The sequence below is a fragment of the Luteibacter sp. UNC138MFCol5.1 genome, assembly GCF_900110505.1.
GTDB lineage: Bacteria > Pseudomonadota > Gammaproteobacteria > Xanthomonadales > Rhodanobacteraceae > Luteibacter.
In genome coordinates this window covers 367,798-801,383 of the sequence record NZ_FODZ01000003.1, presented here as the reverse complement: position 1 = coordinate 801,383, position 433,586 = coordinate 367,798, and the positions used below count along the sequence as shown (strand labels likewise).

The 433,586-nt window shown below is 67.8% G+C and carries 383 protein-coding genes, 16 tRNA genes and 4 pseudogenes (1 of these 403 running past the window's edge); 233 read left to right on the top strand and 170 right to left on the bottom strand.

Translation table 11 applies throughout. The features are described 5' to 3' along the window. The coding region (locus tag BMY69_RS12125; protein WP_143070463.1) for an integrase core domain-containing protein at positions 1-279 on the top strand (279 nt) is incomplete at its 5' end. A gap of 123 nt (positions 280-402) precedes the next feature. On the opposite strand, the gene BMY69_RS12120 is transcribed toward BMY69_RS12125, so the two are convergent. Then, complete coding sequence (locus BMY69_RS12120; RefSeq protein ID WP_090178361.1) at positions 403-2,196, bottom strand: M14 family metallopeptidase; 1,794 nt, start codon at positions 2,194-2,196, stop codon at positions 403-405. Between the two features lie 124 nt (positions 2,197-2,320). Between BMY69_RS12120 and BMY69_RS12115 the strand changes: the two genes are divergently transcribed. From BMY69_RS12115 to BMY69_RS12105, 3 genes are all read left to right on the top strand, one after another. After that, on the top strand, positions 2,321-2,986 hold the full coding sequence (locus BMY69_RS12115) for a response regulator (RefSeq protein ID WP_090054888.1): 666 nt from the start codon (positions 2,321-2,323) through the stop codon (positions 2,984-2,986). Then, entirely contained in the window at positions 2,983-4,380 is a 1,398-nt protein-coding gene (locus BMY69_RS12110) for a sensor histidine kinase (RefSeq protein ID WP_090178358.1), read from the top strand. The genes BMY69_RS12115 and BMY69_RS12110 overlap by 4 nt, the downstream gene beginning before the upstream one ends. A gap of 69 nt (positions 4,381-4,449) precedes the next feature. Beyond that, on the top strand, positions 4,450-4,968 hold the full coding sequence (locus BMY69_RS12105; RefSeq protein ID WP_090054886.1) for a Dps family protein: 519 nt from the start codon (positions 4,450-4,452) through the stop codon (positions 4,966-4,968). 128 nt (positions 4,969-5,096) lie between these two features. Here BMY69_RS12105 and BMY69_RS12100 read toward each other — a convergent pair whose 3' ends face one another. Beyond that, a complete protein-coding gene (locus BMY69_RS12100) occupies positions 5,097-6,977 on the bottom strand; it encodes a M61 family metallopeptidase (RefSeq protein ID WP_090178355.1) in 1,881 nt (626 codons plus the stop codon). A 142-nt stretch (positions 6,978-7,119) separates the two neighbouring features. On the opposite strand from BMY69_RS12100, the gene BMY69_RS12095 reads away from it, so the two are divergent. Next, positions 7,120-7,569: a DUF4442 domain-containing protein gene (locus tag BMY69_RS12095; protein ID WP_090178492.1), complete on the top strand. Its 450-nt coding sequence runs from the start codon at positions 7,120-7,122 to the stop codon at positions 7,567-7,569. A gap of 9 nt (positions 7,570-7,578) precedes the next feature. Here the strand turns inward: BMY69_RS12095 and trxA are convergent, their stop codons facing one another. Continuing rightward, positions 7,579-8,451, bottom strand: coding sequence for a thioredoxin (gene trxA / locus BMY69_RS12090; RefSeq protein ID WP_255364534.1), 873 nt, complete (start codon positions 8,449-8,451; stop codon positions 7,579-7,581). Positions 8,452-8,618: 167 nt separating this feature from the next. Here trxA and BMY69_RS12085 point away from each other — a divergent pair, with 167 nt between their 5' ends. From BMY69_RS12085 to BMY69_RS12015, 15 genes are all read left to right on the top strand, one after another. Next, a complete protein-coding gene (locus BMY69_RS12085; RefSeq protein WP_090178350.1) occupies positions 8,619-9,230 on the top strand; it encodes a paraquat-inducible protein A in 612 nt (203 codons plus the stop codon). After that, complete coding sequence (locus BMY69_RS12080; RefSeq protein ID WP_090054879.1) at positions 9,227-9,850, top strand: paraquat-inducible protein A; 624 nt, start codon at positions 9,227-9,229, stop codon at positions 9,848-9,850. Before BMY69_RS12085 ends, BMY69_RS12080 begins: the two co-directional genes overlap by 4 nt. Then, positions 9,847-11,529: a PqiB family protein gene (locus tag BMY69_RS12075; protein ID WP_090178347.1), complete on the top strand. Its 1,683-nt coding sequence runs from the start codon at positions 9,847-9,849 to the stop codon at positions 11,527-11,529. The genes BMY69_RS12080 and BMY69_RS12075 overlap by 4 nt, the downstream gene beginning before the upstream one ends. Continuing rightward, positions 11,526-12,125 carry a PqiC family protein gene (locus BMY69_RS12070; RefSeq protein ID WP_090178345.1) on the top strand — a complete coding sequence of 200 codons (600 nt, stop codon included), beginning with the start codon at positions 11,526-11,528 and terminating at the stop codon, positions 12,123-12,125. Before BMY69_RS12075 ends, BMY69_RS12070 begins: the two co-directional genes overlap by 4 nt. 103 nt (positions 12,126-12,228) lie before the next feature. After that, on the top strand, positions 12,229-14,970 hold the full coding sequence (leuS, locus tag BMY69_RS12065) for a leucine--tRNA ligase (RefSeq protein WP_090178341.1): 2,742 nt from the start codon (positions 12,229-12,231) through the stop codon (positions 14,968-14,970). 2 nt (positions 14,971-14,972) lie between these two features. Beyond that, positions 14,973-15,524 carry an LPS-assembly lipoprotein LptE gene (lptE, locus tag BMY69_RS12060; protein WP_090178339.1) on the top strand — a complete coding sequence of 184 codons (552 nt, stop codon included), beginning with the start codon at positions 14,973-14,975 and terminating at the stop codon, positions 15,522-15,524. A gap of 13 nt (positions 15,525-15,537) precedes the next feature. Continuing rightward, positions 15,538-16,548 (top strand): DNA polymerase III subunit delta, encoded by a 1,011-nt coding sequence (gene holA / locus BMY69_RS12055; protein ID WP_090178336.1) that lies wholly within the window; start codon positions 15,538-15,540, stop codon positions 16,546-16,548. Continuing rightward, a complete protein-coding gene (gene nadD / locus BMY69_RS12050; RefSeq protein ID WP_090178334.1) occupies positions 16,545-17,186 on the top strand; it encodes a nicotinate-nucleotide adenylyltransferase in 642 nt (213 codons plus the stop codon). The genes holA and nadD overlap by 4 nt, the downstream gene beginning before the upstream one ends. 150 nt (positions 17,187-17,336) lie before the next feature. Continuing rightward, on the top strand, positions 17,337-17,672 hold the full coding sequence (gene rsfS, locus BMY69_RS12045) for a ribosome silencing factor (protein ID WP_254779274.1): 336 nt from the start codon (positions 17,337-17,339) through the stop codon (positions 17,670-17,672). A gap of 7 nt (positions 17,673-17,679) precedes the next feature. Then, positions 17,680-18,150: a 23S rRNA (pseudouridine(1915)-N(3))-methyltransferase RlmH gene (gene rlmH, locus BMY69_RS12040; protein WP_090178332.1), complete on the top strand. Its 471-nt coding sequence runs from the start codon at positions 17,680-17,682 to the stop codon at positions 18,148-18,150. A 10-nt stretch (positions 18,151-18,160) separates the two neighbouring features. Then, a complete protein-coding gene (locus tag BMY69_RS12035; RefSeq protein WP_090178327.1) occupies positions 18,161-18,718 on the top strand; it encodes a Maf family protein in 558 nt (185 codons plus the stop codon). Positions 18,719-18,772: 54 nt separating this feature from the next. After that, the gene (rng, locus tag BMY69_RS12030; RefSeq protein ID WP_090054857.1) at positions 18,773-20,260 is read left to right on the top strand and encodes a ribonuclease G; all 1,488 of its coding nucleotides are present in this window, start codon (positions 18,773-18,775) and stop codon (positions 20,258-20,260) included. Positions 20,261-20,290: 30 nt separating this feature from the next. Beyond that, on the top strand, positions 20,291-24,157 hold the full coding sequence (locus tag BMY69_RS12025) for a YhdP family protein (protein ID WP_090178323.1): 3,867 nt from the start codon (positions 20,291-20,293) through the stop codon (positions 24,155-24,157). Positions 24,158-24,357: 200 nt separating this feature from the next. Continuing rightward, complete coding sequence (tldD, locus tag BMY69_RS12020; RefSeq protein ID WP_090178320.1) at positions 24,358-25,797, top strand: metalloprotease TldD; 1,440 nt, start codon at positions 24,358-24,360, stop codon at positions 25,795-25,797. A 475-nt stretch (positions 25,798-26,272) separates the two neighbouring features. Continuing rightward, positions 26,273-33,118, top strand: coding sequence for a beta-1,3-glucanase family protein (locus BMY69_RS12015; RefSeq protein WP_177191152.1), 6,846 nt, complete (start codon positions 26,273-26,275; stop codon positions 33,116-33,118). A 314-nt stretch (positions 33,119-33,432) separates the two neighbouring features. Here the strand turns inward: BMY69_RS12015 and yjgA are convergent, their stop codons facing one another. Both yjgA and BMY69_RS12005 read right to left on the bottom strand, forming a co-directional pair. Beyond that, complete coding sequence (yjgA, locus tag BMY69_RS12010) at positions 33,433-33,972, bottom strand: ribosome biogenesis factor YjgA (protein ID WP_090178315.1); 540 nt, start codon at positions 33,970-33,972, stop codon at positions 33,433-33,435. Beyond that, positions 33,969-34,214 (bottom strand): DUF1653 domain-containing protein, encoded by a 246-nt coding sequence (locus tag BMY69_RS12005; RefSeq protein ID WP_090054844.1) that lies wholly within the window; start codon positions 34,212-34,214, stop codon positions 33,969-33,971. The genes yjgA and BMY69_RS12005 overlap by 4 nt, the downstream gene beginning before the upstream one ends. A 120-nt stretch (positions 34,215-34,334) precedes the next feature. Between BMY69_RS12005 and pmbA the strand changes: the two genes are divergently transcribed. After that, positions 34,335-35,684: a metalloprotease PmbA gene (pmbA, locus tag BMY69_RS12000; protein WP_090178312.1), complete on the top strand. Its 1,350-nt coding sequence runs from the start codon at positions 34,335-34,337 to the stop codon at positions 35,682-35,684. An 80-nt stretch (positions 35,685-35,764) separates the two neighbouring features. Next, entirely contained in the window at positions 35,765-36,169 is a 405-nt protein-coding gene (locus BMY69_RS11995) for a DUF4870 domain-containing protein (protein ID WP_090054842.1), read from the top strand. Positions 36,170-36,303: 134 nt separating this feature from the next. Here the strand turns inward: BMY69_RS11995 and ispA are convergent, their stop codons facing one another. The 14 genes from ispA to BMY69_RS11925 form a co-directional block, all read right to left on the bottom strand. Next, positions 36,304-37,206 carry a (2E,6E)-farnesyl diphosphate synthase gene (gene ispA, locus BMY69_RS11990; protein WP_090178309.1) on the bottom strand — a complete coding sequence of 301 codons (903 nt, stop codon included), beginning with the start codon at positions 37,204-37,206 and terminating at the stop codon, positions 36,304-36,306. Then, entirely contained in the window at positions 37,187-37,447 is a 261-nt protein-coding gene (locus BMY69_RS11985) for an exodeoxyribonuclease VII small subunit (protein WP_090054838.1), read from the bottom strand. The genes ispA and BMY69_RS11985 overlap by 20 nt, the downstream gene beginning before the upstream one ends. Positions 37,448-37,479: 32 nt before the next feature. Then, complete coding sequence (gene tilS / locus BMY69_RS11980; protein ID WP_090178307.1) at positions 37,480-38,766, bottom strand: tRNA lysidine(34) synthetase TilS; 1,287 nt, start codon at positions 38,764-38,766, stop codon at positions 37,480-37,482. Continuing rightward, entirely contained in the window at positions 38,763-39,506 is a 744-nt protein-coding gene (locus tag BMY69_RS11975; RefSeq protein WP_090054833.1) for an NYN domain-containing protein, read from the bottom strand. Before BMY69_RS11975 ends, tilS begins: the two co-directional genes overlap by 4 nt. Positions 39,507-39,571: 65 nt before the next feature. Then, a complete protein-coding gene (locus tag BMY69_RS11970; protein WP_090054832.1) occupies positions 39,572-40,531 on the bottom strand; it encodes an acetyl-CoA carboxylase carboxyltransferase subunit alpha in 960 nt (319 codons plus the stop codon). A gap of 130 nt (positions 40,532-40,661) precedes the next feature. Further along, positions 40,662-41,282 (bottom strand): hypothetical protein, encoded by a 621-nt coding sequence (locus tag BMY69_RS11965; RefSeq protein WP_090178304.1) that lies wholly within the window; start codon positions 41,280-41,282, stop codon positions 40,662-40,664. Between the two features lie 378 nt (positions 41,283-41,660). Beyond that, positions 41,661-45,206 carry a DNA polymerase III subunit alpha gene (gene dnaE / locus BMY69_RS11960; protein ID WP_090178301.1) on the bottom strand — a complete coding sequence of 1,182 codons (3,546 nt, stop codon included), beginning with the start codon at positions 45,204-45,206 and terminating at the stop codon, positions 41,661-41,663. Positions 45,207-45,276: 70 nt separating this feature from the next. Further along, complete coding sequence (locus BMY69_RS11955; protein ID WP_175472820.1) at positions 45,277-45,861, bottom strand: NUDIX hydrolase; 585 nt, start codon at positions 45,859-45,861, stop codon at positions 45,277-45,279. Positions 45,862-45,928: 67 nt separating this feature from the next. After that, positions 45,929-46,819, bottom strand: coding sequence for a 5'-3' exonuclease (locus BMY69_RS11950; protein ID WP_255364533.1), 891 nt, complete (start codon positions 46,817-46,819; stop codon positions 45,929-45,931). Beyond that, a complete protein-coding gene (locus BMY69_RS11945; protein ID WP_090178298.1) occupies positions 46,816-47,388 on the bottom strand; it encodes a nitroreductase family protein in 573 nt (190 codons plus the stop codon). The genes BMY69_RS11950 and BMY69_RS11945 overlap by 4 nt, the downstream gene beginning before the upstream one ends. 37 nt (positions 47,389-47,425) lie before the next feature. Continuing rightward, positions 47,426-47,953 carry a DUF3106 domain-containing protein gene (locus BMY69_RS11940; RefSeq protein WP_090178297.1) on the bottom strand — a complete coding sequence of 176 codons (528 nt, stop codon included), beginning with the start codon at positions 47,951-47,953 and terminating at the stop codon, positions 47,426-47,428. Between the two features lie 5 nt (positions 47,954-47,958). Next, a complete protein-coding gene (locus BMY69_RS11935) occupies positions 47,959-48,330 on the bottom strand; it encodes a hypothetical protein (protein ID WP_090178294.1) in 372 nt (123 codons plus the stop codon). Further along, positions 48,327-48,950, bottom strand: a complete 624-nt coding sequence (locus BMY69_RS11930; RefSeq protein ID WP_175472819.1) for an RNA polymerase sigma factor — start codon at positions 48,948-48,950, stop codon at positions 48,327-48,329. Before BMY69_RS11930 ends, BMY69_RS11935 begins: the two co-directional genes overlap by 4 nt. An 83-nt stretch (positions 48,951-49,033) precedes the next feature. After that, the gene (locus tag BMY69_RS11925) at positions 49,034-49,489 is read right to left on the bottom strand and encodes a hypothetical protein (protein ID WP_090178292.1); all 456 of its coding nucleotides are present in this window, start codon (positions 49,487-49,489) and stop codon (positions 49,034-49,036) included. Between the two features lie 192 nt (positions 49,490-49,681). On the opposite strand from BMY69_RS11925, the gene sufT reads away from it, so the two are divergent. Next, positions 49,682-50,239 (top strand): putative Fe-S cluster assembly protein SufT, encoded by a 558-nt coding sequence (gene sufT / locus BMY69_RS11920; RefSeq protein WP_090054803.1) that lies wholly within the window; start codon positions 49,682-49,684, stop codon positions 50,237-50,239. Positions 50,240-50,250: 11 nt separating this feature from the next. Here sufT and BMY69_RS11915 read toward each other — a convergent pair whose 3' ends face one another. Further along, positions 50,251-50,703: a DUF4279 domain-containing protein gene (locus BMY69_RS11915; protein WP_090178289.1), complete on the bottom strand. Its 453-nt coding sequence runs from the start codon at positions 50,701-50,703 to the stop codon at positions 50,251-50,253. A 228-nt stretch (positions 50,704-50,931) separates the two neighbouring features. Here BMY69_RS11915 and BMY69_RS11910 point away from each other — a divergent pair, with 228 nt between their 5' ends. Together BMY69_RS11910 and BMY69_RS11905 are read left to right on the top strand one after the other, a co-directional pair. Further along, positions 50,932-52,770 (top strand): M4 family metallopeptidase, encoded by a 1,839-nt coding sequence (locus BMY69_RS11910; RefSeq protein ID WP_090178286.1) that lies wholly within the window; start codon positions 50,932-50,934, stop codon positions 52,768-52,770. Positions 52,771-52,957: 187 nt separating this feature from the next. Continuing rightward, on the top strand, positions 52,958-54,268 hold the full coding sequence (locus BMY69_RS11905) for a S8 family peptidase (protein WP_090054792.1): 1,311 nt from the start codon (positions 52,958-52,960) through the stop codon (positions 54,266-54,268). Between the two features lies 1 nt (position 54,269). On the opposite strand, the gene BMY69_RS11900 is transcribed toward BMY69_RS11905, so the two are convergent. The 4 genes from BMY69_RS11900 to wrbA are packed head-to-tail and all read right to left on the bottom strand — an operon-like array spanning position 54,270 to position 57,415. Then, positions 54,270-54,755: an asparaginase domain-containing protein gene (locus BMY69_RS11900; RefSeq protein ID WP_090054791.1), complete on the bottom strand. Its 486-nt coding sequence runs from the start codon at positions 54,753-54,755 to the stop codon at positions 54,270-54,272. A 33-nt stretch (positions 54,756-54,788) separates the two neighbouring features. Continuing rightward, positions 54,789-56,438, bottom strand: a complete 1,650-nt coding sequence (locus BMY69_RS11895) for an acyl-CoA dehydrogenase family protein (RefSeq protein WP_090178284.1) — start codon at positions 56,436-56,438, stop codon at positions 54,789-54,791. A 30-nt stretch (positions 56,439-56,468) separates the two neighbouring features. Continuing rightward, positions 56,469-56,816, bottom strand: a complete 348-nt coding sequence (locus tag BMY69_RS11890) for a DUF2069 domain-containing protein (protein WP_090178282.1) — start codon at positions 56,814-56,816, stop codon at positions 56,469-56,471. Continuing rightward, positions 56,813-57,415 (bottom strand): NAD(P)H:quinone oxidoreductase, encoded by a 603-nt coding sequence (gene wrbA / locus BMY69_RS11885; RefSeq protein ID WP_090178280.1) that lies wholly within the window; start codon positions 57,413-57,415, stop codon positions 56,813-56,815. Before wrbA ends, BMY69_RS11890 begins: the two co-directional genes overlap by 4 nt. Before the next feature lie 76 nt (positions 57,416-57,491). On the opposite strand from wrbA, the gene BMY69_RS11880 reads away from it, so the two are divergent. Genes BMY69_RS11880 through yccX form a run of 3 tightly spaced genes read left to right on the top strand, consistent with a single transcriptional unit; the run spans position 57,492 to position 59,517 of the window. Then, entirely contained in the window at positions 57,492-58,763 is a 1,272-nt protein-coding gene (locus BMY69_RS11880; RefSeq protein ID WP_090055879.1) for a YihY family inner membrane protein, read from the top strand. Then, on the top strand, positions 58,760-59,242 hold the full coding sequence (locus tag BMY69_RS11875) for a TlpA family protein disulfide reductase (protein WP_090178277.1): 483 nt from the start codon (positions 58,760-58,762) through the stop codon (positions 59,240-59,242). Before BMY69_RS11880 ends, BMY69_RS11875 begins: the two co-directional genes overlap by 4 nt. Positions 59,243-59,247: 5 nt before the next feature. After that, a complete protein-coding gene (gene yccX / locus BMY69_RS11870; RefSeq protein WP_090178275.1) occupies positions 59,248-59,517 on the top strand; it encodes an acylphosphatase in 270 nt (89 codons plus the stop codon). Positions 59,518-59,551: 34 nt separating this feature from the next. Here the strand turns inward: yccX and BMY69_RS11865 are convergent, their stop codons facing one another. Beyond that, positions 59,552-59,992 (bottom strand): copper chaperone PCu(A)C, encoded by a 441-nt coding sequence (locus BMY69_RS11865; protein WP_255364532.1) that lies wholly within the window; start codon positions 59,990-59,992, stop codon positions 59,552-59,554. Continuing rightward, complete coding sequence (locus BMY69_RS11860; RefSeq protein WP_090178273.1) at positions 59,989-60,603, bottom strand: SCO family protein; 615 nt, start codon at positions 60,601-60,603, stop codon at positions 59,989-59,991. Before BMY69_RS11860 ends, BMY69_RS11865 begins: the two co-directional genes overlap by 4 nt. Positions 60,604-60,683: 80 nt before the next feature. Here BMY69_RS11860 and BMY69_RS11855 point away from each other — a divergent pair, with 80 nt between their 5' ends. Continuing rightward, complete coding sequence (locus BMY69_RS11855; protein ID WP_090178270.1) at positions 60,684-61,064, top strand: DUF423 domain-containing protein; 381 nt, start codon at positions 60,684-60,686, stop codon at positions 61,062-61,064. A gap of 136 nt (positions 61,065-61,200) precedes the next feature. On the opposite strand, the gene BMY69_RS11850 is transcribed toward BMY69_RS11855, so the two are convergent. From BMY69_RS11850 to BMY69_RS11830, 5 genes are all read right to left on the bottom strand, one after another. Beyond that, the gene (locus tag BMY69_RS11850) at positions 61,201-61,389 is read right to left on the bottom strand and encodes a type II toxin-antitoxin system antitoxin (RefSeq protein ID WP_090054777.1); all 189 of its coding nucleotides are present in this window, start codon (positions 61,387-61,389) and stop codon (positions 61,201-61,203) included. A 7-nt stretch (positions 61,390-61,396) separates the two neighbouring features. Continuing rightward, positions 61,397-62,263: an SPFH domain-containing protein gene (locus BMY69_RS11845; protein WP_090054775.1), complete on the bottom strand. Its 867-nt coding sequence runs from the start codon at positions 62,261-62,263 to the stop codon at positions 61,397-61,399. Positions 62,264-62,329: 66 nt separating this feature from the next. Further along, entirely contained in the window at positions 62,330-63,817 is a 1,488-nt protein-coding gene (locus tag BMY69_RS11840; RefSeq protein ID WP_090178268.1) for a transglutaminase-like domain-containing protein, read from the bottom strand. 84 nt (positions 63,818-63,901) lie between these two features. After that, positions 63,902-65,419: a transglutaminase domain-containing protein gene (locus BMY69_RS11835; protein WP_175472818.1), complete on the bottom strand. Its 1,518-nt coding sequence runs from the start codon at positions 65,417-65,419 to the stop codon at positions 63,902-63,904. Between the two features lie 49 nt (positions 65,420-65,468). After that, positions 65,469-66,995 carry a transglutaminase-like domain-containing protein gene (locus BMY69_RS11830; RefSeq protein WP_177191151.1) on the bottom strand — a complete coding sequence of 509 codons (1,527 nt, stop codon included), beginning with the start codon at positions 66,993-66,995 and terminating at the stop codon, positions 65,469-65,471. A gap of 114 nt (positions 66,996-67,109) precedes the next feature. On the opposite strand from BMY69_RS11830, the gene purT reads away from it, so the two are divergent. From purT to BMY69_RS11805, 5 genes are all read left to right on the top strand, one after another. Further along, on the top strand, positions 67,110-68,291 hold the full coding sequence (gene purT / locus BMY69_RS11825) for a formate-dependent phosphoribosylglycinamide formyltransferase (protein ID WP_090178263.1): 1,182 nt from the start codon (positions 67,110-67,112) through the stop codon (positions 68,289-68,291). Positions 68,292-68,374: 83 nt separating this feature from the next. Continuing rightward, on the top strand, positions 68,375-70,096 hold the full coding sequence (locus BMY69_RS11820; protein ID WP_090178487.1) for a hypothetical protein: 1,722 nt from the start codon (positions 68,375-68,377) through the stop codon (positions 70,094-70,096). 8 nt (positions 70,097-70,104) lie between these two features. Then, positions 70,105-70,935, top strand: a complete 831-nt coding sequence (locus tag BMY69_RS11815) for an SDR family oxidoreductase (protein ID WP_090178260.1) — start codon at positions 70,105-70,107, stop codon at positions 70,933-70,935. Between the two features lie 172 nt (positions 70,936-71,107). Next, positions 71,108-73,360: a penicillin-binding protein 1B gene (gene mrcB, locus BMY69_RS11810; RefSeq protein ID WP_090055871.1), complete on the top strand. Its 2,253-nt coding sequence runs from the start codon at positions 71,108-71,110 to the stop codon at positions 73,358-73,360. 3 nt (positions 73,361-73,363) lie between these two features. Then, on the top strand, positions 73,364-73,876 hold the full coding sequence (locus tag BMY69_RS11805) for a tetratricopeptide repeat protein (protein ID WP_090054766.1): 513 nt from the start codon (positions 73,364-73,366) through the stop codon (positions 73,874-73,876). A gap of 139 nt (positions 73,877-74,015) precedes the next feature. Here the strand turns inward: BMY69_RS11805 and hemE are convergent, their stop codons facing one another. The 4 genes from hemE to BMY69_RS11785 all read right to left on the bottom strand — a co-directional run bounded on the left by hemE (position 74,016) and on the right by BMY69_RS11785 (position 77,031). Beyond that, entirely contained in the window at positions 74,016-75,086 is a 1,071-nt protein-coding gene (gene hemE / locus BMY69_RS11800; protein ID WP_090178256.1) for a uroporphyrinogen decarboxylase, read from the bottom strand. Next, positions 75,076-75,339, bottom strand: coding sequence for a WGR domain-containing protein (locus tag BMY69_RS11795; RefSeq protein WP_090178253.1), 264 nt, complete (start codon positions 75,337-75,339; stop codon positions 75,076-75,078). The genes hemE and BMY69_RS11795 overlap by 11 nt, the downstream gene beginning before the upstream one ends. A gap of 79 nt (positions 75,340-75,418) precedes the next feature. Beyond that, positions 75,419-76,501, bottom strand: a complete 1,083-nt coding sequence (gene aroB, locus BMY69_RS11790) for a 3-dehydroquinate synthase (RefSeq protein WP_090178252.1) — start codon at positions 76,499-76,501, stop codon at positions 75,419-75,421. Then, on the bottom strand, positions 76,501-77,031 hold the full coding sequence (locus BMY69_RS11785; protein WP_090178249.1) for a shikimate kinase: 531 nt from the start codon (positions 77,029-77,031) through the stop codon (positions 76,501-76,503). Before BMY69_RS11785 ends, aroB begins: the two co-directional genes overlap by 1 nt. A gap of 7 nt (positions 77,032-77,038) precedes the next feature. On the opposite strand from BMY69_RS11785, the gene BMY69_RS11780 reads away from it, so the two are divergent. Then, positions 77,039-77,911, top strand: coding sequence for an NAD-dependent epimerase/dehydratase family protein (locus BMY69_RS11780; RefSeq protein WP_090178246.1), 873 nt, complete (start codon positions 77,039-77,041; stop codon positions 77,909-77,911). A 27-nt stretch (positions 77,912-77,938) separates the two neighbouring features. Here BMY69_RS11780 and BMY69_RS11775 read toward each other — a convergent pair whose 3' ends face one another. Beyond that, positions 77,939-78,751, bottom strand: a complete 813-nt coding sequence (locus tag BMY69_RS11775) for a kinase (protein WP_090178484.1) — start codon at positions 78,749-78,751, stop codon at positions 77,939-77,941. A gap of 23 nt (positions 78,752-78,774) precedes the next feature. Between BMY69_RS11775 and pdxH the strand changes: the two genes are divergently transcribed. Genes pdxH through BMY69_RS11760 form a run of 3 tightly spaced genes read left to right on the top strand, consistent with a single transcriptional unit; the run spans position 78,775 to position 80,612 of the window. Continuing rightward, positions 78,775-79,362 (top strand): pyridoxamine 5'-phosphate oxidase, encoded by a 588-nt coding sequence (pdxH, locus tag BMY69_RS11770; protein ID WP_090178243.1) that lies wholly within the window; start codon positions 78,775-78,777, stop codon positions 79,360-79,362. A gap of 12 nt (positions 79,363-79,374) precedes the next feature. Further along, positions 79,375-79,815, top strand: a complete 441-nt coding sequence (locus BMY69_RS11765; RefSeq protein WP_090178240.1) for a secondary thiamine-phosphate synthase enzyme YjbQ — start codon at positions 79,375-79,377, stop codon at positions 79,813-79,815. Beyond that, a complete protein-coding gene (locus BMY69_RS11760) occupies positions 79,815-80,612 on the top strand; it encodes an ABC transporter substrate-binding protein (protein WP_090178238.1) in 798 nt (265 codons plus the stop codon). Before BMY69_RS11765 ends, BMY69_RS11760 begins: the two co-directional genes overlap by 1 nt. A 176-nt stretch (positions 80,613-80,788) precedes the next feature. On the opposite strand, the gene BMY69_RS11755 is transcribed toward BMY69_RS11760, so the two are convergent. The 5 genes from BMY69_RS11755 to BMY69_RS11735 are packed head-to-tail and all read right to left on the bottom strand — an operon-like array spanning position 80,789 to position 85,694. Further along, positions 80,789-81,490 carry an arginyltransferase gene (locus BMY69_RS11755; protein WP_090178235.1) on the bottom strand — a complete coding sequence of 234 codons (702 nt, stop codon included), beginning with the start codon at positions 81,488-81,490 and terminating at the stop codon, positions 80,789-80,791. Between the two features lie 56 nt (positions 81,491-81,546). Continuing rightward, positions 81,547-83,412, bottom strand: a complete 1,866-nt coding sequence (locus BMY69_RS11750; RefSeq protein WP_090178481.1) for a GAF domain-containing protein — start codon at positions 83,410-83,412, stop codon at positions 81,547-81,549. After that, entirely contained in the window at positions 83,405-83,974 is a 570-nt protein-coding gene (locus BMY69_RS11745) for a biliverdin-producing heme oxygenase (RefSeq protein ID WP_090178232.1), read from the bottom strand. The genes BMY69_RS11750 and BMY69_RS11745 overlap by 8 nt, the downstream gene beginning before the upstream one ends. A 36-nt stretch (positions 83,975-84,010) precedes the next feature. Next, entirely contained in the window at positions 84,011-84,403 is a 393-nt protein-coding gene (locus BMY69_RS11740; protein ID WP_090054751.1) for a hypothetical protein, read from the bottom strand. A 10-nt stretch (positions 84,404-84,413) separates the two neighbouring features. Continuing rightward, entirely contained in the window at positions 84,414-85,694 is a 1,281-nt protein-coding gene (locus tag BMY69_RS11735; protein WP_090178230.1) for an alkaline phosphatase family protein, read from the bottom strand. Positions 85,695-85,750: 56 nt separating this feature from the next. Here BMY69_RS11735 and BMY69_RS11730 point away from each other — a divergent pair, with 56 nt between their 5' ends. Together BMY69_RS11730 and hutU are read left to right on the top strand one after the other, a co-directional pair. Continuing rightward, complete coding sequence (locus tag BMY69_RS11730; RefSeq protein WP_090178227.1) at positions 85,751-86,179, top strand: hypothetical protein; 429 nt, start codon at positions 85,751-85,753, stop codon at positions 86,177-86,179. Positions 86,180-86,261: 82 nt separating this feature from the next. After that, positions 86,262-87,944, top strand: a complete 1,683-nt coding sequence (hutU, locus tag BMY69_RS11725) for a urocanate hydratase (RefSeq protein WP_090178225.1) — start codon at positions 86,262-86,264, stop codon at positions 87,942-87,944. Between the two features lie 115 nt (positions 87,945-88,059). Here hutU and msrA read toward each other — a convergent pair whose 3' ends face one another. Beyond that, positions 88,060-88,728, bottom strand: coding sequence for a peptide-methionine (S)-S-oxide reductase MsrA (gene msrA, locus BMY69_RS11720; protein WP_090178222.1), 669 nt, complete (start codon positions 88,726-88,728; stop codon positions 88,060-88,062). Between the two features lie 126 nt (positions 88,729-88,854). On the opposite strand from msrA, the gene BMY69_RS11715 reads away from it, so the two are divergent. Together BMY69_RS11715 and BMY69_RS11710 are read left to right on the top strand one after the other, a co-directional pair. After that, positions 88,855-90,114 carry an HD-GYP domain-containing protein gene (locus BMY69_RS11715; protein ID WP_177191150.1) on the top strand — a complete coding sequence of 420 codons (1,260 nt, stop codon included), beginning with the start codon at positions 88,855-88,857 and terminating at the stop codon, positions 90,112-90,114. Next, complete coding sequence (locus BMY69_RS11710) at positions 90,111-91,361, top strand: putative bifunctional diguanylate cyclase/phosphodiesterase (RefSeq protein WP_090178216.1); 1,251 nt, start codon at positions 90,111-90,113, stop codon at positions 91,359-91,361. Before BMY69_RS11715 ends, BMY69_RS11710 begins: the two co-directional genes overlap by 4 nt. Before the next feature lie 115 nt (positions 91,362-91,476). Here BMY69_RS11710 and coaE read toward each other — a convergent pair whose 3' ends face one another. The 4 genes from coaE to pilB form a co-directional block, all read right to left on the bottom strand. Further along, positions 91,477-92,097: a dephospho-CoA kinase gene (gene coaE, locus BMY69_RS11705; protein ID WP_090178213.1), complete on the bottom strand. Its 621-nt coding sequence runs from the start codon at positions 92,095-92,097 to the stop codon at positions 91,477-91,479. After that, a complete protein-coding gene (locus BMY69_RS11700; protein ID WP_090178210.1) occupies positions 92,094-92,963 on the bottom strand; it encodes a prepilin peptidase in 870 nt (289 codons plus the stop codon). Before BMY69_RS11700 ends, coaE begins: the two co-directional genes overlap by 4 nt. Before the next feature lie 78 nt (positions 92,964-93,041). Beyond that, positions 93,042-94,307: a type II secretion system F family protein gene (locus BMY69_RS11695; protein ID WP_090178208.1), complete on the bottom strand. Its 1,266-nt coding sequence runs from the start codon at positions 94,305-94,307 to the stop codon at positions 93,042-93,044. 139 nt (positions 94,308-94,446) lie between these two features. Beyond that, positions 94,447-96,171, bottom strand: a complete 1,725-nt coding sequence (gene pilB, locus BMY69_RS11690; protein WP_090178205.1) for a type IV-A pilus assembly ATPase PilB — start codon at positions 96,169-96,171, stop codon at positions 94,447-94,449. Between the two features lie 171 nt (positions 96,172-96,342). On the opposite strand from pilB, the gene BMY69_RS11685 reads away from it, so the two are divergent. Genes BMY69_RS11685 through BMY69_RS11665 form a run of 5 tightly spaced genes read left to right on the top strand, consistent with a single transcriptional unit; the run spans position 96,343 to position 102,235 of the window. After that, on the top strand, positions 96,343-97,197 hold the full coding sequence (locus BMY69_RS11685) for a glycosyltransferase family 2 protein (protein WP_090178202.1): 855 nt from the start codon (positions 96,343-96,345) through the stop codon (positions 97,195-97,197). 4 nt (positions 97,198-97,201) lie between these two features. Beyond that, on the top strand, positions 97,202-98,389 hold the full coding sequence (locus tag BMY69_RS11680; protein ID WP_090178199.1) for a glycosyltransferase: 1,188 nt from the start codon (positions 97,202-97,204) through the stop codon (positions 98,387-98,389). Then, positions 98,389-100,233, top strand: coding sequence for an asparagine synthase (glutamine-hydrolyzing) (gene asnB / locus BMY69_RS11675; RefSeq protein WP_177191149.1), 1,845 nt, complete (start codon positions 98,389-98,391; stop codon positions 100,231-100,233). Before BMY69_RS11680 ends, asnB begins: the two co-directional genes overlap by 1 nt. Further along, positions 100,230-101,318 carry a glycosyltransferase gene (locus BMY69_RS11670; protein WP_143070461.1) on the top strand — a complete coding sequence of 363 codons (1,089 nt, stop codon included), beginning with the start codon at positions 100,230-100,232 and terminating at the stop codon, positions 101,316-101,318. Before asnB ends, BMY69_RS11670 begins: the two co-directional genes overlap by 4 nt. Continuing rightward, the gene (locus tag BMY69_RS11665) at positions 101,315-102,235 is read left to right on the top strand and encodes a lysylphosphatidylglycerol synthase domain-containing protein (protein ID WP_177191148.1); all 921 of its coding nucleotides are present in this window, start codon (positions 101,315-101,317) and stop codon (positions 102,233-102,235) included. The genes BMY69_RS11670 and BMY69_RS11665 overlap by 4 nt, the downstream gene beginning before the upstream one ends. Here BMY69_RS11665 and BMY69_RS11660 read toward each other — a convergent pair. The 7 genes and pseudogenes from BMY69_RS11660 to BMY69_RS11630 all read right to left on the bottom strand — a co-directional run bounded on the left by BMY69_RS11660 (position 102,216) and on the right by BMY69_RS11630 (position 109,827). Further along, positions 102,216-102,980 (bottom strand): TylF/MycF/NovP-related O-methyltransferase, encoded by a 765-nt coding sequence (locus tag BMY69_RS11660; RefSeq protein WP_090178189.1) that lies wholly within the window; start codon positions 102,978-102,980, stop codon positions 102,216-102,218. The genes BMY69_RS11665 and BMY69_RS11660 overlap by 20 nt on opposite strands. Before the next feature lie 4 nt (positions 102,981-102,984). After that, on the bottom strand, positions 102,985-103,725 hold the full coding sequence (locus BMY69_RS11655) for a class I SAM-dependent methyltransferase (RefSeq protein WP_090178187.1): 741 nt from the start codon (positions 103,723-103,725) through the stop codon (positions 102,985-102,987). A 358-nt stretch (positions 103,726-104,083) separates the two neighbouring features. Then, positions 104,084-104,545, bottom strand: a pseudogene (locus BMY69_RS19985) (class I SAM-dependent methyltransferase); the annotation flags it as partial. Positions 104,546-104,608: 63 nt separating this feature from the next. Next, positions 104,609-106,537: a hypothetical protein gene (locus BMY69_RS11645; RefSeq protein ID WP_177191147.1), complete on the bottom strand. Its 1,929-nt coding sequence runs from the start codon at positions 106,535-106,537 to the stop codon at positions 104,609-104,611. Further along, a complete protein-coding gene (locus BMY69_RS11640; protein ID WP_177191146.1) occupies positions 106,534-108,543 on the bottom strand; it encodes a tetratricopeptide repeat protein in 2,010 nt (669 codons plus the stop codon). The genes BMY69_RS11645 and BMY69_RS11640 overlap by 4 nt, the downstream gene beginning before the upstream one ends. Before the next feature lie 37 nt (positions 108,544-108,580). After that, complete coding sequence (locus BMY69_RS11635; protein ID WP_090178178.1) at positions 108,581-109,045, bottom strand: pilin; 465 nt, start codon at positions 109,043-109,045, stop codon at positions 108,581-108,583. Positions 109,046-109,383: 338 nt separating this feature from the next. Beyond that, positions 109,384-109,827: a pilin gene (locus BMY69_RS11630; protein WP_090178175.1), complete on the bottom strand. Its 444-nt coding sequence runs from the start codon at positions 109,825-109,827 to the stop codon at positions 109,384-109,386. Between the two features lie 205 nt (positions 109,828-110,032). Here BMY69_RS11630 and BMY69_RS11625 point away from each other — a divergent pair, with 205 nt between their 5' ends. Further along, complete coding sequence (locus tag BMY69_RS11625) at positions 110,033-112,123, top strand: S9 family peptidase (RefSeq protein ID WP_090178172.1); 2,091 nt, start codon at positions 110,033-110,035, stop codon at positions 112,121-112,123. 82 nt (positions 112,124-112,205) lie between these two features. On the opposite strand, the gene BMY69_RS11620 is transcribed toward BMY69_RS11625, so the two are convergent. Next, positions 112,206-113,174 carry a magnesium and cobalt transport protein CorA gene (locus tag BMY69_RS11620; RefSeq protein WP_090055861.1) on the bottom strand — a complete coding sequence of 323 codons (969 nt, stop codon included), beginning with the start codon at positions 113,172-113,174 and terminating at the stop codon, positions 112,206-112,208. A 293-nt stretch (positions 113,175-113,467) separates the two neighbouring features. On the opposite strand from BMY69_RS11620, the gene tssB reads away from it, so the two are divergent. The 19 genes from tssB (at position 113,468) to BMY69_RS11530 (ending at position 137,740) form a co-directional block, all read left to right on the top strand. Continuing rightward, positions 113,468-113,980, top strand: coding sequence for a type VI secretion system contractile sheath small subunit (tssB, locus tag BMY69_RS11615; protein ID WP_090054713.1), 513 nt, complete (start codon positions 113,468-113,470; stop codon positions 113,978-113,980). Between the two features lie 4 nt (positions 113,981-113,984). Further along, complete coding sequence (gene tssC / locus BMY69_RS11610) at positions 113,985-115,478, top strand: type VI secretion system contractile sheath large subunit (protein WP_090178170.1); 1,494 nt, start codon at positions 113,985-113,987, stop codon at positions 115,476-115,478. A gap of 92 nt (positions 115,479-115,570) precedes the next feature. Next, positions 115,571-116,077, top strand: coding sequence for an Hcp family type VI secretion system effector (locus BMY69_RS11605; protein ID WP_090178168.1), 507 nt, complete (start codon positions 115,571-115,573; stop codon positions 116,075-116,077). Positions 116,078-116,084: 7 nt separating this feature from the next. Further along, positions 116,085-116,588, top strand: coding sequence for a type VI secretion system baseplate subunit TssE (gene tssE / locus BMY69_RS11600; protein ID WP_090054708.1), 504 nt, complete (start codon positions 116,085-116,087; stop codon positions 116,586-116,588). A 6-nt stretch (positions 116,589-116,594) separates the two neighbouring features. Then, a complete protein-coding gene (gene tssF / locus BMY69_RS11595; RefSeq protein ID WP_090178165.1) occupies positions 116,595-118,460 on the top strand; it encodes a type VI secretion system baseplate subunit TssF in 1,866 nt (621 codons plus the stop codon). Next, positions 118,424-119,494, top strand: coding sequence for a type VI secretion system baseplate subunit TssG (gene tssG / locus BMY69_RS11590; protein ID WP_090178162.1), 1,071 nt, complete (start codon positions 118,424-118,426; stop codon positions 119,492-119,494). The genes tssF and tssG overlap by 37 nt, the downstream gene beginning before the upstream one ends. Continuing rightward, positions 119,491-122,157 (top strand): type VI secretion system ATPase TssH, encoded by a 2,667-nt coding sequence (gene tssH / locus BMY69_RS11585; RefSeq protein ID WP_090178159.1) that lies wholly within the window; start codon positions 119,491-119,493, stop codon positions 122,155-122,157. Before tssG ends, tssH begins: the two co-directional genes overlap by 4 nt. A 25-nt stretch (positions 122,158-122,182) precedes the next feature. Continuing rightward, positions 122,183-122,635, top strand: coding sequence for a hypothetical protein (locus tag BMY69_RS11580; protein ID WP_090054702.1), 453 nt, complete (start codon positions 122,183-122,185; stop codon positions 122,633-122,635). A 37-nt stretch (positions 122,636-122,672) separates the two neighbouring features. Beyond that, positions 122,673-123,323, top strand: coding sequence for a hypothetical protein (locus BMY69_RS11575; RefSeq protein WP_090178156.1), 651 nt, complete (start codon positions 122,673-122,675; stop codon positions 123,321-123,323). A gap of 3 nt (positions 123,324-123,326) precedes the next feature. Beyond that, positions 123,327-125,291, top strand: a complete 1,965-nt coding sequence (gene tssI, locus BMY69_RS11570) for a type VI secretion system Vgr family protein (protein ID WP_090178154.1) — start codon at positions 123,327-123,329, stop codon at positions 125,289-125,291. 10 nt (positions 125,292-125,301) lie between these two features. After that, positions 125,302-125,832: a DUF6931 family protein gene (locus BMY69_RS19670; RefSeq protein WP_177191145.1), complete on the top strand. Its 531-nt coding sequence runs from the start codon at positions 125,302-125,304 to the stop codon at positions 125,830-125,832. Next, a complete protein-coding gene (tagH, locus tag BMY69_RS11565; protein ID WP_177191144.1) occupies positions 125,829-127,112 on the top strand; it encodes a type VI secretion system-associated FHA domain protein TagH in 1,284 nt (427 codons plus the stop codon). Before BMY69_RS19670 ends, tagH begins: the two co-directional genes overlap by 4 nt. Next, on the top strand, positions 127,109-128,455 hold the full coding sequence (gene tssK, locus BMY69_RS11560) for a type VI secretion system baseplate subunit TssK (RefSeq protein ID WP_090178148.1): 1,347 nt from the start codon (positions 127,109-127,111) through the stop codon (positions 128,453-128,455). The genes tagH and tssK overlap by 4 nt, the downstream gene beginning before the upstream one ends. Continuing rightward, the gene (gene icmH / locus BMY69_RS11555) at positions 128,452-129,741 is read left to right on the top strand and encodes a type IVB secretion system protein IcmH/DotU (RefSeq protein ID WP_090178476.1); all 1,290 of its coding nucleotides are present in this window, start codon (positions 128,452-128,454) and stop codon (positions 129,739-129,741) included. The genes tssK and icmH overlap by 4 nt, the downstream gene beginning before the upstream one ends. Continuing rightward, entirely contained in the window at positions 129,738-133,271 is a 3,534-nt protein-coding gene (gene tssM / locus BMY69_RS11550) for a type VI secretion system membrane subunit TssM (RefSeq protein ID WP_090178146.1), read from the top strand. The genes icmH and tssM overlap by 4 nt, the downstream gene beginning before the upstream one ends. Continuing rightward, complete coding sequence (gene tagF / locus BMY69_RS11545; RefSeq protein WP_090178143.1) at positions 133,268-133,825, top strand: type VI secretion system-associated protein TagF; 558 nt, start codon at positions 133,268-133,270, stop codon at positions 133,823-133,825. Before tssM ends, tagF begins: the two co-directional genes overlap by 4 nt. Next, positions 133,822-134,547 (top strand): PP2C family protein-serine/threonine phosphatase, encoded by a 726-nt coding sequence (locus BMY69_RS11540; protein WP_090178139.1) that lies wholly within the window; start codon positions 133,822-133,824, stop codon positions 134,545-134,547. The genes tagF and BMY69_RS11540 overlap by 4 nt, the downstream gene beginning before the upstream one ends. Then, positions 134,544-137,450 (top strand): bifunctional serine/threonine-protein kinase/formylglycine-generating enzyme family protein, encoded by a 2,907-nt coding sequence (locus tag BMY69_RS11535; protein ID WP_090178137.1) that lies wholly within the window; start codon positions 134,544-134,546, stop codon positions 137,448-137,450. Before BMY69_RS11540 ends, BMY69_RS11535 begins: the two co-directional genes overlap by 4 nt. Further along, positions 137,450-137,740 (top strand): hypothetical protein, encoded by a 291-nt coding sequence (locus BMY69_RS11530; protein ID WP_090178136.1) that lies wholly within the window; start codon positions 137,450-137,452, stop codon positions 137,738-137,740. Before BMY69_RS11535 ends, BMY69_RS11530 begins: the two co-directional genes overlap by 1 nt. Before the next feature lie 101 nt (positions 137,741-137,841). Here BMY69_RS11530 and tssA read toward each other — a convergent pair whose 3' ends face one another. The 7 genes from tssA to miaB form a co-directional block, all read right to left on the bottom strand. Further along, positions 137,842-138,849, bottom strand: a complete 1,008-nt coding sequence (tssA, locus tag BMY69_RS11525; RefSeq protein WP_090178133.1) for a type VI secretion system protein TssA — start codon at positions 138,847-138,849, stop codon at positions 137,842-137,844. After that, complete coding sequence (locus BMY69_RS11520) at positions 138,836-139,822, bottom strand: LysR family transcriptional regulator (RefSeq protein WP_090178130.1); 987 nt, start codon at positions 139,820-139,822, stop codon at positions 138,836-138,838. The genes tssA and BMY69_RS11520 overlap by 14 nt, the downstream gene beginning before the upstream one ends. A gap of 270 nt (positions 139,823-140,092) precedes the next feature. Then, positions 140,093-141,301, bottom strand: coding sequence for a lipoprotein N-acyltransferase Lnb domain-containing protein (locus BMY69_RS11515; RefSeq protein ID WP_090178128.1), 1,209 nt, complete (start codon positions 141,299-141,301; stop codon positions 140,093-140,095). Then, positions 141,301-142,149, bottom strand: coding sequence for an HlyC/CorC family transporter (locus BMY69_RS11510; RefSeq protein WP_090054681.1), 849 nt, complete (start codon positions 142,147-142,149; stop codon positions 141,301-141,303). Before BMY69_RS11510 ends, BMY69_RS11515 begins: the two co-directional genes overlap by 1 nt. A 183-nt stretch (positions 142,150-142,332) precedes the next feature. Beyond that, the gene (ybeY, locus tag BMY69_RS11505) at positions 142,333-142,794 is read right to left on the bottom strand and encodes an rRNA maturation RNase YbeY (protein WP_090178125.1); all 462 of its coding nucleotides are present in this window, start codon (positions 142,792-142,794) and stop codon (positions 142,333-142,335) included. Next, positions 142,791-143,771 (bottom strand): PhoH family protein, encoded by a 981-nt coding sequence (locus tag BMY69_RS11500; protein ID WP_090178123.1) that lies wholly within the window; start codon positions 143,769-143,771, stop codon positions 142,791-142,793. The genes ybeY and BMY69_RS11500 overlap by 4 nt, the downstream gene beginning before the upstream one ends. 5 nt (positions 143,772-143,776) lie before the next feature. Next, positions 143,777-145,126 carry a tRNA (N6-isopentenyl adenosine(37)-C2)-methylthiotransferase MiaB gene (miaB, locus tag BMY69_RS11495; protein WP_090178120.1) on the bottom strand — a complete coding sequence of 450 codons (1,350 nt, stop codon included), beginning with the start codon at positions 145,124-145,126 and terminating at the stop codon, positions 143,777-143,779. Positions 145,127-145,286: 160 nt separating this feature from the next. Between miaB and BMY69_RS11490 the strand changes: the two genes are divergently transcribed. Next, entirely contained in the window at positions 145,287-146,426 is a 1,140-nt protein-coding gene (locus BMY69_RS11490; RefSeq protein ID WP_090178118.1) for a lytic transglycosylase domain-containing protein, read from the top strand. Positions 146,427-146,532: 106 nt separating this feature from the next. Here the strand turns inward: BMY69_RS11490 and BMY69_RS11485 are convergent, their stop codons facing one another. Continuing rightward, the gene (locus BMY69_RS11485) at positions 146,533-147,717 is read right to left on the bottom strand and encodes a S1C family serine protease (RefSeq protein WP_090178116.1); all 1,185 of its coding nucleotides are present in this window, start codon (positions 147,715-147,717) and stop codon (positions 146,533-146,535) included. 236 nt (positions 147,718-147,953) lie between these two features. Between BMY69_RS11485 and petA the strand changes: the two genes are divergently transcribed. The 5 genes from petA (at position 147,954) to BMY69_RS11460 (ending at position 151,888) form a co-directional block, all read left to right on the top strand. Then, on the top strand, positions 147,954-148,553 hold the full coding sequence (gene petA / locus BMY69_RS11480) for a ubiquinol-cytochrome c reductase iron-sulfur subunit (protein ID WP_090054672.1): 600 nt from the start codon (positions 147,954-147,956) through the stop codon (positions 148,551-148,553). Beyond that, on the top strand, positions 148,553-149,854 hold the full coding sequence (locus BMY69_RS11475) for a cytochrome b (RefSeq protein WP_090178113.1): 1,302 nt from the start codon (positions 148,553-148,555) through the stop codon (positions 149,852-149,854). The genes petA and BMY69_RS11475 overlap by 1 nt, the downstream gene beginning before the upstream one ends. Then, positions 149,847-150,602 (top strand): cytochrome c1, encoded by a 756-nt coding sequence (locus tag BMY69_RS11470; RefSeq protein ID WP_175472813.1) that lies wholly within the window; start codon positions 149,847-149,849, stop codon positions 150,600-150,602. The genes BMY69_RS11475 and BMY69_RS11470 overlap by 8 nt, the downstream gene beginning before the upstream one ends. Positions 150,603-150,672: 70 nt before the next feature. After that, entirely contained in the window at positions 150,673-151,317 is a 645-nt protein-coding gene (locus BMY69_RS11465; protein ID WP_090054669.1) for a glutathione S-transferase N-terminal domain-containing protein, read from the top strand. 136 nt (positions 151,318-151,453) lie between these two features. Further along, a complete protein-coding gene (locus tag BMY69_RS11460) occupies positions 151,454-151,888 on the top strand; it encodes a ClpXP protease specificity-enhancing factor (RefSeq protein WP_090055853.1) in 435 nt (144 codons plus the stop codon). Between the two features lie 51 nt (positions 151,889-151,939). Here the strand turns inward: BMY69_RS11460 and BMY69_RS11455 are convergent, their stop codons facing one another. The 4 genes from BMY69_RS11455 to BMY69_RS11440 all read right to left on the bottom strand — a co-directional run bounded on the left by BMY69_RS11455 (position 151,940) and on the right by BMY69_RS11440 (position 156,298). Beyond that, complete coding sequence (locus tag BMY69_RS11455; protein ID WP_090054667.1) at positions 151,940-152,335, bottom strand: DUF3301 domain-containing protein; 396 nt, start codon at positions 152,333-152,335, stop codon at positions 151,940-151,942. Between the two features lie 315 nt (positions 152,336-152,650). Then, positions 152,651-153,526: a carboxylating nicotinate-nucleotide diphosphorylase gene (gene nadC, locus BMY69_RS11450; RefSeq protein WP_090178110.1), complete on the bottom strand. Its 876-nt coding sequence runs from the start codon at positions 153,524-153,526 to the stop codon at positions 152,651-152,653. A gap of 135 nt (positions 153,527-153,661) precedes the next feature. Further along, positions 153,662-155,929, bottom strand: a complete 2,268-nt coding sequence (locus tag BMY69_RS11445) for a DUF1631 domain-containing protein (protein ID WP_090178107.1) — start codon at positions 155,927-155,929, stop codon at positions 153,662-153,664. A gap of 87 nt (positions 155,930-156,016) precedes the next feature. Further along, the gene (locus tag BMY69_RS11440; protein ID WP_090055851.1) at positions 156,017-156,298 is read right to left on the bottom strand and encodes a Trm112 family protein; all 282 of its coding nucleotides are present in this window, start codon (positions 156,296-156,298) and stop codon (positions 156,017-156,019) included. Positions 156,299-156,372: 74 nt separating this feature from the next. Here BMY69_RS11440 and purE point away from each other — a divergent pair, with 74 nt between their 5' ends. Next, entirely contained in the window at positions 156,373-156,888 is a 516-nt protein-coding gene (purE, locus tag BMY69_RS11435; RefSeq protein ID WP_090178105.1) for a 5-(carboxyamino)imidazole ribonucleotide mutase, read from the top strand. Further along, on the top strand, positions 156,885-158,039 hold the full coding sequence (locus BMY69_RS11430; RefSeq protein ID WP_255364531.1) for a 5-(carboxyamino)imidazole ribonucleotide synthase: 1,155 nt from the start codon (positions 156,885-156,887) through the stop codon (positions 158,037-158,039). Before purE ends, BMY69_RS11430 begins: the two co-directional genes overlap by 4 nt. Positions 158,040-158,076: 37 nt before the next feature. Here the strand turns inward: BMY69_RS11430 and BMY69_RS11425 are convergent, their stop codons facing one another. Continuing rightward, positions 158,077-158,658 carry a Fe-Mn family superoxide dismutase gene (locus BMY69_RS11425; protein WP_090178103.1) on the bottom strand — a complete coding sequence of 194 codons (582 nt, stop codon included), beginning with the start codon at positions 158,656-158,658 and terminating at the stop codon, positions 158,077-158,079. Between the two features lie 106 nt (positions 158,659-158,764). Here BMY69_RS11425 and grxD point away from each other — a divergent pair, with 106 nt between their 5' ends. The 11 genes from grxD (at position 158,765) to BMY69_RS11375 (ending at position 170,975) form a co-directional block, all read left to right on the top strand. Further along, entirely contained in the window at positions 158,765-159,088 is a 324-nt protein-coding gene (gene grxD, locus BMY69_RS11420) for a Grx4 family monothiol glutaredoxin (protein WP_090054658.1), read from the top strand. After that, on the top strand, positions 159,085-159,858 hold the full coding sequence (locus BMY69_RS11415) for an SDR family NAD(P)-dependent oxidoreductase (protein WP_090178100.1): 774 nt from the start codon (positions 159,085-159,087) through the stop codon (positions 159,856-159,858). The genes grxD and BMY69_RS11415 overlap by 4 nt, the downstream gene beginning before the upstream one ends. Positions 159,859-159,916: 58 nt before the next feature. Continuing rightward, positions 159,917-160,513, top strand: a complete 597-nt coding sequence (locus BMY69_RS11410) for a YhgN family NAAT transporter (protein WP_090055846.1) — start codon at positions 159,917-159,919, stop codon at positions 160,511-160,513. Between the two features lie 229 nt (positions 160,514-160,742). Beyond that, complete coding sequence (locus tag BMY69_RS11405; protein ID WP_090178097.1) at positions 160,743-162,449, top strand: bifunctional ornithine lipid synthase OlsF; 1,707 nt, start codon at positions 160,743-160,745, stop codon at positions 162,447-162,449. Positions 162,450-162,895: 446 nt separating this feature from the next. Next, positions 162,896-166,276: a TonB-dependent receptor gene (locus BMY69_RS11400; protein ID WP_090178095.1), complete on the top strand. Its 3,381-nt coding sequence runs from the start codon at positions 162,896-162,898 to the stop codon at positions 166,274-166,276. A 192-nt stretch (positions 166,277-166,468) separates the two neighbouring features. After that, positions 166,469-167,866 carry a nucleotide 5'-monophosphate nucleosidase PpnN gene (gene ppnN, locus BMY69_RS11395; protein WP_090178092.1) on the top strand — a complete coding sequence of 466 codons (1,398 nt, stop codon included), beginning with the start codon at positions 166,469-166,471 and terminating at the stop codon, positions 167,864-167,866. Positions 167,867-168,005: 139 nt separating this feature from the next. Next, positions 168,006-168,161 (top strand): DUF3309 domain-containing protein, encoded by a 156-nt coding sequence (locus tag BMY69_RS11390; RefSeq protein WP_089978734.1) that lies wholly within the window; start codon positions 168,006-168,008, stop codon positions 168,159-168,161. Between the two features lie 77 nt (positions 168,162-168,238). Further along, the gene (locus tag BMY69_RS19930) at positions 168,239-168,373 is read left to right on the top strand and encodes a hypothetical protein (RefSeq protein ID WP_255364530.1); all 135 of its coding nucleotides are present in this window, start codon (positions 168,239-168,241) and stop codon (positions 168,371-168,373) included. Next, positions 168,373-168,978: a DNA-3-methyladenine glycosylase gene (locus BMY69_RS11385; protein ID WP_090178090.1), complete on the top strand. Its 606-nt coding sequence runs from the start codon at positions 168,373-168,375 to the stop codon at positions 168,976-168,978. Before BMY69_RS19930 ends, BMY69_RS11385 begins: the two co-directional genes overlap by 1 nt. A gap of 66 nt (positions 168,979-169,044) precedes the next feature. Then, positions 169,045-169,317 (top strand): hypothetical protein, encoded by a 273-nt coding sequence (locus BMY69_RS11380; RefSeq protein WP_090178088.1) that lies wholly within the window; start codon positions 169,045-169,047, stop codon positions 169,315-169,317. A gap of 86 nt (positions 169,318-169,403) precedes the next feature. Then, a complete protein-coding gene (locus BMY69_RS11375) occupies positions 169,404-170,975 on the top strand; it encodes a PAS domain-containing sensor histidine kinase (RefSeq protein WP_090178086.1) in 1,572 nt (523 codons plus the stop codon). Here the strand turns inward: BMY69_RS11375 and BMY69_RS11370 are convergent. Then, entirely contained in the window at positions 170,972-171,865 is an 894-nt protein-coding gene (locus BMY69_RS11370; protein WP_090178085.1) for an AraC family transcriptional regulator, read from the bottom strand. The genes BMY69_RS11375 and BMY69_RS11370 overlap by 4 nt on opposite strands. A gap of 116 nt (positions 171,866-171,981) precedes the next feature. Between BMY69_RS11370 and BMY69_RS11365 the strand changes: the two genes are divergently transcribed. Then, the gene (locus BMY69_RS11365) at positions 171,982-172,752 is read left to right on the top strand and encodes an SDR family NAD(P)-dependent oxidoreductase (protein ID WP_090178082.1); all 771 of its coding nucleotides are present in this window, start codon (positions 171,982-171,984) and stop codon (positions 172,750-172,752) included. 4 nt (positions 172,753-172,756) lie between these two features. Here the strand turns inward: BMY69_RS11365 and BMY69_RS11360 are convergent, their stop codons facing one another. From BMY69_RS11360 to BMY69_RS11350, 3 genes are all read right to left on the bottom strand, one after another. Beyond that, a complete protein-coding gene (locus BMY69_RS11360) occupies positions 172,757-173,410 on the bottom strand; it encodes an NYN domain-containing protein (protein WP_177191143.1) in 654 nt (217 codons plus the stop codon). A gap of 253 nt (positions 173,411-173,663) precedes the next feature. Further along, positions 173,664-173,740, bottom strand: a tRNA-Asn gene (locus tag BMY69_RS11355). 37 nt (positions 173,741-173,777) lie between these two features. Then, positions 173,778-174,317, bottom strand: a complete 540-nt coding sequence (locus tag BMY69_RS11350) for a GspH/FimT family pseudopilin (protein WP_090178078.1) — start codon at positions 174,315-174,317, stop codon at positions 173,778-173,780. A 128-nt stretch (positions 174,318-174,445) separates the two neighbouring features. On the opposite strand from BMY69_RS11350, the gene uvrB reads away from it, so the two are divergent. The 6 genes from uvrB (at position 174,446) to recD (ending at position 186,287) form a co-directional block, all read left to right on the top strand. Next, positions 174,446-176,467, top strand: a complete 2,022-nt coding sequence (uvrB, locus tag BMY69_RS11345) for an excinuclease ABC subunit UvrB (RefSeq protein WP_090054638.1) — start codon at positions 174,446-174,448, stop codon at positions 176,465-176,467. Between the two features lie 90 nt (positions 176,468-176,557). After that, positions 176,558-176,632: transfer RNA gene (locus tag BMY69_RS11340), tRNA-Val, on the top strand. Positions 176,633-176,850: 218 nt separating this feature from the next. Continuing rightward, the gene (locus BMY69_RS11335) at positions 176,851-177,270 is read left to right on the top strand and encodes a CopD family protein (protein WP_090178075.1); all 420 of its coding nucleotides are present in this window, start codon (positions 176,851-176,853) and stop codon (positions 177,268-177,270) included. 76 nt (positions 177,271-177,346) lie between these two features. Next, on the top strand, positions 177,347-180,760 hold the full coding sequence (gene recC, locus BMY69_RS11330; protein WP_255364538.1) for an exodeoxyribonuclease V subunit gamma: 3,414 nt from the start codon (positions 177,347-177,349) through the stop codon (positions 180,758-180,760). After that, positions 180,757-184,410 carry an exodeoxyribonuclease V subunit beta gene (recB, locus tag BMY69_RS11325; RefSeq protein ID WP_090178072.1) on the top strand — a complete coding sequence of 1,218 codons (3,654 nt, stop codon included), beginning with the start codon at positions 180,757-180,759 and terminating at the stop codon, positions 184,408-184,410. Before recC ends, recB begins: the two co-directional genes overlap by 4 nt. Further along, positions 184,407-186,287 (top strand): exodeoxyribonuclease V subunit alpha, encoded by a 1,881-nt coding sequence (recD, locus tag BMY69_RS11320; protein WP_090178070.1) that lies wholly within the window; start codon positions 184,407-184,409, stop codon positions 186,285-186,287. Before recB ends, recD begins: the two co-directional genes overlap by 4 nt. Positions 186,288-186,399: 112 nt before the next feature. Here recD and BMY69_RS11315 read toward each other — a convergent pair whose 3' ends face one another. Beyond that, complete coding sequence (locus BMY69_RS11315; protein ID WP_090178068.1) at positions 186,400-187,410, bottom strand: NAD-dependent epimerase; 1,011 nt, start codon at positions 187,408-187,410, stop codon at positions 186,400-186,402. A gap of 234 nt (positions 187,411-187,644) precedes the next feature. Between BMY69_RS11315 and thrS the strand changes: the two genes are divergently transcribed. The 10 genes from thrS (at position 187,645) to BMY69_RS11265 (ending at position 196,398) form a co-directional block, all read left to right on the top strand. After that, positions 187,645-189,546, top strand: a complete 1,902-nt coding sequence (thrS, locus tag BMY69_RS11310) for a threonine--tRNA ligase (protein ID WP_090178468.1) — start codon at positions 187,645-187,647, stop codon at positions 189,544-189,546. Between the two features lie 29 nt (positions 189,547-189,575). Then, positions 189,576-190,118 carry a translation initiation factor IF-3 gene (infC, locus tag BMY69_RS11305; protein WP_175472838.1) on the top strand — a complete coding sequence of 181 codons (543 nt, stop codon included), beginning with the start codon at positions 189,576-189,578 and terminating at the stop codon, positions 190,116-190,118. A 258-nt stretch (positions 190,119-190,376) separates the two neighbouring features. Next, a complete protein-coding gene (rpmI, locus tag BMY69_RS11300; protein WP_036114929.1) occupies positions 190,377-190,574 on the top strand; it encodes a 50S ribosomal protein L35 in 198 nt (65 codons plus the stop codon). 14 nt (positions 190,575-190,588) lie between these two features. Further along, entirely contained in the window at positions 190,589-190,948 is a 360-nt protein-coding gene (rplT, locus tag BMY69_RS11295; RefSeq protein ID WP_072322974.1) for a 50S ribosomal protein L20, read from the top strand. Positions 190,949-191,048: 100 nt separating this feature from the next. Beyond that, complete coding sequence (gene pheS, locus BMY69_RS11290; protein ID WP_090178065.1) at positions 191,049-192,041, top strand: phenylalanine--tRNA ligase subunit alpha; 993 nt, start codon at positions 191,049-191,051, stop codon at positions 192,039-192,041. A 62-nt stretch (positions 192,042-192,103) separates the two neighbouring features. Beyond that, on the top strand, positions 192,104-194,485 hold the full coding sequence (gene pheT / locus BMY69_RS11285; RefSeq protein ID WP_090178063.1) for a phenylalanine--tRNA ligase subunit beta: 2,382 nt from the start codon (positions 192,104-192,106) through the stop codon (positions 194,483-194,485). A gap of 1 nt (position 194,486) precedes the next feature. Further along, positions 194,487-194,786: an integration host factor subunit alpha gene (gene ihfA, locus BMY69_RS11280; protein ID WP_036114917.1), complete on the top strand. Its 300-nt coding sequence runs from the start codon at positions 194,487-194,489 to the stop codon at positions 194,784-194,786. Then, positions 194,767-195,123 (top strand): MerR family transcriptional regulator, encoded by a 357-nt coding sequence (locus BMY69_RS11275; protein WP_036114913.1) that lies wholly within the window; start codon positions 194,767-194,769, stop codon positions 195,121-195,123. Before ihfA ends, BMY69_RS11275 begins: the two co-directional genes overlap by 20 nt. Before the next feature lie 47 nt (positions 195,124-195,170). After that, positions 195,171-195,247 (top strand) — tRNA-Pro (locus BMY69_RS11270). Positions 195,248-195,444: 197 nt separating this feature from the next. Continuing rightward, the gene (locus tag BMY69_RS11265; protein ID WP_090178060.1) at positions 195,445-196,398 is read left to right on the top strand and encodes a GGDEF domain-containing protein; all 954 of its coding nucleotides are present in this window, start codon (positions 195,445-195,447) and stop codon (positions 196,396-196,398) included. A gap of 27 nt (positions 196,399-196,425) precedes the next feature. On the opposite strand, the gene serA is transcribed toward BMY69_RS11265, so the two are convergent. Further along, a complete protein-coding gene (gene serA, locus BMY69_RS11260; RefSeq protein WP_090178057.1) occupies positions 196,426-197,661 on the bottom strand; it encodes a phosphoglycerate dehydrogenase in 1,236 nt (411 codons plus the stop codon). 110 nt (positions 197,662-197,771) lie between these two features. Between serA and BMY69_RS11255 the strand changes: the two genes are divergently transcribed. Both BMY69_RS11255 and pip read left to right on the top strand, forming a co-directional pair. Continuing rightward, a complete protein-coding gene (locus BMY69_RS11255; RefSeq protein ID WP_090178056.1) occupies positions 197,772-199,154 on the top strand; it encodes an FAD-binding oxidoreductase in 1,383 nt (460 codons plus the stop codon). Between the two features lie 33 nt (positions 199,155-199,187). Then, a complete protein-coding gene (pip, locus tag BMY69_RS11250; RefSeq protein ID WP_090178053.1) occupies positions 199,188-200,144 on the top strand; it encodes a prolyl aminopeptidase in 957 nt (318 codons plus the stop codon). Between the two features lie 113 nt (positions 200,145-200,257). On the opposite strand, the gene BMY69_RS11245 is transcribed toward pip, so the two are convergent. The 4 genes from BMY69_RS11245 to BMY69_RS11230 all read right to left on the bottom strand — a co-directional run bounded on the left by BMY69_RS11245 (position 200,258) and on the right by BMY69_RS11230 (position 205,903). Then, a complete protein-coding gene (locus tag BMY69_RS11245) occupies positions 200,258-202,996 on the bottom strand; it encodes a lamin tail domain-containing protein (RefSeq protein ID WP_090178051.1) in 2,739 nt (912 codons plus the stop codon). Positions 202,997-203,142: 146 nt separating this feature from the next. Then, a complete protein-coding gene (gene upp, locus BMY69_RS11240) occupies positions 203,143-203,781 on the bottom strand; it encodes a uracil phosphoribosyltransferase (protein WP_090054618.1) in 639 nt (212 codons plus the stop codon). 131 nt (positions 203,782-203,912) lie between these two features. Continuing rightward, positions 203,913-204,227 carry a PsiF family protein gene (locus BMY69_RS11235; protein ID WP_090178048.1) on the bottom strand — a complete coding sequence of 105 codons (315 nt, stop codon included), beginning with the start codon at positions 204,225-204,227 and terminating at the stop codon, positions 203,913-203,915. A gap of 173 nt (positions 204,228-204,400) precedes the next feature. After that, a complete protein-coding gene (locus BMY69_RS11230) occupies positions 204,401-205,903 on the bottom strand; it encodes an aminotransferase class III-fold pyridoxal phosphate-dependent enzyme (protein WP_090178045.1) in 1,503 nt (500 codons plus the stop codon). A gap of 214 nt (positions 205,904-206,117) precedes the next feature. Here BMY69_RS11230 and BMY69_RS11225 point away from each other — a divergent pair, with 214 nt between their 5' ends. The 19 genes from BMY69_RS11225 (at position 206,118) to BMY69_RS11135 (ending at position 226,469) form a co-directional block, all read left to right on the top strand. Beyond that, positions 206,118-207,029, top strand: a complete 912-nt coding sequence (locus tag BMY69_RS11225) for an ABC transporter ATP-binding protein (protein ID WP_090178042.1) — start codon at positions 206,118-206,120, stop codon at positions 207,027-207,029. After that, on the top strand, positions 207,026-207,805 hold the full coding sequence (locus BMY69_RS11220) for an ABC transporter permease (RefSeq protein WP_090178039.1): 780 nt from the start codon (positions 207,026-207,028) through the stop codon (positions 207,803-207,805). Before BMY69_RS11225 ends, BMY69_RS11220 begins: the two co-directional genes overlap by 4 nt. Positions 207,806-207,844: 39 nt before the next feature. Next, positions 207,845-209,026, top strand: a complete 1,182-nt coding sequence (locus BMY69_RS11215; protein ID WP_177191142.1) for a sensor histidine kinase — start codon at positions 207,845-207,847, stop codon at positions 209,024-209,026. Beyond that, on the top strand, positions 209,023-210,159 hold the full coding sequence (locus BMY69_RS11210; protein ID WP_255364529.1) for a sensor histidine kinase: 1,137 nt from the start codon (positions 209,023-209,025) through the stop codon (positions 210,157-210,159). The genes BMY69_RS11215 and BMY69_RS11210 overlap by 4 nt, the downstream gene beginning before the upstream one ends. After that, positions 210,156-210,758 carry a response regulator transcription factor gene (locus BMY69_RS11205; protein ID WP_090054608.1) on the top strand — a complete coding sequence of 201 codons (603 nt, stop codon included), beginning with the start codon at positions 210,156-210,158 and terminating at the stop codon, positions 210,756-210,758. The genes BMY69_RS11210 and BMY69_RS11205 overlap by 4 nt, the downstream gene beginning before the upstream one ends. Positions 210,759-210,858: 100 nt before the next feature. Next, entirely contained in the window at positions 210,859-211,902 is a 1,044-nt protein-coding gene (gene queA, locus BMY69_RS11200) for a tRNA preQ1(34) S-adenosylmethionine ribosyltransferase-isomerase QueA (RefSeq protein ID WP_090178035.1), read from the top strand. A gap of 78 nt (positions 211,903-211,980) precedes the next feature. Continuing rightward, positions 211,981-212,298, top strand: coding sequence for an STAS domain-containing protein (locus tag BMY69_RS11195; RefSeq protein ID WP_090178033.1), 318 nt, complete (start codon positions 211,981-211,983; stop codon positions 212,296-212,298). A 10-nt stretch (positions 212,299-212,308) separates the two neighbouring features. Beyond that, positions 212,309-212,671 carry a response regulator gene (locus BMY69_RS11190; protein ID WP_090054604.1) on the top strand — a complete coding sequence of 121 codons (363 nt, stop codon included), beginning with the start codon at positions 212,309-212,311 and terminating at the stop codon, positions 212,669-212,671. A 40-nt stretch (positions 212,672-212,711) separates the two neighbouring features. After that, entirely contained in the window at positions 212,712-214,679 is a 1,968-nt protein-coding gene (locus BMY69_RS11185; RefSeq protein ID WP_090178031.1) for a chemotaxis protein CheA, read from the top strand. 496 nt (positions 214,680-215,175) lie between these two features. Next, positions 215,176-215,691 (top strand): chemotaxis protein CheW, encoded by a 516-nt coding sequence (locus BMY69_RS11180; RefSeq protein ID WP_090054601.1) that lies wholly within the window; start codon positions 215,176-215,178, stop codon positions 215,689-215,691. Between the two features lie 21 nt (positions 215,692-215,712). Next, positions 215,713-217,428 (top strand): methyl-accepting chemotaxis protein, encoded by a 1,716-nt coding sequence (locus BMY69_RS11175; RefSeq protein ID WP_090178028.1) that lies wholly within the window; start codon positions 215,713-215,715, stop codon positions 217,426-217,428. 3 nt (positions 217,429-217,431) lie between these two features. Beyond that, the gene (locus tag BMY69_RS11170; RefSeq protein ID WP_090178027.1) at positions 217,432-218,301 is read left to right on the top strand and encodes a CheR family methyltransferase; all 870 of its coding nucleotides are present in this window, start codon (positions 217,432-217,434) and stop codon (positions 218,299-218,301) included. Continuing rightward, entirely contained in the window at positions 218,298-218,957 is a 660-nt protein-coding gene (gene cheD / locus BMY69_RS11165) for a chemoreceptor glutamine deamidase CheD (RefSeq protein ID WP_090054596.1), read from the top strand. The genes BMY69_RS11170 and cheD overlap by 4 nt, the downstream gene beginning before the upstream one ends. Before the next feature lie 84 nt (positions 218,958-219,041). After that, positions 219,042-220,139, top strand: a complete 1,098-nt coding sequence (locus tag BMY69_RS11160) for a protein-glutamate methylesterase/protein-glutamine glutaminase (protein WP_090178025.1) — start codon at positions 219,042-219,044, stop codon at positions 220,137-220,139. A 17-nt stretch (positions 220,140-220,156) separates the two neighbouring features. Next, positions 220,157-221,335 (top strand): methyl-accepting chemotaxis protein, encoded by a 1,179-nt coding sequence (locus tag BMY69_RS11155; RefSeq protein WP_090054593.1) that lies wholly within the window; start codon positions 220,157-220,159, stop codon positions 221,333-221,335. 12 nt (positions 221,336-221,347) lie between these two features. Continuing rightward, positions 221,348-221,653, top strand: a complete 306-nt coding sequence (locus tag BMY69_RS11150) for an STAS domain-containing protein (RefSeq protein ID WP_177191141.1) — start codon at positions 221,348-221,350, stop codon at positions 221,651-221,653. Between the two features lie 312 nt (positions 221,654-221,965). Beyond that, positions 221,966-223,504, top strand: coding sequence for a collagen-like triple helix repeat-containing protein (locus BMY69_RS11145; protein ID WP_090178020.1), 1,539 nt, complete (start codon positions 221,966-221,968; stop codon positions 223,502-223,504). A 111-nt stretch (positions 223,505-223,615) separates the two neighbouring features. After that, the gene (locus tag BMY69_RS11140) at positions 223,616-225,280 is read left to right on the top strand and encodes a ShlB/FhaC/HecB family hemolysin secretion/activation protein (RefSeq protein ID WP_090178018.1); all 1,665 of its coding nucleotides are present in this window, start codon (positions 223,616-223,618) and stop codon (positions 225,278-225,280) included. Positions 225,281-225,362: 82 nt separating this feature from the next. Further along, positions 225,363-226,469 carry a catalase family protein gene (locus tag BMY69_RS11135; protein ID WP_090178015.1) on the top strand — a complete coding sequence of 369 codons (1,107 nt, stop codon included), beginning with the start codon at positions 225,363-225,365 and terminating at the stop codon, positions 226,467-226,469. 223 nt (positions 226,470-226,692) lie between these two features. Here the strand turns inward: BMY69_RS11135 and phbB are convergent, their stop codons facing one another. Both phbB and gluQRS read right to left on the bottom strand, forming a co-directional pair. After that, the gene (phbB, locus tag BMY69_RS11130; protein ID WP_090178459.1) at positions 226,693-227,433 is read right to left on the bottom strand and encodes an acetoacetyl-CoA reductase; all 741 of its coding nucleotides are present in this window, start codon (positions 227,431-227,433) and stop codon (positions 226,693-226,695) included. A gap of 56 nt (positions 227,434-227,489) precedes the next feature. Next, positions 227,490-228,371: a tRNA glutamyl-Q(34) synthetase GluQRS gene (gene gluQRS, locus BMY69_RS11125; protein ID WP_090178013.1), complete on the bottom strand. Its 882-nt coding sequence runs from the start codon at positions 228,369-228,371 to the stop codon at positions 227,490-227,492. A 197-nt stretch (positions 228,372-228,568) separates the two neighbouring features. Between gluQRS and htpX the strand changes: the two genes are divergently transcribed. The 4 genes from htpX to BMY69_RS11105 all read left to right on the top strand — a co-directional run bounded on the left by htpX (position 228,569) and on the right by BMY69_RS11105 (position 233,181). Continuing rightward, positions 228,569-229,459, top strand: coding sequence for a protease HtpX (gene htpX / locus BMY69_RS11120; RefSeq protein ID WP_090054585.1), 891 nt, complete (start codon positions 228,569-228,571; stop codon positions 229,457-229,459). A gap of 310 nt (positions 229,460-229,769) precedes the next feature. Continuing rightward, a complete protein-coding gene (htpG, locus tag BMY69_RS11115) occupies positions 229,770-231,638 on the top strand; it encodes a molecular chaperone HtpG (RefSeq protein ID WP_090178011.1) in 1,869 nt (622 codons plus the stop codon). 197 nt (positions 231,639-231,835) lie between these two features. After that, positions 231,836-232,741, top strand: coding sequence for an AEC family transporter (locus BMY69_RS11110; protein WP_090178009.1), 906 nt, complete (start codon positions 231,836-231,838; stop codon positions 232,739-232,741). A gap of 41 nt (positions 232,742-232,782) precedes the next feature. Continuing rightward, the gene (locus tag BMY69_RS11105; protein WP_090178007.1) at positions 232,783-233,181 is read left to right on the top strand and encodes an RNA-binding S4 domain-containing protein; all 399 of its coding nucleotides are present in this window, start codon (positions 232,783-232,785) and stop codon (positions 233,179-233,181) included. Positions 233,182-233,644: 463 nt separating this feature from the next. Here the strand turns inward: BMY69_RS11105 and mutS are convergent, their stop codons facing one another. From mutS to BMY69_RS19360, 34 genes and pseudogenes are all read right to left on the bottom strand, one after another. After that, entirely contained in the window at positions 233,645-236,233 is a 2,589-nt protein-coding gene (gene mutS, locus BMY69_RS11100; protein WP_255364528.1) for a DNA mismatch repair protein MutS, read from the bottom strand. Positions 236,234-236,590: 357 nt separating this feature from the next. Beyond that, entirely contained in the window at positions 236,591-238,273 is a 1,683-nt protein-coding gene (locus tag BMY69_RS11095; RefSeq protein WP_090178004.1) for a type IV secretory system conjugative DNA transfer family protein, read from the bottom strand. Between the two features lie 34 nt (positions 238,274-238,307). After that, positions 238,308-239,588 (bottom strand): XVIPCD domain-containing protein, encoded by a 1,281-nt coding sequence (locus tag BMY69_RS11090; RefSeq protein WP_090178002.1) that lies wholly within the window; start codon positions 239,586-239,588, stop codon positions 238,308-238,310. Positions 239,589-239,624: 36 nt separating this feature from the next. Next, positions 239,625-240,143: a hypothetical protein gene (locus BMY69_RS11085; protein ID WP_090178000.1), complete on the bottom strand. Its 519-nt coding sequence runs from the start codon at positions 240,141-240,143 to the stop codon at positions 239,625-239,627. A 25-nt stretch (positions 240,144-240,168) separates the two neighbouring features. After that, positions 240,169-241,617 carry an XVIPCD domain-containing protein gene (locus tag BMY69_RS11080; protein ID WP_143070460.1) on the bottom strand — a complete coding sequence of 483 codons (1,449 nt, stop codon included), beginning with the start codon at positions 241,615-241,617 and terminating at the stop codon, positions 240,169-240,171. Beyond that, on the bottom strand, positions 241,614-242,132 hold the full coding sequence (locus BMY69_RS11075; protein ID WP_090177996.1) for a hypothetical protein: 519 nt from the start codon (positions 242,130-242,132) through the stop codon (positions 241,614-241,616). The genes BMY69_RS11080 and BMY69_RS11075 overlap by 4 nt, the downstream gene beginning before the upstream one ends. Positions 242,133-242,216: 84 nt before the next feature. Beyond that, positions 242,217-243,788 (bottom strand): XVIPCD domain-containing protein, encoded by a 1,572-nt coding sequence (locus BMY69_RS11070; protein WP_143070459.1) that lies wholly within the window; start codon positions 243,786-243,788, stop codon positions 242,217-242,219. Beyond that, positions 243,785-244,495, bottom strand: coding sequence for a hypothetical protein (locus BMY69_RS19365; protein WP_143070458.1), 711 nt, complete (start codon positions 244,493-244,495; stop codon positions 243,785-243,787). The genes BMY69_RS11070 and BMY69_RS19365 overlap by 4 nt, the downstream gene beginning before the upstream one ends. A 12-nt stretch (positions 244,496-244,507) precedes the next feature. Then, complete coding sequence (locus BMY69_RS11060) at positions 244,508-244,828, bottom strand: hypothetical protein (protein ID WP_090177987.1); 321 nt, start codon at positions 244,826-244,828, stop codon at positions 244,508-244,510. A gap of 53 nt (positions 244,829-244,881) precedes the next feature. Further along, positions 244,882-245,997 carry an XVIPCD domain-containing protein gene (locus BMY69_RS11055; protein WP_218143158.1) on the bottom strand — a complete coding sequence of 372 codons (1,116 nt, stop codon included), beginning with the start codon at positions 245,995-245,997 and terminating at the stop codon, positions 244,882-244,884. 33 nt (positions 245,998-246,030) lie between these two features. After that, positions 246,031-246,510, bottom strand: a complete 480-nt coding sequence (locus BMY69_RS11050; RefSeq protein ID WP_090177982.1) for a hypothetical protein — start codon at positions 246,508-246,510, stop codon at positions 246,031-246,033. A gap of 10 nt (positions 246,511-246,520) precedes the next feature. Continuing rightward, on the bottom strand, positions 246,521-247,159 hold the full coding sequence (locus BMY69_RS11045; RefSeq protein WP_090177979.1) for an XVIPCD domain-containing protein: 639 nt from the start codon (positions 247,157-247,159) through the stop codon (positions 246,521-246,523). Positions 247,160-249,488: 2,329 nt separating this feature from the next. After that, a complete protein-coding gene (locus BMY69_RS11025; RefSeq protein ID WP_090177971.1) occupies positions 249,489-250,625 on the bottom strand; it encodes a TrbL/VirB6 family protein in 1,137 nt (378 codons plus the stop codon). Positions 250,626-250,672: 47 nt separating this feature from the next. After that, on the bottom strand, positions 250,673-251,575 hold the full coding sequence (locus tag BMY69_RS11020) for a hypothetical protein (RefSeq protein WP_143070457.1): 903 nt from the start codon (positions 251,573-251,575) through the stop codon (positions 250,673-250,675). A 30-nt stretch (positions 251,576-251,605) separates the two neighbouring features. After that, positions 251,606-254,074 carry a VirB4 family type IV secretion/conjugal transfer ATPase gene (locus BMY69_RS11015; RefSeq protein WP_090177965.1) on the bottom strand — a complete coding sequence of 823 codons (2,469 nt, stop codon included), beginning with the start codon at positions 254,072-254,074 and terminating at the stop codon, positions 251,606-251,608. Positions 254,075-254,141: 67 nt separating this feature from the next. Next, a complete protein-coding gene (locus tag BMY69_RS11010) occupies positions 254,142-254,450 on the bottom strand; it encodes a VirB3 family type IV secretion system protein (RefSeq protein WP_090177963.1) in 309 nt (102 codons plus the stop codon). Then, positions 254,443-254,865, bottom strand: a complete 423-nt coding sequence (locus BMY69_RS11005; RefSeq protein ID WP_090177961.1) for a TrbC/VirB2 family protein — start codon at positions 254,863-254,865, stop codon at positions 254,443-254,445. The genes BMY69_RS11010 and BMY69_RS11005 overlap by 8 nt, the downstream gene beginning before the upstream one ends. Positions 254,866-255,622: 757 nt before the next feature. After that, positions 255,623-256,087, bottom strand: a pseudogene (locus tag BMY69_RS19925) (lytic transglycosylase domain-containing protein); the annotation flags it as partial. Positions 256,088-256,126: 39 nt separating this feature from the next. Continuing rightward, positions 256,127-257,167, bottom strand: coding sequence for a P-type DNA transfer ATPase VirB11 (gene virB11 / locus BMY69_RS10995; RefSeq protein WP_090177956.1), 1,041 nt, complete (start codon positions 257,165-257,167; stop codon positions 256,127-256,129). Positions 257,168-257,171: 4 nt separating this feature from the next. Beyond that, positions 257,172-258,431: a TrbI/VirB10 family protein gene (locus BMY69_RS10990; protein ID WP_090177953.1), complete on the bottom strand. Its 1,260-nt coding sequence runs from the start codon at positions 258,429-258,431 to the stop codon at positions 257,172-257,174. Next, a complete protein-coding gene (locus BMY69_RS10985) occupies positions 258,428-259,189 on the bottom strand; it encodes a TrbG/VirB9 family P-type conjugative transfer protein (RefSeq protein WP_090177950.1) in 762 nt (253 codons plus the stop codon). Before BMY69_RS10985 ends, BMY69_RS10990 begins: the two co-directional genes overlap by 4 nt. After that, positions 259,189-260,109, bottom strand: coding sequence for a VirB8 family type IV secretion system protein (locus BMY69_RS10980; RefSeq protein WP_090177947.1), 921 nt, complete (start codon positions 260,107-260,109; stop codon positions 259,189-259,191). The genes BMY69_RS10985 and BMY69_RS10980 overlap by 1 nt, the downstream gene beginning before the upstream one ends. A gap of 180 nt (positions 260,110-260,289) precedes the next feature. After that, a pseudogene (locus tag BMY69_RS10975) lies at positions 260,290-260,655 on the bottom strand (hypothetical protein); the annotation flags it as partial. Between the two features lie 2,407 nt (positions 260,656-263,062). Then, positions 263,063-264,157 carry a TrbL/VirB6 family protein gene (locus BMY69_RS10960; protein ID WP_090177942.1) on the bottom strand — a complete coding sequence of 365 codons (1,095 nt, stop codon included), beginning with the start codon at positions 264,155-264,157 and terminating at the stop codon, positions 263,063-263,065. 24 nt (positions 264,158-264,181) lie between these two features. Continuing rightward, the gene (locus BMY69_RS10955; protein WP_177191140.1) at positions 264,182-265,009 is read right to left on the bottom strand and encodes a hypothetical protein; all 828 of its coding nucleotides are present in this window, start codon (positions 265,007-265,009) and stop codon (positions 264,182-264,184) included. A 15-nt stretch (positions 265,010-265,024) separates the two neighbouring features. Further along, the gene (locus BMY69_RS10950) at positions 265,025-267,469 is read right to left on the bottom strand and encodes a VirB4 family type IV secretion/conjugal transfer ATPase (RefSeq protein WP_090177938.1); all 2,445 of its coding nucleotides are present in this window, start codon (positions 267,467-267,469) and stop codon (positions 265,025-265,027) included. 48 nt (positions 267,470-267,517) lie between these two features. Next, a complete protein-coding gene (locus BMY69_RS10945; RefSeq protein WP_090177935.1) occupies positions 267,518-267,829 on the bottom strand; it encodes a VirB3 family type IV secretion system protein in 312 nt (103 codons plus the stop codon). Then, positions 267,822-268,244: a TrbC/VirB2 family protein gene (locus BMY69_RS10940; RefSeq protein WP_255364536.1), complete on the bottom strand. Its 423-nt coding sequence runs from the start codon at positions 268,242-268,244 to the stop codon at positions 267,822-267,824. Before BMY69_RS10940 ends, BMY69_RS10945 begins: the two co-directional genes overlap by 8 nt. A gap of 267 nt (positions 268,245-268,511) precedes the next feature. Beyond that, positions 268,512-268,934 (bottom strand): annotated as a pseudogene (locus BMY69_RS19920) (lytic transglycosylase domain-containing protein); the annotation flags it as partial. Between the two features lie 8 nt (positions 268,935-268,942). After that, positions 268,943-270,013, bottom strand: a complete 1,071-nt coding sequence (gene virB11, locus BMY69_RS10930) for a P-type DNA transfer ATPase VirB11 (RefSeq protein WP_090177929.1) — start codon at positions 270,011-270,013, stop codon at positions 268,943-268,945. A gap of 1 nt (position 270,014) precedes the next feature. Next, complete coding sequence (locus tag BMY69_RS10925; protein ID WP_255364527.1) at positions 270,015-271,328, bottom strand: TrbI/VirB10 family protein; 1,314 nt, start codon at positions 271,326-271,328, stop codon at positions 270,015-270,017. After that, positions 271,325-272,077: a TrbG/VirB9 family P-type conjugative transfer protein gene (locus tag BMY69_RS10920; RefSeq protein WP_090178453.1), complete on the bottom strand. Its 753-nt coding sequence runs from the start codon at positions 272,075-272,077 to the stop codon at positions 271,325-271,327. The genes BMY69_RS10925 and BMY69_RS10920 overlap by 4 nt, the downstream gene beginning before the upstream one ends. A gap of 89 nt (positions 272,078-272,166) precedes the next feature. After that, complete coding sequence (locus BMY69_RS10915; RefSeq protein WP_255364526.1) at positions 272,167-273,117, bottom strand: VirB8 family type IV secretion system protein; 951 nt, start codon at positions 273,115-273,117, stop codon at positions 272,167-272,169. Further along, the gene (locus BMY69_RS19360; RefSeq protein ID WP_143070456.1) at positions 273,095-273,835 is read right to left on the bottom strand and encodes a hypothetical protein; all 741 of its coding nucleotides are present in this window, start codon (positions 273,833-273,835) and stop codon (positions 273,095-273,097) included. Before BMY69_RS19360 ends, BMY69_RS10915 begins: the two co-directional genes overlap by 23 nt. A 479-nt stretch (positions 273,836-274,314) precedes the next feature. On the opposite strand from BMY69_RS19360, the gene BMY69_RS10905 reads away from it, so the two are divergent. The 6 genes from BMY69_RS10905 to BMY69_RS10880 all read left to right on the top strand — a co-directional run bounded on the left by BMY69_RS10905 (position 274,315) and on the right by BMY69_RS10880 (position 279,821). After that, on the top strand, positions 274,315-274,824 hold the full coding sequence (locus BMY69_RS10905) for a CinA family protein (protein WP_090054531.1): 510 nt from the start codon (positions 274,315-274,317) through the stop codon (positions 274,822-274,824). Positions 274,825-274,921: 97 nt separating this feature from the next. Next, positions 274,922-275,962, top strand: a complete 1,041-nt coding sequence (gene recA / locus BMY69_RS10900; RefSeq protein ID WP_090054529.1) for a recombinase RecA — start codon at positions 274,922-274,924, stop codon at positions 275,960-275,962. Then, entirely contained in the window at positions 275,949-276,455 is a 507-nt protein-coding gene (locus BMY69_RS10895; RefSeq protein WP_090177923.1) for a regulatory protein RecX, read from the top strand. The genes recA and BMY69_RS10895 overlap by 14 nt, the downstream gene beginning before the upstream one ends. 68 nt (positions 276,456-276,523) lie before the next feature. Further along, entirely contained in the window at positions 276,524-279,157 is a 2,634-nt protein-coding gene (gene alaS, locus BMY69_RS10890; protein ID WP_090177921.1) for an alanine--tRNA ligase, read from the top strand. Between the two features lie 305 nt (positions 279,158-279,462). Beyond that, complete coding sequence (gene csrA / locus BMY69_RS10885; RefSeq protein WP_090177918.1) at positions 279,463-279,657, top strand: carbon storage regulator CsrA; 195 nt, start codon at positions 279,463-279,465, stop codon at positions 279,655-279,657. 71 nt (positions 279,658-279,728) lie between these two features. Continuing rightward, positions 279,729-279,821 (top strand) — tRNA-Ser (locus BMY69_RS10880). Between the two features lie 54 nt (positions 279,822-279,875). Here the strand turns inward: BMY69_RS10880 and BMY69_RS10875 are convergent. The 3 genes from BMY69_RS10875 to BMY69_RS10865 all read right to left on the bottom strand — a co-directional run bounded on the left by BMY69_RS10875 (position 279,876) and on the right by BMY69_RS10865 (position 282,823). Next, complete coding sequence (locus BMY69_RS10875; protein WP_255364525.1) at positions 279,876-281,552, bottom strand: beta-L-arabinofuranosidase domain-containing protein; 1,677 nt, start codon at positions 281,550-281,552, stop codon at positions 279,876-279,878. Between the two features lie 432 nt (positions 281,553-281,984). Further along, on the bottom strand, positions 281,985-282,527 hold the full coding sequence (locus tag BMY69_RS10870; protein WP_090177912.1) for a DUF922 domain-containing protein: 543 nt from the start codon (positions 282,525-282,527) through the stop codon (positions 281,985-281,987). Between the two features lie 219 nt (positions 282,528-282,746). Next, positions 282,747-282,823: transfer RNA gene (locus BMY69_RS10865), tRNA-Pro, on the bottom strand. Between the two features lie 154 nt (positions 282,824-282,977). Between BMY69_RS10865 and hisS the strand changes: the two genes are divergently transcribed. Continuing rightward, a complete protein-coding gene (gene hisS / locus BMY69_RS10860) occupies positions 282,978-284,363 on the top strand; it encodes a histidine--tRNA ligase (protein WP_090177910.1) in 1,386 nt (461 codons plus the stop codon). A 28-nt stretch (positions 284,364-284,391) separates the two neighbouring features. Further along, entirely contained in the window at positions 284,392-286,281 is a 1,890-nt protein-coding gene (locus tag BMY69_RS10855; protein WP_090177908.1) for an HAL/PAL/TAL family ammonia-lyase, read from the top strand. Here the strand turns inward: BMY69_RS10855 and BMY69_RS10850 are convergent. Beyond that, a complete protein-coding gene (locus BMY69_RS10850) occupies positions 286,202-286,981 on the bottom strand; it encodes a response regulator (protein WP_090177905.1) in 780 nt (259 codons plus the stop codon). The two genes, BMY69_RS10855 and BMY69_RS10850, sit on opposite strands and share 80 nt — an antisense overlap. Before the next feature lie 146 nt (positions 286,982-287,127). On the opposite strand from BMY69_RS10850, the gene BMY69_RS10845 reads away from it, so the two are divergent. The 9 genes from BMY69_RS10845 to hisIE are packed head-to-tail and all read left to right on the top strand — an operon-like array spanning position 287,128 to position 294,469. Beyond that, a complete protein-coding gene (locus BMY69_RS10845) occupies positions 287,128-287,448 on the top strand; it encodes a YerC/YecD family TrpR-related protein (RefSeq protein WP_090054513.1) in 321 nt (106 codons plus the stop codon). Continuing rightward, positions 287,445-288,338 (top strand): ATP phosphoribosyltransferase, encoded by an 894-nt coding sequence (gene hisG / locus BMY69_RS10840; protein ID WP_090054511.1) that lies wholly within the window; start codon positions 287,445-287,447, stop codon positions 288,336-288,338. Before BMY69_RS10845 ends, hisG begins: the two co-directional genes overlap by 4 nt. Next, complete coding sequence (gene hisD / locus BMY69_RS10835; RefSeq protein WP_090177904.1) at positions 288,335-289,642, top strand: histidinol dehydrogenase; 1,308 nt, start codon at positions 288,335-288,337, stop codon at positions 289,640-289,642. Before hisG ends, hisD begins: the two co-directional genes overlap by 4 nt. Continuing rightward, positions 289,639-290,703, top strand: coding sequence for a histidinol-phosphate transaminase (gene hisC, locus BMY69_RS10830; RefSeq protein WP_090177901.1), 1,065 nt, complete (start codon positions 289,639-289,641; stop codon positions 290,701-290,703). Before hisD ends, hisC (BMY69_RS10830) begins: the two co-directional genes overlap by 4 nt. Beyond that, on the top strand, positions 290,700-291,764 hold the full coding sequence (hisB, locus tag BMY69_RS10825; RefSeq protein WP_090177900.1) for a bifunctional histidinol-phosphatase/imidazoleglycerol-phosphate dehydratase HisB: 1,065 nt from the start codon (positions 290,700-290,702) through the stop codon (positions 291,762-291,764). The genes hisC (BMY69_RS10830) and hisB overlap by 4 nt, the downstream gene beginning before the upstream one ends. Further along, a complete protein-coding gene (gene hisH, locus BMY69_RS10820) occupies positions 291,764-292,354 on the top strand; it encodes an imidazole glycerol phosphate synthase subunit HisH (protein WP_090177897.1) in 591 nt (196 codons plus the stop codon). Before hisB ends, hisH begins: the two co-directional genes overlap by 1 nt. Next, entirely contained in the window at positions 292,351-293,103 is a 753-nt protein-coding gene (locus BMY69_RS10815; RefSeq protein WP_090177894.1) for a 1-(5-phosphoribosyl)-5-[(5-phosphoribosylamino)methylideneamino]imidazole-4-carboxamide isomerase, read from the top strand. Before hisH ends, BMY69_RS10815 begins: the two co-directional genes overlap by 4 nt. Further along, positions 293,097-293,867 (top strand): imidazole glycerol phosphate synthase subunit HisF, encoded by a 771-nt coding sequence (gene hisF / locus BMY69_RS10810; protein ID WP_090054500.1) that lies wholly within the window; start codon positions 293,097-293,099, stop codon positions 293,865-293,867. Before BMY69_RS10815 ends, hisF begins: the two co-directional genes overlap by 7 nt. After that, positions 293,864-294,469 (top strand): bifunctional phosphoribosyl-AMP cyclohydrolase/phosphoribosyl-ATP diphosphatase HisIE, encoded by a 606-nt coding sequence (gene hisIE, locus BMY69_RS10805; RefSeq protein ID WP_090177891.1) that lies wholly within the window; start codon positions 293,864-293,866, stop codon positions 294,467-294,469. The genes hisF and hisIE overlap by 4 nt, the downstream gene beginning before the upstream one ends. Before the next feature lie 133 nt (positions 294,470-294,602). Here hisIE and arsC read toward each other — a convergent pair whose 3' ends face one another. The 4 genes from arsC to BMY69_RS10785 all read right to left on the bottom strand — a co-directional run bounded on the left by arsC (position 294,603) and on the right by BMY69_RS10785 (position 298,132). Beyond that, positions 294,603-294,938, bottom strand: a complete 336-nt coding sequence (gene arsC, locus BMY69_RS10800) for an arsenate reductase (glutaredoxin) (RefSeq protein WP_218143157.1) — start codon at positions 294,936-294,938, stop codon at positions 294,603-294,605. Between the two features lie 5 nt (positions 294,939-294,943). Next, positions 294,944-296,389: a pseudouridine synthase gene (locus BMY69_RS10795; RefSeq protein ID WP_090177886.1), complete on the bottom strand. Its 1,446-nt coding sequence runs from the start codon at positions 296,387-296,389 to the stop codon at positions 294,944-294,946. Then, positions 296,386-297,225, bottom strand: coding sequence for an SMC-Scp complex subunit ScpB (scpB, locus tag BMY69_RS10790; RefSeq protein ID WP_090054492.1), 840 nt, complete (start codon positions 297,223-297,225; stop codon positions 296,386-296,388). The genes BMY69_RS10795 and scpB overlap by 4 nt, the downstream gene beginning before the upstream one ends. A gap of 100 nt (positions 297,226-297,325) precedes the next feature. After that, a complete protein-coding gene (locus tag BMY69_RS10785; RefSeq protein ID WP_217642649.1) occupies positions 297,326-298,132 on the bottom strand; it encodes a segregation and condensation protein A in 807 nt (268 codons plus the stop codon). 394 nt (positions 298,133-298,526) lie between these two features. Here BMY69_RS10785 and dinB point away from each other — a divergent pair, with 394 nt between their 5' ends. Both dinB and BMY69_RS10775 read left to right on the top strand, forming a co-directional pair. Further along, the gene (gene dinB / locus BMY69_RS10780; protein ID WP_090177881.1) at positions 298,527-299,714 is read left to right on the top strand and encodes a DNA polymerase IV; all 1,188 of its coding nucleotides are present in this window, start codon (positions 298,527-298,529) and stop codon (positions 299,712-299,714) included. 129 nt (positions 299,715-299,843) lie between these two features. After that, entirely contained in the window at positions 299,844-300,200 is a 357-nt protein-coding gene (locus tag BMY69_RS10775) for a PilZ domain-containing protein (protein ID WP_090055818.1), read from the top strand. A 32-nt stretch (positions 300,201-300,232) separates the two neighbouring features. Here the strand turns inward: BMY69_RS10775 and BMY69_RS10770 are convergent, their stop codons facing one another. After that, positions 300,233-301,921 (bottom strand): AMP-binding protein, encoded by a 1,689-nt coding sequence (locus BMY69_RS10770; RefSeq protein ID WP_090177879.1) that lies wholly within the window; start codon positions 301,919-301,921, stop codon positions 300,233-300,235. Positions 301,922-302,034: 113 nt separating this feature from the next. Here BMY69_RS10770 and BMY69_RS10765 point away from each other — a divergent pair, with 113 nt between their 5' ends. Continuing rightward, positions 302,035-302,481, top strand: coding sequence for a hypothetical protein (locus BMY69_RS10765; protein WP_255364524.1), 447 nt, complete (start codon positions 302,035-302,037; stop codon positions 302,479-302,481). A 63-nt stretch (positions 302,482-302,544) separates the two neighbouring features. On the opposite strand, the gene acnA is transcribed toward BMY69_RS10765, so the two are convergent. Then, entirely contained in the window at positions 302,545-305,289 is a 2,745-nt protein-coding gene (gene acnA / locus BMY69_RS10760) for an aconitate hydratase AcnA (protein WP_090177877.1), read from the bottom strand. Positions 305,290-305,504: 215 nt separating this feature from the next. On the opposite strand from acnA, the gene BMY69_RS10755 reads away from it, so the two are divergent. Next, the gene (locus BMY69_RS10755; protein ID WP_090177875.1) at positions 305,505-306,446 is read left to right on the top strand and encodes a LysR family transcriptional regulator; all 942 of its coding nucleotides are present in this window, start codon (positions 305,505-305,507) and stop codon (positions 306,444-306,446) included. Positions 306,447-306,526: 80 nt separating this feature from the next. Here the strand turns inward: BMY69_RS10755 and hflD are convergent, their stop codons facing one another. The 3 genes from hflD to BMY69_RS10740 are packed head-to-tail and all read right to left on the bottom strand — an operon-like array spanning position 306,527 to position 308,769. Continuing rightward, positions 306,527-307,153: a high frequency lysogenization protein HflD gene (gene hflD, locus BMY69_RS10750; protein ID WP_090054480.1), complete on the bottom strand. Its 627-nt coding sequence runs from the start codon at positions 307,151-307,153 to the stop codon at positions 306,527-306,529. A gap of 33 nt (positions 307,154-307,186) precedes the next feature. Then, a complete protein-coding gene (gene mnmA, locus BMY69_RS10745; RefSeq protein ID WP_090177872.1) occupies positions 307,187-308,284 on the bottom strand; it encodes a tRNA 2-thiouridine(34) synthase MnmA in 1,098 nt (365 codons plus the stop codon). Further along, positions 308,281-308,769 (bottom strand): NUDIX hydrolase, encoded by a 489-nt coding sequence (locus BMY69_RS10740; RefSeq protein WP_090177870.1) that lies wholly within the window; start codon positions 308,767-308,769, stop codon positions 308,281-308,283. Before BMY69_RS10740 ends, mnmA begins: the two co-directional genes overlap by 4 nt. Before the next feature lie 122 nt (positions 308,770-308,891). On the opposite strand from BMY69_RS10740, the gene clpS reads away from it, so the two are divergent. Then, positions 308,892-309,224 carry an ATP-dependent Clp protease adapter ClpS gene (clpS, locus tag BMY69_RS10735; protein ID WP_090054475.1) on the top strand — a complete coding sequence of 111 codons (333 nt, stop codon included), beginning with the start codon at positions 308,892-308,894 and terminating at the stop codon, positions 309,222-309,224. A 78-nt stretch (positions 309,225-309,302) separates the two neighbouring features. Beyond that, on the top strand, positions 309,303-311,570 hold the full coding sequence (gene clpA, locus BMY69_RS10730) for an ATP-dependent Clp protease ATP-binding subunit ClpA (protein ID WP_090054473.1): 2,268 nt from the start codon (positions 309,303-309,305) through the stop codon (positions 311,568-311,570). Positions 311,571-311,750: 180 nt separating this feature from the next. On the opposite strand, the gene infA is transcribed toward clpA, so the two are convergent. Together infA and BMY69_RS10720 are read right to left on the bottom strand one after the other, a co-directional pair. Next, positions 311,751-311,969 carry a translation initiation factor IF-1 gene (gene infA / locus BMY69_RS10725; RefSeq protein ID WP_019466733.1) on the bottom strand — a complete coding sequence of 73 codons (219 nt, stop codon included), beginning with the start codon at positions 311,967-311,969 and terminating at the stop codon, positions 311,751-311,753. A 102-nt stretch (positions 311,970-312,071) separates the two neighbouring features. Further along, positions 312,072-312,347, bottom strand: coding sequence for a polyhydroxyalkanoic acid system family protein (locus BMY69_RS10720; RefSeq protein ID WP_090177867.1), 276 nt, complete (start codon positions 312,345-312,347; stop codon positions 312,072-312,074). 127 nt (positions 312,348-312,474) lie between these two features. Between BMY69_RS10720 and BMY69_RS10715 the strand changes: the two genes are divergently transcribed. Then, the gene (locus tag BMY69_RS10715; RefSeq protein WP_090177865.1) at positions 312,475-313,245 is read left to right on the top strand and encodes an FHA domain-containing protein; all 771 of its coding nucleotides are present in this window, start codon (positions 312,475-312,477) and stop codon (positions 313,243-313,245) included. A 4-nt stretch (positions 313,246-313,249) separates the two neighbouring features. Here BMY69_RS10715 and BMY69_RS10710 read toward each other — a convergent pair whose 3' ends face one another. Then, positions 313,250-319,969 carry a Tc toxin subunit A-related protein gene (locus BMY69_RS10710; protein ID WP_143070455.1) on the bottom strand — a complete coding sequence of 2,240 codons (6,720 nt, stop codon included), beginning with the start codon at positions 319,967-319,969 and terminating at the stop codon, positions 313,250-313,252. Positions 319,970-320,008: 39 nt separating this feature from the next. Between BMY69_RS10710 and serC the strand changes: the two genes are divergently transcribed. The 22 genes from serC to BMY69_RS10600 all read left to right on the top strand — a co-directional run bounded on the left by serC (position 320,009) and on the right by BMY69_RS10600 (position 339,297). Further along, positions 320,009-321,094, top strand: a complete 1,086-nt coding sequence (serC, locus tag BMY69_RS10705; RefSeq protein WP_090178446.1) for a 3-phosphoserine/phosphohydroxythreonine transaminase — start codon at positions 320,009-320,011, stop codon at positions 321,092-321,094. Positions 321,095-321,175: 81 nt separating this feature from the next. Beyond that, positions 321,176-322,276, top strand: coding sequence for a prephenate dehydratase (gene pheA, locus BMY69_RS10700; protein ID WP_090054463.1), 1,101 nt, complete (start codon positions 321,176-321,178; stop codon positions 322,274-322,276). Then, entirely contained in the window at positions 322,273-323,385 is a 1,113-nt protein-coding gene (hisC, locus tag BMY69_RS10695; RefSeq protein WP_090177859.1) for a histidinol-phosphate transaminase, read from the top strand. Before pheA ends, hisC (BMY69_RS10695) begins: the two co-directional genes overlap by 4 nt. Further along, positions 323,382-324,692 carry a 3-phosphoshikimate 1-carboxyvinyltransferase gene (gene aroA, locus BMY69_RS10690; protein ID WP_090177856.1) on the top strand — a complete coding sequence of 437 codons (1,311 nt, stop codon included), beginning with the start codon at positions 323,382-323,384 and terminating at the stop codon, positions 324,690-324,692. The genes hisC (BMY69_RS10695) and aroA overlap by 4 nt, the downstream gene beginning before the upstream one ends. Before the next feature lie 76 nt (positions 324,693-324,768). After that, positions 324,769-325,560, top strand: coding sequence for a 3-deoxy-manno-octulosonate cytidylyltransferase (gene kdsB / locus BMY69_RS10685; protein WP_090177854.1), 792 nt, complete (start codon positions 324,769-324,771; stop codon positions 325,558-325,560). Between the two features lie 212 nt (positions 325,561-325,772). Next, complete coding sequence (gene uvrC, locus BMY69_RS10680) at positions 325,773-327,596, top strand: excinuclease ABC subunit UvrC (protein ID WP_090177852.1); 1,824 nt, start codon at positions 325,773-325,775, stop codon at positions 327,594-327,596. Between the two features lie 48 nt (positions 327,597-327,644). Continuing rightward, positions 327,645-328,259: a CDP-diacylglycerol--glycerol-3-phosphate 3-phosphatidyltransferase gene (gene pgsA / locus BMY69_RS10675; RefSeq protein ID WP_090055814.1), complete on the top strand. Its 615-nt coding sequence runs from the start codon at positions 327,645-327,647 to the stop codon at positions 328,257-328,259. 38 nt (positions 328,260-328,297) lie between these two features. After that, positions 328,298-328,373: transfer RNA gene (locus BMY69_RS10670), tRNA-Gly, on the top strand. A gap of 80 nt (positions 328,374-328,453) precedes the next feature. Next, a tRNA-Cys gene (locus BMY69_RS10665) sits at positions 328,454-328,527 on the top strand. A 19-nt stretch (positions 328,528-328,546) separates the two neighbouring features. Then, a tRNA-Gly gene (locus BMY69_RS10660) sits at positions 328,547-328,622 on the top strand. 76 nt (positions 328,623-328,698) lie between these two features. Continuing rightward, positions 328,699-328,785, top strand: a tRNA-Leu gene (locus tag BMY69_RS10655). A gap of 274 nt (positions 328,786-329,059) precedes the next feature. Further along, positions 329,060-329,515, top strand: a complete 456-nt coding sequence (locus BMY69_RS10650) for a carboxymuconolactone decarboxylase family protein (RefSeq protein WP_090177850.1) — start codon at positions 329,060-329,062, stop codon at positions 329,513-329,515. Positions 329,516-329,569: 54 nt separating this feature from the next. Beyond that, on the top strand, positions 329,570-330,019 hold the full coding sequence (locus tag BMY69_RS10645; protein WP_090177847.1) for an Rrf2 family transcriptional regulator: 450 nt from the start codon (positions 329,570-329,572) through the stop codon (positions 330,017-330,019). After that, entirely contained in the window at positions 330,012-330,926 is a 915-nt protein-coding gene (locus tag BMY69_RS10640; protein ID WP_090177845.1) for an NAD(P)/FAD-dependent oxidoreductase, read from the top strand. Before BMY69_RS10645 ends, BMY69_RS10640 begins: the two co-directional genes overlap by 8 nt. Before the next feature lie 108 nt (positions 330,927-331,034). Further along, entirely contained in the window at positions 331,035-331,289 is a 255-nt protein-coding gene (locus BMY69_RS10635; RefSeq protein ID WP_090054447.1) for a hypothetical protein, read from the top strand. Positions 331,290-331,705: 416 nt separating this feature from the next. Beyond that, positions 331,706-331,918 carry a hypothetical protein gene (locus BMY69_RS10630; RefSeq protein WP_090177843.1) on the top strand — a complete coding sequence of 71 codons (213 nt, stop codon included), beginning with the start codon at positions 331,706-331,708 and terminating at the stop codon, positions 331,916-331,918. Between the two features lie 162 nt (positions 331,919-332,080). Then, the gene (locus tag BMY69_RS10625) at positions 332,081-332,281 is read left to right on the top strand and encodes a hypothetical protein (protein WP_090054444.1); all 201 of its coding nucleotides are present in this window, start codon (positions 332,081-332,083) and stop codon (positions 332,279-332,281) included. Positions 332,282-332,369: 88 nt separating this feature from the next. Continuing rightward, a complete protein-coding gene (locus BMY69_RS10620) occupies positions 332,370-333,095 on the top strand; it encodes a FadR/GntR family transcriptional regulator (protein WP_090054442.1) in 726 nt (241 codons plus the stop codon). Positions 333,096-333,428: 333 nt separating this feature from the next. Continuing rightward, positions 333,429-334,349 carry an aldose 1-epimerase gene (locus BMY69_RS10615; protein ID WP_177191139.1) on the top strand — a complete coding sequence of 307 codons (921 nt, stop codon included), beginning with the start codon at positions 333,429-333,431 and terminating at the stop codon, positions 334,347-334,349. Between the two features lie 4 nt (positions 334,350-334,353). After that, the gene (locus BMY69_RS10610; RefSeq protein ID WP_090177839.1) at positions 334,354-336,600 is read left to right on the top strand and encodes an alpha-galactosidase; all 2,247 of its coding nucleotides are present in this window, start codon (positions 334,354-334,356) and stop codon (positions 336,598-336,600) included. A gap of 100 nt (positions 336,601-336,700) precedes the next feature. Beyond that, a complete protein-coding gene (locus tag BMY69_RS10605) occupies positions 336,701-338,923 on the top strand; it encodes an alpha-galactosidase D (RefSeq protein ID WP_090177836.1) in 2,223 nt (740 codons plus the stop codon). 164 nt (positions 338,924-339,087) lie between these two features. Continuing rightward, positions 339,088-339,297, top strand: a complete 210-nt coding sequence (locus tag BMY69_RS10600) for a hypothetical protein (RefSeq protein ID WP_090177835.1) — start codon at positions 339,088-339,090, stop codon at positions 339,295-339,297. A gap of 5 nt (positions 339,298-339,302) precedes the next feature. Here the strand turns inward: BMY69_RS10600 and BMY69_RS19665 are convergent, their stop codons facing one another. Continuing rightward, positions 339,303-339,461 carry a hypothetical protein gene (locus BMY69_RS19665; RefSeq protein ID WP_175472805.1) on the bottom strand — a complete coding sequence of 53 codons (159 nt, stop codon included), beginning with the start codon at positions 339,459-339,461 and terminating at the stop codon, positions 339,303-339,305. A gap of 363 nt (positions 339,462-339,824) precedes the next feature. Between BMY69_RS19665 and BMY69_RS10595 the strand changes: the two genes are divergently transcribed. Beyond that, on the top strand, positions 339,825-340,478 hold the full coding sequence (locus BMY69_RS10595; protein WP_090054433.1) for a response regulator: 654 nt from the start codon (positions 339,825-339,827) through the stop codon (positions 340,476-340,478). A 97-nt stretch (positions 340,479-340,575) separates the two neighbouring features. Here BMY69_RS10595 and rne read toward each other — a convergent pair whose 3' ends face one another. Beyond that, positions 340,576-343,935 carry a ribonuclease E gene (gene rne / locus BMY69_RS10590; RefSeq protein ID WP_090177833.1) on the bottom strand — a complete coding sequence of 1,120 codons (3,360 nt, stop codon included), beginning with the start codon at positions 343,933-343,935 and terminating at the stop codon, positions 340,576-340,578. A gap of 350 nt (positions 343,936-344,285) precedes the next feature. Between rne and BMY69_RS10585 the strand changes: the two genes are divergently transcribed. Further along, positions 344,286-345,233 (top strand): RluA family pseudouridine synthase, encoded by a 948-nt coding sequence (locus BMY69_RS10585; protein ID WP_090054429.1) that lies wholly within the window; start codon positions 344,286-344,288, stop codon positions 345,231-345,233. A 12-nt stretch (positions 345,234-345,245) separates the two neighbouring features. Here the strand turns inward: BMY69_RS10585 and BMY69_RS10580 are convergent, their stop codons facing one another. Further along, on the bottom strand, positions 345,246-346,646 hold the full coding sequence (locus BMY69_RS10580) for a CPBP family glutamic-type intramembrane protease (protein ID WP_090177829.1): 1,401 nt from the start codon (positions 346,644-346,646) through the stop codon (positions 345,246-345,248). Between the two features lie 2 nt (positions 346,647-346,648). Then, positions 346,649-346,990: a 4a-hydroxytetrahydrobiopterin dehydratase gene (locus tag BMY69_RS10575; RefSeq protein ID WP_090177826.1), complete on the bottom strand. Its 342-nt coding sequence runs from the start codon at positions 346,988-346,990 to the stop codon at positions 346,649-346,651. Positions 346,991-347,129: 139 nt separating this feature from the next. Here BMY69_RS10575 and BMY69_RS10570 point away from each other — a divergent pair, with 139 nt between their 5' ends. After that, on the top strand, positions 347,130-347,723 hold the full coding sequence (locus tag BMY69_RS10570) for an NfuA family Fe-S biogenesis protein (protein ID WP_090054423.1): 594 nt from the start codon (positions 347,130-347,132) through the stop codon (positions 347,721-347,723). A gap of 141 nt (positions 347,724-347,864) precedes the next feature. Here the strand turns inward: BMY69_RS10570 and BMY69_RS10565 are convergent, their stop codons facing one another. From BMY69_RS10565 to BMY69_RS10540, 6 genes are all read right to left on the bottom strand, one after another. Then, positions 347,865-348,215: a c-type cytochrome gene (locus BMY69_RS10565; protein ID WP_090054421.1), complete on the bottom strand. Its 351-nt coding sequence runs from the start codon at positions 348,213-348,215 to the stop codon at positions 347,865-347,867. A gap of 17 nt (positions 348,216-348,232) precedes the next feature. After that, positions 348,233-348,553 (bottom strand): c-type cytochrome, encoded by a 321-nt coding sequence (locus BMY69_RS10560; RefSeq protein WP_090054419.1) that lies wholly within the window; start codon positions 348,551-348,553, stop codon positions 348,233-348,235. Between the two features lie 96 nt (positions 348,554-348,649). Beyond that, positions 348,650-349,882: a TraB/GumN family protein gene (locus BMY69_RS10555; protein WP_090177823.1), complete on the bottom strand. Its 1,233-nt coding sequence runs from the start codon at positions 349,880-349,882 to the stop codon at positions 348,650-348,652. Between the two features lie 22 nt (positions 349,883-349,904). Further along, entirely contained in the window at positions 349,905-350,795 is an 891-nt protein-coding gene (locus BMY69_RS10550) for a carbon-nitrogen hydrolase (protein WP_090054415.1), read from the bottom strand. Positions 350,796-350,840: 45 nt separating this feature from the next. Beyond that, positions 350,841-351,875, bottom strand: coding sequence for an agmatine deiminase family protein (locus BMY69_RS10545; RefSeq protein WP_090178443.1), 1,035 nt, complete (start codon positions 351,873-351,875; stop codon positions 350,841-350,843). Positions 351,876-351,969: 94 nt separating this feature from the next. After that, positions 351,970-352,254, bottom strand: a complete 285-nt coding sequence (locus tag BMY69_RS10540) for a hypothetical protein (protein ID WP_177191153.1) — start codon at positions 352,252-352,254, stop codon at positions 351,970-351,972. 231 nt (positions 352,255-352,485) lie between these two features. Between BMY69_RS10540 and BMY69_RS10535 the strand changes: the two genes are divergently transcribed. From BMY69_RS10535 to BMY69_RS10505, 7 genes are all read left to right on the top strand, one after another. After that, the gene (locus BMY69_RS10535; protein WP_090178440.1) at positions 352,486-354,375 is read left to right on the top strand and encodes an ATP-binding cassette domain-containing protein; all 1,890 of its coding nucleotides are present in this window, start codon (positions 352,486-352,488) and stop codon (positions 354,373-354,375) included. A gap of 2 nt (positions 354,376-354,377) precedes the next feature. Continuing rightward, the gene (locus tag BMY69_RS10530; protein WP_090177817.1) at positions 354,378-355,289 is read left to right on the top strand and encodes a hypothetical protein; all 912 of its coding nucleotides are present in this window, start codon (positions 354,378-354,380) and stop codon (positions 355,287-355,289) included. Continuing rightward, a complete protein-coding gene (gene recJ / locus BMY69_RS10525; protein ID WP_090177814.1) occupies positions 355,286-356,998 on the top strand; it encodes a single-stranded-DNA-specific exonuclease RecJ in 1,713 nt (570 codons plus the stop codon). Before BMY69_RS10530 ends, recJ begins: the two co-directional genes overlap by 4 nt. A 96-nt stretch (positions 356,999-357,094) precedes the next feature. Next, on the top strand, positions 357,095-357,436 hold the full coding sequence (locus BMY69_RS10520) for a hypothetical protein (protein ID WP_090177811.1): 342 nt from the start codon (positions 357,095-357,097) through the stop codon (positions 357,434-357,436). Next, positions 357,436-358,410, top strand: coding sequence for a multidrug resistance efflux transporter family protein (locus BMY69_RS10515; RefSeq protein ID WP_090177809.1), 975 nt, complete (start codon positions 357,436-357,438; stop codon positions 358,408-358,410). Before BMY69_RS10520 ends, BMY69_RS10515 begins: the two co-directional genes overlap by 1 nt. A 55-nt stretch (positions 358,411-358,465) precedes the next feature. Beyond that, entirely contained in the window at positions 358,466-358,921 is a 456-nt protein-coding gene (locus BMY69_RS10510) for a hypothetical protein (protein ID WP_090177806.1), read from the top strand. A gap of 104 nt (positions 358,922-359,025) precedes the next feature. Further along, on the top strand, positions 359,026-360,258 hold the full coding sequence (locus tag BMY69_RS10505) for an MFS transporter (protein ID WP_090177803.1): 1,233 nt from the start codon (positions 359,026-359,028) through the stop codon (positions 360,256-360,258). Here BMY69_RS10505 and BMY69_RS10500 read toward each other — a convergent pair. The 3 genes from BMY69_RS10500 to BMY69_RS10490 are packed head-to-tail and all read right to left on the bottom strand — an operon-like array spanning position 360,233 to position 362,599. Then, entirely contained in the window at positions 360,233-361,123 is an 891-nt protein-coding gene (locus BMY69_RS10500; protein WP_218143156.1) for a LysR family transcriptional regulator, read from the bottom strand. The genes BMY69_RS10505 and BMY69_RS10500 overlap by 26 nt on opposite strands. A gap of 5 nt (positions 361,124-361,128) precedes the next feature. Beyond that, on the bottom strand, positions 361,129-361,995 hold the full coding sequence (tesB, locus tag BMY69_RS10495) for an acyl-CoA thioesterase II (protein WP_090177801.1): 867 nt from the start codon (positions 361,993-361,995) through the stop codon (positions 361,129-361,131). Positions 361,996-362,044: 49 nt separating this feature from the next. Next, on the bottom strand, positions 362,045-362,599 hold the full coding sequence (locus BMY69_RS10490; RefSeq protein ID WP_090177799.1) for an N-acetylmuramoyl-L-alanine amidase: 555 nt from the start codon (positions 362,597-362,599) through the stop codon (positions 362,045-362,047). A gap of 45 nt (positions 362,600-362,644) precedes the next feature. Here BMY69_RS10490 and BMY69_RS10485 point away from each other — a divergent pair, with 45 nt between their 5' ends. The 9 genes from BMY69_RS10485 (at position 362,645) to BMY69_RS10445 (ending at position 372,067) form a co-directional block, all read left to right on the top strand. Then, positions 362,645-363,163: an alpha/beta hydrolase gene (locus BMY69_RS10485; protein ID WP_090177797.1), complete on the top strand. Its 519-nt coding sequence runs from the start codon at positions 362,645-362,647 to the stop codon at positions 363,161-363,163. Continuing rightward, positions 363,160-365,304, top strand: coding sequence for a bifunctional 23S rRNA (guanine(2069)-N(7))-methyltransferase RlmK/23S rRNA (guanine(2445)-N(2))-methyltransferase RlmL (rlmKL, locus tag BMY69_RS10480; protein WP_090177794.1), 2,145 nt, complete (start codon positions 363,160-363,162; stop codon positions 365,302-365,304). The genes BMY69_RS10485 and rlmKL overlap by 4 nt, the downstream gene beginning before the upstream one ends. A gap of 77 nt (positions 365,305-365,381) precedes the next feature. Then, entirely contained in the window at positions 365,382-365,801 is a 420-nt protein-coding gene (locus tag BMY69_RS10475) for a hypothetical protein (protein WP_090054390.1), read from the top strand. Between the two features lie 223 nt (positions 365,802-366,024). Further along, on the top strand, positions 366,025-366,651 hold the full coding sequence (locus tag BMY69_RS10470; protein ID WP_090177793.1) for a GNAT family N-acetyltransferase: 627 nt from the start codon (positions 366,025-366,027) through the stop codon (positions 366,649-366,651). Further along, on the top strand, positions 366,648-367,913 hold the full coding sequence (gene folC / locus BMY69_RS10465) for a bifunctional tetrahydrofolate synthase/dihydrofolate synthase (RefSeq protein WP_090177790.1): 1,266 nt from the start codon (positions 366,648-366,650) through the stop codon (positions 367,911-367,913). Before BMY69_RS10470 ends, folC begins: the two co-directional genes overlap by 4 nt. Before the next feature lie 88 nt (positions 367,914-368,001). Next, a complete protein-coding gene (locus BMY69_RS10460; RefSeq protein WP_090177787.1) occupies positions 368,002-369,042 on the top strand; it encodes an SPOR domain-containing protein in 1,041 nt (346 codons plus the stop codon). A gap of 43 nt (positions 369,043-369,085) precedes the next feature. After that, the gene (locus BMY69_RS10455; protein WP_090177785.1) at positions 369,086-369,718 is read left to right on the top strand and encodes a CvpA family protein; all 633 of its coding nucleotides are present in this window, start codon (positions 369,086-369,088) and stop codon (positions 369,716-369,718) included. Between the two features lie 16 nt (positions 369,719-369,734). Beyond that, on the top strand, positions 369,735-371,213 hold the full coding sequence (gene purF, locus BMY69_RS10450; protein WP_090177783.1) for an amidophosphoribosyltransferase: 1,479 nt from the start codon (positions 369,735-369,737) through the stop codon (positions 371,211-371,213). Between the two features lie 53 nt (positions 371,214-371,266). Further along, positions 371,267-372,067 (top strand): ferritin-like domain-containing protein, encoded by an 801-nt coding sequence (locus tag BMY69_RS10445; RefSeq protein WP_090177781.1) that lies wholly within the window; start codon positions 371,267-371,269, stop codon positions 372,065-372,067. Between the two features lie 135 nt (positions 372,068-372,202). Here BMY69_RS10445 and BMY69_RS10440 read toward each other — a convergent pair whose 3' ends face one another. From BMY69_RS10440 to BMY69_RS10400, 9 genes are all read right to left on the bottom strand, one after another. Then, positions 372,203-372,931: a UDP-2,3-diacylglucosamine diphosphatase gene (locus tag BMY69_RS10440; RefSeq protein ID WP_090177778.1), complete on the bottom strand. Its 729-nt coding sequence runs from the start codon at positions 372,929-372,931 to the stop codon at positions 372,203-372,205. Further along, a complete protein-coding gene (locus BMY69_RS10435) occupies positions 372,928-373,674 on the bottom strand; it encodes a peptidylprolyl isomerase (RefSeq protein ID WP_090178436.1) in 747 nt (248 codons plus the stop codon). The genes BMY69_RS10440 and BMY69_RS10435 overlap by 4 nt, the downstream gene beginning before the upstream one ends. A gap of 65 nt (positions 373,675-373,739) precedes the next feature. Next, on the bottom strand, positions 373,740-375,257 hold the full coding sequence (locus tag BMY69_RS10430; protein WP_090054374.1) for a Ppx/GppA phosphatase family protein: 1,518 nt from the start codon (positions 375,255-375,257) through the stop codon (positions 373,740-373,742). Between the two features lie 44 nt (positions 375,258-375,301). After that, entirely contained in the window at positions 375,302-375,823 is a 522-nt protein-coding gene (locus BMY69_RS10425; RefSeq protein WP_090177776.1) for a hypothetical protein, read from the bottom strand. Then, entirely contained in the window at positions 375,820-376,965 is a 1,146-nt protein-coding gene (locus BMY69_RS10420) for an MGDG synthase family glycosyltransferase (RefSeq protein WP_090177773.1), read from the bottom strand. Before BMY69_RS10420 ends, BMY69_RS10425 begins: the two co-directional genes overlap by 4 nt. Then, positions 376,962-379,034, bottom strand: a complete 2,073-nt coding sequence (gene ppk1, locus BMY69_RS10415; RefSeq protein WP_255364523.1) for a polyphosphate kinase 1 — start codon at positions 379,032-379,034, stop codon at positions 376,962-376,964. Before ppk1 ends, BMY69_RS10420 begins: the two co-directional genes overlap by 4 nt. A 100-nt stretch (positions 379,035-379,134) precedes the next feature. After that, positions 379,135-380,412 (bottom strand): phosphate regulon sensor histidine kinase PhoR, encoded by a 1,278-nt coding sequence (gene phoR, locus BMY69_RS10410; RefSeq protein WP_090177769.1) that lies wholly within the window; start codon positions 380,410-380,412, stop codon positions 379,135-379,137. A gap of 58 nt (positions 380,413-380,470) precedes the next feature. Then, positions 380,471-381,160, bottom strand: coding sequence for a phosphate regulon transcriptional regulator PhoB (gene phoB, locus BMY69_RS10405; RefSeq protein ID WP_045827901.1), 690 nt, complete (start codon positions 381,158-381,160; stop codon positions 380,471-380,473). 88 nt (positions 381,161-381,248) lie between these two features. After that, positions 381,249-382,865, bottom strand: a complete 1,617-nt coding sequence (locus BMY69_RS10400; protein WP_090177768.1) for a M48 family metalloprotease — start codon at positions 382,863-382,865, stop codon at positions 381,249-381,251. 158 nt (positions 382,866-383,023) lie between these two features. Between BMY69_RS10400 and grxC the strand changes: the two genes are divergently transcribed. The 3 genes from grxC (at position 383,024) to BMY69_RS10385 (ending at position 384,815) form a co-directional block, all read left to right on the top strand. Next, positions 383,024-383,293 carry a glutaredoxin 3 gene (gene grxC / locus BMY69_RS10395; protein ID WP_090054362.1) on the top strand — a complete coding sequence of 90 codons (270 nt, stop codon included), beginning with the start codon at positions 383,024-383,026 and terminating at the stop codon, positions 383,291-383,293. After that, positions 383,293-383,682, top strand: a complete 390-nt coding sequence (locus BMY69_RS10390) for a carboxymuconolactone decarboxylase family protein (RefSeq protein WP_090054360.1) — start codon at positions 383,293-383,295, stop codon at positions 383,680-383,682. Before grxC ends, BMY69_RS10390 begins: the two co-directional genes overlap by 1 nt. A gap of 110 nt (positions 383,683-383,792) precedes the next feature. Next, positions 383,793-384,815, top strand: coding sequence for an isocitrate dehydrogenase (locus BMY69_RS10385; protein ID WP_090177765.1), 1,023 nt, complete (start codon positions 383,793-383,795; stop codon positions 384,813-384,815). 50 nt (positions 384,816-384,865) lie between these two features. Here the strand turns inward: BMY69_RS10385 and BMY69_RS10380 are convergent, their stop codons facing one another. The 7 genes from BMY69_RS10380 to BMY69_RS10350 all read right to left on the bottom strand — a co-directional run bounded on the left by BMY69_RS10380 (position 384,866) and on the right by BMY69_RS10350 (position 390,879). Then, positions 384,866-385,396: a hypothetical protein gene (locus BMY69_RS10380; protein ID WP_090177763.1), complete on the bottom strand. Its 531-nt coding sequence runs from the start codon at positions 385,394-385,396 to the stop codon at positions 384,866-384,868. A gap of 73 nt (positions 385,397-385,469) precedes the next feature. Continuing rightward, the gene (locus BMY69_RS10375; protein WP_304441824.1) at positions 385,470-386,396 is read right to left on the bottom strand and encodes an aspartyl/asparaginyl beta-hydroxylase domain-containing protein; all 927 of its coding nucleotides are present in this window, start codon (positions 386,394-386,396) and stop codon (positions 385,470-385,472) included. Positions 386,397-386,496: 100 nt separating this feature from the next. Further along, a complete protein-coding gene (gene thiD, locus BMY69_RS10370; RefSeq protein WP_090177757.1) occupies positions 386,497-387,273 on the bottom strand; it encodes a bifunctional hydroxymethylpyrimidine kinase/phosphomethylpyrimidine kinase in 777 nt (258 codons plus the stop codon). A 735-nt stretch (positions 387,274-388,008) separates the two neighbouring features. Further along, on the bottom strand, positions 388,009-388,299 hold the full coding sequence (locus tag BMY69_RS10365) for a GIY-YIG nuclease family protein (RefSeq protein WP_090054351.1): 291 nt from the start codon (positions 388,297-388,299) through the stop codon (positions 388,009-388,011). A gap of 58 nt (positions 388,300-388,357) precedes the next feature. Next, the gene (locus tag BMY69_RS10360) at positions 388,358-389,743 is read right to left on the bottom strand and encodes a PhoH family protein (RefSeq protein WP_090177755.1); all 1,386 of its coding nucleotides are present in this window, start codon (positions 389,741-389,743) and stop codon (positions 388,358-388,360) included. 82 nt (positions 389,744-389,825) lie between these two features. Beyond that, the gene (locus BMY69_RS10355) at positions 389,826-390,287 is read right to left on the bottom strand and encodes a peroxiredoxin (RefSeq protein ID WP_090054347.1); all 462 of its coding nucleotides are present in this window, start codon (positions 390,285-390,287) and stop codon (positions 389,826-389,828) included. 31 nt (positions 390,288-390,318) lie between these two features. Further along, on the bottom strand, positions 390,319-390,879 hold the full coding sequence (locus BMY69_RS10350; protein ID WP_090054345.1) for a glycine cleavage system transcriptional repressor: 561 nt from the start codon (positions 390,877-390,879) through the stop codon (positions 390,319-390,321). Positions 390,880-391,057: 178 nt separating this feature from the next. Between BMY69_RS10350 and dapA the strand changes: the two genes are divergently transcribed. Together dapA and BMY69_RS10340 are read left to right on the top strand one after the other, a co-directional pair. Further along, positions 391,058-391,951: a 4-hydroxy-tetrahydrodipicolinate synthase gene (gene dapA, locus BMY69_RS10345; RefSeq protein WP_090054343.1), complete on the top strand. Its 894-nt coding sequence runs from the start codon at positions 391,058-391,060 to the stop codon at positions 391,949-391,951. A gap of 29 nt (positions 391,952-391,980) precedes the next feature. Then, positions 391,981-392,574 carry a hypothetical protein gene (locus tag BMY69_RS10340; protein ID WP_090177754.1) on the top strand — a complete coding sequence of 198 codons (594 nt, stop codon included), beginning with the start codon at positions 391,981-391,983 and terminating at the stop codon, positions 392,572-392,574. Positions 392,575-392,636: 62 nt separating this feature from the next. Here BMY69_RS10340 and BMY69_RS10335 read toward each other — a convergent pair whose 3' ends face one another. From BMY69_RS10335 to BMY69_RS10320, 4 genes are all read right to left on the bottom strand, one after another. Then, positions 392,637-393,614 (bottom strand): hypothetical protein, encoded by a 978-nt coding sequence (locus BMY69_RS10335; RefSeq protein WP_090177752.1) that lies wholly within the window; start codon positions 393,612-393,614, stop codon positions 392,637-392,639. Between the two features lie 78 nt (positions 393,615-393,692). Next, the gene (locus tag BMY69_RS10330) at positions 393,693-394,646 is read right to left on the bottom strand and encodes a hypothetical protein (protein ID WP_090177749.1); all 954 of its coding nucleotides are present in this window, start codon (positions 394,644-394,646) and stop codon (positions 393,693-393,695) included. A 230-nt stretch (positions 394,647-394,876) separates the two neighbouring features. Beyond that, positions 394,877-395,200, bottom strand: coding sequence for a ferredoxin FdxA (fdxA, locus tag BMY69_RS10325; RefSeq protein ID WP_090054336.1), 324 nt, complete (start codon positions 395,198-395,200; stop codon positions 394,877-394,879). A 27-nt stretch (positions 395,201-395,227) separates the two neighbouring features. Next, positions 395,228-395,303: transfer RNA gene (locus BMY69_RS10320), tRNA-Glu, on the bottom strand. A gap of 184 nt (positions 395,304-395,487) precedes the next feature. On the opposite strand from BMY69_RS10320, the gene pcnB reads away from it, so the two are divergent. The 9 genes from pcnB (at position 395,488) to BMY69_RS10270 (ending at position 404,574) form a co-directional block, all read left to right on the top strand. Further along, positions 395,488-396,852 (top strand): polynucleotide adenylyltransferase PcnB, encoded by a 1,365-nt coding sequence (gene pcnB, locus BMY69_RS10315; protein WP_090177746.1) that lies wholly within the window; start codon positions 395,488-395,490, stop codon positions 396,850-396,852. Continuing rightward, on the top strand, positions 396,849-397,334 hold the full coding sequence (gene folK / locus BMY69_RS10310) for a 2-amino-4-hydroxy-6-hydroxymethyldihydropteridine diphosphokinase (protein WP_090177743.1): 486 nt from the start codon (positions 396,849-396,851) through the stop codon (positions 397,332-397,334). The genes pcnB and folK overlap by 4 nt, the downstream gene beginning before the upstream one ends. Positions 397,335-397,574: 240 nt before the next feature. Next, positions 397,575-398,477, top strand: coding sequence for a GlcNAc-transferase family protein (locus BMY69_RS10300; protein ID WP_343124098.1), 903 nt, complete (start codon positions 397,575-397,577; stop codon positions 398,475-398,477). A gap of 55 nt (positions 398,478-398,532) precedes the next feature. Next, positions 398,533-399,360, top strand: coding sequence for a 3-methyl-2-oxobutanoate hydroxymethyltransferase (gene panB, locus BMY69_RS10295; protein WP_090177735.1), 828 nt, complete (start codon positions 398,533-398,535; stop codon positions 399,358-399,360). A 10-nt stretch (positions 399,361-399,370) separates the two neighbouring features. Beyond that, complete coding sequence (gene panC / locus BMY69_RS10290; protein WP_090177732.1) at positions 399,371-400,216, top strand: pantoate--beta-alanine ligase; 846 nt, start codon at positions 399,371-399,373, stop codon at positions 400,214-400,216. Positions 400,217-400,353: 137 nt separating this feature from the next. Next, positions 400,354-400,734: an aspartate 1-decarboxylase gene (gene panD, locus BMY69_RS10285; protein ID WP_090054324.1), complete on the top strand. Its 381-nt coding sequence runs from the start codon at positions 400,354-400,356 to the stop codon at positions 400,732-400,734. Positions 400,735-400,863: 129 nt separating this feature from the next. Next, on the top strand, positions 400,864-402,498 hold the full coding sequence (gene pgi, locus BMY69_RS10280; RefSeq protein WP_090177730.1) for a glucose-6-phosphate isomerase: 1,635 nt from the start codon (positions 400,864-400,866) through the stop codon (positions 402,496-402,498). 183 nt (positions 402,499-402,681) lie between these two features. Continuing rightward, complete coding sequence (locus tag BMY69_RS10275; protein WP_090177728.1) at positions 402,682-403,557, top strand: hypothetical protein; 876 nt, start codon at positions 402,682-402,684, stop codon at positions 403,555-403,557. A gap of 150 nt (positions 403,558-403,707) precedes the next feature. After that, positions 403,708-404,574: a hypothetical protein gene (locus tag BMY69_RS10270; protein WP_143070454.1), complete on the top strand. Its 867-nt coding sequence runs from the start codon at positions 403,708-403,710 to the stop codon at positions 404,572-404,574. Positions 404,575-404,619: 45 nt separating this feature from the next. Here BMY69_RS10270 and parE read toward each other — a convergent pair whose 3' ends face one another. Together parE and BMY69_RS10260 are read right to left on the bottom strand one after the other, a co-directional pair. Then, entirely contained in the window at positions 404,620-406,509 is a 1,890-nt protein-coding gene (parE, locus tag BMY69_RS10265) for a DNA topoisomerase IV subunit B (protein WP_090054303.1), read from the bottom strand. A 194-nt stretch (positions 406,510-406,703) separates the two neighbouring features. After that, a complete protein-coding gene (locus BMY69_RS10260; RefSeq protein WP_090177723.1) occupies positions 406,704-408,503 on the bottom strand; it encodes an aminopeptidase P family protein in 1,800 nt (599 codons plus the stop codon). 240 nt (positions 408,504-408,743) lie between these two features. Here BMY69_RS10260 and BMY69_RS10255 point away from each other — a divergent pair, with 240 nt between their 5' ends. The 8 genes from BMY69_RS10255 (at position 408,744) to truD (ending at position 416,198) form a co-directional block, all read left to right on the top strand. Next, the gene (locus tag BMY69_RS10255) at positions 408,744-410,423 is read left to right on the top strand and encodes a CTP synthase (protein WP_090054299.1); all 1,680 of its coding nucleotides are present in this window, start codon (positions 408,744-408,746) and stop codon (positions 410,421-410,423) included. 118 nt (positions 410,424-410,541) lie between these two features. Continuing rightward, positions 410,542-410,925 (top strand): hypothetical protein, encoded by a 384-nt coding sequence (locus tag BMY69_RS10250; RefSeq protein WP_090177721.1) that lies wholly within the window; start codon positions 410,542-410,544, stop codon positions 410,923-410,925. Positions 410,926-410,935: 10 nt separating this feature from the next. Then, positions 410,936-412,234 (top strand): phosphopyruvate hydratase, encoded by a 1,299-nt coding sequence (gene eno / locus BMY69_RS10245; RefSeq protein WP_090177718.1) that lies wholly within the window; start codon positions 410,936-410,938, stop codon positions 412,232-412,234. A gap of 23 nt (positions 412,235-412,257) precedes the next feature. Further along, positions 412,258-412,587: a cell division protein FtsB gene (gene ftsB, locus BMY69_RS10240; protein WP_090055805.1), complete on the top strand. Its 330-nt coding sequence runs from the start codon at positions 412,258-412,260 to the stop codon at positions 412,585-412,587. Next, positions 412,587-413,276 (top strand): 2-C-methyl-D-erythritol 4-phosphate cytidylyltransferase, encoded by a 690-nt coding sequence (gene ispD, locus BMY69_RS10235; protein WP_090177715.1) that lies wholly within the window; start codon positions 412,587-412,589, stop codon positions 413,274-413,276. Before ftsB ends, ispD begins: the two co-directional genes overlap by 1 nt. After that, positions 413,276-413,749, top strand: coding sequence for a 2-C-methyl-D-erythritol 2,4-cyclodiphosphate synthase (gene ispF / locus BMY69_RS10230; RefSeq protein ID WP_090054290.1), 474 nt, complete (start codon positions 413,276-413,278; stop codon positions 413,747-413,749). The genes ispD and ispF overlap by 1 nt, the downstream gene beginning before the upstream one ends. Next, on the top strand, positions 413,746-415,173 hold the full coding sequence (gene mgtE, locus BMY69_RS10225; RefSeq protein WP_090177712.1) for a magnesium transporter: 1,428 nt from the start codon (positions 413,746-413,748) through the stop codon (positions 415,171-415,173). Before ispF ends, mgtE begins: the two co-directional genes overlap by 4 nt. A gap of 8 nt (positions 415,174-415,181) precedes the next feature. After that, a complete protein-coding gene (gene truD / locus BMY69_RS10220; protein WP_090177710.1) occupies positions 415,182-416,198 on the top strand; it encodes a tRNA pseudouridine(13) synthase TruD in 1,017 nt (338 codons plus the stop codon). A gap of 138 nt (positions 416,199-416,336) precedes the next feature. Here the strand turns inward: truD and BMY69_RS10215 are convergent, their stop codons facing one another. After that, positions 416,337-416,879: a Smr/MutS family protein gene (locus BMY69_RS10215; protein WP_090177707.1), complete on the bottom strand. Its 543-nt coding sequence runs from the start codon at positions 416,877-416,879 to the stop codon at positions 416,337-416,339. A gap of 166 nt (positions 416,880-417,045) precedes the next feature. On the opposite strand from BMY69_RS10215, the gene surE reads away from it, so the two are divergent. Genes surE through BMY69_RS10195 form a run of 4 tightly spaced genes read left to right on the top strand, consistent with a single transcriptional unit; the run spans position 417,046 to position 420,173 of the window. After that, a complete protein-coding gene (gene surE, locus BMY69_RS10210; protein ID WP_090177704.1) occupies positions 417,046-417,828 on the top strand; it encodes a 5'/3'-nucleotidase SurE in 783 nt (260 codons plus the stop codon). Between the two features lie 4 nt (positions 417,829-417,832). Continuing rightward, a complete protein-coding gene (locus tag BMY69_RS10205) occupies positions 417,833-418,513 on the top strand; it encodes a protein-L-isoaspartate(D-aspartate) O-methyltransferase (RefSeq protein WP_254779251.1) in 681 nt (226 codons plus the stop codon). Between the two features lie 29 nt (positions 418,514-418,542). Then, the gene (locus BMY69_RS10200) at positions 418,543-419,151 is read left to right on the top strand and encodes a YqaA family protein (RefSeq protein ID WP_090054279.1); all 609 of its coding nucleotides are present in this window, start codon (positions 418,543-418,545) and stop codon (positions 419,149-419,151) included. A 29-nt stretch (positions 419,152-419,180) separates the two neighbouring features. After that, positions 419,181-420,173, top strand: coding sequence for a peptidoglycan DD-metalloendopeptidase family protein (locus tag BMY69_RS10195; RefSeq protein WP_090178433.1), 993 nt, complete (start codon positions 419,181-419,183; stop codon positions 420,171-420,173). Positions 420,174-420,186: 13 nt separating this feature from the next. Here BMY69_RS10195 and panE read toward each other — a convergent pair whose 3' ends face one another. From panE to BMY69_RS10180, 3 genes are read right to left on the bottom strand one after another with little or no spacing between them, the layout of a single operon-like run. Then, the gene (gene panE, locus BMY69_RS10190) at positions 420,187-421,125 is read right to left on the bottom strand and encodes a 2-dehydropantoate 2-reductase (RefSeq protein ID WP_090177702.1); all 939 of its coding nucleotides are present in this window, start codon (positions 421,123-421,125) and stop codon (positions 420,187-420,189) included. An 11-nt stretch (positions 421,126-421,136) separates the two neighbouring features. Continuing rightward, entirely contained in the window at positions 421,137-421,508 is a 372-nt protein-coding gene (locus tag BMY69_RS10185) for an Mth938-like domain-containing protein (RefSeq protein WP_090177700.1), read from the bottom strand. Positions 421,509-421,512: 4 nt separating this feature from the next. Further along, positions 421,513-421,809 (bottom strand): YhbY family RNA-binding protein, encoded by a 297-nt coding sequence (locus BMY69_RS10180; protein WP_090054274.1) that lies wholly within the window; start codon positions 421,807-421,809, stop codon positions 421,513-421,515. Positions 421,810-421,893: 84 nt separating this feature from the next. Between BMY69_RS10180 and rlmE the strand changes: the two genes are divergently transcribed. The 9 genes from rlmE (at position 421,894) to BMY69_RS10135 (ending at position 427,316) form a co-directional block, all read left to right on the top strand. Then, positions 421,894-422,544 (top strand): 23S rRNA (uridine(2552)-2'-O)-methyltransferase RlmE, encoded by a 651-nt coding sequence (gene rlmE / locus BMY69_RS10175; RefSeq protein WP_090054272.1) that lies wholly within the window; start codon positions 421,894-421,896, stop codon positions 422,542-422,544. Then, the gene (gene ftsH / locus BMY69_RS10170; protein WP_175472802.1) at positions 422,541-424,472 is read left to right on the top strand and encodes an ATP-dependent zinc metalloprotease FtsH; all 1,932 of its coding nucleotides are present in this window, start codon (positions 422,541-422,543) and stop codon (positions 424,470-424,472) included. Before rlmE ends, ftsH begins: the two co-directional genes overlap by 4 nt. 292 nt (positions 424,473-424,764) lie before the next feature. Further along, positions 424,765-424,841 (top strand) — tRNA-Arg (locus tag BMY69_RS10165). 139 nt (positions 424,842-424,980) lie between these two features. After that, positions 424,981-425,057 (top strand) — tRNA-Pro (locus BMY69_RS10160). Between the two features lie 24 nt (positions 425,058-425,081). Next, positions 425,082-425,158, top strand: a tRNA-Arg gene (locus BMY69_RS10155). A gap of 14 nt (positions 425,159-425,172) precedes the next feature. Then, positions 425,173-425,249: transfer RNA gene (locus BMY69_RS10150), tRNA-His, on the top strand. 21 nt (positions 425,250-425,270) lie between these two features. Next, positions 425,271-425,346: transfer RNA gene (locus tag BMY69_RS10145), tRNA-Lys, on the top strand. Positions 425,347-425,503: 157 nt separating this feature from the next. Then, a complete protein-coding gene (locus tag BMY69_RS10140) occupies positions 425,504-427,171 on the top strand; it encodes a phosphoethanolamine transferase (RefSeq protein ID WP_090177697.1) in 1,668 nt (555 codons plus the stop codon). Positions 427,172-427,231: 60 nt separating this feature from the next. Next, positions 427,232-427,316: transfer RNA gene (locus tag BMY69_RS10135), tRNA-Leu, on the top strand. 4 nt (positions 427,317-427,320) lie between these two features. On the opposite strand, the gene BMY69_RS10130 is transcribed toward BMY69_RS10135, so the two are convergent. Then, positions 427,321-427,539 carry a hypothetical protein gene (locus BMY69_RS10130; RefSeq protein WP_139206063.1) on the bottom strand — a complete coding sequence of 73 codons (219 nt, stop codon included), beginning with the start codon at positions 427,537-427,539 and terminating at the stop codon, positions 427,321-427,323. 203 nt (positions 427,540-427,742) lie between these two features. Next, entirely contained in the window at positions 427,743-429,122 is a 1,380-nt protein-coding gene (locus tag BMY69_RS10125) for an MFS transporter (protein WP_090177695.1), read from the bottom strand. Between the two features lie 92 nt (positions 429,123-429,214). Between BMY69_RS10125 and soxR the strand changes: the two genes are divergently transcribed. The 5 genes from soxR to lon form a co-directional block, all read left to right on the top strand. Further along, positions 429,215-429,649: a redox-sensitive transcriptional activator SoxR gene (gene soxR / locus BMY69_RS10120; RefSeq protein ID WP_090177692.1), complete on the top strand. Its 435-nt coding sequence runs from the start codon at positions 429,215-429,217 to the stop codon at positions 429,647-429,649. Positions 429,650-429,826: 177 nt separating this feature from the next. Then, entirely contained in the window at positions 429,827-431,119 is a 1,293-nt protein-coding gene (gene tig, locus BMY69_RS10115) for a trigger factor (RefSeq protein ID WP_090054263.1), read from the top strand. A gap of 47 nt (positions 431,120-431,166) precedes the next feature. Next, entirely contained in the window at positions 431,167-431,799 is a 633-nt protein-coding gene (gene clpP, locus BMY69_RS10110) for an ATP-dependent Clp endopeptidase proteolytic subunit ClpP (protein ID WP_090054261.1), read from the top strand. 103 nt (positions 431,800-431,902) lie between these two features. Then, the gene (clpX, locus tag BMY69_RS10105) at positions 431,903-433,198 is read left to right on the top strand and encodes an ATP-dependent Clp protease ATP-binding subunit ClpX (protein ID WP_090054259.1); all 1,296 of its coding nucleotides are present in this window, start codon (positions 431,903-431,905) and stop codon (positions 433,196-433,198) included. A 183-nt stretch (positions 433,199-433,381) separates the two neighbouring features. Next, positions 433,382-433,586: the 5' end (the start) of an endopeptidase La gene (gene lon / locus BMY69_RS10100; protein ID WP_090177688.1), read on the top strand. The gene runs 2,303 nt beyond the window's last position; only the first 205 of its 2,508 coding nucleotides appear in the window; the start codon lies at positions 433,382-433,384; its stop codon lies beyond the right edge, outside the window.

The following is a 433,586-nucleotide window of genomic DNA, read 5'->3' as shown; positions in this document are numbered from 1 at the left end:
TGCCAATACACCGCCGATCTGTTTGTTGCTCATCTGGCCGAACACGGCGCCATCCAAAGCATGAGCCGCAAAGGCAATTGCTGGGACAACGCCGTGGTCGAGCGGGTCTTCCGGACCCTGAAACACGAATGCCTCGGTGAGGAACGCCTGCCGCGGGAAATGACTCGCGTGGCGGTCATCGACTATCTGGCCGGCTACTACAACCACGAGCGTCTACACTCGACCCTCAACTACCTTCCGCCAGCAGAATTCGAAGCACTGGCGGCTCAATGCTCCTAGCTCGTGGTCCAGGAAAGTCCAGCCACTACAGCCTCGCGCGCGACAGGTTTTCGCGAAAGAGCACGGGACCTGCTGTCCCTGGCTTCAAAAGCTGTCGCGCGCGAGGCGCGCTCCTACGAGCCGCTAGCGGGCCTGCTGCAACGCCGCCGCATCGAGTCGGACGACCGGGTAGGCCCCGACCTCCTGGGCCGCGTACCACGGGCTGCGTTCGAAGAAGAACGAAAGGCGCGCGCGCGGGTTCGCCGCGAACGCGGGATCGCTGCGCAGCTTCTCGTCGAAGGTGGCCTTGAGCGCGGGGTCCTTCGCGATCATGTCGCGGGCGAGTGCTTCCTGCACGCGCGGCTCGCCGTATTCCTTCGGTTCGAAGATCGCGTCGAGATAGCCCCAGCGCAGCATGGAATCGGGCGCGCGGGGATCGAGCAGGTTCAGCGCGAGCACCGCGTCGGTGTTGTCCGCGCGCACGATCACCGTGCCCGCCGGTAGCTCGACGGTCTCCGGTGTCGGCGTGATCGTCACGTCGCGCAGCAGGTGATGGCCCTCGAACGGTTTCTCGGCCCATCGGGGCTGCGTCAGGCGATCGCGCGACACCGGCACGCGGAGGCTCCTGGTCGTGCGCGTGTAGGGAATGCCGTGCGCGTCGAGCCGCTCGATGATCTGCGTCCATTGCGCCGGAATGGCCCAGGCCGCCGGCACTGGCGCGGCGACGTCGGGAAGCAGGCCGTTCCAGCTCTGGATCGCGTACGTCTTCTTCCTCGTGGGGTCGTAGCGCACCCAGGTGTCGCCGGAGATGTCGCTCGGCGTCTGCGTGAACGCGTAACCCTTGAGCGTGAAGGGTGTCGGCGTGGGATCTTCCCTGAAGGTGACGGGCAGCGTGGCGCCGGGCCGGGCGGCGAGCGACGCGGCCCACGCGTCGGCCTGCTTCGACGCGTCGAGCAGCGCGGCGGGCGAGGCGTCGACCGTGTCGAGCACGCTGCGCACGACGTCGTAGGTGGCGCGGACGCGAACCTCGTACGACTTCAGCATGTGCGTTTCGATCAGCAGGCCGGCGCGATTGCGGATCGCCGCGTAGCCCGTGGAAAAGCGCGGTCCCGAGCCGAAGTTCTGGATGCCCTTGGTGATGTCGCGGCCGTCCCGGAATTCGAGGTACGGGGAGGCGAGGTGGCCGAGCTTCTCGTAGCGCGGCATCACCTTGCCGGCGTAGGTCGCCTGTTGCCATGCGGCCACCGAAGGCGGCAGCTTGTGCGCGTCCTCGGCGTACCAGGTGAGGTCGTACTGGTAATCGGCGCCGTCGGTGGTGTGGATGTCGATGAGCAGGTCGGGCCGCCACGCATTCCAGAGCTTCAGCCACGCGCGCGTTTCGGGCGCATCGGCCTTGACGTAGTCGCGGTTGAGGTTGAGGTACTGCGACTGGCCGCGGAATCCCATCTCTTCCGGCCCGTTCTGGTTGATGCGGAAGTACGGCCCCGAGTTCTCGTGCCCGTCGACGCTGTACACCGGAATGAACACGAGCACCGCATGGTCGAGCAGGTGGGGCAGGCGGCCGGTGGCGGCGAAGTCGCGCAGCAGCATCAGGCCCGCGTCCTTGCCTTCGATCTCTCCCGGGTGGATGCCCGCCTGCAACAGCACGATCGGCTTGCCGGCCGCGCGCGCCCGCTCGGGGGTCAGGTCGCCGTCCTTCGCGGCGACCACCACCGTCATCGGCCGGCCCTCGGGCGAGGTGCCGAAGGTCTCCACACGCAACGTGTCCTGCGACGCATCGGCCAGGCGGCGCAGGTACGCCTCGGTGTCGGCGTACGACGGCGTCGTGCGGAACCCGGACGCCTCGGCCGGCGTGATCCAGCTGTCCTTCGCATGAAGCGTGAACGGTGCGGCCGCGATCAGGCCAAGTAGGAGGCGTGCGGGGAACGTCGCAGGCATGGAACCATCCGTCGGAAGAATCCGCCCATTGTGTGATTTTTTGCCCGTTGCCGCGAATGCGTCTAAGGAAGCGCTAAGCTCGGGGGCAGGATAATCGCCGCCGACGCAGCCTGGGGTTCCCCACTTGCACATCATTCTCGTGGAAGACGACGCGCAGCTCGGCGAGGCCATCCGGCGGGCGCTGGAGCGGCTGGCCTACACGATCAGCTGGTTCCGCGACGGTCGCGAGGCGCTGCTCGCCCTGCGCGACCACGAGGCCGACCTCGTGTTGCTCGATCTGGGCCTTCCCGGCAAGGACGGGCTCGACGTGCTGACCGAGGCGCGGCGGATGAGCGTCGCGACGCCGGTGATCGTAATGTCGGCGCGCGAGGCCGTGGACTCGCGCATCCGGGTACTCGACGCGGGCGCGGACGATTACCTCGTCAAGCCGTTCCACCTCGACGAGCTGGCGGCGCGCATCCGTTCGCTGACCCGGCGCGTGCGCGGGGCCGCGGTGAACAAGCTGGAGGCCGGCGCGCTGAGCCTGGATCTGGGCGCCTTCGAGTGCTATTGGCACGGCCAGCGTGTCGACCTGACGCGCCGCGAGTTCGCGCTCCTGCAGGCGCTGATGGAGCGCTCGGGACGCATCGTCCGCCGCGAGTCGCTCGAAAATTCCCTTTACGGCCCCGATAGCGCGATGAGCACGAGCGCGCTGGAGGTGCTGGTGCATTCGCTGCGTCGGAAGCTCAGCCACGACGCGATCCAGACCGTCCGCGGCTTCGGCTACATGGTGCCGCGGGAACCGCGATGAAGCTTTCGAGCCTGCGTGTCCGCCTGCTCGTGCTGATCGTGCTCGTGCTGGTGGCGCTGCTACTGCCGCTCGGTTTCCTCAGCGCGAAGCACACACTCGAGGAAGTCGACGAGCTGTCGGACGGACGACTGGCGCAGGCGGCACGAACGCTCGAGGTGCTCGTGGGGCGCGTCGGTGTGGAACATCTGCGCGAGCACCATCTCGAGCGGCTGCTCGTGCCGAGCGTGTCGAACCACCCTCAGGAGCTGACCGTGCAGGGCAGGACCTTCGAGTCGGAGGTCGGTTTCCAGGTGTTCGATCGCGACGGCACGCTACTCCTGGCGACCGAGAACCTCGCGGAGGTGCCGCCGACGCAGGTGGCGGACGGCGCGTTCGAAGACATCCAGAAGGGCAAGTACCAGTGGCGGGTCTTCACGCTCGTGATGGAGCGCGAGGGCGTGGTGATCCGCGCCGGCGAGCGCTACGACAGTCGCAACGAGATCACGCGCGCGCTCTGGCTGGAGCATGGCCTGCCGGCCTTGCTGGGCTTGCCCCTGATGGCCTTCCTCGTCGGCCTGGCCATCCGGCGCGGCCTGGCCCCGTTGGACACGCTCGCCGCTGCCCTGAGCCGGCGCGAACCCGGTAGCCGGGAACCGGTCGATCTGCCGGACGCGCCGGAGGAGCTGCGTCCCGTGGTCGCCGCGCTGAACCAGCAGATCGAGCGCCTGGAAGGCGCGCTGGAGCGGGAGCGTCATTTCAGCGCCGACGTGGCACATGAACTGAGGACGCCGCTGGCATCGACCATGATCAATCTGGAGGACGCGATGGCCTCCGCGCGGCCGGACGAGGCGCACACGGCCCTCGAGGCCGCGCGCGCGTGTCTCGTGTCGCTGGCCCGGCGCACCGAGCAGCTGCTGGCGCTCGCCCGCCTGGAGGCAGGTGCGGCGGCCGGGCCGCGAAGCCCGGTCGACCTGACCCAGCTGGCTCTGGACGTCGTCGACGAAATGGCCACGGTCATCGGCGCCGGCCACGTCGAGCTGGGCGTCGAGCTTCCCGACACGCTGGTGATCGAGGGGTACGGCACGGCCCTGCGGGCGCTGCTGCGCAATCTCGTGGAGAACGCCTTCCGGCATGCCCCGGCGGGCGGTCACGTGCAGCTGTCGATCCGGCAGGAGGGCGACCGGGCGCGCATCGAGGTGGCCGACGATGGCCCCGGCATTGCGCCCGAGCGGCGGGCGGCGATGTTCACCCGCTTCCAGCGTGGCGCCGATACCCAGGCCGGGGGCTACGGGCTGGGCCTGTCGATCGTGCAGCGGGCGGTGGAGCTGCACGGGGCGTCCATCCGGCTCGGGGATCCGGAGACGGGTACTGGCCTCGTGGTCGTGGTCGACATCCCTTTGCTTCCGGGTGCGTAACCAATTCGTCCAAGCATCGTCACGTCCTTCGGCGCATCCTCCGGAGCCATTCCCCACGGAGCCGTCACGATGAAGAATCCCGAAGCGACCAAGAAACTGCGCAAGGCCGATCTGCGGACCCCGTCGGGTCTCAGCGCCGACGCGACCCGTGACATCGCCGCGGGCCTGAACACGCTGCTCGCCGATACCTTCGCGCTGTACCTGAAGACGAAGAACTTCCACTGGCACATGTCGGGCCCGCGCTTCCGCGACCTGCACCTGCTGCTGGACGACCAGTCGGACCAGATCTTCAAGATCACCGACGACATCGCCGAGCGCGCCCGCAAGATCGGCGGCACCACGATCCGCTCGATCGGCAACGTGTCGCGGCTGCAGCGGCTGTCCGACAACGACGCGGACTTCGTGACGCCGCAGGACATGATCGCCGAGCTGCGCGACGACAACGAGCGCTTCGTCGGCTTCATGCGCGAACTGCACGGCGTGTGCGACGAGTACGGCGACGTCGCGACGGCCAGCTTCCTCGAGAACTGGATCGACGAGGGCGAACGCCGCGTGTGGTTCCTGTTCGAGATCGCGCGGGAGCACTAAGCCCGCGAACCAATTGTGGGAGCGGACCTGGCCGCGACAGTTTTTCGCCGGGAGCAACAGGGCCTGTTGCTTTTCGCGAAGAGCCGTCGCGGCCAGGTCCGCTCCTACAGTTCGAGCGGTCGCCAGCTTTACTTCTTCGGCGTGGCGATCGCGCCGATCAAATCCTTGCCTTCGCCGCGCACGAGGTGGGGATACTTCAGGCCGCCGTGGTAGTCGACCTTGACCGTGCGGTATTCCTCGATGTCCTTGATCAGGAACTCGATCGGCGCCGTCGTGGATTTCGCGGCGGTGACGGCGTCCTTCAGCACCTGGCCGGAGTAGTCCTTGCCATCGACGGCGACGATCGTCACGCCGGGCACGAGTCCCGCCTTCGCCGAGATGCCCTCCCATTGCGCGTCGGTCACCACGCCCTTGTCGGACACCTGGATGCCCAGCGAATAGGCGAAGTTGACCGTCTTGCGGATCTTCTCGGCCGTCTTCGCGAACGCGGTCGGCTTGTCGTCGTAGACGAGCTTCCAGCCGCCGCCTTCGATGCCGTGCTCGGGTAGCGTGTCGCCGGTGTAGTCGAGGCGCTGGCGCAGGAACGTGGCCCAGTCGTACGGCTGCACGCCGTTGAGCGTCGAGATGACGTCGTCGAACGTATAGGTCTTCGGCTTGTAGCTTCCGTTGTCCATCCCGAAGAACGCGCGGGCGAATTCATCCAGCGTGTGCTTGCCGCCGGAGAGGTCGCGGATCTTCGTGTCGACGTCGAGCCAGAGCAGCTGGCCTTCCGGGTAGTAATCGGAGCTCCGGCGCAGGTTGGTCCAGCCCGTCGTGCCGCGCGACGACAGCGGAATGCCATCCGCCGTGTCCTGCAGCGAGCGCCATTCGCGACCCGTGCGCGCGGACATGTCCGCGGCGATCCCGGCCAGCGAGTCGCGCCATTGTTCGGTGGTCCAGATGCCCGAACGCGCCGTCAGCACGCCGGCCCAGTAATCCGTCATGCCCTCGTACACCCACAGGAGGTCGTCCTGCATCGGCTCGGTGAACGTCGGCGTCCACAGGTCGGCGGGGCGACGGAACTTGCCGTTCCACGAATGGATGTACTCGTGCGGCAGCAGCGTTCCGGCCGCGGCGTTGGCGTCGGGATCGGTCAGGAAGTTGGCGAAGAGACGATCGTCGCTGGACTGATGGTGCTCCAGTCCGAAGTGTCCGGTGTGGTCGGACGTGACCAGCAGGAAGTCGTAGTGATCGTAGTGGTGCGCACCGAACAGCTTGTTCGCCTGCACGATGAGCGCGCGCTGCTTCGCGATCTGATCTTCCGTCGCCTTGACGCCGGCCGCGGTGTCGCCGGTGATGTTGAGGTGCACCTGCGTCGGCTGGCCCGGCGCGAGGTCGATGCGGGTGAAGTACTTGCCGGTCATCACCGGCGAGTCGACCAGGTTCTCGAAGCTCACCGGCCGGAAGCTGACCTCGTCGCCCGACTGCGACGCCGTCTCGAGCGCGGAGGCGAATTTCCAGCCCGCCGGCAGCTTGAGCGTCGGCTGGACCGTGATCTGGCTGGTGTAGTACCCGGCCGGATAGAAGGCCACTTCGTTGAACGACAGAGGGATGTAGTTAGGCGTCGCCGGCGCCAGGTAGTCGAACGTGAGGTCGAGCTTGTCCACGCCTTCGGGCACGTCGACGTGGAACGCGTACATCTCCTTCAGGTCGCGGCGCCAGGGAATGCGCTTGCCGTTGCCGGTGACGATGAAACCCGCCACGTTGGAGAGTGGGCCCGAGGGGGCGTGCACGCCCGGGATCCACTTCGGGTAGTAAAGGATCGCGTGGCCGGGCTTGACCGGAATGCTCTCGCGCACGTGATAGAGATGTCGCGACGCGTCGGAAAGATCGACGTGCAGCGTGAGGTTGCCGGGGTAGGGCTGGTCCGCGGCCACCGGGAGGTCGGCGGCGCGTGCCTGGGGCACGGAAAGGGCCATCGCGGCCGCGACGGCGGCGGCAAGGGTGGCGCGGCGGAACGGATGGCGCATGGCTCGTATCCTGGCGGCGTGGGTAGCCTTCGATACTCGGCGCGGGTCCGCGGGTGGGCGTGTGCCAGAGGTCATGGCCGGTCCGCCCGCGTTTGAAACGGGGGACTTCGCGCACACCATGGCCGCCGCTAGCATGGCGCCCATGAAAGCAAGCACGCTACGGCGCGTCCTCAACGCATGGCCGCCCTTCCTCTTCGCCGGTATCCGGGTCGTCGACTTCGACACCTACCGCTACGCGAAGGTGCGCCTGAAACTCGCCTGGTACAACCGCAACTACGTGCGCACGCAGTTCGGCGGCAACCTCTTCTCCATGACCGACCCGTTCTGGATGATCATGGTGCTGAAGAGCCTCGGCAACGACTACATCGTGTGGGACCAGGCGGGCGAGATCCGTTTCGTCGCGCCGGGGCGCGAGGCCGTCTACGCGGAGTTCCGCGTCGAGGACGCCGTGCTGGACGAGCTGCGCGCCGCCACCGCGAACGGCGAGAAATGCCTGCGCTGGTTCGATACCGACATCCGCACGGCGTCCGGCGAACTGGTGGCGACGGTACGCAAGCAGCTCTACGTCAGGCGCAAGCGGCCAAAGGCCTGAGGGCGCCGCTCAGAAGAGCAGCGACGCCATCTTGCGGCGGTAGGCGCCGACGAGCGCGGCGTCGTCGATGGTGGCGAACGCGGCGAGCAGCCGCTTCTTCGCCTGGCCGTCCTGCCAGTCGCGCTGGCGCTTCAGGATGTCCAGGAACTGGTCGAGGCCGGCCGCGGCGTCGCCTTCGATCAAGAGGCGGACACCGAGCAGGTCGCGCGCCTCCCAGTCGTTGTCGTCGGACTGCACGCGCTGGCGCAGTTCGGCCAGCGAGGGTGCGCCGGCGAGCGCGCGGGCGAGTTCGAGCTGGCTGCGCAGCCGGACCGCCCGGGCGTCGGTCGCGAGGTTGGCGGGCAGGGCATCCAGTTCGGCCTGGGCCGGACCGACGTGGCCGGCGCGCATCAGCGCCAGGGCGAGGTCGAGCTTCAGCTCCGGTCGCTCCGGCTCCGCGGCGATCGCCTGCTGGATACGGTTGATGGCGTCCTCGGGCGTCTCGGCGGGCGCGTCGACGTCGTCGGCGACCTCGCCACCTTCGGCCGCTTCGATACCGTTGCGGGCGAGGAACTCGCGGATCTGACCTTCCGGCAACGCGCCGGCGAACCCGTCCGCCATCTGCCCGTCCTTGATCAGGATCACCGTCGGGATGCTGCGCACGCCGAACATCGCCGCGAGCTGCTGCTCGGCCTCGACGTCGATCTTGGCCAGGCGGAACGCGCCGTTGAACTCCCCGGCGAGCTTTTCGAGGATCGGGCCCAGGGTCTTGCAGGGGCCGCACCATTCGGCCCACAGGTCCACCAGGATCGGGGTCTGCAGGGACGCCTGGATGACGTCGCTCTCGAACCCGGCCGTGGTCGCGTCGAAGACATGTTCACTGCGGGTCTGGGCGCTGCTCACGGGGTGCTCCTGGCGAATGGGAATGCCCCGTAAGTCGGGGAAGACGGCGAGCTTATCAAGGGACGACGCCATTTTAGGAACAGTCCTACCCCGCTCGTCATGCGCCGTTTACGGGGATTTGCGATCATAGGGCGCGGGCCGTTGCGGCCGCGTACCGCTTGGAAGGCATGCACACAGCCCAGGATCTCATCGTCTGCGAACACTGCGACTCCGTCTACCGGAGGCGCACGCTCGCGCGTGGCGAAGTGGCCGACTGCGTCGTCTGCGGCGCGGTCCTCGACCGACACCAGTGGGTGAGCGTCGACGGGCAGTTCGCGCTGATCGTCACGGCCTTCATCGTGTTCGTGATCGCCAACGTCTCGCCGATCGTCACGCTGGGGCTGTCGGGCATGAGCGCCGCCACCACCCTCTGGGGCGCCGTGATCGCCATGTGGAACGACGGCGCCCAGATCGTCGCGTTCCTCAGCGCCATGACGTTGTTCTTCTTCCCGCTCAGCCAGATCCTCATCTTCGGCTGGGTGCTCTGGTTCGCCCGGTCCGGCCGCCGCGCGCCGTGGTTCGCGCAGGCCATGACGGCGCTGGTCAGCGTGAAGCCGTGGAGCATGATCGAGGTCTTCATGCTCGGCACCCTCGTGGCCGTCGTGAAGGCCCACACCTATTTCGACGTCGTGCCGGGCGCCGGCATCTGGGCGTTCGGGGTGCTCACGCTGCTGATCACGGTGTTCTCCAGCCTCGATCCGCGCGAACTCTGGACGCTGACCCGCGAGGACAAGGCATGAAGGCCCCGCCGAGAGCCGTCGACCTGGGCATCATGGCCTGCCACGTCTGCCGCCTGGTCACCGCGTACACGGACGACCACCGTGCCCGCTGCCCTCGATGCGGCGCTGCGCTGCACGCGCGCAAGACCGGCAGCATCGCCCGCGCCTGGGCGCTCCTGCTCGCCGCGGCGATGTTCTACATCCCGGCCAACGTGTTCCCGATCATGCGCACGCAGAGCCTGTCGTCCAAGGACGACAACACCATCCTGAGCGGCATCGTCGAGCTCTGGCGGGCCGGCTCGCCAGGACTGGCGGCGATCGTCTTCACGGCGAGCATCATCGTGCCCATGCTCAAGTTCATCATCCTGGGCTACCTGCTGGTGTCGGTGCAGCGGTCGAGCGGCTACGTGGCCCGTCAGCGGACGAAGCTCTACCGCTTCGTCGAACTGGTCGGTTACTGGTCGATGCTCGACGTCTTCGTCGTAGCGATCCTTTCCGCCCTGGTGCATTTCAAGATTCTGAGTCGCGTCGAGCCGCTGCCCGGCGTGGTGTATTTCGGCATCGTCGTCGTGCTGACGATGCTTTCGGCCATGAGCTTCGATCCCCGGCTGATCTGGGACAACAGGAAGAAATCGCAATGAGCGACGCCAACGCAGGAAACACGCCGCCGCAGGACGACGACCTGCCCCAGCCGGTGGTGCGGAAATCCAAGCTCGGCTTCTCGCTGATCTGGCTGGTCCCGATCGTCGCCGCGCTGGTGGGCATCTCGCTGCTGGTCAACCACGTGATGTCGGCCGGTCCGAAGATCACGGTCACGTTCCAGACCGCCGAAGGCATCGAGGCGAACAAGACCCAGGTCAAGTACAAGAACGTGGTGATCGGCAAGGTCACCACCATGCGCCTGTCGAAGGACCGCAGCCACATCAGCGTGGCGATCGAACTCGACAAGGACGCCCGCGCGTTCGCCACCAAGGGCACGCGCTACTGGGTGGTTCGTCCGCGCATCGGCGCTAGCGGCGTGTCGGGCATCGACACCCTCCTTTCCGGCGCCTTCATCGGCGCGGACGCCGGCGATTCCGACGAGGACCAGTCCGACTTCACGGGGCTCGAGGCGCCGCCGGCGGTGACGCACGGCGCGCCGGGGCGCCGCTTCGTGCTGCACGCCGGCGACCTCGGCTCGCTGGATATCGGCTCGCCCGTTTATTACCGCCGCATCCAGGTGGGACGCATCGTCTCGTATCAGCTCGACAAGGACGGCAAGGGCGTGTCCCTTCAGCTGTTCGTCGACGGCCCGAACGACCGCTTCGTCACCAAGGACACACGGTTCTGGAATGCCAGCGGTGTCGACGTCTCGCTGGGTGCCGACGGCCTGAAGCTCAACACCCAGTCGATCGCAACCGTGATCGCCGGCGGCGTCGCCTTCCAGGATCCCCCGGGCCCGCACGAGGAGGCCCCCGCGGCCGAGATGGCCGAATACACCCTGTTCGGCGACCAGACGACGGCGCTCGCGCCGCCCGACGGCAAGCCGCGCTACATCCGCATGCGCTTCGAGCATTCGTTGCGTGGCCTCGCCGTCGACGCGCCGGTGGAGCTGCTGGGCATGAAGGTGGGTCGCGTCGTGTCGGTCAACCTCGACTACGACCCGGTCACGAAGAAATTCCCCGTGATCGTCGGCGCGCTCGTCTATCCGCAGCGTCTCGGCCAGGCCCACGAGAAGCTGGCCAAGGCCGTCGGCGGGCCGGACGACGACAGCATGTTCCCGCGCATCATGAGCGGGCTCGTCGCCCATGGCCTGCGTGCGCAGGCCCGCAGCGGCAACCTGCTCACGGGACAGCTCTACATCGCGCTCGACTTCGATCCGAAGGCGCCGAAGGTGGCGTTCGACGCCAGTGCGAAGCCGGTCGAGATCCCGACGACGGCGGGCGACTTCGACCATCTGCAGGAACAGATCTCCAGCATCGTCGACAAGGTCGAGAAGATTCCGTTCGATTCGATCGGGCGCAACCTCGACGGCAGCCTGAAGGAACTGCAGGGCACGCTGAAGAACGTGAACACCGAGATCCTGCCCGAGGCGAAGAAGACGCTCCAGGGCGTGAACCAGACCGTTGGCACGGCCAACGACGCGCTGTCCGAGAACTCGCCGTTGCAGCAGAACATCGCCAACACGCTGGAAGAACTGCAGCGCACCGTGCGCTCGGTCCGTGCGTTCACCGATTACCTCGGCCGGCATCCGGAAGCGCTGCTGCGCGGCCGCGGCAGCGACGCGCCGCCGAAGATCAGCACCCCGTCCCCGAAGCAGGGCAAGGAAGAACAGCCATGATCCAGACCCTTCGCCTCGCCGGCGTTTCCCTCCTGCTCGCCGGTCTCGCGGCGTGCGCCTCGGCGCCGACGCACTTCCACACGCTGATCCCGCCGTCGGCGCCGCTGGCGGGCGCGACCGCGCCGTTCGTGATCGACGTGCTGCCGGTGAACGTCCCGCCGCAGGTCGACCAGCCCTCGCTGGTGCTGCGCCAGGGCGCCAGCGGCATCGCGGTGCTCGATGGCGAGCGCTGGGCGTCGCCGCTCGGCGACGAGATTCGCGGCGCGTTGTCCGCCGATCTCTCGGCCCGGCTCGGCACCCACGACGTCCATGGCCTGCCTCGGGCGAAGGACGCCAGGGTCGTTCGCGTGCAGCTCGACGTCCGCCGCTTCGATTCCGAAGTGGGTGGCGAGGCGACGCTGGAAGCGTCGTGGGCCGTCCGTGGCGCCGACCAGGCGGCGACGTGCGCCTCCCGCGTGGCGGAGCCGGCAGGCGGCAGCTACCAGAGCCTCGTCGACGCCCACCAGCGTGCGCTGGGGAAGGTGGCCGACCAGGTGGCGGCCGCCGCGCAGGCGGTCGCCGCCGGCCAGCCGGCCACCTGCGGCGCGCCGCGGTAACGCGCCCAAGGCTTGGCCCGTATGCCCTTCGTGGGATAGTCTCCCGCGATTGAGCGCCGCGTTTTTCGCGCGGCCACCCGAGCATTCGACTGGTACCGAGAACATGCAGGACACCCACGATCAGGGCACGCGCGAGCAGGGCGGTTACGCGCCGGACGTCGTCGAGACGGCCGCCCAGCGCTTCTGGAACGACACCCGCGCCTTCGAGGTGACCGAGGACGCCGGCAAGCCGAAGTACTACTGCCTGTCGATGCTGCCCTACCCGTCGGGCGCCCTGCACATGGGCCACGTGCGCAATTACACGATCGGCGACGTCATCAGCCGCTTCCAGCGCCAGCAGGGCCGGAACGTCCTGCAGCCGATGGGCTGGGACGCCTTCGGCCTGCCCGCCGAGAACGCCGCCATCAAGAACCGCACGGCGCCGGCGAAGTGGACGTACAAGAACATCGAGCACATGCGCGATCAGCTCAAGCGCATGGGCTTCGCCTACGACTGGACCCGCGAGGTCACCACCTGCAAGCCCGAGTACTACCGCTGGGAACAGCAGATGTTCACCCGGCTGATGAAGAAGGGCCTGGTGTACCGCAAGAACAGCGTCGTGAACTGGGATCCGGTCGACCAGACCGTGCTCGCCAACGAACAGGTGATCGACGGCCGGGGCTGGCGTTCGGGCGCGGTGGTCGAGAAGCGCGAGATCCCGCAGTGGTTCCTCAAGATCACGGCCTACGCGCAGGAGCTCCTCGACGGCCTCGACACGCTGCCGGGCTGGCCGGATGCGGTCAAGACGATGCAGCGCAACTGGCTGGGCCGCTCGGAAGGCCTGGAGATCACCTTCGACGTCGACGGCGGTAACGATCCCGTGACCGTGTTCACCACGCGCCCCGACACGCTGATGGGCGTGTCGTACGTGGCGGTGGCGGCCGAGCATCCGATCGCGACGCGCGCGGCACTGGACAACCCGGGCCTCGCCGCGTTCATCGAATCGTGCAAGGCGGGCGGCGTGTCCGAAGCCGAGCTCGAAACGCAGGACAAGCGCGGCTACTACACGGGCGTGGACGCCACGCATCCGCTCACCGGCGAGAAGGTGCCCGTGTGGGTCGCCAACTTCGTGCTGATGGGCTACGGCACCGGTGCCGTCATGGCCGTGCCGGGCCACGACCAGCGCGACTGGGAATTCGCGCAGAAGTACTCGCTGCCCATCCGCATGGTGGTGGTCGACCAGGGCGTCGTCGACGCCGTGGCCGAGCTCGCTCGCGACCTCGCCGCGGAAGGCACGGACACCGTGCAGAACGCGCTCGACGGCGGTTCGTCGGACGCCTACCAGTCGTCGGCCGCGGTCGAGACGGTGAAGACGTTCGAAACCAACATCCAGACGGTCGGCGCGTACACCGAGTACGGCACGCTGACCAACTCGGGCGAGTTCGACGGCCTCGATTTCCGCGGCGCGTTCGACGCGATCGCGGCGAAACTGGAGGCCATGGGCCGCGGCGAGCGTCGCGTGAACTGGCGCATCCGCGACTGGGGCGTCAGCCGTCAGCGTTACTGGGGCTGTCCGATCCCGGTGATCTACTGCCCGCAGTGCGACGCCGTGCCGGTGCCGGAAGACCAGCTGCCGGTGGTGCTGCCCGAAGACGTCGAGTTCTCCGGCGTGCAATCGCCGATCAAGGCCGATCCGGAGTGGCGCAAGACCACCTGCCCGAACTGCGGCGGCCCGGCCGAGCGGGAGACGGACACGTTCGACACCTTCATGGAGTCGAGCTGGTACTACGCGCGCTACACGAGCCCCGGCGCCAACGGCCAGGTGGACGAGCGCGCGAAGTACTGGACGCCCGTCGACCAGTACATCGGCGGCATCGAGCACGCGATCCTGCACCTGCTGTATTTCCGCTTCTATCACAAGCTGATGCGCGACGAGGGGCTCGTGGACAGCGACGAGCCGGCCACCAATCTCCTGTGCCAGGGCATGGTGATCGCCGAGACGTACTTCCGTAAGGAGGCCGACGGCTCGTCCACGTGGTTCAACCCGGCCGATGTCGACGTGCAGCGCGACGAGCGCGCGCGCATCGTCGGCGCGGTCCTGCGCGCCGATGGCCAGCCGGTCGAGATCGGCGGCGTCGAGAAGATGTCCAAGTCGAAGAACAACGGCGTGGACCCGCAGTCGATGGTGTCCAAGTACGGTGCCGACACCGTCCGCCTGTTCTCGATGTTCGCCGCGCCGCCCGACCAGTCGCTGGAATGGAACGAGGCCGGCGTCGAGGGCATGGCGCGCTTCCTGCGCCGCCTGTGGCGCGACGTCTCCGCCCATGCCGAGGCCACGCCCGGTCCCGACGACGCGTCCGGCGACGCGGCGCGCAAGGCGATCCGTCGCCAGCTGCACGAGACCATCCAGAAGGTGGGCGACGACATCGGCCGCCGGCAGTCGTTCAACACCGCGATCGCCTCGCTGATGGAACTGCTGAACGCGCTGGGCAAGTTCGACGACGCCAGCGCGCAGGGCGTCGCCCTGAAGCAGGAGGCCTTCACGGCCATGGTCCAGCTGATCAACCCGTTCACCCCGCACATGGCCCACGCGCTGTGGCAGGTGCTGGGTCACGGCGAAACGCTGGTGGAGGACGCCGGCTGGCCGCAGGTCGACCCGTCCGCGCTGGTCCGCGACTCGCTGACCTACGCGGTGCAGGTGAACGGCAAACTTCGCGCTACCATCGAGGTGCCGGCGACGGCCTCGAAGGACGAGGCGGAAGCGATGGCGCGGGCCGAGCCGAACGTGGCCCGCCTGCTGGAAGGCCAGACCGTGCGCAAGGTGATCGTCGTGCCCGGCAAGATCGTCAACATCGTCGCAGGATAACCATGAGCCCGAACCTCCTTCGTTCGCTTCGCATCGCCGCGGTCGTTTCCGTCGTGGGGCTGGTCAGTGCCTGCGGCTTCCATCTGCGGCAGAGCGCGGCCCTGCCGCCAGGCATGAAGAAGATCCACCTCACGGTGTCCGGGGGCGGAAAGCTGGAACGCGAGCTCACCCGCGCGTTGGAGAACTCCGACGCCACGGTCGTCGACAAGCCGGCCGCCGACGCGTCCGAGCTGGCCATCACGTCCAACACCTTCCGTACCGATTCGCTGACCGTGAGCGGTACCGCCCGCGTGACCGAATACGCCGTGCGCTACCACGTCGACTTCAACGTCAAGGCGGCCGACGGCACCGTGATCGTTCCCTCGCAGTCGGTCGACATGTCGCGCGAGTTCAGCTATGACGCGCAGAACACGATCGGCACCGCCAGCCAGACCGAAGAGCTGCAGCGCAGCCTCATCGGCGACATGGTCCAGGCGATCCTGTTCCGTCTGCAGGCCGCCCGCACGCACCCCGCGGTGGCCGCGCCCGCGCAGGCGCCCGCCGCGTCGAACTGACCCTTAAGCACCCGTGCCGTTCAATCCCGTCCAGTGGCAGAAGCACCTCGCCGGCGACCGTCTGGCGCCGGTGTACCTGCTGGCCGGGGAGGAACTCCTGGTCCTGGAAGCCGCCGACGCCGTTCGTACGATGGCCCGGCGGCTCGATTACACCGAGCGCGACGTGCTCGAAGCCGACAGCCGCTTCGACTGGGACGACCTCGCCCGCGCCTCGGCGGGATTGTCGCTGTTCGCGACCCGGCGCCTGCTCGACCTGCGCCTCGCGGGCGGCCGTGCGGGTAAGGAGGGCGGGGCGGCGATCGCCGCGTTCGTCGCCGATCCGCCGCCCGACACGTCGCTGCTGATCACGGCCACCGAATGGAGCAGCAAGCACGAGGCCGCCTGGACGAAGACCGTGGACCAGGGCGGCGTACAGGTCGTCTTCAACGCCCCGCGGCCGCACGAGTGGGGCCAGTGGATCGGCGCCCGCCTCGCGTCGCGCGGCCTGAAGGCGACGCCGGATGCGGTCGCGATGCTCGCCGAGCGGGTCGAGGGCAACCTCCTCGCCGCCGCGCAGGAGATCGACAAGCTCGTGGTCCTGGCCGGCGACCAGCGGCTCGATGCCGCGACGCTCGAAGGTCTCGTGGCCGACAGCGCCCGGTTCGACGCGTTCAAGCTCACCGACGCCGCGTTCGCGGGCGAGGGCGGCCGCGCGCTGCGGATCCTGGCCGGACTGCGGGCCGAGGGCGACGAACTCATCGCGTTGATGGGCTGGCTGGTCAACCAGCTGCAGCTGGCCATGCGCCTCGCCAACGCGCGCGATTTCGGCGCGCAGGCCAAGGCCGAGCGACTCTGGCCCGCGCGCGAGCAACTGTTCCGCAAGGCGCTGCGCCGCGCTCCGCGCGAGCACTGGATGGCCTGCCTCGCCCGTGCCGCGCGCATCGACCGCATGGCCAAGGGCCGCGAGCAGGGGGACGCCTGGCTCGAAGCCGAGCGCCTCGTCGCGGCCATCGCCGAACCCCGTGCCGCGGCCGCCTTCGCATGAGCGAACCGCGTCCGCTGGCGATCCTGGGTGGCACCTTCGATCCGATCCATCACGGCCACCTGCGCGCCGCGTGGGAAGCCGCCGAGGCGCTCCACGCCGAGGTGCGCCTCGTCCCGGCCCGGACGCCACCGCACCGGCCGCCGCCGGTCGCCGACGCGGCCGGTCGCGTGGCGCTGCTGCGCGCGGCGCTCGCGGGACAGGATCGCCTGACCCTCGACACCCGCGAACTCGACCGTGACGGCCCTTCCTACACGGTGGACACGCTGGCCTCCCTGCGTGCCGACGTCGGCCCCGATCGTCCGCTGGTGCTGCTGGTGGGCGCCGACGCGTTCGCGGGCCTGGCGTCCTGGCACCTGTGGCGGGACCTCTTCACCTTCGCGCACGTCGGCGTGCTGACGCGGCCCGGCGCCGCGCACGAGCCAGCCGGCGAACTTGCCGGATTCGTGGAGGGCCGCCGCGCCGACCGCGTCCACGGGCCCGCGGGCTCCGTGGTCGACATCGCGATCACGCCCCTGGACATCGCCGCCACGGCCATTCGTGAGGCGTTCGCGGCAGGCGGCGAGCCCCGGTTCCTCCTCCCCACGGCCTGCTTCGACGACGAGGCGCTGCTGGCGCCGTACCGCGCCCTCGGCCGCTGACGGATCCTCGGTAGCTGCCGCGGCATTTGACGCCGCCGCCCCGGGCGGGCGTTATACTGGCCGCGACGCCGGCATTCCGCCGCACGAGGTTTCCCCATCTTGAGTTCGACCGCATCCCGCAAGGCCAAATCCGCCGCCGGCAACGAGCACCTGCGCAAGCGCGTGGTGGCAGCCCTTGAAGACCTCAAGGCCAAGGACGTCCGGGAAATCGACGTCCGCGGCAAGACCTCCATCGCCGACATCCTGTTCATCGCGTCGGGCACCTCGGCCCGCCACGTGAAGTCCATCGCCGACGAAGTCATCAAGTTCGCGAAGGAAGCGGGCGTGATGCCGCTCGGCGTCGAAGGCCAGACCGAAGCCGAATGGGTGCTGGTCGACCTCGGCGACATCATCGTGCACGTCATGATGCCGCGCATCCGCGAGTTCTACGGCCTCGAGCGCCTGTGGACCGTGGGCGACGACGGCGCCGAAGCCGCCAACGACTGAGCCCGCCATGCGGGCTCGCCTCATTGCCGTCGGCGAGCGCATGCCGGCCTGGGTGGCCGAAGGATTTGCGGAATATCGCAAACGCCTCTCGCACGAGCTGCCCCTCGACCTGATCGAGATCAAGCCCGGCGTTCGCGGCAAGGGCCGCGACGACGCACGGGCGATCCTGGACGAGGGCGCGGCCATCCTGGCGGCGCTGCCGCGGGATATCCATGTCATCGCCCTCGACGGCCGCGGCCGCTCGTGGTCGAGCGAGGATCTGGGGCAGCAGCTGGAGCAGTGGCGGATGAACGGGCGCGACCTCGCGTTCCTCATCGGCGGGCCGGACGGCCACGCGCCCGATGTCCTCGCGCGTGCCGACCAGCGCTGGTCGCTCGGTCCGCTGACGCTGCCGCACATGCTGGTGCGGCTCGTCCTCGCCGAGCAGCTCTACCGCGCCACGACGCTCGTCGCGGGCCATCCCTATCACCGCGCCTGAAGGAATCGCCGTGCTGTACCTGGCCTCGCAATCGCCTCGCCGCCGCGAGCTCCTCGACCAGCTCGGGCAGCCGCACCGCACGCTGGATGTCGACGTCGCCGAGGTTCGCGCGCCGGGCGAAGCGCCGGACCACTACGTGGTTCGCGTCGCGCTGGACAAGGCGCGTGCCGGATTCGCGCGCGTCGCGGGGGAGTCGGGTGCGCGCGTGCTGGCGGCCGACACCGAGGTGATCCTGGGCGACGAGGTGTTCGGGAAGCCGCGCGACGCGGACGACGCCGCGGCGATGCTGGCGCGGCTCTCGGGCCGCGAGCACCGTGTCGTGTCCGCCGTCTGGCTGGTCGATTCGGAGGGCGAGCGTCATGCCATTTCGGTGTCCAGCGTGCGCTTCGCGCCGCTCGACGCATCGCGCGTCGCCGACTACGTCGCGAGCGGCGAATGGTCCGGCAAGGCCGGCGCATACGCCATACAGGGCCGCGCGGGCGCCTTCGTCGCGCACCTGGCCGGCAGCTACTCCGGTGTCATGGGCCTTCCGCTGTTCGAAACGTCCGAACTCCTTCGCGGTCAGTGACAGGTCGTCTGCGCACGGCTATAAAGCATGATGACTGAAGGAAAAGGGACGGCGGTGAGCGAGGAAATCCTGATCAATGTCACGCCGCGTGAGACCCGCGTCGCGATCGTCGAGAACGGCATGCTCCAGGAAGTCCACGTCGAGCGCGCGCAGAAGCGCGGCTACGTGGGCAACGTCTACAAGGGCCGCGTGCAGCGGGTGATGCCCGGCATGCAGGCCGTCTTCGTCGAGATCGGACTGGAGCGCGCCGCGTTCCTGCACGCCTCGGACATCGTGCGGCCCTCGTTGCCTCCCACCGACGCGCCGGGCGAAGGCAAGTCGAACGGGCACGGTCCGGTGCCGCCGATTTCGGAGCTTGTCCACGAAGGCCAGGAAATCGTCGTGCAGGTGGTGAAGGATCCCATCGGGAGCAAGGGCGCCCGCCTGTCGACGCACCTGTCGATTCCTTCGCGCTACCTCGTCCTGCTGCCGCATTCGCGCACGCTCGGCGTCTCGGTGCGCATCGAGGAGGAGGCCGAGCGCCAGCGGCTGAAGGACATCATCAATCCGCTCATCGGCGAGAACCACCTCGGCTACATCGTGCGCACGAACGCGGAAGGCCAGTCCGAGGAGTCGCTCGCCTTCGACGTGACCTACCTGGGCAAGGTGTGGCGCGTCGTGCAGGAGAACATCCAGAAGGCGAAGGTGGGCGAGCGCGTGTACGAGGAGCTGTCGCTCCCGTTGCGCTCGCTGCGCGATTCGCTGAACGACGGCATCGAGAAGGTGCGCGTGGATTCACGCGAGACCTACGAGAAAACCGTCAAGTTCGTGGCGAAGTTCATGCCGGTGCTGTCCGACCGCATCGAGCACTACGCCGGCGAACGGCCCATCTTCGATCTGTACGGCGTGGAGGACGAGATCCAGCGCGCCCTGCGCAAGGAGGTGCCGCTGAAGTCCGGCGGTTACCTGATCGTGGACCAGACCGAAGCGATGACCACCATCGACGTCAACACGGGCGGCTACCTCGGCAGCCGCAACCTCGAGGAAACCGTGTACCGCACGAACCTCGAGGCCGCGCAGGCGGCGGCGCGTCAGCTGCGGCTGCGCAACCTCGGCGGCATCATCATCATCGACTTCATCGACATGACCGACGACGAGCACAAGCGGCAGGTGCTGCGCATGCTCGAGAAAGGCCTGACGAAGGACCACGCGAAGACCACGGTGTACCCGATGTCCGCGCTGGGCCTGGTCGAAATGACGCGCAAGCGCACGACGGAAAGCCTGGAACGCCAGCTGTGCGAGCCCTGCCCCGCGTGCAGCGGCCGCGGCACGCTGAAGACCGCGGAAACCGTCATCTACGAGATCTTCCGCGAGATCACGCGCGCCGTGCGTCAGTTCAACGCGCAGAAACTCCTCGTGATGGCGAGCCCGAAGGTCGTCGGCCGGATTCTCGAGGAAGAATCGGCGGCGGTCGCCGAGCTCGAGGAATTCATCGCCAAGAGCATCCGCTTCCAGGCGGAGGAGCATTATTCGCAGGAACAGTTCGATGTCGTTCTGCTCTGAACCCGGCGCGCGTCGCGGGACGCCGGGCCGGTGAGTCCGGACTGGCGCCATCGCGCACGCCGCCTGCGATTCCTCGGTCTTGGACTCGTCGCGAGCGTCCTCGTCGCGCTCGCGCTGGTGATGGCGCTCGGGCAGCTGTTGCTGCCCCTCGCCGCGCACTATCCCGAGCGCGTCGCGGCGATGCTCAGCGAGCGGCTCCGGCGCCCCGTGCACTTCGCATCGATGGAAGGCTTCTGGCGGCCCTCGGGCCCGTTGTTCGTGATGCGCGACGTGACGATCGGCGCGACCGAGGGCGGCGACGCGCTGCACCTGCCGCAAGCCGCGGTGAAACTCGATTTCGGCGCGTTCGTCCTGCCGTCCCGCCACCTCATCAACCTGCAATTGCGCGACCTGCGGCTGGGCCTCCGGCGCGCGGCGGATGGCCGCTGGAGCATCGACGGCTTCGGCGCGGGCGGTGGTACCCAGAAGGTGTCGTTCGGCAACCTGTCCGCCGATCTGTGGCTCGGCAACCTGCACCTCGACATCGCCGACGACACGACCGGGCGTCACTACGGTCTCATCGCGGATCAGCTGCGCCTCAGCCTGCAGGGCCATGCCATCCGCTTCGGCGCGATGCTCCGTCGCGAGAACGTCGGCGGCATGCTCACGGCGGCGGGCCGCTTCGCAGAAGACGGATCGAGCGGGCGTATCTACGTCGACGGCAGCGACGTCGACTTCAAGGCGCTGACCGGCGACTTCGATGTCGGCGGCTACGCGCTCGCCGGCGGCAAGGGGCGCTTCGAATCGTGGCTCGACTGGCGCGATGCCCAGGTCGTGCGCGCGACGTGGAAGATCGATCTCGACAACCTCGCCGTGCGCGGTCCGTCGCGCACGGTGAAGACCGCCGGACTGCACGGCATCGTCGATCTGCATCGCACGCCGGAAGGCGAGCGCATCGACTGGGCGGGCGCCGACGGCAGCGATCTCGCGCTCGTGCTGCGCCATGCGGGCGACAAGAGCAGCGGCACGCTGGTCGCGCGCAACCTCGATCTCGCGCCGCTGCTGCCGTGGGGCGGCGTGGCGCCGGCCGTGTCGCCATCGCTGGCGCGCTGGCTCGGCGAAGGGCGGCCGCGCGGGCGATTCGACCAGGCGCGCGCCGACTGGAATTCCGACGAGGGCGTGACGTTCGCGCACGCGTCGTTCTCCGGCCTCGGCATCGACGCCAGCGGCACGCTGCCCGGCATCTCGTCGCTGAAGGGCGAGATCTTCGGCGACCAGGGCGCGCTGGCGCTCAGCCTGCCGACCCAGGCGACGACCATCGACGCCACGGGCGTCTTCCGCAAGCCGTTCGTGATGTCCTCGCTCGGCGGCAGCATCGCCGTGCACAAGGAAGACGGCGACTGGCACGTCGGCGTCGATCCGCTCGATTTCCGCGGCGAGGGTTACGGCGGGCAGGCGCGCGGCGAGATCGTGCTCCCCGCCGCCGATACCGGTCCTTTCATGGACCTCTACGTGGCCCTCGGGGAGGGCGACGTCCCGGCCGCCAAGCTGTTCTGGCCGATCCATTCGATGTCGGAAGGCGCGCAGAACTGGCTCAACCGGGGCCTCGTGTCCGGCCACATCGAAGGCGGCTCGGCGCTCATCCACGGCAACCTGCGCGATTTCCCGTTCCGCAACCAGGAAGGACGGTTCGAGGCGCGCGCCGAGATCGACGATCTCGTGCTCGACTACGGCGCCGGCTGGCCACGCGCCGAAGGCGTGTCCGTCACCGCGAACTTCATCGGCAACGGGATGTACGTCGAAGCCAGCGAGGGTCACTCGCTCGGCAACGCCGTGAGCGCGGCGACCGCCGCGATTCCCGATTTCGCCGACGGCGTGCTCGACCTGAAGGTCAGCGGCGCGGGCACGGGCAACAGCTTCCTCGACTTCATCAAGAACAGCCCCGTGGCGAGCCGTAGCCGCGAGGCCATCGACAAGATGAAGCTCGGCGGCACCGGCGAGTTCGGGTTCAATCTCCTGCTGCCCCTGAAGGACGCGAAGGCGTTCACCCTGCAGGGCAGGGCGTCGATCAAGGACGCCGACCTCGTCGCCGACGCATGGAAACTGCGCCTCGACCGGATCACCGGGCCGATGACGTTCGACGGCGCGGGCTTCAGCGCGAAGGGTCTCACGACGGCTTTCCGCGGACAGCCGGCGCAGCTCGACCTCGCGATCGCCGGGGCCACCGGCGACCCGTCCACGATCGTCGACGCATCCGTGTCGGGCGCGTTCACGGTCGGCGAGATGACCGGCGAGTACGAGAGCCTGAAATGGCTCGGCGACATCGCGAAGGGGCGCGGGAATTTCCGCGTCGGGTTCGATCTGCGCAAGACGGGGAAGGGCGACGAGACCGCGCAGACCCTGCGCGTCGATTCCGACCTCCGCGGCGTCGAGTTGACCATGCCCACGCCGGTGAAGAAGGCCGCCAACGTGGCCACGCCGCTGTCGGTGACCGTCGGCATTCCGGTCGACGGCGCGCGGCTCGATCTCGCGCTGGGCGACGTGGTCCGTGGCCGTCTGCGTCTTCCGACCGACAAGGAACCGATCGCCGCCGCGTTCAATCTCGGCAGCGCGGCACCCGCCACGATGCCCGCGCAGGGTTACCTGATCGGCGGTCATGCGGTGAAGCTCGACGTGTCGGGGTGGGTGCAGTACGTCGTCGGTCTTTCGACGGGCGGCACGGGCCCGGGTCTGTCGTCGCTCGACGTCGCCGCCGACGACGGCGAAGTCTTCGGCCAGCATTTCGCCAACATGCACATCGTCGCGAAACCCGGGCCGCAGGAGCTCGCGTTGCGCGTCGACAGCGACGGCATGGCCGGGCAGCTCACGGTACCCAACGACGACCTCCGCCGCCGTGGCATCACGGCACGGATGGATCGCCTCTGGTGGCCCGCCGCCGACGACGCGGCGGATGCCGCGAAGAAGGGCAAGGCCGCCGCGGGCGCCGCGGCGACGACCGCCGCCACGGTCGCGAAGGCCGAGGATGCGACGCCCGACGCCACGAAGAAGCCCGTCGATGCGAACGAAGCCGGCGTCGCGCCGGCCAGCCTGCCACCGCTGCACCTGCAGGTGACGGACATGCGGCTGGGCAAGGCGAAGCTTGGCGAGGCGCGCCTCGAGACGTGGCCCACCGACGAAGGCATGCACATCGACCAGCTCCGCGCGCAATCGAAGAACGTGCAGATCACGGCCACGGGCGACTGGAACGGCGACGCGAAGCGCAGTCGCACCCACCTCGTCATGGGCTTCGTGTCCGAGGACGTCGCCCGCATGATGGACGCCCTCGGTTTCGCGGGCATCCTGCAGGGCGGCCGCACCGAGGCGCACCTCGACGCCACGTGGCCCGGTGGCCCGTCCGCCCTCGCTCTGGCCAACATGGACGGTACGCTGAAGGTCGACGTGGCCAACGGACGCATCCTCGAAGTGCAGCCCGGCGTGGGGCGCCTGTTCGGACTGGTATCGGTGACCGAACTGCCACGGCGCCTGTCGCTCGACTTCGGCGACGTGCTCGGCAAGGGATTCGCGTTCGATGCCATCACCGGCGATTTCCGTTTCGCCAACGGCAACGCCACGACGCAGAACCTCAAGATCCGCGCCCCGGCGGCCGAGATCACGATCACCGGCCGCGCCGGCCTCAAGGCGCGCGACTACGACCAGCAGGTGCTCGTCGTGCCGCACGTGGGCAGCAGCCTGCCCGTGGTCGGCGCGCTCGCGGGTGGCCCGGTCGGCGCCGCCGCGGGCCTCGCGGTCCAGGGCATCCTCGGCCGCGGCCTCAACCAGGCGGCGCGCAAGCGCTACTCGGTGACGGGTTCCTGGGACAAGCCGGTATTCACCCCGATCGACAAGGGACCGCCCTCCTCGGCGCCGCCCTTGCGCTGATGACCCTGAGCATGTGGGAGCCCGCTCGCGGGCGAAGGGTGCTCGCGAGAGCCGATTACCTCGCCGTGGGTTCCCGCTTTCGCGGGAACGACGAGCCTCGGCGGCGGCGTCATGCACCTGCCAAACGGCCGCCCAGGGTTTAAGCTGGGCGCCTTCGACCCCAGATCCGGGGTTCCCATGAATTGTTGCCGGCAGACCCGATGGATTCCCTGATTTCGCTCGCCGAACGCCGCCTGCTCACCCCGGGCGGACTGGCCTCCACCGACCTGGATCGCGTGTTCTCCCAGCTCATGGGGCCGTCGATCGATGCGGCCGACCTGTATTTCCAGCATTCGCGCAGCGAATCGTGGGTGCTCGAAGAGGGCATCGTGAAGGACGGTAGCCACTCGATCGAGCAGGGCGTCGGGGTCCGGGCGATCTCGGGCGAGAAGACCGGCTTCTCGTACTCCGACGAAATCGTGCTTCCGCAGCTGCTCGAGGCGTCGCGCGCGGCGCGCGCCATCGCGCAGGGCGGGGCGGGTGCGGGCAAGTCGCTCTCCCTCGCCACCGGTCGTGGCCTTTATCCCGCCATCGATCCGGTGGAGAGCCTGCCGAACGAAGAGAAGATCGCGCTGCTGCGCGAGGTGGATGCCTACGCCCGCTCGCGCGATCCGCGGGTGAAGCAGGTGGTCGTCAGCCTCGCCGCCACGATGGATACCATCCTCGTCGCGGGCTCCGACGGCACGCTCGCGGCCGACGTGCGTCCGCTCGTGCGGCTGAACGTCCAGGTGATCGCCGAGCAGAACGGCCGTCGCGAGCAGGGCCATTCGGGCGGCGGCGGCCGCTACGGCTATCGCGAGCTGATCGAGAACGGCCGCGCGCACGCGTTCGCCGAAGAGGCCGTGCGCCAGGCGCTGGTCAACCTCGACGCCGTGGACGCGCCCGCGGGCAGCATGACCGTGGTCCTCGGGCCGGGTTGGCCTGGCGTGCTCCTGCACGAGGCCATCGGGCACGGCCTGGAAGGCGACTTCAACCGCAAGGGCAGCTCGGCGTTCGCCGGCCGGATCGGCCAGCGCGTGGCGGCCGAGGGTGTCACGGTCGTCGACGACGGCACGCTGCCGGGTCGGCGCGGTTCGCTCAGCATCGACGACGAGGGCACGCCGACGGAGTGCACCACGCTCATCGAGAACGGCATCCTCAAGGGCTACATGCAGGACAAGCTCAACGCCCGCCTGATGGGCGTGAAGTCGACCGGCAACGGCCGGCGCGAATCGTTCGCGCAGCTGCCGATGCCGCGCATGACGAACACCTACATGCTCGCCGGCAATCGCGAGCCCGAGGAAATCATCCGGTCGGTGAAGCGTGGCCTCTACGCCGTGAACTTCGGTGGCGGCCAGGTGGACATCACGAACGGCAAGTTCGTGTTCTCCGCGAGCGAGGCCTACCTGATCGAGGACGGCAAGGTGACGCGCCCGGTGAAGGGCGCGACGCTCGTCGGCTCGGGCCCGGACGTGCTGACGCGCGTCTCGATGATCGGCAACGACCTCGCCCTCGACGAAGGCGTGGGTGTCTGCGGCAAGGACGGCCAGAGCGTGCCGGTCGGCGTCGGTCAGCCGACCCTGCGCGTGGATGGCATGACGGTCGGCGGCACGGCCGCCTGAGGGCAATCCGGGCCGGGGTGTACGGAGCCGTCGCGAAATTGACGCGTGACGCTAAATGCGCGCCGCGTAACGACTTCCCACCGCGCAGCGCACGGAATGGCGTCTTGTCCATTCCTGCTGCGTGGTGACAAAGCGGACCCACGTCACGGAACGCGAACGCGCGGCAAGAAATTTCTTAGCAATACCTCTTTTTAGTATTGTGGGTGTCATGGCCTGGGCGGATCATCCGCCCCGACAGCGTATGGACGGCTAAACCCGGGGTAGCGGGTTCGAACGGTCCACTCATCGTGAAACGACCCGTGAAGTCGCCGGCGACCCGTTCGCCGGCTTGCGGCGTCGTGCGCGCTGCGAAAAGTCGCTGCTTACCAACGTGGCTCAAACAGGGGACCTAAACCCAATGAAGCGACATCCCGCATCACCCCCGCGTCCGCGGCGAACGAGGCTGTCCGCCCTGTTCTCCGTGGCGTTCCTGGGCGTGACCGCGACGGCCCAGGCCGTCACGCTCGCACCTTCGGACCGCCAGGACATCAACCTCGGCGCGCAGCCGTGGAAGTACACCAAACAGGCGATCAAGAATCCGAACGACCCGGTGGTCTACGCTCCGTTGCCGAACGGCGACGACGGCGCCGCGGTCAATTTCGACGACAGCAAGTGGCTCACGGTCGGCCTGCCGCACGCGGCGAACGATTTCACCACCTTCATCAACCAGGAGTCCGGCGGTGGCCAGGGCAGCCTGGACGGCGAGACCAGCTGGTATCGCACCACGCTCGCCGACTCCGCGTCCTACCGCGGCAAGAAGGTGATGGTGGAGTTCGAGGGTGCGCACACGGGCGACCGCGTGTACATCAACGGACGCTTCATCCCCGGTACCGGCGTGCTGAACCAGGCGGGTCAGGTCGACGCGCAGGCGACGCACGTGATCGGCTTCGTGCCGCACATCGTCGACCTGACACCGTTCCTGAAGTTCGACGGCACCGACGTGCTGGCGGTCAAGGTCGCCCGCGGTGGCGGCTTCTTCGAGGATCCGGGCTTCTCGGGCTCCTTCCGCTTCGGCCAGGCCGAGTCGGGCATCTTCCGCCCGGTGAAGCTGCACGTGACGAATTTCGTGCACATCCCGGAAAACGTGTACGCGGGTCAGAACACCTGGGGCACGTACGTCGGCACGCAGGCGATCAGCGCCGACCACAAGCAGGCCACGATCCGCGTGCAGACCAACGTCGTCAACGAGACGGCGGCGGCGCAGGAAGTGACGCTGACCACCCAGATCGTCGACGCCAACGGCAACGTGGTGGCGACGGACCAGAAGCAGGCGACGCTCGCCCCGCACGTGATTCCCGGCGACGAGAAGCCCGTGTTCGACGAGACGCTGACGGTCAACAACCCGACGCTCTGGTATCCGAACAACAGCCTCGACGGCAAGCCGTACATGTACAAGGTGCTCCACACGGTGAGCATCGACGGCACGGTGGTGGATGCGAAGCAGAGCACGCTCGGCATCCGGACGATCACCTGGGACAAGGATTTCCCGTACGTCAACGGCAAGAAGCAGTACACCTGGGGCGGCTCCGGCCGTTACGACTATCCCGGCCTCGGCTCGTCCGTGCCGGAAGAGCAGCAGTGGCGCGATCTGCGCGACCTGGCGGCGGCGGGCGGTAACCTCTGGCGCCCCGGCCACTCGCCTTCGAGCCCGGAGTTCGTGGAAGCGGCCGACGCGCTCGGCGTGTTCATCGTCCAGCCCAGCGGTGACGGCGAGAACGGCTTCGCCGATCCCTGCAAGGCCGGCGACACGCAGTGCGCGAACATGTGGACGATCAAGCGCGAGGTCCATCGCGACATCGTGATCCGCGATCGCAGCCATCCATCGATCCTGGCGTGGGAGCACAACAACGGCGTGATGTATACGCCGTTCGCGCAGGAACTGCGCACGCTCGCGCGCAACTGGGATTCGATCGCGCCGCGCGCCGCGGCCGACCGCACGCCGAACGCGGCGAACGGCGACATCCTCAGCTGTTCGAAGGCCGGTTGCGAGACCAACCTGCACCAGACCACGCCGAACAAGCCCGCCTGGGGCGCGGAGTACTGGGGCGACGGCGTGCTGCGTCACTCGTACGACCTCGAACTGGCGTTCGCGCTGAACTATCTCGTGCCGTATTCGGAGGCCCGAAAGGCCGGTACGTTCGGCATGGCGCAGTGGTATTTCGCCGATACCCCGGGTGAGACCGTCGAGCTGGCCGATGGCCTGGAAGACGATACCCATTGGGTGTACGGGTACAAGAACGGCGCCATCGACCACAACGCGGACGGCACGCCGGTCAAGCAGTTCCGGCACAACGCCCGTGGAAACAACGCGTCGATGACCGACGCGAACCGTTTCCCGCGCATGCTGTATTACATCTACCAGTCCGTGTGGGTGCCGTACGACCTGCGTCCCGTGGTGAAGCTCGCCAACCACTGGAACCTCACGGGCAACATCACCGTCAGCGCGTTCAGCAACTGCCCGAAGGTGCGTCTGCTGATCAACGGCGTGCCGCAGGGCAACGATCAGACGCCCAATCCGTGGGACACCATCGACAAGGTGTCGCAGGATGCGGAGAACGGCCCCCGCGATACGCGCACGGGTCGCATCGTCGGTGCGGACGTCGCGCAGAAGACGACGAAGCTGCCGGGCCAGGTCCATTGGGACGTGACGTGGCAGGCCGGCACCGCGGTCGCGCAGTGCATCGACACCGTGGGCAACGTCCGCAAGGACGCCAATGGCCTCGACGTCGCCGATACGCTGACCACGGCGGGCACCGCCGACCACATCGAGCTCGAAGTGGTGAACACGAAGGATCCGATCGTCCGTCCGGACGGCTCGGCCTTCCAGATCACCGCGAACGGTTCCGACGCGGCCTTCATCGTCGCGCGCGTGGTGGACAAGAACGGCAACTGGGTGCCGACGGCCTCGCAGAAGGTGACGTTCGACGTCGACAGCGGCGCGTCGCTGGTGACCTTCAACGGCGGCACGCAGCAGTACGTGGACTACAGCGCCGGCGAGGTACCGGACCAGGGCGGCGGTATCGCCGAGCCGATCCATTCGTACCACTCGCCGGGCTCGCATGAGCTGCAGTTCGAAGGCGGCCTGCAGAAGATCGCGCTGCGCACGAAGTTCACGACGGGTACCGTGACGGTCAGCGCTTCGGCGCCGGGCCTCGTCGCGGGCCATACGTCGTTCACCATCCAGTCCGTGCCGAAGGCGCCGACGACCTCCGGTCCGCCGTCGGTCATCGCCAATCCGGTCGACGACAACGTCACCGTCGGCGACACCGGTCACTTCTCCGTGACGGCGTCCGGCGCTCCGCCGCTGACGTTCACCTGGAAGAAGAACGGCGTCGAGATCCCCGGCGCGACGACGGCGAGCTACACGACGCCGGCGACCACGCTCGCGGACAATGGCGCGGTCTATACCGTGGTCGTGCACGGCCAGGGTCCGGACCAGGAATCGACGCCGGCCCGCCTCGGAGTGTTCGCGTTCTCGCCGGTGGTCATCTCGGCGCAGCCCGCGTCGCAGAACGTCGACGCCGGCCAGTCGGCACGCTTCGCCGTGACGGCCTCCGGTTCGCCGAAGGTGAAGTACCAGTGGTACGTCGACGGCGTCGCGATTCCCAACGCCACCTCGACGAGCTACGAGACGGGTACGCTCTCCACGGCCGACAATGCGAAGAAGTTCGAAGTGCTCGTGAGCAACTCGAACAGCCAGCAGAAGTCGAACGTGGCGACGCTGACCGTCAATGCCGCCCGTCCCCCGGTCCTCACCGGTAACCTGGCCGACGTTCGCGCCAACCCGGGCCAGCCGGCGACGTTCGACGCGTCGAACATCGTGGCGGGTACCACGCCGTACCACTACAAGTGGTCGCACGACGGCCAGCCGGTCGGCGACGACCTGCCCACGCTGACCATCGGCGCGGTGCAGCTGTCCGACGTCGGTTCGTACAGCGTGACGGTCTCCAATATCGTCGACGGCGCTACCGTGACGGCGACGGCGAAGCTCACCCTGGCTCCGCCGGGCGCGAACCTCGCCCGCCAGAAGCAGACGCTGTCCACGGAAGTGGAGAACGTGCAGGGCACGCCGGCATGGGCGGCCGTCGACGGCGACGCCACGACGCGCTGGGCCTCGAAGCAGAAGGTCGACGACGCGTACATCACCGTCGACCTGGGCAGTTCGCGCACGTTCAACCGCGTGGTGCTGAAGTGGGAGAACGCGCACGCGACCGAGTACAAGATCCAGTATTCGGACAACCCGGACTCGGGTTTCAAGGACGCGTACCACAACACGGCGAGCGTCGGCGGCACCGAGGACGTCACGTTCGAGGCGCCGGTCACCGGTCGCTATGTCCGCATGCAGGGCGTCAAGCGCTCGACCGACTACGGCTATTCGCTGTACGAGTTCGAGGTGTACAACTCGGCCGGTTGCTGCGGCGCGAGCGAACGCTACACCACCACGTCCGGTTCGAAGTTCGTGACCGATACGCTCAGTGGGCTGGTCTGGGACCGCGTGCAGCGTGGCTACCAGGACCAGGGCGCGCAGTTCACGCAGTCGGTCGCCATCACCGAGTGCGCGAAGGACAGCATGCGCCTTCCGACCGTGGCGGAAGCGCTGGCCATCAGCGGCCAGAACTACTCCACCGCCGCGTTCCCGGGCGCCTGGACGACCTGGACCGAAGGCAAGGACCCGACGGATGCGACGTACGCGTTCGTGGTCAGCTCGCTCGGCGTGAAGAGCCGTGCCGTCGCGGAGAACAACCCGGGCCACGTCCTCTGCGTGAAGGGCACGAAGGTCGTCGCTCCGGCGATCACCGCGCAGCCCGCGAACCAGAAGGCGGGCGTGGGTCGTTCGGCGCACTTCGCCGTGACGGCGTCGGGCGTGGGTCCGCTCTCGTACGACTGGTACAACGTGAGTAAGGACGCCGACGGCCTCGACGTCGAAACGCTGCTCTCGAGCACCGCCGACGGCACCTATGCGACGCCGGCGCTCGTCGCGGCCAACAACGGCGCGCGTCTGCGCGTGAAGGTCGTCAGCGCCCAGGGCCTGTCGACCACCAGCGACGACACGTTCCTCACGGTCGACAACAGCGACGCCGGTTTCGACCCGGTGTTCGGTGCGCCCGTCGCGCAGCAGCCGGGCCAGCCCGGCGACGGCGACAACGGCGGCGACAACGGTGGTGGTAACCCGCCCAGCCCGGGCACGCCCGGCGACGGCAAGGGTGGCGTGAACATCGCCCTCGGCGCGAAGACGACGTCGCATGTCGATCCGGAACGTGGCGACCTGGACGCGTCCATGGCCACCGACGGCAAGTTCGACACGCGCTGGAGCTCGAAGGGCAAGGTCGATCCGACCGACCTCGTCGTCGACTTCGGCACGGCGAAGACGTTCGACCACGTGATCATGCGCTGGGAGAACGCCGCGTCGGCGAAGTACACGATCGATGTGTCCAACGACGGCGAATCGTGGCAGACCGTGGCCGGCCCGATCACGGGCAAGGGCGGCGTCGATACGCAGACGTTCGCCGTGCAGACGGCCCGTTTCGTCCGCATGAACAGCACGGCCCGCACCACGGACTACGGCAATTCGTTGTGGGAGTTCGAGGTGTACCAGGCGGCCGCGCCGCAGCAGCCCGAGAAGGGCGATCAGGATGCGGGCGAACCGCAGCAGCCGGACCACGCCGTGCCGTCCACCGGCAACCTCGCGCTGAAGCGTGCGGTGGTCGCGTCCGATACCGAGAACGCCGTGGCGTTCAAGGCGGACAACGCCAACGACGGCGACGGCGGCTCGCGCTGGTCGTCCGCTTTCAGCGACGACCAGTGGATCCAGGTCGACCTGGGTTCGGTGAAGACGATCGGCAAGGTGGTGCTCTCGTGGGAGAACGCGCATGCGCTCGCCTACCGCATCGACGTGTCGATCGACGGCAAGACCTGGAACGTCGCGTACGACGAGGAGAACAGCCAGGGCGGTATCGAAACCGTCACCTTCCCGGCGGTCTCGGCGCGGTACGTGCGCATGCAGGGCCTTAAGCGCTCCAGCGCCTACGGCTATTCGCTGTGGGAGATGGGCGTGTATGCCGCCAGCGGCGACGGCGACACCGGCACGCAGCCGGGCAACCCGGGCGCCAACGATCCGGCACAGGGCTTCGACTATGTGACGTATCCGGGCTACATCGGCACGCAGCTGCGCAACACGACGAACGGCAAGTGGCGCGACGACCAGATCTTCGTGGCCGTCATCGGCCGCGACCCGGCGTCGAAGGTGTTCTCGTGGGTCAAGCCGGACGGCACGTTGATCGCCGCTTCGGAGACCGACAACGATGCCACCGGTCATCTCACCAAGAACGGCCAGAACTACTCGAACTACTTCTTCACGCTCGCGCAGGCCAAGCTGCTCAAGCTGCCGAAGATGGATTCGGGCCGGATCTTCGTCTCGGTGGGTGAACCGATGTACATCAAGATCCTGAAGGCCGCCGACGGTTCGATCGGCTTCGCGGGCCCCAACCCGCTCAACGCCACCGACCCGAACATCGGTGTGTACTACGACTGGTACGAGTTCACCTGGAACGACAACGCCATCTTCATCAACACGACGCAGGTCGATCAGTTCTCGATCCCGCTGTCGCTCGATGTGTTCGGCGGCAACAAGTCCAGGCACGAGTCGTCGGGCATCACGCAGACGCGTGCGCAGATCTTCGCCCAGTACAACCAGGAGGTTCCGGCCGAGTTCCAGCTGGCCGAAGCCGATCCGATCCGGATCCTGGCACCGGGCAAGGCCGCGTTCGACGCGGGCAAGCCGCAGGAGCACTACTTCGACGCGTACATCGACCAGTCGTGGGCGTATTACGAGAACCACGTGCTGCAGATGACGATCGGCGCCAAGCAGTTCGAAGGCACCGTCGTGGACGGCGTGCTGACCTTCGTCCACACCAACTGGGCGCAGACGAAGGAGCCGGACGAAGCGGAAGGCATGCTCTTCAAGGTGGAGAAGCCGACCACGCAGGCCGTGCTCGAAGGCAAGGACCAGCTCGCCCGCTCGCACGATCCGTGGGGCGTGGAAGGCCAGCTCGAAGCGCAGATCTGCGCCGCGTTCAACCGTCACGTCATGGAAGACACCAGCAGCTGGAAGGATCCGGGCGCGTTCTACCAGCAGTCGCCGGCGAACTACTATTCGCGCTTCTGGCACCTGCACGGTGTGAACGGCAAGGCATACGGCTTCGCGTACGACGATGTTTCGGACCAGAGCTCGACGCTGATCGAGACCCAGCCGGAGCACCTCGAACTCGGGATCGGTTGGTAAGCCGGTAACACGGTGAAGAAGAAAGGGCGGTGGAGAAATCCACCGCCCTTTTTCTTTGCCCGGATCGTAGGAGCGCGCCTTGCGCGCGACATCTTCTCGCGAGGCGCTCAGGCCCTGTCGCTCACGGCTCCAACGGCGTCGCCGCCGCGCGGTTCTTCGCGTGGCGGACGAGCGGGCGCAGGTGGCGGTCAAAGCGCGGATCGTAGGAGCGCGCCCTGCGCGCGACATCTTCTCGCGGGGCGCTCAGCCCTGTCGCTCACGGCTCCAACGGCGTCGCGCGCAAGGCGCGCTCCTACGGCGTTGCCGTTGCGCGGTTATTCGCCTGCCGACGCCTCGAGTTCCTTCAGGATCCGGTAGATCTCGCGGAAGGCGTGCAGCGGCTTGTTCGCCTCGCACTCCGCCTTCGCCTGGCGGACGAGCGAGCGCAGGTGCTGGCGGTCGAGGTCCGGGTGTTCGTCGAACAGTTCGCCGAGGGCCACGTCGCCGCCTTCCAGCAGGCGTTCGCGACGCGCTTCGAGGCGATGCATGTGCGCGGCTTCCTGGCGCTGGCGATCGCGGTCTTCGCCGAGCGCGGCGCGCGCGTCGACGAACGCTTCGTCGCCGTGCCGGCGCATCTGCTTGGCGAGGAACGCGAGCTGGCGCTTGCGCGCGATGTGCGAGGTCACCTTACGCGTGCGGCCGATCTCGTCGACGATGTCCTCGGGCAGGTTGAGCTTCGGGATGCGGCTGGGCGGGAGCTCCACCAGCTGGCCCGCCAGCTTGAGGATGTCGAGCGCGTTGCGGCGCTTTTCGCTGCGGCTGGGGCCGAGGTCCTCGTCGTCCTCGTCGCGCGGACGGTCGTCGAAAGGCTTCATGGGAGAAGATCCGTGATGGACTGGAAGTCCGCCTCGCGCTCGAACGCGAAGCGGGGGAACGTCTTGCCGTCGCGCTCGACGGTTTCGGCGAACATGGCGGCGGGGCGCACCCAGAGGCGGCGCTGGTCGTAGAGGTCCTGGTAGATCACCATTTCCTCCATCGTTTCGCTATGCAGGGACGTTCCCAGCACGCGGTAGGGCATGCCCTTGAAGTGGCGGTAGTAGCCGACACGGACGCTCATTCGTGGATTCCATGGCACCATGGGCGGTGCATTGCTTTTGATCGGACGACGCGACCCCATGTTTCCGGGGATGGCCGCGTACGGCCGACTATTCTAACCCTCTGCCCCCGGGAAGCCCACGTGAGCCAAGTTGCCGCCCTCGACACCAGCCACCAGGACCTCGACCGCCTCGCCAGCCTGGCGGAGGACACCATCCGCCGGGCGCGCGCCGCGGGCGCGACCCAGGCCGAGGTGTCCGCGAGCGTCGACGTCGGGCTGAACGTGAACGTGCGGCTGGGCGAGGTGGAGACGGTGGAGCACACCCGCGACCGCGGTTTCGCCCTCACCGTGTACTTCGGCCAGCGCAAGGGCTCCGCCAGCACGGCCGATCTGAACCCGGATTCGATCCAGGCCACCATCGAACAGGCCTGCGCGATCGCCCGCTTCACCGAGGAAGACCCGGCCGCCGGCCTCGCGGACGCCGACCGCATGGCCACGGCGTTCCCGGACCTCGACCTCTGGCACCCGTGGGACCTCGACGTGGACAGCGCGATCGCGCTCGGCCGGGACATCGAGGACGCGGGCCGGGCCGTCGCGGGCATCACGAATTCGGACGGCTCCAGCGTCAGCGCGGGGCAGAGCCTCTCGGTGTACGCCAATTCGCACGGCTTCCTCGGTCGCGAGCGGGGCACCCGCCATTCGCTGTCGGTGGCCCTGATCGCGGGCGACGACGAGGGCATGCAGCGCGATTACTGGTACGACAGCCAGCGCCGCGCCGAGGATTTCACGCCGGCCGCCGAGATCGGTCGCAAGGCCGCCGAGCGCACGCTTTCGCGCCTCGACGCGCGCCGCCTCGGCACGCGGCAGGCGCCGGTCCTGTTCGCGCCGGAGGTGGCGCGTTCGCTGATCGGGCATCTTCTCGGCGCCGTCAGCGGCGGTTCGCTGTACCGGCGATCGAGCTTCCTGCTCGATCACGCGGGCAAGCAGATCCTGCCCTCCTGGTTCCGCATCGACGAGAAGCCGCTCGTGCCGCGCGGCCTGGGCTCGTCGGTGTTCGATGCCGAAGGCGTCGCGACGGTGGACGCACCGCTGGTGGTCGACGGCGTGCTCCAGCGCTACATCCTCGGGAGCTACTCGGCACGCAAGCTGGGTCTGTCGAGCACCGGCAACGCCGGCGGCGTCCACAATCTCTACGTGAAGACCGGCGACGACGATTTCGCCGGGATGCTGCGCCGACTCGGCACGGGCCTGCTGGTGACCGAGGTCATGGGGCAGGGTGTGTCCATCGTCACCGGCGACTACTCGCGCGGCGCGTCGGGCTTCTGGGTCGAAAACGGCCAGATCGCCTACCCGGTGGAAGAGATCACGATCGCGGCCAACCTTCGCGACATGTACGCGAACCTGGTGGCCGTGGGTGCGGACGTCGACCGCCGTTCGCACATCCTCACCGGCTCCTGGCTCATCGAGAAGATGACGATCGCCGGCGAGTGACGGGCATGTGTCTTCCGTCGTCTTGACAGGCGACGGGGCGGCACCGACAGTGGGCGCGACATCGCCCACGGAGTTCCGCCATGAGTACGCCGTCCGATCAGATCCCGCCGTCGCCGCCGCCGGCCCCGCCGCCCTACGAGCCGACGGGAGCCGCCGTTTCCAGTACCGACGACAAGAACATCGCGATGCTGACCCATCTTTCGGGGATCATCTTCAGCATCATCGTCCCGCTCATCGTCTGGCTGATGCACAAGGACCGGGCCGACAAGGCCTACCTGGTGACCGAGGCGAAGGAAGCCCTGAACTTCCAGATCACGGTGCTCATCGGCTACGTGATCTGCTGGGTGCTCGCGTTCGTCATCATCGGTGCCTTCCTGACCCCGCTGGTGTGGCTGTTCAACCTGGTCTTCTGCATCGTCGCGGCGATCCGCGTGAGCCAGAACGGCAGCTACCGTTACCCCTGGGTGCTGCGGCTCATTTCCTGACCGTCAACCTGTAGGAGCGGACCTGGCCGCGACAGCTTTTCGCCTCTGTTCCGGGTCTTGCGCGCCAGCTCGATGGCTTGCCGCGAGCAGCTGTCGCGGCCAGGTCCGCTCCTACCGTATGGCGCGCGAAAGGATCAGTGTCCGCGGGTGGCCGAATAGCGGGCGAGGTCCGCGAGCCATTCACCGCGCTGGCCCAGCGGCGAAATCGCCTCCAGCGCCTCGTCGACCAGTGACGCCAGACGCGCACGCGACGCGTCGAGCCCGATGATCGACGGGAAAGTGGGTTTGTCGGCGGCGGCATCCTTGCCGGCGGTCTTGCCGATCACGGCGGATTCGCCCTCGACGTCGAGGATGTCGTCGCGCACCTGGAAAGCCAGGCCGACGGCGTGTCCGTAGCGGTCGAGGCGCGCGAACATCGATTCGTCGACGCATCCCGCCGCCAGCGCGCCGAGGCGGATCGACGCGCGGATGAGCGCGCCGGTCTTGTATGCGTGCATGCGCTCCAGTTCGTCGAGCGACAGCTTGTGGCCGACGCCCGCGAGGTCGAAGGCCTGGCCGCCGGCCATGCCCTCCGCGCCGCACGCGGCACCCAGCGTGCGCAGCATGGCGATGCGCTGACGCGCGTCGTCGCCCTCGGGTGCGATGGCCAGCAGCTCGAACGCGAGCGCCTGCAGCGCGTCGCCCGCGAGGATCGCCATCGCCTCGCCGAACACGATGTGGCAGGTCGGCCGGCCGCGGCGCAGCGCGTCGTCGTCCATGGCGGGCAGGTCGTCGTGGACGAGCGAGTAGGCGTGGATGATCTCGACGGCGCACGCGGGCGCGTCGAGGAGCGGTCCGTCATTGCCGAGCGCATGGCCGGCCGCGTAGACGAACAGGGGGCGCAACCGCTTGCCGCCGCCCAGCACCGCGTAGCGCATGGCGCGGTGGAGGTCGGTGGGCGGGAGGTCTTCGGCGGGCAGCGCGCGCGCGAGCGCGTCGTCGGCCCGGCCGACCAGCGCCTTCAGCGGCGCCGGCAGGTCAGTCGATGCGGGAGTCAAAGGGTTCGGCGGTGTCGGGGGCTTCGGGGTCGAGAAGCAGGCGCACGCGCAGTTCCGCCTGCTCCAGCGCCGTCTGGCAGTGCCGGTAGAGGCCGATGCCGCGTTCGAACGACTTCAGGGATTCGTCGAGGCTGAGCTCCCCGCCTTCCATGCGCGTGACCAGTTGTTCGAGTTCGTCCAGCGAGTGCTCGAATTCGGCGATCGACGAGGCGGGCGCGGGGGTGGCGGGGGACTTCGGCATGGCCGCAAACGTAGCTCACATGGGCCTTTCGATCAATCGTCGCGATGCCACACCGGTGCGCCGCCGGCCTCGCCGAACAGCGCTTTTCCTTCGTCGCTCAGCCACCTGTCCGCCACGGCGACGAGGCGCCCATTCCGTTCGACCAGCGGCATGCGCGGACGCTCCCAGGGAGGGATGCCCGCTTGCTGGAAGAGGTCGCGCAATTCACGGGTGTGGCGATCGCCGGCCGGGCGGAGGTGCTCCCCGCCGCGCCGGTAGCGGACCGTCACCGCCTCGCCGAGGCGAGCGCCGCCGAGGGATAGCGTGCCCCCACCCGGAAGGGCGAGCGGTTCGCCGTGCCAGGCGCCGCTCCAGCCCTCGTCGAAGCCAGAGCGGCGACGCATCGGCCAGAGCCGGCCGCGCCAGACGCGGATCTCCGTGTCCTGCCAGCCGACGAGCGGCAGGCGTTCCGCCGCGGCATCGCGGACCTGCGCTTCGAGCGTCTCGCGCTGCGCCGTCGTGGGTGCGGCGAGCCCGGTCTCGTGCAGCCAGTGATCGAGCAGCGGAGCGCGCTGCGCCAGCGGCAGGGCGAGCCACCCCGCGGCGTCCAGGGTGCCGTTGGCGTCGCGAAGCCCGTCCAGCGCGTCCATCCAGCCGTCGCGCAGGTGGTCGGCGGCATCCCGGCACAGCCGCGCGCTATGCACGATGCTGCTGGCCGCGTGCGGCCAATGGGCGAGAAGGGCCGGCACGATCGTTCCGCGCAGGTAGGCGCGAGCGATCCGCGGATCCTCGTTCGACGGATCGTGCACCGTATCCAGCGCGGCGCCGGCGATGTGGTCGAGCAGGGCCCCTCGTGGCAGCGACAGCAGCGGACGCCAGAGCATGCCCGCACCCAGCGGGCGCAGCTCGCGCATGCCGGCGAGCCCCTCCGGTCCCGCGCCACGCAGAAGTTTCAGCAGCACCGTTTCGACCTGGTCGTCGCGATGGTGGGCGAGCACGAGGCGCTCGCCTTCGTGCAAGGCACCGGCGAAGGCCGCGCGCCGCGCGCGGCGCGCGGCGCCTTCGACGCCCTCGCCACGACTGAAGTCCACCGTGACGCGGATGGCTTCGAAGGGCACGTCGAGCGACTCGCAGAAACGCCGGCAGTGCAGCGACCACACCCCGCTTTCCGCATGCAGGCCATGGTCGACGTGGAGCGCGCGCAGGCGTGGCCGAGGCGAGCGTCCCGCGAGGGCGTGGAGCAGGGCGGTGGAATCCGGACCGCCGCTGTACGCGACGACGAGCGGTACGTCGCCGAGCTCGGCCAGCGCGGCGTCGAGGTGGTCGACGAGCGTGGTCATCGGGCCTTCGGTTTCACGCGCACGAAGGGATGCTTGCCGTTGCCGATCTGGCGGTCTTCCATGTCGAACAGGCCGATCGCGTTGATCAGGCCGCTGAAGCGGGAGTACCCGTAGTCACGCGAGTCGAAGTCGGGCGAGCGCTTGTTGACGATGCCGCCGACGGTGCTGAGCGCCGCCCAGCCGTTCTCGTCGGACGCGGCGTCGATGGCGTTGCGCAGCAGGTTCATCAGCTTCGTGTCGCCGCGCAATTCGTTCGCGGTCTTCTTCGCTTTCGGCTCTTCGGGCTCGCTCTCCACCGTGCCGACGAGGCGGTCGGTGTAGATGAACTTGTCGCAGGCGGAGACGAAGGGTTGTGGCGTCTTGCGTTCGCCGAAGCCGTAGACGGTGAGCCCGGCCTCGCGGATGCGCGAGGCCAGTCGCGTGAAGTCGCTGTCGCTGGATACGATGCAGAAGCCGTCGAAACGCGCGGAGTAGAGCAGGTCCATCGCGTCGATGATCATCGCGGAGTCGGTCGCGTTCTTGCCCGAGGTGTACGCGAACTGCTGGATGGGCTGGATGGAGTGGTCGAGCAGGACGGCCTTCCACCCGCCCAGGTTGGGGCCGGTCCAGTCGCCGTAGATGCGCTTCACGTGCGCGGTGCCGAACTTCGCGACCTCGGCGAGCAGGCCATCCACGATGGCGGGGCGCGCGTTGTCCGCGTCGATCAGGACGGCGAGCTTGTCGGTGACGTCGTTGGCCATGGCGGCATCCCGTGAACGGTGATGCCGCCGATGGTACAGGTGCCGGAGCACCGGGGGCCGGTGCCTCAGCCTTCGGTGAAGGCGCCGTAGCCGCGGAGACGCTGGTAGCGCTTCTCCAGCAAGGTGTCGATGGGCAGCGCTTCGAGGGCGTCGAGCTCGTTCAGGAGCACGGCCTTCAGGCGCGTGGCCATCGACTGCGGATTGCGATGGGCGCCGCCCAGCGGCTCGCGGACGATCTTGTCGATCAGGCCGTTCTCGAGGAGACGCGGCGCGGTGAGGCCCATGACTTCCGCGGCATCCTTCGCCTTGTCGGCGCTCTTCCAGAGGATCGACGCGCAGCCTTCCGGCGTAATGACCGAATAGGTGGAGTACTGGAGCATCAGCGTGCGATCGCCGACGCCGATCGCCAGCGCGCCGCCGGAACCGCCTTCGCCGGTGACCGTGCAGATCACGGGCACGCGCAGCTCGGCCATCTCCAGCAGGTTGCGCGCGATGGCTTCCGACTGGCCGCGCTCCTCGGCGTTGATGCCGGGCCAGGCGCCCGCGGTGTCGATGAAGGTGAAGACGGGAATCTCGAAACGCTCGGCCAGCTTGAACAGGCGCAGCGCCTTGCGATAGCCCTCCGGACGCGGCATGCCGAAGTTGCGCTTGACCTTGGTCTTCGTGTCGCGGCCCTTCTGGTGGCCGACGATCATGATCGAGCGGCCGTTGATGCGCGCGAGACCACCGACGATCGCCTGGTCGTCGGCGAACATGCGGTCGCCCTTGAGCTCGTGGAACTCCTCGCACATGCCCTGGATGTAATCGAGCGTGTACGGGCGCGCGGGATGGCGCGACACCTGGCTGACCTGCCACGGCGTGAGGTTGCGGAAGATCTCGGCGGTCTTCAGCTTGAGCTTTTCGCGAAGCCGGCCCACTTCCTCGTCGATGTTGAACGCCTGGCCGCTGCTGGCATGGCGAAGCTCTTCGATCTTCGCCTCCAGTTCTGCGATGGGTTGTTCGAAATCGAGGAAATTGGGATTCATGGAGTCGGCGCTTCGGACAAGACCGCTGATTATACCCAACTGCGAAACGGCGCCATGTGCGCGAGGGTACGGTACGCGGGCCGGCGAACTAAGTGGTTGATTGGCCTCGGTTCGCCGGCCCGGTCGTTCATTACGGGCCGACTTCGGCGTCGGCGGACTGCACGAGGAAGACGTCGTCCACCTGGACGGTCGCGGCGGAGTCTTCGTTGCCGATCTCGATCATGACGTGGGCGGGCTGGCGGAACGCCTTGCCGTCCACGACGAGTTCGACTTCCGTCCATTCGTGGTGGCGGGCCATGGTCGTGGTGGCGCCAAGCTTGGCGACATCGGTGCCGGCCGCGTTGCTCATGGAAAGCGTCGCGCGCACGGGGGCGTCGTGGCTCTCCGACAGGAGGCGGAAGCGCAGGACGTAGCTGGCGTCTTCGTTCGGCGTGCCGAAGCTGGCATAGACCGCCTGCCGAACGCTGGAGCCGGGGCGGATCGCCGCGTAGCCGTTGCCGGAGGCGTCGCTGCCCTGAGACACCATGCCGTTGGCCGTCCAGCCCTGGAGCGAATCGAACATGCCCTGCTTCACGGGCAGGCGGCACGCGTCGAAGATCTCGGTGGAATTGCACGAGGGCAGGCCAGCTGGCGACGGACCGATGTGCGAGAAACCGCTGCTGGTCTGGGTGCCGGCGACCGCGGTGCCGGCGAGGCTGGTGGCGCAGAACGCGGCCAGAACGAGGTGGCGGGGAGAAACGTTGAGGGTCATCGTGGGGATCCATACGGGGGAGGAAAACGCATGTGCGTGCGCGGAATCCGATTCCGCACCCCGATTACAGCTCAGCCGTCATCCTCGTTGGGCGCCGCCTACACGCCGCCAGCGATAGTCCTACGCATTCTGTCGCCCCACCGCTGGGACTGTTGGAGCGGACCTGGCCGCGACAGCCGTTCGCCCCGGTCCAACAAGCTTGCGCGCCAGCTCGAAGAAGGCTGTGGGAGCGGACCTGGCCGCGACAGCTGTTCGCCTCGGTCCACAGGCTCGCGCGCCAGCTCGAAGGGCAACGCGAAACGCTGTCGCGGCCAGGTCCGCTCCCACAGCCGGTCCGCTCCCACAGCCTTCGCATTTCGCACCACGGCGACGGCCGGATCAATCCGCCGGGCGCACCATGCGCAGTTCGGTGCCCAGGACGCCCGGCAGGGTGCGCAACGTGCGGACGAGATCGGGCACGGCGCGCACGCGCCATTCGTCGCCGAGTTCGAGGCTGGCCTGTCCCACCGCGTTGCGATAGCCGCTGAGCAGGAGGGGCGTGCGGCCGCCGCGGTAGCCCATCAGCGCCTGGCGCAGATGACGCGGGAAATCGGGGCCGACGCCGTTGAGCTTGAGCGTCAGCAACCGGCCGAAATGCTCCATCGCGTCGGCGAGCGCGTAGGCCTTGCGCGCGCGCAACTGATAGCCGCCCGCGAAGTCGTCGATGCGCAGCCCGCCTTCGACCACGATCATCGTGCCGCGCGTCAGCAGGTGCTGGGATTCCGCGAAGACTTCACGGAAGAAACTGGTTTCGAGCATGCCGGTGGCGTCCTCGACCTGCACGAACGCGTCGCTTTCGCCGCGCTTGCGCACCCCGACGACCATGCCCGCGACCGTCCACGGCGTTTCCGGTCCGCGACGGAAACGGCTGGCGTTCTCGTCGTCGTCGTTGCGACGCGGTTTCGGCGGCTGGTAACGCTGCGGAATCTCGCCGATGGGGCAACTCGACAACTGGCCGAGCTCCGCCTTCCACGGATCGGTCGGATGCCCCGACAGGTAATGGCCGAGCGTATCGAGCTCGCCCTGCAACAGTTGCTCGAGCGGCCACTCCGGCACGGAACCGGTCAGCTCGATGATGCTCGGCGCCTCGGCCGCGCCGAACGCGTTGCCGAAGATGTCGACCTGCCCCGAGGCGCGATTCTTCGCCTCCTGGTCGGCGGCCCGCATCGCCTCCGGGATGTGCATGACGAGCGTGGCGCGGTTCTCGCCGAGCGCGTCGAGCGCGCCGGCCTGCACCAGCGCTTCCATCACGCGCTTGTTGAGCTTGTTCGAGCCGACGCGCTGGCAGAAATCGACCAGCCCGCGATACGGGCCACGCGCCTTGCGTTCGGCGACGATCTCCTCGCAGATGCCCTGGCCGACGCCCTTGATGGCGCCGAGGCCGTAGCGCACCACGCGCGGTTCGACGGCCTCGAACATGTAGTCGGACGCGTTGACGTCGGGCGGCAGCACCTTGATGCCGATCGCGCGCGTCTCGTCGAGGAAGGTGACCGCCTTCTCGGTGTTGTCCATGTCCGACGAGATCGTCGCGGCCATGAACTCGGCGGGGTAGTGCGCCTTCAGCCAGGCGGTCTGGTACGACACGAGGGCGTACGCGGCGGCGTGCGACTTGTTGAAACCGTAGCCGGCGAACTTCTCCATGAGGTCGAAGATCGCGTCGGCCTTGTCGCCGTCGATCCCGTCCTTGGCGGCACCTTCGCGGAACGTCGCGCGGTGCTTCACCATCTCCTCGGCTTTCTTCTTGCCCATCGCGCGACGCAGCAGGTCGGCGCCGCCGAGCGTGTAACCGCCGACGATCTGCGCCATCTGCATCACCTGCTCCTGGTAGACCATGATGCCGTAGGTCTCTTTCAGGATCGGTTCGACGCGGGGATCGGGATATTCCACCGCTTCCTTGCCGTGCTTGCGCGCGCAGAAGCTGGGGATGAGGTCCATCGGGCCGGGGCGGTACAGCGCCACCAGCGCCACGATGTCCTCGAAGCGGTCGGCCTGCGCGTCCTTGAGCATGCCCTGCATGCCGCGGGATTCGAGCTGGAACACCGCGACGGTCTGCGCCTTCTTCAGCAGGTCGTAGACCTTGGGATCGTCGAGCGGCAGCGACTCGATCACCAGCGGCTCGACGCCTTCCTTCGCGCGGCGCTTGTTGATCGCCTTCACGGCCCAGTCGATGATCGTGAGCGTGCGCAGGCCGAGGAAGTCGAACTTCACGAGGCCGACGGCTTCGACGTCGTCCTTGTCGTACTGCGTGACGACGCCTTCGCCGCTCGGTTCGCAGTACAGCGGCGCGAAGTCGGTGAGCGGCGTGGGCGCGATGACGACGCCGCCGGCGTGTTTGCCGGCGTTGCGTGTGAGGCCTTCGAGGCTGAGCGCGAGATCGATCAGCGCGCGCGATTCTTCCTCGGTGTCGTAGACCTCGCAGAACTCCCGGACGATGCGGTCCGGCTCCTTCTTCGCCTTCTCCGTGCGGCCGAGCGCGTCGCCGAGCGTGAGGTCGAGCGGACGGTTGGGAATGAGCTTGGCGAGGCGGTCGACCTGGCCGTAACCCATGCCGAGCACGCGCCCGGAGTCGCGCAGCACGGCCTTCGCCGCCATCGAACCGTAGGTGATGATCTGGCTGACGTGGTCGCGGCCGTACTTGCGCGCGACGTAGTCGATGACTTCGTCGCGGCGGTCCATGCAGAAGTCGATGTCGAAGTCGGGCATCGACACGCGTTCGGGATTGAGGAAGCGCTCGAACAGGAGCTCGAACTGGAGCGGATCCAGGTCGGTGATCTTCAGCACCCAGGCCACGAGCGAACCCGCGCCCGAACCGCGACCGGGGCCGACGGGGATGCCGTTCTGCTTACCCCAGTTGATGAAGTCCGCCACGATCAGGAAGTAGCCGGGGAAGCCCATCCGGATGATGACGTCGACCTCGCGATCGAGTCGGGCCTGGTAGTCCTCGCGCGTCTTCCCGGGCGCGAGGGGATTCGCCGCGAGGCGCTCCTCGAGGCCCTGCTGCGCCTGTTCGCGGATGAACGTGTCGAGCGTGTGGCCCTCGGGCACCGGGAAGTTCGGCAGGTAATAGGTGCCGAACGACAGTTCGAGGTTGCAGCGCTTGACCAGTTCGACGGTGTTCTCGAGCGCCTCGGGAATGTCGGCGAACAGCGCCTCCATCTCCTCGGGCGTCTTGAAGTACTGCTCTTCGCTGTACTCGCGCGGACGCTTCGGATCCGCCAGCACGCGGCCCTGGTTGATGCAGGTGCGCGCCTCGTGCGATTCGAAACCTTCGCGCTCCAGGAAGCGCACGTCGTTGCTCGCGATGACCGGCAGTTCGTGCTCGCCCGCCAGCGCCATGGCGGCGCGCACCCAGTGTTCCTCGTTCTCGCGGCCCGTGCGGGTCAGTTCGAGGTAGAGGCGATCGGGGAACAGGCGCGTGAGCATGCCGAGCCGGAGGCCCGCCGCCGGCAGCCCCGTGCCGAGCGCCACGCGCGCGACCTCGCTTTCCCGGCCGGCGATGGCGATGAGGCCCGAGACGGTGTCGGGCGTCATCCAGGCGGCGTCGACGAGCGCGCGGCCCGTGCCCTGGCCTTCGCGCCATGCGCGCGAGACCAGGCGGGAGAGGTTGAGATAACCGTCGCGGTCCTGGCAGAGCAGCGTGAGGCGGGAGGGGCGCGGATCGTCCGGGCTCGAGACCCAGATGTCGCAGCCCGCGATCGGCTTGATGCCCGCCGCGGTGCACTGCTTGTAGAACTTCACCAGGCCGAAGAGGTTGTTCTCGTCCGTCAGTGCGACCGCCGGCATCCCCGCACGCACGCATGCCGCGACCAGCTGCTTGATGCGGATGGTCGAATCGACCAGCGAATACTCGCTGTGCAGGTGGAGATGGGCGAAGCGGACGGACATGGGCGGTGCCTGGTAGGCCACCGGGAAGGCTAACCGGCAGGGGGTGTCTCGGCAAGAATTGACACGGGCCTCAGCGCATGTGCGCGTCGGGGTGTTCGATGAACCAGAGGCCGGCGAAGAGCTTGGCGTCGATCGAGAAACCCTCCTTGGCGCGCTCGAAGAGCCAGCGGCCGGCCTCGGCGCGGGGCACTTCGTGCACGGTGATGTTCTCGGTCTCGTCGCCGCCGCCCGGTCCGACCTTTTCCAGATCCCACGCGCGGGCGAACGCGATCATCTCGGTGCTCATGCCCGACGACGAGGGGCCCTCGTGCACGAATTCGATGCGGCCGCAGGCGTAGCCGGTCTCTTCCTCGAGTTCGCGGCGCGCGGCCAGGAGCACGTCCTCTTCTTCCGAACCGGCGATGTCCCCCACCAGGCCGGCCGGCATCTCGATCGTGTTCTGCAGCAGCGAGACGCGGTACTGCTCGACGAAGATCACCTTGTCGTCGGGCGTGACGGCCAGGATGATCACGGCGCCGCGTGGGTTGTTGCGGGAGACGTATTCCCAGCGACCGCGCCGCTTGAGCGTCAGCCAGTCGCCCCGGAACAGGGTTTCCTCGGGCGCGTGGGCGTCGTCGGGGATGGGCGAGGCGTGCGGCAGCGGGCTTTTCAGCATGGGTGGGCTCCAGGCGAGGCGACGAAGTATCCACCCAAGGGTATCTCGGGTGTGTGACGTTGGGGCGTTACAGCAGCGCGCGGAGTCGCGTGCGCGTCAGCGGCCCGAAGCGGATGCGCTCGCAGAGGTCGTCGACGGCCGACGCGTCGCCGGCCCGCCGGCTCAGCGCATCGGCCGTCTCCGCGACCGCGATGTCCAGCGCGATGCGCGTCAGCCGCCGGCAGAGCAACGCCTGTTCCGCATGCTCGCGAAGGCGCGCGGCGCACGACGCCGCGCCACGGATGCGCAGGAAGGCAACCTCGTCGATGCGGTCGAGGATCGCGTCGAGACTGCCGAAGTGCGCGAGCAGCGCGGCCGCGGTCTTCGCCCCGATGCCGGGCACGCCGGGGATGTTGTCCACGGCGTCCCCGCACAAGGCGAGGTAGTCGGCGACCTGGTGCGGATGCACGCCCAGGCGCTCGAAGACGCCCGCGGCGCCCCAGCGCACGTTCTTCGCGAAATCCCATTGCTCGTCGAACTCGCCGAGCAGCTGCCCGAAATCCTTGTCGGCCGAGACGATCACGCCCCGGAACCCGTGCGAACGCATGCCCCACAGCGCGCTGCCGATGAGGTCGTCGGCTTCGTACTGATGGTCGTTCAGGACCGTGAGGCCCAGCGCGGCCGCGATCTCGCGGCACAGCGCGAACTGCCGTACGAGTTGCGGCGGCGGCAGCTCCCGGTTGGCCTTGTACGCCGGGTAGATCGCATTGCGGAACGACGTCGTCAGCGAGGCGTCGAACGCCACGGCGATGTGCTCGGCACGGCTGCGTTCGAGCAGTTCGCAGAGGAAACGGGTGAAGCCGTGCACCGCGTTGACCGGCTCGCCCTCGTGATCGTGGAATTCGTCCGGCATGGAATGCCAGGCGCGGAACACGTAGAGGCTGCCGTCCACCAGGTGGACAAGGGAATCGCCGCTCACGGCGACCACACGCTCACGATGTCGTCGTACGACGGACGCTCGCGCTCGGGCGCGTCCATCGTGGGCGTGCCCACGTGGATGAAGCCGATGACGTGCTCGCTCTTCTTCATCCCGAGCAGCTTCGCCACGTCGCGGTCGTACGCGGCCCAGCCGGTGAGCCACTGCGCGCCGAAGCCGAGGGCCTGCGCGCCGAGCAGGATGTTGTAGGCCACGCAGCCCGCGGCGAGATCCTGCTCCAGCGCGGGCACCTTGCTGTCGCCGTCGATCTTCGTCGTGACGACGAGCACCAGCGGCGCGTGTTCGTAGCGGCGCTGCTCCTTGTCCCGCTTGGCGTCGGACATGTCGGGATTGGCATCGGCGGCGAGCTTCGCCAGCTTGCGACCGAAGGCGAGTTTCGCCTCGCCGCGCAGGATGCGGATGCGGAATGGCGCGAGCTTGCCGTGATCGGGAACGCGCAGGGCGGATTCGAGCAGCCGGCGCAGCGTCGCGTCGTCGGGGGCCGGTTCACCGAGCTGTCGCGCGGGCACGGATCGGCGCGAATCGAGGAAAGCCAGGTCGTTGAGGGTCATCCGGGCATTTTACACGCGCCGGTCACCGTGCCCGCCGTCAGTTGCGCGGCGGCGGTGGCGGAGGCAGGGCGTCGTTGGGACCGAGGTGGTCGATGGCGTCCCGGCGCTGATCCGGCGTCAGGCCGCGCCACTTGTCCACCAGGGCGTCGCGCTGCTGCGGCGTGAGGCTGCGGAAGCGTTCGAAGGCATCGTGCAGGCGGTCGCGCTGTTCCGGGCTGAGGTCCTGGAACTTCTGCCGGTTGCGCCGCGCCTCGTCGCGCTCCTGCGGGGTCATCTGCTGCCAGCGCTCGATGCGTTCGCGGATCTGCGCGCGACGCTCCGGCGGCAGCCCACGCCAGCGCTGCGCCTTGTCGAGCATCCTCGACTGGCGTTGCGGCGGAAACGTGTCCCATTCCTTCGCCAGTGGCGCGAGGATGTCCTTTTCATCCGCCGACAGGGCGCTCCACGGCCGCGGCGCCGGCAGGGGCGCGTCGGCGCCGGGCGGCGGCGGTCGATCCTGCGCCGGCGTGGCGAACGGCGCGGCCAGGGCGAGCAGGAGGGTGAGGACGAACGGGACGCGGCGCATGGCGGTCACTTGCGGGACGGGGATTTGGTGTCGTTGTAGGCCAGCCAGCTGTAGAACTGGAGGTCCTTGTAGAGCGCCGGATCGGCGCTGTCGGCATCGGGCGGCAGGTCGTTGGGGTCGCTCTCGACGGCTGCGCCGATCGACGCCGGCGAAGGCGGCGAGCCGCCCGGCTGCCAGACGATGAGACTGGCCAGCGCCAGCACCGCGAAGGCGCCCGCGGGAAGCAGCAGACGCCGCGCCGCCGAGGCGTGGGGCCGGGACAGGGCGGTCCGCCGGGCCGCGCGCAGGCGTCCCGACATGGCCGGATCCACGTCATGGCTGGCGCGCAGGAAAAGCTCCCTGGCGCGACGTTCGAGTTCCCGATCGTGCTGGCTCATCGCCATGCCTCCAGTTGCTCGCGCAGCGCATGCATCGCGCGCGAAAGATGGGTCTTCACACTACCGTCGGAGCAGCCCATGGCCGCCGCGGTTTCGGCCACGTCCAGGCCTTCCATGATCCGCAGCGTGAACGCTTCGCGCTGGCGCCGCGGCAGATTGCGCAGCGCCGCCACGATGTCGCCGTAGGCCTGCGAATCCTGCAGTCGCCCGGACGGGTCGGGACTGTCGTCGGCGGGCTCCCAGGTGGGCAGCTCGTCGCCGTCGTCGTCCTTGCCGCCACCGAGCCAGCCGACCACGATGGAGCGGACCTTGCGGCGCCGCTGCAGGTCGACGATGCGGCGGCGCAGGATGCCCCAGAACAGCGGCGTCCACTCACCCGCTGGCTTGGCGCCGTAGTGGTGCACCAGCCGCATCATGGCGTCCTGCACGGCGTCCAGCGCGTCCTCGCGGTTGCCGAGGTGGATCTCCGCCATGCGCCAGGCGCGCCGCTCGATGGACGCCAGGAAGGCATCCATGGTCGCGGGCACGTCCCGGATGTCGTCGAGCGACGCGCTGTCGAGCGCGAGCGAGGCGTTCACGCCTTTCTCCGCTTCGTCGGTATCCGCATCCTCGTGCTCCATCGGCTCGTTTCCACTCCGGTAAACGCGGTCGCCGACCGCCGGTTGACTGTCCGCTGGGCGAAATATCTTCCGCGACGGGGGATTTACGGCTTCTGAAGTGCGCCCCCACGGCGCGAGCGAAGGGGGAAGGCGACGAGCGCCGCCAGCAGCGCACCGGCGCCCGCGAGCACATAGTCACCTGGGCCCTGCGCCAGACGGGCCAGTGCGAGCAGCATGCCCGGGCCGGCGTCGGAAATGGTGTCGCCCAGCCCCATGCCCATCATGCCCGCGATGGTGGCCGCCGCCACGAGGCAGGCGGTGTAGGCGGCCGCCAGGAGCGTCGCGCCCGCGGCGAGCAGGGCGCCGGTGAGGCCCTGGAAGCGCAGCCAGCGCCGGACGACGACGCCCAGCACCCAGCCGGCCGGCAGGACCAGCGCGGGAAGCGCGCGTCCGAACATCATCTGCGGCACCATCCACACGGCGCCGACCGCGAAGCCGAAGGTCGCGGCGCAGAGCACCCCGAAGAGCAGCGTGGCGGGGCCGGAACGCTCAGAGGGCATGGGGAACGGTCAGGTCGCGCATGGGATCGACGGCTCGGGCAAAGCGGCCATGATAGCGGGCGCGCCCGCGTCGCGCTCTTGAGGCGGAGCGCGGTCGCCCCGACCTTGAGCCGGTGGATGCTTACCCGGGTGCCCCGCCCGGGCGCATAATCGACGACTTTGCGGCCGCGGTGCGGCCTTCACAGGACAGCAATGAGCGGTTTCAGCCTCAGCAGCGAACCTTTCACCCTCGAGCGCGACTGCCAGGCGGTCATGGTGCCGCAGGGCGAGACGGTGACGCTCCCGGCCGGGCAGATCGGCTACATCACCCAGGCGCTGGGTGGCAGTTTCACGGTCTACGTGGAAGGCAATCTCTTCCGCATCGCCGGCAACGATGCCGATGCGCTGGGCAAGGAGCCGCCGAAGGCGATCGAGCTGGCGGACGGCGCGTCGGACGACGACGTCGAGAAGCTCGTCTGGCAGCAGCTGCGCACCTGCTTCGATCCCGAGATCCCGATCAACGTGGTCGAGCTGGGCCTGGTCTACGACGTCGCGCTGGAATCCAGCGACGAGGGCTCCCGCAAGGTGTACGTCAAGATGACGCTGACGGCCCCGGGTTGCGGCATGGGCGACATCCTCGTCGACGATGTCCGCACCAAGCTCGAGCTGATCCCGACCGTGGCCGAGGCCGACGTCGACCTCGTGTTCGATCCGCCCTGGAATCACTCGATGATGTCCGACGCCGCCAAGCTCGAGACAGGCATGCTCTGAGCGCTCGTCGCTCAGGATCGCTCCGGCACGGATGGCGTCACCGCCGTGTCGAGCGATGCTCCGTAGGTGGCGATCGCCTTGACGTTCGCGGGCGACAGGTAGGCGGCGGGCGCGCGTTCGGCGTACATGCGCGTCTCCAGCGCGAAGTGCGCATCCAGGTCGAGGGCACGCGCCGCGGCGACGATCTCGTCGCGATGAGGCGTCAGCGAGCGCAGCAGTTCGCTCAGCGCGTCGTCCAGCATGTACGTGCGCTGCCACGGTAGCTCGAAGCACCAGCCGTTCGTCCTGCGCTGCAGGTCCGACGCGGCGATGCTCTCTCCCTTTTGCCACGTGGTGGCTCCTTCGAGTCCGATCTCCCCCAGCAGATGGTCCAGCGTATGGCGCTCCGACGTCAGGCGGAACGCCGCCCGCACGGACGGCGTGAGCTGCCGCAGTTCGAGATCGATGTCGTCGGTGGCGCTCATCGGAGGTCCTTCGCGGTCGTCGTGTGCGTAGCATCGCGTTTTTGCGCCGCCTAGGGAAATCCCTAGGTAGTCGACCGTGGTTTCTTGCGCTAGGTTGACGGCGACCTTCGGTAAGGGGACCGCGGGTTACACGGGCATCGCGCTTCGGCGCGAACTTTGATTCGTTCGAAATGTGGTCCCCCACGGCCGCAATGGCTGGGTGTGGCCCATTTCCGGAGGAGGAACGTAATGGCAAGTCATGTTCGTAGGAAGCTCCTGGCCGCATCCCTGGCCATCGCCGCCACCTCGGTGGCCACGGCCGGCACCGAGCAGGCGCTTCACGCGCAGAGCCTCGGTGCCGTCCCGGCCAGCCAGCTCGCGGTGAAGCTCGGCCTCACGTCCGACAACGCGTTCGTCGCGAAGACCGCGTTGCCGACGGTGCGCGGCACGCAGACGGTACGCATGCAGCAGACGTTCAAGGGCGTGCCGGTGTATGGCCGCAGCATCGCCGTGGAGCAGGACGCCCAGGGAAATTCGCTCGTCGCCAACGGCATCGTCAGTTCCGACCTCCAGGTGGACATCGCCTCCGTGACCCCGCGGCTCGACCAGGCGGCCGCCGTCGCGGCGCTCACGAAGCAGGCGCGCACGGTCGGCGCCACGTCGAAGCCGGAGAACGTCAAGGCCGACCTCTACGTCTATCCCGTCGAAGGCGCGCCGGCGCGTCTGGTCTACCTGACCTCGTACTTCGTCGGCGGCGACACGCCGTCGCGACCGACGGCGATCGTCGACGCGAACACCGGACAGATCATCGAACAGTGGGAAGGCCTGACCAACGCGGAAGTCGACGCGACCGGTCCCGGCGGCAATCAGAAAACAGGGCAGTACACGTGGGGCGCGGGCGGCAAGCCGGCACTTCGCGTCACGCAGTCCGGCAGCACCTGTACGGCGCAGAACGCATACGTGAAGTCGTACAACATGAAGAAGGCCACCTCCGGCAGCGGCACGCTGTGGAGCTTCACCTGCTTCAATTCCAGCGGCGACGCCGTCAACGGCGCCTACGGCCCTATCAACGACGCGCACCATTTCGGTGGCGTCGTCCATGACATGTACACCGCGTACACCGGCGCGGCACCCCTGAACCAGGTGCTGATCATGAAGGTGCACTACGGCAACGCCTACGAGAACGCCTTCTGGGACGGCAGCTCCATGACCTTCGGCGATGGCGCCAGCACGTTCTATCCGCTGGTGGCGCTCGACGTGACGTCGCACGAGATCAGCCACGGTTACACGGAGCAACACTCGAACCTGGCCTATTCCGGTCAGTCGGGCGGCATGAACGAAGCCTATTCGGACATCGCCGGCGAAGCGGCCGAGTACTACGACCGTGGCAGCAACGACTTCCTCGTGGGCTCGGACATCGTCAAGACCAGCGCGGGTATCGGCGACGCCCTTCGCTACATGTGCACGCCCTCGCAGGACGGCGCGTCGATCGACAACGCATCGCAGTACTACAACGGGCTCGACGTGCACTACTCGTCGGGTGTCTACAACAAGGCGTTCTGCACGCTGGCGAAGAAGACGAACTGGGACACCGTCAAGGCGTTCAAGGTCTTCGCCCGCGCGAACGCGCTGTACTGGACGGCCAATTCGACGTTCAACACCGGCGCGTGCGGCGTGGCGAGCGCCGCGACCGATCTCGGCTACTCCGCCACGGACGTCGCCGCGGCCTTCACGGCTGTCGGCGTCAGCTGCTCGACGGGCGGCGGCGGTGGTAGCACGCAGCTGCAGAACGGCGTCGCCAAGACGGGCCTGGCGGGAAGCTCGGGCACGGAACTGAGCTACACCGTCGTGGTCAGCGCCGGTGCGTCCAACCTGACCATCGCCACCAGCGGCGGCACGGGCGACGCGGACCTCTACGTGAAGTTCGGTTCCGCGCCGACGACGTCGAGCTACAACTGCCGTCCTTACCTCAACGGCAACAACGAGTCGTGCACGTTCGCCGCGCCGCAGGCCGGCACGTACTACGTCAAGGTGCGTGGTTACAGCACCTTCTCGGGCGTCTCGGTGAAGGCGACCTGGACGCCGTAACGCGCAGGCATAGGCAGCATGAAGGCCCGGGCGGCGACGCCCGGGCCTTTTTCTTGTGCGCCGCCCGCACCGTCCGCGCGTAGCCGCGTGACGCGGAAACACTGACACACCGGCACGGGCGACATCGGATTCCCGCCAGGACACGCATTTCCTACGGTGAACGGACCCCACCCCAAAGGAATTCCTCATGCGCATCCTCCCCGTCGCGCTGCTGTTCTCGCTCGCATCCGCTTCGGCCATGGCCGAGCCCGTCCGCTACATCGTGCACTTCACCGATCCCGCCGCGGCGGCCGTGGCCCGTCGCCCGTTACGCGCGACGAGCGCGCGCGACGTCGTGCCACGCCACGTGCGCAGCGTCGCGACGGGCGGCGAGGTGTTCGAGGTGTCGGACGGCAACGTGGCACACCTCGTGGCGCTGCCCGGCGTCGTGTCGGTGGAGGAAGACGTCTGGCTGCAGCCCACGGCGGTCACCGATCCGTTGTGGCGGCGCCAATGGAACCTGCACGACCCTCGAGTCGGCGTCGATGCCGAAGTCGCGTGGCGGCGCACGCGCGGCGCCGGCGCCGTCGTCGCCGTGCTCGATACCGGCATCACGCCCCACCCCGAGTTCGATGGGCAGCTGCTGCGCGGTTACGACTTCGTGGGCGATGCGCAGCAGGCACGAGATGGCGACGGTCGCGACGCCGACCCGACCGACGAGGGCGACTGGAACGATCCCGGCGAGTGCGGCGCGACATCCGCCCGCCGCTCGTCGTGGCACGGCACCCACGTCGCCGGCATCGTCGCGGCCCGTGCCGGCAACCTGCCGGGCATGATCGGGCTGGCGCCCGAGGCGAAGCTCCTGCCCGTTCGCGTCCTGGGACGCTGCGGCGGACGGATGTCCGACGTCGCCGATGCCATCGTCTGGGCGAGCGGTGGCGAGGTGCCGGGCGTGCCGCAGGTGGAGCGACGCGCCGACGTGATCAATCTCAGCCTCGGCGTGCCGGGCGCGTGCAGCGGCACGTTCTCCCGCGCGATCGATGGCGCGCGCTCCCGTGGCTCGGTGGTGGTCGCCGCCGCGGGCAACGAGGAGATGCCCGCGTCCGCCGCGATGCCGGCGAACTGCCCCGGCGTCGTCACGGTCGGCGCGCTGGCCCGTGACGGAGCGATGGCCTGGTACTCGAATTTCGGCGATCGCGTGACCCTCGCCGCACCCGGGGGAAGCCTCACCGAGGTGGGTGCGGACGACATCGTGTCTTCCGTGGACGGCGGACAGCGCGGTCGGGAACGGCCGGCGTTCGCCTGGAAGGCCGGCACCTCGATGGCGGCGCCGCACGTGTCGGCGCTTGTGGCGCTCATGCGGTCGGTGGATCCGGCCATCGACGTGGACGCTGTCACGCGTCAGCTGGTGGACAACGCGCGCCCGTTGCCTGGCCCGTGCCCCAAGGGCTGCGGCGCAGGCCTCATGGATGCGGGGGCGACGGTGGACGCGGTCTTCGAAGACCGCGCCCCGCGCTGAATCAGATCGCCTCGAAGCGATTCGCGTCGCGGTTCTTGCGAACCGCGGCCGGATCCCACACGCGCCCGTTCATCGCGATGTAGACGCCGTCGGCCAGCGTCTGCACCGCGCCGACCGCGCAGCCGATGTTGAACACGGCGTCGGAACCCTGGAACCGCGCCGGATTGAGCGCACCCGTGAGCACGATCACCTTGCCTTCGATACCCGCGAGCACGCGCGCCGTGTCGACCATGGTGTCGGTGCCGTGCGTCACGAGGACATGGCGGTGCGGCTGGGCTTCGATGGTGCTGCGGATCAGCGCGCGATCCTCGTCGGTGACGTGCAGGCTGTCCTTGCGCAGGATGGGGATCACGTCGAAGCGGAAAGCAACGCCCAGCTGCTGGAGGATGTCACCGATCTGCGGCGAGCCGATCTGGTAATCCGACTTGTCGTCGAAATAGACCTTGTCGATGGTGCCGCCGGTGGTGACGATGGTGAGCTGCTGCATGGAGTGACCTGGGAAGGGGGTGAAACGGGGCCCTCATTCTACAGGGTTGTCCCCCGCGAGCAGGGCGTCGTCCTCGTTGGCCGGAAGGGCGAGCCGGTCGAGGCCCCGCTCGATGAAGCGCCGGCAGGCGGCGCGGGGACGGGGATCGCCCGCGGCGTCGCCCCAGTCCGCGGCGCGGACGAGCAGGGCCGCGGCCATCGTCCGAGCCAGGGTGTAGGCGATGCCCCGCGCCGAGGCCTCCAGCGAGGCGCGGTCGGCCACGATCTCGCCGAGCAGCGCCTCGGTCGCGTCGAGAGCCGCCACGATCGCGTTCCGTTCGTGCGGGTCGCCCGCAGGAAGCAATCCGCCGATCGCGTGCCTCAGCGGCACGATCCCGCTGGACAGGGTCCGCAGCATGTCCAGTGAGAGCACGTTGGTCGTGCCCTCCCAGATCGCGTACACCTGCGCGTCGCGTAGCAATTGCGGCAGGCCGGTATCCTCGATGTAGCCGGCGCCGCCGAAGCATTCGATCGCTTCGGACACGACGCGGATGGAAACCTTCGCGGTCCACAGTTTCGCCAGCGGCGTCAGCAGGCGGAGCAGCGCGGGCTCGTGCGGCTCGCACTCGCCATGTTCGGTCCGGCCCAGCAGTTCGGCGACGTGGAAGGCGAGCGCGAACGCGCCCTCGAATTCCGCCTGCATGTCGGCCAGCGTGCGCGCGTGCAGCGGGTGCTCGACGAGCCGCGCGCCGAACGCGTCGCGCCGCCGCGCGTAATCGCGGGCGAGCGAAATCGCGCGGGCCATGCTCGCCACCGCGCACACGGCGTTCCACGTGCGCGTGACGTTGAGCATCGGCGCGATCTGCCGCACACCGTGATCGAGCGGTCCGACGGGCGTCGCCGCCAGTCCGTCGAGACGGATCTCCGCCGTGGGCAGTTCGTGCGTGCCGAGCTTCTTCTTCAGCCGGTCGATCGTGATGCCCTGCCAGGCGCCGTGCTCGTCTTTCGTCTCGACATAGAACAGCGCGAGCGCCGAGGTGCCACCGCCGGCACCCTCGGGACGCGCGAGAGCGAGCGCGGCCTCGCCGACGACCGCCGAACTGAACCACTTGCGCCCGTACAGGCGCCATTGCCCCTCCGCGTCCTGGCGCGCCACGGTCTCGGTGCGGCCCACGTCCGAGCCGCCCGGCGTTTCGGTCATCCACTGTCCCGAGAGCCAGAAGGTCGCGGGGTCGCGGCTGAGGAACCGGGGCAGCGCGCGTTTCATCAGCGCGGTGTTGCCCGACGCGTGCAGCGCCGTGGCGGCGCCGTCGGTCATCGCGAGCGGGCAGCACCAGAATTCGCTGGCGACGTGGTAGAGGTAGACGCGGGCGAACTCCTCGACGCGCGCCCAGGGCGTCCCCGCATGGCCGGCCGCGAGCACCGCGTGGCGGGTCGTCAGTGCCGGGCCTTCCTCCCAGGCGGGCGTGAGGGCGATCCGGTCGACGCGGTTGCCCCAGGCGTCCCATTGCGTGAGCACGGGCTCGACACGCGGCGTGCGCGTACGGCGATCCCAGGCCATGACGGCGTAATCGCCCAGCGCTTCGAGGTCCGGCCGCGCGTGGTCCAGCCGGTCGGCGGGCAAACGATTGTCGAGCCACGCGTTGAGCACGCGATCGTGGCGGAAGGGATGCGCCAGTCGCGGCGCCTCCTGCACAAAACCCATCGTCGTGTCCTCGAGCCGGCGTCGATGCGCCTAGCGTGCACCGCTGCGGCGTCGTACGCCAGCGCCGAGCGTACCGATCAGCAGCAGGGTGAGCGCCACCTCGATGAACGCGAGCCAGCGGTCGCCGGTCGAGCTCCAGGCTTCCGCCACGCCATGGCAGAAATAGAACAGCGCGAGGATGCCGACCCAGAGCAGGGCACGCGTCACGTTGGGCAGCGAAAAAAGCGGAAGCAGCAGCGCCGGCACGGTCAGGGCGAAGGCCACCCACGTGGGGATGGCGACGGGCGGGTAGAGCGAATACCAGAGCACCTGCACGAGAAGGAGGCCCGCCCATGCGGCCAGGCCCATCTTCTGCGCCGTGCTCAGCGCCACGGTCATGCCGGGGTTCCCAGGCGTCGCGCGACATCGGCGAGGCGTTTGCCCAGCGCCCGTGCCAGTTCGCGTTCGTGCTCGCTGATCGCGTTGTCGCCGCGCGTGCCGGCGACATGGCTGGCGCCGTATGGCGTGCCGCCCGTGAGCGTGGCGTTCAGGGCGGGCTCGGTATAGGGAATGCCGACCAGGAGCATGCCGTGGTGGAGCAAGGGCAGCGCCATCGACAGCAGCGTGGCCTCCTGTCCTCCATGCATCGTGCTGGTGGACGTGAACACCGCGGCGGGTTTGCCCGCGAGCGCGCCGGAGGCCCATTCGGCGCCCGTGGTATCGAGGAAGTGTTTCAGCGGCGCGGCCATGTTGCCGAACCGCGTCGGGCTGCCCATGGCCAGCGCCACGCACTCGACCAGGTCGGCACGCGACACGTACGGCGCGCCTTCCTCGGGCTCGGGCGGCATGGCCGTCTCGGTCACGGGCGCCACCGGCGGCACCTGGCGCAGGCGCGCGCGCATGCCGGGCACTTCCTCGACGCCACGCGCGATGAACCGGGCGAGCTGGGCCGTGTGGCCGCTGCGGCTGTAGTAGAGTACGAGGACGTCGTGGGACATGGATGGCCACCTTTACGAAGGCGGTTAGTCTCGCAGAACTGACACGTGTTCCCAATCGTTCGGGATGAGGATGGACATGCCGCTGCGCATCGACCGCGACCGCGCGCTGAGTTTTTCGCGCTTCACCTGGCTGCGCTTCGTCGACGACAAGTGCTTCGAAACGGCGGGCGCCCTGTCGTACACGACACTGGTGTCGCTGGTGCCGCTCACGGTGGCCGTCTTCGCGATCCTTTCGGCGTTCCCGGTGTTCGCAGAGTGGCGGGGCGCGCTCGCCAACTACGCTTTCCAGAATTTCGTGCCGGCGACCGGCATGAAGATCCAGGAATACATGCTCGCCTTCGCCGACAAGGCGAGCCAGCTGACGGGCATCTCGATCCTGGTGATGCTGTTCAGCGCCGTATCGATGATGGTCAGCATTGAGGATCGCCTCAACCGGATCTGGCGCGTCCGCAAGCCGCGCGGCTGGACCTCGCGCCTGCTCCTGTACTGGGCCGCGCTCACGCTGGGGCCGATCCTCGTCGTCGGCGGCCTGGCGCTCTCCTCGTACATCGCGGCGTTCCCGCTGCTGCACGAGGCGGCGGACACGCTGGCGACGCAGAGCAGCCTGCTCAACCTGCTGCCCTTCACGATCACCTTCGTCACCCTCGTGCTGATGTACACGATGATCCCCAACCGCCGTGTCTCGTGGCGGCACGCGGCCATCGGCGCGCTGCTGGGTGCCATCCTGTTCGAGGGCGCGCGCTGGGGCTTCGCGCAGTTCATCCGCAATTCGCCGAACTACGAAGAGATCTACGGCGCGCTCGCCGCGATCCCGATCTTCCTCCTGTGGATCTACCTCTCGTGGATCATCGTGATCCTCGGCGCGTCCATCGCGGCGTCGATCTCCGCGTTCGAATACGTCGTGCCTCACGAGGCGCTGCCCGAAGGGGCGGAATTCATCGGCCTGCTGGTGGTGCTCCAGCATTTCGTCCATGCGCAGCGGACGGGGGAGAGCGTCGACCCCGCCATCGTGCGCGTGCGCGAGCCCTATCTGCCGTCGAGCGCGATCGCCTGCTATTTCGACGACCTGCAGCGCGCGGACATGATCCAGCGCGGCGAAGCCGGCGGCTGGCTTCTCACCCGCAGCCTCGACGCCACCGAACTGCTGCGCGTCTATCGCTGTACCCAGTACCGTCTGCCGCTGCATCCCCGGGAACAGGTCCAGCGTCTGGGAATCGTTCTTCCACCCGAGCTTCTCGGGTTGCTGGATAATCTGGCCGAAGCGCTCGACGCCACGCTCGGCGCGAGACTCGACGCCCTTTTTCCGCCCCCGCCGGTTCCGGTCCCCACCGAGGATTCCCCCGCATGATCCGCCGCCTGCTCGCCGCCGCCGCCCTCGCGACCGCTCTTCCCGCGTTCGCCGCGGACGACGCCAGGGTCTACCAGCTTTCCGTGAAAACCCTCGACGGCAAGCCGTTCGACCTCGCCGCGCAGCGCGGCAAGTGGGTGCTCGTCAATTACTGGGCGACGTGGTGCGTACCGTGCATCAAGGAGATGCCGGACATCTCGGCGTTCGTGAAAGGCCGCAAGGACGTCACGGCCATCGGTCTGGCGTACGAGGACACGGACCCGAAGGAGATCGAAGCCTTCCTCGGAAAGCACCCGGTGTCGTACCCCATCGCGCAGGTCGACGTCACCGCGCCGCCGACGGATTTCGGCGAAGCCAAGGGGCTGCCCACCAGCTGGCTGATCGCACCGGACGGTCGCCTGGCCAAACGGTTCGTCGGTCCCGTGACCGCCGAAAAGCTCAGGGACGAGATGTCGAAGCATCCGAACCCGAAGGGGTAACGATCATGCAAGCCACGCGTTTCGTCGTCAGGGGCAAGGTACAGGGCGTGTTCTTCAGGGCTTCGGCCCGCGAGCGCGCGCTGGGGCTCGGCCTCACGGGGTTCGCGAAGAACCTGTCCGACGGGAGCGTCGAGGTGGTCGTCTACGGCGAGCGCGGCGCGATCGAGTCCATGGAGGAGTGGCTGCGCGACGGCCCGGAGCACGCGAGGGTGGACGAACTCTACCGAGAGGAACTCTCGGTGCATGAGTTGCCGGAGGCATTCGACATCCGCTGAAGGTGTTCGTCCGCGCCGCTGCGCCGCGGCGTGGTCAGTCCGCCAGCCCCTTCGCGTTCGCCGGTCGCGCCAGGAAGGGCACGGCCAGTGTCGATCCGTCGGAAAGGGTGAAGGTCACGACGACCGTGTCGCCCGGCTTCACCGGGTGCTTGGGATTCATCAGCATCACGTGGTAGCCGCCCGGCGAGAAGGCGACCTCGCCCCTGGCGGGCACGGGCACCTCGTCCACCATTTCCATGCGGCCCATGCCGGTTTCCGTGCTGCTCCGGTGGATCATCGCCTCGCCATAATCCGCGCTGGTCGCGTCGGTGATCGAGACCTTGCCGTCGCCGGGATTCTCGAACGTGGCGTAACCGCCTGCCGGCAGGTTGCCGGGAAGCACGCGGATCCACGCGCCGGAAGCTCTCACCGTATCCGTCGCGTGGGCGGCGCCGGCGGCGAGGAGCAGGGCGGCGGCGATCGTGCGAACCATCATGGCGTGGACTCCATCGAAGTGAGCAGGTGCAGGTCGTGGACGATATCGTCCTGCGAGGCGGAGGGCGTGGCCAGCAGGCGCGCCTTGCCGTCGCCGTCGAAGATGTAGATCGCCGAGCTGTGGCTGACCTCGTAATTGCCGTCGCCCCGGTCGGGCTCGCGCGTGAACGCGGAGCGATAGCGCTTGGCCAGTGCCTCGACGTCGCGGTCGGAGCCGACGAGGCCGACGGCGCGCTTGTCGAAGGCGTTCACGTAGGCATGCATGACGGCCGGCGTGTCGCGCGCGGGATCGACGCTGACGAACAGGATGCGCACCTTCTCCGCGGGCGCGCCGAGGCGATCGAGCACGACATGCAGCTGGGTCAGCGTCAACGGGCAGACATCGGGGCAGTGCGTGTAGCCGAAGTACATCACCGTCACCTTGCCCTTGAAGTCGGCGCCGGTCACGGGCTTGCCGTTGTCGTCCGTGAGCCGGAAGTCGAGGTCGGGCAGGTGGCCGGACACATCGTTGAGGCGCCACTCCGGCTGTGGCTCGCGCTGGCAGGCGCTGAGGGACACGAGGGCGAGCAGGGCGATCAGTGCCAGGAAGACCCGGCGGGTGGACGGCGTCATGCGATGCTCCGCGAGATATCCTGCGCAGGATACGCCACCCGCCCGCGCGGGCAGGCGCCCCCGGATGAGGAATGCCTTCGATGCGACAACATGTCCCCCTGACAGAGGCCGTGCTCGTCGGCGCGGCTGGCGCGTCCGCCGTGGCGGTCGGTGCCTTCGGTGCCCACGCGCTGCGCGGCGTGCTCGGCGATGCCGCGCTCGGCACGTGGCACACGGGCGTCGAGTACCACTTCTGGCACGCGCTGGCGCTGGCCGTGGCGGTCGCGGTGCCGGCCGCCGGTCGGGCGCGTCGCGTGGCGGTATGGGCGTTCGTCGCGGGTATCGTCCTCTTCTCGGGCAGCCTTTATGCGCTCGCCCTCGGGGCACCGCGGATCGTGGGCGCGATCACGCCGTTCGGCGGCGTGGCGTTCATCGTGGGGTGGATCGGGTTGGCCATCGCCCTGCGCGCGCGAGCCACGTAGGAGCGCCTTGCGCGCGACATGTTTTGGGGCCGTGCGTTCCGGACCTGAGCGCTTCGCGAAACGATGTCGCGCGCAGGGCGCGCTCCTACGACGAAACGATGTCGCCACGGCGCGCGCCCCTGCGGATCGGTCGCTATCAGCCTTCCGGATCGTCGATCGGTTCGATGGCCCGCGGCTTCAGGCGTCCCGCGCGGCGCAGCGCGTCGCGCAGCACGTATTCGATCTGCGCGTTGAGCGAGCGCAACTCGTCCTCGGACCACGCCTGCATGGCCTCGAGGACGGTCGCGCTCACGCGTAGCGGATAGGCTTTCTTCTCGGCCGCCACGATCGGATCAGTTATAGAGCGAACCGGCGTTGACGACCGGTTGCGTGGCCCGGTCGCCACACAGGACGACGAGCAGGTTCGAGACCATCGCCGCCTTGCGTTCCTCGTCGAGTTCGACCACGCCCTGCGCGCGCAGCTGGTCGAGCGCGAGGGCGACCATGCCGACGGCGCCTTCCACGATGCGCTCGCGCGCCGCCACGATCGCGCCGGCCTGCTGGCGCTGCAGCATCGCCTGGGCGATCTCCTGCGCGTAGGCGAGGTGGCTGATGCGCGATTCGATGACCTGCACGCCCGCCTTGTTGAGGCGCGCCTCGATTTCCTGGCGCAGGTGGTTGTTCACTTCCTCGCCGTGGCTACGCAGCGACGCCTTGGCGTCGTCGTGCGCGTCGTACGCGTAGCTCTGCGCCATCTGGCGCAGCGCCGACTCGCTCTGGATCTGCACGAAGTTCTCGTAGTCATCGACGCAGAACACGGCCTCGGCCGTGTCGACGACCTGCCAGACCACGATCGCCGCTATCTCGATCGGATTGCCGTCGTTGTCGTTCACCTTCAGGCGACCGCTCTCGAAGTTGCGCACGCGCAGGCTCACCGGGCGGCGCGAGTAGAACGGGTTGGTCCAGCGCAGGCCCTCGCGACGCTCCGTGCCGGCGTACTTGCCGAACAGCTGCATCACCTGGCCCTGGTTCGGCTGCACCTGGAAGAAACCCTTGGCCAGGAACGCGAACAGCGGAATGAGCACGAAGGCGCCGGTCGCCGCCGGATTGCCGGCATGCGCGACCTGTCCGAAGACCCAGCCGGCGACGAGCACGATCGCGACGAGGAAGACGAGGATCGTCGGAATCCCCGGAAGGGATGCGGCGGAGCGTTCATTCATGACGGCGGTTCCCCCTGGAAGATGTGGGACTAGTTGATATCAACTTGATATCAGGTTCAAGTGCCGTCACGGCGCCTGGCCGCCCCCGCCCTGCGTCCCGCTGGCCGGCACCGGGATGTCCATGAGGTTCGAACCCGGCAACGCGCGTTCGATGCGGATGCTGCCGAGGGTGCTCATCGCGGCGAAGAATCGCCAGGGCTCGCCGCTTCCGGTGCCCATGGCGATATGGGTGGAATCGAAGCGGCGCTGCGCGGAGTCGAAGCTGATCCAGCGGTTGTCGATCCACGCCTGCGCCCACGCGTGCGGAATGAAGACGCGGTTCGCGCCGCCCATGCGTTCCGCGTAGACGATGCCGGTGACGACGCGTGCCGGGATGCCGAGCGCGCGTGCCATGGCCGTCAGGAGCACCGCGTGTTCGGTGCAGTCGCCGCGCCGCGTCGTCGCGGTTTCGAGCGCCGATGCGTATCCGACGTCCAGCCCCTTCGCGGTGATGTATTCGGAGAGGAAGGTGCGCATGCGACGCATGCGTTGCAGGTCGCTCCTCGCGTCGCCCGCGGCCCGTTTCGCCAGCGCGATCACCGGTTCCGCATCGGACTGCACCCAGGGATTCGGCGCGGTGTCCTCGGGCAGGGGGCCGGGCTCGTCGCTGTGCCGCGAGCCGAAGCCCACGTCGACGAGGTAGACCCCGTCGCCCAGCGAGTACACCTTCTGCTCGTCGGTCTGGATGAAGGGATTGGCGTGCTTGCCGCGCACGCTGATCGTGTAACGCACCGGCGCGACACGCAGCGCGGCGACCATGGGTCGCGGCGAGACGATCATCGCGGCGCGGAGCAGGTCGATGTCCTGGTCGGGTGCCTGCGCGCACGCGGCGTCGCAGGCGGCCATTTCCAGCCGGAACCCGAGCAGCGGCGCGACGCTGCGGCGGATGTATCCGTTGTCGTCGACCCAGATGTCCACGCTGTGGTCGGTGGCCGATCCGGCGATGGACTGGCGCAGATGGTGCAGCGTTTCCCGGGTCTCGTCGGGCATCGTCACCACTTCCCGGCCGATGACCGTCACGTCGACGTTCGCGACCTGTTGCTTCGTGGAGTCGAAGTTCCGCACGCGGTAGGTGGTGCCCGGTCGGAATCCCTCGCGGACGACGGTCAGGCGCTGGCCTTCCGCGAGCGTGGCGCCCGCAGGCCAGATGAGGAGGTCGATCTTCGACTGGCCGCCGACGGTATTGGAGATCTGGAACAGCCCGTCGTCGCGCACCTGGCCGGTCGCGAGGTTCTCCTGGCTAGACATCCGGGTGCTGGCATAGAAGGCGAGAGGGGCGCCCGACGCCGATTCCGTCGAACGCAGCTCCGTGCGAAGCGCCATCGGCGTCTTCGCCCGGGTCATCCGGAAATCGAGGACCTGACGGGTGACCACCCGGTCGGCCTCGACCTCGCGGTCGATACGCAGGCTGCCCACCTTGCGACCGTCGAGCAGGACGGTCATCCAGCGTTCCTCGGCCGGAACGGCCGTGGGAAGCGCGCACAGTACGGCGAGGACGGCCAGGCAGCGTCTCATGAGCGTACGTCCGGATTGTTGGGGACGCCCTCATCACAGCACGTTGGCGGCGCGAGTCAAGTGCCCCATTCGGCGTGGTGCGGCTCAGTGCTTCCCGTTCGACGGAGGTGGCTCCCTGGTGTTCGGCTCCCGGGGCAGGACCCGCTGCACGGGCGCAGGCGCCTTGTAGATCACGCCTTCGACGGGCGACACGCGATCGATCCTGATCCGGCCCAGCGACGCCATGGCCGAAAAGAACCGCCAGGGGTCGCCATTGCCGACGCCGAGGGCGATGTGCGTCGTGTCGAAACGCACGTTCGCGGAATCGAAGCTCACCCAGCGCCCGTCGATCCACGACTGCACCCAGGTGTGCGGCACGTAGACATGCGAGGCCTTCGCGAAACGGTCGGTATAGACCAGCCCGGTGACGATGCGCGTGGGGATGCCGAGCGAGCGGCCAAGCGCAGCGAGCAGCACCGCGTGCTCCGTGCAGTCGCCCTGTCGGGTGCGCAGCGTTTCGAGCGCGGACGCGTAGCCCACGTCGAGCGCGGTAGGCTGGATATAGCCGGACACGAAGCTGCGCAGGCGGAGCATGCGTCGCATGTCCGTATCCGCGCCGCCGGCCGCTTCGCCGGCCAGCGCGACGACGTCGGGATGGTTCGACTGCACCCATGGATTCGCGGCGAGGTCTTCCTTCGTCGGGCCGCTCTCCTTCTCGTGCGCGCGCGGCGCGCCGATCGTCACCTCGTACACGCCGTCGCCGCGCGACACGACCTGCTGCTCGTCGGTGACCGCGAACGGGCTGGCAAGGTCGCCCGACACGATCATCGTGTAGCGCGCCGCCTGCTCGCGCAGCGCGGGCGTGATGAAGCGCGGCGCCATCACCATCGCCGAGCGAAGCACGTCGACGTCCTGGTCGGGCGCGTTGGCGCAGGCTTCGTCGCACGCCATCAACTCCATGCGATGGCCGATCGATGGCGAGAGCCCCTTGCGCATGTTGCCGCCGTCGTCCACCCACAGGTCGAGGCGCTGGGCTTCGCCCGATCCGGCGAGGCTCTGGCGCAGGTGGTGCAGGCGCTCGTCGCCGCCCGGCAGCTCGACGATCTCGTCGCCGACGACCTCGACGTCGAGCGTCGCGACCTGCTGCTTGGTCGGATCGAAGTTACGCATCGTGTAACGATGTCCCGCCGCGAAGCCTTCCCGCACGATCGCGAGGCGCTGGCCTTCGCCCAGTCGCGCACCCTCCGGCCAGCTCAGCAGGCCGACCGATGTCTGTCCGCCCACGCGGGTCGTGACCTGGAATCGGCCGTCGTCGCGACGGTGCCCCTCGATATGCGTTTCCTGGCTCGACGAGCCATTGCGCGAAACGAACGCGAGCGGTTCCCCGTCGGACGACTCCGTGGTGGTCGTCGCACTGCGGATCGTCAGGGGTGCGGAGCCTCGGGCGACACGAAGTTCGATCGTCTGCGAGGTACGCACGTCGCCGTCGCCGGCGTCGCGTTCGAGCTGCATGTTGCCGACCTTGCGGCCGTCGAGCGTGACGGCCATCCAGGTCGTCGTCGCGGTCGCGTGCGTCGCGCCGATCGACAGCAGGCAAAGCAGGGTGGCGATCCGTCGTCTCATGGCGCGTGTTCTTTCTGTCGGGTGGTTCATCGGTTCGGGTGCCGTGCGATCAGGGTTTTCCGCCGCTGGCGGGCACGTTGGTCGGCGGATGGTAGGGTTCGGGCCGGTTCATGCCCTGGAAGGGGTCGGGACGCGTTGGCATCTGGCGGAAGGGCAGGTCCACCCTGCGGATCGTGATGGAGCCGAGCGCGCCGAGCGACGAGAAGAATCGCCACGGATCGCCGTCGCCGACGGCGAGCGCGATGTGCGTGGCGTCGAAACGGCCGATCGCGGAATCGAAGCTCACCCAGCGATCCTTGATCCACGCCTGCACCCACGTATGCGGAACGAACACGCGCGACGCGCCGGCGTAGCGCGGCATGTACACGAGGCCCGACACGATGCGCGTGGAAATACCGATCGCCCGACCCATCGCGGCGAGCAGCACCGCGTGCTCGGTGCAGTCGCCACGGCGCGTCTGGAACGTCTCGAGGGCCGACGCATAGCCTACGCCGAGGTCGTTGATGGCGATGTAGCCCGAGACGAAGCGGCGCAGTCGCGCCATGCGGTCGCGGTCGTTGCTGGAACGTCCCACCACTTCGCGCGCCGCCTCGACGATCTCGGGCGCGGTCGACTGCACCCACGGGTTCGGCGCGGCATCGCCGGGCGTGGGACCGTCGCCGTCCTTCCGTACCTGCGGCGGTCCGATCGTCAGCTGGTAACCGTAGTCGTGCGCCACGACCTCCTGTTCGCCCGTCTCCACGAACGGATTGCGTCGATCGCGCGGTACTTCGATCGTGTAACGCAGGGCGGCGTCCGACATGTCCCGCGGGATCGTCCGCGGCGATCCGACCATCGCGGCGCGCAGGATGTCGACATCCTGGTCCGGCGCATGGGCGCAGGCCTCGTCGCAGGCCAGGAGTTCCATGCGCTTGCCGAGCACCGGGCGCACGCTGCGACGCGTGTCTCCCCGGTCGTCGACCCAGATGTCGATCGCGGCGCCCTGTGGCCGCGCCGCGAACGTCTGGCGCAGGTGGTGGAGGGTTTCGTTGCCCGATGGCAGCTCGACGACCTCGTCGCCGACCACGGTGAGCGCGATGTCGGCCACCTCCTGCTTCAGCGCATCGAAGGTTCGCATCGTGTACGTCGTGCCGCCGGCGAAGCCATGGCGCACGATATCGAGACGCTGGCCTTCGCTCAGCAGCGCGGCGGTCGGCCACGTGAGCAGGCCCACCGAGGCCTGCCCGTCGACGTCGCGCGACACCTGGAACGTGCCGTCCGTCCGCGCGAAGCCCTCGACCGTCGTCGTCTGTCCCGCGGACGTCGCACTCGCGGTGAACGCCAGCGGTGCGCCGGTGCGGGATTCTTCGAACCGTCCTTCCGTGCGGAGTGGCAGTCCCGTCTTCCAGCGCATGAGGCGGTAGTCGAGAACCTGGGTGGTGACGACGCGATCGCCGTCGACGATGCGGTGGATCTCGGCATGCCCCACCTTGCGGCCGTCGATCGTCACGGCCATCCATGTCCCGATGTCGGCGGCATGCGCCGTCGACACCGCGAGAAACGCCGCGATGACGGCGAAACGGGGTCGCGCGCGCACTCGTCCTTGATGACCGGGCATCCACGCATCACAGCGCATGCGGTCGCGGGCGTCAACCCGCATTGCACTCGGTCGGGCCGGTACAATGCCGCCATCCATATCGAGGACCGCTCCATGAAGACCTTCGGCACGCCGCACTCCCACACCGCGATCAGGGTGCTCCTCCTTGGATCGGGCGAGCTCGGCAAGGAGGTCGCCATCGAACTGCAGCGGTTCGCGGTCGAGGTCGTCGCCGTCGATCGCTACGCGAACGCACCCGCGATGCAGGTGGCTCATCGCAGTCACGTGATCGACATGCTGGACGGCGCCGCGCTGCGCGCGCTGATCGAGGAGGAGAAGCCCCACCTCGTCGTGCCGGAGATCGAAGCGATCCACACGCCGACCCTGATCGAGATGGAGAAGGAAGGCCTCAAGGTGATCCCCACCGCGCGCGCCGCGTGGCTCACGATGGATCGCGAGGGCATCCGCCGCCTCGCCGCCGACGAACTGCACCTGCCCACCTCGCCGTTCCGCTTCTGCGATACGCGCGAAGCCTTCCTCGCCGCGGTCGCGGAGCTCGGCACGCCGTGCGTCGTGAAGCCGGTGATGAGTTCGTCCGGCAAGGGCCAGAGCGTCGTGCGCACGCCGGGCGATGCCGCTGCCGCGTGGGACTACGCGCAATCCGGCGGCCGCGCGGGGAAGGGCAGGGTGATCGTCGAGGGGTTCATCGACTTCGACTACGAGATCACGCTGCTGACCGTGCGCCACCGTGACGGCGTATCGTTCTGCGCGCCGATCGGACATCGCCAGGAGGACGGCGACTATCGCGAATCGTGGCAGCCACAGCCGATGAGCGACGCGGCGCGCGCCGACGCGGAGCGCCAGGCCGATGCGATCACCGCGGCGCTCGGCGGCTGGGGCGTGTTCGGCGTCGAGTTCTTCGTGCGCGGCGACGAGGTGATCTTCTCGGAGGTCAGTCCCCGTCCTCACGACACCGGCCTGGTGACGCTCATTTCGCAGGATCTTTCCGAGTTCGCGCTCCATGCGCGTGCCATCCTCGGCCTGCCCGTGCCGGAAATCCATGCGTTCTCGCCCGCCGCGTCGTGTGCCGTCCTGGTGGAGGGCGAAGGCCTCGCGCCCACCTATCACGGCATCGCCGACGCGCTGGCGGAGACGGGCACGATGTTGCGGATCTTCGGCAAGCCCGAGGTCCGCGGCCGTCGCCGCATGGCCGTGACGCTCGCCCGGGCCGGCACCGTCGAGGAAGCCCTCGAGAAGGCGAAACGTGCCGCCAGTCGCATCCGGGTGGAGCTCTGACGCGTCTACCGCCGCCCTGAGTCCTCAACGGCCGTTCACGGCCGGATGTTAAGCTGCCATGCTCCTATGGACGACCGATGGCCATGAGCGGACGCAGAGACCACCACGATCGCGACGCGCGCGCGCGCACCGAACCGACCCTCGGCCGGCTCGACGACCTCGACCGGCCCGCGTCGCCGCCCGACGACGGGCTGCCGAGCATCGTCGTCGACTCGCCTCGCCCGCGCAGTGGTGGCGGCACGCCTCCGTCGTCGCGTGGCACCCGCGGCCCGCGCCGGCGTGGCTGGCTCATTCCCGTTCTCGTGCTCGTGCTGATCGGCGCGGTCACGGCGTTGTGGCTGCAGCAGGATCGCCTCCGCGGCATGGTGCCGGCCACCGAGCTCAACGACACGCTGGCGCAGGCGAACCACGCGCTGGAGACGGGGCACCTCGACGGCACGAACGGCGACAGCGCGCGCGAGCTCTTCGAGAAAGCGCGCGATCAGCAGCCCGATAGCGACCAGGCGCGGGATGGACTGCGTCGCGTCGGCCAGGCCGAGATCGCGCGGGCGGATGCGGCGCTCCAGGCGGGGCGCCTCGACGAAGCCGAGGCGGCACTGAACGTGGCGCGCGAACTGCTCGGCGGCGGCAGCGATGTCGAACAGCTGGCACAGCGGCTCTCGCAGGCGCGCAATCCGCAGGATCGCACGGAGTCGCTGATCGACCAGGCGCAGAAGGCGTTCGCCGCGGGCCGGCTCGATGGCGACGACGGGGCGGGCGCGCTCTACCGCCGCGTGCTCGACGCCGACAAATCGAACGCGGTGGCCGCGCGGGGCCTCGACAAGGTCGGCGACGGTCTCGCGGCGCAGGCGCGACAGGCGATCGCCGACAACGACAGGACGAAGGCGAATGCCCTCGTCGATCGCATCGCCATCCTCGTGCCGGGTTACGGCGACCTGCCGTCGCTGCGGGCCGCGCTCGCCGAAACGAAGAAGCAGGACGACCAGGCGGTCAAGGCGCTCGTGCAGCAGGGCAACGACGCGATGCGCGCCGGCCGCTTCACGGGCAACGGCGACGACAACGCGCTCGCACGGTTCCGCGCCGCGCTCGCGGCCGATCCCGACAACGCCGAGGCGAAGGCGGGTCTGGGCCAGGTCGCGCAGGCCCTGATCGTGCAGGCCAACGCCGCGCTCGACAGCGAGGACGACGACCAGGCCACGCGGCTGCTCGACCAGGCCGAAAAGCTCGCGCCGAAATCGGCCGAACTCGCCGCCGCTCGCGCGCGCATCGCTGGCGGCGACGTGAAGACCCGGCAGTCGAGCGGCGCCGTTCGCGCGGCGGACGACGGCGGCGACCTCGCGCAGGCTTCGCTCGCGGTCAGTCCCGAACAGAAGGCCAAGGTGGCCGAGCTCGTTCGTCGGGCGCAGTCCGCCGCCTCGCGCGGCGACATCATGGATCCGCCGGGCGACAGCGCGTACGACCTCTACCGCAACGCGCTTGCCATCGACGGTAACGACCCCGCGGCGCGCGCGGGCCTGCAGGGCCTGCCCACGCAGGTCGAGAAGCAGATGCAGCAGGCGGTGGCCAACGGCAACGTTCAGCGCGCGGAGAATCTCTACGCGACGCTCGCCGATCTCGCGCCGGGCGACACGTCGCAGGGCGAACTGCGTCACCGGCTCGGTAGCGCGTGGATCGACAACGCGCTGCAGCGCGCCGGGCAGGGCGACCGCCAGGGTGCGTTCCAGGCGCTCGACCGCGCCCGCCGCTACGCGCCGGACGATCCCCGCCTGCAGAGCGCGTACGAGCGCATCGCGACGGGCCGGTGAGGGGTGGCATGACGGTACTGGTGCTTGGCGCGTCGGGTCAGATCGGCCACTTCCTCCTTCCCCGGCTCGACGCCGCCGGCTTCGACTGGATCGCGGTCAGCCGTCGCGAGGGGCCCGACGCGCGTTGGCGCGTGGGCAGCCTTCCCGACGCGATGCCCGAGCTGCCGCCGCTGCGTGCCATCGTCAGCCTCGGACCGATCCATGAGTTCGCCGCATGGCTGGTGGCGAACCGGTTGCCGGGCACGCCGCACATCCTGGCGACCTCGTCGATGAGCGCCGAGACTAAGCGCGAGTCCCTCGTGCCGGAGGAACGCGAGGTGTCGCGCCGCCTTCGCGACGCCGAGACCACCATCACCGCCACCTGCGCGTCCCGCGGCATGCCCTGGACGCTGTTCCGTCCCACGCTGATCTACGGCGCGGGCGTGGACAAGAGCCTCACGCCGATCGTCCAGGCCTCGCTCCGCCGGCGGATCTTCCCGCTGCCGGCCGGAAGGGGGCAGCGCCAGCCGGTGCACGCCGACGACATCGCCGCCGCCGTGGTGGCCGCCATCGCCTCGCCGTTCGCCCGCGGGCAGACCTTTCCCATCGGGGGTGGCGAGCGCCTCCTCGCGGCCGAGATGTTCCGCCGGGCCCGTCGCAGCGCGGGCGGTGCGACCTTTCCCGCCCCGATCCCGCGGCTGGTGCTCGATCTGGCCGCCCTGATGTCCCCCGCCATCCGTGGCCCGGTGAACCGGCTCGATAGCGACCTGATCGCCGACAATCGCGAGCTGGAGCGGGTGCTCGGCATCCATCCCCGGGCATTCCGGCCCTCGCCGGACATGTGGCGGCCGCGACGCTGACCGCGCCCGCCACACCGTCGCCAGCATCCGTTCAGATGGGCGCCGGTCGTGTGCCCCTATCATCCGGACACACCTCCTTCCCCAGGACTCCTCCGCGTTGGCTTTCTTCAACCGTCTCGGCTCCCTCCTGCGCACCAGCTGGCCCTGGCTGCGCATTCCCTTCTGGCTAGTCATGGGTCTGGTGTTCGGCTTCCTGCTGCCGTACACGCTGATCCTCAACGCCCGCCTGCAGGACCGCTTCAACGATCTCGTGTTCGCGGTGCCGACACGCGTCTACGCCCGGCCGCTGCCGCTGGCCCAGGGGCTGCCCATGACGCCCGCGGCGCTCGAACTGGAACTGACCTTCGCCGGCTACACCACCGAAGGCGGCGGCAAGGTGCAGGGCAGCTATTCGAAGAACGGCTCGCGCTTCGTGATCGCGTCGCACGGCTACGCCGGCCCCGACGGCGGCGAACTGCCGCACCGCATCCGCGTCGCGCTGTCGGATGGTCAGGTGGCCTCCGTCGTCGACGACACCAACAACAAGCCGATCAAGTCGATCCACCTCGATCCGGCACGCATCGCCACGCTGTACGGCGCGCAGCAGGAAGAACGCCGCATCGTTCGCCTCGAGAACGTTCCGCCGCTCCTCGTGCAGGGCCTGCAGGCGGTGGAGGATCGAGACTTCAAGAGCCACATCGGCCTCGATTTCTCGGCGATCCTGCGCGCGTCGTTCGCCAACATCCGCGCCGGACACACGGTGCAGGGTGGTTCCACGCTCACGCAGCAGCTGGTACGCAACCTCTTCCTCGACCGCAGCCAGAACATGCTGCGCAAGGTGAACGAGGCGATCCTGTCGATCCTCATGGAGGTGCATTACTCCAAGGGTCGCATCCTCGAGGCGTACGTCAACGAGGTCTTCCTCGGACAGCAGGGCAACCAGGCGGTGCACGGCTTCGCCGCCGGCGGCGAGTTCTTCTTCGGTCGTCGCCTCGAAGACCTCCGTCCGCAGGAGATCGCCCTGCTGGTCGGGCTGGTGAAGGGGCCGAGCTACTACGATCCGCGCCGTTACCCCGATCGCGCGCTGGCCCGCCGCAACCTCGTGCTCCAGCAGTTCCACGACACGGGCCTGCTGGACGACGCGCAGACGAAGGCGGCGCAGGCCTCGCCGCTCGGCATCGCCGCGAACGCGCAGCTGCCGCACAACCGTTTCCCGGCGTTCATGCAGCTGGTCCGCTCGCAGATCACGGCCGACTTCGACGAGGCCGCGCTGCGCGACGGCAGCCTGTCGATCTTCACCACGCTGGACCCCGCGGCGCAGCTCTACACCGAGCAGGCGATCGTCACGACGATGAAGGGCCTGGGCAAGCGCGGTGCCGCCGCGCAGGCCGCCGCGGTGGTCACCGACACGACCAACGGCAGCGTGCTTGCGGTCGTCGGATCGCGCGACCCGGGCGATCAGGGCTTCAACCGCGCGCTCGACGCGCGCCGCCCGATCGGTTCGCTGGTCAAGCCGCTGGTGTACCTCGTCGCGCTCGCGCAGCCGGCGAAGTGGTCGCTCGCCTCCATCGTCGACGATTCGCCGATCAACATGCGCCAGCCCGACGGCAAGCCGTGGACGCCGCAGAACGACGACCGCGAGATCCATGGGCAGGTGCCGATGCTCGACGCACTGGTCCATTCGTGGAACCTCGCCACGGTGAACCTCGGCCTGCAGGTCGGCGTCCCGCGCATCAAGGGCTTCCTCGAATCGTTCGGTCTCGAGGGTGTGAATCCCAGCCCGTCGCTGCTGCTGGGCGCCGTCGACCTCTCGCCGCTGCAGGTCGCCCAGCTCTACGAGTACATCGCCGCCGACGGCCACGCGTTGCCGCTGGTCGCCGTGCGCGGCGTCATGGACAACAAGGGCCAGGCGATCAAGCGCTACGAGGTGAAGGGCGGCGAGGGCGAATACCAGACCGCCGCGCGCCTCACGACGTGGGCGATGCAGCAGGTCGTCAACAGCGGCACCGCCGCCGCCATCGGCAACTCGGGGCTCTCGTGGCTGCACGCGGCGGGCAAGACCGGCACCAGCGACAGCCAGCGCGACAGCTGGTTCGCCGGTTTCACCTCCGATCGCCTGGCGATCGTCTGGATGGGCCGCGACGACAACAAGCCGACCGGCCTTTACGGCGCCACGGGCAGCATGCGCGTATGGCAGGAGCTCTTCCGCAAGCTGCCGACACGCCCGCTGGCGGCGACGCCGGGCGAGGGCCTCGAAATGGCTTATGTGAACCCGCAGAGCGGCAAGCGCACGGATCCCTCGTGCGAGGGCGCCCGTCCGTTCCCGTTCGTGGCGGGTTACGTGCCCGAAGCGGAGGAGGGCTGTTTCTGGCAGCGATTCAAGGGTATGTTCGGCGGCGAAGCCGAGCCCTCCGCGCCGGCCGCACCCAGTAATCCTGTGGATTGACCCATGCATCGCCTTCGTTTCTGCGCCATCGCCACCGTCACGCTCGTCGCCGCCTGCAGCCAGCCCGCCCCGCCGCAGGCGACGCGCCCCACCAAGCCCACCTACGACATCGTCGCGCAGGTACGCGCGGCGGGTGAGCGCGAAAAGTCGGCCATCGAGGTCGCGCCGCTGCGCGATCCGGGCGTCCAGGGCCTGGCCCAGGCGGCGCAGGCCGACGACCGCGCCGGCAAGTACGACGAGGCGGATGCGAAGCTGCAGCAGGCGCTGAAGCTGGCGCCCGAGGCGCCGGAACTCATCCAGGACCGCGCGGAAAACGCGATCCGCCGCCAGGATTATCCGGCGGCCGAGAAGCTCGCGAAGCAGTCGTTCGAGATGGGCCCGAAGTCGGGCAGCCTGTGCGCGCGCAACTGGCAGACCATCGTCGAGATGCGCCTGCAGGCCGACGACAACGCGGGCGCGACCGCCGCGCGCGGTGAACTGGCGAAGTGCCACATCGCAGGTCCCAACCGCTTCTGATCGCGTGAATCGCCGATGCGATCGGCTCCCACCCTTCGGTAGGGAACGGGGCCGATCGCGGCGGCGCTACCGAAGGGGTGGGAGCCGATCGCATCGGCGATCCCGCGCCAGCGGGCACAGGGCAGATGACGCCGTCGCGTTACCCGGCCCGAATCGCCCGCCCGTGCGCATGCACGGTATCGACCAGTACCCTCACGTTCTCCGGGTCGACTTCCGGCGTGATGCCATGCCCGAGGTTGAACACATGCCCCGGGTGGTTGCCGAACGCGTCCAGGACGGCGCGCGCCTCGCGCTCCACCACCGACGCCGACGCGCGCAGCACGCTTGGATCGAGGTTGCCCTGCAGCGCCACGCGCTCGCCGACGCGGCTGCGCGCTTCGCCGATGTCCAGCGTCCAGTCGACGCCCAACGCGGTGCAGCCGGTGTCGGCCATGGCTTCCAGCTGGCCACCCGCACCCTTCGAAAACAGGATGACCGGAAGATCGCGGCTGGCCGGGTCGGCCTTCAACGCGTCGACCACCTGCGCCATGTAGCGCAGCGAAAACTCACGGAACGGGCCCGGGCCGAGCAGCCCGCCCCACGTGTCGAACACCATCAGCGCCTGCGCGCCCGCACGCGCCTGCGCGACGAGATAGGCCGCGACCGAGCGGGCGACGGTGTCGAGCAGGCGATGCGCGAGCGCGGGCTCGTTCCATGCCAGCGCCTTCACCCGCGCGAAATCGCGCGAGCCTTCGCCTTCCACCATGTAACAGGCGAGCGTCCACGGACTGCCGGAAAATCCGATCAGCGGCACGCGGCCATCCAGTTCCTTGCGGATGAGGCGGACGGCGTCCATCACGTAACGCAGCTCGCCGTCCATGTCGGGCACGGCGAGCGCGTGGATCGCGGCGGCGTCGCGTAGCGGGCGCGCGAACTTCGGGCCTTCGCCGGCTTCGAACGACAGGCCAAGCCCCATCGCGTCGGGAATGGTGAGGATGTCCGAGAACAGGATCGCGGCATCGAGCTCGAACCGGTCGAGCGGCTGCAGCGTGACCTCGCAGGCGAACTCCGGATTCGTGGCCAGGCCCATGAAACTGCCGGCCTTCGCGCGCGTGGCGCGGTATTCCGGCAGGTAACGGCCGGCCTGGCGCATCACCCAGATGGGCGTGGTGTCGGTGGGTTCGCGGCGCAGGGCACGGAGGAAGCGGTCGTTGCGGAGCTCAGCGGCCATGCGCCGACTCCTGTCCCTGGCTGAACATCACTTTGAAACCTTTCTTGATCTGCGCGTCGCGCGCCTTGGTGAACGCGGCCATCGCGGCGTCGCGGTCGACATAGACCTCGCGCTTGAGCATCGCCTTGCCGCCTTGCACGCCGCTCTCGCGGTACAGGGTCCAGCCGCCCAGGAGATCCTGTTCGAGCGTGATCTGGACGTAGCGAGGCGCTTCGGCGCCCGCTTCGGGCATGGTTTGCAGGTAGATCCGCATCGAGCGATCCGGGGCAGACGCAGGGCCGGCCATTGTAGGGGGTTTTGTCAGCGAGCGACGGCGCTGGCCGGCGCACCGCTCAGGGAAGGACGCCCAGCACGTCGTCCTCGGCCACGCCGGAGACGATCTCGGCGCGCCCGATGCCGCGCCAGAGAATGAGCCGCAGCGTGCCCGCGGTGTTCTTCTTGTCCAGGCGCATCAGCTCGACGATGCGGCTGGCCGCGTGGACGCGCGACGGTTCCGTGGGCAGGCCGAGGCGTGTCAGCAATGCGACCAGACGCGCGGTGTCGGTGGCATCCGACATGCCCAGGCGCTCGGACAGACGCGCCGCCAGCACCATGCCGATCGCGACGCCTTCGCCGTGCAGGATCTCGCTGTAGTTGCCGGCGGTTTCCAGCGCATGCCCGAAGGTGTGACCGAGGTTCAGTAGCGCGCGCTCGCCTTGCTCCGTCTCGTCGCGCGCCACCACGCCGGCCTTGTAGCGGCACTTGCGCGCGATCGCTTCGATCAGCACCGTCTGCTCGCGCGCCGCGAGCGCGTCCGCGTGCGCTTCGAGCCAGGCGAAGAACGCCGGATCGCCGATCGCGGCGCCCTTGACGATTTCCGCCATGCCCGCGCGGTATTCGCGCTTCGGCAGCGTTCGCAACGTGTCGATGTCGGCGACGACGGCACGCGGCTGATGGAAAGCGCCGGCGAGGTTCTTGCCGGCGGGAAGGTTGACGCCCGTCTTGCCGCCGACCGAGGAATCGACCATCGACAGCAGCGTGGTCGGCATCTGGATGAAGTCGATGCCGCGCATCCAGCACGCCGCCGCGAAGCCCGCGAGGTCGCCGACCACGCCGCCGCCGAGCGCGATCACGCACGCGTCGCGCGTGGCGCCCAGGGCGCCGAGCGCTTCGAGCACGCGCCCGACGTTGGCGAACGTCTTGTGCGTTTCGCCGTCCTCGATGAGGAGCGACGACCAGCGCAGGCCGTCGAGACCCTTCGCGAGCGCGTCGAGGTAGAGCGGGGCGACCGTGGTGTTGCTCACGACCAGCACATGCCTGCCGCGGATCGCCGCGCGCCAGCGCGCGCTGTCCTCGATGAGGCCCGGGCCGATCCAGACGTGGTAGCTGCGGCCGGCGAGGTCGACCTCGACCGTCTCCGTCAGGTGCGTTTCCATCAATGGCGTTTCCAGTGGCGTTCCAGCAGGGCGATGGCGCGCGGCGCGGCCTCGTCCACCGATTCGTGGCGGCCGCGGAAGATCAGGTCCGCGATCTCTTCGTACAGATGGTTGCGATGCCCGGCGAGGCTTTCCAGCCGGCCGCGACGATCGTCGCCGGCGATCATCGGCCGGGCGGTGTCGTGCCGCAGGCGGTCGAGCTGCTCGTCCACGTCGACGCCGAGCATCAGCACCGTGCCGCGCGCCATGAGTGTCTCGCGGTTCGACGGATCGAGGACGGCGCCAGCGCCCGTGGCGAGCACGATGCCGTCGCGGAGACTAAACTCGCTCAGGTGCGCGCATTCGCGCGCGCGGAAGCCCGCCTCGCCTTCGCGTTCGAAGATGTCGGCGATCGTCATGCCACAGCGTGCCTCGATCTCGACGTCGAGGTCGATGAAAGGCAGGCCGTAATGCGCCGCGAGGCGCTGTCCGATCGTGGTCTTGCCGGCGCCCGTGGGGCCGACCAGGAACAGGTTGGGCGAAGGATTCATCGCTCCGATGCTAGCAACAAGCCATCAGCAGGGATACGAAACGGTGCTCGTGGCCGGGGCCGGCGATGTCGGCGGCCGGCTGGCCGCGCGTCTCGCCGCACAGGGTCGGCGCGTGTTCGCGCTGCGCCGCGGCGACGCGTCGGGCGGCGGCATCCACTGGCTGCGTGGCGACCTCACGCGGCCGGCGACGTTGACGGATCTGCCGCGGGTCGACGCGCTGGTCTTCGCCGCCGCGCCGGACGCCCGCGACGAGGCGGCGTACCGCGGGATCTACGTCGACGGCCTGCGCCATCTGGTCGAAGCGCTGCCCGAACCTCCGAAGCGGACGCTCTTCGTCTCGTCGTCGGCCGTGTACGGCGAGCACGCGGGCGGCTGGGTCGACGAGGACACGGCACCGGCCCCGCCGGGCTTCAACGGACGCGCGCTGCTCGAGGCCGAGCGGTGGCTTGCCGCGCAGGCCGTCGGCGGCATCGCGGTGCGCCTGGCCGGGCTCTATGGCCCGGGCCGCACACAGTTGTTCGATCGGCTGCGCGAAGGCAAGGCCGCCGTGCCGCGCGGGCAGGGCGTCTACGCCAACCGCATCCACGTGGACGATGCCGCGGCGGCCCTGGCCTTCCTGCTCGATGTGTCGCAACCCGCGCCGATATATCTCGGCGTCGACGACACGCCGCTGCCGATCGACGTGTTGTACGACCACATCGCCGGCCTGCTGGGCGCGCCGATCCCGCCCGAAGGGCCCGGCCCGGCGGGGATCGGCAACAAGCGGCTGTCGAACGCGCGCCTGCGCGCCGCGGGCTTCCGCTGCGCGTGGCCCGATGCGCGGGACGGCTACGCCGCGTTGCTCCGATCGCCGATACGATCGGCTCCCACCCTTCGGTAGCCGTGTTTCGGCCGGCGGGATCGCCGATCAGATCGACAGGACGCGCCGCCGCTCATCGAGCCGGACGACCAGATCGGCCTTCGACGCCAGCGTCGCCAGCGCCCGCCGGCTGATCCGCTCGTAATGCTGCAGGAACCTCGCCAGCGCGGCCGCATCCATCGCATGCGGATCGCCGCGCTCGCGCAGCGGCCGCTCGGCCTCGTCCCGCCACGACGCGACCACGTCCCACGATGGCGCCTGCAGCACGACGAGCGCGTCGATCCGTTCCCACAGCGGCGCGTACCCGGCGAGGCGCGCGTCGACCCAGCGCCGCCACGTTCCGTCGGGATCCTCCTCGCGTTCGAGCGCGTTCACCGGCTCGACCAGCGCCTGCTCGCCCGCCGGTTCCACCCCCAGGTACCAACCTTCGAGGACGACCAGCTTCGGCACCTCGCCGACCGCCGGCCACACGGCCGCTTCATGGCGGTCGTCGCGGCCCTTGTCGAAACGCGGTATGGCCACGGGATTTTCCGCGGATGCCTGCGCCAGCGCGTCGAGCGTGGAGGCCAGCAGCGCCAGGTCGTGCGTGCCTGGCACGCCGCGTGTGCGGAGGAGGGGGTGCACCGTCGCCGCGAGCGATTCACGCTCCGCGCGGGTCAGGTAGACATCGTCGAGGGACAGCGTGACGGCGCCCCAGCCGCGCTCGCGCGCGGCCGCCACGAGACCGGCGCCGAGGTGGCTCTTGCCGCTGCCCTGCAGCCCGGAAATCCCGAGCACGAAGGGCGCCGTCGCCTGCGCGACGTCCGCGGCGAAACGCCCGAGGACCGTGGCGGCCAGCGTGCTAGCATCGGACGATTCCATGGCCGACAGCATAGTCCATCGTCATGCTCACCCCTGAGATCCTCGATACCTTCCGCGGCCTGCTCGACGAGGCGAAGGCCAGCGGCGACCGCGAGCCCACCGCGATGAACCTCGCCACCGCGAGCAACGACGGTCGCGTGCATTCGCGCATCGTGCTGCTCAAGGCCATCGACGAGCGCGGGCTGCGCTTCTTCACCAATTACGGAAGCGCCAAGGCGGGCGAGATCGCCGAGCACGCGCAGGTCGCGCTGTGCTTCCACTGGAAACAGATCCGCGAAGGCATCCAGGTGCGCTTCGAAGGCCGCGCCACGAAGACGAGCGAGGCGGAGTCCGACGCCTATTTCGCGAGCCGTCCGCGTGGCAGCCAGATCGGTGCCTGGGCCTCGCTGCAGAGCCAGGAGCTGCCCGACCGGCAGACGTTCGACGACCGCGTCGCCCGGTACGAGGCCGAGTTCGCCGGTCGCGACGTGCCACGCCCGCCGCACTGGGGCGGTTTTCTGGTGGAACCGGATCGCGTGGAGTTCTGGTACGGCGCGACGTTCCGCCTCCACGAACGCGTCGTGCACGCCCAGGCGGGTACACACTGGACGAGCCACCTCCTGTACCCCTGACCGGAGCCCCCGATGAGCCGCGCTCAACCCGTCCAGCACATCGCGCAGTCGACGTTCACCGTGCACACGCGCGGACGCTCGCTCAGCGAGATCAGCGACCGCATCGCGGACGCGGTCGCGGCGAGCGGCGTCGGCACCGGCATCGTGCATGTCTTCGTGCAGCATACGAGCGCGTCGCTGCTGATCGGCGAGAACGCCGATCCCACCGTCGTGGCCGACCTCGAACGCTTCTTCGCGCGACTGGTGCCCGACGGCGATCCGCTGTTCCGGCATCGCGACGAAGGCCCCGACGACATGCCGGCCCATGTGCGCTCCGTGCTCACGGGCGTGTCGCTGTCGATTCCCGTGCATGGCGGCAAGCCGCTGCTCGGCACCTGGCAGGGCGTGTTCCTCTACGAACACCGCCATGAAGCGCACCAGCGCAGGATCACCGTCACCGTGTCGGGCCACTGATGGGCGACGCGTATCCGCGGCGGATCGTCTGCCTCACCGAGGAACCGACCGAAGTCCTGTACGCCATCGGCGAGGAACACCGCATCGTCGGCATTTCCGGGTTCACCGTGCGGCCACCGCGGGCGCGCAAGGAGAAGCCGAAAGTCTCCGCGTTCACGAGCGCGAAGATCGACCAGATCCTCGACCTGAAGCCCGATCTGGCGATCGGCTTTTCGGACATCCAGGCGGACATCGCGCGCGAACTGATCCGCGCGGGCGTCGAGGTCTGGATCAGCAATCATCGCAGCGTCGACGGCATCCTCGCGTACATCCGGCGCCTCGGCGCGATGGTGGGAGCGGGCGAGAAAGCCGCCGCGCTCGCCGATCGCGCACGGGCCAACCTCGACCGCATCGCGGCGCAGGCCGCCTTGCTGCCGAAGCGCCCGCGCGTCTACTTCGAGGAATGGGACGATCCGTTGATCACCGGCATCCGCTGGGTCGGCGAGCTCGTCCGCATCGCCGGCGGCGACGACGTGTTTCCCGAACTCCTCGAAGAACCACTGGCGAAGCAGCGGATCCTCGCCGATCCGCTCGAGGTGGTGCGGCGCGCACCGGACATCGTGTTCGGTTCGTGGTGCGGCAAGCGCTTCCGGCCCGACCGGGTGGCGTCGCGCCAGGGTTGGGCGGACGTGCCCGCCGTGCGCGACGGCGAGCTGCACGAGATCAAGTCGCCCATCATTCTCCAGCCCGGTCCGGCGGCGCTGTTCGACGGTGTCGAGGCGTTGCACGCGCATATCGCGGCGTGGGCGCGCAGATAGCTGTTGGAGCGGACCTGGCCGCGGCTTTGGGCTGTAGGAGCGGACCTGGCCGCGACCGCTCTTCGCCAGGAGGAGCAGGGCCTGTTGCTCTTCGCGAAAAGCCGTCGCGGCCAGGTCCGCTCCTACAGCTCGGGGTCGCGGCCAGGTCCGCTCCCACCGCCGAGGTTCGTCGATGCTCAGGGCATCGCGATCCAGCGGTCGTGCTTGCGAATTTCGAGCGGCCGGAAGCGCCGCTTGTAGTCCATCTTCGGGTGCCCCGCGATCCAGAAGCCGAGGTACACGTACGGAATGCCACGGCGTCGGGCGAGATCCACCTGCTGGAGGATGCCGAACGTGCCGAGACTGCGGGCCTCCTCGTCCGGATCGAAGAACGTATAGACCGCCGACAGGCCGGCGAGCGTGACGTCGGTGACCGCCACGCCGAGCAGTCGGTCCGCCTTGCGGAATTCGAGGAACAGCGTCGGGCTCCATGGCGCGGCGAGGAAGCGCTGGAAGTCGTCCGCGTCCGCGGCGTCCATGCCGCCCCCGCTGTGCCGCGCCTGCAGGTAGCGGCGATACAGCGCGTGCCGTTCGTGGGTGAATCCCGGCAACTCTTCGCTGACCGTCACATCCGCGTTGCGCGTGAGGCAGCGCCGTTGGGAGCGGTCCGGCGCGAACGCCGCGGCGTCGATGCGGCAGGGCACGCACGCCTGGCAGGCGGCGCACTGGGGCAGGTACAGGTGGCCGCCGGCGCGTCGGAAGCCCTTGGCGAGCGCCGGCGCGTAGAGGCGGTCGAGATGCGGCGCGCCTGGATCCACCACGAGGTTCTGCGCCGTCCGCTCGGCGAAATAGCCGCAGGTGTGCGGCAGGGTCTGGAACAGGCGGACGCGGTCGGTCATGGTCCGATGTTATAGCCCGATGGCGCGCGCCGCGTCACCGCGAGTTTTCGTCGCGCTCAGCCGCCCGCGTGGTGCACGACCATCCAGTGCGTCGTCGCGCCGCCGGCGTCGGTCACGGCCTCCAATTCGAGTCTGCCGTCCACGCCCTTGCCATCGTTCGTCTGCAGGCGAACCCGGTGGGAGACGCCCGGCGTGGCGGGCAGCGAAGCCGCCGCCGGCAGCAACGCCGAGATCGGCAGCCCCGCGACGGACCGCGCGTCACGGCCGGTCGCGCGGACGAACGCGTCGTTGACGAAGACGATGGGGCAATCCTGCCATCGCGCCTCGGTCGCTTCCGCGATGGCGATGGGCTCCGGCAGGCGGGCCAGCGACGCGCGCATCAGCGCGAAGTTCTGCTGGTAATGCTTGCGCTCCATCATCTCGATGAGCACGCGAAGGCTGCGCGCCGATTCCAGGTGCAACCGCGACCAGGGTCGCGAGCGTCCGCGGACGGTTTCCTGCCAGGCCTCGAAGCTCTGCCGCGGCGACAGGCGCGCGCCGGGGATCGTTTCGAGCTTCGCCAGCGACGGGTTGCCGCCCCAGCGCACCTGACGCACCTGCTCGCTGCGCGTCCACATCACCGCGTTGTGCGAGTCGGCCTGCAGGGGCATGAAGATGACGCCCGCCGCGAGCTCGGTGACCCCGTGCGCCGCCAGCGCCGGGTGCCATGCGCCGATCGCGTCCGTATGCAGCACGCCGGCGATGCCGTCCGGGGAGCCGGCCGCGCCATGGGCGGCGACGATGTCGCGAATCTCGAGCAGGGTCGCCTCGTCGGGCAGTTGTCCGTGGCGCATCACGCGATCGCCCGCGTAGATCGCCACGCCGTCGGCGTCGACGACCTCGAGGAGTTCCGGGGCGAGCGACGCGAGCAGGTCGGGATCGATCCGCTCGCTCTCGTTGAACGCCGTGATGAGCTTTTCGCGCACGGTGAGCAGCGTGCTCTCGACTTCGATCTTCGCCAGTTCCTCGATCGCCGAGACACGCGCCGCGAACGAGCGCGCGATCGCGTCGGCCACCTCGCGCATCTGGTGGTCGGCGAAGAACGGCGAATAGTGGTGGCAGGAGATCAGGCCCCACAGCCGGCCGTTCGTGACGATGGATGCCACCAGCGTGCCGGTGACGCCCATGTTCCCGAGATACTCAAGGTGCACGGGCGAGACGCTGCGCAGCGACACGTCGCTGAGGTCGGTGGGCTGCGCCGTCTGCGGATCGTACGCGGGCAGGATGTACGCGGGCACGTAGCCGCAATCGCTGATCTGGCGGACGCGGTTGCGCAGGTAGAGCGCGCGCGCCTGCGCCGGGATGTCGGTGGAGGGGTAGTGCAGGCCGAGGTACGCCTCGAGATCGTCGCGGCGCGCCTCGGCGACGACTTCGCCGTGCCAGTCGTGGTCGAAGCGGTAGACCATGACGCGGTCGTATCCGAGCAAGGTGCGGACCGTCCGCGCGACCCGCGCCGCGGCGCGTTCGACGGACGCGTCGTTCTCCAGCTTGTGCGCGAGGTCGTAGGCCACGCGGATCGGGTCGTCCTCGAAGTAACCCTCGCGCGGCTCGATCTCGATCATCCAGCGGTCCGCGTACGCATGCACCGCCGCATGCCAGGTGCCTGTCTTCTTCGTCTGCGGGAAGCCCGCGGGCACCCAGGCGCTGTGCGCGGGGCGCTCGTCGTCCTCGAAGAGGTCGGGCGGCAGCGTCAGCACCTCGTGCAGCGGCGCATCCAGGGCCGCTTCCACGTCGACGCCCAGGATGTCGGCGATGTTCTCGCTGGCCTGGAGGATCGTCCCCGTCGACGCATCGACCACCAGCAGCACGCCATGGGGCTGGATCGAACCGGGGATGTGGATCGGCTCGCGGTCGCAGAGGGTGAGGTCGGGGAGTTCAGACATGCGCGGCATGGTCCTGTAACGTTCGTTGAAAGCGCGCGAACATGGCCAGCGCGCCGTTCAGGGCGGCCCGGTGGGCTTCTTCGCTTATCAGTTCACCATCCAGGACGGCCTGGAACCGGCGCCAGGGGGCGGTCCGCTCGCCGATGGCGTAGAAGCGATGGCGCAGGTGAGGGAAGCGCTCGCGGAGCATCTTCACGATCAGCCGGCCCCCCAGCGCGGACCCCTCGATCACATACAGCTCGCCCCAGGCCTCGGCGCTGTCCAGCGTGCCGCCCGCACGGCCGGGCGCATCGCTACCGGAGGGGTGGGAGCCGATCGTATCGGCGACGGGTTCGGCGGCAAGGTCCCCTTCGAGCGCGTTGGCGCGGGATGCGTAGTCCCAGCGGGAAGCGACGTGGCGAAGCCACTCCCTCCGTTCGGCCTCCCACTCGCCGAACAGCGTCAGCTGCGCCGCCAGCAGCTCCCGGTAGCCGGCTTCGTCGAGATCTCCCGCGAGCAGCCGGCGCATGCCGGCCGAGGCCTCGGCGGCCTCGTGCGCATCGCGCGTCGCCTCGCGCAACATGACGTGGGCAGGCGTGCCTTCCCCCGCGCCGTCCACTCAGAGGACCTGGGTGGCCTTCAGGACGACCACGAGCATGACGCCGGCGACGATCGCCAGCACCATCAGGCGGATACGCGAGGCCGTGCGCTGCGCCGGCGGCCGGCGATCCGGCTGGCGGTGCATCTGCAGTTCTTCCTGGTAGCGCACCACCGGTTCGATGCCGATGTCCTTGAGCAGCGAACGCGCCTTCGGGAAATCGTCGGCGCTCTTGACCCAGACCTGCGGCCAGCTGCTGCGATCGTCGCTACGCTGCGAATAGCTGAAGCGCTGGTAGGTAGGGCGATTCCAGCTCGATCGGTTGGTCACCGACGTCTCGATCTCGTGCTCGGTGAGCAGAGCGACGATACGGTCGATGTTGTCCTGGCGTGGCGATGTATAGATCTGGCGCATGGCCCCGATTCTACGGGAATTGGCCGGCCGGCGACGCGCCGGGCCGCTCCGGTGCCAGGGCGCCCTTCACGGCATCGAGGTGCCCGTCGTTCGGCAGAGGGGCGATGCGCAGCAGGTGCGCCAGCATCGGGTAGATGTCGACGTTGGGGAACGGCGCGATCGTCACGCCGCGCGCGAAGCCGGGACCATGGCCGATGAAAAGCGCGCGCATGGACGGATCGAGGTTGTCGTAGCCGTGTTCGCCGCGGGACATCGGCGAGGTGCGTTCCGCAAGCGTCTGCCGGCTGGTGATCGCCCAGCCCGTGTCGGCGAGGCAGAGGTAGGCGGGGACGCGGGGGTTGTGGCCGTAATCGAGGCGCGGCGGCAGGTCTTCCTTGCGGTAGCAGCGCATGTGGGCATGCGGCCCGAGCAGGCGCGCGATCGCGCGCGTGGCGTCCAAGCCCGGCTTCGGATTGAACGTGGCCATGACGCCCCACGACACCGCCGTGAGCGATGCGAGCTCGGTCTCGTCGTCCGCGAACACGATGTTGCCGCGCGGCACGTCGGCCATGCCGTGGTCGGAGACGATCACCAGGTCGGTGCTGTCGTACAGGCCGCGCCGACGCAGGGCCTCGACGAGATAGCCGATGGCGTCGTCGACCTCCCTGAGCGCGGCGTCCACCTGCGGGGAGTCGGGGCCGAACTCGTGGCCCGCGTGGTCCACGGCATCGAAGTACAGCGTGTCGAACGACGGCTTCGCCCCGGGTTCGTCGATCCACGCCATGAGCCTGTCGACGCGCTGGCGCGACGAGAGCGAATCGTCGAACGGGATCCAGTGGTCCGGCCGCATGCCGTGGATCTCGGCCTCGGTGCCGGGCCAGAACATCGTCGCCGTCCGCAGGCCCTGCTTCTGGGCGGTCACCCAGATGGGCTCCGCCTGCGCCCACCAGCGCCCGTCGCGCGTCGCCGCGTGGTTCGACAGGCTGAACCTGCCCAGGGCGGGATCGCGCATCGTGTTGTTGACGATGCCGTTGCGGTCGGGCACGCGGCCCGTCACCAGCGTGTAGTGGTTGGGAAACGTCAGCGAGGGAAACGACGGCAGCATGTACGGGGCGGTCGCGCCATCGTGCGCCAGCGCCACGAGGTTCGGCGTGAGGCCCCGCTCGATGTAGTTGGCGCGGAAGGCGTCGATGGAAACGAGCAGGACGGCGTGGTGGGGCGTGGCGGGCCGGGCGGCGGGACGGGTGGCGCATCCGGCAAGGGCCGCGAGCAGCGCGAGGGCCGCGACACGGCGGAACAACATGGCATTCATGAGGGCGAACGTAGGCTCTGGTCCAAAGGCAATCCCGCCCATGATGGACGAGTCCCATGACCAATTCATCACGCAACTTCCTGCTGATGACCCTGACGGCCCTGTCTCCCCTGCTGGCGCTTGCGCAGACCCCGCCGCCGAAACCGGCCGCGCCGCCCCCGCCGCGCCCCGTGATCGTCACCACGCCGAGCCCTTCCCAGCAGTGGCAGCGCCAGGTCGACCGGCAGCAGTTGCAGAACCAGCAGAACCAGAACGCCGTCCGAGAGCAGCTGCGCCAGGGCAACCTCGATCGCCAGCGGGCGAACACGACCAACCCGGCGCTGCAGAACCAGCTGGACGCCGCCGACCGCAGCCAGCAGCAGCTCTATCGGGCGCGCCAGGAGGACGCGGTGAAACGCTACCAGTCGCTGCCGGCCAGCGAGCCCGCTACCCAGACGCGCCGGGTCGAGCCCGTGCCGGCTCGGGGATCGTCGGCGGGACGCTGACCGCCGTTGCTGCGACGCGTCTGGCGACGCGTCGCGGCGCGGGACCATAATCGGGGATTCCTGCATCGACGGAGTTCCACCGATGGCCGCAGTCACGCGCATCGACACCACCCGCATCGTGCGCGCTCCGCGCGGCAGCGAGCTGACCTGCCGCAGCTGGCTGACCGAGGCGCCGTTCCGCATGCTGCAGAACAACCTCGATCCCGAGGTGGCCGAGAATCCGGCCGAGCTGGTGGTCTACGGCGGCATCGGCCGCGCCGCGCGCAACTGGGAGTGCTTCGACGCCATCCTGCGCAGCCTGCGCGAGTTGCGCGACGACCAGACCCTGCTCGTCCAGTCCGGCAAGCCGGTCGGCGTGTTCCCGTCGCATCCGGACGCCCCGCGCGTGCTGATCGCCAATTCCAATCTCGTGCCCGCCTGGGCGAACTGGGAACACTTCAACGAACTCGATCGCAAGGGCCTCATGATGTACGGCCAGATGACGGCCGGCTCGTGGATCTACATCGGTTCGCAGGGCATCGTGCAGGGCACGTACGAGACCTTCGTCGAGATGGGTCGCCAGCATTACGGCGGCAGCCTCGCCGGTCGCTGGATTCTCACGGCGGGCCTCGGCGGGATGGGCGGCGCGCAGCCGCTCGCCGCCAGCCTGGCGGGCGCATCGTCGCTGACGATCGAATGCCAGCAGAGCCGCATCGATTTTCGCCTGAAGACGCGTTACGTCGACGAACAGGCGACGGACCTCGACGATGCGCTGGCCCGCCTGGACCGCTACGCGAAGGAGGGACGCGCCGTCTCGGTGGCGCTGCTGGGCAACGCCGCCGATGTCCTGCCGGAACTCGTGAAGCGCGGGGTGCGGCCCGACGCCGTCACCGACCAGACCAGCGCGCACGACCCGGTCAACGGGTACCTGCCGTCGGGGTGGACGGTCGAGGAATGGTTCGAGCGGCGCAAGAGCGATCCGGCGGGCACCTCGCGCGCCGCGAAGGCGTCGATGCGGCGCCACGTCGAAGCGATGCTGGCGTTCCACGCGATGGGCGTGCCGACCTTCGACTACGGCAACAACATCCGCCAGATGGCGAAGGACGAGGGCCTCACGGAGGCCTTCGCGTTCCCGGGCTTCGTGCCGGCGTTCGTGCGGCCGTTGTTCTGCCGCGGCGTCGGCCCGTTCCGCTGGGTGGCGCTATCGGGCGATCCCGAAGACATCTACAAGACCGACGCGAAGGTGAAGGAGCTGATTCCCGACGATCCGCACCTGCACCGCTGGCTCGACATGGCGCGCGAGCGCATCAGCTTCCAGGGCCTGCCCGCGCGTATCTGCTGGGTCGGCCTCGGCGAGCGCCACCGCCTGGGCCTGGCGTTCAATGAAATGGTCCGCAACGGCGAACTCAAGGCCCCGGTGGTGATCGGCCGCGACCACCTGGATTCCGGTTCCGTCGCCAGCCCGAACCGCGAGACCGAGGCGATGCGCGACGGCAGCGACGCCGTCAGCGACTGGCCGCTGCTCAACGCGATGCTCAACGTGGCCGGTGGCGCGACCTGGGTCAGCCTGCACCACGGCGGCGGCGTCGGCATGGGATACAGCCAGCACAGCGGCGTAGTGATCGTCTGCGACGGCACCGAAGCGGCCGACCGCCGGATCGCCCGCGTGCTGTGGAACGATCCGGGCACGGGCGTCATGCGGCACGCCGACGCCGGCTACCCCGAAGCGATCGCCTGCGCCCGCGAGCAGGGCCTCGACCTGCCGATGCTGACGCTCATGTCGTAGGAGCGCGCCCTGCGCGCGACATCTTTCGCCTCGGTTCCCAAGGTCTGCGCGCCAGCTCCGCGGCGTGGCCTCAGAACATGTCGCGCGCAGGGCGCGCTCCTACGAAGGCCGGCGATCAGCGGCCGTTCGCCCAGCCCGGGACGTAGCGCTCCGGGTAGATCCGTTGCAGCGCCAGCACCTTGGGGAGGTCGTTGATCACGATGTAGCGGTCGTCCGGGTTCTGGCGCATGTAGTCCTGGTGATAGTCCTCGGCCGGATAGAACGCCTTCAGCGGGGCGACCTGGGTGACGATCGGGGCCGGGAAGCTCTTCGCCGCGGTGAGCTGCGCGACGTAGGCATCGGCCACCTTCTTCTGCTCCGGCGTGGCGTAGAAGATCGCGGAACGGTACTGGGTGCCGGTGTCGGGTCCCTGGCGGTTCAGCTGGGTCGGGTCCTGCACCACGGAGAAGAAGACCTGGAGCAGCTGGCCGTAGGTCACCTGCGCCGGGTCGTAGACGACGCGCACCGATTCGGCGTGCCCGGTGTCACCCTCGCTGACGTCGTCGTAGTTCGCGTGGGCGGCATCGCCACCCGAGTAGCCCGCGCGGACGCTCTTCACGCCGCGAACGTGCTGGAAGACGCCCTCCACGCCCCAGAAACACCCGCCGGCGAAGACGGCGGTGGCTTCCCCGGTGGCCGGGGCGGCGTCCACGGTGGGGGCGGGCAGCTTGAGTCCCTCGTCCCGCGCGGCGGCGGACGAGCAGGCGGCGAGGGCGACGAACAGGGTGGAAAGGAGGCGGCGCATGGGAAGCTCCTGGAGGGTTACTCCTCACTAGACCGGGGCCACCGCGTATTCCTCACGTCCGTCCCTTCAGGATCGCGAAAGGGTGCCGATAAAGGGCAGATGTCTTCGTCTGGAGGGAGCGGAAGCGTGGCGTACGACCTGGTGGAGAGACGCGTATTCGTGACCGACCTCGAGGTCGGCATGTACGTCAGTCGTCTCGATTGCGAATGGTCGGACACCCCGTTCCCGCTGCAGGGCGTGCCCATCACGTCCCGCGACGACATCGAGCGCCTCGCGAAATTCTGCAAGTACGTCTTCGTCGACCTGCATCGTCGCGTGGCGCCGGCGGCCGTATCGACCGTCGTCGGCGCGCCGCCGCGCGTCGCGGGTGCCCGCATGGGTGGCGCCCCGGGGCCCGCCCCGGTGAATCCGCGGCTGGTGCCCAGCCACACCTATACCGACACCGCTTCGTTCGACGACGAGGTGCCTCGCGCGCAGGAGGCTTTCGAAGGCGTCACGCGCTTCGCCGAGCGCCTGGTCGACGACATCCAGGAGGGAAGGCCCATCGACCCCGGCGCCGTCGAGCAGGCCGTGCGGCCGCTCGTGGCGAGCGTCCTGCGCAGCGGCGATGCCTTCTCGTGGGTGGAGAGCCTGCGTCGCCGCGACACCTATACCTACCAGCACGCCGTGGGCTGCAGCACGCTCGCCGCGGCTTTCGGCCGGCACATGGGCTTCGCGCCCGAGGCCATCGTCAGCCTCGCCGCCGGCGGGTTGCTGATGGATGTCGGCAAGGCGCAGCTGCCGGAGGAGATGCTCAACCGGGCCGGGCCGCTCAACGACGACGAATGGGAACTCGCAAGGCAGCACGTCACCGAAGGCGTGGCGATCCTCGACCATTCCGGCGTCGACGATCCGGACGTGCGCGACATGCTGCTGACGCACCACGAGCGTTACGACGGCAGCGGATACCCCGAAGGCCTCGCCGGCGCGGCGATCCCGCTCGCGGGGCGCATGGCGGCGATCATCGACACGTACCACGCGATGTCGTCGCGACGGCCGTACCGGCCCGCCGTGTCGCAACACCTCGCCCTGCGCGAGCTCTACGCCGGGCGCGATCGTCTGTTCCAGGCGGAGCTCGTCGAACAGTTCCAGGCGTGCCTCGGCGTCTATCCCACCGGAACGCTCGTGGAACTCAACACGGGTGAAGTCGCGATCGTGATGGTGCAGAATCAGGTCCGCCGCCTGCAGCCGCGTGTGGCCGTCCTGACGCGTACGGACAAGGGGCCGCGCGACGAATTCCTGATCGTCGACCTCATGTACCAGGCGGACGTGGTTCGCAGGGAAATCCTGCGTACACTGCCGCCCGGTAGCTACGGCATCGATCCCAGCGAGTATTTCCTTCCATGAGTGAACGCGCCGACATCCTGCCTGCCGTGCAGGTCATCCTCGACCGGGTCGTCCCCGATACGAGCTGGCGTGCCGTGCTCGTGGTCCGCCTGCAAGGCATCCGCGAGGCGCAGCTGCGTTTCGGCTACGACTTCGGCAGCGAGATCATGCTCGCCGCCCGGGGCCGGCTCGTCGAGGCCCTGCGGCATGTCGATACCGTGTTCGTCGCGGGCGACGATTCCTTCGTGGTCGTGCTGCCGTCGGTGCGCAACCGCACGCACGCGCTGCTCGCCGCCACGCGCATCGTCGGTGCCTTCGACAGTCCGCTGCTTCGTGGCGAGCGTCCCTGGCACGGACGACCGGTCGTCGGTGTCGCAGTCCATCCGGAGCACGGCACCTCCGCCGAGCTGCTCTACCGGCGTGCCGAGCTGGCGCACGACGAAGCTCTGCGCATCGGGGAGCCGTTCGCCCTCTACCAGCCGGACGCCACGCCGGTGGAGATCCTCTACGGCGAGCTTCGCGAGGACATCGAGGCCAATCGCCTCCACGTCGCCTTTCAGCCGCTGCGCGACCTGCGCTCGGGCGAGGTGGTGCGCGTGGAGTCGCTGTCCCGCTGGACCACGACCGCGCAGGTGCACGTCGCGCCGGCCGATTTCATCCAGTTCGCCGAGCGGAGCGACCTGATCGTGCCGCTGACCCGCTGGAGCCTCAACGCGTCGCTACGCCATGCGGCGGCGCTGCACCGCGGCGGCTGCCCGCTCGATGTGGCGATCAATCTTTCGCCGCGTGTCTTCGCGGAGCAGGGCTTCGCCGAGCAGATGATCGGCGCCATGGAGATCTGGGGCGTGCCGCCCACGGCCGTGATCGTGGAGATCACCGAGACGGCGCTGCTTACCGATCTCGACATGAGCGTGCGCGTGCTGCGCAGCCTGCGCGACCGTGGCGTGCGCGTCGCGATCGACGACTTCGGCACCGGCTACGCGTCGTTCGCGTATCTGCGTCACTTCCCGGCCACCGAGCTGAAGATCGACCGCACCTTCGTCGACGCCATGATCACCGACAGCCGCACGGAGTTGCTGGTGCAGGCCATGGTGGATGTCGCCCATCGGATGGGCATGGAGGCCGTGGCCGAAGGTGTGGAGAACGAAGCCACGCTGCTGCGTCTCGTCGAGATGGACTGCGACCTGGTGCAGGGCTATCACATCGGCCAGCCGATGCCGGCGGACGATTTCGTGGCCGAACGCCTGGCGGCGGCGTCGCTGGTCTGACACGTCGCTGTCGTAGGAGCGCGCCCTGCGCGCGACATCTTTTCGCCCCTGTCCTCAGCGTTGCGCGCCAGCTTGCAGGCCCGGCTACAAAACATGTCGCGCGCAGGGCGCGCTCCTACGATGGTCGGGTGGATCGGGTCGCGAGATCCCGGTAGCGCTGGTCCAGCGCCGCCACCGCGGCGTCCAGCGCCGCTTCGTTCCCGTCGTTGACGATCACGTCGTCGGCGATCGCCAGGCGGGCCTCGCGCGATGCCTGAGCCGCGATCATCGTCGTCGCGAGGCTCGCATCGACGCCGTCGCGCCGGACCAGCCGCTCGACGCGCACGGATTCGGGCGCATCGACCACCAGCACGCGATCCACCCAGTCGTAATGCGCGAGGTTCTCGACCAGCAGCGGGATCGAGAGGATGCAGTACGGCCCGCTGTCCGCCGCCACGGCCTCACGCAGCCAGGTGCGGATGCGCGGATGCAGGATGCCTTCGAGCGTCGCCCGGGCCGCGGGATCGGCGAACACCCGCTGGCGCATGCCCGCGCGATCGAGCGCGCCGCCGGCATCGAGCGCTTCCGGCCCGAACACGCGTGCCACCTCGGCCAGCGCCTCCGATCCGGGTTCGACCACGGCGCGCGCGGCCACGTCGGCGTCGTAGGCGCGGATGCCCAGCGCCTCGAAGCGCCGCTCGACCGCGCTCTTGCCCGAGGCGATGCCGCCGGTCAGCGCGACGACGAAGCGGCTCATCGCAGGCCCGACACGTGCAGGTAGGCGGCGAGCAAGCGGTCGCCGGCGAGCAGCCAGACCCAGCCGGCGGCGGCGATGTATGGACCGAACGGGATGGGTACGTCGCGCTGGTGCTTGCGCAACAGCATCAGGCTGCCGCCCACGAGGGCGCCGATCAGCGACGACAGCATCACCACGGGCAGGATCGACACCGGGCCCATCCATGCGCCCAGGGCGGCCAGTAGCTTGAAGTCGCCGTGGCCCATGCCTTCCTTACCGGTGAGCAGCTTGAACAGCCAGTAGACGCTCCACAGACTGAGGTACCCGATCAGGGCGCCGACGATCGCGCTCGACGGCGACATGGGCGACGGCTGCCACGCGGGAATCAGCGAGAGGGCCAGCCCGATCCAGAGGAGGGGATAGGTGAGCTCGTCGGGCAGCAGCTGCGTGCGCACGTCGATGCCGGACAGCGCGATCAGGAAGAAGGTGAAGAGCAGGGCGGCCAGCGCGGCGGCCGTCGGCCCGAAGTGCCACACGACGAGCCCGCTGGCGATGCCCGTGAGCAGTTCGACCGCCGGATACTGCGCGGAAATCGCGGCCTTGCAGTAGCGGCAGCGGCCACGAAGAAAGAGCCAGCCGAACACCGGGATGTTGTCGTGGGCGGCGAGGCGGTGCTTGCACCGCGGGCAATGCGACGCCTCGAGCGCCACGCCCGGTGGCTTCGGCTCGTCGACGGGGTCGAGCCCCAGCACTTCGCGCGCCTGGCGACGCCACTCCCATTCCATGCGCGGCGGCGTGCGCAGGATCACGACGTTGAGGAAGCTGCCGACCAGCAGGCCGAACACCGCGGCGAAGGCGATCCAGAGAGAGAGCGGCAGTTCCGGCATGAGCGATCCGTATCCAAAGAAAAGACCCTTCGCCCGCGAGGGCGAAGGGTCCTTATTGTGCCTCGCGCGCGACGAAAATCAGACCGTGCCGGCGAGCTTGAAGATGGGCAGGTAGAGAGAGATGACCATGCCGCCGACGAGCACGCCGAGGATGACCATGATCAGGGGCTCCAGCAGCGTGGCGAGGTTGTCCACGGCGTTGCTGACCTCTTCCTCGTAGAATTCGGCGACCTTGAACAGCATGTGGTCGAGCGAGCCGGATTCCTCGCCGATCGCGGTCATCTGCACCACCATGTTGGGGAACAGGCCCGTCTGGCGCATCGAGAGCTGCAGCTGGTGGCCCACGGCGATGTCGTCGCGCATCTGCATGACGGCGTCGCCATAGATGATGCTTCCGGTCGCACCTGAAACCGCCTCGAGGGCTTCGACCAGCGGGACGCCCGCATGGAAGGTCACGCCAAGCGTGCGGGCGAAGCGGGCGATGGCCGAGAGCCGCAGGATGTTGCCCATGACCGGCAGCCGCAGCGAGACCCTCTCGAGGAAATGCGCGAACTTCAGCGAGCGCTTTTTCGCCATCACGATGGCCGAGATGCCGCCCACGATGCCGCCTATCACGAGCCACCAGTACGACTGCATGAACTTGGATGCCGACACCACGATCTGGGTGGGAAGCGGCAGTTCGGCGCCCGCATCGGTAAAAGTCTGCTGAAAGACGGGGACTACGAAGAGCAGCAGGATCATGCTGACGAGCAGCGCGACGACCAGCACCATGATGGGATAGAAGAGAGCCTTCTTGATTTTGGACTTGATGCTCTCCATCCGCTCCTTGTACGTGGCCACGGTGTCCAGCACCGTGTCCAGCACGCCGGCCGATTCGCCAGCATGCACGAGGTTGCGATAAAGCTCGTCGAACTCGACAGGATAAAGCGCAAGCGCTTCGTGCAGCGCGGAGCCGCCTTCGATCGAGCCTTTGACGTCGGTCAGCATGTTCTTGAAGCGGACGTTCTTCTGGCCGTTCGCGATGATGTCGAACGCCTGTACCATCGGCACGCCGGAGGCCATCATGGTCGCGATCTGGCGGCTGAAAATAGCGACGTCCTTCGGCTTGACCTTGGATCCCGCAGCACCGAACAGCGGCTTCGCCCGCTCACGGACCGTCTGCGGATTCATCCCCTGGCGACGCAGTTCGGCCTTCACGAGGGAGGCATTCTTCGCCGGCATCTCGCCCTTCATGCGCTTGCCGCGCTTGTCGAGGGCGGTCCAGTCGTACATGGTGAGCTTGTTGACTTCGGCACGCGCCGCGCCGATGGCGCGCGCGTTCTTCGTGGCGGTGGCAGTAGCCATGGCGCGGTGTTCCCCCCGGTGGATGCTTCAGTGGGCCGGCCCTCCCGGGCGGCCCCTTGCTCTTATTCTAGTGTGACGGCTGGGGCCCGTGCCTTTCTGCCGTCTGGCGCACATCTTCACACGGCCGACGCCCGGGCGGTCAGTCCTTGGTCACCCGGTTGATCTCAGCCAGGCTGGTGACGCCGTTGCGGACCTTCAGCAGGGCCGAGGCCCGCAGGTCGTTGATGCCCGCCGCCTTCGCCACTTCGGCGATCTGCAGCGCGTTGCCGCCTTCCAGGACGATCCTCTGGATCTCCTCGACCATCGGCATGACCTGATAGATGCCCACGCGACCCTTGTAACCCTCGTTGCAGCTGTCGCAACCGACCGCCTCGTAGAGGGTGATGCCCGCGTCGACCTCTTCCTGGGTGAAGCCCTCGGCGAGCAGCGCCGCCGGCGGGAGCGTGATCTCCCTCTTGCAGTCGTGGAGGCGGCGGGCCAGGCGCTGGGCGATGATCAGGGTGACTGACGAAGTGATGTTGTAGGGCGCGATGCCCATGTTCATCAGGCGCGAGATGGTCTGGGGCGCGTCGTTGGTGTGCAGCGTGGACAGGACCATGTGGCCGGTCTGGGCCGCCTTCACGGCGATTTCCGCCGTCTCGAGGTCGCGGATCTCGCCGACCATGATCACGTCGGGATCCTGGCGCAGGAACGAACGCAGGGCGGCCGCGAAGGTCATGCCGCGTTTCACGTTCTGCTGGACCTGGTTGATGCCCTCCACGCGGATTTCGACGGGATCCTCCACGGTGGAGATGTTGCGCCCCTCGATGTTCAGGATGTTGAGCGCGGTATACAGCGAGACGGTCTTGCCCGAGCCCGTCGGGCCGGTGACCAGGACCATGCCGTAAGGTTTTTCGATCGCATCGAGGTACAGCTTCTTCTGCACTTCCTCGTAGCCCAGCTTGTCGATGCCCAGCTTGGCCGACGAGCCGTCGAGGATACGCAGCACGATCTTCTCGCCGAACAGCGTCGGCAGCGTGCTCACGCGAAAGTCGATCGCGCGGGTCTTCGTGAGGTTGAGCTTGATGCGGCCGTCCTGCGGCACGCGGCGCTCGGCGATGTCCAGGCCGCTCATCACCTTCAGGCGCGACGCGATGCGCGTGCCGAGCTTGATCGGCGCCGTGGCGACGATGCGCAGGATGCCGTCCATGCGCAGGCGGACGCGGTACACCGTTTCGAACGGCTCGAAATGGATATCCGAGGCGCCACGCTTGATCGCGTCGACCAGAATCTTGTTGACGAACTTGACGACCGGGGCGTCGTCGTTGGCGTTGGCGTCGATGCCGGTGGTCTCGCCGTCGTCGTCGCCGCCTTCGAGCGCGAGTTCTTCCAGTCCGCCGTCCTCGAACCCCGGGACATTCGCGGTCATGGCGGACAGGGCGGTATCGATGATCCGCCTCAGCTGGCCGCGCTCCACCAGCACCGGCTCCACCATGTGGTTCGAGTGGAACTTGATCTCGTCCAGGGCGTGCGACTGCATCGGATCGGCGATGCCGACGAACAGCCGCTTGCCGCGCTTGAACAGGGGCAGCGCCTGGTGCTTGGTGATCAGGGCCTCGGTGACGAGGTCAAGCGGCATGTTGGCGGCGGCCATGCCCGCGATATCCATCAACGGCATGCCGAATTCGGCGGACGCCACCTGCGACAGCTTCGCGCTGTCGACGAGGTTGTGGTCGACCAGCCAGGACGAGAGCGAGACGCGCTTTTCCGCGGCGTCCTGCACGGCCTTGCGGACGTCGGCTTCCGCCAGGACGTTTTCGGTCACCAGGCGCCGCGCCATACCCGTGAGGCCTGCCAGCATCGGCGTATGCATTTGAGAAGCCATGAAGGACCCGTTTCCCCGAGATACGCGGCTGAATCTACTCCAGATTATGCAATTGGTCACGCGTGACGCATGTGAACGTGCCGGGGCTGCGGGAGCCCTGGAATCCGCTTGCCCGTACTCGTTTCCCCTAGGCGATATCCCTTATGATTCAACGACCACGGGGGACATCTCTTGAGTCGTATAAGCATCATCCTTCCCGCCAAGAACGAGGCGGCCGCCCTGAAAGACCTGTTGCCCCGGCTGACCGCCGCCCAGCCCGGCGCGGAGATCATCGTCGTGGACGATGGGTCCACCGACGATACGAAGGCCGTATGCGCGGCCTCGGGGGTGGTCTGCCTGTCGTCTCCCTACTCGATGGGTAACGGCGCCGCGATCAAGCGCGGTGCCCGGGCGGCGAAGGGCGAGATCCTCGTCTTCATGGACGGCGATGGCCAGCATGATCCCGCCGACATCGCGCGCCTCATGGCCCGGCTGGAACAGGGCTACGACATGGTCGTGGGTGCGCGGGACTGGGAGAGCCAGGCGGGCGTCGGGCGCGGTCTGGCGAACACGCTCTACAACTGGCTGGCGAGCCGAATGACAGGGCAGGCCGTGGCGGACCTCACCTCCGGGTTCCGGGTCGCGAGGGCCGATCGATTCCGCGAGTTCATCCATCTCCTGCCCAACGGCTTCTCCTACCCGACGACGAGCACGATGGCGTTCTTCCGCAGTGCCTATGGCGTCGCGTATGAGCCGATCAAGGCCGCGGAGCGGGTGGGGAAGAGTCACATCAAGCCGCTGAAGGATGGCGTTCGGTTCTTGTTGATCATTTTCAAGATCGCGACGTTGTATTCGCCGTTGAAGTTGTTCTTCCCGGTGAGCGTGGTCTTCTTCCTTCTGGGATGCCTCAATTACGCGTGGACATTCGCTCATGACGGGCGGCTGACCAACATGAGCACTCTTCTCTGGAGCGCCGGGGTCATCGTCTTTCTTATCGGCCTGGTGTCCGAGCAGATCACGGCGCTGACTTATAAGAAGGACGGCTGAGCCGGTGAGTCTGACGATCCTCGCACTCACGACGTCTTATCCGCTTCGAGCGTCGAGCTGGGCGGGGATATTCATCGAACGGCTGTACGCGCGACTTCCCGCATCGCGCGTCGTGGTGGTCTGCCCCGCGGATGACCGGCCGACGGATCCGCGGCAGTCCGGCGTCGTGTCCGTCATCCCGGTCCGCTATGCACCGGCTAGTGCACAGAGACTCGCGCAACAGTCGGGTGGCGTTGCCCCGGGGCTGCGTCGGCATCCCTGGCGCGCCGCCTGGATTCCGCCGATGCTTGCGAGCCTGTGCTGGCGAGCCGTTCGCCAGGCACGCATGGCCGATCTGATCCATGCCAATTGGGCGATCTGCGGCGCTATGGCCGTCCTCGCCGGGCGCATTGCCCGTCGCCCGGTGGTCACGACGTTTCGTGGTGACGATGTCAAACGGGCCATGCGGTCGTCGCTCGACAGGCGGCTGCTCGACGTCGCCCTGGCAGGCAGCGACGCGGTGATCTGCGTGTCCGACGCGATGGCGGCCGACTTGCGTGCTTACTCGCCGATGCATGCCAGCAAGATCGGGGTCGTGCGAAATGGCGTAGACGAGGCTTTTCTCTCCGTCGTAAAGGTTCCAACGCCGCACGGGTTGGTGCGAGTCGGCGCTGTCGGCAGTCTGATTCACCGCAAAGCCTTCGACGTGCTGATTACCGCCATTGCCCAGATGAAAGAGCGAGCGAATGTGCATCTCACACTCGTCGGCCACGGGCCTGAACGCGAAAAGCTGGCCGGCCTCGCTGAAGCGCTTGGTATCGCGTCGAACATCACGTTCGCGGGCGAGCTTGCGCCATCGCGCATGCCTTCATTCTTCGCGAGCCTCGATCTGTTCGTATCGTCGAGTCGCTCCGAAGGGCGACCTAACGTCGTGATCGAAGCGGCCGCCGCGGCATTGCCCGTGATAAGTACGGACCTGCCCGGCGTGGTCGACCTCGTGATCCCCGGCGCAACGGGCTGGATCGTGCCGGTCGACGATCCTCCCGCGCTTGCTGCGGCGCTCGACGATGCCTGCCTGGACCCAACACGTCTGGAGCGCATGGGTGGTACCGCCAGGCAGCGCATGGAGCGCGATGGCGGATGGGCGCGTGCGGCCGGAGAGTACGCCGAAATCTTCCATCGCGTCGTCGACGCTCACCGAGGAGCTGGCTGATGTGCGGCCTTGCGTTTCTCCACGCGCCGGCGCTCGGCGAAGCGGAGCGGATGCTCCGCATAGGTGGCGCGCTGGACGACATGTCCCACCGCGGTCCCGACGCGCGAGCTGCGATCGCCGGCGAGACCTTCACGGCCGGACATCTTCGCCTTGCCATCGTCGACCTCGTCGGCGGTGCGCAACCCATGCGCGACCCCTCCGGCCGGTGGACCCTGGTGTTCAACGGCGAGATCTACAATTTTCGCGCACTGCGGGAATCCCTCGCCTCGCGATGGACATTCCGCGATGCAAGCGATACCGAGGTCCTGTTGGCCGGACTGGTTCTGGAGGGAGAGCGTTTCATCGAACGGCTGGATGGCATGTGGGCGTTCGTCCTGCATGACGCTGGCGATGGCTCCATGCTCGCGTCGAGAGACCGTTTCGGGAAAAAACCGCTCTACTATCGCGCGGAGGGTGGCAAGACAGCGTTCGCCTCCGAGTTGCCGTCGCTACGGCTCCTGCTCCCCGACATGCCGTGGCGCGAGAGCGACCCGGATGTCGCCGATTATTTCCGCTTCGGCTATACCATGCCGGGCCGGACTTGCTTCGTCGATACGCACGAGGTGCTTCCGGGCCACTGGATGAAGATCACGTCTGACGGGCGGCGTGACGAAATCCGTTACTGGAATCCGACTGGCGAGCCGCTGGCCATTGGCTTCGAGGAGGCGGCGGAGGAGGTCCGGGCGTTGCTCGCCACCGCCGTCGAATCGCGTCAGCTCGCCGCGGATGTCGAAGTTGGTGCATTCCTGTCCGGAGGAGTGGATTCCACGGTCGTCTGCGCGCTTGCGAAGCGGCTAGGCGCGGGGAACCTTCGGACGTTCACCGCGGGTTTTGGCGAATCGACCTACGACGAGCGCCCGTTCGCCGCACGCGCGGCCGCCGAACTCGGCACGCGCCATATTGCTGAGGAACTGCAATCCGCCGACGCCATGCCATTGGCTCGCACGCTCTCGCTTCGCATGGGCCAGCCTTTTGGCGACGCATCGCTTGTGCCATCCTCGTTGGTAGCGCGAGTCGCTGGGGCGCATGTCAAGGTCGTGCTGACAGGCGATGGTGGCGACGAGGTGTTTGGCGGCTATGCGCGGTACGCTGGGCGTCTGCTGCGCGATCGCTATCGGAAAGTTCCGGCGTTCCTCCGTCGCGGCATTGAAGAGGCGGTGCTTGCTTTCCCCGAGCCGTTCGCCCACCACAGTGGCAGTTTCCTCAAGCGGGCGCACCTCTTCGTCGCGCTTGCTCGCGAGCCGGCGGGCGCGTATTCCGCGCCGCCCGCCATCAGGGCGGCCATCCTTCAACGGTTGTCACCGCATCTTCCGGCAGGTCGCTCGGCCCCAGCGGCCCCGTGGCCTGAGCAGGGCGACGACGTCAGGCATATGATGCTTCGCGACTGGCTTACATGGATGCCTCAGGACATTCTTGCCAAGGTCGATCGAGCGACGATGGCGCATTCCGTCGAGGCGCGTAGCCCTTTCCTCGACAGGCGTCTCGTCGAGTTCGTGTTGCGTTTGCCCTGGCACTGGCATTTCGATGGACTGAAAGGTAAGCGCCTGCTGAAACGGGCCATGCGAGGTCACGCACCCGATTTCATATGGAGTCGCCGCAAGCAGGGCTTTGCGTCTCCCGTGGCGCACTGGCTTCGCGGCGGACTGGGCGATGAGATCGCGCAGATGCTGCCGCTCCTGGAAGGCAGCATGGTCGACCGCAGCGAGATTCACCGGTTGCTCGTCGAACACCGTGGCGGCGCCGTGGATCACTCGCAGCCTCTTTGGCTGGTTTACAGCTATCTGTTGTGGCGCGAGTCGCTTTGAGCAAGCCGTCGCTTAAACGGATCATGCTGGTGCTACCGGATCTTCGCTTCGGTGGCGCGCAACGCGTGATGCTCGAACTCGCGCGCCGGTTCCTCGCGCTCGGACTGAGCGTCCACATCGTCAATCTGTCGGGCTCCGGCGAACTTATCGCGGAAGTGCCGGAAGCCGCGCGGTATTGGGCGCCGAAGCGGACCACCGTCGATGCCAAGGCGTGGCTCGCGGTGACAAGCGCCTTCCGCCTGTGGCGGATGCTCCGTCGCGAACGGCCGGATGCGGTCCTCAGCACGATGACGGGCACGAACATCGTGACCCTGGCCGCCGCCCGGCTTGCGAGGTATGCAGGGACCGTCGTCGTTCGCGAGGCGGCGAGCACGCTCAACGCGAGCAAGATGATGAACTGGCTCATGCGGGTTTCGTACGGGCGTGCCGATCGGATCGTCACGGTGTCCGAAGGCGTTGCCGCGGATCTCGCTTTGCTCGGACTCCCACCGGATCGCTTGTTGGCGATCCCGAACCCGATCGACGCGAACCGCATCCTTGGCCTCGCGGGTAGTGAACCGGTGCCTGAGACGCGCCCTTACATCATCAGCGTCGGCCGTCTTACTGTGCAGAAAGATCATTCGACTTTGCTGGATGCGTACGCGAAGGCGGGCGCGCGGAAGAGTCACGATCTGGTGATCGTTGGCGGTGGTCCGGAATCAGAGCGACTGCGTGCGCAGGTTCTGGCAATGGGGCTGCAGCGGGCAGTCCATCTCACAGGTCCCCTCGAGAATCCGTATCCGTTGATGCGGCGGGCTGCTCTTTTCGTACTCTCATCAAGATGGGAAGGCTATCCCAACGTCCTGCTTGAGGCCGTTACCCTCGGGCTTCCCGTGGTGTCCACCGATTGCCGCTCGGGACCGTCCGAACTTCTTGCAGGGGGGCGTTTTGGGCGTCTCGCCGCAGCCGGCGACAGCGAGGCGCTGGCTCAGGCGATAGACGACGAGTTGGCGACTCCCTCTGAATGCGGCGAAGAACTGGTCCGTCGGCACGCTCCCGATGCGATCGCCGCCCGGTACATCACGGCGCTGGAAGGGAAGGCATGAAGCGGCTGCGTCTGCATTTCAGCGTGGGAGTGCGGCGTGCTGCCTACGCAGCGTTTCTTGTCGCTGTCGTCGCCGCGGCGTACTACTGGCGCGAGCCGCTTATGCGGGTCTGGCGCGAGCAGGCATGGACCATGGTGATGGCGACTGGGTTCATGGTGACGGCGATCGTGATTCAGGCCAGGAATTTCATCGCTTTTCTCGATTCCTCTGACGACGTATCCGTGTGGCCGCTCTCACGGGTTTGGGCGTTGACATCGCTCGCAAATTATCTGGGCCCGTTTCAGCCGGGCGTTGCTCTGCGCATAGCCTATCTTTCGCGTCATGGCGTTGGCTGGCGCGAAAGCTTGCTTGCGACGTGGCGACAACTCTGCACCAGTGGATGGATATCGCTGGCAGGGTGTGGGGTGGGCTTATTGACGCTGACGGCTCCATACGCGCGGCTCGCTGGGGGGACATGCATCGTCGTATTCGTCTTAGTTCCTATGTTGCGCAGCATGCTGCGCCGAAGCATCGGCTCCGCGGCGAGGCCGCGCTGGCTCGTGGGGAAACGCGATCTGCTCATCGATGCGATCAGCGGTATCGGCCTGGCCGGCATCGTTGGCGTCGTCATGCAGTATCTCGTTGGCACAGCGCTGCTGTGGTTCGTGTATCGCGCCTACGGTGCGCCGATTCACCCAGGGCACGCACTGCTTCTGGCGTGCATGGTTTATGTCTCCTCGCTCGTGGCTTTGCTGCCTGGGAACCTGGGCGTCCTCGATGCCATTTATGTATTCGGGGGGCAAGGCGTCGGGCTTTCGTTGCCGGAGTCGGCCGCGATGGCACTCATGCTTCGTTGCGCGCAGGTCATCGCCGCGGCGGGCCTTGCACTTGCGGGGCCACCGCCAGTCCGCGCCGCGTCTAATCCGCCTGGCGAGTGATGATTCCCTGCCCGGTGGGAAGTTCGAGAATGTCGATGCCATGCGCCCTTGCGAACTCGTCGGCGGCGCGGCGAGCGCCCGGGCAGGTCATGAGGCCGTAGTCGTCCATGACGATCGTGCCGCCAGTCACGAGGCGCGGATAGAAGAACTCGATGCTGTCGCGCGTCGGCTGATAGAGGTCCACGTCGATATGCACGACGCGGAAGCGACGATGGCTTACCTCGGCAAACCGCGTCGGGATCCAACCCTTGAAGTACTCGACATTCGTGAAGGACTCGAGCGTATGCCGCACCACGGACTCGCTGGCACTGAGGTCGCCCTCTGCCCACGGCATGATCTGGTCGTCGTCCGCATTATCACCAGCCCCGGGGCGGGAGATGCCCTCGAACGAGTCGAACAGGCACAACGTTCCGGAGGTCGACGCCTGGGCCATGAAATACGCGGTGGCACCCTGGTAGCAGCCGCATTCGGCGAGGTCGCCGGTTAGCCTGTTGCTCAGTCGTACGTATTCGCGCAATGTCCACTTTCTGTCCTGCGAGAACGCGTTGCCTGGCGAAAGTCGCTGGTAGTCGGCGAGGAACTCGCGATCCTGGCGCCAGTACTTGTAATCGTCGCTCAGGGGGAAGTCGCCGAAAAGGCCTGCGGCGATACGCGCAAGTTCCTGGCGCGCACGACGGCGCTGCGCAGGCTTGCCGGTCACAAGCCAACGGATGCCGCGGCCAAAACGCGTGAATTTGCCTAGCATGTGGTTACCTTGTTCGCGGAACGAGCGTGAAGATGAGGGAGCTGCTGCCGACGATTCGCGCAAGGACGCGGCGTCTGGATTCCCCAAGGCGCAGCCCGAAGACTTCGTTGCCCGAATAGAAAACGCCCGTCGATACGACGCTGCGAACACTCCATCCGGAATCAACAAATCGACGATGCCATCCTGCGCGCCTGAAAAGGCCGTGCTCGCTCAAGAGCGTGCCGTGTTCGCCATGTCGCGGCGAGAGAAACGCTAGCCGCACCAACGAAGCCGCCTTTCGCGCCCGACTTCGCGATTTTCCCAGGTTCTCGCGCAGCGCCGCGCGACCAGGGGTTCCCACGTGCCGCAGCGAGAGCAGAGCTTTTAGCGCATAGATCGGATGGCCCAGGGTCGTCCAGGTCCGCCAGACGCCGCTTGGCACGCAATGAACCGCGAAGCCACCAGGCCGAAGCACGCGCGCGAGCTCCTGCTGGACGCGATCGAACGCCTCGACGTGCTCCAGGACGTTCGAAGAGTAGATCGCGTCGAACGACTGGTCGGGAAAGGGCAAGGATAGCCCGTCATACAGGGTGACGGGGTACGCCGGGTTGGGACCGATGCGCGACGCATCGACGTCGACGGCGGTCATCCGGAATCCCAGGTCGGCGAGCGCGCGGGACTGCCAGCCGTCGCCGGCGCCTAGCTCCAGCACGTCGGTCGCCGAGGAAAGGAGCCGTATGGCCGGCGCCAGTTCGACCTCGCGCATTCGATGGGTGAACTCACTAGCCACGCTTCGCGCCCTGCTGACGGAGCACGAATTCGCTGCAGCCCCATCCCCTCGTCAGCGTCTCGTTCTCCAGCGAGAAACCGCGCGGTGTCAGCGCCGAATGCACGGCCGCCGGGCTCGCCACTTCGAAGGGATATCCACCCAGCCAGTCGCGCCAGTCGTGGATGAGCGACATGCCGCGTCGTCTCGCGTAGTTCCGTGCGTGGGTACCCGGCATGTTGCCCTGGCGCAGGTCTAGCGCCAAGGCATAAAGCGCGAAGAGGGGATAGAAGGCTGTCTTGACCAGCGCGCGACCGATCGAGCCGCTGCAGTAAGCTCGCTTTATGTGCCACCACAACCGTGAGCGCCATCCCTGATCGTTGTAAAGCGCGACGAGGAATTGGCCGCCATCCGCGACTCGGCTAGCAGCAAGGTCGATCGCACGCCACATGTCGCCCGTATGATGCAACACGCCCCACGCGTAAACGATGTCGTACGACCCAAGGGTAGCCATGAAGGGTGCATCGAGCACCGACCCTCGCATGACCTCCCAGCGCTCGGAGCCTGCTGCGAACCGGTCCCGAAGCTCGCGCGTGCATTCGACGGACATCGCATCGTAGTCGAACGACGTAACCGAGGCTCCGAGTCGATGCATGGCGAGGCTCGATAAGCCGCTGCCCGAGCCAATGTCCAGCACTCTCAGGCCTGCGAGATTGTCGCGACCCAGTGATATCTTGATGGCGCGCTCCGACTCCTCGATTCGCCGCTCGTCGAGCAGCGCGAGGAAGGATCGCCAGTTGTTGCCGAACTCGAAACGCATGTCGTTACCTTGTCCTGCCTCGCGCACCCATCTGCGACCCTCGGCCCGATTCTGCTAGTGCCGTCATTCGGTCAATTTCGTCTGCTTCGCATCGAGCTGGCGGTCGAGTTCGTCGATCGTGCTCTGCAGGCGTCCGCCGAAATTGAGAGCCGCGACATCCGCGATGGCTCGTCGTGCCGCCACAGGATCGCCATCATCGATGAGCATTCTAGCCAGTGTGATGCGGTACGCTGGCTCGGCTGGTGCGGCTGCGATGGCTTCGCGCGTCACGCGCTCGGCGAGTTCGCGGTCCTGCAGCATGTTCCAGGCGAAGTCCCCATAGGCGCCCAGCAGCCGGCCCGACGGTTCCGGGTGAGACAGCGCGGCCTGATAAGCGTCCATGAGACGCTCGGCGGGAAAGTCGCATTGTCCGTTCTGCAGGCATTGCGTGAGTGAAATGAGCGAGCTCTCGTCCTCGACCCTTGCACGACGCTTGCGCAGCACGTCGGTCATCCCGAGCCACCACCTATCGTCGATCGGCCGACCGAGCCGGGCATTGAAGAAGACCAGTGCCTGCAGAGGAAGGATGGAGGCGTCGGGAAGTGCCGCGGCACGCTCGAGCGGTGCGTAGGCCAGAGGCGTGAAGGGCGAGTCGGCCTTGTAACGCGAGTAAATGATGTATGTGCGGCCAAGCTCGTACTGTGCGCGCGGAGAATCCGGAGCGCGCCAGGCGAGTTCGGCCGCCATCTTCAATGGGTCTCCCCAGCTGATCGACGTCAGCAGCGTCTGTCCCGCGTAGAACACGGCCAGCAGGCCGATGACGAGAATTCCGAGCCGGTATGGCACGACACCATCGGTCGATGATTCGGTCCCGACGCGGAATAGGGAGACCAGCGCGATCAGAAGGCCCCCGCTGGCGAAGTAATTCCGGTGCTCGTACACCAGTTCGAGCGGGAGGACTGTCGCCGTCAGCAACTGTGCGCCCAGGAAGAGAGCGATGCCGGCCGCATAGGTCGGGTTCCGCCGTCGCATCAGGAAAGCGCTGACGGCGACGGCCAGCAGAAAGGCCAGGCTCGCCAGCGTCGTCCAGGGGCTGAGCAGGCCCGTGGAGACCGAAAAGTCGTCGTGGTAGAAGGACAGTGCCCGAGGCGTGGGTATCAGCGACCAGACCAGGTAATCGACCACTACGCGCGCTTCCGTCAGCAAGCGCGTGCCCAGCGTGAAGTCGCGGTGCGCCCAGCTTTCCGTTGCGAAGATCTTGGGCGACAGCCAGCACGCGCCCGCGACCAGTGGGAGCACGAGTACGACCAGGAACAGCGCATCGATGCGGCGGTCTTTGACCCCTGCCCGCGGGCGGATGACCAGGTACTCGATCGTGGCCGCGTAGAGCGGAAGCATCACGGCGGTCTCTTTGGCGAGAGAGCCAATGGCAACCCCCGACAGCAGGCTCAGCCAGGCGGCTACCAGGCCACCTCGGCCTTCCATCATCCGCCGGCGCGCCACCAGGTAGCCGAGCAGCCCGGACAGCACGAACAGGTTCGCAAGGCTCTCCATGCGTTGCACGATGTAGAGCACGGCCGTGAGATTGATCGGTAGGACAAGCCACGCGGCCGTTACGAGGAGTGCCGCGAGATGTGAGCCGTCCCGTCGACCTGCCGGCCAGGCGAATTGCCAGAGCCGCTCCACCACGAAGTAGAGAAGGACGCCGTTGGCCAGATGGAGGAGCAGGTTCGTCAGCTTGAACCAGAACGGCGACAACCCCGAAGCGAGGAAGTTGGCCGCGAACGTCAGTGACGAAAGTGGACGTTTGAAGTCGCTCGACGGGGACGACAGGGCGGCTGCCGTCAATTCCGCGAGGCTGACGGCGCCAGGCTGTACGGCCTTGTTGTCCACGATGTTCGGGTGATCATCGAAGAAAAACGATCCGGACAGCCCGGGCGAGTAGATCGCGGCCGCGATCAGAAGAGCGATGGCGAGAGCGAGGTAGGGACGGTATCGGCTGATCGGCATCATTGGGCGGTCCGGGGGCTGCCCGCCATGATATCCGACCGCAGGGTCGCATCGAGACGGGCGATCTCTCGTTCCCAGTAACCCTGCCGGCGCAGTACCCAGGCATGAAGCGTGGGCATGCGGAATCCTGCATACCCCTGGTTGCTCTTGTGCGAGGCGTAGTATGCGAGTTGGGCTCGGCCCTCTTTCGGGAATCCAGCCGACCCTAGTGCCGCGGCCTGGGTCAGCGCCAGCGCAGGATTCGGCTCTTTCAGAGTCGCCTGTATGAAGTACCCTGACGCACGCTCGACGTTCCCTCCCGCCAGGGCGATCTGTCCACGTACGTGCAGAAGATCCTGTACGCGCCCCACGGCCAGCCTCGGATTTTCCGCTCCGGCGCGCGCGAGATTGTCCAGTGCCTCGAGCGTCAGACCCGTGCAAGCGCCCGCTTTCGCCGCGTCGATTGCGCGGAAGAACCATGATGAAAGGAGGCTTCCCGTATCCACCGATTCCCTGAGCGAGATGTTGGCCGCATCGAGGGTCGTTGCGGGTACGGCGCCGGTCGCACACTGCGCGGAGAGGAGGTTCAGCGAAATCTGTGCCTGATGGGGGTAGCGCGTCAGAAGCGGAGTGAGCCGGGCGATGGCGAGATCCGGCCGGTGTCGTTCGACCTCAGTCTGCGCGGCGAGGACCTGGGCCCTAGGCGATTCCGGATTCAGCCGGGCCCAGACGAGGGCCTGACTGGAGCCGTTACCCCAGAGGCTGGCGTTGGCGAATGTCATGGCACCCAGTGCCACGACGATGACCGCGGCGAGCGCGAAGCGCCATCGGGCCGGCACGCCGGGCGCAGGAGCCGGACGCGTCAGCCAGAGCGCGATCGGCCAGAACAGGAGCATCGCCGGAAGATAGTTGCGATGCTCGAAGTAGAGTTCCAGGGGAACGGTCGTGGATTCGAGTGCGTGCCCGGCGAAAAAGAAGAGAATCCCCATGGCGAGCGCGGGACGCGAACGGCGAAGCCACCAGGCGGTCGTGCCGAGAGCCGCAAGGCCGGCGATCGCGGGCAGCGTTGTCCACGGTGCCCATGGTGAAGTCGAAATCGGCCATGCGTCGTTGAATACGCCCGAGGTGAACGGTGTCGGCATCCACAGCAGGCGCAGGTATTCCCAGACAACCCGGGGTTCCGTCAGCAGCCGCTGCGCGAGGGTCCAATCACGATACGGGATACCGTGCATGGCGTTCGAAATGCCCTGCGAAACGAGATACAGACCGGTCAGCGCGCTGGGGACGACCGCTACGCACGTGAGGAGCAGCCGGCGACCATGAACGTGCCCGGTGCCGCGATTCGGCAGGCAGCATTCCACGGTCAGGATGAGTAGCGGTAGGAGAAGCCCGTTGGCTTTCGCGAGCGTTCCGATAAGCGTAACCGCTGCGATCGCCGTTGCCGTCCACCAGGCGGCCGCGACCCGACCGACGTCCAGCAAGTGCCTTGTTCGCAACCAGAGGTGCAGGCCCAGCAGCGTGGTCGTCGCAGACAGCATGGCTTCGCGCTGCACGATGTAAAGGGTCGTGGAAACGAAGAGCGGGTGGATCAGCCACAGCGTGGCGCCGAGCGCAGCGGCCGACTCGATATGAAACGGCCGGTAACGGCCCTCGAACAGGATGCGGCCAAGACGGCGCAGTAGCAGGGCGAGCAGTGCACCGTTGAGGAGGTGCAGGATCAGATTGGTGCGTTTGAATGGGTATGGATCAGCCGGCCAGTCGTGTGCGTCGACAAGAAACGTAAGCAGGGAAACCGGGCGCCCTGTCGGATCTGCGGTACCTGAAGTGATGTACCGGGCAAATGCCGCTGCGTTGTCGATTGGGCCGGTATCGCCAAGGGAGGGAAGGTTTGCGTAATCGTCAAAGAGAAATGGCCCATGCAGGCCTGGCAGGTACACAAGCGTGGCTGCGACGATCGAAATGATCGTGACGAACCAGAACGACTCCGATCGCGCATAAAAAGAAAGGTCGCCGGAGCGACCCTTCTTCAAGTACGTGACGGCATAAAGCCATCGCGTGAACGGCATATTAGCGGCAGCTGGACGGCAAATACTTCGGAGCGACCGGAGTGGTTGCGCCCTTACGGCAGCTCCATGCGATGCTGCCCGCGCCCGTGATCGGAGAGAGCTCGAGAGTCGCGCCGCTAAGGTTCTTATTCGCCTTCTTACCAAACGTACCGGTACCGCCGTACGTCACCGTGATGACGCCGTTCTGGCCGACCTGCACCTTCTGAGCGTAGCTGCCACCGATGCTGGCTGCGGCCGCGAGGCCGACGGACGCGTTGCTGTCGGCGGCTTGCGGCATCGTACCGCGGTTGGTGTAGTACTCAGCGACAGCCGTCTTCGCGCCGTCGGCCAGGCTCAGACCTTCGGTGACCTGCGAGCGAATGGTGTAGTCCTGGTAAGCCGGGATGGCGATGGCGGCGAGGATCGCGATGATCGCGACCACGATCATCAGTTCGATGAGCGTGAAGCCCTTCTGGATATTCTTCATGGAAATTCCTCAGTTCTGCTTGTGTTGAGACCAACCGAAAAAGTGATGCCCCCTGAGCCCTAGCCCCTTCCCCCGCGAAGCGGGTTTCGGCACTCCCTCACTTACTTTTGGTCAGGAACGACCAGGAAGCTCGCCACGAGACCTGCACCTTACGTGCCATTCCCCTCGCGACCGGTGTATTGCCGCATATTCGCCGGTGCCGGGATTGTGCATCGGATCACGATTGACGATCAACAGGAAGAATTCACGTTTTTCAGCGGGTTACGCGAACTAGTGAAGTGACGTTGCGGGTCATGATGTGACGAAATTTGTCAGTACGCCTGTCTATTTGCGGTCGCTCAGGCCGTGCGACAGTTCGATGGCAGATACTTTTGGCTCATCGTCGTCCCGCCCTTGCACCGCCACATGATGGAGCCGCCGCTGGTAACCGGAGACAGGAGCAGGCTGGCGTTGCGAACGTTTGAATTTGCCTTCGGCTTGTTGAACGCGATGGTTACGAGCCCGTCGGTAACAGTAACCGACGAGACATACGAGCCATTGATGCTAGCGGCGCTGGCCAGGCCCGCCGACAGATTCGTGGGAGGCAATCGTCCTTTGTCGGCGACGAAATCCCATATCGCCGTCTTCGCCCCGGTGCTGAGGCTGAGGCCCTCGGAGACCTGCGACCGGATCGTATAATCCTGGTAAGCGGGAATCGCGATCGCCGCCAGGATGGCGATGATTGCCACGACAATCATCAGTTCGATGAGAGTAAAGCCCCTGGCTCGTTGTATCGTTCGCATGGTGGTGGGTTCGTAACGGGATGTGTCCGAGTGTGAGCACGTTCCGTACCAGCCGCCACAAGGTTCTGCGATATGGCCGTCCAAACGTGATTGCAGTCACTCTTTCGGACCAGGTCGCGCCGCGAGACATCGCATTGGAGCCGCTTGCGCTCCCACCCGCCACCCCTTACCGTCCCTCCCTGCATTCCCAGGGAGCTCCAACACCATGAAACCCCTCTTCGCCGCGCTGGCCCTCGCGCTGGCGGCCGGTCCCGTTATGGCCGCCGACGCCGACAGCGCCGCTTCGCATCCGTTCTCCATCCGCGACCTGGTCATGATGGATCGCGTGAGCGATCCACAGCTCTCGCCGGACGGGCGTTACGCGCTGTTCTCGGTGCGCGCCACGGATTACGCGGCGAACAAGGGTGTCACGTCGCTCTATGTTCTTGACCTCAATAAGCCGCCGCAGCCCGTCAAGATCGTCGAGAAGGGTTCGTCGGCGCGTTGGGCGCCAGATGGCAAGTCGATCTATTACGTCGCGGCGAAGGACGGCACCGCGCAGGTCTGGCATCGCGCGTTCGACGCCGATGCATCGGGCAAGGGCCTGTCGCTGACCGTCCGTACCGGAGAGGCGGTGACCGACGGCCCGCTCGACGTCAACGCGTTCAAGCTCTCGCCCGACGGCTCGAAACTGCTGCTCACGTACGACGTCTTCACCGACTGCGCCGACCTGGCCTGCACGAAGGAGCGGCTGGATGGCCGCGAGAAGGACAAGGCCTCCGGCACGGTGTACGACAAGCTCTTCGTCCGCCATTGGGATACGTGGAGCGACGGCCGCCGCGCGCAGCTCTACATCGCCGACGCCACGGCCGCCTCGCAGCCGCTGCTGCTGAGCCGCGGCATCGACGGCGACGTCCCGAGCAAGCCGTTCGGTGGCGACGACGAGTTCTCGTTCTCGCCGGACGGCCGGACGGTGTACTTCGACGCGCGCATCGCCGGTAAGACCGAACCGTGGTCGACCAATTTCGACATCTTCAGCGTGCCGGCCGACGGATCGGCCGAGCCGAAGAACCTCACCGCCGACAATCTGGCGTGGGACGCGAACCCGCTCGTGTCGCCGGACGGCAAAACGCTCTTCTATACGGCGATGAAGGAGCCCGGCTCGGAAGCCGACCGCTTCGCCATCATGGCCATGGATATCGCCACGGGTGCGAAGCGCGAAGTCGACCCGTCGTGGGACCGTTCCGCGGGCGCGCTGCAGGTGTCGGCCGATGGCAAGACGCTCTACACGACCACCGACGACAATGGCCAGCATCCGCTGTTCGCCATCGACGTAGCGACCGGCAAGGCCACGATGCTGGTGACCGACGGTTCGGTGGGTGCTTTCTCCGCCGGTAGCAAGACGTTCCTGCTTTCGCGTGACGATCTGAAGCGACCGGCCGATCTCTACACCGCCGACCTGAAGGGCAAGGGCCTGAAGCAGGTCACGCACTTCAATGCGAAGCGCCTCAAGGGCGCGCAGGTCGGCGACTTCGAGTTCTTCACCTTCAAGGGCTGGAACAACGAGACGGTGCAGGGTTACGTCGTGAAGCCGGTCGGCTTCAAGCGTGGCAAGACCTATCCGGTGGCGTTCATCATCCATGGTGGCCCGCAGGGCGCGATGACGAACAGCTGGAGCTATCGCTGGAACGCGCAGACGTACGCGGGGCAGGGCTTCGCGGTGGTCACCGTCAACTTCCACGGTTCCACCGGCTACGGCCAGGCGTTCACCGAATCCATCTCGGGCGACTGGGGCGGCAAGCCGCTGGAAGACCTCAAGGCGGGCTGGAGCGACGCGCTGTCGAAGTACAAGTTCCTCGATGGCAACCGGGCGTGCGCGCTCGGCGCGAGCTACGGCGGCTACATGGTCTACTGGATGGCCGGCAACTGGAACCAGCCGTGGAAGTGCTTCGTCGACCACGACGGCGTCTTCGACGCGCGCGCCATGTACTACGATACCGACGAACTCTGGTTCGAGGAAAAGGAAAACGGCGGCACGCAGTACGACCATCCGGAAAACTACGAGCGCTTCAATCCGGTCAACCACGTCAAGGACTGGCGCGTGCCGATGCTCGTCATCCACGGCGGCAAGGACTTCCGCATCCCGGACACGCAGGGCCTGGGCGCCTTCACCGCCCTGCAGCGTCGCGGCATCCCCAGCAAGCTCCTGCACTTCCCCGACGAAAACCACTGGGTGCTGAAGCCGCAGAACAGCGTGCAGTGGCATGAAACGGTGAACGCGTGGCTGAAGGAGTGGACGGCGCCTGGCGCCAAGTAAGCCGCAAGACGAAATGGCCGCGCGATGCGGCCATTTCGTTTTCCAGGCACAGCGGGAGGTCTTGTCGCTGCGATCAAGAACCTCAGAACCACCGGTTGCGCTTCAGCGCGATGAAGATGCCGCCGACGATGCAGGCCACCAGGCAGGTGATGGCGGGGTAGGCCCAGGGTTTGTCGAGCTCGGGCATGTGCACGAAGTTCATGCCGTACCAGCTGGTGATCAGCGTCGGGGCGGCGAGCATGGCCGCCCAGCCGGCGAGTTTCTTCATCACCTCGTTCTGGCCGAAGGTGACGAGGGCGAGGTTCACGCTGATGGCGGCGCCGAGCATTTCGCGCATGGCCGAAATGGATTCGTTGACGCGGAACACATGATCGTAGATGTCGCGGAAGTACGCGCGCAGTTCGTCGTGGATCAGGTGCGGGTGCAGGCGGGTCAGCTGGGCCACGATGTCCTGCAGCGGCGCGACGGCGAGACGTAGCGTCATCAGTTCCCGTTGCATGTCGTACAGGCGCTTGATGGTCTGGCGGTTGTACGTCTCCGCGAAGATGTCGTTCTCGAGCTCGTGCAGCTCCTGCCGGAAGTCGCGGACGATCGGCAGGAAGTTGTCCACGATGAAGTCGAGCACCGCGTAGAGCGCGTAGCTCGGACCCATCGCCAGTAGCTCCGGCGTCTGCTCGCAGCTGCGGCGCGCCGGCGCGTACGAGAGCGACGCGCCGTGGCGGACCGTCACGAAGTAGCGGCGGCCGAGGAAGATCTGCGTTTCGCCGAAGGCGATGTTGCCGCCGACGAGCTGCGCCGTCTGCGCCACGATGAACAGCGAGTCGCCGTAGGCCTCGATCTTGGTGCGCTGGTGCGCGTGCTGCGCGTCCTCGATCGCCAGATCGTGCAGGTCGAATTCCTCCTGCAGCTTCAGCAGCAGGGCTTCATCGGGCTCGTGCAGGCCCACCCAGACGAACGTATCCGGCTCCTTCAGCACGTCGCTGATCGCATCGATGCTGATGTCGCCGATGCGACACCCGTCGGTGCGGTAGGCCACGCAGTTGACGACCATGCCGCCCGACGGCAGGACCGGGGCGGGGGCTTCGGGGACGATCGAGACGGATTCCATGGCGGGCATGATGCCGTCGCCCATGTGACGCGGCAATCGCAAAGCGACGCGCGCGCGTACCGGACGAAGGCGGCGTTCATGACGTCAGGAGCTATCACATCTCTTTATGCCTCCTATATCGACGAACGATTTCAGGTGATGGGTAGCGTGGCCGACAATGGCGCCTCGATTGATAGGGTGAAACAAATCTATCAAGTTGATTCATGTTGTCTATTGAAATGCCAGAGGACGCCTCCATGGCCAAGCCGAGCAGCCAGAAGTTCATCGCCCGCAACCGCGCCCCGCGGGTCCAGATCGAATACGACGTCGAGCTCTACGGCGCCCAGAAGAAGGTCAGCATCCCCTTCGTCATGGGCGTGATGGCCGAGCTCTCGGGCGCCAGCGCGGCGGACCTGCCGGCGATCGAGGAGCGCAAGGCGCTGGAGATCGACGCGGACAACTTCAACGAGCGGCTGGAGTCCACCCGCCCATCGGTCGCCATCAGCGTGCCGAATACCTTGACGGGCGAGGGCAGCCTCAATGTGGCCATGAGCTTCTCGCACATGGACGACTTCACGCCCGCCGCGATCGCCCGCAGCGTCGAGCCGCTGGCGAAGCTGCTCGAGGCGCGCACGCAGCTGGCCAACCTGGGCACCTACCTCGACGGCAAGGCCGGCGCGGAAAAGCTGATCGCCCAGGCATTGCAGGATCCCGCGCTGCTGGCCGCGCTCGCCGCCACGCGCAAGACCAACGACCCGCAGGAGGGCTGATCCCATGGCCACGCAACAGACCCAGGCCGTCGAGCCGTCGGTCGACACCGTCGAGGGCAACGATTTCGCGGCCCTCCTGACGAAGGAATTCCGTCCCAAGAGCGAGCGGGCGCGCGAAGAGGTCGAGTCGGCCGTCCGCACGCTGGCCGAGCAGGTGCTCGATCGTGCCGACGTGGTATCGGACGACGTCGCCCAGACGATCAACGCGTACATCGCCGAGATCGACCGCAAGCTCACCGAGCAGATCAACCTGATCCTGCACCACCCGGAATTCCAGCAGCTGGAAGGCGCCTGGCGCGGCCTGCACCACCTGGTGACCAGCACCGAGTCGGATACGCAGCTGAAGATCCGCGTGATGAACGTATCCAAGAGCGAACTGGGCCGCACGCTCAAGCGCTACAAGGGCACCGCCTGGGACCAGAGCCCGATCTTCAAGAAGATCTACGAGGAAGAATACGGCCAGCTCGGTGGCGAGCCGTATGGCTGCCTCATCGGCGATTACTACTTCGACCACAGCCCGCAGGACGTCGAGCTGCTGCGCGGCATGTCGCAGATCGCCGCCGCTTCGCACGCGCCGTTCATCGCCGCGGCCGCGCCGGGCCTCCTGGGCATGGACGGCTGGAACGAGCTGGCCAATCCACGCGACCTGGCGAAGATCTACACCACGCCGGACTACGCGGCATGGCGCTCGCTGCGCGACAGCGAGGACGCCAAGTACGTCGCGCTGACGATGCCGCGCACGCTGGCCCGCCTTCCGTATGGCGCGAAGACCGATCCGGTCGAGGACTTCGATTTCGAGGAAGACACCGCCGGCGCCGATTCGTCGAAGTACACCTGGCAGAACGCCGCCTACGCGATGGGCGTGAACATCAACCGCTCGTTCAAGCAGTACGGCTGGTGCACGCGCATCCGCGGCGTGGAATCGGGCGGCATCGTCGACAACCTCCCGGCGCACGTCTTCCCGACCGACGACGGCGGCGTGGACATGAAGTGCCCGACCGAGATCGCGATCACCGATCGCCGCTCGGCCGAACTGGACAAGATGGGCCTGATGCCGGTCGTGCATCGCAAGAACTCCGACATGGCTGCGTTCATCGGCGCGCAGTCGCTGGCCCGGCCGGAGGAGTACGACGATCCGGATGCGACCGCCAACGCGGCGCTCAGCGCGCGCCTGCCGTACATGTTCGCCTGCTCGCGCTTCGCGCACTACCTGAAGTGCATCGTCCGCGACAAGATCGGCTCGTTCAGCACGCGCGAGCAGATGGAGAACTGGCTCAGCAGCTGGGTGCTCAACTACGTCGACGGCGATCCCGTGAACTCCAGCGAGGAAACCAAGGCCCGCAAACCGCTCGCCGCCGCGCAGGTCGTGGTGGAGGAAGTCGAGGGCAACCCCGGCTACTACACCTCCAAGTTCTACCTGAAGCCGCATTACCAGCTGGAAGGCCTCACGGTGTCGCTGCGTCTGGTCGCGCGCCTGCCCTCCGGCAAGGCCGCCTGATCCGGTCACCTTGAAACACCCTCGCGCCCTGAATCGACGGGCGCGACGGGAACCTTTTGCCACCCGTTCACGCGTCAACGAGGAAATCGTCCATGGCATTCGACATGCACATCAAGTTCGGCCCCGGTCAGGTCAAGATCGAGGGCGCATCCAACCACGCCAAGCACAAGGGCGAGGTACCGATCATCGCGTGGGCCTGGGGTGCCAGCAACTCGGGCAACCTGCATACCGGTGCCGGTTACGCGTCGGGCGGCAAGGCCAACGTGCAGGACATCACGATCACCAAGTTCGTCGATTCCTGCTCCAACGCCCTGCTCAACGCCTGCTGCACCGGCGCGCGCGTGGAGAACGCCACGCTCTACGTCACCAACGCCACGGGCGAGCAGACCGATTTCGTCACGATCGAGCTGAGCGAGGGCGTCATGGTCACGTCGATGTCCACCGGCGGCAGCGGTGGCGACGAGCGCCTGACCGAGAACATCACGCTGCACTTCGGCAAGTTCAAGTACGCCTTCCAGCCGCAGGACGACAAGGGCAAGCCGGACGGCGGCAAGAAGGAGTTCACGTACGACATGCAGCAGGTCAAGGGCCAGGCCTGAGTAACGCATGGCGGAACTGACCACCCAGGAACGGCTCCAGCCCTCGCTGCTGGACCGGCTTCGCGACGACGAGCCTCACGTCACCGAGGAAAGCCGCGAGAAGCGCGTGATGACGGCGGCGCGTTTGCGCGAGCACGTCGTGCGCGACCTGGGCTGGCTGTTCAACTGCACGCGCCGCGGCGCGGGCGATGACGAGGCCGGGCTTCCGCATGTCGGGAGCTCGGTCATCGGCTACGGCATTCCCGACCTCACGGGTGCCGCGATCGCCGGCATGGACGTCGAGGAGCTCGCGCAGCGCATTCGCGCGTCGATCGTCGCGTTCGAACCGCGGCTCGACCCGGCGAGCCTGCAGGTCGACGTGCAGACGGATGTGTCGCGCATGGACCGCCTCACGCTGTCGTTCCGCATCGTCTCGACGATGTGGGCGCAGCCCATGCCACTGAACCTGTACCTGAGAACCGAAGTCGACCTCGAAACCGCGCGCTTCAGCGTGTTCGACGGCGTCGGTTAGAGCGCCATGGATCCCCGACTGCTTCGCTACTACAACCAGGAACTCCAGCACGTCCGCGAGTCGGGCGCCGAGTTCGCGCGCGCGTATCCGAAGATCGCGGGCCGCCTGGGCATGGAGGGCATCGAGTGCGCCGATCCGTACGTCGAGCGGCTCCTCGAAGGGTTCGCCTTCATGGCCGCGCGCGTGCAGATGAAGCTGGATGCGCAGCATCCGGTGTTCACGCAGCACCTGCTGCGCATGGTCTATCCCCATTACCTCGCGCCGGTGCCGTCGATGGCCGTCGTCGAGCTCACGCCGGACGACGCCGGCACCTTGCCGGTCGAAGGTCACGTCGTGCCGCGCGGCACCGCGCTGCGCAGTCAGATCGGCTTCGGCGAGCGGACGGCCTGCGAGTACCGCACCGCGCACACCGTGACGTTGCTTCCGCTGGGCCTGCGCGAGGCGCGCTACCTCGCCACTCCCGCGGCGATCGCGGCGGCCGGGCTCGCCGTGCCACCCGGGACCGCGCCGCGCGCGGCCTTGCGCCTGCGCTTCGGCCTGAACGCCGGCGCGCGACTCGACGCGCTGGCCTTCGACGAGTTGCCGCTGTTCTTCGCGGGCACGGGCGATCTTCCGGGGCTTCTCCACGAGCAGGTGCTCGGTAACGGGCTCGGCTTTTCCGTCGTCGTCGACGGGGAGTCGCGTTTCATCGAGCAGGCACGCATCGAGGCGCGCGGCTTCGGCGACGACGAAGCGCTGCTGCCGCCGGTGGACCGGTCCTTCAGCGGCTATCGGCTTCTTCAGGAATACTTCGCGTGCCCGCAGCGCTTCCAGTTCGCCGCGTTCACCGGTCTGCGCCGCGTGCTCGCGCAATCGTCCGCCAGCGGGTTCGACATCGTCGTCTGGTTCGACCGCGGCGTCGCTCGCCTCGACGGGGCCGTGGACGCGTCGTTCCTCCGTCTGTTCTGCACGCCGGCCATCAACCTGTTCCCGCGCCGGGCCGACCGCATCTACCTGCGTGACGGCGCCGCGGAGTATCACGTGCTGGCGGACCGCTCGCGTCCGCTCGACTTCGAGGTCGTCGATATCGCCGACGTCCAGGGCTATGGCGACAGCCAGGAGCCCGAACAGGCGTTCCGGTCGTTCTACGGCGGGGATGCCCGCACGTGGCACGACCCGGCCGGCGCGTTCTACACGCTTCGCCGCGAGCCGCGTCTCCTTTCCTCGCGGCAGCGCCGGGACGGGCCGCGGTCGAGCTATGGCGGAAGCGAGGTGTTCGTCTCGCTGGTCGACGCGCGCGAGGCCCCTTACGCGAGCAGCCTTCGCCAGGTCGGCATGCAGCTGCTCTGCAGCAATCGCGACCTGCCGCTGCACATGCCGGTCGGGAAGGGACGCACCGACTTCGAGCTCGACACCGAGGCGCCTGTGCGCAGCATCCGCTGCCTCGCCGGACCCACGCGGCCCCGCGGCGCGATGGCGGAAGGGCAGGCGGCGTGGAAGCTGATCAGCCACCTGCAACTGAACTACCTCTCGCTGCTCGATCACGACGACGGTGCCGTGGCGCTGCGCGAGATGCTGCTGCTCTACGCCGACGAGCACGACGCGGCCACGCGGCGGCTGGTCGACGGCGTACGCGACGTGCGCTCCGCGCCGATCGTGCGGCGCCTTCCGATCCCGGGCCCGGCGACGTACGGCCGTGGCCTCGAGATACGCATCACCTGCGAGGACCGCGCGTTCGAGGGCTCGGGCGCGTACCTCTTCGGGTCGGTGATGCGACACTTCTTCTCGCGCTACGTCTCGCTGAATTCGTTCACCGAGACGGTGCTGCATACCCTGGAACGCAACGAGGTGGCACGGTGGACGGCTCGCTCCGGCACGCGCCCGATCCTGTAGAGCTCTTCGAAGCGCTGCGTGCCGACCCGGGTTCGTTCGACTGGTTCGGTGCGCTGCGGCGGGTGGAGTGCGTTCACGTCGACCGCCCGCGGCTCGGCCGTTCCGCGCGCCTTGCGGACGATCCCGTGCGCCTTGCGCATGCGCCGTCGCTCACGTTCGCCCCTCGTGCCATCGACCGCGTCGACACGGAGCCCGGCCGTCCGCCACGCATCCACAGCCTGATGCTCGGGCTCTGGGGTCCGAACGGCGCGCTGCCGCTGCACCTCACTGAATACACGCTCGAGCGAGAGCGCACGGCGCGCGACGCGACGTTCACCGCGTTCGCCGACGTGTTCCACCACCGCATGCTCAGCCTGTTCTACAGGGCGTGGGCCGAGTCCCAGCCGACCGCGCAGCTGGACCGACCGGATGACGACGCGTTCGCGCGCTACGCCGGAGCGCTGGCGGGCATCGACGCGCCGTCGCTCGCCGACCGCGACGCGCTGCCCGACCGCTTCCGCCGTTACATGACCGGGCGCCTCGTCGCGCAGGCACGCAATGCCGAAGGGCTGGTCGCGATGCTCGCGGCGTTCTTCGACGTCGCGGTGCACGTGGACGAATTCGTCGTGGGCTGGATGCCGCTGCCCGACGAAGGGCGGCTACGCATGGGGCAGGCGATGGCCGCGCTGGGCACGACGGCGGTTCTGGGCGCCGCGGTACGCGACGCCCAGAACCGCTTCCGCGTTCGCCTCGGACCGATGGCGATGGCCGACTACAGACGCTTCCTACCGGGTGGCGAGGCGCTTCCGGTGCTGGTCGCCGCCGTCCGCTTCTACGTCGGCGATCCGATGGCGTGGGATGTCCAGCTCATCCTGCGTCGCGACGAGGTGCCACAGGCGCACCTCGGCCGCGGCGCCCGCATGGGCCTGTCGACCTGGATGGGCCGCTTCGCCGGCCCGGACGACGCGGACGATCTCGTGCTCCAGCCCGACTCCCATCCAGCCGTGGCCCCGCGGGCCACGGCCAACCCGCTTCGCTCGAGGACTCCATCGTGACCGATATCAGCCGTACCGCGCTCTTCGGAAAGCTCAACGCCATCGCCTACAAGGCGATCGAGAGCGCGACCGTGGCCTGCCGCCTGCGTGGGCATCGCGAGGTGGAGCTCGTCCACTGGCTGCAGCAGATCCTGCAGCTGGCCGACTCCGACGCGCATCGCGTCGTGCGTCACGCCGGCATCGACGCCTCGCGGCTCGCGCGGGACATCGACGACGCGCTGGAGCGTCTCCCGGGCGGCGCGACGTCGGTGAGCGACCTGTCGGCCGACATCGAGGAAGCGGTGGAACGTGCATGGGTGTACGCGACGCTGACGTTCGGCGAAGCGCAGGTGCGCACCGGTTACCTGCTCGCGGGCATCGTGCGCACACGACGCCTGCGCCACGTGCTGACCGCCATCTCGCCGGAATTCGACAAGCTGCGTGCCGAAGGCTTCGTCGACACGCTTCCCGGCATCGTCGCCGGATCGCCCGAAGACCGGCTCGCCGCGAGCGACGGCTTCCGGATGGATGCCCGTTCGACGTCCACCGATGACGCTCCCGCCGCCCTCGGTGGTCGCGACGGCTTGCGGCGCTACACGGTCGACCTCACCGCGCAGGCGCGCGACGGATCGATCGACCCGGTGGTGGGACGCGACGACGAGATCCGCCAGGTCGTCGACATCCTCATGCGACGCCGCCAGAACAACCCGATGCTGGTCGGCGAGGCGGGCGTCGGCAAGACCGCCGTGGTCGAGGGTTTCGCGCAGCGGATCGTGGCGGGCGATGTGCCGCCGGCCCTTCGCGACGTCGAGCTGCGCGCGCTGGATGTCGGCCTGCTTCAGGCCGGTGCGAGCATGAAGGGCGAATTCGAGAGCCGCCTCCGCCAGGTGATCGACGAGGTGCAGGCCTCGGAAAAGCCGGTCATCCTCTTCATCGACGAAGCGCATACGCTGGTCGGCGCGGGTGGCGCGGCAGGGACGGGCGACGCCGCCAACCTGCTGAAGCCCGCGCTGGCGCGCGGCACGCTTCGCACCATCGGCGCGACGACGTGGGCCGAATACAAGAAGCACATCGAGAAGGATCCTGCACTCACGCGCCGGTTCCAGACGGTGCAGGTCGGCGAGCCCGACGAGGCGCGCGGCGTGCTCATGTTGCGGACGGTCGCCGGCGTCATGGAGTCGCACCACGGGGTGCAGGTACTCGACGAAGCGATCGAGGCCGCCGTGAAGCTGTCGCATCGCTACATCCCGGCACGGCAACTGCCCGACAAGGCGGTGAGCCTGCTCGACACGGCGTGCGCGCGCGTGGCGGTGAGCCAGCATGCCGTGCCCGCCGCCGTCGACGATTCACGCAAGCGGATCCAGGCGCTGGAGACCGAGCAGGCGATCGTGGCGCGCGAGAAGGCCGTGGGCATCGATGTGGTGGAGCGCGAAACCGATGCCGACACGCGTCTCGTCGCCGAGCGCGCCCGGCTCGCCGATCTCGAAGCCGGCTGGGCGGAGGAAAAGACCCTGGTCGACGGCGTGCTCGCCTTGCGGGCGCGGCTCCGCGACGAGGCACCGTCGGGCGAGGAGCGCGACGGCGTCCTCGTCGAGCTGCGCGCATTGCAGGCGCGTCTCGCGGAGCGCCAGGGCGAAACGCCGCTCATCCTGCCGACGGTCGACCACCAGGCGGTCGCCGCTGTGCTCGCCGACTGGACCGGTATTCCCGTCGGCCGGATGCTGCGCAGCGAACTCGACACCGTGATGAACCTGGCGTCGCTGATGGGACAGCGGGTCATCGGGCAGGACCATGCGATGGACGCCATCGCCCGGCGCATCCAGACCTCGCGCGCCGGTCTCGACAACCCCGACAAACCCATCGGCGTCTTCCTCCTCGCGGGCACCTCGGGGGTGGGCAAGACCGAGACGGCGCTCGCGCTCGCCGAGGCGCTCTACGGTGGCGAGCAGAACCTCATCACGATCAACATGAGCGAGTTCCAGGAGGCGCACACGGTCTCCACGCTCAAGGGCGCGCCGCCGGGGTATGTCGGCTACGGCGAGGGCGGCGTGCTGACCGAGGCGGTGCGTCGCAGACCGTACTCCGTCGTGCTGCTCGACGAGGTGGAGAAGGCCCACCCGGACGTCCATGAGATCTTCTTCCAGGTATTCGACAAGGGCGTGATGGAGGACGGCGAGGGTCGCCGCATCGACTTCCGCAATACGCTGATCATCCTGACCAGCAACGCCGGCACCGACGTGATCGCGCGGATGTGTGCCAGTGGCTCACCGACACCCGATCCGGACACGATCGGCAAGGCCCTGCGCGCGCCGCTCCTGGATGTATTTCCGCCCGCGCTGCTCGGCCGCCTCGTCGCCATCCCGTACTACCCGCTCAGCGAGGCCATGCTCGGCCGCATCGTCAGGCTGCAATTGGATCGCATCAAGCGTCGCGTGGAATCGCGTTACCGCGTGCCGTTCGAGGTGAGCGACGCCGTCGTGGACCTCGTGGTGTCGCGCTGCACGGAGAGCGAATCCGGCGGACGCATGATCGACGCGATCCTGACTCAAACGATGCTGCCGGACATCAGTCGCGAACTGCTCATGCGCACGATCGAGGGCGTGCCCGTCGAAGCCGTTCGCATCGATGTCGTCGACGGCTCGTTCGCCTACGACTTCCACGCCGCTGCGCCGCAGCTTGCCTGACTCTTCCCGGTACGAAGGAACCCAAGTGGCCATCTACTATCACGTCGTCATCGACAAGAACAACGTCGGGGTCGCGCACCTGCGCAACCAGCTGGCCCTGCACGGTCTGCAGACGCAGGAGCAGCGCGGCATGCCGCCGGGCTATCCGCTGCCGATGATCGCGATGCAGCACCACCAGCATGTCTTCCTGTGGGACGGCACCACGGCCGGTGTGCGCGGTCGTCGCGGCATCGAGAACGGTACGGCCGACACCGTCACCGTTCTGATCAACTGGCCGGAGCTGACCGAATCCGGCCGGTTCATCGCCGGCACGCTGAAGGGCGACTCCGCGCAGTACGGCCCGCCGCAGGGTCCGTCGACGAACGGCGCGTGGGCATACAAGGGCTCCATCGATCGCCGCTGGATTTTCATCGAAGGTCTCGACACCGCGTCCGACCCCGGCTTCGACCAGTGGCAGGCGGGCCAGGGCTGGCCGTAAGCAACCGTAGCGTCCCAGCGACTTACCAGGAACCGAGATGGCCAAGGGCAACCACGTATTCAACGATTTCGACGGCTGCATCGCATCGGCGTTCGCCGATGTCCTCGCCAAGATGGGCGGCGAGGGCGGTGCGCACCTGCGCGCGCTCAACGGCAGCGGCGGGCCGGTCGCTCCCGCCAGGACGTTCATGGATTCGAAGTTCACGCGGTCGTATCCGTCGCTGTTGGTGATCCGATCGCATCCGCGTATCGCGGAGATCCATTGGGTGCAGGACGATGCGGTCGTCGCGGCGAACGACGAGAACTCGGGCGCCTTCGGCGAAGCCGCGGCCGCATTCCGGAGCGCGGTGGTGGACTGGGCGATGGGCGGGGACCGCGACAATCCCATGGCGGCCTGGCGCCAGCTGGTGAACGCCGGGGTGGATCATGCGGCGATGGAGCGGTTCGTCGCGGGAAGCTCGCAGTCGCTGGCGCCGCGGTCGGCGGAAGGGCGGCGGACGCTTTGCCTCGAGATCGAGAAGTTCATTCGCGGAGCCCTGACGAAGGACACCGCGAAATGGCTGATTGAGCTGCGCCTGGACCTGCAGCTGCAGAACTACGATTACGCCAAGAGCGAGTCCGGCTGGAAGGCGACGTTGGGCAAGGGCCTGGGCCCGGGCTGGTTCGCGCCGGCGAGCGGAGCGGGATGATCCATGGCACACGCCATCACCCTCGCATCGTCGCTGGGCGACACCCTGCGCTTCGCCAGCATGACGGCGACGGAGGAGCTCGGTCGGCTGTTCGCCTTCCGCATCGAGGCGATCAGCAAGAACGCGCAGGTCGACCTGCGCGCGCTGCTCGGCACGTCCATGACGGTGACCCTGAAGACTCCGCAGGGATACACGCGGCACTTCCACGGCATCGCGGTGGAGGCGGAGCAGGGTGGTTTCGTCGCCATCGATAACGTCAGGTACGCCGTATACGCGTTCACCGTGCGACCGAAGCCGTGGCTGCTCCGGCAGACCTCGGACTGCCGGATCTACAAGGGCAAGTCCGTGCCGCAGATCGTTCGGGAGGTCCTGGCCGAGTTCGGGTACAGCGACGTGCGGCTCAGCCTGACCGGCAACTACACGGCCCGCGAGTACTGCGTGCAGTACCGCGAAAGCTACTTCGACTTCATCAGTCGGCTGATGGAGCAGGAGGGCATCTATTACTACTTCACCCACGCGCAGGGGAGCCACACGATGGTGCTCGCCGACGCGCTGGGTGCTCACGCGCCCGTTCCCGGTTTCGAATCCATTCCCTATGCGCCGCCGACCGAGCGCGGCCATCGGGTCAAGGCGTCGATCACCGAATGGACGAGCGCGCTGTCCGTCAACCCGACACGCGTGCGACTCGACGACTACGACTACCAGCGACCCAAGGCGAGCCTGCTCGCGAACGAGCAGGTGACCGACGCCGCCGACGTGCATCCGGTGTCCGGTCTGGAGATCTACGATTACCCGTATGGATCGGTCGGTCATGCGCAGCAGGTATCGACCGGCCAGCGATTCGCGCAGGTGCGCGTCGACGCGCTGAACGTGCCGGCCGCCACGAGCGAGGCCGTCACGGACGCCGTGGGCCTCGCGACGGGCGCGCTGTTCACCCTGCGCGACTTCCCGCTGCGGGAGGCGAACCGCGAATACCTGGTGATCGGGGCGACGACGCGGCTCGTCGAAGTGGACTACCAGGCCGGTGGCATCGAGCCGGACGCCGACGAAGCGCCATTCGCCTGCCGCTTCCGTGCCATCCGCGCGCGCCAGCCGTTCCGCGCCGCGCAGACCACGCCGTGGCCGCGCATCGCCGGTGTGCAGACGGCCGTCGTCCACGGCGAAGTCGACGAGGACATCGAGGTCGACAGCCTCGGGCGCGTGCAGGTGACGTTCTTCTGGAATCCGCCGGGCAAACCGAAGGCCGACCAGTCGTGCCCCGTGCGTGTCGGTACGTCATGGGCGGGCAAGCGCTGGGGCGCTCAGTTCATTCCGCGCGTCGGTCAGGAAGTGATCGTCGGCTTCCTCGAAGGCGACCCCGACCGGCCGCTCGTCATCGGCTCCGTCTACAACCAGGACCACCTGCCGCCGTACGCGCTGCCCGGCGAGAAGACGCGCAGCGGCTTCGTCAGCCGCAGCCTGCGCGGTGCGCAAGGCGAGGCGAACGAAGTGCGCTTCGAGGACCGCAAGGGTGCCGAGGAGCTGCTGCTGCATGCGCAGCGCGATCTTCGCCACGAGGCGGAGAACGACCACTTCAGCACCATCGACCGCGACGAGACGGCGTCGATCGGCCGCGACCGCAGCCACGACGTGGCGCGCGACGACACCTTGCACGTCGGCCGTCGGCTGCGCATCGAGGCGGGGGAGGAGATCGAGCTCGTCACGGGTCTCGCCCGCATCGTCATGAAGCGTACGGGCGAGGTGCAGATCTTCGGTACGACGTTGCGCGTGACCGGCGCGGGGGCGATCAACCTGTCGTCGGGCGGGGCCACCTCGATCACGTCCGGCGCCGCGGTATCGATCACCGCCGGTGCGACGGTCGCCGTCAACGCGACCGCCGCGATCACGGTGACCAGCGGTGCGGCGCTGATGCTTTCTTCCACGCTGGGTCCGGCCGTGCTCAAGGGCATGCCACCCCTGATCCTGTGACGGAGCGACGATGAACATCCTTATCGCGGCGCGCGAGATGGCGCTCGAGGCGGACGCGTTACGACTCCTGCGCGACGGCCTGACCGCGCGCGCGGCGGTGCGCGCGCTCACCGACGCCGATCTTCCCGCCCAGGCGCTTCGACTGCTCGTACGTCTCCTTCCGCGCGGCTATGTCGTGCCATGGCTGTGCCAGTGCGCCGCCGGGAGCGAGCTCGACGAGACCGAGCGCGACGGGCTGCGCCTGGCCGAGGCGTGGATGCGCGATCGCGCCGAAGCGAACCGCCGCGCCGCGCTGGCGCACGCGGCCGAACGCCACTACGTGGGCGCGGGTGCCCTGATCGCCGCGAGCGCGGGTTGGTCCGAGGGATTCCTGCTCGACGCCGACGGCAACGAAGTGGCGCCCGTCGCCGCGCACCTCATGGCCGTCGTCGCCGCCGGCGCGCTCCTGACCCTGGCCATGGCGGACGACGACTTCGCCGGGCGCTGTCGTGCCCTCGTCGCCGCCGGCATGCCCCTGCTCGCCCCGGAGGACTCACCATGAATCGTTTCAACGGACCGAGCCTGGTCCTTTCCGTGCTCGGCACGCATGTCGACGACATCGCGGAGCGCACGTCGGTCCGCGTGGAAGGCGAGGCGCTGACCATCGGCCGCGCCGACCAGTGCGACTGGGTGCTGCACGCCCAGGGCGTGTCGCGTCAGCACGCGATCGTGCGCTTCCTCAACGGCATGTATTTCCTCGAGGACCGCAGCACCAACGGCATGCTCCTCAACGGCGAGGCGCTGCGCGGCGAACCCGCGGTGTTGCGCGACGGCGACGTGATCCAGATCGATACGTTCGAAGTGCTGGCCACGGTCGAATCCCCCGTCGACATCGCGCACACGACGGCACGCCGGGCATCGGCCGACACCGCGCGGACGGTGCGACCGGCGCCGCCGGTCGCGTCGCCCCTGCGCTCGCCGGTCGACGCGCTGATCGGGGAGGCCGGGCCAGGCGGATCGGTCGATCCGCTCGCGTGGTTCCAGACGATGCTGCCCGTGACCGGCGAGCCACGCGCGACGTCCGGCGACGCACCGTCGTGGGCCCACGCGTCGCCGATGGAAGATCACCTCGCACCGCCGCGCGTCGACACCGCCGCAACGCCCTCGGCAGGGGCGGTATTGCCCGAGCACTGGGACAGCACGCGCAGCGTGTTCGTGATGCCGGACACGTCCGCCGTGCCCGCGCCGGCGGCGAGCGAGCCGGCTTCCGTCGCATCGGTGCCGCCAGCCGCACCGGCGCCCTCGCTGGAACGCGAGGCTCCGGCGCCGGCACGTGCCGGGCTCGAACCGCTTTTCCTGCGCATGCTCGACGGTGTGATGGACGTCCTGCGCGCGCGTGCCGAACTGAAGAACGGTTTCCGCATGCCGGCGACGCTGATCCGCCGTTCGGAGAACAACCCACTGAAGTTCGCGCCTACCGCGACGGAAGCGCTGGATCGACTGCTGGCGGCACCGAACGACGCGTTTCTTTCCGGCGACGCCGCCGTCGCCGACGCGATGGACGATATCCGGTTGCACCAGGTCGCGCTGCTCGCGGGAGTGCGCGCGGCGTTCGACGACCTGATCGCCCAGATCGACCCGGCCCGCTTCGAAGAGGGTGGCGCGCGTCGCTCCCGCTTCGCGTTCGGCGCGGCGAAAGGCCCCTGGGAGCGATACCGGGCATTCCACGAGGGACTCGCCGCCGACCCCGAGGAGCGGTTCCGTCGCCTCTTCGGCGACGAGTTCGCCCGTGCCTACGAAGACCAGCTGGCGCGCTTCAAGCGCGACGGAGCCACGCGATGACCGCATTCAACAAGGTGGTGTGGAGCGAGGGCCTGTTCCTTCGCCCGCAGCACATGCAGCAGCAGGACCGCTACACGGAGCGCTACATCGAGCTTCGCGCCGCGACGCTGCGCCCGCATCCCTGGGGGTTCGACGAGCTGGAGATCGAGCGCGACCTCCTCGCGATCGGCAAGCTGGGCATCCGCCGCGCGCGCGGCGTGTTTCCCGACGGCACGCCGTTCTCCATGCCGGATCGCGACCCGCTGCCGCCACCGCTCGATATCGACGCGAACTGGCGCGACCAGCCGGTGTACCTGACGCTGCCGTTGCGAGAAGCGACGCAGCCCGAGAGCCGCTGGCCCGACGCGTCGCCGTCCGGTCAGCTGTCGCGCTTCCGCGTGCGCGAGGCGGAGGTCGGCGACGCGTCCGGGAGCACCACGGGTACCGTCGTACTCGAGGTCGGCGGGCTGGACGCACGCCTGCTGGTCGGTTCGCAGGCGCGGGAGGGTCTGGTCGAGCTGCCCATGGCGCACCTCGTGGAGTGCCGCGCGGATCGTCGCGTCGTGCTCGACGATGGGTTCATCCCGACGGCGTTGTCGTGCCGCGCGGCGAACCCGCTGTCCCTCTTCATCACGGAATTGCTGGGACTCCTGCACCAGCGCGGCGAGGCGCTCGCCGCGCGCGTGGCCGGCACGGATCGCACGAGCACGGCCGAGCTCGCCGACTTCCTTATGCTGCAGATCGTCAATCGCAGCCAGCCGCAGCTGGCGCATCTCGCCGAGGCGCCGCTGCTGCATCCGGAGGACCTCTATCGCCTCCTGCTTGGCATGGCGGGTGAACTGGCGACGTTCACCGCGCCCGGCAAGCGGAGCGAGGCGTTTCCGCCGTACCGTCACGACCGCCTGCGCGAATCGTTCGAGCCCGTGATCGCCGCCCTGCGCACGAGCCTGAGCGCGGTGCTGGAGCAGACGGCCATTCCCGTGCCGCTGCAACAGCGCAAGTTCGGCGTATGGGTGGGAACGCTGGCGGATGCGAGCCTGCTCGACGGCGCCAGTTTCGTGCTCGCGGCCAAGGCGGACATCGCGGCCGCCGAGATGCGCCGCCGCCTGCCCACGCAATCGAAGATCGGGCCGGTGGAGAAGATCCGCGACCTGGTCAACCTTCAGCTGCCGGGTATCGCGGTGGCGTCGTTGCCCAGCGCCCCGCGCCAGATTCCTTACCGGAGCGGCTACCAGTACTTCGAACTGGATAAGGCCTCGCCCATGTGGAAGACGTTGCGCACGTCGGGTGGCGTCGCGCTGCATTTCGGTAACGGGTTCGACGGGCTTGATCTCGAACTGTGGGCGGTGAGGGCGTCGTCATGAGGCGCGACGACCGTCCGGGCGTGAACGACGACGCCACGATCGTGCGGCCGAGCGCGTCGGCGCCGGAACCCGTGGCCGCGCGTCCCGCGCCAGCGTCGATCGACGCCGTGACGCAGATGCTTCCGTCGGCGGCGGGGAGTCCGATCCTGCGCGCCGCGAATCCGCTCCTGCTGCTCGCCGCGCAGCTTCGCCACAGCGGCGACGCGCCCGATCCGACGGTGCTGCGCGAGCGCGCGATCGCCGGCATCCGTCGGTTCGACGATACGCTGGCGCGCGCGGGCGTGGACGGGCAGACGAGCGTGACCGCGCGCTATGTGCTGTGCACGATGCTCGACGAGGCGGTGCTCGAGTCGCCCTGGGGCGAGCGCACCGGCTGGCAGCGGCAGACGCTCCTGGTCACGTTCCATGGCGAGGCCTACGGCGGCGAGAAGTTCTTCGTCCTGCTGGACCGCCTGACGCAGGACATGGTGCGCCACGCCGACCTCGTGGAACTGATGTACCTCTGCCTCGCGCTCGGCTTCGGCGGGCGCTACCTCGTCGAGCCCGGCGGTGTGGCACGGCTGGCCGACCGCCGCGAGGACGTCTATCGGCGCATCACGGCGTACCGTTCCGGCGTGGCGACCGAGCTGTCGCCGCGGTGGCGCGGTCTGGACCGCCCGCTGCGCGTCCGTCGCGGCCTGCCGGTGTGGATGGCGGCACTCGGGGCCGCGTGCCTGCTCGTCGTCGTATGGATCGTCCTGCACGGCCGCCTCAACGGTGTGGCCGAACCGGTGGGCGCGCGTCTCGCGGCGATCGGCCTGCAGGGCGTGCCGCTTCCCGCGAACGCGGCACCGGCGAAGAGGCAACCGGCGAGCCTGCGCGCGCTGCTCGCCGAGGACGAGCGGAGCGGGGCGCTCGGCATCGACGAGAAACCCGATGGCCAGGCCGTCCTGCGCCTGGCCGGCACGGAGATGTTCCCGTCGGGCGGCGCCGATGTCGCCGCCGACCGTGCCGCGTTGCTCTCGCGCATCGCGCGGGCGCTGAACCAGGTGCGCGGGCGCGTCGTGGTCGTCGGCCACACCGACGACCAGCCAATCCGATCGCTGCGCTTCAAGGACAACATGGAACTTTCGGCCGCGCGTGCCCGCAACGTCGGCGCGGTGCTCGCCCGCGACCTCACCGACCCGCGGCGCATCGAAACCAGCGGCGCCGGCGCGTCCCAGCCGGTGGCCACGCCGGCCGACGTGCCCGCCAATCGCGCGCGTAACCGCCGCGTCGACATTCTTTTCGTTCCGGAGGCCGGATGAAGTCCGCGACCGAGCTGCTTCGCCATCCGTGGTTCCATGCCGCGATCGGCATCCTGTGTTGCGCACTGCTGATCGGTTTCGGTGGCCCGTACCTGGGCATCGGCGACACGCAGCCGCTGGCGAGCGTCGCCGCGCGCGTCGTGGCGATCGTCGTCGTCGCTGTCGTCTGGATCGGCGCGCTGCTGTTCCGTCGACGCCTCGCCGCCCGCCGCGACGAACGGATGGGTGCCGAACTCGCCGGGTCCGACGCCGCGCGCGCCGACTCGGACCTTCGCGCGCGCGCCGAGCACGAGGTGCTCCGAGCGCGTTTCGCGGAAGCGCTGGCCCTCCTGCGCAAGCGTCGCACTGGCGGCGGCCATCTCGAAGACCTGCCGTGGTACCTGCTCATCGGCGCTCCCGGCTCGGGCAAGAGCACCCTGCTCGAGCATTCGGGTCTCGAGTTTCCGATCCAGGGCGGCACCGGTAAGCGCTCGGTAGCCGGCATCGGTGGCACACGTCACTGCGACTGGTGGTTCACGGATACCGCCGTATTCCTCGACACCGCGGGCCGCTACACGACGCAGGATTCCGACCCGCGGGCGGACGCCTCGGCATGGGATGGATTCCTGCAGCTGCTGCGTCGCCACCGCCGTCGTCGGCCCGTCAACGGCATCGTGCTCACCGTGAGCGCGTCGGAACTGCTGACGATGGACGAGGCCGGGCGGCAGCGGCATGCGACGGTGCTGCGCGAGCGCCTCGACGACATCGGCACCCGCCTGGGCATCGCGGTGCCGGTGTACCTCGTGTTCACCAAGTGCGACCTCGTCGATGGGTTCCTCGCGTTCTTCGACGGGCTCGACGCCGCCGCACGGGAGCAGGTCTGGGGTGCGACGTTCACGGCGGAGCAGAGCCTCGACGGCAGCGCGCCCGCACGCCTCGGCGACGAGTTCGACGCGTTGCTGGCGCGTCTCGACGAGCGCGTGCTCGGACGCATGCATGCCGAACGCGACGTGCGCCGCCGCGCGCAGGTGCTCGCCTTTCCGCAGCAGGTGCGTGGACTCCGCGAGCTCGCGCTGCCGCTGGTAGCGACCGTGTTCGGCCGCCACGCCTACGGTCGCTCGCCGCTGCTGCGGGGCGTCTACATGACCTCGGGCACGCAGGAGGGCACGCCGATCGACCGCGTGCTCTCGGTGGTCGGGCGCTCGTTCGGCATGCATGCCGCCGCGACCCCGTCCACGCGGGCGCAGCGACGCGCGTACTTCGTTTCCCGGCTGATGAAGGAGACGATCCTGCCGGAAGCGGGCTTCGTGGGATCGGATCCGCAGGCGCTGCGTCGTCGCCGCATCGCCGAGGCGGCCGCGATCGCGGGCATCGGCACGGCGACGGCCGCGCTGCTGGTCGGCATGGCGGTCAGCTACGGTCGCAACGCCGACTACGTCGCACGCGTCGCGGAGGCGTTGCGCGATTACCCCGACGCGGCACCCGCGGCGACGGCTTCGTTGCGACCGTACTACGCGCAGGCGCTGCAACGTCTCGACGTGCTCGCACGCGCGGAACAGGTGGCGAACGAGGTGCGCGGCGATACCCCGTGGTCGATGCGCTTCGGCCTGTACCAGGGCGACGCGGTGTTCGCCGAAACGCGTGCGGCACGCGCGCGCGAATTCCAGGCGAGCGTGCTGCCCGGTCTGGCGCTGCAGTTCCGCGACGGGCTGAGGGACGCGGCGGACGATCCGCAGCGCCTGTACACCATCCTCAAGGGATACCTCATGCTCGGCGAGCCCGCGCACCGGGACGATGCGCAACTGGTGCTGTTCGCCGGCGAACGCTGGCGCGAGGTGTTCCCGGACGAAGACACCCTGGTGCAGGCGCTTGAAGACCACTTCCGCGTCCTCTTCGAGGGGCAGGATACGCTGCGCGCGCTGCCGGTCGACGGCGGGCTCGTGGAGTCGGCGCGCGCGACCCTGCGGGCGGCCGACCTGGCGACGCTGATCTATGGAGGACTGAAGATCGACGAGGCGGCCAGCGGCGACGCACCCGTGCGTCTCGACCGCACGCTCGGATTGCTGGGCGAGGTGTTCCGCCGTCGCGACGGTACCTCCCTGGCGAAACCGTTGCCCGCGCTCTACACGCGCCCGGTGTTCGCCAGCATGGTCAGCGAGACGCCGCCCGGACGCATCGCGCAAGCCGTCGACCGCTTCGTGAAGGACGACTGGGTCTTCGGCGCCACCGCGGCCGATCCGTTGCGCCGTGCGTCGCTCGCGATGCAGGTGCGCGGCCTCTATGTCGACGATTACATCCGGGCGTGGGATGGTCTGATCGGCGGTCTCGAGATTCAGCCGGTGGCGACCGTGCAGGAAGCCAGCGGAGTCGCCTCGCGCCTCGCCGGCCCAGGCTCGCCACTCAAGGCGCTGCTCCTTCTGGTGCGCGACAACACGACCGATCTGTTGCGCGCGCCAGCACCTTCGACCGATCCCGCGGACCGGATCGCCGATGCGGCGAAGGCGCGCGCGACGCAGCGCGTCGGCAGCCGGAACGAGATCGCGCGCGTGATCGCCGAAGGCGCGCGCCCCGCGAACATTCGGTCGGCGGCGCCGGCGGATGCGCCCATCGTCGAGCATTTCGCGGCGATCAACCGCCTCACGGACGGCGGCGCGGGAGCGACGCCGCTGGACCGGACGATGGCGACGCTCGAGCAGCTCAGCAAGACGCTGCTCACGGTGCGCCCCGGTGCGGACAGCATCGGCCAGACGGACCCCGCTCTGGCGACCGCTCGCCAGGAGGCCGCGCAACTGCCGCCACCCCTGTCGTCGTGGCTGGGCGGACTCGCCGGCAACAGCGAGGCGCTGGTGGGGAAGGGCGCGAGCGGTGCGCTCGCCGACGGCTTCCGCCAGGCGGCGGGCGCCGACTGCGACCGATTCGTAAAGGGCCGCTATCCCTTCGTCGCGGGCAGCCGCGACGATATTCCGGTGCAGGATTTCGCGGCACTGTTCGGCAACGGTGGACGCTTCGACGCGTTCTTCCGCCAGTCGTTGTCACGCGTCGTCAATACGAGCGGAACGGCCTGGCGCTTCCGGGACGCGACGTCCGCCAACGGCGCGGCGGGCGTGCTGGCGCAGGCGCAGGTCGCCGACGCGATCCGCCAGACGTATTTCCGCGACGGCCCGCAGCCGCAGGTCGGCTTCACCGTGTCGATCACCACGCCGCCCGAAGGCATCGGGCGCCTGACCGTCGACATCGACGGCCAGACGTTCGAATACAAGGCCGGCGAGCCTGCGCAGCCCTTGGCGATGCAGTGGCCGGGACCGAAGCCGGGCGCGACGCGCGTCAGCGCATGGGATACGTCTGGCGAGCCGCTTCCGACGCTGAGCTATCCGGGCGAGTGGGGCCTGTTCCATGCGCTCGACGCGGCGTCGCTGCAACGGCGCACGGAGACACGCTTCGGTGCGACGTTCGGTTTCGGCTCGGCGCGTGCCAATGTCGACATCGAAGCGGCGAGCCTGCGCAATCCCTTCGGCGATGGCAGCGTGCACCGTTTCCGGTGCCCGGCATGACGCGGCCGATGGCGGGCTTCCATGGCAAGTTGCCTGGCGTCGGCGACTTCGTCCAGCGCCGCGTGCCGGGCGACTTCGTCGAGCCATGGGACCGGTATTGGCAGATGCGCCTCGCGGCGATGGCGGATCGCGATGGCGACGATTGGCGCGAGCGCTTTCTCGCGATACCCGCCACGCGTTTCGCGCTCGCATCCCATGTCTGTGGTCCGCGCGCGTGGGTCGGCGTCGTCGCACCGTCGCGCGATCGCGCCGGTCGCGTCTATCCGCTGGTGATCGCCGCGTCCCAGCCGTCCGCCGCCGATGGTTGGCCACCGCTGCCCGGTGGCATGTGGTTCCGCATGGCCGAGGACGCGCTGCGCGACGCCGTCGGCGATGTCGGGCCCGAGGCGTTCGATATCGCGGTGTCGTCGCTGCCCGAGCCTTCCGCGACGTCGCGAGCGTGGAACACGCCACCACCCGATGCCGCGCGGGCTCTCGGGTGGCGGGGCGACGATCCGGAAGCCGGCGTGTTCACGCGCGGGATGCCCGATTTCAACGAGGAAAGCATCGCATGACCCTGTTCCGATCGGCGGGCCGGACCGAAACCGGTCACGTTCGCCGGCATAACGAAGACGCCATCCTCGATGCCCCCGAACTGGGGCTCTGGGCGGTGGCCGACGGCCTGGGCGGCCACGCGGCCGGCGACGTGGCCAGCCGTCTCGTCGTCGATCGGCTGCGCGCGCTGCCGATGGTGGACGACGTCGCGGACCGCATCGACGCGATCGAGGACGAGCTGCTTCGCGTCAATCACGCGCTACGAAGGATGGCCGCCGAGCGGCACGTCGATGCGATCGCGTCGACTGTGGTGATCCTCGTGCACACGCGCGACGCGATGCTCTGCGGGTGGGTCGGCGACAGCCGCGCGTACTGCTTCGAGAACGACCGCCTGCGCCTGCTCACGCGCGATCACGTGCATGGCGATCGCGGCGACGAGACGCGCTTCGGCGCGTACCCGGCGCACGCGGCGGCGGGCGTGCTCACCCGCGCGGTCGGCGCGGAAGACCGCCTCTACGTGGACTGGAAGATCGTGCCGAGGCGTCGCGGGATGTCCTTCGTGCTGTGCTCGGACGGGATCAACAAGGAACTCGGCGACGCGGACATCGAAGCCTGTTGCCGGCGCCATGCGAGGCCGGACGCGGTGGTGGGCGAACTGATGGACGGCGCGCTGGCACGCGCGGGCCGCGACAACGTGTCCGCCGTGGTGGTACGGCTCGACGATTTCGAGGAAACACGATGAACGAACACGACGACGACGCGACCCGCGTCGATCCGCTGCGCGGCTCCGCCGCGGGCGCCCAGGACGATGCCACGGTCGTCAAGCCGCTGCACGGCGCGACGGCGGAAGGCACGGCGACCGGCACGGCCTCGCGAGGCACGGGCGAAAGCGGATGGCGGCGCATCGCCGACATGGCGCAGGGCGAACGCATCGGCGTGGGCAGCCTGCTCAAGGGGCGCTTCTTCATGGAGCGCGAGCTCGGGCGTGGCGGCATGGGCGTGGTGTACCTGGCGCGCGACGAGCGCAAGGTGGAGGCGCGCGACCGCGACCCGTACGTGGCGGTCAAGGTGCTCAACGACGACTTCCGCAAGCACCCGGACGCGCTGGTCGCGTTGCAGCGCGAAGCACGGCGCGCGCAGCAGGTCGCCAACGACCACATCGTGCGCGTCTACGATTTCGACAAGGACGGCACCAACGTCTTCATGACGATGGAGTACGTCGAAGGCAGCGACCTTCGCGCGCTGATCCGTGGCAAGGCGCGCGACGGCATGCCGTTCGCCGAGGCGTGGCCGCTCATCGCGGGCATGGGTGAAGCGCTGGGTCGCGCGCACGGCGCCGGCATCGTGCACTCGGACTTCAAGCCGGGCAACGTCATGGTGACGTCGGCGGGCGTCGCCAAGGTCTTCGATTTCGGGATCGCGCGCGCCGGCAAGATCGGCGCGGAAGGCGGCGACGACCGCACCGTGTTCGACGCCGGCACGCTCGGTGCGATGACGCCGGCCTATGCGAGCCTGGAGATGCTGCAGGGCAAGCCACCGTCGCCCGCCGACGACATCTACGCGTTCGGCTGCGTCGTGTTCGAACTGCTCACGGGCCGCCACCCGTTCGACAAGGAGAGCGCGGAGGAAGCGCTCGCGCACGGCCGCCGGCCACCGGCCGTGCCCGGACTCGACAAGCGTCAGTACAAGGCGCTGTGCGATGCCGTCGCCTTCGACGGAGCCCGGCGGGGCAGCGACATCGGCGTGCTGCTCGCCGCGCTGCGTCCGCGCCGCTGGCGCGAACGCGCGACGCCGTGGCTCGTCGCCGCCGCGGTCGCCGTCGCGCTCGCCGGTGGTGGCGCGTGGTTCGCGTCCGCGCAGGCCGAGCGACATCATGTGGCCGACACGCTGCGTCGCCTCGCGCCGGGCCAGCCCGATGGCTATCGCAACGAGGACGACCTGCGCACGGCGCTCGCGGCGCTCGACGGCGACGAGCGCCGGCGCGTCGTGGTCGATGGCGCCGACGCGATCGACGGCTTCCTCGTCCGTCTCGTGGCGACGCACTGGGATCCGGCGAAAGGCCAGTTCGATTACCCGGGCGCGACGCGCACCTTCGCGCTACGCGCGGACCTGAAGAGCTTCGCGCCGAAACTGGATCGACGGCGCGAGGAGGTGACGCACGAACGCGACGACGCGCTGAACCGGCTCGACACGGCGTTGAGCCAGGCGATCCTCGGCGGCCGCCTGTTCGGCGATGCCAGCGACGACGTGCCCGCGATCCTGGCGCGCATCCGCCGGATCGACCCGGCGAGCCGCCTGCTGACGAACCCCGAACTCGAGCTCAAGCTCGACATGGCCGTGGGCGAGAGCATGGCGGCCGGAGACATGCAGACCGCCGGACAACGCCTGGCGATCGCGCGCCGGGTGTATCCGTCATCCACGCGGCTCGCGGCGCGAGCCATCGCGCTCGCCGATGCGACGGCACCCGCGAAAGCCGCGTCGGTGGCTGGCCCTCTGGCTGCCGCGCCCGCCGCGGCGTCGACGGCCGCGGCACCGGACCTGCAGCATGCCGAGCACGAGGCACGCCTCGAATCGCTGCGCCACGCGGCGGCGGCGGGCGACCTGCCCAAGGCCGTAGAAAGCTTCCAGGACCTTCGCCGTATCGACGGGGGTGCCGTCGAGACCGACGACGAGGCCGCCAACCTGCTCACGGGCGCGTATCTCGACGCGGCTCGCGAGGCATGCCGAGCGGGTCACTGGAAAGACGCCGCGGAGCGCATCGACAACGCGCTGTCGGTGATCGGCGAACGGGACGACCTGCGTCGCGCGCAGACGCGCTACGACCTCGCGGTCGCCGTGATGACCGCGGCGAAAGCGCCCGGTGTCGCTCCCGCCGCGCAGGACGATCTGCGCAAGCGCTTGGCGGCCGTGCAGACCACGGACCCGCAGGGCCTCAAGGACCTCGAAGCCGCGATGGTCACGTCGAAGCTGCTGCCCGAGGGATCGCTGTCCGCCGTGATCGGCAAGATGCATCCGGTCGCGACGACGCCTCCGGATCCCTGTGGCCGCCGCGGCCTGGCGGGTTCGGCGCGCGAATGCTTCGACACGTTCGCGGTCGGCGCGTACGGGCCGGCGATGGTCGTGATACCGCGCTCGCCGAAGCCCTTTGCGATGACGCGCACGGAGATCACGATCGCCAACCTCGACCAGTTCTGTCGCGCCACGCGCACCTGCGCGGTCTCGCGCGGCGTCGCGGCGACGGAGCCGGCGCGGTCGATTCCGGTCGCCTTCGCGCAGCGCTACGCCGCCTGGCTGACGCAGGTCAGCGGGCACGTGTATCGCTTGCCGACCGACGAGGAATGGCTGCTCGCCGCCCACGCGAAGGGCAACTGGGACAGCAAGGACGGCAACTGCGGCGCCGATTCGTCCGGCCTCGGCCGCCTGGTGAAGGCGCCCGATTTCAGCGCCCACGGTAGCGCCAACCCGTGGGGGCTCGTGGATCTCACCGGCAGCGTGTGGGAGTGGACCACGAAGGGCCGTGGCGTCGTCATGCGCGGCGGCAGCTATCGCAGCGGGGGCGACGCGTGTTCCGTCGACACCGTGCGCGACAGCGACGGCACGGCGCAGCGCGATGTCGGTTTCCGTCTCGTCCGGGAGATTCGCTGATGGACTGGGAAGCCAGCGTCGACGGGGAACTCGCCGCGCTCAACGCGGCGCACAGCGGTCGCCGTATCGACACGCCGGAGTACCGGCTGCGTCGACGGATGCTGCTGCGCTCGCTCGCACGGCGCCGGGGCGGTGCGACGCATACGTTGCGGCGCCCCGCCGGCGCGGTGGTGACGGTGTTGCCGGTGCGGTCTGTCGTACCCCCGCGCGAGCGTCGATGGACCTCGTGGGCGTGGTGGGCCGGCGCGATCCTGCTGGCCGCGGCGGCGTCGCTGCGCGTCTATCTCTGAGGGCTCCTGCGGCGTCTATCGCCGATACGATCGGCTCCCACCCTTCGGTAGAAATGCCCGAACCTTACTACCGGAGGAGTGGGAGCCGATCGTATCGGCGATCAGTCGCCGTCACCCGCCAGCACCTGGAACTCCGACAACCCACCCGGTGCGAGTGCCTTGAGCAGGTCGGTGAAGCCGAGTCCGACCAGACCTTTCGCGCGTTGCAACAGCGCGGGAATCGGACTGGACGGTTCGTGCGTCGCGTACCACGCGCAGATCTCGTCGAGCAGGCGGACCACGTCCGCGGTGCCGCGGATCGGTCCGCGCGCGTCGGCCGTCGTGGCAGCCACCGCACCCGGCTCGTCGGAAACCGGAGCGATGCCTTCGATGGATGCCGGTGCGCGCACGGCGAGATACGGCTGAAGGAACGTCTGCACCTCGCGCAGGTCGCGCAGCAGGGGATCGAGCTCCGGGCCCGTGCCGGGCGTGCGTTCGTCGAACGTCGCGGCGACGGCTCGCGCGTCGTCGAGCGCACCGACGACGGCCGCGTGGAGGCGGACCAACGCATCGGTGTCGACCTGCTGCATCACGGCGTCGACATGCTCCTGCGTGACGACCGAGATCCCGTCACCCGGCTTGAGCGCGCCGCTCAACACGCGAAGGTCGCGAAGCGAAAAGGCGCCGACCCGCTCGGCGGCGAGCAGGGGCGCCTGACGCAGTTGCCCGAGCATGGCCTCCGGCGCGGAGAGCGCGGCGAGGGCGCTGACGCGCTCCATGGCGTCGCCGTCGTCGAGCGCGGGATGCACGTCGTCCCAATAACGTTCGAGCAAACCTCGCACGTGCGCGATGGTCGCGGCCCACGCCTCCCATCCCTCGGTACGCAGGCGTGCCGTGGCGAGATGGATCGCGACGCGCAGATCGTGCGTGCGTGTCGCGAGCTGCTCCGCCTGCCGGGCGACATCGCGCCACTCGGGTTCCTCGGCCTGCTTCACCGTGTCGCCGATGGCGCGTTCGCCCCGTGGCGCGGCCAGCGTCTCGAGCGCGAGAAAGGCCGCGTCGTATTCGAGGTTCGGTCCGCACGGGGCGTCGGCCTCGATGGGCATGAGCGGGGTGTCAATGGTATCCATCGCGTACTCGGTCGATGATCATCGGAAGGAGGCTCTTCTGCGGCTCCACGTGGCGCGTGGGATGCAGCGTGCGGCTGACGCGGATCAACTCGTCGCGCAGCCAGCGGTGGGCGGGCTGTTTGTCCAGGCGGCTGTGCCAGGCCATCGCCAGGGACATGTCGGGCATGTCGAAGGGAATGGCATAGGCCTCGACGCCCGGGCCCACCGCTTCCACCATGCTTTGCGGCAGCGTGCAGACGAGGTCGGTCGCATTGAGGATGGGGCCGATCGAATCGCCCACCGGCGCGGAGACGAGCACGTCGCGCGAACGGCCGATCTCTTTCAGGCGGTCGTCCATGAGTCCGGTCGTCCGTCCGGAGTCCGAGATGACGAGATGCCCGAGGGAGCAGTATTCGTCGAGGGTGACGGGTGCCGTACCGCGCGGATGGCCCTTGCGCTGGAGCATGACGAACTCGTCGGCCATCAACGGGCGCATCTTCAGCGACGACGGGATCTGCTCGTTGGGCGCGAGGAGGATGTCGACCTCGCCGTTCTCGAAGCGCGCGAGCACGTCCGCGATCTCGCAACCGGTGCGGAACGTGATGCGGAGGTCGCTGTTCCGCCACGCGTGCAACGCCGCGATCAGGGGTTTCGCGAACGTGCCGATCGCGCTGAACGAGCCACCGATGCGGAACGTGGCTCCGTCGGTGGAGGGATCGAACGTATCGCTGGGATCGCCCAGCGCGCCAAGCTGGGACAACGCGTCGCGCAGGGCCGTGGCCATTTCCTCGGCCTTGGGCGTGGGCACCATGCCGCGGCCCGTTTCGGACGGGACGAGCAGGGGATCCTTGAACAGACGCCGCAGCCGCGCGAGCTGGGCGGACAGCGCGGGCTGGCTGACATGCAGTTTCGAGGCGGCACGCGTGACGTTCCGCTCTTCGAGCAGCATGTCGAGGGAGACCAGCAGGGGAAGGTCGCTCGGTTTCAGATTCATCGATTGGCGGTGTGCCAGGCACCCGTGGGGACGAATGCAGGACGTTCGGCGAGGGCGCACTATCCATGTGCGTCCCGAACGACGCGCTGGCAACGTGGTGTTTCGTGACGTGGTCCGCAGTTTTTACGGACAGGCGTCAGCGACGTCGGGGATGCGTCTCGCTGTCGCCTTCCATGCGGAATGGACGTCCATTAGTGCCATGGATGCGCCTTCGGGGAATCCCCCAATCGAGCGAGGCGGAGCGTGCGCGAATGTGCTGGCGAGCGAGCGTCAGTCGTGCCGCCGGCAGAAGCTCGCGAACAGCGCCGCCCAGCACGGCACCGCGAAAAGCAGCCAGGGCATGTTCCGTTGCGGGAACTCCGGCCACAGATGCAGCAGCAGGCCGATCACGGCGGCCGCGAACGAGATCGCCGCGATGCGCGGCGTGAAACGGCCCATGGGGCGGCCGGCACGACGCAGGCGCCAGATGCCCGGGATCAGCAGCAGCGCGAGCGGCTGATAGGCGAGGAGGTTGAAATTGCCCCACGCCGAGCGATGCAGCGTCAACGTCCACAGGCCGAGCATGAACAGGCCCGCGAGACCGGCGAAGACGACGAAGGCGGTCGCCGCGACGGCGAACACGGTGCGTGCGGCGCGCTGGCGGGTGAACACCGGCAGCGCGAGGAGGACGGCGAGCGCCACGCCCGCGCCCAGCAGCGGCCAGCGCAGGTCGGGCGCCGTGTCGGGCGGCGGCACGAGGCGGTTCGGCGACAGCGTGGCCTCGTCGATCACCAGCGCGCGGGAGGCAGCGCCTTCGCCGATGCGGACGTGGCGGATCTGTTCTTCGAGCGTCATCGGCAGGAAGGCTTCGGTCCAGGCCGTCATCGGCTGGTCGGCGAACGGGCCGAGGCCGAGGTCCATGCCGAGCATGAGCCACGCCTGGTTGCTCATCAGGCGCGCGGTCTGCTCGCGGTAGGTCATGCCGCCAGGCGTGCCGGTCCACTGCTCGCTCAGCGCGCCGCCGAGCGCGTTGTCCAGCATGTCGCGCACGCGCGTGGTGCAGTTGTCCACGTAGTAATCGTAGTGGTAGCCGGCGTTCTCGGGCCGGATGTTCCACAGGACCGCGCGCCGCAGGATCTGCTTCTGCGCGTCGTCGAGGGCCAGGCGCTGCCGGCGGACGTAGCGGCCTTCGCTGGCGTAGAAATCGACGTCCGACTGCGTCGTCTCCGCGTCCATGCGGTAAGCCATGATGCCGCGCGCGAAATTGAGCAGGAAACCCTTCTGGTCGAAGTCGAACACGCCCCAGTTGAACGCGATCGACTCGCCGCTGACCGTGTCGCGGATCTCCAGCGCGTCGTGACCGAAACGCTCCCAGTAGATGTCGCCCGGGCCGTAGGTCATCAGCGAGACTTCGAGGCTCGCCGCGGGCGCGTCGACGATCCCCGCCCTCGCGAGCGGGGTGAAGCACAGGGTGATCAGGAGGAACAGGACGAACCGCATCAGCCGCCGTTCGCGCGGGTGACGTGGAACGCCTGGACGCGGCGGTCGTCGGCCTCCGTGACACGGAAGAGGAAGTTGCCCACGCCGATCTCCTCGCCCACGGCCGGCAGATGGCCGAACTCCGAGGTGATCATGCCGCCGACGGTGTCGAATTCCTCGTCCGAGAAATGGGCGCCGGCGATCTCGTTGAAATCGGCGATCGGCGTGAGCGCGCTGACCGCGAAGCCGCCCCCGTCGAGGGCCTGCACCAGCACCGGGTCTTCCTCGTCGTCGTGCTCGTCGTCGATCTCACCGACGATCTGCTCGAGGACGTCCTCGATGGTGATGAGCCCGGCGACACCGCCGTACTCGTCGACCACGAGCGCCATGTGATTGCGCGTCAGGCGGAATTCCGCCAGCAGCACGTTCAGGCGCATCGATTCCGGGATCAGGACGGCGGGACGGAGCAGGGCGCGCACGTCGCAGCCTTCGCTCTGGCCGAAGTACTTCAGGAGGTCTTTCGCGAGCAGGATGCCCAGCACCTCGTCCTTGTCTTCGCCATGCACGGGGAAGCGCGAATGGCCGGATTCGACCACGGTCGCGAGGATGTCGGGGAGGGGGGCGTCGGCGGGGAGGCTGACGATCTGGGCGCGCGGCACCATGACATCGTCGACGCTGAGCTCGGTGACCTTGATCGCACCCTCGACCATGGTCAGGGTGTCGTTCGAAAGCAGGCCGTTGGCCTGGGCGGTCCGCAGTTCCTCGATCAGTTCGTCGCGGTTGCGGGGCTCGCCGGAAAACATGTGGCCCAGTCGGTCCCACCAGGATCGGTGAGCCGGGCCGTTGGTACTACCAGGGTCCTCGTTCATTACTCTTTGTGGTTCAGCCCAGCAGGGGGCGGAAGGGTCAGTCTAGCGGAATTTACGTGACGGTTCAGGGCGCCGGGTCGCGGCTCCGCCGCGAATCGCCGATACGATCGGCTCCCACCCTTCGGTGGCAAGGTGACGGCGGAAGGGGTGGGAGCCGATCGCATCGGCGATCCGGGTTCGCGATCAGGCCAGGTACGGGTCGGCGATGCCGAGTCCGGCCAGCACCTTCGTCTCCAGGGCTTCCATCGCCTCGGCCTCGGCCTCGTCGATGTGGTCGTAGCCCAGCAGGTGCAGGGTGCCGTGGACGGTGAGGTGGGCCCAGTGGTCGGCGGGTTTCTTACCCTGTTCGGCGGCCTCGCGGGCCACCACGGGGGCGCAGATCACCAGATCGCCGATCAGCGGAAGATCGACGCCGGGCGGCAGATCGGCGGGAAACGACAGGACGTTGGTCGCGTAATCGCGGCCCCGGTACTGCAGGTTCAGGGCCTGGCCCTCGTCGGCGTCGACGATGCGGATCGCCACTTCCGACGCCTTGCGGCGACGCGCGCCCTTCAGCGCGGCCTCGACCCAGCGACGGAAGCTCGCCGGGGCTGGCACGCCCTTGCGCGGCGCGGCGTAGCCGACCGCGACCTCGACACGGCTCATTGCGCCTCGTCCTGCTTCTGCTCGAAGGCCTCGTAGGCGCGCACGATCTTGGCCACCAGCGGATGGCGCACCACGTCGCGCGAGGTGAAGAACGTGAAGCTGATGCCGTCCACGCCGCGCAGCACCTCGATGGCGTGACGCAGTCCGGAGCGGATGTGACGGGGCAGGTCGACCTGCGAGACGTCGCCCGTGATCACCGCCACGGAGCCGAAGCCGATGCGGGTCAGGAACATCTTCATCTGCTCGACGGTGGTGTTCTGCGCCTCGTCGAGGATCACGTAGGCATCGTTGAGCGTGCGGCCGCGCATGTACGCGAGCGGCGCGATCTCGATCACGTTGCGCTCGATCAGCTTGGACACCTTCTCGAAGCCCACCATCTCGTACAGGGCGTCGTACAGCGGACGCAGGTACGGATCGATCTTCTGGCTGAGGTCGCCGGGCAGGAAGCCGAGCTTCTCGCCGGCCTCGACCGCGGGGCGCACCAGCAGGACGCGCTGGACGCGGTTGGCCTCGAGCGCCTCGACGGCGCTGGCGACGGCGAGGTAGGTCTTGCCGGTACCGGCCGGGCCGACGCCGAAGTTGATGTCGTGCGTGGTGATGGCGTGGAGGTAGCGGGCCTGGTTGGGGCCGCGGCCCTTGATCACGCCACGCTTGACCTTGATCACGACCTCCTGCGCCGACTCCGCCGCCTGCTCGTTCAGGGCGTCGATGCCGGATTCGGCCAGGCGGAGGTTGATCACCTGGCCGTTGAGCGTCTCGTGCTCGGTCGCGTCGTAGAGCGCGCGCAGCACGTGCTCGCCGGCTTTCGCGGCGGCTTCGTCGCCGATCACGCGGAAGAGGCTGCCACGGTGGTCGACCTCGATGCCGAGCCGCAGCTCGATCTGGCGGATGTGCTCGTCGAGCGGACCGCACAGGTTGGCGAGGCGGGCGTTGTCCTCGGGATCGAGGGCGAAATCGCGTTGGGAAAGCTGGCTCATGGCATTCACGAGGCGAGGGCGACCTCGTCGCCGAGGACCACGCGGCCGCGGAGCGAATTGCTCATGGCCTCGGTGATCGTCACGTCGATGAACTGGCCGATCATGCGGGCATGACCGGGGAAATTCACGTAGCGCATGTTTTCGGTGCGTCCGGTCATTTCGTTCGGGTTCTTGCGGCTGGGCTTCTCGACGAGCACGCGCTGGACGGTGCCGACCATGGCCTCGTTGATCCGGCGGGCGTTCTCGTTGATCGCGGCCTGCAGGCGCGACAGGCGCGCGTGCTTGACCTCGTCGGACGTGTCGTCCGGCAGGTTGGCGGCCGGCGTGCCGGGGCGCGAGGAAAAGATGAAGGAGAAGCTCTGGTCGAAGCCGACGTCGTCGATCAGCTTCATCGTCTTTTCGAAGTCGTCGTCGGTTTCGCCGGGGAAGCCCACGATGAAGTCCGACGAGATGCAGATGTCCGGACGCACGGCGCGCAGCTTGCGGATCTTCTGCTTGAATTCCAGCGCCGTGTAGCCGCGCTTCATCGCCGCGAGGATGCGATCCGAACCGGCCTGCACGGGAAGGTGCAGGTAGTTCGCCAGCTGCGGCACGTTCGCATAGGCCTCGATCAGCGAGTCCGAGAACTCCAGCGGATGCGACGTGGTGAAGCGGATGCGGCCGATGCCGTCGATCTGCGCGATGGCGTGGATCAGCACCGCGAGGTCGGCGGTGCCGCCGTCGTGCATGGGGCCGCGATACGCGTTGACGTTCTGGCCGAGCAGGTTGACCTCGCGGACGCCCTGCGCGGCGAGCTGCGCCACTTCGACGACGACGTCGTCGAACGGGCGGCTGATCTCCTCGCCACGCGTGTACGGCACGACGCAGTACGAGCAGTACTTCGAGCAGCCTTCCATGATCGACACGAAGGCGGTGGGGCCTTCCGCGCGGGGCTCGGGCAGGCTGTCGAACTTCTCGATCTCCGGGAAGCTGATGTCCACCTGCGCCTTGCCGCTGGCACGCTGGGCTTCGATCATTTCCGGGAGGCGATGCAGCGTCTGCGGGCCGAAGACGAGGTCGACGAACGGCGCGCGCTTGATGATCGCGTCGCCTTCCTGCGAGGCCACGCAGCCGCCGACGCCGATGAGCACGGGCTTGCCGCCCTGCTTGTGCGCCTTCCACCGGCCGAGCTGGCTGAAGACTTTTTCCTGGGCCTTCTCGCGGATCGAGCAGGTGTTGACCAGGATGACGTCGGCCTCGGCCTCGTCCTGCGTCAGTTCCAGCCCGTGCGACGCCAGCAGCACGTCGGCCATCTTGGCCGAGTCGTACTCGTTCATCTGGCAGCCGTGGGTCTTGATGAAAAGCTTGCCGCTCATGGGCCGGGGTACCGTGGTTTCGTGGTGGATCACCGAACCGCGCAGTTTACGCCGCCGGTCCCTCCGTTGCCAGATGGGCGCCGTGGATCAATGACTTGCGTGAAGATGGTCACGCTATCCCTGCTTGGCTCCGGAGGGGGCTTCGGGCACACTCGCGCCCATGGTCAACGACGCGTCGCCAGGGGAAAGCGCCGGCCATGCCGCCCGCCGTTTCCCGCGTGTCCGCACGGTCCTGCGAAGGGCCGCGGCGGCGTGCGTCCTGCTGGCTGGCGTTTGCGCCGGTCCGGCCGTGGCCGGGGCGCTCTACCGCTGCACCGGCAGCACGGGCGAGACCGTCTTTTCCAGCAGCGCGGCCGGTTACAAGGACTGCAAGCGCATCGGCAGCACCGGGCCGGCCCGCGCCGCCCGGCCCGCGGCACCCGCCGTTCCCACGGCCGTGTTCGAGGACGTGCCGGGCAAGGCCTCGCTGGAGGGTGTGATCGGGTCGGTGGCGCTGGCTCCGTCGACCGCCGCCTCGTTCGCGGGTGTGACCGGCGGCGTGGTGGGCGGAGCCGAGGGGAACACGCCGGAACCGCCGGTGCTGCCACCCGTCACCGCGCCGAAGGGCAGCTGGGATTACCGGGAATCGGCCAGCGCGGACCTCGCCACCGCCGAAGCGCCGGCGGCGCCGAAAGGCTCTCGGGTGCTGCGCGGGGCCGTCTACCGGATCACCCGGGCTGACGGCGGGGTGGAGTACACGAACATTCCGCCCGGCGGCGGGGCCAGGGGCCAGAGCATCAAGATGCTCTTTACCTATATCGCGACATGCGCCGCCTGCGACGTCCATTCGAAGATCGACTGGAGCAGCGTGGCGCTCAACATCACCTCGTTCGGCGACACCATCCGTTCGGCGAGCAGCGAGTTCGGCGTCGACGAGGCGTTGCTGCGGGCCGTGATCCATGCAGAGAGCGCGTTCAATCCGCGCGCGTTGTCCGTCGCCGGCGCGCAGGGGCTCATGCAGCTGATTCCGGGCACGGCGCGGGACATGGGCGTGCTGGATGCCTTCAACGTCGACCAGAACATTCGCGGCGGTGCGCGGTATCTGGCCCTGCTGCTGCGCAACTTCAACGGCAACGAGCGCCTGGCGGCCGCGGCGTACAACGCCGGGCCCGGCGCGGTGCAGAAATACAACGGCGTGCCGCCTTACGACGAGACGCAGGTCTACGTCGAGCGCGTGGGAGTGCTGCGCAAGCGCTACGCGGAAACGCTGCGGCAGCGCCCGGCGCCCGGCACGCCCCTGGCCATCCGCGGCGCCCCGTAGGAGCGCACCCTGTGCGCGACATCTTTTCGCGGGGCGCATCAGGGCCCGCTGCACGGCTCCAACACATGTCGCGCGCAGGGCGCGCTCCTACGGAGCGCCGGAGCGGCTAGGGGCGCAACGGCTGCATCGGCGCGCTCGGCGGGCGCTGCGTCGGGGTGATGGTCGCGGTGAACGGGGCGCCGTAGCGAAGGCCCGATATCGTCACGGGTACGCCAGGCTTCAGCGACGCCTCGTGGCGGCGCAGGTCCGAGGTATCCAGGATGTCCTCGTCGCCGAGCTTCAGCAGCACGTCGCGTTGCTGGATGCCGGCGAGCGCCGCCGGACCGCCCGGCGAAAGCTCGTTGACCACGACGCCGCGCGCCGCGGAGGGCAGGCCGCTATCGGCCGACACCGGCACCGCGCCGTAGTCGGCACCGATCCAGCCGCGGACGACATGGCCCGTCTTCACGATCTGGTCGAGCACGTCGCGCGCGCTCTGCGCCGGAATCGCGAAGCCGATGCCCTCGGCACCGACGGCCTGTCCGATCAGCGAGGTGTTGATGCCCACGAGTTCGCCGTGCGCGTTGACCAGCGCGCCGCCGGAGTTGCCGAAGTTGATCGCGGCATCCGTCTGGATGAAGTTCTCCAGGCTCGACAGGTTGAGCTGCCGGCCGATGGCGCTGACGATGCCCATGGTGACCGTCTGTCCGATGCCGAACGGGTTGCCGATCGCGAGGACGACGTCGCCGACGCGTGGCCGCGTCTCGGCGTCGGTCATGCGGATGGCGGGCAGGTTGCCCGCGTCGACCTTCAGCACCGCCAGGTCCGTTTCGTCGTCCGAACCGACCACGCGGGCCTTCGCCACGCGACCGTCGTAGAGCAGCAGCTGGATGTCGTCGGCGTTGGCGATGACGTGGTTGTTGGTCAACACGTAGCCATCGTCGCTGACGATGACGCCCGAGCCGAGGTTCTGCTGGCGCCGCGTGCGCACGGGCCCGCTCGGCACGCTGAAGATGCGCTGCAGCACCGGATCGGAGTAGAGCTCGCGCGGCTGCTCGGTGACCAGCTTGTTGGCGTAGATGTTGACGACCGACGGCGCGGCCTTCGCCACCGCGTCCGCGTACGAGGCGGGTGCCGCGCCCGGCGCGGGCAGGGGGGCGGCAGGCGTCTCGGCCGCCTCCTGCGTGCCGGCGAGCCGGTGCCGGAGGAAGGCGCCGCTACCCGGCCAGAAGAGTCCCACGACGAAGGCGACCGCAAGGCCGAGCACGACGAAACGAGCGATGAAGGCGAGCGTGCGGGCGGCGTGTTTCATGTAAGAGCGCGGGGTCCTGTCGTCGTCGCGTCGCCTTGCCAACGAAGCGCGAACCTGTTTTTCCGCTTCCGGGCGGTTCCTTGGCAGCCCTCCGCCGGGACGCCGGACAGGGCTAAGTTCATTTTATTGTACGTGGCTGGTGCTGACGTTACACTGACGCGATTTGCGGAAGCCGATTTCCGAAGAACCGGCGATAGGGGTCCGCATCCTCAATGGCATAAGTTCCGGAGAGCCTGATGGCGAACGAAGTCGTCGATCATGGCCGCCGTCGCTTTCTTACCGTGACGACAGCAGTTGTCGGCGGTGCGGGAGTGGTCGCTGCGGTTGTGCCCTTCATCAAGTCGTGGGAACCGAGCGCAAGGGCAAAGGCAGCGGGGGCGCCTGTCACGGTCGATATCAGTGCCATCGAGGCCGGTCAGAAAGTCACCTACGCCTGGCGCAGCCTTCCGGTCTTCGTCGTCAATCGCACCAAGGATCAGCTGGCCCAGCTGAAGGGCCTGGATTCGCGCCTGCTCGACCCCGAGTCGAAGGACGCGGCGCAGCAGCCCAAGTACGCGACCAACGAAACGCGTTCCATCAAGCCCGAGTGGCTCGTCGTCATCGGCCTGTGCACCCACCTGGGCTGCGTGCCTGACTTCGTTCCCGACATCAAGCCGGAGCCGTTCGACGCGAACTGGAAGGGCGGGTTTTACTGCCCCTGCCATAAGTCACGGTACGACCTGTCGGGCCGCGTCTTCAGCGGCGTTCCGGCGCCTAAGAACCTCCCCGTGCCGCCGTACCACTTCGTGGACGACACGCACATCCAGATCGGCGTCGATCCGCAGGAGGCAGGCTGATGGCCAACGTATTCTCGAACATCGCCGGTTGGGTCAACGAGCGCGCCCCGGGCCTCGCGCCCATGTACCGGAAGCACATGACCGAGTACTACGCGCCGAAGAACTTCAACATCTGGTACTACTTCGGTTCGCTGGCGCTGCTGGTCCTGGTCAACCAGATCGTGACCGGCATCTTCCTCACCATGAACTACAAGACGAGTGCGCTGGAAGCGTTCAACTCGGTCGAGTACATCATGCGTGACGTCGAGTGGGGCTGGCTCATCCGCTACATGCACTCCACGGGCGCATCGCTGTTCTTCGTGGTCGTGTTCCTGCACATGTTCCGCGGAATCATGTACGGCTCGTTCAAGCGTCCGCGCGAGCTGGTCTGGATCCTCGGCATGCTGATCTTCCTCGTGCTGATGGCCGAGGCGTTCATGGGTTACGTGCTGCCCTGGGGCAACATGTCGTTCTGGGGCGCGAAGGTCATCATCTCGCTGTTCGGCACCATTCCCTTCATCGGCGACGCGCTGGTGCAGTGGATCATGGGCGACTTCCTGCCTGCCGATGCCACCCTCAACCGCTTCTTCGCGCTGCACGTCATCGCGCTGCCTCTGGTGCTGCTGCTCCTGGTGGTGCTGCATCTCGCGGCGCTGCACGAGGTGGGTTCGAACAACCCCGACGGCGTCGACGTGAAGCACGGCCCGAAGGGCAATCGCTGGGATGCCGAGAAGCCGGCCGATGCCATCCCCTTCCACCCGTACTACACGGTGAAGGATCTCTTCGGCACCGGTTTCTTCCTCACGATCGCGGCGTTCATCATCTTCTTCGCGCCGACGTTCGGTGGCTGGTTCCTGGAGCACGACAACTTCACGCCGGCGAACAACCTCGTCACGCCGAGCCACATCAAGCCGTCGTGGTACTTCACGCCGTTCTACGCGATCCTGCGCATGATCCCGTCGTTCTTCGGCACGGCGATCTGGGGCGTGATCGGCATGTTCGGCGCGATCCTGCTGCTGGCGCTGCTGCCGTGGATCGACAAGGGCGAGGTCCGCTCCGTGCGCTACCGCGGCCTGGGCTTCCGCATCGCGCTGGCCGTCCTCGTCGTCAGCTTCCTCGCCCTCGGCCTCGTCGGCGCGGGCGTCACCGCGGAGCTCATCCCGGCGTGGTTCCCGCATGCGGACGTCACCACGTGGGAGAACGCCTTCGGCCGCCTGATGGTGCTGGGCTACTTCGGGTTCTTCGTATTCCTTTGGGTCTACACGCGCTTTGGCTTCGAGAAGACCAAGCCGGTTCCGGAACGGGTGACGATGCATGATTAAGCGCGCTATCTCCTCCATCGCCCTGGCGCTGGGCCTTGCGGTCGCCACGATTCCCGCCCTCGCCAACGAAGGTGGCGAGGGACTGGCGCCCGCCGGTACCAACGTCGCCGACCGCGCATCGCTGCAGCGTGGCGCGAAGCTCTTCTTCAACTACTGCGTCGGCTGCCACTCGCTGAAATACGTGCGGTATTCGCGCCTCGCCTCCGACCTCGGCCTGTCCGAGGAAGAGGTGATGACGAACTTCAACTTCACGGGCGCCAAGTTCGGCGAGCCGGTCATCTCGCACATGCCGGCCGACGACGCCAAGGCCTGGTTCGGCAAGGATCCGCCGGATCTCTCGCTCGAAGCCCGCGCCAAGGGCGTGGACTTCATCTACAACTACCTGAACTCGTTCTACCTGGACCCGAGCCGCCCGGTGGGCTGGAATAACACGGTCTTCCCGAACGCCTCGATGCCCAACGTGCTGTGGGAACTGCAGGGCCTGCAGACCGCCGTTCACGGCGAGGCCGCTCCGGGCCAGGAAGCCGCGGTCGAGAAGCTGGAGATCACCACCCCCGGCCGCATGACCCCGGAACAGTTCCGCGGCGCCACCCGCGACCTGGCCACCTTCCTCGAGTACACGGCCGAGCCGGCCGCCCTCGAGCGCCAGTCGATCGGCGTCTGGGTCATCCTGTTCTTGGCTGGCCTGACCTTCCTCCTGTACCTTCTGAAGCACGAGTACTGGAAGGACGTTCACGATAGTCACTGATTGACGTCCTGGCGGGGCGGCCACGGGTCGCCCCGTCATCGTTCAGGCAGCAGGGAGGGAGATCGAAAGCATGGTCCAGAATGCACGTTCGCGCTCGGCACTCACGCTCTACACCAGCGCCGACGACATCCACTGTCACCGCACGCGCCTCGTGCTGGCTGCCAAGGGCGTCGCCTACGACCGGATCATCCTCAAGTCCGATCAACCCACGGCCGACCTGCTGGACCTCAACCCGTACGGCACGCTGCCGACGCTGGTCGATCGCGATCTCACGTTGTACGACCCCGCGGTCGTCGTCGAGTACCTCGACGAGCGCTACCCGCACCCGCCCCTGATGCCCATCGACCCGCTCTCCCGTGCGCGCCTGCGCCTGGGCACCTGGCGGATCGAGAACGACTGGCTCCCGGAAATCGAGACCATCGGCGAGGGCGGGAAGGTCGCCGAGGGCGCCCGCAAGCGCCTGCGCGAGCACCTGCTGATGTCGGTGCCCCTGTTCAAGGCCTCGCGGTTCTTCCTGAATCCCGAGATGAGCCTGATCGACTGCCTCGTGGCCCCCGTGGTGTGGCGCCTGCCGCATCTGGGCGTCGATCTGGGCAAGGACGGCAAGCCGATCGTCGACTATGGCGAGCGCCTGTTCCACAGCCAGGGCTTCGCCCGCAGCCTCACGCCGGAAGAGCGTGATATGCGTCCGGACTTCAATTTCAGTCCGGTTTAGCTCGTTTTTGGTCCTTCGGGACGCCGTATCCCTTAAACTCTTCGCCAGACCTTGCCCTGCCGGGCTTTGGGTGCTTCCCGACCGACCGGCGGGTACGACGAGGACGGATTCCATGGATACGAACGAAAACGCGGGCATGACCTCCAATCGGCCCTATCTCCTGCGCGCCATCTACGACTGGATCAGCGACAACGGCCTCACGCCGTACGTCCTCGTGGATGCGGGCTTCCCGGGCGTGCGGGTGCCGTCGCACGTGGTGAAGAATGGCCAGGTGGTGCTCAATCTCGCCATGCGCGCCGTGGCCAACCTCGACCTCGGCAACGACCGGATCGCCTTCCAGGCCCGCTTCTCGGGCGTGAGTCAGTCGATCGTCATTCCCGTCCACGCCGTGCTCGCGCTGTACGCGCAGGAGAACGGCCAGGGCATGATGTTCCCGGCCGACGAGAACGAGGCCCTGAACGCCGGTGCCGCCGACGAGTCCGAAGGCGAGGCCGGCGACACGCCACCCGCCTCGGGTGGCGACGACGACCGTCCGAAGCGCGGCACGCCGCATCTGCGCGTCGTCAAGTAACGAAAAACCCGCCGGAAGGCGGGTTTTTCATGTCGACGAGGATGTCGTTCGTCAGTGCAGCCTGCGCCGGTCGGCGAGCGAGATGATATTGCTCGTGGCCAGCACGCTGTCGGTAGCCACGACGGTCTCGAGTTCCGGTGCGCCCGAATGGGGCAGCGAGAAACTCGCGACCTCGTTTCCGGTCATCCAGAGGCGGGCAGGCTGGCGCGATTGGCCATCTTCGCTAACCTCGAACGCGTAGCAGCGCTCGAGGCGGCGTGCGCCGTCGACGCCCTGCCAGCGGATCGCCCGCAGGCCGACGCTCTGGTCGAGCAGCTGCAGTCCGTAGCGCTTGCACAACGCCATCGCCGCTCGCACCGCCACCTCGCGGGCGCGCGTCAGCCGATACCACGCGGCCACGCCGGCAGCGAGCACGAACAACCAGAAGAGGTCGGTGAACGAGGTCATGGGAGCAGTGTGTGGCCGCGCGGGCGCGACCACAAGTCCCGCCGCGACGTAAGAGCCATCGCGCCCAGGTGCGCTCCAACGTCGGGGTGTTGTGGGAGCGGACCTGGCCGCGACAGCCCTTCGCCACAGTCATGGAGCTCGCGGCTAAGAGCCATCGCGCCCAGGTGCGCTCCAACATCCGGGGTTTTGTGGGAGCGGACCTGGCCGCGACAGCCTTTCGCGACAGTCATGCAGCTGGCGCGCGAGCTACAGGGGTGCGGCTAAAAGCTGTCGCGCCCAGGTGCGCTCCCACAGGGCGCTCCTACAGTTGCGCTTCTACGGGTGCTTCACGTCCAGGCGCAGCGACAGGTCGATGGCGCGGATGTGCTTGGTCAGCGCGCCACTGGAAATGAAATCGACGCCCGTCTCGGCGATCGCGCGGATGGTGTCGATCTCGACGTTGCCGGACACCTCGAGGGGGATGCGTCCCGCGGTGTACGCGACGGCCTCCGCGAGCATCGCCGGCGTGAAGTTGTCCAGCAGCGCGCGGTCGGCACCGGCCTGCACGGCCTGCGCGAGCTCATCGAGGTTTTCCACTTCGACGATGAGCGGAAGGGTAGGGTGCGTGTTCCGCGCGGCGCGTACCGCCGCGGGAATGCCGCCCGCCGCGATGATGTGGTTTTCCTTTAGCATCATCGCGTCGAACAGGCCGATGCGGTGGTTGGTACCGCCGCCGCAGCGCACGGCGTACTTCTGCGCGCGGCGCAGGCCCGGGATGGTCTTGCGGGTGTCGAGCACCCGTGTCCGCGTGCCGGCGATCGCGTCGACGTACTGCGCCGTCACGGTCGCGGTCGACGACAGCAACTGCAGGAAGTTGAGCGCGGAACGCTCGGCGGTCACGAGTGCCCGGGCATTGCCCGCCAGCCGGCAGATCGGCGAACCGGCGGCGACCCGGTCGCCGTCGTTCGCCAGCCATTCGATGCGTACGTCGGGATCGAGTTTGCGAAAGCACGCGTCGAACCAGGGCGAGCCGCAGAGCACCGCGTCTTCCCGACAGGTCAGCACGGCCGTGGCGGTGGCCTTCGGGTCGAGCAGGTCGGCCGTGGCGTCGCCGGGTCCGATGTCCTCGGCGAACGCGCGCTCGACATCGGCAAGGATCTCAGTCTGCGACGGCAGCGCGTCGGCAAGGTGTCGCGGGTCGGAAGGGCTCATCGGCGGGGCGGCAAGGGAAAGGCCGCTACCTTACCGTAGGAGCGCGCCCTGCGCGCGACAGCTTTTCGCCCCGGTCCGCAGGCCGCGCGCCAGCTCGCAGGCTGCGCGAGGAGCTGTCGCGCGCAGGGCGCGCTCCTACGCGTTATCGGGCTGGCGCAGTTTCTCGACGATCGCGTCCATAGCGCGGTCGAACAGCAGCGTGGAGTCGAGCACGCGCGCGGTGCCCTCGGCGAACGCCTGCGCGAGGCCGGCGAGGCTGTGGTCGGCGACCTTCAGGCCGCGGCGGTTCACGAAGAGGTAGCGCCCGCTGATGGGGGATACCCAAGACAGCTTCGCGCGGTCGGTCGTGCCGTCGCCGGCCACGAACTCGAGCCACTGACCCACCTTCAGTTCGCGCGCCTGCGCGAGGTAGGTCTCGTCGAACGCCTCGTCGCGCAGCGCCGCCTCCTCGTCGTCCGGATCGGGCGCGAGGACGGGCTCCTCGATCGCCTGGATCGCTTCGGGCAGCGGCATCACGCTGGCGACGATCGTGCCCGAGGCGGTCTCCGGCGCGGCCTCGCCGAGCTGCTGGCGGTAGAACGCGTGCAGCTGGGCCAGGAGTTGTTCGGTGTCGGCTTCCTGGAACGCCACGGCCGCCAGGCCCCGGCGCAGCGCGCGCTCGACGCCCGGCAGCATCGCGCGAAGGTCGCGGCGGGCGTTGGTGTCGTGCACGGGCCGCGCGCTGGCGACGAAGTCGTCGATGAAGCGCAGCGAGTCGCGGAATTCGTGCGACTCCTCGCCCTGGCGAAGCAGCGTCAGCACGATGTAGTTGGCCCAGGCGCGCGTCAGCACGCCGTAGATCAGCGGCGGCAGCGAGGCCTCGCCGATGCGGCCGACGATTTCCTGGGCGGCGCGGCGGCGGGCCTGCTCGAGCTTCTCGCGGCCGCGGGTGGATTCGGCCACGCGCTGCTCGGCGAGCTCCGCGCGCTTGCGGCTGATGTCGAGGAAATCCTGCAGTTCGGTCGCGAGACGATTGAAGATGCCGAGGTCGTCGTCGAAATCGTGCAGCAGGCGCTCGACGATCGTCTTGACCTTCTCGTACAGGCGGCCGTCGCGATCGGCCTCGGCCGACCAGCCCTTGGCGGCGTCGGCGAGGGCGTCGAGCAGCTGGCGCGCCGGATGCGTCTTGTGCGCGAACATCCGGCGATCGAGCAGCGCGACCTTGAGATAGGGAATCTGCAGGCGCGCGAGCATCACCTGCATTTCGGCCGGCAGGTTGTGGTCTTCGAGGATGAACTCGAAGAGCATGCCCACCAGGTCGATGGTGTCTTCGTCGACGCCCGACACGTGCGCCGTCTGCTGGCCGCGCAACTGGCCGATCTGCGCGAGCAGCTGTTCCTTCAGCTGGGCGACGTCGCGCGTGACGTCCGCCTGCGTGGCGAGCGGCGCAGCGTTGCTCGGCAGCACCGCGATCTGGCTCTGCAGCAGCGTCAGCGCGCCGAGGAGTTCGGTGGGGCTCGGGAGCGGCCCGGTCGGGATCGGCGCGCCACTCGCGCCGCCGGTGGCGACATCGCCGCGGCGCGCGGAGAACAGGGCATGCAGCGACTGCATGAATTCGGCGGCCGCGGCATCGGTGACGGGCGCGGTGGCATACGCCGCCTGCGCCGCGGCGGGCGACGCGGGACCGATCGGGGCGGGCGCGTCGCTGCGACGCGTCGAGATTTCGTGCCGCAGCTGCGGCAGCACGCCGGCTGCCGCGAGCTCGTTGTTGATGTCGTCGTACAGCTCGTCGATGCCGGCGAGCACGTAGCGGTCGAAGAGCTTGTAGATGATCAGCTTGACGCGCACTTCCACGAGCAGCTCGCGCATCGCCTGGCGGAACGCGCCGGCGAGCGACGCGGGACCGACAGGATTGCTGGCGTCGTCCATGCGCGCACCGCCACAGATGACCGACAGGCGCTGGGTCACCGCGAACAGGGCGCGTGCGAGGCGCTGCTCGTTCTTGCCGATCATGCTGGTGATGGCGAGCGATTCTTCCAGCTCGTTCTCGCCGACGAGGCTCAGCTCGATGTTGGCGAGCGGCCGGGCGGAGGCGTCGGCATCCGGCGCGCGCGTGCGGCCGGCCGAAAAGTCGGCGAGGTCGCGGGCCACCTGGCCGAGGAACGTGCGCTCGACGATCGCGCGCTTCTTGCGAACCTCGCGCATGCCGTCGAAGAACTGGGTCTGCGCCGCGTTGTTCTCGGCTTTTTCCGCGAGGTCGAAGAGGGCGTCGTCGATGTTCTCGAACATGTTCGAGGCGAGTGCGTGGAGCCGCTTGGTGGCCAGCCCGCGAACGGTGACCAGCAGCGCGCCCACGCGTTCGCTGCGCGGGTCGAGGCGCTGACTGAGGTCGACGACGTTCGACGGCTCACTCGCATTGTTCATCGCACATCCTGGATCTGTAGCTGGCCCCCGCCTGAGGCGCCATTGTGCGGGAACCAATGTTTTATAGCGTGACTCGCGTCACGGATTTTATGCGCGATCCGTTTCCGGCGTGAAGCCGCCCAGCTGCACCGTGCCGATGCCCGCTTCGGGGAGCATGACGGGGATGCCGTCTTCCACCCGGTACACGAGCTGGCCGTCGGTGGTGATCAGTCCCTCGGCGATGGGCTCGGCGACCTTCTCGCCGGCCACGGTGTCGAGGGTGCCGCCGCGGATGGCGGCGTTGAGCTGCTCACGCTCGGTGGCGGTGAGCGGGCGCAGCGGTCGCTTGCTGACCGGGCAGCAGAGGATGTCGAGGAGACGCTTGTCCATGAGGAAGCGGCCGATGCCGGCCAACCCGATAATTAGGAATGCCTTTACAATAGCGACTTTTGGGTGCTCGGGCCATGATTTCCAACGAGGGTAACGAAGCGGGCGCGCCGCGCGTGGGCGTGGTGATGGGCTCCCGTTCGGACTGGGAAACGATGGAGCACGCCTCCAGCATGCTGACCCGCATGGGCATCCTGCACGAGGTCCGGGTCGTCTCGGCCCACCGCACCCCCGACCTCCTCTTCGACTACGCGAACACGGCTCGCGGGCGAGGCATCCAGGTGATCGTGGCGGGCGCCGGCGGCGCCGCACACCTGCCCGGCATGCTCGCCGCCAAGACCCCGCTGCCCGTGTTCGGCGTGCCCGTGCAGTCCAAGGCGCTGAACGGCATGGATTCGTTGCTTTCGATCGCCCAGATGCCGGCGGGCATCCCCGTGGGCACCCTCGCGATCGGCCGGGCCGGGGCGACCAACGCCGCGCTGCTCGCCGCCGCCGTGCTCGCCCTGCACGATCCGGCCGTCGCCGCGGCGCTGGACGCGTTCCGCGCCGAGCAGACGCAGACCGTGCTCGACAACCCGGATCCGCGTTCGTGACGCGCCGTCTCCCCACCGTCGGCATTCTCGGGGGCGGACAGCTCGCGCGCATGCTCGCCCTCGCCGCCGCGCCGCTGGGCATCCGCACGGTCGCCTTCGACCCCGTCGCCGACGCCTGCGCGGGGCAGGTCACCGAGCTGACGGTCGCCGGTTGGGACGACGAGGTGGCGCTCGGCGCGCTCGCCGGCCGCGTCGACGCCGTGACCTTCGATTTCGAGAACGTGCCGGCCGCCACGGCGGAGCGGCTGGCGGGGCAGGTCCCGGTACACCCGAATGCCGGCGCGCTCGCCGTCGCCCAGGACCGGCTGGCCGAGAAGACCCTGTTCCGGGAGTCCGGCCTGGCTACGCCGGAGTTCGCGCCCGTCGACACCCGCGAGGACCTCGTTGCCGCGGTCGCCCGCATCGGCCTCCCGGCCATCCTCAAGACCCGTCGTCTCGGTTACGACGGCAAGGGGCAGTTCCGCCTGAAGACGGACGCCGATGTCGACGCCGCCTGGTCCGCGCTCGGCGAGGCGGCCGGCAAGCATGGCCTGATCCTCGAAGCCTTCGTGCCGTTCGACCGCGAGCTTTCCGTGGTGGCCGTGCGCGGACGCGACGGCGCCTTCCGCACGTGGCCTTTGACGCGCAACTGGCATGTCGATGGCGTGCTGTCGGTGAGCCTGGCGCCCGCACCGGGGACGTCGGACGAGCTGGAAGCGGCGGCGGTCGCGCACGCGAAGGCCATCGCCGAGCGGCTCGATTACGTCGGCGTGTTCGCGCTGGAGCTCTTCGTGCGTGGCGGCGAGCTGCTCGGCAACGAGATGGCCCCTCGGGTGCACAACTCGGGACACTGGACGATCGAAGGCGCCCATACCAGCCAGTTCGAGAACCATATCCGCGCCGTGCTCGGCCTGCCGCTCGGCGATACCGGCGTGCGTGGTTGCAGCGCCATGCTCAACTGGATCGGGCAGATGCCCGACCCGGCACCGGTGCTGTCGGTGGCCGATGGCCACTGGCACGACTACGGCAAGGAAGCGCGCGAGGGCCGCAAGGTCGGCCACGCGACGGTCTGCGCCCCGGACGCGGGCACGCTGCGGACGAGGCTGGCGGAAGTGGCGGTCGGTCTGGGACGCGAAGCGCAGGTGGCGCCGGCGCTCGACGCGCTCGGCTGACCGGAGGTGGGAGCGGATACGATCCGCTCCCACGGGATCAGGCGAGGTTCTTTTCCGCGAACTCCCAGTTCACCAGGTGCCAGAAGTTCTCGAGGTACTTCGGGCGCGCGTTGCGGTAGTCGATGTAGTACGCGTGCTCCCACACGTCGGCGGTGAACAGCGCCGTGTCGCTGCCGGTGAGCGGCGTGGCGGCGTTCGAGGTGTTCACGATGGCCAGCGAGCCATCCTGACGCTGCACGAGCCAGGTCCAGCCCGAGCCGAAGTTGCCGGTGGCCTGCTTCGTGAACTCTTCCTTGAACTTGTCGACCGAGCCGAAGGCCTTGTCGAGGGCTTCCTTGAGCTTCGCCGGCGGCTCGGCGGCCTGCGAGGCGGGACGCATCGAGTTCCAGTAGAAGGTGTGGTTCCACACCTGGGCGGCGTTGTTGAAGATGCCGCCGGACGAGGTCTTGACGATCTCCTCGAGCGTCTTGTTCTCGAACTCCGTTCCCTTGATCAGGTTGTTGAGGTTCGTGACGTAGGTCTGGTGGTGCTTGCCGTAGTGGAATTCGAGCGTTTCGGCCGAGATGTGCGGCTCGAGGGCATTCTTCTCGTAGGGAAGCGGAGGAAGTTCGAACGCCATGAGGGGCTCCTTAGCGGTGGCTGGGGGGATGGGCGCAGGCAGGGAGGGGCAGGCCGTCGCTGCTACACTATGTAACTAATCGCATTCTAATGATGAAATCCGACCTATGGACGTCGTAGACGAGATCAAGGCCATCGTGGCGGCCCATCCGATCGTGCTTTTCATGAAAGGCACGCCGGAATACCCGACCTGTGGCTTTTCCGACCGCGCGGTGAAAGCCCTGCAGGCGGCGGGCGCGACGTTCCATCCGGTCAACGTGCTGGCCGATCCGCGCATCCGTGCGGGCCTGCCCCATTATTCGAACTGGCCCACGTTCCCGCAGCTGTTCCTGCTCGGGGAATTCATCGGTGGCTGTGACATCGTCGAGGATCTCCACGCCGCCGGCGAGCTGAAGCGCATGGCGGCCGACGTGGCCGGAGCCGAATCGTGAGCGCGTTGCCCTCCGCTCGGCTTCCCGGCGACTGGGCTCCGGCCCCGGGCCTGCTGGCCGGTCGTGTCGTGATCGTGACCGGCGCCACCGGCGGTCTCGGCGGCGAATCGGCCCGGGCGATCCAGCGCGCCGGCGGCACCGTCATCATCACGGGTCGCAAGGTGCGCGCCCTGGAAAAGTTCTACGACGAACTGGTCGCCATCGGCGGCAGCGAGCCGGTGATCCATCCGCTCGATCTCGAAAGCGCCACGCCGGCCGACTACGCGGCGCTCGCCGAGGGCGTCGAGAACGAGTTCGGTCGCCTGGACGGTATCGTGCACGCGGCGGCGCACTTCAACGAGCTGACGCCCATCGCGATGCACAAGCCCGACGACTGGCTGCGCGCGATGCAGGTCAACGTGTCCGCGCCCTTCGCGCTGACCCAGGCCTGCATGCCGCTGCTGGCGAAGGCCGACGACAGCGCCGTGGTGTTCGTGCTGGACGATCCCGAGCTGCTCTCCCGCGCGCACTGGGGCGGCTACGGCGTGTCCAAGGCCGCCGTGGAGCGCATGGCCGCGGTGTTGCACGCGGAGAACGGCCGTGGCGCGATGCGCGTGCACGCCTTGCTGCCGCCGCCGATGCGCACGGCGCTGCGGCGGGCCGCCTACTACGGTGAGAACACGCTCGACCGGCCGCTGCCGACCGCGTCGGCCGACGCCGTCGTCTATCTGCTCTCGGGCGCCGGCGCGCCGGCGCGCGGCACCGTCCTCGACATCCGCCACACCCATTGACCACGCGCCGCCCGCTCCCGGGCGGGCGCACGAAGGAGTTCTACCCATGGAAACGCAGATGACGACGTTGTCCGCGGGCATCCTGCTGTTCCTGATCATGGATCCGCTGGGCAACATCCCGCTGTTCCTCGCCCTGCTGAAGGACGTGCCGCCCCAGCGCCGGCGCAAGGTGATGATCCGCGAGCTGCTGATCGCGCTCGGCGTGCTCGTGGCCTTCCTGCTGGGCGGCCAGTACATCCTCAAGGTGCTGCAGCTGCGGCAGGAGTCGGTGAGCATCGCCGGCGGCATCGTGCTGTTCCTGATCGGCATCCGCATGGTCTTTCCGCCGGTCGAAGGCGGCGTGTTCGGCAAGCCGGGCGAGGGCGAGCCGTTCATCGTGCCGATGGCGATCCCCGGCGTGGCTGGCCCGTCGGCCATGGCGGCGCTCCTGCTGCTGACCAATTCGCAGCCGGGCCGCACGGCGGAGTGGGGCATCGCGCTGTTCCTCGCCTGGCTGACCACCTCGGTGATCCTGCTCAGCTCCACCTTCCTGTTCCGCTGGCTGGGCGAAAGCGTGCTCACCGCGCTGGAACGCCTGATGGGCATGCTGCTCATCGCCCTCTCGGTGCAGATGTTCCTGGGCGGTCTGTCCGCTTATCTGCACATCGCGGTCTGATCAGAGCTTCCTCAGCCGCGGCCATTGCCGCAGGAACATACGTGGCGGTAGGGTTACTGTCATAATTGCCCGCGAGCATGCGCGGAAGGGTAGGAAGCTCCTATCCCCGGGCATGGGCCGAAAGGCCTGATATGGGGCATTGAGGATGTTCGAAGGCACTATGCGTAATCACGTCTCTGCACCGGCCCGGCACGGCAGCCACCGTTCGACGTCACAGGGAGCCTAAGACATGCTGAGCATCGATCGGACACTGCTGGAACGCGTGCCCTGGCTGGCGCAGCATCCGCTCCTGCGCAAGCCGCTCGTCGGGATGCTGGAAACCCTGGCGCACGAAGACCGCTTCAATCGCACGCTGGCCTACGCGGGCAACGCGGTCGGTTTCGACTTCTGCGAGAAGACCCTCGATTACCTCGGCGTCAGCTGCCGCGTCACCGAACGCGAGCGCGAGAACATTCCCGTCGAAGGCCCGCTCATCGTGGTGGCCAACCATCCGCTGGGCATGGTGGACGCCATCGCGCTGATCCAGCTCATCGGTTCCGTTCGCCGCGACGTGCGCATCCTCGGCAACGAGGTGCTCTCCGCGGTGCCGCAACTCGGCCCGCTGCTGCTGCCCGTCGACGTGTTCGGCAAGGGCGCCTCGTCGAAGATGCGCGGCGTGTTCCGCGCGCTCGAAGCCGGCGAAGTCATCATCATGTTCCCCGCTGGCGAAGTGTCCCGCATGCGCGCCGGTGGCGTGCGCGACGGCAAGTGGTCCGACGGTTTCGCCCGCCTCGCCATGCGGGCGGGCGTGCCGGTGTTGCCGGTGCACATCGCCGCGCGCAATTCGGTCGCGTTCTACGGCCTCTCCATGCTCGCCAAGCCGCTGAGCACCGCGATGCTTCCGCGCGAAGCGACGTCGGGCAAGCAGCGCGTGGGCTTCCGCATCGGCAAGCTGGTCGATGCCGACGAACTCAAGCAGGCCAGTGGCGATAACGCGCAGCAGGCCGCGAAGCTGATGCGTCGCCACGTCTACCGCGTGGCGCGTCAGCGCGGGCTCGTCTTCGGCGGGCAGACGCCGCTGGCGCATCCCGAGCCGGTCGAGCGCGTCGTCGCGGAACTCGACAAGGCCGAGCTGCTGGCCGAGCTGCCGGATGGCAAGAAGATCCTGCTGATGCAGGGCTCCAGCGACAGCTACGCGCTGCGCGAGATCGGCCGCCTGCGCGAGCTCACGTTCCGCCGCGTCGGCGAGGGCACCGGCAAGCGGCGCGACCTCGACGCCTACGATCCGCACTACGAGCACCTGGTGCTCTGGGACGCGAAGGCGCTGCGCATCGTCGGCGCGTACCGCTTCGGCCACGGTGGCAGGCTGATCGCCGAACACGGCATGAGCTCGCTCTACACGTCGAGCCTCTTCGATTATTCGCCGGCGCTGGAATCGCGTCTTGCGCAGGGCCTCGAGCTCGGGCGCAGCTTCATCGCGCCGGCGTACTGGCGTTCCCGCGCGCTGGACCAGCTCTGGCAGGGCATCGGCCTCTACCTGCAGCGTCACCGCGAACTGCGCTACCTGTTCGGGCCGGTGAGCATGTCGGTGAGCATGCCCCGCGAAGCGCGCGAGTGGATCGCGGCGGCGCACCAGCATTTCTTCGGCGTGCAGGGTCTGGCCGCCGCGCGGCAACCGTTCGTCATTCCGGAAGCCACCATCGAATCCGTGCGCAACGAGCTCGCGGGCCTCGATCCCGCGGCGGGCCTCGGCCGGCTCAAGCATCGCCTCGATGCGCTGGGCGTCACGCTGCCGGTGCTGTACCGCCAGTACGTCGACCTCGTCGAGCCGGAGGGCGTGCAGTTCCTCGCCTTCGGTGAAGATCCGGACTTCTCGGGCTGCGTCGACGGCCTGGTGATGCTCGATCTCGCTTCGCTCAAGCCGGCCAAGCGGTCGCGGTACCTCGGCAAGGTCTGATATTCCAGACCGACCGGGATGTGGCGTCGGTCGGGGGCTGGGGCTCGCGGCCGGCGTGTGCGGGGACTTGCTGACCGAGGCGAAAAGACGTCGCGCGCAGGGCGCGCTCCTACGGCGGTGTTCGTGAAGGCGGCTGTTACCGCGACGGCGGTGCCGTCGGCATCTTGGTGATTAAATTCAATGGCTTGCGGTCATCCGCCGGGTGGCTAGGAAAAATTGGTATTTATCAAACCGGCGTGAAAACGTTACAAAAGTGTCATACAATGCCGTTAAAGTTGGCTTAACAACTGTCGCCACCGCGTTACGACTCGTGACCGGGTTCACATAGAGACGACACAGCCACCAGTTGGGGAAGTCCAAGCGAAGCGCGCCACCCGGCCCCTTGCCGAGTGCCCCTTCGTGCGGCCGAAGATTTTTTCGTTGCAAGCCACAGGGTCGACCATTAGATGAATAGCCGAATCCGCGCCAAACTTCTGCCGCTCGCGATCGCATCGCTGCTCGCGGCACCTGCTGCGTTCGCGCAGGAGACGTCCTCCACCATCAGCGGTCGCGTCCTGGACGCCAGCGGCCAGCCGGTGAGCAACGCCACCGTCACCATCGTGCACGAGCCCTCGGGCACGACGAAGACGACCGTCACGGATGCCGCCGGTCGCTATTCGGCTCAGGGTCTGCGCGTCGGCGGTCCGTTCGACGTCACCGCGTCGAAGGAAGGCACGCCGTCGGTCCGCCAGGACAACGTCTATCTCCAGCTCGGCGCCGACACGGCCGTGAACCTCACCGCCGGTGGTGCCGCCAGCGCCGCCGATGCCACCGCGCTGGGCGCGGTCACCGTGTCCGCGGTGTCGGGTCAGTTCACCTCCGAGAACAAGGGTCTCGGCACGAACATCTCGCAGGCCGAACTGAAGGCCGCGCCGTCGCCGAGCGGCAACATCGCCGACATCGCGCGCCGCGATCCGCGCGTCAACGTCGACCACGGCACGGGCGCCATCTCGGCCAACGGCCAGAACACGCGCCTCAACAACATCAAGGTCGACGGCCTGGGCGTCGGCGACCCGTTCGGTCTGAACTCGACCGGCATGCCGACCGTCGGCTCGCCGGTGTCGCTCGACACGATCGACTCGTTCAACATCTCGACCGCCAACTACGACGTCTCGTCGGACACCGTCGGTGCCGAGATCAACGCCGTCACCAAGTCGGGCACGAACGAATTCCACGGTTCGGCCTACTACGGCTTCAAGAACGCCAGCAGCATGGTCGGCAAGGCCGGCTGGCTCGACAACAACCGCGACTACACCGAGTTCGACCGTAACTGGAAGGCCGGTGCGACCGTCGGCGGTCCGATCATCAAGGACAAGCTGTTCTTCTTCGCCGGTTACGAGAAGGAAGAAGTCACGGGCCTGAGTTCGGGCGCCGTCAACGGCCTCGATCCGACGCTCGCCAATTCGACGCTCAACAAGGTGTCGCCGGACGACTTGCAGAAGATCATCAACGGCGCGAATGCCCTGGGTCTTTCGCCCGGCACGACCGCCGCCAACGCCGGCACGCTGACCGACAAGCGCTACATCGCCAAGATCGACTGGAACATCACCGACGGTCACCGCATGAACCTTGCGTACTCGCGTACCAAGGAAGTGAAGCCCAACCCGCAGGGTAACGGCGTCAACTCGATCGGCCTGTCCAGCTACTGGTACACGGTCAACTCGGACATCAAGAACTACACGCTGCAGTCGTTCGACGACTGGGCCGACAATTTCTCGACGGAAACCAAGGTCGGTTACAGCGACTACCAGCTCAACCGCTCGGTCGACACGCAGCAGCCGCAGATCACCGTGCGCGTGAACAACACGAACTTCGGCACGGCCGCCACCGGTCCGACCGTGAACCTCGGTGAAGACCAGTTCAGCCATTACAACAGCGCGTCGGTGAAGAGCCTCAACGCGATGTGGGCGGGCACGCTGTACCTCGACGACCACACCATCAAGGGTGGCGTCGAATGGGAGCGCAACCGCATCTACAACCTGTTCGGTCGCACGCAGTTCGGTGCGTACACGTTCGGCAACAATGGCCAGAACAACATCGCCAACGGGCTGTACAGCAACTACTCGCTGTACCGTCCGGCGCCGGGCTACTCGCTCAACGACATCGCCGCCCAGTGGGAGCTGCGTCGCAACACGTTCTTCCTGCAGGACACGTGGCAGCCGACCGAGGCTCTCTCGGTGCAGTTCGGCTTCCGCGTCAACAAGTACCTGACGAACGACAAGCCGCTCTACAACGCCGACTTCGCACGTACCTACGGCTTCAGCAACGCGAACACGATCAACGGCAGCAAGCTGGTCGAGCCGCGCTTCTCGTTCAACTACACCTTCGACAGTGAATACAAGACGCAGCTGCGCGGTGGCGTCGGCCTGTTCCAGTCCGATCCGCCGACCGTGTGGATGACGAACCCGTACCAGAACAACGGTATCAACATCGTCACGTATTCGTACGATCGCAACGCCAACGGCACCTGTAACCTCGGCACGCAGAAGAACATCGCCTGCCCGCTCTTCAGCGCCGATCCGTTCAATCAGCCGACCAGCGGTCCGGGCGTGACCCCGCAGCAGGCCGTCGATACCGTCGACAAGAACTTCAAGTTGCCGAGCGTCTGGAAGTCGTCGCTGGCGTTCGATCGTGAACTGCCGTGGCAGGGCATCATCGGCACGATCGAGTGGCAGCACATCGAAGTGCAGGATGGCATCCTGTACCAGAACCTCAACCTCGGCGCGCCGACCGGCATCATGCCGGATGGTCGCTACACGTACGCCGGCTGCATCGGCGGTTCGACGCCGCTCAACGGTCCGGCCGCCACGAACTGCGCGACCGTCGTCAACGGTGTGAACAACCTCAATGGTGCGAACACCGGCGGCGCCAACGCCCGCTTCCGCCAGAACGGTCGCTTCGCCCAGGGTGTCACCTACCTGACGAACACCAAGAAGGGCGGTTCGGACACGGTCACGCTGTCGTTCTCGAAGCCGATGGCCGACGGCTGGGCATGGAGCATCGCGGCGACCGGCGGTCACGCGACCGAAGTGAACCCGGGCACCTCGAGCCAGGCCACGTCGAACTACTCGAACAGCGCCTGGTATAACCCGAACGAAGACGTCGCCTCCACGTCGAACACCAACATCGCGAAGCGCCTCAACGCCTCGCTGACGTGGCAGCACAACTTCTTCGGCGACTACGCCACGACGATCAGCGCGTTCTACGACGGCCACAGCGGCGTGCCGTACAGCTGGATCTTCGGCAACGACTCGAACGGCGACAGCTACTCGAAGGACCTGGCGTACATCCCGACCCGTGGCGATGGCACGATCTTCCGCAACGCGACCGGCTCGGCCGCCGCTTCGCAGGCGCTCGTCGACCAGTTCTACAGCTACATCCAGGGTGACGACTACCTGCGCAAGAAGCAGGGCGAAGTCGCTCGTCGCAACGGCGCCACCTCGGCCTGGGTCAACCAGATCGACCTCAGCCTGAGCCAGGAAATCCCGGGCATCTTCAAGGGCAACAAGGGAGAGATCCGTCTCGACGTCTACAACTTCCTGAACCTGGTGAACAAGGACTGGGGCCAGCAGTCGTACATCGGCTTCCCGTACACCCGCACCCTCGCCAACTTCGGTGGCGTGGATCCGGCGACGGGCAAGTACATCTACAACCTGCCGACCGACGCCAACGGCAACTACCAGCCGGGCCAGAAGGCGATCTACGACGCCCCGACCGACAACAGCGCGACCAAGGTCAACCCGGTCTCCCGCTGGTCGGCGATGCTGACGGTTCGCTACACGTTCTAAGCGAAGGATTCGCCTGAAAGACGAGAAGCCGGCACCTGCAAGGGTGCCGGCTTTTTTCTTGGCCGTCCGGTCGCTGCCCTGGACGCGGCCCCAGACTTGACCCCCGCCGACGACTCGCGTGATCCTAGGCGGTCCGCTCCCGACCCGGGGCGGGGTTCGCCGCTAATTCGCGGTCAGAAGGAACGTAACACCATGAATGCCATCCAGTTCGGGGATCCGGTCAGCGGCAGGACCGTCAGCGCCCGCGTCTCCCCGGCCGGCGGTCTCGACATCCTTTCCCGCAACGAGGTCGCGCGCCTGCGCGACGCCAGCGGGTCCGGGTTGCACCAGCTGCTGCGCCGCTGCGCGCTCGCCGTGCTCACCTCCGGCAACCTCTCCGACGATCCGGGCTCGATCTTCGAGCAGTACCCGGACTTCGACATCCAGGTGCTGCAGGAAGACCGCGGCATCAAGATCGAACTGAAGAACGCGCCCGAGCAGGCGTTCGTCGACGGCCGCATCATCCGCGGCATCAACGAACTGCTCGTCGCCGTCGTGCGCGACATCGTCTACATCTCCACGCAGCTGGAAGCCGGCGCGTTCGACCTCGACGACACCGTCGGCATCACGCACGCCGTGTTCGAGATCCTGCGCAATTCGCGCATCCTGCGTCCGCAGGTCGATCCCAACCTCGTCGTCTGCTGGGGTGGTCATTCCATCTCGCGCGATGAGTACGAGTACACCAAGCGGGTGGGTTACCAGCTCGGCCTGCGCGGCATGGACATCTGCACGGGCTGCGGCCCGGGCGCGATGAAGGGCCCGATGAAGGGTGCGACCATCGCGCACGCCAAGCAGCGTCGCAAGGGCAATCGCTACATCGGCATCACGGAGCCGGGCATCATCGCCGCCGAATCGCCGAACCCGATCGTCAACAACCTCGTGATCATGCCGGACATCGAGAAGCGTCTCGAAGCGTTCGTGCGCCTCGGACACGGCATCATCGTGTTCCCGGGCGGCGTGGGCACGGCGGAAGAAATCCTGTACATGCTCGGCATCCTCCTGCTGCCGCAGAACAAGGGCATTCCGTTCCCGCTGATCTTCACCGGTCCGCAGAACTCGGCGGCGTACTTCGAGCAGATCGACCGCTTCCTGCGGCTCGCGCTGGGCGACGAGGTGGCGGAGCACTACCGCATCATCATCGACGATCCCGCGGCCGTCGCGCATGCGATGGTGTCCGGCGTCGACAAGGTGCGCAACCATCGCCTCGACAACAAGGACGCCTTCTTCTTCAACTGGGCGCTCGAGATTCCGCTGCCGTTCCAGCGGCCGTTCCGTCCGACGCACGAGGCCATGGCGTCGCTCGCGTTGCATCGCGGCCGCCCGCGTCACGAACTCGCGGCCGATCTGCGCCGCGCGTTCTCGGGCATCGTCGCGGGCAACGTCAAGGAAGAGGGCGTGCGCGCGATCGAGGCGCACGGTCCGTTCGTGATCGACGGCGAAACCGAGATCATGCGCGCGCTCGACGACCTGCTGAAGGCGTTCGTCGAACAGCACCGCATGAAGCTTCCGGGTGGCACGGCGTACGAGCCGTGCTACGTCGTCCGGACGTGATCCACGGCCGGCGCGGCGTCCTGTCGCGCCGGCCTTCCGGTGGCTGAATGTGGTGCGCGCCATGTGGCTTCGCATCACGACGTCTCCACGGCGCCGACCGGACGATGCGCGTAACTGGGACCACTGCCGGAGACGCCACATGCTCATCACCATTCTCATCGTCGTGCTGATTCTCGCCCTCATCGGCGGCCTTCCCACCTGGGGTTATTCCAGCGGTTGGGGCTATGGTCCCAGTGGCGGTATCGGCGTGATCCTCGCGATCATCCTCGTCTGCTGGCTGCTTGGCGTATTCTGACGAATCCGAATCGGCGGACCGTCGATCCGACGGTCCGCTTTTCAGCTGGCGCAGCGGACGCGCCGCCGGAGTTCGCCATGCCACGTCCCCATCGCCCCGTACCCGATACCGAACGCCAGGCGCCGGGCACATCGCCGCCGCCCTACGATCACGAACCCGTCGAGCGCCCGGGCCCCGACCCGGATACCGACGGCGAGCCGCCGGAGACGTGATGGCGGCACGACGACCTCGCTGGCCCGGCGACATCCTTCCCCGAGCCTTCTTCCATCGCGACCCGCGTGTCGTGGGCCCTGAACTCCTCAACAAGGTGCTCGCCTGCGCCGACGGCCGGGTAGGGCGCATCGTCGAAGTCGAAGCGTACTGCGGCGCGTTCGATCCGGCGGCACACACCTTCCGCGGCAAGACGAAACGCAACGCCGTGATGTTCGGCCCGCCGGGTCATATGTATGTGTACTTCACCTATGGCATGCACTGGTGCTGCAACACGGTGTGCGGCGACGACGGCGAGGGCGTCGGCGTCCTCATCCGCGCGCTCGAACCGATCGCGGGGCTGGAACGCATGCGCGAGGCCCGGCCGAAAGTGCGGCGCGATCGCGAACTTTGCAGCGGTCCGGCCCGCCTGACCCAGGCGATGGGCATCACCGGCGAGCAGAACGGGATCGACCTCGTGCGGGCGAAGGAGGGCTACACGGTGCTCGACGACGGCATGCCCGCTCCGGAGAACGTCCCGGGCTCCGCGCGCATCGGCATCCGCGAAGGCACGGACCTGCTATGGCGCTGGTACGTGGCGGGCAATCCCAACGTGTCGAGGGCCTGAGGCCTCGACTTGGCCTGCGTGGGGCCGCGATATACGCTCTGCCCGAAGTCCGGACCAGGAGCCCGCATGAAGCGCGCCATCGCCATCCTCATCTTCGCCCTGCTCGCGGTCGACGCCGCCGCGGCCGACACGTACCGGTTCGGCTCGCAGGTCATCTCCACGGGCGACAGCGAAGGCCGCCTGCGCCAGGTGGCCGGCAAGCCCGACCGGGAGACGCCCATCGAATCCCGCCACGGCGGTCTGGAAGGGTACCGCCTCGAGTATTACCAGCGCGGCAAGTCGGTACAGTTCGAGGTCGTCGACGGCCGCGTGCGGTCGATCACGCAGATCGAAAGCTGAAAGATGCGCCCAAGCGTGAAGGTTTCTTCACGAATCCGTGAGTAGCGCGTGCGTACGGTCGGCGGTCCGGGAATACAGGTGTGGAAATGACCCAGGACAATCTCGACGAACTGCGTCGAAGCCACGAGCAGTTCCGATTGCTCGTGCAGGGCGTGGCCGACTACGCCATCTACATGCTCGATCCCGAGGGCAATGTCTCCAGCTGGAATTCGGGTGCGGAACGGATCAAGGGTTATCTCCCGGACGAGATCATCGGCTCGCATTACTCGGCGTTCTTTACGCCGGAAGACGTCGCCCGGCGCGAGCCGTGGGACAACCTCGTCGCCGCGCGCGAGGTCGGGCGGCTCGAAACCGAAGGCTGGCGCGTCCGCAAGGACGGCACGCGTTTCTGGGCGCACGTGATCCTCGACCGCATCGAGGACGAGTCCGGCAGGTTCGTCGGCTTCGCCAAGGTGACGCGCGACGTCACCGAGAAGCGCAACGCGGCGATCGCCCTGGAGCAGGCCCGCGAAGCGCTGTTCCAGTCGCAGAAGCTCGAGGCGGTGGGGCAGCTCACGGGCGGCGTGGCGCACGACTTCAACAATCTGCTCATGGCGATCCACGGCAACCTGGAGCTCCTCACGCATCGCGACGACCTTCCCGCCCGCGCCCAGACGCTGGTGGGCAACGCGCTGAACGGGGTGCGTCGAGGGGTCGCTCTCGTGCAGCGCATGCTCGCGTTCGCACGCCGGCAGCAATTGCACCTCGCGCCGGTCAGCATCCCCGACCTCGTCTACGGGATGTCCGACCTGATGCGCACGTCGCTCGGGCCGGCCATCGTCGTGGAGGCGAGCTTTCCGTTGTCGCTTCCGCCGGTGCTGGCCGACAGCAATCAGCTGGAACTGTGCCTGCTCAACCTGGGTGTCAACGCCCGCGACGCCATGCCGGACGGTGGCAAGCTGGTGATTTCCGCGCGGCCCGAAACACTGAGCGAGGACACCGTGCTCGGGTTGCCCGCGGGCGGCTACGTGCGTCTCTCCGTGGCGGACGATGGCACCGGCATGGACGAAGCGACGCTCGCGCGCGCGACGGAGCCGTTCTTCACGACGAAGGGCGCGGGAAAGGGGACGGGTCTCGGCCTGTCGATGGTCCATGGCATCGTGCAGCAGTGCGGCGGGGCCATGCGTCTGAAGAGTTCGCAGCCCGGCGGCACCACCATCGACATCTGGCTGCCCATCGCCGGCGCCACCGCCGCCGCGATGTCGCAGGGCTCGCAGGCGCAGGTCGAGCATGCTGGCCCGGCTGTGTCGGAGGATGCCATGGCGCCCTCGGTGCTCGTGGTCGACGACGATCCGCTCGTTCTCGCGACGACGGTGGAGATGCTCTGCTATGCCGGTTACGACGCCGTGGGGGTGTCGTCCGGGCAGCAGGCGCTCAGGTTGCTCGCGGAGGCGAAGGGCATCTCGATGATGGTCACCGACCAGGCGATGCCCGGCATGACGGGCGTCGAACTGGCCGCGCAGGTGACCGAGCGTTACCCCGATCTGCACGTCGTGCTCGCCAGCGGCTACGCGGAGCTACCGGGCGACGCGCCGGGCATCCACGCCCGTCTGCAGAAGCCTTACGGCCGCACCGAACTCATCGCGTCGCTGCGTCGCTCTGAAACGGGCGTGGCCTAGACGGACGCGGACGACCGCAGATTCGTGACGTCGCGACGTGGCGGGCTGCCGAACATCCGGGCGTACTCGCGGCTGAACTGCGAGGGGCTCTCGTAGCCGACCGCGTAGGCGGCGGCTTCCGCGCTGGAGGCGTCGGCGAGCATGAGCCGGCGCGCTTCGTGCAGGCGCAACTGCTTCTGGTACTGCAATGGCGTCATCGACGTCACCTGCTTGAACTGGCGGTGGAACGCCGAGGTGCTCAGCTGCGCCAGCGACGCGAGTTCTTCGATCCGCACGGGCTCGGCGAAGCGGTCGCGCAGCACGCGAATGGCCCCGATCACCCGACCCGGCGTGGCGTGACTGGCCGCGAGTCGCGCGAGCACGCCGCCTTGCGGACCCATCAGCATCCACGCCGCGAGTTCGCGCATGATCGCGGGCTGCAGGATCGGGATCGCGGCCGGGGTATCGGCCAGCTGGACCAGCCGGGTCACGGCGTCCGCGACCGGGCCGTCGATCCGGATCATCGCCGCCGCGGGCTCGTCGTCCGGGGCAGGCCGGGGGCGTGGCTCCATGGACGACATGACGTCGTGGAGCAGGGCGACATCCAGCTCCACGATCGCACCGAGAAACGGCTCGGACGGGCTGGCCTGGGTCACCTCGCCGAGGGCGGGCGTGTCGACGCCCACCACCAGGGCCTGGCCGGCCCCGTAATCGACACGCCGCTCGCCGAACGTCGCCGTCTTCGAGCCCTGCGCGACGGCGCACAGGACGGGCCGGTAGACCAGCAGGTTCGGCATGCGCGCGGTCTCCGAGCGCAGGATGGTCAGGCCCGGGACGCCGGTCGCATACGGACTCTCGCCGGGCCGCCGGCTCGTGAAGAGCGTGAGGGCATCGATGAGCGCGTTCGGCATCGGGGTCTCCGGAGGTCGGGAGCAGGATCGGGCAAGAAGGGGGCGCCTTCCGGCATTCAGGGATCGTCGCCCGGCTTCTATGGTGGCGAGCATCCCACCAACCAAGGAACCTCGCCATGAACAGCACGCTTTCTTCCCGCCGGGTCGCCCTCGTCACCGGCGGCAGCCGCGGCCTGGGTCGCAGCATGGTTCTCGCGCTCGCCGCTCGCGGCGTCGACAGCATCCTGACCTATCAGTCGCGCCGCGACGATGCCGACGCCGTCGTCGCCGCCGTCCGCGAGGCGGGAGCGCGCGCGGTGGCGCTACCGCTCGACGTCGGCAACGCCGCCTCGTTCGCCGGATTCGTCGATGCCGTTGACGGTGCGCTGGCCGAACTCGGCGCGGCGAAACTCCACTATCTGGTCAACAACGCCGGCACCTCGCTGCACAAGCCTTTCGCCGAGACGACCGAGGCCGAGCTGGACGGCATCTACGACGTGCACTTCAAGGGCCCGTTCCTGCTGACGCAGGCCCTGCTCGCGCGCATCGCCGACGGCGGCGGCATCGTGAACATCTCCAGCGGCCTCGCACGCTTCGCCGGCGCGCCGACGCCCGTGTACGGCGCGATGAAGGCCGCAGTGGAAGTGCTCACGCGTTACCTCGCGAAGGAACTCGGTCCGCGCGGCATCACGGTGAACGCCGTCGCCCCCGGCGCCATCGCCACGGATTTCAGCGGCGGAGTGGTCAGGGACAATCCGGAGGTCCAGAAGATGGTGGTCGCGAACACGGCGCTCGGCCGCGTGGGCCTGCCCGACGACATCGGCCCGATGGTCGCCTCGCTACTCGACGATGCGAACCGCTGGATCACCGGTCAGCGCATCGAGGTGTCCGGGGGCATGATGCTCTGACAGGTCACTCCTCGCGGCCTTCTTCGAGCCGCCAACTGTCCGGGCAGGCGAGCTGGCGGCCCTGCGCGTCCACAAGGACGTGGGGCAGCTGGCATCGGCGCACTACGGCAAGGTCGATTCTGCGATAGAAATCGCTGCAGTGCGCCAGCTCGGTGGCTGGCCGCTGTGGCGAACCGATGATCCCGACGACCTTGCCGAGCGATCTCACCAGGTGGCAAGCCTCCGCCAGATCCGAGTCGTTGGAGATGACGACGGCGCAGTCGTAAGCGTTGCTCCATGCGTCGTTGACCATGTGGACCGCAAGGTTCACGTCCGACCCTTTCTCCTCCCGATGCCACACTTCGGCATACCTGCAAGCCGGGGGAGGTGGAGGATCAACCAAACGCCGACGCTTCGGCCGTTCCTTGAATGTTCCCCAGTGGACGACCACATCGCGCGCTCGTAGCGCACGAATGTAGAAATCCTGGCGCGTGGGCTTGCCCGGGTCGTCGTCGGTGGCTTTCACTCGCGCCGTGAAATAGCGGACGAGCCGTATCGTGTTGTGCGGCCGAAGAGCGGCCGAAGCAATTGCATGGAGGTCGAGCCACTTGGCTCCGCGCCTGCCATCGAGCAGCGAGTGAAAGAGATTGAAACCGTCGACATAAACGGCAGTGCGCAATTTTTCCATTCCTTAGAAAAGGCAACGCCACCCTCGAAGGGGTGGCGTGCGACCCGGCGGCAGAAGCCAGCGGGGATGTTCAGTTATGGTGCCCCGGGCGCTCGCAGCCGTCAATCCACGCTGTTTGTCGGGTTCAGCTCACGGTGCAGTAAGACATTGGCAACGTGGGCCCGCCGGCGACTCGACCCGCGGCTCCGTGTTCCGCGAGCACCAAAGAAAAAGGCCGTGCATCGCTGCACGGCCTTTCAAAACCTGGCGCCCGAAGTTGGACTCGAACCAACGACCCCCTGATTAACAGTCAAGTGCTCTAACCGGCTGAGCTATTCGGGCGGGGAGCCACGTATTTTGTGGAAGAGCGGAGGGGCTGTCAAGCATCTTTACGCTTTCGTGAAGGTGCGGCGGCGCAGGTCCACGCCTCGTCGGCTCTCGCCGTTCTGCGCCGTGCGAGGCCCGCATTCCCGATCACGATCGCGACGGCGCTGGAGGGTCGTCCTCGCAGGCAGAGGACGAGCGTCTGGTTGCTTGCCGGCGACGTGCCGTTCGGTTTGAACTCGACCGAGGAGCGACCGTCCCGATGGACGAGGACGATCCGGTCGTCCAGCGCCGGCTGCCGCGTATCGCCGGAAAGCGAGGGGCGGGCGATCCAGCCCCGGGTCCAGTCGGAGGAGGCGAGGCACGTGCGGCCGTCCGCGCTCGCGCAGAGGGTGGTGGGCTGGTTTCGCCATACGGCGGCGGCCCGGGCGCGGCCGAGGGCGTCGAGGAGCGCTTCGGTGGCCACGCGGAAGCGATGGCGCGCGATCGCGTCGCCGAAGGCGGGCAGGGCGCAGGCCAGCAACACGCCCGCGATGGCGAGGACCGCGAGGATCTCGACGAATGTGAACGCATGGGAGGCGCGATACCGGCGCATGGTCGCGTCCTGGGGTGACGGGCGGCCATCGTCGCGACCGGAGGGCCACCCCGGTGCGGGTGCGCCGCGTCACGGCACGTAGGCGCCGGCGCTTTAAACTCGTGGTCCGAGCCAGCATATCGTCAGTCATGACCGATCGCTTCCAGCTCGTATCCCCGTTCAAGCCCTCCGGCGACCAGCCCGAGGCCATCCGCCGCCTCGTCGAAGGCTTCGAATCGGGCCTCGCCGCCCAGACGCTGCTCGGCGTCACCGGGTCCGGCAAGACCTTCACGATCGCCAATGTCGTCGAGCAGGTGCAGAAGCCGACGATCGTGCTGGCGCCGAACAAGACGCTGGCGGCGCAGCTCTATGGCGAGTTCAAGGAGTTCTTCCCGCACAACGCGGTGGAGTACTTCGTGAGCTACTACGACTATTACCAGCCGGAGGCCTACGTGGTCGCCTCGGATACCTTCATCGAGAAGGATTCGAGCATCAACGACCACATCGAGCAGATGCGTCTCGCGGCGACGAAGGCGCTGCTGTCGCGGCGCGATTCGCTGATCGTGGCGACGGTCTCGGCGATCTACGGCCTCGGCGACCCCGAGGACTACATGAGTCTGCGCCTGATCCTGTCGCGCGGCGAGCACATCGAACAGCGCGCGCTGATCCGCCAGCTCACCGAATTGCAGTACGTGCGCAACGAGATGGAACTGCGCCGCGGTACGTATCGGGTGCGCGGGGAAGTGGTCGACGTGTTCCCGGCGGAGTCGGAGTCCGAGGCCCTGCGCATCGAACTGTTCGATGGCGACGTGGAGAACCTGTCGCTCTTCGATCCGCTCACGGGCGAAGTGCTGCGCAAGGTGCCGCGGTACACCGTCTACCCGAAGACGCATTACGCGAGCACGCGGCAGAGCGTGCTCAACGCGATGGAGACGATCAAGGTCGAGCTCTCCGAGCGCCTCGAGCAGCTCTATCGCGACAACAAGCTGGTGGAGGCGCAGCGCCTCGAGCAGCGCACGCGTTTCGATCTGGAGATGATGGCCGAGGTGGGTTTCTGCCAGGGCATCGAGAACTACTCGCGGCACATGACGCGCCGTGGCCCGGGCGAGCCGCCGCCGACCCTGTTCGATTACCTGCCGCCCGACGCCCTCATGGTCGTCGACGAATCGCACGTGACCGTTCCGCAGCTCGGCGCGATGTACAAGGGCGACCGCTCGCGCAAGGAAACGCTCGTGGAGTTCGGCTTCCGCCTGCCGTCGGCGATGGACAACCGTCCGCTGCGCTTCGAGGAGTGGGAGCGTCGCGCGCCGCGCGCGATCTACGTCTCCGCGACGCCGGCGAAATACGAGCTGGACCGTTCCGACGACAACGTGGTCGAACTGGTCGTCCGTCCGACGGGCCTCATCGATCCGGAAGTGGAGGTGCGTCCGGTGCGCACGCAGGTCGACGACCTGCTCGGCGAGATCCACAAGCGCGTCGCGATGGGCGACCGCGTGCTGGTCACCACGCTGACCAAGCGCATGGCCGAGAACCTGACCGATTACCTCTCCGAGCACGACGTGCGGGTGCGGTACCTGCACGCGGACATCGACACGGTGGAACGCACGGAAATCATCCGCGACCTGCGCCTCGGCGAGTTCGACGTGCTGGTCGGCATCAACCTGCTTCGCGAGGGCCTCGACATGCCCGAGGTGTCGCTGGTCGCGGTGCTCGACGCGGACAAGGAAGGCTTCCTGCGGTCCAACCGCTCGCTGATCCAGACGATCGGCCGCGCGGCGCGCAACGTGCGCGGCAAGGCGATCCTCTACGCGGACGAGATCACGAAGTCGATGCAGGAGGCGATGGACGAGACGGCGCGGCGTCGCGAGAAGCAGATGCAGTACAACGAGGCCAACGGCATCACGCCGAAGACCGTCGTGCGCCGTATCGCGGACATCATGGAAGGGGCGCGGGCCGACGTCGGGTCGCGCGGCAAGGGCAAGAAGGGCAAGGAGGCGAAGAAGGTCGCCGAGAGCGCGCCGGACTACGGCTCGCTGACGCCCGAGCAGGTCGGCTCGACGATCAAGAAGCTGGAGGCCCGCATGTACAAGCACGCGCAGAACCTGGAATTCGAGGAGGCGGGCAAGCTGCGCGACGAGATCCACAAGCTGCGCGAGCGGGCCCTGCGCTGACACCGTCCACGGCCGTGAGGGCGGTTTTCGCGGAAAAGCGGCCACCCCCTTGCACACCCCGTCGACGGTCGGTAAACTGCGCAGCTCTTCGGGCGGTTAGCTCAGCGGTAGAGCACTACCTTGACATGGTAGGGGTCACAAGTTCGATCCTTGTACCGCCCACCACTTCCTCTCATGGGAGTGGCACGAAGAAACGAGAAAGGAGCCGCGGGCTCCTTTTTTTGTGCCCGCGTTTCGGGTGGTCGCTCCATCGAACGTGGTCGCCGTGGATACCGGCGTGCGCCGGTATGACGGGGCGTGAGGGGCCGGTGCCCACGTCCCCGGTCCGTGGCAGGCGATGACGCGTACGCTAGACTCCGCTTTTCATCGACGGATCGACGCCAGTGGCCTATCTGCTCACCAAGTCCCTGCACATCGTCTTCGTCATCGCCTGGATGGCGACGGTGTTCTACCTGCCGCGGATCCTCGTCAACATCGCCGAGGCGGGTGCGGAGCAGGCGGTGAAGGCGCGCCTCGAACTGATGGGGCGCCGGCTCTACAAATTCGGGCACAGCATGTTCGGCTTGGCGTTCCTGTTCGGCCTCGTGCTCTGGCTGTACTTCCACATCTCCGGCGGCTGGCTGCACGCGAAGATCGCGCTGGTCGTGGTGATGCTCGGCTACTACGTCTGGTCGGGGCGCCTGCTCAAGCGGAGCATCGCGGGCGGCGCCTTGCCGCCGGCGAAGACGCTGCGCCTGTTCAACGAACTGCCCGTGCTGGTGCTGCTGGCGATCGTCTACCTCGTCGTGGCGAAGCCCTTCTGACGTCTCGCGCCGCGAGACGCGGATGGGCGATGATCCGCTCCTGTCCGAACCGATCCGGAGCCGCCCGTTGAGCGACATGGACGACATCGCGCCGGGCCTGATGGTCCTGCACGGCAATCGACTCGAGGAACTGCGCGACGTGCTCGTCGCGTGGCTCCGCCGTGCGCCGCTCGCGCCGCTCGAAGACGAATGGGTGCTGGTGCAGTCCAACGGCATCGCGCAGTGGTTCCAGCAGGCGCTGGCGCGCGGCGTGGATGCCGGGGGGCTCGGGATCGCGGCGGCGGTGAACGTGCAGTTGCCGGGCCGGTTCCTCTGGAAGGCGTATCGCGCGGTACTGGGCGACGATGCCGTGCCGCCCGAATCGCCGTTCGACAAGTCGCGGCTGGTCTGGCGCCTGATGCGGCTGCTGCCGACGCTCGCGCGCGACGAAGGTTTCGAACCGCTCGCCGGGTTCCTCGGTAACGAGGGCGACGCGCGGAAGTGCCACCAGCTCGCCGAGCGCCTCGCCGATCTATACGACCAGTACCAGGTGTACCGAGCCGACTGGCTGGACGACTGGGCCGCCGGACGCGACGTGCTGCGCGACGCGCGTGGCGGGGCGCCGGCCATGGGTCCGGGCGATCGCTGGCAGGCCGCGCTCTGGCGCCGGCTGCTCGACGACGTGGGGCCCGGCGAGGCCGAGGGGCACCGTGCCGCGGTGCATGCGCGTTTCCTCCGCGCGACGGCGGCGGAAGGCGCGCGGCCGGCACGCCTTCCCCGGCGCATCGTCGTGTTCGGCATGTCGTCGCTGCCCCGGCAGACGCTCGAGGCCCTGTCGGCGCTCGCGCGCTGGTCGCAGGTGCTGCTCGTGGTGCTCAACCCCTGCCGTCATTATTGGGCCGACGTCGTCGACGACCGCGAACTGCTTCGCGCCGAGCGTCGCCGCCAGGCGCAGAAAGCCGGCATGCCCGCGCTGCCGTCGGACGCCGACATGCACCTGTATGCGAATCCGCTGCTGGCCGCGTGGGGCAAGCAGGGGCGCGATTACATCCGCATGCTCGACGAATTCGACCACCCCGAGACGTACCGCGAGCGGTTCACCGCGTGGGACCAGCGCATCGACCTGTTCGAGGAGCCCGCCGCCCACACGCTGCTGGCGCAGGTGCAGGGCGCGATCCTCGATCTCGAACCGCTGCCTTCCACACCGCGCGCCATCGCGCCCGACGACACCAGCATCGTTTTCCATGTCGCGCACGGGCCCCAGCGCGAGGTCGAAATCCTGCACGACCAGCTCCTGGCCCGCTTCGAGGCATCCGCGCGCGCGGGCGATCCGATCCTGCCGCGCGACGTGATCGTGATGGTGCCGGACATCGAGACCTACGGTCCGCACATCGACGCCGTCTTCGGTCGCGTGTCGCGCGACGACGCGCGCTACATTCCCTACAGCGTCGCCGACCGCGCCTCGCGCGGCACCGTTCCCGTGGTGATGGCGCTCGACATGCTCCTCGGCATGACGGAATCGCGCTTCACCGCCGGCGATCTCGCCGACCTCCTCGACGTGCCGGCCATCCGCGCGCGCTTCGACGTGGCGGTCGACGACCTGCCGCTGCTGCACCGCTGGATCGAAGGCGCGGGCGTCCGCTGGGGCCTCGACGCCGCCCAGCGCGCGTCGCTCGGCCTGCCGGCGCTGGAGCAGAACACGTGGCTCTTCGGTCTGCGCCGCATGCTGCTCGGCTACGCCGTGGGACGTGGCGCCGCCTGGCACGACATCGAACCGTACGACGAGGTCGGCGGCCTGGACGCGGGGCTCGTCGGGCCGCTCGCCGATCTCCTGCAACGCCTGGGCGACCACTGGCGCGCGCTGGCCGAGCCCGCGACGCCCGCCGCGTGGGCGCTGCGTCTGCGCGCGTTGCTGCGCGACTTCTTCACCCCCGCCGAGCCCGAAGACAGCATCCGCATCGAACGCCTGCACGAGGCGCTCGACGCGTGGGAGCGCGCCTGCGCCGAAGCGGCGTTCGACGAAGCCCTGCCGATCGACGTCGTGCGCGAAGCGTGGCTCGGCCAGCTCGACGACGGCGGCTTGTCCAAGCGGTTCCTCGCAGGCGCCGTGAGCTTCGGCACGCTGATGCCGATGCGCGCGATCCCGTTCCGCCTCGTCTGCCTGCTCGGCATGAACGACGGCGATTATCCGCGCGCGCGCCCGCCGATGGATTTCGACCTGATGTCGCGCGCCGGCGCCTGGCGTCCGGGCGACCGTTCGCGCCGCGAGGACGACCGCTACCTGTTCCTCGAAGCGTTGCTTTCCGCACGCGACGCGCTGCACATCGGCTGGGTCGGCCGCAGCGCCCGCGACAACGCGGAGCGCATGCCTTCGGTCCTGGTCGGCCAGCTTCGCGACTACCTCGCCGCCGGCTGGCGAGGCGCGGACGGCGCGTCGCCGCTGTCGCGCCTCACGGTCGAGCATCCGTTGCAGCCCTTCAGCCGCGGCTATTTCCGCGAGGGCGACGAGCGCCTGTTCACCTATGCGAGCGAGTGGCGCCAGGCGCACGACGGCGCCGTGTCGCTGCCGGATGCGGCGCTGCCGCCCTTCGTGGTCGAACGCCCGATCGGCCTCGCCGTGCTGCGGCGCTTCCTGCGCCACCCGGTGCGCGAATTCTTCCAGTCGCGCCTCGGCGTGCGCTTCGACATCGCCGACGTGGCCGCCGACGACCTCGAGCCGTTCGCGATCGACGGTCTCGGCCGTTTCGCCATGACCGACATGGTGCTGCGCGCGGCGATCCGCGGCGAGGGTCCGGCGAGCGTCTCGATCGCGGGTGCGGCCGCTCGGCTGCAGCGCAGCGGTTTGCTGCCGATGGGCGCGTTCGCCGCACCGGTGCGGCGCGACATCGAGACGACCGCAGGCATCGTCGTCGGCCGTCATGCCGCCGAGCGGCGCGCCTGGCCGCACGACGCGGGCAAGCGCGAGATCCGCCTCGAGGTCGCCGGCGTCGTGCTGGAGGACTGGCTGGCCGACCTGCATGCCGATGCGTCCGGCCGTCTCGCGTCGTTGCTGCTGTCCCCGTCCGCGGTGCTGGGCGACGACGGCACGCCGAAGGCGCATCGGCTCGTCGCGCCGTGGGTCGATCACCTCGTGGCGCAGGCGGCCGGTGTCGCACTGGAAACCCGTTACATCGGTCCCGACGCGACGATCGTCCTCGATGCCATGGATGCCGATCACGCGCGGCGGATGCTCGACACGCTCGTGCGCGCGTGGCGGGAAGGCATGCGCATGCCACTGCCGGTCGCCGTGAGGACGGCGCTGGCCGCGCTAGGCGCCCCGGCCGACGAGGCGCGCACGGCGGCCCGCCACGCCTACGAAGGCGTGCACGAACGCACGCGTGGCGAAGTCGACGGCGATCCGTATCTGTCGCGGGCGTGGCCCGATTTCGCCGCGCTGGAGCGCGCCGGCTTCGATCGCTGGCTGCAGCCGTACCGCGACCTGCTCGCCGCGCTGCGCGTGGAGGCCGCATGAGTGTCGACACGCAGCCCCTGCGCCCGCTGGCGATGCCGCTCGATGGCGTGCGCCTTATCGAGGCCAGCGCGGGCACCGGCAAGACCTGGACGATCGCGGCGCTCTACGTGCGCGCGATGCTGGGCCACGGCATCGACCGTCCGCTGCTGCCGCCGCAGGTGCTCGTCGTCACCTTCACCGAGGCGGCGACGCAGGAGCTGCGCGAACGCATCCGCGCACGTCTGGTCGACGCGGCGCGCGCGTTCCGGGCGGGCAGGGCGGACGAACCGTTCCTCGACGAACTGATGGCCGAATACGCGCCGGACGACCACGCCGCCTGCGCGCGACGGCTCGAACTCGCCGCGCAATGGATGGACGAGGCCGCGGTCTTCACCATCCACGGCTGGAGCCAGCGCATGCTGACCCAGCACGCGTTCGGCAGCGGGCACGCCTTCGCGCAGACGCTGGAGCCCGACGAGAGCGAACTGCTCGCCGAATGCGTGCGCGACTACTGGCGACAGGCCTTCTATCCGCTCGACGAGGCCCGGCTCGCACCGATCCTCGACGAGTGGCGCACGCCCGAGGCGCTGCTCCGCGCGCTGCGCCCGCTGCTTGGTGGCGGCGAAACGACGTTGCGCGTCAACGGCGACGTGCTGCCGCACGAGGTCGACATGGCGGCGACGCTCGCCGGTCGGGCGGCGTGGGACGAGGAAGCGGCGCGGCGCCTCGCCGACGCCGCCCGTTCGTGGCTGGCCGACGCCGACGCGCTCGAGGCGCTGCTGACGGAGGCCGTGCGCGGCAAGGTGTTGCACAACGGCTGGTACAAGCCCGACCGCATGCCGCTCGACCTCGCGGCCATGCGTCGCTTCGCCATCAGCGGCGACGCCGCGGGCTTCGACATCGCGCGCTATGCGACGGCGCGGCTGGCGAAGGCCACCGGCAAGGGAAAGACGCCGCCGTCCCATCCCGCGTTCGGCGCCCTCGATCACTGGCAGGCTTGGCAGGCGGGCAAGGTGGGCGTGCGTCACGTGGTGCTGGCCGATGCGTTGCGTTGGGTGCGCGAGCGCTTCGCCGCGCAGAAGCGCCGCCGCGCGCAGATCGGTTTCGACGACCTGCTGCTGCGCCTCGACCGCGCGCTGGCGGCGCCGTCCGGCGCCGATCTCGCGGCGACGATCCGCGGGCAGTATCCGCTCGCGCTCATCGACGAATTCCAGGACACCGATCCGCTGCAGTACCGGATCTTCCGCGCGATCTACGGCGAGGCGCCCGAGCAGGGCCTGCTGCTGATCGGCGATCCGAAACAGGCGATCTACGCGTTCCGCGGCGCCGACATCCATACCTACCTCGCGGCACGCCGCGAGGCGCGCCCGCCGCATTACAGCCTCGATACCAACCACCGCTCCAGCGAAGGGATGGTCGCCGCGGTGAACGCCGTGTTCGGCCGTGCCGAGGCGCACGCCACGGGCGCGTTCCATTTCGACGACCGCGGACTGCCCTTCGTTCCCGTGCAGGCGCGCGGACGCAAGGAGGCCTTCACCGTCGACGGCGAACCGCAGCCGGCCATGCAGCTGTGGCTGCTCGACGACGAGGCGCCGGTCGGCGTGCGGATGTACCGCGACCAGATGGCGGGGGCGTGCGCCGCGCGCATCGTCGATCTGCTGCAGGCGGCGGATCGCGGCGCGTGTGGCTTCACGGGCGCCGACGGCACGTTCGTGCCGCTGAAGCCGGCCGACATCGCGATCCTCGTGCGCAGCCACAACGAAGCCGCCGAGATGCGCGCGGCCCTGACGCAGCGGCGCGTGCGCAGCGTGTTCCTGTCGGATCGCGACTCCGTGCTGGAGAGCGTGGAAGCGCACGACGTGCTGCTCTGGCTGCGCGCCGTGGCGGAGCCGTCGTCCGACGTCGCCATGCGCGCGGCGCTCGCCACCCGCAGCCTCGGTCTGGGTTACGGCGAGCTCGAACGACTGAACGTCGACGAGCGCCACTGGGAGCGGCGTGGCCAGCAGCTGTTCGAGCTGCGCGAGGTCTGGCGGCGCGGCGGCGTGCTGGCGATGCTGCACCGGTTCCTCCATGTGTTCGACCTGCCCGCGCGCCTGCTCGCCGCGGCGGGGGGCGAACGCGCGCTGACCAACCTGCTTCACCTCGCGGAACTGCTGCAGCAGGCGGCCGCGAAGATCGAGGGCGAGCAGGCGCTGATCCGCCACCTTGCCGAGCGGATCGCGGATGTCGCGAGCCATCACGGCGACGACCAGATCGTGCGCCTCGAAAGCGACGACGACCTGGTCAAGGTCGTCACCATCCACAAGTCCAAAGGTCTCGAATACCCGCTGGTGTTCCTCCCGTTCGCCTGCGCCTCAGGCGCGGCGCGTGGAGGGCAGGGATATCGGTACCACGACGGCGAAGGCGCGCAACTGGAATTGTTGTCCGCCAGCCACGACGACGCGGGCGACGCCGTGCGCGAGGCGAAGGAGGCCGCGGAGCGCGCGGCCCTGCAGGAAGACCTTCGCCTGCTCTATGTCGCGCTCACGCGCGCGCGGCATGCCTGCTGGATCGGCGTCGCGCCTGTCTGCCACAACCCGTCGAAGAAGCCGCAGCTGCACCGCGGCGCCTTCGGGCACCTGCTGACGGGCGGCGCGGAGATCGACAACGGCGCCATCGAGGGGCTTCTGCGCGATCTCGCGCGCGAGCACCCGTCGATCGCGCTGGACTACATGCCGGCACCGCACGACACGCCGTACGTGCCGCTGTCGCGCGACGACGCCCCGCGTCCCGCGCGCGAACCGCGAATCGCGCGCGCGAAGCCCTGGTGGATCGCGAGCTATAGCGCGCTTCGGCATGCCGACGATGCGGTGCCCGCTCCCGAGACCGCGACGGACGACATCATCGTCGAGTACGCGGCCGAGCCGGTCGCGGCGGCGCCCGACGCCACGTCGATCCACGGATTCGAGCGCGGCGCGGAAGCCGGCACCTTCCTCCACGATCTCCTCGAATGGATCGCCGAGGAGGGCTTCGCCGCCATCGCAACGGATCCCGCGCGCCTGCGCGACACCGTCGCGCGACGCTGCGAGCGCCGTGGCTGGGAGCGGCACATCGACGTGCTGACGGACTGGCTGCTCGTGCTGCTGCGTACGCCCCTGGCGCTACCCGACGGACGGACGTTCGCGCTCGCGGCGCTGGACGACGCACGCCGGTACCGGGCGGAGCTCGAGTTCCTCTTCGAAGCGCGCGGTGTCGACACGCTCGCCCTGGATCGCATCGTGCGTGAGCACACGCTCGACGCGGCGCCGCGGCCGGCGCTGGCCTCCGACACCGTCAACGGCATGCTCAAGGGCTTCATCGATCTCATCGTCGAGCACGAGGGCCGCTGGTACGTGGCCGATTACAAATCGAACTGGCTGGGTACCGACGAGCGAGTCTACACCGCCGATGCCATGCGGCGCTCGATCCTCGACGCCCGCTACGAACTGCAGTACGCGCTGTACCTGCTCGCGCTGCACCGGCAACTGCGCGCACGCCTCGGCAGCGCCTACGACTACGACACGCACGTCGGCGGCGCCGTGTACCTCTACCTTCGCGGCGTCGACGGGCGCGGCCATGGCGTGCACGTCGAGCGCCCGCCGAAGGCCATGATCGACGCGCTCGACGCGCTGTTCGACGGGGTGCCCGCATGACGGCCGACATCGGTACGTGGCTCGACCGCGCGGTGGACGACGGGCGCCTCCGCCGCGTCGACCGCGCCTTCGCACGCTTCCTCGCGACGCTCGATCCGCAGGGCGACCCCCGCGTCCTCGCCGCCGCGGCGCTGGCGAGTCGCGAGCTGGGCGAGGGCCACATCTGCGTCGACGTGCGCGCGCTGCCGCTCATGGACGCGTCGCTGGCTGGGGCGGACGACTGGCTGGCCGTGTCGCCCCTCGTCGGTGGCCCCGACGGCGATCCGGCGACGCCGCTCGTCCTCGACGCCGGCTGGTTGTACCTGCGGCGGTTCTGGCGCGACGAGGCCAGCGTGGCCGCGGGGATACTCGCGCGTCTCGACGCCTTGCCCGTGCCCGATGACCTCGGCGACGAACTGGACCGCCTCTTCGCCGCCGATGGCGACGGGCCCGACTGGCAGAAGATCGCGTGCGCGATCGCGGTGCGCGGATCCTTCGCGGTCATCACTGGTGGGCCGGGAACGGGCAAGACCACGACCGTCGTGCGGCTGCTTGGCCTGCTGCAGACGCTCGCGTTCCGCAACGGCATGCCACGCCTGCGCGTGCGGCTCGCGGCGCCGACGGGCAAGGCCGCGGCGCGCCTCAACGCGTCGATCGCGGGGCAGATCGAGCGCCTCGACGTCGACGATGCGATCAAGCAGGCGATCCCGGCCGAAGTGACCACCTTGCATCGTCTGCTCGGTAGCCGGCCGGACAGTCGGGCGTTCCGCCACGATCGCGACAATCCGTTGCATCTCGACGTGCTCGTGATCGACGAGGCGTCGATGATCGACCTCGAGATGATGTCCGCCACGCTCGACGCGTTGCCGGCCGGTGCGCGGCTCGTCCTCCTGGGCGACAAGGACCAGCTGTCGTCGGTGGAGGCGGGCGCCGTCCTGGGCGACCTCTGCGCTCGCGCGGACCGCGGTCATTACGACGCGGAAACGCGCGACTGGCTCGCGCGCACCTGCGGCGTGGATGTCGCCGCGTGGACCGACGCCGCCGATGCGCGCCCGCTCGACCAGCATGTCGCGATGCTGCGACGGAGCCGGCGTTTCGGCAGCCAGAGCGGCATCGGCGCGCTCGCCGCGGCGATCAACGCGGGCGACGCGGCCGCGGTGCGCGCGGTGTTCGCCGCCGCGCCGGCGGACATCGCGATGCACCCCGGCACGCCCGCCGCGATCGCCACGCTGGCGATCGACGGTCGCGGTGACGCGCCCGGCTACGCGCACTACCTACGCGCGCTGGAGGCCACACGTCCCGCCGCCGACGCGGCGGACGTCGCGTTCACGGCGTGGGGCGCCGCCACGCTGCGCGCATACGCGCGGTTCCAGTTGCTCTGCGCGGTGCGCCACGGCGAGGCCGGCGTGGAAAAGCAGAATGCGCGCATCGCGCAGGGGCTGCTGGAGCGGGGGCTTATCGACGCCGTGGATGGCTGGTACGAAGGCCGTCCCGTCATGGTCACGCGCAACGATTACGCGCTGGGTCTGATGAACGGCGACGTCGGCATCACGCTGTGGATCCGCGACGCGCAGGGCGGCATGGCGCTGCGCGTGGCGTTCTCGGTGATGGACGAGGGCGGCGGCGAACGCATCCGCTTCGTCGTGCCGAGCCGGCTCGCGGCGGTGGAGACCGTGTACGCGATGACGGTGCACAAATCGCAGGGTTCCGAGTTCGAGCACACGGCGCTCGCGCTTCCGGCCGAGCCGTCGCCTGTGCTGACCCGCGAACTGGTCTACACCGGCGTGACCCGCGCGCGCAGCCACTTCACGTTGCTCGCGTCGCCCGACATCTTCGACCACGCCGTCCGGCAGAAAACCCAGCGCGCGTCAGGCCTGCTCCGCCGCCTGAGTCGATGAGTTGTAGGAGCGCGCCCTGCGCGCGACATCTTTTGGGGCCGTGCGCCACAGGTCCTGTCACGCTTCGCGAGAAGCTGTCGCGCGCAGGGCGCGCTACTGCGATCGTGCCGACTCATTCCACGCCGTAAAACCCCTTGTACCACTCCGCGAACTTCCGCAGACCCTCGTCGATCGGCGTCGACGGCGCATAACCCACGTCGCGCCGTAGCGCCGATACGTCGGCCCACGTGTCCGGCACGTCGCCCGGCTGCATCGGCAGCAGGTTCTTCTCCACGCTGCGGCCCAGGTGTTTTTCCAGCGTGGCGATGAAGTCGAGCAACTGCACCGGTTCGTCGTTGCCGATGTTGTAGACGCGGTACGGCGCGGCGGACGTGCCGGGATTCGGCGATACCGGGTCGTAGGCGGGATCGGCTTCGGCCGGATGGTCGAGCGTGCGGATCACGCCCTCGACGATGTCGTCGATGTACGTGAAATCGCGGCTGTGCTGGCCGTGGTTGTACACGTCGATCGGCTCGCCGCGCACGATGCGGCTGGCGAACAGGATCGGCGACATGTCCGGGCGTCCCCACGGGCCGTAGACGGTGAAGAAGCGCAGGCCCGTGGTCGGGAGGCCGAAGAGATGGCTATAGGTATGCGCCATCAGCTCATTCGATTTCTTGGTGGCGGCGTAGAGGCTGACCGGATGGTCGACGGCGTCCTCGACCGCGAACGGCATCTTCCGGTTCGCGCCATACACCGAGCTCGACGACGCGTAGACCAGGTGCCCGACCGTGTGCCGGCGGCAGGCCTCGAGGATGTTGACGAAGCCCACGAGGTTGCTCTGCACGTAGGCGTGCGGATGCGTCAGCGAGTACCGCACGCCCGCCTGCGCCGCGAGGTGCGCCACGCGTTCGGGCTGGAAATCGGCGAACGCGCGGTCGACCGCGGCCTGCTCCGAAAGATCGGCCCGCACGTGCGTGTACCCCGGATGGTCGATGAAGCGCGCCAGGCGCGCTTCCTTCAGGGCCGGGTCGTAGTAATCGTTGTGGTTGTCGAAACCCAGCACCGTGTCGCCGCGGGCGAGCAGGCGTTCGGTGAGGGCCGAGCCGACGAAGCCGGCACTGCCGGTGACCAGGATGCGCATGGGGTAGGGCCTGCGGGGTAGGGCGGCCGCACAGTGTAACGGACCCCTTTATTGACACGGGAGCAGCCCTGATCTAGTTTTCGGCAGATAACCACGAACGAAGGTGGCCCGCGGCAACGCCGGCCGAGTGTGCGACATGCGGACTACGCGCTTCCCAACCTGAGCCCCCGCCACGTCTTCGTCACCATCGAAGGGCGCCTGGCGCCCTTTTTGTTTTCCGGAAACACGCCTCCCATGATCCAGATCACGCTTCCCGACGGCAGCCAGCGCCCGTTCGAGCATCCCGTTTCCGTGCAGGACGTCGCCGCCTCCATCGGCGCCGGCCTCGCCAAGGCCACCCTCGCCGGCAAGGTGGACGGCAAGCTGGTCGACGCCAGCTACACCATCGATCGCGACGCCGCGCTCGAGATCGTCACCGACAAGAGCCCCGAGGCGCTGGACATCCTGCGCCACTCCACGGCCCACCTGCTGGGCCAGGCCGTGCAGCGCCTGTTCCCCGGCGCGCAGGTCACGATCGGCCCCGTGGTCGAGAACGGCTTCTATTACGACTTCGCGTACGAGCGCCCGTTCACCCCGGACGACCTGGGCGCGATCCAGGCCGAGATGGAAAAGATCGTGAAGGAGGAGATCCCGGTCACGCGCTCGGTGAAGACCCGCGACGAGGCGATCCGCTTCTTCCGCGGCATGGGCGAGGAGTACAAGGCCCAGATCATCGAGAGCATCCCGGCCAACGAAGAGCTCTCGCTCTACACGCAGGGCGAGTTCACCGACCTCTGCCGTGGCCCGCATGTGGCGAACACGGGCAAGCTGCGCGCGTTCAAGTTGATGAAGGTCGCGGGCGCCTACTGGCGCGGCGATTCCAACAACGAGATGCTGACGCGCATCTACGGCACGGCCTGGCTCAACGACAAGGATCTGAAGGCCTACCTGCACCAGCTCGAAGAGGCCGAAAAGCGCGACCACCGCCGCATCGGCAAGCAGCTGGACCTCTTCCACATGCAGGAAGAAGCCCCGGGCATGGTGTTCTGGCATCCCAAGGGCTGGGCGATCTGGCAGGCGGTGGAGCAGTACGTCCGCGGCGTGTACCGCAAGAGCGGCTACCAGGAGGTCCGCGGTCCGCAGATCATGGACGTCAGTCTGTGGAAGAAGTCGGGCCACTGGGACAACTACCAGGAAAACATGTTCTTCACCGAGTCGGAGAAGCGCACGTACGCCCTGAAGCCGATGAACTGCCCGGGTCACGTGCAGATCTTCAACACGAACCTGCACAGCTACCGCGACCTGCCGATCCGTTACGGCGAGTTCGGCGGCTGCCACCGCAACGAGCCGTCCGGGGCGCTGCACGGCATCATGCGCGTGCGCGCCTTCACGCAGGACGACGGCCACATCTTCTGCACCCCGGCCCAGATCGAGGGCGAGGTGGCCGCGTTCCACGCGCAGGCCATGAAGGTGTACGAGGACTTCGGCTTCAACGACATCGCGATGAAGATCGCGCTGCGCCCGGACAAGCGCATCGGCTCGGACGAAGTCTGGGACAAGGCTGAGCACGCCCTGCGCGCGGCCCTGTCGGCGGCCGGCGTGGCATGGGAGGAGCTGCCGGGCGAGGGCGCCTTCTACGGCCCGAAGATCGAGTACCACATGAAGGACTCCATCGGCCGCGCCTGGCAGGTGGGCACGATGCAGGTCGACTTCATGATGCCCGAGCGCCTCGGCGCGGAGTATGTGGACGAAAACAGCCAGCGCCAGCATCCCGTGATGCTGCACCGGGCCATCGTGGGCTCGATGGAGCGCTTCATCGGCATCCTGATCGAGCACCACGCCGGGTTGCTTCCGACCTGGCTCGCCCCCATTCAGGCGGTGGCGTTCAGCATCACGGACGCACAGGCCGATTACGTGCAAGACGTCACGCAAGCCCTTGTAGGAAAAGGCTTCAGGGTGCAGGCTGATTTGCGCAACGAAAAAGTCGGATATAAAATCCGCGAGCATACGTTGCAGAAGGCTCCCTATCTGATCGTGGTCGGCGACCGCGAAAAGGAAACGGGTACCATATCCGTACGTACCCGCGGCGGCGAAGACCTCGGCAGCATGCCGGTGGCTCAGTTCGTCGAACGTTTGGAAGCCGAGACCCGCCGCTAGGCCGCGGGTCCGGTATTGGGATCATTCTTCTGGAGGATAGCGGTATCGCTACGACCGATAACAAGGGCAATCGCAAGAACAACGAGATCCGCGTTCCGCGGGTTCGCGTGCTGGGCGCCGAAGGCGAGCAGATGGGCATCATGGACACCCGTGACGCCATCCGTGCCGCCGAGGACCTCGGCATGGACCTCGTCGAGATCCAGCCGAACGGCGATCCGCCGGTCTGCAAGATCATGGATTACGGCAAGTTCAAGTTCGAAGCCCAGAAGAAGGCCTCCGCTGCCAAGAAGAAGCAGAAGCAGGTCGAGATCAAGGAAGTGAAGTTCCGCCCGGTCACCGACGAGGGCGACTACCAGATCAAGCTGCGCAAGATGCGCGAGTTCCTCGAAGAGGGCGACAAGGTCAAGGTCACGATCCGCTTCCGCGGCCGTGAAATGTCCCACCAGGACCTCGGCCAGAACCTGGCCCGCCGCGTCCAGACGGACATCGGCGAGGACGGCGTCGTCGAGTCGTTCCCGCGCCTCGAAGGCCGTCAGATGGTCATGATGATCGGCCCGAAGAAAAAGGCCTGATCCTCCTGCCTCCCGTGGGAGCGCACCTGGGCGCGAACGCTCTTCGCCCCGGTCCGCGTGCCGGCGCGCCACTCCGCAGGCCGGTGTGAACGGCGCTCGCGACCAGGTCCGCTCCTACACATACCTTTAAGATTCGTGTATCATCGCCGGCTCGGTCCGTATGGATGGGCCGATCCACCGTACCCGGCAGGAAGGAAAGTGCAGGCCCTTCAGGGTCTTGCCGCCGGATCAGTCAGCAACCGAATACGGAGCATTCCGATGCCCAAGATCAAGACCAACCGGGCGGCCGCGAAGCGTTTTCGCAAGACCGCGTCCGGCAAGTTCAAGGCCGGTCACGCCTTCAAGTCGCATATCCTGACGAAGAAGTCGACCAAGCGTAAGCGCGGCCTGCGCGCTCCCAACCACGTCAAGGCGTGCGACACCAAGGGTGTGGCTCGCATGTTGCCGTATCTCTGAGGGAGGGCTGAAAAATGGCTCGTGTTAAGCGTGGTGTTACCGCCCGTCGTCGTCACAAGAAGATCATCGGCCGTGCCAAGGGCTACTACAACGCCCGTCGCAAGGTTTTCCGCGTAGCTAACCAGGCCGTCATCAAGGCCGGTCAGTACGCCTACATCGGCCGCAAGCAGCGCAAGCGTCAGTTCCGGGCGCTGTGGATCGTCCGTATCAATGCCGCCGCCCGTCAGTTCGGTCTGTCGTACAGCCGCCTGATCAACGGTCTGGCCAAGGCCAACATCTCGGTCGACCGCAAGGTCCTCGCCGATCTGGCCGTGCACGACATCAAGGCGTTTGGCGCGATCGCAGAGAAGGCCAAGGCCAGTCTGGCTGCGTAATCCGCTTTACCACGCGCGGTAGTCTTATCGCGCGAAGATGGATGACGTGGGGAGAAGGCCTTGCCTTCTCCCCATTTCTTTTTCCACGTCAGGAAAACCGATGGAATCGATCGAGAACATCGACGCGTCCCTCAAGGACATCGAAGCCGCCGCCACCCTCGATGCGCTGGACGCCGTCCGCGTCGCGCTGCTGGGCAAGAACGGCGCGGTCACGGCGGCGCTCAAGGCACTGGGCCAGCTGACGGGCGACGAGCGGAAGGCGCGCGGCGCCGAGGTCAATCGCGTCAAGGAACGCCTGACCGATGCCATCGCCGCACGCAGGCAGTCGCTCGAACAGGCCGAACTGGATCGCCGCCTCGCCTCCGAACGCATCGACGTGACCCTGCCGGGCCGCGATGGCGAATACGGTGGCATCCACCCGATCACGCGCGCGCTCGAGCGCATCGCCGACATCTTCGGTCGTCTCGGCTACCAGCGTGCCGACGGCCCGGAAATCGAGGACGACTGGCACAACTTCGAGGCGCTGAACTTTCCACCGCATCATCCCGCGCGCGCGATGCACGACACCTTCTATTTCGGTGACGGCCGCCTGCTGCGCACGCACACCTCGCCGGTGCAGATCCGCTCCATGCAGGGCCGCCAGCCGCCGATCCGCATCATCGCGCCGGGCAAGGTCTACCGCAGCGATTCGGATCAGACGCACTCGCCAATGTTCCACCAGATCGAAGGCCTGCTGGTCGACGAGACCTCCAGCTTCGCCGACCTCAAGGGCACGCTGGCCGAGTTCGTGCGCGCGTTCTTCGAGCGCGACTTCGAGATGCGCTTCCGCCCGAGCTATTTCCCGTTCACCGAGCCGTCCGCGGAAGTCGACATCCGCTGGGATGCCGAAGACGGCAGCACGCGCTGGCTCGAGGTGCTCGGCTGCGGCATGGTTCATCCGACCGTGCTGGCGAACTGCGGCATCGACCCGGAACGCTACACGGGCTTCGCCTTCGGCCTCGGCGTCGAACGCTTCGCCATGCTGCGTTATGGCGTGGGCGACCTGCGCGCGTTCTTCGAGAACGACCTGCGCTTCCTGCGTCAGTTCGCCTGACCCGCATCGACGCGTGGCCGGCCGGCGGCCGGCCACGGATCCCACGTTAACGAGTCGCTCCCATGAAATTCTCCGAAAACTGGCTACGCGAACTGGTCACCATCGATGCCGACCGTCCGGCGCTGGTCCACGCGCTGACGATGTCCGGCCTCGAAGTCGAAGAGGTCACGCCGCTTGGTGACGGCCTCGACGGCGTGGTCGTCGCGCAGATCGTCGAAGCCGCGAAGCATCCCGAGGCCGATCGCCTGCAGGTGTGCAAGGTGGACGCGGGGCAGGGCGAACTCCTGCAGATCGTCTGCGGCGCGCCCAACGCCCGCGTCGGCATCCGCGTGCCGCTCGCCATGGTCGGCGCCACGCTGCCGGGTGGCGTCGCCATCAAGGCGGCGAAGCTGCGCGGCGTGGAATCGTTCGGCATGCTCTGCTCGGCGAAGGAGCTCGGCGTCGACGCCGACGCTTCCGGCCTGCTCGAACTGCCCGCGGATGCGCCCCTCGGCACGCCGCTGGCCGCGTACCTCGGGCTGCCCGACGCCAGCATCGAACTCAAGATCACCCCGAACCGGCCGGACGTGCTCGGCCTCTACGGCCTGGCGCACGACGTCGCCGCGCTGTTCGGCAGCCAGGTGAAGGCGATCGGTGGCGGCGACGCCCCGGTCACGTCCACGGCCACCCGCGCGGTGAAGCTGGAAGCCGGTGCCGACGCGCCGCGTTACCTCGGCCGTGTGATCGAGGGCGTCGACGCCAGCGCCCGTTCGCCGCTGTGGCTCGCCGAGAAACTGCGCCGCGCGGGCATCCGTCCCATCAGCGCCATCGTCGACGTCACGCAGTACGTGATGCTCGAACTCGGCCATCCGCTGCATGCGTTCGACAACGGCAAGCTGTCCGGCGCCGTTGTCGCCCGCCACGCACGCGACGGCGAGACGCTCAAGCTGCTCGACGGCAGCGAGGCGAAGCTCGACCCCTCGTTCGTCGTGATCGCCGACGAGGCGAACGCGCTCGCCGTGGCCGGCGTCATGGGTGGCATGGATTCCCGCGTCACGGACGACACCCGTGACATCTTCCTCGAAGCCGCGCACTTCACGCCGGCCGCGATCATGGGCCGCGCGCGCAAGCTCGGCCTGCACACGGACGCCTCGCACCGCTTCGAACGCGGCGTCGATCCGGCCCTGCCGAAGCGCGCGATCGAGCGCGCGACCGAACTCCTGCTGGGGATCGCCGGCGGCAAGGCCGGCCCCGTCACGGTCGCCGAACTGCCGGAATACCTTCGTGCGCACGAGCCGGTGCTCCTGCGCCATGCGCGCCTGCGTCGCGTGCTCGGCATCGACGTCGCCGCCGGCGAAGTCACGCGCATCTTCACCGCGCTCGGCATGGACGTGGAGGAGATTCCCGACGGCTGGCGCATCACGCCGCCGAGCAGCCGCTTCGACATCGAGCGCGAGGAAGACCTCATCGAAGAGGTCGCCCGCATCCACGGTTACGAGCGCATCCCCACGCACGTGCCGGCCGGCGAGATCGCCCTCCGCGCCGAGCCGGAAGCCCGCCTCGACGAGATGGCCCTGCGCGACCAGCTGGCCGCCCGCGGCTACTTCGAGGCCGTGACGTTGTCTTTCGTCAGCGCCGACCTGCTGCGCACCTGGCATCTCGACCACGCCTGGGTGCCGCTGGCGAACCCGCTGTCCGCCGATCTGGCCGTCATGCGCACGTCGCTGCTGCCCGGTCTGATCGAGGCCCTGCGCCACAACCGCGCACGCCAGCAGGAGCGTGTGCGCCTGTTCGAAATCGCCCGCAGCTTCCACGCCACCGGTGGCGCGCCGGACGAGATCGGCCGCGTCGCGGTCGTCGCGTCGGGAACGGCGCGCGCCGAGCAGTGGGGCGAGGTCTCGCGTCCGGTCGACTTCTTCGACCTCAAGGGCGACCTCGACGCGCTGATCGCCCACACCGGCGAGCCGGCGCGCTGGACGATCGACACGCAGGACCTCCCGTCGTGGCTGCACCCGGGCCGCGGTGCCCGCGTTCTTCGCGACGGCGTGCCATCGGGCTTCCTCGGCGCGCTGCACCCGGCGCTGGCGAAGTCGCTCGACCTCGGCCCCGACGTCTATGTGATGGAGCTGGCGCTCGAGCCGATCCTGGCGCGTCGCCTGCCCAGCGCCGGCAAGGTCCCGCGCTTCCCGGCCGTTCGCCGCGACATCGCCGTCGAGCTGCCGGAAGAGGTCACCTGGGCGTCGGTCGAAGCGACCGTTCGCGAGGCGCTCGGCGACATCCTCGTAGGGATCCGCCTCTTCGACCGCTACGCCGGAAAGGGAATCGATGAAGGTCGAAAGAGTCTCGCTATGGGCTTGATTTTACAGGACGCTTCACGCACCCTTACCGACGACGATGCCGACGCTCGCGTCGCCGACGCGGTGGGGGCATTGGAGAAGACATGCAAGGCAAGATTGCGAGGATAAGATGGCGCTGACCAAGGCGGAAATGGCCGAGCGGCTTTTCCTCGACGTGGGCCTCAACAAGCGCGAGGCCAAGGAATTCGTGGACGCGTACTTCGAGGTCGTGCGCGAGGCTCTGGAGCGGGGCGAGCAGGTGAAGCTGTCGGGTTTCGGCAACTTCGACCTGAGGCAGAAGAATCAGCGGCCCGGTCGCAATCCCAAGACCGGCGAAGAAATTCCCATCTCTGCCCGGCGGGTGGTCACCTTCCGTCCCGGCCAGAAACTCAAGGTAAGAGTCGAGGGCTATGCTGGATCCAGGGAATAACACCGAACTTCCGGCCATTCCGGCGAAGCGCTACTTCACCATCGGTGAGGTCAGCGAGTTGTGCGGTGTCAAACCCCACGTGCTCCGCTACTGGGAGCAGGAGTTTCCGGCCCTCAAGCCCGTCAAGCGCCGCGGCAATCGCCGCTATTACCAGCGCCACGACGTGCTGATGATCCGCCAGATCCGTTCGCTGCTGTACGACGAGGGCTTCACCATCACGGGCGCCCGCGCCCGCCTCGAAGGCCCGCAGGCCCGGATGGAAGCGAGCATGTCCCACCAGATCGTGCGCCAGGTGCGGCTCGAACTGGAAGAAGTGTTGACCCTGCTTCGTCGCTGATCCGCCTTCCGCAGATCGCGGCGATGCTGTTACAATCGTCAGCTCGTCGGGGTGTAGCGCAGCCTGGTAGCGCACTACGCTGGGGGTGTAGTGGTCGCGAGTTCGAATCTCGCCACCCCGACCATTATTCTGAAAAGCGTCCTCCGGGACGCTTTTTTTTTCGACCCGGTAGGAGCGCGCCTTGCGCGCGACATGTTTTGAGGCCGTGAGCCGCAGGTCCTGGGCTTCTCGCGAGGAGCTGTCGCGCGCACGCGCGCTCCTACAGTTCACGCCGAATCGGCCGATACCCTTGCAGAGCACCAGGGGAACCGCAGGCGCCACATGAGCATCGAAGACATCCTCCGCGAGGAGGACGCCGGCGTTTACAAGACGCTGCTGGAATCCACCCGCGCGATTCCGTGGAAGATCGACTGGGCGACGCTGCGCTTCGCTTACATCGGTCCGCAGATCGAGGAGCTCCTGGGCTGGGCGCCGCAGTCGTGGCAGACGGTGCAGGACTGGGCCGACCGCATGCATCCCGAGGATCGCGAGTGGGTCTTCAACTTCTGCGTGTCGCAGTCGCAGGCGGGCATCGACCACGAGGCCGATTACCGCGCGCTGCGCAAGGACGGCGAATTCGTGTGGATCCGCGACGTGGTCCATGTGGTGCGCAATCCCGACGGCACGCCGAATGCCCTGATCGGCTTCATGTTCGACATCAGCGAGCGCAAGCGCACCGAGGAGCGTCTGCTCGACATGCAGCGCGAGCTCGAGGAGCTCTCGTTCAAGGACGGCCTGACTGGTGTGGCGAATCGCCGCCGTTTCGACCTCGTGATGGAAAGGGAGTGGCGGCAGGCGCAGGCCGATCGCCAGCCACTGTCCGTGGTCGTGCTCGATATCGACTACTTCAAGCAGTACAACGACCACTACGGTCATCTCGAAGGCGACGAGTGCCTGAAGCGCGTCGCCGCCGCGCTGTCGGGCATCGTGCGAGGCCCGCGCGACCTTCTCTGCCGTTTCGGCGGCGAGGAGTTCGTGTTGCTCCTGCCCGACGCCGACGCGGCCACCGCCATGGCGCTGGGCTGGCGCTGCCTCGACCTCGTCGACAAGGCACTCATTCCCCACGCCGGTGCGGGTGAAGGCAAGCGCCTCACGCTCAGCGCGGGCGTCAACACGCTCGTTCCCGCGGAGGGCGACGACATCCTTCCGTTCATCGCGCTGGCCGACCGACGCCTCTACATGGCGAAGGAGCGGGGCAGGGCACGCGTGGCGGCCGAGGGCGGCGTCCCCGCCTGACGACCGCTCCTACCGGGGGCAGGCGCGTCAGTACAGCGCGCGGGCCTTGAGCGTGCCGTCGATCGCCGCCAGCTCGTTGCGCAGGGCGGCCGCGTGTTCTTCGCTGGTGGTGACGTCGATCACCACGTAGCCCACCTGCGCGGAGGTCTGCAGGTACTGGCCGTCGATGTTGACGGCCGCGCGCGAGAAGACCTCGTTGACGCGCGATAGCACGCCCGGGATGTTGCGGTGGATGTGCAGCAGGCGACGGCTGGTAGGGTGGCCGGGCAGGGAGACCTCCGGGAAGTTGATCGCCGAGAGGGTGCTGCCGTTGTCGCTGTAACGGACCAGCTTCGAGGCGACCTCGATGCCGATGTTCTCCTGCGCCTCGGCCGTGCTGCCGCCGACGTGGGGCGTGAGGATCACGTTGTCCATGCCGACCAGCGGCGAGACGAACGGATCGTCGTTGCCCTTGGGCTCGACCGGGAAGACGTCGATGGCCGCGCCCGCGAGATGCTTCGAGCGCAGCGCGTCGGCGAGGGCGTCGATGTCGACGACGGTGCCGCGCGAGGCGTTCACCAGCACGCTGCCCGGACGCATGCGGCGGATTTCGTCCGCACCGATCATGTTCTTCGTGGACGCCGTTTCCGGCACGTGCAGCGTGACCACGTCCGCGCGTTCGAGCAGGTCGTCCAGGCTTGCCGCGGGACGGGCGTTGCCTAGCGAGAGCTTCGGTTCGATGTCGTGGAAGATCACGCGCATGCCCAGCGATTCGGCGAGCACGCCGACCTGCGTGCCGATATGCCCGTAACCGACGATGCCCAGCACCTTGTCGCGCACCTCGAAGCTGCCCGCGGCCGATTTCGACCAGCCCCCGCGATGGCATTCCGCGTTCTTCTCGGGAATGCGGCGCACGAGCATGATCGTCTCGGCGATGACCAGTTCGGCGACGCTGCGCGTGTTGGAGTAGGGGGCGTTGAAGACGGGCACGCCGAGGCGTTCGGCTTCCGCCGAATCCACCTGGTTCGTGCCGATGCAGAAGCAGCCCACGGCGATCAGCCGGCGCGCTTCGGCGAGCACCTCCGCCGTCAGTTGCGTGCGCGAGCGGATGCCGACGATGTGCGCGTCGGCGATGCGCTCGATCAGGTCGTCGCCGGACAGCGATTTCTCGTGGAACTCGATCTGCGTGTAACCCGCCTGACGGAAGGTATCCAGCGCGCTGCGGCTGACGCCTTCCAGCAGGAGCACCTTGATGTCTTCCTTCGGGTACGACGTGCGCTTCATGGTCCGGACGGTCCTGGGAGGGAGTTCCCACTATGCCAGATATGCTGCGGCGCGGTAGACGCTCGGGCCGCCTTGCGGCACGCTGGACGCCTTCGCCAGCGAGCCGTCCCATGACCGATCCGCGCCTGTCCGACCTTCTCCACCAGATTCCCGGCCTCAAGGTGTCGACCGATCCCGGCGACCTCGAGCACCACGGCCGCGACTGGACGCGTCGCTGGACGCCGGCGCCGCTGGCCATCGTCTGGCCGGCGTCGGTGGACGAGGTACAGGCGGTGGTGCGCTGGGCGCATGGCGCCGGCGTCGCTATCGTCCCGTCCGGCGGGCGTACCGGTCTTTCCGGTGGCGCCGTGGCGGCGCACGGTGAGCTCGTCGTCAGCCTCGATCGCATGAACCGCGTGCTCGGCTTCGACCCGATCGACCGCACGCTCACCGTGCAGCCCGGCATTCCGCTGGAGGCCGTGCAGAACGCCGCGCGCGAGCACGGCCTGCTCTATCCGGTGGATTTCGCCGCGCGCGGTTCCTGCCAGATCGGCGGGAACATCGCGACCAACGCCGGCGGCATCCGCGTCATCCGTTACGGCAACACGCGGCAATGGGTCGCCGGCCTGAAGGTCGTCACCGGCACCGGCGAACTGCTGGACCTCAATCGTGGCCTGATCAAGAACGCCTCGGGCTACGACCTGCGCCATCTCGTGATCGGTTCGGAGGGTACGCTGGGCATCGTCGTGGAAGCGACGCTGACGCTGACCTCGCCACCGCCGCCCTCGCAGGTGATGTTGCTCGCGGTGCCCGCGATGGACGCGCTCATGAAGGTGTTCGCCGAAGCGCGGCACAGCCTCCGTCTGGAAGCCTTCGAGTTCTTCACCGATCGGGCCCTGCGTCACGTGCTGGCGCACGGGGCGCAGCAGCCGTTCGAAGAGACGCACACGTTCTACGTCGTCACGGAATTCGACGCCGCCGACGACCAGGCCGAAGCCGCCGCGCTCGGTTTCTTCGAGTTGTGCATGGAGGAGGGCTGGGTCGTCGACGGCGTGATCAGCTCCAGCGACGCGCAGGCGGCCTCGCTGTGGCGGTTGCGCGAAGGCATCACGGAGAGCCTCGCGCCACATAAGCCATACAAGAACGACGTGTCGGTGCGCATTTCCGCCGTGCCCGCGTTCATGGCGGAGATGGAGGCGCTTCTGTCCGAGGGATACCCGCACTTCGAGGTGGTCTGGTTCGGCCACATCGGGGACGGCAACCTGCACATCAACGTCCTCAAGCCGGCGGACCTCGACAACGCGCGGTTCGTCGAGCAGTGCGAGCACGTCACGACGCTCCTGGTCGACACGCTCGCCCGGCACGGCGGCAGCATCTCGGCCGAGCACGGCATCGGCCTCGTGAAGAAGCCCTGGCTCGGCAGCGTGCGCAGCGACGCCGAGATCGCGCTGATGCGCGCCATCAAGGCGGCGTGGGATCCCAAGGGCATCATGAACCCGGGCAAGCTGCTGTAACCTAGGCACTTTCCACGCCCCGCAGGACTTTCCATGGCCCAGGATTCACCCGACCTCTATCCGCCGATCGAGCCGTTCAACAGCGGCATGCTCCAGGTGTCGCCGTTGCATACGCTCTACTTCGAGGAGAGCGGCAATCCGCAGGGCAAGCCGGTCGTCTTCCTGCACGGCGGGCCGGGCGGCGGGACGAATCCGCGCTGCCGCCGTTTCTTCGATCCGGCGACGTACCGCATCGTCCTGTTCGACCAGCGCGGATGCGGCAGGTCCACGCCGCACGCGGAGCTGATCGACAACACCACCTGGGATCTCGTCGCGGACATCGAGCGGATCCGCGAGCACCTGGGCATCGACCGCTGGCAGGTCTTCGGCGGCTCGTGGGGATCGACGCTGGCGCTCGCCTATGCCGAAACGCATCCGGAGCGCGTCACCGAACTCGTCCTGCGCGGCATCTTCATGCTGCGCCGTTCCGAACTCGAATGGTTCTACCAGTCCGGCTGCGATCAGCTCTACCCGGACGCGTGGGAAACGTACCTGTCCGCGATTCCGCAGGCCGAGCACGGCGATCTCATCAGCGCCTACCATCGCCGGTTGACGAGCGACGATCCGGCGGTGCGCGTCGCCGCGGCGCGCGCGTGGTCGGTGTGGGAAGCCGCCACGAGTTACCTTTATCAGGACGAAGGCCACATGGCCTCCAGCGGCGAGGACGAGTTCGCGCTCGCGTTCGCGCGCATCGAGTGCCACTACTTCGTCAACGCGGGATTCTTCGAGGTCGACGGCCAGCTGCTGCGCGACGTCGGCCGCATCCGCCACATCCCCACCGTGATCGTGCAGGGTCGCTACGATGTCGTCTGCCCGGTCCGCAGCGCGTGGGACCTGCATCGCGCGTTCCCGGAAGCCGACCTGCGCATCGTGCAGGACGCCGGCCATTCGGCGTTCGAGCCCGGCATCACGCGCGAGCTGGTCCGCGCGACGGACCGCTTCGCGAAGTAGGAGCGCGCCCTGCGCGCGACATCTTTTGGGGCCGGGAGCAACAGGACTTGTTGCTCCCGGCGAAATGCTGTCGCGCGCAGGGCGCGCTCCTACGGACCATCAGGTGTCGTTCGTCAGAACACCCCAAGCGGCAGCGTCAGCATGTCCACCACGAAGCCGTCGTGGTCCGATGAGCCGATCGCCTTGCGCTTGTCCGTGGCGGTCGCCGCGTCGTCCAGCGTCTGCACGGGCGCGTCGAGGTTGCCGCGACCGTACTGCATCTGCAGGAACAGGCCGCGCGCGACCGTGTTGAGCAGCGCATGGTCCAGCACCTGGTGGGTCGGCACCTGGCGCGGGCTCTGGCCCTGGATGTTGCCGAAGTTCTCGGTGAACAGGAACGAGTAACGATCCTGCGCGGGCACCGATTCCACGGCGTTCCACAGCGCCGGCTTCACCACGTTGCCGCCGAGCTTCAGCAGGTTCTGGCTGTCGTCGTAACGGCCCGAGATCAGGCCGACCACGTCGGTGAAGCCATCGCTGAACTGATACGCGTTGAAATCGCCGACGACCAGCAGCGGTGCCAGCAGGTTCTTCCGGTCCGTCTGCAACGCCTGCACCTGCGTGGCGAGCGACTTCGCCTGCAGGAAGCGTTTCTGGCGATCGCGCTCCGCCGTCGTGCCGGTCTTGTCGACGTTCTGGCGCGCCTTCGGATGCACCGCGATCACATTGACCCGCACGCGTCCGACCAGCGACGGCACTTCGGCCGTGAGCAACAGCGGCGGATGATCGTGCACGAACGCCGTGGCACCCTGGTCCTGCCAGGTTTCGTCGGCGCCGAGCTGACGCACGTCGAGCACGCGCACGCGGTCAGTGCGCACGAGGAAGCCGACGTTGATGCCGCTAGGATCGTGGCCCGGCTGCAGGATCGCTTCGTACTGGGCCGGATAGTCGTCGCCCAGCTGCTTCGCGAGTCCCTGAAGCACCTGCAGGCTCTTCACCTCTTCCACCGAGAGGATGTCCGGCAGCTTCAGCACGCTGCCGATGTACGCGGACAGGCGTTGCGTCTTCAGCTTCACCTCGTCGGCGGTCGGTTCCTTGTCGCCGCCGCTGCAGGTGAACGTGGTGTTGAACTCCGTATCGCAGAAACGCTCGGTGTTGAGCGCGCCGACGCGGGTGGCGTAGAACGGACGCGCATCCACGGCGCGCGGCAGCTCCGCGGCCTTCTTCACCGTCACCTTCGTCGGAATGAACGTGTACGCACCGAACGCGTACGACATGACGCCTTCGGCACGGAACGTCGTCCCGGCGTTGAACGGGGTGTTCGGCGCGACCGCGCCGAAGTCGGCGGTATTCATCTTGAACACCTGCGGGTTGCCCGACCAGTTCGGCAGGTTCACGCCCTCGGGCACCGGCACGGTGTAGCGCACGCCCGGCTCGCGCAGCGAGCGCTTGCCGTTGGCGGTGACGTAGACCTCCGCGAACGGCTCGTTGCTGAAGCGCAGGTTGCCGGTGGTGATCATGCCGTTGTCGATCTGCACGCGCATGCCGACGTAGCACTGGAAGTTCGTCTCGCCGCAGGAAAGCGCGCTGGGGTCGGACGACGGCACGTCGTTACCGAACACGACCGCCTTCGGCAGCTTCGCGCCGCGCATCGTCGTGGTGATCGTGGCGTCCTTGAGCTCCGGCAGGCTGAAGTAGTTGTCGACCGTGGCTTCGACGTCGACCTTGTCGCCGGCCTTCACGGTCGGCGCGCCGCCGGTGAACACGTAGATGCCGTTCGAGGTGAGGCGGTCGGCATCGGCGCGATCGTCGGGCGTCTGGATCGTGAAGCCCGCGGGGCCGACGGCCGTGACGACGTTGCCGCGCGTGGCGACACGCTTGCCGAGTAGCGGCGACACCTGGCCACGGCCGGTGACCTGCCAGATCTCCGCGGCGACGGGAATCTGGTTGAGGATCGCGCCGATGGCCGATGCCTTCGCGATCGTGACGCCGCCACCGGAGGCGTTGGTCAGGTTCACGCGGAAGGCCTTGTCCGGACCGGCGGCGGTCGCGCCGTGCACCGTGACGTTCACCGTCGCGGACGTGCTGCCTGCCGGGATCGTGACGTCGGTATCGACGGCGTCGTAATCGCCCGCCGCGACGGTGGCCGTGTCGTCGGCCGTGGCGGCGTGCACGGTGACATCGGCGGAGGACGGCTCGCTCAGCGTGACGGCGAACGGCACGGTCTGGTCGTCGCCGTTACGGACGGTGACCGTGGCGTCGGCGATGGAGAGGCTCAGCCCGAACGACGCGCAGGGCGACGTGCTGGCGCGCGGCGCGGTCGGGGCGACCTTCACCCAGTCGGCCGCGTTGTCGCCGGTGGCCTGCGGCAGGCCCGAGCCGTTGGTGCGGCGGCCATACCCCTGGTCGGCGTTCGTGCTGCCAAGGCTCGTCAACGGCGTGCCGAGCTTATAGGCCGAGCCGGCGCTCAGGCCCACCTGGTCCACGATCGTGCCGGTGGCGTCGAGCAGGGCCAGGCCGCCATCGTCCGTGACGCCCGTGCTGTATTTCACGTCCGGCGCCACGCCGCCGGAATACCCGCCGCTGGCGCCGTTGGCGAGCAGCAGGAAGCAGCCCGGCGCGATCGTGGTGCCGGCCGGCAGCGTTGAGCGGGTGCTGGCGGTGCCGCTGGCGTTGGATCCGTTGAGCTTGTAGCCGGACACGTCCAGAGCCGCGGTGCCGGTGTTCTGCAGCTCGACGAATTCGTCGTTGCCGCCGGCGGGGCCGCGGACGCGGAACTGGGTGATGGCCAGGTCGGCCGCCTGCAGTGGAAGAACGGCGGTGAGTCCCGCCAGCGCGGCCCAGATGGCGCGCCGTGTCGTGGTCGAACGCATTCGAATGTCCCCTCGAGTCGTTGGTATGTGTGCGACCCGAAGCGACGCGCGATCCCCTTGCGCGGCGTTCCCCCTGCGAGCCCACCCGGGGATTGTCCACCACGGATGTGACAGCGGGATGTGACAGAAACGGCGGCTTTCGAGGATCAGGTCGCCTTCTGCTTGGTACCGAAGATCTTGTCTCCGGCGTCACCGAGACCGGGGAGGATGTAGCCCAGCTCGTTCAGGTGGTCGTCGATCGAGGCGACGTAGATCTCGATGTCCGGGTGCGCCGCCTCGATGCGCTTCAGGCCCTCCGGCGCGGCCACGAGGAACAGGCCCTTGATCTTCTTCGCGCCCGCGGCCTTGAGCATGTCGACGGTGGCCACCAGTGTGCCCGCCGTGGCGAGCATCGGGTCGACGATGATCGCCGTGCGCTCGTCCATGCCGCCGCTGAGCTTCTCGTAGTACGCCACCGGTTCCAGCGTGTCTTCGTCGCGTTGCAGGCCGACCACGCTCACCTTCGCCGCCGGGATCATCTCCAGCACGCCCGTGAGCATGCCGAGGCCGGCACGCAGGATCGGCACGATCGTCACCTTCTTGCCCTTGATGTGCGTCACCTCGACCGGGCCGGCCCAGCCGTCGATGGTCTTGCACTCGGTCTCCATGTCGGCCGTCGCCTCGTACGTGAGCAGCGCGGCGACCTCGGAAGCCAGCTCGCGGAACTCCTTCGTGCTGATGCCGGCCCGACGCATCAGGCCGAGCTTGTGCTGGATGAGGGGGTGACGGACTTCGACGATCTTCATGCGCGCGGGTCGTGTGGCGGACGGGTGGTCGATTGTCCCATAGGCGAGACAAGAGGGACGGGGAGTGGGGTGTGGTCCCGCGAACGGCCGTGCCGCCCCCACTTCCCGACCCCCACCCCCGAACGCGTGACTCAGCCCTTCAGGCAGCTGCTCATGAAGGTCTTCCGCTCGTCGCCCTTGAGGCTCTTGGCCGAAGCGTCGGCGTTGCAGGTCTTCATCTTTTCCTGCTGGGAGGCCTTCGCGGGCTGCTCGCCCTTCAGGCAGCTGCTCATGAACGACTTGCGCGCGTCGCCCGACTTGCCGGCGGCCTGCGCATTGCAGGTGCTCATGCGCTGCTGTTGTGGCGTGAGGTCTTTCTTTCCGGCCGCCTGCTGGGGCGCGGCGAGCGCACCGGCGGCGAAGCAGAGGAGGGAAGAAACGGCGAGGACACGAAGCTGCGTACGCATGGCGAACCCCTACGTGACGCCGGGCAGTCCGGCCGCCAGAGCTTAGCGCGATCCCGCGTGGTAGGAGCGCGCCCTGCGCGCGACATGTTTTCGCGGAGCGCTACAGGCCCTGTGGCTCATGGCCCCAACACATGTCGCGCGCAGGGCGCGCTCCTACCACGCACGGTGGCTGGCTAGGCCGCCTTGTCCGCCGAGGCGCTGCGGCGCGGGCCTTCGGTCAGGGCGTGGCGGATCTCTTCCACGATCAGGTCGACCTCCGCGCTGGTGACACGGAAGTGTGGCGTGAAGCGGAGCGAATTCGCGCCGCCGTGGATGACACCGATGCCGCGTTCGCGCATGTATTCCTCGGTCGAACCTTCGCCGAAGCACTTGAACTCCGACGACAGCTCGCAGGAGAAGAGCAGGCCGGTGCCCTGCACCTTGGTGATCAGGCCACCGAGTTCGCCCTTGAGCTGCTCGATCTTCTTCACGAATTCCTGGCCGCGATCGCGGATGTTGGCGCGGACCTCGTCGGTGAGCTCGCCCAGCGTGGCGAGCGCGACGTCGAGCGCGCGCGGATTCGCCGTCATGGTGTTGCCGTAGATGCCCTTGCGGTAGAGCCCCGCGACGCGATCGGTGACCGCGAGCACCGAGAGCGGGTACTGGCCCGCGTTCAGCGCCTTCGAGAAGGTTTCCATGTCCGGCGGGTCGAGCGATTCGAAGCCCGGGTAATCGACGATCGACAGGACGCCATGCGCACGCAGGCCCGCCTGGATCGAGTCGACCAGCAGCACGGTGCCGTGCTCGCGCGTCAGTTCGCGCGCGGCGGCGTAGAACTCCGGCGTGACGGCGCGGCCCGGGTCGCCTTCGCCCATCACGGGCTCCAGGAACATCGCCTCGATGAACCAGCCCTGGCGATCCGCTTCGGCGAACGCGGCCTTGAGCTGCGCCACGTTGTACGGCTCGACCGTGATCAGGCTGTCTTCGTTGCGAAAGCTCGCCAGGTGCTGCTGGTAATTGCGGCGCGACGAATCGGAATAGAGCGCGGGCCGCTCGGTGCGGCCGTGGAACGCGCCCTTCACCGCGAGGCGCTTGATGGTACGGCCCGCATGGCGGCCGCCGGCGTCGGTCATCAGGCGCGCGTTGACGTCGGCGATGCGACCGGCGAGCGTCACGGATTCCGAACCCGAATTGAGGAACAGGAAATGCGAATACGGGCTGCCGCCACGCGAGCGCCCGAGTTCGCGACGAAGCGCTTCGCACAGGCGCAGCTGCGACACGTTGGCGGTCATCACGTTCGCCATCACCTGCGGACGCGACATGGCCTCGAGGATGGCGTCCGGGTTGTGGCCGAAGCCCAGCATGCCGTAACCGCCATCGTCGTGGATCACGGCGCCCTTCAGCGTGACGATCCACGGGCCGCGCGCGGCGGCGGGTACGTACGGATTCACGCCGTCGTCGGGATAGAAGTTCACGACGCCGCACTGCAGATCGAGGATCTGTTGGGCTTCGTCCTTGCGCAGGAAATCCGCCATGTCGGCGCGCAGCTCGCGATGGCGCGCGACCGCTTCGTCGATGGCGCGACCGAGCGAGGGATCCTGGGCGGCGAAGCGCTCGACGACGTCATCGGAAAGACCCGTCGTACGCGGCGCGCCGCCGAACTCGCGCATTTCGCGCAGATGACCGATAACGCCCATGGACCCACTCCTCTTCCGGATGACGCGGCACTGGCTTGGATCGATCCCTTAAGAGGCCGCTAAGTATCTATATGTAAAGGGATTATTGGCCCAGCATAGCATGCGGTTTTTGGCCGCGTAACCCCCGGGTGACGGTTGTCACATCCGCACAATGACGCAAGCGACTGCCGCCAATGGCTTGCGCGGGAATATGTTGCAACGCAAGGAGGGGCCCATGAACCAAGACACGTGCATCGCAAGGCTGGCCGGCGTCCGCAAGCGCTACGGGAACATCGTCGCGCTCGACGGCATCGACCTCGATATCCACCGCGGCGAGCTGGTGGCGCTGCTCGGTCCGAACGGCGCGGGCAAGAGCACCAGTATCGCGTTGCTGCTCGGTCTGCATCGCGCCGACGCGGGGGCCGTGACGCTCTTCGGTCGCGATCCGCAGGATATCGCGGCACGGCGGCGGATCGGCGTCATGCTCCAGTCCGCCGTCCTGCCGGACACGCTCCGCGTGGCCGAACTGCTCAGGCTGACCGCGAGCTATTACCCCGAACCGCGCGCGATCGCGGAATGCGCCGCCATCACCGGCGTCGACGACCTGATGACCCGGCGCTACGGTGCCCTGTCCGGGGGACAGCAGCGGCGCGTGCAGTTCGCCATGGCGATCGTCGGCCGGCCGGAGATCCTTTTCCTGGACGAACCGACCGTCGGCATGGACATCGACGCGCGGCAGTCCCTGTGGGCGGCGATCCGGCAAATGCTGAAGGAACGTTGCGCGGTGGTGCTGACGACGCATTACCTTGAAGAGGCCGAGGCGCTCGCCGACCGCGTCTGCGTGATCGCGAAGGGGCGCGTGGTGTCGCAAGGCAGCGTCGACGCGTTGCGTGCCCACGTCGCGCTGCGTCGCATCCGCTGCGTCACCGCGCTGGATGCGGCCGACGTCGCGCGCTGGCCGCGAGTGGTCTCCGTCGACGTCCAGCAGGGCCGCCTGACCGTCGCGACCGCGGATGCCGAAGGGGTCGTGCGCCGTCTGCTGGACGCCGATCCGTCGCTCGCCGAACTCGAAGTGAGACGCGCCGGCCTTGCCGAAGCGTTCCAGGAAATCACCCGCGAATCCGCCGCCGTGCAGGAGGCCGCATGACCACCATCGAGAGCGTCGCCACGCCTGTCATGAGCGCGGGCCGCAACGTCGCCGCGTACGTCGAGGAAGCGCGGGCCGAATGCCTGCGCTACCTGCGTAATCCCGGATTCCTCCTGCCGACGCTGCTGTTCCCGTCGGTGTTCTACCTCATGTTCGGGGTCCTCCTCGGCCACGCGAACGGGCCGGACGCGCCGCGTTATCTGCTCGCGTCGTACGGCACGTTCGGCGTCATGGCGCCCGGGTTGTTCGGTTTCGGCGTCTCGCTCGCGCTCGAACGGGACACCGGCCTGCTCACGCTGAAACGCGCGCTGCCGATGCCGCCGGGCGCCTACCTGATCGGCAAGATGGCCATGGCGGTGCTGGTCGCGGCCATCGTATCGGCGATCATGCTGTGTCTCGCGATCTTCGTCGCCGGCGTGCACCTCGCCGCGCCGCGCATCGCCGCGTTCTTCCTGCTGGAGGTCCTGGGCGTGCTGCCGTTCGCGGCGCTCGGGTTGCTGATCGCCACGCTGATCAAGGGGCAGGGTGCGCCAGGCGTGGTCAACCTCGTGTACCTGCCGATGGCGTTCCTGTCCGGGCTGTGGTTCCCGCTGTCGATCATGCCTTCCGCGATCCAGGCGATCGCGCCGCTGTGGCCGGCGTATCACCTCGACCGGCTCGCGCTCGGTGCCGTCGGCCTGGGCACGGATGCGCCCTGGCCGCATGTCGCGGTCCTGGCCGGCTACACGGTCGTCTTCGTCACGCTGGCGATGCGTCGCCTGCGTCGGCACGGTTGAAGTAGCATGACGGCTCGGCTCACTGGGGGGACGTCGACGATGCGCTCGTGGTTCCGGCCGGCGCCGGGTTCGTTGTGGAGCCGCTTTCGCGGGCAGCCGAGGCTGCGCATCGCGAGCATGTTCCACCTCGTGTGGACGGTGTACGTCTTCGGTGACCTCGTCTTCCGCAACGACATCGGGCCGTACTGGATCCTGGCCACGGCGTTGTCGTTCCCCATGTTCCTCTTCCTGTACGCGCAGGCGTACCTGCGCCCCGTCGCCATGGCCCCGTGGCTCGCGCTCCTCGTGGCGTTGCTCGGTTACGCGACGATGGGCTTCAACGCCAGTGGCGGCGGCTGTTACGTCATCTACGCCTGCGCGATGCTGGGCTTCGACGGCGCGCCGCGTCGCTGCCTGGCCAGCATGGCGGCGGTGCTCGCGGGCTTCGTCGCCATCGCCTGGTTCGTCGTGCACTGGCCGTACGCGGCGATCGCGACGGTGTCGTTCATCGCCTTCGGCGTCGGCACCATCAACGTCGTCTACCGCTACAACGCCGAGCGCGACGTCGAACTGAAGCTGTCGCACGACGAGATCCGTCGGCTCGCCGCGACCGCCGAGCGCGAGCGCATCGGCCGCGACCTGCACGATCTGCTCGGGCATACGCTTTCGCTGATCACGCTGAAGCTCGAGCTTTCCCGGCGTCTCGCCGATCGCGATCCGGTCGCCGCGAAGCGCGAGGTCGAAGAGGCGGAGCAGGTGGCGCGGCACGCGCTGGCCGAGGTGCGTTCCGCCGTGACGGGCATCCGCGCCTCGGGCCTCGTCGCGGAACTGGCCGCGGCGCGGCTGCTCCTGATCAGCTCGCAGATCGAGTTCGTCTATGCGAACGACCTGCCCGAGGTGCCCGCGCGGATCGACAATCAGCTGGCGCTCGTCCTGCGCGAAGCCGTCACCAACATCCATCGCCACGCGCGTGCCACGTATGCCGAGGTAAGCCTCGTGGTGGATGCGCGCACCTGCATCCTCACCGTGCGGGACGACGGCCGCGGCGTCAGCGGCGACGAAGGCAACGGCATCTGCGGCATGCGCGAACGCGTGCGTTCGCTCGGCGGAACGCTGGCGTTCGAATCGGGCCAGGGGAAGGGGACGTCGCTGCGGATCGAGGTGCCCCTGCGACCCGAGGATCGCGCGCTGCCGCCGCAGCCCGCGGTGCTGCCGGGCACCCACGACAGGCTCGCGTCGTGATCCGCGTGCCGCCACCTCACCGCGACTCCCTGCTGGGCGGATTGCGCTCGCCGGTCTACCTGCGCTGGCAGGGCGGACTGCAGGTGTTCTGGCTGGTCGCCCTCATCCAGGCGCCGCTGGCGGTGAAGGGATTCGACTGGGACTGGATGGCGCCGACGCTGATCTCCATTCCCGTCTACCTCGTGTGCTACGTCAGCGTTTATGTGGCGCCATTGTCGAGGCTGCCGTTCAACGCGGCGATGATCACGCTGCTCGGCTTCACCCTGTGGCCCGTCAATCCGGTGTCGGTGGGCTACGTGGTGATCGGCGTGACGCTGCTCGCCTACGCCCGCCGCGCGCGCGTCTGGTTGCTCGGTACGCTGGTCGCCACCGTCGTCACCCAGGTGTGGGTGATGCTGTTCCATGTGCCCCAGGTGCACGTGTTCGTCGTTTTCGGTGTGTCGCTCGCCGCGGGCTTCAGCAATTTCCTCTACGTGCGTGGCGCGCGGCGCGACGCGGAGCTGCGTCTGTCCCAGGCGGAAGTGCGCCGGCTCGCGACGCTCGCGGAGCGCGAGCGCATCGGGCGCGACCTGCACGATCTGCTGGGCCATACGCTGTCGCTGATCACGCTGAAATCGGAACTGGCCAGGCGCCTCGCGCTCGCCGATCCCGCGCGTGCGCAACAGGAGATGGAGGAGGTGGAGCGCGTCGCCCGCCACACGCTCGCCGAAGTGCGCAGCGCCGTGACCGGGTTGCGCGCCGGCGACCTCGCCAGCGAGCTCGTCTCGGCCCGGCTGATGCTGGAAGCGTCGGGCATCGCGTTGCATACCGAGCTGCCGGACGGGTTCGACCTGCCGCAGGCCACCGAGGCGACGCTGTCGCTCGTCCTGCGCGAGGCGGTCACCAACATCCATCGTCACTCGCGCGCCACCGAGGCGCACGTCGTCATTTCACGCAAGGGGCAGGACTTCGCGATGCGCATCACGGACAACGGCTGCGGCGGACTCGCCGCGCACGGCAACGGGGTCTCGGGCATGCGCGAGCGCATGCGTCAGATCGGGGGACGGCTCGCGATCGATTCGCCCCCGAAACAGGGCACGGTGCTGTCCATCGATGTTCCCTGCCATGCCGATCGCATGGAGCGCATCGCATGATCCGCGTGCTGCTCGCCGAAGACCAGGCGATGGTGCGCGGCGCCCTATCCGCGCTGCTAAACCTGGAGTCCGACATCGAGGTGCTCGCGTCCGCGGCCGACGGCGAGGCGGCATGGCGCGAGGTCCAGCGCCTGAAGCCGGACGTCCTCGTCACCGACATCGAGATGCCCGGACTCACCGGCCTCGAACTCGCCCAGCGCATCCGCCGGCACGAACTGCCGGTGAAGGTGATCATCGTGACGACGTTCGCGCGACCGGGTTTTCTTCGCCGCGCGCTCGACGCCGGCGTGGGCGGATACCTCCTGAAGGACGCCCCGGCCGAAGGACTCGCCGACGCGCTGCGCACCGTGCACCGGGGTGGCCGCGCCATCGATCCGCAGCTGGCGCTGGAAGCCTGGTCGGACGCCGATCCGCTGAACGACCGCGAGCGCCAGGTCCTCCGCCTGGCGGGGGAAGGGCACTCGGCGAGCGACATCGGCAGCCAGCTCAACCTGTCGCACGGCACCGTGCGGAACTACCTGTCCGAGGCCATCGGCAAGCTGGGCGCCGCCAATCGCATCGAGGCATACCGGCTGGCCCGCCAGAAGGGCTGGCTCTGAACGGGCCTGGGAAGCGCGCTAGCGCGCGAACGGCCGGAGCGAAACCGAAGTCCGCCCGATAGGCGATAATGCGGTCACCGTTCCGCCGCCCGGCCGTCCCGTGAAAAGATCCGACTTCGATTTCGACCTCCCGCCCGAACTCATCGCGCAGGCGCCGCTCGCCCGCCGGTCGGGGAGCCGCCTCCTGGTGGTGGATGTCGAGGCGCACACGAAGAAGGACCGCCGCTTCACCGACCTGCCCGAGATGCTCCGCCCCGGCGACCTGCTGGTGTTCAACGACACCCGCGTGCTGCCGGCGCGCCTCTACGGCCGCAAGGAGTCCGGCGGCGCCGTCGAGATCCTGATCGAGCGGGTGACGGGCGCCCACGAGGCCCGCGCGCAGCTCGGCGTCAGCAAGAAGCCCAAGGAGGGCGGACGGATCGAGCTCGCCGACGGCAGCATGGTCACCGTGCTGGGCCGCGAGGGCGAATTCTTCCTGCTCCGCTTCGAGGGCGACGAGCCCCTGGAGCGCCTGCTTTCGCGGCTGGGCGAGATGCCGCTGCCGCCGTACATCGAGCGCGGCGCGGAGGAGGCGGACAAGGAGCGCTACCAGACCGTGTTCGCGCGCGAGCCGGGCGCCGTCGCCGCGCCCACCGCCGGCCTGCACTTCGACGAGGAGCTGCTCGAGCGCCTCCGGGCGCGCGGCGTCGAGACGGGCTACGTCACGCTCCACGTGGGCGCCGGCACGTTCCAGCCGATGCGCGCCGACGACATCCGCGACCACGTGATGCATCGCGAATGGCTCAACGTGGGCGCCGCCCTGGTCGAGAAGATCCGCGCCACGCGCGCGGCTGGCGGCCGGGTCGTGGCGGTCGGGACCACCGTCGTGCGCGCGCTGGAGAGCGCCACGGTCGAGGGCGTGCTCCGGCCGTTCGCGGGCGAGACGCAGATCTTCATCTTCCCGGGCTACAGGATCACCAGCGTCGACGCCCTGATCACCAACTTCCACCTGCCGCAGTCGACCCTGCTGATGCTCGTCTCGGCCCTGGCGGGCAAGGAAGCGATCTTCGACGCGTATCGCTACGCGGTCCTGCAGCGCTACCGCTTCTTCTCCTACGGCGACGCGATGCTGATCCTGCCGAAGCCCGCGACGCCCGTCGCCTAAAGCTTTCCTTCCCGCCGCCGATAAGCCCACCGAACGACCCCATGGCGATGTGCGCCACGGGGCTCCACGGTACGGACGATGGCGAAGAAATCTCCCAAAGACGCTCCCCGCGAGCCGGTCGCGCTCGATGCCGACCTGCGCATCGCGGCCGCCCCGGCGCTGCGCGAGACGCTGCTCGCCGCCCTCGCGGCCGGCGAGCCGGTCCGCATCGATGCCGGCGCTGTCGCCCAGATCGACACGGCCGGCCTCCAGGTGCTTGCCGCCTTTTCGCGCGACGCGCGCGCCGCGGGCGTTCCCGTCGCATGGGACGGCGTCAGCGACACGCTGCGCCGCGGCGTCGCCGCGCTCGACCTCACCGCTTTGATCGAACTGCCGGCCGACGCCGGCGTGAACTGAAGGTGCACTCATGGCAAAGATTCTTGCGGTAGACGACTCGGCCTCCATGCGCAGCATGGTGGCCTTCACCCTGCGCGGCGCCGGCCACGACGTCGACGAGGCCGACAACGGCCAGGCCGCGCTCGACACGGCGCGCGGCGCCAAATTCGACCTCGTGCTGGCCGACGTGAACATGCCGGTGATGGACGGCATCTCGATGGTGCGCGAAATGCGCACGATGGCCGGCTACAGCGGCGTGCCCATCCTGATGCTCACCACCGAGTCGAACCCGGAAAAGAAGATGGAAGGCAAGGCCGCCGGCGCGACCGGCTGGCTGGTCAAGCCGTTCGACCCCGACCAGCTGCTGGCCACCGTCGCCCGCGTGCTCGGCTGATCCACCCGTCCACGTTCCGGCAACCGAAGGCTCCACCCTCATGTCCAAAGTCGATCTGGCGCAATTCCACAAGGCGTTCCACGAGGAAAGCCTCGATGGCCTCGACGCCATGGAGCAGGCGCTCCTCGCGCTGGACGAGGGCGCGACGGATCCGGAACTGATCAACGTCGTGTTCCGCGCCGCCCATTCGATCAAGGGCGGCGCGGCCACGTTCGGTTTCACCGACGTGGCGGCCTTCACCCATGTGGCCGAGAACCTGATGGACGAGGTCCGCAGCGGCCGCCGTCCGATGGAAAAGGCCGTCGTGGAGCTGCTGCTCCGCTCGGGCGACACCGTGCGCGACATGCTCGCGCTGTCGATGGCCGGCCAGCCGGCCGCCACGCCGGAGAGCCAGGCGCTGCTCGCCGAGCTGTCCGCGATGGTCTCGGGCGGCACGGCCGCGCCGGTCGTCGCGAAGGCGCCCGTCGCGGCCGAGGAGATCGAAGGCTGGGACATCGCGTTCCGTCCGTTCGACTACCTGCTCAAGACGGGCAACGATCCCGCGCGCATGTTCCGCGAGCTGGCGACGCTCGGGCCGCTGCGGGTGACGTGCGACGCCAGCAAGCTGCCTTCGCTGGCCGACATGGACGCGTCGTCGTCGTACCTCGGGTGGACGCTCGGCCTCGACGCCGGCGCGAAGCGCGTGGCGGTGGAAGGCGTGTTCGACTGGGTCGACGGCGACTGCGACCTGTCCATCGTGCCGCGCATCGCCGCGCCGGCCGTCGTCGCCGCTCCGGCGGCTGCCCCGGCCGCCTCGCCGCGCGCCGTCCGCGAGGTCGCGGCGAGCAGCGAGGCCAGTTCGGTCCGCGTGGGTATCGAGAAGATCGACACCCTCATCAACCTCGTCGGCGAACTGGTCATCACGCAGTCGATGCTCAGCCAGTTCCACGACGGCGTGGACGCCTCGCAGCTGGAGATGCTGCGCCAGGGCCTCGCCCAGCTGTCGCGGCACACGCGCGAGCTGCAGGAAAGCGTGATGAGCATTCGCATGCTGCCCATCAGCACCGTCTTCAACCGCTTCCCGCGCCTGGTCCGCGACCTGGCGCAGAAGCTCGACAAGAAGGTCGTCCTCGACCTGCGCGGCGAGACCACCGAGCTCGACAAGACCGTGCTGGAGAAGATCGGCGATCCGCTCGTCCACCTCGTCCGCAACGCGATCGATCACGGCCTCGAAGTGCCCGCGAAGCGGCTCGCGGCAGGGAAGGGCGACACGGGCACGCTGCGCATGGAGGCCTTCCATCGTGGCGGCTCCATCGTGGTCGAAGTGGCCGACGATGGCGCGGGCCTGAACCGCGACGCCATCGTCGCCAAGGCCGTGCAGCGCGGCATCATCGCGTCGGGCGACGGCATGTCCGACGACGCCGTTGCCGAACTCATCTTCGAAGCGGGTTTCTCCACCGCCGCCGCGACCACGGATCTCTCGGGCCGTGGCGTGGGCATGGACGTCGTCCGCCGCAACGTCATGGACCTCGGCGGCACGGTCGCCATCCGCAGCGTGCACGGCAGCGGCACCACGTTCACGATCACGCTGCCCCTCACGCTGGCGATCATCGACGGCCTCACCGCCGCCGTGGGCGCCGAAACCTACATCGTTCCGCTGGTCTCCATCGTGGAATCGGTGCAGGTGAAGCCGGACGCCGTGCGTAGCGTCGCCGGCGGCGGCGAGCTCTTCCGCTTCCGCGACCACTGGCTGCCGATCGTCCGCCTCTACGACGTATTCGGCTGCGACGGCCAGCGCCGCGCGGTCGACGAGGGCATCGTCATCGTGGTGGAAGGCGAGGGCACCCGGATCGGCCTCTTCGTCGACGAACTGATCGGCCAGCAGCAGGCGGTCGTGAAATCGCTCGAGGCGAACTACCGCCGCGTCGCGGGCATTTCCGGCGCCACGATCCTGGCCGACGGTTCCGTCGCCCTCATCGCCGACGTCACCGGCCTCGTCCGCATGCAGTCCCGCCGCAAAGCCGCCTGATCGCGCAAGGCGGCCCCGGCCACCACCGCTTTTCGCCGGAAGTGTCAGCCGCCGCGGCTGTTGTGGGAGCGGCCCTGGCCGCGACAGCTTCTCGCCGGAAGCAACAGGCCCTGCGGCTCTTCGCCAAAAGCAGTCGCGGCCAGGTCCGCTCCCACAGAAATCAACGGCTCCGCGGTTGTCCGAGGCAAAGTCCCGACCAGCTCATCGCCGGAAGCAACAGGCCCCGCGGCTGTCGTAGGAGCGGACCTGGCCGCGACAGCTTCTCGCCGAAAGCAACAGGTCCTGCGGCGCTTCGCCAAGAGCAGTCGCGGCCAGGTCCGCTCCCACAGGAGTCAGCGGCTTCACGGTTGTCCTAGGCACGGCCCCGGCCAGGTCCGCTCCCACAGCGAGTCGCTGGCGCCCTGCCATTGAGATTACTCCTCAAGTCCGGCCTGCCGCGGCCGATACCCCACAGGTAAGGGGTTACACCGCCGCTCTGATCCGCCGTGGGAAAGACATGAACCAGCCAGTCAACAGCGCCATCGACGCGACCGCCGAGGCCGCGCAGTACCTGACCGTGAACCTCGGAAACGAGGAATACGGGGTCGACATCCTCGCGGTCCGCGAGATCCGTGGCTGGACCCCGGTCACCCGCATTCCCCAGGCGCCGTCCTACGTGCTGGGCGTCCTCAACCTGCGTGGCGCCATCGTCCCCGTGCTCGACCTCCGCCTGCGCTTCGGCCTGGCGCGCGAGGAGTACACCGCGACCACCGTCTGCGTGATCGTGATGGTCGCCGGCCGCCAGTTCGGCGTGGTGGTGGACGCCGTTTCCGACGTGGTCGAGGTCCTGCCCGGCGCCGTCCGTCCGGTGCCGGACATGGGCACCACCGTCGATACCGAATACCTCAAGGGCCTGACGTCCGTGGGCGAGCGCATGGTGCTCCTGCTCGACGTCGATCGCCTTCTCCAGCCGCAGGATGCGCAGATGCTCGAGGCGGCCCTCGCCTCTCCCGAAGTCAAAGCCGTCGCCTGACGCCTGTCGATTGGAATCGTGATGAAGAAGTTCAAGTTCAAGCTCCCCGCGATGACCGTACGTGGCCGCCTGTATGGCGTGCTCGGCCTGCTCACGCTCATGCTCCTGGGCGGCGCGGCCGTCGGTCTCGGCGCCATGCATTACCAGAACGAAGGCATGCGTCAGGTCTACGAAGAAGAACTCGTCCCGTCGGAAATGCTCGCCCGCATCAACACCAGCTCGCTGATGTCGTTCGTGGTGCTGGGCGAGGGCGCGGCCAAGGTCGGCAATGCCGATCAGGTGAAGCAGAAGGTCGCCGAATTCCAGAAGTTTCAGGCCGAGCTCGACGCCACGAAGGCCGAGTTCCTCAAGGTGCCGATGTCGGCCGACATCAAGAAGCTCTACGAGAAATGGCAGGCGACCAACGACGACTACGCCCAGGCCAAGGCCGACATGGTGGACGCCCTGAACCAGGGTGACCAGGGCGCGACCGACGTGCTCGAGCTGCAGGTGCGCCCGCTGCTCATGGATCGTCAGTCGCAGCTGAGCAAGCTCGTCGAGGCCAAGCGCGACGAAGCGGCCGCGATCTTCGCGAAGGAGACCGCGCAGTACAAGACGATCCGCGCCATCAGCATCGTCTCGCTCGGTGTGGGCCTCGTGGTCTGCCTGCTGATCGCCGCGCTCGTGGTCCGCTCGATCATCCGCACGCTTTCGCACGCCGTCTCCGTCGCGCACCTCATCGCCGAGGGCAAGCTGGGCCACGACGTGCAGGTCACGCGCAGCGACGAGCTCGGCCAGCTGCAGGGCGCGTTCCGCGCGATGGACGAGCGTCTCAGCGCCATCGTCTCGGAAGTGCGCCATGGCGCCGGCTCCGTCAGCACCGCAGCGCAGCAGATCTCGCGTGGCAACGACGACCTCTCGCAGCGCACGCAGGAGCAGGCCTCCAGTCTCGAGGAAACCGCGTCGTCGATGGAGGAAATGACCTCCACCGTGAAGCAGAACGCCGAGAACGCCAGCCACGCCAACCAGCTCGCCCGCGGTGCGCGTGAACAGGCCGAGCGCGGCGGCGAAGTCGTCGCGCAGACGGTCGTCGCCATGCGCGAGATCAACACCTCCAGCAAGAAGATTTCCGACATCGTCAGCCTCATCGACGAGATCGCCTTCCAGACGAACCTGCTGGCGCTCAACGCGGCCGTCGAAGCCGCCCGCGCCGGCGAGCAGGGCCGCGGCTTCGCGGTCGTCGCCACCGAGGTGCGCAATCTCGCGCAGCGTTCGGCGGGTGCCGCGAAGGAGATCAAGGGCCTCATCAACGACAGCGCCAGCAAGGTCGCCGCCGGTTCCGAGCTGGTCGACCAGTCGGGCAAGGCGCTCGCCGAGATCGTGGACAGCGTCAAGAAGGTGACCGACATCGTCGCCGAGATCGCCGCCGCCAGCTCCGAGCAGTCGGCCGGCATCGACCAGGTCAACCACGCCGTGCTGCAGATGGACGAGATGACCCAGCAGAACGCCGCGCTGGTGGAAGAATCGGCGGCCGCCGCCCGTGCCATGCACGAGCAGGCGACCGAACTCAGCCGCCAGGTCGCGTTCTTCCAGATCACCGGCCAGGCGGCGGGTGCGACGACGGCGCGCGCGCCGCGCAAGGACGCCGCGCAGGAAGAAATGGAAACCGTGTTCGCCGCCGTCCGCAGCGCACCGGCGCCGCGCGCTCCGCGTCCGGTCGCCGAGTCGGCCGACGCCGGGGTGTGGAAGGAGTTCTGATCGATGAACGCGCTCGTCGACAACGGCGATGCCGCCGGTCTGGCGGGCGCGGGACCGAGCCTGGGTGAAGCCGAGTTCGCGTTCCTGCGCGAATTCGTGCTCCAGCACTGCGGCATCTCGCTGGGCGACCACAAACGGCAGCTGGTCCAGGGTCGCCTGCTCCGTCGGCTGCGCGCGCTGGGGCTGGCCGGGTTCGCCGACTACTGCGACCTGTTGCGCCGCGATCCGGACGCGGAACTGGGCGAGCTGGCCAGCTGCATCAGCACGAACGTGACGTCGTTCTTCCGCGAGATGCACCATTACGACCTGCTGGTCGACGAACTCCTGCCGCGCTGGCTCGAAGAAAAACGCGGCGGTCGTCTGCGCATCTGGTCGGCGGGCTGCTCCACGGGCGAGGAACCCTACGCCATCGCGATGGTGCTCGCCGAGGCGCTGGAACGCAGCGGCGCGGGCATCGACGCGAAGATCCTCGCGACCGACCTCTCGCCGCAGGCGCTGGCGGCGGCGCGCAAGGGCGTCTATCCGATCGATCGGCTCGGCGGCGTGAGCGACGCGCGGCGCAAGCGCTGGTTCCTGCGCGGCGAAGGCTCGTTCGACGGCTTCGTGCAGGTGCACCCGCGCCTGCGCGAGCTGGTGACGATCCAGCCGCTCAACCTTCTCCACGACTGGCCCATGCAGGGCCGGTTCGACGCCATCTTCTGCCGTAACGTGGTCATCTACTTCGACAAACCGACCAAGCAGCGCCTGTTCGCCCGTTACGCGGGCAAGCTGGAAGATCGCGGCTACCTGTTCCTCGGCCACTCCGAATCGATGTACGGCCTGTCCGACGATTTCGACCTGATCGGCCGCACCGTCTACCGGAAGCGGCCATGAGCGACGCGTTCGCGGCACAGCCGCGCACTTTCGCGGGCTTCGATCCCAAGAGCGTGCTGCCCGGCTTCGAGCACGTCCGCCGTTTCTGGGATCCCGCCCAGGAAGTGGTCACGGTCAAGATCCTGCCGGGCGAGTACTACGTCAGCACGCAGGAGGAGATGATCTCCACGGTGCTCGGCTCGTGCGTGTCGGCCTGCGTCCGCGACGCGCGCCGGCGCATCGGCGGCATGAACCATTTCATGCTGCCGGAACCCGCCGGCGAGCGCGACAGCTGGAGCTCCACGATCGGTCGCGCGGCGCGCTATGGCAACGACGCCATGGAGCAGCTGATCAACGCGATCCTCAAGGCGGGCGGTCGTCGCGACGACCTGGAAGTGAAGATCTTCGGGGGAGGGCGCGTCCTCGCCACCATGACCGACATCGGCCAGCGCAACATCGCCTTCGTGCAGCGGTACATCGCCACGGAGAAGCTGAAGCTCTGCGCGGCGGACGTCGGCGACATCTACCCGCGCCAGGTCCAGTTCTTCCCGGTCAGCGGCAAGGTACGGGTGCGCCAGCTGCGGGCCATGCACGACCACAGCCTGGCCGATCGCGAGAAACGATACCTCAAGCGATTGGCCGACGATCCGATAAAGGGAGAGGTGGAACTTTTCTGACGCGTCCCGTCGGAAGTCCGCCCAGTGAAACCATCCGGTCGGTTCGCCGACAGGGACGTCCCGCCACCCGAGTTGCAAGAGCCCATGCAGAAAGTACGCGTTCTCATCGTCGACGACTCCGCGCTGGTGCGAAAGGTGCTGTCGACCATGCTCGGGTCCGATCCGGGCATCGAGGTCGTGGGCACCGCGGCCGATCCGCTGATCGCGCGCGACAAGATCAAGCAGCTCAACCCGGACGTCCTCACGCTGGACGTCGAAATGCCGCGCATGGACGGCCTGACGTTCCTCGAGAACCTCATGCGGCTGCGCCCGATGCCCGTGGTGATGGTGTCCACGCTGACCGAGCGCGGCGCCGACGTCACGCTCCGCGCCCTCGAACTGGGCGCGGTCGATTTCTTCACGAAGCCGGCGGCCGATCTGGCCAACACGTTCATGGAGCACGCGCCGGAGATCTGCGCCAAGGTGCGCCTCGCCGCCGGCGCGAAGCCGCGCGAGCGCAGCGCGGTGACAAAACTGGATGTCGCGCCACGCCTTTCCGCCGATGCCGTGCTTCCGCGCGCCCAGAGCGCGGGCACCCGCGGCGGCACGCGCATCATCGCCATCGGCGCCTCCACGGGCGGCACGGAGGCCATCCGCGTCGTCCTCGAGGCCATGCCGCCCACCGCGCCGCCGATCGTCATCACCCAGCACATCCCCGCCGCCTTCAGCGGTCCGTTCGCGGCGCGCATGGACGCCTGCTCCGCGATGCGCGTCTGCGAAGCGCGCGACGGCCAGCCGATCCAGGCGGGTCACGCCTATATCGCCCCCGGCAGCCAGCATCTGCTGGTGATGTGGGACGGCGCACGTCATGTCTGCCGCCTGCACGACGGCCCGCCGGTCAACCGGCACAAGCCCGCGGTCGACGTCCTCTTCCGCTCGATGGCCGCCAGTGTCGGCGCGGCGACCATCGGATGCCTGCTCACCGGCATGGGCGACGACGGTGCGCGCGGCCTCGGCGAACTGAAGGAAGTCGGCGCGCCCACGCTCGTGCAGGACGAAGCCAGCTCCGTCGTCTGGGGCATGCCGGGTGCCGCCTGGAAGGCCGGCGCCGCCGGCGAGATGTTGCCGCTCGACGCCATCGCCGCGCGCCTGCTCGCGCTTGCCCACACTCCCGTGTCCGTCGCCGCGCGCGTCGGTACCTGAACTCTCGAGACGTCATCATGTCGATTCCGAAAAACGAACGCATCGTGGGATTCGCCGCCAGCGCGGTCGCCCTCGTCGTTGTCCTCGTGTTCCACGCCGCCTGGGTCGCCCCCGTGGTCGTGGCCCTGCTGACGGCGACGTGGATCGCGATCGGGCTGCGCCCGGCACGCCTGCCCGACGTCGAAGTGGTGCTCAGCAGCGCCACCAGCGACGAGGCCTCGGTGCGCGAAGCCATGGAAGACGTGCGCAGCGCGATCGTCGACGAACTCGGTCATGCCAGCCGTGAACTTAACCAGGCGCTCGACCTGCTGCGCGACGCGGTCGCCGAACTGGGCGGCGGCTTCAATGGCCTGTCGCAGAAGACCGGCAAGCAGCAGAAGCTGCTCAGCGAGATCATCGAAGGCGGTGGCAAGGGCATCTCGGTGCAGGACTTCGCCGACCGCACCGCCGGCCTGCTCGAGCACTTCGTCGGCCTGATCGTGCAGCTCTCGCGCGAGAGCCTGCGCATCGTCTATCGCATCGACGGCATGGCGAAGGAAATGGACGCCGTGTTCGCCCTGCTGAAGAACGTGAACACCATCGCCGAGGAAACCAACCTGCTGGCGCTGAACGCGGCGATCGAAGCGGCGCGTGCCGGCGAGTCCGGTCGCGGTTTCGCGGTCGTCGCCGGCGAGATCCGCAACCTGGCGCAGCACAGCAACCAGTTCAACGAGAAGATCGGCACGCACGTGGAGCGCTCGCGCACCGCGATGGAGCAGCTGCGCGAGCTGGTCGGCCACATGGCCTCGCAGGACATGAACGTGGCGCTCTCCGCCAAGGGCGGCATCGACGCGATGATGTCGACGATCACCGAATCGAACGCGCGCACCAGCGCCGCCGCCGACGAAGCCGCCACGATCAACCGCGGCCTGGGCAACGACGTTTCCACGACGATCCGCTCGCTGCAGTTCGAGGACATCCTCAGCCAGCTGTTGCACCAGACGCGGTCGCGCCTGGTCGAGCTGCAGGAGATCACCGCGGACTGCACGCGCGACATCGAGGAACTGGCCTGCGCGCCGTCCGACGCGGCCGAGCTCGGTGCCCGCGCCCAGCGCGTCCGCTCCCGTCTCGCCGAGCAGCGCGAGCGCGCCCGTCTGCGCTCGCGTGGCCCGGCCCTCCAGCAGTCCATGGCTGCCGGCGACATCGACCTGTTCTGAGGAAGCCCACGCATGTCCATCAACGTCCACCACGACACCGAGCAGGGCTGCCTCACCCTTCACCTGGGCGAGCGCTTCGACTTCTCGATCCACCGCGCCTTCCACGACGCCTGCCTGGGCGACGTCGCGCCCGCGCGCAGCTACGTGCTCGACCTGGAGCAGGTCACCGGCATGGACAGCTCGGCGCTGGGCATGCTGATGCTCCTGCGCGAACATGCGGGCGGCGATCGCGCTGAAATCCGCATCGTCAACGCTGGCGCGGAACTGCGTAACACGCTGCGCATTGCCGGCTTCGACAAGCTGTTCACCGTGCACTGAGGTCCACACTGCGCACGACGACCCGCTGGCCCGGCCAGCGGGTTTTTTTTTGCCTGTCAGAACACTGACGGCGATACCGCCGTGATGCAATCTCGACGCGCCGTCGAGCCCCTCGCAATCACTATCGAAGAAATGTAAAGAACCGGCCGAAATTGCATGTCGGAAGCCGGCTGTCATGCCGCTTTTGCGCAGTTGCCCACTGGAGCTCAGCGTCTCATGAAAACGGCGGTGTGACGGGGGTCACACTCGACATTTCTGGCTCCCGAATGGCAGGGGGCACTACCCAAGGCGTGCGACGCCTGAGGAGTGATCATGAGCGAGCAGACGATCGGTAAGGTTTTGACGCGTACCCTCCTGGCGAGTTGCATCCTCGCCGCGTCGGTGTCCATTACGGCATGCAGCGGGCACGGGTCTACCCGCTCCGGCGGCGGCTCAGGCGGGACCGTTCAGCCCGGCGGCGCCGGTGATACCGGCGGTGGCGGTGCGGGCGGCGGCTCGGACGGTGGCGGATCCGGTGGTACGGGCGGCACCGGCGGGACAGGTGGCGCGGGTGGTGGTACAGGCGGCACCGGAGGTGGCACGGGAGGCGGTGGTACCGGCGGTGGCGGAACGGGCGGTGGCGACGGCGGTGGAACCGGTGGCGGCGACGGCGGCGGTGGTGGTGGCACGGGCGGCACGCCCGCACCGAGCAACGCGGTCGGGGCGGTCGCGACCGGCACCGGAAACATCATCACGGCACTGGGCAACACCGTCTCGGGCGTCGGGGCCCAGATTCCGGCAACGACGATTCTCGGCGGCACGTCGGGCCTCGGCACGGGTCTCGGCAATGCCGTCGACGGCATCGGCGGCGCCATCACGACGATCGGGAACGGCGTCGGCGACGGCCTCGGCCAGACCGGCAACACGACCAATCCGGTCGGCACGACGACGGATTCCCTCGGCAACGCGGTCGTCCAGATCGGCGACGGCGTGCAGGACCTCGGCGGCGCTCTGCCGACGGTGGGCCAAGGCACGCCGATCGCGCCGATCACCTCGCTCGTCGGCAACGTCGTCGACGGCACCGGCAATGTGGTGTCGCAGGTCGGGCAGGGGCTCGACGGCGTCCTGCAGTCCAACGGCACGAACGCGCTGACGCAGACGCTGAGCGACACGGTGACGCCGCTCGCCAGCGCGCTGGGCGACAGCAGTTCGCCGATTCAGTCGACGAACCTCATCGCCGCCACCGGGAATGCGAGCGGCGGTCTCGTCGGTGGCCTCAGCGGCGCCGTGGCTGGACTCGGCGCGAACATCGCCAGTGCGCAGGTGCCCGGAGCGGCGAACGGCCTGACGTCGCCCTTGGGCAATACGATCGAAGGCGCCGGCACGGCGCTCGCTTCGCTGAGCAGTGGTTTGCAGGGTGGCCTTGGCACGGCGGCGCCGGGCGCCGGCGATGTCGTGGGCACGACGCTCGGCGGCCTCACCGGCACCGTCTCGGGTCTTGGCGGCACGGTGAGCGGTGCCGGCACGGGTGCCCTCTCGCCCCTGGCTCCGCTGACGACGACCGCCGGCTCGGCCCTGGGCAGCATTGCCGACGGTGCGACGGCGGCCGTGAGTTCGGGCGGTGCGCTCTCGGGTGTGACGGGCGCGGTGAGTGGCGTGGTCAACGGCGTCGCCGGCGTCACGACGATCAATGGTGGGACGACCTCCGGCGGCACCGGAGCGACGGCGGGTCTCGCCAGCACGGTCTCCGGCGTCACCAATACGGTCGGCGGGGTGGTCGGTGGGCTGGTCGGTGGTCTGACGAGCGCCGAGGACGGCGGCGGTGCGGGCGACGCACCGCTGAAGGGCATCCTCGGCAAGCGCGGCCGCTGATCCCGATGCTCCCCGGGTGGACGGCGCCCCCCGCGCCGTCCACCCCGGCCTTCGGGCCCTTCGCGCGCGGAGGCACCCGCGCGTTTTTTTTGAAATGAAGAAGGAACGTCCATGTCCCGATGGTTCGGTTGCCTCCTTGGCATGACCGTCGTCTGCTCCGCCCACGCGCAGGTCCGCGCCCCCGCCAATCCGTTACAGACCCTTCCCCGAGCGGAAGCGCCGAAACAGGCGCCATCGGTGCAGGTGAACGTGCAGGCGCCGAACCCGGCGCTCGAAGCCCTGTTGTCGACCCATCTCACGCCGACGCGCTTCGACGTCACGGGCGTGCACTCGGTGCCTTTCGCCGAGGTGGCCGCCGTGTTCACGCCGCTCAAGGGCAAGGACGTGACCGTGCGCGACCTCGTCGCGGCCGCCGACAAGGTCACCGCGATGTACAAGGCGCGGGGCTATGCGCTTTCGTTCGCGTTCGTTCCGGCACAAAACCTCGCCGGTGGCGTCGTTCGCATCCAGGTGGTCGAGGGTTATGTGGCCTCGGTCGACGTGACGGGCGATCCCGGTAATCTCGAACCGCGCATCCGCGCGATGGCCGCGCATGTCGTCGGCGAGCGCCCGCTGCGCCAGGAGACGTTCGAGCGTTACACGCAACTCCTCGGCCAGCTTCCCGGTGTGAAGATCGCCGCGAACGTCCCGCCGCCGACGACCACTGACGGCGCGACGAAACTCGATCTGGCAGTGACGCGACAGCGCTATGACGTGAGCTACGGCCTCGACCTCAACCATCCCGGGGCGCAGGGCGTGTTCACGCTGCTGGAAAATGGCGCGACGCCGCTGGGCGAGCAGCTCAGCCTTTCGACGCTGTTTCCGAACGGAGGCGGCCAGCGCTTCTATTCGGCCGGCTACCTTCAGCCCATCGGTTCGCGCGGGTGGCAGGGCAAGGTGGATGCGAGTCGTTACTGGGGCCAGCCGGACACCGACGAGCAGCTTCCGTCGTACCTCGATCACCGCCTCACGCAGGAGCGTCTCGCCCTCTCGGCCATCTATCCGATCGTGCTGAACAACTCGGAACGCCTCGGGGTGACGACGGGCATCTACGCATCGCGCCAGGACGATCGCTACCGCAACGTCGACACCGGCGCGATGGTCGCGCTGCAGTCGAGCGTGCGCGTGCTCAACGCGGAACTCTCGTGGCTGAAAGTGAGCACGACGCAGACGCGGCAGTTCTCGTTCGCCGTCGCGCACGGATTCGCGGGGCTGGGCGCGTATTCGCGCGCGGTCAGCAACGTGGGTGAGCTGGGCCTGGCGACGCCCGACGTCTCGTTCACCCGTTACACGGGCAACCTCGTCTGGTCGAACCAGTGGGCGCACCATCTCGGCACGGTGTTCCGCGCGACCGGACAGTACAGCGACTCCGCGTTGCCCTCGACGGAGCAGATCAACTTCGGCGGGCCGAGCTTCGCCTACGCGTACGATCCCGGCGACGCCGCGGGCGACAGTGGCTGGGCGGCGTCCGGTGAGGTGAATCGCAGCTTCGTCTCCGGTGCCCGGTGGATCAAGTCGATCGTGCCGTACGTGGCCTATCAGACCGCCCGCGTCTACCTCAACGGCGGCCGTCCCTTGATCGACCGGCTCGATTCCGCGGCGGTGGGCGTGCGGGCCTCCGACAACAAGCATTACTCGGTCGATTTCGCGCTCGCCTGGCCCACGGGTGACAAGCCGCCCGAAACCCGTGACCGCGACATGCGCTGGAACCTGACGTTCAGCTACAAGCTCATGTGACAGGGCAGGGGCGTCCGGCGCCGACCGGTCCTTCACGGCACCGGCGCCAAGATCCTGCGACACGCCAGCGCCGAGCCATGCCATGCCCCTCAACCTCAGCCCACCGCCGATCCTCTTCGACGAATCGCTGGAGCATGTCGAACCCGACGAGGCGGAGACTACCGAGCAGCTGATCGAGACGCTGACGAAGATCAACCAGACGACGCTGGAACACGAGAAGCACGCGCATCGTTCCGTGCATGCGAAGAGCCATGCGCTGCTGACGGGCGAACTGATCGTCCCGGACGACCTGCCGCGCGAGCTCGCGCAGGGCATCTTCGCGAAGCCGGGGCGCTATCCCCTGGTGATGCGCCTCTCGACGGTGCCGGGCGACATCCTCGACGACAGCGTTTCGACGCCGCGTGGCATGGCGGTGAAGATCGTCGGCGTGGAGGGTGAGCGTCTCCCCGGCAGCGACGGGGACGTCACTCAGGACTTCGTGCTGGTCAACGGCCCGGCCTTTTCGGCGCCCAACGCGAAGCGTTTCGCGGGCACGCTGAAGCTGATCGCCGCGACGACGGATCGCGCGGAAGGTGCGAAGAAGGCGCTTTCCGCGGTGCTCCGCGGCACCGAGCGCGTGATCGAGGCCTTCGGCGGCCGGAGCCCGACGCTGCTCGCGCTGGGCGGCCAGCCGGAGACGAATCCGCTCGGCGATACCTATTATTCGCAAGCGCCTCTGCGCTTCGGCGATTACGTGGTGAAGGTGTCGATCGCGCCGCACTCGCCGAACCTGACGGCGCTCACCGATGCCACGCTCAACGTCAACGGCAAGTCCAACGGCTTGCGCGAGGCGATGGTCAACCACTTCGCGGAAGAAGGCGGGGAATGGGACCTGCGGGTGCAGTTCTGCACGGACCCGGAGACCATGCCGGTCGAGGACGCTTCCGTGGTCTGGCCGGAGGAGAAAAGCCCTTACATCGACGTCGCGCGCATCGTCGTGCCGCCGCAGGCCGCGTGGAACGCCGCGCGTCGCGCCGCGATCGACGACGGCCTGGCCTTCAGCCCGTGGCATGGCATCGCCGCGCACCGGCCGCTCGGATCGGTCATGCGCGCCCGGAGGCTGGCGTACAAGGTCATGGCGAAGTTCCGCGCGCACCATAACAACGTGAGCGTCGTCGAGCCCCGTTCGATCGAAGAACTCGGCCTGTAGGAAAGGCCCGGGCGCGATTTCAGGGTTCGCGCGCCAGCGCGCAGGGCGGGGCGAGAAGCTGTCGCGGCCGGGTCCGCTCCCACAGATCGTCGCCGGAAATCGTGGGAGCGGCCCTGGCCGCGACAGCTCTTCGCCGCGGTCTCCAGGTTTGCGCGCCAGCGCGCAGGGTGGGGCGAGAAGCTGTCGCGGCCGGGTCCGCTCCCACACGGCCTCTTCGGTGCTCCTACCAGCCCATGTAATGGCCGCCATTGATGGCGAGGTTCGATCCGGTGATCCAGCTGGAATCCTCGGAGGTGAGGAACGCGACGGCGTGGGCGATTTCCTCGGGCCGGCCGAGGCGACCGACGGGGATCTGCGCGACGATCTTGGCGCGGATGTCCTCGGGCACGGCCATGACGAGGTCGGTGCCGACGTAGCCGGGCGAGACCGTGTTCACGGTGATGCCGAACTTCGCGTTCTCCTGCGCCAGCGAGATGGTGAAGCCGTGCACGCCGGCCTTCGCGGCAGCGTAGTTGGCCTGGCCGTACTGGCCCTTCTGACCGTTGATCGAGCTGATCTGGACGATGCGGCCCCACTGACGCGAGCGCATGCCCTCGATCACGGGGCGCGTCACGTTGAAACAGGCGTTGAGGTTGGTGTTCACCACCTCGGTCCACTGCTGGTAGTCCATCTTGTGGAACGTCGTGTCGCGGGTGATGCCGGCGTTGTTGATCAGGATCTCGACCGGGCCGGCCAGGTCCTCCACGCCGCGGATCATCGCCTCGGCCGAGGCGGGGTCCGACACGTCGCCCGGCACCATCACGACGTCGATGCCGTCGCGGATCATGTCCTCGCGCCAGGCGGCCGCGCGGGCGTCGTCGCGGTAGTTGGTGGCGACCCGGTGGCCCTGCCGGGCAAGGTAGCGCACGATCGCCGTACCGATGCCGCCCGTGCCGCCGGTCACCAGTGCCGTGCGCTGCGTCATACCCTGCTTCATCGTCCCGATCGTCCCGTCGTGGCCCGCGTGCGGGCAAACCTTCGTTATAACGTCGCGCCCCGGGTAAGACTACTGCGGCGGAGCGTCGCAGGCGCGAATTCGCGCAGGGCGTCGCGCAGCAGGTCGGCCGGGCTCGTGGCGGCGCTCGTCGTGGGCACGCCGAGCCGGTCCAGCGCCAGACGCAGGGCGGGCAGGGGATCGGTCGGATCCACCGGCACGGCCGCCGACGACTTCGACAGTTTCCGGCCTTCCGCGTCCACGACCAGCGGCAAATGGAGGTAACCCGGGCTGGGAAGACCCAGCAGGCCCTGCAGGTAGATCTGCCGGGCGGTGGAGTCGAGCAGGTCGGCGCCGCGGACGACGTGCGTGATGCCCTGTTCGCCGTCGTCGACCACGCAGGCGAGCTGGTACGACCACAACCCCTCGACCCGGCGGATGACGAAGTCGCCGGCGACCTCCCGGAGGTTTTCCGCCTGCGGACCCTGGAGGTCGTCCGTCCACGCGATCACCCGGTCGGGCGAGCGCAAGCGCCACGCCGGTGCGCGCGACGGATCGGGAGGCGCGATGCACCGGCCGTCGCGATGCAGGCCGCCGTGCGCGGCGAGCTCTGCGCGGCTGCACCAGCAGGGAAACAGATGGCCCTCGTCGCGCAGGCGTGCGAAGGCGGCCTCGTAGAGCGCATCGCGCCGCGACTGGAAGACGGGCGGCGCGTCGGGCGTCATGCCGAAGGCGTCGAGCGTCGAGAGGATGGCCGCGGCCGATCCGGGAACCTCGCGCGGAGGATCGATGTCTTCGATGCGTACCAGCCACTGCCCACCGGCGTGGCGGGCCACCAGCCAGCTGCCGACGGCCGCGACCAGCGAGCCGAAGTGCAGGGCGCCCGTGGGCGAGGGAGCGAAGCGTCCGCGATAGGCCGGCACTGTCATGGATCGGGAATTGAGAGGTTTCTCATGGTCGCGACGGGCAGACGTGTCAGTGTAGGCGATGCGCGTTCCGCTGCCAGCGGCCACGTGACGCCTTCGCGGCGGTGGATGCCGGTGCGGCCATTGAATCATTCAGTGTCCGCCCCGAAAAATTGCCTTGTGCGGCGCCACTTAGCCTGCCGCCATGAGAGAGACAAACCATGTTCAAACGCATCGCCTTGTTCGTCGCCACCAACCTCGCGGTCATCCTGCTGCTGACGATCGTCTGCCGGGTCCTCGGCATCGATCAGTGGGCCGCCCAGCGCGGCATGGGTATCGGTGGCCTGATCGTCTTCGCCTCCGTCTTCGGCATGGGCGGCGCATTCATTTCGCTGGCCATCTCGAAGTGGACCGCGAAGATGTCCACCGGGGCCCAGGTCATCAAGGAGCCGCGCAACGAAACGGAGCGCTGGCTGCTCGAGACCGTCCGCCGCCACGCCGAGAAGGCCGGCATCGGCATGCCCGAGGTGGCCGTCTACGACGCGCCGGAAATGAACGCCTTCGCCACCGGCATGTCGCGCAACAACGCGCTCGTGGCCGTGAGCACGGGTCTCCTGCAGCAGATGGACCGCGAGCAGGTCTCGGCCGTGCTCGGCCACGAGATCGGTCACGTCGCCAACGGCGACATGGTCACCCTGACCCTGATCCAGGGCGTGCTCAACACGCTGGTGATCGTGCTCGCCCGCGTCGTGGGCCGCGTGGTCGACAGCTGGCTCAGCGGCGGCCGCGAGCGCGACGGCGAGGGCGGCATCGGCTACTTCGTGGTCGTGATGGTGCTGCAGATCGTGTTCGGCCTGTTCGCCTCGATGATCGTCATGTGGTTCTCGCGCTGGCGCGAGTTCCGGGCGGACGCCGCGGGCGCCAGCCTCGCCGGCCGCGCCTCGATGATCTCCGCGCTGCAGCGCCTCTCCGGCAACCACGGCGACACGTCGCTGCCGCAGACGATCCAGGCCTTCGGCATTTCCGGCCACCTGGCCTCGGGCTTCAAGCGGCTGTTCATGAGCCACCCGCCCATCGAGGAACGCATCGCGGCGCTGCAGGCCGCGAGGTGATCCGGACAGGAGGCCGCCGGAAGGCGGCCTCTTTTTTTCCGGGGACGGAGAGGGGCTACGTGGAGGTGGGAAATGGGAAGTGGGGGCGCGGTCCCGGCGCGCGGTCGAGGGGGCAGCAGCGCCTCGAGCGCCTCGACGCACCCGGTGGGCGACCGGTGCCCTCGGACGCACGATGTCGCGCCCCCATTTCCCATCTCCCATCCCCAACGATCCCCTCACGGTCTCAGGTCGCGGCACCACCCACCACCCCCTTTTCCCGCTCCCGTCCCATCCCCATACTCCCCTGCCTGTCCCACCCTGAAGGAACGGCATCGTGAGCCAGGAAACCCGTAAGTTCGAAGCCGAGGTCGCGCAGGTCCTGCACCTGGTGACCCACTCCCTCTACTCGCACAAGGAAATCTTCCTGCGCGAGCTCATCTCCAACGCCTCCGACGCGTGCGACAAGCTTCGCTTCGAGGCGATCGCGGACCCCTCCCTGACCGACGGCGATGCCGAACTGCGCATCCAGGTGACCTGGGACCCGGACGCCCGCACGATCAGCATCCGCGACAACGGCATCGGCATGAGCCGTGACGACGTCGTCACCAACATCGGCACGATCGCCAGCTCCGGCACCCGCCGCTACCTCGAAGCGCTTTCGGGCGAGCAGAAGGCGGACGCCCGCCTGATCGGTCAGTTCGGCGTCGGTTTCTATTCGGCGTTCGTCGTGGCCGACAAGGTCACCGTCATCACGCGCCGCGCGGGTCAGCCGACCGAGGCCGGCGTGCGCTGGGAAAGCGACGGCAAGGGCGAGTACTCGCTCGAGGACACGAACGTCACCGAGCGCGGCACCACGGTCGTGCTGCATCTGAAGGCCGACGAGGACGAGTTCCTCAACGCCTGGAAGCTCCGTTCGCTGGTGACCAAGTACTCGGACCACGTGGCATTCCCGATCCGCATGCCCGCCGAGAAGGACGGCAAGCCGGACCCGACCGACTGGTCGACCGTCAACTCGGCGTCCGCGCTGTGGTCGCGCCCGAAGACCGAGATCACCGACGAGGAATACAAGGAGTTCTACAAGTCGCTGGGGCACGACTTCAACGATCCGCTGGCCTGGAGCCACAACCGCGTCGAAGGCTCGCAGAGCTATACCACGCTGCTCTACGTGCCGGAGCAGCCGCCGTTCGACCTGATGATGGGCGGCCGCGAGGAGCGCAAGGGCCTCAAGCTGTACATCAAGCGCGTCTTCATCATGGACGCCGCGGAGGAACTGCTGCCGAACTACCTGCGCTTCGTGCGCGGCGTGGTGGACGCCGACGACCTGCCGCTGAATGTCAGCCGCGAGATCCTCCAGCAGAATCGCCAGCTCGAGCGCATCAAGAGCGCCTGCGTGAAGCGCGTGCTCGATGTGCTCGAGAAGATCGCCCGCGACGAGCCGGAAAAGTTCGCGACGTTCCTCGCCGGCTTCGGCAACACGCTGAAGGAAGGCATCGTCGAGGACACCGCCAACCGCGAGCGCATCGCGAAGCTGCTGCGCTTCGCCTCGACGAAGGGCGACGGCGCGGCGAAGACGGTTTCGTTCGACGACTACATCGGCCGCATGGCGGTGGGACAGGACGCCATCTGGTACGTCACCGCCGATAGCTACACCGCCGCCGCGGGCAACCCCGCGCTCGAAGCGCTGAAGGCGAAGGGCATCGAAGTGCTGCTGATGTCCGACCGCGTCGACGAGTGGATGCTCGGTTACCTCACCGAGTACGAAGGGAAGCGTCTGCGCAACGTGTCCAAGGGCGAGTTCCCGCTCGACGAGGCCGACAAGGCGAAGCAGGAAGCCGCCACGGCCGAGGCCGCGCCGCTGATCGAACGCGCGAAGTCGTTGCTCGGCGATCGCGTGAGCGACGTGCGCGTGTCCGCGCGCCTGACGGATTCGCCGTCGGTGCTCGCGCTGGCCGATTTCGACCTCGCCCCCCACCTGGCGCGCCTGCTGCGCGAAGCGGGCCAGGACGTGCCGGCGTCGAAGCCGGCGCTGGAACTCAACCCGTCGCATCCGCTGGTGCAGCGTCTTGCCGGCGAAGCCGACGACGCGAAGGCCGGCGACCTCGCCAGCCTGTTGCTCGAGCAGGCGGAGATCACCGCGGGTGCTCAGCTCGCGGATCCCGCGGGCTTCGTGCAGCGGATGAACCGGGTGCTGCTGGGGTAAGCGCGAGACCCTCCGCGCTCCGCGAAAAGCGGTCGCGGCCAGGTCCGCTCCCACAACGACAGTAGGGCTAGGTCCGCTCCCTCGCCGTTGTGGGAGCGGACCTGGCCGCGACGTCTTCTCGCGAGGCGCCACAGGCCCGCCGCTCTCACAGCCACGTCACCCCAGGGACGACCGCCTCCCTGCTATCGTCCCCGCCCATGTCCGCGCTCCTGATCCTCTTCCTCTGCCTCGCCCTCGGCATCCTTGCGCGCCGTTTCGCGACGCTGCCCGACGGCATCGTGCCGGGCATCAACTGGTGGGTGCTCAACGTCGCGCTGCCGGCGCTGGTGCTGGCGCTCGTTCCCCACGTCACGATCGACGTGAACCTCTGGTTCCCCGTCGTCGGCATGTACGTGACCTTCTTCGGCGCCTGGGCGCTGTTCGCCACGCTGGGCCGGCTCTTCGCGTGGAGTCCCCAGCGCATCGGCTGCCTCACGCTCGTCTGCGGCCTGGGCAACACCTCGTTCATCGGCTACCCGATGATGGAGGCCTTGCACGGCAAACCCGGCCTCTCCATCGCCGTCATCGCCGACCAGCTCGGATGTTTTCCGATGCTCGCCGCGGGCGGCATCGTCGTGGCGTCGATGTATTCCGGGCGCGGCGCGAGCGCCGCATCGATCGTCCGCCGGGTGCTGACGTTTCCGGCGTTCGTCTGCCTCGTGATCGGCGTGACCGTCGGCCTCCTCGGCGGGTGGCCCGCGATGGTCGAGAAGGTGTTGCTGCAGATCGGCCAGACGCTGACGCCGCTCGCGCTGTTCTCGGTCGGCCTGCAATTCCGCCTGCACCTGCGTCGCGGGCAGGTGGGAGCGCTGACCGCCGGCCTGGCGTGGAAGCTGCTGCTCGCACCGCTGCTGGTGCTAGGCATCGGCGTGGCCGCCGGCGTCGGCGGCCTGACCCTGACCGTCGGTGTGCTTCAGGCGGCGATGGCACCGATGATTTCCGCGGCCATCCTCGCCGACCGGTACGATCTCGAGCCGCAACTTGCCAACACCGTGCTCGGCGCCGGCATCCTGCTCTCACTGGCGACCATTCCGATCGGCAACCTCTTCCTCCCCGCGGCGTAAGCGGGGCTTGCGATCGCCCGGGCCGACCCTATCACTCGAAGATGACCGATACCTCGACGACCTCCGGCGTCCGCGCCGACGTGTGGCTCTGGGCCGCGCGCTTCTTCAAGACCCGCAGCCTCGCCAAGCAGGCGATCGACGGCGGCAAGGTCGAACTCAACGATGCCACCTGCAAGCCGGCCAAGCCGGTGCAGGTGGGTGACACGCTGCGCATCACTCGTGGGGAAGAGCGACTCGTCTGCACCGTGACGGGGCTGTCGCAGAAGCGCGGCCCGGCGCCGGAGGCGCGCAAGCTCTATGCGGAGACCGAGGCCAGCGTCGCCGAGCGCGAACGCCAGCGCGAAGACCGCCGCCTGACGGGCGGCGCGTTGCTCCGCCCGGACGCGCGTCCCGACAAGCGCGATCGCCGGCTGATCCAGGATCTGAAGAAGACGCTCTGAGGAAGGAGGTCGCGGCGGTCCCGTGCGCCCTATCGCCGATACGATCGGCTCCCACCCCCCGGTAGTCGCCCCACCGCAAGCCCGCTACCGGAGGGGTAGGAGCCGATCGCATCGGCGATCCCGCGTAGCGGGCCAAGGGCCGGTGTAGCCAAAAAAACAGCCCCCGCGAGTCCAACCCGGGCTGCTGACGCGGGGTGGGGCGGGGGCTGTCGCGGGCCGTTGGATGGAGAGTCGTCTTGCCCGCTTGAAGCCGGTGCGCGTTCGGCGCCGCACCGGTGATGACTATAGGAAACCGGACCGATCGATGGAATTCGTTTGTTCGAATGGCGTCGATAGACCATCCCAATCGCAAGCTATCCCCTGTAGGAGCGCGCCCTGCGCGCGACATCTTTTAGCGGTGAGCTTCAGGCCCTGAGCTCTTCGCGAAAACATGTCGCGCGCAGGGCGCGCTCCCACGGCTGCATCAGCGCAGCATCTTCTTCAGCTTGTAGAGCTGATCCAGCGCCTCGCGGGGCGCCAGATCGTCCGGATCGAGCGCACGCAGGGCCTCCTCCACCGGCGACGGCAGCGGCGGCGCGAACAGGCCCATCTGCGGCGCCGCGGGCACCGGCGCGGCGACCGCGGCGGTCACCTCGTGTCCCTGTTCCAGGGCGGCGAGGTAGCGCCGCGCATCCGCGATCACCGTCTTGGGCAAGCCGGCCAGCGCGGCCACCTGAAGGCCGAAGCTGCGGTTCGCCGGGCCGTCCTTGACCGTGTGCATGAAGACCAGTTGCTCGCCGTATTCCACGGCATCCAGATGCACGTTGGCGATGGTGCGGAACTCGCCCGCGAGCTCCGTGAGCTCGAAGTAATGCGTGGCGAACAGCGTGAACGCGCAGCTGGTCGCCGCGAGGTGCACGGCGGCGGCGCGCGCGAGCGACAGGCCGTCGTACGTGCTGGTGCCGCGGCCCACCTCGTCCATCAGCACGAGGCTGCACTCGGTGGCGTTGTGCAGGATGTTCGCCGTCTCGCTCATCTCCACCATGAAGGTGGACTGGCCGCGCGACAGGTCGTCGCCCGCACCGATGCGCGTGAAGATCCGATCGATCGGGCCGATCGTCGCGCCCGACGCCGGCACATAGCTGCCGACGTGCGCGAGCAGCACGATCAGCGCGTTCTGGCGCATGTAGGTGGACTTACCGCCCATGTTCGGGCCGGTGATCACCAGCATTCGGCGGCTCTTGTCGAGCGCGAGATCGTTCGGCTCGAACGGCTCGTCGCGCACCTTCTCCACCACGGGGTGGCGGCCGCGGTCGATGCGGATGCCGGGCACGTCGGTGAGCTCGGGCGCGGCCCAGTCGAGCGCCTCGGCGCGATCGGCGAGATCCGCCAGGACGTCCAGCTCCGCCATCGCGGCCGCGCCGATCTTGAGCGCCGGCAGGCGCTCGATGAGCCGGTCGAGCAGCAGCTCGTACAGCGCGCGCTCGCGCATCAGCGAGCGCTCCTTCGCGGAGAGCACCTTGTCCTCGAACTGCTTGAGTTCTTCGGTGATGTAGCGTTCGGCGTTCTTCGTCGTCTGTCGGCGCGTGTAGTGCTGCGGGGCCTTTTCCGCCTGCGCCTTGGTGATCTCGATGTAGTAGCCGTGCACGCGGTTGTAGCCGACCTTCAGCGTCGGGATGCCGCTGGCCGCCTTCTCGCGTTCTTCCATGTCGACCAGGAACTGGTCCGCGTTGGTCGAGAGGCGCCGCAGTTCGTCCAGTTCCTCGTCGTACCCTTCGGCCAGCACGCCGCCGTCGCGCAGCAGCACCGGCGGCTGCGCGATGATCGCGCGCGCCAGGAGATCGGCCGTCTCGGCGTGATCGCCGATGCGGTCGACGAGGCCGTGCAGCAGCGGGCTGTCGAGGCCCGCGATCTCCTCGCGCAACAAGGGCGCCGCGGCGAGGCCGTCGCGCAGCGTCGACAGGTCGCGCGGACGCGCCGAGCGCAACGCCACGCGCGCGAGGATGCGTTCGAGGTCGCCGACGCCGCGCAGCCGCTCGCGCAGCGACACGTGCCGGCGCGAGTCGATCAGGCTGCCGATCGCCTGATGCCGGGCGCGCAGCACGCCGCGGTCGCGCAACGGACGGTTCAGCCAGCGGCGCAGCAGGCGCGCGCCCATCGGCGTCACGGTCTCGTCGAGCACGCCGAGCAGCGTGTTGTCGACGTTGCCGCTCTGGTGCGTGTCGATTTCGAGGTTGCGCCGGGTGGCGGCGTCCATCGCGATCGTCTCGCCCGCGTTCTCGACCGCCATGCCGGTCAGGTGTGGCAGGGCGCTCTTCTGGGTTTCTTCCACGTAACCCAACAGGCAGCCCGCCGCGGCGATGGCGAGCGGCATGCCGTCCACGCCGAAGCCGAGCAGGTCGCGCGTGCGGAAGAAGCGGCAGAGTTCGCGCGTCGCCGCATCGCCGTCGAAATGCCAGGGCTGCCGCTTGCGCAGGCCCGGCAGCGACGAGACCAGCTTCGGCCATGCGACATCCTCGCTCACCAGCGTCTCCGCCGGCTGGAGGCGCGCGAGTTCGGCGGCGAGGCCCTCGGGGGAGGGCACCTCGGTCAGCAGGAACCGGCCGGTGGAAAGATCCACCCATGCGAGCCCGTAGCCCTTCGGGCCCGCGGAGATCGCCAGCAGGAGGTTGTCCCGGCGCTCTTCCATCAGAGCCGCGTCGGTCACGGTGCCCGGGGTGACGATGCGCACCACCTCGCGCTTCACCGGGCCCTTCGACGTCGCCGGGTCCCCGATCTGCTCGCACAGCGCGACGGATTCGCCGAGCTTCACCAGCCGGGCCAGGTAGTTCTCCACGGCGTGGTACGGGACGCCCGCCATGGGAATCGGCGCGCCGGCCGACTGCCCGCGCTGGGTCAGGGTGATGTCCAGCAGGCGCGCGGCCTTGCGCGCGTCGTCGTAGAACAACTCGTAGAAGTCGCCCATCCGGAAGAACAGCAGGATGTCGGGATGCTCCGCCTTCGCCGCCAGGTACTGGCGCATGAAGGGCGTATGCCCTGCGGTGGCGGAGCGGTCTTCTTCAGCGATGGCCATGCGTGTCTTCGGTCGATGCGTGACGGCGCGCCACCCATGGCACGCCAGCCACACATGATAAGCGACCGGGGAAGGGGGTGCCGCCTGGCGACCGGGCATGAAAAAGCCCACGGAGGGGAGGCCGTGGGCTTTTGGGGTATTCCATCTTCGCACCAGCAGCAGGGGAACCGCCTTATGTGCCTGGGACCGGCGCCATCTCGGCTGCCTTGGGAATAACTATACCGACCGGTTTATGAACTCAGGTTAAGCGAGCCGGGCATGCCCGTCGCCAGTGTCCCGGACTTCCCGCGAGCCCCCCGCCGAAGGGGTGGGAGCCGATCGCATCGGCGATCCGGCCGGCCCCTCCCAATAGGACCGTCAGACCGCCAGCGTCGGCACGCTCACCTTCGGCAGCAGCCGCTGGGTGAAGTACTTGTCCTGGTAGTAGCGGATCTTGGTGCACATCACCGGGTGCGGGATGCCCTCGTACAGGAAGACCTCCTTGTCCGGCCCCATGGCCTTCAGCTCCTGCGGCAGCATCAGGGCGCGCTTCTCCTCCGAGTGGCTCTTCGAAACGTCGCCCTTCTTGCTCTTCGTGATGTTCTCCCGCCGCACGGTGGTGTAGCCGAGCATGTCGGAGTAGTCGTTCGCATCCTGCTGCTCGCGCGGCGCATAGACGATCTGCAGCGCGTGGTTGGTGATGACGGTGCGCGAGACATCCTTGCCGTACACCGCGTCCAGCTGCGCCATGCTCTGGATGATCGGCAGCAGGCGGATGTTGTAGCCGGCCATGTACGCGACCGCGGACGCGATGATCTCGACCTTGCCGATCGACGTGAACTCGTCCATCAGGAGCAGGCACTGATGCTTGAGGGCCGGGTTGTTCTCCGGCCGCTCCTTCGTGTTGAGGTTGATCAGCTGACTGAAGAACAGGTTCACGATCAGCCGGCTCTCGGCCAGCTTGTTCGGCTGGATGCCGATGTAGATCGTCATCTTCTTCTTGCGCACATCCGTGAGCAGGAAGTCGTCCGCGCTGGTCGCGGCGTCCAGCACCGGGTTGATCCACGCGTTCAGCGGTTCCTTGAACGTGCCGAGGATCGACGCGAACGTCTCCGCCGCCTGCGACAACAGGTTGGCGAACGCCGACTGCGCGTTGGCGCTCAGGAAAGGCTCCTTCGACAGGCGCGTGTAGAGCTCGCGCAGGTCGGTGCCGTCGCCCGAGGACAGTCGGTAGATCATCCCGAGCGTCGGCTTGCTCCGCACGATTTCCGGGCGACCGTGCTTCTCGTCGTCGTCCCACTTCTCGCACAGGTACAGCGAGAACGCCATGAAGGCGTTGCGCGCCTGGCTGACCCAGAATTTCTGGTCGTCCGAGCCGTCGGGGTAGAGCATCGTGGCGATGCTCATGAGGTCCGATACGCGGAACGCCGGGTCTTTCGACACATAGGTGAGCGGGTTCCAGCGATGCGTGCGCCGGTCCTCCGCGAACGGATTGAACAGGTAGATTTCCTGTCCCTGCGACGCCCGCCAGCCGCTGGTGAGGTCGAAGTTCTCCTGCTTGATGTCCAGGACGACCGTCGATTCCTGGTAATCGAGCAGGTTCGGAATCACCACGCCCACGCCCTTGCCCGAACGGGTCGGCGCCGCGAGGATCACGAACTGCTGCCCGGGCAGGCGCACCAGCTGGCCGCCGAACTTGCCGACGAGGATGCCGTTTGGCGACGGCGAAAGCATCTTCTGCTTGCGCAGATCGGCCGCGGTCGCGAAACGCGCGTCGCCATGGATCGCCTTGGCCTTGCGCTTCATGAGCAGGTAGAGCGCGAACAGCCACGCCACCATCGGCAACAGGAAGCCGACGATACCGGCGGTCTCGATCCGCCACGCGTAGGGCTGCACCTGCGGATGGTTCAGCGCGCGAATGTAGCTGAGATAGGTACCCCATCCCGTCGGCACGTCCGAGAGGCGAAGAAACGCCAGCGTCAACCAGCCCGCGAAAAAGTTACCGACCACCAGGGCGACGACGCCGAGCACCGCCGCCCAAAATCCCTTGTTCTTCATCATGCTTCAATCTGCCTTCGTTCCCTGGAATGTCCGATCAAACGTGTCGGGCGCTCTGTTGCGTGGTATGTGCCTCTGCCTGCCGCTGGGAGTTCGCGTGTATCGCCGCGGTCCCGGCCTGCGTCTGGCTGCTGGCGTGCGCTTCCGCGCTGCTCTGTTCGAGCGGGGTCTGCACGGCCTGCATCACATCGACATCCGCCACCTTCCTGAACGGGGAATGCTCCTGCCCCTGAACCGCATAGACGCGCGTGGCATCGCGGTTCAGTCCGACCATGTCGATGCGGTCCATGCCGGCCGCAGTGGCCGATGCGGTGAGGGAGCCGGCGAGGCGCTCAGTGTGCTCGCCCGAGGGGCGACCATGAGCGACATCGAGCTTCTGCAATTCGCCAAGCGCCTGCCGGAACATGGCGTTAGCCGGGTGTGCGACATCGTCGAGCAGGGGCGGTGCCGCCGCGCGCGGCCCATCTTGTTTGGGCGTACGTCCGGCTTCGAGCGCCTTGAGCGTCGCTGGTCCGACAATGCCATCCGGTTTCAGCTGGTGATCCGTCTGGAATTTCTCGATCGCCGCCTTCGTTTCCTTACCCATCGCGCCGTCCGGATCGAGCGGCTTGCCCTTCGAATCGACATAGCCCTGATCGCGGAGCATTTCCTGAATGTGGATCACCTTGTCTTTCGACAGGTGTCGACGGCCCGCTTCCTGTGTCGGGAGGGACTCGGGGCCATTCGGCTTGTATCCATTCTCAAGCGCCTCCTCCCAGGCCTCGGCGGCCCGTTTCCGGGCAGACAGGCCATTGTGCCCGCCGTTGATGTCGAAGCAGGCCGCCTTTACGTCGCCCTGGTCGTGGTTCGCCACGACGCGGTCCTTCCAATAGTGAATGGCGATCTTCGCCGCGATCTCCTTGTCCTCCGCAAGCTCTGGATGCGTGACGAGGTCGAGACCGAGTTCCTTGCCGACGCGCTCGTAGTTGTCCCGCCCCGTCAGCTGAACGTACCCACGCCCGTGGAAGGTCCAGCCGTCGCCGGGTTCGGTGTTGCCCAGGTTCTTCTTGCCCCAGGAGCCACCGTACACGGCATTGGCGATGGCCTCGGGACCTCCGGCGGCAATGCGGCTGGCCTCGGCGGGTGTATCCATGCCGTTACGGCCCGGGAACACTTCGAGGAGACGCTCGCCCGAGTAGTTGAGGTTCTCGCTCATGCGGCCATAGCCACCGCATTCGACGTGCATCTGCCCCACGAAGTTACCGAGTTCCTTCGGGTCGGTGATGCCGGCTTTCATGGCTGCATCGAGAAGGTAGTCCGCGTTCTGCTTCGCTGTCATGTTCGAATGTCCTTATGCGCGCCTGGGTCGGCGCGATCAGCGTGTGGGGAGGCCGGTCTTTTCGATCACCGCGTCGCGCTTCAGTTTCAGCGTAGCGTCGATCAGGGCGTCGTCTCCGGTGTCGACGATGGCGCCCGACTGGCAGCTGCTGCGCTTCACAGGTTTCGCTTCGCCCTCCTTCAATACGACGAGGCCGCCTTCCTGCAGGTTGCTTGCGCCGGAGATCGAATAGACCACGTACTTGAATCCGGCGTTGGTGAACGCGTATGCGTAACCGCCGGTGCTACCGGCAAATCGGAGATGAGAACGCGTGAATTCGCCCATGGATGCCCCGGACGGGTAGATGAGTTCGGGGTGGGACGCGTCGCGCCCGTAGGCGTAGTAGAACCGGCCCTCATCATGGGCGAAGTCGCCGGCGGCGCAGATCGAAACGACCTTCGTGCTGCCCGCCAAAGGGCACGAGAACACGACCGCGTCGCCCTTCGCACACATGGTGGTGGACGCGAAGGTGGGCGCGGTAAGCAAGAGCAGGGCAATGGGCAGAATCGTTCGCATGGTCGATGTCCGGTATTCGTTCGTATCAGGCACGGCCGGGCATTGGCGCGGACGGCGAGGGTGGTGTCTGCTGGCGCTGCGCCTCGGCCATCTGACGCTGTTGTTCGGCGACGTTCCTCCAGGCCTCGGAGCTCTGCTCGACCGGGGTCTGCAAGGCCTGCACGGTGGGTACCTCGGTGACGCGCTTCAGCGGTGAATCCATGGGCCCCTGCACGGCGTAGAGGCGCGATGCGTCGGCGCTGAGGACGGCGTGATCGATGCGGTCCAGCCCATCGCGGCGCGCGGCTACCGTGAGCACGGCCGCGGCGTTGCCGCTGCGTTCGTCGGAGGCTCGCCCGTGCTGCGCGTCGAGCCGACCGATAGCGCCGTGAGCCTGCTCGAACAACGCGTGATCCGGGTGCGACGGGTGATCGATCCGCGGCACATCCTTCTTGTCGTGATCGAACCACGAACCCGGGTGCGTGATCGTGTCCCATGCACCGCGCGCCTTGTCGCCGATGGCATGCACGCCCTCGGCGATATCGTCCCTGACGTGCTCGAAGGTTTCCTTCACCTCGTGCGCGGCCTCGCCGATGGCGTGTTCCATGGTGTGCACGCCGTCGCGGACCGCGTGGGCCACGGAACGCCCCGCGTCGATGGCCCCCTCGATGGCGTGCTTCGGCACTTCCCACGGCGCGGAAAGACCCTCCCGTAGCGCCATGACGTCGCCGCGGTAGCGATCGATCATGGTGTCGTGCGCGCGGTACCTTGCCTGGTTCTCGGGGGAGATGATGCTCTGGCCCAGCAGCTTGCTGTCCGGGACGAAGTTATCGATCGCGTGCGCGTCGAAATCCGTCGCCTTGAGCGGGTTGCGCAAGCTGAGCGGTCCGCCGTCGTCGCGGTAGCCCGCCTTGCCGAGCGTATCGATATCCTGCTGCGCGGCGTAAACGCGCACCTCACCAAAGTGCGGGCTCGCGGCACTGACGAGGTCGCCGGCCCGTACGTGGTCGATGACCTGATTGCCACCATCGGGCACACCGAACAGACTGCCCGCGCCATAGGCGTTGAACGTTTCGCCACGCAGGCCGTACTTCGCGGCGTTGATCTCGGCGAGGGTGCCGCCGAGAGAGTGGCCGGTGACGGTTACTTGAATGGGCGCGGCCGAGCGCTTCGATTCGTTTTCTGCCCGCGCTATGACTCGTTGCGTGAACGCATCCGCGTCGCGCTGCTGGCCGTTGACGCCAAGCAGCACCATGCCTGCATCAATGCCGCCGTCGTGGACGGGTTCACGATCGAACTCCGTTCCGCGATAGGCGATCACGATCTCTTTCGTATCCTGCCGCTGGTACGCGGTTGCCTGAAAGCCCGTCCGCGGATTGTCCATCGTATCGATCGCGCTGTAGGTCACGCCCCCTAATTCAAATGGCTTGTCCAGAACAGGGGCATGGTAGGCATCCTGTGCCAGTAACGCGTAATCCGTCGAGCGGAGGCTCACGGCACCTTCTCCACGGTCTGCAACGTCACCGAGAACACGTCATCCGGCTTCTTGTACTCCTTGGCCGAAGAGGCGCCGATATCGATACGCCGCATGCTTCCGTCTTCATAGGAATCGTTGGCGAACCAGCGCGTCACGGCCCGGCCGGAGAACACGTCGTCCTTGAAGATGCTGGGGCTGAACGTGATAGGTTCGTGGATGAGGTTTCCCGTCACGCCAACCAGCGACCACCGGCAAACCCCTTGACCGAAATAATCCTCGTCGAGAAACCGGTCGGCGTAGAAGAACGCCTTGTAGACGTTGCCGCCCACATGTTCGAACGTCAGTGGCGCGTCGGCCTGCGGTTCCACCGTGGCGCCGCTGAACGGCGTCAATGGAACGCTGTTCGGATTGCTGACGTGGTAGTCCACATGCCCTTCGATCTTCTCGAAGGGACCCGGCGCCCCTTCCACCGTCATCGTGATCTCATAGCGCATCTTTGGATGAGGATTGAGCTTGATGTCCGGCTTGTTCATGGGTGCACCGTGGGCCTGAAGGGAAAGGGCGAATAGCGTGGCGAAGGGTAGGGCGAGTCGTCGTGACATGGCGCTCTCGTGCTCCTATCGGCTGAAACTCGGGCCGGCGTGGCCCTGTGTGGGTTCGTTGGGCATCTGAGCCAGGGCGGACGTGGCCGCCCTGGCCTGCATGTCGCGGTCGTCCGCCCGCTGCCACGCGGCGGTGCTCTGCGACACGGTGGTCGCGATGCCGAGTTCGGTGGCGACCGTCGCCACTTTCTTGTGCGGATCGCTGTCGCTGCCCTGCACGGCGAAGGCCCAGCTGGCATCCTTGCTCAGCTTGACGCTGTCGATATGCGACATCCCCTGCTCCCGTGCCGCGGCGGTCAGCGCGGCGGCGAGATTCGCGCTGAGCTGATCCGGCTGACGGCCCACCTGGGCGTCCAGCTTCTCCACGTCGAAAAGCGCGGTCCTGAACATGCCATAGGCAGGGTGGGCCGGCTCGTCGAGGCGTGCGTTCCGCCGTAGCGTGTCGTAGAGGTCTCCCCGATCCGTTAAAAGAGGCGATGTAAGCGGACTCGCATGAGCCGCGACGTGTGTCGCGTCGCTGAGCCGTTCGCCGATGCCGTTACCCACATCGCGCAGATCGTTCCCAAGGGCGCTGGCGCGCCCGGCGAGGTAGTCGTAAGTATGATCCGCCGCCGTCTGCGCGCCGTCGCCAAGCGCATGGCCGAAGCGTCCTGCCTCAGCGAAAACGTGGCCGGCACCGGAGGCGACGCCCAGGCCGAACGCTTCGGCACCGTGCTCCACGTGTCCGGCGGCGCGCATGACCGTGCGCTGGACCTCCCGGCCGATCGCATCCGGTACCTCCCAACTCAACGACGCGCGCTCCCGGATGAAATGGATGTCGGACCGGTACATGTCCACCAGCGATTGATTCGCTCGGTAACGAGCCTGCGACTCGGGCCCGAGGATCGATGCACCGTTGATGGCGTTGCCGTCGACGAAGTTATCGATGCCGTGCGCCGCGAAGTCGACCGACCTCACCGTGGTGAGGTGGCTCTGCCGCTCGTGCCCGGTGTAACCGGATAATTTCAGGCGGTCGATGTCGCTCTGCGTGGCGTAGACCTTCACCGTGCCGATGTGATCGGCCGCTGCGCAAACAGGATCGCCCGCGCGGCAGTGATTGACGATGCGGCCGCGGCTCTCGTGAAGGTCGGGATCGAGATTCTGGGCGCCGTACGCATTGAACGTGTGGCCGTCGAGGCCGAACTTCGCGGCGTTGAGCTGGGCCAGGGTGCCGCCGAGGGAGTGGCCGGTGACAGTGATCTGAGTTTCGCGCCCCTGCAGGCGATCAGCTGCGCGGACGTCGTCGATAACTTTCCTGGCGAACCGTTCCGACGCGTCGCGCTGCGGGTTAATGCCTGCAAGCACCATCGCTGCGTCAACGCCACCGTCTCGCATAGGCTCGCGGTCGAATTCTGTTCCACGAAAAGCAATGACGACCGTGGAATGATCACTGGTTCGATAGGCAGTGCCTTGAAAACCGGTGTGCGATGGTCTACTCACGGCGAAAACTTCAAAGGCATTTCCGTTCGCCTTTATCTGGTCTTCGACACCGCGTTCCTTGTACGAGTCGCTAGCAAGGTAAGCATAGTCGTTGGATGACAGGTTCACCTGGAGACCTCCAGGGCCTGCGCCTGAATCGTGAACAGGTTGCCTGGGTCATGATAGGTATCACGGCTCGTCGATCCGCTTTCCGTCAGCCCACCTGCGGGACCGGTTAGCCAAGCCCGCGAGTAATAACGGGTGCTGGGCCGCCCGGAATAGACGTCATCGGAAAACACAGCGGAGGAAAGTGCCTTCCCCGACACCTGCCCACGAAGGGTCGCGGCCACGAACGACCAGTGGCAGACGCCCATGCCAAAGTAATCCTCATCGCGGAGTGCGTCCGAAAACACGATGACTCGGTAGGTGCTTCGATTGAGCGCCGTGACCTCGAGCGGCAAGGTCTTGATTGGCGCCTTCTTTACCCCGGAAACCGGGACCATTGGCACGCAGGCCTCATTGGAGACCTGATAATTTCCTTGTGCCTCGATCTGTTCGAGTACTACCGCCGGATCATCGATGGTGAAGGTTAGTTCGTACCTCATCGAGGCGTGAGGATTGAGCTGTATGTTCGGATCCACGTTTCCACCACAAGCTGCAAGTGAGAGAAACAGGCCAGGGACGGTGACCTGCACGAAACGCCGCAATAGTCCTTTCAGGACAGAGCGGCGTGGTGCGATCGGGACGTATCGCGTTATGAGTGCATCGACGTGAACCGGTCGCCCGTCCGAAGGCGGGTTCGAGTCGGCGATACTGGGAATGTCGTTAAGTTGCATCGGTTTACGACGTCAGTGCATGAAGGGTGCCTGTTCGCCCGTGCCCATGCCTTTCCAGCCACCCTGGCCAACGCCGGTGCAGATGGCGAACCACTCTGCCTTCGACGCGTAGTCATCCGGAGTCCAGGGCCTCCCGTACGGCGCGTTAGGCGGATCGCACGTGGGGTCCTCGAAGATCATGCCGGATGCGGCGGAAATGGGCCACCAGCACTTCGCGGGGTTCAGCTGTCCGTAGGTGCAAAAGACAAACGGATCGTTCGAGCGGTACGAAATGGCTTGCGCAGCGACGTTTGCACTGCAAAAGCAGGCGGCCAGGAGTATCCAGCGTTTCATATCAAGTCCTTGTGCTAAATCGTTCTGTCTTCGATGTCTAAGAAGGGTGGTGATCAGCTGCCCGGCACGGAGCGGGACTGTTGCTGCGCTTGCTGATGCTGTAGTTGCTGGGCTTGCGCTTCCGCCTGCCCCTGCTGCTGGGCAGTGTTCTGCCACGCCTGCGAGCTCTCGGCCACGGGCGTCGCGACCGCCTTCGCCACGTCGACTTCGGCGACCTTCTTGAACGGCGAATCCGCCTCGCCCTGCATGGCGTATGCGCGGCGGCCGTCGTCGCTCAGGGCGACGTGGTCGATGCGCTGCAACCCCTGCTTTTGCGCCTCCGCGGTGAGCGCGGCGGCGAGGCGTTCGCTACGCTCGTCCGGCGCGCGCTGATGCGCGGCATCGATGCGATGCACGCCGTCGCGCGCTTGCGTGTAGTGGGCGTTGCCGGGGTGGGACGCGTGATCGAGCGCGGCGGGCTTATGCGCCTGGGCCTTCTGCAGAGCCTCGGTCGTACGGGGGCCCACGATGCCGTCGGGTTTCAGACCGTGTTCGCGCTGGAACGATTCGACGGCTTCCTTCGTATGCGCACCAAAGCGGCCATCGGGGGCGAGAGCATGACCCTGGGCATCGCGGATGCCGAGGGCATTGAGGCGTTCCTGCAGCGTCTGGACGTCGGCGCCGCGTGCGTCCTGATGCAGCACCCGGCCTTCATGGTGCGCCGGCGACGTGGCGTGAGATGTCGATGCGGCGCCATGACCGACGCGCGGCGCCTCGCGATCGCGCCAGAAGGTCTCGGGATTGATGGCTTGCCCCTGGGCGTCCTTCATCTGGTAGTGCACGTGCTGGGCGTACTGGGTCGCGCCGTCGGGGCCCCTGCCTCCCATGCGGCCGATCTCGTCGCCGGGTTCGAGGTGCTGGCCGATCTTCACCGACTGCGACTGCGTATGCAGGATCTCGTGGCTGTTGCCCTGCGCGTCGCGAATCTTGATCGTGCCGTACTGACCGCCGACGAACGTGACTTCACCGGCCACCGGCGAGTGCACGGTGGGGTGGGTGAGGTTGAGCCCGGCCTGACCGCCTTCGTAGTTGAAGTCGGAACCACCGTGCGGGCCCTTGGCGCGCTGCTCGCCGTAGTGGCCCGTGATGTGGGCGTTGTGGCCTCCCTGATGAGGGAGGATCACATTCATGACGTCCTGATAGGGCATGGTCGTGCCTCCGGTTCAGAGCGAATCGTCTTTGACGCGATACAGGTGCCAGCAGTCGTCCTTCCGGAAGAAGAACGTCGTCTGGTAGTCGGTGTCCGGCTTCGTGAGCTTGATCGATACCTCGGTGGGGCTGATCTCGGTGCGCGTCGCCACGAGGCCGTCCTTCGTCTGCCGAGCGCTGTCCGGCATGACGGGGAAAGTGACGGCACCCTTGGCGAGCATCTTCGTCACGGGCCGCGGCTCGGGATCGGCGTTGGGGTCCACCGAGTCGCTTTGCAGCGGATCGGTCACGGCGTTCTTCTGTACCGCGACGTCGTTCTCGAAGGCAGTGAGGAACGCGTCGAAGGTGGCGGGGCAGGTCGACGCCCCGCTGGCCGATGAAGCGGCCGAATCCGCGGTCACCGGCGCTGGCACTGTGGGTGCGGGCGGCGTGGCGTCGCAACCGACGAGGAGGAAGCCGGCGGCGAGGATCCATGGAGCGACGTACTTGGTCATCGTGCGATTCCTAAGGCGTGTGGGGCGTATGCGGTGCAAGCTGGGTGGCGGTCGTATCCTGCATCGGGTCCGCGACCCTGGATGCGGCCACGGTGGCCATCGCCTGCGAGCTGGACGCGAGGCTCGTCGCGACGGCCTCGCTCGTCGTCACCTGGGCAACCTGCTTGTGCGGCGACTGAAGCTCTCCCTGGATGGCGAAGGCCTGGCTCGCGTCGTGGCTCAGGGCCACATGGTCCACGCGATCCATGCCCTCCCGATGCGCGGCTACGGCAAGCGCGCCGGCGAGATTCTCGCTGCGCTCGTCGGGCGCCCGACCATGCTCGGCGTCGAGGCGATGCACGGCATCGCGCGTTTGCCGGAAAAGCGCATGCTGCGGGTGCTCCGGCTGACTCAGCAGCGGCTCATAGCCGCCGATGTGGGCGCCGTGCGGGTGGCAATGATGATGGCGCCTCCGCCGTCCCGCCTCGATCTGATCGATCGCATGTTCGATCGCGTTGATCGTGTTCCGGTTAGCGGTGTCGTCGGGCGCGGTGTCGTCGGGAAGTCGCGCACGGGCAGGGCGCGATTTCGTGCCTGTCGCGACCTTCGTGTCCTTGTCCGGACGAACCTTCGACAGGAGGTCGGTGAACGTTTTTGATTCTTTCGTCATCACGTTGCTCCGTGCGAGTTGCTTATCACGTTCATGTCGACGCCGCTTCTTATGCCCATAAAGGGATCGCAGTGCCCAGATCCGACTTGCTTGCCGGCCGCTCCGGCTTGACGATGCCCTACAGTGAATATGCGTCGAAGTGACGGATGAGCCGGGAAGAATCTGGTGATCACTGGCGGTGCGCTGATGATCATGGTGGTGAGCAGGAGGCCGCGGCCGCCTTGCTGGAGGGCCATGCTGTCCATCCGGTGGCCCAGGTTGATACGCTCGAACGGTGAGTATGCGTTAAGGGTGCCCCGAAAGAGGCCGGCGGCATTGGCAGCGTGCTAACGATCATGGTGGTGCGCACCGCGTCACTGCAGCCGCTTGGCCACACTGCAACCGCTGTAGACCACCCGGCACCCGTTCATATTCCGTTTGCACTCTTCCATCGCATCGTCCTGCGCTCCATTCTCTGTCGGGTTCCTGGCGACGCGTCCTCCTGCTTTTCCCCACGCAACCGCGGCGCACTGATTCCGGTATGTCATCACAATCTTGCAACCGCTCGCGCCTTTCAGTCCACAATCGTGCAGTGCTGCGCGTTCTGCATCCTCTCGGCTTCGCCTGCCTGTGATGGTTCCTGCTTGGCCAGTGTCGTCGTCGATGGCGATTGAACCCCAAGAATCTGCCCAGGCAGGCTGAGGAACGGGCGGCGCCGATTGTTCCCCATATGGGTTATAGCCAGGCATGCCGTCTGCATCTGGTGGCACACAATTCCCGCCACCAGTATTGACGCCGGTGGCACATTGCGGCGAAGCCACCACCGTGACTGCCACTAGCCCGGCTATAACAGCGAGTACGTGCGTGAGGATTATTACCTTCATAGATATGTCCTACAGTTTCTTCGTTACGTCTGCTGTGGTTCAAAAGACGACGCGCCGTTGTGGGACTGTGGGTGTTCGGGACGGACCCGCCAGCAGAAACAGGAGACTGTGAGACTTTCTTATTGCAGGCGCTTTGGGAGGCTGCAGTTCGAATAGACGACTCGACATCCCTGACCGGTGCGAGAACATGCTCGGACCGCCCGTTGAGATGCGGCCTCTAGGGTGCCTTCATTTGCGACTCCGTAGGACTCATCGCCCCAGACGACGGCAGCACATTGATCTCCACAAGCGACTTGCAGTTCACAATTCGGGGCGCCCGTGGCCTTGCATTCCTCCATCGCTGCGCGAATTGCGTCGCTCTTGCTCGCTCTCCCGGACGAAACTCCTTTCGCACTGTTCTTTGCGTCGAGAACAATCGCGCCCCACGCATTTGCCCACACGACCGGCGGCGGCTCAGCGACTGCGGTACCTTGACCCTGATATTCCGGCATCCCGTCAGCATCCGGAGGAATGCAGTTTCCTGCTCCAGTGTTGACGCCGGTGGCGCATTGCGCAACGGAAATTGGGCTTACTAGACTGAATGCGAGTGCGGCTAGCCAGATGTGGGGCCTGTTCATTTCGTCTCTCGCTCCTTCCGAGGTATCCCAACGTTGCTTTGTTGGTAGTCCGATGTCGACATTGCAGGGCCAGTCGCCTGAGAGAATGGATCGGGCGCGCCAGAGCTCTGGCCGTTCCTGTCGCCATGTTGACCAAGCTCCACCGGGGGGCGGCGTATAACTTGGCGACCCCTGCGACCCATAGCCACCACCACGCCCACCCGGCGGCTCAGGCTTGATATGCCCAAAGGGCGAGTATGCGTTGAACTGGCCGAACCTACCCTAGAAGAAAGCGGCAGCCATCGGCGGTGCGCTGATGATCATGGTGGTGAGCAGTAGGCCGCGGCCGCCAATGTCTATTCCTTCACTGGACGCGAACCGGCTTGCTGCATCCGCTGTAGACAACCTTGCAGTTGGAGCCGCCATGCGTACAAAATTTTAGTGCTTCTGATCGTGCGGCTTCCTCACTGTTGTCACTTGCAGTGCCTCGTACGCCCTTACCCCAAGCGAGAGCAGCGCAGCTGTTGTAGTACTGAAGCGCTACAGCGCACTGCCTCGCGCCGCGAGCTTCGCAGTCGCGAGTCGCCGCTTGAATAGCATCCGATTTGGACGGTCGTGCCGATGAGAGTCCGACATCGCCGGAGGTGTCATCAATGACGATTGCACCCCACCGATCTTGCCAGATTGGCACGGGTTCGGGAGGACCCTGTTCCGGCTGATATCCAGGCATGCCTGGCGCATCGGGGGGGATGCAATTCCCGCCACCGGTGTTCACACCAGTCGCGCATTGGGCGACCGCGCTGGTGGTTATAAACGCCATACAGGCCAGGAGTGCGCCAGCTAGGATCTTCATGAGTGTTATCTGTCTCTTCAAAACGACTTGTACTTCTTTTCGTCGGGTTGTGGTTCGTACGAAGCGCCACCGCCGCCCGCGGTGTTAATCGATGGACCGTCCGTCGTCTGGGCTGTCCGACCCTGCGGCGGTGTTCCGCTAGGAGGCGTGTAGCTAGGCGACCCCGGCGGCCCATACCCACCACGCCCACCCTGCGGCTCAGGCTTGATATGCCCGAACGGCGAGTACGCATTGAATTGTCCAAGGGTGCCCTGGAAGAAGGCGGCGGCCATCGGCGGTGCGCTGATGATCATGGTGGTGAGCAGGAGGCCGAGGCCGCCTTGCTGGAGGGCCATGCTGTTGATGCCATCGGTGCTGCCTGCGCCGGCGACGCCGGGCATGGCCAGCAGGTACTTGACGGCGAACGCCGCGGTGACGGCGGCGAGCATCTTCATGGCGATCGTGACCATGACGCTGAGGACCGCCAGTGAGAATACCGTGCCGATGCCGTAGAGCAGCCATTTGTGGAACAGCTGCTTCGTCGAATCGAAGAGCAGGCACATGATGAAGATCGGACCGAAGCCGATGAAGAGGGCGAGGGCGATCTTGTTGAGCAGGAGCATGGCGCCCGCGATCACGCTAGGGCCGGCGATGCCGATGCCGGTGAACCAGCGGTCGCGGTCCTTGGCATCCTTCGCTTCCTGATTACCGCCGGTGTCGATGGCATCGATGGTGCCCATCGCGAGTTCCATGCCGGCCAGGTTGTTGTCGATGTGCTTGAACGGGCTACCGTCCTCGCCGGTGACGTACTGGGCGATGGTCGTCGACATGCCGTCGGTCAACGTCCAGTAGATCGGCGACGACGAATAGGCGACGCTGGTGGCGATGAACACCACGAGGGTCGCTTTCAGCGAGTCGCCGACGAGCACCATCATCGGTTGCTTCGACTGACCGGTGACGATGCGGTAGCCCTGGAACATGATCCAGATGGTCAGCACCGTCACGGCGACGAAGCCGATGATCGTGGCGGAGCTGGACAGCAGCCGCCATTGCATGATGTCGATTTCTTCGCGCAGGAAGCTGTTGATCGTCTGGAAGAAGACGAACTGCGTCACCGTGTCCAGCAGGTCGGTAGGCCCGGCGAGCGCGAAGTGATCGAGGAATTGGGTAGACATGTCAGCCATGACGTCGAGTCCCGTGCAGCGATTCGTGTCGGCGAGTATCAGAAGCCATTGGATTCACCGATCTTCAGCGTCTGCATGCCGCTCGGACGGTCGCTCTGCACCCCGTCGAGCGCACCCTTCAGCGCCACGCCCGTGGCGAGGCCGCTCAGCGCGGTGCCGATGTTCACGTTGCCGATGCCAGGGAGCTGGATGCTCCCCCATTGATCGGGTGTCTTTCCCGTAGCGGCCGCGTTGGCGGCCAGCGTCTGCTGCGAACGCAGGTAACGCAGGTTGGCCTCGTACGCGTAGTTGACCGTCTGCATCTGCTGCTGGTCGAGGGCGATGAGGTTGTACAGCGCGGTGAGCTTGTTCGTGTTGTCTTCCAGCTTGCCGAACTGGCTCGGGTCGTCCGGCTGGATGCCCTCGCGCTCCTTGAGGAGTTCGCGAAGCATCGCGTCGCGCGTCGCGGTGTTCTTGTACATGGTGAGCATGTACTGGTACTGCGCGTTCTCGAGGTCGACGATGAGCTTGCAATTGGCCTGCTGCGGTTCGGCCACGGCGTCGCAACGCTTGCCATCGTCGAGCTTCGTGCTGTCGGCGGGCAGGTTCTTCTCGGGATCCTTCACGCGCGGGCCGGGCTGGGTGTCCTTGTACTCGCCGATCTTGAGTTTCTGGTTGATGGCGTTGAGATTGGCGTTCATCGTCTTGCCATCGCCGTCGGTCGTCTTGCCGAGTACCTGATTCATGTACTCGGCCTGCTGCTTGATGTTCTGCGCCTCGGTCACCGTGTTGCTCGTGTTCGTCTGGATCTTTTCCAGAGTCGTGTTCGCGGCGGCGTCGTTCACCTGCCATTGCGCGTGCGCGGCGGGGGCGCCGAGGGCGAGACCGAGCACCAGGGTCGCGACACCGAGCAGGCGGCGCGTCGGGGAGGACAGGCGGCGGGTGGGGGTCGTAGGCATCATGAGGGTTTCCATCGTCAGTTCATTCCTGCGTCAACGCGCGGCCGATCGGGCCGATCGCGTCGTCGGGGAAACGGGGGCGGGCTTCTTGCCACTGCCCTTGCGGTTTTCGTAAAAGCTCGGCAGCCACTGGTCGGGCAGGAGGTTGTCCGGCGTCGTCTGGTGATCCTCGGCCTGCCGGGCGATCACCTCGTGCATGATCTCGATGTTGTCCGTGGAGGCCGAGATCACGGCCAGGGCATCGTCCATGCCGCGCAGGTTGAGCTGGCAGACGGCGGATGCGTGGCCCTGCTTGACCAGGAAGCGGCGCGAGCGCTCGTCGAGGCTGACCACGACGTTGTACTCGGCTTCGGTGAGCTTCAGGCCGTCGACGTAGTCCTCGCGGCTGGCGTTCGGGTTGGGGAGCAGGATCATGGTGGCGGTCTGCTCGATCAGGGCCGCGGAGATGTCGCTCGCGAGGGCGTCCTCCGGGCTCTGCGTGGCGAAGATGCCCATGCCGTTCTGCTTACGGATGGTCTTCTGTTTGTTCTTGGCGAACTCCTTCAGACCACCCTTGCCGTCGAGGATCTTCCAGAACTCGTCCATCACGTAGATGAGGCGCCGGCCGTCGATCAGCGCTTCCAGTCGGTGCAACAGATAGTTGATGACCGGGGCGCGTACTTCGGGGTTGTCGATGATGTCGGTGTAATCGAAGCCGATGATGTTGGCGCGGCTCAGGTCCACCGTGTCGCGCGGGTTGTCGAACACCCAGCCCAGCGAATTGCCGGCCGTCCACTTGCGCATGCGGATGAACAGGCCGTCGTCGCCTAGGTTCGGCAGGCTCTTCTGGAAGTTCGTCATGTTGCGCAGGTGCATCGGCGTGTCGAGGATGTTCTCGACCGCGCGGAAGATGTCTTCTTCCTCGCGCGAGCTGTAGACGCTCTTGCCGGCGAGCACCTTGACGAGGTCGGCCAGGAACTGGACGTTCTCTTCGGTGCGCTCGCACTGGAACGGGTTGAAGCCGGTGGGCTTGCCGTTTTCCAGGGCGAGGTAGTTGCCACCGCACGCGCGCACGAAGATCTCCGCGCCGCGATCCTTGTCGAAGAAGAAGATCGTCGGCGCCGGGTCGAGCTTCTGCACCTGGCTGAGCAGGAAGTTGATCAGGGCCGTCTTACCCGTGCCGGACTTGCCGATGACCATCGTATTGGCGATCGCCTTCTCGCCGTACGAGTTTTCGGCCGGGTGGGTGGCATGGAAGTTGAAGTAATAGGGCTGCCCATTCGTGGTCTGCAGCGTGGTGACGCAGTCGCCCCAGGGATTGTTGGCCTTCTTGCCCGTGGCGAAGTTGTGCAGCGGCGAGAGGCCGAGGAAGTTGAGCGAGCTGACGTTGGCCAGGCGCGTGCGGTACTTCCAGTTGCCCGGGAACTGCGCATAGAAAGCGGAGGTGACGGCGAGGTCTTCCTTCACCGACACGAAGCCGGCATTCGACAGCTCGGCGCGGGTGGCCGCGATCTGCTGCGAGAGGTTGGCCTGCTCGGTCGCGTACACCGCCATGCTGAAATGGTACTCGCCCAGGACGAAGTTGCCCGAGGCCAGCTGGTCCATGGCGTGGTCCATTTCGATGATCTGGCTGACGGCCTTGTCGCCCGAGGAGATCATCATGCCCTTGGTACGTTCCAGCGCCTTGAGCGCGTCCTGGCGGCCCATGGGGCTGAACGAGTGCGTGATGACGTACTCGAAGTCCAGGTACTTCAGGCCGTTGAGAATGCCGGGGTAGGTGCCCTCGACGTATTCCTTGATGTTCAGGATGGCGCCGAAGTGGTTGACGCCGTTGGGCGTGGTCAGGACGAAGTCACCTGTCTTGGACGAGAAGCGCTGGCGGCTGACCGGCAGGTAGTCCTTCACGGCCGCGCTCAGCACCGGAACGGGCTCGTCGATGCGGTTGAGGATGTAGCCGTAGAGCTCGAGCACCTCGGAGAACACGATGCCGTTCGGCGCCTCGTACATGCCGAGGCGGTTGGGGGCGTAATCCTTGAGGACGGCTTCGACGTTACCGGCGAGCTCGAGGATGGTGTTGATCGACTGCGATTGCTCGGCCTGCAGGCGCTCGACGTTCGACGATTTCTCGACGAACCGCTTACCCGAGACGACGGGGCGGTAGATCATCGTCAGGTAGAGCTCGTTCTGCATGAGCTTCTGGCTGGTCAACGACTCGTAATACGCGTCCGAAAGCTCCTGATTGAAGCGGTGCTCGAATCTGCTGCGGTCCTTGACGCCCCGGCGGCGACGGATGTCGTGGACCCAGAACGCGACGTTGACGAAGTCCGGCGCGCGCAGCGTCTGCAGCATGCGGTTGAAGGTGTTGTGGCGATGCTCGAGCTCCCACTCCTCGCGTCCGACGAACGGCAGGCCGCCGAGCCGCCAGACGAGCATGAAGTCGCCACCGGTCGTCTTGACGACGGTCGGCGAGACGTGGGTCGATAACGGGATGAATTCGGCTATGCCGGCATCTGGACTGAACATCGCTGTGTCTACCGTGTGACGCGCTTGGAAAGGCCCTGGCAGCGAGCTGCCAGGGCGTGGGCCGTGCCTACCGTTTCGCCTTGCCTGGCTCGCGATAGTTGTTGGGTGAGAACACCCAGGTGCCATCATGTTCCTGCAGGTTCCGGACGCGGGTCCGGAACTGCAGGCGCAGTCCCAGCAGCCGGAAGATCATCTCGTCGCGACGGGCCATCTGGCGCATCACGAAGACGCTGATCGGGATCCACAGCAGGAACCACATGTTGAAATACATCGCCATCAGCAAGCCGCTGCCCGCTCCCATGAAAAACGGGATATAGGGCACGCCCATGAACATGGGCGGACGCGTGCAGCCGCGGAAGAGCGGATTCTTAAGCATGGATCTGCAGCAGGTGCAGGGCGGACTGCATCGCGTCGATCATGAACGCGCCGCTGGTCGACTTGCACTCGGTCGCACCGCCGTTGCCGCCGACGACCATCTTCGCCACCTGGGCCGCCGCACCGATCAGCACGCCGCCGACGAGGGCGGGCGCGACGTCGGCGATGCGCTTGTGGGCGAACGCGATCTGATAGCCGGAGAAGATCACGGCGATGGTCACGACCACGATCGAGGCGGCATTGAGCAGCGAGTTGATGTTCTCGAAGAAGCCGCAGACCTTCTTCGACGTTTCCGTGACGTCCTGCGCGAAGCCGATCGTCGGCAGGAAGAGGACGGTGGCGACCATCATCATGAGCACCATCTTGTTCAGCGATGCGCGATCGGTCGTGAGGCTGGGCGTGTTCAACAGGGCCATCTCGTAGTTCCTTGGTGTGTTGCTGGGCTGGTGACGACCGCCGCGAGCGGTCGCGTTGAGAACGGCTACGCGTGTGGTAGCCGGTGCTGCATCGACCGCGCCGGCGGGGCGGCGGAGGTCAGAAAACGAAGGCGCCATCGCGGCCTCCCTGGCGTAGGTCCGCCGCGTCGCCCGCCGGTGCGGCCGGGGCGGTCATCGGCGCTACCGCCGACGGCGCGGGGTCGTTGGGACCGCGAACCTGCGGCTGGAATACGCCATCGGCGGGTCCGCTGCCGGTCGCGTTGGCGGAGATGCCGATCTGGGACATCGCGGCGGCGGTGGCCGGGTCCGTGGCGATGCGACCCGGGCCCGCGACCGCGTTGCCCGCGGGGAGTCGGGCGCCGATCTGCGACATGACGGCCGCGGTGGCCGGATCGGTCGGAATGCGCCCCGGCGGGGGCTGCCCGTCGTAGCCGCCACCGATGGCCGGCGTCGCGAGGCCGCCCGCAACCGCGGGCAAGGCGTTCTGCGCGGCTTCGATCGCCTGGGCGATGGAGGCGGCGTCCGGCAGGGGCTCACCGATCATGGCATTGGGCGACGGGCCGGCCGTGCGCGACGGTGCCGGGGTGACCGCCTTGCCGACCGCCGGACCGAGTGAAGCCGCCATGGCGGCATCGGCGACGCTACGCATGGCGACGCGGTAGGCGCCACTGTCGCCGGCCGGGACGCCCGTGTTGCGCGAGGGCGTCGCTCCGGCGACGGTGCCCGCCGCGAGCGGGATGGGGATCGCGTTCGTGGCGAGTGCCGACTGGCGCGCCATCGATTCGAAGATCTTCTGGACGTAGCCGTCGTTGTAACCGGTGGTGAAGTTGCCCGAGTAGTAGCAGCTGAAGGCCTTGCCCCAGTCGCCACCGGCACTGGCGTAGCACTGCGCGAGGATCTGCGAGCCCGCGACCAGGTTGGGGCAGACGTCGAACGCCTTTTCGAAGGTGTCCAGGCCGTATCGACCGAGGTTGTTACGGTTGACCTGCGCGACCCCGAGGGAATAGTTGTAGCCCTTCGACTCGAGCATCTGCGCGGTGGCCACGGCTTCGCCGAGGTTCTGCGGCTGGCGCACGAGCTGGCCACCCACGACGCCGATGGCGTACGGGTTGCGCGAGGACTCCACGTTGACGACGTGCTGCATCACCTCGGCGGGGACCGCGAGGTTGGGGCACGCCATCATTTCCATACCAGGTAACAACGTCACCACTCCTTCTCGTAAGCCGACGCGTCGCTCGGATCAGGTGCCGGATGCGGCGAACGCACGGGCGGGGTTGAAGTCGATGCCGGTGATGTGCCGGCGGCCTGCGTGCGCCTTGATGTGCACCACGATGTCGATGGTCAGCATGAGGAGCCGCTTGATCGTCGCGAATTCGAGCCCGGCGCCTTCGGTCGATGCCTTGACCATCAGGCCGAGCTGGTCCCACGTCTGCTCCACGCTGCCGGCGTGGCAGCTGGTGATCGAGCCGGGATGGCCCGAGGCGCAGTTGCGGATGAAGTAGAACGATTCGTCGCCGCGAAGCTCGGCCAGGATGATGCGGTCCGGCTTCATGCGCAGGCATGCCTCCATGCAACTCTTGGCCGTGACGTTGCTCGTGCTCTGGCCGCCCTTCGAATAGAGCAGGTGCACGACGTTGGGCTGGTCGATGAAGAGCTCGCGCGCGTCCTCGATGGTGACGAGGCGCTCTTCGTCGGGAATGTGCCCGACGAGGGACTTCATGAAGGTGGTCTTGCCGCTGCCGGTGGCGCCGGCGACGACGATGTTCTTCTTGCTCAGCACGGCATGCCGGAAGAAGTCGGCGTAACGCCGTTCCGCGCGCAGCTCCAGCAGCTCCTTGTCCGCGTCGCTGAGCGTGTTGGCGCCTTCGAGGATCTGATCGAAGAAGCCGTCCTCCTGGTACTGCGCCAGGCTCTTGCTCTGGCGCGATGGGAGGCGGATGGTGATGGAGACACGTCCCGCCTCGCACGCCGGTGGAATCACGAACTGCGCGCGCTGTCCGGTCGGAAACGTCAGCGACACGACGGGGTCGACATCGGTGATGCGCTGTCCGGTGTTGCTCTCGTTGACCACGGCCGTGCAGAACTGCCGGGCGCGCTCGTACGTGAGCGACGGCACCTCGACGCGGTGCCACGCACCTTTGCGTTCCAGGTAGAGCTCACCCGGCTTGTTGATGCAGATCTCCGTGACGTCGGACGACGACAGGTAGTCCCGGATGCCCAGCACTTCGTACTGGTAGTCCAGGAAGTCGTTTCCGACGGCGGCGAGGGCGGGTGCGTTCATGCGATCAGTACCGCGCCACCACGCCGCTGAAGTCGACGTCCTTGGCCACGTAGATGGCCAGCACGGTGCCCTGGTTGATGGTCACCGTGGCCGGGCGGTTCGCCGCACGGCGGACGGCCGTGCCGGCGATCTGCTGGAGTGTCTGCGCGGTGTAGCTCTCGTACGGGTTCTGCGTGACGACGCCGTTGCTGATCTGCGTCTGCTGCGGGCCGTGCTCGGCCGCCTCGTACTTGAAGGCGTCGCTGAGCAGCGAGATCAGCAGGGCGGAGCCGATGCGGCTACCCCAGTGGGCGTTGTAGTAACCCGGGTGGCCGGCACCGCCGAGCGTGTCGATACCGGGGCTGGCCATGTTCACGTCGATGCCGGTGGGCGTGACGATGCGGTCCCAGATCACGGCCACGCGTGGACCATTGGGCTCCATCTCGTACTTGCCGAGCACCTTCGATCCCTTGGGCAGGAGCATGCGTTTACCGGTGAACGAGTAGATGGGCTCGGTCACGACGCAGGAGGTGAAGCCCGGGATGTCGGTGATGATGCGGGTTTCGAGCACGCAGCGGATGAACGTGCCGCGCAGCATCAGGGTGTCCGGGTGGGTCAGCGGCGACGCGTTCGACACCTCCGGGAGCGCGGCGGCGTTGTACGCCGAATTCACCGGCACGCCCGGCTCGGGCTGGCCCGGGAACGGCACGCCGCCGGGGCCGAAGCCGAACGGACCGCGCTGGCCACCGCCAGCACCGGCACCGTTGCCCGCGCCGCCGGCGATCTGCGCGGCCTCGGTGTCCATCATGCGACGCTCCATGAGGCTCGGGCCGGTGTTGACGCGCGGCTGCATCATGGGCTTCGGCTGGGTCGTGGGCGGCAGCGGGACCGGCGGCGCGAGCGCGATCGGCTCCGGCAGGCGCGGCAGCGCCTGTTCCGGCACCGGGCTGACCTTCGGTGCTTCGGGGACGGTCACCGTCTCTTCCCGCTTGGGCTTCGGCGGCGGGGCGGAGGCGCTGTTGCCCGAGAGGAAGAACCAGGCCGCGAAGAGCAGCAGCGCGACGATTCCCGCGAGGAACGCGAGTGCGCGACGGTTCATGCGGCGGACGTCCGCCTCCGCGAGCTGCGGTGCGTTGGCGTCGAGATCCGGCGGCGGTGCCTGCCGCTGGTGCGCGCTGTACGGATTGCCGGCGAGCGGATCGTGCTGCTCGGCGTGCGGCTGCCGCGACGGCTCGTGCGCGTCGTGGTTCTGGTCGTCCGGGGTGTACGGATTATTCGGGCTCACTTCTTCGTGTTCCTTCGCAGACCCACGACGTTGTCGTCGTGCCGGATGACGAGGTAGTTGTACGTGCCGTGGACAACGATCGTGTTGCCCTCGACGGTCGTGTTAACCAACGAATCGCCGCCGTGTTCCTTTTCGCGCATGTAGACCGTGGGGAAGTTGCCGGTGGGGAACTGCTTCAGGTCGGGCATGCGGATGTACGTGAAGCGGCCGTCGTCGTAGACGTTGACCGGGACCAGCCACGGTGCCGTCTTGCGCTTCATGGCGTAGTCGTAGTCGAAGTTGTAGTCACGACCCTTTACCAGGGTGGTGTCGAGCTCCGGCGTTTCGGCGACCTTCTTCGTCTCGGCCAGGAAACTGGTATCCGACGGATATTCGAACTTGATCTTGTACTGCACGCCTGCGCGGCGCGCCTGGTCGAGGGTCTTCCAGTCCGTCGCCACCACCTTCAGTTCGAAGATGTAGGAGTGCGTGGCCGTGCGGATCATCATGTTGGTGTCGACGTCGACGTTCTTCGGCTTCACGTAGAAGACGTTGTCGCGACGCGTCAGCTCCCATCCGCTGCTGAAGCCGGTGCTGTAGTCGAGGATCTTCTCGTTGGGGCTGAGTTCGATCTGGGTCGTGATGCCGAGGCCCGTGCGGATCGTGTAGATCTTGTCCGGCTCGTACTGGTACGGCGTCACGACCTGCGCGCTGACGACGCCTGCCGTGCCAGCCAGGCACACGGCCAGTGCCCATCGGAACATAGTGGAGCGTTTCATCAACGGCGCCCTCCATTGGCGGCGTTCGGCGGCTGGGATGCGGGCGCGGGTGCGGCCTGCATGGGGATGGGTGCCGTGGCGGACGGTACCGGCGATGGCGGCATCGGCGCCTGGGCGGAAGGATCGGCGGCGACGCCCGCCTGCACCGGCGTGCCGGCCGGGGCAGCGGCGTTGGCGGCGACGGGCACCTCCGGCGGCGGTGGCTCGGCGTAGTCGTTATCCACGCGGTAATCCGTGACCTGGAAGCCCAGCGGATTCTCCACGCGGTACTGGTCGTCCATCTTCAGGTTCGGCTTATAGGAGAACGCCAGCGTGGCGATCTTGCTGTCGAGCGGCACCGTCTGGCCCGAGACCTTGTTGAAGACGCTACGCTGGAAGCGCACGGTTGCGCCCTTGGGCGTGCCGTCGTCGCTGTTGATCAGCACGATGCTGAGGATCTTGACGCGCACCGCGCGATCGCGGCCGTACGTCTTGTACGGGGCGTTGGGGTTATCCAGGGCGTGCAGATCGGTGTAAGCCCTGGCGATGTTCGGCGCGGCCATGGTCAGCACCGTCGCCCAGTCGCGCAGGTTGATCATCGTGACGTCGAACGACTCGCGCGCCAGGATGAAGTGCGTGATGTTGCTGCGGTTGATCGCCTCGCTCGCCGTGATGCGGCGATTGACCACGTCGTCGGTGACGCGGCTGAGCGAGCTCATGCCGGTGTAGGCATCGGCGAGCACGATGTACGGAACCTTCTCCTTGAGCGGCAGGATGTAGAGGTAACCGCCGGCGAGCATCAGCGCCATGCAGATCGCGCAGAACGCGACCATCCAGGCGCGCCGCTCGCTTCGTATCGCGAGATCGGAGACCGTGGTTTCGAAATCGACCGACCGCGCAACCGCGGCGTCGATCTTCGGGGACTGTTTCTTGTTGAGCATCGAAGGGCCTGGTGCTTTGTCGCGGTGGGATTACGGCGTGCGCGGCGCGGCTTCGGTCGACGTCACGGGCGTCGGCGATGTCGCGGGAGCGTGTTCGGCGGTGGTCGCGGATCCGGCGTTCGCGGCACCGGGCGACGTCGCCGCCGCGGGCGCCGGCGGGACGATGCTGCTCGTCTCGGCGACAAGGATTTCGGAACCGGTGACGACGACGGTCACGCCCTGCGCGGCGAAGATCGTGCTCACCTGCGTGGCCGCGTCGCGCGCTTCCGACGTGTGAATCGCGGCGGCCGACTTGGGCAGCGTGAAATCGGAGCGCAGCTTGTAGTTGAGCTTCAGCCCCGTGTCCGTGCTCCAGCGCGTGAGCATCGTCTTCAACGTGCCGTCCATCGGCGCGGCGTAGTACGTGTAGGGCAGGGCGAGCGGAATCTCGACCGTCGTGTCGTCATAACGGTTGACGGGCTTCCAGCGGCCGCCGAAGTCCTTCGCGGGCGGCGTGGAGCAGGCGGAAAGCGCCAGGATGGTGGCGACGAGCAGGCTGGCCGGGATGGGGGAAGACAGTTGTTTACTCACGCGTCACTCGCAGTGTCGGTTTTTTTTCAGGGCGAACGAGACCGTCGGCCACCGCAACGAGCGGTCGCCTGGGAACAGCCATGTAAGCGATTACATCGCTAGATGAAGCGAGGTGGCGCGATCCGGTCCGGTGAGCAATGGCGCATCCCGCCGCATGGCCCGCACCACCCCACGGATGGCGGCCTCGCCGGTGAACGATCGGATTGTCGGATCAGTCGAGCGCGTGCCAGATGCAATTCGTCCATACAACATCCTGTAGAGAGCGCCTTGGCGCCCCTGCAATACGTGCCAGCGAAGAAGGGTCCCTGCACGGCGGCGCCAATGTGCGCCAACCTTTGGTTGCTTTGGGCGACCCAGAATTCCCCACCCCTTTCCGCGGAACGGTGTCCGCCACGTAAAGGTAACGCAACAAGAAATTTCTGACTACCCTTGTATATCCCTGTTTCCGTGGCGGATGTCACACATTCTCGGCATGTAATGTGTATGAAACGCTTCAAACGCTTGACCGAATTCTCATTCCTTCTGAGCGCAGGCTCACGAAATCGCAAGAATGTGCATGACTCGTGAAGGTTGCCGTTGCAACCGTCACATGTCGATCACGGACGTGATCTGGCTTGGCGATCTGCATGGATTCGCTACCGCTGACGCGCAAAGTCGCCCGGCGATTCCGGGGCGGCATGATCGATAACCGGTACCGAAATGGTTTCGTCATTGCGGCGACAGCGAGTGCGCTGCGTGGCTCGCGGCAGCGCGCCGACGTGCGACTCGCGGCGAGGAGGTGCAAAGCGAGGCGCGATGACCGAGTCAGTAGCGAAGTCGCGGGGGAGACGGATGCTCCAATATCCCGGCGGCCTCTCATTCAGCCCACAGCCGCTGTTGCCGCCGCCGGCGGCGGAGCAACTCATGAGCGTGCTGAGTGTGGCTTGGGCCTCGCGGACACGTGCGTTAGGGAGGCAGCCAATTCGCTAACAGGGCGAGGCCGCTTCACTGGATCTCCAGGTTAAACCTATCGTCGTAAGGATCCGCCCGTCTAAGCTGTCTGCCCACATCAGATAGTGGGGGGCGACCGTCTACGGCACGAGTTCTGCCTTCCGACAGAACGAGTGAAGCACCCTGCACTTTGAATTCTTTTCTAGGCAGGACTCCATGGCGCGACTCTCGGCCTTTTCAGTTCCGATCCAGTTCTGAACATTGTCTTCTTCTCGCCAACGGCCATGGCCAGGCATCCATTTTTTACTGACAGCCCGAGCTTGCAGCTGTTGCCGCCCTGACGCGTGCAGTCATGCATGGCGTGATTCTCTGCGCCGTCCTGGCTTGCGTAACCGACGGCCGTTCCGATGACGCCTATCTCCGTATCGACCGAGATAGCGCTCCATCGTGGTGCCCAATGCGGAGCGGCTTGAGGCGGGGCTGATGGAGCGCCCTCCGGGTCCGGTACGCACGCCTTTGAGGAAAGTGCCCTGGTGGGCATCCGCCCTCGGCATATGCGAGATAAGGAATCAGTGTCGAAGCGATTATCAAAACGTACTTCATGGGCTGCTACCGTCCTTCAAGCTAGAACTCCCGGTTTTGACTTCATCGCGTGGCGTCGTCTGCGGCGCGCCCGACATTCGTCCGCTATGGAGCGCGACGGTATCATTTCCCCGAGTACTTCCACGGCGATCATCAAGACCTTCGTTTGATCCGCGTACTGGGCTCCTCGAGCCAGGCGGTCGTTCATTCGGGCCTTACCGGCTATTGCCGCCACCGGAGGTGGAGTAGCTCATGACTGTTGCTTCCGCCAAGGACGGCGGGGTAGCTGATCAAGCCGACTCCGGTGCTTCGGAAGAGTGTATGGCGACCAGATGAGAGTACATGAGTCGGTTGGACTCGAAGTCGTTTAAGCTCGTGCCACAGTGTCTTCAGGGGACCAACTCGGGCGGGCTACAGAACGAGTGGTAAATCGTCGGTTTCTTTTCAGCCCCGATGCACTTGTCCAGAGCGTGCTTTTCCACCCAGGGGATGGTTGGCCCAGAACTAAAGCACATCATGTTGCCGCCTATGGCCATCGCGACGCAGCCATTATCATGTGTGATTTGAAGCTTGCAAAACCTTCCTCCGTTTCGTCGACACTCTTCGAGTGCCTGACTCATCGCCATACCTTCGCTCAGAGCGCGCGATGCAGTGCCTAGTGCAGCGGCTTCACCGTCGGTGGCTATAGCTGCCCATCGACGTTCCCAATGCGGTGACGGCTGATGAGGCGAATCATGTGCGGATTCTCCGGGCACGCATGCCTGCCAGCCTTGACCCCGTTGAGGGTATTGTCCCGGAGGGCATCCACCTTCGGACCATGCCTCGTTGGAATACACGAGGAACAGTAAGAACATTATCTTCTTCATGGCACTTAATCCTCGCTCTGAGTCGACGACTTACGCTTGACGGCATCGGCTACAGGGGGCGTCGAGCTATCCGGTACGCGAGCGCTGTAGGTCTCGCGTTCGTGCGACGCGCGTTCGCCTTCAGGGCCTTGTGATCTCGACTGGCCCAAGCCGGGAGCAGCACTCCACGAGCCAGGCGGCCTTCCATCCGGCCCATACCCGCTGTTGCCGCCGCCGAAGGCGGAGTAGCTCATGAAGCTGCCGAGCGTGCCCTGGAAGAAGGCGGCGGCCATGGGTGGGACGGAGACGATGAGGGCGGTGAGGAGCAGGCCGATGCCGCCTTGCTGCATGGCTTTGCTGGTCAGGCCCTCGGTGTTGTTGCCGAGGATGAGCTGGTTGACGGCGTTGCCGGCCCACATCGCGGCGCTGACTCTCGCGGTGAGGTCGAGGACGATCGTCACCACCACGCTGAGCAGGCCCATCGAGAAGACGGTGCCGAGGCCGTAGAGCAACCAGCGTTTGAACAGGTCCTTGGTCTGCTGGAACATCAGGCAGAGGATGAAGATCGGGCCGAGGCCGATGAAGAGCGCCATGGCGAAGTGATAGATGAGCAGCATCGCGCCGGCGACCATGGGCGGGCTGGCGGTGCCGAAGGTAGCGATGAGGGTCGATCGCTCTTTCGCCGTCTGCATTTCGTCGTCGCCGGGGATGACCTGCACCTTGTTGAGCAAGGCAAGCGCGATCTGCGTGTAGGCGAGGTTGCGGTCGATTTCCTTCGACGTATCGCCTTCGCTGCCCGTGAACAGGTAGTGCACCGCCCGGTCGACGTCGTGCGTCAGCAGGTTGCGCAGGCCCGTCCCGGCGACCGCCATCGTGCTCGCGGCGGCGACGATCACGGCGACACGACCGAGTTCGATGACCGTGACCATGAGCGATTCGCGCGATCGACCGGTCGCGATGCGGAAGCCCTGGATGAGGATCCACAGCGTCACCAGGGTAAGCGCGGCGAAACTTGCCCACGCCATGGCGCGTTCGAGCAGGCCGGTGCTGAACTTGTCGATCTGGGCAATGAGGAATTTGTAGATCAGCCGGAAATAGACGTAGTCGGCCAGATTGGACATGAGGATCCGCGCTCCTTCGCGAGGTCAGAGTTTGAGAGCGGCCTGAAGGGTCAGCGTGTTCACCAGGGTCCCCCATGCGCTCGGCTTGCCGTTCATCGCGCGGCGGGAGAGGATCTCCTGCTTTTGCGCGAGCATGGCGAGAATCGTTTCCTGCTGCTTCATGTTGGTCTCCCATTGAGCCCGGGCGTTTTCGAGGTTGGACGAGTAGCGCTGCGTATCGGTGAGCACCGAGTTCAGGTCAGCCAGTGACTGGGTCACCTTCTCGAGTCGTGTGGTGTGCACGTCGACGAGATCGGCGGTGGACCTCTTCACGAAGTCGAAGTAGTCGACCGTCATGTTGTATTTCAGGTTTTTCGCCCTGACCATGGCGACGCAGATCTGTTTCTGCTGCGAGACGATGTCGCCGCTCAGATCGGACGCGAGAGCGCTGAGGATCGACTTGATGTCGAGGCTGCCGCCGGTGGCGCCCTGGCACGCTTCCGCGACGCCGACGTCTTCCGCGATGCGCTTGAACTCGTATTCCGATTTGAAGAGCTCGAGTTTGAGCCCCTTCAGCTTGACGAGCTGTTCCTTCCAGAACTCGACCTGCTGCAGGAAGTGCTTCGTTGTCTGGGCGTAGTGCTGGACGGTTTCGGCATAGTGCTTGGCGGTTTCGATCCATCGCGCCGCTTCCCGCACGTGCTCCGTTATCGCCGTGACGATCGCCGCCGGGTCGTTGACGATCCACTGCGCGGCGGCCTCGGGACTGCGGACGGCAAGGCTCGCGGCCAGGCACGCGGCGAGCGCCATCCGTGTGAGTCGCCGACGGTATCCGGAACGGGGCGTCGGGGTGGTTGGTGGCTTGGTGTCCATGTGTATCCTCGGGCTTCAGATGGCGCGTTTCGGCGCAGCGTCGTGCTTTCCGCTGCCCTTGCGCTCGGCGTAGAACCGGGGCAGCCATTGCTCGGGCATCAGCGCGCTGGGGGTCGAGCCATGGGCGGCGGCGGCTTCGTCGAGCACGCGATGCATGACGTCGATGTTGTCGGTCGATGCCGAGATGACCGCGAGCTCGTCGTCCAGGCCGCGCAGGTTGAGCTGGCAGACCGCGGAGCACTGGCCCTGCTTCACGAAGAAGCTGCGTGAGCGCTCGCCGAGCCCGACGACCACCTTGTACTCGGCCTCGGTGAGCTTCAGGCCGTCCACGTAGTCCTCGCGGCTGGCGTTGGGGTTCGGGAGCAGGATCATCGTCGCCGTCTGCTCGATCAGGGACGACGCGATGTCGCTGGCCAGGGCGTCCTCGGGGCTCTGCGTGGCGAAGATGCCCAGGCCGTTCTGCTTGCGGATGGTCTTCTGCTTGTTCTTGGCGAACTCCTTGAGGCCGCCGCCGCCGTCGAGGATCTTCCAGAACTCGTCCATCACATAGATGAGTCGGCGGCCGTCGATCAGGGCTTCGAGCCGGTGCAGAAGGTAGTTGATGACCGGCGCGCGGACCTCGGCATTGTCGATGACGTCGGTGTAATCGAAGCCGATGATGTTGGCCCGGCTGAGATCGATGGTGTCCTCGGGGTTGTCGAAGACCCAGCCGTGGGAGTGGCCGGCGGTCCACTTGCGCAGACGGACGTAGAGTCCGTCGTCGCCGAGGTTCGGGAGGCTCTTCTGGAAGTTGGTCAGGTTCCGCAGCGGCATGGGGGTGTCGAGGATGTTTTCGACGGCGCGGAAAATGTCTTCTTCCTCGCGTGAGGTGTATTCGCGTTTGCCCGCCAGCACCTTGACCAGGTCGGCAACGAACTGGACGTTGGCCTCGGTTCGCTCGCACTGGAAAGGGTTGAATCCCGTGGGCTCGCCGTTCGCCAGTGCGAGGTAGTTGCCGCCGCAGGCGCGCACGAAGATCTCGGCACCCCGGTCCTTGTCGAAGAAGAAGATCGTCGGTGCCGGGTCGAGCTTCTGCGCCTGGCTGAGCAGAAAGTTGATGAGCGCGGTCTTGCCGGTGCCGGACTTGCCGATGACCATCGTGTTGGCGATCGCCTTCTCGCCCCGGGAATCCTCGCCCGGCTGCGTATAGTGGAAATTGAAGTGGTAGGGCTGACCGTTGTTGGTCTGCAGCGTGGTGACGCAGTCGCCCCAGGGATTCATGTCGGCCTTGCCGCTGGCGAAGTTGTGCAGCGGCGACAGGCCAAGGAAGTTGAGCGAGCTGACGTTCGCCAGCCGCGTCCTGTACTTCCAGTTGCCAGGGAACTGGGCGAAGAACGCCGCCGTGACGGCGAGGTCTTCCTTGACGGATACGAATCCCGCGTTGGACAGCTCCGCCCTGGCCGCGGCCAGGCGTTGGGCGAGCGCCTCCTGACTCTCGGCGTAGATGGCGATGCCGTAGTGGTACTCGCCCAGGACGAAATTGCCGGAGGCGAGCTGGTCCATGGCGTGGTCCAGCTCGACGATCTGGCTCACCGCCTTGTCCCCCGACGAGATCATCATGCCCTTCGTGCGGTCGAGCGCCTTGAGGGCGTCCTGGCGTCCCATCGGCGTGAACGAGTGCGTGATCACGTACTCGCTGTCGAGGAACTTCATGCCGTTGAGGATGCCGGGCCAGGTGCCGTCGACGTATTCCTTGATGTTCAGGATCGCGCCGAAATGGTTGTCGCCGTGGGGCGTCGTGAGCACGAAGTCGCCCGAGCGAGGGCTGAAGCGCTGCCGCGAGAGCGGGAGGTAATCCGGCACTGGCGCTTTCAGCACCGGCACCGGCTCATGGACGCGGTTCAGGATGTACCCGAAGAGTTCCAGGACTTCCGAGAACACGAAGCCGTTCGGACCCTCGTACATCCCGAGCCGGTTGGGACCGTAGTCCTTCAGCACCGCTTCGACGGTACCCGCCAGATCGAGCAGGGTCGCGATGGCACGGTCCTGCGCGGCTTGCAGTCGTACCGGATCGGCGACCTTCTCCGCGAGCGCTTTTCCGTGCACGAGGGGGCGGTAGAGCATCGTCAGATAGAGCTCGTTTTGCATGAGTTTCTGCGTGGACAGCGACGCGTAGTAGCCGTCGGACAGGCGTTGGTTGAACGACTGGTTGAAGGTCGGCTTGTGGCGAAGGCTGCGTCGCCGACGGATGTCGTGCACCCAGAAGGCGACATTCACGTAGTCGGGCGCGCGCAGCATCTGCAGCATGCGATTGAACGTCAGGTGCCGGTGCTCCAGCTCCCAAGGTTCCCGGCCGACGAAGGGAAGGCCGGCGAGCCGCCAGGTCAGCAGGTAGTCGCCGCCGGTCGTCTTGAGGACGGTCGGGGAGACATGGGTCGAGAGGGGAATGTGGCTGGCGATGGGAGCGTCGGGTGTGAACATGGCATCGATCGGAGTGTCGCCCTGCCTGAGTGAGCCAGGGCATCGGGTTTACCGGCGCTGTGTCCGGGCCGCGTCGCGGTAGGCGTTCGGCGTGAAGGCCCAGGCGCCGTCGTGAGCGGACACGTTGCGGACCCGGGTGCGGAAGCTGAGGCGGAGGGCGAGAAGCCGAAAGATCATCTCGTCGCGCCGTGCCATCTGTCGCATCGCGAGGATCACCGGCGGCATCAGCAGCAGGAGCCAGAAGTTGAAATACATGGCCAGCAGCAGACAGGTTCCCGCGCCCAGGAAGAACGGGATGTACGGCACGCCCATGAACATGGGCGGGCGCGTGCAGCCGCGGAAGAGGGCGTCCTTACGCATGGAAGGCCAGCAGCCGTATCGCGGCGTCGACGGCGTCCATCAGGAAGGCGCCGCTCGGCGAACACGCCTTGGTGCCACTGCTGCCGCCTTCGCCGACGACCATCTTCGCCACCTGCGCCGCCGCACCGATGAGTACACCGCCGATCAGCGGAGATGCGACGTCTGCGATGCGCTTGTGCGCGAAGGCGATCTGGTAACCCGAGAAGATCACGGAGATGGTCACGACGACCACGGATGCCGCATTGAGCAGCGCATTGATGTTCTCGAAGAACCCGCAGACTTTCTCGCCGGCTTCGCCGATCTGGGCCAGCGCGAGCCCCGGCATCAGGAGGACGGTGGCCAGGGCCGCGAGACCTACCGCGCGCTGGAGGCTTCGGGCCGCGGATACGGAAGGATGCGGGGCGTTGGAATGCAACATGTGGAACTCCTTGTCGCTTGGGGCTGAGGGAAACGGTCAGAAAACGAATGCGGGATCCGATGCGCCGGGCACGGCCGGTTTGGGATCGGCGGCGGGTTCGCGCGGTGTGCTCGTGGCGGCCGGAGGGGGCTCCGCCGGTCCGCGTACCATGGGTACGAAAGCGCGCGTGCGCGTGCCGGCATCTGTGTCGAGGGATGGCGTCGCCGTCGCCTCGAACCGCGTCCCGGCCGGCATCGCCGCTGCCGGTGGCCGGGAAGGATCCCAGGCCCGGCCCATCGCGGCGAAAACGCGCTGGACGTAGCCGTGCTCGAAGCCCGTGCGGAAGTTGCCGGAGTAGTAGCAGCTGAACGCCTTGCCCCAATCGCCGCCGGCGCGATCGCGGCACTCGGCGAGGATGCGGGCACCGGCGGCAAGGTTGCGGCAGGGATCGAAGGCGACGTCGTAGTCGTCGAGCCCGAACTTGCGCAGGTTGCTACGGTTCACCTGGGCCAGTCCGAGTGAATAGTTGAAACCCTCGCGCTCGAGCATGCGCGCCGTCGCCACGGCCTCGTCGAGCGTTGCGGGCTGGCGCTCGAGACGACGGCCGACGACACCGATGGCGAACGGATTCCGGCCCGACTCGACGGCGACGACATGCTGCATGACCGCGTGTGGCACGGCGAGGTCGGGACAGGCGGCCATGTCGATGGGCGCGATCATGGCGTGGCTCCCGTCGTGGACGATTCGGCGGCCGGCTCGACGCCGAGAGTACGCCAGGGGTCGAAGTCGATACCCGTGATGCGGCGGTTGCCCGCGTGCGCGCTGATGTGTACGACGATGTCGATCGTGAGCATTAGCAGGCGCTTAATGGTGGCGAACTCCAGTCCGGCGCCTTCGGTCGACGCCTTGACCATGAGCGCGAGCTGGTCCCATGTCTGGCTGACGCTGCCCGCATGGCAGCTGGTGATGGAGCCGGGGTGGCCCGACGCGCAATTGCGGATGAAGTAGAACGACTCGTCGCCTCGCAGCTCGGCCAGAATGATGCGGTCGGGCTTCATGCGCAGGCAGGCTTCCATGCAGCTCTTCGCCGTGACGTTGGCGGCGCTCTGCCCGCCCTTGGAATAGAGCAGGTGCACGACGTTGGGCTGGTCGAGGAACAGCTCGCGCGCGTCTTCGATCGACACCAGCCGTTCCTCGTGGGGAATGTGGCTGACAAGCGACTTCATGAACGTGGTCTTGCCGCTACCGGTGGCTCCGGCCACGACGATGTTCTTCTTGGCGAGCACGGCTCGCCTGAAGAATTCGGCGTAGCGCCGCTCCGCGCGAAGTCGCAGCAGTTCCTCGTCGGCCGCGTCGATAGTGGGTCCACCTTCGAGGATCTGCTCGAAAAAGCCGTCGGCCTGGTATTGATCGAGCGAGCGCGACTGCCGCGAAGGCAGTCGGATGGTGATCGATACGCGGCCGGCTTCGCACGCCGGCGGCAGGACGAACTGGGCGCGTTGGCCGGTGGGGAACGTCAGCGACACCACCGGATCGACATCGGTGATGCGTTGCCCGGTGTTCGTTTCGTTCACAACCGCGGTGCAGAACTGACGCGCGCGGTCGTACGTGAGGGACGGTACCTCCACGCGCTGCCACCCACCGCGGCGCTCGAGATAGAGCTCGCCGGGACGGTTGATGCAGATTTCGGTCACGTCGGGGGAAGCGAGGAACGGCGCGATGCCGAGCACCTCGTACTGGTAATCAAGGAAACCGCGGGCGATGGTGGCGTGCGTCTGGCCATCCATGTCAGTAGCGCGCCACCACGCCCGCGAAGTCGACATCCTTGGCGACGTAGACCGCCAGGACGGTGCCCTGGTTGATCGTGACGGTGGCGGGGCGATTCGCCTGCCGCCGCACGGCCTGCTTCGCGAGCTCCTGGATCGTGTCGGCCGTGTTGCTCTCGAACGGGGTTTCGGTCACGACACCGTTGGTGATGGTGGTTTGTCGCGGCCCGTGTTCGGCGGCCGCGTACTTGAACGCGTCGCTCATGAGGCTGATGAGCATGGCGGCGCCGATGCGACTGCCCCAATGAGCGGCATAGTGTCCGGGGTGGCCGGCGCCACCCAGGGTGTCGACACCCGGGCTGGCCATGTTCACGTCGATGCCGGTCGGCGTGACGATGCGATCCCAGATCACGGCCACGCGCGGGCCGTTCGGTTCCATCTCGTACTTGCCGAGCACCTTCGAGCCCTTAGGCAGCAGCATGCGCTTGCCGGAGAACGAATACACCGGCTCGGTGACGACGCAGGACGTGAAGCCTGGCTGGTCCGTGACGATGCGGGTTTCAAGGACGCAGCGGATGTAAGTGCCGCGCATCATCAGCGTGTCGGGGTGCGTCAACGACGCCGCGCTTGACACGTCGGCCAGGGGCTTCGCTTTGTACGCCACGTTGGGCGGGATCTCGCTGAGGTCGCCGGACGATGCCGCCGCGACCACGGGGAGGTTCGGCATCTGGAACGCCGGGGGTGCCGCTGGTCCGGCGTCGCCCGTACCCAGCGCGCTCCCGGCCTGAGCGGCCGCGATGCGTCGCTCGACGAGCGTCGGGCCTTGCGGTCGTGGCGCGGGCGCGTCGGTCTGGGGCGATCCGCCGCGATCGCGGGACGGAGCGCGTTCGTCGATCGCGCCGGCGCGCCGCGACCTCGTCTCGGGAACCAGGGGAATGGGACGTCCCTCGTGCGCCGACGCGGCCCCTTCACTGGAGCCGGTTGCAGGGCGCGCCGTCTCTGGGATCCCTGGCTGAAGAGGGGATTCCGGCACCGATACGGACTCGTCGCGTCGCGCTGCCGTCGTGTCGGAGTTGCTTCCCGACCGAAGGAGCCAGAATCCGGCGACGGCAAGGAGGAGCACGATGGCCGCGAGAAGCCCGAGGGCCTTGCGGTTCATGTCGCGGACCTCGGTCTGCGTCATGCGCGGCACGTTGCGCTCGAGGTCCGGAGGCGTCGACGCATGCTGCTGCGCGTACGGGTTGTCGAAGGGGACCTGCGCCTCGTCGTTCGCGCTCGGCGGCTCGACCGCGGCGACGTCGTCGGTGTCGGAGGGATTCGGGGTATGCGGCTTCACTTTTTCGCGTTCCTTCGCAGGCCGACGACGTTCTTGTCGTGGCGGATCACCAGGTAGGCGTAGGTGCCATGCACGACGATCGTGTTGCCTTCGATCGTCGTGTTGACGATCTCGTCGTCGCCATGGCCTTTCTCGCGCATGTAGATCGTGGGGAAGTTTCCGGTTGGGAATCGCTTCAGGTCGGGCATGTGGATGTACGTGAAGCGGCCATCGTCGTAGACATGTTTCGGCACGAGCCAGGGCGCCGTCCGGCGGCGTTTCGCGTAGTCGTAATCGAAGTGGTAGTCGCGGCCCTTGACCAGGCCGGTATCGAGTTCGGCCGTCTCGGTGAGCCGGCTCGCGTCTTCGGCGCGCTTTCCGTGTGCGGGCTTTGTCTCGGGCTGGAAGCGCGTGTCGGGCGGGTAGGTGAAGGACACCTTGTACTGCACGCCTTCGCGTCGGGCCTGGTCGAGCGTTCGCCAGTCGGTGGCCACGACCTTGAGCTCGAAGATGTACGAGTGCGTCGCCGTACGAATCATGAGGTTGGTATCGACGTCGACGTTTTTCGGCTTCACGTAGAAGACATGGCCGCGGCGCTCGATGTCCCAGCCCGTGCTGAACCCGCTGCTGTAATCGAGGATCGTCTCGCTCGGACTGAGTTCGAGCTGCGTGGTGATGCCCAGACCCGTGCGGATCGTGTAGATCCGGTCAGGCTGATACGCATACGTGTCGACACCGGACGTGCGGCTCGTCGGCGTAGCACCCGTCATGGATGCGGCGCTTTGCGCGATCCCCGGGCAGGAACTGGCGATCGCGACGAGCACTAGCGCACATCGCAGTCGTGGGGGAGTGGTGCGGATCATCGGGTGCGCCCTCCATTGGCGTTGCCGCGTTTGGCGGATGTCGGAGAAGTCGGTCGAGATGGTTGGGTGGCGCGCTCGGTGGTGCTGTCATCGGCCTCGGCGGCCAGCGGGGCGGGCGGGATGCCGTCGTCGGTCAGGAGGTCTTCCGACGTCGCGTCAGCACGGGGCCTGGCGGATGCGACTTCGGCGGGCGGCGCCGAGCCGTAGTCGTTGTCGACGCGATAGCTCGTGACCTGGAAACCGAGCGGATTCTCGATCCGGTTCCGGTCGTCCATGCGCAGATGCGGCTTGTAGACGAACGCGATCGTCGCGATCTTGCTGTCGAGCGGGTAGGTGGCACCGCTCGTCTTGTCGTATACCGTGCGCTGGAAGCGGACCGTCGCGCCCTTGGGCGTCCGTCCGGGGTCGCCGACGAGGACGATGCTGAGAATCCGTACACGGATCGCACTCGTCTTGCCATATTGCCGATACGGACTCGCCTCGTTGCTGGTCGCGTGCAGAGCCATGTAAGGCTGCGCGACCTCGGGCGATGCCATGGTGAGGACCGTCGGCCAATCCCGCAGGTTCGTCAGCGCGAGATCGTACGACTCGCGCGCGAGGACGAAATGCGCGACGTTGCTGCGATTGACCGCTTCACTTGCGGTGATCTTCCGGTCGACCAGGTCGTCGGTCAGGCGCGCGAGCGTACTGGTGCCCGAAAAAGGATCGGACACGACGAGGAACGGTACGGTCTCCTTCAACGGCAGGACGGCGATGTAACCGCCGGCAAGCACGAGCGCGACGCACAGCGCGGCCATGGCGACGGTCCAGGCGCGTCGTTCGCTGCGTCGCGCGACGTCGGCGAGCGTAATCTCGTAGTTCACGCCCGCGGTGACGGCCTGGGCTATCTTTTCGATGTTGCGCTTCTTCAGCATCGACGTGCGCTCACGGTGCGCCGGCCGCGGCATCCGCCGCACCCGCCTCGACGAGAAGCGAAGGTCCCTCGATGCGCACGACGATGCCCTGCGCCGCGTAGATGGCGGTAAGTTGCGCGGCGGCATCGCGTAGTTCGGTGGTCCGCACCTTCGCGGCCGGGCGCGTCAGCGAGAAATCGGACCGCAGGCGGTAGTCGAGCTTCATGCCGATATCGCTCGTCCAGCGCGTCACGAGCGCCTTGAGCGTGCCGTCCATCGGCGCGACGTAGTACGTATAAGGTGCTTCCAGAGGCATCTCGACAACCTTGTCGTCGAAGCGATTCATAGGACGCCAGCGTCCGCCGAAGTCCTTCGGGCCGGGCGCGCCGCAGCCGGCAAGGGTGGCAATGAGCAGCAGGGCCAGGAGCGGGTGCGGGAAGTTCTTCACGTCGGACTCGATAGGCAGGGTGGTGGTTTGCAGGCGCGCACGAGCGCGTTGCCGATGGAGGCGGCTCGCGGGCAGAGGTAGCGAGTGTTCGCGCCGGTCGGCGCGGGATACGGCGACGGTCAGGCGGTGGCGCTGGAGAGGCGGCTCCGGGCGCAACTTGCCGGCGGTCTCGACCGGAAAGAGCGATAGGCTTGCTTTGAAGAGCCGACAGCGCGGGGGGCGGACACCGCGACAGGGGTGAGAGATTGCTGCTTCATCGTTACTACATCCTGTAGTTGGGCGACGGCGCTTGGTCGGGCACGCGTCCTCCGGTTCGATCGTCATCGGCTCATCTGGCCGCGACATGGCACGTATCGGGTGTCGAATCTTATGATCCTGGCACCCGAGAAGTGCGCGGGGCGGGACGATAAACGACTTGAGTAGCTTTGGCTAGTGGTTTCTTTGTTCTCCCTGTCAGACGCGGCGGTAGGCGGTCGTCACATGTAGCACTGGCGTTCTATGTCACGTCGCGGTGTCGTTCGAATCGCATTGATCGCACGAAAGCATTGTATTTTGCGTCCGACCCGGCTGAGGGGCTTCTCGCGCGGCGTGGAAACGGCCGTCGATGCCGCTAAGACCTTACTGCGTGGTTCGTATGATCCTGAACGCGGGCAGCCTGATGCAGAGGATGCGGCTGATGATTCGGTAGGTGGGAAGCGGGAGTAAACGGCGGGCGCACCCTTGTTGGGCCGGGGGCGAGCCCTTGCGGCATCGACAAGGCGGGGAGCCGGGAGTAGAACGTGGCCTTTTACCAAGGAGCCCGCATGGCCCTCGAAACCTCCCCGTCCGACGCCGAATTGACCGCCCTCGCGAAAGATGTGGCCGCGGCGGCGCAGGAAAGGCGCGTCATGGTCGCGACGGCCGAGTCGTGCACCGGCGGATGGATCGCGAAGACGCTGACGGACCTTCCCGGCAGTTCGGCCTGGTTCGAGGCGGGCGTGGTCACCTATAGCTATAGCGCGAAGGAGTCCCTGCTCGGGGTCAATCCGCGCACGCTGGAGCGCACGGGTGCCGTCAGCGAAGAGACGGTCCTCGAGATGGTGTCGGGCGCGCTGGCGCGCTACGGGGCGGGCGTGGCGGTGGCTGTCACGGGGATCGCCGGGCCGTCGGGCGGTACCGCGGACAAGCCCGTTGGCACCGTCTGGATCGGCTGGAAACGGCGCGGGGGCTATGCCCACGCGAAGCTGTTCCATTTCGACGGGGATCGCGAGGCGGTCCGGCGGCAGACGGTGGCGGCCGCGCTTGCTGGAATGACCGCCGAACTGCAGGGCTGAACCCGGCCGCCTGTGGCAAACTTGCCGGTCGCGGATCGCAGTCCCTGAGATCACGCTGCGGCAAGATACCTACCTACACACGAGATCGGAAACCACGATGGACGACAATAAGCGCAAGGCGCTGGCGAGTGCCCTCGGCCAGATCGAAAAGCAGTTCGGCAAGGGTGCCGTCATGCGTCTTGGCGACCGGGTCGACGACCAGATCGACACCGTGTCGACCGGTTCGCTCGGCCTCGACATCGCCCTGGGCATCGGCGGGCTGCCGCGTGGCCGCATCGTCGAGATCTACGGCCCGGAATCCTCGGGCAAGACGACCCTCACGCTCCAGGCCATCGCGTCCTGCCAGCGCAACGGCGGCACGGCGGCGTTCGTCGACGCCGAGCACGCGCTGGATCCCACCTACGCCGAGAAGCTTGGCGTGAACGTGGCCGATCTCCTGGTCAGCCAGCCGGATACCGGTGAGCAGGCCCTCGAAATCGCCGACATGCTGGTGCGCTCCGGCGCGGTGGACATGGTGGTGGTCGACTCGGTGGCGGCGCTGACGCCGAAGGCCGAAATCGAAGGCGAGATGGGCGATTCGCACGTGGGTCTGCACGCCCGCCTGATGAGCCAGGCGCTGCGCAAGCTCACCGCCAACATCAAGAAGTCCAACTGCCTGGTCATCTTCATCAACCAGATCCGCATGAAGATCGGCGTGATGTTCGGCAGCCCGGAAACCACCACGGGTGGTAACGCGCTGAAGTTCTACGCATCGGTGCGCCTCGACATCCGCCGCATCGGCGCGGTGAAGAAGGGCGAGGAGGTCATCGGCTCCGAGACCCGCGTGAAGGTCGTGAAGAACAAGGTGGCGCCGCCGTTCCGCCAGACCGAGTTCGAGATCCTCTACGGCGAAGGCACGTCGCGCGAAGGCGAGATCATCGAGCTGGGCGTCCGCGAGAACCTGATCGACAAGTCCGGCGCCTGGTACAGCTACAAGGGCGACCGCATCGGCCAGGGCAAGGAAAACGTCCGCCAGTTCCTGCGCGACAACCCGGCCATCGCCAACGAGGTGGACGCCGAACTCCGCGCCCGCCTGCTCGTGAAGCCGGGTACCAAGTCCGAAGCCTCGACCGAGGCCGACGAGCTTGAGGAAGTCTGATAAGGGCACGGGGAAGGGCGACGGCAAGGCCGATCGCCCGACCCGCACGGCCTACGACAAGGCGCTGGGGCTTCTGGCGCGACGCGAACACTCCCGCCGCGAACTCAAGCAGAAGCTCGAGCGCGGCGGTTTCGCGCGTGAAGAAACGACGGCCGCCGTCGAGCGCCTGGGCGACCAGGGCTATCAGGACGACAGGCGCTTCGCCGAAGCGCTCGTCCGCAGCCGGGTAGGGCAGGGTTATGGACCGGCCCGCATCCGCGCGGAGCTGCGCAGCCAGGGTATCGGTGACGCCGCGGTCCGCGAACTGATCGAATCGGCCGGCGTCGACTGGCACGATCTGGCGGCCAATCAGCTGCGCCGACGGTATGGCGGCCCCTCCGCCGACCCCGCCGAGCGGGCTCGACGGGCTCAATTCCTCTTGCGTCGCGGCTTCGCCGCCGCCACAGTACGTGTTCTTACCCACGCCGATGCGGAAGACGCCGACGACGACTGAAGGCAGCGAGCCTTGATTCTGGACGGAGCGTCTTGCGCGACCTCGCAGCTCCCAAGCCACGATCGCTCATGAAAACCGCCGAAATCCGTTCGACCTTCCTCGACTTCTTCCGTTCCAAGGACCACACCATCGTGCCTTCGGCATCGCTGGTGCCGTCGAACGACCCCACGCTGCTGTTCACCAATTCGGGCATGGTGCCCTTCAAGAACGTCTTCCTCGGCAGCGAGAAGCCGGGTTACGTGCGCGCGGCCGACGTCCAGCGCTGCCTGCGTGCCGGCGGCAAGCACAACGACCTCGACGCCGTCGGCTATACGGCGCGGCATCACACGTTCTTCGAGATGCTCGGTAACTGGTCGTTCGGCGACTACTTCAAGCGCGACGCCATCCGCTATGCCTGGGAACTGCTCACGGCCGTCTACAAGCTGCCTGCCGAGCGCCTGTGGGTCACCGTCTATCACACCGATGACGAGGCCTACGACATCTGGAACAAGGAAGTCGGTGTGCCGGCGGAGCGCATCGTGCGCATCGGCGACAACAAGGGTGCGCCGTTCGCTTCCGACAACTTCTGGCAGATGGCCGACACCGGTCCCTGCGGCCCGTGCACGGAGATCTTCTACGATCACGGCGCCGATGTCGCCGGCGGTCCCCCGGGCTCGCCCGACGAGGATGGCGATCGCTACATCGAGATCTGGAACCTCGTCTTCATGCAGTTCGATCGCGCGCCGGACGGCACGCTGACGCCGCTGCCCGCGCCGTGCGTCGACACCGGCATGGGCCTGGAGCGTCTGGCGGCCGTGCTGCAGCAGGTGCACTCGAACTACGAAATCGACCTGTTCGCCCACCTGATCCGCGAAGCGGGCCGGCTGACGAACACGGCCGATCTCTCGAACAAGTCGTTGCGCGTCATCGCCGATCACATCCGCGCCTGCTCGTTCCTCATCGTCGACGGTGTGCTGCCTTCGAACGAGGGGCGCGGCTACGTGCTCCGTCGCATCATCCGTCGCGCGCTGCGCCACGGATGGATGCTGGGCGTGCGCGGCGATTTCTTCTGGAAGATGGTCGCGCCGCTGGTGGAGGAGATGGGCGAGGCCTATCCCGAGATCGCGGCAAAGCGCGCCTTCGTGGAGCAGGCGCTGAAGACCGAGGAAGACCGTTTCGGCGAGACGCTCGAGCACGGCATGCGCCTGTTCGACGACATCGCGGCGAAGTCGGGCCAGATCATCCCCGGTGCGGACGCGTTCCGCCTGTACGACACCTACGGATTTCCGGTCGATCTCACCGCCGACATTGCGCGCGAGCGCGACATGAGCGTCGACATGGAAGGCTTCGAGCGCGCCATGGGCGAGCAGCGCGCCCGCGCGCGCGCGGCCAGCAACTTCGGCACCAAGGCCCAGCTGCCGGCCGAGGTCGCCAGCGCCGTGGCGCCGACGATCTTCACGGGCTACGACGACCTCGACCTCGCCGACGCGAAGGTCGTTGCCATCGTCCGCGACGGCAAGGCGGTCGAGTCCCTTTCCGAGGGCGAGGACGCGTTCGTGCTGCTCGACCGCACGCCGTTCTACGCCGAGTCCGGTGGCCAGGTCGGCGATACCGGCATGCTCAGCAATCCGTCCGGTGTGTTCGCCGTCTCGGATACGCAGAAGGTCGGCGGCGCGTTCTTCGCCCACTTCGGCTCGTGGCAGGGCTCCGCGCCGCTCCTGCGCGGCGCCGTCGTGGCCGCGTCGGTGGATGCGGCCCAGCGCAAGGCCACGGTCCTGAACCACTCCGCGACCCACCTGCTGCACGCCGCCCTGCGCACGGTGCTCGGCGATCACGTCGCCCAGAAGGGCTCGCTGGTGGCGCCGGAGCGCCTGCGCTTCGATTTTTCGCATTTCAAGCCGCTCACGCCGGAAGAACTGGCGCAGATCGAGCGCATGGTGAACGATCAGATCCGTCATAACGACGACGCCGAAGTCCATCACATGGGCTATGACGAGGCGATCGACTTCGGCGCGATCGCGCTGTTCGGCGAGAAGTACGGCTCCGAAGTGCGCGTACTGAAGATGGGTGGCTTCTCCACCGAGCTGTGCGGCGGCACGCACGTGTCGCGCACCGGCGATATCGGCCTGTTCAAGATCGTGTCGGAGTCCGGCGTGGCCGCGGGCGTTCGCCGCATCGAGGCCGTCACCGGCGCCGGCGCGATCGCGCGCGTGGCCGACGAGGAGCGCATCCTCGCCGAAGTCTCCGGCCTCCTGGCCGCGCAGGGTGACGATGTCGTCGAGAAGCTGCGACAGCTGTTCGACAAGCAGAAGAAACTCGAACGCGAGATCGAATCCTACAAATCCCGGGCCGCCAGCTCGGCCTCGGCGGACCTCGCGGCGTCGGCCGTGGACGTGAACGGCATCAAGGTCGTCGCCGCGCGGCTTGAAGGCCTCGACGCCAAGTCGCTGCGCGACAGCATGGATGTCCTCAAGCAGCAGCTCGGCGACAGCGCGATCGTGCTGGCCGGCGCCGTGGACGGACGGGTGTCGCTCGTGGCGGGAGTCGGCGGCTCGGCATTGGGCCGGGTCAAGGCCGGCGATCTGGTGGCCGAGGTCGCCTCGCGGATCGAAGGCAAGGGCGGCGGTCGTCCGGACATGGCGCAGGGCGGCGGTGTCGACAGTCCCGCGCTGCCCGGCATCCTCGCGGGTATCCCCGCCTGGGTGGAGGCGCGCCTGCGCTGAACGGCAGATGGCCGGGGGTGCGCCGGGTTGCCGTAAAGGCGTTCCGGTGCACGCATTAGCGGCCATGTGCGTTGCGTCCCCCGCTTTGGCTCGGCTAGTATGATCCGAATGTCGAAATGCATCCGTCGACATCGATCCATCGGATCGCGATGGCAGGACAGCTGGTCAGCGACACACACACAACTAGAGCCGGGGAAGGCAGTTCGGCCTTCGATGGTCGAAACGTCGATCCATTGACGGCAAGCACTCGGGGTGAGGTTGTCGTTGGTGGGGAAGCCAATACCTGATTTTATGGAGTATCAATCATGCTGATTCTGACCCGCCGGGTCGGTGAAACCCTGATGATCGGCGACGAGGTGACCGTTACCGTTCTGGGTGTCAAGGGTAACCAGGTGCGCATCGGCATCAATGCGCCGAAGGACGTCGCTGTGCATCGCGAGGAAATCTACCAGCGCATCAAGAACGAGGGCGATACCGGCCACTCCGGGGACGAGAACTAAAGACTTGTCGGGCCGTGCAAGGCCAAGTATCCTTGCTGGCTCGTTAAGGTGCCTACCTCGACGAACGATCCGGAGAGTTGCCCGAGAGGCCGAAGGGGCTCCCCTGCTAAGGGAGTATAGGGTCAAAAGCCTTATCGAGGGTTCGAATCCCTCACTCTCCGCCAGTTTGCAAAAAGCCCTGTTTATCAGGGCTTTTTTGTGGGCGGAGCGTAGGCTTGTCAGCCGGCCGGGCTGTCGGCTTTGAGCGCCGGGAACGACGTGATGCGCAGCTTGGCGCCCGCGTACGGCACGAGCCGAAGCGTCGTGAGGGGGTCGCCCTCGGCGATTACTTTCGCCGGCACCGGGTCGGCGGCGCCCTCTTCCGCCTTCCACGCCACGAGTCGCCCGCGCACGTTGAGCGTCATCGCCGCGGTCACGCCAGCGAAGGGGCGTTCGCCGATCGGATGGCGCTCCATCGTCGCTCCGGGCAGCACGCCGTAGTTCCATGACGACGTCGGATACACCTGCCAGTCGTTGGTCAGGCCGCGCTTGCGCCACTTCACCCACGCTTCGCCGATCGGCAACGAGAACACCAGCGGGCCACGGCTGAAGCTCACGGATTCGTTGAATCCCGTCTCGGCCACGACCTCGGCGGGGAACGATAGCTGGATCGTGTCGCCCGCTTTCCACTGGCGGTCCACCGTGACGAAGCCATCGACCGGTGCCGTCTTCACGGCTTCGCCGTTGATCCGCACGGATGGCGAGCGGCACCACGCCGGTATGCGCAGGCGAACCGGAAACGCCACCGGCGATGCGGGGCGCAGCGTCACGGCGATGTCGTCGCGGAAGGGATAGTCGGTGTCTTCGTCGATGTCGACCGGAACGCCGCGCACCGTGGTGCTTACGCGACAGGGCGCATACAGCGCCGCCGCGAGGCCGCCGTCGGCGCTGGCCATCCATAAGCTCGCCGTCAGCTTGGGCCAGCCCTGGTGGAAATTCGCCGTGCAGCAACCGAAATGCGGATCGAGGCCGAACAGGTTCGCTTCCGGCCCGTTCGTCGTCCACGGACGTTTGTGCAGGCTGCATTCCACCTGGTTCGGCTGCTGGTCGTACTGGTGTGCCCACATGTCGTCGGTGAACGCGCCCGGCAACGCGTTGTAGGCGATGCGCTCGATGCGATCGCCCAGCGTGGCGTCGCCCGTGATCGCGAGCGCGACTTCGAGCGAATACATGGCTTCCACGACGGCGCACAGTTCCACACCCTGCGACGGGCTGCGCCCGGCGAGATGCTCGTCGGCCGAGAACATGCCGTTGGCGAGACCGTGGTACCGGTCGAGCTGCGCGAGCTGGTGGCGTACGGCGGATCGGTCGCCCGCGTTGCGCGATATCAGCGACCACACCGCCGAAGCCTTGAGCGCCTGCGCGACGTTGACGCCGTGCACCTGAAGCCCGTCGTCTTCCATGAAAGCGTTCTTGCCGCCCTTCGCCTCGACCACGCTCGCGTCGGTCTTCTCGCGGAAGGGGAAGTCCGCGAACATGGCCTGCCAGTCGTAGCCTTGCCTTTTCAGCAACGCCGCCAGCTCCAGCAGCTTCGGATCCTGGGTGCGCGAGTGGAGCCAGACGATCACGGCCACCTCGTCCTGCCAGCGCATGCGGCCCCAGTCGCGCAACGGGCGGTCGGGCAGGGCGCTCAGCTGGTAGTGGAAGTAGCGCGTCATGAACGGCACCACGCGCGCGTCGCCGGTCAGCTCCTGGTACTGCGCGAGCACCTTGAGCATCACCATGCGCGGCCACCAGTCGTCGTTGCTCTTCGGGCCGAACATGCCGTTCGGCCAGGGGTTCTCGAGCGTCCAGTCGATGAACCGCTGCGCCTTCGCCTTCAGCGTCGGCGAGTCGAGCTGCCAGGCGAGCGGCAACAGGCCGTCGAGAAAATACGGACCGCGCTCCCACGCCTCGCCGTCGCCACCAAGCCAGCCACTTCGAGGGCCAAGATCCGGCCATGTCTCATCGACGCGGCCGCCAAGTCCGGACGCCTGGATGTCCAGTTGGCGGCGCAGCCATCCGGACGGCCGAATCGATCCGGCGGGAAGCAGCTGGAATGGTTGCGGTGCGAGAGGTGGCCGTGGGAATGTCGCTGCGGCGGGAGGTTTCGATGGTGCGACGGTCTCCGCTGCCGGCAACCACGGCGTCAGTGCGCCGATGACGGATGCGCGGAGAAATCCGCGCCGGCCTGAAAGGTGGGACTCGCGCATTCGGGAAGATCCTCTCGCTGTCGACCGGAATCGTAATGTATGACATTTTCGCGAGAGGGGTGTCGCCTCATGGCGCATGGCGACGAAGGCTAACGATCACCACGCGATACCCACGCCTTCCGAGCTGCCGTGCGCGGTGCGGGCGTCGAGTTCGGCGTTCCGTTTTTTCTCCGCGTCGAGGATCGCGCGTCCGCGTGCCCGTAGCGTCGCATCGAGTCGCGCGCAGGTCGTGTCCGATGCGTGCTCGCGCATCAGTGAGGTGAGCGCGTCGCCGGTGTCGCGGCTGAACTGCGCGTGTTCGTCCTCGTGCTTCTTCAGCGCGTCGAGCATGCGGTTCCACTTCGCGACGATCGTCGCGTCGACACCGAGGGGTGGTTTCCACGAGGGAAGGGTGATGTCGATCGTGACGAGCACGCTCGGCTTCACCAGGACGCAGGTGCCGCCTGCCAGGCGGACGTCGTAGCTCCAGGACACGCCTGCGTCAGTTATTGCCCAGTACCTTCCATCCGGCTTCGTCGGACCTTTACGGTTCATCTCCCTCACGAGTTCTTCTTCTCGCGACCCGGTGATCTCGTAGTAGGCGATGTGTTCCCGAACGACGGGTTCCGGAACGACGACGGGCGGTACGGCGAAGAGCATGGCTTCGGTCCGTGAGGGCGATGCCGTGGACGAGCAAGGCGTGTGCCAGCACGGCGACCGCGTCGCGGCGCGCCATGGGCGCCGTGTGTCGCGTCCGCGGACGACCGGCGGTGTCCGCGATGGCTCCAGGCCGAAGCGGGGCCGATCACAGGCCGGCAAAGAAAAAGGCCCTGAAAGCTCGCGCGGACGCGGTTTTCAGGGCCTTTAAACTTCGAATATTGGTCGGGGAGACAGGATTCGAACCTGCGACTTCTACGTCCCGAACGTAGCGCTCTACCAGGCTGAGCTACACCCCGACAGGAGCCGCGTATATTAGCCATGGCCCGGTCCCTTGGCAACAGGTCGTCGCATATTTTTTACACGCGGGCGTCCGGGGCGTCCCTGGCCATCTGCTAATCTATGCGGCTGCCGCATGGCGGCGCCCGTACAGCCTGTCCGAAGAGGAATTGCATGGCACTCACCCCGGCCCGCACCATGCCCGGTGTCCTCGAGCTTCTTCCGCTCGACCAGATCGCCTTCCAGCGCATGCTGGACACGATTCGCCGCAACTACGAGCGATTCGGCTTCCTGCCGATCGAGACGCCGGTGATCGAGCATAGCGATGTGCTGCTGACCAAGACGGGCGGGGAGACCGAGCGCCAGGTGTACTTCGTCCAGTCGACCGGCGCGCTGGGCGCGGCGGCCGAGAAGGGCGGCGTGCCGGAGCTGGCCCTGCGCTTCGACCTCACGGTGCCGCTGGCGCGCTACGTCGCCGAGCACGAGCACGACCTGAGCTTCCCGTTCCGCCGCTACCAGATGCAGCGCGTCTACCGCGGCGAGCGTGCCCAGCGCGGACGTTTCCGCGAGTTCTACCAGTGCGACATCGACGTCATCGGCAAGGACTCCCTCTCGGTGCGTTACGACGCCGAGATCCCGGCGGTGATCTACAGCGTGTTCAAGGAACTGAACATCGGCGCGTTCACGATCCAGCTCAACAACCGCAAGCTGATGCGCGGTTACTTCGAGAACCTGGGCGTCACCGATCCGGAGCAGCAGATGCTCGTGCTGCGCGAGGTGGACAAGCTCGACAAGCGCGGCGCCGATTACGTGCGCGAGACGCTCACCGGCGACGCGTTTGGCCTGTCGGCCGAGGTCGCCGCGAAGATCCTCGCGTTCGTGCAGGTGCGTTCGACGTCGGTCGACGACGCGTTCGCGAAGCTCGACGCGCTCGGCAGCGGTTCGGAGACGTTCGAGCAGGGCAGGGCGGAGCTGAAGGAAGTGCTCGGCCTGATCCGCGACTTCGGCGTGCCGGAGACGCATTTCGCGCTGAATCTCTCGATCGCGCGCGGCCTCGATTACTACACGGGCACGGTCTACGAGACCACGCTCAACGACCACCCGGGCATCGGCTCGATCTGCTCGGGCGGCCGCTACGAGAACCTCGCCGGCCAGTACACCAAGTCGCACCTGCCGGGCGTCGGCATTTCCATCGGCCTCACGCGCCTCTACTGGCAGCTGCGCGACGCCGGCCTCGTCTCGACGGCGCGCAGCACGGTCGACGTGCTCGTGACGCAGATGGACGCGGCGCAGATGCCGGTCTACCTCGCCGTGGCTTCGGAGCTCCGCAGCGCGGGCATCGCCACCGAAGTGGTGCTGGAGGGCGGCAAGCTCGGCAAGCAGTTCAAGTACGCCGATCGGGCCGGCATCCGCTTCGTCGTCGTCCTCGGCGAGGACGAAATCGCCAAGGGCGTCGTCACGGTGAAGGACCTGCGCCGCGAGGACCAGTTCGAGGTGCCGCGCGCGGATCTCGTCAAGACACTCCGCGTCGAGCTCGCCCAGGCCGAAATCGGTCGTTGATCCTCCACTTTTTCGCACGGCGCCAACCATGACCAGCAGCATCCTCCTCGACGGCCGCAGCCTCACGCGCGCGCAGGTCGCCGCCATCGCGCGCCAGGGCGCCACGATCCGCCTCGACGAGGCGCAACTGGTGAAGGTGAAGCGCGCCGCGGATTTCCTGGCCGAGAAGGTGGGTGGCGGCGAGCCGATCTACGGCGTCACGACGGGGTTCGGCAGCAATGCCGACAAGCTGCTGGGCGCGCACCGCGTGCGCGACGAACTGCCCGGCGGCAACCCCGAACCGCGCTCGGGCACGCTGCTGGAAGAACTGCAGCACAACCTCATCATCACGCACGCGGTCTGCGTCGGTAAGCCGTTCTCCGTGGACGTCGTGCGCGCGATGCTGGCCATCCGCGTGAACACCCTCATGCGCGGTCATTCCGGCATCCGGGTCGAAACGCTGCGCGCGCTGGCCGAGCTGCTCAATCGCAACGTCATTCCCGTGATTCCGGAGAAGGGTTCCGTCGGGGCCAGCGGCGATCTCGCGCCGCTGTCGCACCTGGCGATCGTGCTGCTTGGCGGTGGCGAGGCGTTCTACGAAGGGCGGCGCATGCCGGGCGCGGAGGCGCTGGCCGCCGCCGGTCTCGAGCCCGTGCGTCTGTCGTTCAAGGAGGGCCTCGCGCTCAACAACGGCACCACGCAGATGCTCGCGACGGGCGTGCTCGCGCTCGACACGATGGACATGCTGATCCGCACGGCGGACCTCGCCGCCGCGATGACGCTGGACGCGTTCGCCGGCCGCACCGGCGCCTACGCCGAAGAAGTCCACGCGCTGCGCCCGCATCCGGGCCAGGTCGCGGCGGCGCGCAACATCCGCGGTCTGCTGGAAGGCTCGACGCTGGCGGATATCGCGTATCACCTCGTGCCGCGGTTCCGTCCGTGGCTGTCGGACTCCTGGGCCGATCCGGCCGACCAGGGCCATCGCTTCGACATCGGCTGGGACTGGGTTCCGGCCACGCAGCGTCACGGCAAGGAAGCGTTCTATTCGCGCTTCCTGCCCTTCAAGGGTGGCAAGAAGCACCAGCCGCAGGATGCGTACTGCCTGCGCTGCGCCCCGCAGGTGCATGGCGCCGTGCGCGACGCCTGGGAGCAGGCCTGCCGCGTGTTCGACGTCGAACTCAACGCAGTGACCGACAACCCGCTGGTCTTCCCGGACGCCGAGAACGCCGAGGTCATCGAGGATCAGGTCATCTCCGCCGGCCACTTCCACGGCATGCCGCTCGCGCTCGCGATGAGCTACGTGAAGGCGTCGATCCCGGTGCTCGCGTCGATCTCCGAGCGCCGCACGGCGAAGCTCGTCGATCCCGCGAATAACGACGGCCTGCCGGCGTTCCTCATCGGCAACGAGGACGCCACGGATTCCGGTTTCATGATCGTGCAGTACACCGCCGCGGCGCTGGTCAACGACCTCGCGACGCGCGCGCATCCGGCGTCGGTGTATTCCGTGCCGACGAGCGCCAACGCTGAGGACCATGTGTCGATGGGCGCCAACGAAGCCCGCCACGTGCTCGAGATGACCGAAGACCTCGGCCACGTCCTGGCCATGGAGCTCTACACGGCCGCCCAGGCGCTGGAATACCGCCAGGACATGCTCAACGCCGCTCGCACCCTCGCGCATCGCGGCGACTGGCAGGCCCTGGCATCGAAGATCTCGGGTGCGCCTCGCTCCGATTCGCCGCACTACGCCCGGTTCGAGGCGGAAGTGCGGGCGCTGATGGACGCCCTGGCGTCGGCGGACGACTTCCACGGCGGCGTGGCCGTGCGCGCCGCGCTGAAGACGCTGCGCGACCACGTCGCGTTCATGCAGCGGGATCGCGCGATGGACGGCGACGTGCGCGTGGTTTGCGAGCTGGTGGCGTCGGGGCGGCTCGTCGCCTGACGCCGCCCCCGGGCACGATGCGCTTCGCGGCGGCTTCGATCGCCGGCGACCAGTCGTCGAGCGATGCCGCGCGCACCCCGGCGAGGAACTGATACAGCTGGGCGTCGTTGACCAGGCCCAGCTTCGCCATGGCCGAACGCTTCTGCCGGCTGATCGTCTTGAAGCTGCGGCCCATCATCTCGGCGATGGCGGCCTGCCCATGGCCTTGCGCGTAGGCGCGGAGGACCTCGATCTCGCGCGGTGACAGCCGCGTGGCGAGCTCGTCGTGCCCGGAGGCGCAGTCGGCTTCGTGGAAGAGCCGGCGTATCGCGGGGCTGAGGTACGAGCGGCCGACTTCCGCGGCATGCACGGCCACGGGGATGTCCCGGAGGTTCGTGCGTTTGTCGAAGATGGCGGCGACGCCCATGTCCAGCAGGCTGCGCAGGATGGCCGGATTGGACAGCATCGTGAGCACGACGATGCCGGCGTCCGGGCGGACGGTGCGGATGCGGCGGATCATCGGCATGCCGTCGGGCTGCGAGCCTTCGGGCATCGAGTAGTCGGTGACGACGACGTCGCAGGGGTTGTCGCGGAGGGTCTCGAACAAGGTGTCCGTGTCGTGGGCGCGTGCCACGGCGTCGTAGCGGTGGGCCCGGAGGATGGTCTCGACCCCTGCGACGACGACGGGGTGGTCGTCGGCAATGATCACGGAACTCGACATGGCGGGCTCATGGCATGGAAATGCCCGCCATGGTGGCGATCGCTGAATCCGAAATATATGGAAGAAAAGCGCAATTTCGCGTCGGCGGTTGCCACGGCCCCGTTGCAGAGTTACGATGCGTTATCGTATTAACGCGTTAGTACACTATGAAGCGTCGTTCGCTCGATCCCGATACCCCGGCCGACTCGGCCGAGACCAGCCTCTGCGAGGCGATGGCCGCACTCTCCAGCGTCGACGAGATGCGCGCCTTCCTGCACGACCTCTGCACCCCCGCGGAGATCGAGGTCATGGTCGACCGCTGGCGCGTGGTGCCGCACCTGCTGGAGGGGCGCTCCTACCGCGAAATCCACGAGCGCACGGCCGTCAGCATCACCACGATCGGGCGGGTCGCCCGTTACCTCAACCAGGGCAGCGGCGGTTACATGGCCGCCGCCGCGCGCCGGAACCTGCTCGGGGGTGCCGCATGAAGTCCCGCGACCGCCTGCGCATCGCCATGCAGAAATCGGGACGCCTGACCGAGCCGGCGCAGGAGCTGCTGGCGCGCTGCGGCCTGAAGTTCCGGCAGAGCCGCGACAAGCTGTTCTGCTTCGGCGAAGGCGAGCCCGTCGATCTCCTCCTCGTCCGCGACGACGACATTCCCGGCCTGATCGCCGAGGGCGTGTGCGACCTCGGCATTGTCGGCCGCAACGTGCTGCGTGAGTTCCAGCTCTCCAATCCGGAGCCGGGTGCGGGCCTCGACGAACTGCGCTCGCTTGGCTTCGGCCATTGCCGCCTGTCGATCGCCGTCCCGCAGGAGGACGCCTACGACGGCCCCGCCCAGATGGAAGGCCTGCGCATCGCGACCTCGTATCCCGGCCTGCTCGGCGAATGGCTCCGGTCGAACGGCGTGGACGCGAAGGTGGTGATGCTCGCCGGTTCGGTGGAGATCGCGCCACGCCTCGGCACCGCCGACGCCATCTGCGACCTCGTGTCGAGCGGCGCGACGCTGGTGGCGAACCAGCTGCGCGAGGCCGCGGTCGTGGTCGAGAGCGAAGCCGTGCTGGCGGGTCATCGCGAGCTGCCGACGGACGAGCGCGGCGAAATCGCGGAACTGCTGCTGCGACGTCTCGACGGCGTCATCCAGGTGCGCGACTCGCGCCTGATCCTCATGCAGGCGCCGCGCGACGCGCTGGCCGCGATCACCCGCCTGCTCCCGGGCAGTCCGGTGCCGACGCTCACGCCCGTGGACGGCGCGCCGGATCAGGTGGTGCTGCAGGCGCTCTGCGCCGGATCGGTGAGCTGGCGACAGCTCGAGGACATGAAACGCGCCGGGGCCCGCGACATGCTGGTGCTGCCGGTGGAGAAGATGCTGGCATGAAACGGATCGACTGGAGCACCCTCGACGAGAACGGCCGCGACGCGGCGCTCGCGCGTCCCGCGCAATCCCGCGCGGCCGAACTCCGCCAGGGCGTGGAGGCCATCGTCGCCGATGTCCGCGCGCGCGGCGATGCCGCGCTCATCGAACTCACGGCCCGCTACGACGGCAGCACCCTCGACGCGCTGGCCGTGACCGACGACGAATTCGACGCCGCGGAAGCGCGCCTGTCCGCCGAACTGAAGGCCGCGGTGCTGGAAGCCGTCGGTCGCATCGACACCTTCCACCGCGCGGCCGCGCCGCGGCCGGTGGCGGTCGATACCGCGCCGGGCGTGCGGGTCGAGCGCGTGTTGCGCCCGATCGCACGCGTCGGCCTCTACGTGCCCGCCGGTGGCGCGCCGCTGCCGTCCACCGCCATCATGCTCGGCGTGCCGGCCGCGATCGCCGGTTGTCGCGAGGTCGTGCTGTGCACGCCGGTGCAGGCGAACGGTCGCTGCGACGACGCCGTGCTGTTCGCGGCGCGTGCGGTCGGCGTGCACCGCGTCTTCAAGCTCGGCGGCGCGCAGGCCGTCGCCGCGATGGCCTATGGCACGGCGTCGGTGCCCCGCTGCGACAAGATCTTCGGCCCCGGCAACGCGTGGGTGACGGAAGCCAAGCTGCAGGTGGCCGGCGATCCGGCAGGCGCGGCGATCGACATGCCCGCCGGCCCGTCGGAGGTGCTCGTCATCGCCGACGATGGCGCGGACCCGCGGTTCATCGCCGCCGATCTGCTGTCGCAGGCCGAGCACGGCCCCGATTCGCAGGTGCTGCTGGTCAGCCCGTCGGCGGCGTTGCTCGATCGCGTGGCGGAGGAGGTCGATCGCCAATGCGCGCTGCTCCCGCGCGCGGACGTGGCGGCCATCGCGCTGGGCGAAAGCCGGCTGGTGTCGGTACGCGATCTTTCCGAAGCGCTGGACGTCAGCAACCGCTACGCGCCGGAACACCTGATCGTGCAGACGGCGGACCCGCGCTCGCTGCTCGACGGCGTCGAATCCGCCGGCTCCGTCTTCCTCGGCGAGTGGACGCCCGAGTCCGTGGGCGACTACTGCAGCGGCAGCAACCATGTGCTGCCGACCTACGGCTACGCGCGCAGCTACAGCGGCGTGTCGGTCGCGAGCTTCCAGAAGCAGGTGACCGTGCAGGAAGTCACCGCCGATGGCCTGCGCGCGATCGGACCGTGCGCCGCGACGCTGGCCGAGGCCGAGCAGCTCGAGGCGCACCGCCGCGCCGTGACCCTACGCCTCGCCGCGATGGATGCCGCCGCATGAGCGTCCTCGATCTCGCCCGCGCCGAAATCCGGGCGCTCTCGCCTTACTCCAGCGCACGCATGGAAGCGCAGGGCGGCACCGTGCTGCTCAACGCGAACGAATCCTCCCGGCCGCCGAACATCCCGGGCGGCGACGGTCTGAACCGCTATCCCGACCCGCAGCCGCGCGCGCTGGTCGACGCCCTCGCCGAACTCTACGACAGCAGCCCCGAACGCATCCTGGTGACGCGCGGCAGCGACGAAGCGATCGACCTGCTCGTGCGCGCGTTCTGTCGCGCGGGCGAGGACGCGGTGCTGATTTCACCGCCGACGTTCGGCATGTACGCCGTCTGCGCGCGCATCCAGAATGCCGCCGTCATCGAATCGCCGCTCGAACCCTCGGGTGCGTTGCGCCCCGACACGCTGCTCGCGGCGGTCACGCCCTCGACGAAGCTCGTGTTCGTCTGCACGCCGAACAATCCCACCGGCAACCTGATCGGGCACGAAGTGCTCGCGCACCTCGCGCGCGAGCTGTCGGGCCGTGCCGTGCTCGTCGTCGACGAGGCCTATGCGGAGTTCAGCGGCGCGCCGAGCGCCACGTCGCTGATCGACGCCCACGACAACGTGGCCGTGCTGCGCACGCTGTCGAAGGCCTGGTCGCTCGCGGGCGCGCGGGTCGGCGCGCTGGTCGCCCGGCCCGAGGTGATCGCGCTGCTGCGCCGGATCATCCCGCCGTACCCGCTGCCGTCGCCGTGCGTCGATGCCGCGCTGGGCGCGCTGTCGTACGAGGGGCGGCGCGTGCAGCGCCATCACCTGCAGGAGATCCTCGGCGAGCGTGCGCGGATGTTCGCGGCGCTGCCGGGCCTGCCGGGCGTTCGCGACGTGCTGCCTTCGCACGCGAACTTCCTCACGGTCCGCTTCGACGATCCGGCCGGAACCTACCGGCGCCTGATCGCCGCGGGCATCGTCGTTCGCGACGTGACGAAATACCCCGGCCTCGAGGATGCCCTGCGCATCACCGTGGGCACGGGCAACGAGAACGACCGCGTGCTCGCGGTACTGCGTGCGGGAGCGGGCGCATGACCCGCAAGATCCTCTTCGTCGATCGCGACGGCTGCCTCATCGAGGAGCCGGCGGACGAGCAGATCGACAGCTTCGACAAGCTGGCCCTGATGCCTGGCGTGATCGCCGCCCTCCAGCGCTGCGTCGCCGCCGGCTACGAGCTGGTGATGGTGACCAACCAGGATGGCCTCGGCACGCCGTCGTTCCCGCAGGAGGCCTTCGACGGGCCGCACGCGCTCATGTTGCGCATCTTCGCGTCGCAGGGCATCGCGTTCCGCGAGCAGCTGATCGACCGCAGTTTCGCGCACGAACATCGCGACACGCGGAAGCCGGCGACGGGCCTCGCGCGCCACTGGCTCGCGGACGACACCTGGAGCCGCGCGCAGTCGGCGATGGTCGGCGACCGCGAGACCGATCTCGCCTTCGCCGCCAACATGGGCGTGCGTGGCTTCCGCGTCGGCGCCGAAGGCATGACATGGGGCGAAGTGGCGCATGCGCTGCTCGACGCGCCGCGTACCGCCCACGTGGTGCGCCGCACACGCGAGACGTCGATCCAGGTCGATGTCGACCTCGACCGGGTGGCCGATCCCGTCGTGCATACCGGGCTGGGCTTCTTCGATCACATGCTCGAGCAGATCGGCAAGCACGGCGGTTTCGCGCTGCGGCTTCGCTGCGACGGCGACACGCACGTCGACGAACACCACACCATCGAGGATTCGGCGCTGGCGCTCGGGCAGGCGCTGCGCGAGGCGCTCGGCGACAAGCGCGGCATCGGCCGCTATGGCTTCGCGCTGCCGATGGACGAGAGCGCGGCGCGCGCGGAGCTCGACCTGTCGGGTCGGCCGTACTTCGTGTTCGACGGCAGCTTTCCGCGCGAGCGCGTCGGCGACATCCCCACCGAACTCGTGCCGCATTTCTTCCGCTCGCTGTGCGAGACGCTCGGCGCGAACCTGCACCTGACCGTGCACGGCGAGAACGCGCACCACATGGTCGAGGGCTGCTTCAAGTCCGTCGCGCGCACGCTGCGGCAGGCGATCCGCCGCGAGGGCGAGGAGCTGCCGAGCACGAAGGGGACGCTCTGATGGCTGTCGTCCTCGTCGATGCCGGCGGCACGAACATCGGCTCGGTGCGCTACGCGCTGCAGCGCCTGGGCACGGACGCCGAGCTCACGGCGGACGCCGACGCGATACGCGCGGCAAGTCACGTGATCCTGCCCGGTGTGGGTGCCGCGGGCCCCGGCATGCGGCGGCTGCGGGAAGCGGGGCTCGTCGACGTCATGCGCGGACTGACGCAGCCGGTACTCGGTGTCTGCCTCGGCATGCAGTTGCTGTGCGAGCGCTCGGAGGAGGCCGACACCGAATGCCTCGGCGTCATTCCCGCGCCGGTGCGCCGGTTCGCCGAGGCGCCGGGACTGCGTGTGCCGCACATGGGCTGGAACGGTTTGCGCGTCACATCGACGCATCCGCTCGTCGACGGCGTGCGCGACGGAGATTGCGCGTATTTCGTGCACAGCTACGCGGTTCCCACCGGCGACTGGTCGCTGGCCGAGAGCGAGCACGGCGTACCGTTCGCGGCGATCGTCGCCCACCGCAATTTCATGGGCATGCAATTCCATCCCGAGCGCTCCGCGTCCCTCGGTGCGCAGCTCCTACGGAACTTCCTTTCGCTATGACGTTACCCATTCCCGCCATCGACCTCCGCAAGGGCCAGGTGGTGCGCCTGTTCAAGGGCGACTACGCCCAGCAGACCACGTTCGCCTTCGAGCCCGAGGCCCTGGCCGCGCGCTACGCCGACGAAGGCGCCTCGTGGCTGCACGTCGTCGACCTCGACGGTGCGCGCTCCGGCCGCTTCGAGAATCTCGCGGTCATCGCCGGTATCGCCTCCGCCGGACGCTTGCGGGTGCAGGCCGGTGGCGGCATCCGCGACGAGGACGGCGTGCGCCGGCTGTTCGAAGCCGGTGTCGAGCGCGTGGTCGTCGGCAGCCTCGCCTCGCGCGATCCGGAAACCGTCGCCACGTGGATCGCGCGGTACGGCGCGGAGCGCATCGTGCTGGCGCTGGACACCCGTTTTCGCGACGGCCTGTGGAAACTGCCCAGCGCGGGCTGGACGGCCGACGAGGCGCGCACGCTCGACGAACTGCTGCCGTGGTACGAGGCGGCCGGTGCGCGCCACCTGCTGTGCACCGACATCGATCGGGACGGCACCATGACCGGGCCGAACACGGCGCTCTACCGGCACGTCGCGGCCCTGGCGCCGACGCTTCGCGTGCAGGCGTCCGGTGGCGTGAGCTCGCTCGGCGATGTGGAAGGCCTCGCGTTGCAGGGCGTCGCCGGGATCATCCTCGGCCGCGCGTTGCTGGAAGGCGCGTTCGGTCTGCGCGATGCGTTCGCCGTCGCGGCGAAGGCGGATGCGACATGCTGAGCCGGCGCATCGTTCCCTGCCTCGACGTCCGCGACGGGCAGGTGGTCAAGGGCGTGCGGTTCCGCGACCACGTCGTCGTCGGCGAGATCGTCGAACTGGCGTTGCGCTACCGCGACGAGGGCGCCGACGAGCTGGTCTTCTACGACATCACCGCGAGCCCCGAAGGTCGCCGCGTGGACCGCGACTGGGTCGAGCGCGTGGCGCGCGAGATCGACATTCCGTTCTGCGTGGCGGGCGGCATCCGCAGCGTCGACGATGCGCGCGAGGTGCTGCACGCGGGCGCGGACAAGATCTCGATCAACTCGCCCGCGCTCGAGCGGCCCGAACTCGTGCGCGAGATCGCCGACGCGTTCGGCGTGCAATGCGTCGTGGTCGGCGTCGACAGTCTCCGCGACGACGACGGCGAGTGGCGCGTGCGCCAGTACACGGGCGATCCGTCGCGAACGCGCGCACTGCGCAAGCGCACCCTCGACTGGATCGAGGAGGTGCAAGGCCTGGGCGCCGGCGAGATCGTGCTCAATTGCATGGGTACCGACGGGGTGCGCCGCGGTTACGACATCGAGCAACTGAAAGCCGCGCGCGCCGTGTGCTCCGTGCCGCTGGTCGCCTCGGGCGGCGCCGGCACGCCGGCGCATTTCGTGGACGTATTCATCGAGGCCGACGTGGACGCGGCGCTGGCCGCCAGCGTGTTCCACGGGGGCGATATCGCCATTCCCGCGCTGAAGCGCGAGCTGCGCGCGCAAGGTATCGAGGTGAGGTCATGAGCATGCGGGATCCGGATTTCGCCAAGGGCGGCGGGCTGCTCCCCGCCATCGTGCAGCATGCGCGAACGGGCGAGGTGCTGATGCTCGGGTACATGGACGCGGCGGCCCTGGCCGCGACGCGCGAGCTCGGTCTCGTGACGTTCTTCAGCCGCAGCAAGCAGCGGCTGTGGACGAAGGGCGAAACGTCGGGCGATACGCTCGCGCTGGTGGACATGCGCCTGGATTGCGACGCCGATACGATCCTGGTGCGCGCCCTGCCGGCGGGACCGACCTGCCACACCGGTACGTCGAGCTGCTTCGGCGACGACGTGTCGCCGCCGTTGGGCTTCCTCGCCGAACTCGACGCGCTGGTCGCATCGCGGTACGCGGAGCGGCCCGCTGGGAGCTACACGACGAGGCTGTTCGAGGGCGGCATTCGCCGCATCGCGCAGAAGGTGGGCGAGGAGGGCGTCGAGACCGCGCTGGCCGCGGTCGCGGAAGACGACGACGCGCTGATCGGCGAGGCCGCCGATCTGGTGTTCCATCTCATGGTGGTGCTGCGCGCGCGCGGCATCGGGTTCGACGCGGTGGCGGCGAAGCTGGTGGAGCGGCACGCGGGGTAGACGGTCGCCGTCCCGGGAACCGGGGCCGTGGATACCGGCGTACGCCGGTTTGAAGGTGAGGGGGTTTCCGTCGCACCGGCGTACGCCGGTGCCCACGGCGAGGCGATCGGTTGTCGCGACAGCGCCGCCCGCGCTAAAGGATCGCGAGCACCGCTTCCGGTGGACGACCGATCGCGGCCTTCTCGCCGTGGATCACCACGGGACGCTCGATGAGCTTCGGCGTCGCGATCATCGCGGCGATCAGCGCGTCGCGTGACGCATCGGCCGGCACCCCGGTGTATTCGGCTTCGCCCTTGCGCATGAGCGCGCGCGGCTCGATACCGAGAAGCCCGAGCACGCGTTCGAGCTCGGCCGCCGACGGCGGCGTCTTCTGGTAATCCACGATCACCGGCGACAGGCCCCGCGCTTCGAGCAGGGCCAGCGTTTCCCGCGACTTCGAGCATCGCGGGTTATGCCAGATCGTCAGCATCGGGATCAGCGATTGCCGCCGCGATTGCCGCCACCGCCACGGTTGCCGCCACCGCCGCCCGGACGGCCACCACGGTTGCCGCCGGGACGCGGACCGCCCGCCCGGTTGCCGCCGCCTGGGCCGCGGCCACGGTTGCCGCCGCCTTCGAAGCGGGCACCCGGCGCGCGGTTGCCCTCGGCGCGACCCGCGCCCGCCGCGCGGTTGCCGCCGGCGTTACCGCCGCGACCGCCCGGACGAGGACCACGGTTGCCCGTCGTGTTACCGCCAGCGGCGTTGCCGCCACCCGTGCGGCTGTCGCCCGCGAACCACGTGCGGATCGACGGCAGTTCCTGGCCCGGGGCCACGCGGCGCGACTTGCGCTGACCGCCGCCCGCACCGCGCTCGGGACGAGCCACGTTGCCGTTGACCTCGCGGCGCGGACCGCCGCCCTGGCCGCCGCGACCGCCCGCGGCGCCGCGACCACCACGACCGCCACGCGGGTTGTCGTCGCGGATGCGATCGAACGCGGTCAGCTCGCGCGCCTCGTCATGGCGGCCCGAGCTCCAGGCGCCGGTCGCGCGGTTGTCCGGACGGTATTCCGTGACATGGCGCGGCGCGCGGCGCTGGTGCACGACGGCGCTCAGCGTGAGCACCGGTGCCGGGGCGCCGAGGCCCGCGCGTTCGCGCAGTTCCTTGATGGCCGTCTCGTCGAGCGACTCGCAGTCGCCGCGACGCAGGGCGCGGGGCAGTTCCACCGTGCCGTAGCGGATGCGCTTCAGGCGGCTGACCAGGAAGCCCTGCGAATCCCACAGGCGGCGGACTTCGCGGTTGCGGCCCTCGCGGATCGTCACGCGGAACCAGCTGTGGCTGCCGCCACGGCTGATCACGGCGATCTCGTCGAAGCGAGCGGGGCCGTCTTCCAGCTCCACGCCGGCCTTGAGGCGTTCGATCACCTCGTCGGGGACTTCGCCGTGGACGCGGCAGAGGTATTCGCGCTCGAGGCCGCTCTTCGGATGCATCAGCGCGTTGGCGAGTTCGCCGTCGGTCGTGAGCAGGAGCAGGCCAGTGGTGTTGATGTCGAGGCGGCCCACGGCGACCCAGCGCGCGCCACGCAGGCGGGGCAGCTGTTCGAACACGGTGGGGCGGCCTTCGGTGTCCTCGCGCGTCGTCACCACGCCTTCCGGCTTGTGGTAGACGAGCACTTCGGCGTCGTTGCGGTTGTCGGTGGCGACGACGAACTGCTTGCCGTCGAGGACGACGCGGTCGCCCGCGTGGACGCTCGCGCCGATGGTCGCGACGGTGCCGTTGACCTCGACTTCGCCGGCCTGGATGCGCTGTTCGAGCATCCGGCGCGAGCCGAGTCCGGCATTGGCGAGCACCTTGTGCAGGCGCTCTTCAAGCTGGGCGGTGGATTCGGTGGCGTCGCCGCCGCCGCGCTTCAGGGTGAGCAGGGATCGCTGGGGCGCATTCATGCGCGTGACTCCTCGGTATCTTTCTCGGCGTCGTCTTCGACGTCGCCTTCGGGGTTCTCTGCCTCATCGGCAGTGGGGGAAGCCGCGGCGACATCGTCGCCGTCTGGCAGCTGGTTCGCGGCTCCGCTCGCGTCGCCTTCGGCGGCGTCGATCGGGGCGGCGGTGTCTTCGATCGTCGTGGACCGCGCCACGACATCATCGTCGTCTTCGGTATTCGTGGAACTTTCGCCGGTGCCTTCGTCGGGCATCGCGGCCCGCGCCGCCGGCGGCACCGCGTCGCCTTCGAGGCGCATCTGCGGGTTGAGCTCGTCGAGGTCGCGGATCTCGGACAGCGGGGGCAACGCGTCCAGCGACTTCAGGTTGAAGTAGTCGAGGAAGAGGCGGGTGGTGCCGAACAGGGCGGGCTTGCCCGGCACGTCGCGGTAACCCACCACGCGGATCCATTCGCGCTCTTCCAGGGTCTTGATGATGTTCGAGGAGACGACGACGCCGCGGATCTGTTCGATTTCGGGGCGGGTGATCGGCTGGCGGTAGGCGATCAGCGCGAGCGTCTCGAGCAGGGCGCGCGAGTAGCGGCTCGGCTTCTCGGCCCACATCCGCGACACCCAGCCGTGCACCTCGCGGCGCACCTGGTAGCGCCAGCCCGAGGCGACCTCGAGCAACTCGACGCCGCGTCCCTCGCAATCCGCCGCGAGCGCGTCGAGCGTCTGCTTCAGTTCGTCCGTACCGACCTCTTCGTCCTCGCCGAAGATCGCCTTCAACTGCGCGATCGTCATCGGCTGGGTCGACGCCAGGAGCGCCGCTTCCACGATGGGTTTGAGTTGTTCGGGTTGCATAGGCCTATGTGTGCCGCGCCCGTCTGGCGCGGTCAGGTCGGTTCGTACGCGGGAGGATCGCTTCCGCGACGTCCCGGTGTCGTGCCCCTTCGCGGGGCCGTCAGGCGAGCGCTTCTTCCGGCGCGGCCTCCGTGTGTACCTTGGTCTTCAGGTAGATCGGCCCGAGGGCTTCTTCCTGAACGATCTCGATGAGCATTTCCTTAGCCAGTTCGAGCATGGCGAGGAAGGTGACCACGACGCCGAGCCGGCCCTCGGTGACGTCGAACAATGTTTCGAAGCGGTGGAAGCCGCCGGTTTCGCCGAGCGAGCCGAGCAGGTCGCCCATGCGCTGGCGCACGCTGAGCGGTTCGCGCTGGATCGCATGGTGCGTGAACAGATCCGCGCGGTTGAGCACATCCTTGAGCGCGAGCAGCAGTTCCTTCAGATCGAGCGGTGGCGGCACGCGGACCACGTTGTGCTCGCCGACGAAGGCGTGGACCACCGTGGTGTCGCGTTCCAGCCGGGGCAGTTCTTCGATGTCCGCCGCGGCCTTCTTGAAGCGTTCGTACTCCTGCAGGCGACGAACGAGTTCGGCGCGGGGATCCTCCTCGAGCCCTTCCTCGGCCGGCGGCCGGGGCAGCAGCAGCCTGGACTTGATCTCCGCGAGGATCGCGGCCATCAGCAGGTATTCCGCCGCCAGCTCCAGTCGCATCACCTCGCGCATCATGTCGATGTAGTCCATGTACTGCCGGGTGATCTCGGCGACAGGGATGTCGAGGATGTCGAGGTTCTGCCTGCGGATCAGGTACAGCAGCAGGTCCAGCGGCCCTTCGAACGATTCGAGGATGACTTCGAGCGCGTCCGGCGGGATGTAGAGATCCTGCGGCATCTGCAGCACGGGCTGCCCGCGCACCAGCGCGAGAGGCATTTCCTGCTGCTGCGGGATGCCCGCGAAGGCACCCTGAGTTTTTTCGACCACCTGGACTTCGGTTGTCTCGTTAGTCATCGGCACACGTCAGAAGGGTCGCGAGTGCGACCAGGAACGCAACAATCGATGCCGTCCGGCGGCTGTACCGCCACCTCGTCCGCGCTTGCCACGCATCGTCGCCGACGAGCGAAGGGCAGGCCACTGGACACCCCAGGAGGGTCACCGTCTGTGAAGGAACGTCGGGAGCAGAGCGCGGCCGGTCCGTGAAAGGGACCGGTGAGGGCGCGACGCCCGAAAAAAGTTCACCCGATTGACATACAGGGTATCGCCTGTGCCTGCGCAAGTCCAGCGGCGGGACCGCCCGGCGGCATGCCCTTACGGCACAATAGAGGGCATGCAGCCGGGTCAGCGAGCCATCATTCACGTCGACATGGACGCCTTCTACGCGTCCGTGGAAGAGCTGGACGATCCCTCCCTGGTCGGCAAGCCCGTGATCGTGGCGGGCCTCGGCCGACGGGGCGTCGTCTCCACGGCGAACTACGAGGCGCGGAAGTACGGCGTGCGCTCGGCCATGGCCACCGCGGAAGCCCGCCGGCGCTGTCCGGACGGCGTCTACATTTTCCCCCGGCACGACCGCTACGCCGCGATCTCCGCCGTCGTGTTCGGCGTGTTCGCCGAGGTCACCCCGATGATCGAGGGCCTGTCGCTCGACGAGGCGTTCCTCGACGTCACCGCCAGCCTGCGCCTGTTCCATTCCATGGAGGCGATCGGGCGCTGGGTGAAGGACACGATCCGGGAGCGGACCGGCCTCAACGCGTCCGTGGGGATGTCGCACAACAAGCTGCTCGCCAAGCTGGCCAGCGAGCTGTCCAAGCCCGACGGCTTCCTCGCCATCGCGCCGGAGGACGTGCGCGGATACCTCGATCCGCTGCCGGTCGGCCGCATGTGGACCGTGGGCAAGGTGGCCGAGGAGGCCCTGCAGAAGGCCGGTATCCGTACGATCGGCGACCTCGTCCGCTCGGACGCCTGGCGGCTGAACCGGGCCGTCGGCGAACGCCACGCCGCGCAATTGCGGGAGCTGTGCCGTGGCGAAGATCGCCGGCCGGTGGTGACCGACGCCCCGGAAGTCTCGATCGGTTCGGAATGGACGTTCGAATACGACCTCGAGGAACTTGAGATCGCGGAGGCCTGGCTGCTGCGGCAGTGCGAAAAGGTGGGGGCCAGGGCGCGGGGGCGCGGCGTCGACGCGCGCACCGTGTCGGTGAAGCTGCGCGAGCCGCCCTTCGTGACCCATAGCCGGCAGGCCCAGATGCCGGTGCCGGGCAATGCCACGCCCGACATCTATGCCGTGGCACGGCGCTTGCTTCAGGTCTGGTGGAACCAGCATCCCAGGCCGAGGCTTCGCCTGCTGGGCGTCACGTTGTCGGGCTTCGATGCCCGGCGCGGCGACGAGCAGCAGGACATGTTCGCGGCGCCCGCTTCGGACAAGCGCTCCGACGGCGTACAGGACATGATCAACGGTCGCTTCGGCGCCGGGGCGCTGGTCCGCGCCGGCGTACTGAAGACGCGCGGCAGCGAATGAACGCAGACGGCGGCATGTGGCACCGGGACTGCGCTAATGTGTCCGTTTGTGACACGGAAGGTAAGGCGACGAGGTGCGGCCATGCCAGGCACGGGCAGGGACCGAATGACAGGTTGGGTGGAGGACGTGATGTCGAGTGACAAGGACGACGCGAATACGCGCTATCGCCATGCCCGCATGCGGGTACAGACGGCGGTGCTGATGAGCCGTGGCGGCGAGGCGCATCCGACGGACCTGGTCGACATCTCGGCGACCGGCGCGCTGCTGCGCCGTCCGCTCGGCTGGCGCGGCGAACCGGGGCAGACCTGGATCCTCGACATGATCTTCGGCCACGACCTGCACATCCACCTCGAGGCGTCGGTCGCCCGCGTCTCCGCGCGGCAGATCGGCATGGCCTACACGCTCATTCCCGAGGACAAGCAGGCTTCGCTCTGGGAGCTGCTCGGCGGCTATGCCGACACGCTCGAGGCGTGGCACGACGAATAGCGGCGCTCCCACCCGAGGGTGGGTAGCTCCCGTCAGGCCTTCGCTTTTTTCCGCTCTTCGTCGCGGAGTTCGCGGCGCAGGATCTTGCCGACGTTGGTCTTCGGCAGCGCGTCGCGGAACTCGATCTGCTTCGGACGCTTGTAGCCGGTGAGGTTCTCGCGGCAGTACTCCTTGAGCGCCTCCACCGTGAGCGACGGATCCTTGCGGACCACGAACAGCTTCACGACCTCGCCCGAGTGCTCGTCGTCGACGCCGACGGCCGCCACTTCCGCCACGCCCGGGTGGCGCATGACGATGTCCTCGATCTCGTTCGGGTACACGTTGAAACCTGACACGAGGATCATGTCCTTCTTGCGATCGACGATGAACGCCTGGCCGGTCGGATCCATGCGCGCGATGTCGCCGGTGCGCAGCCAGCCGTCGGCGTCGAGCACCTTCGCGGTTTCGTCCGGCTGGCTCCAGTAGCCCTTCATCACCTGCGGACCGCGGATGCACAGTTCGCCCACCTCGCCGATCGGCAGTACCGCGCCGTCGTCGCCACGGATCTGCGCATCGGTGCCGGGAATCGGGAAGCCGATGGACCCCGTGTAGTCGGTGATGTCGACGCGGTTCGCGAAGGCGACCGGAGAGGTTTCCGTCAGGCCGTAACCTTCGATGATCGGTTTGCCCGTGACCTTCTTCCAGCGCTCGGCGACCGCACGCTGGAGCGCCATGCCGCCCGCCATCGACAGGTGCAGGTGCGAGAAGTCGACCTGATCGAAGCCCGGCGTGTTGAGCAGGCCGTTGAACAGCGTGTTGACGCCCGTGATCGCGGTGAACTTCGTGGCGCGAAGCTCCTTGACGAAGCCCTTCATGTCGCGCGGGTTCGTGATCAGGTGGTTGAGTCCGCCGAGGCTCGTGAAGATCAGGCAGTTCACCGTCAGCGAGAAGATGTGGTACAGCGGCAGCGCCGTGATCACGGTTTCCGCGCCCGGCGTGGCATGGCCCGCGACCCATGGGCGCGTCTGCAGCATGTTCGCGACCATGTTGCGATGCGTGAGCATGGCGCCCTTGGCCACGCCGGTGGTGCCGCCCGTGTACTGCAGGAACGCGAGGTCGTCGTGGTCGATCTGCACCGACGGCAGCGCGTGCGCCTTGCCGCGCGAGAGGGCGTCGCGGAAGCGGACGGCCTTCGGCAGGCGGAACGGCGGGACTTCCTTGCGGACGGTCTTCACCACGAAGTTGATGATGTTGCCCTTCGGGAAGCCGACCATGTCGCCGACGGCCGTCGTGATGACGTTCTGCACCTTGGTGCCGTCGAGCGCCTTCTCCGCCGTGGCGGCGAAGTTGTCGAGGACCAGCAGCGCTTTCGCGCCCGAGTCTTCCAGTTGGTGATGCAGTTCGCGCGTCGTGTACAGCGGATTCGTGTTCACTACGGTCAGGCCGAGGCGAAGCGCGCCGAACAGCGCGATCGGATACTGCAGCAGGTTGGGCAGCATGATCGCCAGGCGGTCGCCTTTCTTCAGGCCCAGCTCGCCGGAGAGGTAGCCGGCGAAGGCGCGGGAAAGCTCGTCGACCTCACCGTACGTGAGGACCTTGCCGAAGTTCGAGAACGCGGGGCGGTCGCGAAATTTCTCAAAGGACTCTTCGAAGACGGCCGCCACGGAGCGGTACGCGTTGACGTCGATATCGGCGGGAATGCCGGCCGGGTAATGGTCAAGCCACGGACGCTCAATGCTCATGAATCGGACGGACTCCAGAAAGTGACATTCGCACGGCGCTCGCCGTCGTACGATCGCGGCATTGGAGCATACGCCCGCGTATAGCGGCAAGCCGCATTGCAACGGGAAAAAACATGGGCAAATACGGTATGTGGAAGGTGGCGGCGGTGGCGATGTCGCTCGCGCTCGTGGGGCTGGGCGGATGCCGCCATGCGCCGGACGAGACACGCGTCCGCGAGGCCATCGCCGCGACGGCGGAGGCCGCGGAAGCGGGCAAGGCGGGCGACACGGTCGCTGCGCTCACCGAGGATTTCGACGGGAATGCGGGGCAGCTCGACCGGCGTTCGCTCGCGAACCTCGTGCGGGTGTTCGCGCTGCGCGGCCAGAAGGTGCACGTGCTCATGGGCCCCGTCGACGTGGACCGTCGCGGCGAGCGGATGACCGCCACGTTCACGGTGACGCTGACGGCGGGAGCGGGCGTGTTGCCCGAGAACGCCGGGGCGTACGTCGTCGAGACGGGCTGGCGCAGGGAGGGCGGCGACTGGCGATGCTTCACCGCGACGTGGAAGCGCGCGCTGTAATTCCCCTTGCGCCCGGACGAAAAAAAACGCCCCGGTTTCCCGGGGCGTTTCGTCGGTCGGCTATCAGGCCGCCTTCGCCAGCTGGCGCAGCACGTACTGCAGGATGCCGCCGTGGCGGAAGAACTCGCGCTCCTTCGGGGTCAGCAGCAGCACCTTCACGGTGAACTCCTTGCTGGTGCCGTCCGGACGCGTGGCCTTCACCGTCGCGCGCTTCGACTCGCCGCCTTCCAGGCCGGTGATGTCGAACACCTCGTCACCCTTCAGGCCGAGCGTCTGCGCGTTCTCGCCGTCGAGGAACTGGCAGGGCAGCACGCCCATGCCGACCAGGTTGGAACGGTGGATGCGCTCGAAGCTCTCGGCGATGACCGCCTTGACGCCCAGGAGAAGCGTGCCCTTGGCCGCCCAGTCGCGCGACGACCCGGTGCCGTACTCCTTGCCGGCCAGCACGACCAGCGGCGTACCGTCGGCCTTGTACTTCATGGCGGCGTCGTAGATCGCCATCTGCTCGCCCGTCGGGATGTACTTCGTGTAGCCACCCTCGACGCCGTCCAGCATCAGGTTCTTGATGCGGATGTTGGCGAACGTGCCACGGACCATGACGTCGTCGTTGCCGCGACGCGAACCGTAGGAGTTGAAGTCCTTCGGCTCCACGCCCTTGGAGATCAGGAAGCGGCCCGCCGGGCTGTCCTTCTTGATCGAGCCGGCCGGCGAGATGTGGTCGGTGGTGATCGAGTCGCCGAAGATGCCCATGGCGCGCGCGCCGTGGATGTCTTCGATCGTGCCGGCCTCGGCGGACATGCCGTCGAAGTAGGGCGGGTTCTTGATGTAGGTGGAATCGTCCCACGCGTACGTCTGGCCGTCCGGCGAGGCGATCTGGTTCCAGCGGCTGTCGCCCTTGAAGACGTCGGCGTAGGCGCTCTTGAACATCTCCGGGCTGATCGCACCGGCGATGAGGTCGGAGATTTCCTGATTGCTCGGCCAGATGTCCTTCAGGTAGACCGGCTGGCCGTCGCTGCCCATGCCGATCGCGTCCTTGGTCAGGTCGATGTTCAGCGTGCCGGCCAGCGCGTAGGCGACCACCAGCGGCGGCGAGGCCAGGTAGTTCATCTTCACTTCCGGATGCACGCGGCCTTCGAAGTTGCGGTTGCCGGAGAGCACGGACGCCACGGCGAGGTCGCCCTCGGCGATGCCCTTGCTGATCTCCGCCGGCAGCGGACCGGAGTTGCCGATGCAGGTGGTGCAGCCGTAGCCGACGACGTAGAAGTTGACCTTCTCGAGTTCCTCGAGGAGGCCGGTCTTCTTGAGGTATTCGGTGACGACCAGCGAGCCCGGGCCGAGCGAGGGCTTGACCCACGGCTTGGACGTCAGGCCACGCGCCGCGGCCTTCTTCGCGACCAGGCCAGCGGCGAGCATCACGGCCGGGTTGGAGGTGTTGGTGCACGAGGTGATGGCGGCGATGACCACCGAGCCGTCGTTGATGCGGAAGCTCTTGCCGTCCTTCTCGACGAGCACGCCTTCCTCGGTGATGGCGTTCGCTTCGTTGCCGATGGCCGTGCCGCCGCCTTCGTTGCTGAAGCGCGAGGTGTCGCCGTTCTTCGTCTTGCGGTTGGCCGTGAGCGGGCCGACGACGTCGAGGAAGCTCTGCTGCACGCCTTCGAGCAGGACGCGGTCCTGCGGACGCTTCGGACCCGCGAGCGACGGCTTGACGTCGGCGAGGTCGAGTTCGAGCACGGTGGTGAATTCCGGCTCCGGCGAGTTCGCGTCGTGCCACAGGCCCTGGGCCTTGGCATAGGTCTCGACCAGCGCGATCTGCGCTTCGTCGCGGCCCGACAGGCGCAGGTAGTTAACGGCTTCCTGGTCGATCGGGAAGATGCCGCAGGTGGCGCCGTATTCCGGGGCCATGTTGGCGATCGTGGCGCGGTCGGCGAGCGGCAGGTTCTGCAGGCCGTTGCCGAAGAACTCCACGAACTTGCCGACGACGCCGAGCTTGCGCAGCATCTGGGTGACGGTGAGCACGAGGTCGGTGGCGGTCACGCCTTCCGACAGCTTGCCGGTGAGGCGGAAGCCGACGACCTGCGGGATCAGCATGGACGACGGCTGGCCGAGCATCGCGGCCTCGGCCTCGATGCCGCCCACGCCCCAGCCCAGCACGCCGATGCCGTTGATCATCGTCGTGTGCGAATCGGTGCCGAAGACGCTGTCCGGGTACGCGAACGACTCGCCGTTCTGATCGTTGACGAACACGACGCGCGCCAGGTTCTCGAGGTTCACCTGGTGGACGATGCCCGTGCGCGGCGGCACGACCTTGAAGTTGTTGAAGGCCTTCTGGCCCCAGCGCAGGAACGAGTAGCGCTCCTGGTTGCGCTCGAACTCGATCTCGACGTTCTTCTCGAGGGCCGACTCGGAACCGAAGGCGTCGACCTGCACCGAGTGGTCGATGACCAGTTCGGCGGGGGCGAGCGGGTTGATGCGGTTCGGGTCGCCGCCGAGCTTCGCGACGGCGTCGCGCATCGCCGCGAGGTCGACCACGCAGGGCACGCCGGTGAAGTCCTGGAGGACCACGCGGGCGGGCATGAAGGAGATTTCGGTATCCGGCTCGGCCTTGGCGTCCCACTGCGCGACGGCCTCGATTTCCTTCGAGGTGACGTTCACGCCGTCTTCCTGGCGGAGCAGGTTCTCGAGGAGGATCTTCATCGAGAAGGGCAGGCGCTTGATGTCGAACTTCTCGCCGAACTTGGCCAGGCTGGCGATGCTGTGGCGCTTGCCGTTGACTTCGATGCTGTCTCGTACCGAGAACGAGTCTTTCATGCTGTACTCCTGGCGTGACGTTCTTTGCTGGGGAGGCCGGACGGACCGGAGGCGGGCCGTCCAAAGGCGTCGATTATCGCGCAGTCCGGCGCCGCCGTGCGACCGTCGTGAGACGGGTCCCGGCTAGAATGCCGGTTCGACGGGCTGGCCGCGCTGGAATCGGGGCGGCAAAAGGATGAGGGCGGCGGTCCATGGGCGCAAACGTATTTGATGGCATGCAGCGTTCGATGATTTCGATGGCCCTGTCGTCGGTCTCGCTGCGCGACCTGGCGCTGGTGCAGGCGGTGGCGCGTGAAGGCAGCTTCAACAGCGCCGCGCGCGCCATGTACATCAGTCCCTCGGGGCTGTCCCACCAGGTGCAGAAGGTGGAGCAGGCCCTTGGAGTGCCCCTGTTCGAGCGCGGCGGCCGCCGCGTGGTGCCGACCGCCAGCGGGCAGCGCCTGCTTGGCTATATAGAAGAGGTGCTGGCCTCGGCCGAGCACCTCGAGCACGCCGCCCGCGCGGGCGATGTCGCCTTCGGCGGCGAGCTGCGGCTCGGCGTGCCCTCCACGCTGGGCCCGTACCTCCTGCCGCATTTCATCGAACCGTTCCCGCAGCGGTTTCCCGGGGCGCGGTTGACCATTTCCGAAGGCAAGCCGCGCGGCCTGCTGCGCCGGCTGCAGGAGGGCGAGCTGGACGCGGTGCTGGCGCCGCCCACCGCGTCGGTGACGGGGCTGGACGAGACCGCGCTGTTCTTCGAGCCCTACGAGTTGCTGTTGCACCGGGGGCATCCACTGGCGCACCGGCCGTCGATGGCGCTGGCGGACCTGGACGCCGCCGACGCCACGCTGATGACCGAAAGCCACGGCAACGGCATGTCCGACCTGGGCATGACCGGCTCGGCGCGGCCCGAGCGCATCCAGGACCTGAGCCTGGAGAGCCTGGCCACGCTGGTGGCGCTGCGCGGCGGCTATACCCTCGTGCCTATCCTGGCGCACGACCGCCTCGGTTCCATTCCGAACGTGGTCCTCGCGGCGGTGGAGGGCGCGCGGCCCGGGCGGCACATCGCGCTGTTCTGGCGCAGCGCCACGCCCTGGCGCGAGGACCTCGCGCGGTTCGGCGACCTGCTGCGCGCGCTGGCCGAGGCGATTCCGGGGCTGGACGCCGCCCCCTCGTAGGGGCGTCAGGAGCCAGAGGCCCTGTCGCTCACGGCTCCAACACATGTCGCGCGCAGGGCGCGCTCCTACGGATCGGCTTTTCAGCCGCCGTCGTCGAGGGTCGATCCCGTGAGAAGCCCCCGGGCCAGCATCGCGCACTGCCGGCGCGAGATCAGCAACTGCCATTGACGGCCGCCGATCTGGTGCCAGAGCACCGCGGAGCGCACGGAGGCGAGCAGCGCGGCGCGCACGCGATCGACGTTCGTCTTCTGCTGGAGATGGGCGGGCGTGCCGGTGACCATCACGCGCGGTTTCAGCGTCGAGAGCGTGGACGAATAGAGTTCCGCGAGCCGTGCCGACACGTTGGGGTGGCCAAGGCCGAAATGCTCGACCTGCCGCTGGGTGGCGACGATGCCCTCCCGCAGGCGATCGAGCAGGGCGCGGTTCCGCGAGAGCGAACGCTCCAGCCGCAGCACGGTGATCGCCATGCGCATCACCGCGACGTCGCGGGTCTGGTCCTCGAACTGGTCGACCAGCGTGCGCAGGCCGCGCCGCACGCCCGAGACCCCGCCGTACACCGCGGCGACGGAATCCGCGTCGATCCGGAACACGCTGGCGAGGCTCGCCTCGTACTGCGCTTCGTCGCAGCGGCCCTCGCTGGCCAGCTGCTGCGCCAGCGCGGCGCCCTGGAAGACGCCGGCGAGGGCGAGGACGCGTTCTTCATTCATGCGGAAAGCCTGGGAGGAAGGGGGTGGGGTGGTTCATGCGACGAGCCCGCCATAGGGCGCGTCGGTGGCGGCGATCACCGCGCCGCCGAGGCAGGCCTCGCCGTCGTAGAGCACCACGGACTGGCCAGGCGTGACGGCGCGCTGCGGTTCGTCGAAGACGACGTCCAGCGTGTCGCCGCGAACCTCGACCGTGCATGCCTGGTCGGCCTGGCGGTAGCGCGTCTTCGCCGTGCAGCGGAACGACAGCGCCGGCGGTTCCCCGGCGACCCAGGTGGCGTCGGTGGCGTGCAGGCGCGTCGATTGAAGCCAGCGGTTCTCGCCGCCCTGCGCCACGATCAGCGTGTTGCCGGCGACGTCCTTGCCGACGACGTACCACGGCTCGTTCGGCGCGTCGGCCCGGCCGCCGATGCCCAGCCCGTTGCGCTGGCCCAGCGTGTAATACATCACGCCCTGGTGTTCGCCGATGACGCGGCCATCGGGATCCACCATCGCGCCGGGCTTCGCGGGGAGGTACTGCGACAGGAAGGCGCGGAAATCGCGCTCGCCGATGAAGCAGATGCCCGTCGAATCCTTCTTCGCGTGGGTGGGCAGGGCGGCGTCGCGGGCCATCTCGCGCACGCGCGGCTTTTCGATCTCGCCGACCGGGAACAACGTCGCCGCGAGCTGCTTCTGTCCGAGCGCGTGGAGGAAGTAGCTCTGGTCCTTCGCCGCGTCGACCGCGCGCAGCAGGCGGTAACGACCGTCGCGGAAATCGACGCGCGCGTAGTGACCCGTCGCGATCTTCTCCGCGCCGAGCGCCTGCGCGTGGTCGAGGAACGTCTTGAACTTGATCTCGCGATTGCACAGCACGTCGGGATTCGGCGTGCGGCCTGCGGCGTACTCCGCAAGAAAATACGCGAACACGCCGTCCCAGTATTCCCCGGCGAAGTTCCGCGCATGGAAGGGGATGCCGAGCCGGCCGCAGACGGCGACGGCGTCCTTGCGATCCTCGTCGGCGGTGCAGGGGCCCGAGCGGTCGTCTTCTTCCCAGTTCTGCATGAACATGCCTTCGACCTCGTGTCCCGCCTGCTGGAGCAGGAGGGCCGCGACCGAGGAGTCCACGCCACCGGAAACGCCGAGGATCACCTTCACGCGCCGGCCCCCGGGAGCAGGCTCGACACGACGTCGAGCGGTAGGCGGCGGCCGTCGAGCCAGGCGTCGATGGCCGACAGCACCAGCGGCGTGCGCAGGCGATCGCCCAGCGCCTCGATCTCGTCACGGCGCAGCCACAGGGCACGCTGGATGCCCGTGTCGAGCGGGCGGTCGACATCGTGCGACAGCACGTGGCCCGCGAAGGCGAAGCGCAGCACCTGTTCGCCGTGCTCGGGACTCATCCACTGCCATACCCCGAGAAAGGCGTCGAGCGCGACATGGTGGCCGGTTTCCTCGAGCGTCTCGCGCACGGCGGCGGCCTGCAGCGTTTCGCCCGGATCGAGGTGGCCGGCCGGCTGGTTGTACGCGATGCGCCCGCCGATGTCCTCCTCCACGATGAGGAAGCGATCGCCGCGTGCGATGACGCAGGCGACGGTGGCCCGGGGGCACCACACGGATTCGTTGGCGGAGGCAGGCTGGGACATCGGCTTTATGGCGTAGGTGGCTCTGGAAAAAGGCATATTGTGCCATCACCTGTGGAAATCGACCCGGAAGGACGGTCGATTTCCGGTGTATAAACGAATCGCGTACCGAAGGTTCCGAATTAATGTCCCAAGAACACGAACACGATCAGGAAAGCGAGCGCGGACACGGCCTTGCCGTCGAGACGACCCGTCCCGAAACCGCACGGCCCCCGCTGTTCCAGGTCGTCCTGCTGAACGACGACTTCACGCCCATGGATTTCGTGATCGAGGTATTGCGCAGTTTCTTCGGCATGGATCAGGAACGGGCGGTCCAGGTGATGCTCCATGTCCACACCCGTGGCAAGGGCGTCTGCGGCGTATTCACCCGGGAGGTGGCAGAAACGAAGGTGACTCAGGTCAACGAGTACTCCCGGTCTCATCAGCACCCGCTTTTGTGCACTATGGAAAAGATGTAGCCGATACCCCATCTGGAGTTCATGCGGCATCGACAGGGGCTGGTCCCCGCCGCCCACAGCTATCGGAGACGGTCCGTTATGTTCAGCAAGGATCTCGAAGTCACCATTGGACACTGCTACAAGCAGGCCCGCGAGCAGCGCCACGAATTCATGACCGTGGAGCATCTGCTGCTCGCCCTCACGGAGAACACCTCCGCCCTGTCCGCCCTGCGGGCATGCGGCGTCGATCTGCCGCGCCTCGCGGCCGATCTGCAGCGGATCATCGCCGAAACCGTGCCGGTGCTGCCGGCCGGTGACGAGCGCGACACGCAGCCCACGCTGGGCTTCCAGCGCGTGCTCCAGCGCGCCGTGTACCACGTCCAGTCCTCGGGCCGTAAGGAAGTCACGGGCGCCAACGTCCTCGTGGCGATCTTCGGCGAGAAGGATTCCCACGCCGTGTATTTCCTGCACCAGCAGGAGATCACGCGCCTCGACGTCGTCAACTACATCTCGCATGGCATCGCCAAGATCGGCGACGAATCGGCGGCCGCGGCCCCGAATGCCGAGCGTGACGGCGAGGAAGGTGGCGAGGGCAAGGGCAACCCCCTGAGCGAATACGCCTCGAACCTGAACGAGCTCGCCATCCAGGGCAAGATCGATCCCCTCATCGGCCGCCAGGACGAAGTGGAGCGCACCATCCAGGTGCTCTGCCGCCGCCGCAAGAACAACCCGCTCTACGTGGGCGAGGCCGGCGTGGGCAAGACCGCCCTGGCCGAGGGCCTGGCCAAGCGCATCGTGGAAGGGCAGGTGCCGGAAGTGCTGGAAGACTGCACGATCTGGTCGCTCGATCTCGGCGCGCTGGTCGCCGGCACGAAGTATCGCGGCGACTTCGAGAAGCGTCTGAAGGCGGTCATCGGCCAGCTGAAGAAGCAGCCGAACGCCATCCTGTTCATCGACGAGATCCACACCATCATCGGTGCGGGTTCGGCGTCGGGCGGCACGATGGATGCCTCGAACCTGATCAAGCCCATGCTGGCCTCGGGCGAGCTGCGCTGCATCGGCTCGACGACGTTCCAGGAGTTCCGCGGCGTCTTCGAGAAGGACCGCGCCCTGGCCCGTCGCTTCCAGAAGATCGACGTGGTCGAGCCCACCGTGGCCGATTCGATCGAGATCCTGAAGGGTCTGAAGACGCGTTTCGAAGAGCATCACTCCGTGGAATACACGGGTGAGGCCCTGCGTGCCGCGGTCGACCTGTCGGTCAAGCACATCCCCGACCGCCTGCTCCCGGACAAGGCCATCGACGTGATCGACGAGGCCGGTGCCCGCCAGCGCCTGCTGCCGGAAGACGAGCGTACCGGCAAGGTCGACGTGCCCGAGATCGAGTACATCGTCGCCAAGATGGCGCGCATTCCGGCCAAGCAGGTTTCGGCCTCGGATCGCGACGTCCTGCGCAACCTCGAGCGCAACCTCAAGATGGTCGTGTTCGGCCAGGACGGTGCGATCGAAGCGCTCGCGTCGTCGATCAAGATGGCCCGCTCGGGTCTCGGCGATCCGTCGAAGCCGATCGGCAGCTTCCTGCTCGCCGGCCCCACGGGCGTCGGCAAGACGGAGGTCACCCGTCAGCTCGCGATGCAGCTGGGCATCGAGATGGTCCGCTTCGACATGTCCGAGTACATGGAGGCGCATTCGGTGTCGCGCCTGGTCGGCGCCCCTCCGGGGTACGTCGGTTTCGACCAGGGTGGCCTGCTGACCGAGCAGATCACCAAGCATCCGCACTGCGTGCTGCTGCTCGACGAGATCGAGAAGGCCCATCCGGACGTCTACAACATCCTGCTCCAGGTCATGGATCGGGGCGTGCTGACGGACACGAACGGCCGTGAGGCGAACTTCAAGAACGTGATCATCGTGATGACCACGAACGCGGGTGCGCAGCTGGCGTCGCGTCGCGGCATCGGCTTCGTCAAGCAGAACCACACGCTGGACGCGATGGAGACGATCCGCCGCCTGTTCACACCGGAGTTCCGCAACCGTCTGGACGCCATCGTGCAGTTCAACGCTCTGGACTTCGACCACATCCTGCGCGTGGTCGACAAGTTCCTGATCGAGCTGGAAGCCCAGCTGGCCGAGAAGAAGGTGGCGGTGGATGTCACGCCGGAGGCCCGCCGCTGGCTGGCCGAGCACGGCTTCGACCCGCAGATGGGTGCCCGCCCGATGGCTCGCGTGATCCAGGACAAGGTGAAGCGCGCGCTGGCCGACGAGCTGCTTTTCGGCAAGCTGGCCGAAGGCGGCAAGGTGACCCTGTCGGTCGATGGCGACGAGCTGCACGTCGAGACGGAGTCGGCGGAGCCGGCGACGGCGGAGGCGTAAGGTTGTAGGAGCGGACCTGGCCGCGACAGCTTCTCGCGGAGCCCCGGAGCTGGCGCGCCAGATTCCGGACTGGCGCGAAAAGCGGTCGCGGCCAGGTCCGCTCCTGCAACTGCAACGAAAAAAGCCGCGGCAATGCCGCGGCTTTTTTCGTGTTCCGGCGAAGCCGGCGCGAAACGCGCCTTACTTCATGCGATAGGTGATGCGCCCCTTCGTGAGGTCGTAAGGGGTCATTTCGACCTTCACCTTGTCGCCCGTGAGGATGCGGATGTAATGCTTGCGCATGCGACCGGAGATATGGGCGGTGATGACGTGCCCGTTCTCGAGCTGCACGCGGAACATGGTGTTGGGCAGGGTCTCCTGGACCGTGCCTTCCATTTCGATGACGTCGTCTTTTGCCATGTGTTCCGGGTCGGATGAACGGCCGGAGTGGCCGCATAAGTCCCCTATTATGGCACAGGGGCTGGGATCAGGCCACCCGGCGAGGCCGGGCGGGGCGGTGGCTCAGGCGAACTTCTCGTCGAGCTTCTGGCGGATCTCGTTCTCGATCATGCCCTTCATCGGCGTCAGCAGCATGCCCAGCTCGGCGGTGACGTGGACGTCGGCCGCCGAGACGGCGATCGCGCCCTTCACGCCCGAACGCGCGAAGAGGTAGGTGTCGCCCTGCCAGCCGCCTTCGGTACCGAGCTTCTCGTTCATGCGGCTCGCCACGGCGTCGACGACGGCACGGGCCTCGGCGACCGTCTTGCCATGCGGGCGGCGGATATCGATCTTCGCCATCGTGGACTCCTCGCGGCTGGAAAAGGCGGGAGTCTAGCAGCGGCGGACGTGCATGATGCGTACACCTTTGCGTTCAAACAGATACCGCACTCTGCTAAAGTCGTGTCGTCAACGTCCCGGTTCCTCCATGCGCATCGAATTCGTCAGCTCGGCTCGCGGTGATTTCCACTGGTCACGACCCGTGCTCACGATCGGCCGCGGGGACGACAACGACCTCGTGGTGTCCGAGCCCCAGGTCGCCGCGCGCCACGTCACCATCCAGCGGGACCGTCGCGGCCTCGTGCTTTCCGTGTCGCCGGATGCCGGCCGCGTGTACGTCAATGCGCGCCCCGTGCGCGAGCGCGCGCTGCTCCGGCCGGGCGACAGCCTCTCGCTCGGCGACTGCCGCATGCTTCTGCGCGACGATGCCGACCTCGACGCACGCGAAACGCTCGCGCCCACCGAGTCGCGCTGCACGGTGGCGTTGCGCCCCGTCGCGGGTCCGCTCTCGGGCCGCGTGGTCGCGGTGGGCGACCGCCTCGAACTGGGCTCGACGCACGGCGCGCTGCCGCTCGAACTGCCGGGCAACGATCCCGCGCTGCTCACCCTGTCCTGGGACGGCGACGAACTCGTGCTCGACGCGTCGCGCGTTCCGGCCCGCCATGCCGTGCGCGTCAACGGCGTCAAGGTCGTGCGCACGTCCGTGCAGCCCGGCGACCAGATCGGCATCGCCGCGCACCGGTTCATCGTCGATGGGCCCGGCTGGACGGCGGAACCCGTCCCGGTCGTCGCGGAGCCTGAGGCGGACACGGCGACCGCCCCGGTCGAGCCGTCACGAGGCGGCGAGGTCTGGTGGCTCATTCTCACCGCGGCGCTGCTGGCGCTCGGCATCGCCGCCGTGTTGTTCGTGCACTTCTGAACCATCACGCGCCCGCCCCCTGACGCGCGGTGTAACGGATGTGCAGGATGATGTCGGTGATGCTGTCGAGCAGCGTTGTCTGCGGCCGCTGTGCCGTGTCCGGAAAGCTCAGCGCGAATGTCCCTTTACCGTTGACAGGGATGCCTTCGAACGGCAGGTAGCGTCCGTCGTTGAAGTCGAGGACGAATTGCCCGCTGTCGGCCAGGCCGCGCGACACGGCCACCGCGGAACAGCCTGCCGGCAGCGTCGACGCATATTCTCCGGTGTAGCTCAATACCGCGCGCACGTCCTCGTACGGCCCCAGCAGGGCCGGCAGCGTCACCGCGATCGATTTGATGCGTCGTTCGCTACCGACGCCCATGTTGTCCGGGTAGTCGTCGACCAGCTTCATGCCAGGCAGGGGCGCCTTGATGCGGAGTATCTCGTCTTCGTAGGAGAGCTCGAGGTTCTCTCCGCCCGACGAGCCGTTCATTTTCGCGAGGGCAATCAGTTCGGAAAGCCGTGCATCGGGCGCAAGCGCCTGCAACGACACGGTGCGTTCGATTTCCATGCACCTCGCGTCGTGTTCCAGCCACGCCTGTTCCAGCCGTTGCAGGCTGAGCCAGAGGTGCTCGCCGGCAAGCAGTCCCTGGTAGCGGTCGTCCCATGCGCCGGGCTTGATGATGATGTCCTTGTCGCCCGTTTCGAAGGCGTAGGCCTGCTGCGCCTGCGCGCAGAGGCCGAGGCAGGCGTCGTAGAGCTGGTAGTACAGCGTGCTCAGACGGCTCGCCTGCCAGTCGTAGAGCGCGCGAGCGCTGAAACGACTCCCGAGGAGATCCAGCACGGCCTGCGCATGGCCTTGCTCCTTGTCCATCAACGACAGCTGCGCCCGCGCGGCGGCCAGACTGGCGCGTTGGGCGAGCTCCTGCTTCTCGAGCGAGGCATGCGATGCTTCCGCTTCCGCGACCTCGCGTTGCCAGTCGATGGCGCGTCGCCGGTACGTCGCCGCCATCTCCATGTTCGTCGCCGAACTCTCGAGCGCCTGTCCGGCCATGGCCAGTGCGTTGGCGACGCCCATCGCAATGCCCGACCAGCGCGAGCCGCCCACGCCGAACGCCATGCCCGCTATGTACGTGTTAGGGACCGCGTCGAGCGCGCCGGCCACTACCATGCCCGCACCCGACGCGACGGCGGCGACACCGCCGGCCGTTCGCAGCGCCATGCCCGTGATCTCTTCCGGAAGCATATAGGTGGCGATCTGGCGAGTGAAATGGGCGGCGCGCTCCTTTGATGCGCGCTTGCTGACGGTCAGTGCCTCCAGCGAGCGCTCGATCGACTCGATGTTGCGCTCGTGGATCGTCCGGGTGAGCTCGAAGAGGGATGTGTGATGGGTCTGTTGCAACACGGTGAGCGCGTCGCCGTCGCGACGTTCCAGCGCGCCCTGCAATCCGCTGCCGAATGGCATGAGGTTCTGCACGGCGGCCCGTGCGCGATCGAGAAGGACCGGAAAGCGATGCGACGGTGTCGTCTGCGTGCCGGCACCCGGGAGCGGACTACCACTGTCGGCGGCGACGCGCCGCATCTGCAGTTCGCGTGGGTCGACAGGCGTTTCGTAAAGCGGCAACAGCATCGGCAGGCCGTCGATGGAAAGCCCGTGCCGCAGGTTGTAGAGCCGCTGCTCGACGACGTCCCACCAATGCAGCGTGGCGCTATCCATGGGCGCGAGGAACAGGCCGTCGGCGAGCCGGACATGGTCCATCCGGGGCGCATCGTCGCGCGCCACCGGATCCGGCAGGAGGCGGTCCAGGTCGTCAAGCGACGTGTTGATGGCCTTCTCGGCCACGGCGACGGTGGGATCGGGCCACCGGTTGGCGGGGAGGGTATGTGTAAGGGGCCGCGGCCCGAGCATCTGCGCGGCCTGCACGTACCACCGCCGGGCTTCGACGAGACTGTCGCGCGTCTGCTCGCGGAAGGCCACGTCGCCGCGTTCGACCAGCAGGCGGATCCAGCGGAGGAAAATTGCAAGCTTGTAATTCACTGGTTCGGCGCGGGCGGCGACATCGGGGTCGTCGGTGTCGGGGGGAGCCGTGTCCCATCCGGTATCGTGCTGCAGCGGGCGGTAGCCCCAGTACAGTGGAGTGCCGGCGGGGTTTTTTCGCAGATGGCCGGCGCTGTCGTGAAAGCCGTCGGGCCGGAAGAGGTAGCGCAGCCAGACTTCGGCCTCGTCGAAACGCCGCTCGTCGAGGAAGCGCGATGCGATGAGAAACGGCGCATGCAGGAAGATCTCCGAGAGGTAGAGCCCGACGGCTCCGACCAGCCTCATCTTGGTGCCGTGCTCCACGGGCTCGTAATCGATCGTCTGCGTTTCGTAGTCCAGGAGTCGGCTCACGTCGTCGTTGAGGCGGCTCAATAGCCGGGATGTCGCGAAGGTGGCGAGGGCACTGGAATCCAGATAGGTCGTCTTGAGGTGGGCCCATTCACCTGCGAGCGCGCCCATGAGGACGTCCTTGCCGAATGCCGTAAGTGATGTCACCACCGGGCCGGATAAGTAGGCCGTTTCATCGATTTCGAAGGCGCGCCACCAGGTCGGCCTGGTACGTGTCTCCTTGGTGTAAGTAAAGCCCGACTTCAGGTTGCGGAACACCAGTTCGGTGCCATCGCCGTCGTACAACCGCAGGGCATAGAGATCCTTATTAGCGGTTACATAGACGCTGTAGATGTTTCCGGTATCGGCTTCTATTCGGATACTCGCGCTGGTGCTCGCCCCCTTTCCATGCAAACTTGCCGAACACGGCCGTCGGAGCGTCCGAGCGGAGTAGCCGGGCGCCGATTCGGCATTGAAGATGACCTCGTCCGCGATCGCCACGAGTCGCTCATTGATTTGGAAGTCGCGAAGCGTAAAGTCGTCATAGTCATAGTCAGAGACTTTTACGAAGAGATACTCCTCGTCGTGAAATTTGTAGGTGGTGACCCAGAAATGCTCGAGCGTCCGCACGTTAAGCAGGCGCGCCTTCTCCAGCGGAGAGTCTTCTAGCGGGTAGGCGTTGATGGCCCATGTGTCGTCGTCATTGCGGGACGCAAGCATGAAATAGGCCGCCTGAGCCGTTTCACCTTTCTCCTCAGCGGCGTGCGGACTACTGGAGGAGTGCGGGGGCGGCGGTACGTGCGCTTCGGCCTGGGTGGGGCCGGAGGTGCTCGCGGATGTCCAGATCGCGCCCTCGAGGACGGCGTGCAGCCGCGTTTCCTTCCATTCGATCCATGCGACGCGCAGTTTCCCCGCGAAGTAAACGATCGAAGGCCGTCTCATCATGGGTCTGATGGGTGCGTCGATCGGCGTCCATCCCGACCAGTGGCTCTGCTCTTCGGTGACGGGCGAAGCCTGTCGCCAGTAGTAGCGAGGCGTCGCGCCGTTGTCCCGGGCCAGAAACCATGCCTGCCTGCCGAAGTTGTCGATCTGATACCCGTCCAGCCAGGTCAGGTCGAGCATGCGGCATGTGTCGGCCACGAAGGCCCGGAATGCGGCGTCTGCCGTCGCGCCGGTCAGGCGCCCTTGGGATAGCGCCTCTTCGAAGGCCTCGAATTGCGCCGTCTTCTGGTAACGCAACGACGGCTCGATATAGCTGGCCGGATAACGTATGAGGCGCTGCAGGCCCGCCCACGTCGCATAGCGTCGATGGTAGGCATCCCAGCGAGCGAAGAAGCCATCGGCCTTCGCATGGTTCGCCAACGCGGTGGCGTCGACGCCGGGTTCCAGACCGTCGCGACAACGGTGGATGTACAGCTGCACGCTGGCGATGGCTTCGGCGATACGGGATGTCGTCAGCACCGCGCTGATCTTCGTGTCGACCAGCAGGTATTCGTAGAGGTCGTCGGCGGTGACGATCTTCTTCGCGATATCCGCGGGCAGGCCGCCCTGGTCGCCGAGGTGTTGAATGGTGTAGCCGACGCACGCCGTGCGGAGGGCTTCGGCGATGGCGCCGTCCAGCGCTTCGTTGCGCCCCCCGCGGCCCGTCGTCGCATGCGCGGCCGCGGAGGCGAACGCGGCCGCTCGCGCGCGGCACGCGGTGGTCTCCTGGGCCATCACGTCATCGCTGCGCGACAGGCTGGCCAGGTCGTGCAGGTCCCTAGGCGACAGGCCGCGATCGAGGGCCGTGGTCATCCAGCGCCATAACTGGTGTATGTCGGGGAACGTATGCGGAGGGGGCGTCTCGAGGCCGAGCAGCGCCGCCATCTCGCCCATCGTGGTCTCGTTCCATCCATGGAACGCGGCGAGCCCGCCTTCCCGTAGGTCCGGCTTCATGGCCGCCCGGTGCAGCCAGTCCAGCGCGTCGGGCGTGGAATCGCCGAGCGAGTCGCGCCACGCGGCGTATTCGCCGAGCCAGTAGATGCCATCGAGGTCGAGCACGGGCGGGGCACCGCCGGTGAGCGGTGAAACGTCTCCCTCGGGCGCCACGATCAGCGCGATGTCGCGCTCGGTCAGGCCTGCGAACTGGCAGGCGAGCGAGAACCGCGCGAGGACCTGGCAGTAGGCGATCATCGCAGTCGGGTGGGCGGCGCTCTTGTTTCCGTGGATGTCGTTCCAGAACGTCACCATGGAATAGGTCGTCAGGGGCTCTCCCAGACGGGGCAGGACGCGGTCGATCCAGCGCAGCATGGCAGCCGACACCGTCGCCGTGAGACCGAAAGCGGTACCGACGTGCCGCGACAACTGGCCGCGAATCGCCTCATCCGCCGATACATCGAGGCCGCGCAGGGACGACGGCGCCACGGTACTCTCCTTCACGCTCGCGACGAACGTGTCGATCAGCGGCGTGGTCGTATCCCGGTACGACGTCGACAGCATGGTCATCAGCACCTCGGGGGCGAGTGCGCGTTCCCGCGCCCAGCGCGACAGGGAAATCGTCGCGTCGAGCACGATGGCGGCGGCGAGCGACACGGCGGCGAAGTGGTCGGCATTGACGTCCATCGACAAGATGCCGGGGATGTCATGCTCCGGCGACATGACAGACCACAGCCGGAACAGATCGTCGAGCGTGAACGTCGAGACGCGGGCGATCTCGCAGATGCGGAACGCGGCCGATACAAGGGCATCGCTCGCGGGGACCCTGGTCTTGTCCGTGACACCGTTTTTGGTGCAGTAGACGCTCACGAGGCGCACGAGCATCGAGTCGTCGACGCCCAGCCCGGCGCACAGGCTCGCACGTACGGCGCGCGAGCGCTCGTCGACGTCGCCCAGTGCGCTCGCGAAGTCGATTTCCGACCTTGCCCCCACGTGTGCTGCTACGTTGCGACCGAAGCGCTGCTCGATCTGCGAGGCGTGTCCGCGACGCGCGATGTTGGGGACCGCGCACACAATGCCGGCGTAGGCCCAGGGATCGAGCGCATACTCGTCGCGCAACACCTTCATATGTGCCAGGTGCTTGAGGCCCTGCGCGAGGGTGGGCTCGCCGCGGTCGGCGGTAGCGATGTAGTCGAGGGCCTCGAATGTGCCACCTGTCGCCGCGTGCAGGCGGATCATGCGCTGCATGCGCTCGAACCGCGCGGGAGTGGTGTATGCCAATCCGGCAGCCGTGTCATCCTCGCCGAACTTGATCGCGACCGAAGGCATGTCGTTGGCACCGGCGAAATTGAGGAAGCGTGAGCCGTGGTAACGAGGCCTGGAAGTGACACTCTCGGGCCTCCCGTCAATATGGGTCCAGACATAGAGACCTTCCGTCCCGATGAGGTCGTTCAGTTCCGCCAGCGAGAGGCCGGTGATCTGAAGCAGCTCGGAAAGCGAAAGGGTGGTCGGGTCCTTGCCGGCCCACCAGACCGGACCACCCGGTGCGGTGTCCGGCGTGATCATCCTCGCGTAGGTGACGGGGCACAGGCCGAGGAGCGACCTTGCCAACTCGGCAGGGAACCGCGTGTCGAAGTCTAGTTGTGCAGTCGAATCGGTTTCGAACCTCAGCTTCCAGTCCGCGACCGTCGTCTTCAGGCGCCTCACGAAGTCCCACGACGGTTTCGCCAGCACCGGCATGCTCTTGTCGAGCGTGGCGGCGTCATGGTCATAGGGCAGCGGGAACGGGAAGGGCCCGGTCGCCAGGGAGCTCGTGCCGCCCGTTCTTTCGAGCAGGACCTCGTTGACCAGATCCAGCGTGCGGACCTCGGTGTCGAGATTCTCCTGCGTCAGCGCGAGCTTCGGAATGTCCGGCCGTCGCCTGGCGAGGTTCAGGGCGTGACTCTCGCCATGCAGGAGGTGGGCGACGTGGTAAAGCTCGACGAGATAACTTCCCGGCGAGAACAGGGACGCGATCGATGCGTCGTCGGCATAGACACCGTTGCGCGCGAACCAGTGGTCGTAGTCGGTGCCTTCGCTCAGCCCCAGTGGCGTGATCCTCTCGGGACCGTTGCCGGCGCCGAGCTTCGCGATGCCGCGGACGGCCGGTTCCTCGCGGCGGAGCATGGCGTTGTGCACGCGCGCCACGTAGGCGGCGCGTCGCTCGGCGGCGTCGTAGATCGCGTCCGCCTCGTCGTGCCGCATGATCGCGACGAAGGTCTCCCGCGGTTGCCGCACGATGTCGAAGACGGATGTATACCCCAGGGACTCGACCGCCCGGATCAGATCGGCACGGGCCGCGTAGGGCGACTGGGAAGGTTCGTGACTATTCATGCTGGCCACTCCATGGCTCGGTTGCCAGATGGCACGCGCTCCTTGCGCGCCCCTGGATGGGCCTGTTGTGCACCCTGGCGCGTGCGTGGTCAAGGACGCGCATAATGGGCATCTTTCGGCGTGGAGGCGGGCGTGAACAGAGCGTGGAATTTCAGCGCGGGACCGGCGGCCTTGCCGGAAGCGGTGTTGCTCAGGGCACAGGCCGACCTGCTCGACTGGAACGGGTCGGGCGCCTCGGTGATGGAGCTTTCCCATCGGGGAAAGCGTTTCATGGAACTCGCCGCGGCGACCGAAGAGCGCCTGCGCCGCCTGATGGGCATCCCCGCGAACTATCGCGTGCTGTTCCTGCAGGGTGGCGCGACGCAGCACTTCGCGCAGATCCCGATGAACCTCGCGCCGCGTGACGGCAGCGCCGACTACATCGTCACCGGCGTGTTCAGCCGGAAGGCGGTGAGCGAGGCCGCGTACCACGTGAACGCCAACGTGGCGGCCACCTCGGAGGCCGACGATTTCCGCAGCCTGCCGCCGCGCGACTCGTGGAGACTCGATCCGTCCGCGTCGTACCTGCACTACACGCCCAACGAGACGATCCGCGGCCTCGAATTCCACGACGTTCCCGATGTGGGCGACGTGCCGCTCGTCGCGGACATGTCGTCGAACATCCTCGGCGCGCCGCTGGACGTCTCGCGCTTCGGTCTCATCTACGCCGGCGCGCAGAAGAACATCGGGCCGTCGGGTCTGGTGGTGATGATCGTGCGCGACGACCTCCTCGAGCGCGCGCCGCAGCCGATCGCGAAGATCCTGCGCTACGCGGAGCAGGCGAAGAACGATTCCATGCTCAACACGCCGAACACGTGGGGCTGGTATCTGGCGGGGCTCACGTTCGAATGGATCGAAGGGCAGGGCGGGCTCGCGGTGATGGGCGAACGCAATGCGCGGAAGTCGGCGACGGTGTATGCCGCGATCGACGGCTCGGACGGTTTCTATCGAAACGATGTGCAGCGGAGCGCGCGTTCGCGCATGAACGTCTCGTTCGTGCTGCACGACACGGCGCTCGATGCGGTGTTCCTGCAGGAATCGGAAGCCGCCGGCTTCATCGGTCTGAAGGGCCACAAGGCCATCGGTGGCATGCGCGCGTCGCTCTACAACGCGGTGTCGGAACCCGCCGTGGACGAACTCGTGAAATTCATGCGGGACTTTGCGGCGCGGCACGGTTAAAGTCGGAGGTCGCCGCACCGCAACATGATGGTGGCGGCGGTAACCGTTTCATCTGCAACCACTTTTCAGCCGTTGGAAGCCATGAGCAAGACCCCCGCCGATAAGCAAGCCACGCTGGCCGAGGCGCGCACGCGCATCGACAGCATCGATCAGCAACTGCAATCGCTCATCAGCGAGCGCGCCCGGTGGGCGCAGCAGGTCGGCCGGGCCAAGGGCCCGCTGAAGGCGGCGGTGGAGTATTACCGACCCGAACGGGAAGCCCAGGTGCTTCGCGGCGTCATCGATCGTAACGACGGCCCGCTGCCCGATGGCGAGCTCGTCCGGCTGTTCCGCGAGATCATGTCCTCGTGCCTGTCGCAGCAGCAGCCGCTGAAGATCGGCTTCCTCGGTCCTGAAGGCACCTTCAGCGAGCAGGCCGTGCGCAAGCATTTCGGCCATGCCGCCTACGGCCTGCCCCTGGGAAGCATCGAGGAGGTGTTCCAGGAAGTGGCCGCCGGCAATGCCGATTTCGGCGTGGTGCCCGTGGAGAACTCCGGGCAGGGCATGATCCAGATGACGCTGGACATGTTCCTCGTGTCGAAGGCGACGATCTGCGGCGAAGTCGAGCTGCGCGTGCACCAGAACCTGCTCTCGCTCAGCGGCGAGCTGAAGGACGTCAAGCGGGTGTACTCGCACCCGCAGTCGCTGCAGCAATGCCAGGGCTGGCTGCGCGTCAACCTGCCGCATGCCGAGCGCATCGCGGTGTCGAGCAACGCCGAAGCCGCGCGCACCGCGCGGCTGTCGCCCGAGTCGGCGGCGATCGCCGGCGAGACCGCCGGTCGCGTGTACGGCCTGAAGACCGTCGCCGGTCCGATCGAGGACCGCTCGGACAACACCACGCGCTTCCTCGTCATCGGGCGCTCGATCTTCCCGCCGTCGGGCAACGATCGCACCTCGCTGCTGGTGTCGGTCCGCGACAAGCCCGGCGCGCTGTACGACGTGCTGAGTCCGCTCGCGAAGGAAGGCATCAGCATGAACCGCATCGAATCCCGTCCGGCCCACACGGGCAAGTGGCAGTACGCGTTCTTCATCGACGTGTCGGGCCACGTGGACGATCCCGCCCTGCAGAACGCCCTCGAGGCCATGAAACCCGCCGCCGCCGACGTGCGCGTGCTCGGTTCCTACCCCGTCGCCCTGCCATGACCGCCAGCTTCGACGCGGCCGCGCTCGCCAACCGGGCGACGTCGGCCCTGCGCGCCTACGATCCCGGTCATGATCTTCCCGCCCTGCGCCTGCGCTTCGGCGCGGTGCTTTCCGAACTCGGTTCCAACGAGAATCCGCTCGGCCCCAGCAAACTCGCGATGCGCGCGGCGACGCGCGTGCTCGAGGACATCTGGCGCTACCCCGATCCGCTCGGCGCGTCGCTCAAGGCGAAGCTGTCGTCGGAACTGGGCCTCCCGGTGTCGGGCATCACGCTCGGCAATGGATCGCATGAACTGCTGATGCTGCTGGCGCAGTGTTTCGCCGACGCCGCTCATCCGGTGGTGCACTCGCAGTATGGATTCGCCGTTTTCCCGATCGCCGCGGCGGCCGCCGGCGCGCCAGCGGTCGCGGTGCCCGCCTTGCCCGCGGATCATCCGGAGGCACCGTACGGCCACGACCTCGATGCCATCGCGGCGGCGGTCACGGCCGATACGCGCATCGTCTATCTCGCCAATCCGAACAACCCGACCGGCACCTGGTTCACGGACGCCGCGCTCGAGGCCTTCCTCACGAAAGTGTCCAGCGACACTCTCGTGGTCGTCGACGAGGCGTACCATGAGTACGTGGATGCCGAGGGGCTGAGCACGGGCCTGCACCTGCTCGCGCGCTTCCCTAACCTGATCGTCACGCGCACGTTTTCCAAGGCGTACGCGCTGGCCGGCCTGCGTATCGGATACATGCTCAGCCATCCGTCCGTCGCCGCCGTATGCGAGCGGCTCCGCGAGTCGTTCAACGTCAATGGCGTCGCGCTGGCCGCCGCGGAAGCCGCGCTCTCGGATCACGAACACCGCGCCCGCGTGCGCGAGACGAACCGCCGCGACCGCGACTGGCTCGCCGGTGAACTGACGGCGCGCGGCTTGCGCGTGCTGCCGTCGCAGACCAACTTCCTCCTCGTCGACCTCGGCCGCGATGCCGCGGGCACCGAGGCACACCTGTTCGAACGCGGCGTCATCGTCCGGCCCATGGTCGGATACCGGCTGCCGCATACGGTGCGCGTGAGCGTCGGCAGCCGCGCCGAACTCGAACGCCTGCTGGAGAACCTGCCATGACGCGCCTCGACTGGATCAGCGAACCCACCGGAACCGAGCTGCTGGGGGAGGTCGTCGTGCCGGGTGACAAGTCGGTGTCGCACCGCGCGCTGATGTTCGGCGCGATCGCCGAGGGCGTATCGCATATCCGCGGTTTCCTCGAAGGCGAGGACACACGCGCCACGGCGGCGATTCTCGGCAGGCTCGGGGTGCGTTTCGAAACGCCGGCGCCGGGTGAGCGCATCGTCCATGGCGTGGGCCTGCACGGCCTTCGCGGCACGTCCGAGCCGCTCGACTGCGGCAACGCCGGCACGGGCATGCGTCTGCTCGCGGGCCTGCTCGCGGGACAGGCGTTCGATTCGGTGCTCGTGGGCGACGAGTCGCTTTCGCGCCGGCCGATGCGTCGCGTGACGGATCCGCTGGCGACGATGGGCGCGTCGATCGACACCCACGACGGGCGCCCGCCGCTGCGAATCCACGGTGGTGCGCCGTTGCACGGCGTCACCTATCGGTCGCCCGTGGCCAGCGCGCAGGTGAAGTCGGCCCTCTTGCTTGCCGGCCTCTACGCCGACGGTGCGACGGAGGTGATCGAGCCGCACCCGACGCGCGATTACACCGAGAGCATGCTGAAGGCGTTCGGCTGGCCGATCGACTACGCTCCCGGCCACGCGCGCCTGGAAGGCGGCCACACGCTGCGCGCGGTGGACGTCGAAGTGCCCGCGGACATTTCCTCGGCCGCGTTCTTCATCGTGGCCGCGTGCATCGTGCCGGGCTCGTTGCTGCGCCTGAAGGGCGTGGGACTCAATCCGCGTCGCACCGGTCTCCTGGCGGCGCTCGAACTCATGGGTGCCGACATCGCGGTGGAAAACGAACGCACGAGCGGCGGCGAAACCATCGGCGACCTCGTGGTCCGGCACGCCCGCCTGCGCGGCGTGGCCCTGCCGCTGGACATCGTCCCGGACATGATCGACGAGTTTCCCGCACTGTTCGTCGCGGCGGCCGTCGCGGACGGCATGACCACGATCCGTGGCGCGGCCGAACTCCGCGTGAAGGAGTCCGATCGCATCGCCGCCATGGCCAACGGGCTGAAGGCGTGCGGCGTGCTGATCGACGAGTTGCCGGACGGCGCGATCATCCGCGGCGGCAGGATCGGGGGTGGTTACGTCGACAGCCATGGCGATCACCGCATCGCGATGAGTTTCGCCGTCGCCGGTCTCGTCGCCTCGGCACCGATCACGATCGGCGATTGCGCCAACGTCGCCACGTCGTTCCCCGGCTTCATGGAACTGGCCAACCTGACGGGCTTCGATCTGCATCCGGCGCCGTGACGGCTCCTCCGCGCCGGACGTTCCACGCCGCGCGCGGAGGCGTTACGCTTTCCATTTCCCGCAGCCGGATGCCGCCATGGCCGAGAAGATCCCTCCGTTCGTCGTCGTGGTGCCCGCCCGCTACGGGTCCACGCGCCTGCCCGGCAAGCCGCTGCTGAAGATCGCGGGAGAATCGATGATCCGCCGTGTCGCCCGCCGCGCGACGCAGGCGGGCGCGGCGCAGGTAGTGGTGGCCACCGACGACGATCGCGTCGCCCACGAGCTGCGCGGCTGCGGTGACGACATCCTCGTCTGCATGACGCGCCCCGACCATGCGTCGGGCAGCGATCGCATCGCGGAAACCGCCTCCAGCTTCGGCTGGCCGGAGGACACCGTCATCGTGAACCTGCAGGGCGACGAGCCCTTCGCTCCGGCGTCGGGCATCCGCGCCGTGGTGGCGACCCTTGCGGGCGACGACGCCCCGATGGCGACCCTGGCGACGCCCATCGAGGACATCGACGAGCTGTTCGACCCGAACGTGGTGAAGGTGGTGCGCGGCGCGAACGGACGGGCGCTGTATTTCACCCGCGCGCCGGCGCCCTGGGCCCGCGACGCCCTGGCCCACGACCGCTCCGTTCTTCCGGCCGGCGTGCCGTTTCTCCGCCACATCGGCATCTACGCCTACCGGGCCGGCTTCCTCCGCCGGCTGGCCGCGCTCCCGCGCACGCCGCTGGAGCAGGCCGAATCGCTGGAACAGCTTCGGGCTCTCGAGCATGGCTACGCCATTTCCGTCCGTCCGACGCCGGAGCCGTTCCCGCCGGGGATCGACACGGCCGAGGATCTGGCTCGCGCCGAGCGCTGGCTGGCGGGGCAGGGGCGCGGCCTGTAGGCGATTTCCGGTCTCCGGCGAGGGCTTCGCGGGCGCCTTCTCGCGGCCCGCGCCGGGCGCGCCGCCATGGGCCCGGACGTAATCTGTCCCCCGTCGCCACACGCACCCCTGACAGGACGGCGGCGCATCCATGGACGGCGACGCCGGCACGACTCATCCACGTGCCGGCGTCTTTTCGCGTCGGGCATGCGCCGACGCGGTAAAATGGCGGCATGGAGCACACCGAGTCGCACCCGTTCGACGGCAAGGCCTTCGTCCGACACCTCACCACCTCGCCCGGCGTCTACCGCTACTTCGATGCGGACGACGAGCTGCTGTACGTCGGCAAGGCGGCGAACCTCAAGAAGCGCGTCGGCAACTACTTCCTGAAGCCGCCGATGGACCCGCGCATCGCGTCGATGGTGTCGCAGATCGCGCGCGCCGAAGTCACGCTCACGCGCACCGCGGGCGAGGCGCTGCTGCTCGAGTCCCAGCTGATCAAATCGCTGAAGCCGCGCTACAACATCGTGCTTCGCGACGACAAGAGCTACCCGTACATCTTCCTGTCCGGTGGCGAGGATTATCCGCGCCTCGCGTTCCATCGCGGGGCGAAGAGCGCGCCGGGGCGCTATTTCGGGCCGTACCCGAGCACGTTCGCCGTGCGCGAGAGCCTCGGCCTGATGCAGAAGCTGTTCAAGGTCAGGCAGTGCGAGGACAGCTATTTCAAGAACCGCTCGCGCCCCTGCCTGCAGCACCAGATCGGTCGCTGCAGCGCGCCCTGCGTGCGGCTGATCGAGGTCGACGACTACCGCAACGACGTGCGCCATGCCGAGATGTTCCTCGAAGGGCGTAGCAGCGCCGTGATCGACGAGCTGGCCGTCTCGATGGAGCAGGCCTCGCGCGACCTCAAGTTCGAGCGCGCGGCGGCACTGCGCGACCAGGTCGCGGCGTTGCGCAAGATCCAGGCGCAGCATTTCGTGCAGGGCGCGAGCGCCGACATGGATGTGATCGCGTGCTGCATGGAAGGTGGCATGGCATGCGTGAGCGTGCTGTTCTTCCGCAATGGCGTGAGTCTCGGCTCGCGCGATTTCTTCCCGCGGCTGCCCACCGATGCCTCGGTGTCGGACGTCCTTTCGCAGTTCATCGCGCAGTACTACCTCGAGCGCCAGGTACCGCGCGAACTCGTTCTCAGCGACGCCGTCGAGGACATGGACGTGCTCGCGCAGGTGCTGTCGGAGCACGCGGGATACGTCGTATCGCTGAAACCCAGCGTGCGCGGCGAGCGCGCGCGTTTCCTCGAGATGGCCCAGCGCAACGCCAGCGCCGCGCTCACGTCGCGGCTCGCCAGCCGGCACACGCTGCTCGTCCGCTTCGACGACCTGCAGAAGGTGCTGGAGCTCGACGCGCCGCCCCGGCGGATCGAGTGCTTCGACATCAGCCATACGCGGGGCGAGCTGACCGTCGCATCGTGCGTGGTCTTCGGTCCCGAAGGCCCGGAGAAGTCGCACTACCGGCGCTTCAACATCACGGGGGTCACTCCGGGCGACGATTACGCCGCCATGCATCAGGCGCTCACCCGCCGCTTCAAGAAGGTGGTGGAGGGCGGCGCCAAGCCCGACATCCTCCTGATCGACGGCGGCACGGGACAGGTGGCCCAGGCCGTCGACGTCCTGCGCGAGCTGGGTGTCGACGGTATCCGCGTGGTCGGTGTCGCGAAAGGTCCGGGTCGACGCGCCGGCGAGGAAACCCTCGTGCTCGCCGACAGTGGGAAGACGCTGCATCCCGGTACGTCGTCGCCCGCGCTCCACCTCGTGGCGGCGGTGCGCGACGAGGCCCATCGCTTCGCGATCAGCGGTCACCGCCGACGGCGCGAAGCGGCTCGCGAGCGGAGCACGCTGGAGGACGTGGCGGGCGTGGGCGCGCGGCGCCGCGCGGCGTTGCTCAAGGCCTTCGGTGGCCTCGCGGGTGTCGAGGCCGCGGGCGTGGAAGAACTGATGAGCGTCAAGGGCATTGATCGCGGCCTCGCCGAACGCATCTATGCCATGCTGCACCCCTGATCGAACGGAGGCGTGGCCATCCGCCCGCCTCCCGCCACGGCCGAACTCATGCGAATCAACCTACCCACCTGGCTGACCCTGTTCCGAGTGCTCCTGCTGCCGGTGATGGTCGTCGTCTTCTACCTGCCGTTTCGCGGAGCGAACCTGACGGCTGCGATCGTCTTCGTTCTCGCGGGCGTCACGGACTGGCTCGACGGTTACCTCGCCCGGCGAATGAACCTGACCTCGGCGTTCGGCGCCTTCCTGGATCCGGTCGCCGACAAGCTCATGGTCGCGGTCACGCTCTTCCTCCTCGTGCAGTCGCATCCGGGCGGATGGCAGGGCGTGCTGATGGCCGTGACGGCCTCCGTCATCGTCGGACGCGAGATCAGCGTGTCGGCGCTGCGCGAGTGGATGGCGCAGATCGGTGCCCGTTCGAAGGTGAAGGTCGCCTTCCTCGGCAAGCTCAAGACGGCGATGCAGATGGTGGCGCTGGTGGTGCTCCTGCTGCAGAAGGACGCGGAGACGCTGCGGCTGTACCACATCGGCGAGGCGCTGCTGGTGATCGCGGGCGTGCTCACCATCTGGTCCGGCCTGGACTATCTGCGTGCCGCCTGGCCGAGCCTGCGCGGGGATTCGGGCGACGTGAAACAAACCGAAAAAAAACCGGTGCAAAGTGGTTGACACATTCCCGATCTGATCTAAAATAGCTGGACAACGACGCGGGAATAGCTCAGTTGGTAGAGCACGACCTTGCCAAGGTCGGGGTCGCGAGTTCGAGTCTCGTTTCCCGCTCCAAGTATTTCCACAAAGCCTCGGGGAACCGAGGTTTTGTTTTTTAAGCGCCACGCGGATATTCTTCGCGCTGCGCAAGCGATGGCCGGGTGGCAGAGTGGTCATGCAGCGGACTGCAAATCCGCGTACGCCGGTTCGATTCCGACCTCGGCCTCCATCGCCGCGACACAATTTAAGCGGGAATAGCTCAGTTGGTAGAGCACGACCTTGCCAAGGTCGGGGTCGCGAGTTCGAGTCTCGTTTCCCGCTCCATGTACTCACAAAACCCCGGCCACGCCGGGGTTTTGTCTTTTCGGGGCCGCACGGATATCCTCCGTGACTCGCATCTGCCCGGATGGCGAAACCGGTAGACGCAAGGGACTTAAAATCCCTCATCCGAAAGGGTATGTGGGTTCGAGTCCCACTCCGGGCACCAACGCTCCGTCCGTACGTAGCTGTCCCGATGACGCAGACCAGCCAGCACGATGCTGGCTTTTTTTGTGCCCCGAATTCCATGGCCGCGGATCGAAGAGCGTTCGTATTCGAGTGCGCGGCGTCTCTCGCCCCCGGGGTCGTCGATGCATCCGCGATGCTCGGTTGGAGGCAGGCTCATCTCCGTCAGTGTCACAACGTTGGGTCGTGAATCGTCTGGGTAGTGATCGGCCAGCGCGTCGCTGGGCCGCACGCCTGTATTGATGAGGATCTTCACGATGAATCGTGCCAACTGGTTTACCGTTTCCCCCGAAGGCGCCAAAGCGCTCGGCGGCTTGCATCACTTCGTCACCACGGGCACCGCGCTGCCGGCGAAGCTGGTCCACCTCGTTTTCCTGCGCGTGTCGCAGATGAACGGGTGTGCGCATTGCATCGACATCCATTCGCGGGATCTCATCAAAGCGGGCATGTCGATCGACACTCTCGTGCTGGTACCGGTCTGGCACGAGGCGGCCTATTTGTTCACGGACCAGGAGCGCGCGGCGCTGGCGTGGGCCGAGGAGGTGACGCGCGTGGGTGAAACGCAGGCTTCCGACGAGGCGTACGCCGCCGCCGCTGGCGCCTTCTCCGAGAAGGACCTGGTCGACCTGACCCTCACCATCGCGGCGATGAACGCGATCAACCGGATGGGCGTCAGCTTTCGCCTGAAGCCGCGGGCCAGGCCCGATCAGTGAGCTGTCCGGCGCGCCCGGTGGCGCCGTCGCATCAAATGTAATATCGTTAGTTACATGAACCGCGACAGCCGACTTTCTTCCGTCCTGCACGTCCTGCTCCACATGGCGCACAGCGATCAGCCGCTCACGTCCGGCCAGCTGGCCTCGTATCTTTCCACCAACCCCGTGCTCGTCCGGCGCGTGCTGGCGAATCTTCGCGAGCTCGGCTACGTGTCGGCGAGCAAGGGACATGGCGGTGGTTGGGTCATCTCGTGCGATCTGAATGAAGTCACGCTGCACGACATCTACACAGCGGTGGGGGCACCCACCGTCTTCGCGATGGGCAACCGCGTGGAGCATCCGGAGTGCCTGGTGGAGCAGGCCGTAAACAGCGCACTGAACGAGGCGTTTCTCGAGGCCGAGGCCTTGCTCGTGGCACGTCTTTCGACGATCTCGCTCGCCGACCTGTCCACGGATTTCAACCGTCGTTACATCGTGCAGCACAAGGGACACGCACATGTCTGAGGATAAAGCGGCGTCCGCGTTCGACGTCATCGTGGTGGGCGGAAGCTATGCGGGTATGTCGGCGGCGTTACAACTGGCCCGGGCGCGGCGTCGCGTACTGGTCGTGGATGCGGGACGGCGCCGCAATCGCTTTGCCGATACGTCCCACGGCTTTCTCGGCCAGGACGGTGTCGCACCGGACGTCATCGCGTCCATCGGCAAAGCCCAACTGCTCTCCTATCCATCGGTAACCTGGGTCGAGGGCAGCGTGCAACATGCGTCGCGCGCCGATGACGCGTTCGAGGTCCATCTCGAAGCAGGTGACCGTCACATCGGCAAGCGGTTGATCCTCGCCGTGGGTGTCACGGACGAGCTGCCCCCCATCGAGGGTCTGACCGAACGCTGGGGTCGACATGTCTTTCATTGCCCGTATTGTCATGGTTATGAGTTGGATGGGGGCCGCATCGGCGTGCTTGGCGTGAGCGCGATGTCGATGCATCACGCGTTGATGCTTCCGGACTGGGGCGCGACGACGCTCTTTCTGAACGCTGCGTTCGAGCCGACGGCCGACGATCTGCGGGCACTGAACGATCGTGGCGTCGTGCTGGAGCGTTCGCGTGTCGTAAGGCTGTCGGGCGACGCGACGGTCGAACTGGCCGACGGACGACATGTCGCGATGGATGGCCTGTTCACGTTGTCCCGCACGGACGTCGCATCGCCTGTCGCGGCGCAACTCGGCTGCGCGTTCGAAGAGGGACCCATGGGGCCATTCATTCGCAATGATGGACTGAAACAGACCTCGGTGGAGGGTGTCTTCGCCTGCGGGGACGCGGCGCGGATGGCAGGCAGCGTCGCCTTCGCTGTCGGTGACGGTGCGCTTGCGGGCGTTTCCGCGCATCGCAGTCTGATGTTCGGCCTGCAGGGCTGAGGTCCGCACCACCCATCCGGAGCCGGGCGAAGGACCCGCGGCGGCGGGTTGCCAGCCTGCCGCGCCTCTTGCACCATCGTCGCATCGTACGCGAGCGAGCGATGAGCCATGGCCAATGCGCTGAAGGTAGGGGCCCACTGGGCCGTGATCGAGACCACCGCGACGTCCGATGGTCAGTGGCGCGCGCAATGGGCCCTGTACAAGGAACTCGCCGCCGCGATGGAAGTTGGTCAACCCGAACGCATCCGCTCCGCGGTCTCGGGGCGGACGGCCGGTTTCCGCGTCGAGGCCGATGCCCTCCAGCAGGCCGAGGAAGATGCCGCGCGGACCGAGCGCGTACTGAGCGGCACCTACGTCATGTAGCGGTCCTGAGGGCAGGGCGCCCGCGCGTCTGCGAAGCGCGTAGGCCGGACGGCCATCCTAGCGAGGGTCACGGCAAGTCGCTTTCTTCGTTTTGTAGGATTACGCCTACAGACGCGTCACATTCCGGCCGGTAATGTAACGTCCGGTCAGGGGACAGAGGCTCGAACGTGCCAGGAAAGACGAGACATCGGGCGGTGGCAGCATGACTGCGCTCGCGACCATTGGCGTGTTCGCCTTCTTCATTACGCTCGTGAACCTTCCGAAGAATGCCGGGGCCCGGATTCCGGGCGTCCGGACCGCGTTCCGCCGGCGCCGCCCGGGGCCGTGACGAAGCGATCACCGGTCCGGCCCGATCATGCGCCGCGGCGACGCGTCGATGGGACGACGGAGCCGCATCGACCCGTCGGAGCACGCCCGTGATCGAGACCATCGGCAACTACACCCTGCACGTCACCACCACCCAGGCCGACGGTCGCTTCAGCGGCCGGTGGTCGCTTGCCCGCAATGACGACGCGCCGGGTTCGGCCGCACGCGAGGAAGACGTGGTGGGGCCGTTCCCCGACGAGGTATCGGCGCGGGAAGCCGCACGCGAAGCGGGCCGGGCCCGGATCGATCGGCTGCGCGGGTAACCCTGCACCACCGCGCGCCGGATCCTGATCGTCCTCTTCCACGACGGACGTGGGCGCTTGCCGGAATTGCCTGCAACTTGCGGCGTATCCGAGGGCCGTTTTCACGCGGCCGGCCGACATGCTGCGGCACTATTTCGTCAGGGGATGCACGGGGACGAATCGATGTGGGGATTGCTCACACCGGAGCAGCAAGAGGCGTTGCTCAAGCTCAGCGATACACGGCACATGTGCGTCGGGACATTGTCCGAAACGGCGTGCCGCGAACTGCAGGCACAGGGCCTGGTCAGGCAGAACGACGACGGTTGCTGGCGCCTCAGCGCCAGCGGACGCGAGCTCGTGCTGGGTGCGGCCCAGCGGACCTGACGATCCGGCGATGCGAATGACGCAGCGCGACACCACCGCGTTGCGCTAAGGTGGCTCGCAAAGAGCCCTTCGCATTCGGGAGCAATGCATGGTCAAGCCCGTCGCCGCGCGCGGCCTGCACAATCTGGTGGTACAGCAACTCGGCCGGTTGATCGTCAGTGGCGAACTGGCGCCCGGATCGGGGTTGCCGCGCGAGGAAGTGCTCGCCGAACGCCTGCAGGTGAGCCGCACCGCCTTGCGCGAGGCCATGAAGGTGCTGGTGGCGAAGGGACTGATCGAATCACGGCAGCGCACGGGCGCCAGGGTGCGCGACGAGGTCAACTGGAACCAGCTGGATGCCGACGTGCTCGGCTGGCGTTGCGCCTCCATGCCCACCGACAGTTTCGTCGAGAAACTCGTGGAGATGCGCGAGCTGATCGAGCCCGGCGCCGCGGCCGCGGCGGCAAAGCGCAGGACGGAAGCCCAGCTCGCCGACCTCAAGGCCGCGTACGAGGCGATGGCCGCGTCCGCGGACCTCGATGCGTGGGCCGAGGCGGACCTCGCCTTCCACCAGGCGCTGCTGAAGGCAACGAACAACGAGCTGATGGTGTCGTTGTTCTCGGTGATCGAAACGGCGCTGGGCACGTTCTTCCTGCTCTCCGCTCGCAACGCCGGGAACTTCAAGGCCGCCTTGCCCTATCACCAGGAAGTCTACGAGGCGGTGCGGCGCAAGCGCCCGGAAGTGGCGCGCAAGGCGATGGCGTCGATGGTGGCCGAGTCGCGCGAGAACATGGGCAAGCGGCCCCGGAAGAGGCGCGCCTCCGCCGAAGCGTGATGCATGTCGCATTCGCCGGGCTTGCCGCGCGGTGACGTCTCGAGCCACCGCCGGCAGCAGGGAACGGCGAACCGCATGGTATGACTGCCGTCATCGCGAATGCTGCGGCGCAGCTTGCGCCTCGCTACTCATAAAATACTACAATTAAGTTGCTAGATAATCCGCGGCACCCGAGTTCCAAGGGCGCCATTCGGGTGCCGTGCGAAAGCGCATCGACGCCGTGCACGCCGCCAGGGGAAATGCCGGACATCGACGGCCGTCCGATCGCAGCGCAGGCGACGGGCTCACCATCGTGGCCCGGTCTTCATGGATGCCACCGATGTGAGGATGGGCTTGTCTGACGCGCTCCGGATCGGCAACGAAAGGCTCAGCCTGACGGTTCTGCCGCGCGCAGGTGGCGGCATCGTCGCCTTCGATGCGCTCGTCGACGGGCACAGTGTGCCGCTGATGCGTCCGACCCTTCCATCGGACGTCGACGCCGCCGGCGTCGTCGATCCCAACCGCCTCGCCTGTTACCCCCTGCTGCCGTGGAGCAATCGTATCGCCCACGGCGGCTTTTTTTACGGCGGGCGACGGGTGGCATTGGAACTCAACCGTGCGGGCGACGCCTGGCCGATTCATGGCAGCGCGTGGCAGCGCGCCTGGACGACGCTGACCCACAGCGCGGACACGCTGCTGCTCGTGCTCGAGGACAATACGCCCGACGCCTACGCGTACCGGGCGACGCTCGGCTACCGGGTCATGGGCGATACGTTGCGCGTCACGCTTCGCGTCATCAACGCAGGGCCCCACGCGCTGCCGTTCGGCCTCGGACTCCATCCATTCTTCCCGCTGCACGGTGGCGCCCGGCTCCACGCGCCCGCCACGGAGGTCTGGCTCAACGATGGCCACGATCCGATGCCCGCGCGCCGCGAGGCCGTGCCCGCGGCGTGGGATTTCAGCGACACGGTGCCGTTGCCCGCGGGTGGGCTCAACCATGCGTTCCAGGGATGGGATGGCCGGGCCACGATCGAATGGCCGGATCAATCGCTGCGTCTGCACGTGTCGTCCGATGTCGATACCTACGTGATCTACGTGCCGGAAGGCGAGGCGTTCTTCTGCTTCGAGCCCGTGGACCATCCCATCAACGCCGTCCACCTGCCCGGAGGCGCGATCGCCAACGGCATGACGGAGCTCGCGCCGGGCCGGAGCCTGGAGCACGCGTTCGCGTTTCGCGTGGAGGCGATGGATCGCACGCCACGAACCATGAGGTGAAGTGATGTCTTCTTCTTCGATGATCCGCGTGGCGGTCTGTCTCGCCAGCGGCCTGCTCGCGGTCCCCGCGGTCGCCGCGACCCAGAGCAACGCTTCCGCGCGTTTCGACCCGTCGCAGCGTGTGTTTCGTCTGGACGCGGGTGCCGTGACCTACGGGATGGGTGTCAACGCCGACGGCATGCTTCAGACCCTCTACTGGGGCGCGCGCCTTCCGGCCGACGATCCCCTCGGCCCGGCGCTTCCCGCGCCGGAGCGTTCGTCGTTCGACTCCGCGGGCGCGCTCACACCGCAGGAATACGCGGGGTGGGGCGGCAATCTGACCGCCACACCGGCGCTGAAGGTGAAGTTCGACGACGGCAACCGCGACCTGGTGCTGCGTTACGACAGTCACCGTCTCGAGAAGGACGCGCTCGCCGTGACGATGCGCGACGCGAAGGCGGGCGTGACCGTGATCCTGCGTTACACGGCGGACGAAGCGACCGGCATCGTCGGACGCTCGGCGCACATCGAGAACACGGGCAAGCAGGCACTGACCATCGACAGCGCCGCCGCCGCGACGTGGAACCTTCCTCGCGCGCCGGATTACTCGCTGCGCTACCTGACGGGCACCTGGGCGGGCGAGTGGCACCTGCAGACGCGTCCGGTGACGCCGGGCGCGACCGTGCTCGAGAGCCGACGCGGAAGCACCGGCGACGAGAACAATCCGTGGTTCGCGATCGGTCGCGGCGACGCGTGGAACGAAGAGCACGGCGACGTCTGGTTCGGCGCGCTCGCCTGGAGCGGTTCGTGGAGCATCCGCGTGGAGGAGGACATCCTCGGCCAGGTGCGCGTGGTGGGCGGATACAACCCGTTCGACTTCGGTTATCGGCTCAAGCCCGGCCAGTCGCTCGACACGCCGGTGTTCTACGCGGGTTACACGAAGGACGGTGTCGGCGAGGCCTCGCGCCTGATGCACGCGTTCGAGCGCGACCGCGTGCTTCCCGGTGGCGCGTCGGCGCCACTTCGTCCGGTGCTGTACAACTCGTGGGAAGCCACGGAATTCAAGGTCGAGGAGCCGGGGCAGGAAAAGCTCGCGGAGAAAGCGGCGGCGCTTGGCGTCGAGCGCTTCGTCGTCGACGACGGCTGGTTCGGTGCGCGTGACAACGACCACGCAGGGCTGGGCGACTGGGTGGTGAATCGCCGAAAGTTTCCGAACGGCCTGAAGCCGCTGATCGACAAGGTGCATGGGCTCGGCATGACGTTCGGCCTCTGGGTCGAGCCCGAGATGGTGAACGCGGACAGCGACCTCTACCGCGCGCATCCCGACTGGGTGCTCAACTTCGCCGGAAGGCCGCGCAGCGAAGGGCGCCATCAGATGGTGCTCAACCTTGCCCGCGAGGACGTCAAGGCGCACGTGCTCGACGTGCTCGACCGCCTGCTCACCGAGAACGACATCCAGTTCCTCAAGTGGGATTACAACCGGAACTGGTCCGAGCCGGGCTGGCCGGAAGTCGCGCCCGAGGAGCAGCAGAAGGTCTACGTGACCTACGTGCGCAACCTCTACGACATCCTTCGCCAGTTGCGCGCGCGGCATCCGAAGGTGGAGATCGAGTCGTGTTCGGGCGGTGGCGCGCGCGTCGACCTCGGCATCATGGCGCTGACCGACGAGGTATGGCCCTCCGACAACACCGATCCGTCCGATCGCCTCTCGATCCAGGACGGCTTCAGCTACGCGTACGCACCCGCGACGATGATGGCGTGGGTGACGGGTTCACCGAACTGGGTGAACAACCGCGTCAGTTCGCTCGACTTCCGTTTTCTTTCGTCGATGCAGGGCGGCCTCGGCATCGGCGCGAACCTGCTCGAGTGGACGCCGGCGGAAGAGGTGACCGCGCGCGGCTACGTCGCGGCGTACAAGACCATCCGCGAAACGGTCCAGCGGGGCGACCTCTATCGCCTCCTCTCGCCGCGCGATCGGGCGCCCTGGTCGGCGACGCTGTCCGTCGCGCAGGACCGGCACCAGGCAGTGCTGTTCGCGTTCCAGCGCCAGGGCGAGGAAGCGCGTCCGTTCCCGACGCTCGCGCTGCGCGGGCTCGATCCGAAGGCGCGTTACCGCTATCGCCTGATCCACGGCAAGGTCGCGCCAGGTACCCCGGAGGTCGCCAGCGGCGCGTACTGGATGCAGCGCGGTATCGACATCGCGATGCGCGGCGACCTGCAGGCCGCCGGACTCGTGTTTGATCGCGAGGGCGCACCACGCGGATCGCGCTGACCTGCCCGCGTGCGCCGCCCTTTCGCGGCGCACGACACGTTCGACGAAGCTTTTCGATCGGTGCCCCGCCCCGGGGCGCCGCAACCATCGGAGTGCGCCAATGAACGCCAGTCATGCCGTGCCACCGTTCCCGCCCAGCCGTCGCCGCGAAAGCCGGCGGCATCTCCCGAACCTCGCGCGCACCGCGCTCGCATGCGCGCTCGTCGCGTTCGCGGCCGATGCCTCCGCGCAGGTCAACGGGGCGGGGCAGAAGCCCTACCTCGGCTGGAGCAGCTTCAGCCAGCAGACCATCGAACCCGCGTTCCTGACGCAGGCGAACATGCTGATCCAGTCCGACGCGCTCGCATCGTCCGGATTGCAGGCGCATGGTTACACGTACATCAACCTCGATTCCGGCTGGCAGGGAAGCTTCGACGCGAACGGCCGACCCACGCCCAATCTCGCGACGTTCCCCGACATCAAGGCGATGGTCGACCATATCCACCGCAACGGACAGAAGGCCGGCATCTACTGGATTCCCGGTGTCGAGGAGCCGGCGGTGCAGGCCAACTCGCCGATCCTCGGCACGTCGCTGCACATCCAGGACATCCTCGCGTTGCCGCATCGCGCCGGCAACGCGTTCGGCGGGCCGGGCGAGAATCCGTACCATTACAAGATCGACTTCTCCAGACCCGGCGCGCAGGAATACATCGACTCCGTCGTCGCGCTGTTCTCGTCGTGGGGCTTCGACTTCATCAAGCTCGACGGCGTCACGCCCGGCTCGTACAGCGACGACCTCTCGATCGACAACCGTGACGACGTGGTGGCCTGGTCGAAGGCGATCGCTCGCACCGGGCGGCCGATCTGGATGACGATCTCCTGGCAGGTCGACAAGGACTACCAGGACATCTGGATTCCCCATTCCAACGCGCGCCGCATCGACGACGACGTCGAATGCGAAGGGCGTTGCGCCACGCTGACGAACTGGCCGCGCATCGAGAAGCGCTTCCGTGACCTGCCGGGTTGGCAGGACGCCACGGGCCCCACGAAGGGCTGGAACGACCTGGATTCGCTCGACATCGGCGACGGCGAGCGTGACGGGCTCACGCTCGAGGAGAAGCGCTCGGCGGTGACGCTGTGGGCCATGGCCAACGCGCCGATGTACCTCGGTGGCGACCTGACGAAACTGGATCCCGCGGGCAAGGCGCTGGCGACGAACGACGAGGTGATCGCCGTGAATCAGTCGGGGCGGCCGGCGAAGCAGGCGCTCGGCGGCGACCTCCCGGTATGGGTGAGCGATCTCGGCAACGGCCGCTACTACGTCGCGCTGTTCAACATGAACGCGACGAAGGCGGTGGTCGAGCTTCCCTGGAAGACCATCGGCGTCACCGGGGCGAAGCGCACGCGCGACCTCTGGCGTCATCGCGAACAGGGACCGTCACTGGGAAGTTATCGCACGGAGCTTCCCGCCCACGGGACGCAGCTGCTGCTCGTCGACGCGCTGCCCGGGCAAGTGCCGCCGGAGCCGTCGACAAGCTACGAAGCCGAAAGCGCATCGCTGTCGGGTAACGCCGCGCCGGCCTCGTGCAGCGGTTGCTCGGGCACGACGAAGGTGGGCGGGCTCGGTCTCGGCGCCGAGAACGCCGTGAGCGTGGACAACGTGTACGCGCCGCGAGACGGTACGTATCTGATGCAGATCGACTCGCTTACGCTCGGCCTGCGTTCCTACCTTTACCAGGTCAACGACGGCCCGCTGCTGACCTTCAATTCGGGCGGCGGCAGTTTCCAGCTTCCGTCGAGCAGCACGGTGCCGGTCTGCCTGCGCCGCGGTTACAACCGTATCCGGTTCGGCAACGCGGCGAGCTATCCGCCGGACCTCGATCGCATCGTGGTACGCGGTCGCGGGGACGCGGCGCTCCCGGCGTCCGCGACGTACGAAGCCGAGGCGGCCCAGCGCGGTGGTTCCGTGACGGCGGGCTTCAGCAACTACTTCTCCGGTCTCGCGAAGGCGGGCAACGTGGGCGGTGGCATTGCCAACGACGTGGTGTTCCCGGCCGTCACGGTACCCGTGTCCGGGAAGTACCAGCTCGAGATCGATTACGCGACGAACGGGCCGCGCTCGCTGTACCTCACCGTCAACGGGAGCGCACCGACGAAGCTCGACCTCGACGGCAGCAGTTTCGACGATCCGGTGGCGAAAGTGCTCGACGTGTCGCTGAAAGCGGGTGCGAACACGATTCGCCTGGGCAATCCGGATGCGCCTGCGCCGGACCTCGATCGCATCGTCGTCGCGCCGCAGGTGTTGCCCGCATGGCTTGGCGCATCCGCCCGGAACTGTCGCTAAGGTGGAAAGCACGTCGCGGCGTGTCCCGCCGCGACGTGTTCACCGCCGATCGATCCGTGAAATCGACGAACGTCGTGGAGATCGTCTAGCTCTCCGCTTCACGCTACCCGAATGCACGCATCGCGAGGCTACGCTTACTCGCGGAATGCAACGGGGAGACAGCCATGGCTACCGTCACAGAGGGTTCGCATGTCAATACCATCGGTGCACTCGCGGCGGGCAAGCTGCTCGCGAAGGCGACCGGTGGTCGGTGGGGACCGGCCATCCTGATTCTCGCCGGCATCGTGATGCTCAGGAAGCGCGCCGCCGCGCGGGCGGCGCGCCGGGAACGGGCCGACATCGCGGATGAGGGCGGCATCGACTCGCTCCGCTAAGCGTCTCAGGAACCTTCTTTCTTCTTGCGCTGGTTGTCTTCACCGGAACCGTCGAGGGCATCGCCGGAGGCGTCCGTGGGACGTTGCTCCGTCGGGCCCTTACGCTCTTCCGGCGGAATATCCTGACCGGGCGTCTGTGGCGGGCGATTTTTCTCATTAGCCATGATGGATACTCACCTTTTCGGGGGGAGGTTCCACGATGACGCCGGGAGGCTCATCGTCGCGTGATCGAACTGTCGCCGAATGGGCGCTGACGTTCGCAAAACGCTTGGGGCGGGTGCTGCACAAGGGTAAGGCAGTTGCGCGTCAGGCCTTGCCTACAAGCGGCTGCGCTCACGGATGACGCGGTCATCGGGTGATCACGCCTCACGCGCTTCGGCAAATCCCGCTACAGCGTGCGGCGGCCGACCCGGATCATAGCGCCACGCTGGTTGTCTCGCCTGCACATCTGGCATTGTATGCATCAGCAGGCGGCGCGCGGTCGAATCCATGCGCCCGAAGTACAGTCGGCCCAGGGAGGGCATTGAATGATTAGTGTTGTTTTGGTCGACGACCATGAACTGGTCAGGACCGGTTTCCGGATGATCCTGCAGCAGCAGGCGGATATCCGGATCAGGGGGGAAGCGAGTTCGGCGGAAGAGGGCCTGCGCCTCATCCGCGCGCAGTCGCCGGATATCGCACTCATCGACGTGCACATGCCAGGCATGAGCGGGGTCGAGCTGACGGAGCGCATCGTGCGCGCCAAGCTTCGCACGAACATCGTCATTCTGACGGTGGTCGACGACGCACGTTTTCCGAAGCGCCTTCTGGACGCCGGTGCGCTTGGCTACCTCACGAAGGGATGTTCGTCGGACGAACTGCTTACCGCCGTGCGCTCGGTCGCGTCGGGGCGCCGCTACCTCGCGCCGACTGTGGCCCAGCAGCTCGCGCTTGCCACGCTCGATGGCTCGGATTCGCCGTTCGACGCGTTGTCCACGCGAGAGATGGAGGTCGCGATGATGCTCGTGCGTGGCATGCCGCTCACCTCCATCGGCGAGCGGCTCAATCTGAGCCCCAAGACGGTGTCGACTTACAAGCAGCGGCTCATGGAAAAACTGCATGTCGACCATGTCGTGGGCCTGGCCCATCTCATGACCATCCACGGATTGCTCGACACGCACAATCACCAGGTCGGTAGCTGAGTTCGGGTCCGACCACGCATAAAAAAAAGCCGGGCAATGCCCGGCGTTTTCTTGTGCGTGATCGGACGGGAAGGGCAGGACCCTTCCCGTCGCACGATCAGTGCTCGCTCTGCTCGCCCTGCGGCTCCTGACGCGGACGCGTCAGCAGATCGCCCTGGGCGGGCGGGGTCCAGGCCGGACGGTCCGCGTTGGCGGGCGGCGCATGCGACACCGGCGACACGTTCGACGCCTCGGGCAGCTTCGGCGTCACGGGCGCGGGCGGAGCGGCCGGCGCGGTGGCCGGTGACGCAGCCGCCGGAGCCGCGGGAGCCGTGACGTTTTCCGGTGCGGGAGCGGCAGGTTTGGCCTGCGGCTTCTCGGGCGCCGGCGAGGCGTCCGCCACGGGCTCCACAGGTGCCGCGTCCGCGATGGGCGCCTCATCGGCCTCGGCCACCGGGTCGGGCAGGATGCCACGGGCCGGCGCGTCGAGGACGGACGCCGGCGGCGTGCGCTCGGTGGTCTCGATGGCCGCGGGGGCCTTCGCCACGGTTTCGGCGACCTCGGAAGCCACCGGCTGAGCGGCCTGCTTCGCCGGGGCCGGGGCCTCGGTCGTCACTGCCGCCGTTTCCGTCGATACGGGCGGGGCTGCCGCCGGAACCGGCGCGGATCCCGACACCGGTGCGGTCTTGAGCGGGGCGTCGGATTCCGTCTGGCGCCGTTCCGTGGTCCGTGTTTCGGCCGAATCCGCGGGGGTGGCGACGGCGTCGACGTCCACCGGCGCGTGCGGCGCCGGAGCTGCGTGGCCCGGGATCGGCGGCAGCTTGGGCAGCGACGGCAGCGTCAGCGCGGATGGCACGGACTCGTCGTCGGCGGGCTCGGCCGGACGGCTGGCCACGGCGGAGGGTGCTTCGACGGCGAACGCGTTTTCCGCAGCGGCGGCGGTGTCGAGCATGGGCGGGATGCTCGGGCTCGCGCGGCCCGTCGTTTCGACGGCCTCGTCGTCGCCCTCGTCATCGTCGCCGTCATCGGCGCCCGGGGCGCCTTCGATGGCGCCAGCCTGCGTACCGTCTTCCTGGCGGCGACGGCGGCGACCACCACGACGGCCGCGCCGGCGGCGCTGGCCACCCTCGGTGTCCTTCGTGCCTTCCGGCTGCGCATCGGCGGCTCCGGCGACGGCCGTGGCCTCGCCCTCGACGATGGGCGCATCGGTCGGCAGCTTCTCGTCCGCCTTCGTGACCGGCGCGCTGGCCGGCTTTTCGGCGGCCGGGCGCGGCGCGACGGGCGCGCTCGCCTCCGCGGCGTTCACGGTCGTCGCCGCGACGGCCGAGGTGGCGAGCGTGGCGGCCTTCTCGATGTCCTTGCCCGGCTTGTCGGCCTGCGGCTGACGCTCGCCGCGCGGCGGCTGCTGACGGCGGTTCTCGCCCTGCGCGGCCGGCGTTTCGGTGCGGCCCTGGCGGCCCTGACCCTGCTGACCGTCCTTCGGCCGGTTCTGCTTCTCTTCGCCCTGGCGCGGCTGCTCGCCGCGACCCTGGCCCTGCTTGTTGCCCTTGGCCTGCGGCTGACCGCGACCCTGCTGGGCGCCGTCCTTGTCCTTGCGCTGACCCTGGCCGCGCTGCTCGTTTCCGCCCTTGTTGCGCGGCTCGTTGCCACGACGCTCGTCGCGGCGACCGCCGCTACGCTCGTTGCGGCCGTTCGGGCGCGACTCGTCGCGACGGGTGGAGGAGGCCGCCGGGGCGGCCGCCGGTGCGGGCGCCGCGGCGCCGCCCCCGAAGAGGCTGCCGAACAGGCGCGAGAAGAAGCCGCCCGCCGGCTGGGCCGGGGCGGCGGGACGGGCCACCGGCGCGACCGGAGCCGCTTCGGTCTCGTCGTCGCGCAGCGGCGCGGGGGTGGACGGCACGACACCCGTGACCAGCGGCTGCTCGCCGCTGCCCAGGGCCTGGCCCATCTTCGGCAGCGCGGTCGCGACGGTCGGGGTGGTGCGCTCGTAGCTGGGCTTGCTGTGCTCGCCCATGTCCGCCTCGCGGATACGGGTGATCTCGAGGTGCGGCGTCTCCAGCTTGTCGTCGGCGACGACGACCACGTGGACGCTGTGGCGCAGTTCGATCTCGACGATGCTGGCGCGCTTCTCGTTGAGCATGAAGTTGGCGACCGACGGCGGCGCCTGCACCAGGACCTGCCCGGTGTTGTCCTTCATCGCGTGCTCTTCGATCAGGCGCAGGGTCGACAGCGCGAGCGATTCCACGCTGCGGATGTGGCCGTGGCCTTCGCAGCGCGGGCAGACGATCTGGGTGGCTTCGCCAAGGCTCGGGCGGAGGCGCTGGCGCGACATCTCCAGCAGGCCGAAGCGCGAGATGCGACCGATCTGGACGCGGGCGCGGTCGGCCTTGAGGGCCTCCTTCAGGCGCTCCTCGACCTCGCGCTGGTGGCGCGGGCTGTCCATGTCGATGAAGTCGATCACGATCAGGCCGCCGGCGTCGCGGATGCGCAGCTGGCGGGCGATCTCGGTGGCGGCCTCGAGGTTGGTGTTGAACGCCGTTTCCTCGATGTCGCTGCCCTTGGTGGCCTTCGACGAGTTGATGTCGATGGCGGTCAGGGCTTCGGTCTGGTCGATGACGATCGAGCCGCCGGAGGGAAGGCGGACGTTGCGCTCGAAGATGCTCTCGATCTGCGTCTCGATCTGGTAACGCGAGAACAGCGGCGTCGGATCCTGGTAGAGCTTCAGCTTGCGCAGGTTGTTCGGCATCACCTGCTGCACGAAGTCGCGGGCGTCGCTGAACAGCGATTCCTCGTCGATCAGGATCTCGCCGATGTCGTTGCGCAGGTAGTCGCGCAGCGCGCGGATGAAGAGCTTCGATTCCTGGTAGATCAGGAACGGCGCCTTCTGCGAGTTCGCGGCGGCCGAGATCGACTTCCACAGCTGCAGGAGGTAGTCGAGGTCCCACTGGAGCTCTTCGGCGTCGCGGCCCATGCCGGCGGTGCGCACGATCAGGCCCATTTCGTCGGGCACCGTGAGGTGCTCCATGGCTTCCTTCAGCGCCTGGCGGTCTTCACCCTCGATGCGGCGCGACACGCCGCCGGCACGGGGGTTGTTCGGCATCAGCACCATGTAGCGGCCGGCGAGGCTGATGAACGTGGTGAGGGCGGCGCCCTTGTTGCCGCGTTCTTCCTTCTCGACCTGGACGATGATCTCCTGGCCTTCCTTCAGGAGTTCGCGGATGTTCGATTTGCCTTCCGCGTTCGGATTGAAATACTCGCGGGCCACTTCCTTCAGCGGAAGGAAGCCGTGGCGCTCGGCGCCGTAATCGACGAAGCAGGCTTCGAGGGAGGGTTCGACGCGGGTGATGCGGCCCTTGTAGATGTTGGCCTTTTTCTGTTCCCGGGACGGGATTTCGATGTCGAGATCGTAAAGGTTCTGACCATCGACGATGGCCACACGCAACTCTTCGCGCTGAGTCGCGTTGATCAACATACGCTTCATTGTGGGTTCCTCGGCCTTGCCGCGCGGCCGCGCGCCGCGGTGGCGCCCGTTTGGCGGCCTGCCGGGGATCGCGCCGCAGCGGTGAGGCTTCAAGCGGCATGGGATCCGGGACCGATACCTGGACCCGGCGTGATTCGTGAATAAGCGCCTTGCAACCGGTCCGCGTCCCTACGGATTAGCCGGACAACCGCAACCCGAACCGCTACGATGTGGGGTGTCCTCGCCTACCGGCCCCTCGGACGGAATGGCGCGACACTCGCCCTACGCGGCGATACAGGCACCCCGCGAGAGATGAGTCTTCAGCGGAGCCTGGCGCTCGCCGAGTATCCTATCAATTTCGAGTTTTATCAATGCAGACGGCAACTTCCCTCGACGGCGGCCAAGGTGTGCGCCTGGTCGAAATCGGTCCCGAACGGGACGGTCAGCGCGTGGACAACGCCCTGATGACCCTCCTGAAGGGGGTGCCGCGCAGCCTGGTGTACCGCATCCTGCGCACGGGGCAGGTGCGTATCAACGGCAAGCGGGCCAAGCCGGAAACGCGCCTCGCGGCAGGCGACATGCTGCGCATTCCGCCGGTTCGCGTCGCGGAGCGTGATGAGACCGTGGCCCCATCCGGCATGGTCCGCGCGGTCGCCGACTCGGTCATCTTCGAGGACAAGCACTTCCTCGTGATCGACAAGCCGGTCGGCATCGCGGCCCACGGCGGCAGCGGCGTCAGCCATGGAGCGATCGAGCTGCTCCGGGCCGCCCGGCCCAACGAACACCTCGAGCTCGTCCACCGCCTGGACCGCGACACCAGCGGCGTGCTCGTGCTCGCGCGCTCCCGATCCGGCCTGACGGGCCTGCAGGAGCTCATCCGCGAGAACCAGGTCGTCAAGCAGTACCTCTGCCTGATGACCGGGACGCCCCGCAAGGCGAAGTTCGACGTCAACGCGCCGCTGCTGAAGTCGGTGATGCACGGCGGCGAGCGCATGGTGCGCGTGGACGACGCCGGCAAGCCGTCGCTGACCTTCTTCCAGGAACTGGAGCAGTATCCGGCCTCGCGCCTCATGCAGGCCACGCTGGGAACGGGGCGCACGCACCAGATCCGCGTCCACGCCCAGTACATCGGCCATCCGCTGGCCGGCGATCCGAAGTACGGCGACGAGGAGGCCAACAAGCGCTTCCGCGCCAAGGGCCTGAAGCGCATGTTCCTGCACGCGTCGCGGATGAGCTTCGACCTCGGTGGCAGGAACTACGACTTCTCGGCGCCCCTGCCGGACGATCTCAAGGCGTTCCTCGACAACCTCCGCGGGTAAACGGCGTGGCGGCTAGTTGAGGAAGCGCCCGCTGACCTCGAGCGAACGCAGGATGCCGCCCGCCAGTCCGGCCTGCACCAGCAGGGCGCTCGCGGCGTGGGCGAGGGCGACGGGAAGCAGCGAGCGATGGCGCAGGAACCACCACGCCCAGCCCAGTTCGGCGACGAAGCACAGTTGCATGAGCACGCCGTTGGGGGTGTGCAGGAGCGCGAAGGCCAGCGCGGTCAGCAGCACGGCCCAGGCCCGGGGCAGGGCGCGGTCAAGTAGCGCCCCGGCGACGGCCAGCACCAGCCATTGCTGGAGAACGGCCCAGGCGACGTAGACGAGGGCCCGTCCCGGCAGGGGCCATGCCAGGCGATGGCCGACGAGGGCGACGAGCGCTGCGGCGACGACGACGGCCAGGAAGGGCCAGCCGGCGCTTCGCCAGGCCCCGCCCCAGCGCCATGCCGGCGGGTCGTGGCGCCACGCGAGCAGCGCGGCGTAGGCCACGCCGAGGCCGAAGGTGACGATGCCCGCCAGCGCTGGCCTGCCGTCGAAGCCGAGGCTGGCGATGAACCACAGCGGCCCGGCCAGCACGAGCAAGGCCTTGGCGATGTCCCTGGCCCGTTGCGCCCCGGGCCGCCGCCAGGCGACGGCGGCGACGATCAGGAGCGCGGCGTAGACGGCCGGCGGTACCGCCTCGAGCCAGACGGGTGCCGTCCGGCGCAGGCCCTGGTCGAACGTGACGAGGGGATCGGCGGCGCGCTGATTGTCCCGCCATGCGAGCAGGGCCTCCGCGCCGAGGCGCCCGGGAAGGCTGCCGGCGTGGGGTTCGACGATCCCGGACGAGGGCAGCAGGGCGGCCGAGCGCAGGACGACCGAGGTGCCGACAGGCATGACCACCCCGAGCCGGAGCATCGCCGCGCGCGTGGGCGCGGCGATCGGCCGGCCGTCGTCGTCGCGCCAGTCCAGTGCCGGGAGGGCGATCCGCCGTCCCGACGCCCCGGGCATCAGATCGCCGACGTCCGCTTGGCGCGTCGGCTCGTCGAGACCCTCGCGGACGGCCAGGAACGCGTGCACCGGGGCCGACGCCGCGACCTGAAGGTGCAGTTCGTCGATGCGGCGGATGTCCGCGGTGCGGAAGAGGGGGAACCCGACTTCGGCGGCCGAGCCATCGGTCGCCCGAAGGGTGAGTCCGTCGCGGCCGCCCTCGACGGTCGCGCCGCCGAACGCACGGCCGGCGACGACGTCGTCGGGCGCGCGGAACCGCCACGACCATGGCGAGCCGCCCGCCTCGAACGTGGCGCGCTCGGCGGCGCTGTCGCGCTCGATGGCGCCGCGGACGACCACTGCGGCCAGCCGCGGCATCAGGGCGAGCAGCGCCAGCGCGACGATCGTCGCCGCGATGAACGACCATGGGCGGCCGGCGCGCATCGTCAGCGGTCCAGCAGGGCCTCGACCCGGGCGGCGCAGATGAAATCGTTGAGCGACAGCCCGCCCACATCGTGCGTGGACCAGAGGACCTGGCAGTGCCCGTAGCCTGCCTCGAGGTCGGGATGATGATCTTCCCGGTTGGCCATGAATCCGACGGCGTTGATGAAGCCGAGCGTGTGGTGGAAATCGGGGAAACGGAAATCCTTCACGATTGCCTTGCCGTCCGGGCTGAGCTCCCAGCCGGGCAGGTCCGCCAGGTAGCCGTCGATGGCGGCGCGATCCAGGGCGTTCTCCGCGCCCTTGCGAGGCTGGCAGTGCTGGGAGGCGAGCGGGGAGAGCGTCATGGCGGCGGATCCGTGCGTCGGGAAGCGCGAAGGGTCGCCGCGCGCGGTTGAATTGTCAAAAGCGGGCGCCCACGTGCAAAAGCGTACTAAAATGGTGCTGTTTCCGGCATCCCCGGGCCGGACCCCTTTCGGAGCCCCCATGATCGACATCTCGGAACGCGCCCAGGCGCACTTCCAGCGCCTGGTGGCGCAGCAGAACGAAGACGGCCTCGGCATCCGCCTGCGCGTCGTCGCGGCTGGCACCCCGTCGGCGCAGTGCGAGCTCGAATTCTGTCCGGCCTCCGAACTCACGGGTGACGAGTGGACCGTCGAATGCGACGGCTTCAACCTCTACGTCGACACGGAGAGCATGCGCTGGCTCGACCCGGCCACCATCGACTACGAAACCACGGCCACCGGCAGCCAGCTCAACATCCGCGCGCCGCGCATCAAGGGCGACGCGCCGGGCGAGGGCGCCGGCATGGTCGAGCGCGTGCAGTTCGTCCTGGAGTCCGAGATCGCGCCGCAGATCGCCTCGCACGGCGGGCGCATCTCGCTGGTCGAGGTCACCTCGGACGGTGTCGTCGTGCTCCGCTTCGGCGGTGGCTGCCACGGCTGCGGCATGGTCGATGTCACGCTGAAGAACGGCGTCGAGAAGACGCTGCGCGAGCGCATTCCGGAAATCACGGAAGTGCGCGACGCGACCGATCACGAAACGGGCGACAAGCCGTACTTCGCCCGCGCCGCGGGTTGATCGTCACGAAGAGTCCGAAGGGCCGACGGTGGGAGCCGCTCGTATCGGCGGTCCCGCGGCAGCGGGCCGACGGCGAAAGACGCCGCCCCCGCTCACGAAAAAGCCCGCTCGCGCGGGCTCTTCACGGACGGCACCGGGAGATCAATCCCCCTGCACGTGCCCTTCGAGGCCGCTCAGCTTCGAGGGCATGCTGCTGAAATACGCCGATACGTCGTCGATGTCCTGATCCGACAGCGTGGCCGCGAAACCCTTCATGATGGCGTTGCCGCGACGGCCGTCCTTGTATTCGTGCAGCGCCTGCGCGAGGTAGTCGGCGTACTGGCCCGCGAGGCGCGGATACTGCGGATCGACCGAATTGCCGTCCGTGCCGTGGCAGGCAACGCACGTCGCGATCTTCGTCTTGCCCCGCGCCGGGTCACCGGCGGCGAAGGTCTGGGTGGCGGTCAGCGCGAGCAGCGCACCGATGGCAATCAGGGAAAACCCACGGGTCATCGTTCGTCCTCGGCGGCTTACTTGGCGAGACTGGAGAGGTAGGCGGCGATGTCGGCGATGTCCTTGTCGGACATGCTCTGCGCCTGGGCGCCCATCGTCGGATGCTTGCGTTCGCCGGTCTTATAGGCCTTCAGCGCGTTGACGAGGTACAGCTCGTTCTGCCCCGCGATGTGCGGCACGTGGTAATCGGGATAGGCGTTGGCGTAACCCGGCACGCCGTGGCAACCATGGCAGGTGTAGACCAGCGTACGACCCCTGGATTTGTCCCCTTCGGCATGCGCGGCGGATGTGGCGCACAAAGCTACAGCGATCAGTCCAACCAGATGCAGACACTTCATTAAGAGTTCCCTGGGTGCCGGGCGGGGCCGGGGTTGAATAGCCGTCGGAGTATAGAGGCGTGTCGCGACGGCGGACAACTCAGGGAGCCCGGGGCGTCAGAACAGGCTGCGGATGATGTGGATGCCCGCGATGTATTCGCCGGCGATCGTGCCGATGCTGACGAGGAAGAAGTTGAGCAGCGTGCGCGCCACGCGGTTCTTCCACCAGCCCGTCCAGTGCGTGATGTCGTCGCGCAGGCGCTCGAAGTCGAGTACCCGCGGCTTGCGCACCCAGGCTTCCGCCATGGCGCTGATGGCGCCGGACGGAATGCCGGGACGGAACGGTTTCAGCGGTGCCGCGACGAACGCCGCCACGATGGAGAGGGGATGCGCGCCGGCGATGAGCGCGCCGAGCGCCGAAAGGCCGCCGGTGAGCAGGATCCAGTTCTTCAGCGCATCGACGCCGAGGCTCGGGCTGCGATAGAAGGCGTACGCGATCGCGGCGAAGATCGCCAGCACGATGCCGACCGCGAGCACCTTGGGCCACTTCGCGGCCGGTGGCGTCACCGCCAGTTCGTCGGATAGCGCGCGAGCGTCGCCCTGCTGTCCGGCGAGTTCGGCGCTCATGCCCTTCAGGTGACCCGCGCCGATGACGACGAGCACCTTGCGGGTGGGCGCCGCCTCGTCCATGGCCGCGCCGTTCTCGCGGAGCTTCGCCGCCATGAATTCGTCGCGCTCGGCGATCAGCGCGCGATAGAGCGGCGCGGATCCCGAGGCGAAGTCGCTGAATGCGCTTTCGAGGAGATCGGCCTGCTTGAGCTTCTCGATGTCCTCCTCGGCGATCTCCTCGCGCTCGAACACGCTGCCGAGCATCCCGGCCAGCAGGCCGAAGCGCTGGAAAAAGCCGACGCTGCGCCACGCCCGCTTGAGCGTGGTGCCGACTTCGCGGTCGACCAGCCACACGGGGATGCCACGCGCGTCCGCGCCGTCCATCGCCGCCTTCATCTCGGCGCCCGGTTCGATGCCGTATTGCGCCGCGAGGCGCTTCTGGAACGAACCCAGCACGAGGCTCGCCGCCACCATACCGGCCTTGCCCTGGCGGATGACCTGGAACAGGTCCATCTGCTTGAAGGCTTCCGGATCGCGGACGCCCTGGGCCCGGCTGGGGCAGAGCTCGACCGCGACGGCGTCGAAGCGTTCGGTTTCGAGCAGCGCGTCGACCGCCTGCACGCTCGCGCGCGAGACGTGCGCCGTGCCGAGGATGACGTACTCGACGCCGTCGCGCGTCATGCGCTCGATGGGCTGGCCTTCCAGGGCGGCGGGCAGGGTGACGTTCTCGGCCGGAATCATGCGGTCGGTGGTCCTTGTGGGATCAGTCGCGGAAGCGTTTGGTGAGGTCGCCGTAGGCGTCGATGCGGCGGTCGCGGAGGAACGGCCAGATGCGGCGGACGTGTTCGCTGCGCTCCATGTCCACGTCGCAGATCAGCAGCTCGCGGCCGTCGGTGCCCGCCTGGGCGAGGAACTCGCCCTGCGGGCCGGCGACGAAGCTCGAGCCCCAGAACTGGATGCCGCCGCCCACGCCCGACGGATCGGCCTCGTAACCCGTGCGGTTGCACGAGAGCAGCGGCAGGCCGTTGGCGACGGCGTGGCCGCGCTGCACGGTGATCCACGCTTCGCGCTGGCGTGCCTTCTCCTCGTCGGAATCGCTCGGATCCCAGCCGATGGCGGTCGGGTAGAACAGCAGGTCGGCGCCGGCCAGCGCCATCAGGCGCGCGGCTTCCGGATACCACTGGTCCCAGCAGACGAGCACGCCGAGCTTGCCGACGGACGTCTGGATCGGATCGAAACCGAGGTCGCCCGGCGTGAAGTAGAACTTCTCGTAGAACGCCGGGTCGTCGGGGATGTGCATCTTGCGGTACTTGCCCGCGATCGCGCGCGAGCGGTCGAACACCACGGCGGTGTTGTGGTACAGGCCCGTGGCGCGCTTCTCGAAGATCGAGGCGACGACCACGAGCTTCAGCTCCTCCGCGAGCGCGCCGATGCGGTCCGTGCCCGGGCCCGGAATGGTTTCCGCGAGGTCGAACACCTCGACGCTCTCGCGCTGGCAGAAGTACGGGCCGTTGTGCAGCTCCTGCAGCAGCACGAGTTCGACGCCGGCCTTCGCGGCCTCGCGCAGGCCGGCTTCGATCGCGTCCAGGTTCGCGTCGCGGCTGCCGCGGTCGGTTTCCTGGAGGAGGGCGACCTTGAGGGTCTTGCGGGTCATGGGCTCATTCCTCGCGCGGCGTCGGGCCGCGCATGCAGATGGGGATCAGGCGGCGACGGCGGCGGGCAGCTGCATGGTGATGCAATGCAGGCTGCCGTTCTGCCAGATCAACGGACGGCACGGCACCTGCACCACCTCGCGGCCCGGGTGGGCCAGGCCGATGATGCGCGCCGCCTCGTGGTCCGCCTCGTCGCCATAGGCCGGCACGAGCACCGCGCCGTTGACGATCAGGTAGTTCGCATACGACGCCGCCAACCGGCGGCCTTCGTCGAGGATCGGCCGCGCCCAGGGCAGCGGGTGCAACGGGTACGGCTCGCCTTCCGGCGACCGCAGCGCCGCCAGCTCCGAGGCCATCCGGCCCAGTTCGGCGAAGTGCGGGTCGCTGGCGTCGTCGCAGGCCTGGTAGACGATGCCGCCGTCCGGGCTGAAACGCGCCAGCGTGTCGATATGGGCGTCGGTGTCGTCGCCTTCAAGGTAGCCGTGGTCAAGCCACAGCACGCGGTTGGCGCGCAGTGTGGTGGCGAGCGTCTCGGTCATCGCATCGCGCGACAGCTCCGGGTGGCGCTGCGCGAGGCACTTCCAGGTGGTCAGGATCGTGCCCTTGCCATCGCTCTCGATGCCGCCGCCTTCCAGCGCCCAGTCGATCCGCTGGCGCGGCAGGCCGGAGAGCACGCCGCGCTCCAGCAGGCCGGCGATGAGGGCGTCGTCCTGCTCGGCGCCGAACTTGCCGCCCCAGCCGGTGAACCGGTAGTCGTTGAGCAGCACGCCATCGGGGCCCGTGAGGGTGATCGGGCCGGAGTCGCGCAGCCAGGTGTCGTCGTAGGGCAGCTCGATGAAATGCACGCGCGACATGTCCGCACCGGCCTGCTCCATGGCCAGGCGCGCACGCTCGCGCAGGTCCGCGTCGGCGACCACCACATGCAGCGGCTCGAAACGCGTCACGGCGGCGGCGAGCGCCACGTACGTCGTCTCGACCGCGGCCAGGCGCTCGGCCCAGTCGGTGTCCTCGTGGGGCCAGGCGATCAGGACGCCGGCCTGCGGTTCCCACTCGGCGGGCAGTCGATAGGAGGATTCGGTCATGTCGGGCGGGGGCGAATGGGGGAAGCCCGCCATTCTACCGTGCCGGGGGCGTGCCTGGGCGGGACGCCGCGGCCGCTCCCGCGTGCCGTCCGCGTTACTGCGGGTTGGCGGGGTTGGTGTTGTTGCCGGCCGGCGTGTTCAGCACGGTGTGGATCACGTGGCTGCGTTCGAAGTACACGATGTAACCCGGGTACATCCAGCGGTTGATCACGGGCTGCTTCCGGCTGCCGCCACCGCGGGCGTCGAGCTTCGAGGTCGGCTGGCCGAACCGGCGTTCGACTTCGGCCATGCTCATGCCCTTCGTCGGGAGGCTCATGGCCTGTTCCTGCTGCACGCGCTGCATGAGCAGGGTGTCGCCGGCGCGGGCGGACGGGGCCATGGTGGCCGACACGAGCGCCACGGCGATCGCGGTGAAAACAGGCTTGAAGGTCTTCATGATGGCTCCGTCGCGCTCCCCATGCGGCGCAGGACGCCGTTGTAACAGATCGCCCGGAGGCACGCCATGGGCGCCGCCGCGTCGATACGCCGGCTGTGGGCTGCGTCGCGTTTCCCGGACGGCGGCGGACTTGGCCGCTATCATGTGCAGTCGCCTCCAGCCGTGCCCGTCTCCATGATCTCGTTCCGCAATCTCGCCCTCCGCCGGGGCAGCCGCACCCTGCTGTCGCACATGGACCTCACCATCCAGACCGGGTGGGCGCTCGGCGTCATCGGTCGCAACGGCTGCGGCAAGTCCACGCTGTTCGCGGCGCTCAAGGGCGAGCTCGAGCCGGAGGTCGGCGACCTCGACATGCCGTCGAAGGTCCGCCTGGCCTCCGTGGCGCAGGAAACCCCCGCGCTTCCCGATCCGGCGATCGAATACGTGCTGGGCGGCGACGTCGAGGTCGCCGCCGCGCTCAAGGCGGAATCCGACGCGCTCGACGCCGGGGACATGGAGGCGGTGGCCGCCGCGCACCTGCGCATCGAGGAAGTGAACGGCTACGACGCGCGATCGCGCGCGGGGCGCCTCATGCACGGCCTCGGCTTCGCGCCGGAGACGCATGAACAACCGGTCGCCTCGTTCTCGGGCGGCTGGCGCGTGCGCCTCAATCTCGCCCGCGCGCTGATGGCGCCGTCCGACCTCTTGCTGCTCGACGAGCCCACCAACCATCTCGATCTCGACGCCGTGCTCTGGCTCGAGGAATGGCTGCGCCGTTACCAGGGCACGTTGCTGATCATCTCGCACGATCGCGAGTTCCTCGACGGCGTGATCTCGCACACGATGCACCTGCACGACGGCACAGCGAAGCTCTACACCGGCAACTACACGGCGTTCGAGCGCCAGCGCGCCGAACACCTGCGCCAGCAGCAGATCGCGCACGAGCGCGAGCAGGCGGAGCGTGCGCACCTGCAATCGTTCATCGATCGGTTCAAGGCGAAGGCGAGCAAGGCCAAGCAGGCACAGTCGCGCATGAAGCGGCTGGAGAAGATGGCGGGTACCGAAGCGGTGCGCGCCGAGCGTTCCTTCAGCTTCTCCTTCCCGGCACCGGACCGTCTGCCCACCTCCATGCTGCAGCTCGACCACGTCGACGCGGGCTACGGCGAGCACGTCGTGCTGCACGACGTCGCCTTCGGTCTCGAAGCGGGCGATCGCATCGGCCTGCTCGGCCCGAACGGCGCCGGCAAGTCGACGATGGTGAAGTCGCTGGTGGGCGAGCTCGCGCCACTGGTCGGCGAGCGTGGCTTCCACAAGGACACGCGCATCGGTTACTTCGCGCAGCACACGGTGGAAAGCCTGCAGGAAGGGCACAGCCCGTTCGACCACCTTCAACAGAAGGCGCCCATGGCCGGCGCGCAGGCGTTGCGCGATTACCTCGGCACCTGGAACTTCCCGGCGGATCGCGCCTTCGAGCCCGTCGACGCGTTTTCCGGCGGCGAGCGCGCGCGTCTCGCGCTGGCGCTGATCGCGTGGGACAAGCCGAACCTCCTGCTCCTCGACGAACCGACCAACCACCTCGACCTCGACATGCGCGAAGCGCTCGCCGATGCGCTCGCGGCCTTCGACGGCGCGCTGGTGCTCGTGTCGCACGACCGCCATCTGCTCGGCATGGTCTGCGACGAGTTCTGGCGCGTGGCGGACGGCAAGGTCGAGCCGTTCGACGGCGACCTCGACGACTACGCGAAATGGCTGCGCACGCGCGCCACCACGCGCAAGACCGCCGCGGTCGCCTCGGCACCGGCCGATGCGCCGGTGCAGGAGTCGGCGAAGGAACGACGCAAGCTCAGCGCCGAAGAGCGCGAGAAGGAAAAGCCCTTGCGTGCCCGCGTGAAGAAGATCGAGTCGCTGATCGCGTCGATGGACAAGGAACTGGCCGCCATCGAAGGCAAGCTCGCCGACCCGGCGATCTACGGCGGCGCGACGGCCGAACTGATGAAGCTCGGCCAGCGACAGGCCGAACTGCGCGGCGAGAAAGAGTCGCTGGAACTGGAGTGGATGGACATCCTCGAGAAGATCGAGGCCTGACCATGGGCGACGTTCTCCACGTATTGCTCCCAGGGCGCGACAAGCTCGCCGGCGTGCCCGCGTTCGCGGCATGGCTGGCGCGCGGTACCACGCTGCCCGCCGCCGTGCCGGGGTATCTCGCGGCGCTCGCCGAACACTTCCGCTGGCCGCATGGCCCGTTGCCCGCCGCCGCGCTCATGCGCCAGTCGGTCGCCGGCGATGCCGGTACATCGCTGTGGCTGTCGGCGGATCCGGCCTGGGTGCAGCCGGAGGTGAATGGCGCGCGTCTCCTCGCGATCGGCAACCTCGGGCTCACGGCGGAGGATGCCGCGAGCCTCGTCGACGCGCTCGCCGAAACCTTCCAGGCCGAAGGCATGACGCTCCTCGTCGGCGACGCGCAGCACTGGCAGTTGCGGCTGCCCGCGTACGTCGACGTGCCGCCGTTCCCCGATCCGGAAGACGCGCTCGGCGCGGACCTGTTCGAGCAGCTGCCCAAGGGCGATCAGGGCAGGCAATGGCGCGCGCTCCTCAACGAGGCGCAGATCGTGCTGCACAACCATCCCGTGAACCGCCGCCGCGCGGCGGAAGGCTTGCCCCCGGTCAACAGCGTGTGGCTCTGGGGACCGGGCGCGTTGCCCGAATGGGTCGAATGCGGCCTGTCGCGCATCTACAGCGACGACCTGCTGGCCTGGGCGCTCGCGCATCGCGCCGATGTCGACGTGCAGGGGCGCGCGGCGTTCGCCGCCGCGGCGGACTCGCCGGCGATCGGCTTGCTCGATCTGCAGGACGCCCAGCCCGGCGAGTTCGCTCAGGCCTGGTGGCCGGCGCTGGAGACGCGCCTGGCGCAAGGCGCGGATCTACGGCTCGCCTTCGCGGACGGCGTCCGCATGGTGCTGCGCAAGCATCACCGCCTGCGCTTCTGGCGCAAGGCATGACGACACGCGTCTGGCGCCGGCGCGTCGTCGCGACCGCCCCGAGCGGCTGGCCCGGGCATGTGCATCCGGTGATCCAGCGCGTTTACGCCGCACGCGGCGTCTGCACGCCCGACGGTGCGGAACACCGCCTCGCGCGGATGCTCGCGCCCGACCTCCTCGGCGGCATGGATCGCGCGGTGGCGCTCCTGATGCAGGCGATCGCCGGCGATCAGCGCATCGTCGTCGCGGGTGATTACGATTGCGACGGCGCCACCGGAACCGCGGTGGCCGAGCGCGGCCTTCGGTTGCTCGGCGCGCGCTACGTCAGCCACGTGGTGCCCAACCGTTTCGTGCATGGCTACGGCTTGAGCGAAGCGCTTGTCGCCTCGCTGGACCCGGCGCCCGACCTCATCGTCACCGTCGACAACGGCGTGGCGAGCGTCGCCGGCGTCGCGGCGGCGCGCGCGCGCGGCATCCGCGTGCTCGTCACGGACCACCACCTTCCTGGCGACACGCTGCCCGACGCCGACGCGATGGTGAACCCGAACCTCGCGGACGACGGCTTCCCGAGCAAGGCGCTGGCCGGCGTCGGCGTCATGTTCTACCTGCTGCTCGGAGTGCGCGCGGCGATGCGCGACGCGGGTCTGTTCCCCGACGGCGCGCCCGACCTCGCCTCGCTGCTCGACCTCGTCGCGCTCGGCACCGTGGCCGATCTCGTGCCGCTGGACTTCAACAACCGCGTGCTCGTCGAGGCGGGGCTGAAGCGCATGCGCGCGGGCAAAGCCTGCGCGGGCATCACGGCCCTCGTCGAGGCGAGCGGACGTTCGCTGGCGACGGTGGGTGCGACGGACCTCGCGTTCGCCATCGGCCCGCGCCTCAACGCGGCGGGAAGGCTCGAGGACATGTCGCTCGGCGTGGCCTGTCTGCTGACCGACGATCACGGCATCGCGCGGCGCTATGCCGAGCAGCTCTCGGCGATCAACCAGGAGCGCCGCGAGATGCAGGCGGGCATGGTCGAGGAGGCCGAGTCGATGGTGGCGCGCGCGGCGCACGTCGACGCCGTCGGTGTCGCGCTCTTCGACCCCGGCTGGCACGCCGGCATCGTGGGGCTTGTCGCTTCGAAGCTGAAGGAGAAGCTGCACCGCCCGGTGCTCGCGTTCGCCCCGGCAGGCGACGACACGGACGAGCTGCGCGGCTCCGCGCGCTCCATTCCCGGGTTCCACATCCGCGACGCGCTCGCGGCGATCGATGCGAAGCATCCGGGTTTGATCCTGCGCTTCGGCGGCCACGCGATGGCCGCGGGACTGAGCCTGCGGGCGGCGGATTTCGAACGTTTCGCGGCGATCTTCGACGCCACCGCGCGAGCCCAGCTCGACGACGAGCACCTGCAGGCGCTCGTGCAGACCGATGGCGAGCTCGACTACCGCGACCACACGCTCGACCTGGCGAAGCAACTCCGCCACGCGGGACCGTGGGGCCAGGGATTCCCGCCCCCTTTGTTCGAAGCGCGCTTCGAATGCGCGTCGTGGAAACCGATGGGCAGCCGCCACCTGCGCCTGCAGCTGCGCCACACGCAGGGCGGCGCGCCGCTCGACGCGGTCATGTTCAACTGCTTCGACGGCACGCCGCCGCCACCGCGCATGCGCGTGGCGTACGAACTGTCGGTCAACGACTGGCAGGGCAGGGAGAGCGTGCGCCTGCTGCTGACGCACATGGAGCCGATGGGCTGAGTGATACCGCAGCCCCGCGCCGGTGCACGCCGACGTGACGGTGACGGTATCGTCGATCGGTGTTCCAATGCGTCATCCCACGCCCGAGTCCCTCCGATGACCCCCGAACGTTTCGTCCTGGCGCTGCAGAAGGCCGTCGTTCACGACAACCTCGCCGTCTACGCGGAGCTGTTCCGTGGCACGCCCGTCGACAAGGCGGTCGATCCGCACTGGGTGCGGGCGCTCACGCTGTTCAACGGCCTCGACGAGGAGAACAAGCACGTCCTCATCGAGATCATCTGCCACACGATGGTCGAGACCACCGCCAACCTCCTGGGCATCCTCGACGGCGGCTGTCCGGTGGCCGGGATGGAAGGCGACGTGTCGCTGCAGGTCGATGGCCGGCCGATCGGCGGCGAGCTGCAGGAGCTCTTCCTCGAACTGAGCGAATCGGCCTGATGGGGTCGAACGCGCTGAAGGCGGTGGGCATCGCGCTGCTCTCGGCGCTGTTCTTCACCTTCACCTATGTCTTCAATCGCGCGGTGGTCAGCGGCGGCGGGCACTGGCAGTGGGCGGTGATCCTGCGTTACCTGATCACGCTCCCGTTGCTCGCCGCGGTGCTTCCATTTCAGGGCGGGCTCGGCGACCTGCCGGGCGAGTTACGGAAGCATCCGTTGCCCTGGATGCGCTGGAGCGCGGTCGGTTTTTTTCTTTTCGGCATTCCGCTCACGTGGGCCGCGAGCAGCGGGCCGTCGTGGCTCATCGCCGGGAGCTTCCAGATGACGGTCCTCGCCGGTCCGCTCATGGCGCCCTTCATCTACCGTGACACGCGAGCTCGCTGGCACGGCGGCGCGCTGGCGATCGGCCTGCTCATCGTCGTGGGCGTCGCGTTGCTCCAGTACGGTCATGCCAATGGTGCGCTCGACACGCGGGCGTGGCTCGCGGTCGCCGCGGTGGTGTTCGCGGCGTTCGCTTACCCGCTGGGCAACCGGAAGATCCTCCTCCACCTCGAACGGACGGGCACGCGCCTGGGAGCGGTGCAGCGCGTGTTCGGCATGACGCTGGCGAGCTGGCCGCTCTGGATCGTGTTCGCCGCGGTGACGTGGGTCCAGGTCGGGCCACCGACCGCGCGCGAGGTCCTTCTCGCGGGCGGGGTCGCGCTATCGTCGGGCGTCATCGCCACCGTTCTGTTCTTCCACGCCACCGACCGCGTCGGCAGGCAGCCCACCGCGCTCGCGGCCGTCGAAGCCATGCAGGCGGCGGAGCTCCTTTTCGCGGCCGTCATCGGCGCGGCGTTCCTCGGCGAAGCCGCGCCCGGTGCCCTGGCCGGTCTGGGCGCGCTGGCGATCATCGTCGGCATCGTCCTCTTCGCGTGGGCGAGCAGTCGGGAAGCACCGCCCTCCGATGTGCTCGAAGGCGACCGTGGCGGTTGACGCCGTCGTGACGCCGGCAGGGTAGGCTGGTCGGCGTCTTCCGGGAGTCCTCGCCATGAAATCGCTCGCCATCGCCATCCTGCTGGGCCTCCCGATGCTCGCCGCCGCGCAGACACCGCCAGGCGCGCATCGCGCGGACGCGCCGGCCGCGCAGCCGATGAAGCGGTTCGTCTGGCGCGACGAAGCCGCCGGATACACGTTCGTGGGGCCTCAACGATGGGTCGGCAAGGTGCGCGCCGTGCCGCTCTCGTCGAAAGCCCTCGCCACATCCGGCGCCACGAGCGGGGTGCGCTTCCTTGATGGAAAGCACGTTGTGCTGGAACTCCTCGCCGCCGACGACGGGCGGGAACAGGCGCTGAAAAGCGCGGGCACGACCGAGCTGTCGCGCCACGCGGGCCACGTGGTCGCCGTGAAGAGCGCGGCGGACGGCGGAGAACTGGCACTGACGAGCGAGGAACTCGCCGCGGCGGTGCAGTGGGATGGCGGGGCGGCGGGCACGGTGTCCCGCTAGGCCGCTGCGATACGTCAGACGTATCGAACGGGAGGTTTCGCGGTATCGATCCGACTCAATTCAGGGTCTAACCTTTTCCCGGATTCAATTTCTGGAGGTGACCCGTGGACGGTTCGTCGCCCGCCGCGCCGGCGTTTCCCGACCAGCGCATCCGGCATGGCACCCCCGCGTTCCGGCGCACCAATCTCGCGCTGTTCTCGTCGGGCTTCGCCACGTTCGGGCTGCTCTACTGCGTGCAGCCCCTGCTGCCCGCGTTCTCGCACGCGTTCGGTGTCGACGCCGCGTCGAGCAGTCTCGCGCTGTCGCTGACCACCGGCGTGCTCGCCGTCGGCATGCTGTTCGCGGGGGCGATCTCGGACGCGTTCGGGCGCAAGCCCGTCATGCTGGCCTCGCTGCTGGGTTCATCGCTGCTCGTGCTGGCGACCGCGGTGGCTCCGAACTGGCCGTCGCTTCTCGTCCTGCGTGCCTTGCTCGGCGTGACGCTAGCGGGCCTGCCGGCCGTGGCGATGACCTATCTCAGCGAAGAGGTGCACGGCGAATCCATCGGCCTCGCGATGGGTCTCTACATCGGCGGTAACGCGATCGGCGGCATGGGTGGCCGGCTGATCTCGGGCTTCGCCGCCGATCATGCGTCCTGGCGGATCGCCGTGGGCGTCATTGGCGCGCTGGGCCTGATCGCGGCGGCGCTCGTGGCGCGCGGCCTGCCACCGTCGCGGCATTTCGAGCAGCGCCGCGTCGACCCTCGCGCGTTCCTCGGCACGTTCGCCGCGCTGTTCCGCGACAAGGGCCTCCCGTGGCTGTTCGCCGAGGGCTTCCTGCTCATGGGCGCGTTCGTCACGATCTACAACTACGTGGCGTTCCGCCTGCTCGCGCCGCCGTTCTCGCTGTCGCAGTCGCACGTCGGTGCGCTCTTCATGGTCTACGTCGTCGGTGTCATCGGCTCGGCGTGGGCCGGATCGCTCGCCGACAGGGTGGGGCGTCCGCGCCTGCTCTGGGCGACGCTGCTGCTGATGGCGGCCGGTGTCGCGCTGACGGCCAGCGCGTCGCTCTGGGCCATCGTCGCGGGTATCGCGATGCTGACGTTCGGCTTCTTCGGCGGGCATTCGATCGCGAGCAGCTGGGTGGGCAAGCGCGCCGTGTTCGCGCGCGCCCACGCCTCGTCGTTCTACCTGTTCTCGTACTACATGGGTTCGAGCATCGCCGGCTCGCTGGGTGGCATCGCGTGGACGTACGCGGGCTGGAACGGTGTCGCCGCCTACGTCGGCGTGCTGGTGCTCGCGGGGCTCGCCATCGCGGTGAAGCTGCGCACGGTCAGGCCTTCCGGATCAGCCGCGTGAAGGCCCTGACCAGCGGCGACGGGTCGTCGCGCCGGTGGGTGATGTAGAGCGCGCTGGCCGCATCGGGCGACGCGATCGGTATATAGGCGACTCCTTCGATCTGCACGTGCTGCAGCGAGCGCGGCAGGATGGCGACCCCCATCCCTGCCGCGACGAGGCCGACCATCGTGGAGGACTCGCCGGCTTCCTGGGCGATCCGCGGCATGAAGCCCGCCTGGCGGCACAAAGTCAGCAATTGGTCGTGGATGCCCGTGCCCGAGGCGCGCGTGAACACGACGAAGCTTTCCTCGGCGAGCTCTTCCATGCGCAGCGACGCCTGGCGTCGCGTCGCGAGCGGGTGATCGGCGCGCAGGACGGCCACGAGCGGGTCGTCGACGAGCTTGTGGGCGACGAGCGGCGCGGGAGGGGCGACGCCGCGGATAAGTCCGACGTCCTGGCGATCGTCGAGCAGGCACTCGAACTGCTGCAGCGTGGTGCGCTCGAGCAGCACCAGCCGCACCGCGGGGAACGCCTCGCGAAACGCGCGGATCGTGCGCGGGAAGCGCTCGATCAGCGGCATGCTGCGTGTGAAAGCCACGCGTAGCTCGCCGATCTCGCCCCGCTCGGCGCGGCGCGCCGTGTCGCCGGCGACGTCGACGCGGCCAAGGATGTCGCGGGCCGCGTCGAGGTAGGCACGCCCGGCGTCCGTGAGTTCCACCCGGCGGTTCGTCCGTCGCAGCAGGCGGACGCCAAGGTGTTCCTCCAGATCGCGGATCTGCTGGCTGAGCGGCGGCTGCGAGATGCCCAGGCGCTCGGCCGCGCGGCCGAAGTGGAGCTCGTCGGCCACGGCGATGAAGTACCGCAGGTGGCGGAGCTCGATGCCCAACGGCGTCAGTCCGGCCGGACGCGGATCAGGCCTTCCTGGGCCGTCGATGCGACGAGCACGCCGTCGCGCGTGTAGATCATGCCGCGCGCGAGGCCGCGCGCGCCCTGCGACGTCGGGCTGTCGAACGAATACAGCAGCCACTCGTCGATGCGGAACGGGCGGTGGAACCACAGCGCATGGTCGAGGCTCGCCATCTGCATGTTGCGCGTGAGGTAGGAGATGCCGTGCGGCAGCGTGGCCGTGCCGACGAGGTGGAAATCCGACGCGTACGCGAGCAGGGCCTGGTGCAGCGCGAGCGTGTCGTCGATGGGCGCGGTGAGGCGGAACCAGATGTGCTGGTACGGCGGGCGCTTGGCCGGACGCAGTTCGTCGCGCGGCCAGACATGGCGGAACTCGAACGGACCGTCGATGCCGAGCCAGCGCTGCGTCTTTTCCGGCAACCGCGCCAGCTGTTCGGCGGACATCGCGGGCATGGGATCGATGTCTTCCGGGGCCGGGACTTCCGGCATCGACATCTGGTGCTCGTAACCCGTTTCCGGTTCCTGGAACGAGATCGAGCCGTTGAGGATCGGCTGCCCATGCTGGATGGCGACGACGCGGCGGGACGAGAACGAGCCGCCGTCGCGCGTGCGTTCGACGCTGTATACGATCGGCGCGTTGATGTCGCCGGCGCGCAGGAAGTAGGCGTGCAGCGAGTGCGCCTCGCGCCTCGGGTCGACGGTGCGCTGCGCGGCCGAGAGGGCCTGGCCGAGCACCTGGCCGCCGAACACGAAGCGGGTGCCGATGTCGCGACTCTGGCCGCGGAAGAGGTTGTCTTCGAGGCGTTCGAGTTCGAGCAGTTCGACGAGTTCGCCGACGTGGTTGTCCGACATGGGTGTCCCTGGCAAAGGCGGCAGTGCGTAGGCGGCGAGTATAGCGGGGCTACGCGGCGAGCCGGCTCAGGCGGGATGCGTCGTAGGCGCGTGCCCAGGGGAACTGCGGACCGGGATCGCGCTTGCGCGGCACCTCGTTGTCCGGGTCGTCGCTGGCCGGGACCATGGCGGTGTCGAGGTCTTCGTGGCCCGCGATATGGCGCAGCGACGGGAATCGCACCACGAGATGGTCGAGCAGGGCGCGCAGCGCGTCGATCTGGCGGGCCGGGTAAGGCTCGGTCATCACCTGATGGTCGGAGTGGAACCAGTCCGGATAACGGCCGGTGTTGACCAGCTCGATGCCGATCGATCGCGGGTTGTAGCCGCGGGTGTGGTTGGCGACCCGTAGCGGATCCACGTAGCACAGCACCGAGCCGTCGCGGTCGATGTAGTAATGGCCGCTGGCGCCGGCGCCGGAGTCGTAGAGCACGCGCTCGCCGTACTCGCGGGCCATGGCGAGGTCGGGCAGTTCGGTGCAGTGGATCACGACGAGGTCGACGGCGTCGGGCGTCCGTTCGGGGAGGAGGGCCTCGTAGGGCAGGGGGGCGTGAAGGATGTCGATCATGCCGCTTTGATAACATAGGCGGTCATTCCGCGTACGGAGACCGCCATGCGCGGCCACATCATCCTTTCCCATGGTTCCGATTCGGGCCCCGACGCCACCAAGGTCAGCGCGCTGGCCGTCGTGGCGGAGTCGCTCGGCTGGACCACCGTGCGCCCCGATTACCGCGACGACGACGCCCGCGGCCATGCCGGCTCGGTGCCGCCGCGCCTGGACCGCCTCGCCGCGGCGATCGCCGCCTCGCCGGTGCCGCCGGTGCTGGTCGGTTCCAGCATGGGCGCCTTCGTGTCGGGTCTGGCCTCGCTGGATGCCCCCGTCGCGGGCCTGTTCCTCCTGGCGCTGCCCGCCCGCATTCCCGGCTACCCGCGGGCGTTCGGCGCCCGGGCAGGCGTGCCGTCGTTCCTCGTGCACGGTTACGCCGACGACGTGTGTCCCCTCGACGAGGCCCTGGCGTTCGCCCGCGGCCATGCCATGCCGGCGCTCCTCGTGCAGGACGACCATCGCCTCGGTGCGACGCTGCCCGACATCGAAGCGGAGTTCCGCCGTTTCCTGGGTGGCCTCGCATGAGCGCGTTCTTCGCCACCTGCCCGAAGGGCCTCGAATACCTGCTCAAGGACGAACTCGTCGCCCTTGGCGCCACCGACGTGCGCGAGGCGCTCGCGGGCGTGTCCTTCGCCGGCACGATCGAGACGGCGTATCGGGCGTGCCTTTGGTCACGCATGGCGAGCCGCGTGCTGCTGCCGCTGGCCGAGTTCGACGCGGCCGATCCGGACGCCCTCTACGCCGGCGTGCAGTCGATCGACTGGTCGGAGCACCTGGCGGCGCATGGCACGCTGGCCGTCGATGCCAACACCGCGCAGAGCAAGCTCACCCACAGCCAGTTCATCGCGCTGAAGACGAAGGACGCGATCGTCGACCAGTTCCGCGCCGCCAGCGGCGCGCGCCCGGATGTCGACCCCGAGGAGCCGGACCTGCGCGTCAACGTGCGCCTGCGCCGCGACCGCGCGACGCTGTCCATCGATCTCTCCGGTTCGCCGCTGCATCGCCGTGGCTGGCGCGAGCAGCAGGGCGAGGCACCGCTGAAGGAAAACCTGGCCGCCGCCATGCTGGTGCGGGCGCAGTGGCCGCGCATCTACGCCGAGGGCGGTGCGCTGGTCGATCCGATGTGCGGATCGGGCACGCTTCTGATCGAAGGCGCGCTCATGGCCGCCGGCGTCGCGCCGGGTCTGCGCCGCGACTATTTCGGATTCCTCGGCTGGCTCAAGCACGATTACGCCCTCTGGCGCACGATCTACGACGAGGCGAAGGCTCGCGCGGACGAAGGCCTGCGCGCCCTGCGTCCGGTCTTCTTCGGCAGCGACGCCGATCCGCACATGGTGCAGACCGCCAAGCGCAACGCGCAGAGCGCGGGTGTCGCCGGCTTCGTGCACCTCGACAAGCGCGACGCCGTGCACGTCGCGCCACCACCCGACACACCGCTCGGACTGGTGATCACGAACCCGCCGTACGGCGAGCGCCTGGGCGATCGCGCGGAGCTGCCCGTGCTCTACCGCGACCTCGGCCAGGCCCTGAAGGATCGGTTCGCCGGCTGGCGCGCGGCGGTGCTCGCAGGAGACGAGGAGCTGGGGCGCGCGCTGCGCCTGAGTCCGGACAAGCGCTACGCGCTGTACAACGGCGCGCTCGAGACGCCGCTGCTCACGTTCGCGCTGCGCGCGCGCGACGAGGCGCCCCGCGAGGCGAAGCCGCTCTCCGACGGCGCGCAGATGCTGAAGAACCGGCTGGAGAAGAACGTCCGCCACCTGCGCAAGCGCCTCGCCCGCGAGGGCATCACGTGCTGGCGCGCGTACGACCAGGACCTCCCCGAGTACGCTGCCGCCATCGACGTCTACGAAGAGTGGCTGCACATCCAGGAATACAAGGCGCCGCAGGACGTGCCGGTCGACGTGGCCCGCATCCGCATGCGCGAGATCGTGCGCGTCGCGGGCGAGGTGTTCGGCATCCCGCGCGACCGCATCGCGGTGAAGACGCGCGAGCGCGGCAAGGGCGGGTCCAAGTACGGGCAGTTCGACCAGAAGGGCGAATTCATCGAGGTCCACGAGGGCGGGCTTTCCTTCCTCATCAACCCGACCGATTACCTGGATACCGGCCTGTTCCTCGATCACCGGCTGGTCCGCGCGAAGATCCGCGAACTGGCGGCGGGCAAGCATTTCCTGAACCTGTTCGCCTACACCGGCACGGCCAGCGTGTACGCCGCGGCCGGCGACGCCCGCGACACGACCACGGTCGACCTGTCGGGCACGTACCTCGACTGGGCCTCCCGGAACCTGGCCCTGAACGGATTCACGGGCAACCGGCACCGGCTGGTCCAGGAAGACTCCCTGACCTTCCTCGAAAAGCGCTCGATGCAGTACGGGCTGATCTACGTCGACCCGCCGACCTTTTCCAACTCCAAGAAGGCGGACGACTTCGACGTGCAGCGCGATCACGTGAAGCTGCTGATGCTCTGCGCGGACCGCCTCCTGCCCGATGGCGTGATCGTTTTCTCCAACAACTTCCGCCGCTTCCAGCTTGATCGGGCGGCCCTCGAACCCCATTTCTCCATCGAAGACTGGAGCGCACCGAGCATCCCGTTCGACTTCGCCAGGCGCCACGACATCCATGGCTGCTGGCTGCTTCGGAAGCCGTTCGTGAATCCGTGGAAAACGTGAAGGTTCGGTCGAGAAAACTTCAGTCCGGATTCAGTGCCGGAGCGCGAATCTGCGCTCAACACCCGGAGGTAACTGTCATGAAAGCTAAGTTCGTCAAGCCGGTTCTCGCCCTCGCCGCCGCGGGCCTCATGGCCTTCGCTCCGGGCGCGTTCGCACGTGGCCACGGCTACTACGGCGGTGGCTACGGCTACCATGGCGGGCACGGTTACTACGGTGGCGGTTACGGCTATCGCGGCGGCTATTACCGCGGTGGCCACTACGATCACGCGGGCCGCTGGATCGCCGGCGCGATCGTCGCCGGTGCGGTGGTCGGCCTGGTCGCCAATGCCACCCAGCCGCGCACGGTCGTCTACGACCGCCCGGTGTATTACAGCCGCCCGGCAACGGTGGTCTACGACGACGCGCCGGTCGTGACCCGCCGCGTGACCACCACGACGACCTACGTCGACGACGGCTACGGCACCCGCTACGTCCGCGACGACGGTTACGGTTACTGATCGCCGCTTGTTCCCGACAGAAGCCCCGGCACCGCCGGGGCTTTCTTTGTGCGGCGAGGCCGGCCTGTAGGAGCGGACCTGGCCGCGACAGCTTCTGGGCTGTGAGCAGCAGGGCCTGTGGCTTTTCGCGAGAAGCCGTCGCGGCCAGGTCCGCTCCTACAACTCGCCCACGGCGGGCACGCGAGCCGCTAAGCTTGCCGCTTTCGCTCCGGCCCATCCTTCCATGCGCGACATTCCCGGCATCGACGTGCGTGTCTACATCGGGCAGGACATCCTGCGTGTCGTCGACGAGATCGCGGGCCTGCGCATCGCGGTTTTCCGCGAGTGGCCCTACCTGTACGACGGCGATCGCGATTACGAGCGCGACTACCTCGCGGCGTACGCCGCGTCGTCCCGCAGCGTGTGCGTGGTCGCGCGCGAACAGGGCGGCCGCGTCGTAGGCGTGTCCACCGGCATTCCGCTGGCCGACGACGGCGAAGCGTTCCACCAGCCGTTCCTGGAGCGCGGCCTGCCGATCGACGACGTCTTCTATTTTGGCGAATCGGTGCTGCTGCCCGCGTTTCGCGGGCGTGGAATCGGGCATGCCTTCTTCGACGCGCGGGAAAGCCACGCGCTTTCCGCCGGGCCGTTTCGCTGGACGGCGTTCTGTTCGGTCCGCCGGAACCCGGCGGACCCTCGTGCGCCGGCCGGTTACCGCGGCAACGAGGCGTTCTGGCGCGGTCGCGGTTACATCCCGGCCGAAGGCATGCATTGCACACTGGCCTGGAAGGAAACGGGCGACGCCGAAGCGACGCCCCACGATCTCGATTTCTGGATGCGCGAACTCGATCGCGCCAAGGTATCCGCATGACCCGCACGCTCGCCGAATGGCTCACCTACCAGGAGCGGACGCATCCGCGCGACATCGAGCTCGGTCTCGACCGTGTCCGAGGCGTCTGGCATGCGATGGGCGCTCCGCGTCCGGCGCCGGTCGTCATCACCGTCGGCGGGACGAACGGCAAGGGCTCCACGGTCGCGCTCCTCGAGGGCATGCTGCGGGCGGCGGGCTATCGCACCGGCTGTTACACGTCGCCGCACCTGCTGCGTTACAACGAACGCATCCGCATCGATGGCGTCGACGCGGACGACGAGGCGCTCGTCGCGTCCTTCGAGCGCATCGAGGCCGCGCGCGGATCGATCCCGCAGACGTATTTCGAGTTCGGCACGCTGGCCGCCATCGACCTGATGTCGCGGGCCGCGCTGGACGTCGCCATTCTCGAGGTTGGCCTGGGCGGGAGGCTCGACGCCGTCAACATCGTCGACGCGGACGTCGCCGTGGTGACGACGGTCGACCTCGACCATCAGGACTGGCTCGGCGGCGACCGTGACAGCATCGGACGGGAGAAAGCGGGCATCGCGCGGGCGGGCCGGCCGGTCGTCGTCGGCGAGGCATCGCCTCCGAAGGGTCTGCTCGACGCGCTGGGCGCGATCGGTGCGGCGATCGTCCGGGCCGGGATCGATTTCGTGGCGGAGGACGCCGCGCCTGGGTGGCGCTGGACGCACCGCGACGGGACGTCGCTGGATCTGCCGTCGCCGGCGCTCGACGCACCCGTGCAGAGGGCGAACGCCGCGGCGGCCATCGCGGCGCTGCATGCGCTGGGTGGCCGGGTGACCGTCCCGGTCGCGGCGATCGCTCATGCGCTGACGACGGTGCGGGTCGGAGGGCGCCTGCAGCGCATAGCGGACCGGCCGCGGACGCTCGTCGACGTCGGCCATAACCCACAGGCTGCGCGAGCCCTCGCCGATTGGCTGGACGCGCGGAACGACGGTGGCCGCGTGCTGGCCGTCTACGGCGCGCTGGCGGACAAGGACGTGGCCGGTGTCATCGCCGCGCTCGGCGAGCGCATCGATCATTGGTTCCTCGCCGGCCTCGACGCCGACACGCCGCGCGGTCTCCCGGCGGAGGCCCTGGCGACGGCGCTAACGGGCGTCCTTCCGGCTGCCGCCTTCGATCGCCATGCGACGGTCGGCGAGGCATGGGCCGCGGCGCGATCGGCGGCGGCCGACGACGATACGGTGCTGCTGTTCGGCTCATTCTTCGTCGCGGGCGCGGCGCTCTCCGCATCGGCGTGAACGCCGGCCCGACCGGAAGCATCGGGCGGACCCCGATGCCGGGTATAATCGTCGCGATCCGCTTTGCACCGGTCGTATGGAGCCTTCCTTGAAAACACGCCTGTTGGGTGCCGCTGTCCTGATCGCGCTGATCGTCCTGTTCGTGCCGATGATGTTCTCCAGCACGCCGCCGAAGACGGACACCGACCAGACCGTGAGCCTCGCCATCCCGCCGGCGCCCGACCGCGACCTGCAGACGCGTACCCTCGACGTCGCCCCGCCCGGCACGCCGCCGCGCGCGCCGGCCGGCCAGGCCGCGCAGACGTCTCCTGCTGCTACGCCAGCCGCCCCGGCCTCGGCACCCGCCGCGACCGTGACCCCGGCCGCCGGTGGCAAGCTGGCCTCCGTGGATATCGCCTCGCGGAAGCCGGCGGACGCGCTCCCGGAAGACTTCGCCAACGCGCCTGCCGCGAGCAAGCCTGCTCCGGCCGTGCCCGCGCCGTCGCCCAAGCCCACTAAACCCGCGCCCGCCGCGGCGCCCGCCGAGGCACCGGCGCTGCCGCCGGGCACCGCCGCGCGCGGCAGCTACAGCATCAATCTCAGCGCCTACGCGGACCGCTCCAAGGCCGATGCGCTGGTGCAGAAGGTCAAGGCGCTCGGTTACCCGGTCAGCACCGCGTCGACCACCCAGGCGGGCAAGGCGCTGACGCGCGTCAACGCCGGTCCCTTCGAGACCCGTGCCGCCGCCGAGGCGGCGCGGCTGAAGATCGTCGCCGCGGTACCGGGGGCGCCGGCCAGCCTGTCCACGAAGGCGGAAAACCAGACGGCCGACGCGCCGGCGCCCGCTCGCGCCGCACCCGCATCGGTCCCGGGCGCCGCGACGCCGGCCGTGCCGGCCGCCGCGCCGCGCGCCGGTGGCTTCGCCGTGCAGGTCGCCGCGGTGTCCAGCGAGGCCGAGGCCGGGCGCCTGCGCGACCGGCTGCGCGCCGCGGGCATCCCCGGCTACGTGGACAGCATCGCCTCGTCGAGTGGCGCGAAGCTCTGGCGCGTCCGCGCCGGGCCGCAGACGCAGCGCGACGACGCGGTGCGTCTGAAAGATTCGATCAAGGCCAAGGTGGGCCTCGATGGCGTCGTCGTGACCGCGCCGTAAGGCGCTTTCGACGACAACGCCACCGTCAATCCGGGAGCGCCGTGTGAACTGGGCCGATTACGTCATTCTTGCCGTGCTGTTCCTCTCGGTCTTGATCGGCCTCATGCGAGGCCTCATTTCCGAGGTGCTTTCGCTCGTGATCTGGGTCGCGGCGTTCTGGCTGGCATGGATGTTCGGGCCCACGGTGGCGACGTATTTCGAGGGTAGCGTGCCGCTGCCCACCGCCCGGATGGCGATCGGCTACGGGTTGTGCTTCATCGTGGTGCTGCTGGTGGGTGCGGTGTTCCGGTTCCTGATCGGCCGGCTGGTGTCCGGCACGGGGCTGGGCGGCGTCGACCGGTTGTTCGGCTCGCTGTTCGGGCTGGCGCGCGGCGTACTGATCGTGAGCGCGGTGGTGTTCATGCTGGAATTCACGCCGCTGCCCGCCCAGCCGCTATGGCGCGAGTCGACGATGCTGCCGCAGTTCGCGGCGCCGGCGGCCTGGCTGGGTCAGCAGATTCCCGCGAACGTGCGCGACTACATGCATCCGCCCGAGTCGCTGAAAAACATGAAGATGCCCGACGTCGCCTTGCCGAGCCGGGAAGAACTGATGAAACTGCGCGACCTCACGGTACCCGCGCGGCCAACGCAAGATTCGAAAGCTCACCCAGCCGCCGCGTCCACGGCGGCTCCTTAAAGCAGAAGGCAACACCATGTGCGGAATCATCGGCATCGTCGGTACCACGGAAGTGGCGTCGGCCCTGTATGACGGCCTGACCGTCCTGCAACATCGCGGGCAGGATGCCGCCGGCATCGCCACCGTGGATGGCGCGCGCCTGCGCCTGCACAAGGGCAACGGACTCGTTCGCGACGTCTTCAATTCGGCGGGCGTGAGCAAGCTGCGCGGCCGCATCGGCATCGGTCATTGCCGTTACCCCACGGCAGGCTCCGAAGGCACGGAAGAGGCCCAGCCCTTCTACGTGAATTCGCCCTACGGCATCGCCTTCGCGCACAACGGCAACCTCGTCAACACCGAGACCCTGCGCAAGGAGATGTTCGAGGACGATCGCCGACACATCGATACCGATTCGGATTCCGAAGTGCTGCTCAACGTGCTCGCGCACGAGCTGCAGGTCGAGGATCGCGGCGATCTGACGCCCGAGCACGTGTTCAAGGCGATCGCAGGCGTGCATGCCCGCGCCCGTGGCGGTTATGCGTGCATCGCGCTGGTGCTCGGCTATGGCCTGATCGCGTTCCGCGACCCGAACGGCATCCGTCCGCTCGTGCTCGGCGAGCGCGACACCGCCGAGGGCCGCGAGTACGCCGTGACGTCCGAATCCGTCGCGCTCGACATCCTGGGTTTCCGCCGCGTGCGCGACATCGAGCCCGGCGAAGCCGTGATCATCACCGAGGGCGGGCAGTTGCACGCCCAGCGCTGCGCCGAGGGCGCGGTGCATGCGCCGTGCATCTTCGAGTACGTGTACCTCGCCCGTCCGGATTCGATGATCGAGGACGTCTCGGTCTACAAGGCGCGCCTGCGCATGGGCGAGAAGCTCGCCGAGAAGATCCTGCGCGAGCGCGGCCCCGACCACGGCATCGACGCCGTCATTCCCATCCCGGATACGTCGCGCACCGCCGCCAGCTCGCTGGCGCAGGCGCTGGGCGTCCCGATGCGCGAGGGCCTGGTCAAGAACCGCTACATCGGCCGCACGTTCATCATGCCGGGGCAGGGCGAACGCGTGAAGTCGGTGCGCCGCAAGCTCAACGCCATCGACCTGGAGTTCCGCAAGAAGAACGTGTTGCTCGTCGATGACTCCATCGTGCGCGGCACCACGTCGAAGCAGATCATCCAGATGGCCCGCGACGCGGGCGCGAAGAACGTCTACTTCGCCTCGGCCGCGCCGCCGGTGCGCTACCCGAACATCTACGGCATCGACATGCCGGCCGCGTCCGAACTGATCGCCGCGGGCCGCACGGTGGAAGAGGTCGAGAAGGCGCTTGGCGCCGACTGGCTGATCTACCAGGATCTCGACGACCTGATCTGGGCGGTCACGGACGGCAACGAAGACCTCAAGCAGTTCGACACCTCGTGTTTCTCCGGCGAGTACGTCACCGGCGTCGCGGAGGGCTTCCTCGAGCAGCAGGAAACCCTGCGTTCCGACGCCGCGAAGAACGAACGGCGCAGCGCCTGACGGCGATGGTGGGAAGCGCGCTGGCGCGCTTCCCACTAGCGTTTTTTACAGCCATGAACGATCTCCATGCCGCCGCCCGCCGCTGCCTCGATGCGACCGAGCCCGCGGAGAAGGTCCGCCTGACCTTCGCGGCCTGGACCGCGCTGAACGCCGGTACGCTTGCCCCGGACGCCGCATCGCCGCCACCCGATCCCATCGGTCTGCCAGGCCGCCCCGTACGGCCCCGGCTCGTCCCCGCCCGCGAGCTCGCGCAGCGCGGCCTTGGCACGGAGGCCGGGCGCGCCGCGCTCGTCCACGCGATCGCGCATATCGAATTCAACGCCATCGATCTGGCATGGGACGCGATCTATCGTTTTCGCGGCAAACCCGACGCCTACTACCGCGACTGGGCATCGTGCGCCAACGACGAAGCGCGGCACTTCACGATGCTCTCGGAACGGCTCGCCGAACTCGGCCACGCGTACGGCGACTTCGACGCGCATAACGGCTTGTGGGAGATGGCGGAGAAGACAGCCCATAGCGACACCGCCCGCATGGCGCTGGTGCCGCGCGTGCTCGAGGCGCGTGGCCTCGATGTGACGCCGGGCATGATGGAACGGCTACGCCGTCAGGGCGACGATCGCACCGTGGCGATCCTCGAGGTCATCCTTCGCGAGGAGGTCGCGCATGTCGCCGCCGGCACGCGCTGGTTCCACTGGTGCTGCGCCCGCGACGGCATCGATCCCGAAGCGACGTTCGCGACGCTTCTCGACGACTACATGAACGGCTCGCTGCGCGGGCCGTTCAACCTCGATGCCCGCCGCGCGGCCGGCTTCTCGGAATCCGAACTCGTCTGGTTGCGGACGCTCGGCTGATTCTCCGCCCCCGCTGCTCGGCCGTTGGAGCGCATCTGGGCGCGATTGGGTGCTTGTCGCGAGCACCTGATCGCGCCCAGGTGCGCTCCAACAGGGTCGCGTCCGGGTGTGTTACCGCTTTTTGCCGCGATGCGGTCAGGACGAAGTCAGTCCGCGCAGTTCCGTCGATCCACCGTCGATGCGAAGCACCGACCCGTGGTCGTACCAGTCGCCCAGCACGATACGTTGGGCGGGTGCGCCGTCGAGCGCGAAGTCGTGGATGGCCGGCCGGTGCGTATGGCCGTGCACCAGGCGTACGACGCCGGCGTCGCGCATCGCCGCTTCGACCGCGCCCCGGTTGACGTCCATGATCGTCTCGTCGATGCGGCCGGTGCGCGACTTGCTGTCGCTGCGCGCCTTGGCGGCGAACGCGCGACGAGCCTCGAGCGGCATCGAGAGGATCTGTTGCTTCCAGGCGTCGGTACGCACCTGCGCGCGCACCGCCTGGTATTCGATATCGTCGGTGCAGAGCACGTCGCCGTGCATCAGTAGGGTTGGCACGCCTTCGATCGTATGCACGGTGCCATCGTCGAGCAGGCGCATTCCCGCCCGTTCGGCGAACGACGCGCCGAGCAGGAAATCGCGGTTGCCGACCATGAAGTAGACCGGGACGCCCGCGTCGCGAAGGCCGCGCGTCGCGGTCGCGATGCGCGCGGGCAGTTCCGCGTCGTCGTCGTCGCCGATCCAGGCTTCGACCAGGTCGCCGAGGATGTAGAAGGCATTCGCGCCGCGCGCCTCGTCGGACGCGAGGAAGCGCTCGAAGAGGGCGGTGATGTCGGGCCGGGCGTCGTCGAGGTGCAGGTCCGCGATGAACAGCGTGCTCATGCCGGCTTCGACGACGTCGCCGTGGGCTTCTTCTCGCCCTTCTTCGGCTCGGGGGCCTTCGCCGGCGTGGCCGTCGCGGGAGCGGCCTTGGCCGGAGGACCGGCGGTGGCGGCGCCGGCGGGCGCCGGCTTGTCCTCGCCCACGACACTCGCGGAATCGATGATCACCAGGGGATTCGGCACGTCGCCGACGAACGGGCCCTGCGGACGCGTGGGCAGCTTGGCGATCTTGTCGATGGTGTCCATGCCGGCGACGACCTTGCCGAACACGGCGAAGCCCCAGGTCATGCCGCTCTGGTTGCTGACGTAATCCAGACGACGGTTGTCGACCAGGTTGACGAAGAACTGGGAGGTGCCGGAATTGGCGTCGGTGCCGCGCGCCACGGCGACCGTGCCGCGCAGGTTCGAAAGCCCGTTGTCGGCCTCGCTCGGGATGGCGGCACGCGTGCGGCGCTGGGTCAGGTCGCGGCTGTAGAGGCCACCCTGCACCATGTACCCGTCGACCACGCGGTGGAAGACCGTGCCGTCGTAGAAGCCGTCGCGCACGTACTGGAGGAAGTTCGCGACGCTCTTAGGGGCTTTCTCGGGGAACAGCTCCAGCGTGAAGTCGCCCTGCGTCGTGTGCATGACGACGCGCGGATGCTCGACCGCCGCAGGCGCCGATGCCGCGGGCCGGGCCGCCTGCTGCGCGAGCGCGGCGACGGGCAGGGCGAGGAAGACGCTGGCAAGTACGGCTCTGAACATGGGCGACCGGTCGTGACGCTGGAACGATCCCGCCATGATACCCCCCTTCGCGGGTGCGATCGCCCTCATTCGGTCACGATCTCCAGCTCGAGGCCCAGTTCGGCCAGGGGCTCGCGCTCCTGCTCGAGGTCGGCCTCGGTCAACGGATGCTGGTCGAGCCAGTCCGCCGGGAGGGACAGGCGCAGCCGCTGGCGCGTCGCCACCACGCGGATCCTGGGCAGGGCTTCGGCCCGGCGCGCGCGACGGAAGAGGACGGCGAGGCGCAGGATCGCCGTGATGTGCCGGGCCAGCACGCGGTAGCGCACGGGCAGGGCGGAGATCGTGGATTTCTCGGGCTTGCGCCGGTGCGACTCCACGATCGCTGCTAGCAGCTGCTGCTCCTGGCGCGAGAAGCCGGCCATGTCCGCGTGCTTGAGGATGTAGGCGCCATGACGCTGGTGCTGGCTATGGGCGATGGCGAGTCCCAGTTCATGCACGCGCGCCGCCCACGAAAGCCATTCGCGCGCGTCGTCGTCGAGCTTCCAGACTTTCGCCAGCTGATCGAACAGCGACAGCGCGGTGGTTTCGACGCGACGCGCCTGTGCGCGGTCGACGCCGTAACGCGCGGCCAGCGAATCGATGCTGGCCATGCGCGGGTCCGTGCCGGCCGAACGGCCGATCAGGTCCCACAGCAGGCCTTCGCGCATCGAGCTTTCCGATACCCGCAGGCGATCGATGCCCAGCGCGTCGAACGCGGCCTCGAAGATCGCCACGCCGCCGGCGAAGACTTCCGCGCGATCGTCGGCGAGGCCGGGCAGCTTCAGCGTCGCGGAGGAGCCCTGCTCGATCAGCGCCTCGCGGATCGCGGCGAGCGACTCCGGCGTGATGCCGTCCTCGGAGAGCTTCATCGCGCGAACGACGGCACCGATGGCCTTCGCGGTGCCGGACGAACCATAGGCATCGCCCCAGCCGGCTTCGCGGTAATCCTCGGAAAACTGCTGCAGCAGCACGCCGATCTCGCGACGCGCGCGCTGCCAGCGCTTGCGCGTGATCTTGCCGCCGGGAAAGAAGCGCAGCGTGGAGGCGATGCAACCGACCTGCACGCTTTCCGTCAGCACGGGCGACGTGCCGCGGCCGATGATGAACTCCGTGCTACCGCCGCCGATGTCGATCACGAGGCGGTGGTCGCGCGACGCCGGCAGGTCGTGCGCGGCACCGAGGAAGATCAGGCGTCCTTCCTCGCGTCCCGAGACGATTTCCACGGGGTGGCCGAGCGCGGCCTCGGCGGCCGAAAGAAACGCATGGGGCGAGGCGAGCCGGCGCACCGTGTTCGTCGCCACGGCGCGCACGTGCAGGGCGGGAATGCCGGCGATCCGCTGGCCGAAACGGGCGAGGCTCGCGAGCGCCGCGGCGCGGTGGCTGGCGTCGAGCGTGCCGTCGGGTCGCAGGCCCACCGCCATGCGCACGGAGTCGCGGAGGCGATCGATCACGCGGGGTTCGCCGTGTTCGTAGCGTGCCACCACCATGTGGAAGCTGTTGGAGCCGAGGTCGACGGCGGCAAGGAGCTCGCCTTCGTTGATCTGCGATTTAGCTGTCGGTGCCAAGGGGAAATGTCCGCAGCGGGCTATCGGGTGATTCTGGCATGGGGTCAGGGCTTGCGTGCAAGCGAGCGATCGTGGGAAGGACGGGCTTTCGGCATCGCCGACAACGCGAAAAGCAGCAGGCAGAGAAAGCCGAAGACCCAGTAGTCCGTCGGCGCCGGGCCCCACCAGTGCCGGTGCCAGGGCACGTCGACCGGGTCGAAGCGCGCGAGTCCGAAGGCCGGGTTGAGGACGAACCACAGGGCGTCCTCGGCCACCCAGAACAGCATCACGCACGCGATGGCACGCACCTGGGCACGCCAGCTCCAGAAACCACGGAACACCATCGGAAAGTGGAAGAACAGGGCGATGAACGGGAACACCCAGGCGTGGTAGCCCGTCATCGCCCGGCCGCCCCAGAGCAGGTCGAGCAGCCAGTGATTCTCCACCCGCCAGGTCGGCAGGCTGCTCGCCCAGCCATGCGGGCCTTCGATCTCGATCTCCACGTGGGCGAACAGGAAGGCGAGCAGCAGCGTGAACAGGAATGTGGCGGCGACGGACGCCACGCGCCGTCCGGGAGAATGGATCATGCGGCGTCCAGGTGGGCGATGACGGTGTGGATCACGTCGCGCGCGGCGTGGGGCCGTCCGATCGCGCGTGCCCGCTCCGCCATCGCGGCGAGTCGCGGCGGGTCGGCGCGCAGCTGGCCGATCCGCCAGGCCAGCGCGACGGCGTCGATCGCCTTCCACGCGGCGCCCTGTTCGAGCAGATAGTCGGCGTTGCGTTCTTCCTGGCCGGGGATCGGCGCGTTGACGATCATCGGCAGGCCCATCGCGAGGCATTCCGACGTGGTCAGGCCGCCGGGCTTCGTTACGGCGAGATCGCAGCAGGCCATGAGCCGCTCGACGTGGCGCGTGAAGCCCTGCGGGAAGAGGCGGTCCGGGTAGCGCGCGGCGGCCAGCGTGCGCAGGCGCTCGAGCATCGCGGTGTTCCGCCCCGCGAGCACCACCAGCTGGAAGCCGTCGCTGTCCGTGAGGAGCGCTTCCGCGAGTTCGTCGAGCGCGCCGACGCCGGCTCCGCCGCCCATCACGAGATACGCCGGTCGAGCGGGGTCGAGACCGAACGAGGCGGCGAGCGCGTGCCGGTCGTGCGCCTGGGCGAACGCCGGCATGATCGGTATCCCGGTGGTGTGCACGCGTTCCGGTGGCAGTCCGACGGCGGCCATGCGCCGGGCGATCTCGGGACTGGCCGCGAAGTAACCCGCCATGCCGGGGATGATCCACATGCGGTGCAGGTCGAAATCGGTGACCTGCAGCCAGACCGGGGCATCAATGCGCCCCTTGCGTTTCTGCCGGGCGAGCATCTCGGCGGGAAGGAAATGAGTGCAGACGATGGCGTCCGGCGCGAACGCGGCGATCGCCGTGCGCAGGCGGCGCGTGTGCAGGCGCTCGATGGTGCGGCGCATGCGCTCGGTCACGGCATCCGGCCGCGTGTCGTCGGTGATGCGATAGAGCATGCCCCACAGCTGCGGATGCCGCGTGATGAGGCGCAGGTAGAAATCGGCGTAGATGCGGCGGAAGCTCGACGGGACGTAATCCATGACATCGAGGTGCCGCGCTTCGACGTCGTGGCCTTCGGCGGCCAGGGCGGCCACGCTGGCCTCCAGCGCCTCGGCGGCGCGCACGTGTCCCGCTCCCGCGGATACCGACAGGAGCAGGATGCGCTTCGTCATCCGCTATAGGCCGCGAGCAGCGCCTGCTGGGCGCTATGCGGCGCCTCGCCCCGGCGGGGATGGCTGCGCGTGTAGCGGCCGTCGCTGCCGAGCAGCCACGCCTGCGTGTTGTCGCGCAGGTAGTTGTCGAGCGTTTCGTCGTACACGCGGCGCGCGAGTTCGGGATCGAGGATCGGCACGCCGATCTCGATGCGTCGCATGAGGTTGCGCTCCATCCAGTCCGCGCTCGCGCAATACAGCTCGGGTGCGCCGTCGTTGCCGAACCAGTACACGCGGCTGTGTTCGAGGAAGCGGCCGATGATCGAGCGCACGCGGATGTTCTCGGACACGCCGGGGATGCCCGGACGCAGCGTGCAGGCGCCACGGATGATGAGGTCGATCTGCACGCCGGCGACCGACGCGCGATACAGCGCCTCGACGACGTGGGCTTCGTTGAGCGCGTTGAGCTTCGCGACGATGCGGCCGGGCCGGCCGTTGGCGGCGTGTTCGATCTCGCGCTCGATCTTCGCCATGACGCTGCTGTAGAGCGTGAACGGCGAATGCAGCAGGCGCTTCAGCTGGATCATGGGGCCGAGGCCCGAGAGCTGCTGGAACACCTTGTGGATGTCTTCGCCGATCTCGGCGTCTGCCGTCATGAGGCCGATGTCGGTGTAACCGCGGCTGTTGCCCTGATGGTAGTTGCCGGTGGACAGGTGCACGTAACGGCGCAGGCCGCTGCCTTCGCGACGCACGATGAGCAGCATCTTCGCGTGCGTCTTGTAACCCACCACGCCGTAGACGACCTGCACGCCGGCTTCCTGCAGGCGATTGGCCAGTCCGATGTTGGCTTCCTCGTCGAAGCGCGCGCGCAGCTCGATGACGACGGTGACGTCCTTGCCGTTGCGCGCGGCCTCGACCAGCAGGTCGACCAGGGGCGAATCCTTGCCGGCGCGATACAGCGTCTGCTTGATCGCCAGTACGCCCGGGTCCTGCGATGCGCGGCGCAGCAGCTCGACCACGGACGCGAAGGATTCGTACGGATGGTGCAGCAGCACGTCGCGCGTGCCGAGCACGTCGAACTCGTTCACGCCTTTCTCGAACGCGGGCAGCAGCCGCGGCGTGAAACGTGGAAACTTCAGTTCCGGCCGGTCGATCTGGTCGTAGACGAGCCCGGCGCGGATGATGTTCACCGGGCCGTCGCAGCGATAGACGTCGGCTTCCTCCAACTGGAAGTTCGCGATCAGCATGTCGGTGATCGCGCGCGGGCAATCCTCGCCCACCTCCAAGCGCACCGGTCGCGCGTAGCCGCGTCCGGCGAGCTCTTCGCTCAGGGCGCGCGCGAGGTTCTCGACTTCCGCTTCCTCCACCACCAGTTCGCTGTTTCGCGTCACCCTGAACTGGTACGCGGCGCAGACCTGGAAGCCGGGGAAGATCTCGTCGGCGAAGGCCTGAAGTACTTCGGCGAGGAAGACGAAATCGCCGTCGCCGCCGGAGACCTCGGCGGGGATGTGGATGATGCGGGGCAGGGAACGCGGCGCGCGCACCAGCGCCATGTGGCCTTCGCGACCGAACGCGTCGCGGCCCTTCAGCACCACGGCGAGGTTCAGCGTCTTGTTGAGGATGCGCGGGAACGGATGCGCGGGATCGAGGCCGAGCGGCGAGAGCACCGGCATGATCTCGTTCTGGAAATAACCCAGCAGCCAGCGGCGCTGCTTGTCGCTCCAGGTGTCGCGCGTGAGGAAGCGGATGCCGTCGGCGGCGAGCGCCGGCTGCAGTTCCTCTCGCCAGATGGTGAACAGCTCGTCCACGAGTTCCAGCGTGCGTTCGCGGATGCGCGTGAGGATTTCCGTGGACGACAGGCCGTCGGCGCCGGGGATGGCCGCGCCGAGCGCGTGCTTGTGCTTGAGCACGGCCACGCGCACTTCGAAGTATTCGTCGAGGTTGTTGCTGACGATCGTGAGGTAGCGCAGCCGCTCCAGCACGGGGACGTCGGGATCGCGCGCCTGCGCCAGCACCCGGAAGTTGAATTCCAGCGCCGCGAGCTCGCGGTTGATGTAGAGCCCGGGGGCGCCGAGGTCGATGTCGCTCATTCGTTTGGCCACGCGCTTCATGACAGCCGATGGTGTCTCATCCGCGATCATGCCGGAAAGCGGCGATGCAGCAAGCCCCGGAACCATCGGCCGCCCCCGCCTACGGGTGCTGCCCCGCGGCTTCCTGCAGGCGCGTGCCGTCGAGCAGGCGATCGCTGCCGAAAACACAGGCGAACGTCGAACCCTTGCCGGGCTCGCTCTCGATCACGAGCCGGGCCTGGTGCAGGTTCAGCACGTGCTTGACGATCGACAGGCCGAGGCCGGTGCCGCCCGAGTCGCGCGAGCGGCTCGACGAGACGCGATAGAACCGTTCCGTGAGTCGCGCGATATGCGCGGCGGGAATGCCGAAACCGGAATCCTGCACCGCGAACCGGGCGCCGTCGTCGGTGCCCGTCCAGCGAATGGCGATGCGGCCGCCCGTCGGCGTGTAACGCACGGCGTTGCTCACGAGGTTGGAGAACGCGCTGTGCAGGTCCTTCGGCGAGCCGAGCAGGTCGTACGACGTGGCGATGTCGAGCGTCACGGTGTGACGTCCCTGGCTCAGGGCTTCGGCCTCCTTGCGCAGGCTCGCCAGCAGCGGCGCCATCTGCACCTGTTCGTCGGCCACGTGGTCCTGCGTTTCCAGGCGCGACAGGGTCAGCAGGTCCTCGACGATCTGGCCCATGCGCTTGGACTGCGCGCGCATCTCGTCGAGCACCGGCGCAAGTTCGGGGACATCCTCGGGATCGAGCAGCTCGAGGTAGCCGTGGATCACGGTCAGCGGCGTGCGCAGCTCGTGCGAGACGTTCGCCACGAAGTCGCGGCGGATCTGTTCGAGGCGGGTGAGGTGGCTGGTATCGCGCGCGAGCAGCAGGCGCTGGCGGCTGCCGAAGGGCAGCAGCGTCGCGGTCACGTGGCGGTTCGGATGACCCGGCGCCGTCGCGTCGTTGAGCGGCTCGCGGCCACCGTCGGCCAGCCAGTCGGCGAGCTCCGAGTTGCGCAGCAGGTCTTCGATCAGGCGGCCGCGATCGCGCGGACGCTTCAGGCCGAGCAGGTCCTCGGCCGCATGGTTGAACCAGCGCACGTGCCAGGAGTGATCCAGCAGGACCACCGCGTCGGGCAGGGTTCCGGCCGCGCTGCGCAGGTCGCGCAGGCGGGAAGCGATTCGACGGGTGCGGGTCATCAGACGGTCATGTTCGGGGCGGGTCGACGCGGACGGCTGCAACATTGGCCGCGTTTTATGACGGAACAGCGACAGCAGCACGACGGTTTCCAGCAGCGCGACGAGGGTCACGCCGGCAAGCGGCGCGCCCGCGAGCGCACCGAATCCCGCGCCCGCCGCCAGGAGGGCGAGGCACGCGGCGGGCAGGCGCCAGGAAGCGAGGAAGCGGTCGAGCATGGAAAGGGCCGGTGACGGTCTGGTGGATCGCACCATAGCGCGCCCGGCCCGCGAATACCTAGGTGTTCGCGGAGAACCGGTAACCGGCGCCGCGGACGGTCTGGACCATGTCGTCCAGCTTCCAGGGTTCCAGCGTCTTGCGCAGGCGACGGATGTGGACGTCGACCGTGCGTTCCTCGACGTAGACGCTGCCGCCCCAGACGTGGTCGAGCAACTGGGCACGCGAGTAGACGCGCTCGGGGTGCGTCATGAAGAAGAACAGCAGGCGGTATTCGGTGGGGCCGATGGGCACGGCGTCGTCGCCGGCGAAGACGCGGTGCGCCGGACCGTCGATGCGCAGGCCGCCCAGCTCGACGACGCCGGAGCCGTCGTCACCCTGGCTGCGGCGCAGGACGGCCTTGATGCGGGCGATCAGCTCGCGCGTGGAGAAGGGCTTGATGACGTAGTCGTCGACCCCGGCCTCCAGGCCGTTGACGCGGTCCATCTCCTCGCCACGCGCGGTGAGCATGATGATCGGAATCTCTCGCGAGAGTTCCTCCCGGCGCAGGCGCCGGGCCAGTTCAAGGCCGCTGGTGCCGGGGAGCATCCAGTCGAGCAGGATCAGGTCGGGGACCCGCTCGGAGATGGCCATCTGTGCGGCGCGGGCGTCGGCGGCGTGCGCCGCGTCCATGCCCGCCTTGCGAAGCGCGAAGGCGACCATGTCGCGAATCGAAGCCTCGTCTTCCACGATAAGGATGCGTTTGTGCACGCTGGGGCCGCTCATTGGCTATGACGGTCATATTGCAGCCATGCTGTGTTACACGGCAATGACAATCGTCACAATTGGCCGGAACCTCTTACTGGCTCCGGCCGTCGGGGTTGTCGTCGGTGCTGACCCGGCGCTTGCGTAGCTCCAGCAGCAGGGGCGTCAGGTCACTGATCCGGGCCTGGATGCGGGAGCGCTGGTAGTAGTCGAGGTCGTCGCGCTTCAGGAGCCGCTTGAGCTGCTCCATGGCGTCGAACGGTCGCCCGGCAAGGTAGGCGCTGTCCGCATAGGCTTCGGCGGCGCGCACGGTGTCGCCGGAGCGCTCGCTGGCCCGCGCGAAGGTGCGGAAGATCTCCGGATCGTCGCTGTCGTCGAGCATGGGCCGGAGCAGGCTCGTGGCGGCGCGCGCGTCGTCGGCCCGGCCGGTGTCCGCCAGCGCTTTCGCATAGCCCAGCGTCACGGCGCGGTTCCGGGGCGAATTGGCGTGCAGCGCCTTGTAGATCGCCATGGCGTCGCCGTGCCTGCCGGCGTCGACGTACGCGTCGGCCATCGCCAAGCGGATGACGACGTTGTCGGGCTGCTGCGCGAGCAGCGGTTGCAGCTGGCCGATGGCCTGGGCGCCGCGGTTCGACCGGATGAGCGCCACCGCGTAGCCGTAGCGGTTCGCGGTGGTGTCGAAATCCTTCCGTTCCAGGTTCGTTGCGTAGTACGCGGCCAGCTTCTGGACGTCGCCGGACAGCACGCGATCGCGCTCGCGCATGAGCGCGTAGGTATCGGCGACGCTGTCCTTCGCCACCTTGGCGCCGGCGGAGATCAGGGTCGTGGGATCCTTGACGAACAGCACCGGGGCGGTGGATTTCTCCCACGTCGCCTTGTCGATGGTGGGCAGCGGCGGCCGGTTCGCGATCCGCTCCTCCAGCACGCGCGCCCGCGCCCGCGCGTCGCTGATGCGGGCGAGGGTGACGGGGTGGGTCTGCAACAACGCCGGCAGGGCTTCCTCGCCTTCGCCGACGCGCATGGTGTCCTGCATGCGGCCGAAGAAGTCGGCCATGGCGTCCGGATCGTAGCCCGAGTTCGCGAGCGTCTGGATGCCGACGCGATCGGCCTCGATCTCGTCCTTGCGCGTGAAGTTGATCTGCCGCTGCAGGAGCAGGCCCTGGCCGCCCATCAGCACGGCCGGCGCGGCGTCGCCCGCACCGCCGCCGGCGCCTGCCGCGATGGCGCCGAGCAGGACGAGGGCCATCAGGGGCGCGTTCTTCTTGGAATCCTCGAACGCCCGATACAGGTGGTTCTGCGTGATGTGCCCGATTTCGTGCGCGATGACGCCCGCCAGCTCGGCCTCGCTGGTGGTGATGTTGATCAGGCCGGCGTTCACGCCGATGTAGCCGCCCGGCGCGGCGAACGCGTTGATCTGGGTGTCGCGGACGATGAAGAACTGGAAGTGGTCCTTCGGCCGGTCGCTCGCGGCGACGAGACGGAACCCGAGGTCGTTGATGTACTGGTCGAGCAGGGCGTCGTCGACCGTGAGGTCGAGCGCGTGCATCTGGCGGAGCATCATCGCCCCGTACTGATCGGCCTCGCGGGGGCTGATCAGGGCGTTCGCCGAGCTGCCCAGATCGGGCAGGCGGACGGCGTCCTGCGCCCCCGCGACGAGCGTGACGAGGGCGGTGGCGGCGGCGAGGGCGAGGCGGGAGAACGAGGGGCGCATAGGTCCGGCGACGATACCATCACTTAACGGTGAGTCGACCTCCACGGCGGAGGCGCTCGGATGGGCTTGGACCGCAGCGCTGCCCAACGGTTCGTCCGCCTTGTAAAATGAACGCCAAACCGTCATTTAGCGGTCATCCGGTTTCAGGAAACCCTCCCATGTCCACCCCCGACATCACCATCTATTCCACCGCCGTCTGCCCCTATTGCGTCGCGGCGAAGAACCTCCTGAAGGCCAAGGGCCTGGCCTGGAACGAAGTGCGCATCGACATGGATCCGGCGCAGCGCGACGTCATGCTCGAAAAGAGCGGCGGCCGCCGCACGGTGCCCCAGATCTTCATCAACGGCACGCACGTGGGCGGCTTCGACGACCTCGCGGCCGCCGACCGTAACGGCCGTCTGGCCGAAATCCTCGAGGCGGCGCACTGATGGCCGGCGATCGCGTCGAGGAATTCACCGCGTTCCGCAAGCGCATGAACGAGCGGATCCTCGGTGAGGACAACCAGGTCGTCCGCCGTTTCTTCGCCCTGGATACCCAGACCTACCGGGCCGGCGCGCTGGACGTGAAGACCAAGGAAATGCTCGGTCTGGTCGCCTCCATGGTGCTGCGCTGCGACGACTGCATCAGCTACCACGTCGCCCAGTGCAAGGAAGCCGGGGTGAATCGCGACGAGTTCTTCGAAGTGTTCAGCGTCGGCCTCGTCGTGGGCGGCTCGATCGTGATCCCCCACCTCCGCCGCGCGGTCGATTTCCTCGATTCGCTCGAGGGCGAAGCCCCGGCGGACGCGGCGGCCTGCGAGGACCATCCGGCTGCCTGAGCCACCGCGAACCTTGAAGGAAGCGGGCCGGATCGCCGATAATTAGGCGATTTTTCTCCCCGCGCGCGTCCCCGGCGCGCATGCGACCCGCTTTCCTCCAGGAGTTACCCATGAGCAACACCATTGCCGTTATCCCCGGCGACGGCATCGGCCCCGAGATCATGGACGCGACCATCCGCGTCCTCGATGCCCTCGACTGCGGCCTGACCTACGACTACGTGGATGCCGGCGTGGTGGCCCTCGAGAAGCACGGCGACCTGCTCCCGCAAGGCACGCTCGATGCGATCGCGAAGCACAAGGTGGCGCTGAAAGGCCCGCTGACCACGCCGATCGGTGGCGGTTTCACCTCGATCAACGTCACCCTGCGCCGCAAGTTCGACCTCTACGCCAACGTGCGTCCGGCGATCAGCTTCCCGGGCACGAAGGCGCGTTACGACAACATCGACATCATCACGGTGCGCGAGAACACCATGGGCGCGTACATGGCCGAGGGCCAGACGCGTGAGGGCGAGGGCGAGAACGAGGTCGCCGTGTCGGTGATCCGCAACACGCGCCCGGGCATGGAGCGCATCTGCCGCTACGGTTTCGAGATGGCCCGCCAGAAGGGTCGCAAGAAGGTCACGGCCGTGCACAAGGCCAACATCATGAAGACCTCGTCGGGCCTGTTCCTCGACGTGGCGCGCGAAGTGGCGAAGGACTTCCCGGACCTCGAGTTCCAGGAAATGATCGTCGACAACGCCTGCATGCAGCTGGTGATGAACCCGTACCAGTTCGACGTGATCGTCACCACCAACCTGTTCGGCGACATCCTCTCCGACCTCTGCGCGGGTCTCGTCGGCGGCCTGGGCCTCGCCCCGGGCGCGAACATCGGCAAGGACGCGGCGATCTTCGAGGCCGTCCACGGTTCGGCACCGGACATCGCCGGCCAGAAGAAGGCCAACCCGTGCGCGCTGCTGCTCGCCGCGGCCGACATGCTCGATCACCTCGGCATGGTGGCCAAGGGCACGCGCCTGCGCGCCGCGATCAGCGACGTCATGAACGCCCGCGACCGCACGACGCCCGACGTCGGTGGCACCGGCACGACCGATACCTTCGGCGATGCCATCGTCGAGCGGATCAAGGCCACGGCCTGATGACAACGAAAACCCCGCGAAAGCGGGGTTTTTTTCGTCCGGAAGGGTGGTCAATCCTCGCGACGAACGATCGTCTCGCCGCGGACTCCAGCGTGCGTCGGGGCGACGGCGACGCCCGAGCTGCACACCTTCGCCTGCGCGGGATAGCGCTCTTCGCAATACCGCACCCACTTGCGAACGCTGCGCTCCCGCTGCGACGGCAGCAGGTGTCCTGTGAGTGGCGCGCGGGAATACCCCGTGATTTCCTTCAGCACCGCGAGCAGTCCGTCGTGCACGAACCAGGGGTGGTACTGCGTATCCGCGCGTCCCGTGGGTGCCCGTATCCATATCGAGCGTTCGGGCAGGCGTCGGCCGTCGCCGAGGTGCGATACCACATAGGGAACGGCTGGGCGGCCCAGTCCTATCAGAGCGCGGAACGCCAGAGCCTGGCTTTCCGCGTCCGTCGTCGTGGCGTCGACGAGGCGCGCCACGACGGGCCCCAGGTCGCGCGGGGCCTGCGCGGGCACCGTCCCTCCGTGCGCCGCGGCCACGAAGGCGGCCAGCGGAACGAGTAGCGTGACGATCCAGCCAGGTCGCTTCATTGCCGGTGTCTCCGTCGGGGGGCTCACCCGACCGGAGTATCGCGCCATCGGAGCGGCGGCGCGTGAAGTCGGCTTAACCCCGGAAGAAGGGGTAGGGCGCGAGGAAGATCAGCCAGACCATCAGCACGATGCCGATGTACTTGGCGACGCGGAAGAGCTTCGGGTTGGCTTTCTTGAAGCGCCGCGTGCGCTCGCGGCCGCGCTGGTTCAGCGCGAACATGCGATTGACGAAACCGACCTGTTCCTTGCCGTCGTCGCTGTTCGGCGACGCGGTGATCGAGCCCATGAAGGCGCCGACGCGCTTGTTGATCGCCGTCATCATGCCGCTTTTCAGCGGGCGCTCGACGTCGGCGAAGAGGATCACGCGCGTCTGGTCGGTGCGGTTCTCGGCCCAGTGCACGTAGGTCTCGTCGAAGACGACGTCCTTGCCGTCGCGCCAGGCGTGCATCTCGCCGTCGACGAAGATGCGGCAGTCGTCCGAGTTCGGCGTGATGAGGCCGAGGTGGTAGCGCAGGGAGCCGGCGAACGGATCGCGGTGCGGGTTGAGCTTGCTGCCGGGCGGCAGCAGCGCGAACATCGCCGCCTTCACGCTCGGGATCGAGTTCAGCAGCTTCACCGTCTCCGGGCAGAGGGCTTCGGCGGAGGCGAGCGGTTCGCCGTACCACTTCAGGTAGAAGCGCTTCCAGCCCTGCTTGAAGAACGAGTTGAACGAGGCGTCGTTGTGCTTTTCCGCCGAGCGGATGAACCCCTCGTCGAAGAGGTGCATCGCTTCCTCGCGGATGACCTGCCAGTTGTTCTGCAGCAGGTCGAGTTGCGGGAACCCGCGGCGATCGAGGATCGGGCGCGCCGGCACCGCGGAGAACGCGTACATCAGCAGGTTGTATGGGGCGAAGATCGCCGAGTGATCCACCAGCTGGCGATCGAAGCGCAGGCGCGAGCGGCCGCGCAGGTGCACGAGCAGGACGCACAGCGTGAAGAGGATCAGGATGTACAGGACGATGAAGCGCGGCCCGAGGAAATTCATGGGGTTGGACTCGAGGGTGACGGGCGATATCTGGGGCCCCGGGGGCCGGTATCAACGCGGATAGGATACTCCGCGCTCAATGTCCGAGCACGTGGACGGCGCTCGCGCCTGGCCGCCAGCCCCGCCGTAACGCCTTGTCCACCCACGCGATCGCCGCGCGGACGGCCGCGTGCGGCGATTTGCCCCGCGCGAGGCCCGCGGCCACGGCGGACGCGAGCGTGCAACCGCTTCCGTGGCCTTCGATCGGCAGGCGGGGATGGCGCACCTCGAACATGCCGTGGGCATCGTAGTAGCGGTCGACGACCTCCGCCCCGCGCCCATGCCCGCCTTTCAGCAGGACCCCGCGTGCGCCGAGGGCCAGCAGGTCGGCCCCGGCCGCATCGATGTCTCGCCCCAGCGCCCTACCGAGCAGCGCCTCGGCTTCGGGCAGGTTGGGGGTCAGGACGTCCGCCAGCGGAATGAGGCGGGTCAGCAGCGTTTCCATGGCGTCGTTGTCGAGCAGCCGCGCGCCGGTGGTGGCGACCATCACGGGGTCGACGACGAGCCAGGCCGGCTTCCGCCGCCGCATCTGGGTCGCGACGTGGCGTGTGACGGCGGCGCTTCCCAGCATGCCGGTCTTCACCGCGGCGATGGGGAAGTCGTCGAACACGGTATCGATCTGGCTGCGGACGTGCGCGCGCGGTAGCGCATGGATCGCCGTGACCCCTCGGGTGTTCTGGGACGTGACGGCGGTGATGGCGGTCAGGCCATGCGCGCCGAGCGCGTGGAACGTCTTCAGGTCGGCCTGGATCCCGGCACCGCCGCCCGAGTCGGAGCCTGCGATGGTGAGAATGTTGGGTTTCGCGGGATGCATGGTGGGACAGCATAGCGGGGCGCCGCGGGTTTCATGCAGGTGGTCGCCGTGGATACCGGCGTGCGCCGGTATGACGACACCCCACCGTCGTACCGGCGTACGCCGGTACCCACGTCCCCGAGCCATGGCGGGCGATATCGCTGCGGGTTTCATGCAGGTGGTCGCCGTGGATACCGGCGTACGCCGGTATGACGAGACCTCACCGTCGTACCGGCGTGCGGCGGTACCCACGTCCCCGGTCCATGGCGGGCGATATCGCTGCGGGGTTTCATGCAGGTGGTCGCCGTGGATACCGGCGTTCGCCGGTATGACGAGACCTCGCCGTCGTACCGGCGTACGCCGGTACCCACGTCCCCGGTCCATGGCGGGCGATATCGCTGCGGGGTTTCATGCAGGTGGTCGCCGTGGATACCGGCGTTCGCCGGTATGACGAGACCTCGCCGTCGTACCGGCGTACGCCGGTACCCACGTCCCCGGTCCATGGCGGGCGATATCGCTGCGGGATTTCATGCAGGTGGTCGCCGTCGTTACCGGCGTTCGCCGGTATGACGAGACCTCACCGTCGTACCGGCGTACGCCGGTACCCACGTCCCCGGTCCATGGCGGGCGATATCGCTGCGGGATTTCATGCAGGTGGTCGCCGTCGTTACCGGCGTTCGCCGGTATGACGAGACCTCACCGTCGTACCGGCGTACGCCGGTACCCACGTCCCCGGTTCATGGCAGGCGGGCTTTCTTACAAGAGGCTTTCGTACAGATCGGCCCACGCGGGATTTTCCGCTTCGATCAGTTCCAGCTTCCATGCGCGCCGCCAACGCTTCAATGCCTTTTCGCGGCGGATGGCCGATTCCATCGTCACGTGCGGCTCGAACCAGACGAGCCGGGTCACCCCGTAGCGACGGGTGAACCCGTCGACGTCGGCGTGTCGATGCTGCCAGATGCGTTGGACGAGCCGGCTGGTGACGCCGACATACAGGGTTCCGCGGTATCCGCTCGCCAGTACGTACACACAAGGATGCCGTTCCACGTCTTGCTGCCTCCATGCAGTGCGGCGCGGGCTTCATGCCCGCGCCGTGGCTTTCCTTTTACAACGCTTCGGACGCGAAATCCGCCAGTCTGGACCGCTCGCCGCGCTTCAGCGTGATGTGCCCCGAGTGGGCCCACAGCTTGAAGCGATCGACCGCGTAGGTGAGGCCGGAGGTGGTTTCCGTCAGGTAGGGCGTATCGATCTGCTCCACGTTGCCGAGACAGACGATCTTCGTTCCCGGGCCGGCGCGGGTGATCAGCGTCTTCATCTGCTTCGGCGTGAGGTTCTGCGCCTCGTCGATGATGAGGTAGCGGCTGAGGAAGGTGCGGCCGCGCATGAAGTTCAGCGAGCGGATCTTCACGCGCGACGCGAGCAGGTCGTTCGTCGCCTGCCGTCCCCACGAGCCGCCTTCTTCCGGATTGGCGAGCACTTCCAGGTTGTCGGTCAGCGCGCCCATCCAGGGCGTCATCTTTTCTTCCTCCGTGCCGGGGAGGAAGCCGATGTCCTCGCCGACGGACACGGTGGCGCGCGTCATGATGATCTCGCGGTAGCGCTGCTGGTCCATCACCTGGGCGAGACCGGCCGCCAGCGCGAGGAGCGTCTTGCCGGTGCCCGCGGTGCCGAGCAGGGTGACGAAGTCCACGTCGGGATCCATCAGCAGGTTCAGCGCGAAGTTCTGCTCGCGGTTGCGCGCCGCGATGCCCCAGACGCCGTGCGCCGCGTGGCTGTGGTCGTCGAGCAGCACGAGCTTCGCCTTGCGCGCGTCCTCGTCGCCGCGGATCTCCAGCACCCGCAATTCGACGTCGTTCTCGCCCGGCATGTACAGGCACTGGTTCGGGTACCACGACTCGTCGTCGTGCACGTCGAGCTCGTAGAACGTGCGGCCGCGCTCGTTCCACGAGCGCACTTCGGGGTGCCTGTTCCAGAAATCCTCGGGAAGCGCATCGGACCCGGTGAAGAGCAGGGCGAAATCGTCGAGCGCGCGATCGTTCTCGTAATCCTCGGCGGTGATGCCGTAGATCGACGCCTTGATGCGAAGGTTGATGTCCTTGGTGACCAGGATGACCGGGCGGTCGGGGAACTGGTCGCGAAGGTCGATGACGGAAGCGAGGATCTGGTTGTCGGCCTTGCCGTTGCCGTGGCTCGTGCGCTGCTGGAAGAACAGGCGCCCGACCGCGCCGCGCTTGAGCTTGATGCCTTGCGGATTGACCAGTTCGAGGCCGTCGCGGATACCCTGGCCGCCGCGTTCGATCAGTTCGTTGAGGAAGCGGCTGACCTGCCGGCCATTGCGCGAGACTTCCGAGCCGCCTTTCTTCTTCTCGTCCAGTTCCTCCAGCACCGTCATCGGTATGAAGACGTCATGCTCCTCGAAACGGAACAGCGACGTCGGGTCGTGCAGCAGCACGTTGGTGTCGAGGGCGTAGATGCGTTTGCTTCCGGTCATGCGGAAGTGACCTCATGGTGAGGTTGCAATACCCGGCCGCACGGCGACGGCCGGGGGAGGGAGCCGCGGGACGCGGTATCCGTCACGCGGTGGGAACACTCTCTAGCACCGCCTGCGCGTGGCCGGGGATCTTGATGCCCCGCCACTCCGCGGCGAGCCTGCCGTCGGGATCGATCAGGAACGTGCTGCGTACGACGCCCATGTAGCGCTTGCCGTAGAGCACTTTTTCGTGGATGACGTCGAACGCCTCGCACCACGCCTCGTCGGCATCCGAGACGAGCGGGAAGGGGAGTTCGTGCTTCGTGGCGAAGTTCGCGTGCGAGCGCACGGAGTCGCGGGAGACGCCGATCACCTCGGCGCCGCGGGCCTGGAACGCCGCGTACAGATCGCGGAAGTCCTTCGCCTCGTTGGTGCAGCCGGGCGTGTTGTCCTTGGGATAGAAGAACACGACGACCCATCTGCCTTTCAGTGACGACAGCGACAGCGTGCCGCCGTCGCCGAGCGCGCCTTTCAGATTCGGAACCTTCTTGCCCTTGCCGGTCATGCGTTGCGTCCGCTCCTCCTTGCCGGGGTGTTCAGAACTTGACGGGATCCATGATGGCGTCGAGGTTCAGGCCATCGCACAGTTCGAGGAAATCGTCGCGCAGGGCGGCGATGTGCGTTTCCGCGGGGATGCCGATGGTGATCTGCGCCTGGAACATCTCGGCGCCGGTCTGCATCGCCTGGTAACGCATCGACGAGAGCTGCTCCACGCTGATGTCGCGGCGCGAGAAGAACTCGATGATCTTCACGAGGATACCCGGCCGGTCGGCCGCGATCACCTCGACGAGGTAGGGCAGGAGGTGCGCCGTCGGCTCGCGCGGCGTGGTCCGGTAGTGGACGATCTGCAATTCCTCGTCGCGGGCGAGCTTGCCCAGCGAGGTTTCCAGCTTCGCCACGGCGTCCCAGGCGCCCGCGGCGAGCAGCATCACGGACGTGTCGTTGCCGATCGTGGAGACGCGCGCGTCGGCCAGGTTGCAGCCCGAATCGGCGATCCGCTTGGCCAGCGCGAGGATGGGCGCGCGGTGCGCCGGCGACAGCGTCGATATGAGGAGCTGGTTATCGGTGGCGGCGTTGCGTGCTGCGGAACGATTCAAGGCGTACTACCCATGGCGCGTCCCGCGGGGCGCGGAACCAACGCTTTGGGGGCAGCTTACTTGCCCGTATCGCGGACAGGCAAGACGCCGACGCCCGGAGGCGGCGAATCCTGCCGAATGGACTCCCCGGAAACGCCCCGGTAACATGCGAAGGGCTGATTTCACAACGGGTTCCACCTTGGATATCTCAGGAAGCATCACCGCGCTGGCGACGCCGTTCGCCGCCGACGGGTCCCTCGACCTGGACGCCTTCGGCCGCCTGCTCGACCAGCAGCTGGCCGGCGGCACGCAGGCGGTGGTCGTCGCGGGTTCGACGGGCGAATCGCATTTCCTGGAGCACGACGAATACGACCGCCTGCTCGCCTTCGCCGTGAAGCATGTGAGCGGCCGCATCCCGGTCATCGCCGGCACGGGCGAGGCGGGCACCGCGAAGACGATCGCCGCGACGCGCCGCGCGAAGGCGCTGGGCGCGGACGCCGCGCTGGTCGTGGCGCCGTTCTACGTGCGTCCGACGCAGGAAGGCATGCGCCGGCACTTCGTCGCCGTGGCCGACGAGGGCGGCCTCCCCGTCATCCTCTACAACGTGCCCCCGCGCACCGGCTGCGACATCGCGCCGGAAACGGTGGCGGTGCTGCGCGACCATCCGGGCATCATCGGCATCAAGGAAGCGCGTGGCGACGCCGGCCGCATCGCGGCCCTCGCGGAACTTATCCGTGCCGATTTCGTCTACCTCAGCGGCGACGACGGCTCGGCCCACGAGGCCATGCTGGCGGGCGCCGCGGGGACGATCTCCGTCGTGTCGAACCTGGTGCCCGGTCCGTTCCGCGCGATGTGCGATGCCGCCCGTTCGGGCGACGCGCAGCGCACGGCGATCGAGGTCGCCCGTCTCGCGCCGTTGATCGAGGCCCTGAACTGCGCCCCGAACCCCATCCCGGTCAAGGCCGGCCTGGCCGCTCTGGGGCTGGGTTCGGCCGCGCCGCGGCTGCCGTTGGTCGAGCTGGAATCCGGCCCGGCGCTGGCGACGCTGCGCGAAACCCTCGCGGCTCTGGCACCATTGGCCTCCGCTGCCTGAAACAATCTTCCCAACGGAACCGAAAGTTCATGAAGAAAACCTCGTACGCGCTGGTCGTCCCGGCACTGCTCCTCTCCGTCCTGGTCGTTTCCGGTTGCGGCGCGTTCCGCTCCAAGAAGGATTGGGAAAGGGCGCAGCAGGAAGCTCCGCTGGAGATCCCGCCGGGCCTCGATACCCCGTCGACCAGCGCCGCGCTCGTCATCCCCGATGTCGGTTCCGGCGCGGCCGGTGGCGCGTCGACCGCTCCGGCGGCCGCGCCCGTCTCGGACGGCTTCGTGCTCGCCGACGACGCCGATGCCGCCTACCGCCGCATCGGCGAACTGCTGAGCGTCGGCGACCTGGGCAAGGTCACCGCCCATGACGACGCGACGCACACTTATCAGCTGGCCGTGAACCGCGGCAAGCCGGAAGGCCGTCCGGGCCTGTTCCGTCGCATGTTCGGCGGCGGCAAGAATGCGCCGCAGGATGCCGGCAACGGTTCCTCGGCGACGCAGGGCGGCACGCATGCGGTCGTGCTCACGATCAACGCCAGCGGCACGGGGAGCGAAGTGCGCGCACAGGGCGATGCCGATGGCGTGCGTCGCGTGATCGACGCGCTGAAGTCGCGCATGGGTAGCAAGTAAGCGACGCGTCGTTCGTCGCGCGACGAAAACGCCGCCTTCGGGCGGCGTTTTCGCGTCAGGGGTCATGGAATGTCGGGGCTCTGGTCCGATGGTTCGTAGTGGAAGGTCGCGCGTGCGTCGATCGATTCGGGCATGTCGAAGCGAATGATCGGCAGCCACTTGCCGGACGCCTCGCGGAAATCGGCCTGATCGAGGCGGGCGCTGTCGCGTCCCGATGTTCCGGACTGGTAGAAGAAGGCCTCCAGCGGGATCGTCGTGTGGATGTCCTGCGGCCACTGGCGGATGAGCAACTCGTTCCACTGGTTGAACGACGTGTCGCCAAGGCCGCGGATGGTGTCGATGAACATCGTGAAGTTCGCCGAGGTGTTCGCGTCGCCGATCGCGACAGGGATGCTGCACGAATACGCGTAGGGCGGCTCCGCCCGATAGTGCTCCACGTAGTCGGCAGCGGAATCGATCCCTATCTCGAAGCAGGGTGCGCTGGTGTCTGGATAACTGACATGCGCGCCGCAGCCATTCCGGTCGCGGCGATCCGTCTGCGCATCGATCGGGTAGACGCATACGACCTCCATCTTGTGGTACGGATCGAGACGCGCCGCGCGGTCCGCGTAGAACAACGGGATCAGGACGAAACCGTGGGTGTAGCGGCCGAGAAAGAGGCTATGGAACTGCGCATCGTGTCGCAGCCATGAGAAAGACACCGTGCCCTTCGGGTTGTTGGGGTTCGGGTTCCAGGCGTGATAGTCCGGGCTGTACACCGTGGCCCGAAACAGTATTCCCGAGCAAAGGACCACAGGTCGGCTCGGCCCGCCGCAATCGACCTGCGAGTCGTCGTAGCGCTCCTGGAGATCGGTGGCGATTTTCTCGCCATAGGCATCGTCCTGGCTGACCGGCTCGTCGCCGTTGGCTCGCACCCAGCCGGGGTGAACTCGCTCGGCCGCGTGGCGGGGCAGGCAGCCTGACGTGGCAAGGGCGGTGACGAGGATGGCGAGCAGTAGCGGCGTCGCCGACCACAGCGAGCGAAAGCGCTTCCGTGACATGACTCCTCCCTGAGTATCGTCTCGTCCGATCGGGCATCCGTGCCCTCGGCGCGTTTCCGGCGCGCCGCCCTGGCCGGATCACGGGATCGCCTGATCCGATTCGTAGTACTCGAAATCGGCTTCGCCGTTCGGCTCCCGCGGAAGGGTGACGCGGATGATGGGTCGCCAGATGCCTTTGCTGGTGACATAGAAGTCGTTCTGGTCGCCTTTCGAGTCCAGATGCCCATCCGTCCCGGCGAGGAAGATGAAGGACTCCAGCGGTATGGTCTTTTCCAGTCCGGTCTCCCACGTGGCGATGATGGCCTCGTCCTGACTTTCGAAGAACGCCCCGCGGTAGAGGTGCTGGACGTGCATCGCCTCCTTGAACAGGGCCGCCGAATTCGAGGTGCCGCTCACCATCGTGAATCCGCACGACTGATCGCGCTTGCTCGTCCCGGCGGGCGCGTCGTTGTAGTCGGCGAGCCACGCCGCACCGGTCAGGATCGGCGGATCCTTCTGCTGGCAAGGCACGCTTTCGGTCGGATGGTCGCGGTGCGGTCCGCAGCCGGCATCCGAGCGCAGGTCCGTGGCGCCGTCCATGGGGAAGTAGCACAGCACTTCCATCTCGAACTTGCCCTGGGGCAGGTGGAAGACCGGCCACACCGTGAAGCCATGGTTGTAGCCGTACGCAAGCTTTATGTACGACGCGTCCCGACGAAGGAACGAGAATGAAACGCCACCCGGTTTGGTGCTGTTCGGGTTGGGATTCCAGGCATGGTAGGCCTCGCTGAATTTCCCCGTGCCTCGCAGCAGGATGCCGCTGCACAGGAAGACCGGCGTTCGCGGTCCGTCACAACTGGCGTTCAGTGGATCGCTGTCCAGCACGGCATCGAAACGTGCCTGCATCGCCGCCGCGGTGGCCTCTCCCTCAGCCGTGTGCGCGGCGCGCACCTCCTCCGACGGCGTCCGTCGCGGGCTCACGGCGCATCCCGCGGACGCGATGCAGAGCCCGAACAGAAATATGCGAGCGATCCGGTAAGTGGGCGAATTCATCGTGGCCTCCTGGCGGACGAACTTCCTTGCGGGTGCGGGTCGGCGGCTGGCGGTTCAGACGCTGCCACCCACCGACCTCCGTCCCGGGGGGGGGGCGGATCCAAACCCCGGTGACTGCGCGCAGCTTCGCGCAGGAGCCCTCATGACCCAATAGCCCCTACGGTGTAGGGTGCTCATAAGCGGCCAGGGTACGAACGGGAGAGCGGGCGAATATCAGCCCGTGAGGAGTATCAGCGCTGAAGCAGGTCGATCTTGCCCGGCTTGTTTTCCCATTCCTTGGAATCCGGCAAGCCGTCCTTGCGCTCGGTGATCACCGGCCACTCCTTCGAGAGTTCAGCGTTAAGCGCCACGAACGACTCCTGGCCCGCGGGGACGTCGTCCTCGGGGTAGATCGCGTTGATGGGGCATTCCGGCTCGCAGAGGGTGCAGTCGATGCACTCGTCCGGATTGATCACGAGGAAGTTGGGGCCCTCGTGGAAGGCGTCCACCGGGCAGACCTCGACGCAGTCCGTGTATTTGCACTTGATGCAGTTGTCGGTAACGACAAAGGTCATGCGAACGGTTCGGCGCCGGGGGAAAGATGGCGCTCCCTACGAGGTTCGAACTCGTGTTCCCGCCTTGAGAGGGCGGTGTCCTGGACCACTAGACGAAGGGAGCGAGTCGTACTGGATGTACGGAGCGCGCTAGTATATCCAAATTCGGACGCTCGGCAACGGTTTTGCGCGCCGCTCGTCGAATTGGGTCGAATTCGTTACATTTGGCCCATTCATCCCGACACCGGCCGTCCGGTGGGGGCAGCCACTTGAACGGGCGCCGGAGCGCTCGCCAGGATCCCGACCGCTTGAATCCCGAAACCAGGAGTGAGCTCTCGCCGGCAGTGCGTATCATCCCGCGCGATCAGCACTCCATTTCCCGCAAGAACATCAGCAAGGCCGCCCTGCGCGTGCTGTATCGCCTGCACGACGCCGGTTTCGCCGCGTACCTCGTCGGCGGCGCGGTGCGCGACCTGCTGCTGGGCGGGCATCCGAAGGACTTCGACGTGGCGACCAACGCCACGCCGGACGAAGTGAAAGGGCTGTTCCGCAACTGCCGCCTGATCGGCCGGCGTTTCCGTCTGGCGCACGTCGTGTTCGGGCCCGAGATCATCGAGGTCGCCACGTTCCGCGGCACCGGGGAAGACAACGGCGAGGGCGACCGTCACATCGTCGAGGGCCGGATCGTCCGCGACAACATCTGGGGCACGATCGAGGAAGACGCGGTACGCCGCGATTTCCGCGTCAACGCGCTGTATTACGACATCGCCGACTTCAGCGTGCGCGACTACGTCGGGGGCATGCAGGATCTCGAAGACCGCACGATGCGCCTGATCGGCGACCCGGAAACGCGTTATCGCGAAGATCCGGTCCGCATGCTCCGCGCCGCGCGTCTCGCGGCGAAGCTCGGCTTCACCATCGACCCGGAGACCGCCGCCCCGTTCGCCACGCTGGGCCACCTGTTGGGTGAGGCGGCGCCTGCGCGCCTGTTCGACGAGTCGCTCAAGCTGTTCCTCGCCGGTCACGGCCTGAAGAGCTTCAAGATGCTCGAGGCCTGCGGGCTGCTCAGGTTCCTTTTCCCGGCGACGGCCCGCGCCCTCGAGCGTGGCGATCACGCGCTGCGCGCGCTGGTCGAGCAGGGTCTGGCCAATACCGACGCGCGGATCGCCGAGGGCAAGTCCGTCACCCCGGCCTTCCTGTATGCCGTGCTGCTGTGGGGCGAAGTGCGCGATCAGGCGCATGGCTGGATCGCGCAGGGTTACGACGCGAACGAGGCATGGCAGCGCGCCGCGGTGCACGTCGTCGGCGAGCAGTGCCAGCGCGTCGCCATCCCGCGTCGTTTCACCTTCACGATGGAAGAGATCTGGGCGCTGCAGCCACGTTTCGAACAGATCCATCGCAAGCGTGTCTTCCGCCTCATGTCGCACCCGCGTTTCCGTGCGGCTTTCGATTTCCTGCTCCTCCGCGCGCACGAGTCGGTGCGCATGCGCGAGCTCGGCGAGTGGTGGGCGCATGCCCAGCAGCTCCCGCCCGAGATGCTCGCCGCCGCCCTCGGCGGCGGTGGCGTCCCGCCCCACGAAGCGGCGCCCGCGGCCGGCGGCGCTCCGGCTCGCAAGCGCCGCCGGCGGCGCAAGCCGGCCGGACGAGGCAAGGGCGACTCGGGCGGCGCGTGAGCGTTCGCGCGTTCATCGGGCTGGGTGGCAATCTCGGCGATACCCGGGACATCCTTGGAGCGGCCATCGCACGGCTCGACGAGCACCCGGACATCACGGTGCTGGCGCGCTCGCGGTTCTACCGGACGCCTCCCTGGGGTCCGGTGCCGCAGCCGGATTTCGTCAATGCCGCCATCGCGGTCGACACCTCGCTGCCGCCTCACGACCTGCTCGACGTGCTCCTCGCCACGGAGCGCGCGTTCGGCAGGGTGCGCGACGGCGAGCGCTGGGGACCGCGCACGCTCGACCTCGACCTGCTCGTTTATGGAGACGCCCGGATCCACGACGAACGGTTGGCCGTGCCACACCCGCGCATGGCCGAACGCGCCTTCGTGCTGCTTCCGCTGGCCGATCTCGATGCGGACTTTGTCGTGGACGGACAGCGGACTGTGTCCCTGTTGCTGGAAACGCTCGATACCCGCGCTTGCACGGTGCTTCCTTAAGCCGGACAACGCGGCGTAGCATCGTCTCCGACGCCAGGACGGCGATCGATGGACACTCATGGACGGCGAGCGCTACGACACGATCTTCGTGCAGATTCCCGCGTATCGGGATCCCGAACTCGTCCCGACGCTTGTCGACCTGATCGAGAAGGCGCAGGCGCCACGACGCCTTCGCGTGGGGGTGTGCTGGCAGCATGACGAGGGGGGGGGGCGGAGCTGTTCTCCCACGCCGGCTTCAAGGTGGACACCGGCGTGCTGGGTGGACGCCTGCATCATCGCCTCGCCCTGCGCGGGGCATCAGTGAGGGTCTTCGACTACGCCATGAGCGAGTCGCGTGGGTGCGGCTGGGCCCGCGCGATCGCGCAGCAGGCGTTCCGCGACGAAGCCTATACGCTGCAGCTCGATTCCCATCATCGGTTCGCGCGGGATTGGGACCGCGAACTCATCGCGCAGCTCGAAGCGCTGCGCGAGCGCAGTTTCCGGCCGGTGCTCGTGGCGCACCCGCCGGCTTACGATCCCGGCCAGCCGGTGCCCGGGCGATGCGAGGAGGGTTACCAGATCGATTTCGTCGCCTTCGGCGGACCCGGCGTGGTCGCGACGCGATCCACGACGATCATGTATCCGCCCGGTCCAGCGGCACCGATCCGCGCTCGCTTCTTCAGCGGCGGATTCGCGTTCGCCGACGGAAGTTTCGTCCGCGACGTCCCCGCCGACCCGGATCACTACTTCAACACCGAGGAGATCACGCTCGCCGTCCGCGCCTATACCCAAGGGTACGATCTGTTCCACCCCCACCGCCACGTGCTCTGGCACTACTACGGCCGGCCGACGGCCCCGAAGGTCTGGGAGGATCAGGCGGCGGCGCTGGCACGCGGGGAAACGACGCTCGACGGAGCGAAGCTCGGCATGCGGGCACTGGCCGACGCCCGGCAGGCGTTGGGCATGGAGGGGGCTCCCCGGGCCGTCCACTGGATGGGCCGGCGGCGCAGCCTCCACGACTACGAACGCTTCGCGGGGCTCAGCTTCGCCCGTCGCGCGGCCACCGCGGAGGCGCTTTGCCACATCGAGCCCCGCGACGACGACCTGCGGCTGGATGAAGCGGCCTGGGTGGCCCGGCTTCTGCCGGCTCCGCGAATTCCTTGAGATACCGCTCAGACAGGGGGACAATTCCGGTTTCACCCAACAAGGCGACTTGAGCGTGTACGTCGAAAATACGAGTGCGCCGGCGCGCAAGCCGGTGACCGTGCCGGGCCTGAAGGCGATGAAAGCCGACGGCCGGAAGATCGTGATGCTCACCGCCTACGACGCGAGTTTCGCCGCGCAACTGGAAGCCGCCGGGGTCGACGTGGCCCTCGTGGGCGATTCGCTCGGCATGGTGGTGCAGGGGCGTTCGAGCACGTTGCCCGTCACGGTCGACGACATGGTCTACCACACCGCCGCCGCGGCCCGCGGCCTGTCCGCGACGCTGCTGGTGGCGGACCTGCCCTTCATGAGCGACCGCGACGTCCCGTCCGCCCTGGCCGCGGCGACGCGGCTCGTGGCCGAAGGCGGTGCCGCCATGGTCAAGATCGAGGGCGCGGGCCGGATCTGCGAGGTGATCTCGGCGCTGGCCGAACGCGACATCCCGGTCTGCGCGCACCTGGGCCTGACGCCGCAGTCGGTCAACAAGTTCGGCGGCTACAAGGTGCAGGGCAAGACGCAGGAAGCGGCCGAAAAGCTGCTGGCCGACGCGAAGGCCGTCGAGGCCGCCGGCGCCGACCTGCTCGTGCTCGAATGCGTGCCCTCGGCGCTCGCCGCGCGCATCACCGCCGAGCTTTCGATCCCGACCATCGGTATCGGTGCCGGCGTCGACTGCGACGGTCAGGTACTGGTGGTCTACGACCTGCTGGGCCTGACCCCGGGCAAGCGACCGAAGTTCTCCAAGGACTTCCTCGCCGGACGCGATTCCATCCAGGGCGCCATCGGCGCCTATGTCGGCGACGTGCGCGAGAAGCGTTTTCCCGCCGCCGAGCACAGCTTCACCTGAGGGCAGCACGATGCAGACCGTCACCGACGCCGCGGCCCTCCGGGCCACCATCCGCGGCTGGCGCAGCGCCGGCCAGAACGTCGGCTTCGTGCCGACCATGGGCAACCTGCACGCGGGCCACCACTCGCTGCTGAAACTCGCCCGTGCGCGTGCCGATCGCGTCGTCGCGAGCGTCTTCGTGAATCCGACGCAGTTCGGCCCGGGCGAGGATTTCGAGCGCTACCCCCGCACCCTCGCGCAGGACCAGGCGGGGCTGGCCGAAGCCGGGTGCGACATCCTCTTCGCGCCCGAGGTGGCCACCATGTACCCGTTCGGCCCGGCCGCCAGCGTCAGCATCCACGTGCCGGTGATCACCGATACGCTGGAAGGCGCCCATCGCCCCGGCCATTTCGACGGCGTTGCGACGGTCGTCGCCAAGCTCTTCAGCCTCGTCCAGCCGGACATCGCGGTGTTCGGCCAGAAGGATTTCCAGCAGCTGAAGGTGATCGAGCGGATGGTCGCCGACCTCTCGCTCTCGGTGAAGGTCATGTCCGCCCCGACCCTGCGCGACGAGGACGGCCTGGCCATGAGTTCGCGCAACCAGTACCTGTCGCCGCAGGAGCGGGCGAGGGCGCCGCAGATCTACGCCACGCTGACCCAGATGCGTGAGCTGTTCCGCCAGGGGCACGCCTGGCAGGCGCTCGAGCAGGCCGCGAGGGCGCGCCTGGAGCGGGCGGGGTTCTTGCCCGACTACGTCGCGATCCGGCGCGCCGACGACCTGGGCGAACCGGCCGGCGACGAGCGCGAAGGCCTGGTGGCCCTGGTCGCGGCCCGGCTCGGTTCGACGCGGTTGATCGACAACCTGCCGTTCGACTGAATCCCTTCACGAACGGGGACTTGCGTTTCTCGGCGCCGTCCCCCATAAAGCGCACCGACGGAAGGAGCCCACGCGACGGACGGGCCTGCCTCCGTTAGAATGGGCGTTTTTGCAACCCGCACACCCCAGAGACCGCCATGCACCTCAACATGCTCAAGTGCAAGATCCACCGGGCCACGGTGACTCACGCCGAGCTGAACTACGAAGGTTCGATCGCCATCGACGGCAACCTGCTCGACGCCGCGGGCATCCGCGAGTACGAACAGATCCACGCGTGGAACATCAACAATGGCGAACGCTTCGTCACGTACGCGCTGCGTGCGGATGAGGGCTCGGGCATCATCTCGGTGAACGGCAGCGCGGCCCGCCGCGTCTCGACGGGCGACCTCGTGATCATCGCCGCGTTCGTCGGCCTCTCGGAAGCCGAGATGGCGAAGTACCAGCCGGACCTCGTGTACGTCGATGCGAACAACCGCATCACCCACACGAACCACTCGATCCCGAAGCAGGCGGCGTAACGCCTGCTTTCGCGCGGCGGGCGGCAAGAAGCCACCCGCCGCCGGTCCGAAGGCGTCATCCATACAATCCACTTACGCTGCACTGCGGTACCATGGCCGCTTCCCCTCCGTTGCAGCCACGTGGAAGCCATGGAATCAAAGCACGCACCGTTGCCCTCGTTCGCAGAGCACGCCGCCCGTCTCGCAAAGACCCATCTTCGCGCCCTCGTCCAGGACGAAGCGCGCGGTGAACGCCTGCGTCGTCGCGTCGGCCCCATCCTCCTCGACATCACGCGTCAGAAGCTCGACATCGCGGCGCTGGACGCCGTCGGCGCCTACATCGACGGCACCGGCTGGAAGGCCGCCCGCGATGCGATGTTCGAAGGCAAGCACATCAACACCTCCGAAGATCGCGCCGTGCTGCATACCGCGCTGCGTGGTGGTGCGTCGCGTCATCCCGCCGCGCCGGCCGATGTCCGCAAGGACGTCGCCGACGCCCTGGACAAGCTCGAGCAGCTCGTCAACGCGGTGCACAAGGGCGAGGGCGAGTCGGTCGGCCTGATCGGCGGCGTCACCGATGTCGTCAACATCGGCATCGGCGGATCGGACCTCGGCCCGCGTCTCGCGGTGCACGCGCTCGAGCAGTTCCACGTCAAGGGCATCACGAGCCACTTCCTCACCAACGTCGACGGCCAGGCCGCCAACGACCTGATGAAGAAACTCGATCCCACGCGCACGCTGGTGATCCTCGTTTCCAAGAGCTTCAACACGCAGGAGACCCTCCTCAACGGCGGCGTCTTCCGCAACTGGATTCTCAAGGCGAACGGCGGCGACGAGGCGAAGACCTCGAAGCACTTCATCGCCGTGAGCTCGAACGTCGAGGCCGTCAACAAGTGGGGCGCCTCGCAGGTGCTGCCGATGTGGGATTACGTCGGCGGCCGTTTCTCGCTCTGGTCCGCCGTGGGCGCCTCGATCGCGTTCTCCATCGGCATGCAGGGCTTCCGCGATCTGCTGGCCGGCGCCGCGGAGGCCGACGATCACTTCCGCACGGCGGAGTGGCAGGACAACGTGCCGGTGCTCCTGGCCATCGCGGAGTTCTGGAACCGTAACATCCTCGGGCGCAGCAGCCGCGCCGTCGTTCCGTACGTCGATTACCTCGCCGACCTCCCGTCGTACCTGCAGCAGCTGGAGATGGAAAGCCTCGGCAAGCACGTGCATCCGGACGATGGCAGCGAAGTCGCGCAGTCGACGGTGCCCGTGGTCTGGGGCAGCATCGGCACGAACGCGCAGCACGCCTACTTCCAGGCGCTGCACCAGGGCACCGACACCGTGCCGCTGGAGTTCATCGGCGTGGTGAAGCCGGCGCATCCGCTGCGCGAGAACCAGGACGTCCTGCTTTCGAACCTGCTCGCGCAGGCCGCCGCGCTTTCGCTCGGCAAGACGTTCGAGGAAGCGCTCGCCGAAGCGAAGACGGGCACGGAAGCCGAGCGTCGCGCGCTCGCCGCGCAGCGCACGTTCAAGGGCGATCGTCCGAGCACGGTCTTCATGCTCGATGCGCTGACCCCGCATTCGCTCGGCGCGCTGATCGCCCTCTACGAGCACAAGGTGTTCATGCTCGGTCACCTGTGGGGCATCAACGCGTTCGACCAGTGGGGCGTGGAGCTCGGCAAGGTGATCGCCAAGCAGATCTATCCGTCGCTCGCGAACGACAAGGATCCCGGCGACCTGTCGCAGTTCGACGGCGCCACGCAGGGTCTCATCAAGGCGATCCGCGATCGCCGCTGACGCTGTTTGTCCTGCGGCAAAAAAAACCGGCTTCGGCCGGTTTTTTTTGTTCGATCGGCGTATGCCGCCCGGGCATTGGATAGTGTGCCAACTTGTGGCGGCACCTCGCGGGAAACGGGAGGCGCGCTGCTAGGATGCGCGCGGCCAATAAGGCCGGACTCACATTCCAGGGAGGAATGATTCATGCGCTATCCGCGCTTCCGTTCGCTGCTGCCGCTCGCCGCGGCCTTGCTTTTCCCCTTCCACGTCCTCGCGTCGGCGACCTCGCCGGAGGCTTTTCCACGGACGAACGCCGCCAGCATGTCGACGCGCGACGGTCAGGCCGTCGCCGCGGAACTGCAACGCCGTTTCGACGACTTGCGAGAAGACTGTGGCTCGCCGACGGCCGCGCCCGTCGAATGCTCCGGCGTGCTCCTGCGGGCGACCGCATGGAAGCCCGGCGAGCACTCGTGGCTCGCTCCGGGCCGACCGGCGGGCGTCTCGTTCTCGTGGCTGCGCCAGGATGCGAACTTCACCGGCGCGTACGCGGTGAACGGTTTCATCGTGCATCCGGCGCAGGTCGCGGCTGCGCTGGGGTACGCGCCCCTCGTTTCCCGTTGCGTCTATTACATCAACGCGGTGACCAGCGGTGAGACGGTCGACCGTTGCCGCACGCAGTGCGACGAGTGGGGCGTGATGACCGCCGAGCAGTTCGTCGAGCGCTTCCCCGTGCAGACCTACGGTTGCGCCTTCCGCGCGGTCGCGCGTCCATTGATGGAGGACCGGCCGGCCCACGCCTGGATGCAGATGGTCGGGGTGCGGCGCATCTATGCCTACGGGGGCATCGACGAGGTGATCGTGGCTCCGTATGACGACATCGGTGACGCCATGCCCGTCGAAGCGTTCTTCTATTACGTCGATTCGCTCGGCAGCGGTCTCGACAGTGCGCAGAAAGACCAGGTCGACTTCCGCGAGACCACGGGCCGGTGGGTACCGGTCATCCGCTGGATGCCGGCGGCATCGATCGGAGAGCGAGCCATGTTCGATTACGTCGAAGGCGATCAGGCCATACTGGACTGATAACCCGTCGCTCGCATCGAGCTGTCGAATCGGGTAGCAAAGGAAGCCGGCTCCGGCCGGTTTCTTGTTGCGTGCCGATAACGCTCCGTCGCGCCTACGCCCTATGGCAAATCGACACCCTTCGCCCTACGTCGCAACGTAAAGCCGCAGATGGCAGCCAGGGACGGACGGGTCATGAGGATGTATCGGTGTTTCCTGCTCGCGTGCATCGCGATGCTGGGCGTGTTGAGTGCATGTCAGGAGCCTGGCGCGGAGCGGCGAACCGGCGAGGCGGTCGCCAAGGAACTGCAGCGACGCTTCGACGATACCGCGACCGACTGCGGTTCCCGTACGTCTCCTGCGGTTGACTGCTCAGGGGTTCTCCTTCGCGGCGGCCCGTTCGTGGAAGGGCAGCACTCGTGGCTGCCGCGTCCGGATCAGACCGCCGGTATCTCCTTCTCGTGGCTACGTCAGGATGCCAACTTCGGGACACCGGCATGGTTCAACGGGTACATCGTGATCCCTGCGCAGGAGGCGCGGCGCCTGCGCCTCGCGCCACTCACCTCGATGTGCATCTACGTCATGAACGCCGCGACGAGCAGTGAGAAGGAGGATCGCTGCCGGACGCGCTGCGACGACCCTACGATCGGCATCACCACGGCTGCCCAGTTTCTCGAACGCTTCGAACCGGGTTCCTGGGGCTGCCCGTTTCGCGGACTCGCGCGGGACGGCAATGACGACGTGGCGACGGCATGGATGCAGCCCGCCGAGATCCGCAAGGCCTGGCGCTACTTCGAGTGGAACGAGGTCATCGTGGCCCCCTGGAACACGAACGTCGGTGACAGGATGCCGCTGGAAGCCTTCTTCTACCTGAGTAACGAACAGGTCAGTGGGCTCCCGGATGCGAAGAAGGACCAGCTTGACTTCAAGGACGCCACGGGTCGCTGGGTGCCGTTGATCCTTCTCACGCCTGCGGCGTCGATGGACGAGAGGGCGACATTCCGCTACATCGAGGCCGATCAGGCGATTCTCGACTGACGTTGCGAGCGCCCCTGCGTTGATCGGGCAGGGGCGCGCGGGGGATCAGACCTCGAGGGTCGCGAGGTCGCCCTTGTCTTCGAGCCACTGCTTGCGATCGCCGGCGCGCTTCTTCGCCAGCAGCATGTCCATGAGTTTCTGCGTGCCGTCGTCCGGATCGACCGTGAGCTGCACGAGGCGACGTGTGTCCGGATGGATGGTCGACTCGCGCAACTGGGCCGGGTTCATCTCGCCGAGGCCCTTGAAGCGCGTGACCGAGACGGCGCCCTTCATCTTTTCGCGCTCGACTTTCTCCAGCATCAGGCGCTTTTCTTCCTCGTCGAGGCAGTAGAACACCTGCTTGCCCACGTCGACGCGGAACAGCGGCGGCATGGCGACGAACACGTGGCCCTCGCGGACCAGCGCCGGGAAGTGACGGAGGAACAGCGCGGAGAGCAGCGTGGCGATGTGCAGGCCGTCCGAGTCGGCGTCGGCGAGGATCACCACCTTGCCGTAACGCAGACCGGTGAGGTCGTCCTTGCCGGGATCGCAACCGATCGCCACCGCGAGGTCGTGCACTTCCTGCGAGGCGAGCACCGCGCCGGACTCGACTTCCCAGGTGTTGAGGATCTTGCCGCGCAAGGGGAGGATCGCCTGGAAATCCTTGTCGCGGGCCTGCTTCGCGGAACCGCCCGCGGAATCGCCTTCGACGAGGAAGAGCTCGGTGCGCGTGAGGTCGGTCGCCGCGCAATCGGCGAGCTTGCCGGGCAGGGCGGGGCCCTGGGTGATCTTCTTGCGCACGACCTGCTTGGCGGCCTTCAGGCGCGCGCTCGCGCGTTCGATCGCCAGCTGGGCGATCTTCTCGCCGAGGTCGACGTGCTGGTTGAGCCAGAGGCTGAACGCGTCGTGCACCACGCCCTCGACGATGCCGGCGGCGTTGCGCGAGGACAGGCGTTCTTTCGTCTGCCCGGCGAACTGCGCGTCCTGCAGCTTGATGCTGAGCACGAACGCGAGACGCTCCCAGACGTCTTCCGGCGCCAGCTTCACGCCGCGCGGCAGCAGGTTGCGCAGATCGCAGAATTCACGGATGGCGTTGGTCAGGCCGGAGCGCAGACCATTCACGTGCGTGCCGCCCTGGGCCGTCGGGATGAGGTTGACGTAGCTCTCCTGCACCAGCTCGCCTTCGGGCAGCCAGGCGAGAGCGACGTCGACCGCGTCGGTTTCGCGCGCGAAGTGCTTGACGAAGAGATCGGCGGGCAGCGCTTCGGCGCCCTGCAGTTCGCCGCGCAGGTAATCGGGCAGGCCGTCCTCGAAATACCATTCGGTCGTCTCGCCGGTGGACTCGTCGAGCAGGCGCACCGTCAGGCCCGCGCAGAGCACGGCCTTGGCGCGGAGCAGGTGCTTCAGGCGCGAGACGAGGATCTTCGGCGTGTCGAAGTATTTCGGATCGGGCCAGAAGCGCAGCGTCGTGCCGGTCTTCTTCTTCGGCACGCTGCCGATGACCTCGAGCTCGCTGGCGCGGTCGCCGTTGGCGAAGCTCATGCGGTATTCCTGCGCGTCGCGACGGATCGTGACGTCGACGCGCGTCGACAGCGCGTTGACCACCGAGACGCCGACGCCGTGCAGGCCGCCCGAGAACGCGTAGTTCTTGTTCGAGAACTTGCCGCCCGCGTGCAGGCGCGTGAGGATCAGCTCGACGCCCGGCACCTTCTCTTCCGGGTGGATGTCGACCGGCATGCCGCGACCGTCGTCGGTGACTTCGACCGAGCCGTCGTTGAACACGGTGACCTCGATCGTCTTCGCGTGACCGGCGAGCGCCTCGTCGACCGAGTTGTCGATGACCTCCTGCGCGAGATGGTTCGGCCGCGCGGTGTCCGTGTACATGCCGGGACGGCGCTTGACGGGGTCGAGACCGCTGAGGACTTCGATGTCTGAGGCGTTGTAGCGAGTATTCATGAGGTATCGAGGCCGTTCGTAGCCGGGCAGGATGGGGTTTGCCCCACCGGATGGTCAAGGGTCGCAGCGATGCGTATCAGGCGATGAGACGCGACGCGGCGCCGGATCGCCGATACGATCGGCTCCCACCCTTTGGTAGAGACGCTGCTACCAGAGGGTGGGAGCCGATCGTATCGGCGATTTCCCGCACGGTTTCACAAGGGCGCGCAGTGCCACTCCAGCCATTCGCGGTCCGCGCCATCGAGCAGGGGCGACAGGGCGGCTCGTACGGTGGCGTGGTAATCGTCCAGCCACGCGCGCTCGGACGGTTCGAGCAGGCGGGGCTCGAGGCCGCGTCGGTCGAACGGGCAGAGCGTGAGGGTCTCGAAGGCGTAAAACTCGCCGAACTCGGTGCTGTCCGCCTGCGTCACCACGGCCAGGTTCTCGTGGCGAATGCCGTAACGGCCCGGTTTGTAGAGACCCGGTTCGATCGAGGTGATCATGCCCGTCTCCAGCGGAACGAGCGCGCCACCCGCCACCGGTGGCCGGATCCCGTGCGGGCCTTCGTGCACGTTCAGGAAGTAACCCACGCCGTGTCCGGTGCCATGACCGAAGTCCATGCCCGCGGCCCACAGGGGCGCGCGCGCCAGCGCGTCGAGCTGCGGGCCGCTCGCGCCCTTGGGAAAGCGGGCCCGTGACAGGGCGATCATGCCCTTGAGCACCAGCGTGGAGTCGCGCCGCTGCTCGTCGGTCACCGGGCCGAGCGCGAGCACGCGCGTGATGTCGGTGGTGCCGCCCAGATACTGGCCGCCCGAATCGACCAGGAGCAAACCGCGCGCGGCCAGCGGGCTGAAGCCGGCGGGCGTGGCGCGGTAGTGCGGCAGCGCGCCGTTCGCCTGGTAGCCGGCGATGGTGGAGAAACTCTCGCCGACGAAGCCCGTCTGGGCGGCACGCGCGTCGCGGACGATCGTGTCCACGTCGAGTTCCGTGAGGGGCTCGCCAGCGGCCAGGCCGGTTTCGATCCGGCGGAAGGCGCGCACGAGCGCCGCGCCATCCCGGCGCATCACGTCGCGGATGTGGTCCAGCTCCTCCGGCGTCTTGCGCGCCTTCTGCGCGGTCGACGGGCTCGCGGCCCGGATGGAGGTGACGCCCACCGGCAGGCCTTCCAGCAAAGAGACGACGACGCGCGCGGGGTCGTACATCAGGGCCGCCTCGTCGGGCAGGGCGGCGATGGCGGAGGCGGCGGTGCCGTAATCGGCCAGCGCGATCCCATCGGCGGCGAGCGCCGTCCTGACGTCCGCCGGCACCTTGGCCGCGTCGATGAACAGCGTCGCCGCCGTCTCGCCGACCAGCAGGTGGGCCACGAAGACCGGATTGAAGTCGACATCGGCACCGCGCAGGTTCGTCAGCCAGGCGATGTCGTCGAGGCTGGAGAGCAGGTGATGGGTGGCCCCGGCGCGGCGCATCGCGCTGCGCACGTGGCGGAGCTTGTCCGCGCGCCCGATGGTCGCGAACGGCGCCGCATGGGCGAAAACGGCCGCCGAAGGCGGCGCGGGGCGATCGGCCCACGCCGAGCCGGCGAGGTCGAGGTCCGTGCGCAGGCGGGCGCCGGCGGGTTCGAGCCGCTTCTCGAGGCCCTCGGCGCCCGCGACCGAGAGGCTGTCCCCGGCGATGGCGATGGTGTCGCCCTCGCCGAACCGCTCCGCCAGCCACGCCACGTGCTCGGGCGTGTGCGCCACGTTCAGCTTCATGAGGGGGAGCCCGCTGCCGGCCAGTTCGGCCTCGGCCTGCGAGAAATAGCGCGAGTCGGTCCACAGCCCGCCGCCGTCGGCGGTGACGACCAGTGTGCCGGCCGAACCGGTGAAGCCCGAGTACCACTCCCGGGCCTGCCAGCGGGCCGGCAGGTATTCGGAGAGATGGGGATCGGCGGTGGGCACGACGACGGCGGCGACGCCTTCGCGTGCCATGGCGGCGCGCAAGGCCTGGAGGCGGGCGGGGATGGGGGATGGGCTCATGGCGCAATGGTACGGGAAGCGGGGGCGGGGGAAGGGAAATGGGGGTGCGAGCGCGGCGGGCGGTTGAGGGAGCGGGCGACTTCGCGCTGGCGGTGCGCGTTCCGGACGCCTGCGGCCCCCTCGGGCGATCGTACTTGCGCCCCCGCTGCCCATCCCCCGACTCCCACGTCCACGCGCCCCGCTACTCGCGGGCCGCCGCACACTTAGGTAAAATACAAATTTCCAGCACTGGCTGCTCGCATGACTCCCCTGATTTTCGTCACCGGCGGTGTGGTGTCTTCCCTCGGGAAAGGCATCGCAGCGGCTTCGCTTGCGTCCATTCTCGAGGCGCGCGGTCTTTCCGTGACCATGATGAAGCTCGATCCGTACATCAACGTGGATCCGGGCACCATGAGTCCCTTCCAGCACGGCGAGGTGTACGTCACCGACGACGGCGCGGAGACCGACCTCGACCTCGGCCACTACGAGCGTTTCGTCCGCACGCGCCTGACGGGCAAGAATTCGATCACCGCCGGCAAGATCTACGAATCGGTGATCCGCAAGGAGCGCCGCGGCGACTACCTCGGCGCCACCGTGCAGGTGATCCCGCACATCACCGACGAGATCAAGCACTCCATCCACGAGGCCACCCGCGGCTTCGACGTGGCGCTGGTCGAGATCGGCGGCACCGTCGGCGACATCGAGTCGCTGCCGTTCCTCGAGGCGATCCGTCAGCTGCGCATCGAGCACGGCCCCGAGAAGTGCATGTTCGTGCACCTCACGCTCGTGCCGTTCATCAAGGCCGCGGGCGAGATCAAGACGAAGCCGACGCAGCACTCCGTGAAGGAGCTGCGCTCGATCGGTATCCAGCCCGACGTCCTCCTGTGCCGCTGCGAAGAGCCGCTGCCCGACGGCGAGCGCCACAAGATCGCGCTGTTCACCAACGTGCCGAAGAACGCCGTCATCAGCACGGTCGACGTCGACGTCATCTACAAGCTGCCGATGTGGCTGCACGAGCAGGGTCTCGACGAGCTCGTCATCAAGCGCCTCGGCCTCGACGCCGGTCCGGCCGACCTCACGAGCTGGACGCGCACGGTCGAGGCCGTGGAGCATCCGCGCGACGAGATCACCGTCGCGATCGTCGGCAAGTACGTCGAGCACAAGGACGCCTACAAGTCGCTTGGCGAAGCGCTGCGTCACGGCGGCATCAAGCAGTCGACGCGCGTCAACCTGGAATGGGTCGATTCCGAGGACGTCGAGGCGCGCGGCGCCCGCGCGGTGCTCGGCGGTGCAGACGCCATCCTCGTCCCCGGCGGCTTCGGCAAGCGCGGCTTCGAGGGCAAGATCCTCGCCGCGCAGTTCGCCCGCGAAGCCGGCGTGCCGTACTTCGGCATCTGCTACGGCATGCATGCCGCGGTCGTTGAGTTCGCGCGGAACACCGCCGGCCTGACGCAGGCGGATTCGAGCGAGAACGATCGCAACACGCCGGATCCGGTCATCGCGCTGATCACCGAATGGACCACGGCCACGGGCGAGACCGAAGTGCGCAGCGAGCGCTCCGATCTCGGCGGCACCATGCGCCTCGGCGCGCAGGAATGCCGTCTGAAGTCCGGCACGCTGGCCCGCGAGCTCTACGGCGAGGACGTCGTGCGCGAGCGTCACCGTCACCGCTACGAGTTCAACAATCGCTACCGCCAGTCGTTCGAAGACCTCGGCCTCGTGATCTCGGGCAAGTCGATGGACGACCTGCTGGTCGAGATCGTCGAGCTGCCGCGCCAGGTCCACCCGTGGTTCCTCGGTTGCCAGGCGCATCCGGAGTTCACCTCCACGCCGCGCGAAGGCCATCCGCTGTTCATCGGCTTCGTGCGCGCCGCGCGCGAGTACAAGGCGGTCCGCGAGGGCGAGAAGCTCGCCGTCCGCTCCGAAGAGTCCGCGGCGTAAGACGCCGCACCGGGAGCGGCGTCCGATCGCCCCCGGGAACGGTATGATTGACGGGATCCGGCGCGCCTGCGCCGGCCATGCCAACGGTGGGGCCACGTGCCCCGGGGAGACGGGCTGGATGAGCGACGACAACGGGATCCACGACGCGGGCGCGGGGCGCCAGCGTGCGGCGCGTCTGCCGCAGTCGGGTCACGGCATCGCGTCGTTCGTCATCGCCATCGTCTCCGGCCTGGTCATCGTCGCCGGCATCGGCTTTTCCGCGCTCATGATCGCGTCGGGCGAGTCGGACCAGCACCTGCCGGTGTTCGGCGTCATCGGGCTCGTCATCTGCGTATTCCTCATCCTCTCGCTCGTCGGCCTGGTCCTCGGCTTCATCGCCCTGCGCAGGCAGGATCGCCGCCGCACGTTCGGCGCGATCGGCTTCGGGCTAAACACGCTCATCCTCGTCGGGACCGCCGGCCTCGTGCTGGTCGGTACCTTCTTCAGTCATTCCAACTCGTAACGGGAACCGCATGACCACGTCCATCACCAAGATCCACGCCCGCGAAATCCTCGATTCCCGCGGCAATCCGACCCTCGAAGCCGAGGTCACCCTCGCCGACGGTTCGTTCGGCCGCGCGGCCGTCCCCAGCGGCGCCTCGACCGGCACGCGCGAGGCCGTCGAACTGCGCGACGGCGACAAGAGCCGCTACGGCGGCAAGGGCGTGACGAAGGCGGTCGCCAACGTCAACGGCGAGATCGCGAAGGCGCTCGCGGGCTACGACGCGGCCGACCAGAAGGGCCTCGACGACAAGCTCATCGCCCTCGACGGCACGGACAACAAGGGCAAGCTCGGTGCCAACGCACTGCTCGGTGTGTCGATGGCCGCCGCGCACGCCGTGGCCGCGTCGAAGAAGCAGGCCCTGTGGCAGTACCTGATGGTCGACGGCGGCGGTTCGCTGCCGGTGCCGATGATGAACATCATCAACGGCGGCGCCCACGCGGACAACAACGTCGACGTCCAGGAGTTCATGGTGCTGCCCGTCGGCGCGCCGAGCTTCGCGGAGGCGCTTCGTTACGGCGCCGAGATCTTCCACGCGCTGAAGGCGGTGCTGAAGGGCCGCGGCCTCAACACGGCGGTGGGCGACGAGGGTGGCTTCGCGCCGAACCTGAAGTCGAACGTCGAAGCGCTCGACACGATCCTCGAAGCCGTGAACAAGGCCGGCTACAAGGTCGGCAGCGACATCCTCCTCGGCCTCGACGTCGCCAGTTCGGAATTCTTCAAGAACGGCAAGTACGACCTCGAAGGCGAGGGCAAGGTGTTCACGCCGGAGCAGTGGGTCGACACGCTGGCGTCGTGGGCGAAGCAGTATCCGATCGTCACGATCGAGGACGGCATGGCCGAGGGCGACTGGGACGGCTGGGCGCACCTCACGAAGGTCGTGGACGGCGGCATCCAGCTCGTCGGCGACGATCTGTTCGTGACCAATCCGAAGATCTTCCAGGAAGGCATCGACAAGAAGATCGCCAACGCCATCCTGATCAAGGTCAACCAGATCGGCACGCTGTCCGAGACGCTCGAAGCCATCGCGATGGCCGACCGCGCGAAGTACGCCGCGATCGTCTCGCACCGCTCGGGCGAGACCGAAGACACCACGATCTCCGACATCGCCGTGGCCACCACCGCGACGCAGATCAAGACCGGTTCGCTCTGCCGCACGGATCGCGTGGCCAAGTACAACCAGCTGCTGCGCATCGAGGAAGCCCTCGGCGCGAAGGCGACGTACGCCGGCCGCAACGCGTTCCCGAACCTGTCCAAGCTGCCTGGCTGAGCCTTGTCTTGAGCAACGCGGCCATCCTGCGCTGGATCGGACTGATCCTCGTCGTCGTCCTCATCGCGCTGCAGCTGAAGCTGTGGGTCGGCGGTGGGGGCGTCGCCGAGGTCGAATCGCTGCGTGCCTCGGTCGCGAAACAGACCGAGGAGAACGAGGGGCTGCAGAAGCGTAACCAGGCGCTCGCCGCCGACGTCGAAGACCTCAAGCACGGCGAACAGGCGACGGAAGCGCGCGCGCGTCAGGAGCTGGGGCTCGTGAAACCGGGCGAAACGTTCTATCAGGTGGTGGAGCCGGGCGCCGCGACGAGCGCGCCGCCGCCTCCGCCGCCCGTCACCGCCGGCGACCAGTGATGGACGCGCTCTGGTGTGTGATTCCGGCCGCCGGTCGCGGCGTCCGGGCCGGCGGCGACCGGCCGAAGCAATACCAGCCGATCGGCGGCAAGCCGATGATCCGGCACACGCTCGAGCGACTGGCGGCCCATCCGCGCATCGCCGGGATCGTCGTCGCGCTGGCGGCGGGCGATACCGCGTTCGAGGGCGTCGAGGCGGTCGGCGGCAAACCGCTGCGCACCGCGACCGGGGGCGGCGAACGCAGCGACTCCGTGCTGGCCGGGCTGCTGGCGCTGCCCGCGTCCGTGCCCGACGAGGCATTCGTCCTGGTGCACGACGCCGCGCGTCCGTGCGTGCGCGCGGCCGACATCACGCGATTGATCGAGGACGCCTCGCAGCGTGACGGCGGCCTGCTGGGAGCGCCCTTGCGCGACACGCTCAAGCGCGCCGACGCGGGCTGTCACAGCGTCGCCACCGAACCGCGCGAAGGTCGCTGGCGGGCCTTCACGCCGCAGATGTTCCGGCGTGGCGAGCTGACCCATGCACTCCGCCTTGCCGCCGGCGCGGGTATCGTGGTGAGCGACGAGGCGATGGCCATGGAGCGGGCGGGCATCGCGCCGCTCCTGGTGGAAGGATCGGAAGACAACATCAAGGTCACGACGCCGGCGGATTTCGCGCTGGCGGAATTCCTGCTGGAGAGGACACGGTAATGCGCATCGGCCAGGGATTCGACGTCCACGCGTTCGGCGAAGGCGACCACGTCATGCTGGGCGGCGTGCGCGTGCCGCACGGGCAGGGCGTGCTGGCGCACTCGGACGGTGACGTCGTGCTGCACGCGCTCTGCGACGCGCTGCTCGGCGCGCTCGCGCTCGGCGACATCGGCAAGCACTTCCCGCCGTCGGACGAGAAGTGGCGCGGTGCCGACAGCCGCGTGTTCGTGCGCGAGGTCGCCGCCATGCTGGCCGAGCGCGGTTACGAGCTCGGCAACGCCGACATCACGGTGATCTGCGAGGCGCCGAAGGTCGGCCCGCACGCGCATGCCATGCGCACGATCGTCGCCGACGACCTCGGTGTGGACATCGACCGCATCAGCATCAAGGCCACCACCACCGAGACGCTCGGCTTCACAGGGCGCCGCGAAGGCATCGCGGCGCTCGCGACGGTGCTGGTGCTGCGCGCATGAGCGAGAACGAACCGCGGGCCTCGACGCCACGCCTGCACGACAGGCTCGAGGCCATCACGGAGTTGCTGCGCCGTCGTGAAGGCCTGCTCGAGTTCGCGGGCGGTGCGCCGGACGGCGACGACGCCGCGCTCGAAGCCACCGACGCGGAGCTCCAGGCGCGCCTCGACGAACTGCATCCCGCGGACCTCGCCGACGTCCTCGAATCGCTGCCGCTCGAAGATCGACTCGCGGTCTGGCAGCGCGTGCGCTCCGATCGCGACGGCGAGATCCTCCTCGAAGTCTCGGACTCCGTGCGCGAATCGCTGATCGCGGACATGGACGACCGCGAGATCCTCGCGGCGGTCGAGCCGCTGGACGCGGACGAACTCGCCGATCTCGTCGACGACCTGCCGACCGAGGTGCTGCCGGAACTGATGGCGAGCCTCGACGCGACGGAACGCGAACGCGTGCAAGCCGCGATGTCCTACGAGGACGACCAGGTCGGCGCGCTGATGGACTTCGACATGGTCACCATCCGCGAGGACATCAGCCTCGAAGTGGTGCTGCGCTACCTGCGCCGGTTCGAGGAACTTCCCGCGCAGACGGACAAGCTCTTCGTGGTCAATGCAGAAAGCGTGCTGACGGGCGTGCTTCCGCTGCACTGGCTGCTGGTCAATTCGCCCGAGAAGATGGTCCACGAGATCATGGCGCCGGACGTGAACACGTTCCGGCCCGAGGACGACGCGTACGACGTGGCGCAGGCGTTCGAACGCTACGACCTCGTCACGGCGCCGGTCGTCGATTCGCAGCAGCGCCTCATCGGGCGTATCGCGGTGGACGCGATGCTCGATTTCATCCGCGAGGAAAGCGAGACCGAGGCGCTGTCGCGCGGCGGTCTGCGCGAGGAAGAAGACATCTTCGCCTCCGTGTGGAAGTCGGTGCGTAACCGCTGGGCGTGGCTGGCCATCAACCTCGTCACGGCGTTCATCGCCTCGCGCGTGATCGGCCTGTTCGAGCACTCGATCGAGAAGCTGGTGGCGCTCGCCGCGCTGATGCCGATCGTCGCGGGTATCGGCGGCAATTCGGGCAACCAGACCATCACCATGATCGTGCGCGCGATGGCGCTCGAGCAAGTCGGCGTGTCGCAGGCCAGGCGGCTGTGGCGCAAGGAGCTTGGCGTCTCCCTCGTCAACGGCATCGTCTGGGGTGGCGCGATCGGCATCGTCGCGTGGCTGCTCTACGGCAGCGTGTCGCTCGGCCTCGTGATGACCGCCGCGATGACGCTGAACCTTTTGCTGGCCGCGTTCATGGGTGTCGGTATCCCGATGCTGATGGTCAAGCTCGGCCGCGATCCTGCGCTCGGCTCCAGCGTGCTCATCACCGCCATGACCGATAGCGGCGGTTTCTTCATCTTCCTCGGTCTCGCCACGCTGTTCCTGCTGTAGGTCTATCCATGAGCGACAACGAACTTCCCTTCGCTTTCGGCGCGCCACCGCTGAAAGGCCGCCTGCGTTCGACGCCCGACGATTTCTTCGTCGAAGAGGTGTCGGGCTACGAGGCCGACGGCACGGGCGAGCATGCCTTCCTCGTGGTGGAGAAGCGCGGGGCGAACACGGAGTGGGTGGCCCGCGAACTGGCGAAGTTCGCGGGCGTCCAGGCGATGAACGTCGGCTACGCCGGCATGAAGGACCGGCACGCCGTGACCCGGCAGGTGTTCACCGTGCACCTGCCCGGCAAGGCCGATCCCGACTGGTCCGCCTTTCCGGCCGAGGGCGTGACGATCCTGTCGGCCGCGCGTCATTCGCGCAAGATCAAGCGCGGCGCGCTGCGCGGCAACCGCTTCGTGCTGGTGCTGCGCGAGGTGGAGGGCGAACGTGCCGAAGCGGAAGATCGTCTGGCGGCTATCGCGGCGCGGGGCGTGCCGAACTATTTCGGCGAGCAGCGCTTCGGCCTGGGCGGGAACAACGTCGCGCAGGCGAAGGCGATGTTCGCCGGCCGCCGCGTCGACCGCGACAAGCGCTCGATCCTGCTCTCCGCGGCGCGGTCCCACATCTTCAACGGCGTGCTGGCCGAGCGTGTCGCGGCGGGGCGGTGGGACACGCCGATGGATGGCGAGATCTGGTCGCTGGAAGGTTCCCGCTCGTGGTTCGGTCCGGAAGCGTTCGACGCGACGCTCGCCGAACGACTCGCGCGTTTCGACATCCATCCGTCGGGACCGTTGTGGGGCAGCGGCGATACGCCGGCAGGTGGCGCGGCCGGTGAACTGGAACGCGCGGTCGCCGCGCGCGACGAGGATCTCGCGAAAGGCCTCGCCGGGGCGCGCATGGACCAGGAGCGCAGGGCGCTGCGCCTGCGTCCGCGTGACCTCGCCTGGCGCTGGCTCGACGACGGCGCGCTCGAGGTCGCGTTCGGTCTGCCGGCGGGCGCGTACGCCACGACGGTACTGCGCGAGGTTGCTCTTACGGGCTGACCGGGCGCCGTAGGAGCGCGCCCTGCGCGCGACAGCTTTTGGCGCCTTGAGCCGCAGGTCCTGGCGCTCTTCGCGAAAAAATGTCGCGCGCAGGGCGCGCTCCTACGGTCGTGACGGTTACGAGACGTCCAGGCCCGTTCAGCCCTTCAGCAACACCACCACGGCGCCGGTGCCGCCCTGCATCGGCCGCGCCGACGCGAACGCCACGACATCGTCGCGCCGCCGCAGCAGACGATCAGTCAGCCCCTTCAGTACCGGCCCCGCCGCCTTCGAGCGGAGTCCCTTGCCGTGGATGATCCGCACGCAGCGGAGGCCGTCGTGGCGGCACTCCGCCAGGAACTCCGCGATCGTCAGTTGCGCGGCGGCCGCGTTCATCTGATGGAGATCGACGTCGGCCTGGATGCTGAACTGGCCTCTTTTGAGTTGCTTGAGGAGTTTCGGTGGGTAGCCGTCGCGCAGGAACGACAGTTCCTCGCCGACCTCGAGATCCGCCGGATCGTAGTCGAAGAGCATCGATTCGGCGGGCACGGCCGCTTCGTCGGCGTCGCGCATGTGCGGATGCGGCTCGGGCCGCGGCCGCTCCGGGGGCGAGTGGCTCGTCATCACCGGACGTACATCGCCGATCGCCTCGCGGAAGAGCCGGCTATCGTCCTCGTGGATTTTCGGCGGGCGTCGCGTCATGAGCGTGATCCTACGGGATGCGCCGGATCGGCGTAACGGTGTCCGGGGTCGCGATGGCCACGAGACCTGGTCGTCGTGAATCCCGTGGGCCGGTCCGGTAGACTTGGGCGGTCGGGCGGTTCCCTCACGATGGGGCCGCCGCACCCGTTTTTCGATCTGGATCAGCATGCAAGTTCTGGTTAGCAACGACGACGGCGTGGAGGCCCCTGGCATCCAGGTGCTGGCCGAGCGTCTGGCCGAGTTCGGTACGGTGACCATCGTCGCCCCCGATCGCGATCGCTCCGGCGCGAGCAACTCGCTTACCCTCGACGCGCCGATCCGCGTGAAACGTCTCGACAACGGCGCGTACCGCGTCGCCGGTACGCCGACGGACTGCGTCCATCTCGCGCTGTCCGGGCTGCTCGATCACGACACCGACATCGTGGTCTCGGGCATCAACAGCGTCTCCAATCTGGGGGACGACGTCATCTATTCCGGCACGGTGTCCGCCGCGATGGAAGGGCGCTTCCTCGGCCTGCCGGCCATCGCCGTCTCGCTCGCGACGCGCGAGGATTCGGGCCGTCATTACGCTTCGGCCGCCAGCGCCGTGCTGATGCTGATGCGCCGCCTGATCGTCGACCCGCTGCCGGCCGACACGATCCTCAACGTCAACGTGCCCGATCTTCCGTGGGGCGAGATTCGCGGCTTCGAGGTCACGCGCCTCGGCAAGCGCCATCGTTCCGCGCCGGCCATCCGCGCGCACGACCCGCGCGGCCGCGAGATGTGGTGGATCGGGCCGCCGGGCGAGATCGACGACGACGGTCCGGGCACGGATTTCGACGCGGTGCGCCGCGGCTACGTCTCGGTGACCCCGATCCACACCGACCTCACGCGCGTGCAGGCGCTGGAGAAGGTCGGCAGCTGGATGCTTTCGTTGACCCCCGGCATGGGCAACGAGGAGGCCGCCTGACGTGGTGAACCTCCATGCGCTTCCACCATCGGCGCTGCGCGGCGAAGGCATGACCTCGCAGCGCGCGCGCGACCGCCTCGTGGCGCGGCTGGCCGAGGAGGGCATCCGCGACGAGCGCGTGCTCGAGGTCATCCGCCAGTTGCCGCGCCACCATTTCATCGACCAGGCGCTGCATTCGCGCGCCTACGAGAACACCGCGCTGCCGATCGGCCACGGCCAGACGATCTCCCAGCCATGGATCGTCGCGCGCATGACCGAAGCCCTGATCGAGCACGGCGTGCCGGAACGGGTGCTGGAGATCGGCACCGGTTCCGGTTACCAGGCCGCCGTGCTGGCGGGCGTCGTCCCGACGGTCTACACCGTCGAGCGCATCGAGGAACTCCTGCGCCAGGCACGTCGCCGCTTCCGTCAGCTCGGCATCGAGAACCTCCGCTCGCGTCACGACGACGGCAAGCTGGGCTGGGAATCGGATGCGCCCTTCGACGGGATCATCCTCACCGCCGCGGGCGACCGCGTCCCGGCGAAGCTGCTCGACCAGCTGAAGCCCGGGGGCGTGCTCGTGGCGCCCGTCGGCAGTCCCAGCCAGCAGGTGCTCATCCGCCTGCGCAAGGAGGCCAACGGCGAGGTGCTTCGCGAAGACCTTGGCGCCGTGAGTTTCGTCCCGCTACTCGGCGGCATCGGCTGATGCCGTCCCCTCATAAGGAAAACCGCTGAATGCGGCTGTTCGCTTCGCTCTACGAGCGCGCCATCACCTGGGCACGCCATCGCCATGCGGTGCGCTATCTCGCCGGCCTCTCCTTCGTCGAAGCCTTCATCTTCCCGGTGATGCCGGAGGTGATGCTGGCGCCGATGATGCTCGCCGAGCCGCGCAAGGCGTTCCGTTTCGCCAACTGGAGCCTTCTGTTTTCGCTGCTGGGCTCCGTGGTCGGTTACGCGCTGGGCCATTTCGCCTTCGAGGCGCTGAAGCCATTGCTCGACTCGCTGCACCTGCTCGCGCCGATCCTGAAGGGCGTGGAAAACTTGCAGAAGGACATGCAGGCGCATGCGCTCGGCCTTTACATCGTGCTGGCGATGGCCGCGCTCCAGCCTGTCGTGCCGATGAAGTTCGTCACCTGGGCCGCCGGCATCGTCGGCGTGCCGCTGCTGCCGTTCCTGCTGTGCATGCTCATCGGCCGCGGCAAGCGCGTCTGGCTGCTGGCGCTGCTGGTGCGCATCTTCGGTGAGCGCGCGGAGCAGATGCTGCGCAAACACATCGAATGGATAGGGTGGGCTGTTATCGTAGCCATCGTCCTGCTGGCCGCCTGGTGGTTCCTGTTGCGATGAGTGACCGTGAAAGGAGATCCGCGATGCTCATGACCCGAGCGCTGCCGCTGGCCGCCACCCTGGCGGCCGTCCTCGTCCTGAGCGGTTGCGGCATCGAGCGCAGTTCCGTCGTGGTGACCCGAAGCCCGGGGTCGTATCAACCGGCGCGCGCCGCCACGCCGCCGCCCCCGCCGGGCGGCAGCTATCGCGTCAGCAAGGGCGATACGCTCTACAGCATCGCCTTCCGCAACAAGGTCGACTTCCGCGACCTCGCCAGCTGGAACGGCATCGCCTCGCCTTACACCATCTGGCCCGGCCAGGAGCTGCGTCTCTCACCGCCGGGCCGCGCGTCGCACACGGCGACGCCGGCACCGGTCGTGGCCGCGACGCCGCCTCCGTCACCCGCGCCGCACGCGGCGCCGCCGCCGGCCGGCGCGCAACCGGGCTTCGCGCCCGTGACCGAGGCGGAGAGCGCGCCGCCGCCGGCCGTCGTGTCGGCGCCCGCGCCGGCGACCACCACGAACACGCCCGTCGTGGTCGCCGGCAAGCCGGCCGAATCGGTGGTCCCGCCGCCGGCCGCGCCCTCCGCGCCCGCGACGCAGCCGCCTCCGCCGGTCGAGAATCCGCCGGCGTCCACGCCGATCGTCGCCAGTGGCGCCACGCGTAGCGCGGGTGGCATCACCTGGCGCTGGCCGGCCGACGGTGCGCTCATCAAGAAGTTCTCGTCGGGCGACGCGATCCCCGGCATCGAGGTCGGCGGCAAGGCGGGCGATCCGATCCGCGCCGCGGCCGACGGCGTCGTGGTGTACAGCGGCAACGGTCTCGTCGGCTACGGCGAGCTCGTGATCATCAAGCACAGCGACAGCTTCCTTTCCGCGTACGGGCACAACCGCAAGCGCCTGGTGAAGGAAGGCGAGAAGGTGAAGGCCGGTCAGACGGTGGCCGAGATGGGCTCGTCCGGGGCCACCCGCGACGAACTCCAGTTCCAGATCCGTCGCGACGGCAACCCGGTCGATCCGCTGCAATACCTGCCGCCGAAATAACCCGGCGGGCGACTCAGAGCCCGCCGCGGGCCTTGCGCGCCTCGTAGGCCTGCAGGTGCGTCAGCGCGACCTGCAACAGGGGCGCAGGCACGTCGGCGTCGCGCGCGCGGCGGAGCATGTCGCCGACGATGTGGTCGCCTTCGATGCGCTGGCCCGATTCCAGGTCGCGCAGCATCGACGCCGTGAGCGGCGAGCCTTCCTGCGTCAGCGTCTTCCAGGCGAACGAACGCGCCTTGTCGGGTACCGGATGGCCGCAGGCGCGAGCCACGCCGAGGCATTCCTCGTACATGCGCTCGACGAGCAGCCGGCCGTCGTCGGTGGCGACGATGTCGCCGACGCTGCCGCGGAACAGGCAGGTTGCCCCCGCCAGGGTGGCGAGGAAGGTGAACTTGGCCCAGAGGTCGCGGTGGATGTCCTCGGCGTGCGTATGGTCGATCCGTGCGCTGGCGAGCGTCGCCGCGATGGCGTCGCAGCGTTCGCCGTGCGTGGCGCCGTCGCGTTCGCCGAAGGTGATCGAGGCGCCGTTGCCGTAATGGACGATCTCGCCGTCCGGGCCCTTGCCCGCACTGATCACGCACATGCCGCCGATGATGCGGTCGGGTCCGAAGCGGCGGTCGAGCGAGGGGTAGTGCGCCAGGCCGTTGAGGATCGGAAGGATGGCGGTGCCGTCGCTCACGGCCGGATCGATCGCTTCGATCGCGGAGTGCAGGTCGTAGGCCTTGCACGAGAGGAGGACGAGGTCGAAGGGCCCGGCATCCGCCACGGTGTCCGCGGTGACGTGCTTCACGCTCAGGTGCGCGTCGCCGAACGGGCTGCGGATCACCAGTCCCTTGTTGTCCAGCGTGCGCGCGCGTTCCGGGCGGACGAGGAACGTCGTGTCGATACCCGCCTCGGCAAGTCGTCCGCCGAAGTAACCACCGGTTCCGCCGGCGCCCAGGACGAGGATGCGCATGGAGAGGTATCTCAGGGCAGGATGAAGGCCGCCAGGACCTTCCGGCCCTCCGCGGCCAGGAGGCTGTAGGTGCGGGCGGCCGAGCCGTTGGTCATGGCTTCGATGCCGATGCCGCGGCGCAGGAACGCCGCCATGACCTCGGCCGGCGGGAAGACCTGGCGCTCACCGGTGCCCAGCAGCACGACCTCGGGCTTCAGGGCCGCGATGGTCTCGACGTCGGTCAGGCTCAGTTGCGCGGCGTCGGTGACCGGCCAGTCCTCGACCACCTCGTTCGGCGTGACCAGCAGGCTCTGGTGGAAGTCGCGGTCGACGATCGTGACCGTCGACGGCCCGACCCGCCGCACGAAGAGGTATTCGCCCTGGTGCTCGAACGAGAGATCCATGGGCTCAGCGGGGCAGGGCGAGCTTCGGGTCCTGCTCGTTCCGGCGGAACAGGACGACGATGTGGCCGATTTCCTGGACGTTTTCGGCGCCCGTCTGGCCGGTGAGGAAGGCGATCTGCGCCTGGCGCTCGTCCTTGTCGCCCCCGGAGAGCTTCACCTTGACGAGCTCGTGGATGTCCAGGGCCTGGCCCAGTTCCTTGGCCACGGCCTCGGTGGCGCCCTTGTTGCCGAGGAGGATCACCGGGCGAAGGTCGTGGGCGAGGCTGCGCAGGTAACGGCGCTGTGTAGGGGAGAGCGACATTGCGTTCAGGTTCGATGTGCGGCTGACAGGCGGCAAAGGGTATCATCAACGGCCGGCACCTTACTTATCGATGGTCGAAAGCCCATGGCACGCAGCAAGAGCAGTTCCCGTTGGCTGCGGGAGCATTTCGACGATCCCTACGTCAAGAAGGCCCAGGCGGAGGGCATGCGCTCCCGCGCCGTCTTCAAGCTGGAGGAGCTGATCGACCGCGACCGGCTGCTGAAGCCCGGCATGACGATCGTCGACCTCGGCGCCGCCCCCGGCGGCTGGTCCCAGCTCGCCCGCCAGCGCCTCGGCGACACCGGCAAGGTGATCGCCCTGGACATCCTGCCCATGGCCAGCCTCGCCGGCGTGGAATTCATGCAGGGCGACTTCCGCGAAGAATCGGTGCTTCGAGAGCTCGAAGCGATGCTCGGAGGCCAGAAGGTCGATCTTGTCCTGTCGGACATGGCCCCCAATATGTCCGGTGTGGCACTCGCCGACCAGATCCGCGCCATGGACCTGTGCGACCTGGCCCGTCAGTTCAGCCTCGACTGGCTGAAGCCGGGCGGGTCGTTCCTGGTGAAACTGTTCCAGGGGGCGGGGTTCGACGAGTACCTGAAGAACTTGCGCGCGGACTTCAGTCGCGTGACGATGCGTAAACCGAAGGCCTCCCGCGCCCGTTCGCGAGAGGTCTATGCGCTGGCGACCGGCCTGAAGTCCGCGTCCCGGCAACCTGGCGAGAACCGCGCATGAACGAGATGGCAAAAAACCTGTTGCTCTGGCTGATCATCGCGGTGGTCCTGCTGACCGTGTTCCAGACCTTCAACCCGCATAGCGGCTCGTCGCAGGACATGTCCTACACGACCTTCGCGCAGCAGGTGGACAACGGCAACGTCGCGAGCGGCACGATCACCTCGACGGCACCGCCGACGATCACCGGCAAGCTGAAGGACGGCGGCTCCTACCGCACCGTGGTGCCGGTGGTGGGCCTGTCCACGAGCGACCTGGTCAAGCAGATGCGCGACAAGGGCGTCGAGCTTCGCCAGGAGCCCGCCGACAACGGCTTCTCGCTGCTGGGCCTCGTCTTCAACTGGCTGCCCATCATCATCTTCGTGGCGGTGCTGATCTGGTTCATGCGCCAGATGCAGGCCGGCTCCGGTGGACGTGGCGCCATGAGCTTCGGTCGCTCGCGCGCCAAGCTGCAGGGCGAAGACCAGGTCAAGGTCAATTTCACCGACGTCGCCGGCTGCGACGAAGCCAAGGAAGAGGTCGGCGAGCTCGTCGAATTCCTCCGCGATCCCGGCAAGTTCCAGAAGCTGGGCGGCAAGATTCCGCGCGGCGTGCTGATGGTCGGCCCGCCCGGTACCGGCAAGACCCTGCTCGCCAAGGCGATCGCGGGCGAGGCCAAGGTGCCGTTCTTCTCGATCTCGGGCTCCGACTTCGTCGAGATGTTCGTGGGCGTCGGCGCGAGCCGCGTGCGCGACATGTTCGAGCAGGCGAAGAAGCACGCGCCCTGCATCATCTTCATCGACGAGATCGACGCCGTCGGCCGTCATCGCGGCGCCGGCATGGGCGGCGGTCACGACGAGCGCGAGCAGACGCTCAACCAGCTGCTCGTCGAGATGGACGGCTTCGAAGGCACCGAGGGCATCATCGTCATCGCGGCGACGAACCGTCCCGACGTGCTCGACCCCGCGCTCTTGCGCCCGGGCCGTTTCGACCGCCAGGTCGTGGTCGGCCTGCCGGACGTGAAGGGCCGTGAGCAGATCCTCAAGGTGCACATGCGCAAGGTGCCCACCGCGACGGACGTCGAACCGATGACGATCGCGCGCGGCACGCCCGGCTTCTCGGGTGCCGACCTGGCGAACCTCGTGAACGAGGCCGCGTTGTTCGCCGCGCGTGAGAACGCCCGCGAAGTGCGCATGAGCCACCTCGACCGTGCGCGCGACAAGATCCTGATGGGCACCGAGCGCCGCTCGATGGCCATGAACGACGAAGAGAAGCGGCTGACGGCGTATCACGAGGCGGGCCACGCGATCATCGGCCGTCTGGTGCCGGAACACGACCCCGTGTACAAGGTCACCATCATCCCGCGCGGCCGCGCGCTGGGCGTGACGATGTACCTGCCCGAGGGCGACCGTTACAGCATGAACAAGGTCGCCATCGAATCGCAGCTGTGCTCGCTGTATGGCGGTCGCGTGGCGGAAGAACTTATCTTCGGTCACGACAAGGTCACGACGGGCGCCTCGAACGACATCGAGCGCGCCACGAAGATGGCCCGCAACATGGCCACGAAGTGGGGCCTGTCCGACGAACTGGGTCCGGTCACGTACGGCGAGGAGGAAGACGAGGTCTTCATCGGCCGCTCCGTGACGCAGCACAAGAGCGTGTCCAACGAGACGGCGCGCAAGATCGACGAAGTGGTGCGCACGATCCTCGATCGCGCTTACGCGCGCAGCAAGGACCTGCTCACCACCAACATCGACAAGCTGCACGTGATGGCCGACGCGCTGCTGCAGTACGAAACGATCGACGCACGCCAGATCGACGACATCATGAACGGTCGTGAGCCGGGGCCGCCGGCCGACTGGCAGAAGCCGGGTCCGACCCCGCCGCCGCCCCCGCGCGGTGACGCCGGCTCCGCGCCGGACAAGGTCGGCAAGCCGGCCACGCAGCTGTAAACGGGAAGGGCGGCCACGGGCCGCCCTTCTTCGTCATGGAGCGGAGACTCGCCCCAGCCCGCCAGGAGCCGATCGCATCGGCGATCCTGCGGGCAGGCTCGCGACGACATCGCGGCAATGCGACCTCGCGAATGCATCCATTCGGACGGCTATTCGCAACGCTTGTTACATCCGCGAGAAAAAAAGTTTCAGAAAAGTGTTGACGCACACCCTCGATATCTGAATAATTCCGCTTCTCGGCACGGCGCTAACGCTTCACGGCATTAGTCACCGGGTCAAAGGTTTAAAGTGTGCGCCCGTAGCTCAGTTGGATAGAGTACCAGGCTACGAACTTGGTGGTCGGGAGTTCGAATCTCTCCGGGCGCACCATCTTTAAGCAAGGCCGCGGCGGTAACGCTTCGGTCGCGGTAGTTGAAAGTGTGGTGTGTTCATACGGATTGACGGGCTTGAGTTTGACCCGTAACATTTGAAGGCTACACCCCGGTAAATCGGGATGGTGCTTGAAGTTCGGGGTATAGCTCAGTCTGGTAGAGCGCCAGCTTTGGGAGCTGGATGTCGGGGGTTCGAATCCCTCTGCCCCGACCAATTGGCGTTCTACGTACAGTGCCTGCGCCTGTAGCTCAACCGGATAGAGCATCGGCCTTCTAAGCCGACGGTTGCAGGTTCGATTCCTGTCGGGCGCGCCAGATGGTGTTTTATGGTGGGCGTAGCTCAGCTGGTTAGAGTACCGGATTGTGATTCCGGATGTCGTGGGTTCGAGTCCCATCGTCCACCCCACTTACAACGCAAGTTTCAAACGGGCCGTTAGCTCAGTTGGTAGAGCAGTTGACTCTTAATCAATTGGTCGTAAGTTCGAATCTTACACGGCCCACCAATTCGAAGGCGCTCAGGGAAACCTGAGCGCCTTTTCTTTTCGAGGCGGATACGCACGGGCGCAGGACAGTTCCCGGAAAGGCGTGCGAGCCCATGATGGCCCCTTTATTCCACGCCTTTGACCTGCCCGCGAACGCGCCGGGCGAACGAGTTGCCCGATGTCGATCCACACCCATTCGCCCGTCCTGTCGGCAGGGCGAAGCCGTATGCGCGCCGCGCGGCGCGGCGTGCCCGCCTGGGCGCTCGGGGCCATCGTGGCCCTCTACATCCTCACGGTGCTCAACCGGGAGCTGTGGACGCAGGTCCATGACGCGCTGACCGCATCGCGCGGCACCCCAGGATTCTGGCTGCTGAGTGTGACCGTTTGCTGTCGGCTCGTCGGCAACCTGGTGCTGACCCTCGCCCTGGTGACGTGGCCGCGCATCGGCAAGCCCATCCTCGCGTTGCTCATCCTCGTCGCGGCTGCGAGCGCTTACTACGCCGACGCGTTCGGCGTGCACCTCAACGAAGAAATCATCCAGAGCATCTTCGAGACGCAGCGCGCGGAAGCGCTCGCGCTGGTCACGTTCGGCTCCGTCGGCTGGATGCTCGCGTTCGGCGTGCTGCCGGCGGTGCTCGTCCTCCTCGTGCCGGTGCGTTTCCCGTCGATGTGGCGCAGCCTCGGTCAGCGCGCCGCCATCGTGTTCGGCGCCGCGTTGCTGATGGTGGTGCCGTCGATGCTGGCCGGCCGCAACTACGTGTACTTCGAGCGCAACCATCGCGCGTTGTATGAAGTGTTCAATCCGTATGCGGCGCTCAGCGGCACCTTTCATTACCTGCAGCGCGACGTCTTCCGTCCGAAGCGCAGCATGACGCCGATCGGCACCGACGCGACGCTCGCGCCGACGACGAACGACCGCAAGCGCGTCGTCGTGCTCGTGGTGGGCGAGACGGCGAGGGCGGAGAATCAGTCGCTGCAGGGATATGGGCGCGAGACGAATCCGGAGATGAAGCGCGCCGGCGCCATTTATTTCAGCGATACCTGGTCGTGCGGCACGGCGACGACGATCTCGGTGCCCTGCATGTTCTCGGACATGACGCGCGCAAGATTCGACAAGCCCGTCGCCAAATCGCACTGGAACGCGCTGGACGTGCTCCAGCACGCCGGCGTCGACGTCTTCTGGCGCGACAACGACGAAGGCTGCAAGGACGTCTGCGCTCGCGTACCGAACGACGACCTCACCAACGCCAGGGTCGCGGGCCTGTGCGACGCCGAGGGCTGCTTCGACGATGTCCTCTTGACCGACCTTCCGGAACGCCTCGCCCGCATGCGCTCGCCGGCACTGCTGGTGCTGCACCTGAAGGGCAGTCATGGTCCGGACTACTTCCAGCGCTATCCGGCGGCGTTCAATGTGTTCGGCCCGGGCTGCGATACGGGCGAGGTCCAGACCTGCACGTACGCGCAGGCGGTGGCGAGCTACGACAACACGATCCTCTACACGGATCACATCCTCGGGCGCGTCGTGGACACCCTCGAGGCGGTGCCCGACGTCGACAGCGCGATGATGTACCTCTCCGACCACGGCGAATCGCTCGGCGAGCACGACATCTACCTGCACGGCGCGGACTGGGACACGGCGCCCAGCCAGCAGAAGCATGTGCCGATGCTGATGTGGCTTTCTCCCGGCTGGGCGCGCGACAGCGGCGTGCGCCTGGACTGCATGGAGCAGCGCCGCACCCAGCCCGCGAGCCAGGACAATCTGTTCCACACGTTGCTGGGCTTCTTCGACGTGAGGACGACGCTCTACAAGCCGGATCTGGATCTTCTGGCGGGTTGCCGGGCCTGACGCTCCCGCCGGCCGGCGCAGTGGACCGGTGCGGCCCACGCGCCTAGAATGACGCGGCGCGCGAGAGTGGCGGAATTGGTAGACGCACCAGATTTAGGTTCTGACGGGGCAACCCGTGCGGGTTCGAGTCCCGCCTCTCGCACCATCCCTTACGAATCCGCGTAAAAGAAAAGCTTGACGATGATGGCGGTGGCGGCGCCGACGGCGCTGACGATGATCGCGCCGAAGGCGACGACCGGGTAGTAACGGGACTCTGCCTGGATCTTCGCGGTTTCGGCGCCGATTTTCATCGTCTCGGCCATGGTCTTCGAAATGTTCGCGCGGATCTCGTCGATGTCGTCGGCATTCATTGCTCGTGTCTCTTCCATGTGTTCGCTCCTAGCCTACCAACCCTTTCCAGCGGTTGCACCGCAGGCAAACTGCGTGGCGCGCTAGTTTAGCGATGCAAGGCTGTCGGTCCGATGCCATGCCGCCCTGGCATGTGTGTGCGCATGTGTGTTGATTCGGAGTCAGGGGCATCCTTGGTTCTGGAGCACCATCGCGAAACACGCGGGCCCGAGGTCGACGGCGCTCAGGTCACCGCGCGCCGCGCCACCACGGTGCCGAGCACCGCGAGCAGCACGGTGATCGCGAAGTTCGCGGCGAAGGCCGCGGTGTGCGATGTCGCGAGCAGCGCGGCGAACAACGAGCCGCCGATGGCGAGCGTGGTCGCGACCATCAGCGATTCGCACAGCTGCAACGCCGAACTATTCCTGCCCTGTTCGTGTTCCTCCGATATCGACAGCGCGAGCACCGCGACGGTGCCGTAGAGCATGCCCATGCCGAGACCGGTCAGCAGCCAGCCCGCGACGGAGGCGATCACCGGCATCCACGCGAACGTGCAGAGCGCGGCGATCGTGCTGCCGATCACCATGAGCGCCGTGCCGCGCAAGAGCAGCGTTCGCCGCGATACCTTCGCGTAGTGCCCCTGGTACCAGGAGCCGGAGAACCAGCCGATCGCGCCGACGCTGATCGCGACGCCCGCCCACATCGGCGAGAGGCCGTGCTGGGTCGAGAACGCGAGGGGCAGGAAGGCCTCCGTGCCGAAGAACGCGGAGGCGGCGACACCTCGCAGCGCGACGACGGCGGGAAGCCCGCGCGCGGCGCGAAGCGTACCGGCCGGCAGAAGACGGCGGCCGCAGAAAAGGAGCAGGGCCAGGGCCGGCAAGAGAATGGCCGCGACGCGCCACCCTTGCTCCTGGCCCGCGACGAAGAGGAGGCAGGCGCCGACCGCCGCCCCGATCGAGTAACCCATGCGGCCGGGTGCGTCCGCGGCCGCGCCCTCCGGGGACGCGAGCGATCGCAGCGCACCGCGCAGGGCGACCGCGGCCGGCACCGCGAGAAGCGGCACGCCCAGGAATACCCAGCGCCAGCCGACGTGCTCGACGATCGCGCCGCTGACGGCAGGACCGATCAGGGCAGGGACGACCCATCCCGCGGAGAAGGCTGCGAAGACCTTCGGCCGCAGTGCGTCCGGATAAAGGCGCCCGACGATGACGTACAGCGCGGGCGAGAGGCAGCCGGCGCCGAGTCCCTGGACCAGCCGACCGATGAGCAGCGTCGGCATGTCGCGGGCGAAGCCGGCGATGAGCAGCCCGATCACGAAGCCAGCCAACCCCGTCCACATCGCGGGTGCCGGCCCCTTCCTGTCGCTCCAGCGGCCGGACAGGGTCATGCCGATCACGCTCGTCGCGAGGACGCCGCCGAACGCGAGCGCGTAGGCGCGCAGGCCGTCGAGCTCACGGGCGACGGTCGGCATGGCCGTCGTCACCGCCAGCGCCTCGAAGGCGATCAGGGAGATCAGCGCGACCATGCCGACCGTCGCGGCCCGGTAGGGAGGCGAGAGGATGCCCGGAGCGCGCGCGGCACCGGCGTTGGCGAGGAGGTCTGGATCGGACGTGCCCACGTTCATTCGGGTTCCTTGGGGGAGGGGGAGTCTCGCACGGTTGCCCACGGGCACCCGAGGGGGCACCATGCGACCTAAACTAATGTTGAGGTCAAGCAATGCGGGAATTCAGCGTCGGCGAGGTGGCGAAGCGCGCCGGGGTTGCGGTGTCCGCTCTCCACTTCTATGAGCGCAAGGGGTTGATCCGCAGTCTCAGGACGGCCGGGAACCAGCGACGCTACGCGGCGGACGTGCTCCGCCGGATCGCGGTCATCCGGGTCGCCCAACGCGTCGGCATGCCGCTGGAATCGGTCCGGCAGGCGCTCGCGTGCCTGCCGGACCAGCGTACGCCCTCGGTGGAGGACTGGGCCACGATGTCCGCCGCCTGGCGCGCGGAGCTCGAAGATCGGATCGCCCAGCTGACCGAACTGAAGGACCGGCTGACTGGTTGCATCGGCTGCGGCTGCCTGTCCCTCAAGGCCTGCGCCCTCGCCAATCCGGAAGATCGGCTGGCAGCCGAAGGGGCCGGTCCGAGGCGCCTGGCACCCGGTTGAGGCAGGTTGCGGCGGCGTGAAGGCAAAACGTAGAATGGGCAGTCATTTGCGGGGTTTTTCACCGCCGGGAGGCAGGTCGCGGCCATCGCCCCGGCCCATGCGGTGGAACCCTTGTGTTCGGTTACGGCGACGGATGGTCGCCATCGCGCCACGTCCGTGGTGGTTTCAGGAGAGGTCATGCAGGTTTCGGTTGAGAATGTCGGCAAGCTCGGGCGCAAGCTCACGGTGAAGTTCCCGGCTGAGCGTCTGGAGACGCAGGTCAGCGAGCGCATCGCGGAAATGGGCCGCACGGTGCGCCTGAAGGGCTTCCGTCCGGGCAAGGTGCCCACCAACGTGATCAAGCAGCGCTTCGGCGCGCAGGTCCGTGGCGAGGCGCTGTCGGACCTGATCGGCAGCACGCTGCGCGAGGCCTTCACGCAGGAAAAGCTCCAGCCGATCGCCAACCCGTCCGTCGACACCACGGGCAACGCCGAGAACGGCGAGATCGCCTACACGGCCACCTTCGAGGTGATGCCGGAATTCCCGGCGATCGACGTCGCCGCCCTGGAGATCTCCCGTCCGAAGGCCGAAGTGACCGACGCCGACATCGACAAGATGATCGAGACCCTGCGCACGCAGCGTCGCAGCTTCGACGAAGTCAGCCGCGCCTCGAAGGAAGGCGATTTCGTGATGTTCGAATACTCCGCCGAGGCGGGCGACTACCGCTTCCCGGCCGAAGGCCTCGAGCGCGCCGGCAGCGTGCTGGGTTCGGGCACCCTGTTCAAGGCGCTCGACGACGCCCTGACCGGCCGCACCGCGGGTGACGACCTGGTCCAGGACGTCGCCTTCCCGGAAGACTTCCGCAACCCGGACCTCGCCGGCAAGACCGCGAAGGTCACGCTGAAGATCGTGAAGGTGCAGGAGCCGAACCTGCCGGCCGTCGACGCCGACTTCGTGAAGATGTTCGGTGTCGCCGACGGCGACATCGAGACCTTCCGCAAGGAAGTCCGCGCCAACCTCGAGCGCGAGCTCAAGGCGACGGTGATGGCCCGCCTGAAGTCCGAAGTGGCCGAAAAGCTGGCCGGCGCCTTCCCGGATCTCGACGTGCCGGAACTCATGGCCAACGCCGAGGCCCAGAGCCTTGCCGCCGGCAACCTCCCGCGCGGCCAGCAGCCGTCGCCGGAGATGGTGGCCGAGGCCCTGCCGTTCGCGCGCAAGCGCGTGATCGCCGCGCTCCTGATGGGCGAGATCGCCCGCAAGAACGAGCTCCGTCTGGACCGCAAGCGCACCGGCGACATGCTGGCGGCGATTGCCTCCACCTATGAAGAGCCGGAAAAGGTCATTGAACTGTATAACAGCGACCCCCAACTGATGCAGGGACTGCAGAACCGCGTGATGGAAGACCAGGTGGCGGAGTGGGTGGCCGACAACGCCAAGACCACGGACCAGAACCTGAGCTTCGACGAAGTGATGCGGCCGATCGGCGCCTGAGCGCCGTTCGCTGGCAATAACCGGGCCCCACACGAAGGAGAGACCCCATGTCCATGGCTCCGATCCAGAACCTCAACCTGGTGCCCATCGTCGTCGAACAGACCTCGCGCGGCGAGCGTTCGTACGATATCTACTCGCGCCTCCTCAAGGAGCGCGTGATCTTCGCCGTCGGCCCGGTCGACGATTACATGGCCAATGTGATCGTCGCCCAGCTGCTGTTCCTCGAGTCGGAGAACCCGGACAAGGACATCAGCCTGTACATCAACAGCCCCGGTGGTTCCGTCACCGCGGGCATGGCGATCTACGACACGATGCAGTTCGTGAAGCCGGACGTCAGCACGATGTGCATCGGCCAGGCGGCCTCGATGGGCGCGCTCCTGCTCGCCGCGGGCGCGGCCGGCAAGCGTTACTCGCTGCCGCATTCGCGCATCATGATCCATCAGCCGTGGGCGGGCGGTATCTCCGGCCAGGCGACGGACATCGAGATCCACGCGCGCGAGATCCTCACCATGCGTGAGCGTCTCAACGCGATCCTCGCCCACCACAGCGGCAAGACGGTGGAAGAGATCGCCCGCGACACCGAGCGCGACCGCTTCATGAGCGGCGCGGAAGCCCAGGCCTATGGCCTGATCGACTCGGTGCTCGACAAGCGTCTGGTCGATACCGTCCGTTCAGCTTGATTGTACTTTTCGCTTGTGAAAACCGGCACTTCGCCCCTCATTCCCGGGGCGGAGCGCTGTGCTATTCTCAAAGCGCACCTGGATTCTCAGTAGGGCCCAAAGCATGAGCGACGAGCGGCAGAGCCGTTCCAACGACGGCGGCAAGATTCTTTACTGCTCTTTCTGCGGCAAGAGCCAGCATGAAGTGCGAAAGCTGATCGCAGGCCCCAGCGTGTTCATCTGCGATGAGTGCGTTGAACTGTGCAACGACATCATCCGCGAGGAACTGGAAGAAAAGGCGGCCTCCGGTCGCACGCACCTTCCGAAGCCGCGCGAGATCATGGAAGCCCTCGATCAGTACGTGGTCGGCCAGACGCGCGCCAAGAAGGCGCTCTCCGTCGCGGTCTACAACCACTACAAGCGCATGGAATCGCGCCAGAAGAACGACGAGGTCGAACTCGGCAAGTCCAACATCCTCCTGATCGGTCCGACCGGTTCGGGCAAGACGCTGCTGGCCGAGACGCTGGCGCGCCTGCTCAACGTGCCGTTCACGATCGCGGATGCCACCACGCTGACCGAAGCCGGTTACGTGGGCGAGGATGTCGAGAACATCATCCAGAAGCTTCTGCAGAAGTGCGACTACGACGTCGAAAAGGCGCAGAGCGGTATCGTCTACATCGATGAAATCGACAAGATCTCGCGCAAGAGCGAGAACCCGTCGATCACCCGCGACGTGTCCGGCGAAGGCGTGCAGCAGGCGCTTCTGAAGCTGATCGAAGGCACGCTGGCTTCCGTGCCGCCGCAGGGCGGTCGCAAGCACCCGCAGCAGGAATTCCTGCAGGTCGACACGCGCAACATCCTGTTCATCTGCGGCGGCGCGTTCGCGGGCCTCGACAAGGTGATCCAGCAGCGTTCGGAGACCACGGGCATCGGCTTCAAGGCCGAAGTCCGCTCGAAGGAGCGCACGGAGAACGTCGGCAAGACGCTTTCGGAAGTCGAGCCGGCCGATCTGGTCCGTTTCGGCCTGATTCCGGAGTTCGTCGGCCGCCTGCCGGTGGTCGCCACGCTCGACGAGCTCGACGAGGCCGCCCTGGTGCAGATCCTCACCGAGCCGAAGAACGCGGTCACCAAGCAGTTCCGCAAGCTCTTCGACATGGAAGGCGCCGAGCTGGAGTTCCGTCCGGAAGCGTTGTCCGCCATCGCCCGTCGCGCGCTCAAGCGCAAGACCGGCGCGCGCGGCCTGCGCACGATCCTGGAGCAGGTGCTGCTCGACACGATGTTCGAACTGCCCTCGCTGGAGCATGTCAGCAAGGTCGTGGTCGACGACGCCGTGATCGACGGTCAGGCTGAGCCTTACCTTATCTACCGCGGCAACCTGCAGCAGCAGCGCATCGCGGGCGAGGGTGGCGACGCGGCCTGATCGCGTCGTCCAAGGCCCCTTATGGCGGCCCCGGCGTCCACTCGGCGCCGGGGCCGTTTTTCTTTGCGAGGGCGCTCTCGCGTCTCCCTTGATCGTTCCTTCGCGAACCACCACTTGACGTGTATGGCGGCTCCGGCGCAGTGTCGGGGCGAGCCCCATCCATCCGAGGGAAACCCCAAGAACATGGCGAAGAATCGCAGCCAAACCACGAGCGGATCCGAGCTGGACCTGTTGCCGGTCCTGCCCTTGCGCGATGTCGTCGTCTATCCGCACATGGTCATCCCGTTGTTCGTCGGGCGCGACAAGTCCATGCGCGCGCTCGAACGCGCGATGGAAGGCGAACGGCAGATCCTGCTCGTCGCGCAGAAGAGCCCCGACATCGACGATC

Coding starts and splice junctions, on each gene's coding strand:
- BMY69_RS12120 (WP_090178361.1), bottom strand. CDS start 2,196: ATGCCTGCGACGTTCCCCGCACGCCTCCTACTTGGCCTGATCGCGGCC.
- BMY69_RS12110 (WP_090178358.1), top strand. CDS start 2,983: ATGAAGCTTTCGAGCCTGCGTGTCCGCCTGCTCGTGCTGATCGTGCTC.
- BMY69_RS12105 (WP_090054886.1), top strand. CDS start 4,450: ATGAAGAATCCCGAAGCGACCAAGAAACTGCGCAAGGCCGATCTGCGG.
- BMY69_RS12100 (WP_090178355.1), bottom strand. CDS start 6,977: ATGCGCCATCCGTTCCGCCGCGCCACCCTTGCCGCCGCCGTCGCGGCC.
- BMY69_RS12095 (WP_090178492.1), top strand. CDS start 7,120: ATGAAAGCAAGCACGCTACGGCGCGTCCTCAACGCATGGCCGCCCTTC.
- BMY69_RS12085 (WP_090178350.1), top strand. CDS start 8,619: ATGCACACAGCCCAGGATCTCATCGTCTGCGAACACTGCGACTCCGTC.
- BMY69_RS12080 (WP_090054879.1), top strand. CDS start 9,227: ATGAAGGCCCCGCCGAGAGCCGTCGACCTGGGCATCATGGCCTGCCAC.
- BMY69_RS12075 (WP_090178347.1), top strand. CDS start 9,847: ATGAGCGACGCCAACGCAGGAAACACGCCGCCGCAGGACGACGACCTG.
- BMY69_RS12070 (WP_090178345.1), top strand. CDS start 11,526: ATGATCCAGACCCTTCGCCTCGCCGGCGTTTCCCTCCTGCTCGCCGGT.
- leuS (WP_090178341.1), top strand. CDS start 12,229: ATGCAGGACACCCACGATCAGGGCACGCGCGAGCAGGGCGGTTACGCG.
- lptE (WP_090178339.1), top strand. CDS start 14,973: ATGAGCCCGAACCTCCTTCGTTCGCTTCGCATCGCCGCGGTCGTTTCC.
- nadD (WP_090178334.1), top strand. CDS start 16,545: ATGAGCGAACCGCGTCCGCTGGCGATCCTGGGTGGCACCTTCGATCCG.
- rlmH (WP_090178332.1), top strand. CDS start 17,680: ATGCGGGCTCGCCTCATTGCCGTCGGCGAGCGCATGCCGGCCTGGGTG.
- tldD (WP_090178320.1), top strand. CDS start 24,358: ATGGATTCCCTGATTTCGCTCGCCGAACGCCGCCTGCTCACCCCGGGC.
- yjgA (WP_090178315.1), bottom strand. CDS start 33,972: ATGAAGCCTTTCGACGACCGTCCGCGCGACGAGGACGACGAGGACCTC.
- BMY69_RS12005 (WP_090054844.1), bottom strand. CDS start 34,214: ATGAGCGTCCGTGTCGGCTACTACCGCCACTTCAAGGGCATGCCCTAC.
- BMY69_RS11995 (WP_090054842.1), top strand. CDS start 35,765: ATGAGTACGCCGTCCGATCAGATCCCGCCGTCGCCGCCGCCGGCCCCG.
- BMY69_RS11985 (WP_090054838.1), bottom strand. CDS start 37,447: ATGCCGAAGTCCCCCGCCACCCCCGCGCCCGCCTCGTCGATCGCCGAA.
- tilS (WP_090178307.1), bottom strand. CDS start 38,766: ATGACCACGCTCGTCGACCACCTCGACGCCGCGCTGGCCGAGCTCGGC.
- BMY69_RS11975 (WP_090054833.1), bottom strand. CDS start 39,506: ATGGCCAACGACGTCACCGACAAGCTCGCCGTCCTGATCGACGCGGAC.
- BMY69_RS11970 (WP_090054832.1), bottom strand. CDS start 40,531: ATGAATCCCAATTTCCTCGATTTCGAACAACCCATCGCAGAACTGGAG.
- BMY69_RS11965 (WP_090178304.1), bottom strand. CDS start 41,282: ATGACCCTCAACGTTTCTCCCCGCCACCTCGTTCTGGCCGCGTTCTGC.
- dnaE (WP_090178301.1), bottom strand. CDS start 45,206: ATGTCCGTCCGCTTCGCCCATCTCCACCTGCACAGCGAGTATTCGCTG.
- BMY69_RS11955 (WP_175472820.1), bottom strand. CDS start 45,861: ATGCTGAAAAGCCCGCTGCCGCACGCCTCGCCCATCCCCGACGACGCC.
- BMY69_RS11945 (WP_090178298.1), bottom strand. CDS start 47,388: ATGACCCTCAACGACCTGGCTTTCCTCGATTCGCGCCGATCCGTGCCC.
- BMY69_RS11940 (WP_090178297.1), bottom strand. CDS start 47,953: ATGCGCCGCGTCCCGTTCGTCCTCACCCTCCTGCTCGCCCTGGCCGCG.
- BMY69_RS11935 (WP_090178294.1), bottom strand. CDS start 48,330: ATGAGCCAGCACGATCGGGAACTCGAACGTCGCGCCAGGGAGCTTTTC.
- BMY69_RS11930 (WP_175472819.1), bottom strand. CDS start 48,950: ATGGAGCACGAGGATGCGGATACCGACGAAGCGGAGAAAGGCGTGAAC.
- BMY69_RS11925 (WP_090178292.1), bottom strand. CDS start 49,489: ATGCCCTCTGAGCGTTCCGGCCCCGCCACGCTGCTCTTCGGGGTGCTC.
- sufT (WP_090054803.1), top strand. CDS start 49,682: ATGAGCGGTTTCAGCCTCAGCAGCGAACCTTTCACCCTCGAGCGCGAC.
- BMY69_RS11915 (WP_090178289.1), bottom strand. CDS start 50,703: ATGAGCGCCACCGACGACATCGATCTCGAACTGCGGCAGCTCACGCCG.
- BMY69_RS11910 (WP_090178286.1), top strand. CDS start 50,932: ATGGCAAGTCATGTTCGTAGGAAGCTCCTGGCCGCATCCCTGGCCATC.
- BMY69_RS11905 (WP_090054792.1), top strand. CDS start 52,958: ATGCGCATCCTCCCCGTCGCGCTGCTGTTCTCGCTCGCATCCGCTTCG.
- BMY69_RS11900 (WP_090054791.1), bottom strand. CDS start 54,755: ATGCAGCAGCTCACCATCGTCACCACCGGCGGCACCATCGACAAGGTC.
- BMY69_RS11895 (WP_090178284.1), bottom strand. CDS start 56,438: ATGGGTTTTGTGCAGGAGGCGCCGCGACTGGCGCATCCCTTCCGCCAC.
- BMY69_RS11890 (WP_090178282.1), bottom strand. CDS start 56,816: ATGACCGTGGCGCTGAGCACGGCGCAGAAGATGGGCCTGGCCGCATGG.
- wrbA (WP_090178280.1), bottom strand. CDS start 57,415: ATGTCCCACGACGTCCTCGTACTCTACTACAGCCGCAGCGGCCACACG.
- BMY69_RS11880 (WP_090055879.1), top strand. CDS start 57,492: ATGCCGCTGCGCATCGACCGCGACCGCGCGCTGAGTTTTTCGCGCTTC.
- BMY69_RS11875 (WP_090178277.1), top strand. CDS start 58,760: ATGATCCGCCGCCTGCTCGCCGCCGCCGCCCTCGCGACCGCTCTTCCC.
- yccX (WP_090178275.1), top strand. CDS start 59,248: ATGCAAGCCACGCGTTTCGTCGTCAGGGGCAAGGTACAGGGCGTGTTC.
- BMY69_RS11865 (WP_255364532.1), bottom strand. CDS start 59,992: ATGATGGTTCGCACGATCGCCGCCGCCCTGCTCCTCGCCGCCGGCGCC.
- BMY69_RS11860 (WP_090178273.1), bottom strand. CDS start 60,603: ATGACGCCGTCCACCCGCCGGGTCTTCCTGGCACTGATCGCCCTGCTC.
- BMY69_RS11855 (WP_090178270.1), top strand. CDS start 60,684: ATGCGACAACATGTCCCCCTGACAGAGGCCGTGCTCGTCGGCGCGGCT.
- BMY69_RS11845 (WP_090054775.1), bottom strand. CDS start 62,263: ATGAATGAACGCTCCGCCGCATCCCTTCCGGGGATTCCGACGATCCTC.
- BMY69_RS11840 (WP_090178268.1), bottom strand. CDS start 63,817: ATGAGACGCTGCCTGGCCGTCCTCGCCGTACTGTGCGCGCTTCCCACG.
- BMY69_RS11835 (WP_175472818.1), bottom strand. CDS start 65,419: ATGAGACGACGGATCGCCACCCTGCTTTGCCTGCTGTCGATCGGCGCG.
- purT (WP_090178263.1), top strand. CDS start 67,110: ATGAAGACCTTCGGCACGCCGCACTCCCACACCGCGATCAGGGTGCTC.
- BMY69_RS11820 (WP_090178487.1), top strand. CDS start 68,375: ATGAGCGGACGCAGAGACCACCACGATCGCGACGCGCGCGCGCGCACC.
- BMY69_RS11815 (WP_090178260.1), top strand. CDS start 70,105: ATGACGGTACTGGTGCTTGGCGCGTCGGGTCAGATCGGCCACTTCCTC.
- mrcB (WP_090055871.1), top strand. CDS start 71,108: ATGGGTCTGGTGTTCGGCTTCCTGCTGCCGTACACGCTGATCCTCAAC.
- BMY69_RS11805 (WP_090054766.1), top strand. CDS start 73,364: ATGCATCGCCTTCGTTTCTGCGCCATCGCCACCGTCACGCTCGTCGCC.
- hemE (WP_090178256.1), bottom strand. CDS start 75,086: ATGGCCGCTGAGCTCCGCAACGACCGCTTCCTCCGTGCCCTGCGCCGC.
- BMY69_RS11795 (WP_090178253.1), bottom strand. CDS start 75,339: ATGCGGATCTACCTGCAAACCATGCCCGAAGCGGGCGCCGAAGCGCCT.
- aroB (WP_090178252.1), bottom strand. CDS start 76,501: ATGGAAACGCACCTGACGGAGACGGTCGAGGTCGACCTCGCCGGCCGC.
- BMY69_RS11785 (WP_090178249.1), bottom strand. CDS start 77,031: ATGAATCCTTCGCCCAACCTGTTCCTGGTCGGCCCCACGGGCGCCGGC.
- BMY69_RS11780 (WP_090178246.1), top strand. CDS start 77,039: ATGCTAGCAACAAGCCATCAGCAGGGATACGAAACGGTGCTCGTGGCC.
- BMY69_RS11775 (WP_090178484.1), bottom strand. CDS start 78,751: ATGGAATCGTCCGATGCTAGCACGCTGGCCGCCACGGTCCTCGGGCGT.
- pdxH (WP_090178243.1), top strand. CDS start 78,775: ATGCTCACCCCTGAGATCCTCGATACCTTCCGCGGCCTGCTCGACGAG.
- BMY69_RS11765 (WP_090178240.1), top strand. CDS start 79,375: ATGAGCCGCGCTCAACCCGTCCAGCACATCGCGCAGTCGACGTTCACC.
- BMY69_RS11760 (WP_090178238.1), top strand. CDS start 79,815: ATGGGCGACGCGTATCCGCGGCGGATCGTCTGCCTCACCGAGGAACCG.
- BMY69_RS11755 (WP_090178235.1), bottom strand. CDS start 81,490: ATGACCGACCGCGTCCGCCTGTTCCAGACCCTGCCGCACACCTGCGGC.
- BMY69_RS11750 (WP_090178481.1), bottom strand. CDS start 83,412: ATGTCTGAACTCCCCGACCTCACCCTCTGCGACCGCGAGCCGATCCAC.
- BMY69_RS11745 (WP_090178232.1), bottom strand. CDS start 83,974: ATGTTGCGCGAGGCGACGCGCGATGCGCACGAGGCCGCCGAGGCCTCG.
- BMY69_RS11740 (WP_090054751.1), bottom strand. CDS start 84,403: ATGCGCCAGATCTATACATCGCCACGCCAGGACAACATCGACCGTATC.
- BMY69_RS11735 (WP_090178230.1), bottom strand. CDS start 85,694: ATGAATGCCATGTTGTTCCGCCGTGTCGCGGCCCTCGCGCTGCTCGCG.
- BMY69_RS11730 (WP_090178227.1), top strand. CDS start 85,751: ATGACCAATTCATCACGCAACTTCCTGCTGATGACCCTGACGGCCCTG.
- hutU (WP_090178225.1), top strand. CDS start 86,262: ATGGCCGCAGTCACGCGCATCGACACCACCCGCATCGTGCGCGCTCCG.
- msrA (WP_090178222.1), bottom strand. CDS start 88,728: ATGCGCCGCCTCCTTTCCACCCTGTTCGTCGCCCTCGCCGCCTGCTCG.
- BMY69_RS11710 (WP_090178216.1), top strand. CDS start 90,111: ATGAGTGAACGCGCCGACATCCTGCCTGCCGTGCAGGTCATCCTCGAC.
- coaE (WP_090178213.1), bottom strand. CDS start 92,097: ATGAGCCGCTTCGTCGTCGCGCTGACCGGCGGCATCGCCTCGGGCAAG.
- BMY69_RS11700 (WP_090178210.1), bottom strand. CDS start 92,963: ATGCCGGAACTGCCGCTCTCTCTCTGGATCGCCTTCGCCGCGGTGTTC.
- BMY69_RS11695 (WP_090178208.1), bottom strand. CDS start 94,307: ATGGCTACTGCCACCGCCACGAAGAACGCGCGCGCCATCGGCGCGGCG.
- pilB (WP_090178205.1), bottom strand. CDS start 96,171: ATGGCTTCTCAAATGCATACGCCGATGCTGGCAGGCCTCACGGGTATG.
- asnB (WP_177191149.1), top strand. CDS start 98,389: ATGTGCGGCCTTGCGTTTCTCCACGCGCCGGCGCTCGGCGAAGCGGAG.
- BMY69_RS11665 (WP_177191148.1), top strand. CDS start 101,315: ATGAAGCGGCTGCGTCTGCATTTCAGCGTGGGAGTGCGGCGTGCTGCC.
- BMY69_RS11660 (WP_090178189.1), bottom strand. CDS start 102,980: ATGCTAGGCAAATTCACGCGTTTTGGCCGCGGCATCCGTTGGCTTGTG.
- BMY69_RS11655 (WP_090178187.1), bottom strand. CDS start 103,725: ATGCGCGAGGTCGAACTGGCGCCGGCCATACGGCTCCTTTCCTCGGCG.
- BMY69_RS11645 (WP_177191147.1), bottom strand. CDS start 106,537: ATGATGCCGATCAGCCGATACCGTCCCTACCTCGCTCTCGCCATCGCT.
- BMY69_RS11635 (WP_090178178.1), bottom strand. CDS start 109,045: ATGAAGAATATCCAGAAGGGCTTCACGCTCATCGAACTGATGATCGTG.
- BMY69_RS11630 (WP_090178175.1), bottom strand. CDS start 109,827: ATGCGAACGATACAACGAGCCAGGGGCTTTACTCTCATCGAACTGATG.
- BMY69_RS11625 (WP_090178172.1), top strand. CDS start 110,033: ATGAAACCCCTCTTCGCCGCGCTGGCCCTCGCGCTGGCGGCCGGTCCC.
- BMY69_RS11620 (WP_090055861.1), bottom strand. CDS start 113,174: ATGGTCGTCAACTGCGTGGCCTACCGCACCGACGGGTGTCGCATCGGC.
- tssB (WP_090054713.1), top strand. CDS start 113,468: ATGGCCAAGCCGAGCAGCCAGAAGTTCATCGCCCGCAACCGCGCCCCG.
- tssC (WP_090178170.1), top strand. CDS start 113,985: ATGGCCACGCAACAGACCCAGGCCGTCGAGCCGTCGGTCGACACCGTC.
- BMY69_RS11605 (WP_090178168.1), top strand. CDS start 115,571: ATGGCATTCGACATGCACATCAAGTTCGGCCCCGGTCAGGTCAAGATC.
- tssE (WP_090054708.1), top strand. CDS start 116,085: ATGGCGGAACTGACCACCCAGGAACGGCTCCAGCCCTCGCTGCTGGAC.
- tssF (WP_090178165.1), top strand. CDS start 116,595: ATGGATCCCCGACTGCTTCGCTACTACAACCAGGAACTCCAGCACGTC.
- BMY69_RS11575 (WP_090178156.1), top strand. CDS start 122,673: ATGGCCAAGGGCAACCACGTATTCAACGATTTCGACGGCTGCATCGCA.
- tssI (WP_090178154.1), top strand. CDS start 123,327: ATGGCACACGCCATCACCCTCGCATCGTCGCTGGGCGACACCCTGCGC.
- BMY69_RS19670 (WP_177191145.1), top strand. CDS start 125,302: ATGAACATCCTTATCGCGGCGCGCGAGATGGCGCTCGAGGCGGACGCG.
- tagH (WP_177191144.1), top strand. CDS start 125,829: ATGAATCGTTTCAACGGACCGAGCCTGGTCCTTTCCGTGCTCGGCACG.
- tssK (WP_090178148.1), top strand. CDS start 127,109: ATGACCGCATTCAACAAGGTGGTGTGGAGCGAGGGCCTGTTCCTTCGC.
- icmH (WP_090178476.1), top strand. CDS start 128,452: ATGAGGCGCGACGACCGTCCGGGCGTGAACGACGACGCCACGATCGTG.
- tssM (WP_090178146.1), top strand. CDS start 129,738: ATGAAGTCCGCGACCGAGCTGCTTCGCCATCCGTGGTTCCATGCCGCG.
- tagF (WP_090178143.1), top strand. CDS start 133,268: ATGACGCGGCCGATGGCGGGCTTCCATGGCAAGTTGCCTGGCGTCGGC.
- BMY69_RS11540 (WP_090178139.1), top strand. CDS start 133,822: ATGACCCTGTTCCGATCGGCGGGCCGGACCGAAACCGGTCACGTTCGC.
- BMY69_RS11535 (WP_090178137.1), top strand. CDS start 134,544: ATGAACGAACACGACGACGACGCGACCCGCGTCGATCCGCTGCGCGGC.
- BMY69_RS11530 (WP_090178136.1), top strand. CDS start 137,450: ATGGACTGGGAAGCCAGCGTCGACGGGGAACTCGCCGCGCTCAACGCG.
- tssA (WP_090178133.1), bottom strand. CDS start 138,849: ATGGATACCATTGACACCCCGCTCATGCCCATCGAGGCCGACGCCCCG.
- BMY69_RS11520 (WP_090178130.1), bottom strand. CDS start 139,822: ATGAATCTGAAACCGAGCGACCTTCCCCTGCTGGTCTCCCTCGACATG.
- BMY69_RS11515 (WP_090178128.1), bottom strand. CDS start 141,301: ATGCGGTTCGTCCTGTTCCTCCTGATCACCCTGTGCTTCACCCCGCTC.
- BMY69_RS11510 (WP_090054681.1), bottom strand. CDS start 142,149: ATGAACGAGGACCCTGGTAGTACCAACGGCCCGGCTCACCGATCCTGG.
- ybeY (WP_090178125.1), bottom strand. CDS start 142,794: ATGAGCCGTGTCGAGGTCGCGGTCGGCTACGCCGCGCCGCGCAAGGGC.
- BMY69_RS11500 (WP_090178123.1), bottom strand. CDS start 143,771: ATGAGCCAGCTTTCCCAACGCGATTTCGCCCTCGATCCCGAGGACAAC.
- miaB (WP_090178120.1), bottom strand. CDS start 145,126: ATGAGCGGCAAGCTTTTCATCAAGACCCACGGCTGCCAGATGAACGAG.
- BMY69_RS11490 (WP_090178118.1), top strand. CDS start 145,287: ATGGTCAACGACGCGTCGCCAGGGGAAAGCGCCGGCCATGCCGCCCGC.
- BMY69_RS11485 (WP_090178116.1), bottom strand. CDS start 147,717: ATGAAACACGCCGCCCGCACGCTCGCCTTCATCGCTCGTTTCGTCGTG.
- petA (WP_090054672.1), top strand. CDS start 147,954: ATGGCGAACGAAGTCGTCGATCATGGCCGCCGTCGCTTTCTTACCGTG.
- BMY69_RS11475 (WP_090178113.1), top strand. CDS start 148,553: ATGGCCAACGTATTCTCGAACATCGCCGGTTGGGTCAACGAGCGCGCC.
- BMY69_RS11470 (WP_175472813.1), top strand. CDS start 149,847: ATGATTAAGCGCGCTATCTCCTCCATCGCCCTGGCGCTGGGCCTTGCG.
- BMY69_RS11465 (WP_090054669.1), top strand. CDS start 150,673: ATGGTCCAGAATGCACGTTCGCGCTCGGCACTCACGCTCTACACCAGC.
- BMY69_RS11460 (WP_090055853.1), top strand. CDS start 151,454: ATGACCTCCAATCGGCCCTATCTCCTGCGCGCCATCTACGACTGGATC.
- BMY69_RS11455 (WP_090054667.1), bottom strand. CDS start 152,335: ATGACCTCGTTCACCGACCTCTTCTGGTTGTTCGTGCTCGCTGCCGGC.
- nadC (WP_090178110.1), bottom strand. CDS start 153,526: ATGAGCCCTTCCGACCCGCGACACCTTGCCGACGCGCTGCCGTCGCAG.
- BMY69_RS11445 (WP_090178107.1), bottom strand. CDS start 155,929: ATGAACAATGCGAGTGAGCCGTCGAACGTCGTCGACCTCAGTCAGCGC.
- BMY69_RS11440 (WP_090055851.1), bottom strand. CDS start 156,298: ATGGACAAGCGTCTCCTCGACATCCTCTGCTGCCCGGTCAGCAAGCGA.
- purE (WP_090178105.1), top strand. CDS start 156,373: ATGATTTCCAACGAGGGTAACGAAGCGGGCGCGCCGCGCGTGGGCGTG.
- BMY69_RS11425 (WP_090178103.1), bottom strand. CDS start 158,658: ATGGCGTTCGAACTTCCTCCGCTTCCCTACGAGAAGAATGCCCTCGAG.
- grxD (WP_090054658.1), top strand. CDS start 158,765: ATGGACGTCGTAGACGAGATCAAGGCCATCGTGGCGGCCCATCCGATC.
- BMY69_RS11410 (WP_090055846.1), top strand. CDS start 159,917: ATGACGACGTTGTCCGCGGGCATCCTGCTGTTCCTGATCATGGATCCG.
- BMY69_RS11405 (WP_090178097.1), top strand. CDS start 160,743: ATGCTGAGCATCGATCGGACACTGCTGGAACGCGTGCCCTGGCTGGCG.
- BMY69_RS11400 (WP_090178095.1), top strand. CDS start 162,896: ATGAATAGCCGAATCCGCGCCAAACTTCTGCCGCTCGCGATCGCATCG.
- ppnN (WP_090178092.1), top strand. CDS start 166,469: ATGAATGCCATCCAGTTCGGGGATCCGGTCAGCGGCAGGACCGTCAGC.
- BMY69_RS11390 (WP_089978734.1), top strand. CDS start 168,006: ATGCTCATCACCATTCTCATCGTCGTGCTGATTCTCGCCCTCATCGGC.
- BMY69_RS19930 (WP_255364530.1), top strand. CDS start 168,239: ATGCCACGTCCCCATCGCCCCGTACCCGATACCGAACGCCAGGCGCCG.
- BMY69_RS11385 (WP_090178090.1), top strand. CDS start 168,373: ATGGCGGCACGACGACCTCGCTGGCCCGGCGACATCCTTCCCCGAGCC.
- BMY69_RS11380 (WP_090178088.1), top strand. CDS start 169,045: ATGAAGCGCGCCATCGCCATCCTCATCTTCGCCCTGCTCGCGGTCGAC.
- BMY69_RS11375 (WP_090178086.1), top strand. CDS start 169,404: ATGACCCAGGACAATCTCGACGAACTGCGTCGAAGCCACGAGCAGTTC.
- BMY69_RS11370 (WP_090178085.1), bottom strand. CDS start 171,865: ATGCCGAACGCGCTCATCGATGCCCTCACGCTCTTCACGAGCCGGCGG.
- BMY69_RS11365 (WP_090178082.1), top strand. CDS start 171,982: ATGAACAGCACGCTTTCTTCCCGCCGGGTCGCCCTCGTCACCGGCGGC.
- BMY69_RS11350 (WP_090178078.1), bottom strand. CDS start 174,317: ATGCGCCGGTATCGCGCCTCCCATGCGTTCACATTCGTCGAGATCCTC.
- uvrB (WP_090054638.1), top strand. CDS start 174,446: ATGACCGATCGCTTCCAGCTCGTATCCCCGTTCAAGCCCTCCGGCGAC.
- recC (WP_255364538.1), top strand. CDS start 177,347: ATGGACGACATCGCGCCGGGCCTGATGGTCCTGCACGGCAATCGACTC.
- recB (WP_090178072.1), top strand. CDS start 180,757: ATGAGTGTCGACACGCAGCCCCTGCGCCCGCTGGCGATGCCGCTCGAT.
- recD (WP_090178070.1), top strand. CDS start 184,407: ATGACGGCCGACATCGGTACGTGGCTCGACCGCGCGGTGGACGACGGG.
- BMY69_RS11315 (WP_090178068.1), bottom strand. CDS start 187,410: ATGCGCATCCTGGTCACCGGCAGTGCCGGCTTCGTCGGCTCGGCCCTC.
- thrS (WP_090178468.1), top strand. CDS start 187,645: ATGATCCAGATCACGCTTCCCGACGGCAGCCAGCGCCCGTTCGAGCAT.
- rpmI (WP_036114929.1), top strand. CDS start 190,377: ATGCCCAAGATCAAGACCAACCGGGCGGCCGCGAAGCGTTTTCGCAAG.
- rplT (WP_072322974.1), top strand. CDS start 190,589: ATGGCTCGTGTTAAGCGTGGTGTTACCGCCCGTCGTCGTCACAAGAAG.
- pheS (WP_090178065.1), top strand. CDS start 191,049: ATGGAATCGATCGAGAACATCGACGCGTCCCTCAAGGACATCGAAGCC.
- pheT (WP_090178063.1), top strand. CDS start 192,104: ATGAAATTCTCCGAAAACTGGCTACGCGAACTGGTCACCATCGATGCC.
- ihfA (WP_036114917.1), top strand. CDS start 194,487: ATGGCGCTGACCAAGGCGGAAATGGCCGAGCGGCTTTTCCTCGACGTG.
- BMY69_RS11275 (WP_036114913.1), top strand. CDS start 194,767: ATGCTGGATCCAGGGAATAACACCGAACTTCCGGCCATTCCGGCGAAG.
- BMY69_RS11265 (WP_090178060.1), top strand. CDS start 195,445: ATGAGCATCGAAGACATCCTCCGCGAGGAGGACGCCGGCGTTTACAAG.
- serA (WP_090178057.1), bottom strand. CDS start 197,661: ATGAAGCGCACGTCGTACCCGAAGGAAGACATCAAGGTGCTCCTGCTG.
- BMY69_RS11255 (WP_090178056.1), top strand. CDS start 197,772: ATGACCGATCCGCGCCTGTCCGACCTTCTCCACCAGATTCCCGGCCTC.
- pip (WP_090178053.1), top strand. CDS start 199,188: ATGGCCCAGGATTCACCCGACCTCTATCCGCCGATCGAGCCGTTCAAC.
- BMY69_RS11245 (WP_090178051.1), bottom strand. CDS start 202,996: ATGCGTTCGACCACGACACGGCGCGCCATCTGGGCCGCGCTGGCGGGA.
- upp (WP_090054618.1), bottom strand. CDS start 203,781: ATGAAGATCGTCGAAGTCCGTCACCCCCTCATCCAGCACAAGCTCGGC.
- BMY69_RS11235 (WP_090178048.1), bottom strand. CDS start 204,227: ATGCGTACGCAGCTTCGTGTCCTCGCCGTTTCTTCCCTCCTCTGCTTC.
- BMY69_RS11230 (WP_090178045.1), bottom strand. CDS start 205,903: ATGGGCGTTATCGGTCATCTGCGCGAAATGCGCGAGTTCGGCGGCGCG.
- BMY69_RS11225 (WP_090178042.1), top strand. CDS start 206,118: ATGAACCAAGACACGTGCATCGCAAGGCTGGCCGGCGTCCGCAAGCGC.
- BMY69_RS11220 (WP_090178039.1), top strand. CDS start 207,026: ATGACCACCATCGAGAGCGTCGCCACGCCTGTCATGAGCGCGGGCCGC.
- BMY69_RS11215 (WP_177191142.1), top strand. CDS start 207,845: ATGCGCTCGTGGTTCCGGCCGGCGCCGGGTTCGTTGTGGAGCCGCTTT.
- BMY69_RS11205 (WP_090054608.1), top strand. CDS start 210,156: ATGATCCGCGTGCTGCTCGCCGAAGACCAGGCGATGGTGCGCGGCGCC.
- BMY69_RS11195 (WP_090178033.1), top strand. CDS start 211,981: ATGGCGAAGAAATCTCCCAAAGACGCTCCCCGCGAGCCGGTCGCGCTC.
- BMY69_RS11190 (WP_090054604.1), top strand. CDS start 212,309: ATGGCAAAGATTCTTGCGGTAGACGACTCGGCCTCCATGCGCAGCATG.
- BMY69_RS11185 (WP_090178031.1), top strand. CDS start 212,712: ATGTCCAAAGTCGATCTGGCGCAATTCCACAAGGCGTTCCACGAGGAA.
- BMY69_RS11180 (WP_090054601.1), top strand. CDS start 215,176: ATGAACCAGCCAGTCAACAGCGCCATCGACGCGACCGCCGAGGCCGCG.
- BMY69_RS11175 (WP_090178028.1), top strand. CDS start 215,713: ATGAAGAAGTTCAAGTTCAAGCTCCCCGCGATGACCGTACGTGGCCGC.
- BMY69_RS11170 (WP_090178027.1), top strand. CDS start 217,432: ATGAACGCGCTCGTCGACAACGGCGATGCCGCCGGTCTGGCGGGCGCG.
- cheD (WP_090054596.1), top strand. CDS start 218,298: ATGAGCGACGCGTTCGCGGCACAGCCGCGCACTTTCGCGGGCTTCGAT.
- BMY69_RS11160 (WP_090178025.1), top strand. CDS start 219,042: ATGCAGAAAGTACGCGTTCTCATCGTCGACGACTCCGCGCTGGTGCGA.
- BMY69_RS11155 (WP_090054593.1), top strand. CDS start 220,157: ATGTCGATTCCGAAAAACGAACGCATCGTGGGATTCGCCGCCAGCGCG.
- BMY69_RS11150 (WP_177191141.1), top strand. CDS start 221,348: ATGTCCATCAACGTCCACCACGACACCGAGCAGGGCTGCCTCACCCTT.
- BMY69_RS11145 (WP_090178020.1), top strand. CDS start 221,966: ATGAGCGAGCAGACGATCGGTAAGGTTTTGACGCGTACCCTCCTGGCG.
- BMY69_RS11140 (WP_090178018.1), top strand. CDS start 223,616: ATGTCCCGATGGTTCGGTTGCCTCCTTGGCATGACCGTCGTCTGCTCC.
- BMY69_RS11135 (WP_090178015.1), top strand. CDS start 225,363: ATGCCCCTCAACCTCAGCCCACCGCCGATCCTCTTCGACGAATCGCTG.
- phbB (WP_090178459.1), bottom strand. CDS start 227,433: ATGACGCAGCGCACGGCACTGGTGACCGGCGGCACGGGCGGCATCGGT.
- gluQRS (WP_090178013.1), bottom strand. CDS start 228,371: ATGACAGTGCCGGCCTATCGCGGACGCTTCGCTCCCTCGCCCACGGGC.
- htpX (WP_090054585.1), top strand. CDS start 228,569: ATGTTCAAACGCATCGCCTTGTTCGTCGCCACCAACCTCGCGGTCATC.
- BMY69_RS11110 (WP_090178009.1), top strand. CDS start 231,836: ATGTCCGCGCTCCTGATCCTCTTCCTCTGCCTCGCCCTCGGCATCCTT.
- BMY69_RS11105 (WP_090178007.1), top strand. CDS start 232,783: ATGACCGATACCTCGACGACCTCCGGCGTCCGCGCCGACGTGTGGCTC.
- mutS (WP_255364528.1), bottom strand. CDS start 236,233: ATGGCCATCGCTGAAGAAGACCGCTCCGCCACCGCAGGGCATACGCCC.
- BMY69_RS11095 (WP_090178004.1), bottom strand. CDS start 238,273: ATGATGAAGAACAAGGGATTTTGGGCGGCGGTGCTCGGCGTCGTCGCC.
- BMY69_RS11090 (WP_090178002.1), bottom strand. CDS start 239,588: ATGACAGCGAAGCAGAACGCGGACTACCTTCTCGATGCAGCCATGAAA.
- BMY69_RS11085 (WP_090178000.1), bottom strand. CDS start 240,143: ATGCGAACGATTCTGCCCATTGCCCTGCTCTTGCTTACCGCGCCCACC.
- BMY69_RS11075 (WP_090177996.1), bottom strand. CDS start 242,132: ATGAACAAGCCGGACATCAAGCTCAATCCTCATCCAAAGATGCGCTAT.
- BMY69_RS19365 (WP_143070458.1), bottom strand. CDS start 244,495: ATGCAACTTAACGACATTCCCAGTATCGCCGACTCGAACCCGCCTTCG.
- BMY69_RS11060 (WP_090177987.1), bottom strand. CDS start 244,828: ATGAAACGCTGGATACTCCTGGCCGCCTGCTTTTGCAGTGCAAACGTC.
- BMY69_RS11055 (WP_218143158.1), bottom strand. CDS start 245,997: ATGAATGTGATCCTCCCTCATCAGGGAGGCCACAACGCCCACATCACG.
- BMY69_RS11050 (WP_090177982.1), bottom strand. CDS start 246,510: ATGACCAAGTACGTCGCTCCATGGATCCTCGCCGCCGGCTTCCTCCTC.
- BMY69_RS11045 (WP_090177979.1), bottom strand. CDS start 247,159: ATGACGAAAGAATCAAAAACGTTCACCGACCTCCTGTCGAAGGTTCGT.
- BMY69_RS11025 (WP_090177971.1), bottom strand. CDS start 250,625: ATGTCTACCCAATTCCTCGATCACTTCGCGCTCGCCGGGCCTACCGAC.
- BMY69_RS11020 (WP_143070457.1), bottom strand. CDS start 251,575: ATGATGCCTACGACCCCCACCCGCCGCCTGTCCTCCCCGACGCGCCGC.
- BMY69_RS11015 (WP_090177965.1), bottom strand. CDS start 254,074: ATGTTCAGTCCAGATGCCGGCATAGCCGAATTCATCCCGTTATCGACC.
- BMY69_RS11010 (WP_090177963.1), bottom strand. CDS start 254,450: ATGCTTAAGAATCCGCTCTTCCGCGGCTGCACGCGTCCGCCCATGTTC.
- BMY69_RS11005 (WP_090177961.1), bottom strand. CDS start 254,865: ATGGCCCTGTTGAACACGCCCAGCCTCACGACCGATCGCGCATCGCTG.
- virB11 (WP_090177956.1), bottom strand. CDS start 257,167: ATGAACGCACCCGCCCTCGCCGCCGTCGGAAACGACTTCCTGGACTAC.
- BMY69_RS10985 (WP_090177950.1), bottom strand. CDS start 259,189: ATGAAACGCTCCACTATGTTCCGATGGGCACTGGCCGTGTGCCTGGCT.
- BMY69_RS10980 (WP_090177947.1), bottom strand. CDS start 260,109: ATGCTCAACAAGAAACAGTCCCCGAAGATCGACGCCGCGGTTGCGCGG.
- BMY69_RS10960 (WP_090177942.1), bottom strand. CDS start 264,157: ATGTCCAATCTGGCCGACTACGTCTATTTCCGGCTGATCTACAAATTC.
- BMY69_RS10955 (WP_177191140.1), bottom strand. CDS start 265,009: ATGGACACCAAGCCACCAACCACCCCGACGCCCCGTTCCGGATACCGT.
- BMY69_RS10950 (WP_090177938.1), bottom strand. CDS start 267,469: ATGTTCACACCCGACGCTCCCATCGCCAGCCACATTCCCCTCTCGACC.
- BMY69_RS10945 (WP_090177935.1), bottom strand. CDS start 267,829: ATGCGTAAGGACGCCCTCTTCCGCGGCTGCACGCGCCCGCCCATGTTC.
- virB11 (WP_090177929.1), bottom strand. CDS start 270,013: ATGGATGGCCAGACGCACGCCACCATCGCCCGCGGTTTCCTTGATTAC.
- BMY69_RS10920 (WP_090178453.1), bottom strand. CDS start 272,077: ATGACGGGTGCTACGCCGACGAGCCGCACGTCCGGTGTCGACACGTAT.
- BMY69_RS10915 (WP_255364526.1), bottom strand. CDS start 273,117: ATGCCGCGGCCGGCGCACCGTGAGCGCACGTCGATGCTGAAGAAGCGC.
- BMY69_RS19360 (WP_143070456.1), bottom strand. CDS start 273,835: ATGACGATCGAACCGGAGGACGCGTGCCCGACCAAGCGCCGTCGCCCA.
- BMY69_RS10905 (WP_090054531.1), top strand. CDS start 274,315: ATGGCCCTCGAAACCTCCCCGTCCGACGCCGAATTGACCGCCCTCGCG.
- recA (WP_090054529.1), top strand. CDS start 274,922: ATGGACGACAATAAGCGCAAGGCGCTGGCGAGTGCCCTCGGCCAGATC.
- alaS (WP_090177921.1), top strand. CDS start 276,524: ATGAAAACCGCCGAAATCCGTTCGACCTTCCTCGACTTCTTCCGTTCC.
- csrA (WP_090177918.1), top strand. CDS start 279,463: ATGCTGATTCTGACCCGCCGGGTCGGTGAAACCCTGATGATCGGCGAC.
- BMY69_RS10870 (WP_090177912.1), bottom strand. CDS start 282,527: ATGCTCTTCGCCGTACCGCCCGTCGTCGTTCCGGAACCCGTCGTTCGG.
- hisS (WP_090177910.1), top strand. CDS start 282,978: ATGGCACTCACCCCGGCCCGCACCATGCCCGGTGTCCTCGAGCTTCTT.
- BMY69_RS10855 (WP_090177908.1), top strand. CDS start 284,392: ATGACCAGCAGCATCCTCCTCGACGGCCGCAGCCTCACGCGCGCGCAG.
- BMY69_RS10850 (WP_090177905.1), bottom strand. CDS start 286,981: ATGTCGAGTTCCGTGATCATTGCCGACGACCACCCCGTCGTCGTCGCA.
- BMY69_RS10845 (WP_090054513.1), top strand. CDS start 287,128: ATGAAGCGTCGTTCGCTCGATCCCGATACCCCGGCCGACTCGGCCGAG.
- hisG (WP_090054511.1), top strand. CDS start 287,445: ATGAAGTCCCGCGACCGCCTGCGCATCGCCATGCAGAAATCGGGACGC.
- hisD (WP_090177904.1), top strand. CDS start 288,335: ATGAAACGGATCGACTGGAGCACCCTCGACGAGAACGGCCGCGACGCG.
- hisC (WP_090177901.1), top strand. CDS start 289,639: ATGAGCGTCCTCGATCTCGCCCGCGCCGAAATCCGGGCGCTCTCGCCT.
- hisB (WP_090177900.1), top strand. CDS start 290,700: ATGACCCGCAAGATCCTCTTCGTCGATCGCGACGGCTGCCTCATCGAG.
- hisH (WP_090177897.1), top strand. CDS start 291,764: ATGGCTGTCGTCCTCGTCGATGCCGGCGGCACGAACATCGGCTCGGTG.
- BMY69_RS10815 (WP_090177894.1), top strand. CDS start 292,351: ATGACGTTACCCATTCCCGCCATCGACCTCCGCAAGGGCCAGGTGGTG.
- hisF (WP_090054500.1), top strand. CDS start 293,097: ATGCTGAGCCGGCGCATCGTTCCCTGCCTCGACGTCCGCGACGGGCAG.
- hisIE (WP_090177891.1), top strand. CDS start 293,864: ATGAGCATGCGGGATCCGGATTTCGCCAAGGGCGGCGGGCTGCTCCCC.
- arsC (WP_218143157.1), bottom strand. CDS start 294,938: ATGCTGACGATCTGGCATAACCCGCGATGCTCGAAGTCGCGGGAAACG.
- BMY69_RS10795 (WP_090177886.1), bottom strand. CDS start 296,389: ATGAATGCGCCCCAGCGATCCCTGCTCACCCTGAAGCGCGGCGGCGGC.
- scpB (WP_090054492.1), bottom strand. CDS start 297,225: ATGCAACCCGAACAACTCAAACCCATCGTGGAAGCGGCGCTCCTGGCG.
- BMY69_RS10785 (WP_217642649.1), bottom strand. CDS start 298,132: ATGCCTCTCGCGCTGGTGCGCGGGCAGCCCGTGCTGCAGATGCCGCAG.
- dinB (WP_090177881.1), top strand. CDS start 298,527: ATGCAGCCGGGTCAGCGAGCCATCATTCACGTCGACATGGACGCCTTC.
- BMY69_RS10775 (WP_090055818.1), top strand. CDS start 299,844: ATGTCGAGTGACAAGGACGACGCGAATACGCGCTATCGCCATGCCCGC.
- BMY69_RS10770 (WP_090177879.1), bottom strand. CDS start 301,921: ATGAGCATTGAGCGTCCGTGGCTTGACCATTACCCGGCCGGCATTCCC.
- BMY69_RS10765 (WP_255364524.1), top strand. CDS start 302,035: ATGGGCAAATACGGTATGTGGAAGGTGGCGGCGGTGGCGATGTCGCTC.
- acnA (WP_090177877.1), bottom strand. CDS start 305,289: ATGAAAGACTCGTTCTCGGTACGAGACAGCATCGAAGTCAACGGCAAG.
- BMY69_RS10755 (WP_090177875.1), top strand. CDS start 305,505: ATGCAGCGTTCGATGATTTCGATGGCCCTGTCGTCGGTCTCGCTGCGC.
- hflD (WP_090054480.1), bottom strand. CDS start 307,153: ATGAATGAAGAACGCGTCCTCGCCCTCGCCGGCGTCTTCCAGGGCGCC.
- BMY69_RS10740 (WP_090177870.1), bottom strand. CDS start 308,769: ATGTCCCAGCCTGCCTCCGCCAACGAATCCGTGTGGTGCCCCCGGGCC.
- clpS (WP_090054475.1), top strand. CDS start 308,892: ATGTCCCAAGAACACGAACACGATCAGGAAAGCGAGCGCGGACACGGC.
- clpA (WP_090054473.1), top strand. CDS start 309,303: ATGTTCAGCAAGGATCTCGAAGTCACCATTGGACACTGCTACAAGCAG.
- infA (WP_019466733.1), bottom strand. CDS start 311,969: ATGGCAAAAGACGACGTCATCGAAATGGAAGGCACGGTCCAGGAGACC.
- BMY69_RS10720 (WP_090177867.1), bottom strand. CDS start 312,347: ATGGCGAAGATCGATATCCGCCGCCCGCATGGCAAGACGGTCGCCGAG.
- BMY69_RS10715 (WP_090177865.1), top strand. CDS start 312,475: ATGCGCATCGAATTCGTCAGCTCGGCTCGCGGTGATTTCCACTGGTCA.
- pheA (WP_090054463.1), top strand. CDS start 321,176: ATGAGCAAGACCCCCGCCGATAAGCAAGCCACGCTGGCCGAGGCGCGC.
- hisC (WP_090177859.1), top strand. CDS start 322,273: ATGACCGCCAGCTTCGACGCGGCCGCGCTCGCCAACCGGGCGACGTCG.
- aroA (WP_090177856.1), top strand. CDS start 323,382: ATGACGCGCCTCGACTGGATCAGCGAACCCACCGGAACCGAGCTGCTG.
- kdsB (WP_090177854.1), top strand. CDS start 324,769: ATGGCCGAGAAGATCCCTCCGTTCGTCGTCGTGGTGCCCGCCCGCTAC.
- uvrC (WP_090177852.1), top strand. CDS start 325,773: ATGGAGCACACCGAGTCGCACCCGTTCGACGGCAAGGCCTTCGTCCGA.
- pgsA (WP_090055814.1), top strand. CDS start 327,645: ATGCGAATCAACCTACCCACCTGGCTGACCCTGTTCCGAGTGCTCCTG.
- BMY69_RS10650 (WP_090177850.1), top strand. CDS start 329,060: ATGAATCGTGCCAACTGGTTTACCGTTTCCCCCGAAGGCGCCAAAGCG.
- BMY69_RS10645 (WP_090177847.1), top strand. CDS start 329,570: ATGAACCGCGACAGCCGACTTTCTTCCGTCCTGCACGTCCTGCTCCAC.
- BMY69_RS10640 (WP_090177845.1), top strand. CDS start 330,012: ATGTCTGAGGATAAAGCGGCGTCCGCGTTCGACGTCATCGTGGTGGGC.
- BMY69_RS10635 (WP_090054447.1), top strand. CDS start 331,035: ATGGCCAATGCGCTGAAGGTAGGGGCCCACTGGGCCGTGATCGAGACC.
- BMY69_RS10625 (WP_090054444.1), top strand. CDS start 332,081: ATGTGGGGATTGCTCACACCGGAGCAGCAAGAGGCGTTGCTCAAGCTC.
- BMY69_RS10620 (WP_090054442.1), top strand. CDS start 332,370: ATGGTCAAGCCCGTCGCCGCGCGCGGCCTGCACAATCTGGTGGTACAG.
- BMY69_RS10610 (WP_090177839.1), top strand. CDS start 334,354: ATGTCTTCTTCTTCGATGATCCGCGTGGCGGTCTGTCTCGCCAGCGGC.
- BMY69_RS10605 (WP_090177836.1), top strand. CDS start 336,701: ATGAACGCCAGTCATGCCGTGCCACCGTTCCCGCCCAGCCGTCGCCGC.
- BMY69_RS10600 (WP_090177835.1), top strand. CDS start 339,088: ATGGCTACCGTCACAGAGGGTTCGCATGTCAATACCATCGGTGCACTC.
- BMY69_RS19665 (WP_175472805.1), bottom strand. CDS start 339,461: ATGGCTAATGAGAAAAATCGCCCGCCACAGACGCCCGGTCAGGATATT.
- BMY69_RS10595 (WP_090054433.1), top strand. CDS start 339,825: ATGATTAGTGTTGTTTTGGTCGACGACCATGAACTGGTCAGGACCGGT.
- rne (WP_090177833.1), bottom strand. CDS start 343,935: ATGAAGCGTATGTTGATCAACGCGACTCAGCGCGAAGAGTTGCGTGTG.
- BMY69_RS10585 (WP_090054429.1), top strand. CDS start 344,286: ATGCAGACGGCAACTTCCCTCGACGGCGGCCAAGGTGTGCGCCTGGTC.
- BMY69_RS10580 (WP_090177829.1), bottom strand. CDS start 346,646: ATGCGCGCCGGCCGCCCATGGTCGTTCATCGCGGCGACGATCGTCGCG.
- BMY69_RS10575 (WP_090177826.1), bottom strand. CDS start 346,990: ATGACGCTCTCCCCGCTCGCCTCCCAGCACTGCCAGCCTCGCAAGGGC.
- BMY69_RS10570 (WP_090054423.1), top strand. CDS start 347,130: ATGATCGACATCTCGGAACGCGCCCAGGCGCACTTCCAGCGCCTGGTG.
- BMY69_RS10565 (WP_090054421.1), bottom strand. CDS start 348,215: ATGACCCGTGGGTTTTCCCTGATTGCCATCGGTGCGCTGCTCGCGCTG.
- BMY69_RS10560 (WP_090054419.1), bottom strand. CDS start 348,553: ATGAAGTGTCTGCATCTGGTTGGACTGATCGCTGTAGCTTTGTGCGCC.
- BMY69_RS10555 (WP_090177823.1), bottom strand. CDS start 349,882: ATGATTCCGGCCGAGAACGTCACCCTGCCCGCCGCCCTGGAAGGCCAG.
- BMY69_RS10550 (WP_090054415.1), bottom strand. CDS start 350,795: ATGACCCGCAAGACCCTCAAGGTCGCCCTCCTCCAGGAAACCGACCGC.
- BMY69_RS10545 (WP_090178443.1), bottom strand. CDS start 351,875: ATGACCGAATCCTCCTATCGACTGCCCGCCGAGTGGGAACCGCAGGCC.
- BMY69_RS10540 (WP_177191153.1), bottom strand. CDS start 352,254: ATGGCCCCGTCCGCCCGCGCCGGCGACACCCTGCTCATGCAGCGCGTG.
- BMY69_RS10535 (WP_090178440.1), top strand. CDS start 352,486: ATGATCTCGTTCCGCAATCTCGCCCTCCGCCGGGGCAGCCGCACCCTG.
- BMY69_RS10530 (WP_090177817.1), top strand. CDS start 354,378: ATGGGCGACGTTCTCCACGTATTGCTCCCAGGGCGCGACAAGCTCGCC.
- recJ (WP_090177814.1), top strand. CDS start 355,286: ATGACGACACGCGTCTGGCGCCGGCGCGTCGTCGCGACCGCCCCGAGC.
- BMY69_RS10520 (WP_090177811.1), top strand. CDS start 357,095: ATGACCCCCGAACGTTTCGTCCTGGCGCTGCAGAAGGCCGTCGTTCAC.
- BMY69_RS10515 (WP_090177809.1), top strand. CDS start 357,436: ATGGGGTCGAACGCGCTGAAGGCGGTGGGCATCGCGCTGCTCTCGGCG.
- BMY69_RS10510 (WP_090177806.1), top strand. CDS start 358,466: ATGAAATCGCTCGCCATCGCCATCCTGCTGGGCCTCCCGATGCTCGCC.
- tesB (WP_090177801.1), bottom strand. CDS start 361,995: ATGTCGGACAACCACGTCGGCGAACTCGTCGAACTGCTCGAACTCGAA.
- BMY69_RS10490 (WP_090177799.1), bottom strand. CDS start 362,599: ATGATCGACATCCTTCACGCCCCCCTGCCCTACGAGGCCCTCCTCCCC.
- BMY69_RS10485 (WP_090177797.1), top strand. CDS start 362,645: ATGCGCGGCCACATCATCCTTTCCCATGGTTCCGATTCGGGCCCCGAC.
- rlmKL (WP_090177794.1), top strand. CDS start 363,160: ATGAGCGCGTTCTTCGCCACCTGCCCGAAGGGCCTCGAATACCTGCTC.
- BMY69_RS10475 (WP_090054390.1), top strand. CDS start 365,382: ATGAAAGCTAAGTTCGTCAAGCCGGTTCTCGCCCTCGCCGCCGCGGGC.
- BMY69_RS10470 (WP_090177793.1), top strand. CDS start 366,025: ATGCGCGACATTCCCGGCATCGACGTGCGTGTCTACATCGGGCAGGAC.
- folC (WP_090177790.1), top strand. CDS start 366,648: ATGACCCGCACGCTCGCCGAATGGCTCACCTACCAGGAGCGGACGCAT.
- purF (WP_090177783.1), top strand. CDS start 369,735: ATGTGCGGAATCATCGGCATCGTCGGTACCACGGAAGTGGCGTCGGCC.
- BMY69_RS10445 (WP_090177781.1), top strand. CDS start 371,267: ATGAACGATCTCCATGCCGCCGCCCGCCGCTGCCTCGATGCGACCGAG.
- BMY69_RS10440 (WP_090177778.1), bottom strand. CDS start 372,931: ATGAGCACGCTGTTCATCGCGGACCTGCACCTCGACGACGCCCGGCCC.
- BMY69_RS10435 (WP_090178436.1), bottom strand. CDS start 373,674: ATGTTCAGAGCCGTACTTGCCAGCGTCTTCCTCGCCCTGCCCGTCGCC.
- BMY69_RS10425 (WP_090177776.1), bottom strand. CDS start 375,823: ATGATCCATTCTCCCGGACGGCGCGTGGCGTCCGTCGCCGCCACATTC.
- BMY69_RS10420 (WP_090177773.1), bottom strand. CDS start 376,965: ATGACGAAGCGCATCCTGCTCCTGTCGGTATCCGCGGGAGCGGGACAC.
- ppk1 (WP_255364523.1), bottom strand. CDS start 379,034: ATGAGCGACATCGACCTCGGCGCCCCCGGGCTCTACATCAACCGCGAG.
- phoR (WP_090177769.1), bottom strand. CDS start 380,412: ATGCTCGACCGCTTCCTCGCTTCCTGGCGCCTGCCCGCCGCGTGCCTC.
- BMY69_RS10400 (WP_090177768.1), bottom strand. CDS start 382,865: ATGCGCCCCTCGTTCTCCCGCCTCGCCCTCGCCGCCGCCACCGCCCTC.
- grxC (WP_090054362.1), top strand. CDS start 383,024: ATGTCCACCCCCGACATCACCATCTATTCCACCGCCGTCTGCCCCTAT.
- BMY69_RS10390 (WP_090054360.1), top strand. CDS start 383,293: ATGGCCGGCGATCGCGTCGAGGAATTCACCGCGTTCCGCAAGCGCATG.
- BMY69_RS10385 (WP_090177765.1), top strand. CDS start 383,793: ATGAGCAACACCATTGCCGTTATCCCCGGCGACGGCATCGGCCCCGAG.
- BMY69_RS10380 (WP_090177763.1), bottom strand. CDS start 385,396: ATGAAGCGACCTGGCTGGATCGTCACGCTACTCGTTCCGCTGGCCGCC.
- thiD (WP_090177757.1), bottom strand. CDS start 387,273: ATGCATCCCGCGAAACCCAACATTCTCACCATCGCAGGCTCCGACTCG.
- BMY69_RS10360 (WP_090177755.1), bottom strand. CDS start 389,743: ATGACCGGAAGCAAACGCATCTACGCCCTCGACACCAACGTGCTGCTG.
- BMY69_RS10355 (WP_090054347.1), bottom strand. CDS start 390,287: ATGACCGGCAAGGGCAAGAAGGTTCCGAATCTGAAAGGCGCGCTCGGC.
- BMY69_RS10340 (WP_090177754.1), top strand. CDS start 391,981: ATGAAGAAAACCTCGTACGCGCTGGTCGTCCCGGCACTGCTCCTCTCC.
- BMY69_RS10335 (WP_090177752.1), bottom strand. CDS start 393,614: ATGTCACGGAAGCGCTTTCGCTCGCTGTGGTCGGCGACGCCGCTACTG.
- BMY69_RS10330 (WP_090177749.1), bottom strand. CDS start 394,646: ATGAATTCGCCCACTTACCGGATCGCTCGCATATTTCTGTTCGGGCTC.
- fdxA (WP_090054336.1), bottom strand. CDS start 395,200: ATGACCTTTGTCGTTACCGACAACTGCATCAAGTGCAAATACACGGAC.
- panC (WP_090177732.1), top strand. CDS start 399,371: ATGCAGACCGTCACCGACGCCGCGGCCCTCCGGGCCACCATCCGCGGC.
- panD (WP_090054324.1), top strand. CDS start 400,354: ATGCACCTCAACATGCTCAAGTGCAAGATCCACCGGGCCACGGTGACT.
- pgi (WP_090177730.1), top strand. CDS start 400,864: ATGGAATCAAAGCACGCACCGTTGCCCTCGTTCGCAGAGCACGCCGCC.
- BMY69_RS10275 (WP_090177728.1), top strand. CDS start 402,682: ATGCGCTATCCGCGCTTCCGTTCGCTGCTGCCGCTCGCCGCGGCCTTG.
- BMY69_RS10270 (WP_143070454.1), top strand. CDS start 403,708: ATGGCAGCCAGGGACGGACGGGTCATGAGGATGTATCGGTGTTTCCTG.
- parE (WP_090054303.1), bottom strand. CDS start 406,509: ATGAATACTCGCTACAACGCCTCAGACATCGAAGTCCTCAGCGGTCTC.
- BMY69_RS10260 (WP_090177723.1), bottom strand. CDS start 408,503: ATGAGCCCATCCCCCATCCCCGCCCGCCTCCAGGCCTTGCGCGCCGCC.
- BMY69_RS10255 (WP_090054299.1), top strand. CDS start 408,744: ATGACTCCCCTGATTTTCGTCACCGGCGGTGTGGTGTCTTCCCTCGGG.
- BMY69_RS10250 (WP_090177721.1), top strand. CDS start 410,542: ATGAGCGACGACAACGGGATCCACGACGCGGGCGCGGGGCGCCAGCGT.
- eno (WP_090177718.1), top strand. CDS start 410,936: ATGACCACGTCCATCACCAAGATCCACGCCCGCGAAATCCTCGATTCC.
- ispD (WP_090177715.1), top strand. CDS start 412,587: ATGGACGCGCTCTGGTGTGTGATTCCGGCCGCCGGTCGCGGCGTCCGG.
- ispF (WP_090054290.1), top strand. CDS start 413,276: ATGCGCATCGGCCAGGGATTCGACGTCCACGCGTTCGGCGAAGGCGAC.
- mgtE (WP_090177712.1), top strand. CDS start 413,746: ATGAGCGAGAACGAACCGCGGGCCTCGACGCCACGCCTGCACGACAGG.
- truD (WP_090177710.1), top strand. CDS start 415,182: ATGAGCGACAACGAACTTCCCTTCGCTTTCGGCGCGCCACCGCTGAAA.
- BMY69_RS10215 (WP_090177707.1), bottom strand. CDS start 416,879: ATGACGCGACGCCCGCCGAAAATCCACGAGGACGATAGCCGGCTCTTC.
- surE (WP_090177704.1), top strand. CDS start 417,046: ATGCAAGTTCTGGTTAGCAACGACGACGGCGTGGAGGCCCCTGGCATC.
- BMY69_RS10200 (WP_090054279.1), top strand. CDS start 418,543: ATGCGGCTGTTCGCTTCGCTCTACGAGCGCGCCATCACCTGGGCACGC.
- BMY69_RS10195 (WP_090178433.1), top strand. CDS start 419,181: ATGACCCGAGCGCTGCCGCTGGCCGCCACCCTGGCGGCCGTCCTCGTC.
- panE (WP_090177702.1), bottom strand. CDS start 421,125: ATGCGCATCCTCGTCCTGGGCGCCGGCGGAACCGGTGGTTACTTCGGC.
- BMY69_RS10185 (WP_090177700.1), bottom strand. CDS start 421,508: ATGGATCTCTCGTTCGAGCACCAGGGCGAATACCTCTTCGTGCGGCGG.
- BMY69_RS10180 (WP_090054274.1), bottom strand. CDS start 421,809: ATGTCGCTCTCCCCTACACAGCGCCGTTACCTGCGCAGCCTCGCCCAC.
- rlmE (WP_090054272.1), top strand. CDS start 421,894: ATGGCACGCAGCAAGAGCAGTTCCCGTTGGCTGCGGGAGCATTTCGAC.
- ftsH (WP_175472802.1), top strand. CDS start 422,541: ATGAACGAGATGGCAAAAAACCTGTTGCTCTGGCTGATCATCGCGGTG.
- BMY69_RS10140 (WP_090177697.1), top strand. CDS start 425,504: ATGTCGATCCACACCCATTCGCCCGTCCTGTCGGCAGGGCGAAGCCGT.
- BMY69_RS10130 (WP_139206063.1), bottom strand. CDS start 427,539: ATGGAAGAGACACGAGCAATGAATGCCGACGACATCGACGAGATCCGC.
- BMY69_RS10125 (WP_090177695.1), bottom strand. CDS start 429,122: ATGAACGTGGGCACGTCCGATCCAGACCTCCTCGCCAACGCCGGTGCC.
- soxR (WP_090177692.1), top strand. CDS start 429,215: ATGCGGGAATTCAGCGTCGGCGAGGTGGCGAAGCGCGCCGGGGTTGCG.
- tig (WP_090054263.1), top strand. CDS start 429,827: ATGCAGGTTTCGGTTGAGAATGTCGGCAAGCTCGGGCGCAAGCTCACG.
- clpP (WP_090054261.1), top strand. CDS start 431,167: ATGTCCATGGCTCCGATCCAGAACCTCAACCTGGTGCCCATCGTCGTC.
- clpX (WP_090054259.1), top strand. CDS start 431,903: ATGAGCGACGAGCGGCAGAGCCGTTCCAACGACGGCGGCAAGATTCTT.